Raw genomic sequence first — 454,540 nt, 5'->3', positions numbered from 1 at the left:
CTATCTGAACGCGGAGCGTGGAGGCGAGGTGACCACCGCCGGGGACAGCATCGTTATGTACGAGCGTTGGCGGCACTCTAGAGCGGATCAGCTGCTTGACGAAATTGAGGAATACAACAGGGTCGATTGCAGCTCTACGTTGCAGTGCCGGGACTGGCTCTTGGACATGCGCGGCGAAGAATGCGCGTGGTTCGAAGGCAAGCCTGATGAGGATGGGCGCGGTAATGAGCAAGACAGGTCCGAAGCGGAAGAGCGTGTTGCTTCAATGTCGGCTGCGCTCCTAAAGGGCGACCACGCGGACTCGGCTTGGCGACAACTGCTTGTTCACCTTCTCGAGTTCCACCGCCGCGAGAGCAAGCCGGCTTGGTGGGCTGTGTTTTCGCGGCAGGACCTTCCGTTCGTTGAACTGTTGGAGGATGCTGAGTGCCTCGCTGGACTTGAGACGCATCCCGAGATTTCGCCGCGGCCTGAGAAACGCTCAATGGTGCATACCTTTCGCTTTCCTCCGCAGGACTTCAAACTGAAGGTAGGCGATCAGCCCAAGCGCGCCGGTTCGCTGGAACCTGCCGGTGAGGTGATGGCCATCGACGAGGATGAGCGAACGATTGAGCTGAAGCTTGGTCCGAGCCGCACTCCGCTCGAGGAGGGCGACAGCCTGATCCCAACCGGGCCGATAGGGGACAAGGTCCTGCGGGCTGCGGTCTATCGTTTCGCCGAGGCCGTGCGCGATGGCAGAGTGGACGACTACAGTTCCCTCGTTTCCATTCTTCGGAGGGACATGCCGAGCTTTTCCGGGAGGAGCGCAGGCGAACCTGTGCTTCGAAAGGGTGAAGACACGGTCTCCGGGACTCTCGCTGCCTTGAAGGACCTGGAGGGTAGCTATCTTCTGCTGCAGGGCCCGCCGGGGGCGGGAAAAACCTACACCGCGTCTCGCGTGATCGCCGCGCTGCTGGCGGAGGGCAAGCGGGTCGCCGTCGCATCGAACGGCCACAAGGCGATCAACCAGCTGCTTCGAGAGATAGAGGAGGTCGTAACCAGCAGCAAAATCGAGTGTCGTGGCATCAAGAAGAGCAGCCGCGAGGATCAGATGCTAGGAACCGGTGGCTGGATCGAAGAGACCTTCGACAACAAGGACGTGACGAGCGCACACAACTTGGTTGCCGGGACCGCTTGGCTTTTCGCGCGGCCCGAGCACGACCGGGCATTCGATTATCTGTTCATAGACGAGGCGGGCCAGGTCGGCCTGGCCAATGTCATCGCGATGGGCGTCGCCGCCTCCAACCTCGTCCTGGTGGGCGATCAGATGCAACTTGCGCAGCCGATCCAAGGAACCCATCCAGGCGATAGCGGAGTTTCTGCACTGCAGCATCTTTTGCAGGAACATGCGACAGTTCCACCGGAGCGCGGTATCTTCCTGGAGGAAACGCGTCGCATGCATCCCGAGCTGTGCGGGTTCGTTTCGGCTGCCGTCTATGATGGCCGCTTGCGTTCGGCGCCGGGAACGGAGCGCCAGGCATTGATCACCGACGTGTCTAGCGATGCCGAAGCGCTAGCGCCGGCCGGACTCCGGTTCGTGGAAGTGGATAGCTTGGGTTGCACACAACGTTCCGAAGCAGAAGCCGCGCGACTGGCTAGGACCTATGGAGCGCTCCTGGGTCAGAAGTGGTGCGATGCGCGCGGGCGAGAGCATACCATCGGGCCAGAGGATATTCTGGTGGTTAGTCCATACAATATGCAGGTCGAGTTACTGAAGCGCACGCTTCCGCAGGGCGCCAGAGTGGGCACTGTTGACAAGTTTCAGGGGCAGGAAGCGCCAGTCGTCCTACTTTCCATGGCTACTTCGAGCGGCGATGATCTGCCGCGGAATATCGAGTTTCTCTATAGCATCAACCGGCTCAACGTCGCGGTCAGTCGCGCTCGCTGCCTTGCGGTGATCTTTGCAAATCCGCGATTGCTGGAGGTGCCGTGCAATACAATCGCACAGATGCAGCTAGTGAACGGCCTCTGCTGGGCGCACCGCTATGCCGCGCGGCAACGCGCGCATATCGAAGGTAATCCATCAGACTTGATCGAAAACTGATCCCATTCGCGGGCTGAACAAACGTTCGTATGTCTTTAGCAGAAACCCATCGGTCATCCCCGCGATGTGGTCGCATAATACCCGAGTGGGCTGATCCGCCTTCTGGTATCGTTTCCGGGTGCTCTCCGGAAGGAGGGCGTCTGGATCAGACGCTAGCGCCTCGAAGACCGCGACGACCATATTCTGACCTTTGAACTCGAGTTGCTGAACCGAAGCGCTGCGGATCACTTTATGCGCAACTGCCTTCTTCAGCGATTTGAGGAATCTGAGTTGTGCATCGGGTAACGTCGCCCGGTAGCGCAGAAGCGGCGTTTCGAAAGTCTCATCCGTCGCGATGCTAACATGGGTGATGAAATGATGCACAAGGCGCCCGATGTAGCGCTTGCGCCGTTCGCTATCGCAAATTCCCTCGATGAACCCATCGTATACGTTGTTGCCGAATTCAGCTGGATACCGTTCCTTGAGGCCATTGAGAAAACAGGCGCTGGCATCTTCGGGGACCAGCCGCCGCATGTCGTCAGCGGTCATGAGACCGAGCGCTAGCGCATCTTCCAGGTCGTGCACGCCGAAGGAGATATCGTCCGCCAGATCCATGATGCTGCAGTCAAAGGACTTATGCATTGTCGAGCCGTGGGAGTCGGCATTAGAATCGTAGGAGGTGAACCGCTCAGCTTCGGGACCAGGAACGGGTGCCAGGAGCCAGTCGACGATGTCATGTTCGGTGTCGAGATAGCATTTTGGGGGCTTGCATGCTTCCCTATCGATCAGGCTGATAACGCTTGTGCTGTCCGCAAGCTTCGGTCGAAGCCTTTCGTTGAAGACGGCTGAGTAGGGAGCCGGGTATTTCAGCACCCCCAGAAGCGTGCGGCGGGTGAGATTCGAGCCGCTGGATGCCGAAAAGCGCTCCAGGCGAGCGAGTATGCGCAATGTTTGCCCGTTTCCTTCGAAGCCGCCGTCCTCGCGCATGCAGTAGTTCAGCGCGACCTCGCCTCCGTGCCCGAAGGGCGGGTGGCCAAGGTCGTGGGTTACGCCGATCGCCTGTATCATCGCGAGATCGGGCACCCATTTGCAGGCTGGATGTTCAGGATCGTTTTTGACGATTTGCCGGGCGAGGCCGCCACCGACTTGCGCCACTTCAATCGAATGTGTCAGCCGATTGCGATAGAAGTCGCTATCTCCAAGATTGAGGATCTGCGTCTTGCCCTGTAGCCGGCGAAAGGATGCGGAGTGCACCACGCGGGCATAGTCAATCCCGGCGGCATCTCGGGCGTCTTCGCGTTGCGGCTCCCAACCTTCGCGCCGCTCCGCCCAGACTTCCTCGTTTTTTTCCTGCCCCAATACTCTTCCTTGCGTTTGTTTATGCCGTTGCGCGTTCCGATTTTACGGAAGCAGCTTGGCGAATCGACTACGGGCGGTGAGAGCATTCCTACGGGAACGGGCGGTCGATGGCGACCGCCGGCTGGGTAAACCAGCGTGGTCCATCTTCGGCGATGTAGAAGTGATCTTCCAGGCGCACGCCAAACTCCCCGTAGATGCAGAGCATCGGCTCGTTGGAAAAGCACATGCCAGGGACTAACGGCTCCCGGTTTCCGCGTACCAGATAAGGGTGCTCATGGAGGTCAAGGCCGAGGCCGTGGCCGGTTCGATGCGGCAGACCCGGCACTTCGTAATCGGGGCCAAAGCCTTGCTGCGTCAGAATCGCACGAGCTGCATGATCGACGACTTCACACGGCTCGCCGATTTGCGCCGCTTCGAACGCGGCGATCTGGGCCTGCTTTTCGGCGTTCCAGACCGTCTTTTGGCGCTCAGTAGGAATACCGAACACATAGCTACGGGTGATGTCCGACTTGTAGCCATGAAGCGAGGTGCCGGTATCGATCAGGACCATGTCGCCTTTCTTGAGTACTTGGTGCACCGGGCCTCCATGCGGATAGGCCGTGGCCTCCCCAAAGCTAACAATGCAAAAGGTTGAACCTGCTCCGGCGATCTTCTTGTGTGCCTGGTTGATGAAATCCTCAACTTCCTTGGCGGTTATTCCCTCGTGCAGGATTTTCGCGGTCGCCCTATGCACTTCCAAGGTCAGCTTCATCACGTGATCGATGATGGCGATCTCCGCATTGGATTTGCGCCGCCTGCACCCGCTTGTAATCTTGGTCGCCGGGATCACTTCTAAAGGGGAGAGGGCCCGAGCCAATCGGTCCGCAGCCCAATAGGGAGCTTCTTCGTCGATCGCGATCGTGCCCTCCACACAACGTAGAGCCAGCGCCAACGCTTTGAATGGATCTTCTTCTTCCTCCCAGGTAATGATCCGAAGGTCTCCGACTTCGAGCCGCAGGCGAGGCTCTTCGAAGCGCGGTGTGATCCAGATCATCTCCCCCCGAAGCGGTAGCACTGCAGCCGTGAGACGTTCGCTCGGATGTCCATGGATGCCGGTGAAGTAGGTAAGGTTGGAGCTGGGGAGAAGGATCATGGCTCCGACCCCCTGCGCCTTCATCTTTTCACGCGCCTTTTCGATCCTTTCGGTCATCTCCTCCTTGGAAATCGGGGGAACTCCATCGCCTTTGAATGCAAGCTTGGAAAGTTCGATTTCCGGAGTGGATCCACCGATTTGCTGCTGCGCTGACTCGCTCATGAAACGTCCTCTTATCCGATTTTCGATTCTTCCGTTGAATGTTGGATACAATATCCATAAGCTCTCCGTCGAGGCCTTGATGGCCGTTTTTGAAAGGAAAAGGGAAATGATTGATTGGGCGGGCGTCTTTCCGGCGGTCACAAGCCAGTTCGACGAGCAGTTGAAGCTCGATTTCGAATCGATCGAGCGCATGGTCAACCAATTGGTGGACGAGGGCGTTCACGGCATCATCGCGCTGGGCACCGTGGGGGAGAACAACTCGCTCTCCTTCGAGGAAAAGCGAGACGTGCTGCGTTCCATTAAGAATGCCGTCGACGGACGCGTTCCGGTCCTGACCGGTGTTTCGGAACTCACGACCGACGCTGCAAAAAAGTTTGCTCAGGACGCGCAGGAAATCGGTCTTGATGGTCTGATGGTGCTTCCTGCAATGGTTTATGTGCCTTCCGATGAAGAGCTGGACTGGCACTTCAGACAGGTCGCGGGTGCCACGGATCTGCCGGTCATGATCTACAACAATCCAGCTGCCTATCGCATCACTATCCCCGTGGAGACGCTCGCGGGTTGGTCTGATGTGCCGAACGTAGTTGCCCTCAAGGAATCGGCGGAGGATTCCCGCCGCTTCACCGACATCATCAATGCATGCGGTGATCGCTACGCGGTTTTTGCAGGCCTTGATGATTTAGCGCTCGAGGGCTTGGTACTCGGTGCGCGGGGCTGGGTATCGGGTCTGACCAACGCTTTTCCTCAAGAGTCCATCGCGATCTACGAAGCCGTGCTCAATGGAGATCTTGAACGCGCGCGCGAGATTTATCGCTGGTTCCTTCCCCTACTCCATCTCGATGCTCAGCCGAACCTGGTGCAGTGCATCAAGCTGGCTGAAGAAGTGATGGGCCGTGGCTCCGAGCGTGTTCGCCCGCCGCGGCTTGTACTGTCGGGTGAGGAGCGCAAGCGCGTGATCGACATGGTCGAAAAAGCTGCGGCCACCCGGCCCGTCGAAGTATCTGCTGCTACGAAGGCGGCTTGATCCAATGGCCCGTCACGTCTTTTCCTGCATAGACGGGCACACATGCGGAAACCCCGTCCGACTGATCTCGGGCGGGGCCCCGCTGTTGCACGGGGAAACGATGAGCGCGAAGCGCCAAGATTTTCTAGCGCATCACGACTGGATCCGGACTGCGTTGATGTTCGAGCCTCGAGGTCATGACATGATGTCAGGCTCAATGCTCTATCCTCCGACAACGCAGGACGGCGACATCTCGATTCTGTTTGTCGAAACGAGCGGGTGTCTGCCCATGTGTGGTCACGGCACTATCGGTACGGTCACGATGGCTGTTGAGTTCGGTCTGGTCACACCCGCCACCCCCGGGCGGCTTCTGCTCGATACACCAGCCGGTCGCGTAGTCGCCGAATACGACCAGGATGGCGACAAGGTGAGTGGCGTCAGGATTTACAATGTGCCGAGTTACCTCGCGCACAGTGAGGTCGCAATCCAGTGCCCCGAACTGGGCGAGCTCAGGCTTGATGTCGCATACGGCGGAAATTTTTACGCAATCCTTGAGCCTCAACCGAACTATCCCGGCCTGGAGCACATGCAAGTCGGCGATCTTCTTCGGCTCTCGCCAATCATACGCGAATTGATGAACGACGCGGTCGAATGCATCCATCCGCTTGATCCGACGGTGAATGGGGTCAGCCACGTTCAATGGACGGGCAAGCCTCGCGATCCGCGGGCCCATGCTCGAAACGCGGTATTCTATGGCGACAAGGCGCTCGACCGCTCGCCATGCGGAACGGGCACAAGCGCTCGCATGGCGCAGTTGGCGGCCCGCGGCGACCTCCGGCCGGGCGATGAATTTATCCATGAAAGCATCATCGGAAGTCTCTTCGAGGGGCGGCACGAGGGTGTGGCTACTCTCGGCGATGTTGAGGGCATCAATCCAAGCATTCGCGGCTGGGCTCGCATGCACGGATTCAATACGATCTTCGTCGACGACGAGGATCCGTTCGCTCACGGCTTCCAGGTCGTGTAAATTCACACAAGAATTGAGGTAAAGTAATGTACGGCAACTTGATCGACGGCCAATGGCGCGAGAGCGAGAAGGCCACCGAGAACCGCAATCCCTCGGACACTTCTGACCTTATCGGGACCTATGCGCAGGGTACTGCCAGGGATGTTCAGGATGCTCTTCAAGCGGCCCGTACGGCGTTCCGCGAGTGGCAGTTTTCGAACCCGCAGCAGCGCTTCGACATCCTTGATGCGGTCGGCACGCGCATATTGGAGCGAAAGGCCGAGCTTGGAGACCTTTTGGCGCGCGAAGAGGGCAAGACCCTTCCTGAGGGCATCGGAGAGGCGGCAAGGGCTGGCGCGATCTTCAAGTTCTTCGCTGGAGAGGCCCTTCGCGTCGGCGGGGAGATCCTCGCCTCTGTAAGACCCGGCGTGAAGGTCGAGGTGACCAGGGAGCCTCTGGGAGTTGTATCGCTCATCACCCCCTGGAACTTCCCGATTGCGATCCCAGCCTGGAAAGTCGCCCCCGCGCTGGCGTATGGTAATTGTGTGGTCCTCAAGCCGGCAGAAGATGCTCCGGGTTGTGCCCATGCTCTTGCTGAAATTCTCAAAGAGTGCGGCATTCCGGATGGAGTGTTCAATCTGGTAATGGGCAAGGGTTCTGTTCTTGGACCCGAACTATGTAACGATTCCGACGCTGTAAGCTTTACCGGATCGGTGGGTGTCGGAGCGCAGGTTAGGGCTGCCGCGGGTGCTGCAGGCGCTAGGGTCCAGCTCGAGATGGGTGGAAAGAACCCTCTGGTGGTCCTTGACGACGCTGACCTCGATATTGCGGTCAATTGCGCATTGCAGGGCGCTTTCTTCTCGACTGGCCAAAGATGCACGGCATCGTCCCGCTTGATCGTAACGAAGGGCATCCACGAGCGCTTCTCCGAAGCCTTGGCCTCTGCGGTAGAGGCTCTTCGCGTCGGGGATGCTCGCCATCAGGACACCCAGATCGGACCGCTCGCCAGTCGAGCGCAGTTCGACAAGACCATCCATCACATCGAGCTTGGCAAGAGAGAAGGTGCCAAGTGCATAGCGGGCGGCGATCCTGTCGGCGATCCCGACAAAGGGTACTTCGTGCGCCCGACCCTTTTCGACCGAACCACGCCCGACATGACGATGAACAAGGAGGAGATCTTTGGTCCGGTCGCCAGCATAATGGTCGCTGAGGATTTCGAAGAGGCGTTAGCCATTTGCAACGCCACCGAATTCGGATTGACTGCGGGCATCTGTACGACGTCGCTTAAATCCGCCGAGGAATTTAAACGACGCGCGAAGGCAGGGATGACGATGGTAAATCTGCCCACGGCCGGCGTCGATTACCACGTGCCCTTCGGCGGCACGAAGGCGTCCAGCTACGGTCCTCGTGAGCAGGGTTCCTATGCTCGCGATTTTTATACAATCGTGAAAACCTCTTACCAGTCCGCATAAGTTCGTCGGCAGGCACCCTCTCCCAACCCACCGCCTGCCGGCCGCTCCCGGAAAGTACCGCTATCCCTGTCTCGGCTTTCCGGGAGCAAACTCGTTCTGCGGCAGTGTTCCCGTCCTGAACACTGTCGGCATTCGTGGCGCTTGACTCACGACCATCCTGAAGTCACTTTGTATCCAGAATCCAATAATATTAGGGGATGGATGGATGCGTGCTTGGATGATGACCGCGGCAGCGATTGGCGCCCTCAGTGTGAGTGCGGCACCTACTGCGGCTTTCGCGCAGAGTTTGGCTGCAACGGAGGCGCCGCCTGCCGTCAAACCGACCGATGCTACTTACGCCCGTGCAGAAGCAGTTCTACCGGCTCATATCGACGAGTTGGTGTTCGATGTGTCAGTTCGTCCGCAATGGTTCGAAGATTCCAGTCGCTTCTGGTATGAGCGGAATACACCTGAAGGGTACCGCTATGTGCTGGTCGATCCAGGCGTAGCAAGGCGGTCGGACTTGTTCGATCACGAGGCCGTACGCGCACAGCTCTCGTCACTGCTTGGGAAGGCGGTCTCCGCAAAAGATTTCCGTCTCCGTGGCGCTGATCTATCGAAAGATGAGCGTGCTCTCGAATTCCGTTCGGGCGAGGGTAGATTCTCACTCCACCTGTCCACCGGCGAACTTTCCCGCCTGCCTGACGAGGAGAGGGGGGTTCTTTCTCCCGACGGCAAGATCCGCGCCTTCGCAAGGGACAACAATGTGTGGCTCCGCGAGTTGGACACCGGTAGCGAGCGGCAGCTGACCACGGACGGAACGGCACTTCGCCCTTATGGACGTCCCGTTATCAACGTGAAGCAAAAGATCAGTAAGGGCAGCAACGAGCCTGAGCTTGATCCTGACCTTGAGTGGTCGCCGGGCAGCGATCGGATCGCGACGTATCGGCTAGATCTAACGGGGGCGCGTCGGCTGGCGATCGTCCAGTCAACGCCACCCGAGGGCGCGCCTCCGAAGGTCTATGACTATTACTACAGTTTCACCGGCGATCAGGATGTGCCGCTCGCTACTGACGTGATCATTGATGTGCAATCAGGGGGCATCGTGACCTCGAAGAGCGATCCTCAGCAGATCCTCTATTATGGAGGACCGAATTATGAGTGGAGCGAGGATGGTTCCGCCGTATTCAGTCTTGCTCCCGGACGAGGGTACAAGACGCTGACGCTTGAGCGGATTGACGCTCGGACTGGCAAAGTGACCGTTCTTCGGCAGGATCAGTCCGACACCTATGTGGATTACTACGGTCATGACTGGACCTATGACGAGGACCATGATCGCCACTTCTGGACCGCCGATCCCACAGGATATGCTCATATCTACACTGCGGATGGAAAGACCGGAAAAGGGAAGCAGATAACCAGCGGTGCCTGGCGTGCCCGTTCGGTGGCAGGCACCAGTAGCGATGGGGACATCGCCTTCGTGGTGGGGTCGGGCCGGGAGGCTGACAGGGACCCTTACTACCGTAGCTTGTATTCGGTGCCGCTCAGCGGAAAAGGCTTGAAGGATCTTACTCCCGAACCGCTCGATCACGACGTGTCGGTGTCGCCCGACGGGCGCTTCTTCGTAGACAACATGTCGCGCATCGACACGCCCACCCACTCCGTTGTCCGCGATACGAAGAGCGGGCGCATTGTCATGGATCTGCAGAAGGCGGACGCGTCACGCCTGCTTTCGGCTGGATACAGGCTGCCCGAGCCATTCGAAGCCCTGGCCGCTGATGGAAAAACCAGGATCTACGGCGCGATCTTCAAGCCCGCCGACTTCGATCCCGATCGTCGCTATCCCGTGATTGAGGATGTGTACACCGGGCCGCACTATGTGCAGACACCCAAATCGTTCGAAGCCGCGCTCTTTTATCGCAACATCATGTCGCTATCGCAGCTCGGTGCGATCGGGGTCACGATTGATGGGCGAGGAACATGGGGCCGCTCTCGGGCATTCCAGCAACCCGCTTACAAGAATCTGCATCTAGTTGGTCTTGATGACCATATCGCCGGTATTCGTTCCTTGGCCGAGCGCTACTCTTGGATCGATGCCGATCGTGTGGGAATCTACGGCTTCTCGGCCGGTGGCTATGACGTGGTGCGGGCGATGACGCGTCGTCCGGAATTTTACGACGTTGGGGTTTCAGCATCCGGCAACCACGACAACCGTCTCGATAAGGCGACTTGGAACGAGCAGTGGATGGGAGTGGAGCTGGGGCCACTCTACGATGAGAACTCGAACGTCACGTGGGCAAAGGAGCTCCAGGGTGACCTTTTCCTTGCGCATGGTGAGCTTGACGAGAATGTTCCAATGGCAGCGACTCTACGGCTCGTAGACGCCCTGATCGACGCCAATAAGGATTTTGAATTCTTAGTTGTCCCGAACGCTGACCACTTTCTTGACGACTCTCCGTACTTCCATCGGCGTCGCTACGATTACTTCACTGAGAAGCTCCTCGGTCTAACTCCGCCAGAGGCCTACCAGATGCGGGAGTTCGAGCAGTGAAGCGCGGAGTGCTGGCATCGGGAGCCGCGCTCATGGTCATGGGGTGTGCCTCGGTGGCTTCCGGCGATCATGATTGGTTGTCCGAAGCCGGCGATCCGAGCGTTCAGCAATGGATCGAGGCGCGCAACGCTGAATACGCTGCCGAAGTGGCATCTCTGCCCTCTGTCGCCGAACTTGCGAAGCGGATCGAGGATCTGACGCAGAGCAAGGGCGAGACGACCGAACTCTATCGTGTCGTAACTGCGAAGAGTTCATTTTCCCTGTCATCCGGTCCGGAGTACGCGGGAACAGTCATCCTGGAGGGCCCATCTGGTAGGTTGGTTTTCGATCCTGACAATCTCGAACGGGAAGGGCGTTGGACTATAGACTGGTTCGTGCCTTCGCGCGATGGGCGCCTCGTGGCGGTCTCAGCGTCGCCAGATGGCACGGAGCGTGGCACTCTCTTCGTGGTGGAAACGGCCACCGGGCGGATTGCGAAAGAGACGATCTACAACGTGAACAACGCCACGGCCGGTGGTGATCTCGCGTGGAACGAGGATTCGTCCGGCTTCTTCTATACTCGCTATCCGCAGACCTCCGACGAAGCTGAAGGTGCGTCCGGCCAGCGAATCTTCTATCACGCGCTGGGAGATCGGGCCGAGGATGATAGGCTCGAGTTTGAGCCGCCGTCGGGGCGGCTGGCCGAGATCCGGATCGTGTCGGACCCGTCGGCGGCCCGCGTCGCCGCATGGGTGCAGGACGGGGATAGCGGCCGGTTCTCGCTGCATCTCCGACGCTCGCTCGGCGACTGGCAGCAAGTGGCGGGATTCGATGACGGGCTAGTGCAGCCTTTCTTCGGCCCTGATGGTGATCTGTTCGTCATTTCGAAGGCGCGACATAGCCTCGGTGAGATCCTGCGACTGCCATGGTCCGAAAATTCGATCGCCGACGCCCAGCCCTTCATCGGGCCGTTAAATGGCGCAGCCTTGTCGGCTTCTTTCTATTCGCACGGCACACCGACTGCTGCTTGGAGCGGGGACCGATTGTACGTGATGTATCAGATGGGCGGCCCGATGGGCTTGGCTTCCTATGACATCAAAGGTGATCGTCTGAGCCTCCAGACGTTCGGTCGGCCAACGTCAGTTCGTTCTTTGTTTCGCACGGGTGACACTGTCAGGGTAAGGGTTGAGGATTACCTTTCTGCGGCGACGTGGATTGAGCTCGGAGCGGACCTCGACGTTGGGTCGACGACTGCTCCGAAGGACGGAGATATCGAAGTGGTCCGCGGTGCGGCGACCTCGAAAGACGGCACGAACATACCTTTTACCATGCTCAAGCATCGGGACATCTCCTACCCGGCTCCAGCACTGGTATATGGATATGGGGGGTTCGGCATCAGCCGAACCCCCGCCTATGATCCGGGGCTTCGAGCCCTTCTGGAACAAGGCGTGATATTCGTGGATACGAATATTAGAGGCGGGAGTGAGTTCGGGGAGAACTGGCGTCAACAGGTCATGGGGACGGGGCGCCAGAAGGCCTACGACGATTTTCAGGCGGTGCTTTCGCATTTGCACGAGCAGGGCGTTAGCAAGCCGGAGTGGACCGCGATCGAGGGCGCGAGCAACGGCGGCCTGCTGATGGGTGTGACCCTGACCCAGGCCCCTCACTTGGCGCGTGCGGTTCTGGCACGCGTCGGGCTCTATGACATGACCAGGTACGAATTCGGGGTCAACGGTGCCTTCAATGTGGCGGAATACGGTGATCTGAGTGCTCGCCACGAACGAGCGGCCTTACTTGCTTATTCTCCTTTGCAGCACGTGCGGCCGGCGGTTGATTACCCTGCGGTTTTGATGACCGTGGGCTCGAATGATCCCCGGGTCGATCCGGCACATTCGCGTCGGATGTTGGAGGCCCTGAGGCAAGCCGATGATGACGACGATCCCCTTCTTCTGCGAACCGATTTTGGTGCGGGACACTATGGGGGCAGCCGGGAGGACGGCATCCGCCATAGGGCAGAGGAATTCGCGTTTCTCTTGTCCCGGTTCCGAGCCGCGGGTTGGAAAGGACGCGGGCAATGAGAGCACGTGCCCTGATAGCGGCAGCATTGTTGTGCGCGGGACTGCCATATGAAGCCCTAGTTGCGAGTCCCATGGTGACAACGACGGAGGATGTCGCTCCGGAAGAAGACGAGCTCTATACCTTATTTGCGGAGGAATGGTCGTTTCGACGTGCCGAGTTCGGCATCAGCGAAGATGGCAAAGGTCCCGCCGACTACATGCCGCAGGTCGATGCGGCTGCACATTTGCGACGAGGTGATGTTTGGGCGGATATCTTAAAGCGGCTCGACGCAATCGATGAGACACAGCTTTCCGACCGAGCACGAGTAGATGCCGCAGTCTTCCGCAATGTGCTGGAGGGCTTTCTTATCGAGGCTCGAGCACGCAGTTGGGAGATGCCTTTCAACAGCGACACCTCCTTCTGGTCTTCGCTTAGCGATGGAGGTGGCTGGAAGCGGCCCGAGCAATACACGGCATACCTAGAGCAGCTACGACAACTGCCTCGCTATTTCGATCAGCAGATGGCGAACATGGACGCCGGCCTCGATCGGGGCTTTAGCGTCCCCCGAATCACACTCACAGGGCGTGATAAGTCTATTGAGGCCTACCTTGGTGAGGATGTAGAATCTAACCCCTACTTCCAGCCCTTCTTGAGCATCCCGGACGGCATTCAGCCACACGAAGCGGAGGCCCTGCGCGCCGAGGCTCGGAAGGTCCTGCAGGATCAAGTCATACCAGCCTACTCGAAGCTGCTGAAGTTCTTTCAAGACGAATACCTGCCGAGAGCACGGCCCGACGTTTCTGCCCGCAGCATGCCCAATGGGCCCGAGTTCTACCGGGACCAGGTCAAGCTCTACACGACCCTCGATATCTCTCCTGAGGAGGTGCACGCCATTGGCTTGCGCGAAGTGGCTTTGCTGGAGGAGGAAATCCGGGATCGGGCGACGGCCGCTGGTATCGAAGGAACCGTCGAGGAGATCTTCGCAAAATTGAGGGGCGACCCGCGCTTCGTTGCCGACTCCCCTGAGGACCTGCTGATGCGGACGGCATGGATCGCAAAGCGCGTCGACGGTCGCATCGGTGACCTCATAGCAACGCTGCCGAGGCAGCGATTCACTGTTCGGCCTGTTCCTGACGAAATAGCGCCTTTCTATACGTCGGGCCGCGGTGGACGGGAGGCTTGTTGGATGAACACCTATGACCTTCCGTCCCGCCCGCTCTATGCATTGACCGCGCTCACCCTGCATGAATGCTCGCCCGGCCATAGTCTGCAAACGGCGATCGCCGCGGAGCAGGACGACCGGCCAGAGTTTCGCAAGAGGGTCTATTTCTCGGGGTACAGCGAGGGCTGGGGCCTCTATTCCGAATGGCTCGGCGTCGAGATGGGCTTGTACGATACTCCCCACGACGATCTTGGACGGCTGAGTTACGCGATGTGGCGTGCCTGTCGGCTCGTTATCGATACAGGCATCCATCACTACGGCTGGAGCCGGGAGCAGGCGATCGGATACCTCACCGCTCGCACGGGCCTGTCGAGCCATGAGATCGAAACCGAGATCGACAGGTACATTTCTTGGCCTGGGCAAGCGCTCTCCTACAAATTGGGCGAGTTGGAGATTCGAAGGATCAGGACAGAGGCGGAGGCGCGTTTGGGCGAGCGCTTCGATCCACGCAGATTCCACGATGCGATCCTCTCGTTGGGCTCGGTACCATTGTCGGTTCTGAGCTCCGAGATGGACCTCTGGATCGAGCGAGAGGTGATGCGACCCCCAACCGGCTGATCGTGACCCGTGCCTGATACGGCGTGAGCGAAGAAAACCTGCTAGGAGGCGACGCAGGCGCTAGTTGAACCGTCGTGCCGTCAAGCCTCAGTTGGGCCAAATTTTTACCAGGTCCCTGGTCGGGTCGATGGCGAAGCGACCCTGCTTGAGGACCATGATCCGGAGATGAGCGATGGCCGACCAACGATTTGAGACTCTCACCGTTCATGCGGGCTGTGCTCCGGATCCGGTGACGAAAGCGCGCATCACACCAATCTACCAAACAGCGAGCTATGTGTTTGACAGTTCTGAGCATGCTGCAGACCTGTTCGCGCTTAGGCAGTTCGGGAACATCTATTCGCGGATCACGAATCCGACCAATGATGCGCTCGAGAAGAAGATAGCGGCGCTCGAGGGCGGCGTGGGGGCTCTCGGCCTGGCAAGTGGACACGCAGCACAGCTTGTGGCGTTTCACACGTTGATGGAACCCGGGTGCAACATCGTCGCAGCCAACAGGCTCTATGGCGGGTCACTCAACCAGATGGGAGAGAGTTTTCGTAAGTTCGGCTGGGAGACGCGGTTCGTCGACGTGGATGATCCCGCTAACGTTCGCGAGGCGATGGATGAGAAGACGCGCTGCGTCTTCGTGGAGAGCCTCGCCAATCCGGGGGGTGTCGTCACTGACATCGAGGCCATTGCGCAAGTGGCCCATGAAGGAGGCGTTCCGCTCATTGTGGACAACACCATGGCTAGTCCGGCCCTGTGTCGTCCTTTCGAGCACGGCGCTGACATTGTAACCCATTCGACAACGAAGTTCCTCAATGGCCACGGCAATGCCGTCGGGGGTGTAATTGTGGACTCCGGAAGGTTCGACTGGCGAGCTCAAGGTGATAAATATCCAAGCTTGACCAAGCCCAACGCTTCTTATCACGGCGCCATACTTGTGGATGCTCTCGAGCCCGTTGGTCCTATCGCATTCATCGTGGCCTGCAGGGTCTTGGGTCTGCGAGACCTGGGACCGGCGATGGCTCCGCAGAACGCATGGTTGGCACTGACCGGCATGGAGACGCTGGCCTTACGCATGGAGAGGCATTGCGACAACGCGATGGCTGTTGCGCGGTGGCTCGATGTGCAGGAGCAGGTGGAATGGGTGTCATATGCAGGGCTGGCCGACAGCCCTTACAAGGCTCTCGCCGACCAATATCTCGGCGGACGCGGGGGTGCAGTATTTACCTTTGGTCTGAAGGGAGGGTACGAGGCAGGCGTGAAGCTGGTTTCGACCGTAAAGATGTTCAGCCACTTGGCCAACATCGGCGATACCCGGTCACTGATAATCCATCCGGCCTCGACTACGCATAGTCAGCTGTCGGAGGACGAGTTGGTGGCAGCGGGCGCCGGACCCGAGGTGGTCAGGATTTCAGTTGGTATCGAGCATGTAGATGACATCATCGCCGATCTCGAATCCGCTTTGAAGCAGATATGACCGGACCTTAAACACTTCGTCAGAGCGACATAGCGTTGTACTCTTGGGGGCGGCGTCCGTGATCTGGGCTCTGCGCATTTCGGGAACTCCAGCCGCCGCAATACCAGCGGACGTTCAGTGGAGCGGATCCGTTGTCGCGCCAGCAGCCCTCGACGCCTCGTTTGTGGCAAGTTCGTATAATCAGCCATTGCTTGCCAGTGCGTTCCCCAACTTACGAAGGTCAGCGGCAGGTGGGGGAGTTTCAAGACCGCCGCAATTGTGACCCTTAGGTTGTATGTCCTAAGACTAGGTCGGAGTAGAGAGTTTCATTAAGATGAGCCCGCTAACGATCAGAATGGCGGATGTAACCCGCATGAAGTTCATGGCCTCGCCGAAATAGGCAACGCCGATAATGAACGCTCCTAGTGCTCCGATGCCAGTCCAGATGGTATAAGCGGTGCCGAGTGGAAGCACCCTCATCGACCAGGCCAGCAGTCCGAAACTGAGCAGCATTGCGAAGGCCATAATGATCGTGGGCAAGGGTTTGGTGAAGCCTTCCGACTGCTTCATAGCAGTGGCCCAGACGATCTCGAACAGCCCGGCAAAAACAAGTACAACCCACGCCATAGCAGCCTCCTTGAAAGCCGCCGGGCCGTCCCGGTCTTGATCGCCAGCTCGGCACGGGAACGTGGTCTCCGCAGCGTTTACATAGGCTATGCTCCTTTCAAATCAACTTCCACTTCCCACCCGTCATTGTCGTCGTAAGCACCCGAGGAAATCGACGATCTTCATTGGGACGGACAGAGGGAGCAGTCCTTTGCTTGCCTCCTGCTCTCTTCACGCTGCCAAGAGCTCATCGGCAGGGCCGAAGAATTCGTAATGCACGTGATGCGAAGGTACCCCTGCAAGTGACAGGGCAGACACCGCTGCCCGGAGAAATGGACGCGGACCGCAGATGTAGTAATCCGCTTGGCCCAACGGCGTATTTGCAACAAGCCAATCTGCGGTGATGATGCCGGCGTGATCATAGTCCTCTCCGGCCACTTCTCCTTCGAGCGGACTCTGATGAAAGTCGATGACCCTGAAGTTCGCCGCAGACGATGCGAGTTTGTGTGAGTGAGTGCGCATCGCATGAGTGTCCCGATTGTGCGTACCGTGTATGTAATCGACCGGCACCTTTACCTCTTTCGCGGCGAGGGTCTCCAGCATCGCCAACAAAGGGGTGAGTCCTACACCTCCTGAGAGCAGGACGATCGGTCGTTCGGGTTCGCCCTCCAGAAAGAACTCTCCTGCGGGAGGTGCGACTTTGAGAAGGGTTCCTGGCTCCGCATTGTCGTGGAACCAGTTCGAGGCCAGACCCTGTGGTTCTCGTTTTACGGATATTCGGTAGAACTCACCGTTCGGCGCATTTGAGATCGAATAGTTGCGCTTGACCGGAGGTTGACCGGAAATCTGCAGCCAGAAAGTCAGATACTGGCCTGGCTTGTGACGAATGACAGCACCGCGGTCTTGTGGGCGAAGAATGAAAGAGGTGATCACGCTGCTTTCAGGAATGACTTCCGCCACCTCGAAGTTGCGCCAGCCAGTCCAACCGCCATCCGCTTGCTCCAATTCTTCATACACACGCGCTTCGCGAGCGATGAGGATGTTAGCCAGAAACCCGTACGCCTCCCCCCAAGCTTCGAGAATTTCATCCGTTGCCGCATCACCAAGTACTTGCTTGATTGCACCGAGCAGAGCCTCACCGACGTAGGGATAATGTTCTGGGAGGATCTGTAGGCCGACATGCTTTTGCGCAATCCGCTCGACTGCAGGGGCGAGGGCGCTCAGATTGTCGATGTTGCTGGCGTAGGCCATGATGGCGCCGGTCAGTGCGCGGGGCTGCGCACCTTCCTCGCCGCCGTGGTGTGACTGGTTAAACAAATCACGAATTTCTTCATTCTGGAATAGTCGGGAATACATCTCTCTAACGATCACCAAGCCATGCTCCTCGAGAGCTGGAACGGTTGCCTTGACCAATTCGATCGTTCTTTGACCCAGTACTTCTGCCACTAAATTTGCTCCTTGTATCAAGTGTGAGCCGCTACCGACCAAATCGTCTGGGGCTCCAAACTGATTGTTGGATTGGCGGCCTGTTCTATACAGGTCTCGTCTGGAAGGGATTTGGGTGATCTCCCTACGGGAATGTCCTTAGGGGCAAGTGCCGGAGCGGTGGAACCGATCGTTGGACGCGGATGCCGAATGCTGAGCTTGGATATCAATGAGTGGCGAAGCTCGGATCGCGCCCGGTACGTAGGGGGCGGCAACTGGGCCGCCAGGGGCCGGCTGTGTTCGAGGAGAGATGTCGGGACATTGCTTTGCTCGGCAACCGCCCTTCACGATAGCCTAATGAGCGGGATAGATAACTCAGCTCTTCGGAAGCATCAAAGTCGCAAGTCGATGCAGCAGTTTGGAAAGTGTGCTCGGTAGCATCACCTTATGCGGCCTTGGCGCACATTGGCGCACATCCATGGGACCGGGGGGCATCGGCTCGCCGCATTCAGGACAGAACATGGCATACTCCTTCTCGCTGAAATGTAGAAATTCACTACCCCAGTTCCGTTGACTCCTGCCCAGGCGCTGCCACTTGAGAGAAATGGCCGGCCCACCCCCCCCCTCGAAAAATTAGAGGGATATTCTCGCGCCCCAACTATCTGCTCTCCACGCTTCTTTATCAAAGCATGAGCCCCAATGTTCCTCTATCAGAAGCGGCGAAACACTAACTCGCTAGCTCTGCTTGCTTAGGATCGAGGCTGGCGGCGGCGGGCACAGGTTCGGTGTCAGGATGACAAGGATGGGGCGTCCCAGTTGCTGCATCGAGTTTGTAAATAGGCTGATTTTTCGCTTAGCTGGGACCGGAGCCTTCTCTAGTGTGTCTGCGGCCGTTTGATGCATCGGACACAGTTTGATCATGCCCGCTCTTGTCGCTGAAGAAGGCAAGCGCAAACAGACCAGATCCAAGGGTTACGGATACGAAGACCCCCACGGTCGTCGCTACCGCCATGTGCAAGGTCAGCTCAGTGATTGCGGCTATGTAGGCGAGGGCGGCCACCACCATCATAACAGCTGCAAGTGCAATCCACTTCAGCATCTGCCTGAACTTCGCAGCGGCAGAGCTCCTCTGGGTGTTGCGGTGGGTCATGGTCGCCCTTTCAATTCACTCGCTGCAGGCTTGCAGCTCATTTGTGATCCTATCCCGAGTGTAGCTGGTGCCATTTTTCGTGAAATTGGGATCAAATACCTAAGGGGTGAACCGGAGGACCGCTATCGAGCTGGAGCGAAAGATTACCCTTACGCAATCCTGCGTCGGAAAGTCGGGATCGGACATTCCATCACATCAAACCGCTCACGGACGCTGATGCATGCGAAGAGCTATTCGCCAGCATTATTGTCAGGAGCAGCTTTGCGTCCTCGACGGCTCGAATTCCGTGCGGTTGCTTCTGATCGAGATAGAGCCAATCACCCGATGCGATCGTCACCGCGTGGTCAGTAAGGATCATTTCGACCGAACCATGCAAACAGTAGATGGTAGCAAAGCCTGACACATGATGTTCGGGAATATTCTCTCCAGCAACTAAACACAGGCTTATCGCCTCAAACTGGCTTGTTTTGACCAGCGCCTTGTGATGCGGCTCGCCTTCATCGAGCTGAGTTAGGTTCTCGACTTCTGTGGGTTTCAGATGATGCAGTGCCATCAGGATTCCTTTGAGGTTATTGCGTGGCCGATCTTAGGCGTGCCCATTTGGCTATGTCGCCCCGTATTGCGCCCCAATTCTGTCTTGAATGATCTTGCTTCAGGGCTGTTGATCTATGGCGGGAAGGCCTCGGTAGAGAGGAGGGTGGAAATGTCCGGTGCGCTCCTGGAAAGCGTGCGCCAGCGCGATGAGGAGCGCCTCGTCACCTCTTCGACCCATAAGCTGCAGCCCTGCAGGCAGACCGGATTCAAATCGACCGGCTGGGACCGAGATCGCAGGGAGACCGCTGACAGGAGCGAGCACCTGAGAGTTGTCGCCCCTGTACTCTTCCACCGCGCGCTCGCGCGTGGCTGGGGGAAATGTCCAAGTGGGGTAGATCAACACATCGGCGCCCGTGTTCTTCATGAGGCTCTCGAGTTCATGCGCCACTGCCCGACGGCCGCTATCCTCCTCGTACCGGGGGCAATTTGTTTTGTCCTTCGAAACCCAGTAAGCGAACGCCTCCCGGGCCTGGGGGCTGAAATTGCCGGTTTCGAATGCATCCAATGGATCGTCAACATCGGCGGAACGGCCTTCTAGATATTTTCTTACCCCGTGCCGGAAGCTCATGCAGGAAGTTACGGCCTGAAGTTGCTTCTCGATTGGAGCGATACTGACTTCAATGACATTCGCCCCGGCATCTTTCAGGACACCGACTGCACTTTGGAAGATCGACAAGGCTTCTGCTTCAGCAGGAGGGTCCGCCGCGTAAGAGAGTTCGGAGACAATGGCGAAGGTATGTCCTCCAAGGGTGTGCTTCTCGAGCGCTTCCCGATGCTGGTCCGACCAAGCTCCTTCGGGGTTGGCGAGCACGTCCATCAGGACCGCGGCATCCTTGGCCAGAATCGTCATCGGACCGACCGCGTCATATTCGGCGAGAAGGGGCACTATGAGGTGGTCCCGGAATTTCGGACAGGGTGCTAAGCTAATCCCGACCTGAGGAATGGACGGGAAATGAAGAAGACGAGGAAGCGCTACAGCGCGGATTTCAAGGCGAAGGTGGCGCTGGAAGCAATCCGGGGTGACCTGACGCTGGCGGAGCTGGCCGCGAAGCATGGCATCCACCACACAATGATCGCGGCTTGGAAGCGCCAGGCCATCGAGGGAATGGGGAGCACGTTCTCCGGGGCAGGCGAAGCAGCCAAGGCGGCCAGCGAGGCCGAGGTGGAGAAACTGCACGCGAAGATCGGCCAGCTGGTCGTGGAGCGGGATTTTTTAGCCAAAGCCTCCGGTCGATGAGCGTGGCACGGAGGCGATCGATGATCGAACCTGCTCACCACCGCCTGTCGATCGCGGCACAATGCCGCCTGCTCTCGATCAGTCGCTCGTCCTATTACTACGCGCCGGTCCCGGAGACCGAGGAGACGCTGGCGCTGATGCGGGTGATCGACGCGGCGTTCCTCGACATGCCGTGGTATGGCAGTCGCCAGATGGTTCGGCACCTGCGCCGGGAGGGCCACGAGGTCGGTCGCCGCCGTGTGCGGCGGCTGATGGCGAAGATGGGCTTGTCGCCGATTTACCAGCGGCCGCGCACGAGCGATCCGCACCCTCAGCACCGTGTCTATCCCTATCTGCTGCGCAAGCTGGCGATCGACCGGCCCAACCATGTCTGGTGCGCAGATGTGACCTACATCCCGATGCGGCGGGGCTTCTTGTATCTGGTTGCGGTGATGGACTGGGCAACCCGCAAGGTGCTGGCCTGGCGGCTGTCGAACACGATGGATGCCGGCTTCTGCGTGGCGGCTCTGGAGGAAGCGCTGGCGCGCTTCGGTCGTCCTGAAATCTTCAACACCGATCAGGGCAGCCAGTTTACCAGCTTCGCGTTCACCAGCGTGTTGCGCGATGCTGAGGTCCGGATCAGCATGGATGGTCGGGGCCGGTGGATGGACAATGTCTTCATCGAGCGCCTCTGGCGTTCCCTGAAATACGAATGCGTCTATCTCCACGCCTTCGAGACCGGCTCGGAGCTACGCGCTGGCCTTCGGCGCTGGATCACCTATTACAACACGCAGCGACCGCACTCGGGTCTGGCCGGGCGAACCCCGGCAGAGGCCTACGGGCGGATCAGCGAACCAGATCATGGGGGGCATGCCCCCCATGATCTGATGACCAGACTGGCGGCATAATCACATCCGGGATTAGCTTAACTTCGCCGCCAACCTGTCCAAGAAGGCGGGACCACCTCACTATGCCCTCGATCGGCACGGTGCCAATGCTAGGACGGAGTCCGACTAGCCCTGTATGAGAAGCCGGACCGCGAATGGAGTTTCCTGTGTCGGACCCGAGGCCTGCCACAGCCATTCCCACCGACACCGCCGACGCCGTACCACCGGACGAGCCGGCGGGCACGTATCGGGTATCGAAGGGGTTCGCTGTCTCGCCATGCGTGGAGCTGATCGTGCGCATCGGGCTGAACGCCCATTCCGCCATGTTCGTCTTTGCGAGGATGATCGCTCCTGCACCGCGCAGACGGGCAACGGCGATGGAATCGCGTTTCGCTATATTGTCAGCGAGTGCCGCGGAACCTGCGGTGGTTGGCAGCCCCTTCACATCCATGTTGTCCTTGATGACGATCGGCACGCATTCCAGAGGGCGCGAATTATCACCTTGTGCGAACCGGCGATCGATCGCCCGAGCTTGTGTCAGCGCGTCAGGATTGACCATGGAGATGGCGTTCAGTTCGGCAGATGATTCCAGCTTTGACAACTCATCGAGGTAGCGACGCGTGATAGTTTCACATGTCGTACCGCTGACCAAGGCCTCCGAAACCGCCGAGATGTCGGAGTCCTCGTGAGCCGTCGCTGGAGTAGAAGTCAGTGCCAAGGCCCCGAGAGTAGGCGCCAAAAGCACATAGGGGAGCTGAATCTTAGTCAATGGAACCTCGTTTCCTCTCCACTTCGCGGAGGGAGGATTCCTAAGTGATCTTCAGCCTATTGGATACAATTTTGCACTCTTGCTGGATGCACGGAATCTAGGCTCTGAAAGCCTTCACGAGCGCATCGCGGGCGCCGTTGAGGTGCGCCGCGAGGAGCTTTGCCGCGCGTTTGCCGTCTCCGTTCTCGTAGGCATCGAGAAGGCCCTGATGATCCTCCATCGCCCGTCCAAGGGCTGAATGCTCCAGGGACAGCTGAATTCGCACGTATCGATCCGTGTTGAGGTTTAGCATCTGAGAAAGGTTGAGCGAACGCTCACGCTTTGCCGGCCGATAGAGGGCTTCATGGAAGTCCCAGTTGAGCTCACCCCAGCGCCTCACGTCGCCTTCCGCGTAGGCAACCTCGCTCTCGTGCAGGTGTTTTTTGCACTCCTCGATGTCGCGAGGCGTCGCTTTTGGCGCGGCTCTCTCGATCAGGTCGCATTCAATAAGCCGCCTAAGATCGAACAGCTCTTCGACCTCCGTTACATTGAGGCGAGAGACCACCGCGCCCTTGTTCCTCTGGAAGACTACAAGACCCTCGGCCTCCAACTGACGAAGGGCTTCTCGCACAGGCATGCGGCTGACGGCATATGCTTCGGCTATGGCTTCCTGGCGAAGCGTATCGCCCTCGGCAAGTTCGTTATCGATGATGCGTGCACGTAGACGATCCGCGATGGATTCTACGATGCTCTTTCGCTCGATCGGTTCGATGGTCTGAGCAGTCATGAATGCTTTGGTCCTCATTTCGCGTTCAAATAGACACATGTACGCTCAAACGCCAAGTCTCTGGCATCCCGTAGCCATCGACATCGTATCCAAAAAAAGGGCGGCCGTGAGACCGCCCTTCGAGGTGGTGGGGAGAGAGAGGCTTAACTCCCCAGCTTCATCGTCGCTCCGACGAAGAAGAACCGTCCGATGAGATCGTCATAGGCCGAGCTTCCACGCCGGGTGAACGGGTGGTCGCGAGGGCTTGTGTCGAACAGATTGCGGACCCCCCCGTTGAGACGGAAGGTCTCGTTGATGTCTACCGCCATCGACAGGTCATGATACCACACCGACGGGATGTCATAGAATTCGCCAACGTCTTCTTGTGGGTTTTCGAGATCGTTGTTCGTTACTGTCCCATCGATGTAGCGGCTCGACCAATTCACCTGCCAAGGCCCATTGCTATAGGTAGCGGTACCTGTGAACCTGAATTTCGGATTATCGGATTCGCCCGCGTCATCGAAAGGTGTTTCTTCGCCCGACACAAGATCCTGATCGATGAAGATATTGTCCTTAAGATAGGAAGCCAGTGCTCGGATGCGGAAGCTGCCGAGATCCTCATCTCCACCGAATATATCCGCAATCTGGGTATTGTAGTTCAACTCGAAATCGACACCCTCTACCTCAAAGCCACTCACGTTGATGTAGCTGTCCAGGACCTCGTCGATATTTCCGTCTGCCCCGCGGTCGACAAATTCGCAGAACTGATTGCTCAAGCTCGGGAGGTCTACACAGTTGTTGAGAGTCTGCTGCGCGCCGATCCGATCGATTCCGCCCTCAAGCTCGATTTTGTAGTAGTCGGCTGAAAAGGCAAGGCCCGGCACGAAGCTCGGTCTTACGACCACGCCTGCGGTGAAGGTGTCGGCGGTTTCGACTTCCAGATCAGGATTACCCGTGGTGAATACGAGAGTCGTCATGCGTCGGGTGTCTGGATTGAAGCCCACCGGATCTAACCCCAGCGCGGCGCAATTGGCGCGCCGGTTAGCGGTGCCGCTTTCGAGCAGGAGCGGATCGCATGGATCGTCTAGGCCTGCTGCGCCCCGGCTGCCGGGATCGAACAACTCGCCAAGCGAGGGAGCTCGGACAGCTTTAGCCCGGGTGACGCGGAACCGGACGTCGCGAATCGGCGCCCATTGACCAGCGATCTTCCATGAGTTGACGGCGCCGGCACGTTCGTAGTCCGAGATGCGGTAGGCGCCTTCGACCTCGAGCGTCTCGAAGAATGGCTTGTCGCTCAGGATGGGGATGAGCACTTCGGCGAAGGCTTCCTTCACCACGTTGCTCTCATTTACCGGAGAGAACTGGCTTGCGAAGAAACCAAGCGCATTCTCCCACACGTAGGAGGGCCGGAAGTCGATCTTGTCCTCGCGGTACTCGAGTCCGGCAGACACTTTCACGGCGCCCGCCGGCAGGTCAAACAGGTCGCCGGACAAAAGGCCTTGAACAAGCGTCTGACTGGTGTCGGTCGTCGTAGTGTGGTCTGCTACGATATAATCGACCGCTCCTTGCGATATCGTACCTTCGCCAAACGGATTGACCGGCACACAACCACGAGCGCGCGCGTCGAGACTACGGCACACGATCTGTCCGGTGTCGGGATCTCGGATAGCATCCGAGGCTTCGAACCAGCGTTCGTCGAGGCGATCATTCAGATTTCGGTTGATCGTTTGAGACTTACCGTATTCGTAGACCGCCGACCAGTTCCAGGAGTCACCAAGGGTGCCCTCAAAGCCTCCAGCCAGGCTGTAGTATTTGCGGTTGATGTCAGTACCGCGGCGGCCGAATTCATCATGTTGACGAGTGTAACTGAAGCCATTGAGATCGTTTGCCAGCAGTGTCTCGCGAACGGCCTCGGGCACGAAGGGATTGTCGACCGAAATGAAGGTGCTGAAGACATCGAACACGGAGCCGATACGATCGCGCGCGTTGATGTCGGCGAAGATTGCCTCCGCGAACACCGTCACATTATCGGTCAGGTCGTAATCGGCCTTACCGTAGAGGCTGGTCCGCTCGGTCGGTGCGATGAGCGTGTCTCGACCCTGGTCCCCGCCTTCCCCTAGAGAATAGCTCCCGTCGATGACTCCGCGTGGCCCCGCTTCGATCGGACGGAAGTCGTTCAGCCCACTGTCGAAGATCACATCGGTATAAGCGCCGTCCGTGCCATACGGTAGAGACGTGGTGATCGTCGGGATGCCAAAGTAGGCGAAGCGCAAATCGCGTAACGGGATGCGAGCAGGAATGCCATCGTCTGCTCCAGTGTTGGCAGGATTGCTGACGAAGTCATAGGCAGTTTCGAGGCCTCTATCGCGGCGCTGAAGTTCGCTGTTTTCCGAACGGCTGATATGGAAAACAGCGTTGCCACGCTCATAGTTCGATCCAAAGGTCGCGCCGTAGGAGCGGGTGGTATAATCGCCCTCGTCGGCTACTCCGTAGTTCGCGTAAGCTTCTAGACCTTCAAAGTCTTCTTTCAGGATGATGTTCACCACGCCAGCGACGGCATCTGCGCCGTACACCGCGGATGTGCCACCAGTCTGCACCTCAACTCGCTGGATCAGCGCCGTCGGAATGCCCGTAAGGTCGAAGGCAAGGAAATTCGAGTCGTCTGGCGTGCCCGCGCGGCGCCGACCGTTCACCAGGGTGAGTGTCCGTCGGACGCCAAGGTTGCGAAGATCGACCTGGTTTAGGCCGATATTGCCGAAGCTAAAACTCGTATTGGCGTTGGAGAAGCCGGTAGAGATCTGTGGCAGCTCGTTCAGCAGATCAACGATGTTGGTTATGCCTTTGGCTTCGATCAGTTCCTCGCCCACCGAGACGGTCGGCGTCGGAGCGTCGAGCCCGCTGCGCTGCAGGCGCGAGCCAGTCACGACAATCAGGTCTTCCGCCTCCGCCTCTGTCTGCGCCTCGTCCTCATCCGCGTCCTGAGCAATGGCTGGTGTCGCGAGCACTGTCGTGAGACCGGCGGCCCCTGCAAGGAGCCAGCTCTTTGAGCATAGCGTAGAAATTCGTTTCATTCTGGGTTCCTCCCCTCTGTTAGCCGAGATTGGAGGCAGGATGATGTATCCAATATACAGGAATGTCCAGCATGGATTGGATACAATCGTCGGAGTAGATCGTCCGTTTGCAGACTTGTGTTGCGACTCGGCAACATCAATTGTAAGAATATTACGTGGTGATCAGTTGTAGTTAGGAGTCAGCGGCGAGCAGCGCCGCGTTCCCTCCAGCTGAAGTCGTGTCCACGGTGACGACTCGCTCTGAACAGAATCGCTGCAAGTAGTTGGGGCCACCTGCTTTTGGCCCCGTGCCGGAAAGGCCTTCGCCGCCAAAAGGCTGACTGCCCACTACGGCGCCGATCATCGATCGATTTACATAAAGATTGCCGACCTCCGCCAGACTAGAGAGGACATCTGCCACGTCGGCGATGCGCGAGTGCAGGCCCATGGTGAGGCCGTATCCCGTGTTGTTTACCCGTTCCACTGTTTGCCCTAGCTCACCCGCCTTCCAAGATGTCACATGAAGGAGCGGACCGAACCATTCGCGGTCGAGTTGCTCGATAGCCGTGTTTCGGATGAGGGTTGGTGGCACAATGAGAGGATAGTCGCCTCTCGGGCAGGACTTGATCCAGTCGGATTTCCTGCTCGCCCTGTATGTCATCAGCTTGTCGTAGGCGTCCCGGTCGATGACCGGCCCGACGTCGGTTCCCGGGAAAGCGGGATCTCCGATATCTAGCTCGTCCATCGCTCCTTGGAGCATCTCAAGTACTTCCTCTTGGATCTCTTCCTGCAGGAGCAGGAGCCTCAATGCCGAGCACCTCTGTCCGGCGGACTGGAAGGACGAGATGATGACATCGCGAACGACCTGCTCAGGTAGAGCAGTGGAATCCACGATCATGGCATTGATGCCGCCGGTTTCGGCGATCAGGGGTACGAGCGCACGCGTTGGGTCCTGCAGAAGCGCGAGTGCGATTGCGCGGGCGGTGGCGGTTGAGCCTGTGAAGACGACCCCCCTGATCCGCCGGTCCTCGACAAGTGATCTGCCCTCTGGTGCCCCACCTTCGACCAGACGGAACGCTTCAGCAGGAATTCCTGCCTCGATTGCGAGCTTCCGCGCGAACCTTGCTGTCAAGGGCGTCTGAGGAGCAGCCTTCGCTACGACGGTATTGCCGGTGACGAGTGCGGCGACTGCCTGACCGAGGAAGATAGCAAGAGGGAAGTTCCACGGCGAGATCGCGGCCCAGACCCCTCGAGGGGCGTATCGATGGACGTTCGTCTCGCCCGTGGGCCCAGGTAGCTCTATCTCTTTCTGAAGGACTTTGGCCCGAACTGCGTAGTAGCGGCAGAAGTCTACCGCCTCACGAACTTCCGCCAAGGCATCGGGGATTGTCTTGTTGGCCTCGCTGACCAGCTGCCCGATTAGGTCGTCCCTGTTCGCCTCGAGCAGATCTGCGAGCCTTTTCAAACAATCGGTCCGGTAGCCGACCGCCGTTCTACGCCAGTTCGAAAAGGCCTCCGTGGCCGTCGCGACTTCATCGGATACGCTGAGCTGTGCATAGGCGAAATCATGCCTGCGCTCACGGTAGCGCAGGACATGGGCGCAGAGCGGCAATAGTTCGGATTGCGAAGCGAGGTCCACTCCGCGGCTGTTCTTTCGTTCAGGCATGAAAAGGTCGGCAGGGGCGGTCACGATTTCGTTCTCTATGTTTGAATGCAGGCGCAGCTTCTCGACAGGATCGCGGAGGATGGATTCATCATCGATGGTGCGGTCCGCTAGCTGATGGATGAAGCTGCTGTTGGCACCGTTCTCCAGAAGCCGTCTGACAAGGTAAGCTAGGAGATCGCGATGGTTTCCGACGGGTGCGTAGATGCGACAGGAGTAATCTGAGCGTGCCACTAGGTCCTCGTAGAGACCTGCCCCCATCCCGTGCAGCTTCTGGAACTCGAAGTCTCTCCTCTTCCCCGCCCACTCGCGTATTGTTGCCACGGTCAATGCATTGTGAGTGGCGAAAGCTGGGAAGATATTAGAAGCCTCAAGCATGGAATGTGCGCAGGCTAGATAGTTGAGATCGGTCGTATCTTTCCGTGTGAAGACCGGGAAGTCGCCCAAACCTTGCTCCTGGGCGTGTTTTATCTCGGTATCCCAGTACGCACCCTTGACCAGCCTAGTTGCAATTCGCCGCCGCGTTTCACGTCCAAGCGCGTTGGCCCATTCAACCGTGGGGCGCGCCCTTTTGCTATATGCTTGGATCGCCATTCCAAGGTTGTCCCAGCCGGAAAGGCTGGGTGCACTTGCTACGGTCCGGATGACAGCGAGCGACATTTCCAGACGGTCGGCTTCTTCTGCATCAACGGTGATGCCAACGCCGCGCTGGCTTGCCAATTCGCACAGCTGCAGCAGCCTTTCGCTCAATGCGCCGACAGCTTTCGTGCCGTGGGACGTCTCGTAGCGGGGTTCCAGAGCGGCCAGCTTGACCGAGACTGAATCGCCGTGGCGCGGACTGTCTCCCACCTTGATGATCGCATCTTCGTAGGAACCGAAATATGCTGCCGCATCGGCTTGGGTTTTCGCAGCTTCTCCCAGCATGTCGAAACTCGCCGAGAATTTGTTCGAGCCACCTGACGATAATCTCGTCAGCGCCTCTTCTATGGTGCGACCCATGACGAATACACTGCCCATGATGGACATGGCCCGCGTAACGGCAGCGCGGATGACCGGTTCGCCGAGCCTCGCCACTATGCTGCGAAGCCTACCGGACCCGTCGCGATCACGGACGAGGGCCTTCGTTAGAATAAGGCCCCAAGTGGCTGATTTGACGACGAACGGACTTTGGCTGCTAACGTGACTCGCCCAGTCCGCAGTCCCGATCTTATCAGCGATCAGCGCGTCTGCCGTGATCGTATCCGGAACCCGAAGATAAGCTTCGGCCAGCGAGAGGAGTGCTAGTCCTTCCTCGCTACTGAGGCCATATTCCGCAAGAAACTGGTTTATAACGCCGGTGGATTGCCCGTGCCGCATCTTTTGCAACAACTGCCGTGCATCTTTTTTTACGCTATCGGTGTGCGGTCTGTTCGGCTCGAGATACGCAAGGATCTTCGGGACCAGTATTTTCTCCGGTTCACGATGTATGCGACGAAACTCGCTTTCCTCTTCTTCGCTGCCGAAACGGAATTCCTCAGGCGCCATCGGAGCGGCTCCGGCGTGCGAGTCTGATCGCAATGTAGGCTACGATTCCGAGCGCGTTCCATGCGACGAAATTCGTGAGGGTTGAGTAAGGAAGGCTGAAGAGCAGATATAGGCAGCCGATGATTGCGAAGCCGCCGATCAACAACGGCGCAGGGCATGCGAAGACCCGCTCCAGGTCGGGCCTGGTCCGGCGCAGCACGATCATGCAAAGTGCAGTTGCGATGAAGGCCAGAAGCGTCCCTGCGTTCGCAAGGGCGGCTATTGATTCCAGCCGGAAAAATCCTGCGACAAGGGCGATGAAGATGCCAGTGACGATCGTGATGCGGACTGGCGTACCTGTCCGAGGGGACACCTTCGCAAGGCTTGCGGGCAGCAGGCCGTCACGCGCCATCACGAAAAAGATGCGGCTTTGCCCGTACATCATCACGAGGATCACCGACGGTAGTGCGATAAGCGCGGCGAGGGCGATGGCAGTCGCCGCGAATGGCTGCTCTAGTACCCTCAAGACGTGAGCTAGCGGTTCATCGGAGCCAGCAAGGCCGAGGTAGCCGACCGATCCGACTGCGGCGATTGCCACGAGGATATAAATCACGGTGCATACGAGCATGGAGCCCAGGATGCCGATCTTGAGATCGCGGGCGGGATTTTTGGCCTCTTCCGCCGAAGTCGCCACCGCATCAAAGCCATAGAAGGCGAAGAAGACGATCGCTGCCGCGGCCATCACACCGCGCGCCTTGCCGTCCTGAACTTCACTCACGAAGCCATAGGGCATGAAAGGCTCGAAATTCGACGGGTTGAACGCAGGAAATGCTATCGCAACGAAGACGACCAGCGCCACGAGCTTGATGGCGACCAGAACGATGTTGACGAGAGCACTCTCTCTCGTGCCGCCTGCGAGCATTGCAGCCACGGCCAGCGAGACGAGAACTGCCGGCAGATTGACGATGCCGCCGTCCGTCGGGCCGGCGATGAGCGATGCGGGTAGTGATACGCCAGCGGCTGTAAGCCATCCCACCAGGTAGGCGCCCCAGCCGACGGCGACCGTAGAACACGCAAGCGAATATTCGAGGATGAGGCTCCACCCAACGATCCACGCGAGGCTCTCGCCCAGAACAGAGAAGGTATATGTGTAGGCACCGCCCGCTGTGCGGATAAGCGTTGCCATCTCTGCATAGGCGAGCGCCGCGCAAGCGCAGACGAGGCCCGCGATACCAAACGACAGGATAACGGCCGGCCCGGCACGATCGGCGCCGACTCCTGTGAGAGTGTAGATTCCGGTTCCTACGATGGCTCCGACGCCCAAGGCGACCAGGTGGGGCCAACTTAGCGTTTTTCTTAGAGCGTGTGTTTCGTGCTCTTGGTCACCGGTCGGAATGGCTTTGACATGCCCGAAGATTCCCATGCAATCCCCTCTCAGGCGCGTCTCGCTTTCAGGCTGTCGATACCATTTTTTGGTGATCGGCAGCCTGACGACGAACGCGTCCATTTATGTTTCTCGGTGGCTTCGACGAAATGGACCCGTTCATCGTTGCCGAACCGATGATTACTGGATATTGTATCCAAATGTCTAGAGTGATTGTCGTCGGGGATGGAATTGTGGGCTTGAGCACGGCCTTGGCTTTGCTGAGCCGCGGCGCGGACGTGCTTGTCCTGGGGGCCCAAGGATCGGAGGCGGCCGCTTCCTGGGGAAATGCCGGGCACATCGCGGTCGAGCAGGTCGAGCCGCTCGCATCCTTTTCCAACGTCATCTCGCTTCCTCGGCGCCTGTTCACCTTCGGAGGTCCAGCCGCGTTCCCGGCTCGAGCGGCAGAGCACTGGTTGCCGTTTGGGGTGCGGATGCTCTGGGCCAGCTCTGGCCGGCGTTTCGATGCAGGTAGATTGGCCCTAGCTGGCTTGGCGGCGAGGGCGCTTCCATCCTGGAGGGAGTTGGTCAGGGAATTGGGCGCGCCCGAGTTGCTCCTTGAAAGCGGCCATCATGTCGTCTGGGAGGGTCATGCCGGATACGAGCGGGGACTCGCCCGTTGGCAAGCGCGAAACACGGGCGGCGCCGAATTTCGCAATCTATTGCCGGAAGAGTTGGCTGAGGTTTCTGGCTTGATCTCCCGACCTCTGGCGGGAGGAATTCACTTTGATGGCACCGCCAGTATATCGAGCCATCTGGACCTTCGCCAAGCACTGCTTCGCGCGATCGAACTTCGCGGTGGAAGGGTGCAATTTGAACGGGTCCACCGGCTGGCGGATCTAGACGCCGACAAAATAGTCGTGTGCGCTGGAATAGGGTCTGCCGATTTGATCCGGCAACATTCGTGGGTGACCGTCCCGCTGATAGCGGAAAGGGGTTACCACATCGAGGGCGTCGCGCAGGACTGGCCGCGAGAGATGCCTCCGGTCGTCTTCGAAGATCGTTCGATCATCGCGACACGGTTCGCTGATCGCTTGCGGGTGGCTGGCTTCGTAGAGTTTTCGAGTGCCGAACGTCCGCCGGATCAACGCAAGTTCGATGCTCTCCATCGACATTGTGATCAACTCGGAATTGCCTTGGAAGGTGCGGAGAGTTGGATGGGTGCCCGGCCGACTCTCCCTGATTACCTCCCTGCGCTCGGCAGGATCCCAGGCGACAGCCGCATCTTCTATGCCTTCGGCCATCAGCACCTGGGCCTAACCCTCGGTCCCGCGACTGCGCAAATCATGGCGGGTCTCATGCTCGATGAGGATCCGGCGATCGATCTCAGAACGTTCGATTTGGTCCGCTTCGGCTGAAGACGGACCCAGGTACTACAGAAAAATTACACGGGAGATTTCCTTGAAAATTGCTGCCAAACGCTTGCTCGCCGCAAGCTCGATATCGCTCTTTGCCTTTTCCACGGCAGGTGCGGCCCAGGCGCCAGCGCAGACCTGGAGCGTCGAGGATTCGCTCGGTTCGGAAACCGTGGAAGTGCCGATCGAGGTCGACGAAGCAAGTTGGGTAGACCTCGATGTTTCGCCGGACGGCCGAACGATTGTATTTTCCGTCCTGGGAGATCTCTACGAGATGGCGTTTAGGGGTGGGGATCCTCGTCGGATTAGGTCGGGAGCGGCGTGGGAGATGCAGCCGCGTTATTCTCCAGATGGGAAGCACATAGCCTTTGTTTCGGATGCTGGTGGAGCGGACAACATCTGGTTGATGCGCAGTGACGGAAGTGAACCGAGGCAGCTTTCACAAGAGCGCTTTCGTACCGTCAACGAGCCGGTCTGGACGGCCGATGGTCGCTTCATCGCGGGAAGAAAGCACTTCACGACTGGCCGTTCCCTCGGAACAGGAGAGATCTGGCTCTATGGAGTGGATGGAGGAGCAGGTCTCCCTGTAGTGGAGCGACCTTCCGCAGCCCATCAGAAAGAGCAGGGAGAACCCGCCTTTTCCGCAAATGGCCGTTACCTTTACTACTCCCGCGATGCATCGAGCGGATCCATCTTCGAGTACGCGCAAGACTCCGGTGTTGGTGCGTTCCAGATCGAAAGGCGCGACCTGTCGAGCGGTGAAACCGAGACCGTTGTGCGCGGCTATGGTGGTGCGGCAAGGCCGGAGCCCTCGCCTGACGGAAGAAGCCTGGCCTTCGTTGCGAGGGAAGAAGGGTCTTCGGTCCTCAAAGTGTTGGAATTGGAATCAGGAGTTTCCCGAACAGTATCGAAACTCGATCGGGACATGCAAGAAAACTGGGCCATAGCCGGGGTCTATCCGAACTTCTCGTGGACGCCCGACAGTGAGCACCTCGTGTTCTGGGCGGGGGGAAAGATACAACGGGTCTCGTCGCGCGGCGGAGATGCGCAGGTAATCCCCTTTAGAATTTCCGATGAGCGCGAGGTGCGAAAGGCCTCGCGTCCGCAAGTCGAGGTGGCGCCCTCTGCATTCCGGACGAGGATGGTTCGCTTTCCGGCGGCTGCGGGTTTTGCCGGACCATTCGTGTTCGAACGCCTTGGGAAGCTTCACCTTCTTCGGAATGGGTTCGAGGAGCAGCTGACACGGCGCGATGGCCGGCAGCTTTTTCCTGCCGCATCTCCCGACGGACGCAAGATAGCATACGTCAGTTGGACTGACCGCGGTTTGGGGGACCTTGTAGTGAAGGATCTCGCCTCGGGCAGGGAGCGAACCGTGGCTGAGGCAGGGCATTATGCGAACCCACGGTTCGGGCCAGACAGTCGGATGCTCGCTTTCGAGAAGCGTCGTGCAGGTCGGCTCACGGACCCTTCCAACTCGCTGGATGCAGGCATTTACGTCGTAGATCTCGAAGGTGATCAAACCACCAGGGTCAGCGCCGAAGGCCGCAAACCGCACTTTTCCCGAGATTCCAAGCGCATATTCCTAGTCGAATTCGTCGACGGTCAGCTGGCTTTGACGAGCCGTCCCCTCTCGGGGGGTGACCGTCTGATCCATGCTCGCGGAGAGCTGGCGAGCGACTTCGAAATCGACCCGGCCGGCGAGTGGATCGTCTTTCAGGAGAACTACAGGGCCTATCTCGCGCCGGTAGTGCCGGGCGGAATCGCTCTGGATTTGTCAGCGGATACCAAGACGGTGACCGTCCGACCGGTTACCAGCGAATGGACATCATTCCCGACATTCGCGGCAGACGGAACATCATTGCTCTGGACACAGGCTGCCGATCTTCACTCGCTGCCGCGCGACCTCTTCGGTACGCTTGTGGAAGAGGCGATGGAGGGCACCAGCCATGTCGATGTTGGCAGGGACGTGAAGGTGTCTGCGCCCGAGGGCCGAATTGCCCTCGTCGGGGCGCGAGTGGTGACGATGACTGGAAGCGACGGAGGGATCATCGAGGATGGTGTGATCCTGATCGAGGGAAACAGATTGACCAAGATCGGAAGACGGGGCGAGGTCGTCGTTCCCGATGATTTCGAGGTCTTCGATGTAACCGGTCGCACGATCGTACCCGGATTCATTGATGCGCACGCTCACGGACCCATGAGCAATGACGGTCTGATTCCAGAACAGAATTGGTCCCTTGTTCAAGCCTTGGCTCTGGGCGTCACGACGTTGCACGATCCCGCCAGCGATTCGCATGACATCTTCGCGGCGGCGGAATTGCAGCGCGCAGGTGACCTGCTCGCCCCCCGGATATTTTCCTCGGGCAACACGATTTATGGTGCGAAGGCACCGGGCGCTTACGCCAGGATCGATGGCCTGGAGGATGCACTCGTACACGTGCGTCGTCTCAAGGCGGAAGGGGCCTTGAGCGTGAAAAACTACAATCAGCCCAGAAGAGAGCAGCGCCAGCAGATCCTTGAGGCGGCTCGCCGTGAGGGCATTCTGGTCGTCGCCGAAGGCGGCGCCCAGTACGCGCTGGGAATGACCCACGTCGTCGACGGCAATGCCACGCTTGAACATAACATTCCCCTGGAGACCTTTTACGATGACGTTCTCCAGCTCTTCGAGGGCGCGGATGTTAACAACACGCCGACGCTCGTCGTCACCTTCGGGGGACTCGCCGGCGACCCCTATTGGCGTCAGGCCACAAACCTCATGGAGCAGCCACTTCTGCAGGCGCACACACCGCCTGATGTCCTTCGTGCGGAGGGAGCTCGTCGCATTACGGCTCCCGAGGGATCGTTTGTCGACGACGAGGCTGCTCGAGAAGCCGCGAAACTTGCCGAGCGCGGCGTGCTCATCTCTAGCGGCGGCCATGGGCAGCAGGCAGGCATCTCGTTCCATTGGGATATGTGGTCGATGGTCCGTGGCGGCATGACGCCGCTTCAGGCGCTGGCCACTGGCACTGTAAACCCTGCCAGGGCGCTCGGCTTGGCTGCCGACATCGGCACGATCGAGGCGGGCAAGCTCGCCGACCTGGTTGTCCTGGAGGATGATCCCTTGACGGATATTCGCGCGACCGAGAGCGTCAACCTGGTCATGCAAGGCGGCAGACTTTTCGAGGCTCGCAGCATGACGCAGATTACGCCGAAGCCCCGAGAGAGATTGCCATACTGGTGGGAGTAAAGCGGGCAGTGTCGATGCAATCGATACTCGATGTTCCCGCAATGTCGTCCGCTATGGCCGTTGACAAAGTTTCTGAACGCGACGAGACAGAGATGGTGTATCGGATACTGGATCCAACCGATGCCGCAGGAGAGACCGGTCTTCAACCGGCGCCGAAGGAGCAACCGCCCCGGAAACTCTCAGGCACAAGGACTGCGGCTATCGGGCACTTCTGGAAAGAGGGTGGTGACACCCCGCCGAAGGAGAAAGCCCCGCGGCAAGCTCTCAGGCAAAACCGACAGAAGGGGCTGTGAGACGCGCAACTGCGCGTCTGATGGTTAGGAAGACAAGCTCAATGACGAACGATCAGAAGCCAGGAAAGCTTCCTCTGCATGATTGGCACTGCGCGCTGGGGGCCCGAATGGTGCCCTTTGCCGGTTACCTCATGCCGCTTCAGTATGAAGGCATCGTTCCGGAGCACGAGTGGACGAGGAACTCCGCAGGTCTCTTCGACGTGAGTCATATGGGTCAGCTGCGCATCACCGGTGATTGCGCGGCGGAGGATCTTGAAACGCTCCTCCCCGCTTCAATCTCCGGCTTGGCGAAGGGACGGATGCGTTACTCGCTTCTGTTGAACGAGGATGGCGGCATCCTCGATGATCTCATCGTCACGAACCGGGGAGATTACTATTCGCTCGTCGTCAATGGATCGATGAAGATGCAGGATATCGAGCATATCCGGCGGCATCTTTCCGCTGCGACTTCGCTTGAGTACGAACGGGAGCGCGCGCTGCTCGCGCTGCAGGGGCCGCTCTCACAGGATGTGTTAGAACAGATCGTTCCCGGGGTTTCCGATCTGGTCTTCATGACCGCTGGCACTTTCGATTGGGACGGGACGTCATTGTGGGTCAGCCGCGCCGGCTACACTGGCGAGGACGGTTTCGAGATAAGTGTGAAAGGCGATGACGCATCCCGTCTCGCCGATGCGATCCTGCGGGATGATCGGGTGCGTCCGGTTGGTCTTGGTGCGCGGGATTCGCTTCGTCTCGAGGGGGGCTTGCCTTTGTATGGGCATGATCTCGGGCCAGCGATCAATCCCGTATCTGCGGGCTTGAAGTTCGCGCTCTCGCCCAAGCGGCGTGAGGCAGGCGGATGGCTCGGCTATGATGCCTGCACTCGCATGATGAATGACGGCGTTGCGGAGCAGCGAACCGGCCTGCTGATCGAGGGACGTTTGCCAGCACGAGAGGGCGCGGCAGTCTTCAGCGGTGACCTCGAAGTGGGACGCGTCACGAGCGGCGGGTTTTCTCCCACTCTTAAGCAGCCCATCGCCATGGCGTATCTGAGTTTCGAATTCTCGAGCCCCGCACAGCCTCTGGAAATTGAGGTGCGAGGTCGGCGCATCGCTGCCCGAACGGTCCCGATGCCCTTTGTCCCCCATCGTTATTTTCGAGGAAATTAATTCCGTGACTAGATACTACACTGACGAGCATGAGTGGCTGGACCTAGCGGGGGATGTCGCCACCGTGGGAATCACGAACTATGCTCAGGAGCAGCTCGGCGACATCGTTTTCGTGGAGCTTCCAGAGCTAGGTACGAGACTTGCCAAAGGCGATGCAGCAGCGGTCGTCGAGAGCGTGAAGGCCGCGAGTGACGTCTTCTCGCCAGTGACGGGCGAAGTCGTAAAGCAGAACGGGGATCTCCAATCCGATCCGGGCCTCCTCAACGATGCACCGGAAGAGGCGGGCTGGATGTTCGCTGTAGCCATCGCTGAGCACGGCGAGCTCGAGGCGTTCATGGATGAAGATGCCTACAAATCCTTCTGCGACAGTCTCTGAGGGCGTAGATGCGCTACCTTCCTCTCACGGACCTCGATCGCGCCGCGATGCTCGAGAAGATTGGCTCACCCGATATGGATGCGCTGTTCGCCGACGTGCCGGAGGAGGCACGGCTGGTCGGACCTATCGAAGGCCTGCCGATGCAGGCCAGCGAAATGGTGGTCGAAGGCCATATGCGACGGCTCTCGAAGAAGAACCTTGCTGCTGGGGACGCGGCGTTTTTCTGCGGGGCTGGGGCTTATCGCCATCACGTGCCCGCATCCGTGGACCACATAATCCAACGCGGTGAATTCCTTACGGCGTATACGCCTTACCAGCCGGAGATCGCGCAGGGCACGCTGCAAATGCTGTTCGAGTTTCAGACGCAGGTAGCGCGCCTCTATGGCTGTGCGGTCGCCAATGCCTCGATGTATGACGGCTCCACTGCCTGCTGGGAAGCTGTGGCGATGGCGAGACGCGTCACGAAGAAGAACCTCGCCGTTCTCGGTGAAGGGCTGCACCCGCACTACGTCTCCGTGGTTCGAACCATGGCGAAATTTACCGGCGATTCCATCGCGGATCGAGCGCCAACGTTACAGGCATCGGCGGGTGAGGATGCGCTGATCGCGGAGATCGAGGCAAACGATCTTTCCTGCGTGGTGGTGCAGTACCCCGACATCCTCGGCCGCATACCCGACCTTGAGCGGATCGCCCAAGCCGCGCATGCAAAGGGCGCGCTGGTGATCGCGGTTAATACAGAACCCGTGGCACTGGGTGCGATTAAATCCCCCGGTGAATTGGGCGCGGATATCGTGGTGGGCGAAGGCCAGTCAATCGGCGTCGGCCTGCAATTCGGCGGGCCGTACCTGGGCTTGTTCGCAGTGCGCGACCCCAAGCATGTGCGACAGATGCCCGGTCGGTTGTGCGGCGAAACCACGGATGCCGAAGGCAAGCGCGGCTTCGTGCTCACTCTCTCTACGCGCGAGCAGCACATCCGCCGCGAGAAGGCGACGAGCAATATCTGCACCAATTCTGGCTTGTGCGCGCTGGCGTTCAGCGTCCACATGACCCTGCTGGGTGAAGAGGGCCTGCGTCGTCTTGCCGCCTGGAATCACGGGCTGGCATGCGAAGCTGCAGACGCGCTGGACAAGGTGCCCGGCGTGACGTTGCTGAACGATACCTTCTTCAACGAATTCACGATTCTGCTCGACCGTGATGCGCGCGAAGTCGCACGCGAACTTGCTGCTCGCGACATTCTGGGCGGCGTATCGCTTGGCCGCCTCTATCCCGAGGAGGACCAGCTAGCGCACGGTCTCGTGGTGGCGGTCACTGAAACTACCAGCAGCGAGGATATTGCGGTCCTTGCCGATGCGCTGAAGGAGGTGCTGGCATGAGCGCGCCCAACAAGTCCGGATGGAAGCCGGAGATGCAGGCGTTCGACAACGACGAGGTGCATAGTTACCCCGAAACGGCGACCGGCAATCGCGCACTGATGCTCGAAGAGCCGCTGATCTTCGAGATCGCGGGGACGGACACGACGGGCGTCGACCTGCCCGAGATCGAACACGGAGGCAGCGAGCGGCTCGGCAGCTTCGGGCGCAAGGACCCGATCGGCCTGCCGGGACTCTCGGAGCCGGAGACCATACGCCACTACACCCGGCTGAGCCGCCAGAACTACGCGATCGACCTCGGACTATTCCCGCTGGGATCGTGCACGATGAAGCACAATCCGCGTCTTAATGAGAAGGTCGCCCGGATGCCCGGTTTCGCGGACATCCATCCTTTGCAGCCGGTGTCCACCGTTCCTGGCGCGCTGGAGGTTATGAATGAGCTGGCACACTGGTTGATCGAACTCACCGGGATGCACGGTGTCGTCATGAGCCCCAAGGCCGGCGCACATGGCGAGTTGTGCGGCATCCTGTGCATCCGCGCCGCTCTGGAAGCGCGCGGCGACGCCCGCGCGGTAATCTTGGTGCCGGAAAGCGCCCACGGCACCAATCCCGCTACTGCCGCCTTTGCCGGGTACAAGGTGGAGGACATTCCTGCGACGGCGGAAGGGCGCGTCGATCTTAAAGCGTTGAAGGCGCGGCTCGGCCCGGACGTGGCGGGGGTGATGATCACCAATCCCAATACTTGCGGCCTGTTCGAACGCGACATGAAGGCGATTTCCGACGCGGTCCATTCGGTGGGTGGCTTCGTCTATTGCGACGGCGCCAATTTCAACGCCATCGTCGGGAAGGTGCGCCCAGGCGATCTCGGCGTGGATGCCATGCACATCAACCTGCACAAGACCTTCTCCACTCCGCACGGCGGCGGCGGTCCCGGTTCGGGTCCGGTGGTACTGTCGGAAGCGCTGAGCCCCTATGGCCCGCTGCCATTCACCGCGCGCACGAAGGATGGCGTCGTCCACCTCATCGAAGAGGAGAATGCAGGCGAGTTCGGACACACGCAGGCGTTCGGTCGCATGACCGCCTTTCACGGCCAGATGGGCATGTTCACCCGCGCGCTGACTTACATCCTGAGCCACGGGGCCGACGGGCTGAAGCAGGTCGCCGAAGATGCGGTGCTGAACGCGAACTACATCCTGCGTAGCCTGGAGGACGTGCTGGATGCGCCGTTCGGCGCGAGCGGCCCTTGCATGCATGAAGTGCTGTTTTCCGATAAGGATTTTGCCGAGGGGCTCTCCACGCTCGATCTAGCCAAGGGGCTGATCGATGAAGGCTACCATCCAATGACCATGTATTTCCCGCTTGTGGTGCATGGCGCGATGTTGGTCGAACCGACGGAGACCGAAAGCAAGGCGGCACTGGACCAGTTCATCGGGGCGCTGCGCAGCGTGGCGGAACGCGCGAAGGCGGGGGACCAGAGCCTGAAGCAGGCACCCTATTATGCACCGCGCCGGCGGCTGGACGAAACGCAGGCAGCGCGCAGTCCGCTGTTAAGCTGGTAGATCTTGCGAACTGCAAGACCTGAGTCGCTTATGCCTCACCCATGAGAGGAGAGAAATGAATGCGAGTTATCTGCAGTGTGGTGAGTATGGCGACCCTGTTCGTCTCTGTTCCTGGTGGGGCTTCAGAATCGCTGACGCTTGAGCCGTCCTCCCATTGGCAGCTGAACTACGACCGCGGTTCATGTCGGCTCTCGCGAACCTTTGGCGAAGGTGAGAATCAATTGCTGGCCCATTTCATTCGATATACTCCCTCGCCTGATTTTGAAGTTCTGCTCGTCGGAGAGCCCGTTGACGGACGAAACGCGCCCCTCGAGTACAGCTTCCTGCCGTCGCGTGCGAAGCAGAGCACAGACTTGGCGATGTTCGGCGAGACGCAGGACGGTAGGCCCAGTCTGTTCCTCACATATCAGTTCCAGGGAGAGCTCGAGAACCGTGACGAGTTGTCGCGCCCTGAGAGGGAGGCTCTTCTTGCACAAGAAGTCAGGCATATCACCAGCCTTCGCGTGAGCCGCGGCGTCGAGACATCGGTCGATCTGCAAATGCCGGGCTTCGCGAAGGCCTTGGATGCCATGGATCGATGTCTGGCCGATCTGGTATCGAGCTGGGGGCTCGATCCTGGGAAGCGGACCGAAATTGCGAAAGGACCGGTCGCCATTAATGCTCGAGAGTGGGCCAAGAACATAGATTATCCGGAGAGACTGCTTTTTAGGGACTCTCGTGGGAAGGTGACCCTGCGCCTCCTGGTAGACGAGGAAGGTAATGCCTCCCAGTGTCAAATCCTCGATGAAGCCTATGATTCCGAGTTCGGGAAGGCCGCTTGCGAAGGTATTTCGCAGGTCGCCAGGTTTGAGCCGGCGTTGGACGCTGAATCACATCCGATAACCGATTTTTACGTAGCGACCATCCGTTTCGCCATGCCCGAGATCGAAGATGGGCGGCGGCTTCGCTGATCGCAGATTTTCTGCTCTTTTTGGAACGCGCCTTTTTCCGGGGAAGGAGGACAAGATAAGGCAAAGATATAGGCGACAATGGTCCGCGGGACGCGCTTTCGTCTCGCTCAGGCTGCTCAGCAATATGCAGAAAGAGTGCTCACTTCCCGCGCGAAGTAAACTCTTTGTAGCCTCAATTGAACTCATATTCATTAGTGATCAGCCGCTTCGCGAACTCGGCTGAGATCAGGCTGCAGGCTTCATGCAATCCACTGTTTTTCTGACCGTTGCAGAAATCAGCGACACTTTTAAGGCAGAGGAAGTCGGGCTTGGCCATTCTGGTCGTGCGGCAGGCTAGGTAGAAGCCGTAACTTTCCATGTCGACTGCGTAGATGTTCTCGTCCAGGCCGCTTATCCGCTCGAGTATCTCCTCGCTAGTCACTACAGCGGAGCCGGAACCGGCCGCCGCGCGACGAATGCGCCATCCCTCAATGGCGCCATCACTCAACTCCTTAACTCGGCGCTCCAATTCTGCCGGGTTGGACTCATCGCGTGCAATGACGGTCCTAACGAGGTGATCGATGCCATTTTCTTCGACCGATAGAGGCGTTGGGCGCGGCTCGAAGGAAATCGATGGGGCTGCGTCCGGTTGCTCCCACTTCTCGGTCCATTTTCCATAGTCCCACGCGAAACTCGTCGTGAAGGCCACGAGATCACCTGGCCCCGTGCGCTCCCGCCTTCCGCCGCAGAACCCGGTCATAAGCATGAGGCGCGGACGATAAAGCGAAATCAACGCCTGCGTCTCCGACGCCGCTGGTGCCTGTCCGCTCTTCCCGATCTTCAGCAAGACACCCTTGCGCATCGCGCCCTCCTTGGAGCGAAACGGGAACTGGCTGATGTCCTTAATCCCGGTGGCGCGCAGCTCCAGCAGTTCATCGTAAGGCGCGGCTTCCTTGTCGAGGGCCGTCACGATTGCAACGTCTACCCCGTATGCGGAATGCGAGACGATCTCCCGGGCACGCCGGCTACTCCGCACGTAGCGGACTTTCTGAGCGACCATCTCCTTCCACACCCCGTCCGAATTCTCGGGAATGCTGGCCATCAAATGTTCGCTGATGCTGTTCTTCACCAGTGATAGAGCATCTTCGTCCGCAGTGATGCCGAGGATATCGGCAGGGACTTTGTACGCCGGTTCGTTGATGATCTGCTTCAGAAGCAGGTTCACGTTCTGCAAGCTTGGTTCACCGAACTTCGCGTCGACCGGCAGGGTCAGATCCAGGATCATCAGATCGTAAAACCGTTCGCGCAGGATATCTCGGGCTCCCAGAAGGTCCTCCCGGACGTCGATTTCGCAATCCGGTGCTTCCTTGGCGACGATTTCCCGAAGTACTGAGGAGACCTCCTTACGATCGTGGACGATGAGGGTTCTCACGACGCAATTCTCCCGCTTACAAGGGCACGAAGCTGGTCGTCCCATCCGGGTGGGCCATGTCGGACCAGACCGATAACGAAGTCGTCGAGGTATTTCCGCATCTCCCGCTCCACGTCTTGGAGTCCCAAGACGATTTCGTGGTCGCCTTGGGGGCGGGGGGAGGGGAATGTTTCAAAACCGGTTATCACGATAGTCGGGATCTCTTTTCTAAGATTTCTCATGCGGCTGGCGAGTTGAAGTCCGCCTGTGAACTCATGGTTGCCGCGTGCGTTTTTGGACCCGTTGGCGCTTATGTCGAGAGAGACATCAAGAAGCAGCAGGTCCCACCCCCCTGCGTAGATACGATCGCGGCCTTGGATCATGTCCGCTGCGCGCACGATCTCCGTTCCCTCCGGAACGATCGAGGCGAGAACTGCTTCGATCTGGTCCCATTTTAGCTGAGTGTCTTCTACTACCAGTACCCTTTTAAGCGTTGGCATCATTGGCCCCGGTCTCCGGAAGTTCCAGGAGCAGATGGTAGAAGTCGCGCCGCGCTATCGATACGATTTCGGTTTCCTCGTCCAAGATCGTGGAGCAACTCGCCGCAATCTTCAGGCATCCGGAATTTCCCTCAGTTGCGATCGCGGCCAGAATATCGTCATAAGCGCGCTTCCGTACCGGCTGTCTAAGTTCGGTCTGTAACCTCTTTTTTGAGCGGTTCGAAAAAGCGTAGAGGCCACGCTCACCATTCCCGGCGAGCCGAGTAACCCGCAGTGGCGAGGATGCTCTGCCATGCTCAATCACATTGAAGAATATCTCTCGAAGCATGTCGAATGCGATCTTGACCTGCGTAGCTGTGAACTGGACGGAACTGGTCCGCGCATCGATCCTGACATCGAACTTTGGATCTCCGCCGACATCCTGGAGCAGAAGCGCCGTTGCCGTCCCGAGTTGTTCTAGGTTCACGGTCCCACCGGAAGCGGTATCGACCCCTCCGAACCACTCCTGCAACTCCACAATGCGTCGTTGCATTGCCTCAATCACTGCGGTGTGGACCCGGAGCATCTCGCCATCGGTTGCTTGTGCAGGCAGGTTGTTCGATTGCCTAAGTGTCTCGAAGGCATGCGCTAGGAGACCGGGTAGTTCTGAAACGAAATGTTCGCCGGAGCAACTGACTTGGATGCGCAGCTTTTGCCTCAACCAGTGGACGACGTGATCGATGATTCCTTCGAGAGCTTCTTCACCCTTGGCTGCATCAAGGAGCTCCAGAACCTCCTCCTGGCTTGGAACGATGTCGAACAAAGCCTCTGGTTTGCCGTCGCGCTTGGTGTGCAGCCGTCTATTGCACCACTTTTCGACCTCGCGCTCCATTTCGATTCGATAGAGTTCAACCATCTCGTTTTGCAGGTTCGGCGGAACGTCCGGAATTGCTGTCCGCGGGAATTCGGGAAGGGCTGCCCAGAGTTCCTGCTGAATCTTGCTGTGCCTGAACCGCCCGGAGAGGATCACCTCGAGGCCGAACGCGCCGTGTTCGAAGAACTCGAGGATGATGCCGGTGACGACGTTGAAGAGCGCGGTTTCGCTCACCCGGATGCGGTAGTCTTCCTTACGTCCGTTGGGATAGGTGACAGGGATGGTCGTGAGACCGCTCTGTGTGCCGGACTCCTCTAGTGCGGGGCGCAGGGATTCGTAGACTTTGAAGACATCCTCGAAGTTCCCCAGCGCGTCCCGACGAAAGGTCGCCCAAGGTATTTCGAATTTCCCGCTGTTAAGGTTGGACAAGAGGAGATCCGACGTGAGCGCCTTAACTTCACTCTCGTAGGCCTCCCTGCTGAGCAGATCGAACCCCGTACGCCGAATGCACGCTTCAAGTGCTTTGACCCGGTAGTCGAGCGCCGTGAGATGGTCCGGGGCCAAAGCGTTTAGTATCAGATTGGCAGGGGTGAGGAGTCGTCTCACAAAGGCGGTGGCGTATTCCTGGTACTCATCCATGAGCGTCTGCACAAAGTCATCCGGTCCCTTGGCAGCGACAAGGGATTCGAGCACTGTATCAAGGTCGGTCGGGTCGCTTAACCACTCCCCTTCCTTGAGAAGCAGCACGTAGGCACCGTCGAATCCGAGGAAATAGTCCAGGCGAAACGTTCTAAGCACTTCCTCGACCCACGGCCAGTCGATACCGGACAAGTAACTGGGCTTGTAGGGTGCCGACTTTCGCACGGTCTGCGTCCATTGCTGGATTCGGCCCTCTTCCTGCAATTTCCTCAAGGTCCACTGCAGCCTGTGGATCCAGGTGCGATCTTCGACGGACTCGGTGAGAGCAATGGCCGCCTCTGTCTGTCTGTTCATTTCGTGGAGGTCGTGCGAGAAGGTTATGCCGCCCTGATTCAACTGGCGAAATCCGTCAGTCCCCGATGGTGCCGATATCATGTAGAGAGTAATGCTTCGCGTCATTGCAAGCATGGTTAGGAGAGCGTGTCGTTCCAAGGCGGGTGCGGCTCTGTCGATCATGTAGAGACTGCGCAGCACTGCCAGAACGTAGCGGCCACCGTCCGTGAACGACCAATTGTTCTGAGTGGCAGTGATTTTCGAGAAATCTCCTGGGTCCGGGTACTTGCATGTACGCATGCGCTGAAGAATGCCGATGCAGGCGTCGTTCGCGTCGGTTTGCACTTTTCCATCGAACGTGAGGAGCTGACAGTGGGCAGCTGCGTCTTCGGAGGAGAGCTGAAACCTATCGCCGAGTTCCTTCTTGCCGGGCCGGACAGAGAAGATTGCCGGTCCGGCAAGAATCGCCAGCAGGTCAGCGGCTCTCCTCGACCCTAGCGCTTCCTCGCAGTAGCGAAGGAAGCTTTCCATCTCCCGCGAGAGGGGCTGCCCGTTGGAAATTGCCTCCTCGGCGAAAGCAATGATGGTTTCGCAGGCGTCGTAGGGATGTCCCATGAGCGCCACGTAGACGCGGAAGGCAAGATTGAATGCGCGCCCTGCGTCCTCGTGGAGCAGGAGCAGCATGGAATCTCGTTCGACCCCCTGGCTGTCGTAAGGAAACAGGTAGACTAGAGAAAGCTTGAGACTTTCGAGAGCGGGCTGGGCGATAAAGCGAAACGCCAGCGGATAGGTGAGATGGGTGAGCACCCAACTGTTTCGAGGAAAGCGGCGCTCCAGGGTCTGCCGAATAGCTTCCGCCGCCGTCGGCTGCGTGGCGCAGGCGTACTTTATTGCGAAGAGCGAAGGAGCCGCTTGCGAGGAGAACTCTATACCCTTCTGATCCGGCTCCGCTCGTCCCAGCAGCCGAGAACTCAGAAGGTCGTTCGCGGCCTGGATCTCCCTGATGCTATCGAGGTTCGCGGCGGCATAATCTCGCACGAGCGCCAGCAGATTGTTCTGACTAATCGCAGTTCCCTGCTTTTTCAGTCGTTCGAGCACCCTGAAGTCTCTGTCGCCAAACGCGAACGAGCTCCATCCGCTGCGCAACGCGAAAAATCTCTCTGCTAGGAAGGGCGACAAATCCGGCACGCGTTTTTGGCCCAGCTTGATGAGCCCCCTGAAGATCTCCTGACGATGTTCAAGGTAGGTCCCGCCGCCGCGGGCGATGTTGCGTAGGGTAGACATGGTCGTCAGATCGCCAGGTTTTAGATCTTGATTGGATCCAGAACCTTAGGTGCCACTTAGCGGCCATGTAAGGGTGTGCAGGGACTTATACGCAACCGTCCCTAGACTTGCTCACCTGGGGCGAACTGATGCGTCGGTGGAGGAGCGCTCGCTCGAGTAGGCTCGCGAAGCCTCGCGATGTGGCACGCAGGCTGTCGAAGTCGGCGCGATCAGCGTTTGTGCAAGCAATCCGCTTCCACGAAATCGTTCTGGCACTGCTTTTCCTTCCTTACGTCTGCACTCGAAACGCACCGTGCGTGCAGCAATTTGTCGGCACTTTATTAATATCGGTATAATTTCGCGGTTTTTAAGGTGCCGATGATCCCGAGGCGCTGGAGTGGATCAAGCCCTTCATCGGCGGCGCCGGTAGCATCGCCCCAAGCGTATGTCCAATGCGCGCAAGTTTAGCGATTAGAGTATCATCTAAGGAACGGTCGTCTTGGCACATTCACAGCAACACCGAGCACAATCAGCGCGGCGGCCGAGATTTTCCAGATCTGCATCGGTTCGCCGATCAGCACTGCTGCTGCACCGAGCCCGACCACAGGGACGAGCAAGCTCAAGGGGGCGATCTTAGAGGCAGGATGATTGGCGAGCAGCCAATTCCAAATTCCATAACCTACGAGCGAGTTTCCGATACCCTGCCATGCAGCTGCGAGCCAGTCGGTGGCGTTCGCAGTCGCGATCGACTCAATCAATTGATCAGTGCCATGTAGAAAGAAGGCGAGCGCCATCAGGAAGGGAACTGCTGCAAGGCTGCTCCAGGTCACCAGCGCCAGAGCCTCTCCCTTGGGACAACCCTTGGCAAGAATGTTACCTCCCGCCCAGCAAGCTGCGGCAGCAAGACACAGTGATATGCCGACACCGTCAATGTCGGTCGAGCCATCTCTTGCAACGAGGAACAATCCAGCGGTTGCTAGCGCAAGTCCCAACCAAGTCCGACGGGAGAGCGCTTCACCATGAAGAACTGCTGCCAAGAGAACTGTAAAGAGGGCCTGCAATTGGATGAGCGCCGACGCCAGGCCGGGCGAGACATGTCCGTCCATGGCGATGAAGAGCAGTCCGAACTGACCGAAACCGATGAACAGGCCGTATGCGATCGTGCGGAGGCGGGTGATGGCGGGGGGCTTGAGGAAAAGCACGAGAGGAATCGCCGCGAAAGCAAAACGCAATGTGGCGAAGAGCAAGGGCGGGAATGCGGTCAGGCCCTGATGGATTACAACGAAGTTGGTCCCCCAGATAATGATCACGGCCAGAGCAGCCAGCGAATGCTTGAGCGGTAGTCCCAGCAAGGTAGCGTCAGTTCTGGAGGCGCTTGTCGACGGCTTCTGCCATGAGAGCACCGAGTTGTGGGCCGTGAGCAGGATAAAGATATGGCTCGATCACCTCTGCCTCCATCAGCAGATGGTCCGCGCCGCGAACGAGAAGGTCGATGCGGGCGTACAAGGGGGTCGCGCCTGGCATAGCGTCGACGACAGAACGCGCGAAGCTTTTAGCTTCGTTTGACGGAGTGACCTCATGCTCCGTTCCCCCGTAGACCGACTGGATGCGATAGTCCCCGTCCGCTGCACGTTTGAGCACGGCGTGACTAAATTCTCCGTCGATGAAGATCATGGAGAGTTCGCCAGAGCTCGTGACCTCGTCCACGAAAGGCTGGATCATCGCCGGCGCTCCGAATTTCCAGCGGTCGAGGTCAGGTTGCGACCTGGAGATGATCTCTTGCCCTTCTGCCCCTGCTCCCACACGTTTCTTCACCACCAGACGTTCGGTTTCGAAGGTTTCAAAGGCCCGTTTCAGCGTGTGGGGACCAGGGCGGGCGGACCAGATGGTCGGAATGGTAGAGATCCCGGCGCACGCAAGTTCCTTCAGATAGGCTTTGTCGATGTTCCACCGGACGAGGTCGGGTGAGTTGAAACACGGAATACCTTGAGCTTCTAGCTCTTCGAGCTTGGCGATGAATGAACGTTGTTGTTGCGAATAGTCCCACGGCGTGGCGATCAATGCCGCGGCGAACGGGGCGAATTCGCTCAGTGGCGCCTGCCAGTCAATCTCGGCAAGCTCAAGGCCGCGTTCCGCGAATGGGCCGGTTAGCGCTGCTAATTGCGCATCGTGCTCGAAAGCGTCGGGGCGCCGTGTCGGCGAGTTGGAAAGTGTCTCGGCGCAGGCGAGAAAAGCGATTCTGATCATCGTGGTGGTCGTCTTTACGAAATGTCGGCTTGAGCTAATCGGGTTATAGAATGGCTAGCCAATCGGCATTCCGGGAGGAACCACGGCTCCCTTCACTTCCGTCACCCTTTTCCGAAGGCGTTCTCGATCCTCAATCAAGTCTGCCATTTCGCTTTGCCAAAGCCGTGCGGTGCTTTTCCTAGCGGACGCCCTGAGCCGTTTGGCGAAATCATCCAGTGACCCGGTCGCGATCAAGGCGACCTCTGGATCTTGCGCGTCCTCGAGCGTCGCAAGCGACAAAGCGGCGCGATAGGCCACTCTACGTCCTGCGGGGCTTCCCAGATCGTCGCTGATGACCGCAAGAGTGCGGCTGATTATCTCGGCTGCGCCGGGCTGGCTGGGATCGGAGGCGTTCTGAAGAATCGCCCGTGAAAGCCGCGAGGGTTCTAGTAGGACGTCGAGGACTATCTGAGCGCCGACATCTGCCGCCACGAGCGGGTCAAATATCGAAGGTCCGGCTGTCGCGAATACCTCCCTCGCAAACTGCGGGTCGCTGTTGCCTGCCGCAGCCCCACTCAGAACATGCGCCAAGTGAGTAGGGACCGTGAGCCTCTCTGCCTGCAGCGCCAACAGGAGCGCATCGAGAGCCCGCTGTTGCTGGGTGGGTTCAACGGGCCGCGTCGCGCGAGCGGACGGTGAGCCTGAAACGCCATAATCGTAACGCAGGCCACCCACGAGTTTGGCTGTCGCTTCGACTTGGTAGCGGTGAAGCAACCAGACAGGGACGAACGCGCGCTGAAGTTCCGATAAGGACCTGCCAGGCCGGATTGACTGCGCGTCGAAGTTCTCGACAGCGGCATCCCGCACGGCGAGCATCCGCAAGAGTTCGTCAACCGGCTCTGTTCCATCATCCCACAGACCGCCTGCAGGATTTGCTCCGCTCAAGGGACGAGCATCGTCATCCGCTATGAAGGCGAGCCCTTCCGCCTGCGAATTTTCCAATGTCGTGCTTGCGATTGTAGGGTCGTCGGATTCCGTGCCATAGAGCCATTTGATGGCGAAGCGGTCCCACTCGCCTAGGCCCGTCCCATAGGCATCTTCGACGGAGATGGTGCCATCGACAAGTTCGACGCGCGGTGCCGGGTAATCCATGACGGAAGAACGGTGCTGTGAACTTCCAGCGAAGTTGTGGACCAGGCCAAGCGCGTGACCGACCTCGTGCGCCGCAAGTTGGCGTATTCTGGCCAGCGCTGCGGTTCTGGCCGCCTCGTCACCCACTTGAAGCGCGTCGAAAATGAGGAGATCCTGGCGCACTCTTAATGAGCCAAGCAGGACGGATCCTTTGATAATCTCCCCAGTCCTGGGATCGGCGATTGCTTGGCCGTAAGACCAGCCCCTCGTTTCTCGGTTGACCCAGTTTATCACGTTGTGTCGGATGTCCATCGGATCGAGTTCGCCAGGCATTATCCGAACGTCGAAGGCGTCGATGTAGCCAGCGGCTTCGAAGGCCTCCCTCCACCAGCCCGCTCCTTCCAGGAGTGCGCTGCGGATGGGCTCCGGAGCTTCCCGATCAACATAGAAGACGATTGGCTCGACCACGCGCGACCGCGGAGCGCCGGGGTCTGTCTTCTCCAGCCGGAAGCGGTTCGCGAGTTCGGCGACTACCGGCTCTCCCAAGGGGGCATTGAAGTCGATAGTCTGCGTCGCGATGCCTCCAATTCGCGGATCGAGCGGTCGCGGCACATAGCCATTTTCCGGTAAGCTCACGAAGCTGTGGTGGACCTCAAGAGTGGCCTGCCTCTCGGCAGGCCCAGGAATCTCAGATCGGCCGTTTTCGGCCTCGAAAGTGAGCAACGCATCGATTTCGGCGTTGCGGGGAAAAGTTCGCAGGCTGGAGGGATCGACCAGACTTTTGTCGTCGACGAGCGCGAAGCTGCTGCTTGAATCGCCGCCCAGTGTCTTGGCGAGATCCGACGTATCTGCCTGCAGCACAGGGGTTAGATCGAAGGTAAAGCTCCCGTCTGGTTGCTCGTCGACGATGTCCGCAATCAGAATGGTCCTGCGAGCAAAGCTGTCGGAAACCGCATCGCGTCCATATGCCGGCCGGCCTGAAGTTCGCAGGCGCGGATCGATGTACTGGATGACAGCTTTTTTGCCGATCCTGCGGATTTGCATCAATTGGGCGTCGGAAACGCTCGCTCGGTCCAGGCCCACGTCCGAAGAGCCAATGCCAGTCCTGAGTGTCGTAACGTGGAGGAAGGTGGTTACGATTCCGTCGTGACCGGGTGCTGGGACACGCGCCAATACTCGTCCGTCCTCAGATGTCCTCAGCGTAGGCAATGGCGTTGCCGTTGTTTGGACTGACTCGATCCCACCAAGGGGCAGGGTCTGGCCAAAGACTGGGTATGCAGTCCCCGCAAGAACGAGCGCCGCCGCAGCTAAGAATGAGGAGGGTATTTTCACTGGGGCGCTCCGATGGTGTTCAACTGCCGGTAGATCGGGAACTCTTGACACAGTTCCCGGACCGACTGCGATACATCGTCGACCACGAGCTCGATGTTGGCTTCACTGCGTGTGGCGATGGCGTCGATAACGTCTGCGATGAGGTTTCCGACCGTTTCGAACTCCGTGCGCCCGAAGCCACGCGAGGTGCCGGCCGGAGTTCCCAGACGGATACCGCTGCTCTGCGAAGGCGGAAGGGGATCGAAGGGGATGGCGTTCTTGTTGGCCGTGAGGCCCGCTTCCTCGAGCCAGACCTCGGCGTCTTTGCCGGTGACGTTTCTCGGTCGCAGGTCGACGAGTAGCAGATGGCAATCCGTGCCGCCCGTGATGAGATCGAGACCCCTACGCTTCAAAGTCTCTCCGAGAACTTTCGCATTCTCGATCACCCGGCGAGAGTATGCAGCGAACTCAGGCGATGCGGCCTCTGCGAAGCAGACTGCCTTGGCGGCGATGACATGCATCAATGGCCCGCCCTGCATCCCAGGGAAGACGGCTGAATTAAATTTCTTGGCCAGCGCCTCGTCATTGGTGAGGATGATGCCGCCGCGCGGTCCTCGCAGCGTCTTATGTGTTGTCGAGGTCACGACATGCGCGTGAGGAAAAGGCGACGGATAGGCCTTCGCCGCGATTAGCCCCGCATAGTGCGCCATGTCGACCATGAGGAGCGCTCCCGATTGGTCGGCGATCTCGCGGAAGCGCGCGAAATCGATCACTCGCGGAATTGCGGAGCCACCAGCGATGATGAGTTTGGGCTGGTGCTCCATTGCAAGGCGCTCGACCTCGTCATAATCGATCGAGCAATCGTCCTCTTTAACGCCGTACTGTACGGCATTGAACCATTTGCCCGACAGGGTGGGTTTGGCTCCATGGGTGAGGTGGCCTCCGCTGGCCAGGGACATGCCCAGGATGGTGTCTCCCGGTTGCAGCAATGCCATCTGCACGGCTGCATTTGCCTGCGCGCCTGAATGCGGCTGGACGTTCGCGAAGGCACAATCGAAAAGGGAGCAGACACGTTCGATCGCCGCCTTCTCGACCGTGTCGGCGTGCTCGCATCCTCCGTAATAGCGCTTGCCTGGATATCCTTCGGCATACTTGTTGGTGAGCACACTTCCCTGGGCAGCGAGAACCGCTGGAGAAACGATGTTCTCGCTTGCGATCAGTTCGATCTGGCTCTGCTGGCGTAGGAGTTCGGCCTGGATAGCGCTGCATACCACCGGGTCGCTCGCCAGCGACCGCGAAAAAAGATCCGGTTCGCTCTGGCTCTTCCTAGCGAATTTGAGGCCGAGCTTGGGTGAACGCCTGTCCGTCATGTCTGATCTCCCACAAATGGCCACATCGGCACCGGGTGTTGAAGCGGCGTGGCCAAGCGGGCCAGATTAGTCAACGATTGGATACAATATCCGCTCTTAGTTTGCCGCCTTAACCGTGCGGATGACAAAGTGGGATGCAACACGCTGGACTCCGGGCAGTCTGGAGAGGACGTCCCGATGGATCTGCTCGAAATCGTCCCTTTCGTTGATGAGGATCTCGAGCCGGTAGTCCGCCTCGCCGCTCGTGAGGTAACAGTGACTTATTTCCGCGTGCTTCTGAACCTCCGCCTCGAAGGCGTCCATCGTTTCTCGGCGCTGATCGGCAAGGACGATGTTCACGAAGACTCTGCCCGTTATCCCCTTGGCTTCGTCTGACAGCACCGCACGGTACCCTAAGATCCGTCCATCAGCTTCCAACGCGGCGATCCTGCGATGCACTGCACTGGCGGACAATCCGACTTTGTCACCCAGCTCGGAATTCGTCAGGTCCGAATCAGTGAAAAGGTGCCTTAGGATGGCGAGATCAACGCGATCAAGATTCGTGCGCAGAGAGGCAGTAGAGCGGATTATCATTGCATTCATTTGCCCACCACAGGGGAAAATTGCAAATTACTCCTGCGCAATCGGAGCTACATTCGCGATACCTAATTATGGAGGTCAGAATGCGAGTTGGGGTTCCCAAGGAGATCAAGAATAGCGAGTCCCGGGTGTCACTGACCCCTGCGTCGGTTGCAGAGGTGACCGGCCACGGCGCGAGCGTCTTGGTCGAGACCTCGGCCGGGGCAGCTATCGGCTACTCGGACGATGACTATCGCACTGCCGGAGCGGAGATCGCGGGAACAGCGCAAGAAGTCTTCTCCGATAGCGACCTGATCGTAAAGGTTAAGGAGCCTCAGCCGACCGAGGTCGCCATGCTCGAGGAGCGTCACGTGCTCTTCACCTATCTCCATCTCGCTGCAGAGAGACCACTTACCGAAGGGCTCATGACAAGCGGTGCTACCTGCATAGCCTTTGAAACCGTGACCGGGCCCGGCGGTGGACTACCTCTGTTGCGACCGATGTCGGAAGTGGCGGGACGGATGGCGACCCAAGTAGGGGCGCACTACCTTCAGAAGACGATGGGCGGGCGCGGCATCCTCCTGGGAGGCGTGGCGGGTACGCCGCGAGCAAAGGTGGCAGTGCTCGGCGGCGGGGTCGCAGGCCTGAACGCATTGCAGATCGCCGTGGGCATGATGGCGGACGTGACCTTGTTCGACGTGAACCGGGCGCGGCTGGCAGAACTCGATCTGCTATTCGAAAGTCGGATATCGACTGCGTATTCTTCGCAGGCAGCGATCGAGGAGGCGGTAGAACAGGCTGACCTCGTCATCGGGGCGGTGCTTCTCGCAGGCGCCGCCGCGCCCAAGCTTGTTTCGCGTGAGCTGGTGGGAAGAATGAAGGATGGCTCGGTAATGGTCGACATCGCGATTGATCAGGGAGGATGCTTCGAGACTTCGCGACCAACCACCCATCAGGATCCGGTCTATGAGGTGGACGGGGTCATCCACTATTGTGTCGCCAACATGCCGGGTGCGGTAGCGAGAACGTCCACGCAGGCGCTCAACCACGCGATCCTTCCCCATGTCGTCGCTCTGGCGATGAATGGCAGGGAGGCGCTCGAAGCCGATCCGCATTTGGCAAACGGCCTGAACATTTCGGATGGTCGCATCAGACACGAGGCTGTTGCCCAAGCTTTCGGCCTACCTTTCCAACCCACCTGAGGCGCCCACGCTCTTGGAACGGGGCAGGCAGGGGAGCAGAGGGAACTATGGCGATCTCCAAGGATATACTAAAAAGTATATCGAAAAGGATGACGCTATGGATCTCGCAGGATTGGAAATGCAGGCCACTGCTCGGCGCTTTGATGAGGTCTGCGCACGCTGGTGCCTTACTCCTGACGAGGTGGCCATTTTGCTAGATCCCGCCATGGAAGGCAGCGCGTCCAAGATCGAGCGCCGCAAAAGGCTGATGATCGAACTGGATGATGCCCTGCGGGACATCATCGGGTCCGAGTTTGTCCCGAATTGGCTGAGATCCCAGGGACCCGGAGGTGATCCGATCACCTTTCTCGCCTTGGAGGATGGGTACCTGCCAGCGCTGCTAGATGTGGCGCGCACGCTCGTTCGTAAGTAGGTTCGGGGCGGGGTGTGGTTCCTCGGCGGGGTGCGGGAGGAATGATAACCTACGGTACTTTCACTGGACGCCGCCAGGTCGGCTTCTTTCACTGCATCTCTCATGCCACTAGGACACGCCGATGGACGACCCAACTTGTAACGAGCCGTCACTGAAGCCTCACCCGGATGTGCAGAAGCTTCTGATCTCCACCACCAGCCGTTTTGTTGGCCAGCTGGACCTCGGTGCAGTCTTCATGGGCCATGCCAATCGCGGCTGGGGAGATGGCCAGGCCTGGGCGCGTCTCGGTGAAGGCCCGGTGTCGAGAAGCGCGTATGTTTTCTCGTTTCGCACACCCCCGCAGGATGAGGCTTCGCCTGGCGTAGTCATTCCAACCTACGAGCACATAGGCGAGATGGTCTGCGCATTTCTCGCGGTGCTCTATGGAAAGCGCTTCGATTTCCATGGAGAGCTTGAGTCCAGCGGTTTCTTCGTCCTGCCCGACCTGAGCCAATACTCGAGCTTATGTCGCCCCTGGTTGCCTCAGAACAACCATGCAGCGCGAAGTGACTTTGCCGTTGCGCTCAAGCTTGAGGAGGCCCGGCGCATTTTGCCTCTCCTGAATGGTACTGGTGATCCAGCGGCAGCGAATGCTTTTAGGGCGGCGAGCAAGTTCTACCTCCAGGCGCTCCAGACGGTGGAGCATGATGCGGAAGTGGCCTATCTCGCTTTGATCACCGCCGGGGAAATCCTGACTAATGCCGTCGAAATCGATGTCGATGAACTGCGCCCGCCGGAAATTAGCGAAGCCCTTCGTCGCGTTGCTACCGAGCTAAAAGGGGGCGAGCGGCTCGCTGGGATTTTGGCCGGTCAGATGAGGCAGATCAAGCGCCGTTTCACCGCCGTCATCGAGACCCTCGTCGACGAGCGTTTCTTTGCCGGATCGGGCGCTGAACGCCAATTCGAAGCTCTGCAGGCGGAAGATTTCGGCAAAAGGATCGCCGCTGCCTATGATCTTCGCAGTCGGTACGTGCACGGGGGAGCGGCCTTCGGGAACTGGATTGCGCCGCGCGGGAGTGACAATGCCGAGGTGCAGTCCGGCAAGCCGATAGTTCCCGACAAGGACTTTGCGAAGATCCTTGCCAAGGCGCCGACCTACGCAGGGTTGGAGCGCACCATCCGTTATGCGTTGTTAAAGTTTGCACGGGGCAGGAGCTTGATCTCGGATTGAACTCGCGGTTCGTATCGATTTTGGAGCGGTTCGCGGTCGGCCCAAAGATAGTTTCCCAACGGTGTTCAGAAAACGGGTGAAGCCATGTCATCTAGGAATTTTTCGTATCGTCCGATCAATCCCGGCGACTGCTCCTTCTGGATCACTGCCCATTCGAAAGCATTCATGGCGGCCTGCTGCTTTACAGGATCCCATAGCCTCACTGCAGCTTTGAGATCATCGATGGTAAGCGGCACGAGGCCAGCGGATTTCACCTCGTCGGCAACGCCCTTTGCATAATCCCAGGCCACTATCATACCCAGAGCACCCCGCTCCCGCACGTCTTCCACAAAATGGTCGCAATGCTCGAGGTCTTCGGTCCGGAAGGTATAGTGCTTTACCTCCACGCTGATCGTGAGCCGTTGCCCATTCCAGGCGTCGATATCACCGATGCCCTTCAATCGCGCGCTGCCGGTCCGGACCTTGCGCGTTTCGACCTGCAGATGCGGTGCGTCTGCCCGTATGTAGGCGAATACCATTGCCTGGAATGCCGCCCCGGTGGGTTCTCCCTTGGCGCGCTGGTCCCATGGAAACCTCTCCAAGAGCATGAGGAAGACCGGCGGATCGATGACCACCTTGGAAGGGTCGAAAGCCCTTTTCTCGAGCACCGAGAGCATGTGCTCGATCGCCTTTTTCCTCACCTCCTGGAGCTGTTCAGCGCTGAACGTCACGAGCGCATCGAGCCAGTGCTTGTAGTCGGCCCACTTGCCTGTCGCGTAGGGTTCGGACCGCGGGTATCCGATCCGCTTCTCCTGGAAGAGGTAGAAATTATGGATGCGGTTGTAGGCCGGCCGGATGGTCATCACGTCTTTGGGATCGCCGTTGCGCTCCACTGTGAGGGTGCTGGTACCCACGGTCACCAGGGGGTGCTTCCGCACGAAATCCTCGAAATCCGCGAAGGAGTCTCCGGGGGAGTCCATTTCGATGAGGAAGTCGCAGAATGCCGGGAGCAATCCCCCCAAGTAAGTGCGGGGTCGCCTGAGAGCGAGCTGTCCCCTCATGTCGTCGATTATCTGATCCGGTGTCATCATACCTCCTGCGCGAGGTTATGGGCGGACCTGTGCCTATGAGCAACTAGTCGCGTGGGCGCACTTCCAGTCGGGCGAGTTTCGGGATCGAGGAGCGGGCGAGTTCGAAGTACTCGGCATCGGCTTCGATACCTATGCTTTCGTACCCGATCGCGTTGCATGCAGCCAGCGTCGAGCCCGACCCCGCAAAGGGATCCAAAATCCGCCCCGTCCCTAGGGGAAGGCAGCCGCGCGCGAGCTGCCGCAGGATATCTTGCGGCTTGAGCGACGGGTGAGGAGCGAGCCGCTTCTCAGTCGTGGACGTGGGTGCCGACCGGATGACATCGCCGAACGGCCGTTCACTGGAAATTCTCCGGAATCCCCCGGTTCCCCACTTCCTCAAATTGTCCTGCACCCGGCCTTCGAGGGGCTTTCGCAGCACGACCCAAGGTTCATGCTGCGAACGTGGCATGACGCTTACGCCATCGAACTCCTTGTGAGCGTTCTTCGGGCGATCCCCGCCCCGCATGGTCATGACGAGACGACTGATCGTACCGCGCATCTCCAAGCCGCTCTCTGACATCGCCGAGGCAACGATGTGGGCAAGGAGAGGGTTGCTTGCCACCACCACGTTGCCTCCCGGAACCACGACGCGCAGGAGGAGAGCGCCAAGCTCCCGGAAGAAGCGATGAATGTTCTTCAGATCCGCATGTGAGAGGGTGGTGAAACGCGGCAGGGGGGATCGCGTGCTGCCGTCGAAGGATGGGGGGAGGCGCCAGACTCCGCCCTTGCCGGCACGAAGTTTTCGCTTCTCGACTTCTGTATACTCCACCAAGCCGTATGGAGGATCCGTCAGCACTGCCTCGACCGAGTTCTCCTCGGCCTGACGCAGCCAGTCGAAACAATCGGCGTTATGAAGGATCGCGCGGTCGATCGTCACGATAGGCCAGGACGGGGCGGGTTCAATCGCAGGCGAGCCGGCCAGACGATAGCGGCCCCGGGAGATGCGTTCGAAGACGCCAGGAGTGTTGAGATTGAGATAGGAGCGTACCGAAGAGCTGCCCAGTCCTTCACCGACCCTGGACCGGACTGCTGTCTCGATCTGCGCAATGGTAGCGCCATCGCGCATGATCGAGAGGAACTCGACTATGGCGTCTCGGATCGCACCGCGATCGACAGTATGCCTGGTGGGCGTGGTGTCACCAGTCGCGTCGCCAATCGATGACGATCGCTCTTGAGCCGAACAGAAATCCATGTTTTCTCCTTCCAAGAATCCTACTACAGATGACGTCTAGACGTCAAATTGCTTTTGATTGGTTTTTTGTGCCGATCGCTTCGAAGCATGCCGGGGCTGCCCCTCGGCCACCCGCCAACATCCGCCCTCCATGTTGGATGCCCGCGGGCGATCTCGGAGGGGGAGAATGAGGCGGTCGGCTTAAGGAGGGCAGGATCTAAAAGGCATAGCTGAACGCCTGCCGCTACGCGTCGAGAATGCCTCGTTCCTCATAGTATCGCGAGAGCTCGTCCGCCTGCGAAAGGATCAGGTCTTCGCACCATCGGTTGAACGCGTCAGTTTCCCCGGTTGTATCGTGCGACAGCGCGCGAGCTGCGACCTTGCCGCAGGCCAACCCCATCCTGAGCGCGTTGGCTATACCTTGGCCACTTGCCGGATCGGTGTGCCCGAAGGCATCTCCAACCGAGAGGATTCTGGGGTGATCGATCCTGACGATCTGCCATGTCGTCCCACGGGCCCAACATGTGTCCGCGCGGGTCCGCTCTTTCAGGGCTGAGACTTCGGAGGGTTCCGGCTCCAGAGCGCAGTGGACAGTAGTCCATGTCCGGCTTCCCTCATGGTCGCCGGTCCGCCAGATCCAACCCCATGACCGGGACTCGAAGCTCGTAGAAGAAGTCTCAAAGTCCGCCTCACAGTTGATGAGGCCAGTAGTGGCGATCATAGGCGGGGACAGCAGGGTCCGTTTTCTGGCAAACCTTGCGAATGGGGCGCCGGCTCTTCCGGTCGCGTTGACGAGCACGCGCGATCTGAGGAGGCTTCCATCGTCCGTCGTGACGAGGAATCCGTCTGCATCTTCGTCTATCGAAGCGGCGGACAGGGGATTGCACCTGTCTCCCATCCCGCTGACATGCAGATGAAGACGGCTGTCGAGGCTTGCGCGATCGATATGGAGCCCGTGCCCGGATGGGTGCGCGAACGGCTCTTGCCTGCCGTCGCGGACGAAGCGCTCGACCCTGCCCACAGTCGCGAGCGCGAAGCACTCGCTAAGCGCCAACGCTTCCAAGAGCGGCAGGATTGGGGACGATATGGTTTCGACTGGCCGTGGTGCTTCACGGGTCGGAACGGGCGAAAGGAGCCGAAAGTTTAGGCCCTCGCGCTGGCATGAGATGGCGGCCGCCGTGCCGGCAGGGCCACCCCCGATAATCAAGCAGTCCAGTATCTGCGTCACACGGGGACCGGTCTGCCCCAATCGAGTTGAACAGCCGGTGTTGCTGTGGGCCGTAGTCTGGTCTGTCGCACGGCGCGGCCATCTCCCTGACAGGCATAGAGGCGTTGGATCGGTTGGCGGAGTCTTCCGTCAGATGACCTGCGCCGAGGGCCGGGGTCAGGACAATGGGCGAAGACGAACAGCCAGCCCTCGCGAAGCATGCCGGGCGCTGCAGAGAAGCGGCCATCGGCGCTTCGGCCGCCCAGCGCCGCGGGAACACCGTAGGCTGCAGCACCTTGAGACCAATCCTCAACCTTTTCCGCTGAGACCAGCCACATGTCGGTGAAGCGAACCCGGCCCCCGCGGGGTAGGGCGCGGATCGAGTTTCCGAGCATTTGCATCCTGGCGATCGCTTCATGATGCGATAGGTCGCGCAGTCTCGCGAGGTCTAATCGGCCTTCCAGAGCGTTCTGCACGTAATCGGCTGTCATGATGTCCGCGTAGTCCACCTCGATGGAAGACTCACCGCTTTCTTCCGGGCGCAGACGGAGGAACGGTCCTTGCTCCCCGTCCCAGCCGAAACAGAAATCGCGACCATGTTCCTTAACTGCAGGAGAGTCAGGGTGGAGCCCCAGTTCCTCGTCCAGCAGCGGTACAGCCGTCGGTGGTCGTCCCAGGAGTTTGATGGGTTCGATGCCCGGATAGTAGGTCCGGGAGGCGTCCGGCGACGAGCCGGCCCACATGCCGTTGGCCGCGGCGCAGAGTTTCATGTCTTCGGGGAAGGGCGAGCCAAGCCCGAAGGTGGCGATGTAGCGATCTTCGCGCCGGTTTCCGGTGTCAGCTCCCGGCGGCGTGTTTGAGTACGTGATGTCCCATCCTGGCGCGAAGACATTCGATATGGTGTCGGTCAGCGTGTTGAAAGTGCCGTGGCGGGCGTATCCTTCGGCCCTTCGGGTTCTCCCCGCGCACGGCGCGGCCGATACCGTGGCTGTCACCGTCTCGGCGGACTTTGGTCGCTGCTCGATTGGAAAGGCCGATCGGTCGGGTCTACCGGGAAGAGGCACGCGGGGATTGCCCGGAAGCCGCAGTCCGCTTGCTGTCTCCGTCCCGCCCTCGAGGAAGAAGTGATCATAGTCCTTCAGATCGATCGGATCGAAGCGGGGGAAGAAGTCCGGTGCGGCTACGATCGAAATCGCCGGGAGGATGTCCTTTGACAGCCAGGAGCGCTCGGCATTGCCCGTCTGGATCGGATCGTCGACAAGTTCGGCCGAAACGCAGCCATCGCACAGGCCGTCCAGGAACAGACCGGCGAGGTAATCGCCTTGTTCGATCCTGTCGAAATGGGCCGGGTCTCCCCAGAGCGGCACCGCCTGTTCCTTGCCTTCGTCGTCCAGACGGATCTCCTCACGGATATTGACGAAGACGGGTCCGTTTCGTGGGGATCTGAAACCGGTCGTATAGCGTCCGCCCCCGAAGATGAAGTCCGAGAGGATGAAGTCGATGCCTTCGCGTTCAGGGAAGTCGAGGAGCTTCATCGTGGTGTAGCGCCGGTTCGAATTGAGCGTGGAATCCTTTTTGGCAGGGACCTTGAACCGCGCTCGGCGGTCTTCCTGGCTGGCCCTGGATACGATCGCAGCGGGAGTAGGGCTCAGTATGCCTGCCCCCCGTAGGGCCTTCAGGCTCACCAGTGCCGAGTTGCTCGGCGCGAGAATGCGTTCTCCCGATGCTTCGGCGGCACTCATCGAGACGCGAAGGAAGGGGGGTGCGTTCAGATCGAACCCTTGGTCTTGTTCCAACATGTGCATGAGCCGTGCGAGTTTTTCGTCTCTGTGGCTTTGCGTGAAGCGGATCGTACGGCCACTGAGATGGCGACCACCGCTGGCCAACTTGCAAACCGGGACGAGAAACTCGTAGCGGTCGTCGATCGAGTTTATACCGATCCGATTGGCTTCGCCGTGCGCCAAGGGCCGCGCGAGGAACAGACCGAACCGCGCCGGCACGACAGGGCATGGATTGAGCACTTCCTCGCCCACCGACGCGGATGAATACTCGCGTCTGCGTGGATCGAATTCGCTCGCCAGCGTACCGGTACGCGATACACCTGTGCGTGCGTAGGCCATGTCGGCATGCATGCGGTGCGGTGTCTTGAAGGCTTGCCGGTACTCGTAGGCGAAGACTGCGGGAACCAGATCCTCGGCGTGGGGAGGATCGAAACGGTCGGAGATGTAGTTCTCGAGGGCGTCGAGCATGTCCAGCGTGGCGTAGCCCTCCGGGGCGACGCTCTCGGGCAGCACTTCCGATGCTGCGAGCACATGATAAATAAGGCTCATCGCCGGATCGCCCGGCTGGATTGCTCTTCTGCCGGCGAATTCGCTCAATGCCGGATCCGTTGGAACCGGCAATTCGCGAAACAGCTCGCCTTCAGATGAGATCGCCTTTCCAAGATCAAATCCGGCGACACTAAGGAGGAAGGGGGACCAGCCAAGCCGGTCCATCCGGGCAAGCAGGTCCCGGAAAGCTGCATCCAGGGCAGGTGCTGCTGGTGGAATGCTCGCAGGCAGTCGGGTGCGATCTAGTGCGGAGGTGTTCCATGTTTGGGCGCTGGCGGGGGAGGGCAGGGCAGCGAGACCCGGAACCGCCGTAGTGGCCGCTGCATAACGGAAGAACTCGCGTCTCTTCATGATCTCTGCTCCCGGTGCTGATCTCGCAAGAGGTGGGATTGGTGCTTTTTGGGGACCTTTACCGGTAGGGCAGCAGGCGGAGGCTGAAGATCAGGTGCGCGCCCAACTTAACACCGGACCGGGAGACGATCTTCTCGTTGCGGTATCGCAGGTCCTCGAAGGAGGTCTTGGTGTTCTTCCGCTCAGTCTCGATCAAGACGTAGATGCCGTCGCGCAGGAAGGCACCGGCGCCGAGCGGATTGATTTCCATGATCGGGATCTCGCCCCAGATGTGGTCATCTGAGTTCTCACCGAAGACCTCGACCACGCCGTTGAACAGGTTGGTGGCGAGCGACAGATAGGGCATGCCCTTGAGAACATCGAGTCCGCGGATTTCCGGGACACGATCGAGGACCGACTTGAACCGGTCGTAGTATTCCGAAGCGTCCTTATCCATTTCATAGAGATCGAAGCTCAGGTTCGCGAGACCGGAGATGAGCACATTACGGAATACGGCCGCATGAAGGAACCCAGGTGCATAGGCGTCGTCGTCGGCATCGAACTCCTTCACCCAGGAAGCGATTGCTTCGCGGCCGGAGTTGTCTTGCGGCACGCCGGTGTGCGCCTTGATCTTGAGGAGCCCTTCGTTGCGTCCCCCGAATATCCCTTCGGGTAGATCGCCGGTGAAGAACCCTACGGTGTTGATGTCGAGAAGTTGCTGACGGGTCGTCGGCTTGGGCAGCTTTTCGACCTCGGCGCTTCCAGCCGGTACGATCCCATAATCCTGGTTGCTCTGGACTCGCGTGTGCCCTTCTCCTGCATAGTTGACGAAGCCGAGCATCACGGATCGAGTGGGATTGCTCTTTTCCTTTAGGCCCTCTGGTCTTAGGGGCATGAGTTCATCGACGTTATCGATCTCGGACGGTTTCTTCTCCATTTTCGCGGATTCCCCCTGTGACGCGGCTCTTCTTGTCGCCGATTCTCCTGTCGCACTATTGCATAAGTTCTTGGAAAAGGAAGCTGCGAATAGAGTTGTGGTTCAAAGGACTCGCTGCTTTGGTGCCCCACCGGATCCATCGAAGAGGCTCTGCGACAGAGCGGATTCCCGAGCTAAGATGTGTCGCGGTTGGAAGTCAGCCGCCGCCCTTCATCACGGACATTCCTGATCGGATCGCATAAGTAGGGTACGGTCAATGGTCGGGGGAAGGCCGCACGGAATTACCGGCGTCCCGAAATTGAAATCTATCGGTTTACGATTATGAGGTCAGTGTACGAACAAGAAGGATGGGACGTTGTTCAGCTAGTCAGCTTGCCAAGCTGCATGGCTCCGCTCCGCCGAGAAGCGATAGACCATCGATCGCGACGACTTCGGCACCCATTTCAAGCCTGCCTGTGGCGCTTCCGAGCCTTCGAAGAGTTCAACGATTCTTGCGCCCTCCAGCGCCATGATCGATTATCCCCCAAGACGGAGTGCTTCGCGGGGCAGAGCCGCCGAGGGTCCGATTTAGTTGAGAAGGTTTTCCTCTTGTTACCTCGTGCCATCCTCAGACCCTCGGCGGAGCCAATCTATGGCCGAGCGGAAGGGAATGAAACTGAACCGTGATCGGGTGGCGTTTCGTGGAACTCATCGGGAATTTTCGTCGGCCTCGATATCGATCAGGTGCCAGGTCAACGCGCGGCTGAGGCCAGCAAGATCCAGGAGCAGCTTGTCATCCTTCGCGCTCGAATAGGGCGAGACTAGATTGCCGTGCATCACGCGGTTCCGCAGGGTGTTCCATGCGGTGAACTGATCCGGATCGACAACTCCCTGCGATACGAGGGCACGAAGCGCCTGCGTCGCCGAAGTCTGTGGCAGCCGGGCGACCGCGCGCTTCGCTGCTTCGGCGATTGTGTAACTTCCGTCCCATCCATCCATGAATGCGGAGAATGCACGCAATTCCGCTCCGAGATCGTCGTGCTGGTCATCGCTAAGGTCGGCGCGCGGAGTTCCGGGCAGACCGATGATGTCGAGTATCGCCTCGGCGGTGCTGGCATAGGTCAGAGCCCAGACCCATCGAGATCCGCGGCCAGCATCGATCAGTTCCTCGTAAAGGGCCGTGAGACGGTGGGCCTCGAACCCGTCTGCCCGCGCAATGTGGGCAAGCAGGCGGCGGTAAGCCAGCCAGAATCTTTCTTGCTCGGTGTATTGGTATAGGCCCTGCCAGAGAGCGACATGGTCGGTCGTTTCGCTCCATTGCGGCGAAGGGCGGACCCAATTCATTTTCCAATCCCCGGACCTTCTGGCGACGAACCTGGGATAGACCGGCTGGCCGAACAATATGCGAAGCGGCTCGCCCACCCAGTTTTCGAGCAGCGTCGGTTGCATGGAGTCGCTACCGCTAGCTCTGATGCACAGTTCGCCTCGTTCGTCGTCCAGTTCGATGTGGATCCGGCTGCCCAGAACTTCTAACGTCACCCCGGATTGACCCCCTGACGCCGCAGGTTCCAGGAAGCGTCGTAGAACGACACGGGCTGTATGATGGCGAGGAAGCAGGAATACGCATTCGATACCCGGTTCAAACGTTCCTACTTCGTGTGTCGACAGCGCTTCGATCGACCCGGTGAAGGTCCAGAGACCCTCGCCGAGGACGACGCTCGGCTCAGTCCATCCGCAGATTAATTCTTCGCCGGCGACACTGGTCGCAGTCAATCGCGATCGAAGGCGCCCATCATATGGATCGGAGTCCAATCGGCGCAGCGATTGCAAGGCGTGACCGACGTTCGCTGGCATGCCTTGCAGTCGGTACTCGAACCGGGTCGACGAAGCCGGTGTGATCGTGCCTGTCCCCACGACGATCGGCGGATCGTGATCGCCGCCTAGCATGGTCATTTTGGCGCATTCGATCGGGCTGCCGATCTGCGCGAGATGCTCCAGGTGGCGAGCGATGCTCACGGTATGCCGCCCTGCCTCAAGGATCGCGCGAAATCGGTCGGTCCTACCCAAAGTACCCCGCCGCCGGCGGGTTTCGCACGCGCCGCGATGCGGTTGCTCGTGATCATGGCTTCAATCACTTCGGTGGGTGCGTCGATCTTGATCGCCATCGTCAGCAGGGGGTCGCCGAGAAGCGAAACGAGGATGTAAGCCTGGCCGGCCTGCGGCATGAGCATCACGAGATGCTCGTCCTCCTGCAGTGGCGGCTCGAAGGGCAGCTGGCCGCGGATACCGTGACCGATGCCCATCACGCAAGCATCGACCTGTTTGTCGCTGAGCTTGCCAAGGACGGCCTTTCGCAATCGTGCCGCATCGGGTCCGAAGGTCCATTGGGAACCCAGGACCACGTGGCCAAAATTGAAGGCGACCTTGATCAGCGCCCGCCTGATAAGTGAAATATCGAGCGGGGTTTCGACCTTGAATTCGGTTGTCTCGATTGACGGCGCTGCTGCGATGCTTTGATCGAGATCATCCATTCTCGACCCATCGGCGTTCCGAAGGATGAAGCCTTTGCTGGAATACTTCCGGCGCATGCCTTCCACTATCTGCCGTATCTGCTGCTCGTCTCCGCCCACCTCGACTTCGAGGCTGCCGGACTCGTCGATGGTGCGCTTCACGTCCGGAGGTCGGGTGAATGACACCTCGCCGGCACTGGTGATGCGTATCGTATAAGAATCTCGCGACTGCACAGATGTGCATGGCATGACTAGATCGGGTGTCGTACCGGAATAGCCCCGCAGTTGATGGAGGTGCCGCAGCATCACCACCAGCGGCTGCTTGGCAAAGTCTCCGTCGATCGTCTCGCCCAACCGGCTGTTGCAGGCGGTGCAAACATCGAAGGTGCAGAACCCGTCAGGACCTCCGAGAGCATTTGGGATCACGTGCTCGCGTGACGGGCTGCGACGAGCACCGCCGGCGCGGCCTTCGTCCATCAGGGATTCTTCGCAATAGATGCAACGATTTGCCATATTTCCTGCAATCCAGAACCGAACGGCGCGCGGATGAGCACCCATACCGGGAAGGGATAGCGCTCGCTGCGGCGCTTGCAACGGCCCGCGTACGCCGCTTCAACTTTCAGTGCTGGAGCACATCGACTGTTGATCGACCGGCGCCCCTTTGCCTTTGCAACTGTCAAACCGGCTAGGGGGGGGGCGGGCTGTTCGATGTCGCTGTCGTACGCGGGGGAACTGGAATCCTTCTCGAGAATATACTATATAGTATATCAAACCGAGGGGTCGATTGTGGCCGATCGAAAGGATGAACCCGTGGCGCCAGGGAGTCCCGGGAAGCTGATAGCAGCTCTGGGAAGTGCCTGCCTTCCACCCGAGGCTCGGGCGGTGTTCGAACACGGGGCCAGGAAGGATCCTTCGCTGGCGGCCTGTGCCACCGATTTCTTGATGGCGATCGCCTGCGATCCCGATGGCTGGGCCGCCGTGCCCGGTTGGCTGGCGCCGGCGACGCTGACGCAGCGCAACGTCCCGATCGAGATACTCCAGGGGGACTTCTCGATGATCCGCTATCTGCGGGATGACGTTCTGGAACAGACCTATCTGCGGACGGTCGTGGAACACGCCCTGGGGCGCTTATGATCGGCGATTGTTTCTCCTTGATCGACCGCGGCGATCGCTGCGATCTGGTTCGCGTGGCGTTCGACATGATTTCGTCCGGACATCCTCGTTCCGAGAAACTGCGTGCTCGCGCGCTGCTTGGTGAATTCCGTCTGCACGAAGAGGATGGTGGGTTCGTCTACCATGTGTTCGACGTGCGCAGCGGCGAAGTCGTCATGCGGCCGAGCGCGGAAACCAGATTGGAACTCTGGGACAGGCGTCACGCCGCGCTGGTGGAAGCGAGAGCAGGTGTGAGGCGGGCGCGGGAGGCGCTGGAGAGCCTTGGGGTGTTCGCGCCCTACCTGTCGCTCAACGCGGACGGTGTACTCCTGTCTGGTCGCGAACCTGTTCCATCCGTCTCGCAGATGAACCGGCTGCGATCGCACTGGCAGGGTGTACCGGGTCAGCGCCAGGGATGAACGGCGTCGATTGAACCTGATCGGTTACGCATCTTTTATCCATTTGTAGAACCGAAAGCGATAACTGGGCTCGCGATCCCGCACCGAATTAAAGTAACCTGCGATGCTAATCGAGGGTTGACCGTTGCCGCTGAAATGCAGTCAATTCGCTACCCGGCGGACCAAGAAGGGACGACCGGAACAGGGTGCCGGAAGCGACGGAGCGGCATTCGCAACGTACGGCCCCCCAACGAGCTCGTGTTCCACAGCCTCGCCTCGCGACACGGCGCTCAGGGCCACGTCAATCCCCGCATCGTTCGTGAATATCGGAATAAATGAAACACCCGCTTCGATGAAGCGTAGGCAGCCGTCCGAAACTTTGAACATTCCGCGGTGCTCAATTCCGTCAGAAGGTCGATTTAGCTCCTCTTGCGAAGGTATCATCCGGAGTACGTACACCCCTTCCACCGAAAGGCGTTCCACCGAGTTCGTAGGTTCAGTCGGGGCGCACGCTATAAGGGCGAGGGCGAGAGTTAGGGGGCGCAGATTCATGGGTTGAGCGTGCCGGATCGTGTGATGATCTGCAGCGGCTGATTGTCGTTCAGGCGATCGACTGGCATGAAATAAAGGAAACAAAAGGAGGACGTCATGGTGTAACAGGGACTTCCGTCAGGGGCTGGATCAGTCCCACTGACCAGCCCGGCGGGCATAATCGTTCCGTCACTTGCCGGCGGAGTAAAGACGGGTCCACCACTATCACCTTCGTATCCAATAACTGCCTGCCTGCTACGTCCCAACTGCACCATACCCTGCCGTTGCACACCGCTAGCGCTCTTGTACGAAACGTAGGCGTTCGTCACTTCTCCGCACGTCAGACCAGTACGCTGACCCTGCTTGCAGCGCACATCACCCGGAATGTTGATGACTCGGTAGCTGCCGTCTTTCACCGCGAAACTGCCGCCGTTGGAATATCCCGCGACCGAGTTGACGTACTGCTCATAACCCCGGATTGGGTTCCCATTTGTATAGGCTACATAGCCACTTGTGTCCAGAGAGCCAGTGGGGTGAACTTTAAAGTCATAATAGCCACTGGGATTATTTACCACGGCAGAACCTAGCGTCACGTAATGACCGTTTAACCAGATTCTTGGTATAGCTTCTGAGCAATGACCTGCGGTTGTGACGCCGTTACGACCATCAGACGTTCGAACGACGTATCCCGATGTGCAGGCTGGAGTGCCAGTTGAGCGGTATAGGGTCCAGCCGCCATAAGTATAATCGCCAGAGCGGTAACCAGCCTGCGAGTCGACGGGCAGCGAACCGGTTCTAATTTGTACGTCTGGGCGCAGGTCCGCCGTCAACAAATCGCGCGCGCGCATTGCCGCATCCTGATCGACGACGGTGACTGTGAATTTTTGATTTCTGTAGTCGAATCCAACAGCATAGCGAAGGTTGGCGGCGCTAAACGCTTCGGCCAACCGATCTACTATGGCTCGGCCTTCGTCTACCGAACGTTTCGCATTTCGAATTTGAATGAATCGCCGGAGTTGCGGGCTTACTGATGTTCGCAGTTCCTTCCGAGCATCGGCGCCCTTGAATAACACGACAACGGCGTATCTGGGTTCATGTTGAATGAAGATGCCACCAAAGGAATCCGGATCCGTCTCTGCAAGTGCGAAGGCGAGTTCGGACACATCTTCTTGAAGCTTCAGCCGCTCCCGAGCTTGCTCTCGGTCGATTCCGTAGGTTTCCATCAGAAAGGCAACGCCGGCCTCATCGGAACGAGTCAATGCTGCTTCGGCGGGAATGGGGGCGGGTGCCGGTTCTTGTGCAGAGGCCGTAAATGGCAGCGAAAGCGAGGTAAGGAGAGTAGTAAAAATAGTCGCGGCTCGCATGATCTATCCTCAATAAATTCGGATAGGAAAACTTGGGCCACCTCCATAGGTTCCCTTAGGGAACGTATGGTCTCACGTAAATTCAGGAGACCGCACCTCCGCTTGTCGATCCGAAAGCACCCCAGAAACGGCAGCCCGAAACAAAGGCATCCGATCCCTGAGGAGGTTTGTGACGTTTGTTCACACTCAGTCTTCCAGAATAACGACGAATGGTCCGTTAGGGGTATCCGGTCAGGTGATACTGTAAGTGGCGCAGGCCCACTGATAGCTGACGGCCAGGAGGCAGCGAGTCCCGCCGAGAACGGCGATAGCGTTGAGGCCGATGGCCCGGAGGCCGCTGTCGGTGGCCAGCGCTTCAATAAGACACCATTGGATTATCCGATTCAGAGGCCATGCCGCGAGGGAGAGGAAGACCGCCACAGAGATCTATGCGCTCAACCCTCCTCATGGGAGGGTTTCGCTCTAAACTGGTCCCCTTTGCGCCAGAATGCTGATTTGATCTGGGACCTGTTCCGCTAGGGGCGACGCTGCGGATACGCGAAGGTTCCGCAGGAGCCATTCCCTGCCTCGCGCCGGATCGAATGGCTAACCGGATAAACTCGCCAGTCGCTTCTTCTTCGAGCGTCTCACGTATCTGCCGGCAGTTGCGCGTGCTTCGTCGATATGCGCTGCTGACAGGTTCGGGATTACCAGGCGCAGGTATTCTCCGGTCAGAACCAGATCGTCTTCCGGCGCCTGGAAATGCGTGGCCGGTAGCATGGGGAGGCCATGGACCTGAGTCAGCACGCTCGAGAGGTTTTCCAGATTGGCGTCGAGATCGCGGTTGAGGCGTTGCCACCAGCGATGGTTGATCCCCACGCGAACCAGTCGTGCCTGGAGCCGGAGATACCAGAAGGGTGGACCACCGAGTCCACCGCGCATCCGATCCTCGAAGCCGCGGGCGTAGCTGTAAAGATGTCCTCCCAGCATCGTTCCAAGAACGAGCCATATGATCCATGCCCCGGCAGGGTCGAAGATATAGTCAAAGAAGCGGCTCGTTGCTTCCAGGGCTTGTACGAGAACGGTGTCGTGCTCGGTTGACTCGACGGCGCGTTCGACATTGAGGGTCACAATGACGCGTCCGATGCCGTATACGAGACCGGCGCCCAGAACGGCAGGCAGAGTTCGGATGCGCATGCGAATCGCATAATGGTATCTCCTTAAATTACGGTGGTTTGGTTATGTGGCGTCGGGCCGATCAGATCTCTGTGACAGGTCACCGGATCGGCATCACGCCGACCCCGAAGGCACCATCTTGGGCCTAGCCTTTCGATCTATCAGGCATGGTGTCCGCGACCATCGATCGCGGCTCTTGTCGGAACTCTCTATCCGGGTGCTGGCGAGTTCTGCTCGGTCACTTGCTTTCAGGAGCGATGGCCGGCGGGCAGCAGGATCCTCTTCATCGATCTGCCGGTGGAAATCGTGGCGTGCTTCGGAATCTCAACATTCGGAAATGTGTCGGTCCATACTGTTTGACCTGGCGCTGGCGCGGCTCGGAAGATCGTCAATGATCGACGAAGCCTGCGAGGAGATCCTGCTTCTCATCCTCGAGGCCGGCGATCTGCTGGCGTAGCGCCCGTATGCTTTCGTCGCGCTCTTCGAGCTTCGTCCTGATCTGATCGAAGCCGCGGCGAGCTTTTGCCATATCTTCCTTGAGCTTCGCGTTCTCACTTGCGAGGCGCTTGACCTTGCGATGGCTACGGGAGGAAGGGCCCTCGTCCCCGTCGTCCCAGATGGAGCGGTATGTGGCCGAATAGAGAAGGGCCCGCGAGAGGCCAGGCTTGCGAAACAGGCTGCTGGCCTCCTCCATCGCCGTGGCATCGACCGTCTTGTCTTGGCTCTCAAGCCATTCGCGCGTCTTCAGCACGATCTCGGCTGTTTTGCGCTGGGTAGGAGACAGGTGGGCGAAATCGGTCATGTCATTCTCCTCCTGATCTCGTCGAGACGTGCGAGACGCCGCTGCGCCTGACTTAGTGCTCGACGATCCTCGCGCTTTCTGGCGACCATTTTCTCGGTCGGACGTGCGTAGCCTTCAGTCGCCCATACACCTCCATGCCCCAGCAGGCTCCTGATCTCGTCCATGCTGTCCCCTTGATCGTGGCGATACTTCGCAATGGCGGCTCTCACGTCATGAATGCCAAAGTTGGCGATGCCGGCGGACAAATAATGCAGGAACGCCTTGATGACCCCGGGGTCGAGCATGGATTCCTCGCTGCGGAAGAGCCAAGGACCGTTACCGAGCTTTTTCACGTTCTGCGAGGGACGTGCCGGGTGCGCGGCGCGATCCGGGCCCAGCAGTTCCGTCATGGTTTGTTTGAGTGACACGACCGCAGCGAGGGTCTGTTCATCCACATGATAGTTCCGCGTGAGCGGTTCCGGATCCATCGCGTCGGTCTGCTGCTTGGGTTGCGCGGTCCAGTATGCGAGGCCGTGGTCCTGGTCGTAACCGAAGTTGGATCCATCGATGCGTATCTGGCATATCTCGCCGACACGGGCCGCGGTCACCAGCGCGATACTGAATGCGGTGTGTGCGAGCTGCATGGCAATGGCGAACTCCTCGATGGGTATCGCTACAACACCTTCGCACAGCAATGTTCGGGCCGCCGTCGCATCGCTCCGGTCGAAGGTGAGCAGATCGCGCCTCTGAGTGACATGCGCTGGAAGGCCCATGTCCCGGATGAGCTCGTAACGTCGTTGGCGAACTTCCAGAGGCAGGACGCGTGTCGTATTGAACAACCCGGCTGCGAACATCTGCTGGAACCACGGTGGATTGCCCGAACTCCCCTCATAAATGAGGATTGTGGGCGTGATGGTCTTCGGAAATCGTCCCTTCGAGACACGCCAGAGGAGCGACATGTGCTGGGGCGATTTTTCGCGAGTATCGATAATCGACTTGAGCAGCGACTCGGTTTTCCAGAGGCGGTAGCGGTGTAACGCGAGCGCTCCTGTAGGGGATCCTTGGCCGTCGAGTTCCGCGGTTTCCTGGACGATTGGTACAGAGGCCAGTTCGTGGTTTTTACCCAATTCGACGCGTGCATCTTGCGCGAGTCGGCGCAAGTTCTCGATCTCGCGGTAGCGCGCGTCCATTCCTTGTATGACCTGTGGCAGTGCGTCGGCGAGGCCTGAGGAAGTCCGAAGCCTGCTTGCCCCACGGGATTTCTTCGCATGGAGGTGTCGGCGGGTGCGGTTCGCGGCGAACTTATCGGGGCTGATGGTGCTTGGCCATCTCAGTATCTTCTCGTCCTCGTCCTTCAGCTGCGCGATGGGAATCCGCAGGTCCTCGATCATCCCGGACCAGGTGTTGAGCAATACGCCGGCCTTTCGCCCCTCGCGCGTCTTGCTCACGCTAGTCTTCATGAGTTCGCAAAGCACGTGTTCGGCTGCTCGTTCGACGGGAAGGCCTGCAGCATTCTTCGTGGTCTCTATTTTCTCGTCGATCTCCCTCAGGCCGAGCAGCACACGTTGCAGATAGACCGCGTTCACGACGCGCGCGGCCAATCGCAGGACGTGCACCGCGGCAACCGCTCTTAGGGAGCTAAACCGGATTAGATCTCCGACGGTTTCGGGCGGAGGCGCGGCGAAGATCGACTCTTCAGTGTCCGGCCTCTCCAAGGCTGTCCCGGCGATCGTCCGGATGGGGGCGGGGAGCTTGGCTCGCAGCATCTTGAGAGTGGCGGTCGTTGAGGCCTTCTTTTGCTTTGACCCCGAAATATCGGCGAACATTCCCTTAGTGGGGTCGTCTTTGGCCATGGAAGAGTGGAGCAGCTGCTTGGCTTCCTCGAACGTTGCGCAGCCGTGGTCTTTCAGAAATTCGAAGGCGCCTTCGACGAAGTGACGCGGATGTGGCGTCTTTGCCGGTAGATGGAGAAGGCCCCGCACTTCCATAATGTGATCGAACTCACGCAGCTCGATCGGTTTCGGCTCACTGCGAGCCCAATTCAGGTAGATGTCACCGCGCGTATGGGCGGGATCGAACTCGATGATGTCCGCCACTTGGCTCAAATGGCCGCCGAGGATGCCGAGCTCCAATAGTCTTGCAGCGTTTCCAGGATCGACGTTGGTGATCTCGATCACGCCTTCAACGGTCATTGGGACCCTCTTGCCCCGGTATTCGGTGAGGTCGATGCTCTTTTCCGATGACGTCTCAAGGCGGCCATCCGGCAGGTGCTGCGATGAAACGATCGGACGCTCGGGGATGGGCCGCGGGACTATGGAGGCAATCACGCTTGCATCCTCGCGAGCAATCGTTCAGCCACGGTCGGTGCCGCGTTTGAGACGCTCTCTTGGCTTGCTTCGAAGCGCTCCTTCATGAGCTTGCGCCTGTATCTGATGCTTCGCTCTCGAAAGGCATTCGCAGCGTAGTCGTGGATGTTCTGCACCGAACAATGCATGTGGTTTGCGAACTCTTCCAACTCAAAAAGAAAGCGGGCCTGCTCGGGATAGAGCGCATCGAGCTTGCGGATCTCTTCGTCTATCCGGGCGTGGCGCAGGGAATGCGGCGTCGCGTACTCAGCCTCGCCGTCCTTGTTCGTGATGATGATGCGCGCCTTCGTGACGGCTGGCTTGAAATGGGTGTCGCGCAGGGTCTTGTCGTCGAACGGCTTTCGACGATCGCGTTCGAAGAGGAGGATGTTTTTCATCCTGCCGGACCAGGGTTTGTGGACGAGCTCGCGCAGTTCATCCATCGACGGTCGGCGCGCGAAACCCCCGCCGCTTCCCGTGAAGCATTCCTCAATCATTTGTACGGTCTCGGAGGAGAGCAATAGGTCCTTTACCCGTTTTCCATTTGAGCTCTTGTTGGGGGCTCGGATGACATCGCCGAATTCGGACCCATCCCACCAATCCTGCACAGTTAGTTGGAGAGGCTCGCTGATGCGGCAACCGCTGTCCGCGATGACGTGGAAGATCGTCTGAACCACATGAGGCCAAGCGGTACCCGCTTCGAGAATTTGGTCGCGCAGGCCGCGCGGATCGTAGAGTTTCGGCTTGAACGCCTCGCGCTGCTCCATGACGTAGCGCACACCCCGGAAGGTCGGGTGTTTGCGCAGCATGTTCTGGCGCCGCATAATCCCTGCGCGCGTGTTGGGTTCGTAGGCTTCCCAGTCCTTCACGAGCATAGGGTTCGGCGCGCGCCTATGTCCCTTCTCGGAAAGATTGCGATAGAACGCTTCGAGCGCATTGATGAAGATGCTTGGTTCGGTGAGATCACGGTCGGCTCGGCGGACCAGCATGAGCCCGTTCGCGCGAGAGATCCCCTTGGGATTAGCGAACTTACAGCCTTCGCCAGTCATGAACGTCTCGAAGCGCGCGGTGGCTTTTTCCCACGGCTCGGTGATGGCGAGGTTTACATCTTCGGGCCAGGTTGAGAGATAGGAGCGAAGCCAGCGAATGACCTTCTCCTTCGCCTTTAAGGAATAGCTGCTGCACGCGAATTTGGCGGCATCCGTGAGGGGTTTCGAGACGCCTCTTCCACTTAGGACCACAACCGGAGTCACGGTGGCCTTGTGTACCTCTATCGTGACCGGCGGACGTGGAGGCGGGCGAACAAACTCGAGCGAGTTTTTAGGATGAGCAATTTCTACGAATTCATTCATTTTTTCCTCTCCATTTCAGTTATTTGCCAATTATCTAGATTGTCTTAATTGGTACTAACTGCTTTTTATGGAGCGTCAGGAAAGTCTGGAAAATCCAAGAAAATGAGGGGTCGCGAGGGGAGGGGCTCCCGCATCATCTCGCTCATGCCTGCCGTACTTGAACCCCAAGATGCGGCGCGTTTTTCGTGTGGAGAGGGCGACCTTGTGCGAGCCGGCGTCTGGAGCAGGGAGCTAGCTTGCGTCGCCGCGTTTGATCAGTTCACATTGGATTAGAAGTCGTCGTGGGGAATTCGACAACGGGTCTGTTGTGGTGGAGTTCGGCGGCCATCAGCAAAAGCGGATGGCCGCAAAGAGGTGCTTCGCGGATGAAGGGGCTATTCCGTGGGCAGGCCTACGACCGCTATTCGCCTTCCGTCAGAGCTGACGGCTACCCGGCTGGCGGACGCCAAGCCGTGTTCGGACAAATCGGAAATCTCCTTCCATCCGTCGCCGCCCCTACGCCACATATACAGAATTGTGCCTTCGACTTGCAGGACGGATCCATCCGGTGCCCAGGTGTAATTGGCATTCGAGCCGACGATTTGGGTGAGAGGCCACACGGCTTTGGTTTCGGGGTCGAATGCCTTGATCCAGACCTCCTCATTGGTTTGTCGGTGGACGAAGCTGAAATGCTCCGTACCGGGTATCACGTGCGGCGTTGCGGGGACGGCATGCCCGGCTACGAAATGGTGTCCGGGCTTCTCGGCATGGGCGAGGGTCACGTTGTAGCCATAGCGCGACCAGAAAAGAATATAGCCGGTCTCGTGATTGCGGGCGAAGTAGCCGACCGGCTCTTCGACCCCAGCGTGTTGCAGGGACCAGACGGGAGCATCTGGCGAATGCCGATCGAGATGCCAGATTGAGTTGTTGCGTTCATAGACCATGGAAATGGTCTGATCATCCGGTGAGGGCGTTGGCGAATATTCGGACTTCTCGGTTGCCGTTATCTGGGAATGGCTACCGGTAACGATGTCATACTCCCAGATATCGGTCTGGGTGCCGTCACCTCGTGAATAGAGGAATGTCTCGCCGTCGTTGGTGAAGAAGGGCTGGTTGTCATAACCAGGTCGCCGGGTCACGTTCATCCCGCCCGACAGCACATCGCCTGAAGCTGCTGAGTCATATTGAAACAGGAAGATCTCAGTCTCAGGAAGCGCCTGTGAGGGCGCTTCTCCGTCCTGAACTTGCCCGTGAGCTGGAACGGCCAGCGCCAAGCATCCAAGGATCATTCCAAATTCTCGGCTTGTCGTCATGGATCGTTCCCTAGAGGTTCTGTTCGCGAAGGTGCCGGGATAGTGGAGCCATAGAATTCGAGACTCAACGTTTTTACCTTTCCTGCGCCTGCGGGAGAGAGTGAGACGCATGCGGTAACCTGACGCTTCGGCGCTTCACCGCCGGGGAGAGGAGAGCGGTCTTCTTCACGCTCAGTCCCTTTAGGAGCGCAACACATGCTTGGATGTAGTCTTCTTGGGCTGCGAGCGCATCTTCGTCCGTTTCATCGACGACGGCATCGATCGGCTGGATCCCGGCAGCGACGAGGGCGCGGTTGGTCCGCTCGAACTCACGTGCGATGCGATCCTCGTTGGGATACCAGAAGGGCCTCTTCAGGATGAGCTTGGTGAATTGGAGGCGTCGGATGAGATGGCGCCTGGAAGCGCCACCTACCCCTCCCTCGATTCTGTAGTAATATCCATCGAGGAATTCACCGATCCATTGACCGACGATCATGGCAGCGATCGCGAAGACCGGTGTCGAGAGCATGAGATCAGTCAACGTCTGGAGCAGACCAGCGTCACCAGTCATCTCGAGCCCGAGCATCCCGGCTAGCGGGGTTGCGAGTTTCATGCCAGTCATCACAGCTGCGGCGAGTCTGGCTGCTGCAAGCAGGGGTGAGATTTTCTGAGACATTGAGCGCGCATAGTGCTTTTTTCCTTTCCAAAGGTTACGATCAAAACTGTTTTTTCTCATAGGCTTAAGCAACTTGCCGCTGCGTGCCGCAGGCCTACCGCTCGGAGCCCGGATCTTTTGTGCCTACCGGTGGCTACAAGGCGGGAATCGGGCGGTTTGCTCGAGCGGTGCCGGCCCCGAGTTCACGAACAACCCACTTGAGTGTGGAAGAGAACGGGCGGTGTTGGGATGGGACATGTCGCGGGCGCAGGCGGGCACCGCGCAGCACGTTTTTGCCTGAAGCGGTTCCGTGATTCTCACTGCTGCGGAAAGCAATGGCCGAGCGTAGGATGCTATTTGGTGCATGCGGAGACGCTGACTGTGCAGTGACGGAACATCTCCGTCGGCGGCGACGGCGTCCAGCCGAGGTGCTGCCGCACTGGAGCGATCAGGAAGGTTCCACTTCTTTCAAATGCGCCAATTCAGTCAAATCGCAGCCGCACGCCTAGGGCGAGCGATCAAGGTCAAGTGATCGGCAACCGTGGCCACCTGATCTCGCCTGACCGTTCGGCGGGGTAGCTCACGTTCGCGCGCTATTGCCCCTACATCATCCGACGTGAGCATCACTGCAAAAGTCTAGCTTTCGCCACCCGCAGCCTTCAGCGCTTCCAGGCCGCGGACTGTATCAACAAGCCGCTTCAACCCTGCATCACTATCGATTCCACGCGTGCCGGTCAGAACGATGCTGACTTTGTGCTTGCATGTGGCTCGCATCGAATCTGCGGCCTCGAACAGCTTTGGCTTCAGAAGGTCAGACCCGATCTCCAGTGCCTCTTGGAGATCGGCCTGCGAAGTAAGCCCTTCGAGCCCTTGCTCGATCATCAGGTGCTTGAGTTTCAGATCCTCGGCGTCACCGACCATCTGGCCGAAGTCGCCCATCAGGTAACGACCCCATTCCGCAGAAATATCCGCGTTAGCCTGCTCGAGGCGTGCCTCATCGGTCTCCAAAAGGGGAGCATTGCCGCGGCGAGCCATTATATCCGACATCACTGATCCGGAGAGTGCGACTGCCAGGCACTCCTTGGCGACATAGCCGAGGAAGGGGGCGACGATTGCCCGCGAAACCATCGGAGCAAACATCGCGTCGGCCGAGGCACAGATTTCGCCGGTTTTGTCGCGAACCAAGCCGAATACCCAGTCGGTGTAGTCAGTGTTGACTTCTTCGAGAACGTCCCTCAGGCGGCCGATCCGTTTTTCGAGGTTGGGCCTCCCGACGAACATTTCCGGGGGGAATCCGAAGGCCATGGCGATGCCGAAATTCAGCCGATGCGTCTCTGGGGTTTCGCCTATCTGCTCGCGGAGCAGCTCAAGATCCTCGTCCGTCACAGGGGCGAGTTTTTGCACCGCCCCCGTCAGGCCGCGGACCAGAACTTCGACTGCATCTAACCGATCCGTGACGAACTGATTGTCCACGACGATGTGCGCCTTGAAGAATCGTGCGGCGACACCTGTTTGGCGCGCCAACCACTCGTCGAGATCGACGGGTCGGAGAAGCTTTATTGATAGCTTGGGGAGGGCTTTGAACACCAGGCGTTCTACGGCCGCGTCGTCCAACTTCTCCAGAGTAGCGTAGGTATCACGCACCTCGAGCGCAGCGGAAAGGATCGCAGCCTGCTTCGATGGCTCGACTGCAGCTCGCCGTGTGAAGTAGTCGACCACTGTCCTTGCCGGGTCCTTGGCCAGCGCTAGCACGTAAGTTAGTTCGTTCTCGAAATGCAGGTCACCATTCACGCTTGCGAAGAGTATGAGCTTGGTGAACTCGCGGAACACGGCGGGAAGAGCCATCTGGCTCTCGAGACGCTTGCATTGGATCACCCCGACCGGAGCGCCCGCCTTCATCAACAACACGTCGCGACCTGCATCGGCTCCGCGCACCATAAGTGCCGCGTCGTCCCATGTTCGCTTCATACCGTGCGGCGCCGAGCTCTTCGCCAGCGCATAGCTTAGCCTCTCAAAATCCTCATCTGTGAGACTGAGATAAGGGTAGCTGGCCATGCCGGCATCAACGATTTCTGCCGGGCTGACCTGTTGGATTTCTGCATCTGCGTCTGCGCCGGAGATTATCATGAAATGTCCTGGTATCGGGATCGTTCGGCCTTTAGCGACCGCGGGTTCCGCAGTTGAGTCCTATTCTGGGGATGGCTTTTCGCTACATGAAAGTCCGTCTCGTAACTCTGGTCCTGCGCTGCGCCCACTGTAGCTTGGATGCGCTGTCCGGCATTGCTTCATCCGAAGCTGATCAACAGGATTATTCCGATTGCGAGCATCATTTTTTGTGAACGGTTTCGCGCTACGATCAGGAGAACGATAAGTCCCCCAAGAAGATAGCCGTAGAGAAATTCCGCAAGCTCATGATAGCCGATTTCGGCTTCGGCCGAGGTCCTGCGTTAGCGACCGTTCTGACGTGCAGCATCCTGAGCAGCCGAAGGCTCTCAGCGCAGACGGGCATCTGCGCATCGACTGATCGCCGTCTCCGGTTTCAACGATTGTGGCTGTCAGGCAGCCGGGGGACGCGGCTTGTAGCGCGGCAAAGACCAGCCGAATGCCAGCGCACCGGCACGCAAGCCAAAGCCCGCGATCAGCGCGAGGACGACCGATAGTTCGCGTGCTGCGCCAAGAGCGTCGAGCCCGACATAGGCGAAGGCGGCGACCACGGCTGCCGTCACGTAGATCTCGTGCGAGAAGATGATCGAGTCCTCCTTGCCGATTACGTCCCGGATGATGCCGCCGAAACAGGCCGTGATCACTCCCATCGTCACGCTGACCAATGCTCCTTCCCCCATGACAATCGCCTTTTCCGCCCCGGCGGTCGCGAAGAGCGCCAGGCCAATCGCGTCTAGCCACAGGATGATCCTGTATCGGGAAGCCGCAAAGTGTGCCGTGAAGAAGACGATCACCGACACGAGGATGCACACTCCGAGGTATTCAGGGTGCTCAAGCCAGAGAACCGGGTGGGCATCGAGCAGGAGGTCGCGGATCGTCCCCCCGCCGATGCCCGTCACGGTGCCCAGAAGGACGAAACCGATTATGTCCATCTGGTTGCGCGATGCGACCAACGCGCCGCTCACCGTGAAGACGATGATCCCCAGCCAATCGAGTATCAGGATGCCGCTTTCGAACATCGGACTACCGTGGTGATGATACTCGGGTCAGGCAAGCGGTCATGCCAAGCGGGTCGTGCTCTGCGTGGGATCGGAGCTGATGTGGTAGCGCACGGGAGCAGTGCGAGGCCGGTTCGAGCTACATTTGGATTGGCCGACGAAATGCCCCTGCTAACGGTGCAGCTACGGCCGATGAAGCGCCTGCCATATAAGCGACGATCTTTCATGCGCCTGCGCAGCCGCGCGTCAGATATAAGCCCGAGATAAAGCCAACATCGACTTTTCCGCACCACCGCTCACAGGTAGGTGGGCGACGATCAGCAAAAGCATCAGTTTGGAGCCAACCGTGACCGCCATTTCCGCACCTGAGCTAGTGCAGCTCTTCGAGGGACGATTCCGGACGAGGCTTGAAATGGAATGGTCGACATGGCGCAACGCCTACGTCGAGCATGCGCGCACGGTGCAGGAGGCGGACAAGGACACGTGGTTGCAACCGCAGTTCCAGCAGACTCTCTGGGACGACACCTCCGTTTCGAGCATCGGCCCCGGTCAGTCGGTCACGCTTGTCAGCGCCTACGATGATGCGGATCTTGCCAGCCTGCTATTTCAAGCGCGCGACACGCTAGATGGTCTACCGCTAGACCGTCGCGGGGCGGAATTGGACGACCTGTACCAAAGTGTGCTCACGCGAGTACACCCGCGCTACACGCCCCGTCGCCCCAAGGCGCGGCTTGCAAGGTTGCTTGCTGCGATGTTCCCGTCGGACATGACTTGCCTGATGGACGCTCCTCGCGTGTGGACGGTCCAGCGCATTCTTGGCGCGCAGCGTCTTGCCGGTGATTTCATGGCTCAGCACCCGGCCATAAAGATGAAGATTCGAGACGCACTTGGTAGTGCTACCGGCCTCACTGGTGAGGTAGAGCAATCCATGTTCGCCTGGTTCCTCTGGGAGGAAATCGCGAATAAGCCTGATGAAGGTGCGGTCGCGATCCCGTCGATCGACCGAAAGGCTAACGCCGTGCCCGCGTTATCGCTGCTTCCCGCGAGTGCCCAGCGGCGCAGTCTCGCGTGCGTCAAGGACAACGTTTCGTTGCTCATGGCCATGATCCGCGAGGCCGAACACGGGATCAGCCGCGAGGACCTGGTAGGCGTGATCTTGGGCGAGGCAACTCAGCTCAACGCCAGTTCAGCCGGCAACATGATCTCGCAGGCGATGGGCGGACTGGGACTGCTTCGACTGGACGGCAGCACCTATCGGCCGACGGAGCGCGGCCAGGAAATGTTGACGGCGTCCGAGCCCGCCCACGTGCTCAGGGGTCCGCTTATCGGTCGCGTCTTCGGAATGGGCCACCTGCTCCGTATGGTCCAACGCGAGCCTGGGAAGCTGCGCCCGATCGACATTTCCACCAAACTGAAGGATCTGGTGCCGACTTGGACGTCGATGCAGCCTGGATCATACATCTTCGCTTGGGCGAAAATAGCCGGTCTAGTTCAGGTCGAGGATGGGGCCGGCGGTGGCCGGATAGCCTTGACGGAAGATGGCGAGGACTATGCCACGGCGCTGCCCGACGATTTCGAGGAGCGCTGGCGCATCGCGCCAACGCAAGAGAGCACCGCAGGGGAACCCGCCGCATCGGGCGGGGCGGAGGCGAAGGCTGCGGCGCCGTCCGTCCCCTATGGCGTCGACGAGATCATTGCCGACGGTTGCTTCATGGCGCGCGACGCGATTTCGAACGCCGTCGATCTCGTTCGACGAAAGAAGAACGTAATCCTTCAAGGGCCACCGGGCACAGGCAAGACCTGGCTTGCCAAGCGTCTCGGTTTCGCCGTGCTTGGGGTCCGCGATCCCGAGCGATTGACCGCTGTGCAGTTTCAGCCATCACTCTCTTATGAAGACTTCGTGCGCGGCTGGCGGCCCGACGGGAACGGCGGGCTGCAGCTCGCTGATGGCGTGTTCCTCGACGCGATCTCTGCCGCTCTCGACGAGCCGGAGCGGCCGTTCGTGCTTGTGATCGAGGAGATCAATCGAGGTAACCCAGCCCAGATTCTTGGCGAGATGCTCACCTTGATCGAGAGCGGTAAGCGCCGCAGTGATGAGGCGCTGCGATTGACCTATCCCCGTTCGGTCGACGAGCGGGTACACGTTCCCGACAACCTCTATATTATCGGCACGATGAACTTGGCGGACCGGTCGCTGGCGCTGATCGATATGGCGCTGCGCCGCCGCTTCGCCTTTGTTTCGCTGTCGCCTCTGCTGAATGAATCGTGGCGCGCTTGGGCGGCGGACCTTGGTTGTCCTCTAGAGATACTCGACTCGATCGCAGAGCGGATGGGCGGCCTGAACGACGTCGTCGCTGCGGATCGCGCGCTTGGCGATCAGTTCCGCGTCGGCCATAGCTTTGTGACTCCGCTCGCGGCGCCGGGGCCCGCTGAGGAGGACTGGCGGCATTGGTTCCAAGAAACCGTTGAGACTGAGATTGGGCCGCTCTTGCGCGAGTATTGGTACGACAGACCCGAAGAGGCGGAAGGTCAGATCGAGAAGCTGCGGGTCGGCTTCTAGGGGATGATGGTCGGCGCGACCGTGTCGGAACCTGGTGCGACGTGGCGTAGCCATGTCGGCATCCCCATCCGAAACCTTTGGATGCTGCTCGTCTACGCCTCCAACCTTGCCGATTTCGGAGAAGCGCTCGACACGGGAGTCGATGACGACACCGAGCTACCCGACCTGCTGGCCCGTCTGCTCGTGGTCGTCGTGGAGCGACGACTCAGACGCAGTTTGTCTAGCGGCTACGTTGATCGGCGAGAGGCGCTCTCCCGCGTCCGCGGCCGCATCGATTGGCTGGAAACGGAGTCTGGCATGCTGCTGAGCCGCGGCAGAGTGATGTGTCGCTACCAGGAGCAGACGCAGGATACCCCGCGCAACAGGCTGGTGAGGGCGGCGCTGGAGCAGATGTCGCGCCACGTTCGCGATGCCCGTGTAGCGTCCGACTGCCGGCGGCTGGCTGGCCAACTTGCGGCGGTAGGTGTCGCAGCAGGTAAACCCTCGCCAGCCGAGACTTCGCGAGACCAGATCGCTCGTCACGATTCCGATGACAGGTTGATGGTGACCGCCGCTCGGCTCGCCTTGGACTTGGTGCTGCCCGGAGAGGCTTCCGGTAACTCCCCCTCGACGAGGTTGCAGAAAGGCGAGGCCTTGCTTCGGGTCATCTTCGAAAAGGCTGTTGCGGGCTTATATCGCCACGAGCTGCACGGCCGCGACGGGTGGCGGATCAATGCCCAGAAGTCGCTCAATTGGCAGGTCGAGCACGCGACCGACGGAATGAGTAACCGCCTTCCCTCTATGGCTGTCGACATTGTGCTGCAACGCGGATCCCGGCGCATCATTGTCGATACGAAGTTCACAAACGCGCTCAAGCCCCGCCGTTATGGAGGTGTCGGCTTCGACAGCGGCCATATCTACCAGCTTTATGCATACCTCCGTTCCCAAGCTGGGGCGGGGGACGATTTGGCGGACGCCGCCGAAGGCGTCCTGCTCTACCCCGCTGTTGATGAAGTGATGGACGAGGCTGTTACCATTCAGGGCCATCGCCTGCGATTCGTCACGGTGGACCTATCGCTTCCATCGACCGAACTCCGGAAGGCTTTGCTCGACGTGGTGCGAGACGGTTGAATACGGTTTAACAACGAGGAGTGTTGCGCGGCTCCTATCGCCCTGATCACCTTAGGATGCTCGCCCATCGCGAGATAGTCGTTGAAACACCACAAAGCGATTAGTTTGGAGCCGTTGTGAACAAGGAAGCAGCACGCACTTGGGTAGGCGCCCTTGTTGCGCATGATGTCTGATGAACACGCGATCGCGGCCCACGGCACGAACCCTTTCGAACGCTTGCTTGAAGGCCCGTCCGTAATTCACAAACATGCGCTTGATCTCGGATCACCGCGTCCGTGGACGCGTTCGCTTCCACGTCCCGGTTGAGGTCAGCGATATCGAAATTGTGTTCGCACCGCGGGGAGGCGAGCGGCGAACATTCGAGGCGCCAGCGAGCGTATGGAAGGTGATGGTCGGGAACTAAGTCGGGGAAATTCTCGGCAAAGAAGCGCGCGGCTTGACGCTACGCGACAGGCTCGACATGGCGCTGTTTCGCCGTCGACTATGCCAACCTGATGGAGCTAAAATGGATGTGAGTTCCTTGGACGACGTTCGATCAAACATCGACCGGCTTGATCGAGAAATCATCAAACTTTTGGCAGAACGTGGCACGTACGTTCATCAGGCCGCTAAATTCAAAACCTCCTCCGCCGATGTGGAAGCCCCGAAGCGAGTTGAACAAGTCATAACCAAAATTCGGGCTATTTCCGAAGAGGCTGGATTAGAGCCCAACGTTGCGGAGGCTGCATATCGCGCAATGATAGCGGCTTTCATCAACGTCGAGCATCAGGCTTTTCAGAAGCACCAGACCGCGACGGAAGCCTAAGACCACTGTGCCTTGGCCCCGGTCAACGCAGCAGACGTTCGAGGAGTGCAGCTGGCAGGCTGCGCGGACGCCTGGTAAGCCAGGACGCAAGGCAATCAACATGAAATTGATTGAGGAGAAGGAGAACGGCTGAAATGCTCACCACCATACTCTGGTATGGAGGCGATGCGGAGGAACCGGAAGAGGTCTAGGAGTGGTATGCGTCCTCAAAGTTCATCAGGCCACGCGGCTACTTCTTCGGCCCCGCGCCTACGGGAAGGGAGTAAGCAGATCTCTCTTCCGGGTAAGTGGGCGATTTCCCTGTCCTGGCGACATGGACAATCGCGATCTCATTGCCTATCCTGTGTTCATGGCTAGTATCATGACCGTCAAGGAGCAGAGGCAGGCAGGCCGCGCAGCGCGCAGGGTAGGCGGTTATATGAAGCTCATCGAGCTCCAGGCTCAGCGCCGAAACTCGCGTGCCGCTCGCGCAACCAATGCCGATGCTGAGCACGATGGAGCCTCTGCGTCCGCGGCAGATCGCTCGAATTCACCTCAGGCTAGCTGATCGTGTCGTTTACGCTGGGCTTCTTCGCCAGCGTCTGCATCCTTCTTCCAGGCCTCGTCGCGGTTGCGGCCTTCAACCAGAAGTCTGGCTTGGCCGGGGTTCGTCGGCCCGAGCAGCCGCTTACATCCGTTCGGACCCTGGTGATTGCGATCTGCCTGTCGCTACTGGTTCACTTCCTAGCCTTCATGCTTGTGGAACTGGCCCTAGCGCTCGCCATCGAATTGGGTTCGATATGGCAAAATGAGACGCTGGAGCCGGTCCTGCGCAATCCGATCACGGGACTGTTCGAACTCGTGAGCAGCGGGCGCGCTCTGGAGGGGCAGACCGCCTTCGCTCTTTGCGCGGTATTTGTGCTGGAGGTTCTTGCGGTGATTGGTTTCGTCTCGCGCGATCCTTTCGACCTGCTTGTCGAGCCACTGGATTTGGGCGGACATGGCTGGTTGTTCCAGCATGTGATCAGACCTGCTGAAAACGGCTATCTCCCGATCGGACACGTTTTCACAACGACGGGAGCTGATGGTTTCGGATTGGCCTATATGGGGCCGATCGTCGATATCAGGCAGGGTTCCGATGGCGGTGTTCTGTCCGTGGCGCTGTCAAGGCCGGAGCGCTTCGTGTACAAGGTAGGAGAGGCTGTACCGCCGGCGGAGCCTTGGCGATTGAACAAGGAGCGGGCGCAGGAGCCACCCAAGTCCTATCAGCATTTTGACAAGGAACTGGTTGGCGGTGTCGTAGCCATCTCCGGCACCCACATTGCCAACTTCAACGTGCACAACGTTTCCAAGGCGCTCATTGAAGAATTTGCGAGCGTGGAGGAGGAAGTCTGATGGCGGACCTGTTCGCCCTCGTTTGTATTGGCGTGTTCTCCTTTGTGGCTCTTGCGAACGTCCTTTATGGCCTTCCTCACCTTATCGCAGTGACCGTTCTGCGTCCGATAGCTACGGGCGTAATCGTCGCCGTAGGCAGCGCGCTGGCTCTCGCTGCTCATTCTGCTGTCAGTGGTTCACCAAGCCTGCTCGCCTATGCGGCGGTGCTAGTAGCATTGCTTCCTTATCCAACCTATTGGCTCGTCAGCCTATGGGCCTGGTCAAAGACCGACGAAGAGGGAAGAGTAGCGTCATGGCGGATCAGGCGGGAAATTGCCGATCGGTACGAAGAGCCGGTTCCGCAGAGGAAACCTTGGTATCCAGGAGTTGTGTACGATCTGGAGAGACTGCGGCGGCGAGACATCTACGAAGCCCCGGCGACCAGTTAGTTCCTACGGATCTACCTGGTGTGAGCCGGCCCGGGCCCGGAGGTCGGATAGCGCAAATGTAGCTTCTTAGACCCTGAATTCAGCGGCCATCGACACCAGATGCGGCTGCTATCCGCCTCACTGGTACACAGGCCGATGTGGTGCAGCCTAAAGTGTATGCTGGAATGTCCGGCGGGAGCTAGGTTCTGGCTATTTCAACCCGTCGAACAAAGGTTGAAGATGAGGGAACGCAGTTCCCTCCAGGGTTTGGGCCAATGTTTGCCAGGTCGAATGCAGGTGGGTCTGATCGGAGCGGGTGAGGGCGGAGAAGTGGAGCCAAACGAGGCAGGTGCGCACGACATCCGCTTCGCATTTCTGGCGCCGGGTGAGTGTCCGCTCATCGACATCGAGCCCGAGCAGATCGCTGCATCCAGCCAGTGAGAGTGGCGGAGCGAAGAGCTTTATTACGTCGCGGTGAGTTCGCCCCCATAGCGAACCGATGCTTCGAAGTTCGAAGAGGTGGTTTACCACCGCTCGGATCCGTAGAAGTGGCACGTCGAAGTGGGTGCCATTGAAAGTGACGAGTTCGTGGCCCGGATGCTTTGCGAGAAGATTATCGATTCCAGACAGGATCTTGGTCTCGTCGCCTTCCCATGAGGTCAGCTTAACATTCTTCCCTCCATGTGCGACCTCAAGACAACTGGCCACGCCTAGGACTGATCGCGACGGATGGTGGAGATCGCGTGAGCTGAGCTGATTGCCACTCGATCGTGGGCGTTCGGGTACTGCCTCGAGGTCGAGTACAAGTAGATCGGGAAAAGAGCTCATGCGAGGTCTCCATGTGGCTGGGGAAGTTGAGGGAATTCCGGCCTGACTTTGGCATCTGACTGGTGGGATCTTGTTGATCGCCAGCGGTTGCCTGGATTGAGCCGTCTGGACTCTGGAGGGCGTTTTCCCCCTACCAAGTGACGAAGGCTACGCCCGCCGTTCTCTGGTTACGTTGATTGGATGCAAAAAGGCGGCAGGACCCCGTCTGCCGCCTCTTTGCTGACAACATGATCAACGATCTTTTAGCGCTTTCGACGGGCTGCCGACGGTCCGCACGGAGGCCAAAGCCCGCTACGCTGCGATCCGCTTCAACATCTGGTCCTGTTCTGCTCTCGCGGCAGCGGCGCCTCCCCAGAAATGCAATTCATCGTCATCTAGGCCGATGATCGCAGAGTCGCTGCTCTTGATGATGCTGACGATGTGGGCATCTGGATCGATCCCGGACAGTTCGACGAAATCGCCGATCCTGTCGTACTCTCGAGCATCGTCCAGCCAGTCTGGACGATGCGCAAAATGCAGGTCACTGTCATCGAGGCAGATGCCCTCGCTGATCTGAACCTGACAGGTCACGAGGCCGCCGCTGTAATACAAGCGAAGATTTCCTGCTTCGGTTTGCAAGGTGAGACCCTCCTCGCCGCAGGTGAGCAGCCTATCGTAAATTTCCTCTGCGAAGAGACCGGCGTTCTCTAGCATGGTAAGCGCGCTCTCTGCGATCAATCCGCTGGCTCCCGCGGTCCTCACCGATTCCGCCCTCATTCCGACGAGCACGCGCCGGTTTGCGTGCTTGGCGTAAAGGCGTGCGGCTTCGCTCGCATCCCGCACTTGGAAGACGTAATTCACAGGTTCGAGGAATTCATCCCAATCGCGAAGGACGACATCGATCGAGTCTTCTGGCACGGTACCGACATGGATCGGGCTTGGTTCCACGGCGATGACGGGATGCGAGTATCCGCTCCACTCTTTAGCCATCGCTTGCTGTGCTACCTGGACGGCACGACCTACCTCCCCGTTTAGGGCAAGGATGGCGCTGGATCGTGCGAACGTATTCTCGACCGTCGCGAGTAGCGCCAGCGCGGCGGTTCGGACACTTTCGCTATCGTTTTGGCGGATGTTCAGATCGCCCCGGAAGGTGAGCCTGACCTTTTTGCTCACCGGCAATGTGATCTCCACCAGCGCTGTGCTTTCGCTCTCGGTGTCGATCGTGACCCGCCTAGAGGTGATCTGCGGGATATCGAGCCGGCGGCTCGCAGCGGCATCGTTGAAGGCAGCTACGAGTAGCTTGCGATCTCGGTTGAGTTTGTAGTTCGTATACATCTATTTTCCTGTCATAAAACCTACTCCCTCTGCCGGCGTCCTCTGCGGCCGCCACTCAAGAAGGGATGATTATCGTTTCGATGATTTCGGTGCGCTTCAGGAGTGCATCCTGGGATCGGCTCGGATGCACCCGGATTGCGCATCGTAAAGCCAGCGCCGGGGATTGTTGAACGAGAAGAGTTGGCGTCCTGATCCATCGAAGTCCGATGCGTATTCCACCTTCCGCTCGGCGAAGATTGGATTCACGAGCAGCCCTTCCAGCGTTTTCCCCACGCGCTCTGAATGATCCTGACTTCCTGATCCGTTAGTCAGCCAGAGATACTGTCCCGACCAATTGGCTTCGGCTGATGTCATGCTTACCTCGGCGACACCGCACTCGTTCATGATGGTCAGGACCTGTCCGCCGCTGAGTTTGATTGTGACGTTTCCTTCGCGCAGAAGCTCGTCGAGAACCTCGTTCGGTTCGAGCTTCGGCCAACGCAGCAGTTCGAGACTGATGTCGTCGATCTCAAGGTCGGCATCGAGAGCTGCAAGTTCTTCTAGCCGGGCTTGGCGGATCTTTTGGATCGCAAGATCCTCCTCGAGCAGATAACCCATATCCTCGTCTTCCTCGGCGAGAATAGAGATTGTCTGGCGACGTAAGTCCGGGGAGGTCATTTCGACATCGACCTCGACCAGCACGTGATCGCAGCCTTCTTGGGGATCCTCGAGGTTGCTCGCGCGTGTCGGCTTGAAGCGAATGCCGGCGAGGCGCACATCCAGTCCGTCTTTGACAGCAATGACAACCGCATCCTTTGCAGCGGTGCGGATATTCTCCGCATGCGTCAGGAGTTCGACTTTGCCTCGATCCAGCGTGATGAGGGCTCTGGCAAAAGAGCGCGCTTCAGCGATGCAAGATTGCTCGCTTTGCAGCACAGCGTCGACATCGCTTGGTCGAAGTGGAACAACCAATTCCGGGCCCACGGGGACCTCAACCAGAAATGCTTCGCCAGACACATGGCGCCGTAACCATGAATGATCGACGCGGATGTGGGCGGCATCCCCTGCGTTCAGTTCAGCGCGTACCGCCGCGATGAACTCGCGATAGCACCTGCGCCTTTCGTGTTTCTTGCGCATTATTGGAACTCTCCTTCCGGACCAGGCGAAGAAACCTTTTTTCCTCTGATGTACCTGTTCCATCATCCATTCTTCATGAAAGCGGGCGGCTTCGCTGCTGCGGCCGCCCCCTTACACTCCCCTGGAATCCTCAACTGGATTCTGGATACAAATTGTTGAGAGCCCGTTAAATGGCCGCTATGTCAGCGCCTGAGCTGTTTGCTGGCGATCGTTCCCGGCGCATTCCTCCGGCTCTAAAAATCGCGAATGGAGAACGCCGGCGAATGCTTTGTTGCGACTTTTGAAGTTGCTTTTGTGGCAGAGACATCCGTCGCACGAGATCCGCGCCGCGATCGACCTCATCAAACGCAATGCAGACGCATTTCGTCATCTGTGGATTAGGAAGATCAGCTTAGACGCAGAGCGGAATCGCCGCGAAGAGTTGATCAGTATACTTCAGAGCTGGACGCTGGCAGTGCGGGGACCTCGGCATCCACACCAGACAAGGGAATACGTCTGCGCGCTTGCATCGTTCGTCGATCCGACCTTCCGCCAGGCGTACAGTTGCAGCGCCACCGACATCGTGAAGACGCTGTATTCTGTCCACTCCCTGCTCGAGCAACGCGTCGATGAGCACATGCAATGGGTGCGGGGCTGGTTCAAAAAGAGCTCCGGCATTGCCATGATCGATGCCTTCGTTGCGACGGCTTCCACGGAACATGCCGAATGGATCCGTAAGGAGGCTCTGCCCCATCGCTATGATCGCGAGCGCCTCAAGGACTTCTTCCTGGATCTAGCCCAGGATCGCTACCGGGCGATTTTCACCTTCCAGCTTGAAGATCTCCCATTCGAACTTGCACCGCAGGATCGCGCGCAGGTGGCGCAGCTTTTTGATAATCTCGCCATGGGGTTTGGCGACCTCACCGATTCCGATCTTGCGCATTTCCATCTCGCCAATCCGGTGAGGCTGAAACCTTTGGTACGCCTTCCTGATGGCCAATACTTCTGCTGCAATCCTCAGAGCGTGATCACTTCCGTGGCAGAGATCTTTCAATCTATCTGCGAAAAGAGCGCTTCAACTAAGAAGCGCTCGGAAAAGTTTCGTGGCTACTCGGTTTGGAGGTCGAGCGCTGTCACTACCTCAGCCGACGCGGTGATCTCGAGCGCGATATCGAATATACAGCCGACGAACTGGACCTGTTGGCAGACTATCTCGAACATCAGTTCAACGTGGGGCCTAACCCAGGTGTCGAGCGATGGATCTACGGCAAGTCGTTCAAGATATCGGCAGCTTATGGTCTGCTTGATGTCCAGACCGCTCCCAACTTCCAAATCAAACGAACCAGGTACTGGGGGGAATTGCTTGAGACTCTGGAACGGCTCAAGCCCCCCGGCTGGACCAGGTTCGGCCACCGCCTTTTGAACACCGGATACGAGGGCCAGAAGCGGTTCGAAAAGCTCATCCGTGAAGGCGAAAAGCAGGTGAAAAGGGCAGACGACCACTTCTTCACCAGCGCCATCACATCAATCATCGAGGGGAGAAGAAACACTATCGCGGTCTGCGTGGGGCCGCGGGTTGGCACAGAGCAATTCGAATCAAACCTTCAGCATGCAGTCGCTAGTGCTGCCGACCAGGGGCAAGTCAGCGATCTCTTGCTGGTGTATAGGTATTGGCCGCGCTCAGGCGAACCCTATGATTACATAGGCACTTTTCATCATGCGGTCCTTTAGCCATTCTAAACGAAACCCTGGGTCGGCGGGTTCGGTCTTTCTGCTAGCAGGCCCGCAGTCGGTCGCGGGATGGCCTGCAACTCCGGATCCCATACCTGCAGTTCCTGGGCCAGGGTGACGCAAGTCGCGAGTGCCTGTCCCTTTTCAAGGCGCTCCACGAACACGGGCGTGGAACAGGGAAGTCCCCGCTCGATAAAGGATCGCTGGACCGACTTCGCGTTGGAGCCCGCGAGGCTCAAATCACGCCGCAGAGCTCCATCTTTGCTGCTCCATGAGATCCGGGTTTCAAACACGGGTTCTTCTCCTATTTGGATTTGGGTTTTATTATGACGGCCTGGCTGAGGAATGCTGCCGCGTTTCCACGGGAGTATGGAGGGGTGGGAATGACTTCTGCCGGCGAATATGCGTATGGGACGCACTATGCCGGATGAAGAAACCGACGCTGATCAGCTAGCCTCAAGTGTGGGCGCATGCATCGTGGGACATCGTGAACGTGCCAATCTCGAGGGAGCAACGCTTGCTCGGGCTGCAGGCATGGCACCTGCCTACCTGTGGAGGGTCGAGCAGGGCAGAACGCTTCCGAGCCTGCGGAATCTTGCTCGATTAGCGAAGGCGCTCGGCGTGTCCCTTTCTGTGTTGCTTGAGGAAGCTGATATCTCGCCGGTCAACATGGATAACCGGCCTTATGACCGCGGTTGACTTCATGGTTTCAATTCGCGGCGCGGACCTTCTATCCTGCGGAACCCATCCGGCAATACTACCACCGCCTTGTAGAGCTGACCTTCGTGAGTAATCCGAAGATCGCCTCCTGCTCGGCGGAGGATGGAAGAGACAAGGGCTGCTCCCGCACCGCGACGGGCATTACTTTGTCTAGGCGTTTCGTTGACCACTTCCAGGGATACGCTCGTAGCCAACCGGCGAAGATGGATGGCGATCTTGCCTGACGTCGGTTCGCCATGTTTTGTGGCGTTGATGAGGAGTTCGTAAGCGACTTGGAGCAGAGCGTCGAGCGTACCCGGATGAACGACGACCTCTTCCAGTACGAGCCGAACGTTCCGATCGCCGAGACTGCTTCTACCCATGACGAAGGCCTCGCACAGTTCGCGCAGCGCCTTGCTCGCGTTGTTGCCTTCGGATGGAGGCTGGACGAGCAGCCGGTTGAGTCTCGCGTGCCCCTCGATGCGGACGATCGCCTCGTCAATCATCGGCGCGTCGCAATCGAGGCGTGCCTTAGTCAGGCGCAGCGCTGCCAGAGTAGCAGCGAGCTCGTTCGCGGTCCTGTGACGCTCCTCATCCACCAGCAGCCTTGCGGAATTTTCGTAGCGGCTTCGCGCCCTACCCGTGAAGCCATTCATTTGGGCCACCTCCGATATACTAAATAGTATATTCTTGAAGTAATGTCAACCGGGGATCACGCGCTCTTAAATGCGCGAAGCTTGGCCAGCAATTGCCGGGTATCGCGTCTGATCGCTGCGGACAGTTTGTCGATCTCGTCGAGCTCTGTTGAGCGGGATCTGATTGGCGGCAGTTTGTCTGATGCCAGTAGGTCTCGGATCCGCTTTTCGAGTTTGGTGCTGAGAGGAACCAATCCTGCGGAGACCTTGCTGTAGTGCGCCTGCGAAATATCAAGCCGCCGGGCAATTGCCTCCTGCGTCAACCCAGCCTCTCTGCGGGTGCGCTCCATTTCTGACAGGATTGTAGGGCTTGCGGGTCGAATCATGATGCTCTAAAATGCATATATGCATAATCAAATGCCCATTGGCCAGCGAGTTCTCCATCTTCATCAAGGTGAATTCGTCGCCCTGGATCTACCGCCACCTGCTCGGCGCCTTACGCGAACTGGTCTTGCATGGGGTGATGCATGCGCAATGAAGTCACCCGCGTTCTGGGCTGCGCAGTCTTGGATGTGGGAGTTGGAGGAGCCGGACCATTTCCGTTTGGGCAAATCCCTCGAGGAAGAGCTCATGGCCTGTCTGTTGGGAGGCTATGGGATCCCCTCGGAAGTGGGGCTGGCCGCTTACGAAGTGGTGCGCGAAGCATGGCATCGCCGACCCTCTGATGTGCTAAGCGAGAAAAGCCTCGAGGCCCTTCTTTCGGAACCGCTTCTCGTTGTTGGCCGCAGCGTTCGATATCGTTTTCCGGCGCAGAAGGCGCGCTACTTGTCTGCGGCGCTTGCCGGTCTTTCCTCGCTTGATCGATCCCTTCCCGACGTGGCCTTTCGCGATTGTCTTTGCCGTCTCAGAGGTGTCGGCCCTAAAACGGCATCCTGGATTGTTCGCAACTGGCGCGGAAGTGACGAGGTCGCCATCCTCGACGTGCATATCTTGAGGGCCGGTAGATCGCTTGGTCTGTTCGCTGAGGATCTGGAGGTGGAGCGGCATTATGCGCAGATCGAAAGAAGATTCGTCGATTTTGCCAAGGATCTTGGTGTGAGGGCATCCATCCTCGATTCTGTGATTTGGATGGCGATGCGGCAGGAGAACCGTGCGAGCCGGAAAAGGACCAATTCCCGCGCAACTGCACAATTGGAAATGGCACTGGTGTAGCTGAGTGCTCGCTGTCGTTTTGCGAATGATTCCAACGGTTCGACTTCGGCGACGAAGTTTGTTGCCACATCCTTTCCGAGCCCTCATTGTATCCTGACTACAATCTGGGAGCATTTTATGAGCGGTAGCGGGGGCGACGGATTTGGCGGCGGCGGCGGCGGAAGTGGTGGCGGCATAGCTGGCGCCGGAGGTGGCGAAGGGAAGGGGGACGACGAGGATCCCTGCGACATCACAGAGACGGCGCCGCTCAACAGCCCGCAGCCCGCCGTGGTTGCTACTTTGGCTGTCGGTAGTCGCCTGACGGTCGCATTAGTGACGGGAGGGGCTCGTCCGACCCTGCAGGTCAATGCGCCGGCGGGAACCGCCGGCTCGCTAACCCACCGTGGTGCCTTGGCGATCGCCAACTGTATCCGGGCCGGCAATGTTTATGAGGCCGAGGTTCTGACCATCTCCGGCGGGCAGGTGCTTCTTCGGATTGAGCGGGTATGACGACGATAGCCGGGGGCATCTACGTCGAGAGATGTGTGGAGCCCTACTGGAACGAAGTTTTCGGCTCTGCCGGCCGTGCAGCGATGGCGCTTGCCGACCAGGTGCCGGATGTGCGTCTGTGCGCATTCAGGCCACCAGACCTCGCTGTTGATCTGGACAATCTTGCCTTCATCTCGGGTGCCAGCCTCGAAGGCCCAGAGCGGGGCACTCCCGTGTCCTTCGATTACATGCATTCGTTGGCCGACCCGAAGATAAGCCCGCGCCCAGATGCGATCCCTAATCTTGGATCGCTTGATGTCGAGGACGACATTGTGTTGCGCTTTGGCATGCTGGAAGGGGACGCAAAGGTTCGTGCTCGCAAGGCCGTATACGACCCGCAGTCTGCCTTCGACCCCCGACCATTCACAGAAAACGGCTCTCAAGCGGAGCAGTTGGCCCTCGTGGTAAACCGCTTTGAAGGTCACCGCCTGACGGGGAAAAACGATCCGGATGAAATAGTGACCCGTCTCATGCTCGACCATGCGGCGGATGTCGTCGTCCTGAAGATGGGAGGACGGGGTGCGCTCGTGGCCTGGGCTGATCACCGGTGCACCATCCCAGCCTATCGCAGCGACCGCGTCTGGAAGCTTGGATCGGGCGACGTTTTCTCTGCGGCCTTCCTTAAGTTCTGGGCTGCCGATGAGCTCTCTCCGGATGTTGCGGCGGACCTCTCTTCAAGGGCGGTCAGTCGTTATGTCTCTACGCGATCCCTTCCCATCCCGACGCGAGCGAAACTTGAGGCGGTAGCCTTCGAGCCGGTGGTCCCGGGAAACGGCAAGGTTTACCTTGCGGCACCGTTCTTCAATCTCGGTGAGATCTGGATGGTCGAGGAGGCGCGAAAGTGCCTCTCGGGTATGGGCGTGAAAGTTTTTTCGCCCCTACACGACGTGGGGCGTGGTCCCGCTGAGGAGGTCGCTGAGGCGGACCTGGCCGGATTGGATGCATGCGATGTGGTGCTGGCTATCCTGAATGGAGGTGACGCGGGCACGATCTTCGAGGTCGGTTATGGCACCGCGAGGAGCAAGCCCGTCGTGGCTCTTGCCCAGAACGTGAAGCCTGAGGACCTCAAGATGCCCGCAGGAGCGGGGTGCACCGTGGTCGACGACTTCGTTTCTGCGATTTACCACGCCGTCTGGAAACTCAAGTGAAGGGTCTGCTCCTGTCAGGAGGGATGGATTCAATCGCGCTTGCGGCTTGGAAGCGCCCGGAACTCGCTTTTACCATCGATTATGGCCAGCGCGCGGCCGCGACGGAGGTGGCGGTGTCGCGGCAGGTATGCGCGCAGTTGGGGATCGATCATGAAGTGGTTTGCGTCGATTGTTCGGCACTAGGCACTGGCGACATGTCATCTGTCGCGGCCGCGGACTGTGCACCCGCGTCCGACTGGTGGCCGTTTCGCAACCAGCTTCTGGTGACCCTGGCGGGCATGCGATGCGTGGTCCTTGGGGTGTCCGAGTTGATGCTGGGTACAGTGGCCACGGATGGGATCCATGCGGACGGAACCGGGCCATTCTTCGCCGCGCTCAACCAGTTGCTATTGATGCAGGAGGGCGCATTGCGGGTTTCCGCTCCTGCCCTTGAGTTTACTTCGGCGGAGCTGATCCGGCGTTCGGGGGTAGAAGCAGCGGTCCTCGCTTGGGCGCATTCATGTCATACGGGGTCGCTCGCGTGCGGAACCTGCCGAGGCTGCGTGAAGCACATCGAGGTGACGAGGGAACTGGGTGTCCAACCCTATTGACCAAGAGCCCCGACCGCTGCTTGTCGGAACACCGGTCCTGCCGGACTGGCCCACCGCGCCCGTAATCCAACGGTTCCGAGTCCCTCAGCATGTTCCAGAAATCGGCTTCTTCGAAGCTCTGTATGGGCGCCGGTCGGGAAGAGAGGGAGCTATGGATGAGGATGCCTTGAGCGCCATCCTCTATCACTCGATGCGCTTACGGGAACGAAGGCATGATGGTCGGTTCGGGGTTTGGGAAAGCCGTTCGGCTCCGTCTGCCGGTGGCATACACGGCTTGCGTCCCCTCGTGGTTCCGAGTGACGAGCATTCGCCTGCTGGCTTGTACGATCCTGACATACATGGACTGATCGAACTCGGTGGGGATGCTGCGCTGCGCGGTTCTGCTCGATCTCGACGCCAAGCCATGGGCGTCTCCTCGCAAAACTACTTCATCCAGTTCGTCGCCGATTCCGATCTCTATTCTTCGCGTTATGAAAACTCTCGTTCCCTGATCCTGCGCGATGTAGGAGCTCTGATCGGGATCATGGGCTTGGTAGCTGCTGCATTCGATCTGTCCTGCTGTCCTTTAGGGCACCTCGGCAAAGACGTGGTTGCGGCGTCTGGCCTTCCCGCTCGGTATGAGGGGGCTGGCGGGATCATGATCTGAGTGCTCTGGTTATGCGACCATCATAGGTGGCGGGCGATCCGCCTGGTAGTCGACACAGCGCGAAATTGCCGGAACGCGGGCCTTGGACAGGTAAGGTCCAAAGTCGCATTTCTAGGTAGCAGCCGCTGAGCATCGCGTAGCTGCATTTGGGCGGATAGCCGAAGTCCCCCTGTGGACTAGGAATGCCTGGTCAGGACCACCTAATCGGCTGCGAACAACTCGAGAAACTTCCGTGTCAGCGGGTTCTTGTCGATCTCCGCCACCTGTAGCCGGTTGCCCCAATGGAGTCCGTCCGTGTTTCCCAATACCACCCGTGTCAGATCCTTCTCCGGCACCTTGAGAAGAAAACCCGCATTGGCGTCCGGCCACCAGCCACCGTGCCAGACCAGCTTCTGCCCGCGCCATTCCTGCACCCACCAGCCGTAAGCATAGGCAGCTGGCTTCCCGTCCGCGTTTAGCGGCTGCGTCCACATCTCCCAGAGCTTGGCGCAAGCTTCATCGCCGAACGGGTAGCGCAGTTCGAGGCAGAGGGCTCACCGCAGGCGGTTGCACTGTGGGATCGGGTGGCGCGAAGCTACGGTCAGCTCGGCGCCTGTTCACAACCGCCAGATTGAACTTTCCTACATGGAACAAAATGTGAACATATCGAGCCTCCATCGACTCGGAAGGTTACCATGCTCGTTCTCGATCCGGCCGCGCTTGCGGCTCTCGCTGCCGTCATCACGGCCTGCTCAGCGCTCATCTGGTCCATCCGGCGCAAGCCATGAGCTCGAAGCGTCTCGACACTATCTCGGATTACACGAGGCACGGTTATATCCTGCGGGTAGATTGCAGAGCCTGCAAGCGCTTGGCCATTATCGATCCGCTCAAGATCACGTTGCTGTGTCAGCAGCGCCAGTGGTCGAAACAGATTGCTGCGGTCCAGGGGAGGTTGCGCTGCTCGAAATGCGGTAGCCGTGACGTGCGGGTGGGGCCGGGGTTCGGGTCTTGAGCGTCATCATTGCGGCTTACCGACCGTTCACCATTTCGCGGTAGCTCTGAGAGGATGCGAAGCTATGCCCTTGCCGCCCTTGTGATCCTTTCGGCCCCGGCGACTGCGCAAGATGTTGCCGGAACCGCTCGGGTGGTCGACGGGGACTCCCTAGTGATCGCCGAGGCGCGAGTGCGATTGGCGGGCATTGATGCCCCTGAGCTTGATCAGAATTGCACCCGCGATGGTCAAGAATGGGCATGCGGCGAAGCCGCCGCAGCTCAATTGCGCTCGCTAGCCGAAGGCAAAATGGTGACTTGCTTCGGGCAAGGCAACGATGCTCATGGTCGCCTGCTGGCGATCTGCCATGCGAACGGTCTCGAGCTGGGCGCAACGATGGTGGAGTATGGCTGGGCGACCGCTTATCGCAGTTATAGCAGCGCGTACATCGGACACGAGCATCGCGCAAAGTCGGCAGGGCAGGGCATCTGGCGATCGGAGTTCATTCTGCCAGAGTATCATCGACTTGCGAAAACTGAGCTCGCAGCGCCTGCAGCCTCGCAAGAACGGTCGGCTTCTCGGCAGAGGCGGTCAGAGCCTGAGGATCAGGCTCACCACGGTTGTAGGATCAAAGGGAACCGGAGCCGTCGCGGCGACTGGATCTACCATCTCCCGGGCATGCAATATTACGAGGACACCCGGGCCGAAGAGATGTTTTGCTCCGAGGCAGCGGCGAGAGCGGCAGGGTATCGGCGGTCGAAGGTCTGATGATGGGCCGACAGCAGAATGTCGGCTCATCTGCTAAGAAGGGGCAAAGCCGCCCTCGCGATATACCCGAGATTAGGTTGCGTTCGGCCTGCACCGAATCTGCACAACTTCCACACCGCTTTCAAGCGGCTCGAATAGCAGTGAGACAACACCAGTCTGCCATTTCTCTATCGATCAGATGGAGAAGGCATATGTCTCGAAATGTCGGAATACCCCGCAAGGCCCGCGCGAGTTTCCTCGGAAAGCTCGTCATTGGAGCGGCCCTGCTCGCATTATCCGATCTGTTCTTTATTGGTTACGGGGGCGGGTCGGTCATCGGGGTGTTCGCGATGGTCTGGTTGGTCGCCTTGGTCATGCTACGGCCCGCAATCCGGAAGGCTCGTGGCGGTCGGCTGGCTATCTCGCTAGCAGCCGGTTTCGGCCTGATCCTGATAGTCGACCCGAGTTTCCTCGGCACGATCCTGTTCCTCGCTGCCATCGGCAGCGCCACCCTTCTTCCTCGGCACATTTTCGACGATGCGGGACGTTGGCTAGCGCGGCTTGCGGCGCTGGCGGTCAAAGGACCGCTCAGGGCGCCGCTGGAACTCTACCGGATTGCGAACCTGTCTGGCCAAGGCAGAACCTCCGCCAAGAATGTCGTTGCACACATCGCGCTGCCTTTGTTTGGCGGAAGCATCTTTCTTGCGCTGTTCGCAAGCGCCAATCCCGTACTCGGCGGTGCGCTGGGTGCGATCCGGCTGCCCGGTTTCGGCACGCTGGTCCCGCACGCGATATTGTGGGTATTCACGCTCTCGCTGGTGTGGCCGACCTTCCGCCCCCGCGCCATGCGCTTATCGGGCGATCGACAAGCAATCTTGGCTCATTTGCCTGATCCACCGGTCGTAACCATGCTTCTCACGCTCGCGACTTTCAATGTCGTCTTTGCCGTGGAAAATGTTCTCGATATCGCATTCCTGTGGAACGGCGCTGCGCTGCCGGAGGGGGTAACTCTCGCGGACTATGCCCACCGCGGAGCTTACACACTGATTGCCACCGCCCTTCTCGCCGGACTGTTCGTCCTTGTGGCGCTGCGACCCGGCTCCGCTGCCGCGCGCCATCCTCTGGTGCGCAGGTTGTTGCTGGTCTGGGTCGGGCAGAACATAATGCTCGTCGCTTCGAGCGTGCTGCGCCTGTTCGACTATATTGATGCCTATTCGCTCACCGTGCTGCGAATATCGGCGCTGGCCTGGATGGCTCTCGTGGGCATCGGCCTCATGCTCGTGTTCTGGCGCTTGCTTGCCGAACGGTCGGCTGCTTGGCTGATCAACGCCAACTCGCTGGCTGCGGCGATCGTGCTGACGGCTGCGAGTATCGTCGATCTCGGCGCGGTCGCAGCAGCATGGAACGTCTCTCACCTGCGCGATCCGGCGCGGCTCGATCTGTGCTATCTCGATCGACAGGGCAGCTCTGCGCTGATCCCGCTGATAAAACTTCGGGACGCTCCCCTCGATCAAGAGATGCGGGATCGAGCGGTCTATCTGAGTGCCGTCGCATACCGGGAACTGAAGGTGAGCCAAGCCGACTGGCAGAGCTGGACCGCGCGGAACGCGCGTAGGCTCGCACAGGCTGAGCGCATGCTTGTCGCTGACGAACGCAAGCCAAAGCGTGCTCCTCACGGAAGAGACTGCGGCGGCAGAATTCTCGCTCCACCGGCATCTGCGGTTCCGACCGAAGCTCCCCTGGCAGATGCGCCGATTTTTGCCGAACCTGCGCAGGGTGCGTCCGTACCATTGACGCCGGGAGAAATCCGGTGATCTTGTGCCCCATGCCGCGCACGATACTTGTCGTCGACGACGATCCCCATATCCGCCAGCTGCTCGTCTTCGCGCTGGGCAAGGCCGGGCTCGACACGATCGAGGCTGGGGACGGCGAGGAGGCCGTGACCCTGATCGGAGAACGTATCCCCGATCTGGTTATCCTCGACATCAACATGCCTCGCATGGACGGGCTGGAGGTGTGCCGGCGAGTGCGGGCCACCAGCGGCGTTCCGATCCTGTTCCTTTCCTCGCGCGACGACGAGATCGATCGCGTACTCGGCATAGAGCTCGGCGGCGACGATTACGTGGTGAAGCCGTTCTCGCCGCGCGAGGTCGTTGCGCGCACCCAGGCCATCCTGCGGCGTGCCGCAGCCAAGGCGCCCGATGTCCAGGGTTGCGGCGGGCGGATCGCGCACAATTGCCTCACACTCGATCTCGAAGGCTGGCGCGCGCTGTGGGACGGACAGGACGTGCCGCTGACCGTCACCGAATTCACGACGCTGCGGACACTCGCATCCTGGCCGGGCAAGGTTTTCGGGCGCGATGCCATCATCGATCGCCTCCACGGCCCCGGCTTTGCAGTGACCGACCGCACGATCGACAGCCATATCCGCAATCTGCGGGCCAAGTTCGCGGCCGTGGGGGCGGACACGCTGATCGAGACGCGGCCGGGGATCGGCTACGCGCTCGGGTCTTGCGAGCGTAGCGGAAGCTGACGGGACCGATGGTCCGCGCCGCCAAGGAATGGCTCAAGGCACGATGGCCGCGCCTGCGGCTGCGCACCATCGTCTTCGCCACCCTGTTCGCCGTGGCCGCACTTCCCGGTTTGGCCGCCATGTTTCTGCGAGTATACGAGAACACACTGGTCCGGCAGACGGAAGCGGAGCTCGTCGCCCAAGGCGCCGCCTTGGCTGCAGTTGCGGCGGTGCAATGGCCTGGTGCCGGACGATCCCTGCCCAATCCCGTGGACTTCCGGCCCGAACCGCCGACCATCGACCTCAGCAGCACTCCGATACTACCAGAGCGTCCCCCGCCGCAGCCTGGCGGCGATCCCGCGAACGACGATGCGGTCGCCGTTTCTGAGGCGATCGCGCCGGTCGTCGCGCGAACGAGACAGGTTACATTGTCGTCGATCCTACTGCTGGACGGCGAAGGCCTGATCGCAGCTGCGGAGAGTGGCGAAAGCCTGGCCAAGCTCCCGGAAGTCCAGGCCGCAATGGCGGGCCGCCCGGCCACTGTGCTGCGGCGCAACGGAGCCTATCGGGCGACCTACCGCTTTGAATGGCTGACGCGCGCTGCGGCGGTAAGGGTCCATCATGCGCGCCCGATCCTTGTGAACGGAGAAGTCGCGGGGGTACTGCTGCTATCGCGTTCGGCGCGCAGCCTGTTCAAGGGGCTCTACGCAGATCGTGGCAAGATTGCATTCGGGATAGCAGCGATCCTGGTCCTGCTGATCCTCCTGAGTGGCCTTCTGTCGCGCGGAGTCGTCCGGCCGGTCGAAGCCTTGGGACGGGCTACGCGAGCGCTGGCTTCGGGCCGGGAAACCGTGCCCGAACCGCCCCGAACGGCAGCGGTCGAGATACAGGGACTGTATGAGGACTTTGCAAGCATGGCAGACGCCATCGAGCGCCGCTCGCGCTATTTACGCGATTTCGCACATGCGGTCAGCCACGAGTTTAAGACCCCACTTTCCGGGATTCGCGGCGCGCTGGAGATCCTCACTGATCACGGCGAAACGATGTCGCTCGAAGAGCGGCACCGCTTCCTGGCCAATGCGGACGCCGATGCGGCGCGCCTGACCTTGCTGTCCACTCGTCTGCTCGACCTTGCGCGCGCCGATCTGAGCGTATCTGGTTCACAAGGAAGCTCGGATCTCACCCAAGTACTGAAGCGTCTCTCGGATGCCAACCGCAGTGAGGGTTTCACCATTACGATCGAGAATGCCGAAGGCGCGCCGCCCGTCGCCGTTGCTGAAGCCTCGCTCGATGCGATCACAAACGCCTTGATCGAGAACAGCCGCCAGGTGGGGGCGAGCCGCATCGACTTCACGGTAGAGTCAATTGGCGAAGTCATTCGTCTGACTGCCGAGGATGATGGTCCCGGCATACCGATTTCGGACCGTAAACGCATTTTCGAGCCGTTCTTCACCACTCGCCGCACAACGGGTGGAAGCGGGCTCGGATTGCCGATCATCAAATCGTTGGTCGAAGCGGCCGGTGGCACGCTGTCCCTAGATGAGACCGAGGGCGGCGCGCGCTTTGCAATCGCGCTGCCGCCTGCGGAATGAAAAAGGGGGATTCTGGGCCGCTATACGACTGTCGCTTTTGGCAACTACACGAAAGAATCCGACAACAAGCTTGACCTTGCGGTGGTGAACTAAGCCGAGACAATCGCTTGGACAACGTCGGCTGCTGCTCATATATTCTTTCAAAGCAGGGGGGCTCCAGGCCAATCATCATGCCAATTCAGGCAACCAACATGCCTGCGCATCCGCAATGCGACGGCGACCAATGGTCGATCATCGATATCGATGGGCTTGCCGAACTCGTCGCGCATATTCTTGTGGGCCGCGGGTTCCACGCTGCATTGATCCTGCAAGGCGTGAGGCTCGACGAGGGCCCGATCACTACCGACATCAAGGCCAAGTTGTTCACCGAGCTTCACCCGGACAATGAGCCGCGCTCGCATCACCGCGACGGCGTGCTGTTCGAAGTCATATGCTGGGTCGCGGCCAAGCTCGGCGCCAGCGCGGATGAAGCGCTCACCGATCCGCACCTCAAGGCGACCTACCAAGGAGCGGATTGTATCAAGGTCCAAGTCGACCCACTGACCAAGGCCCTGACCCGAGCAACGGTCTACGAATACAAATGCACCAACAACTGGCGCGATCTGTTTCGCGACGACGTGATGGCGGCGTTCCGGCAATATCAGACCGGGCAACGCGACAATTTGCTGTCGCAGGGCGCGATCGCTCTGCTCGAGAAGATGGGACTCGACGGTCCGCAGCTCAAAGCGGCCTATGACCAGCTCATCCAGAGTCGGCCGATCGCCTACCGCGCATCGCTGACCGTTCAGCCGCTAGCCTTCAGCGCGGCGCAGAGACTGGCGCTGTTCGGCGGATTCGACGGTGTCGGGGCCGTGGTCGGTGACCGTGCCGGGGATACGCTGCCGCTCGATAATATCCGTGCTTGGTTCGCCGATTTCTCGGACAGGGTGTGGGCAAAGATCGACGACTTCGATGTTTGACGCCGAAAGCGCTTCCCTCATCCGTTCGGCACCCGCGCTGGAAGGCGTCGATCCGGCGCTGCTGCCGCAAGAGCTGACCGCGATCTATGCGGACCTGGCCGGCCTCAGACTGCGTGCGGCACAAATTGCTGACGACCCTGCTTATGCAGCGCGGCTCGCACGGATCGCGCGTATCGCGACGATCTATGAGGCTCTTGTCGATAGCGGAGCAGAAGGCGAGGATCGCCGTGCCGCCGCCTTCGTGGCAGGAACGGCCTATCAGGTCTTGGGCCGCATCGACCCCTCGGCGCGGGTCCGCGGCGACTATCTCACCGCAGCCGCGATCAATCCAAATGTCGCGGCGCCGCTGCTCTTTCTGATCGCGGGCCAGAGCCCTGATGCGCGGGAGGCGGCGCGCGGCCTCGCCGGGCCGCGACTGGACGATATCTACAAAAGCATCGTGCTGGAAACGATCGAGGACCTCGCGCAGGAGAATCTCTTGCGCATCCTCGAACGCGCCGAGCGCATCGGAACCTTGCAGCCGAAAGCCCACGCGTCGCTCGGTGATCAGTCGGTCCAGGCGCTCTATCTGCTGTGCTGGTCGGGGATCGTGCAGATGGTTGCCGGACTCCTTGGCCGCGACATGCCACCGATCAGCTATGATGGTTTCGCGACCGCGCAGACCGCTTTCGATCAGGTTACCGCTCTCTCGACGCAGCTTTTGGAATTTCCGGCCGATGTCGAGCCGCTGGCTGGCGGTGCCCGGCTATATTCGGCCTATGCGGGCCCAAGACATCTTGCGCGCCTGCTAAAGCACGTTGCCGACACGCTCGAGGGCGTTGGCATCATCCATTTGCCGGCGCCCGCCGGTGCGGACGAGGCCGGCTGGCGGTCCTGGCTGCGCCACCGCGCCGCGTCCAAACCGAGTCTGTGGCCCAACCATCGCGCCGCGGTCGCCAGCGGCTTTCTCGACGCCGGACGATCGGCTGTCCTCGTGCTGCCCACCGGCGCGGGCAAGACGACGGTTTCGGAGCTGAAGATCGCCGCGACGCTCACCGCAGGACGCAAGGTCGTGTTCCTGGTGCCGACGCTTGCGCTGGTCGACCAGTTGCGCGACGATCTCGCCGACAGCTTCCCCAAAGACCTGGCCGATTATGAGGTTTCCGCCGACGGTGACCTGACCTCGCTCATCGCCGGCCCCGAGCTCAAGTCGATCGAAGTCATGACACCTGAGCGGTTTCTAGCGGTCCTCAGTTTTGTCGAAGCCGACACGAGCGAGATCGGCCTGATTGTGTTCGACGAGTGCCATCTTCTCAGCCCGCATGGTGGCGGCTCGCGCAGCACCGACGCCATGCTCTGCCTGCTGCACGCGATCAAGCGTGCGCCCGATGCCGACCTGCTGCTGCTCTCGGCCATGCTGCGCAACGCCAATGAGGTTGCCGACTGGCTGACCGAGCTTACCGGCCGGCCGTGCGAGGGCATTACGGATCCGTGGAAACCGAGCCGGCAAGCGCGCGGCGTGGTGGTCTATCCTCAAGCCGAGGTCACCCGGGCGATACGAATTGTTCGCGCCAAGGCTCGCGCTCGGGCGCTTGAACAGGACTATGATGCGCCGCCACTTCTCGCCCATCCTTTCGCGCTATTCGGGCTCCACAATGCCTGGGCGCGCAACCTGCCCGCGGATTACCGGCTGGTGCGCCTGTCAAGTGACACGGTCGAGCTTTCTCACGGGATCAATCGCGCCGCGCCCAATTCGAACAAGGTCGGTGCATCGCTTGCCCGTAGCGCCGCGCTGGCGGGGCTCAAGACGATTATGTTCGTCCAGCAGGCCGATCATGCGCCATCGACCGCCAGAGGCCTGCGCGCTGGACTGCCGCCCCCCGCCGACCTGACCGAAACCGAAAACGGCCTGTGGCTGGATATCGTCGAGGAGTTCGGCGGTGCGCAGCGCTCACTGATCGATCCGACGGCCCCCGCCTTACCGCATAATGGGGACATGATCGCGCTGGAGCGCCGTCTGGCCGAATCGCTGTTCCGCAAGACCGGGGGAGCCGATGTCATCGTGGCGACCCCAACTCTTGCGCAAGGCATGAACCTGCCCGCCCAAGTCGCAATCCTTGCCGGCAACATGCGCCATGACGACGCGGGGCGAGAACCGCTCAAGAGCCACGAGATATTGAACGCGGCGGGGCGCGCGGGACGCGCTGGTCATCTTGCTAACGGGACCGTGCTGCTCATTCCGGAGCCCGTAGTGGCCTTTGATGCCGCGGACCACCCCACTCAGGAGGCGCTCGATATGCTAGAGGCACTCCTCCCGCTGAACGATCAATGCCTCGATATCGATGATCCGCTCACTCGCCTGCTCGACAGCATCTCGGCGGGCGACCTTCAAGACACCGATGTGCGGTATTTTCTGAGCAGGCTGCGCGCCGGCGAAGAGGACGACGTCGCCATCGATCGGGCGGTGGACATGATGGGCCGGTCGTTCGCCGCCTTCCGCGCGCGCCGCGCGGGCGAGAACGCCGAACTTGAGGCCAAATTGACGGCGCTCAAGGGCGCGCTCGAAAACGAAGCTGCGATCGCAGCCGGTCCGGTGATGAAGGTCGCGGCCTTTACCGGACTCGCCGCCGAACCGCTGGCAGCGATTGTCGCCCGGATCGAGGCCGATATCCATGCTTTGCCGACCACTGCGACGCAGTGGGTCGACTGGCTGATCGACTTCTTCGTTGCCGAGCGGGCGAATTATGAACTGCTACTCGGGAAAGATACCGAGACGGTGAAGGCAGTCACGCGGGGCCGCAAGACCGGCGGTCCAGTTACCGATGACGAGCTCGCGCGCCTGAAAGACGCGATGCGAGCGTGGATGGGCGGCCTGCCGTTTGATGCTATCGAGCGCGCGCTCGGCGTGGCGCAAGAACGCATCGGCACGTGCAAGCGCAGCCGCGATCTGGTCCTACGGCTCGCGAACCGGGCGCTCTATATGATCGCGACGGCTACTTCGGAGCTGGCGCGTGAGATATTGGTGCGACTGGACAAGGATAGCGCCAATCCGGCCGCCCTGGAGGTGCTCGGCGTCGCGATCCGGAAGGGCATGGACTCGCCCGACAAGGTCGCTTTCTCCTATCTGTCGCCGGCGTTGCGCACCCGGATCGCGATCCACCGCGACTATGCCGTTCGGTTCCCGGCGCGTGCACCGGCAATGGGTCAGGACTATCAGGCGGTGCTAAACAGCCTCGACGCCGCGATGGCGTTTGGCCCGCTGCCCGACGTGACGTGACCGTGATGCGCGATATGGTGCCCGACCCCGCGCTGGTCATGGGTGCCCCACGGCGCAAATAAGCACCAATGGCTACTTACGAGGAGATCTGATGTAGCCGGGACGGCTGCTATGAGGGCGCAAAGCGGTTACAACGCCACCCGAGTTCTACAGCGGTCAAATCGCACCCCCGCAACCAAACCTCTCAATATCTTACTTTAGCACTGCGCCGCACAGAAACGGTCGCGTCCATGGGGTGTCCGGTATGGGCCCTGATTTATCTGATCGCGTCCATGATCGTTGCTGAGAACTCAGCATTTGCAAGTCTCAAGTCCCCGCTTCCGGCACAGCGCGACGGCAGGCATCCGCGCAGATAGAGGGCTCGGACGAAGTTTTATGCACGCACTGCCAGGACGGACGTAAGACCAAGCTCGCGATCACTCCCGAGGCCCCCCAACACCGAAAGGGGCTCTACCGGTGGAGGGAAACCGTAAAATATATTGCCGCCAGAAGCCTGCTTTAGAAAGGCTTAACGAAATTATACCATACCATATACCATGCGGAAGGACCAGAGGCACTGGAGTTTCAAGAGATTTTTCCATTGTGAGGGGCGAGAGAACTGTCCAACGTTTCAATTCTTTTCCTCCCGCGCATTCAATCCAAAGAAATGGTCGCCCATTGTTATCGGGCTTCTCGTGCTCTTTGTTTTCCTTGACGCGATCCTCTTCAGTATCTTCAAACCGGCGACAGATTGGGCGCCGCTCTGGGTCGGCGGGCAATTGTCCTGGACCAGTCCGCGTCTAGCCTATGATACCGAGCTCGTTTCGGCTCTCCAAGTGCCGCTGGTTGGGGCAACATCGGATCGGCCGTTCGTCTATCCGCCCAGCGCCCTCTTGCTCTTTGCGCCATTGTCGACACTTTCGTTCCCCGCCGCGTTTTTGCTCTTCAGCGTGCTTTCGGTTGCACTGTTCGCCCGCGCGGCGCGACCTTTCAAGCCTCAGCCGCTCTTGCTGCTGGTCGCACCGCCGGTGGTGCTTGCAATCTTGGCTGGTCAACCGACGATTCTGGTCGTGGCGCTGATCCTGTTCGGGTTGGCCCAACTTGATCAAAAGGAGGGGTGGGCAGGTGTGCTCTTCGCGATGGCGGCGATGATCAAGCCACCGCTCTTGCTGCTTGCCCCGATCGCTTTGGCTGGAGGGGGTTATTGGCGGGCCCTGCTGACAGCGGGCGCAACAGCCACCGCCATTGGCGGTGCGTCGCTGGCGGTGTTCGGTCTTGATGCTTGGCTCGCGTGGCTTTCGGCTCTGCCGGCGTTCAAGGTGCTTGTGACCGAATTCGAGCCTCTGCTGCGAAACGCTGTCACCCCCTATGCGATGTTCGTTCGCATGGGCCTCCCTCCCTATTTCGCCACAGCATGCGCGGCGCTTGTGGTGATTCCAATTGCCTGGCTGAGCTTTGCCAAAACACGCGACATGAGAATCCGGCTGGTGACGCTGGCAGGGGGCGCGCTACTGCTGAGTCCCTACGCAATGAACTATGAACTCGCCGCGCTCGCGCCCGCCGTGGCCGCCTTGCGGCTCGAGCGAATCAGGGACCTGATCATGCCCGCGATCTGGGCAGTGAGCTTGTTCGTCACCGTCAGCCTGGTCGGCCTACTTGCGGTCTATGCCTGGGCCGTCGTGCAGCTCGTTTCGCGCTGGCACGACGCGGCGGTGCCGACAGAAGCCGACACAATATGTCTTCGCACCTGATCGGGAACTGTTAGTCGCTCTGATCACGCGCGGGACCAGTAGCGCGAGAAGCGATCGCGCCGAATGCTATCGAGCGCCAGAGACGGTTTGGCCTTACTCGCTGCCAAGGTTTTCTCGCTGAGCTTCGGCTTTGTCATTTCCCTGGCACTGTTCACCAATGTCACGAGCCTGCGGCGGATGGGTCTCATGAGCTTCTGTGCTGCGGGCAAGCTCACGCTCGCGGGGGATGCGGTGAGCGCGTTCGACCCCGCAGGTCACAATCAGATTCTAGCCTCGCTGGTTGAATTCGAAGGTTTGATGCCGTGCGCCTACCCGCCGCCGCTTCTACTTGTGGTGACTCCCTCCATCCTGGCGGCCGCTTCGGCTCTCATCTCCCCCTGCATCTAGCTCTAGGATACCGTGGTGTTGGTTTTGTCGTTCGTATGGTTGGCCCGCAGCGGCGAAGACCCGCGAGTTCTTGCCACACTGTGGAGCATGCCCTTCCTGGTCGCCTTGCGGAACTGGGTCTTGAACGAAGTTCTCAATCCCGCGCCGCTGCTACCGATCGCGATTATCTCGCTGATCTGGCGGCGGGTGCGAGCAGATCGAACGGAAATCGATCCAGCCGCTCAGTTGCACGCGACCTGACCTGCTATCCGACTAATCTTGCTGGCGCGGCTGCTGGAAAGCCCAGAACTTGGCCAGCAGGAACGTCGCCGGCGGAACGATCACCACTACGATCACGGCGTAGGCGTAGGTTGGCATGCCGCAGCGCTGGGTCAGGGCTAGGATCGCGGTCGACAGTGCCAAACTCACCAGTGTGACCCCCAGATAACGGACTGCACCACTCCACGGCTCCCTTCCGGTGGCGAAGGTGATCCGGGCATTGCCGAGATAGGAAACAGAAAATGCCGCCGCTGCACCGTAAGCATTGGCAAGAAACCCGTCCAAAGCGGCCTGTTCAATCAGCAGCCAAGCCACCGCAACGTGGAGCAGCGTTGCGCAGCTTCCCACCACCCCAAATGAGGCGAGCTGGCGCAGCAAGGGCAATTTATGCTCGCCGGTTGCGGGCCACCGCGAAGAGCGACAGGCCAATAGGAAAGGGCACCCTGCCCAAAAATTTGCATTCCAGCGAGAAGATCGCGGTCAGGACTGCATTCAAGAATCCGGCCGGTGCGGAATGATCGGCCCCGCCGCCGCCCAGGAAGCGCGCGAACAGCCGCTGGGCCAGCGCCAGCGGAAAGAGAAGGGCGTTGAAATAGCCTATCCTGGCCACCTCGAACCCGGCTCCATGAAGCCGCTCGACCAACAGCGCGCGCGTGTAGCGCCGCTTGTGTTGGTGGAGCACATCATGGTCCGACCACAACCAGGGCACGGCAGGAACGGTCAGCAACAGCGTACCACCAGGGGCGAGTCGGTCTCCGAGCGTGCGTAGGGACGCGACATCATCGTCGATGTGTTCAAGCACATCGAGCATAGCGATCAGGTCGAACCGATCATCCTCAAAACCGATCGCGTCGGGGAGCCTGCCGTAGGCCACCGACCGGCGCAAAAGCGTAGCGGCGTGCGTCCGCGCGTCATCGTCGAACTCGAAGGCTTGCACTTCCCCCAGCTCGCCGAGCATTGCCAGATTGCCTCCATAGCCGCATCCGGCCTCGAGCACCCGGGCCTTGGTTGGCAAGGCGATGAACCGCTTGATCAACTGCGCGACGAACCGGCGGCGACCGACGAACCACCAGTGGCGGTCCTGCAAATCGCGAAGCGACTGATAGGCGGCCAGTTCCATCTCAGAACCCGACCTTTTCGGCCACGATGTATAGCGGTCTGCCCCGCACCTGGACCGCGATCCGTCCGACATATTCTCCCATCAAGCCAAGGCTGAAAAGGTTCAGCCCGCCAAGAAACAGGACGGCGACCATGATCGAGGCATAACCGGGCGTGTCGACTCCCGAAATGATCGTATAGGCAAGGAGGAAAGCGGCGTATCCCAAAGCGAGGACCGAGATGATCGCACCGATCACCGTCCACACGCGCAGCGGCAATGTCGTCGAAGAGGTTATCCCGTCGAGCGCTAGCGCAACAAGGCGCGAAACACGCCACTTGGTGGAACCCGCCCGGCGAGAGGGCCGCGTATACTCGACCGTCTCGGTGCGAAACCCGATCCACGAAAACAGCCCCTTGTTGAAGCGGCACTGCTCGGTCATCTCGTTGAGCACCGCGACGGCGGAGCGATCGAGCAGGCGAAAATCGCCCACGTCGACCGCGATGGGATGATCGGCGATGGCGTGGTCTTGTAAAACAATCGCGATGTCGCGCGTTTAAAAAAGGTGTCCTGACTGCGGTCGATCCGCTGAGCGTTGACAATCTGCGCGCCGGCCCGCCACAGGTCGACCATTGGCCGGATCAGTTCCGGCGGGTCTTGCAGGTCGACGTCCATAGGAACCACCGCATCGCCCGTCGCCGCTCTCAGCCCTGCGCTGAGCGCCGCTTCCTTCCCGAAGTTGCGTGTCAGAGAGACAAGCTTTATCCGGTGGTCCAGACGGCACATCGCCCTGACAACTGCGGCGGTGGCGTCGCGGCTCCCATCATCCACGAAGACAATTTCGAAGCGAGGGGGGAGGGCGCCGTCCGACCAGCTCTCGGCGATCACGGTTTCGATCGCGGCTGCAAAATGGCCGACGCATTCTTCTTCGTTGTAAACCGGCACTAGGAGAGAGATCAGCGGTTGATCCGCAGGCACAGCGTGAGTGTGGAATGTCAGACCTTCAATCATGCCCCACACCCATCAGGATTGCAGCTGACGGACCGACTGCCTTCGCCGCACTGCGATCACTCGCATCAGACTGGATCACCGGCACCACACAATCCTTTGCTTCGGGCAGCCAAGCCGTGGTTAACAAAGGTCTAAGTGCATCAATTTTGCACTGCCAGCCAAGGGTTCAGCCGCTTGGCTCGCCCAGCTTGCTGCCTGCGGCAACGATTGTCCTCGGGGTGGGGCTGAAGTGGCGCTGCGCGAGAAAGGCTGTCAGCCAAAGCACTCGACTTCCCGGCATTGGTGGGCAGCTTACAATGTTGGCCTAGGCTCGAAAGCCTCATGTCGGGGCGCAGTGCTGCCGAGCAGGCTGATCGGATAAACATCCGGTTACACGGCATAACGTTCTATAGGCGGACTGGAAGCCTCCCATCCATTATCGGACGTACTCTTTGAGAGGGACGGCGGTGCGGCGTCAGTGAAGTAATTTTCGGTATTAAATGCGCATCCAAATGACGGAGGTTTCGTTGTTCGTCGCGCGCCGTGGATGGGACGGTATAGTTGTGTGCCAGCTTACGCACTTTACCTGTGAATTCTTACGTGCATGCAGCGAATGCCACGAACTAGCGCGGAGTAACTAGCGGTTTCGCCTAGGAAAAAATGGTGGACGCACTTGGGTTCGAACCAAGGACCCGCTGATTAAGAGTCCCCAACGGGCCTTTGATTCTAAACGGCTTTTTTCCCAACTTAGGGAATAACGACCCGTGGAACATCAAAGGGTTACAAACGGAAATCCAACTGTCTCGGAAGTTCCTAGACACGAAAACGCCGTCCCGGATGGTCCCCGGAACGGCGCTCTACGTGCCACCGACGACCATGCCCTAGGAAAGCCGCCAGCGGTATCTGAATACCAATCAGGCGGACCCGGAGCAAGCGAACTTGCGGCGGACAAGCCCCCTCGCGGGGGCAAGGCCCGGCGGTCCCCGGAGAAGCCCCACGGGCGCGATAAGGCGCACGGCGGGCCGGTATCAGGTAGCGGCGACGAAACGCGCTCCAGCGGGCCGCCCGGCGACGATTTCATGGATGTCCCGCCCAACATGGTCGCGGCTCTGGACCTTGCCCAGCGCGGGCTTGCCGTGTTCCCTATTCGCTACCGTGGCCCGGACGACAAAGGCCGAGAGAAGTGGACGCCAATAAAGGGATGGCAGGAGTCGGCCTCCGCCGACTTCAAAAGCGTCGCCGCGTGGTGGAGCGAATGGCCGGACGCCCGTGTCGGGCTGCTGACCGGCGAACGCAACGGCATCATGGCGCTGGACCTCGATACGAAGAACGGGAAGGACGGCCCGGCGGCCATGGCGGCGCTTGGATTCCCCGATCTGGAATCCTTGTCGCCGGTCAGAGTGCGAACGCCAAGCGGCGGCTGGCATCTGCTGTTCGGGCACGACCCGCGCCTTCGGAACTCCGCTTCCAAAATCGGCGACGGGATCGACATCAAAACGACCGGCGGATTCATCGTCGCGCCCGGATCATGGAAGGGCGAAAGGCGATATGAGCCGGAGGGCTTGCCGGTCGGGAGCGTGGCGTTGCCGACGTTCCCGGAGAAGCTGGCGCAAGCGGCTGGAGGGAGTGCCCCGGCCTCTCCGCCCGTTGCGGATGACGGCGACGATCTGGACATCTGGGCAGCCCCGAACCGCGACAAGATCAAGAGCGCGCTGGCGGCGCTCCCGGCGGAGATCCGGGACGACCGGGACCAGTGGCTTCGCGTGGGCATGGCATTGCACCATGAGTTTCGCGGCGGGGACGAAGGATTCAACCTCTGGAACGACTGGAGCAAGGACAGCCCCGAACACGGCAGGCAACGCGATCAGCGGGAGGACTGGGCGTCGTTCGGCTGCGCTGATCGCAAGCCCGTCGCCATTGCGACGCTCTACGCCATGGCGAAGGAACACGGCTGGAACGCCAAGGTCGCCGAGCCACGGGAGCCTTCCCGGCTGGTCGAATATACGACTGAGGATTGCCTGAACGCACCGCCGCGCGGCTATGTCATCAAGCGGCTGATCGCCCCCGGCGATGTCGGTTGCATATTCGGAGCGCCCGGCGGCGGCAAATCCACCATTGCGCCGTATCTCGGCTACCATGTCGCACGGGGAGAGTCCGTGTTTGGGTTGCGGACGAAGCCGGGCAAGGTCCTGTATGTCGCGCCAGAGGACACGCACGGCATGAGGCGGCGCGTTGCCGCACTGGTCGGACAGATGGGGCATGAGCCGGACTTTCGCGTCATTGGTGGCGTGTCCGATCTGCTGGACGACGATAGCCCGGACCTTGCTGCGCTATTGGAGTTGATCGACGCGCGCCGCCCGTCCCTGATATTTCTCGACACGCTCGCCATGAGCTTCCGCGAACTGGAGGAGAACGACGCGGCGGCCATGAACAAGGTTGTCGCCATCGCCCGTTCATTGACCGCGCATGGCGCGGCTGTCGTGATGATCCACCATGGCACGAAGGCGGAGGGATCGACCCCGCGCGGGCATAGCGTCCTCAACGGCGCTCTTGATGTCGCGGTCCAGCTTCTCCCGCCCGATAGTGACGGCATTATCCGGGGCAGGCTCAGCAAGAATCGGAACGGCCCTTGCGACCTCGATATAGCGTTTCGCGTGGCGTCGGAGGAACTAGGCAGGGATGACGACGGCGACCCGGAGACGGCTGCCGTTGCTGCCCCGCTTGCCCCCGGCTCTGTTCCACGGGGGAAGCCCATGCCGCGCGCGCAACGGGAGGCGCTGACGATCCTGCAAGAACTGGAGGCGGGCGACGCTCCAGTGTTGGAGGAGACATGGCGGGACGCCTGCATAGAGTCCCGGCGCGTGTCGCAGTCGGATGAGCGGGACAGCCGCAAGCGGACCTTCAATATCGCCCGAAACAAGCTGTTCGATGCCGGGCGGATCACGATCAGCGATGATGGCCGGGTTGCGGTGAAACCCCTCCAGTCATGGGTAGACGACGAGGAGGGCGACCAGTGAGCCGGGAACAACCGGGAATCGCCGGGAATTTCCCGGTTATTCCCGATGAGCATAGCGGCGGTGTGCCGGGAAGGAACGGGAATCGCCCCTTTAGGGGCGTTCCCGGATTCCCGCCCCCGATGCTGGCCACCGTTCCGACATCCTCAAAGTCTGAATCAGCGGGTCCCTCTCACCGGGGAGCCGTTGGGGGGACGCTGAGCCGCAGCATTTCAATCGGGACAAATAAATGATTCAGGATTCAGACGATCAGGTCCGCGCACTGGAGCTTGCCGACTGGCTGGGCGTGTCGGAACGCGCGGTCGCCGACTACGCGCACCGTGGCATTATCACGCGATCAGGGCGGGGCGTGTTTCCGCTCAAGGAATCCGTTCGCGCCGTTTGCCATCATTTCCGAGAGGCGGCTTCCGCACGTGGTGGTGGCACGGCAACCCTGACCGCTCAGCGCGAACGCATTGCGCGCGGGCAAGCCGATAAGCTGGAGATGCAGAACGCGGCGACCCGGCGCGAGATGCTGCCCGCCAAACTGGTCGCCGATGAATGGGCTTCGATCCTCCGGCTGGTCCGTTCGCGGATGCTGGCAGCGCCCAGCCGGATTCAGCAGCAGCTAGGGCACCTGTCGGCGCATGATCTGGACATCATTGACCGAGAAATCCGGGACGCGCTTGAGGAGGCGGCAAATAATGGGCTTTGAACGTGCGATATTGCCGGTTCGGCTGGAGGCCCTGTCGGCGCTTAGGCCGCCGCCGCGCTTGCCGTTGTCCCGGTGGATTCAATCGAATCTCCGGCTGCCGGATGACGTGTCCGCACTCCCCGGCGATGTCCGGCTATGGGCGTTCCAACGCGATATTGCCGACGCGATGTCAGACCCGACGATTGAGCGCGTGACGCTAGTGAAATCGGTTCGCGTGGGTCTCTCTACGCTGCTGACAGCGACCGTGGGCAGCTTCGCCGCGAATGAGCCATCCCCGATCTTGTTGCTATTGCCGACGGAAGCCGATTGCCGGGACTTCATGGTATCCGACATGGAGCCAATTTTCGCCGCCACGCCCGCGCTCGCCGGGCTGCTGAGCGACGATAGCGCGGAAGGCGGGCGGAACACGCTGTTGTCCCGGCGCTTCCCCGGAGGCAGCCTGAAAGTCGTTGCGGCAAAGTCTCCCCGAAACCTCCGCCGTCACAATGTGCGCGTCCTGCTGATCGACGAAGCCGACGCGATGGAACCGGGAGCGGAGGGTAGTCCGGTCCTGCTGGCGGAGCGCCGGACGCTCAGTTTCGCCAATCGCAAGATCATCATGGGATCGACGCCCACGCTAGAGGCGACCAGCAATGTCCTGCGCGCCTATGCCCAGTCGGACCAGCGCGTGTTTGAGGTCCCGTGCCCGGAGTGCGGCACGTTCACCGAAATCCAATGGTCGCATATCGAGTGGCAGCCGGACCAGCCGGAGACGGCGGCGTTCCGCTGCCCAGATTGCGAGGAAATCATTTCCGAACGCCACAAGCCCGCCATGATCGACGCGGGCCGCTGGCGCGCCACACGCCCGGAGGTGCAAGGCCACGCGGGATTCCGCATTAACGCGCTGGTTTCTCCCCACGCGAACGCGGCATGGGGCAAGCTGGCAGCGGAGTTCCTTGCCGCCAAGGGGAATCCAGACACGTTGCAGGTGTTCGTCAACACGATTCTGGCGGAGGGCTGGAGGGAGGCTGCCGACGAACTGGAGGAAAGCGAACTTGCCGCGCGCGCTGAGCCGTGGGGCCTCGATAACATCCCGCCGGAGGTCCTGATTGTGACTGCCGGGATCGACGTGCAAGATGATCGCCTTGAAATCACGTTCATCGGATGGAGCCGGGACGCTTCGCTGATCTTGGGGCATGTCGTCATCTGGGGCAGTCCCGGCGACGATTCCACATGGGCGGAACTGGACGATCTGCTGAAAACGACGTGGCCGCATCCGCGCGGCGGAACGCTCCGCCTGGACTCGGCTATCATCGACTCCGGCGATGGCGGATGGACCGAGCGCGTTTATTCCTTTTGCCGTCCCCGTTTCGCCCGCAAAGTGATGGCAGGCAAGGGCGTGGCGGGCACCCGTCCACCTATCGCCATGTCGCAGGCCAAGGGCGTCAAGCTGTTCCTTATCGGCGTGGACGGCCTGAAATCGCAAATCTTGACGCGCCTGTCGCGGGGCCGGACAATCCGATTCAGCGATAGCCTTGAGATGGCGTGGTACGAGCAACTGGCGTCGGAGCGCCGCGTCGTCCGCTATGTGCGCGGGCAGCCCGTCCGCCGGTTTGAACGCAAACCGGGAATGAGGGCGGAAGCTCTCGACTGCGTGGTCTACGCGACTGCCGCCCGGCACCTTGTCACGGCCAATCTGGACCGCCGGGAGGAGGAGCTTTCGACGCCCGCCGCGCTCCCGCCGATACTCAAACCCGTGGTTCGGTCGGAATGGTTGGGGCGACATCGCTGATTGTAAGATGCCGCTCAAAGATACCCGGCAAAGCAGACATATCGCGGCCTATCTGCGCTTGTGCTTCTATAACCGCCGCCAAGTCTTTTTCCGGGTCTCCTCGCCCCTGTTCGGCGTTCGCATTCACGAATTTTTGCAGCCCTTGGTACTGCCAGCCGTGCTTGTGCAATTCCTCCAGCGCATCGCTCACCTGCTGGTCGAACAGAAATTTGGCTTCATCACGCGCTCTCTTGAAGGCAACGCTCGACGGGTGGCCGTGCATGTCCTCGCCATTGTAAGCGTTGAACAGAAATTCGTGAGCGGCGTTAAATACCTTAAAGCGTCTATCGAACAGGTCACTGCGGAGCTTTAGGTTTTCTAAGGCGACTTGCATCGACATTATATCGGCCTGCCGGGTGAGAATCTCATTCTGTCCCGCAGATATGCGAAGCTGGCGCTTGCCAATATAAACTGCGCCGATGACGGCAGCTAGTCCTGCTAAGAGAGTAGACAACGCTTCCCATGGGAAGTCCTGAAATAGAGTCACGCCGGTTGCGAAAAGACCTAAGATCGCCAGCCCAGCGAGAAGGCCTGCCCATGGTAGATCATTAAGCATCTGTGGCGGCCCTCCCGACCGTCACCCATCTTCCCGTATTGCATAAGTCTTTGGGTCCAGCCGCTCCCGGTAGCCTTGAGACAGCGCCTCCCCGATGCCCTCCAGCCGTTTGTCAGACGGGAGGACCAGCCGGGCGCTCAAATTGAAATCGGGATACTTGCCCCGGATGCGTGGATGCATCGCGGCGGCGACTTCCACGTCCGATTGTGAGACGTAGCGACCGCCCCATTTTTCGATGATGTGTTTTAGCGGGCGAAATTTCTTGTTGGGCGTTGCCCGGACGTTTTGGGCGTCCAACCATTCGTAAGCCATGCGGATACAGTCATCGTGTTCGTGCAGAACGTCGCCGGGATGAGTGTAACGAAACCCCTGTTTTGCGTCGGCAATCTGTTCGGCAGTAAGCATTGGCGTGAGGCCCCCCTGAATAATAGAGACAGGGTAGTGCAAGGCCGAAATGATTTCCAGACAAACGAAAGGCCGGACGGAGAGCTACGGCTCCGCCCGGCCCATCATTTCAGAGATACCCCATGGCAGCGGGGCACTCTCAGGAGACACCTCACTAGCGGATACGAAACGCCAGCGCGGCTGTGTCGGTAAAGGGCGTGTCCCCGCAGACTTCCCCGCCCGACGAATCACCGTATAACGCCAAATCACTTGACTTACAACTTACGAATCACGTAGGACGGAGGAAATGGAGGTGCAAATGACGGATTCGATGGAAAGCAGGACGGTCGGGCAGCTTGCCGCGCATATCGTTAATCAACTTGGGCGCAATACTGAGCCTTTCGTCGCTCGCCAGCTTCGGACGCTGCTCCAGCGGGAATCAATCATCCCGACGGAGCGAACCGGCGAGGGAGAGGTACGGACGGCGCTGTTCGACGACGAAGCCATGGCCCGCGCGAGCGTCATTCTGGTTCTGAACTCCCGCTATGTCCCTCATGAAGAACTGAGGGCCGCCTATCGCTGCCTAGATAACGTGGCGCATGAGGACAAAGGCCCGGCGGGCAAGTCCACGATCAACCGCTTTGCGCGCGTTCTAGAGCGGGTCCGCGAAGGCGAGGACTGGTATTTCAATTTCTATACGTCGCCGTTCGCAGAGCCGAGCGGCGTTCTTTCGCGCAAGCCATTGCCGGTCCCGGCCCTCATGCCCGGATACGTGACGACCATAGTGCCGCTGAGCGAGCATGTCGCGCCGCTATTTGCTGGGAATGAGGCCAACTGAGATGGCGCGCCCCTCGATCTTTGACCGGCTGTTCAGCCGCACCGCCAAACAAGAGCGGGCAGCCCAGCGCGGCGTTCTCCAGCGCCAGTTTGAGGGCGCGACTAGCGGCCGCCGTGGTTTTGGTGCCGGAGCCTTCGGCCGCGTCAACGGCGAGGTCGGAGCGGCGGGCTATACGCTGACAGCGCGCTCCTCGCACCTGTACGCCAATGACCCGCTGGTGAATAACGCGGTCGGCAACATCGTCGGCGAAGCGGTTGGCAGCGGAACCCGCCCGTCGCCTCGTCACCCGGATGCCGAAACACGCGCCGCGCTAACCGTGGGGTTTGACCGCTGGACGGAAAGTTCCGACGCGGACGGACGAACTGATTTCTACGGGCAGCAAGCGAGCATCGTTCAGGATGTCGTGGTGCGAGGGGAGGCGCTGGCGCTGTTCGTCGAGACGGACGATGGCCGGACCATCCTCCGCCAACTGGACGTGGAGCAACTGGATCGCTCGCTAACCCGCGATCTGGGCAACGGCTCGCAAATTGTGCAAGGCGTGGAAACGGATTCCTCCGGTCGCCGCACCTACTATCACATTTCACCCGGCCGCCTTGGCGATACGTTCGGCTGGGCACCGCCCGTCCGCGTACCCGCCGATGACGTGTTGCACGTATTCCGCCCCTTGTTCCCCGGACAGATGCGAGGCGTCCCTTGGACTGCGCCGATTATCCTAAGGGCGGGCGAACTGGACAAGCTGACGGACGCGCTGGGGATGAGCGCAACCGTTGCAGCGATGTTCTGCGGGGTGGTGACGGACGAAAACGACCTTGGAGTCGGGGACGATCCGTTCGGCGGCGAAGCCCAGCCTTCACTGGAGCCGGGAACGCTTATCCGCCTCAAAGGCGGGCAGCACGTCACGTTCTCATCGCCGCAGCAGAGCCAAGCCGTCGCCGATTTGCTGAAATCGCAAATCCGGGCGCTTGCCGCTGGCATGGGGCTGCCCGCGTTCATGGTGGACGGGGACCTCAGCAACGCGAACTATTCCAGTATGCGTGCCTCGCTGCTGCCCTTCCGGCGGCGAATTGAGGCGTTCCAATATCATACGCTCGTGCCCCAGCTACTCGGCCCGGTCTGGCGACGTGCAATCACAAGCGAGATTCTGGCAGGCCGCATAGACGCGCCCGATTTCGAGACAAACCTAGCCGCGTATCTGTCGTGCGATTGGATCATGCCCAAGCCGCTCCAAGTCGATCCGGCGAAGGACATCGCGGCCGATGTCGCCGAACTTGAGGCCGGGCTTGCCAGCCGTCGCCAGAAAGTCGCGGAGCGCGGCTGGGCTATCGACGATCTGGACGCGGAAATCGCTGCCGACCGGGAGCGCGAAAGCGAACTGGGCTTATCGTTTGGCGAAGCGCGGGAGCCGTCCGATGCGTGAGTATCCGCCCGCCTATTCGATCCGTATCGAACCGGCCGTGACCGGCACGGCTCGCATCCCCGTCATCACCCATATCGGGCCGCTGGCACCTTTGATCGCGGAGCTACTCGAAAAGCATCCCGACGCCAAAGAGCGCGTGGAAGCCGCCGACGCCCGAACACACAAACTGGCGCGGAAGCCGCGCGGCGTCGATCCGCTGCCCGAACCCGACGAATCTGGGGGCCTGTAAATGACGACCGAACTTCAAACCCGACACGCGCCGACCATGCGGTTTGTGCCGCAGACATTCGACCCGGAGACCGGAACGGTTGACGTGGTGGTGACGACCGGCGCGCCCGTTCAGCGCAACGGCTTTATGGAGATGTTGGCAGTCGGGCCGGACCATATCGAGTTCCAGCGCCATACTCCGGTTCTGGACCAGCACCGGCAGACTAGCCTCAATGACGTGAAGGGCCGTGTGGACCGCTGGTGGTTTGAGCCGGGACAACTGATGGCGAGTGTCATCATCACGGACCCGACAGTGCAAGCCGCCGTCGCGCGCGGCGACGTGACCGGAATCAGCCCCGGCTACGATGTCAGCGAATGGAGCGAAGGCCGCGACGCGAAGGGCCGCCGCACCCGCACCGCCGTCAAATGGCGGCCCCTTGAACTTTCCCTTGTTGCCGTTCCCGCAGACGCCAACGCCCATGTGAGGAGCATAACGATGGAAGAAAATGAAGCGACCGTGACGGGCCAGCCGGAAATGATTTCCGACCAGCCGGAGACCGTCACACGAGAGCAAGCGACCGTGATTGCACGGGCCGCCAACGTCAGCGACCCGGATCAATTCGTGGTGGATGTCACGACCGCCGGGTTCAGTCAGCAGGAAACCCGGAGTCTGGCTCTACAGCAGCGTCGGGAGCGCAATGCCCCGGCCGCCACCATTCGCGTCGGCGCGTCGGGCGACGATCCGGCAATCCAGCGCGGGTTTCAGGCTGAGGCCTTGGCAGCGGAATATCTGGGCACCGAGCCTAGCGAGGGCGCGCGCCAGTATATGGGCCTCGGTCTCCATGGCGGGATGCGCGTCAGCCTCACTCGCAGCGGCGAACGCAACGTCTCTGCGCTGAACGTGGACTCGCTTATCACGCGCAGCATTGGCGTGGGCATGAACTCGACCAGCGACTTCCCTCTGGTCATGGATTCCGCTGGCAATCACATCGTGCTGGCGGCCTATCGCGATGCCGGAACGCCGCTCAAGAGCATCGGACGGCAGGTCAATATTCCCGATTTCCGGGATATGACCGCGCTCCGCGTCGGCGGACTCCCGACCCTCAAGAAGGTGCCGGAGTCCGGTGAGATCAAACACGCTACGATTGGCGAGGCTGGCGAGAAGTTCAAGCTGGACACTTACGCCAGCATCTTTGCGCTCACCCGGCAGGTACTCGTGAATGACAACTTCGGCGTCCTGGGCGATTTCGCCCGCAATGCCGGGAGCGCGGCGGCGAACACAGAGCGGGAACTTCTGCTGTCGGTCCTTCTAGCCAACGCGGGACGCGGCGTCACCATGAGCGACGGCAAGGCCCTGTTCCATGCGGATCACGGCAATCTTGCCGCCGCTGGCGCTGTCCCCGCCGTGGGCGAGCTTTCGGCCGCCCGGCTGGCGATGCGGATGCAGACCGGCATTGACGGGGAAACCCGGATCAATGTCGCGCCTCGCTTCCTGCTGGTTTCGGCCGATCTAGAAACCGTGGGCGAGCAACTGCTGGCAAGTCTGGACGCCTCCACGGTCGGCGAACAGAACCCGTTCGCGGGCAAGCTGACGCTTCTCGTGGAGCCGGGCCTTCCGGCAGGCTCGTGGTATCTGGTCGCCGACCCGGCTCAGGTCCCGACGCTCGCCTATGGCTACCTGTCGTCCGCTCCCGGTCCCCAGCTTGCCAGCCGCGACGGCTGGGACGTGCTGGGCCGGGAATGGCGCGTCGTGCTGGATTTCGGCGCGGGCGCTCTCGACTGGCGCGGAGCCTACCTCAATCCGGGCGAGGATGACCTGTAAAATGGCATCCTTGGCCGACCTCCAAAAGTGGCGCGATGCTCTGTTTGAGGCCCGTGCGAATGGACTCCGGTCCTTCCGCGACCAGAACGGGGAGGAGGTCACTTATTCGTCCGACCGGGAGATGGCGGCTGCCTTGGCCGCCATTGACCGGGAAATCCTGACGATGACCGCCGGTCGGCGACCCTCCACCATCCGCTTCCGAACCTCGAAAGGAATCTAAGCCATGCGTAATTTCATTCAAACGGGCGACACGCTCGATATTGTCGCTGCATCGGAAATCGTTTCCGGCGGCGTCGTCACGGTCGGCAGCATTATCGGCGTGGCGGCCGTGGATGCGGAAGTCGGCGACACGTTCGCTCTCAGCGTTGTCGGCGTCTACCGGCTGCCCAAGGTGTCGGCACTCGCCATTGCGGCGGGCGATACCGTCTATTGGGACTCTGCGAACGCGCTGGTCACGAAAACCGCCAGTGGCAATACGAAGCTAGGCGTTGCGGTTGAAGCCGCTGCGAACCCTAGCGCGGATGTCGCTGTCCGCCTCAACGGTTCATTCTGAGGCAGCGATGGCCCGGACGCCCGCCACCTTCAAGCAGACCGACGTGACTCGGGCGGTGAAAGCCGTCCAAGCCGCCGGGCTTGAGGTGTCGGGCGTCGAGACCGCCCCGGACGGAACTATCCGGGTTCTCACTTCCAAATGCTCCCCAGTCCCCGCCTCACCTTATGATGAGTGGAAGCAACGTCATGCGAGTTCGTCTTAAAGGGGTTAACCGGATCACCAAGAAATTGGCGTCCGGCGAAACCGTCACCTATTATTACGCTTGGAAAGGCGGCCCCCGGTTGGAGGGCGACCTTGGCTCCCCGGAGTTCGTCGCCAGCTATAACGCCGCCGTGGCATCGCGCCGGGCCGCGCCCAAGGACCAGCTTCGCGCCATCCTCGACAAGTTCGAGCGATCCTCCGATTTCCTCGACCTCGCGGACAAGACGCGCAAGGACTACAAAAAGCATATCCGCGCCATTGAGGAGGAGTTTGGCGACCTCCCGCTTGCCGCGCTGGAGGACCGCCGGGTGAGGGGGGATTTCCTCGCATGGCGTGACCGCATTGGCGCTAAGTCGCGGCGGCAAGCAGACTATCGTTTCAGCGTCCTTGCGCGCATCCTGTCGTGGGCGTTCAATCGCGGCTTAGTCCCGTCGAATCCGTGCGAGCGACCGGGCCGCCTGTACCGCTCCAGCCGGTCGGAGAATATCTGGACTGAGGTGGACGAAGCCGCCTTCTATGCGAAGGCCCCGGACCATTTGCATCTGGCGCTCACCTTGGCGCTTTGGACCGGGCAGCGGCAAGGCGACCTCCTCCGGCTCACATGGTCCGCTTATGACGGAACGCATATTCGGTTGAAGCAGCGCAAGACTGGCGCGCGGGTCATCATTCCGGCTGGCGCGCCTCTCCGGGCCGCTCTGGACGCGGCAAAGGCGAAGCGGTCGAACCGGGCCCCCAAGGACACGAAACCGCTTCCGCTGACCATTCTAGCGACTGAGGGCGGGACGACGTGGACGGAGTCCGGCTTCCGGGCATCATGGCGCAAGGCTTGCGCGAAGGCGGGCGTCGTGGGCGTCACGTTCCACGATCTGCGCGGGACCGCCGTGACCCGGCTGGCGCTGGCTGAGTGCAGCGAAGCGGAGATCGCGACGATCACGGGACACGCCCTCAAGGATGTCGGCGCAATACTCGACGCGCACTATCTGAAACGTGATTCCGGGCTGGCGGCAAGCGCCATTCGGAAGCTCGAAAACAGGGGGAAAGCTCCCAACTGACCGCCCAACTGAGGGTGGCGCGTCTGACTGGAAACCGGAAAAAAGCCAATGAAAAGAATGGTGGACGCACTTGGGCTCGAACCAAGGACCCGCTGATTAAGAGTCAGCTGCTCTACCAACTGAGCTATGCGTCCACATGCCGGATTTTCATCGGCGCCCCGACTCGGGGAGGGGCTCATATAGCGGCCATTTCCCCGATGGGAAGGGGCAATTGCGCCTCAGCCGTTCGCAAGCACCCGCGTCACCAGCGACGAGCATTCCTCGGTCAGCGCGAGTTCGGCGGCGAAGGCGTCGTAGAGGTTGGGCCCGACGGTGATCAAACCGCCCATCTCGAGCCCGCGCACCAGCCGGAAGGCGACGTGCTGCGGCATGTCGAGCAATGTGTGAATGTCGCGCAGAGCGGTCTTTCGCCCCTGATTCTGGCGCCCGAACAGGATCGTCAGGACGCGCCATTTGTCCTCGGCGCTGCCGAACGTCTCGGGCTTTCCCGAACGCGACAGGCGTTCGAGCGCAAAATCCGGGAGCGCGAAGTGCGCTTGCTGCTGCAACATGACGGTTCCTCGTTCGCGAATTGCAACAAGCGCCGTCGAAGCGGCGCCATGATGTTGCGATGATGGGGGACGATCCGAAGACAGGGCGCGGAATCGGGGGTACGTCTTTATCGTTCTGCGGTAGATGTATACGATCTATCGCAAGTTTGCTGTCGGACCGTTGGGGGACAAGACCGTGTCGGCCCGCGGCAATTCATCCGAAGGAGTATTGCGCGTCGATCCTCTGACCAAGGTTGAGAACCTGTTCTGCATCGGCGAGACCATTCGCTACGTCTGCGATGTGGCCGGCGATCTCGGCGCCATTCGCCGCAGCTATCACTTTTCGCCGATTTACGAAGAACCCACGTCCGCTCGCACGCAGATTCACGCCGCGGGGTTCGACCCCGAATGGGTCGCGCTCTACGAGCGCAAGGAATTTCGCCGCCACGACCCGATCCCCGAGCGTACCCTGCGCCACGGCGCGATGCTGGCCTGGAGCGAAGCGCGGCAGATGGGCACCAATACGCCGGAGACCGAGGCCTATTTCGAGGCATCGGAGCGTTTCGGGCTCATCCACGGGGTCGGTCTGCCGCTCTTCGGGCCCAACGACCGCGATGCCTATGCCAGCTTCGACTGGGGCATCCCGCTGGAGGAGGTTCCCGCCGAGCATATTTCGCTGATCAAGGCGCTGACGCGGGCCGCGCAGACGCGCGTCTGCAATCTGCTCGACCAGGACAAGCGCAAAGCCAGCCTGTCCGAGCGCGAGGCGGAGGTGCTGCAATGGCTAGCGCATGGCAAGTCGCGCACCGATATCGCGACCATCCTCGATCTCTCGCCCGATACCGTGAAGACCTATATCACCCGAATCTACGACAAGCTCGAGGCGCGCGACCGGATCGCGGCGGTGGTCAAAGGGCTGCGGCTGATCTACCTCTAGCGCGCCACTCCGACTACGCAGCTAGCGCGTCAGGCCCGAACTGCCCTGACGGCTGTTCCAGCGATTGACCATCATCAGCGTGCCGATGCAGATCATATTGGTCAGCATCGAGGAACCGCCGTGGCTCATGAAGGGCAGGGGGATGCCCACGACCGGGGCGAAGCCCATCACCATCAGCAGATTGACCGCCACATAGAAGAAGATCGTGGCGGCCATGCCTCCGGCGACCAGCTTGCCGAAACGGTCGTTGGAACGCCGCGCCACCAGCAGGCCCCAGCGCAGGATCAGCGCGAAGCACACGAGCACCACCAGTCCGCCGACGAAGCCCCATTCTTCCGCCATGCTCGCAAAGACAAAATCGGTGTGCGGTTCGGGGAGATATTGCAGATGGCTTTGCGAGCCCTCGTTGAACCCCTTGCCGGTCAGCCCGCCCGATCCGATCGCGATCTTCGACTGGGTGATGTGATAGCCCGCGCCCAGGGGATCGCTCGCCGGGTCGAGCAGCGTCGTCACGCGGCGCTGCTGATAGGGCTTCAAGCCAAAAAAGAAGGCGAGCGGCGCGAGCACCGCGCCGGCGGCGCCGAGGATGGCGAACCAGCGCATCGGGAGGCCGGCGAGGAACATCACCACGCCGCCACCGAACAGGATGGCGAGCGAGGTACCAAGATCGGGTTGCACCAGCACCAGCGCGACCGGGAGCCCGATCAGCACGCCTGCGGGCACCAGCGCGCGCCAGGTCGAGGTCATGCCCACGGGCAGGTCGCTGTAGAAGCGCGCGAGCGCGAGGACGATGGCGGGTTTCATCAGCTCGGAAGGCTGCAATTGCATGAAGCCCAGATTGAGCCAGCGCTGGCTGCCGCCGTTGATCTGCCCCATCGCCTCGACCAGCATCAGCAGCAGCAGAACTAGGACATAGACCGGATAGGCGGCGAACTTGACCAGATTGGCCGAGAACAGCGTCATGACGATCGCCATCACCAGGAACACGCCGAAGCGGACCAGATGCGACGCCGCATAGGGCTCCCAGCTACCGCCCGCCGCCGAATAGAGAACCAGCGCGCCGAAGACGATCAGGGTGAACAGCGGGAACAGCATGCCCCAGGGCTGCCGCGCGACCGGGGCGGGAACGATGCTCATCGGGCGCGGCTCACTGCGACGGGGTCTGAACGGGCGCCGCCGCCGGGGTGGATGCGGTCTCGGGAGCGGGTATCGCCGGCGCGGCGCGGGTCTGCGGCGTCCGCGGAGCAGCGCGCGGATCGGCTTCGGATCTGGGCACGACTACGCGATCGGCGAGCTGTTCGGACTGGCGACTGGCGATCCGCGCCTCGGCCTCGACCCGATCGAAGATTTCTTCGCTGCGCGTCGGGGCCGGGGGGACGGTTTCGCCCGCGGCCGCGGCGTAGGCGGCGTATTTCGTGATCAACCGCTCCTGCGCGGTGCCGCCCCATTGCGCTTCCAGCGCGGACAGCGCTTCCATGCCTTTCGCCGGATCGAAGAGATAGGTCATGATGTCGCGCGCGATCGGATAGGCTGCGCCCGATCCGCCGCCATGCTCGATCACCACCGCCCCGGCATAGCGCGGATTGTCGAACGGGGCGAAGAAGATGAACAATCCGTGGTCGCGATATTTCCACGGGCCGGTCTTGCCGTCGGAATTGCTGAGGCTGACGACCTGAGCCGTGCCGGTCTTGCCGGCCATCTTGACCGTCTCGATCGGCAGGCGCGCGCGACCGGCCGTGCCGGGGCCGTTGACGACATCGCTCATCGCCTGGCGGACGTAGCGGACATGCTCGTCCGAGAAATTGACCTGGTCGAACCCCTTGATCGGAGTCTTGCGGTTGAGTCTGGGCTCGACATGGTTGCCGGTGGCGAGGCGCGCCGACATCACCGCCAGCTGCAGCGGGTTGGCCAGCATGTACCCCTGGCCGATGGTGGCGTTGACAGTGTCGTAGGCCTGCCACTCGCGCTCGTATTTCTTCAGCTTCCAGGCCGGATCGGGGACCGTGCCATAGAACTGGCTGGTCACCGGGAGCTCGAATTCGTGCCCCATCCCGCAGCGCCGCGCCATCACCGCGATCGGGTCCATTCCGGTACGCTGCGCCATGGCGTAGAAATAGACGTCGCACGACTGGTAGATGCCTGCGGCCATGTCGACCGCACCGTGTCCGCCGCGCTTCCAGCAGCGGAACACGCGGTTGCCGACGCGCAGACCGCCGGTGCACAGCACCCGCTCCGAGGGATCGATCCCCTGCTCGAGCAGCGCCATGGAGACCATCGGCTTGACGGTCGAGCCCGGAGGATAGAGCCCCTTGAGCACCTTGTTGCGCAAGGGCACGCGCTCGTCCTCGCGCAGCATCGAATATTCCACGCTGCCGATCCCGGCGGAAAAGCTGTTGGGATCGTAGCTGGGCATGGAAGACATGCACAGGATGTCGCCGGTGCGGCAATCCATCACCACCGCGGAACCCGATTCCAGTCCGATCCGGCGCGCCGCGTAATCCTGAAGCGGTCCGTCGATCGTCAGATGGACCGGATCGCCCTGGACATCCTCGCGCGTCTCGAGTTCCTTGACGATCCGTCCGGAGGCGGTCACCTCGACGCGCCGCGCGCCGGGGACCCCGCGCAAGTTCTGTTCGAATTGCTGCTCCAGCGCGTCCTTGCCGATCTTGAAGCCGGGGGTGATCAGCAGCGGATCGCCCTCTTCCTCGTATTCCTCGGCATTGGCCGGGCCGACATAGCCGAGCAGATGGCCGACGCTCGGTCCCGTAGGATAGAATCGCGAATAGCCGCGCTGGGGGACGACGCCGGGCAGATCGGGAAGTCGGACGCTGACCGCGGCGAAATCCTCGTAATCGAGGCCCGTCGCCACCTCGACCGGCTGGAAGGAGGCGGCTTCGTCGACCCGTTTGGTGATATCGGCCATGGCGGTGGCATCGAGGTCGAGAATTTTGCCCAGCGCCGCCAGCGTGGCCTTGGTGTCGACCAGCTGGTCGGGGATGACATCGACGCGGAAATCGGCCTTGTTCGAGGCCAGCGGCGCGCCGTTGCGGTCGAGAATCCATCCGCGCCGGGGCGGGATCAGCGACAGATTGACCCGGTTGCTCTCCGATTCCAGCTCGTATTTCTCGTTTTCGGCGATGGCAATAAAGGCCATCCGTCCGGCAAGCAGCACCCCGATGCCGCCCATTCCTGCGCCGATGACGAAGCTGCGCCGCGAGAAAGCCTGGTCCAGCGTGGTGCTGCTGACATGGTCGCGCCTGGTTTTGCCCAGCTTCATCCGACCGTCCGCCAGCGGGTCAGCCGCATCTGGTCGAGCCGCGCGACAAGTCGTGCGAAAAGTGGAAAGACGAGAATCGATAACACGAGTTGAGGCCCCAAAGCGACGAGAGCGGCGAGCGTGGGCTCGCCGCCCGATACGAGCATTGCGGCGGGCATATAGACCAGCAGGATTAAACCCGCGGTGAACCAGTCCTGCGCGAAGCTGCGCCAGGGAAACCGGGTCTCGATCAGTTCGATGACGATCATCGCGACCGACCAGAGCAGGACCGCGCTGCCCAGCGGCTGGCCGCTGAACAGGTCGTCGAACAGCCCCAGCGGGAAGCCCGCCCAGACCGGCAGCAGTCCGGGGCGCACCAGCCGCCAGGCGAGCAGCATGAGAAACCCGAGCGGCGGCACCACCGGCAGCGCGGAGGCGATGAAGAACACCGGCACCAGCGAGGCGATCAGGATCGAAAAATAGGGCACCACCGTGGCGACCACGGTCGAATGCGAGCGGTTGATCCGCTTGCCATAGGCGTCGCTGCGCGATTTCGGGTTGAGCCGCTCCACCTTTATTCGCCCAGTTCGCGCTCGATCGGAGTGCCGGCGCCGGTCACCGCCTCGGGTTCGAAGATCGGGAGAACCGAGACATAATCCGCCGCCGCCGGATCGCTGACGATGCGGGCGAGGGCGCCATCGTCGGTGATCTCGGTGGCGATCGCGACCGCGACTCCGGGCTGATAATAGCCGCCCGCGCCGCTGGTCACGAACAGATCGCCGGGCTCGAGCGGATTGATCCCGAGGTTGATCAAGCGGATGCGGATCAGCCCGTCTCCGCGGCCCTCGGCAAAGGCGACCACCTCGTCCTGGGCGCGGCGTACGGGGAGCACGCTTTCGGGGTCGGTCAGCAGCAGCACGCGGGCGCTGTGATTGCCGACTTCGAGAATCCTCCCGATAACCCCGCGCGGGCTGCGCACCGGCATGCCGACCGCGACGCCATCCGCGCGTCCGGCACCCAGATAGGCGAAACGCCGCGTGCTGGCGGCGCTGGCACCGACGAGCCGCGCGACGGCAACCGGTTTGGCCTCGGCGTCCTGAAGCCCGAGCAGGGCTTTGAGCCGCCGGTTTTCCTGTTCGACCGCGGCGGCCTCGCCAAGCCGGATCCGCGCCAGTTCCATCTCGCGCTTGAGCGCGGCGTTCTGCGACCCGGCGCGGTAATAGCCGCGCACGGCATCGATGAAGCCCTTGCTCTCGGTCCGCGCCGCGGCGACCGGCTGCGTCACCGGGGTGGCCGCATCATTGGCGGTGCCGCGCGCACCCGAGAGGAAGCCGGGTTGCCACAGCGACAGGCCGAGCAGCACCGCGCCGACGAGCGCGCCCACTCCGGCGGCGATATAGCCGGTGAATAGGCTGTATTGCGCCTTACGCGAATAGCTCGAGCGCCGTTGTCCTGTCGGCGCCATGGCGGCCGTCTTCCCCTAGTGTTGCCCGGTCGTCTACGCGGTCATCAAGACGCCGCGATATCGCTCGTCTTCCATCGCCCGGCCGGTGCCGATCGCGACGCAGGTCAGCGGATCCTCGGCGATCGTCACCGGCAGGCCGGTTTCCTCGCGCAGATACTGGTCGAGTCCCTGGATCAGCGCGCCGCCGCCGGTCAGGACGATGCCCTGGTCGACGATGTCGGCGGCGAGTTCGGGAGCGGTGTTCTCCAGCGCGATCCGCACGCCCTCGACGATCGCGCCGATCGGCTCGCTCAGCGCCTCGGCGATATGGCCCTGGTTGATCGTGATTTCCTTGGGCACGCCATTGACCAGATCGCGGCCCTTGAGCGTGATCGATTCGCCGATCCCGTCGGCGGGGGCCACGGCGATGCCGTAATCCTTCTTGATCCGCTCGGCGGTGGCTTCGCCGATCAGCAGATTGTGGTGGCGCCGGACATAGGAGACGATCGCCTCGTCCATCTTGTCGCCGCCGGTGCGCACCGAGGTGGTGTAGGCCAGACCGCGCAGGCTGAGCACCGCGACCTCGGTGGTGCCGCCGCCGATATCGACCACCATCGAGCCCACCGGTTCGGTGACCGGCATGTCGGCGCCGATCGCGGCGGCCATGGGTTCGAGGATCAGATAGACCTGGCTGGCGCCGGCGTTGCTGGCGGCGTCACGGATCGCACGGCGTTCGACGCTGGTCGAGCCCGAGGGGACGCAGATGGTGATCTCGGGATAGCGCATCAGGCTCTTGCGGCCGTGCACCTTGCGGATGAAATGCTTGATCATCTCTTCGGCGATCTCGATGTCGGCGATGACGCCGTCGCGCAAGGGGCGGATCGCCTCGATAGAATCGGGGGTTTTGCCCATCATCATCTTGGCGTCCTCGCCAACCGCCTTGACGCGCTTGGTGCCGTTGATCGTCTCGATCGCGACCACCGACGGCTCGTTGAGGACGATGCCCTGACCCTCGACATAGACCAGCGTATTAGCCGTGCCGAGATCGATCGCCATGTTCTGCGAGCCGAACTTGAAGAGGTTGTTCCAGAAACCCATTGCTACCCGATTCCGATTTTCGATGAGGGCTTTACGAGCCGAGCTTGCGACCGTTCCGACCCGATTGTGACAGCGGAACAACCCCCTTAGCGAAGCACCTGTGCAATTGCCAAAACATTCGCGCCGGTTTGGCGGGGAAATATCTGCGTTCCGGCTCGAATTCCGGGCGCTTCGCGGCTAGGCCTGTGGTGCCAGTCATGCCGATCATCCGCCGCCTCCCCGAACAGCTCGTCAACCGCATCGCCGCAGGCGAGGTGGTCGAGCGTCCCGCCGCCGCGCTCAAGGAACTGGTCGAGAACGCGGTGGACGCGGGCGCGACGCGGATCGCGGTCCGGCTGGTCGAGGGCGGACTGGGTTCGCTTGAGGTCACCGACGACGGCTGCGCGATGAGCCCGGAGGAGATGGCGCTCGCGCTCGAACGCCACGCCACCTCGAAGCTGCCCGAAAGCCTCGTCGGCGAAGAAGGCGCGATCGAGCGGGTCGCCACGCTCGGCTTTCGCGGCGAGGCGCTGCCCTCGATCGCCAGCGTGTCGCGCTTCACCTTGGAGAGCCGCCCGCATGGCGCCGAGCAGGGGTGGAAAATCGTGGTCGATCACGGTGCCGGCGTTTCCGACGGTCCCGCCGCGCTCCCGCCGGGCACGAGGGTGCGGGTCGAACAGGTGTTCGCGCGGATCCCCGCGCGGCGCAAGTTCCTGCGCACGCCGCGCAGCGAATACGCCGCCAGCCTCGACGTGGTCCGCCGGCTCGCGATGGCGCGGCCCGATATCGGTTTCACGCTCGATCACGGCGAGCGCCGCGTGCTCGCGCTCCAGCCCGGCGAGGCGCTGGTAGACCGGGTGGCGCAGATCGTCGGGCGCGAGCTCAAGGCCAATGGCGTCGCCATCGATCTCGAGCGCCACGGCATGCGGCTGACCGGGATCGCCGGGCTGCCGACCTACAATCGCGGCATTGCCGACCACCAATATCTCTTCGTCAACGGCCGCCCGGTGAAGGACCGCCTGCTCGCGGGCGCGGTGCGCGGAGCCTATTCGGACATGCTCGCGCGCGACCGCCACGCGGTCCTGGCGCTGTTCCTCGAGATTGCGCCCGAAGACGTCGACGTCAACGTCCACCCCGCCAAGACCGAGGTCCGGTTTCGCGATGCACAAGGCGTGCGCGGCTTTATCGTCTCGGGGCTGCGGCAGGCGCTGGCGACCGGCGACCGCCGCAGCGCGCAATCGCCCGACGCCGCCGCGATGGAGCGCTGGCAGCGCGAGCGCGACGACCCTGCACCCGCATTGCGCTCGATCTTCGAGAACCGCGACTGGTCGCGCCCCTCCGCCGGCGTCGCCGAACCCGGGACGAGCCCGTGGCGCGCTGCCGATACCGGCGCGATGGCGGAGCCGCAGGGCAGGGCGGAGCAGGCCGAGCCGTTCGCCCCCGAACAGCGCGCCTATCCGCTCGGCATCGCGCGGGGGCAGGTCGCCAACACCTATATCGTCGCCGAGGCGGCGGACGGGCTGGTGCTGGTCGACCAGCACGCCGCGCACGAACGGCTGGTGCTCGAACGGTTGCGCGCCGCCGGGGCGGGCGAGGCCGCCGCGCGCAGCCAGGCGCTGCTGATGCCCGATGTGGTCGAACTGGAAGAACCCGCCTGCGACCGGCTGGAAGAGGCGGCCGAGCGGCTGGGGCAGCTCGGTCTCGCGATCGAGCGCTTCGGCCCCACCGCGATGCTGGTCCGCGCGCTGCCGCATTCGCTCAGGAACGGGGACCCCGAAAAGCTGCTGCGCGATATCGACGACGATCTGGTCAAGCACGGGCAGGACGATGACAAGGGCGCGCTGCTGCTGAGCGAGAAGCTCGAACTGGTGCTGGCCACCATGGCCTGCCACGGCTCGGTCCGCGCCGGCCGCGTCCTCAGCGTCGCCGAGATGAACGCGCTGCTGCGCGAAATGGAGAACACCCCGCGCTCGGGCCAGTGCAACCACGGTCGCCCGACCTGGGTGAAGCTGGCGCTGGACGATGTCGAGAAGCTGTTCGGGAGGCATTGAGGGACGGGCAACCCTTCTTCCCCCCTCCCTCTGGGGAGGGGCCGGGGTGGGGGTACGGCGCGCGCAGCCAGAAGCGCCGAACACCCCCACCCGACCTCCCCCCGAAGGGCGAGGGGAAGGACGGCCGCAGAGAAAACCCCACCCCCTCGTCATTGCGAGCCGCCGCAGGCGGCGCGGCAATCCACGACCGACGCTTCCCACCCACAACCCCGGCAGCGACAACCCGCCACGTCACGCCATGGATTGCCGCGTCGCTGCGCTCCTCGCAACTTGCAGACATCCCTCATGTCGCAAAACTTTCTCTAAATCGGCATAATCACCCCCATCCGCAGCAGTCCTCAAGGAATCTACAATGCGCATCGTTAGCTTTGGACCGATCGCTATCCTTGGCGCTGCTCTGTTCATCGGGGGATGCAGCGGAAGTCACCCAAGCAGCGCTTCGGCCGATATTTCACAAGCCGCCATGCACGTCTCCGAGATAGATCAGGAACTTGACTCTACCCTTCGCAGATTGGTCGCCGCGGCCCAAATCGACCCAGCCGGTGGTGTTCGTTTCGATCGCCCCCTCGAGGATCGGCGATACCTAGACCCAAATAGCGGCCGTTATTGGCAGATCAGCGGCGAAGGACAGGTAGAGCTTCCATCGCGCTCGCTCTGGGACCGCACGCTGAAGGTCGATGGAAGGAGAGCTCTGCAGGATCCGTTTTTCTACGATTCCGACCAACTGAGCGGCGAGCCGCTTAGGATTGCTGAGAAAACGGTTCGACTGCCGGGAAGTGAGGTCGAATGGCAGTTTGTGGTCGCAAGCCCTCGCATAGAGTAATCCGATTAGCGTTGGAGACCCTTCCTGCCCGCTGGAACCTTGTTCCAGAAATTCGTGACCGTGGGGGGGTAACGCGATACAGGCATCTCTCTTATGACGATCACGTCGTATAGCTGTCCTTGATCATCTCGACCGACATTGTGGCGTAGCAACGAGCTTCTGCGGATACCTGATGGAAGCTCGAACTCGACGAGGGAGACGCACTCATACGCTCCCTTCGTTTCACTCATGCAGAGCGCTTGCGGCAAAACCTGCGTATCGGCTGGGGGTAACGATCAAACCATCCTGCCGACGGATTAGACCGGCGAAACTCGGCCAAGAGCCTTGGACTAATTCCTGAAGCTCGACTGATGTAGGCACATTGTCAGCATGCTTAGCTTGTGACAGCGTAGGAAACGCAAGAGCGAGTGAAAGGACGGTGGCTTTCTTTGAGAGGCTCAGCATGGATTTTCGCAACGAAATCTAAGGTCAGTTTTCCACCCATTCCCGGACAGAGCACCCACTCGCCGCCCGCCTCGAAGCGGACTCGCGTGCTTCGCAAGTTGACCCCGCCCCGCAAACCCCCGAACAGCGTTTCCGCGCGCGTCGTTCAGGCTCGGGCCAAGCTTGCCCAAGCAAGGCGGGCACGAAGCTATGTGGAGTGATGGATGCGGTACGGGTTGTGTCTTGCGGTTCTGGCGCTGGCGGGTTGCGGGAATGACGTCTCGCCGGAGGAACAGGCGCGGCGCGATGCGCAGGATGTCGCCGAGGTTCGCGCGGCGCAGGTCGCGCCCGCGGTTCCGGTGACGCTCCAGCCGATCGGTCTTGCCGAGATCGAGCAGCAGGACATGATCGGGCTGGGCTGCAGCTTTCTCGCCGACAATGGTGGCGACGAGGCGCTGGCGATCACCATGGGCGATGCCGCCTTCGCCAAGCGCGGCGGGCAGGTCATGCGGCTTGCCCCCGATCGCGGCAGCGCCGAAAACCCGCTCGGCACGCAGGCGAAATACGACGGGCGCGAATTCAGCCTGCAGCTCGACGTGCTCGACCCCGAGGGCGAGCAGGTGGGGATGGAAACCATGGGCTACGATGCCCGGCTGACGCTGACCGACGGCCGCGACCGGGTGATTTACCGTGCGGACGGCACCGCGCGGTGCGGCGCCTAGCAGTCTAGGCCCGAGCCAGCATCACTCCGCGATCGGCGCTTCGGGGTCGCGGACCTGCATCAGCCCGTTCGAGACCATCTCGAGCACCAGCTCGTCGTTCTGGTTGTAGGTCTGCGCGCGGGTCTTGAAGAGGCCCATCTCGGGGCGCGAGCGGCTACGGCGCTTTTCCAGCACCTCGGTCTCGCAGCGCAGCGTGTCGCCGGGGTAGACGGGCTTGCGCCACATCAGCTGGTCGACGCCCGGCGAACCGAGCCCGGCGCGCTGGATCACCGACATGTGCTCGACCAGCATCCGCATGGTCATCGCGCAGGTGTGCCAGCCGCTGGCGGAGATCTTCCCGAAATGCGTCTGCGCCGCGGCCTCGTCGCTCAGATGGAACGGCTGGGGATCGTATTTCTGCGCAAACTCCAGCACTTCCTCGCGGGTGACCTGGTAGCTGCCGAAGGAGTCCTTCGCGCCGATCTCGATATCTTCGAAGTAAAGCATGAACCCCGCATCGCGCAAAGCGGCGGACGAAGCAATACGCTTCGCCCGCCGCCGGTTTCGCAGTCACTGCGTTTCGGATCGCTAGGCGATCACAGCCGGAACTTGGGAATGCCCCTGTTGCTGTCGAGCTCGGGGATGATCCGGTAGCGCGCCAGCACCAGGCTGAAGAGACCGAACAGCAGCAGGCCGATCGCGGTGAGCGTGAAGACGAAGCCCTGGCCCGCAAGGCTCGCCACCGCATCGCCGAGCGATTTGACCTGGTCGGCGCCTCCCGCGAGGAAGCCGGCCTGGAACAGCGACCAGCCGATCACCGCATAGACCACCGCGCGCGCGAGAAAGCCCGCGCCGCCCACCCAGCGGGTCGCATCGGGCGCCTGCGCGCTGACGCGGTGCATGAATTCGCCCGAAATGCCCTTCTTGGCCTGGAAGATCGCGACGACGAAGAAAATTACCCCCAGCAGGCCGAGCACGGTGCCGCCGAAATCATAGGACAGCACGCCTGCTGCCGCTTCCTGGGTGCCGTTGCCGCCGCCGCCGGTGCTGGTGGCGAATTTATAGGCCGAATAGGCGAGCGCGAGGTGCCCGATTCCGCTGCCCGCGTGGCCGATCCGTTTGGCCCAGCCCTTCTTGTCCGACCCGTTGTTCTCGATATCGAACAGCGGCGAGCAGAAGCGGAACAGGGCGTAGGCGGTCAAGCCGATCACCATGATCCACAGGATCACCGTGCCGGCCGGATAATCTTCGATCGCGCGAAACACGCCATTGGTGCCTTCGCCGATCTGGTCGGCGCGGGTGAGGGCGATCAGACCCAGCACGGCATAGAGAATGGCGCGGCTGAAATAGCCCACGCGCACCAGCCAGTTGAACTTCTCGGATTTGTCGACCACGTTTTGTTTCCCCCGTTGAATTGTGCCCCCCGAACGGTTCGGGCCGCAATTGGTGCCTTATCGCGCGATTTTGCAGGATGGAAACCCTACTCTACTCCCCGCGGGGAGGGGGGAAGGGCGGCGCTAGGCACGGGCTCCCCCCTCGTCATTGCCAGCCTCCGCAGGCGGCGCGGCAACCCATGGCCCGAGGGTGTCCACACCCACAGCGGCAGCAGCAACCCGCAACGCCGCCCCGTGGATTGCCGCGTCGCTGCGCTCCTCGCAATGACGAAAGCGGGGTGCCGGCCCCAAACCTTTTCCCCTCGCAATGGAGAGGGGGACGTCGGATCAAACGATAACCATCCCGCCCTAGACGTTGAACTTGAACATCAACACGTCGCCGTCCTGAACCAGATATTCCTTGCCCTCCTGGCGCAGCTTGCCCGCCTCGCGCGCGCCGCTCTCGCCGTTCAGGGCGATGTAATCGTCGAAGGCGATGGTCTCGGCGCGGATGAAGCCCTTCTCGAAATCGGTGTGGATCTCTCCGGCCGCCTGAGGAGCCTTGGCGCCGCGCGGAAAAGTCCAGGCGCGGGTTTCCTTGGGGCCGGCGGTGAAGAAGGTGTTGAGCGCGAGCAGTTCGTAGCCCGCGCGGATCACCTTGCTCAGCCCGCTTTCCTCGAGCCCGAGCTCGGCGAGATATTCGCTGCGCTCCTCGGGTGCCATGCCCACCAGCTCGGATTCGATCGCCGCAGAGACCACCACCGACTGCGCGCCCTCGCGCGCGGCCTTGGCGGCGACCGCCTCGGAGAGCGCATTGCCCGTCGCGGCGTCTTCCTCGGCGACGTTGCAGACGTAGAGCACCGGCTTGGCGCTGAGCAATTGCGCCTGCGCGAAGACGCGCTCCTCTTCCTCGTCCTTGGGCTCGGTCAGCCGCGCGGGCTTGCCCTCGCGCAGCAGCTCGAGCGCCTGGCCCAGCACGCTGGCCATGATCTTGGCTTCCTTGTCGCCCCCGTTGGCGCGCTTCTGCGCGTTGGGGACGCGCTTCTCGAGGCTTTCGAGGTCCGACAGCAGCAGCTCGGTCTCGACCACTTCGGCGTCGGAGATCGGATCGACCTTGTTGGCGACGTGCTGGATGTCGTCATCCTCGAAGCAGCGCAGCACGTGGACGACCGCGTCGACCTCGCGGATATTGCCGAGGAACTGGTTGCCTAGGCCTTCGCCCTTGCTCGCGCCCTTCACGAGGCCGGCGATATCGACGAAGCCCAGTTGCGTCGGGATGGTCTTGGCCGAACCGGCGATCGCGGCGATCCGGTCGAGACGCGCATCGGGGACCGCGACCTGGCCGACATTGGGCTCGATCGTGCAGAAGGGATAGTTCGCGGCCTGCGCGGCCTGCGTCTCGGTCAGTGCATTGAAAAGGGTGGACTTGCCGACATTGGGCAAGCCGACGATCCCGCAACGGAAACCCATCGAAAACTCCAGCTGATTGTTCGCGCAGCGCCTTAGCCGGGGCCGGGCGAATTGACCAGCGGTGCCGGCTGGGGTTCGGGCGGGGGCCCGGACGAGGGATCGGGCGCGTCGAACAGACCCAGCCGGTGCATCTCGCGGTGGAGATAGCGCAGCGCCCATATATCGTAGAGCGCGTGACCGATCATGACCGCGAGCAGGCTCCCGCTATACCAGAACACCACGCCGAAAATCGCGCCGATCACGAACAGCAATGCGGTGATCACCGGCTTTGCCCAATGAACGACGGCAAACGCGGCGGAAGACAGCAGAATGGCTGCCATCGGCCCGAGATGATCGCTCAGCAGGGTTTGCAATCCTGCGCGGAGCAAGGCCTCCTCGCCTATTCCCGCGCCGAGCGAGAGCAGCACGATCGGCAGCCATCCAAGCCGCGGGCCCAGCAACGAAAAAGTCGGCGCCTGAAGCCGGACCAACCGCTCACCGATATCGGGAAACCCACGAAAAAGGACGAAGGCGAGCAGGATCAACGCAGCGGCCAGCGCCACGCCAGTCAGGGCTCCGGTCCATGAAAGAACAACGAAATCGCCGGCAGCGCGGCCGGACCAGATCCAGAGCAGGAGGCCCAGCCCGGCGAAAACCGCGGCCTGTGCGGAGAGCGCAGCGATCATCCTGCCCGACGCCTTTTCGAGCCCGGTGTTTTCGGTCTCAGCGTTCATGGACGGCGCGCATCACCGGGCCGAGCTGCGGCGAGCGGCCGAGCCATTCGAGCTGGGTGCGCGCGGTGACCTCGTTGATCGCGGTCTGCGGGATCGCTCCGCCGCTGACCGGAACGCGCAGCGGGCGGGTGCCCTGGGGCAGGGCGATGGTGCGGGCGACGGCGCGCGGCACGTCCATCGGATCGGCGGAGCGGCCGGAGCCATCTTCGGTCCCCATCCGCGCGACGACTTCCGGATAGCCCAGCGCGTGTTCGGGGGCGATCCGCTCCTTCAGCGCGCCGGTGTAGATGTTGCGGTTGACCCAGACCTCGGTCGGGTAGCCGCCGGGCTCGATAATGGTGACCTCGATATTGTGCGGCACGAGTTCGTAGGCGAGCTGCTCGCCCATCGCCTCGAGTGCGAATTTGGTCGCCGAATAATGCCCGCCGTAAGGGATGATCACGCGCCCGAGCTGGCTCGAGATCTGGAAGATCTGGCCGCCGCCCTTGGCGCGCATACCCGGCAGCACCGCGCGCGCCATCCGGTGGGCGCCGAAGACATTGGTGTCGAAGGCCAGTTTCGTGGCTTCCATGTCCTGCACCTCGACCGGGCCGGAAATCCCGATCCCGGCATTGTTGATCAGGACATCGATCGGACCGCCGTTGATCCGCATGGCCTCGGCGACGCCGCGCTCGACCTGTTCGTCGGACAGCACGTCGATCTCGATCACATGGAGGTCGAGGTCGTCGCTCGCGGCGAGGCGGCGCAATTCATCCGCCTCGGGGCGGGGAATGTTGCGCATGGTGGCGAAGACGCGGGCGCCGGCGCGGGCGTAATGCTCGGCGCCGAGCCTTCCGAAGCCCGAGGAGGTTCCGGTGATGAGGATCGATTTGCCCGCGAGATCCGGAGCGGCGGCGGCGATCAAATCGCTCTGCGCGCGGGAGGCGGTGGCGGCGAGCACGGTGGTCGCGGCGGCACCGGCGAGCAGCGAGCGGCGGGTCAGATCGGGCATGCGAATCTCCTCTGTCTCAGGAGCAACCTAGCACATCATTCCTGCATTCTGAGCGCCACGTCGTTCATGAACCGCGCGTCGTCGCCGCGCGCGAGCCAGTCGGCCTCCGCGCCCATCGCGCCAAGCATGGCGATCAGATCGTCGCGCTCCGCCTTGGCGTAGTCGCCCAAGACGTGCCCGGTGACGCGGTCCTTGTGCCCGGGATGGCCGATCCCGATCCGCACCCGGCGAAACTCGGGTCCGCAATGCTGGTCGATGCTGCGCAGGCCATTGTGCCCGGCATGGCCGCCGCCCTGCTTCACCTTGACCTTGAACGGCGCCAGATCGAGCTCGTCGTGGAACACGGTCAGCGCTTCGGTGCCCAGCTTGTAGAAGCGCAGCGCCTCGCCGACCGCGCGGCCGCTCTCGTTCATGAAGGTGGCGGGCTTGAGCAGCAGCACCTTCTCGGTGCCGATGCGGCCCTCCTGGACCCAGCCGCTGAACTTCTTCTGCACCGGGCCGAAATCATGCATGTCGGCGATCACGTCGCAGGCCATGAAGCCGACATTGTGCCGCTGCATGGTGTATTTGGGTCCGGGATTTCCGAGGCCTGTCCAGATTTGCATGGCGAGCGCTTAATCGACCCCTGCCGCTTCGTCACCCCCGCACGCGGTCACGCGCAGGCCAGGCGCACAAAGCAAAACACCGGACTTCTCGCGAAGCCCGGTGTCTCGGTATCGGTTGGGAAGAGGAGCGTTTACTCGCTCTTGTCTTCCTGTTCCTGAGCGGCGTCGTCGTCGGGACCCTGTTCGGTCGCGGCGGTTCCACCGGCATCCATGCCGGCGCCGGTCTGGTCGTCGCCGGCTTCACCCTCGGCGCGCTTGAGCGCGGACGGCGCAACCAGCGTGGCGATGGTGAAATCGCGATCGGTGATGGCGCTTTCGCTGCCCTCGGGAAGCGTGACTTCGCTGATGTGGATCGAATCGCCGACTTCCTTGCCGGTGACGTCGATCACGATCTCGCTGGGGATGCGATCATTGTCGCAGACCAGCTCGAGCTCGTGACGGACCACGTTGAGCACGCCGCCCTTCTTGAGACCCGGCGAGGCTTCCTCGTTGGCGAAGACCACGGGGACCTGGACGTCGATCTTGCCGCCCTTGACCATGCGGAGGAAATCGGCGTGGATCGGGCGATCCTTGACCGGGTCGAGCGCAACATCCTTGGGCAGGGTGCGCAGCGTCTGGCCGCCAAGTTCGATCTCGACGATCGAGTTCATGAAGTGACCGGTCATCAATTGCTTGACCAGTTCCTTCTCCTCGATGTGGATCATCACGGGTTCTTCCTTGCCGCCATAGATCACGGCGGGGACACGGCCATCGCGACGCAGTGCACGGGAGGCTCCCTTGCCAGCCCGTTCGCGCGTCTCGGCCGGTAGGGTCAGAGCATCGCTCATGAGTTTCGTACCTTTCGAATTGCTTGTGGTTGTCGTCCGGTTCACCACGCCTCCAGGGATGACCATGGCACCGGACTGGCGGGCGCTTAGCAGGTGACGGCAAAAACGCAAGGCCGCAGGACTGAAGGGGCGAGGGGCCGCTACTGGATGCGGCGGACGGTGTAGCCGCGCGCTTCCATCAGCGCGGGAAGGCCGTCGTCGCCGAACATATGCGCCGCTCCCACCGCCACGAAGGGCTTAGGGTCGGCCGAGAGCAGGTTTTCCAGCTGCGCCGCCCAGGCGCGGTTGCGCCCAGCGAGCAGCGCTTCGTAGAGCTCGGGATCGGCGAGGATGCCCTCGCCGGTGAGTTCGCTCAACTGCTTCTCGTCGCCCGTCTGCCACATCCGCGCCATCCGGCCGATGTCCTGCTCGTAATCCTCGGTCTCGCCGATCACCGCGTTGAGCAGGTCGCGCTGCTCGGTCTCGGGCAGATCGTCGAAAATCCGCAATTGCGTCTCCGCGCCCTCGAATTCGATGATCTCGCGGGTGCCGAAATCGCGGATCAGCGCGCGATCGACGCCGTTCTCGGACTTCGCCTGCTGCGCCACCTGCGCCAGCGTCAGCGCCGCGGCCCAGGTCTCCATCGCATCGAAATGGCTGCGGCGGACCTTGGCCCGCGTCAGCAGCGCCTGGTACTGATCGGCGAGCGCGGGATCGACCCGCGCGGCGAGCGGGCCGGGCGGATCATCGAAGGCGAGCCGGGTGAACAATTCGCCCAGCGCCACCCCGTCGTCGAGCGAGGCGACCTCGACCGCCAGCACATCGGCCTCCGCCACCGCCTCGTCGAGCACATTCGAGCGCCATTCGACTCCGTCGGGGAGGGCGTGGATGGTGCCGAACAGCCAGCCCTCGACCTCCCCTTGGGCATTGGCGAGCTCCCACAGGATCGGCGCGCCCTCGGGCTGCGCCGCCGGCACCGCGGGCTGGTCGGAACACCCCGCCAGCAGCAGGGCGCCAAGCAGCGCCGGCAGGAAGAGGCGCAGGCTCACTGGACCCGCGTCACGGTCATGCCGCGCTCTTCGAGATAGTCCTGCACGCTGTTGGTGCCCGCAAGATGCCCGGCGCCGACCGCCATGAAGACCGTGCCCGGCGTGTCGAGCCGCTCGTCGATCCAGTCGGCCCAATTGCGGTTGCGGCTGTAGAGCAGCGCCTCGGCAAGCACCGGATCGGCGAGATTGGCGTTCATCAGCTCGCCCAGCTCCTCGGTGTCGCCTTCCACCCATTCGGTGAGCAGCTGATCCATCATCGGCACCACCTCGTCGATCATGTCGGTGGTGGCGATGAGGAAATCGATTTGCGACTGGACCGGCAGGGTGTCGAGCATGCCGAGCTGGAACTCGACCGTCTCGAGCGCGTCGCGGGTCGCCCCCTCAGGTGCGCGCTCCTCGACCAGCTTCTCGACCCCGCTCTCGGCGGCATAGCCCGCCTTGAGTAGCGGCAGCACCGCAAGGTTCATGCCTGCGAACCACGGCTCGAAGCGGTCGAAGGCGCCAACCGGCAACTCGAGCGAGGTCATCGCCGCCTCGTAGCTGGCGCGCTGCTCGGGATCGAGCTGGTCGCGCAGGCTCTCGCCCTCGGGCAGCAAGGCCAGTCCGATGATCTTCTGCTGGTTGGCCGGGTCCTGCTCGAAGCCCGAGGGAATCTCGGTCACCAGCGTGCCCGAGGATCCGAGCGCGGCGGCGACCGGGCCGCTGAACCAGTCGATATCCTCGGGCAGCGCGTGGACGGTGCCGAACAGATAGATCGTGGTGTCCTCGTCGGCGACCTTCCACAGCGCCGGGCCGGCGGGCTGCGCGGGCGCTGCGGCGGGAGCGCTCGCGGCGACGGGCGCGCTATCCTCGGCGACGGTGGTGCAGGCCTGCAGGCCGACGAACATGGTGCCGGCGGTGAGCGCGGCGGCGAAGCGGGTTCTGGTCTGGGTCATGGTCGGGTCCTTCTATAGGGCGGGGCGGTTAAGGTCAGGTACGAAATTGCGGAAGGGCGGGCGGCAGAGTCTTGCTCACTCTTCGCCATCATGGGCTCCGTCGTCGAAAATCTGCTCGACCGGCATGGCGAACAGCCGGGCGATCCTGAACGCGAGACCGAGCGAGGGATCGTGCTTGCCGGTCTCGATCGCGTTGACCGCCTGGCGCGAGACATCGAGCTGCCCGGCCAGCTCGGCCTGGCTCCACTCGCGCTCGGCGCGCAGCACACGGAGGCGGTTCTTCACCGGGCGCTTCGCAGCCAGGCCAGCAGGAAACCGGCGTAGAAAGCGACGAAGGCGCCGATGGCGGCCAGTTCGTAGGGAAAATCCCTCGTGGCCTCTCTGCCTGCAAGGCCATCGATGAAGCCCGCCGCGAAGGGCACGAGGAAATAGAGGATCGCCAGGACCACGAACGCCGCGGAGGTCCCTGCCTGCCACAGGCTCTGGGTGTATTCGTCGCGCAGCGTGCGCCGCAGGATCACCAGCAGGGAGACGATCGTGACAAGCGCGGGGCCGCCGTAGAGCCAGCCGGTCCAGTCGAACAGGTTGGCCAGGGCCAGCACAACCGAAGCAACTCCGCCCATCACGGCCGACGTCAGATAGAGGTTGGTTTTGGTATCGGGTTGCATCGGCTCTTGCTCCGAGCGTGTCAGGTATGCCTGACCATATGTCGCGATTCGCTGACAATGTCAACATTACCTGACATCGTGTCGCCACAACCTGTCATCGCCGCGTCCGCATTCCACACGGCATTGACGCTCCGGGGGCCATAAGCCAAAGCCCGCCGCCATGGACCGCAATCCTCGTCGATCTTTCCAGGACATGATCCTCGCGCTGCACGATTTCTGGGCCGCGCGCGGGTGCCTGATCCTGCAGCCCTACGACATGCGCATGGGCGCGGGCACCTTCCACACCGCCACGACGCTGCGCGCGCTCGGACCCGAGCCGTGGAACGCCGCCTTCGTCCAGCCCTGCCGCCGCCCGACCGATGGCCGCTACGGCGAGAACCCCAACCGGCTGCAGCATTACTACCAATATCAGGTGATCCTCAAACCCAGCCCGCCCGACATCCAGGACCTCTATCTCGAGAGCCTCGCGGTGATCGGGATCGACCCGCTCAAGCACGACATCCGCTTCGTCGAGGACGATTGGGAAAGCCCCACGCTGGGCGCCTGGGGGCTGGGCTGGGAGGTCTGGTGCGACGGGATGGAGGTGACCCAGTTCACCTATTTCCAGCAGATGGGCGGGTTCGACTGCAAGCCGGTCGCGGGCGAGCTGACCTATGGGCTCGAGCGGCTCGCGATGTATATCCAGGGCGTCGACAGCGTCTACGATCTCGACTTTAACGGGCAGGGGGTGAGCTACGGCGACGTCTTCCTCGAGAACGAGCGGCAGATGTCGAAATGGAATTTCGAGGTCGCCGACACCGCCGCGCTGTTCGAGCTCTTCGCCAAGGCCGAGACCGAATGCCGCAATGCGCTGGAAAATCAGGTGCCTATCGCCGGTTATGAACAGGCGGTCGAGGCCAGCCATATCTTTAACCTGCTCCAGGCGCGCGGCGTGATCAGCGTCCAGGAACGCGCCAGCTACATGGGCCGGGTCCGCGATCTGGCGCGCGGGAGCTGCGAGACATACGCCGCGCTGATGGCGCCGCAATGGGCGGAGAAATATCCGGAGTGGTCGTTGTGAGTCCCCTCGTTCGTCATTGCGAGCGGAGCGAAGCAATTCAAGGCGCAGGTCCATGGATTGCCGCGTCGCCTTCGGCTCCTCGCAATTACGAGGGGAGGATTCAATGACTGACTTCCTCCTCGAACTGCGCTCCGAGGAAATCCCCGCGCGGATGCAGGCCGGCGCGCGCGCCGAGCTGGAAAAGCTGCTGCGCCGCGAACTCGACGCCGCAGGGATCGCCGCGAACGACATCACCGTCTGGTCCACCCCGCGCCGGCTCGCGCTGATCGCGCGCCGCCTGCCGCAGGCGACCGAAGCGGTGAGCGAGGAAGCCAAGGGCCCCCCCGAGGGCGCGCCAGACCAGGCGATCGAAGGCTTCTGCCGCAAGAACGGCGTCACCCGCGACCAGCTCACCTTGCGCGAGGTCAAGGGCCGCAACACCTGGTTCGCGGTGATCGAGAAGCCGGGCCGCGCGACCGCCGACCTGCTCGCCCGGGCGATCCCCGCAATCGTGCGCGACTTTTCCTGGCCCAAATCGATGCGCTGGGGCGCGGCTTCGATCGGCACCGAGTCCCTGCGCTGGGTGCGCCCGCTCTCGGGCGTGGTCGCGCTGCTGGGCGACGAAGTGGTCCAATGCGAGGTCCACGGCGTCACCAGCGGCGCAGTGACGCTGGGCCACCGCTTCCACCACTCGGGCGACATCACCATCGGCAATGCCGGCGACTACGCGATGAAGCTGCGTGCCGGCCATGTCATCGTCGATCACGAGGAACGCGCCGCGCTGATCCGCAAGGGCGCCGCGCAGGTCGCCGCCGAAGCGGGCCTCACGCTGGTCGAGGACGAGGGGCTGGTGGTCGAGAACGCCGGTCTGACCGAATGGCCGGTCCCGCTGCTCGGCCGCTTCGAGGAGGATTTCCTCAGCGTCCCGCCCGAGGTCATCCAGCTCACCGCGCGGGTGAACCAGAAGTATTTCGTCTGCACCGCAGCCCCCGCGCAGGCGGGCGCCTCAGGCGAAGGCGCGCCACCGACCGAGGTCCCCGCCGCCGCGGGGACTCAGCTCCTCGCAAATGCCTTCATCTGCACCGCCAATATCGCGGCGGAAGACGGCGGCGCGGCGATCGTCGACGGCAACCGCAAGGTCCTCGCCGCGCGGCTCTCGGATGCGCGCTTCTTCTGGGATGTCGATCGCAAGAAGACGCTGGCGCAGCACGCCGAGGGGCTCGATCGGATCACCTTCCACGAGAAGCTGGGCAGCGTCGCCGACAAGGTCGAGCGCGTGGCGAAGCTGGCGCGCTGGCTGGTTGAGGAGGGGATCGTCACTCCCGACCTCCAACCCCGTCATCCCCGCGCAGGCGGGGATCCCGCTTTGTCTTCGAGCGCCGCGCCGGAAACCAGCGGGACCCCCGCCTTCGCGGGGGTGACGAGAGAAGAGTTGGCCGATCTCGCGGAACAGGCCGCGCGGCTCGCCAAGGCCGATCTGGTCACCGAGATGGTCGGCGAATTCCCCGAATTGCAGGGGCTTATGGGCGGCTATTACGCCCGTGCCGAGGGGGTGGGCGGGGAGCATAATGACGCGGTCGCCGACGCGATCCGCGATCACTACAAGCCGGTCGGGCAGGGCGACGATGTGCCGACCGAACCGGTGACGGTGGCGGTCAGTCTAGCGGACAAGCTGGATACGGTCTTCTCGTTTTTCGGAATCGACAAAGCGCCCACCGGTTCAAAAGATCCTTACGCTCTCAGGCGGGCGGCAATCGCTGTCTTGAGCCTAATCATAAGGAATGGCCTTCGGTTGTCGCTCGAGCGTGCGCTAGACGCGTATCATGGCCTAGCGTTGGCCGAGCAGCGTCCGGCCATTTCACATTTCAGGCTCTCGAGTGCGAAGGTCGAAACTTGGACGCCTGACGACGATCGGTATCCTCCAGTTAACGAACTGACCTATCAGATTCTGGCGGACCGCGATGAAGACGAGGCCTATGAACCTGTCGTCTGGCATGCTCTACTTCCTTATCGTGAGTTCGAGGAGCGGGGAGCTTTGGGAGACGCGGAGCTTAGCGACTCCGCGCTTTTCGTTACGAAAGACTTCGTTTCGGTCTTTGAGAGTGTTGCCGACTTCCTCGCCGACCGCCTCAAGGTCCAGCAACGCGAGGCCGGCGTCCGGCACGATCTCATCGATGCGGTGTTTGCTCTGGGAGGCGAAGACGATCTCGTCCGCCTGCTGGCAAGGGTGAAAGCATTGCAGAACTACGTCGAAACCGCCGAGGGCGCCAATCTTCTCGCCGCCTACAAGCGCGCCGCCAATATCCTCAAGAAAGAGGACTGGTCCTCTTCTCCCCTCCCCGCGGGGGGGGGGCCGGGGGTGGGGGGGCCCACGCCCGAGGCGTCGAACACCCATCCCCAACCCCTTCCCTTCAGGGAAGGGGCTTCCGAGGAGATCGCCGAGACCGGCGAAGAAGACCCGCTCGCGCTGGTCGACGATCCCGACATGAAGACGGTCAACGACGCAATCCTCGCCGCCCGCAATGCAGATCGCAGTGCGAAAACACTTTCCTACACGCCCGAAGCTGCGGAGAAGGATCTGATCGAGGCGCTTGCTGCGGCGGAGCCCGCTGCGGCATCGGCGATTGTGGCGGAGGATTTCGAGGGCGCCATGGCCGCGCTCGCCAGCCTGCGCGCGCCGATCGACCGCTTTTTCGAGGAGGTGACGGTCAATGACGAAGATCGCGAAAAACGCGCTTCTCGGCTCGACCTGCTCGCCCGCTTCCGCGCCGCGGTCCACACGGTCGCCGATTTTGCGCGGGTCGAGGGCTAAGGTGACGCTTCGGCCTGCCAAGGTGACGGTTCTCCGCCAGCAAGGTTACGGTTTGCACCGCCAAGTTTACGCCTTTCGCGGCCAAGGTGACGGTTTTCGCCGCCAAGTTTACGGTTTTGGCGCTCTTGCCCCGGCACCGTGTCCAATGTGTCAGCACCCCCGCGCGGGTGAGGAGTTTCGATGAGCAATACGGTCTATTCCTTCGGCGGCGACGCCCCCCATTCCGACCCGCGCCAGAAGGACAAGCGGATCACCGGAGGCAAGGGCGCCAATCTCGCGGTGATGGCCGAGATCGGCCTGCCGGTCCCGCCGGGCTTCACCATCGCCACTTCGGAATGCCTGACCTATCTCGCTGGCGGTTCGGACTTCCCGCCGGCCTTGCGCGACCAGGTCGCCGAGGCGCTGCGCCATGTCGAGCGCACCGTCGGCAAGATGCTGGGCGACGTGGAAGACCCGCTGCTGGTCTCGGTCCGCTCGGGCGCCGCGGTCTCGATGCCCGGCATGATGGACACCGTGCTCAACCTCGGGCTCAACGACGAGACCGTCGAAGGCCTCGCGCGCACGAGCGGCGACGCGCGCTTCGCCTGGGACAGCTACCGCCGCTTCGTCCAGATGTATTCGGACGTCGTGCTCGGGGTCGATCACGGGCTGTTCGAGGAAGCGCTCGAGATCGCCAAGGAGAACGCGGGCTTCTATTCGGATACCGAGCTCGAGGCCGATCACTGGCGTTCGCTGGTGGGCGAATACAAGGCCATCGTCGAGCGCGAGCTGGGCGAGCCCTTTCCGCAGGACGCGCACGCGCAGCTCTGGGGCGCGATCGCCGCGGTGTTCGACAGCTGGGACACCGACCGCGCCAAGATCTACCGCCGCCTCAACGACATCCCCCACGACATGGGCACCGCGGTCAACGTCCAGGCGATGGTGTTTGGCAATATGGGCGACACCAGCGCCACCGGCGTCGCCTTCACCCGCGATCCCTCGACCGGCGAGAAGGCCTATTACGGCGAATGGCTGGTCAATGCGCAGGGCGAGGATGTCGTCGCCGGGATCCGCACCCCGCAATATCTCACCCGCGCCCGCCGCGAACTGGCCGGCGCCGACAAGCCGAGCATGGAAGAGGCGATGCCCGAGGCCTTCGCCGAGCTCGCGCGCGTGTTCGAACTGCTCGAGAAGCATTATTCCGACATGCAGGACATCGAGTTCACCGTGCAGCAGCGCAAGCTCTGGCTGCTCCAGACCCGCAACGGCAAGCGCACCGCCAAGGCCGCGCTCAAGATGGCGGTCGACATGGTCGGCGAGGGGCTGATCGACCGGCGCCAGGCGATCCTGCGCGTCGATCCGATGGCGCTCGATCAGCTGCTCCACCCCACGCTCGACCCCGAGGCGCATCGCGACGTGATGACCACCGGCCTGCCCGCCTCGCCGGGCGCGGCTTCGGGCAGGATCGTGCTCGACGCCGAGACCGCCGAAAGCTGGGCGCAGCGCGGCGAGAAGGTGATCCTGGTGCGGGTCGAGACCAGCCCCGAGGACATCCACGGCATGCACGCCGCCGCCGGCATCCTGACCGCGCGCGGCGGGATGACCAGCCACGCCGCGGTGGTCGCGCGCGGCATGGGGCGCCCCTGCGTCTCGGGCGCCTCGCAGCTCTCGATTTCGCGCGAGGGCCGCACCCTGCGGATCGGCAATCGCGAGCTGAAGGAGGGCGACGTCATCACCCTCGACGGCAGCAACGGCCAGGTCATGGCGGGCGAGGTCGCCACCATCGAACCCGAGCTTGCGGGCGATTTCGGCACGATGATGGAATGGGCCGACGAGCACCGCCGGATGCGCGTGCGCACCAATGCCGAGACCGAGCAGGACTGCAAGATGGCGCGCCAGTTCGGCGCCGAGGGCATCGGCCTGTGCCGCACCGAGCACATGTTCTTCGACGCCGGGCGGATCAGCGCGGTGCGCCAGATGATTCTCGCCGAGGACGAGGCTGGCCGCCGCGCCGCGCTGGCCAAGCTGCTCCCCGAACAGCGCGCCGATTTCCGCGCTATTTTTACCGTGATGGTCGGACTGCCGTGCACCATCCGCCTGCTCGACCCGCCGCTGCACGAATTCCTGCCGCAGCAGGAATCCGAATTCGCCGAACTGGCCGATGCCACCGGGCTCGGAGTCGATCACCTGCGCCGCCGCGCCGCCGAGCTGCACGAGTTCAACCCGATGCTCGGCCATCGCGGCTGCCGGCTGGGAATCACCTACCCCGAGATCTACGAGATGCAGGCGCGCGCAATCTTCGAGGCGGCCTGCGAAGTCGCGAAGGAGAGTGGGGAAGCGCCGCTGCCCGAAATCATGATCCCGCTGGTCGCCACCAGGCGCGAACTCGAAATCCTCCGCACGCTGGTCGACCGGGTCGCGGACGAGGTGTTCGCGCAGCTCGGCCAGCGGGTGGACTATCTGGTCGGCACGATGATCGAGCTGCCGCGCGCCGCGCTGATGGCGGGGCAGATTGCGCAGCACGCCGATTTCTTCAGCTTCGGGACCAACGATCTCACCCAGACCACGCTCGGGGTCAGCCGCGACGACAGCGCGCGCTTCCTCGGCCCCTATGTCGACCAGGGCATCTTCCCGCGCGATCCCTTCGTCAGCCTCGACATCGAGGGCGTGGGCGAACTGGTGTCGATGGCGGCCGAGCGCGGCCGCGCCACCCGCGCCGACATCAAGCTCGGGATCTGCGGAGAGCATGGCGGCGATCCGTCCTCGATCGGCTTCTGCGAGCGGGTCGGGCTGGATTACGTCTCGGCCTCGCCCTACCGCGTGCCGATCGCCCGCCTGGCCGCAGCGCAGGCGAGCTTACGCTAGGATTTCCAGCCGGTTAGGGTGAGAATTTCGAAGGTTTCGACCACGCGGCCCTGTTCGTCGGCGTGGCCCAGAAACGCGGCGCGAACGCGCTCGAGCGCCGCGCGGCCCAGCGGCGGGGAGACCCGGGCGAGCTGATTGCCCAGCGCCTGATCGCGCAGGTCGGCGACGAGCTGGTCGAGCGAGCGATAGGCGACCGAGAGCGCGCGCGAATCGACCACGAAGCGCCGGAACCCCGCGCGCTCGAGCAGCGCGGTCGCGGCGCGGTTGTCGACCAGCGGGTGCATCCGCGGGGAGGGCCGGTCGGGCTCGGCGGCGATCATCGCGCGGCGCAGGTTCGCGAGGCTCCCGGCCCCGACGAGGCTTGCCATCGCGACGCCGCCCTCGGCCAGCGCACAGCGCATATGCAGCAGCGCGGCCGGCAGGTCGTTGACCGTCGCCAGCGTCTCGAAACTGGCGATGAAATTATAGGGGCCGCCGGGGAAGGGCAGCTCCTCGTCGAAATCACCGGGCGCCGCATGGGAGGCATTCTCCAGCCCCGGCAGTCCGTCGGTCAGCAAGCCCATCACCAAGGCGCGCTCGGGAGCGAGCTGCATGAAGCCAACCCGCTCGGCGAAATCCTCCGCCATGTCCTCGATCACGAAGCGCGCCGCGCCGTCCTGTTGCTGGCGGATACGCGCGCGCTCCCAAGCAGACTTGCGGCGGGCGGGCGAAAATATCCGGGGCGGGGCGGGGTTCGGCATGGCCTCTGCCCTGCCGCGCTTGTCACCGCCGCGCAAGCGGTGCAGCCTGCGCGTCATGCCCGCCCCCACGCCCGCGCGCCGCTTTCTCGCCGAGACGCTCGCCCCGCTGGTGGACCTCGTCTACCCGCCGCGCTGCCCGGTCTGCGGCGAGGGAATTGCGCAGCAGGTCGGGCTCTGCGCCGCTTGCTGGGAGCAGCTCGAGATTCCCTCGGAGCCCAGCTGCGCGCTATGCCAGCGGCCCTTTAGCGGCGCGAATATGGAAGCAGGCGCGATCTGCCTGCCCTGCATGAAGGAGCCGCCCAGACACGACGGGATCGCCGCAGCGACGCTCTACAACGACGTCTCACGACGACTCGTGCTCGCCTTCAAGCACGGGCGCAGGATCGCGCTCACCCCGATGCTGGCGCGGCTGATGGCGGCGCGGCTGCCGCCGCCTGCGGACCGGCTGATCGTCCCCGTGCCGCTGCACCGCTGGCGGTTGTGGTACCGCGGGTTCAACCAGGCCGCGCTGCTGGGCCGGAGCCTGGCCGGAATGGGGCACGGCGCGCTGGTGGTCGATGCGCTGGTCCGCACCAGACGGACCCCGGTGCTGCGAGGGCTGGGCGCCAAGGCCCGCCGCCGCGCGCTCGCCGGCGCGATCCGGGTCAGCCGAAGCGGCGCGAAAGCGGTGAAGGGGCGCTCCGTGATCCTCGTCGACGACGTGCTCACCAGCGGCGCCACCTCGCAGGCCTGCGTCGCCGCGCTCAAACGGGCGGGGGCGACCAGCGTGATCATCTGCTGCTTTGCCCGGGTCCTCGACGGCGAGCGCAATCCGGGAATGGCAACTGCGCCACCCTGGCCGCAAAGCGAAACGCCCGAGACCGCGAAGGTCCCGGGCGCCACGTGACGAATGTACCGGACCTTTCCCTTAAGGGCTGGCGCACCCCCCATGAATACGCCGGGTCCTATCCCTCATCGCTTGGTGCGCGCCTCGCTCCGAAAACATACCCGAGCCGGCAGCGCTCCTGTACCCCCTGAACCCGGTGCTCTATTCGACACCCTCGCCAAGCGGATAGCCCTTTCGAGCCACATTGCGAATATTCCACCAAACCGCCGTTCCTCAAACCGGCAATTTTGCTATTGGCGGATTTCGAGGGCTGTTGTTGCGAGCGTGCAACAAATGACAATGCCGCAGTACCAAGGATTTCCGATGACCACCGACACCGCCGAACGCGAGCAGGGCACGCGTTTTCTTCCCAAGTTCGACGACCGCGGGCTGCTCTGCGCGGTGGTGGTCGACGCCGCGACCGCGCAGGTGCTGATGGTCGCTTTCATGGACCGCGAGGCGCTCGACGCAACGCTGGCGAGCGGCGAGGCGCATTTCCATTCGCGCTCGCGCGGGCGGCTATGGAAGAAGGGCGAGTCGTCGGGCAACGTCCTGCGCGTCGAGGAAGTGCTCGTCGATTGCGACCAGGATGCGCTGGTGCTGCGCTGCCGGCCTGCCGGCCCGACCTGCCACACCGGTGCGACCTCTTGCCTCTACCGACGGCTGGAGAACGGTTCGCTCGAGCGCGTCGGAAGTTGACGTTTACGTAAGCGGATGGTAACCGATCCGCATGACGTCAGCCAGTCCCCAAAGCCGGGCCCCGGCCCATGAGAAGCCGGTCCGCGGCGGCTCGGGCGCCTTGCTCGATCGCCCCGACAAGCTCGCCCGCGAGCAGTTCACGATCTCCGATCTGACCTATGAATTCGGCTGCACCGCGCGCGCGCTGCGGTTCTACGAGGACGAAGGGCTGATCGCGCCGTCGCGCGTCGGCCTTTCCCGTATCTATTCCCCGCGCGACCGCGCCCGTCTCGCCTGGATCATGCGCGCCAAGAATGTAGGTTTCTCGCTCACCGAGATCCGCGAGATGATCGATCTCTACGACCTCGACGACGGTCGCGTCGAACAGCGCCGCGTGACGGTCGACAAATGCCGCAAGCATGTCGCCAAGCTGAAAAAGCAGCGTGCCGATATTGACAGTTCGATCAAGGAACTCACCGATTTCATCGGCCACATCGAATCGCTCGATCCGGCAAAGTAGTTTTCCGCTTCCAACCTCCCGACTTTCTCCCATCCAGCCCCCATTCCAGCAAGGACGCCTCCCATGCCCAGCTATACCGCTCCGACCCGCGATGCCCGGTTCATCCTCAATGAAATGCTCGACCTCGCCGGCTATGCGCACCTGCCCGGGTTCGAAATGGCCACCCCCGATGTCAGCGATGCCGTGCTCGGCGAGGGCGGGAAGTTCTGCTCTGAGGTGCTCGCCCCGCTCAACCGCACCGGCGACGAGGAAGGCTGCACCCGCCACGATGACGGCTCGGTCACCACGCCCGCCGGTTTCAAGCAGGCCTATGGCCAGTTCGTCGAAGCCGGCTGGGGCACGATCTCGGCGCCGGAGGAATTCGGCGGCCAGGGCATGCCGCACGCGCTCGGCTTCGCGCTCGAGGAGTTCATCTCCTCGGCCAACCAGGCCTTCGGCATGTATCCCGGGCTGACTAATGGCGCGGTCTCGGCGCTGATCGCCAAGGGGTCGCAGGAGCAGAAGGACATGTATCTGCCCAAGATGATCTCGGGCGAATGGTCGGGGACTATGAACCTGACCGAGCCGCAGTGCGGCACCGATCTGGGCATGATCCGCACCAAGGCCGAACCGCAGGCCGACGGCAGCTACGCGGTTACCGGGACCAAGATCTTCATCTCGGCGGGCGAGCACGACCTGACCGAGAACATCATCCATCTGGTGCTCGCCAAGACCCCCGGCGCGCCCGACAGCACCAAGGGCATCTCGCTGTTCGTGGTCCCCAAGTTCCTGGTCAACGAAGATGGCTCGGTCGGCGAGCGCAACGGCGTGGTCTGCGGCTCGATCGAGGAGAAAATGGGCATCCACGGCAATTCGACCTGCCTGCTCAATTACGACGGCGCCAAGGGCTGGCTGGTCGGCGAGGAGAACAAGGGTCTCGCCGCCATGTTCATCATGATGAACGCCGCCCGTCTCGGGGTCGGCATCCAGGGCCTGAGCCAGGCCGAGGCCGCCTATCAGAACGCGGTCGCCTATGCGCTCGACCGGCGGCAAGGCAGGGCGCTGACCGGCCCCGCCGAGCCCGATGCGCAGGCCGATCCGATCTTCGTCCACCCCGATGTCCGCCGCATGCTGATGGACGCCAAGGCCTTCACCGAGGGCATGCGCGCGCTGTGTCTGTGGGGTGCGCTGCAGGTCGATCTCTCCCACAAGGCCGAGACCGAGGAAGAGCGCGAGAAGGCCGACCTGATCATCGGGCTGCTGACCCCGGTCATCAAAGGCTATGGCACCGACAAGGGCTATGAGGTCGCGACCAATATGCAGCAGGTCTTCGGCGGCCATGGCTATATCCGCGAATGGGGCATGGAGCAGTTCGTCCGCGACGCCCGCATCGCGCAGATCTACGAGGGCACCAATGGCGTCCAGGCGATGGACCTGTGCGGGCGCAAGCTGGCGCAGAAGGGCGGCGCGGGCATCCAGGCCTTCTTCAAGATGGTCGGTGACGAGGTCGAGCAGGCCAGGGGCGACGAGACGCTCGGCCCGCTCGCCGAACCGCTCGGTAAGGCGCTCGCCGAACAGCAGGCGTCCACCATGTGGTTCATGAGCAATGCGATGCAGAACCCCAATCACCTGGGCGCCGGCGCGCATCACTATATGCACATGATGGGGATCGTGACGCTGGGCTTCATGTGGTTGCGGATGGCCAAGGTCGCACAGACGAAGCGGGCCGAAGGTGCGGACGACGCGGCGTTCTACGAGACCAAGCTGGCGACCGCGCGCTATTTCATGGATCGCTACCTGCCCGATGTCGGCGCCTTCCGCCGCAAGATCGAGTCGGGCAGCGACAGCATGATGGCGCTGGGCGAAGAGGCTTTCGCCACCGCGGCGTAGGCATCCGCTCAAGCCATGGTTGAAACAAGTCCGCGCCGCGATTCCCTGAGGAGCCGCGGCGCGGATTTCTTTGCGGGGGTCTTAACGACGACGCCTTGCGAAACCTCTGGTCATCCCCGCGAAGGCGGGGATCCCGCTTCTCGTTTTAGGCGCGGCGAAAAAGGCTAGCGGGACCCCCGCCTTCGCGGGGGCGACGAATTAGGAAAGGTTTCGCTCTTGCGAGATCACTCCTCGGGCAGGAAATCCGGCACCGAGAGATAGCGCTCGCCGGTGTCGTAATTGAATCCGAGCACTCGGGCCCCTTCGCCCAGTTCGCCCAGCTTGCTCGCGATCGCCGCGAGCGTCGCGCCGCTCGAGATTCCGACCAGCAGGCCTTCGACGCTGGCCGATTTTCGCGCCCATTCCTTGGCGTCCTCCGGATCGACCTGAATCGCGCCGTCGATCGACTTGGTGTGGAGATTGCCGGGGATGAAGCCCGCGCCGATGCCCTGGATCGGGTGCGGGCCGGGCTGGCCGCCGCTGATCACCGGCGAACCCGCGGGCTCGACGGCATAGGCCTTCATGCCCGACCACATCGCCTTGAGCACCTCGGCGCAACCGGTGATATGGCCGCCCGTGCCGACCCCGGTGATCAGCGCGTCGATCGGCGTTTCGGCGAAATCGGCGAGGATTTCCTGCGCGGTGACCTCGGCGTGGACCTTCCAGTTGGCTTCATTGTCGAACTGGCTGGGGACCCAGGCGCCCTCGGTTTCGCGCGCAAGCTCGAGTGCGCGCTCGATCGCGCCCTTCATGCCCTTGGCCTTGTCGGTGAGATCGAAGCTGGCGCCATAGGCCAGCATCAGCCGGCGGCGCTCGACGCTCATGCTCTCGGGCATGACCAGCACGAGTTTGTAACCCTTGACCGCGGCGACCATCGCCAGACCGATCCCGGTGTTGCCGCTGGTCGGCTCGATGATCGTGCCGCCGGGGCGCAGCTTGCCCGATTTCTCGGCGTCCTCGACCATCGCCAGCGCGATCCGGTCCTTGATCGAGCCGCCGGGATTGCCGCGCTCGCTCTTCACCCAGACCTCGTGGTCGGGGAACAGCCGCGCGAGGCGGATATGGGGGGTGTCGCCGATGGTGGCGAGGACGGATGGGGCTTTCATGGAATGCGCTCCTGCAATTGTTCTTCGGGTGTCTCTTCTACCAATTCCTCAGGCGGGTCGAAGGTCCGCGTGGTACGCAAAACAGGAAACACGCGGCTCCACAAGCCGACGGTGACGATCGCCCCGATCCCCCCGCTGACCACCGCGGCGACGGGGCCGATCAGGAAGGCGAGCGAGCCGGAAAAGAAATCGCCGAATTCGTTCGAGGCGCTGATCGTCAGCAGGCTGACCGACGACACCCGGCCGCGCTTGTCGTCGGGGGTGTGGAGCTGGATCAGCGATTGGCGGATGTAGACGCTGAACATGTCGGCGGCGCCGATGACGAACAGCATCGCCAGGCTGAGCGGCATCCATGTCGACAGACCGAACACCACCGTCGCGCCGCCGAACACCGCCACCGACCACAGCATCTTGGGCCCGACCTGGGTCCTGAGCGGAAAGATCGAGAACCACAGCGCGGTCACCACCGCACCGCAGGCGGGCGCCATCGCCAGCTGCGCCAGCCCGGTCTCCCCGACCTGCAGGATATCGCGCGCATAGACCGGGAACAGCGCGGTCGCCCCGGCGAGGAACACCGCGAACAGATCGAGCGTGATTGCGCCGAGCACCATCTTGTTGTGCACGACATAGCGCAATCCGTCGATGATCCGGGCGACCGGGCGGGCGGTGCCCACGCTGTTGGCGCGTGGGACATGGCCGATGGTGCTGAGCGCGGTCAGCGAGACCAGAAACAGGCCCGCGGCGATCGCGTAGGGCAGCGCAGGGACGATGGCGTAGGTATAGCCCCCGATCGCCGGCCCTGCGATCATGCCCACCTGCCAGGCAATGCTTGAGAGTGCGATCGCATTGGGGAGGATGGCTTTGGGCACCAGATTTGGCGCGAGTGCGGACAGCGCCGGGCCGTTGAAAGCGCGCACGACGCCTAGCACAACCGCGATCGCATAGAGATATTCCAGCGAGATCGCCTGTTGCCAGGTCAGCCAGCCCAGCGCGGCAGCACAGAAGAACTGCACCGCCACCGTGATCCGCGCGAGATTGCGGCGGTCGAAGCGGTCCGCGGCGAGCCCGGAGAAGGGCGTCAGCAGAAACAGCGGAACGAACTGGAACAGCCCGATCAGCGCCAGCTGGCCCGAAGCTTCTGCTACCGAGGAGCCGGCATCGCGCGCGATGTTGTAGACCTGCCAGGCGATGATGAGCATCATCGCGTATTGCGCCAGCGTCATCGCCAGACGGCTGACCCAATAGGCGCGGAAATTGTGAATGCGGAAAGGGTGGCGCGGTTCGTTCACGCGCGGCCCATGGCAGCGGGCGCGCGGCAAGGGAAGAAACTTCCCCTGCCAGCGGCTAAATCATCCTGTCCCGGCCCGAAAGCAGCAGTCAGCGATTGCGGCGCAGCCGCGGATTGGGCTGGAGCTGGTCGATCATGGGGAGGAAATCGTCGGGGCGGATTATCCGCTCGAACTGGAAGCCCGCGCGGTTGTCGCGCATCCAGATGCAATAGGCCTCGATCCGGCCGACGATCGGCAGGCGGATGATCACCCGATCGCCGCGCTCCAGATCATGGGCGTCGTCGATCATGAAGCCGGTCGCCGAGATGTTCGAGACATGCATCCGCACGTCGCCGGCGCGGAAATGCTCCGCGATCACGGGGTGATCGACAGGATGGCGCGCCATACGCCGCTGGTCGGTGACGCTGAGCTGAGCTCCGGCACCCATGATATCCATTCCTCCGTGTTCGCTGTAGTCCGCCATATTGGAGCCCAAAGGCTGACAATTGGTAAAGCCGGATCGGCGAAACGGCGGGCAATTACGCGCTCTGGCGCAAGTCAGCCCCGGATGATCGCATGTTTCTTTTTGCCGAGGCTGAGACGCGCCTCGGTGCCGGGTGGCAGCGCCAGCAGATGGCCGACATCGTCGATGGTCATCCCGTCGAGTTTGACCGCCCCCTCCGCGAGCTTGCGCTTGGCCTCGCCATTGGAGGCGGTGAAGCCGAGCTCGGTCAGTGCGGCTCCGATCCGCATACCGTCGGGGCCGAGCTGCAGTACGGGAAGATCCTCTCCAAGGCCGCTGCCCGTAAAGGTCTCCGACGCGGTCGCTTCGGCGATACGGGCCGCCTCGGTGCCGCGCACCAGCGCGGTGACTTCGTTGGCGAGGACGATCTTCGCGGCGTTGATCTCGCTCCCCTCGAGCGCTTCGAGCCGCGCGATCTCGTCCAGCGAGAGATCGGTGAACAGCCTGAGAAACCTCCCGACATCGCGGTCGTCGACATTGCGCCAGTATTGCCAAAAGTCGTAGGCGGGGAGCTGCGCCTCGTTGAGCCAGACCGCGCCCGAGGCGGATTTGCCCATTTTGGACCCGTCGGCGGTGGTCAGCAGCGGGGTGGTGAGCCCGAACAACTCGCGCCCCTCCATCCGTCGCCCGAGCTCGAGCCCGTTGACGATATTGCCCCACTGGTCGCTGCCGCCCATTTGCAGCCTGCAGTCGTACCGCCGCGCCAGTTCGACGAAATCATAGGCCTGCAGAATCATGTAGTTGAATTCGAGGAAGGTCAGCGCCTGCTCGCGTTCGAGCCGCTGCTTGACCGAATCGAAGGTGAGCATCCGGTTGACGGTGAAGTGCGGCCCGACGTCGCGCAGCATCTCGAGATAGCCGAGCTCGCCCAGCCATTCGTCGTTGTTGACCATCACCGCATCGGTGGGGCCGGTGCCAAAGGTCAGCAGCCGGTCGAAGACGGTGAAGATGCCCGCGACGTTTTCGGCGATGGTGGCGTCGTTCATCAGCTTGCGGCTCTCGTCGCGGAACGAGGGATCGCCGATCTTGCCGGTGCCGCCGCCCATCACGACGATCGGCTTGTGTCCCGCCTGCTGCAACCGGCGCAGCATCATGATCTGCACCAGGCTGCCGATATGCAGCGATGGCGCGGTGGGATCGAAGCCGATATATCCCGGCACGATCTGTTTCGCGGCGAGCGCGTCGAGCGCCGCAGCGTCGGTCGCCTGGTGGATATAGCCGCGCTCGTCGAGCAGGCGCATCAGATCGGAAGTGTAGCTGGTCATGATGGTCGCTGCGCTAGCATGGGGGAGCCGGGGTGCAACAGATGGATTTGACGCCGCACCCATCGAGCCCGCCTGCGGGCGAGTGGGCGGTGCGCTTTTCGTGGCGGCTGACGCCGCACTGGCTGACGCTGCGCTGGCGGATTGCCGGCAAGGGCGAGTTGGCGATCCCGAAGCTCGCCGGGCAGGGCCGGGCGGACGGATTGTGGCAGGCGACCTGTTTCGAGATATTCCTGCGCCACGGTGAGGGGCCGGGCTACAGCGAGTTCAACCTCTCGCCCTCCGAACGCTGGGCGGCCTATGACTTCGACGATTATCGCGAAGGGATGCGGGAGCGCGACCTGCCGCGCGCACCGGTCTGCTCCTGGCGCGCCGGATCGGCCTTCTCGCTGTTCGACGCAGCGATACCCACGCACGGGCTGCCCGACCTGCCCGCCGCCTTCGGCGCGAGCGCGGTGCTGGAAGAGGCAGCGGGCAAGAAGAGCTATTGGGCGGTCTCGCATCCGGGAAGCCGACCCGATTTCCATCATGCCGATGGTTTTGCGCTGGCTCTGGAGCCTGCGAGCTAGGCCTTCGCGAACGGGCCGTTGAGCTGCACGATCTTGCGGTTGAGCAGCGCCGCGAAACTCACCCAGGCGATATAGGGCAGGTTGAGCCAGGCGGCGAGATCGGAATAGGGCGCCAGCCCGACCACCAGCGACAGCACCGAGAGCCAAAGCAGCACGACTTCGCGCAGCGCCCAGTCGGGCCGTTTGGCGACGAAGAACAGCGGCGACCAGGCGAGATGCGCGAGGAAGTTCACTGCGAACAGCGCGCCGATGACGACCCGGTCGCCCGGCTCGGGCGCACCGGTCCAGGCGAGATAGAAGCTCCACCCGGCAAGCCCGAGGATGATCGTCCATGCCGGGCCGAACAGCCAGTCCGGGGGCTGCCAACTGGGCTTTTTCAGATTGCGGTACCACTCGCCGATCTCGGTCAGCAAGCCGCCCGCGCCGCCCAGCACGATCGCCCAGGCGGCGCCGATGATCGCGGGAGTCCACTCGATATCCATGATGCAACAGCAAGCCCAGGCTGCGCGGGTTCCCGCGTTGGGAAAAACCTTTGCCTTTGTTGGCCCCTTGATACAACCGGGCGGCATGAAATTCGGTATCGACCGGCTGCTCGCCGACCCCGCCCTGCGCCGCCCGCTCGAAGGCAAACGCGTCGCGCTCGTCGCGCATCCCGCCTCGGTGACGCGCGATCTGACGCATTCGCTCGACGCGCTGATCGCCGCCGGGGTAAACGTCACCAGCGCCTTCGGCCCGCAGCACGGGCTCAAGGGCGACAAGCAGGACAATATGGTCGAGACCGGCGACGATACCGATCCCGTCTACGGCATCCCGGTGTTTAGCCTCTATGGCGAGGTGCGCCGCCCGACCGGGCAGATGATGTCGAGCGCGGATGTCTTCCTGTTCGACCTCCAGGATCTGGGCTGCCGGATCTACACCTTCGTCACCACGCTGCTCTATCTGCTCGAGGAAGCGGCGCGCCACGGCAAGGAAGTCTGGGTGCTCGATCGTCCCAACCCTGCGGGGCGACCGGTCGAGGGAACGCTGCTCGTGCCGGGTCAGGAGAGCTTCGTCGGCGCCGCCGAGATGCCGATGCGGCACGGTTTGACGATGGGCGAGATGGGGCACTGGTTCATTCAGCGCTTCGATCTCGATGTCGCCTACCGCGTGATCGAGATGGAGGGCTGGCAGCCCGCAGGAGCAGGCCATGGCTGGCCCGAGGAGCGGATCTGGATCAATCCTTCGCCCAATGCCGCCAACGTCAACATGGCGCGCGCCTATGCCGGGACGGTCATGCTCGAGGGCACAAACTTGAGCGAGGGCCGCGGCACCACCCGTCCGCTCGAGGTGTTGTTCGGTGCGCCCGATCTCGACGCTGGCGCCGTGCTGGCGACCATGGACAAGCTCGCGCCCGACTGGCTGGCGGGTTGCCGCCTTCGCCCGTGCTGGTTCACCCCGACCTTCCACAAGCACGCCGACCAGCTTTGCAGCGCGCTGATGATCCACGCGGAGGGCCCGCATTACGACCACGCCGCCTTCCGCCCCTGGCGGCTGCAGGCGCTGGCCTTCAAGGCGATCCGCACGCTGCACCCCGATTACGACCTGTGGCGCGATTTCCCCTATGAATACGAACTCGAACGGCTCGCGATCGACGTGATCAACGGCGGTCCGGCTCTGCGCGAATGGGTCGACGATCCGCAGGCCGTACCGCGGGATCTCGACCGGCTGGCGAGCGCGGACGAAGCGAACTGGCGCGAGCAGATCGCCCCTGTCCTCCTCTACCCCTAATCGCCGGTTGACGGGGCCGCCCGACTAGGGAAGGTTCGCATCCGGCGACGGGCAGACCCGCGCCTGGGAGAGGGTCGAATCATGGCGACAGCGGCGCAGACCGCCACCACGCAGCGCTCGGTGAGGACCACCTTGTGGATCCTGCTGACCGTCTACATCTTCAATTTCATCGACCGCCAGATCGTCAATATCCTAGCCGAGCCGATCGCGCTCGATCTTGGGCTAAGCGACACGCAGATCGGGCTGATGACCGGGCTCGCCTTTGCACTGTTCTACACGCTGCTGGGCCTGCCGATCGCGCGCTATTCCGACCGGGCGACCACCAACCGCCCGCGGCTGATCGCGATCGCGCTGGCGACCTGGTCGGCGATGACAGCGCTGTGCGGGTTGGCGCAGAATTTCTACCAGCTGCTGCTCGCGCGAATCGGCGTCGGGGTCGGCGAGGCCGGATGCACCCCGCCTGCGCATTCGCTGATCAGCGATATCGTGCCGCCAGAACGGCGCAGCTCGGCGCTGGCCTTTTATTCGCTCGGGATCCCGATCGGCACCTTGCTGGGGATGATGATCGGTGGATTTCTCGCCGACTGGGTGGGCTGGCGAATGGCGTTTCTGTTCGTCGGCCTGCCCGGTGTCGCAATGGCGCTGGTGGTCCATTTCATGCTGCGCGAACCGCGGCTGGGGATGGCCGGAGCGAGCGATTCCTCGGCCGCGCCCGCGCCCGAACTGTCGCTGTGGGTTTCGGTGCGCACGGTGATGCAGTCGCGCGCCTTCGTGCTGCTCCTGCTTGCCGGCTCGACCGCCTCCTTCCTCGCTTATGGCAAGACGACCTGGACGACGATCTTCTTCCAGCGCACCCACGAATTGACCCCGGGCGAGGTCGGCTTCTGGTTCGGCGTGATCAACGGCGCGGCGGGCATCCTGGGCACCTGGCTGGGCGGCTATCTCGCCGATCGCTTCGGTGCCAGGAACCGCCGCCACGTGCTGACTGCACCGGCTATCGCGATGGCGGTGGCTGCGCCGATCGCCTTCCTCGCCTATCAGGCTTCGACCTGGCAGGCGGCGCTGGCGCTGCTGATCGTCCCGACCTTGTGCAACTCGCTCTATTACGGCCCGACCTATTCGGCGGCGCAGGGGCTGGTGCCGCTGCGCGCGCGGGCGATCGCGGCGGCGGTGCTGCTGTTCTTTCAGAACCTGATCGGGCTGGGGCTTGGGCCGCTGTTCTTCGGGATGCTCTCGGACCTGCTCCAGCCAGCCTATGGCGAGGAAAGCGTGCGCTTCGTTCTCTACGGTGCGGCGTTCCTGGGGCTCATCCCGGCATTCTTCTTCTGGCGCTGCAGTCTGCGCTTGCAGGAGGAACTCGACCAGAAGGGGTAGAATTGCATACCTTCGTCATGCTGAACTTGATTCAGCATCCATAATTCAGCTTCGGCAGGCGTGAATCCTGAAACGAGTTCAGGATGACGGGAACCCGAAAACCCGCCCTAGCGTGCTGGCCGCAACAGGTCTCCGTCCTCGATCCTGGGGATCGGGCGGATATCGTCGGGATCGCCCTTAGCGACCAGAACCGCGCAGCCATCCTCGCGGCGATCGACCGCCCAGATCAACAGTGGTTCTTCTTCCGTAGCGGGTTCGCGGTCGAGCGGGGGCTGGTTCGTTTCCTCGCGCGCCTTGTGAATACGGTCGCGGCAGATCACGTCGTTGGGCCGCCCATCTTCGTAGGTTTTCCAAGCCAATACCGGCCCCCGATAGGAAGGCATCGCGGCCATGGCCTCGCCGCTTTCGGTGGGAGCCGAAGCCTGATCGCCGGGAGGAGCATCGCCAACCTCATGCGCCAGCGCGGGGGCGACTGCGGCCAAGAACAGCAGCAAGGCGGTCGAAAGGGTCGGGGTTTGCATGTGCATTCTCCTTGAGGGCAAGAATACACTAGAGTGGCTCATCGATCAAACCGGCCGCAGACAGGGCACAAACAGGCTCACCCCACCAGCTTTCGTCATGCTGAACTGGTTTCAGCATCCATCTCTCGGATTTGGGAGCGCGTGGCGGGATGGATCCTGAAACGAGTTCAGGATGACGGAAAAAAGGGCTGAGGCTTTGTGAAATCCAGGGTCAGCAATCTCACCCGTGCTTGCGGCTCAATTCGCGTGTTGCCGCTTCGAGCCCGTCCAGCGTGAGCGGATACATCCGGTCGCTGACCAGCTGCTTCATCACCTTGGTGGACTGCGAATAGCTCCACTGCTTCTCGGGTACCGGGTTGAGCCAGACAGTCGCGGGATAGGTGTTGGTCACGCGCTGCATCCAAGTTGCGCCCGCTTCCTCGTTCATATGCTCGACGCTGCCCCCGGGGTGGGTGATCTCATAGGGGCTCATCGCCGCATCGCCGACGAAGATGATCTTGTAGTCGTGGCCATATTTGTGGAGCACATCCCAGGTCTTGGTGCGCTCGGCCCAGCGGCGGCGGTTATCCTTCCACACGCCTTCGTAGAGGCAATTGTGGAAATAGAAAAACTCGAGATTCTTGAATTCGCTGGTCGCTGCGCTGAAGAGCTCCTCGGTGACCTTGATGAAGGGATCCATCGAGCCGCCGACATCGAGAAACAGCAGCAGCTTGACCGCATTGTGCCGCTCGGGGCGCATGTGGATGTCGAGCCAGCCCTGCTTGGCCGTCCCCGAGATGGTCGCGTCGATATCGAGCTCGTCTGCGGCGCCTTCACGCGCGAAGCGGCGCAAGCGGCGCAGCGCCATCTTGATGTTGCGGGTGCCCAGCTCCTTGGTGTTGTCGAGATTCTTGAACTCGCGCTTGTCCCACACCTTGAGCGCACGCTTGTGCTTGCTCTCGCCGCCGATCCGCACGCCCTCGGGATTGTAGCCCGAATTGCCGAAGGGCGAGGTGCCGCCGGTGCCGATCCACTTGTTGCCGCCCTCGTGGCGCTCCTGCTGTTCGGCGAGCCGCTTCTTCAGCGTCTCCATGATCGCATCCCAGTCGCCCAGTTTCTCGATCTCGGCCATTTCTTCGGGCGAGAGAAATTTCTCGGCAACCGATTTGAGCCAGTCTTCTGGAACATCGACCGGGTTTTGGCCGTAATCCGAGATGATTCCCTTGAAGACTCGCTGGAATACCTGGTCGAAACGATCGAGCATGCCCTCGTCCTTCACGAAGGTCGCGCGGCTGAGATAGTAGAAGGCCTCGGGCGTTTCCTCGATCACCTCGCGGTCGAGCGCCTCCAGCAGAGTGAGGTGCTCCTTGAAGCTGGCCTTGATCCCGGCCGCCCTTAGCTCGTCCATGAAGTCGAAAAACATGCGCTATGTATAGCGACCTCTTTGCGGAGCGCCAGCCTTGCCGCGCACGATCTGGCAAAGGCGCGGATGCTTAAGAAGGCGCTAACACATTGCGATTATGACAATCCCCGAACTACGGGGGATTACGCTCATCATGGACTGCACGGCACTGGATGCTCGCGGAGCGTCCGCGCTCGACACGATTCCCGAGGCATGCGGGAAGGTCACCGTCGGTTGCTCCGACGTAGCCGGCATCGTCCAGGCGGTGATCGATACCTCGGGCGTGCTGCGCGCCGAGCATCTCGAGTTGCAGGGTACCGTCCACGAGCTAGAGAAAGACCAGCGCCGGGTCGCCGAAGCCAGCGACGAGGCGCGGCTGCTCTCGGCCAGCGCGATCGAGCGGCTGGGGCAAGGCACCAGCCAGATCCAGTCCTCGCTGTCGCAGATCACCAAGCTGCTCGACATGGTTGAGACGCTGGCGACCCATGTCACCGGCTTCGCCGCGGCGATGGATCAGGTGAAGCGCTGCTCCAGGGACATCGCGCAGATCGCCGAGACCACCAATATTCTCGCGCTCAACGCCACTATCGAGGCGATGCGGGCGGGCGATGCCGGGCGCACCTTCGCGGTGGTCGCCAACGAGGTCAAATCGCTCGCCGGCGAAACCCGCAAGGCGACCGACGAGATCGGCGAGGTGATCGAGACGCTCGGAGCCGAGGCCACCGGGGTGATCCACCGCATCGAGGAAGGCGCCAAGGCCAGCAGCCAGGCCAAGAACTCGGTCGCGAGCATCGAGCAGACGCTCACCGGGGTCACCGATCTGGTCGAGGAGGTCGATGCGCAGAACGACCAGATCGCCAAGGCGACCGCGATGATGACGGGCAATGTGATGCGCGTGCAGGATGTGCTCGAGAGCTTCGACAAGGCTGCCAATGGCAATGAGATGAAGCTGGCCACGGTCCACAGCCGGATGGAAGACCTCGAGATGGTCGCCAGCGACATGTTCGACCGCCTGGTCCAGTCCGGGCTCGCTCCGCAGGACAGCGTGATGGTCGAGAAGGCGCAGCGCCAAGCGCGGCTGGTGGAGACGCTCGCCGAGCAGGCGATCGCTGCTGGCGAACTGACCCTCGATCAGGTGTTCGATCAGGACTACCGCCTGATCGAAGGCTCAAACCCGCAGCGCTATCGCACCGGCCTGATGGACTGGGCCCACCGCAACTGGCGGCCGGCGCTCGACTCGCTAAATGGCGAGGATGAGCGGATCATGGCTGCCGCCTGCACCGACATGAAGGGCTATCTGCCTACCCATATCACCAAGCATTCGCAGGCCCCGACCGGGGATCTCACCCACGACACGCAGTTCTGCCGCGATGGGCGAATAATCCTCGAACCGATCGACCAGAAGGCCAAGCGCAGCTTCGCGCCCTACATGATGGCGGTCTATCGCCAGGAGGGCGACGGCAAGACCTATCGCGTGGTGCGCAATGTCTATGTTCCGATGACCATCCAGGGCCGCCGCTGGGGCGATTTCGAAGTGGCTTACTCGATCGACTGATCGCCGGGCCGGATTCTAACCGGGATTGCGGCGCGCCATGAAGGCGAGGCGTTCGAACATCATCACGTCCTGCTCGTTCTTGAGCAGCGCGCCGTGGAGCGGGGGAATCGCCGAATTGGGGTTGCTGTCCTGCAGCACCTCCAGCGGCATGTCCTCGTTGAGCAGCAGCTTGAGCCAGTCGAGCAATTCGCTGGTGCTGGGCTTCTTCTTGAGCCCGGGCACCTCGCGCAGCTCGTAGAACATGTCCATCGCCTTGGTGACGAGGGTCTTCTGGATATCGGGGAAGTGGACCGCGATGATCTCGCGCATCGTGTCGCGATCGGGGAACTTGATATAGTGGAAGAAGCAGCGACGCAGGAAGGCGTCGGGCAGTTCCTTCTCGTTGTTCGAGGTGATGATGACGATCGGGCGCTCGGCGGCGGTGATCGTCTCGTGGGTCTCGTAGACATCGAAGCTCATCCGATCGAGTTCCTGCAACAAATCGTTGGGGAACTCGATATCGGCCTTGTCGATCTCGTCGATCAGCAGCACCGGCAGCTCGGGCGCGGTGAAGGCTTCCCACAGCTTGCCCTTCTTGATGTAGTTGGAAATGTCGTGGACCCGCTCGTCCCCGAGCTGGCCGTCGCGCAGGCGGGCCACGGCGTCGTATTCATAGAGGCCCTGCTGGGCCTTGGTGGTCGATTTGACGTTCCATTCGATCAGCGGCGCGCCGAGCGAATCGGCGACTTCCTGCGCCAGCACCGTCTTGCCCGTGCCCGGCTCGCCCTTGACCAGCAACGGTCGGCGCAACGTTACCGCGGCATTGACCGCCACCTTGAGATCTTCGGTGGCGATGTAGGATTGAGTGCTTTCGAAGCGCTGCGTCATTGTAATTCCCGGGCTGTCCGATTGCGATTTGCAACCCGGTTAGGGGTGGAGGCGCGCCGGGGCAAGGGGGCGCGTCACCGGTCCAGCGCCAGGATCCGCTGCCCGATCGCCAGCAGCCCCGCGGTATCGGTGTCGGCGGCGGGATTGTTCCAGCCCAGCGCCAGCATGTGCCAGGTGCCCGCCTCGTCGCGCAGCAGCCAGCTGAGGTTGCGCACGCCCGGTTCGGATCCGCCCTTGAAGCCGACATAGCTCCAGTCCGCCCGCGCACTGTCTCCCAAAGCCGTTTTGACCGCCATGATGCGCCGCGCGGTGTCGTCGTCGCTCTCGGCGAGCCGCCGCATCAGCCGGCGCTCGTCCTCCATGCTGGCGAACCATTCGATGCTGTCGATCATCTTGGGAGTGCCGCCCGAGAACACATCCATGATCGGCGCCGGATCGACCCCTTGCGTGACCAACCGGTCGAGGATTGCCCGGCGCCCGGCCTCGTCCGCCTGCGCATAGGCCGTTCCCTGCTCGCCTCCCTTGAGCACGAACATCTCGACCGTTTTCAGGAAGGGCGTCGAAAGCTCCGGTGCCGAGTGGCCTGTCGCGCGCATTTCCGCCTCGATCGCCTCGCGCCCGACCGCGTCGATCAGCAGATCGGTGGCGGTGTTGTCGCTGATCGAGATCATCAGCGTTGCGGCGGTATGAAGCGTGAGCGGTGCGCCCTCGGGCCAGTCTTGCATGATGCCGCTGGGAAAGCTCCTGTCGCCCAGCGTGACGACATCGTCCCATTCGAGCCGCCCTTCCTGCACCGCACGATCCAGTGCCGAAAGGACATAGAGTTTGAAGGTCGAGCCCAGCGCATAGGGCTGCTGCGGATCGCCGTACGCGAAGACCGGCTCGCCCTCGAGAGGGCCGAACCAGGCCGCGGCGCTGCCGGGCAGGGCCTCGAGGTCGGCGGTGATCTTCTCCGCGCTGTCGTCGACCGGCTCGAACGACTGCAGCAGCAATTCGGTGATCTTGCCCGGCGGCTGTGTCTGGATCGCGATTCCGCCGCTCGCCAGCGCACGCTCCATGCGGATGGTGATCGCGGCCCGCGCAGGGCTGACCGGCTCGATCGACTCGACCGTCAGAGCCTGACCGAACTGCGCGGTCAATTGTTCGCCGATCGCTTTGAGCTGTTCGGCGGGGATGCTCCGCAGAAAGCTTTCGGCCATCGCCTCCTCGGGGGCGAGCGTGCCGTTCAGCAGTTCGACCACCTGCGCTGTGCGCTGCTCGAGCATACTGGCTTCGGCCGGTTCATCCATTGCCATTGGCTGCGCTGCGAGATGGGCCAACGGAGTAAAAGCGACGCCGATCGATAAAAGGGCAGAGGCAAAACATTTCATGAAAGGCTCCTTGATCGACGCTATCCTAGCGCCGAATGCAGCGGGCTCAACCGCAAGGACCGGCGCAGCCTGGTATTCGGGAGCGAGTTCCGTTGGCCCAAGGCGCCGGCATCCCTATGGCCACACGACCTATCCTGCTCCGGAGACCCCCATGCCGACCGAGACCATCACCATCCAGACCGAGGCCGGACACGCGCTGGAAGGTTCGCTCGAGATGCCGACCGGGCTGGTGCGCGGCGCGGCGCTGTTCGCGCATTGCTTCACCTGCACGCGGCAGAGCAAGGCGGCGGTCGCGGTGGCGCGTGCGCTGTCGCGGGAAGGGATCGCCTGCCTGCGGTTCGACTTCACCGGGCTGGGCGGCAGCGGCGGGGATTTCGGACGCGCCGGCTTTGCGACCGATGTCGCCGATCTGGTGCTGGCGGCGCGGTTTCTGGTCGAACGCTTCGAGCAGCCGGTGCTGCTGGTCGGGCACAGCCTGGGCGGGGCGGCGGTGCTGGCTGCGGCGGAGGATATCGGGTCCGACAACATCGCCGCTATCGCCACCATCGGCGCGCCTTCGGACGTCCCGCATGTGCTCGAGCGCATCAAGGGCGATCTGGTCGCGATCCGCGCAACCGGCGAGGGAGAAGTCTCGATCGGCGGGCGCGCATTCACGCTGGGACGCGAATTCATCGAGCGGGTCGAGAATGCCGACCTGCTCGCCGAGGTCGCCAAATTGCGCAAGCCCGTCCTGCTGCTGCATTCGCCGACCGATGAAATCGTCGGGATCGAGAACGCCTCGGCGCTGTTCGGCGCCGCCAAGCACCCCAAGAGCTTCGTCAGCCTCGAGGGCGCGGACCACCTGCTGCTCGATTCGCGCGACGCCGAATTCGCCGCGAGCATGATCGCCAGCTGGGCGCATCGCTACCTGCCGCTGCGCGACGACTGGCCGATGCCCGAGGACGGCGTGGTGGTGAAGACCGGCCACGGCAAGTTCGGCACCGAAGTGCATACCGCGAGCCACCGCTTTGTCGCCGACGAGCCGCGCAGCGTCGGGGGCGACGACACCGGGCCGACGCCCTACGACCTGCTGCTCGCCGCGCTGGGGACCTGCACCGCGATGACGATGAAGATGTATGCCGACAGAAAGGGCTGGCCGTTCGAAGGTGCGTCCATCCATCTCACCCACGAACGCAACCACGAGGCGGATTGCGCGGAATGCGCGAAAGGCGCGGGGACGGGCGCGGGCCTCCAGGCGCTTACCCGCAGGATCGAGCTGGCGGGCGAAGCGCTGACCGCAGAGCAGCGCGAGAAGATCATCGCCATCGCCGATAAATGCCCGGTCCACCGGACGCTCGAGGGGCCGCTGCACATCCAAACCGAGAGCTGACCCGCTCGCCCGGGACCAAGCCCGGGTTCAGGCGTCGATCAATTCCTTGTCGAGCTCACCCGCGCGATTCTGGATGAAGTTGAAGCGGTGTTCGGGGTTGCGGCCCATCAGATGGTCGACCAGTTCCTTGACCACCGCGCGGTCCTCGAATTCGGTCGGCAGGGTGATGCGGATCAGGCTGCGGCTGGCGGGATCCATGGTGGTCTCGCGCAATTGCTGCGGGTTCATCTCGCCCAGGCCCTTGAAGCGCCCGACATCGACCTTCTTGCCCTTGAACACCGTCGCCTCGAGTTCGGCGCGCTGTTCCTCGTCGCGCGCGTAGCGGCTCTCCTTGCCCGCGGTCAGCCGGTAGAGCGGCGGCTGCGCGAGGAACAGATGCCCGGCGCGGACGATCTCGGTCATCTCCTGGAAGAAGAAGGTCATCAGCAGCGTGGCGATGTGCGCGCCGTCGACATCGGCATCGGTCATGATGATGATCCGGTCGTAGCGCAGCGAGCCGGGGTCGCAATCCTTGCGCACCCCGCAGCCCATCGCCAGCGTCAGATCGGCGATCTCGGCATTGGCGCGGATCTTGTCGGCGCTGGCGCTGGCGACGTTGAGGATCTTGCCGCGGATCGGCAGGATCGCCTGAGTCTTGCGGTTGCGCGCCTGCTTGGCGCTGCCCCCGGCACTGTCGCCCTCGACGATGAACAGCTCGGTCTCGGCTTCGGTCTCGCCCGAACAGTCGGTGAGCTTGCCCGGCAGCCGCAGCTTCTTGGCATTGGTCGCGGTCTTGCGCTTGATCTCGCGTTCCTGCTTGCGGCGCAGGCGCTCGTCCATCCGCTCCATCACCTCGCCGAGCAGCGCCTTGCCGCGCTCCATATTGTCGGAAAGGAAATGGTCGAAATGGTCGCGCATCGCGGTCTCGACCAGCCGCGCGGCTTCGGGCGAGGTCAGCCGGTCCTTGGTCTGGCTCTGGAACTGCGGTTCGCGGATAAAGACGCTGAGCATCACCTCGGCACCGGTCATTACGTCGTCGGCGCTGATGTCCTTCGCCTTTTTGGTCCCGGTCAGCTCGCCGAAAGCGCGCAGCCCCTTGGCCAGCGCGGCGCGCAGACCCTGTTCGTGGGTGCCGCCATCGGGGGTCGGTACGGTGTTGCAATACCAGCTGGTCGAGCCGTCGGAATAGAGCGGCCAGGCGATCGCCCATTCAGCGCGGCCCTGCGAGATGCCATCCTCGACCGTTGCGAAATCGTGGCGCCCGGCGAAGGGCTGCGCGGTGACGCAGGGGCGCTCGCCGATCTGCTCTGCGAGATGGTCGGTAAGCCCGCCGGGAAACTTGAAAGTCGCTTCCTCGGGGACCTCTTCGCTGGCGAGGCTGGCGGCGCATTTCCAGCGGATTTCGACCCCGGCGAAGAGATAGGCCTTGGAGCGGGTCAGCTTGAACAGGCGTTTGGCGCTGAAGGACCGGTCGCCGAAGATCTGCGTGTCGGGGGTGAAGGCGACGGTGGTGCCGCGCCGGTTGGGGGTGGGGCCGAGCTCCTCGATCGGGCCCAGCGATTCTCCGCGCGCGAATTCCTGCGCATAGAGCTGCCGGTCGCGCGCGACCTCGACGCGGGTGTGGCTCGAGAGCGCGTTGACCACGCTGATCCCGACCCCGTGCAGCCCGCCGCTGGTGGCATAGGCCTTGCCCGAGAACTTGCCGCCCGAGTGGAGCGTCGAGAGGATCACCTCGAGCGTGGACTTGCCGGGATATTTGGGATGTTCGGCCACGGGGATGCCGCGGCCGTTGTCGGAAACCGTGACCCGGTTGTTCTCGTCCAGCCGCAGTTCGATCCGCGTCGCGTGTCCAGCGACCGCTTCGTCCATCGCGTTGTCGAGCACCTCGGCGACGAGATGGTGCAGCGCGCGGTCGTCGACGCCGCCGATATACATGCCCGGGCGACGCCGGACCGGTTCTAGCCCTTCGAGCACCTCGATCGAGGATGCGTCGTAATCGCCGCTCGAGGCGGGGGTGTTTTCGAACAGATCGTCAGACATGGGATCAGCTATATCGCGCGCGAATCGCCGGCGGCAAGCGAGCCCACGGTCTTATCGTCAGTGTTGGCCCTCAAGACGGCGCGCGCTCAGTCCTCGAAGCGGGTCGGCGCGGCATCGACGATCGCCACTTCGCCGTCGCGGATCTCGCGCACTTCGAAGCTGCGCTCGACCACGCCATCTCGCTGGAAGCGGAAGGCTCCGTCGAGCCCGAGGAAACCGCCGCGGTCGCGCAGGTTCGCGGTGGGGAAATCGCGGCCCACCCGCCAGTCCTGCGCCACCCGCAGCGCCAGTAGCACGGCGTCGTAGCCGAGCGTCGAGATGCGATAGGGCTGGCCTCCGAAGCGGGCCTCATAGCTGTCGACGAACCGGCGATAGCGATTGTCCGACACCGCGGAGAAGATCGCGCCGCGCAGGGCTGGCGCGCGGGTCACCGCAACCTCGCCGCTCCACAATTCGGTGCCGAGGATACGGGTGTCCTGGCCGCCTACGCGCGCCCCCGCCTGCTGCGCCAGCCGCGGGGAGTCCGCGATCAGCACCGTGTCGTAGCCGCCGCGGCTGCGCAACCTGTCGGCGGCCGACATGATCGAGGTGTTGCCGCGGGCGTAGCGTTCGGCGCCGGTAATGCGTCCGCCATAGGACTGCACCGCGCCCTGCAGCGCCGCCTCGGCGCGGCGACCGTATTCGCCCTCGGGTGCGATCACCGCGAAATCGCGAGCGCCCTGGGTGCGGGCATATTGCACCGAGCGGCGGATCGACTGTTCGGGAATATGCCCCATGACGAAGACATCGGGCGAAGCGATCGCGGCGTCGTTGGAAAAGGAAATCAGCGGCACATCGGCGGGCCGCGCCTCGGCCAGCACCGCGCCGACATTGTCGCCCATCAGCGGGCCGAGGATCAGCTTGTTGCCATCCGCGATCGCGCGCCGCGCGGCGTCGCGCGCATTGCCCGAGGTGTCGTAGGTGGTGATCCGCAGATTGCCCGCATCGGTGTCGAGCAGCGCCATCGTGGCAGCGTTGGCGATCGATTGACCGACCGCGCCGTTCTGGCCCGACATCGGCACCAGCAGCGCGATACGGTGATGTGTCTGGTCGTCGGGCAGCGCGGTGGCGCTGGGCATCGGTGTCGGGGTCTCGACCGGACGGCGGACCGGTTCACCGCTCTTGGGGATGATCGAGCAGGCGCCGAGCAAGGCCGCCAGGCCGGTGACCGCGATCTGCCGACGGGTGATTGTAAAGCGCTTCATCCTTGCCGCGTCCCTCATTGCTGGTTCATGGGTTCGCCGTGAACGAAACCGCATCCTCTGTGCCAGAACCTCTTGAACCCGGGCTCTATATCGTCGCGACCCCGATTGGCAATCTTGGGGATATCACCATGCGCGCCGCCGATGTGCTGCGGCGCTGCGACGGCGTGGCCTGCGAGGATACCCGCGTCACCGGCAAGCTGATGAAGCATCTCGGGATCTCGAAGCCCCTTTGGCGCTATGACGACCACAGCGAACACCGCGACCGCGACCGCTTGGTGGACTCGATGCGGAGCCGCGCGGTGGCGCTGGTGAGCGATGCCGGCACCCCGCTGGTGTCCGACCCAGGCTATCGGTTGGTCAATGATTGCCGCGCCGAGGGTATTGCAGTCACCGTGCTACCGGGCGCCTGTGCCGCGATCGCGGGGCTGAGCGTCTCGGGCCTGCCCAATGACCGCTTTCTGTTTGCCGGCTTCCTGCCGAGCAAGGACAAGGCGCGGCGCGACGTGCTGGCCGAACTGGCCGATATCGAGGCGACGCTGATCTTCTACGACACCGCGCCCCGGCTGACCAAATCGCTCGCCGCGATCGGCGAGGCTCTTCCCGACCGCGAGATTGCGGTGGCGCGCGAACTCACCAAGATCCACGAGGAACTGCGCCGCGGGCTCGCCGACGGGCTGATCGCCTGGTTCGAGACGCATCCCCCGAAGGGAGAGATCGTGCTGCTGATCGGACCGCCGTTGGGAAAACAGCAGGCCAGCGCGGCAGATGCCGATGCGCTGCTGCTCGAGGCGCTCGAGACCAGCAAGGCTTCGCAGGCGGTCGCGCAAGTGGCGAAGGCCACCGGGCTCGACCGCAAGCTGCTCTACGCCCGCGCGATGGAGCTCAAGCGCGGATGAAGCGCCAGCTCGCCGAGCGGAGCGGGCGCGAGGGAGAGAGACGCGCCGCCCTCTGGCTGCGGGCGAAGGGTTGGCGCATTCTGGCAAGCCGGGTGAAGACCCCGCGCGGCGAGATCGACTTGGTCGCGCGGCGCGGATCGCTGGTCGCCTTCGTCGAGGTCAAATACCGCCGCCGCCGGGCCGAGCTCGATTTCGCGATCGACGAACGCCGGCTGGGGCGGGTGGCGGCCGCAGTGGAATGCGTTGCGCATGAATATGCCGGCGAGGGCGACGATATAAGGATCGACGTCATCCTCCTTGCGCCGGGCAGCCTGCCACGCCACATCGCCAACGCCTGGCAGCCCTGAGGCTTCGCCGCACCGAACCGCTATTTCGAGGTAATTCCCATGAGCCTACGCGTCGCCGTCCAGATGGACCCGATGGCATCGATCAAGATCGCCGGCGATTCCTCCTTCGCTCTGATGGAGGCCGCGCAGGCGCGCGGGCATTCGCTGTTCCATTACGATGTCGGCAGCCTTGCCTGGGAAAGCGACGGCAGCCCGCGCGGCAAGATCACCGCGCATGCCGCGCCGGTGACGGTCCAGCGGGTCGGGGGCGATCATTTCGACATCGGCGAATGCCGGCGGATCGATCTGGCGCGCGATGTCGACGTCGTGCTGATGCGGCAGGATCCGCCCTTCGATCTGGGCTATATCAGCGCCGCGCTGATCCTCGACCGGCTGCGCGGCGAGACGCTGGTGGTCAATGATCCGCGCGAGGTGGTCAACGCACCCGAGAAGATGTTCGTGCTCGATTATGCGCGCTTCATGCCGCCGACCCTGATCGCGCGCAGCATCGAGGATGTCCGCGCGTTTCACGCGCAGCACGGCGCGGTGGTGGTCAAGCCGCTGCACGGCAATGGCGGCAAGGCGATCTTCCTCGTGGACGAGGCCGGGACCAATCTTTCCGCACTGTTCGAGGTCTTCAACCAGACCTGGCCCGAGCCGCATATGGTCCAGCCCTTCCTCCCCGAGGTCGCGGATGGCGACAAGCGGATCGTGCTGGTCGATGGCGAATTTGCAGGCGCGATCAACCGCAAACCGGGCGAGGGCGAGTTCCGCTCCAACCTCGCGCAGGGCGGCTACGCCGAGGCCGCCGGGCTGACCGCGCGCGAAGAGGAAATCTGCGCCGCGATGGGCCCTGAGCTCAAGCGCCGCGGGCTGGTCTTTGTCGGGATCGACGTGATCGGCGGCACATGGCTGACCGAGATCAACGTCACCAGCCCGACCGGGATCGTCGCGATCGACCGCTTCAACGGCACCGATACTGCGGGCCTGATCTGGGACGCGATCGAAAAGCGAGCTGCGGCGTGAACGCATCGCGGCTGCGGCCGTTGGGCTGACATGGATTCGCTCATCGTCGCCATCGTCGAACGCCTCGGCCTCGCCGGGATCGCCTTGCTCATGGCGCTGGAGAACGTCTTCCCGCCGATGCCTTCGGAAGCCATCATGGGCTCTGCGGCGCTGGCGATCGAACGGGGATCGTTGCAGTTCTGGCCGGTGATGATCGTCGCCACCCTGGGTACACTCGCGGGCAATTACGCCTGGTTCTGGATCGGCGACCGCTGGGGCTACGAGCGGCTTGGCCCTTTCATCGACCGCTGGGGCCGATGGCTCACGCTCGAATGGGAAGACGTCGAGCGAGCGATGGTGTTCTTCGAGCGGCACGGACACTGGGTGGTGCTGTTTCTGAGGGCGGCGCCCTTCATGCGCACCATGATCAGCCTGCCCGCAGGACTGGCGCATATGAACACGATCAAGTTCTGCGTCTTCACCGCGATCGGCGCCGCTTTGTGGAACGCGATCCTGATCGGCGGAATGCAATGGCTCTCGCGCACGTTCGAGAACACCGATGTCGTCAGCTGGGTCATCATCGCCACCCTTGTGGCGGCGGTAGTAGCCTATGTCTGGCGGCTCGCGACTTGGACGCCGCGCAGCCAGCGCTGAGCCGCTACTCGCTCGATTCGCGCGGATGCGCGCCGCGATAGGTTGCGAGCAGGCTGGCGGCATCGACTCGGGTGTAGATCTGCGTCGAACCGAGGCTGGCATGGCCCAGCAGTTCCTGCAGGCTGCGCAGATCGGCACCGGCGCCCAGCAGATGGGTCGCGAAACTGTGACGGAGCGCATGCGGGGTCGCCGTTGCCGGCAGGCCAAGCACGATCCGCGCCCGCGCGGTCGCCTTCTGAACCACGCCCTGCGACAGCGCTCCGCCGCGCGCGCCGCGGAACAGCAGATCATTCGCGTCCAGCGGGAAGGGCAGTTTCGCGGCGTAGTCCGCGACCGCTTCGGCGACGATGGGCAGGATCGGCACCACGCGCTGCTTGCCGCCCTTGCCGGTCACCGACAGGCGCTCGCCCAGCGGCAGGTCGCCGAGCCGAAGCGACAGCGCCTCGGCGATCCGCAAACCCGCGCCATAGAGCAGCAGCAGCACCGCGCGGTCGCGCGAGCCGATCCAGTCCTCACCGGCCAGCGAATGGACGGTGTCGGCGAGATTGACCGCCTCGTCGGGCGTGACGGGGCGGGGCAGGCCCTTCTTGATCCGCGGTCCGCGCAGCCGCGGCCCGCATGCCCCGGGCGCGCCCGCCTGCTCGCGGGCAAAGCCGACGAACCCCTTGAGTGCCGAGAGTTCGCGCGCCGCCGAAGCATTGGAAAGCCCCTCGGTGCGGCGAGCAGCGAGCTGACCGCGCAGCGCCACCGTATCGAGCTTCGCCACCGCAGCCCAGTCGTCGAGCCCAAGCCGCTGCACCAGCCGCTGCGCCGCGGCGCAATAGGCGCGAACCGTGTGCGGCGAGCGGCGGCGGGTCTGCGCGAGATAATCGTGCCAGGCGCCCAGCAGCGCCTCGCGCGTCACGCGGCCACCAGCTCGCCGGCGACCAGATCGCCGAGCAGCGCATCGAGCAGCGGCATGCCGGCATCGGTGACCACGATCCGCGAACCCTCGGTGTCGACCAGGCCGAGATCGCGGTGCAGCGCCAGCTTGCCTTCGTCGATCAGCTCGCCACGGACAAAGCCGAACCGCGAGGTCAGGTCTGCGCAATCGACGCCTTCGCGCAATCGCAGCCCCATCAACAGCGCCTCGGTCGCCTGTTCGGCGCGGGTCAGCGCGCGCTCCTCGACTAGCCCGTGACCAGAAAGCTCGATAGCGGCCAGGTAGTTCTCGGGCTTGCGGTGCCGCATGGTGGCCATCCCGCAGCGCCGGCCATGAGCGCCCGGCCCAATCCCGGCATAGTCGCGGTAGCGCCAATAGGCGAGATTGTGGCGGCTCTCCTCGCCGGGGCGCGCGTGATTGCTGATCTCGTAGGCGGGCAGACCGGCGGAAGCGGTCATTTCGCGGGTCAGCGCGAACATATCCGCTGCATTCTCGTCGTCGAGCGGCGTGAAGACACCGCGGCGGACATCGGTGGCGAAGCGCGTCGCCGCCTCGATGGTCAGCTGGTAGAGCGAGAGATGGCCGGTGCCGAAGGCGAGCCCACGCTCGAGCTCGGTGCGCCAGGCGGTTTCGTCCTGACCAGGGCGGGCATAGATCAGATCGAAGGACACCCGCGCGAAATGGCGCTGCGCCACTTCGATGGCGGAAACGGCTTCGCTTGCGTCGTGCAACCGCCCCAGGAACCGCAGCGCCTCGTCCTCGAAGGACTGCACCCCGAGCGAGACGCGGTTGACCCCGGCACCCGCGAGCGCGGCGAACTTCGCGGCTTCGACCGACGAGGGGTTCGCTTCCAGCGTGATCTCGATTCCGGGCGCGAATCCCCATAGCCGCTCGGCTTCGCCGAGCAGGCGCGCGACCAAGGCCGGCGGCATCAGGCTGGGGGTGCCGCCGCCGAAAAAAATGCTCTCGAGCTTTTCGCCGCCGGCCGCCTGCGCTTCGTGGCGCAGATCCGCCAGCAGCGCCGCTTCCCACTGGGATTGCACGATTGTCTCGCGAACATGGCTGTTGAAGTCGCAATAGGGACACTTCGCCAGACAGAACGGCCAGTGGATGTAGAGGGCTTTCGCCATGGTTTCCTTCAGCGAATCTTAACGTGCTGGACGCAATTTCGAGCGAATGGGTCGGATCGGGAAATTTTCGCTGCTCGGCAGCGCCATCGCCTTCATATGTGCCACGGCTGCGCCCCTGTTCGCAAGCGAAGCCTCGTGGCGGGGCGGGGCCGCGGCCGATCGGGAGGCGCGGGTGCAGAACGCCGCCTATGGGTTCCAACAGCAAAGCGGATTTGCTTCGCGCATTCTGGGAAGCCACAATGCCGAACGCGATCGGCTGCGGTTGCCGCGGCTGAAGTGGAACCCCCATCTCGAACGCGAAGCCGCCGAATGGGCGCACTCGCTCGGACGTCGCGGCGTGCTCGAACACGCCGGCGGATCCGACCGCAACGGCACCGGCGAAAATCTGTGGATGGGAACCGCTGGCGGCTGGGACGTGGAAACGATGGTCGGGATGTTCCTCGACGAGCGCAAGCACTACCGCCACGGCGCTTTTCCGAATGTGTCAAAGACCGGCAATTGGGCCGACGTCGGGCATTACACGCAGATCGTCTGGCGCGACACGCGCGAGGTCGGCTGCGCCATGGTCACCGCGCGCGGCAACGACGTGCTGGTGTGCCGCTATTATCCGGCGGGCAATGTCTGGGGTGCCCGCGCCTTCTGAGCGGTTTGCGCGCTCAGCCGAACTGTTCGGTTACCAGCTTGTCAAAGGCATCGGCGCGGTGGCTGATGCGGTGCTTCTCTTCCGGTTCCAGCTCGGCAAAGGTGCGCTCCATCCCCTCGGGCACGAACACCGGATCATAGCCGAACCCCAGTTTTCCGCGCGGCGGCCAGGTCAGACTGCCGGGCGCGCGGCCTTCGTAGACCGCGCTCTCGCCATCGGGCCAGGCCAGCGCCAGCACGCAATGGAACGCCGCGGCGCGCGACACATCGGGCCCGCGCTCCTGCAGCATGCCCTCGACCTTGCCCATTGCCATGAACCAGTCGCGGCCCGCATCGCCATCGAACCATTGCCGCTCGGCCCAATCGGCGGTGTAGACCCCGGGCCGCCCGTCGAGCGCCTCGACCGCGAGCCCGCTGTCGTCGGCCAGCGCGACGATGCCCGAGGCTGCGGCTGCGGCATGCGCTTTCAACAAAGCGTTTTGAACGAAGGTCGTCCCGGTCTCCGCCGGCTCGGGCAGTCCAAGCGAACCGGCCGACAGGCAATTGAGCCCATGCGGTTCGAGCAGCGCCGAAATTTCCTTCAGCTTGCCCGCATTGTGCGTGGCGATCACCAGCGAGCCCGGGCCGAGACGGCGGGTCACCGGCGCACGGCCTCCTCCTGCGCCGCGAAGATGCGGTCGCAGCCGATCCGCGCGAGCCGCAGCAGGCGCAGCAGGCCTTCCTCGTCATAGGCCGCGCCCTCGGCGGTGGCCTGCGCCTCGGCGATCTTGCCGCCTTCGAGCAGGACGAAATTGGCATCCGCCTCGGCGTTGGAATCCTCGGGATAGTCGAGATCGAGCACCGGCGTGCCCTGATAGATGCCGCAGGAGACCGCAGCGATCTTGGACAGGATCGGATCATGGCTGATCGCGCCGCTCTTCATCAATCCGTCAACCGCGAGCCGCAGCGCCACCCAGGCGCCAGAGATCGCCGCAGTGCGCGTCCCGCCATCCGCCTGGATGACGTCGCAGTCCAAGGTGATCTGCCGTTCGCCCAGCTTCTTGAGGTCGACCACCGAACGCAGGCTGCGCCCGATCAGTCGCTGGATTTCCTGCGTCCGGCCCGACTGCTTGCCGCGCGCCGCCTCGCGATCGCCGCGGGTATGGGTGGCGCGCGGGAGCATCGAATATTCGCCGGTAACCCAGCCCTGGCCCTTGCCGCGCAGCCACGGCGGGGTGCGGTCTTCGATGCTGGCGGTGCACAGCACGCGGGTGTCGCCGAAGCTGATCAGGCACGAGCCCTCGGCGTGCTTGGTGAAGCCGGTCTCGATGGTGATGGCGCGCATTTCGTCGGGCGCACGTCCTGAAGGTCGCATGGGAGTCTCCGCAAATGGTTCTGGCGCGCGTATGGCGCGGGTGATCGTGCCGAGCCGATAGGCGCTTGGGGCTTGAGGGCGCAAGCGATCTGTCTAGACACGCTAGCATGGTTTCGCCCCCGCTCACCGAACTGACCGATCGCGCCCGCGACATCTTCCGCATGGTGGTCGAGGGCTATCTCGACAGCGGCCAGCCGGTGGGTTCGAAAACGCTCTCGAGCGACAGCGGGCTCAACCTCTCGCCGGCCTCTATCCGCTCGGTTTTGGCCGAGCTCGAACAGCGCGGCCTGCTCTCCGCGCCGCACACCAGCGCCGGGCGAATGCCGACCGAAAGCGGGCTGCGGCTGTTCGTCGACGCGATGATGCAGGTGGGCGAACCGACCGAAAGCGAGCGGGCCGCGATCGAGCAGCGCATCGCCCAGCCGGGCCCGATCGAGCGCGCGCTCGAGCAGACCAGTGCGCTGTTGTCCGATCTTTCGGGTGCGGCGGGGATGGTGATGGTGCCGCCGCGCGAATCGCGGCTGGCGCAGATCTCGCTGACCGCGCTCGACGCCAACCGGGTGCTCGCGGTGCTGGTGGCCGAGGACGGCCATGTCGAGAACCGAATCCTCGCGCTGTCGGCCGCAGCGCTGGGCACCTCGCTCGAACAGGCGAGCAATTATCTCACCGCAAAGAGCGCGGGGCGAACGCTCGCCGAGGCGTCGCGCCATATCGAGCACGAGATCGCCAATGGCCGCACCGCGCTCGACGATGCGAGCCGCGACCTGGTTTCGCGCGGCCTCGCCACCTGGTCGCAGGATGCCGCCGAGCGCCCGGTGCTGATCGTCCGTGGCCAGGCCAAGCTGCTCGACGATGCCGCGTTGTCGGATATCGAGCGGGTCCGCTCGCTGCTCGACGATCTCGAAAGCAAGCAATCGGTCGCCGAATTGCTCGAGAATGCGCGCCACGCCGAAGCCACGCGGATCTTCATCGGCAGCGAGAACCGATTGTTCTCGCTCTCGGGCTCGTCGGTGATCGCCGCGCCCTATCGCGACCGCGATGGCAAGGTCGTCGGTGTGCTCGGCGTGATCGGTCCGACTCGGTTGAATTACGCCCGAGTCGTGCCCATGGTAGATTTCACGGCCCGGCAACTGGGCAAACGTATCGGATAGAACGGGAATTTTCGTGAGCGACGACAACAAGAGCAAGCCGCGCGACGCTGCGGTCGAGAAGGAAATGGAAGGCGTGCCGGAGGAACTCCGCGACGATGGCTCGGAAGTTGATTCCGAAGTTGATGCCCAGAACGGCGAGGATTCGCTCGGCGAAGCGCTGGCCGCGCTGCGCGGCGATCTCGAGACCGCGAAGCAGGACGTGCTCTACGCCAAGGCGGATGCGCAGAACGTGCGCCGGCGCGCCGAGAAGGATGTCCAGGACGCGCGCAATTACGCCGCGACCGGCTTTGCGCGCGACATTCTGAGCGTCGCCGACAATCTCGGCCGGGCGGTCGACTCGGTGCCCGCGGAGATCCGCGAGGACGAGAAGATGAAGGGTTTCATCATCGGAATCGAGGCGACCCAGCGCGAACTCGACAAGGTGTTCGGGCAGCACGGGATCACCCGGATCGCCGCGAAGGGCCTGCCGCTCGATCCCAACCAGCATCAGGCGATGATGGAAGTGCCGACGGACGATCACGAGCCGGGCACGATCGTGCAGGAAATGCAGGCCGGCTACATGATCAAGGACCGCCTGCTGCGGCCCTCAATGGTGGCCGTCGCCAAGAAGCCGGACTGACCGTCTCTGTGCCGGCACGGGGCAATCTGGACGGAGATCGCGAGACCTTCGTCACCCATCTCGAATGCTCGCTGACCGGCGAACGCTACGAGGCCGACCGGCTCCACGGCCTGTCTTCGGCGGGACGGCCCCTGCTGGTGCGCTACGATCTCGAAGCGCTCGGCAAGGCGCTGGCGCGCGGCACGCTCGAAGCGCGGCCCACCGATTTGTGGCGCTGGCGCGAACTGCTCCCGGTGCGGCGCACCGGCAGCATCGTCAGCCTCGGTGAGATCGAAACCCCGCTGATCCCGATCCCGAAGTCGGGCGGTCCCAACGTGCTGGTCAAGGACGAGGGTCGTCTGCCCACCGGCAGCTTCAAGGCACGCGGGCTGGTGATGGCGGTGGCGATGGCCAAGGAGCTCGGCGTCACCAGGATCGCGATGCCGACCAATGGCAATGCCGGCGCCGCGCTGGCCGCCTATGCCACCCGCGCCGGGATCGAGACCGTGGTACTGTGTCCTGACGACACGCCCGAGATCAATGTCCGCGAGATCGCCGCGCAAGGGGCGCGGGTGTACCGCGTCAATGGGTTGATCGACGAATGCGGCGCGATCGTGGGGAAGGGCGCCGCCGAAGGACTGTGGTTCGATTTCTCCACGCTCAAGGAACCCTACCGGATCGAGGGCAAGAAGACGATGGGGCTCGAACTCGCCGCGCAGCTCGGCTGGCGGCTGCCCAGGGCGATCTTCTACCTCACTGGCGGAGGCACCGGGCTGATCGGGATGTGGAAGGCCTTCGACGAGCTCGAGCAGCTCGGCTGGATCGGCTCGGAGCGACCCAAGATGTTCGCGGTGCAGGCCAGCGGCTGCGCGCCGATCGTCCGCGCCTTCGAGGGTGGCGAGGAACACGCCGAGCGGTGGGAGAATGCCCATACGGTCGCCGCAGGCATCCGCGTTCCCAAGGCAGTGGGCGATTTCCTGATTCTGCGCGCGGTTCGCGAAAGCGGCGGCAGGGCGATCGCGGTCGAGGAACAGGACCTGCTGCGCGCCACCGCCGAGAGCGCAGCGCAGGACGGGATGCTGCTGTGCCCCGAAGGCGGCGCGACGCTCGCTGCCTGGCGCCATGCCGTGGCGCAAGGCTGGGTCGAGGCGGAAGACGAGGCGGTGCTGTTCAACTGCGCGACCGGGCTCAAATATCCGCTGTCCGACCAGTCGGCGACTCTCGACAAGGACGCTCTTCCGGATCTGGCCAGCCTTTAGATTCCGGGAACCCGCGCGCTCTCCGGACGTAATTGCGCAACAGGGTTCAAACGGAGAAAAATCATGAAAACCAAACTTCTGCTCGTCCCCGCACTGGCGATGTCGACCATGACCCTCGGCGCCTGCGCCGAGAACTACGCTGCCGAGGGCGCTGGGATCGGCGCCGCTGCCGGCGCCGGTCTGGCCGCAGTCACAGGCGGCGACATCGCGCGCTTTGCGCTCGCGGGCGCCGCGGCCGGTGGTCTGGCCGGCTACTTTTCCGACAAGAACGATGGCTGCGACGGCTACGATCGCGACGGCTATCTCGACGAAGACTGCTTCGGCACACGCGGCTATCCGGTCGATCCGCGCCGGTAAGCTCTGATCTTCAAACCGATCTACAAGGCCCCGCCCGGCGCTTAGCCGGTGCGGGGCCTTTTGCTGGGCGGCACACCTGCCGCTACCCCGCGCCCTCGAAACGGACGAGCAAATCGTAGGATGACGGATCGGCGACGCCTGCTACTCGCACGCCGTTCCTCAGCCAGAACGCGTGTTTGACGATCTCGGCCTGCTGTTCGATCCCGTAGCGTTCGAGCGGCCAGCCCGGCCTGAGACTGTAGTCATACCGCGCCCACGGCATCCGCCGCGTAACCAGATACCAGTCGCCGCGCGTCTGCGTCTGCCACACATGGGTCAGCTCATGAATCAGCAATCCCTGCCGGATCACGCTTTCGCGCGAGAAATCGTCGCAATAACCGCTGCCAAGCGGATGAAAATGCAGATGTCCGCGCGGCGCCATCGTCACGGCTTTGGGCTGTAGCGGAAACCATTTGCGCCGCCGGATCCTCACCGGCCCGCAATCGAGCGCAGTGCCGAAGACCGAACGCGCGATGCGGATTTCGCCCGCGGTCAGCGCGCGCTCGCCGCCGACGGGGCAGGGCGCCGGCCGCTCGGTCTCGCCTGTGGTCAGCGCGCGTCGCCTGCCGACTGGATGGGCACATCGAAACTGTGCTTGTCGCCGTTCGCCAGGGTGAGGGTAACCTCGGTGGTTCCGCCTGCCACCAGGTCGGGAGACAGATCGAAAGCCATGACATGCTTGCCGCCGGGCTCGAAGCTCGCGTTTGCGCCGGGCTGCAGCGCCAGCGGCGGCATCTGCTCCATCGTCATCATGCCGCCCGCTCCCGACATGTCGTGCAATTCGGCCCGTTCCGCCCCCTCGACATAGGCGCTGGCGATGGTCGTTTCACCTTCGCCGTCATAGGCGATGTCGAAATAGACCGCCGCTGGATTGCCCGCCACCGGGGGAAGCATCATCCGGCCGTTGGTGATCTCCAGCCCGGAGGCTCGGTCAATTTCACCCTCCTCGGCCGGAGCCTCGCCGCCCTGCGAACAGGCGCCCAGAAAGGCCCCGGTTCCGGCGAGCAACAGGGCGGCGTAAAGCGGCTTCAACATTGGAAATTCCCTCAAAACTACGGTGCGTTTTCTAGCGGGGTGCCTCCCTTGTGCCAAGGAATTGCGCACCTATATCCTCGAGGTAACCGAGCCGCCGAAAGGTTCCGCCTGTCATGGGGAACCGTCCGCGCGGCGTCCAATCAGTAGAAGCAGATGGGGAATCCATGAGCAAAGTTATCGGTATCGACCTCGGCACAACCAATAGCTGCATCGCAGTTATGGACGGGGGCAAGCCCAAGGTCATCGAGAATTCCGAAGGCGCGCGCACCACGCCGTCGATCGTCGCCTTCACAAAGGATGGCGAGCGCCTGATCGGCCAGCCGGCGAAGCGCCAGGCGGTCACCAATCCCGACAACACGCTGTTCGCGATCAAGCGCCTGATCGGGCGCCGCTTCGACGATCCCATGACCAAGAAGGACATGGATCTCGTTCCCTACGACATCGTCAAGGGCAAGAACGGCGACGCCTGGGTCGAAGCCGGCGGCGAGGATTATTCCCCCAGCCAGGTTTCGGCCTTCATCTTGCAGAAGATGAAAGAGACGGCGGAAAGCTATCTCGGCGAAACCGTCACCCAGGCGGTCATCACCGTTCCCGCATACTTCAACGACGCCCAGCGTCAGGCCACCAAGGACGCCGGCCAGATCGCCGGTCTCGAAGTGCTGCGCATCATCAACGAGCCGACCGCGGCCGCACTCGCCTACGGAATGGACAAGGACGAGGGCAAGACCATCGCGGTCTACGATCTCGGCGGCGGCACCTTCGACGTCTCCGTGCTCGAGATCGGCGACGGTGTCTTCGAGGTGAAGTCGACCAATGGCGACACCTTCCTCGGCGGCGAGGATTTCGACAGCGCGATCGTCGAATATCTCGCCAACCAGTTCGAGAAGAAGGAGAACATGGATCTGCGCAAGGACAAGCTTGCGCTCCAGCGTCTCAAGGAAGCTGCCGAAAAGGCCAAGATCGAACTGTCTTCGGCGGCAACCACCGAGGTCAACCTGCCCTTCATCACCGCACGCATGGAAGGCGGCAGCTCCACTCCGCTGCATCTGGTCGAAACGATCAGCCGCTCCGATCTGGAAAAGCTGGTGGGCGATCTGATCAAGCGGACGCTCGAGCCCTGCAAGAAGGCGCTGGCCGATGCCGGCGTCACCAAGGACGAGATCGACGAGGTGATCCTGGTCGGCGGTATGACCCGCATGCCGCGGGTCCGCGAAGTGGTCGAGGAATTCTTCGGCTCCAAGCCGCACACCGGCGTGAACCCCGATGAAGTCGTCGCCATGGGCGCGGCGATCCAGGCCGGCGTGCTGCAGGGCGACGTCAAGGACGTGCTGCTGCTCGACGTGACCCCGCTGTCGCTGGGCATCGAAACTCTGGGCGGCGTGTTCACCCGGATGATCGACCGGAACACCACCATCCCGACCAAGAAGAGCCAGACCTATTCGACCGCCGAGGACAATCAGCAGGCGGTGACGATCAAGGTCTTCCAGGGCGAACGCGAGATGGCGGCCGACAACAAGCTGCTCGGCAATTTCGACCTCGTCGGGATTCCCTCCGCGCCGCGCGGCGTGCCGCAGATCGAGGTCACTTTCGACATCGACGCCAACGGCATCGTCAACGTCAGCGCCAAGGATAAGGGCACCGGCAAGGAACAGACGATCAAGATCCAGGCGTCGGGCGGTCTGTCCGACAACGACATCGATCAGATGGTCCGGGATGCGGAGAAGTTCGCCGAGGAAGACAAGAAGCGCAAGGAAGCGGCCGAAGCCCGCAACCAGGCAGACAGTCTCGTCCACACGACCGAGAAGCAGCTGGAAGAGCATGGCGACAAGCTCGAGGCCGATCTCAAGAGCGAAGTCGAGGCGAAGATCGCCGAGGTGAAGACCGCGCTCGAGACCGACGATCCGGCCAAGATCAACACCGCCGCGCAGGAACTGACCCAGGTCGCCATGAAGATGGGCCAGACCATCTACGAGCAGGAGCAGGCCAAGGCCGCGCCTGCCGATGGCGAAGCCGCCGCCGGCGATACCGGTTCGAGCGACGAGGACGTCGTCGACGCGGAATTCTCCGAGGTCGACGAAGACAGCAACAAGGGCTGATTGCCCGATGAAGACCCCGCCGCCACCGGTGCTAGCCAGCGCCGGTGGCGGTTAGGTATTTGGCGGGAGAATTTATGTCAGCCACCGAAATCGATTTTTACGAATTGCTGGGCGTCTCGCGCGATGCGGACGGCGGCACCATCAAATCCGCCTATCGCAAGCTCGCGATGAAGCACCACCCGGATCGCAATCCGGGCTGCGCGGACAGCGAAGCCAAGTTCAAGGCGATCAGCGTCGCCTACGACTGCCTCAAGGACCCGCAGAAGCGCGCGGCCTACGACCGCTACGGCATGGAAGCCTTCCAGCAGGGCATGGGCGGCGGCGCGGGCCAGCAGGGCTTCGGCGATATCGGCGATATCTTCGAGACCATCTTCGGCCAGGCCTTCGGCGGCGGCGCCCAGCGCGGGCCGCGCCGCGGCGCCGATCTGCGCTACGACATGCAGGTCACGCTGGAAGAGGCTTTTCACGGCAAGGACACCCAGGTCGAGATCGAGGTCTCGAAGCAATGTGACGATTGCCACGGCAGCGGCGCCCGTCCGGGGACCCGCGCACGCGCCTGCAATCTGTGTCAGGGCCACGGCAAGGTTCGCGCCAAGCAGGGGTTCTTCGTGGTCGAACGGCCATGCCCCAATTGCCACGGCCGCGGCGAGGTCATCACTGATCCGTGCCGCACCTGCCGGGGCGAGGGGAGGGTCGATACCCCGCAGACGCTCGATGTCGAAATCCCGCCCGGTGTGGACACCGGCACGCGGATTCGCCTCTCGGGCAAGGGTGAGGCGGGGCCGCAGGGCGCGCCTCCGGGCGATCTCTACATCTTCGTTCACATCGCGCCGCATGCGATCTTCCAGCGCGAGGGAACGACGCTCGCCACTCGCGTGCCGATCAGTTTCACCCAGGCTGCGCTCGGCGGCGAGATCGAAATTCTCGATCTTTCGGGCGAGGCGGTTTCGCTGTCGATCCCGGCGGGTATCCAGTCGGGTAAGCAATTGCGGCACCGCGGCGCGGGCATGCCCGTGCTTCAGGGTCGCGGGCGCGGCGATCTGGTAGTGGAAATCGCGGTCGAGACCCCGACGAAGCTTACCAAAGAGCAGCGCGCCCTGCTTGAACAGTTCCGCGAGACCGAGACCGGCGACGAATGTCCCGAGAGCCGCGGCTTCTTCGAGAAGCTCAAGACCGTTCTGGGCGCCTAACCGCCGCTATTCGGGCATCCGCTCGGCGATCTCGCCGCGCAGCGAATCGATCAGCCCGGCCGAACACCGACCCGCCGCGTCTTCCTCGTCGAGAATGGCGAGGAAGGCGGCGCGTTTGAAACTGCGGGTTTCCTCCTCGGGGAGCCGGTCCTCGAGCGTGGAGCCGACCAGGTCGATCATCCGCTCGGCGCCGTGGAGCCGGCCCCAGAGATAATCGTTCTCGCGATAGGCACGGCTGAAGAAGGCACCGAAATTGTAGAACTCGGTCCCGCGCAAGGTCGCACGGGTGCCGCCTTCGCGTATGCTGCGCGCATCCTCGGGCGAGATGCGATCGACCTTGGCGGGATCGAATTCCGACAGTCCCTCGTCGCGCAGCAGCGCCAGCGTCGCCACATCGTAATAGGGAAACCCCAGATAGGTCAGCAGCATCCGCCGCTTGAGGTCCTTTGGCATCTGCGCCAGCGCCTCGGCGAGCAGCAGTTCCGCCTCGTCGTCGACCTGCGGCAGCAGCCGGTTGTTCTCGAGATGATCGAGCACGGCCGCGGGGTTCTGAAGCACATTCTGGGCCAGCTCGCCGAAATCCGGACCGAGCGAGCCAAGCCCCTCGCGGTCGAAATAGAGCGCCAATATCCCGTAGAGCGCATCGCGCGCGGTCTCCAGCGCAGCGTCGGGAATGTCGGGATCGGCCTCCCAGTCGCGCGCCAGTCGCTGCGCCAGCAATCGCAGGCGGCGGATGCGAAACCCCAGGTCGTGCGCGCGGAAAAAGGCGATCGCGCCCTCATGCGCGCCGCCGCCGGGTGCCGAGAGGCTTTCGAGCCCGCGCCTCGCCAGCTCCTGGCGGAATACCGCCTCGATCCCCTGCGCATCGGGCAGGCCCAGTTGCGGCGCCGCCTCGAGCGTCAGCCTGGCGAGCCGGGCGACGATGCCCGAGACCTTGGTTTGGGCGTAGGACTGGAAGGCGTAACCCGCCTGTTCCGCCGCCGCGGTCTGCGCGCGCTGGCGCCAGTTGCTCAGCCGCCGTGCGGTGGGCTTGTCGAGGAACAGCGTGCGCCCGAACAGCCGGTCGACCGCACCTTCCACATCGGGACGCAGCCGCGTGACGATCCGCCGCAGCCGCAGCGCCTCGCGGCTCTGCATCTCGAGCGCTTCGAGATTGTCGCGGATCGGCTGCTCGCGCGGGATGGCGGAGAGCGATCCGAGGATTGCCGAGAAGAACCCCACCGGCTTGCTTTCGATCTCGCGCGACGCGCCCGAGCGGTCGGGGCGCGGGTCGACATAGACGAAGCGGCGGTCGACCTCGCGCTGCGCGGGGCGCCCCTGCAGCGCCGCGATCGCACCCTCGAAGGGCTTGTTGACCAGCACCGAGCCGTCGATCAGCGACACCCGGTCGATCGTGTCGTTGCGCAGGTGGACCGGCATGATCCGTTCGAGGAAATTCTGGCGGTTGATCCAGGCACGCCCGGTCTTTTCCGCCAGCTCGTCGATTTCCGCGACCTGCAGCGGCGGGAAGGCGCCGGGGAAGCTGGCGGTGGCGCGCGCGGCAAACACCAGCTCGACCGGATCGGCGAAATTCTGGCCGCCCGAACAGGGCGTCCGGCTGCGGAAATCGATCGGCATGCGATGCTCGCTTTCCTCCACCACCGGGGGGCTGTTGAGCCGCAGCAGCGAGAGGTGGCCGTGGAAATCGGTGGCGGTGACGAACAGGTCGAGCGGGTGCCGCGGCGGCAGCAGCGGCGCCTCGGGTTCGGTCCGCGCCATTGCGGCGAATGCGCGCTCGAGCAGCGCCGAAAACCCCGAGCCGCTGAACGGCGGTTCGAACCAGCGCCCGCGCATGAAGCGCGAGACCTTGCGGCGGACCTCGTCGCGCGTCTCCGGGGCCACGCTCTCGCTGACCAGATTGTCGGGCCGGCTGAGCACCCAGCGCACCAGCGGCTGGGTCCAGAACTTGGCGAAGCGCCACATCGGGCGGGCATCGGAATCGACCAGTTCGTCGACATCGGCCATATCGAGCCAGAGCTCGGTCAGCGGGTCGAGCGAATAGCCCGAATGCACCGCCTGGGCGAGAAAGACCGCGTTGATCCCGCCCGCGCTCGCGCCGGTGAGAATGTCGGGGAGCACGCGCAGCCGCAGCTGCCGCTCGGCCTCGATATGCTCGAGCAGTTCGCGATAGACACCCGCAACCCCGCCGGGCTTCTCGCTGCCGCTGTGATAAGCGCGGCTGGCGCGTGCGAGGTGCCAGACCTCTTTGGTGACCCCGTGCATATAGACCGCGAGGCTGACCCCGCCGTAACAGACCAGCGCTATCCTGAGTTCTTTTTGCCGCATCGCGGCGACAGTGGCGCAGCCGCGCGGCGAAGGCAATTGCGTTCCTGAAACGTTCCGGTTATCGCGCCGTCATGGCCAAACCCAAACGCCGCTATGTCTGCCAGGCCTGTGGCAGCGTCTCGCACCGCTGGCAGGGGCAATGCCCCGATTGCGCGGAATGGAACACGCTGGTCGAGGACGCGCCCGCCACGGTGTTCGCGCAGAAGCACGATCTGTCGAGCGGGGGGCGCGGGATCGAGTTCGTCTCGCTCGACAAGCCCGGCGCCCTGCCGGTGCGCGCAACCACCGGGCTGGCGGAATTCGACCGCGCGCTTGGAGGCGGGCTGGTGCCCGGCTCGGCAATCCTGATGGGCGGCGATCCCGGGATCGGCAAATCGACGCTGCTGCTCCAGGCTGCGGCCGCAGTCGCGCGCGCAGGCAAGCCCTGCATCTATGTCAGCGGCGAGGAAGCCACAGCGCAGGTGCGGATGCGCGCCGGCCGGCTCGGGCTGGCGGATGCTCCGGTGCGGCTCGCGGCCGCCACAAGCGTGCGCGATATCCTCACCACGCTGGGGCAGGGCGAACCGCCCGCGCTGCTGGTGATCGATTCGATCCAGACCATGCATTCGGACAGCATCGAAGGCGCGCCCGGCACTGTCAGCCAGGTGCGCGGCTGCGCCTTCGAACTGATCCGCTACGCCAAGGAAAACGGCGTCGCGCTGGTCCTCGTCGGCCATGTCACAAAGGACGGTTCGATCGCCGGCCCGCGCGTGCTCGAGCATATGGTCGATGTCGTGATGAGCTTCGAGGGCGAGCGCAGCCACCAGTACCGTATCCTGCGCGCGCTCAAGAACCGCTTCGGCGCGGTCGACGAGATCGGCGTGTTCTCGATGGCGGGCGACGGGCTGGAGGAAGTCGCCAACCCCTCGATGCTGTTCCTTTCGGGGCGGCAGGAGCAACTCGCGGGCAGCGCGGTGTTCCCGGCGATGGAGGGTACCAGGCCGGTACTGGTCGAGATCCAGGCGCTGATCGTCCGCCTACAGTCGGGCGCCACCCCGCGCCGCGCGGTGGTGGGGTGGGACAATGGCCGGATGGCGATGCTGCTGGCGGTGCTCGAGGCGCGCTGCGGGCTCAACTTCAGCTCGGCGGAGGTCTATCTCAATGTCGCCGGGGGATACCGCCTGTCCGATCCCGCCGCCGATCTGGCGGTCGCCGCAGCGCTGGTCAGCGCGCTCGCCGACAAGCCGCTGCCCGCGCGCAGCGTCTGGCTGGGGGAGGTCTCGCTCGCGGGCGAGATCCGCTCGGTCGCGCATGCCCCGCTGCGGCTGCGCGAGGCGGCCAAGCTGGGTTTCGAGCGCGGGTTCGGACCGCGCGACGTCGATCACGCCTCTGCCAAGCTGGAATATCGCGAGGTTGGCCAGTTGCCCATTCTCGTCGACCGCGTCATGGGGGGTACATAGTCCTTCTGCCTTGGAAGCGTGATGACGGGTTTCGACTGGATAGTGCTAATCATCGTCGGCGTAGCGGCCACCGGCGGCTTCATGCGCGGTTTCGTGCAGGAAGTGTTTTCGCTCGTCGCCTGGACGCTAGCAATCTTCGAGATCCGCTTCCTCCACTCCCCGCTGACCGAGGCGCTGGCCGATTACACCGGGCGTGACATCACCACCGCCGTGCTCGCGTTCGCGCTCCTGCTGCTGATCCCCTATGCGGCGATGAAGGTCATCGCTGGCAATGTCAGCGGCGCCTCGCGCGGTTCGGTGATGGGTCCGATCGACCGCGTGCTCGGGTTCGGCTTCGGCGCGCTGAAAGGCGCGGTGATCGTGGTGATCGCCTTCTCGCTGCTGGTGCTGGGCTACGACAGCGTCTGGGGGTTCAAGGGCCGCCCCGACTGGATTTCGGGTGCCCGCTCCTACGATTTCGTCGATGCCAGTTCGCGCAGCATGGTCGAAATGGTCGCCGAGCAGCGCGCGCAATTGCGCGACGAACGCGAGGCTGCCGAAGCGGCCGACGACGAAGCATGAGCGCGGTGGCCCCGCTGCGCCCGGGCGCGCTCTACTCGCCCGCGCTGCTCGGGCTCGCGGTCGAACTGGCCGAATATCCCCTCATCGACGCAATGGCGCTGCGCGGCGAAGCACGTTCGCGGAGCTGCGGCAGCACGCTCGTGCTTGGCTGCACGACCGATGACGACGGCGCGATTGTCGAGTTCGGGATGCGGGTGAGCGCCTGCGCGGTCGGGCAGGCATCGGCTGCGATCTTCGCGAAGCACGCGCATGGCCGCGATGCAGCATCGCTGGAGCGCAGCCTGGCCGGAATTGATGGCTGGCTGAACGGTTCCGGCGAACGCCCCGTCTGGCCCGGGCTCGAAGCGCTCGAGCCGGCGCTGCCGCATGCCGGTCGGCACGAGGCGATCCGCCTGCCGTGGAGAGCCGCGCTGGCCGCGCTTTCCAAGCGCGCCCCCGCGCGCTAACTCCCGCGCGAAGCCTGCGACAACCGGGGAGGGGAGAGGGCATGGCCACCAGCACCGATGCGGGCGATCTCACGCCGACACCCGCGCTGCGCGAACCCAGCGAGAAGGAGATCCGCCTCGTCATCGCCGCGAGTTCGGCGGGGACGATCTTCGAATGGTATGATTTCTTCATCTACGGCACGCTCGCCGGGCTGATCGGCGCCGCCTTCTTTCCCAGCGACAACGAGACGCTGCAGATTCTGCTGGTCTGGGCGGGCTTCGCGGTGGGCTTCGGGTTCCGCCCGCTGGGCGCGATCCTGTTCGGCTTTCTCGGCGACCGGTTGGGGCGCAAATACACCTTTCTCGTCACCGTCACGCTGATGGGTGTCGCGACCGCGGGCGTCGGCATGATCCCCACCGCGGCCAGCATCGGCATCGCCGCGCCGATCATCGTCATCGGTCTGCGCATCCTGCAGGGGCTGGCGCTGGGCGGCGAATATGGCGGGGCCGCGATCTATGTCGCCGAACACGCCCCGCCCGAAAAACGCGGCTTCTACACGGGCTTCATTCAGGCCAGCGTGGTCGGCGGCTTCGTGCTTTCTATAGCGGTGGTGATCGCCTGCCGCGCGGCCTTCAGCGAGGCGGAGTTTGCAGAGTGGGGCTGGCGCATGCCCTTCCTGCTGTCGCTGATCCTGCTGGCGATCTCGCTGTGGATGCGGCTCAAACTGTCCGAAAGCCCGGTGTTCCAGGCGATGAAGGCGACAGGCGAAACCGCCGGCAATCCCTTCGTCGAGAGCTTCACCTATCCCGGCAACAAGCGCCGGCTGCTGATCGCTTTCGCGGTCACAGGCATTCTGACGACGATCTGGTACACCGCCTTTTTCTCCGGCCTGTCCTTCCTGCGCGGCCCGATGCGGCTCGAGGAGAGCGTGGTCGAATGGATGCTGCTCGTGGCCGGGCTGATCGCGATGAGCTTCTACGTGGTGGTCGGGCGCTGGTCGGACCGGATCGGTCGCCGCCGCCCGATCGTGATCGGCGCGCTGCTCAGCTTGGTGCTGCTGTTCCCGATCTTCTGGGGCATGGGCAGCCTCGCCAACCCGGGGCTCGCCGAGGCGGCACGCGACAACCCCGTGGTGGTCGCGGGGAGCGAGTGTTCGACCGACCCCTTTGCCGAATTGTTCGACCGCGAGCAGAGCCGGTGCGGCATGCTGCTCGAGACGCTGACCGCGAGCGGGGTGGCCTACAGCGTCGAACCGGCCTCGGCGCTGTCGCTGATTGTCGGCGGCGAGGCGATCAGGCTGCAGTCCGCATGGTTCGAGGACGGTACCGCAAGGCGCGACGGGCTACAGGCGGCTTTGACTGCGCAGGGTTTCGATTTTGCGCGCCAGGCACCGCCACCGGCGAATATCCTCGGCATCGTGGCACTGCTGCTGGTGCTCGGCATGCTTTCCGCGCTGACCTATGGCTCGGTCGCGGCGCTGCTCGCCGAACTGTTTCCGCCGCGGATCCGCTACAGCTCGATGTCGATCCCCTATCATATCGCCGCAGGTTACCTCGGTGGGTTCCTGCCGCTGATCGCGGGCATCATCGTCGCGCGTTCGGGCGATGTCTATGCCGGGCTGTGGTACACCTGGGCGGTCGTCGCTCTGGGTCTGGTGGTGGTCTGGTGGGGCCTCCCCGGCGGCCCACCGCGCGATTTCTCGGACGAACCCGCCAGCCGTGGCTGAGGTGCCGCCATCCACGCTCCGGCTCCGGCTCGACGAAGCCGCGCTCGCCGCCAACTGGCGCACGCTCGACGCGATGTCGGGCCGCGCCCGCGCCGGGGCGGCGGTCAAGGCCGATTGCTACGGCCTCGGGGTCGAGCGTTGCCTGCCCGTGCTGCGCGAGGCCGGCTGCAGGGATTTCTTCGTCGCACATTGGTCCGAGGTCGAAGCGGTGCTGGCGCATGTCCCGCCGGCGCAGCTCTCGGTGCTACACGGCGTGCTCAACACCGCTCAGGCCACCTATGCCCGCGCCACGGGGGTGCGCCCGGTGATCGACAGCCTGCATCAGGCGCGGGTCTGGTGCGAAAGCGGGGGCGGGCGCTGCGACCTGATGGTGGACACCGGCATCAACCGGCTCGGCATCGCGCCCGAGGAGCTCGCCGATCCATTGATCCAGAGCCTCGATATCGAGATGCTGATGTCGCATCTCGCCTGCGCCGACGAGGACAGCGCGATGAACGCGCGCCAGCTCGCCGCTTTCCGGGCGGCGATCCCGCTGGTCGCGCATCGCGAGGCGAGCCTCGCCAACAGCGCCGGGATCGCGCTGCGTCATGACTACCATTTCGATCTCACCCGCCCGGGACTTGCGCTCTACGGCGGCGTTCCGCGGTCCGAATTCGCCGAGACCATTCGCCAGGTCGCCTCCCCCGAAGCCGCGCTGCTCCAGGTCCGCGATGTCCCTGCGGGTGCCAGTGTCGGCTACAACGCCACCTTCACCGCGCCTGCCCCGATGCGGGTGGGGGTGGTTTCGCTCGGCTATGCCGATGGCGTGCTGCGTAGCTGGGGCGGGGCGCATTTCGCGCATGGCGAACGCCGCCTCCCGATCCTGGGGAAGGTGTCGATGGACATGATGGTGATCGACCTCGCGGAGGCCCCCGACCTCGCAGCGGGCGACTGGGTCGCGCTGCCGTACCATCTCCCCGATGCTGCGCGGCAAACCACTCTTTCACAATATGAATTGCTGACCGTGCTGGGCGATCGCTTCGGTTGAGCGCGCCTTTCGTCGCCCTTGTTGCGCTGCACATTGTGCAGGTGCTAATGCAGCATGGAGGCAGAGAGAGGTATTTTCCGATATGGCCAAGCGCACGAGCGATGGCGGCCCCATCGTCATCAAGAAATACGCCAACCGGCGGCTCTACAACACCGACACCTCGAGCTACATCACGCTCGACGATCTTGCGAAGATGACGCGCGAAAACGTCGACTTCTCGGTGATCGATGCCAAAAGCGGCGACGACATCACTCACACCATCCTAACGCAGATCATCGTCGAGCAGGAAAGCACCGGCGAGCAGATGCTCCCGGTCAGCTTCCTGCGCGACCTGATCTCGATGTATGGCAATTCGATGCAGGCGATGATGCCCAGCTATCTCGAAGCCAGCATGACCAGCTTCCGCAAGAACCGCGAGCAGTTGCAGGAGGCGTTCCAGAAGGGCGTCGAGGCCAACCCCATGGCGAGGATGGTCGAAACCAATCTCAAGCTGATGCAGGGCGCCGCCGAGGTCTTTATGCCGGGCAGCAAGCCATCGACAACCAAGCCCCCCGCCACCAAGCCTGCCTCGAAAGACGAGCTGGCACAGATGCGCGAACAGATGGCGGCGATGCAGAAGAAGCTCGACGAGCTCGACAGCTAAAAGCCGCCAATCCCGACTGCGGAACAAAACCCGGCTCGACTAGCCTCGACGGCTGCGGCTAGGGGCTGCGGCGACAACCCTTCAATGAACGAGATTGCCCGATGGCCGAGATTCGCCACGCCCTGACCGCCCGCCGCGCCGATGATTTCGCCGCCTGGTACCAGGAAGTCATCGCCGCCGCCGATATGGCCGAGGAATCGGGCGTACGCGGCTGCATGGTGATCAAGCCCTGGGGCTTCGGGATCTGGGAACGGATGCAGCGGCTGCTCGACGACCGGATCAAGGCGACCGGTCACGAAAACGTCTATTTCCCGCTGTTCATCCCGCTCGCCAATTTCGAGCGCGAGGCCGAGCATGTCGAGGGCTTCGCCAAGGAAATGGCGGTGGTCACCCACCACCGGCTGATCGCCGGCAAGACCGGCGGGCTGGTCCCCGATCCCGAGGCGAAGCTCGAAGAGCCGTTGGTGGTCCGTCCGACTTCGGAAACCATCTTCGGCGATGCCATGGCGCGCTGGATCCGCAGCTGGCGCGACCTGCCCCTGAAGCTCAACCAATGGGCCAATGTCGTGCGCTGGGAAATGCGCACTCGCATGTTCCTGCGAACCAGCGAGTTCCTCTGGCAGGAAGGCCACACCGCGCATGCCGACGAGACCGAGGCGCGCGAGCACACGCTGCGGATGCTCGAGGTCTACCGCGCTTTCGCCGAGGACGATCTCGCCCTCCCGGTCGTCGCCGGCGAGAAGCCCGAGAACGAGCGCTTCCCCGGCGCGGTCGAGACCTGGTCGATCGAGGCGATGATGCAGGACGGCAAGGCGCTGCAGGCCGGCACCAGCCATTATCTCGGCGAGAATTTCGCTCGCGCCAGCGGCATCCAGTTCCAGGACAAGGATGGCGGTCAGACCTATTGTCACACCACCAGCTGGGGCGTCTCGACCCGGATGGTGGGAGCGATCATTATGACCCATGGCGACGACGACGGCTTGCGCGTGCCGCCGCAGATCGCGCCCTGGCAGGTGGTGATCCTGCCGATGCTGCGCGACAAGCCCGAGGACGAGGCGCTGCTCGCCTATTGCGAGGAATTGCGCGCCATGCTGGCAGCCGAGCGCGGTTTCGGGGAGCCTGTTCGCGTGCTGCTCGACACCAAGCCCGGCAAGGCTGCCGCCAAGCGCTGGGACTGGGTCCGCAAGGGCGCACCGGTGATCGTCGAGGTCGGCGGGCGCGACATGGAGCAGGGCGTGGTCTCGCTGCTGCGCCGCGACGGCCTGTGGGACGCCGCCAGCGGCAAGCCCGCCTTCGCGAACCCCGCGCGCGAAGCGCTGGCACAATCGCTGCCCGCTATGCTTGCCGAGATCCAGGCCGGGCTGTTGTCCGAGGCAAGCGAACGCCGCGAGTCCAATATCACCCGCAATGTGACCGGCATGGAGACGGTCGAGGCGCATTTCGCCGAGGACCAGCGCTACCCCGGCTGGCTCGAGGTGCAATGGTCCAAGCCCACCGGCCCCGCGCTCGATGCGGTGGTCGAGCGGCTGAAGGCGCTCAAGCTGACGGTGCGCAACGTGCCGATCGATGCGCTGCCCGCCGATGGGACCTGCATCTTCACCGGTGAACCCGCGGTCGAACGGGTGCTGCTGGCGCGCGCCTACTGACTTGCGCCCGGGCGCGATCTGGTGGAGACCCCGGCGGATGAAAAAACTAGCCTTGGTCGCCGCCTTCCTCGCAAGCCCACTCGCCGCACAGACCCCGCCCGCTGGCGAGGTCTCCGCGGACCGCCTGCGGGCCGATGTCGAGAAGCTCGTCTCCTTCGGCACTCGCCATACATTATCGAGCCAGACCGATCCCGAACGCGGGATCGGTGCGGCGGTGGACTGGGGAGCCGCCGAATTCGGGCGCATCTCCGCAGCCTGCGGCAATTGCCTCGAAGTGGTGCTGCCCGAAACGATGATCGAGGGCCGCCGCGTTCCGACGCCGACGCGGCTGCGCAATGCCGTCGCCATCCAGCGCGGCAGCGAACGACCCGATGAAGTCGTCATCGTCCAGGCCCATATCGACAGCAGGGTCTCGGATGTGGCGGATTTCGCCAGCGACGCTCCCGGCGCAAACGACAACGCGTCGGGGAGCGCACTGGTCCTCGAAGCCGCACGCGCACTGAGCGGCGAAACCTACCCGACCACGATCATCTATGCGCTGCTTTCGGGCGAGGAGCAGGGGCTCTACGGCGGGACGCTGCTGGCGGATTGGGCCAGGCAACAGGGTTTTACGGTCAAGGCTGTGCTCAACAATGATGTCGTCGGCAACAGCTGCGGCAGCGACGGCTATTGCGATCCCGATCACGTCCGGGTGTTCTCGGAGGGCCCGCGTGCCGATCTCACCGATCCCCTGCGCGCTGCGCAGCGCCGCGAAGGCGGCGAGAACGATTCCCCCAGCCGCAATCTTTCGCGCTGGATCGACGCCATCGCCGCGCAGGACGAGGTCGGTCTTGATGTCCGCCAGATCTGGCGGGTCGATCGCATGGGGCGGGGCGGGGACCAGATCCCCTTCCTCGAAGCGGGCTATCCGGCAGTGCGCTTCAGCGTCGCGGTCGAAGATTACGACCACCAGCACCAGGACCTGCGCACCGAGGATGGCACGGTTTACGGCGACACTGTGGACGAGATGGATTTCGCCTATCTCGCCAAGGTAACGCAGCTCAACGTCCGCGCGCTCGACCTGCTAGCGTCCGTACCCCTGCCGCCGGCGCCGACCGCGCAGGCTGCGGTGCGCACTTCGACGCTGATCGAATGGCAACCCGTTCCCGGCGCAGCCAGCTACGAAGTCTATCGCCGCCGGACGGACCAACCCTATTGGGAAGCCGAACCGCAGGCAGTCGTCCCCAGCTCCGCCGACCTGCGGGTCGATCTGGCCGCGGTGCGCGGCGACGACTGGTTCTTCGGGGTCAACGCCTGCTCCGCGCAAGGCGTCTGCAGCCCTGTCGCCAGCGCCGTTCCGGCGGGGCAATTCGCCCCCGTCGCCGTCGAAGAGGATGACAGCGACTAGAGGCGACCCCATATGGGCCGGATGAATAAGAAAAACGAAAACAATAGCCGCACCGCCGGCATGCCCTCCCAGACCGAGATCATCGAGTTCATCCAGAGCTACGATGGAGCGGCGGGCAAGCGCGAGATCGCCAAGGCCTTCGGATTGAAGGGTCAGGAAAAGATCGCGCTCAAGAAGCGCCTCAAGCAGATGGCCGAAGACGGGCTGATCGAGGGCAAGCGCACTGCCTATCACCGTTCGGGCGACCTGCCCAAGGTGACGGTGCTCAAGATCGTCTCGATCGAGGATGGCGAACTCTATGCCGAACCCGAGAGCAAGGACGGCGATGACGAAGCCGAAGCCAAGCCCCAACGGCTGCTGGTCAAGGAAAGCAAGAAGCACGGCACTTTGAAACGCGGCGACCGGATCCTCGCGCGCACCGAACAGACCGAGCACGGCTGGCGCGCCCACCCGATGAAGAAGCTGCCCGCCCGCAGCGAAGGGCTGATGGGGGTTGTCGAGATCGACCAGGCGGGCAAGGCCTGGCTCGCGCCGGTGGACAAGAAGATCCGCAATTCCTCGCCCATCTCCGATCTCGGCGGCGCCGAGGATGGCGAGCTGGTGATCGTCGAGCGCACCGGCAATTCGCCGCGCGTCGGGGTCAAGGTGGTCGAGGTCGTCGGCGATCCGCTGGCGCCCAAGAGCTTCAGCATGATCGCCATCGCCAAGCACGGCATCCCGCATGTCTTTCCCGGCGAGGTCGTGGAAGAGGCCAAGCAGGCCGCCAAGCTGCCGCTCTCCGAAGACAAACGCGAGGATCTGCGCGGGGTCCCGATCGTGGCGATCGACCCCGCCGATGCGCGCGATCACGACGACGCGATCTGGGCCGAACCCGATGGAGAGGGCGGCTACCGCGCGATCGTCGCCATCGCCGATGTCGCCTTCTACGTCCGTCCCGGCGGCGCGCTCGACAAGGAAGCGCGCAAGCGCGGCAATTCGGTCTATTTCCCCGATCAGGTCGTGCCGATGCTGCCCGAAGTGCTCAGCGCCGATGTCTGCTCGCTCAAGCAGGATGTCGACCGCGCCGCGATGGCCTGCCACCTGCGGATCTCTCCCAAAGGCCAGATCACCGAATGGCGCTTTACCCGCGCCATCGTCCGGCTGGCGCGCAACATCGCCTACGAGGATGCGCAGGCCGCGATCGACAGCAGGGACGCGCCCGAATTCCTGATGCATCTGTGGGGCGCGTGGAAGCTGCTCCACGAGGCCCGGACCGCGCGCGATCCGCTCGAGCTCGACCTGCCCGAGCGGCAGGTGCGATTGAACGACAAGGGCCAGATCGAGGAGATCGCGGTGCGCGAACGGCTCGATGCCCATCGCGTGGTCGAGGATTTCATGATCGCCGCCAATGTCGCCGCCGCCAAGGCGCTGGAGGCCAAGACCGCTCCTGTGGTCTATCGCATCCACGAACCGCCGAGCCGCGAGAAGCTCATCGCGCTGCGCGAATACATGGCGACCCAGGGCCGCAAGATCGCGCTCGGCCAGGTGATCACCCCCAGCCTGTTCAACCGCCTGCTCAAGGATGTCACCGACGAGGCCGAAAAGGTGCTGGTGATGGAAGCCGTGCTGCGGAGCCAGACGCAGGCCTATTACGGCCCCGCCAACGCCGGGCACTTTGGACTGTCGCTGGGCTCCTACGCGCATTTCACCTCGCCGATCCGCCGCTATGCCGACCTCCTGGTCCACCGCGCGCTGGTGGATGCCTACAAGCTCGAACAGCCCAAGCCGGGCGGCGGGCTGCCCGCGGGCAGCGGGCTCGCCGACCGCGACCGCGATTCGCTGCAGGCGATCAGCGATGCGATCAGCCAGACCGAGCGCCGCGCGATGGAAGCCGAGCGCGACACTATCGACCGCTATGTCGCCGCCTGGCTCTCGGGCCGCGTCGGCGAGACTTTCGACACCCGTGTCACCGGGGTGCAGGGCTTCGGCTTTTTCGCCACGATCGAAAAGCTCGGCGGCGACGGGCTGGTCCCGGTCTCGACGCTGGGACGCGAATATTTCCGCTACGACGAGGCCTCGCAGACGCTCACGGGCGAGGGCAGCGGCACCAGCTATTCGGTGGGCGACAAGCTCAAGCTGACGCTCGCCGAAGCCAATGCGCTGACCGGCGCGCTGAAGTTCGAAGTGCCCGAGTCGGAAGGCAAGGGTATCGAACCGCGCGGCCGGCGCGACGACGGACGCAAAAAGCATGGTGGGTGGGGCGGCGGCAAGAACGGCCCGCCCAGAGGCAAGGGCGGTGCGCCTAGAGGCAAGCCCGGTTCGGGCAAATCCAACCAAGGCAAACCCGCTGTCGGTAAATCGGCTCAGGGCAAATCCGCCGAGGGCAAATCCTCTCGGGGCAAGCCAGCAACGGGCCAGCATGCGCAGGGCCAGCGAGGCAGGCCCGCGAACATCCGTCACCAGGGCCGCAAGAAGCCGTAGCGCCGCGCGGCCGGCGGCGCCTCGGCCCGGAACAGCGCCGGGCCGCGCTCATTGGATGGGGGAAGGAGATGGCCCCCCATGCTGACCCACGGCTCGACTGCCCCCGACCTCGACCTCCCGCTGACCATCAAGGCCCGCTTCGTGCTGTCCGACCAGCGGCCCGAGGCCTTCACGATGCTGGTCTTCTATCGCGGCAGCCACTGCCCGATCTGCAAGCGATACCTCACCGAACTGGGCGGACGGCTGGACGAGTTCACCGGCCGCGGGGTCAATGTCTTCGCGGTCTCGATGGATTCGCCCGAGCGCGCCGCGACCGCGCATGACGAGTGGGACACGCACGACTTGCCGCTGGCGCATTCGCTGAGCGAGGAGCAAGCACGCGAATGGGGGCTGTTCCTGTCGCAGGCGCGGCCCGACAGCGAGGAGCCGGAGGTCTTTTCCGAGCCCGGCCTGTTCCTGCTCAAGCCCGACCGTTCGGTGCATTTCGAGGTCGTGCAGAGCGCGCCCTTCACCCGGCCCGATCTCGATCAATTGCTCGAGGGCATCGATATCATTGCCGAGAAGGATTACCCCGCGCGCGGCACGCTCACCTGAGCGGTGCGGCGGCGCAGGTGCGGCTCACGCCAGCCGGTCGAGCGCCTCGCGGTCGAGGCCGCCGGGAATGATGTAGAGCGGGCAGGGCAGCGTGCCCGCATGCGCGGAGAAATGGCTCACCAGCGGGCCGGGTCCGCCCTCGGCGCTTGCACCCAGCACCAGCGCCGCGATATCCTCGCGCTCGGTCAGGTAGTCGCGCACGATCGCTTCCGGATCCCCCAGCCGCACCGCGATCTGCGGCATCTTGCCGCTCTCTGCGAAGATATTGCCCGCGGCGGAATTGGCCATGACTTCGGCGCGCTCGCGCGCTTCCTGCTCGATGGTCGCCTGCACCCCGCCGAAGGCGTTGAAATTCTGCCGCGGCACCAGCGCCAGAATATGCACCGATCCGCCGGTCTGCGCGGCGCGGTGGCTGGCGAAGCGCAGCGCGCTCTTGGCCTCCTCGGTCTCGTCCATGACGACAAGGTATTTGCGCATGTAATCTCTCTCCGACCCCCGCCCGATCCTGGGCCGGGTCTCTTGCAAGCGGGTATCCGGGATAAACCCGGTGTTCGCAAGAACCTTGCGGGAAGCGGCCAAATTGGCCAGAGGTGCGCCACCATATTCCGACCCCTGCCCGACCGCTGCGAGGACGCGCCAAACCCCATGCCGATCGCCATCAAGATGCCCGCCCTGTCGCCGACCATGGAGGAAGGCACGCTCGCCAAATGGCTGGTCAAGCCGGGCGACACGGTTCGCTCGGGCGACATCATGGCCGAGATCGAGACCGACAAGGCGACGATGGAATTCGAGGCGGTGGACGAGGGCGTTCTCGCCTCGATCGCGGTCGAGGAAGGCAGCGAGGGGGTCAAGGTCGGCACCGTGATCGCCATGCTCGCCGAAGAGGGCGAGGATGTGGACGCGGTGGCGAAAGCGGATGCGCCCGCGGTTTCTCCCGACAAAGGCAAGGATACTCCCGCTGCTTCGACAGGATCAGAACCAGCGGATGGCGACGCGGAGGCTTCGGACGAGCAATCCGGGGCCGAGCCGGAGCCCAAACCCGCTTCCGAAGCCGCACCCAAGCCCTCGGGCGATCGCATCATCGCCAGCCCGCTGGCCAAGCGCATCGCCGAGCAGCAAGGTATCGACCTTGTGGGCGTAACCGGCAGCGGCCCCAATGGCCGCATCGTCAAAGCCGATGTCGAGAGCGCCCAGGCGGACACCGCCGCGCCCGCAAAACCGCGCGACGAAGCCACCGCCGAGATGGCGCCCCCGCGGACGCCTTCGAAGACTCCCGCCGAGAGCGAATACGGCGCTCCCTATGAGGAGGAAAAGCTCTCCAGCGTGCGCAAGATCATCGCGCGGCGGCTCACCGAGAGCAAGCAGCAAGTCCCGCATTACTATCTCGCGGTCGATGTCCGGCTCGACGCGCTGCTCGACCTGCGCAAACAGCTCAATGCCGGCCTCGAGGCCGACGGGATCAAGCTGTCGGTCAACGATCTGCTGATCAAGGCGCTGGCGCGCGCGCTGATGCGCGTGCCGCAGTGCAACGTCAGCTTCCAGGGCGAGACGATCCACAAATACAGCCGCGCCGATGTCTCGGTCGCGGTCGCGGCGCCAAGCGGACTGATCACCCCGATCGTCACCGAGGCCGACACCCGCGGGCTCGCTTCGATCAGCACCACGATGAAAGCGCTGGCCGAGAAGGCGCGCGAGGGCAAATTGCAGCCGCATGAATATCAGGGCGGCACCGCCAGCCTGTCCAATCTGGGGATGTTCGGGATCAAGCAGTTCGACGCGGTGATCAATCCGCCGCAAGGCATGATCATGGCGGTGGGAGCGGGCGAACCGCGGCCCTATGTGGTCGACGGCGCGCTCCAGATCGCCACGGTGATGACCGCGAGCGGCAGCTTCGACCACCGCGCCATCGACGGCGCTGACGGCGCGCAGTTGATGGAAGCCTTCAAGACCCTGTGCGAAAACCCGATGGGGCTGGTGGTTTGAACGAAAGACGTTCCTCGCACACGGTGGCTTTCCTCTGCGGCTTCGCGCTTCTGCTCGCCGCCTGCGACTACCAAAACGACCCGGGCGAGCCGCGCACATACGATTTGCAATCCGCCGAGGAAGCCGCCGTGGTCGACGAGCGCCCGGTGCAGATCGGGTTCGACGGGCGGCGCTTCGCGGCCTGCGCCAGCTACGGCGAAGTCACCAGCTTCAATCCGCGCGGCGAGGACACGCTGACCGTGCGCGCCGCTCCCGCAGGAAGCGCGGCGGAAGTCGACCAACTGGCCGCGGGAACCGGCGTTGCCATGTGCCAGAAGGTCGGCGGCTGGATCGGCATCGTCTATCCGCCTCCGCCTGCCGTGGCAGAAGAAGGCGAAGAGATCGAGGAACTGCTCGATTGCGGCACCGGCTCGCCGGTTCCCAGCGCACGCAATTACGAGGGTCCCTGCCGAACCGGCTGGGTCCGTGAGGAATATATCCGCCTGATGGGAAGCCAATCATGACCGAACGCATTCCCCTGATCCGCGTCACCGCCATGCCCGCCGACACCAACCCCTATGGCGGGGTGTTCGGCGGCTGGCTGATGAGCCAGATGGCGCTGGGCGCGGGCGCGCTCGCCAGCCGCGAGGGGCAGGGCAAGGCCGTGGTCGTCTCGGCGAGCGATTTCGCCTTTCCCGGCGCGATGGCGGTGGGCGACGAGCTCTCGGTCTATTGCGAGATCGCCGCTGTCGGCCAGACCTCGATGACCGTCGCCGCCGAGGCGATCGCGCGCGATCGCAATGGCGAGGCGACCACCCGCGTCGCCGAGGGGACGTTCAAATTCGTCCTGCTCGACGATGAGGATCGCCCGCGACCGGTGCGGCTCTCCGCCGAGGCCGCACTGCCGCGGCGCGAGAAGGCAGGTGCCGGGGCGCAGAACGATGCCTGAGCGCTTTCCTACAGGGGTGCCGATGCGCCGTAGTCGAGGCATAATTCACAACCACTCCGCCGCAGCGTCGCGTCCTTCTGGGGCTTTCGCGCGCGCCGGACACAGCAACACACAGGGTTCGCATGGCTGAGAAATACGATCTGATCGTGCTGGGGAGCGGGCCGGGCGGCTATGTCGCGGCAATCCGCGCGGCGCAGCTCGGGCTCAAGACCGCTATCGTCGAGCGCGAACTGCTTGGCGGGATATGCCTCAACTGGGGCTGCATTCCGACCAAGGCGCTGCTGCGCTCGGCCGAGATCTTCCACTGTATGCAGAATGCGGGCGATTACGGGCTCAAGGCCAAGGAGATCGAGGCCGATCTCGACGCGGTGGTCAAGCGCAGCCGCGGAGTGGCCAAGCAGCTCAATCAGGGCGTTACGCACCTGATGAAGAAGAACAAGATCACCGTCTATATGGGCGAGGGCAGACTGACCGGTCCGACATCGCTGACGGTCAAGAGCGACAAGGGTGAAGAGAAGCTCGAAGCCAAGCATGTCATCGTCGCCACTGGCGCGCGGGCGCGCGAGCTGCCTTTCGCCAAATCGGATGGCAAGCGCATCTGGACCTATCGCCATGCGATGACGCCGAGCGAGATGCCGAGCAAGCTGCTGGTGATCGGCTCGGGCGCGATCGGGATCGAATTCGCGAGCTTCTACAACGACATGGGTGCCGAGGTGACCGTGGTCGAGATGCTCGACCGGGTGGTCCCGGTCGAGGACGAGGAGGTTTCGGCCTTCCTTCAGAAAGCGCTGAGCAAACAGGGTATTGCGATCAAGACCGGAGCCGGTGTCGAGAATCTCGCGGTTGGGGCCAAGGGCGTCACGGCGAAGATCAAGGGCAGCGACGGCAAGCTCGAGACAACCGAGTTCAGCCATGTGATCGTCGCGGTGGGCATCGTTCCCAACACCGAAGATATCGGGCTGGAAAAGCTCGCCGAGATGGATCGCGGCTTCATCCAAATCGATCCCTATGGCCGCACCGAGTCCAAGGGCCTGTGGGCGATCGGCGACTGCACCCCCGGACCCTGGCTGGCGCACAAGGCCAGCCACGAGGGCGTCACCGCCGCCGAGGCGATCGCGCAGGAGCTCGGCAACAAGCAGGTCGCGCCGCACCCGCTCGACCGCGCCAACATCCCGGGCTGCACCTATTGCCACCCGCAGATCGCCAGCGTCGGCCTGACCGAGGCGAAGGCGAAGGACGCCGGGCACGAGGTAAGGGTCGGCAGCTTTCCCTTCATCGGCAATGGCAAGGCCATCGCGCTCGGCGAGGCAGAGGGCTTCGTCAAAACGGTGTTCGACGCCAAGACCGGCGAACTGCTCGGCGCACATATGATCGGCGCCGAGGTCACCGAGCTGATCCAGGGCTACACCGTGGGCAAGCAGCTCGAGACCACCGAGGCCGAACTGATGCAGACGATCTTCCCGCACCCGACACTGTCGGAGATGATGCACGAGAGCGTGCTCGCCGCCTACGACCGCGCGCTGCATATCTGAGGCCAGCTTCGCGTTTTGGCGCACCAGCTCTTCGCTTCGTCGTTAGCGCGTGCGCCGGTTCGCCTCCTCGTCGGTTGATCCTCCGAGGAGACCGAAGATGGAATACGAGATCGACGACGACCCGCAGGGCGAAGAGGACGAGAACCTGGGCGACCGCGATGGCGGCATCGTGGAGGATCACAGTGCGCTCAAGAACCAGTCGAGCGTAAAGGCGCAGGACTATCCGGCCGAGGACCGGCGCAACCAGTCCCTGGTCAACAAGAAGAAATAAGGGGGAGCCGGGCCGGAGGGGCCGGGGGCCGTTATATCGGCTCGCCGGGGCAATATTTGGCGAGATAATCCGCATGCGTCGGCATCTGCTGGACGAGGAATTTAATGGATTTCTCGATCTCGCCAACTTCCCTCAGGAGCGCGGGCGCGCCGATCGTATCGGCCATCGGGTTGTGTCCTCCCATGGCGATGCCCTGGCCCATCATCACCGCGGCCCAGCTGGTCTCCGTGAACAGCTCGTCCTCTTCGCGGAAAATCTGCCCATTGGTGCGGAACAGTTCGATCTTTTCGGCGAGACTATCGGGCACCTCCATCGTCCGGCAGTGGTTCCAGAAATCGGAGTCGGTGCGGTTCGTCGCGTGGTAGTGAAGCACCAGGAAATCGCGAATGCGCGTATATTCCTTGCCCGTTAGGCGATTGAACGCATCTTCCTGCGCCTGAGTGATCCCGTCGAGCGATAGCAGCGAAATGAGCTTGCTGATGCCGGAGCTGACCAGATGGATCGAGGTGGATTCCAGCGGCTCCATGAAGCCTGCGGACAGGCCAAGCGCGACGACGTTCTTGTTCCAGAATTTCTTTCGGCGGCCGGTCACGAACCGCAGGAAATTGGGATCCGCCTGCGGCTTGCCCGCGATGTTGCGGACGAGGACCTCATGCGCCTCCTCGTCGCTCATATATTCGCTGCAGTAGACGTGGCCGTTGCCGTTGCGGTGCTGCAGCGGAACCTGCCATTGCCATCCGGCACTGTGCGCTGTCGCGCGCGTGACAGGTGGCGGCGCGCTGCCATCCTCGCGCTTGCATGGCAGCGCGACGGCGCGGTCGCAGGGCAGGTATTGCCGCCAGTCCTCGTATCCGGTCTCGAGCGCCTGCTCGATCAGCAGGCCGCGAAAGCCCGAGCAATCGATGAACAGGTCGCCGGCGACCGTATCGCCATTTTCCATGGTGACGGAGGTCACATAGCCGGACTCGCCATCGAGCGTGACGTCCGCGACCTTGCCTTCGCGCCGAACCACGCCGCGCTTTTCCGCATAGCCGCGCAGGAACGCCGCGTAGCGGGTGGCGTCGAGGTGATAGGCGTAATTCGTCGGGGGAAGATCGTCGCTGCGGTAGTCCTCGGTGCGGGCGAACTTGCCGAAATAGGCGGCCATCGTCTCGAGGCTGAACACCTGGATCGGCCGCTTGTCGCCGCTCTGGCGGAGCCGGTGCCAGATGTGTTGAAACGACACGCCGCCGATCTCATACCCGTAGGCGCCGAAGGGGTGGATATAGCTCTCGCCGAGATTGCCCCAGTTCACGAACTGAATGCCGAGCTTGAACGAACCCTGCGTTGCCGCCAGCATCTCCTGCTCGTCGATCTCGAGCAGGCCGTTGAATTCGACGAAGGGCGGGATCGTCGCCTCGCCCACGCCGACGGTGCCGATCTGCTCGGATTCGACCAGTTCGATGTCGATCGCATTACCGGTCTTCAGACGGGACAGGGCGGCGGCGGCCATCCAGCCTGCGGTTCCGCCCCCGACGACGACGATTTTTCGAACAGCCATCCAATCTCACTGCCACCTTTCCCAGACCGGTGCCAGTCTATCGCGGAAAAATTGTGAACGTTCATACTAGCCCTTGTGAACGCTCACAACAAACGGTAGATGACAAAAAAAAGGCGGAGTCGTTCGCCGAAAAAAATTGTGCCAGGGGAGGATACATGTCTCGGAAACCTACCGGAATTGCGCGTGCGGCTAGCCGCGTCGCCGTATTGACGACCGCATCGGGACTGGCGCTGATCGCGTCGCATCCCGCCCTGGCGCAGGAAGCGCCGCCGATCGACGAGGAAGAAACCGCCGCCGCCGCCGAAGCGCCGGTTGCCGATGACGTGATCGTGGTCACCGGCTTTCGCGCCTCACTCGAATCCGCGCAGCAAATCAAACGCAGCGCTGATACCGTCGTCGACGTCATCACCGCGGAAGATATCGGCGCGCTCGCCGATCGCTCGGTGGCCGAGGCGCTGCAGCGCGTTCCGGGCGTCAACATCGGCCGGTTCGAGAAGACCTCCGATCCCGACCGCTTCTCGGTGGAAGGCACCGGCGTCGTCATTCGCGGGCTTCCCTACGTTCGCTCCGAACTCAACGGCCGCGACATCTTCTCCGCCACCGGTGGCCGGGTGCTGTCGTTCAACGATGTGTCGCCCGAGCTCCTCGGCCGCGTCGAGGTCTACAAGAACACCACGGCCGACATGATCGATGGCGGGATCGCCGGCACCGTCAATCTGGTGACGCGCAAGCCGCTCGATAACCCCGGCCTCAACATCGCCGGTTCGATCGAAGTGAATTACGGCGATCTGGCGAAGGAATGGTCGCCCGGCTACTCGGGAATCATCTCGAACACCTGGACCACGGGCGGCGGCAGCGTCTTCGGTCTCCAGCTCGGCTATGCAAAGTCCGAGCTTGTCAGCCGGACCGATGCTTCGCAGTTGCAGGACCCCTGCTACCGGGATGCCGGTCTGGATACCCCCTGCGTTCGCGTTCAGGACGTCAGCTCGGCCGGGCTGGGAGACGTCAATTTCGATGAAAGCAACTTCCCCCCCGCCGGCACGGTGATCGTGCCCAAGGGGGCGGGTGTGCGCACCACCGATCTGGAGCGCGATCGCGAGGCCTTTTCCGCAGTCGGCCAATTCGAAAGCGGCGATGGACGCCTGCTGGCGGCGGTCGAGTATCTGCGGGCGGAAACCCAGTTCTTCACCGATGAGTATTTCATCCAGGCTCTCGTCAACAATGATGCGGGCTTCCCGATCCGGCGGGCCGGAACCGATTGGGCCTTCGACGAGAACGGCGTCTTCCAGACCGGGACCCTCACCCAGATCACCGGCGATTCCAGCGCTTCGCCCTGGGGCGGCCTGCCGACCGAACTCGCCCGCTTCCAGCGCAACACCGTGGCGAAGACCGAGGATATCTCGTTCGATGCGCAGTTCGAGGCGACCGACCGCCTCAGGCTCAATTTCGAACTTCAGCACATCAGCTCCGACCTGCGTCAGGATTCGATCATCGGGGCGATGAACACCTTCTCCGATCTGATGATCGACAACACGGGCGCCACGCCGCAGGTCCAGTTCGTCACGCCGATCGGGGCTCCCGATGGCATCTACGACGATCCCGCCTACACCTATTACTGGTTCCTGCTCGACAGCAAGGCGCGCAACGAAGGCACGCTCGACAGCGTCCGCTTCGATGTCGATTACGATGTCAGCGACACTGGTTTCATCAAGCGCGCTGCGTTCGGAACCCGCTGGGCGGAACGCAGCCGGACTACGCGCGATACCAATTTCCAGAATTGGGGATCGCTCGGGGCGCCTTGGACCGGCCGCAACGGCAATTGGAGCAGCAACAATCAGGTCTACGGCGGCGGCGGCGGCGCGTATCCGAACGATTTCCCCGACGCATCTGCTTACCGCACCCCGTTTGCGGACAATTTCCAGCGCGGCAATGCGCCGACACCCATCCAGAACGGCGGCGGCTTTTTCTTCGGTGGCGATGACTTCATCGGTGAGTATCTGGATGGAACCACCATTGCGCAGGGCGAGGCGATCGCTGCATTCAGCTTCCCCGAGTTCCTGCCTGAACGATGGACGCCAATGCCGGACGGCTTTACTCCGGACCAGATTTCAGATGTCGAGGAACTGACGGCGGCTGCCTACGCCCGGTTCGACTACGGCCTCGACTTCGACAATGGCTGGGCGCTCGAAGGCAATTTCGGGGTGCGCTACGTCCAAACCACCGTGAAGAGCGGCGGGGTGATCGCGTTGCCCAATCCGGCCGATTTCGACAATCCCGCCAACAATTCGGCCGCGAATGGCGACGGGATCGTCCAGGTTTCCGAGATACGATCCTCCTGCGCCAACAATCCCAACCCGACCGCGCAGATCGGCTACTGCCAGCTCTCCGACGCCCGGCTTGCGCAATTCGCCGCAGCCTACACCGGCGAAGTGATCTTCGATAACCGCGACATCACTTTCGACCATTGGCTGCCGAGCTTCAACGCGAAGCTGGAGTTCGGCGATGGTCTGCTGCTGCGGGCCGCGGTTTCGAAAGGCATCTCGCGCCCCGATCTGGGGGTCTTCAGGTCGGGCGGCACCATTGCCGACAATACGGGGGACCTGCTCTCCGGGGGCACTCTTGAAACGGGTCCCCTGTTCCAGCTTTCCACCGGCAATCGCGATATCCAGGCGACCGAATCCTGGAATTACGACCTGTCGCTCGAATGGTACTTCAACAGCGTCGGATCGCTCACGCTGGCGGGCTTCCTCAAGGATCTGTCGGGGATCGTCAGCGGCGGCGTGAACATTCTCGACGTTCCCAGCCAAACCGGTGACATCGCGGTCGAGTTCAACCAGCCCGACAATGAGCAGGGGGGGACGCTCAAGGGATTCGAACTCGCCTATCAGCAATCCTACGACTTCCTGCCTGGCCTCCTCAGCGGGTTCGGAACGCAGCTGACCTATACCTATGTCGATGCCGGGGACTTCTCCAATCCCGATATCCTCGGCAACCGCAGCAATTTCGCGGCGCGGCAGCCGCTTCAGGGTGTTTCGGAGCATACGGTGAACGCGACGCTCTTCTATGAGAAGGGGCCGATTTCCACACGGGTGGCGTACAACTGGCGTTCGGATTTCCTGATCACCCCGCGCGACGACATCTTCCCGTTCTCGCCGATCTGGCAGGAGTCCACCGGGCAGCTGGACGCATCGTTCTTCTACGCGGTGACCGACGGGATCAAGCTGGGCGTGCAGGGTGTCAACCTGCTCGACGCAGTCACCCGCACCACCCAGGTGATCGACTTCGACGGCACCCGTCTCACGCGATCAGCTTTCCGGAACGATCGCCGCTTCACCTTCCTCGCGCGGTTCGATTTCTGATCGGCTGCTCGAAGCCCCGAAACACAAGCGGGCCGGTGCGGTGCCACCGGTCCGCTTGCCGTTCGGGCGGAAGGCGCCGCGATTCCCGCGGGCTGCAAGGTCTGGCACTGTCTGCCGGAGCGCGCTAGCGACCCCAACTGCATGAAGAACAAGAACTGAAAGATGGCGAGACGGCGTCAGGCAGTCACGATCAAGCACGTCGCTGCGGATGCGGGCGTGTCGCTGCAGACCGTCAGCCGCGTCATCAACAAGGAACCCAACGTCCGCCCCGCGATGGCGGAAAAGGTGCAGGCCAGCATCGACCGCCTCGGCTACGTCCCTTCGATCGCGGCCCAGCGGATGAGCGGTTCGCGATCCTATCTGATCCTCGCGATCAACGACCGCGAGCGCACGATCGCCGACTGGAAAGCGCGGGAAGGGCGCGACTGGGTCGACCAGATGCTGCTGGGCGGTATGTTGACCTGCGCGGAGCGCGGATACCGGATGCTGATCGAACTGGTCGACACCCATAGCGATCACGTCGAGCGCGAACTCGGCGGGGCCATCGCGGCGCTGCAGCCCGACGGCGTGATCCTGACGCCTCCACACTCGGAAAACCCGCTGATCACGAGCTTTCTGGCGGCCACACACATTCCTTTCGCGCGGATCGGATCGCGGCAGGAGGGGCCGGGCATCGCCATCACCATGGGCGACACCGCCAACGCGCGCCTGGCGACGCAGCACCTGCTCGATCACGGCCATCGGCGGATCGGGTTCGTTGCCGGCCCCCCCGAGTTCAGCCTGGCGAACCGGCGAATCGACGGATGGCAGGCCGCCATGGACGAGGCGGGCCATCCGACGGGCGACCTCTGCGAGCGCGGCGATTTCGGCTTCGAGACCGGCAAACAGGCAGCCCGCAAACTGCTCGCTCTGCCCGACCGCCCGACCGCGTTGATCTGCAGCAGCGATCAGATGACGCTCGCCGCGCTCGAGGTCGCCCGCGAGCTGGGCATCGATGTCCCGCGCGATCTGTCGCTGGTGAGCTTCGACAATTCGCCTATCGTCCGGTTTACCGACCCGCCGCTGACCGCCGTCGATCAACCGATCGCCGCCACCGCGTCGCGCGCCGTCGAACTGCTGATCGACAGCCGCAAGGCACCTTCGCCCGACGAACCGGTGATCCTCACCGGCGAGCTGGTGGTGCGCGGTTCGAGCGGCCCCGCCCCTGCGCGTGGACAGCGCTGAGGCAACCTCAGGGGCGGAGCGCCAGTCGCTTCGTTTCCTGCTGCTCTACGCGCTCGCGGCAGCCGGGGGGGCAGTGGCCTACGTCCCCTTCCTGACGATCCTGCTGCCCGTCCGCGTTCAGACCGTGAGTGCGGGGGACGAGATTTCCACTCTCGCCTACGCCGCTTTCGCCGGGGCCATCGCGGCGAGCCTGGCCAATATCGGCTTCGGCTGGCTTAGCGACCGCACACAGCGCCGGACCCCATGGATAATCGGCGGGCTGATCCTTTCCGGAAGCCTGCTCGTCGGGATGCGCGAGGCCGAGGACAGCGTCAGTCTGATCGGTTTGATCGTGGTGTGGCAGATCGCGCTCAACATGATGCTGGCGCCGCTGGCGGCCTGGGCGGGAGATTGCGTCCCCGATCGGCAGAAAGGTCTGCTGGGCGGCTTGCTGTCCTTCTCGCCCGCGCTCGGAGCCCTGTCGGGTGCGCTGGTGACCTGGCCAGGCTTTGCGGGTCCCGATACGCGGCTGGTGCTCGTCGCGCTCATGGTCTTCGCCATGGTGGTACCGGTCCTCGTGCTGGGCCGCCCGCGCGCAATGCCCCAGCTCATGGTCGCCGATCGCGAGGTCCGCGAGAGACCGCGGCGAACCAGCCGCAAGGTCGCCAACATGTGGCTCGCGCGCCTGCTGGTGCAGATCGCCGAGGCGGCGCTGTTCGCCTATCTCTTGTACTGGTTGCAGTCGATCGAGGATGGTTTCGGCGACAACGATACCGCGACCATCTTCGCGGCGGTCCTCGCCTTGTCCGTGCCGCTGGCAATGCTGGCCGGGCGCTGGTCGGATCGCTCCAACCGGCCGATCAGACCGCTGGTGATCTGCGCCTGTCTGGGCTCGCTGGGCCTGCTCATCATGGCGTTCTCCGTCGATCTCGTGACCGGGATTGCCGGCTATGCGGTGTTCGGCCTCGCGATGGGGGTGTTCCTGTCGCTCCATTCGAGCCAGACCTTGCGGATCCTCCCGCGGCCGCAAACGCGCGGCCGCGACCTGGGGTTCTTCAATCTCACGAACACCGTACCGTCGCTGGTGATGCCATGGCTCACGCTGGCGCTGGTTCCCCTTTTCGGCTTCGACGCGCTGTTTCTGCTGCTGGCGGCTCTCGCCATGGTGTCTTGCGCGCTGCTTGTCGCGATCGAACACATCTAGTCGCTTGATTTCACCCATTCGACATGCAATCAATCGCATTGATAACGTTCCCAACAATGGGGAACGCGAGAGGGGATAGGTATGAAGGCGTGGTTGTTGGCGGCGGTTGCCGGACTGGCTGTATCGGCCTGCGCTTCCGTGGAGCCGATCGGGACGGCGGCTGCGCCCGCGATCGCGCCCGAGACGAATGAAGATGCGCGCGTGGCCGACCTGCTCGCGCGTATGAGCCTGGAGCGCAAGGTCGCCCAGCTCATCCAGCCGCAGATCAATTCCTTCACCCCCGAGGACATGCGCCGCTACCGCTTCGGCAGCTATCTCAACGGCGGAAACGGCGGTCCTTACGGCGACGAATATGCGCCTGCACCGCAATGGCTCAAGCTTGCCGACGAGATGTGGGACGCCTCGACCGCTCCGCTGCCGGGTGATGAGCCCGCGATCCCCACCATCTGGGGGACCGACGCCGTCCACGGACACACCAATGTGGTCGGCGCGACGATCTTCCCGCACAATATCGGGCTTGGGGCCACGGGCGACGCCGATCTCGTCCGGCGTATCGGCGAAGCGACCGCCGTGGAAATCGAGGTCACCGGCATCGACTGGAACTTCTCTCCGACAGTGGCGGTCGCGCGCGACGATCGCTGGGGGCGGGCGTATGAGAGCTATTCGGAGGATCCCCGGCTCACCGCCAGGCTGGGTGCGGCTCTGGTCGAAGGGCTGCAGGGCCGCAAATCGTCGAGCGAATTTCTCGGCCAAGGCCGTGTGATTTCCACCGCCAAGCACTTCTTCGGCGATGGAGGCACCGATCAGGGTGTCGACCAGGGGGACGTCAACGGCGATATCGATGCGCTCAAGGCGATCCATGCCGCACCCTATCCTGCGGCTATCGACGCCGGCGTGCAGTCGATCATGGCGAGCTTCAACTCGGTCAACGGGCGCAAGATGCACGGCCACGAAGCCATGCTGACCGGCGTGCTGCGCGACGAGATGAAGTTCGACGGCGTCGTCGTCGGCGACTGGAACGGACATGGTCAGGTTGCCGGATGCACCGTCACCGACTGCCCGCAGTCCCTGCTGGCAGGGCTCGACATCTACATGGTCCCGGACGACTGGAAGGGGTTGATGGACAATCTCGTCGCGCAGGTTCGCGATGGCACCATTCCGATGGCGACGCTAGACACCGCCGTCGGACGGGTCCTGCGGATGAAAATGCGGGCCGGCCTGCTGGATGCCGATGCACGCAAGCCTTCGGCGCGGGCAAATGGCGGGGCCTTCGACAAGCTCGGCTCGCCGGAACATCGCGCGATCGCGCGCGAAGCCGTCGCCAAATCGCAGGTGGTGCTGAAGAACGACGGCATTCTCCCGCTCGGAAGCGGGCAGGACATCCTCGTTGCCGGTGTGGCCGCAGACAGCATCGCCCAGGCGGCCGGCGGCTGGACCCTGACCTGGCAAGGCGGCCGCGAGCTGACCAACGACTATTTCCCCGGCGCGACCTCGATCTGGTCCGGATTGCAACAGGCGGCCGAAGCCGCTGGTGGAACCGCCAAGCTCTCAACCGACGGCAGCTATGCGGACAAGCCCGATGTTGCGGTCGTCGTGTTCGGCGAGGAGCCCTACGCCGAATTTGCGGGAGACCGGAAGAATCTGGTCCTTGCCAACGAGGAGGGCCTCGAGCTGCTCCGCAAGTTCGATGCCGAGGGGATCCCGGCCGTAGCGGTGTTCCTTTCGGGCCGGCCGATGTGGATGAACCGCGAACTCAATGCCGCGGACGCTTTCGTGGCCGCGTGGCTTCCGGGCGGCGAAGGCGCCGGCGTGGCGGACATCCTGTTCGGCAAGCAGGAAGCCACCGGGCGTTTGTCGTTCAGCTGGCCCGAGGGCTGCGCTGGAACGCCGGTCAATGATGCGCAAGGGGCGCTGTTCGCGCTCGGCTACGGACGCTCGCTGTCCGACACGTCTGCGCTGCGGCAGCTCGACGAGACCTGCGGTTTTCTCGCCGGAAGCGGTGCGACCGAGTGGTTCGTCAACGGACGGCTGGGTCGCGGCATCGTGGCGCGCGCCGGGGAAACCGATCTGCCCAACCTGCGCGGGGAAGCGAACGGGATAGTCGCGCGCGGGATCGACAATCAGCGCCAGGAAGATGCGCGCGAAATCACCTTCGCAGCAGTGGCGACGCTGTCATTGGCGCAGTCGGGGCAGGGCGGGGGCGATTACCGCATCCGCTACGCCATCGACCGCCGCCCGACCGCGCCGGTCGTGCTGCGGGTCGGCGAAACCGCAATCGACATCACCAGCCAGCTCGCCCATGCCGAGGGCAAGGACTGGCGCGAGATGATCGTGACCGAGCAATGCACCGATGGACCGCGCGACAGCCTCGCGATTTCCTCGCAAGCGCCGCTGACGATCCGCATCGCCGGCATCGCGCGGCAGGATCTACCCGACGATACGCAGTGCTCGTTCTAGTCCGGGGAACCGGCGAAGAGCGGCGACGAGCGACATTTCTGAATACGCGGCCCGGAGAGGCCGATCTGGGGAGGATAATGAACCATGGCACTGGCACCTGACGCCGCATCGAGCACCGATCCGAACCCGGTGGAGGCGGAGGGCAGCCACATCGATGCCCCCGGTTTGCAATATTTCGTCTTCGGACTGTTCTTCATCTTCGGCGGCATCACCTCGCTCAACGATGTGCTGATCCCCAAGCTCAAGGAGCTGTTCACGCTCAACTACACGCAGGCGATGCTGGTGCAGTTCTGCTTCTTCGCCGCCTATCTGATCATCGGCATCCCGGGCGCCAAGCTGGTCAAGAGGATCGGCTATATGCGCGGCGCGGTGGCGGGTCTCCTGACGATGATGATCGGCTGCCTGCTGTTCATTCCCGCCAGCCAGAACGCGACCTATGCCCTGTTCCTGCTGGCGCTGTTCGTGCTCGCAAGCGGCGTCGTGATCGTGCAGGTCGTCGCCAACCCCTTGATCTCGCTGATCGGGCCGCAGAAGACCGCGCACAGCCGGCTGACCTTTGCGCAGGCGTTCAACTCTCTCGGGACGACGGTCTTTCCGATCGTCGGCGCCACGGTCATTCTCGGCAGCCTCGCCGCCATCAGCGCCCACCAGCTCTCGGGCGCGCAATTGCAGGCGTATCGACAGGCGGAAAGCGAGGCGATCTGGCAGGGCTATCTCGGCGTGGCCATCCTGATCGCACTCGTCGCCCTGGCCGTATGGATTTTCCGCGACCGGCTGAAGGGGGAGAAGCACGAGGCATCGTCCGGTCTCGCCGGCCTCGACCTCCTGAAACGCAGCCGCTTCGGCTACGGCGCGCTGTGCATCTTCCTCTATGTCGGCGCCGAGGTCTCGATCGGCTCGATCATCATCAACTATCTCGCGCAGGACCGCGTCCTGGGGCAGCCAGAGAGCGTCGTCGGCTGGATGATCGGCCTCTACTGGGGCGGGGCGATGGTCGGACGGTTCATCGGCTCGGCGGTGCTGCGCATGTTCTCGCCAGGCAAGATCCTCGCCTTCAATGCAGCGGGTGCGATCCTGCTCATTGTCGTCAGCACCATGACCTCGGGCGAAACCGCCGCCTACAGCCTCCTGGCGGTCGGGCTGATGAACTCGATCATGTTTCCGACGATCTTCTCGCTCGCCTGCGAAAAGCTTGGATCGCGGGCAGCCGATGGATCGGGCATCATCAACGTCGCGATCTTCGGCGGTGCGGTCGTCCCGCTGCTCTACGGCATGATCGCGGACGTCAGCGGGAGCCTGGCCGTGGCGATGATCCTGCCGATCGCCTGCTACGCTATCATCGCGGGTTTCGGGATCTTCGCCCGCCGCCCGGCCTGACACGAAGCAATACGGAGGACCAATTATGGCCAGGACCAAATCTGCGATGTTCGCCGCTGCCACCTCGGCGATGGCCATGGGCTGCGTCGGCACGCCCGCCTCCGTCTCGGCGCAGGTAGACCAGACCGAGCGGCTGGTGTTCGCCGACGAATTCGATGCGCCCGCGCTCGACCGGTCGAAGTGGAACACCATCGGTCCTGACTTCTGGGTCAATGAAGAAGAGCAGGCCTATATCGATTCGCCCGAGACGATCCGCTTCGCGCCCGCGGGGAGCGTCGAGGGGGCGGACAGCGGCGTCCTGGTCCTGCAACCGCGTTTCCGCGAAGGCTTCGAGACGCCCACCGGGCGCGAGGCCGATTTCGTCTCCGGTCGAATCACCACCGAGGACAAATTCGACTTCACCAACGGCCGGGCCGTCGCGCGGATCCGGATGCCCGACGCGGTCGGGGTCTGGCCCGCTTTCTGGCTGCTCGGCAACGGCACCTGGCCCGAGACCGGCGAGATCGACATCATGGAGTATGTGGGCGAGGCGGACTGGATAGGGGTCGCGCTCCACGGCCCCGGCTATTCGGGCGAGACACCGCTGGTGAACAAGTATTTCTTCGAGCCCGGCATCGACGTCACCGACTGGCACGAATACGAGGTCGACTGGACTGCGGATCAAATCCTGTTCAAGATCGATGGCCGCCTGACCTACCGCGTCACTCGCCCGATGGTCGAACATTATGGCGAGTGGCGGTTCGACACACCCAAGCACATCATCCTGAACTTCGCCGTCGGCGGGGTCTATCCGTTCAAGACCAACGGCATTTCCGAACCCTACAAGGGGCTCCCGGCCGATACAGCCGATCGCATCAAGAACGACGAGATCGCGATGGAGGTCGACTGGGTTCGGGTTTACCAGCACAATGGCATCGCCAAGCGATCCGAATAGCTTTCGCGGCCAATGCGCGGCCTGAGGCTCGACCGCCAAGCCGCGTTTTTGCAAACAGCTTCGCGCGAAGGGATGGCACCCCGGAAATTCACAAAAGCGCTGCTGCCATTCGGTCAACGGTGAAGGTGGGAGGCAGCATCTTGGCGGACAGGGTGGGATTCGAACCCACGGATGCTTGCGCATCGCCGGTTTTCAAGACCGGTGCATTCGACCACTCTGCCACCTGTCCGCTCGCTGCCGCCGTTAATGGGCGGGCGCGGGATTGTCACGTCCTGACGCGTGCTATCCTGGCTCTCCACCGGAACAAGCCCGCGCGTGGTGGATAGGACCCGCAAGACATATCGCGTTCATTGGCGATGTGCGAGGGAGCGCTCATGATATTCAAACGTGCCATGCTCAACCGGTTGAGCAAGTCGATCGCCATCGCTGCGGCGATCTTCGCCGCCCAGCCTGCCTTTGCGCAGGACATGTCCTTCGATTCCTATGTGCAATTGCTGATGGCGAAAGCGCGGGCGCAGGGGGTCAGCGAGGGGACCATCGCGCGGATGTCCGCCGGTCTCGAGCCCAATCGCCGGGTGATCGAACTCGACCAGGCGCAACCCGGATCGCCGACCAGCTCGGGCTATCCGCCGCTGTCCGACTACATCGCGCGCCATGTGGATCAGGCGCGGATCGGGCCGGGCCGCCGCGAATATGCCAGCGCCCGCGGCACCCTGAGCGCGATCGAACGCGAATATGGCGTGCCAGGCGAGATCCTGGTCGCGATCTGGGGCCATGAGACGGCCTATGGCAATGTCCGCGGCGGCTTCGACCTCTCGCAAGCCTTGGCCACCCTGGCCTGGGAAGGGCGTCGCCGCAACCTGTTCGAAGGCGAGTTCCTTGCGCTTCTCAAGGTCGCCGATCGCGGCTATTCGCGGTCCGAGCTGCAAGGCAGCTGGGCCGGTGCTTTCGGAAATCCGCAATTCCTGCCGAGCGTCTATCTGCGTCTTGCCGCCGATGGCGACGGCGACGGGGCCGCCAACATCTTCACCAACCGCGCCGACACCCTGGCCTCGATCGCCAACTACTTCCGCGATGCCGGCTGGCGGACCGGGCAGCCCTGGGGCGTGAGCGCTTCGGTGCCGCGCGGTTTCGATACCGCCTCCGTAAGCACCGAGCTCGTCGCTCCGGTCTGTGCCCGGGTGCACGAGCGCCACAGCCAGTTCAAGACCGTCGCCGAATGGCGTGAGCTTGGCGTGCAGCCGTTGCGGCCACTCGCGGAAACCACGCTGGTCTCGCTGTTCCAGCCCGATGGACCGGGCACGCCGGCCTGGCTGTTAACGTCAAATTATCGGGTTATCCTCGAATACAATTGCTCCAATTACTACGCCATGAGTGTGGGTTTGCTGGCAGATGAGATTAACCGTTAAACATACGATCCGCTTCGGTTCGATCGTCCTGGGCTTCGCGCTCGCTTCCTGCGTGCCCGGTGCCGGTGCGGTCGAGAGCGCACCCCCGCCGTCCGGGGGCACCGGTCAAGGCGCGCAGACCGGCCCGCAGGCGGATTATCCGGTGGTTGTCGGCGAGCCTTTCACCATCGACGGCATCACCCACACGCCGGTCGATGTCCTTAATTACGACGAGGTCGGCTATGCGACGCTCGGCGAACCGGGGGCATCGGGGATCAGCGCCGCGCACCGTACGCTCCCGCTCCCCAGCTATGTCGAGGTCACCTCGCTCGAGAGCGGCCGGACGATACTGGTCCGTGTCGAACGCCGCGGTCCGATGACCAATGCGCGGCTCATCGCCTTGTCGCCCGATGCCCGCGCCCAGCTTGGCGTCGGGGAAGGCACGCCGGTGCGCGTTCGCCGGGTCAATCCGCCCGAGGAGGAACGCGCCGAACTGCGCGCGAACCGCGCGGCGAGCCTGCGGATGGAAACGCCGCCCGGCCTGCTCGATGTGCTCAAGCGCAAGCTTCCCGCAGTGGGCTCGGTCTCGCTGACCCGCAGCGAAGGCGAGGAAACGGCAGCGCTAGGGGAAGGCACCGCGGCAGCGATCCGTTCGGTCGATCCCACCACCGGAGTACCGTCGACGCGGGTCGAACCCGAGGACGAAGTCACGGGCGGCACGGTGGCGGCGACGGGCGCTGCGGCGGCAATCGCTCCTGCACCTGTCGCGGCGCCCGCCTCCGCTCCGGAACCGGCGGCGGAGGGCAATTACGCGGTTCAAGCCGGGGCCTATTCGACGCAGGCGGCGGCCGAACGGGTCGTGCGGAGAATCGGCGGCTACCACGAACGGGTCGGCAGGCTGTGGCGCGTCCGCGCGGGCCCCTATGCCACCCGGGGACAGGCCGCCGACGCGCTCGCCAAGGTGCGCGGTGCCGGTTATAGCGACGCGCAGATAGTCACGCTGAGATAAGCCGCCGGGCGCTCCCGGGGGCGGGAGCAGATTTGATCCGAACCCTCGCACTTTGCTTTGCAGCCGTCATGCTGGGCGCTGCAAGCCCGGCACCGCTGAAAGATGCCCCGCGCCCTCCCGGCGCGCAGGACGCACCGATTGCGCTGCTGGTCGATCTGTCGAGCGGGCAGACGCTGTTCGCGCGCGAGAGCGACCGGCGGTTCATGCCCGCCTCGATCACCAAGGTGATGACCACGCTGCTGGCTTTCGAGATGATCGAAGATCAGCGGCTGTTCCCGGAGCAGGTGATGACCGTCCGGCCCGAGACGTTCCGGCGCTGGAGCCGGGTCGGCTCGACCATGTATCTGCCCCACGACGCCAGGGTGACGGTCGATGAACTGCTGCATGGCATCACCACGGTCTCGGGCAATGACGCCTCGGTAGTACTGGCCGAAGGGGCGGCAGGATCGGTGCGGCAATGGCTCGCCGGAATGAACGCGGTCGCCGCCAAATACGGGATGCACGACAGCCATTTCAATACGCCCAATGGGTGGATGGACGAAGGCAGGACCTTCACCACCGGGCGGGACCTGGTGACGATGGGCAGCGCGATAGTGCGCCACCATCCGAGCAAATACCGCCATTACTTCGGGGCGACGGGGCTGGAATACAACGGCATCACCCAGCGCAACCACGATCCGATAACCGGCAGCGTCGCAGGCGCGGACGGCATCAAGACCGGCTTCACCAATCAGGCGGGCTACGGCTTTCTCGGCAGCGCCGAGCGCAACGGGCGACGGCTGATCATGGTTGTTGCCGCCAGCCCCAGCGGGCGGGCGCGCAACGAGGCCTCGCAAGACCTGATCGAATGGGGCTTCGCCAATTTCGCCAGCATCCGGCTGTTCGAAAAGGACGAGCCGATCGCCGAAGCGCGGGTGCAGGATGGCAACGCGAGTGCGGTGCCGCTGGCGGCGCAGGCTCCGGTCCGGCTGTCGCTCCCGCGCGACCGGGAGGCCGGGATCGATTTGACCATTCGCTACGAAGGTCCCTTGCGCGCACCGATCGCGCAGGGCGAGGAAGTGGCGCGGCTGCTGGTCAGCGTCGATGGCGAACAGGTCAATTCGGTGCCGCTGGTCGCGACCCAAACCATCCTCGAGGCGAACCTCCTGCGGCGGGTGTTCAACGGGCTGCGCGGATGGGTCGCGTGAGCCGCGGGTCGTTCATCGCGCTTGAGGGCGGGGAAGGGACCGGCAAGTCGACGCAGGCGCAGCTGCTGGCCGCCGAGCTCGAACGGCGCGGGATCGATGCCGTGCTCACCCGCGAACCGGGCGGGACGCCTGGTGCCGAAGCGATCCGCGCGCTGCTGCTCCATCCGCCGGGTGAGGGCTGGGGGATGCGCGCCGAGGCGCTGCTCTTCGCCGCCGCGCGCTCGGACCATGTCGAGCGGCTGATTCGCCCCGCGCTCGCCGAAGGCCGTTGGGTCGTCTGCGACCGCTTTCTCGATTCCAGCCGCGCCTATCAGGGCGGGGCCGGATTGCTGGGCGACGAGCTGGTCCGCTCGCTTCACGAGCTGGGCAGTGAAGGTCTCCTGCCCGATCTGACGCTGGTGATTGCGGTGGGGGACGCCACCGCGGCGGCGCGGCTGTCCGCGCGCGACGGCGCGGTCTCCGATGCGATCGGCGGGCGCGGCGATAGCTATCATTCCCGCGTCAATGCCGCTTTCGTCGAATTCGCCGCGGCAGAGCCTGCGCGCTTCGCGGTGATCGATGGCGAGGGCTCGGTGGACTTGGTCCATGCACGCATCCTCGCTGCGCTCGAACCGCTGCTCGCCAAGGGTTCGCGCGCATGATCGGCCACGACGCCGCCTGGTCGGCATGGCGCGATGCCATGGCGGGCGAGCGAATGCATCACGCCTGGCTGCTGGCGGGCAAGTCGGGGCTGGGGAAAATGCACTTCGCGCACGCTGCGGCACGCGAGCTTGTGGGGGCGGATCCGACCGCCGAGCACCATCCCGACATCCATGTCCTCACGCATCTGCCCAAGGACGACAAGGAGGAGCGCAAGCGAGACGAGGGCAAGCCCTTCGAGATCAAGCGCAACATCACCATCGGGCAAGTCCGCGCGATGCAGCAGCGGCTCAACACCCGGCCGACGATGGGCGAGCGCCGCGCGATCATCGTCGATCCGGCCGACGACATGGAACGCAACGCCTCCAACGCGCTGCTCAAGAGCCTGGAAGAGCCGCCGGTGGGCACCTTTTTCCTGCTGGTGAGCCATCGCCCTGCGAAACTGCTGCCGACGATCCGGTCGCGCTGCCGGACGCTGCGGTTCCACGCGCTCGCGGATCGCGAGATTGCAGACCTTCTGGCCGCGCTGGCCCCCGACGCGAACGAGGCCACCCGCGCCGCCGCGCTCACCGCTGCAGCGGGATCGCCGGGGCGGGCGCTGGCCTTCGTCGAACTCGGGCTGGGACCCGTGGCGCAAATCCTGCACCTGATCGCACAGCAGGGCGATCCCGAATTCACCCTGCGCGGCGAACTGGTGTCGGCCATCGGCAACCGGCCCGATCGCGCCCGGCTCGAAGCAGTGCTCGAACTGGCGCGCTCGATCCTCGACGAGGGCCTGACCGATCTCGACCGCCAGCGCCTGCCCGCGCGGATCGCCGCGCATGCCGAACTCGTGCGCCTCTCGGGCGAGATGCCGACCTATAATTACGATCCGGGGCTGCTGGTGATGGAAATCGGCACCTTGCTCGCGGGCGCGGCGCAGTCTAGCGGAGGCCCCCATGGCTGAGCCCTTCTATATTACCACGGCGATCAACTATCCCAACGGTCGCCCGCACATCGGCCACGCCTATGAGGCGATCGGCGCCGATGTCATCGCGCGCTTCCAGCGGTTGCGCGGCCGCGAGGTCCGGTTCCAGACCGGCACCGACGAGCACGGGCTCAAAATGGCGCGCAAGGCCGCCGAGCAGGACCGCACCCCGCGCGCGCTGGCCGATGAAATGTCGGGATATTTCAGAGCGATGGATGACGCACTTGAGATTTCCTACGACCGCTTCATTCGGACGGTCGAGGACGATCACCACCGCGCGAGCCAGGCGATCTGGCGCGCGATGGAGGCCAAGGGCGATCTCTATCTCGACCGCTACGAAGGCTGGTACTCGATCCGCGACGAGGCCTATTACGACGCCAGCGAACTGACCGAGACCGAGGGCGGGGAGAAGCTGTCACCGCAGGGTACGCCGGTCGAGTGGACCGTCGAGGAGAGCTGGTTCTTCCGCCTGTCGAACTATCAGGAAAAATTGCTCGAACTGCTGCGGACCCCGGGCTTTCTCGAGCCCGAGAGCCGCCGCAACGAGATGATCGCCTTCGTCGAGGGCGGACTGCGCGATCTCTCGGTCAGCCGCACCAGCTTCGACTGGGGGGTCAAGGTCCCGGGCAGCGACGAACACGTCATGTATGTCTGGGTCGATGCGCTGACCAATTACCTGACCGGGCTCGGCTATCCCGAGGACACCGACGACTGGCGCCGGTTCTGGCCGGCCAGCCTGCATCTGATCGGCAAGGACATCGTCCGCTTCCACACGGTCTACTGGCCCGCCTTCCTGATGAGCGCCGACCTGCCGCCGCCGCGCAAGGTATTCGGCCACGGCTTTATCCTCAACCGGGGGCAGAAGGAATCCAAGTCGCTCGGCAATGTCACCGACCCGCTGGCGCTGGCGGAGAATTTCGGGGTCGACAATTTGCGCTATTTCCTGATGCGCGAAGTCGCTTTTGGGCAGGATGGCAGCTATTCGGCCGAGGCGATCGTGGCGCGCTGCAACGCCGAGCTCGCCAACAGCTTCGGAAATCTGGTGCAGCGCGCCTTGTCGATGGTGCACAAGAATCTGGACGGCGCGTTGCGGGCTTTTTCCCAGGCCGACGCCGACCGGGCGCTGCTCGCGACGGTGCGCAAATCCTGCGGCGAAAGCCTGCCAGAACGGTTCGAGGCGCTCGATTTCAGCCAGGGGATCGAGGCCTGGATGCAGGCAGTCTGGGCCTGCAACCAATATGTCGACGAGCAGGCCCCCTGGGCGCTCAAGAAGACCGATCCGGAGCGGATGGAGGCGGTGCTGCTGACGCTGGTGATTGCCATCCGCGATCTCGCACTGGCGATCCAGCCCGTGATCCCGACCCGCGCTGGCGCGGTGCTCGACATGCTCGGGATTCCCGATAGCGATCGCAGTTATGCCGATCTCGACAACGCGGGCTGGTACGATGCGCTGGTCGCGGCCGGACACGTCATCGCCAAGCCCGAGCCGATGTTTCCGCGGCTCGAACTCGCAACCGAGGCCGCCTGATGCTGGTCGATAGCCACTGCCATCTGGAATATAAGGGTCTGGTCGAGGATCAGGCGGCGGTGCTCGACCGCGCGCGCGCCGCCGGAGTGAAGACATTCCTCAACATCTCGACCAAGCGCTCTGAATGGGGTCAGGTCGTAGCCACCGCCGAACGCGAGCCCGACGTTTACGCCAGCGTCGGTATCCATCCGCATCACGCCGACGATCACCAGGATCTCACGGAGGCGCAGCTGCGCGAAGCCACCGACAACCCGCGGGTCATCGGGATCGGCGAGACCGGGCTCGACTATTATTACGAGCATTCGGATCGTGCGGCGCAGCAGCGCCTCTTCCGACTGCATATCGCGGTGGCGCGCGAGGTGCAGCTGCCGGTCATCATCCATACCCGCGACGCCGAGGACGACACGCTCGCCATTCTCGAGGACGAACTGGGGAAGGGCGGTTTCCCCGCGCTGATCCATTGCTTCACCGCCTCGGCCGAATTCGGCGAGAAGGTGCTGGCGCTCGGGCTGTCGATCTCGATCTCGGGGATCGTCACCTTCAAGAACGCGCGCGATCTGCAGGCAGTGGCGAAGACGGTTCCGGCCGACCGGCTGCTGGTCGAGACCGACAGCCCCTTTCTCGCGCCCGTGCCGCATCGCGGCAGGCCTTGCGAGCCCGGCTTCGTCCGCGACACCGCGACCTTCCTTGCGGAACTGCGCGGCGAGAGCCTCGAACAGTTGGCCGAGACCACCACGCGCAATTTTCACGCTTTGTTCGCGAAGGCAATCGCATGAAGCTGCTGATGCTCGGCTCGGGGACCTCCACCGGGGTGCCGCGGATCGGCAACGACTGGGGCGAATGCGACCCAGCGGAACCGCGCAACCGCCGCACCCGCGTCTCGATCCTGGTCGAGAACGACGCCGGGCAGCGGATCCTGATCGACACCTCGACCGATCTGCGCCAGCAATTGCTCGCCAACCAGATCGACCGCGTCGACGCGGTGCTGTGGACGCATGATCACGCCGATCATTGCCACGGGATCGATGATCTGCGCGTGATGCGTTACGACCGCAGCAATGCGCTGCCGGGCTTTGCCGATCCCAAGACGGCGAGCAAGCTGCGCAAGCGGTTCGACTACGTCTTCGAGGGCCAGCATGGCTATCCGACGCTGATCGAGCTCTCCGACCTGCGCGACCAGCGGCTGGTCGCCGGCTTCTCGCTCGAATGGGTCGAGATGCCGCATGGGCCGACGCACAGCACCGGGTTCCGGCTCGAGGCCGATGGCGCGTCGCTGGTCTATGCCACCGATTACAGCGAGATCACCCCGCAGATGCTGTCGTGCTTCGCCGGGGTCGATCTGCTGGTGAGCGATTGCCTGCGCCGCGCGCCGCATCCCACGCATGCCAGCCTGGGCCTGGCGCTGGAGCTGGCTTCGAAGACCAAGGCGAAGAAGACCGTGCTGACGCATCTCGACAAGAGCATGGATTATCGCGCGCTGTCGGAGGAAGTGCCCAAGCGCGTGATCGTTGGCTACGACGGGCTGGAGCTGGTCGCGTGAGCGAATTCGACATCGTCTCGATCATCTCGCTGGTAGGTTTTCTGGTGCTGGCGGTGAGCGCGCTGTCGGCGCATCGGTTCTCGCTCAAAAAGGGCATCGTGATGGCCTTGGCCTGGGCGGCGATCTTCGCGATCGTGGTGCTGTTCATCAGCCTGATCGAAGGATGACCCCCTTCCTCAGGCGCCCTCCATTTAACATAATATATATTATCATTCCAGCATGTCCGACGCATCCCTCCAGCTGACCCGCCTTCTCGTCATCATGGCGCGGCTGCGCGATCCCGAGCGCGGCTGCGAATGGGATCTGGCGCAGAGCTTCGAGTCGATCGCGCCCTATACGATCGAGGAAGCCTACGAAGTCGTCGACGCGATCGAGCGCAGCGATATGACCGACCTTCGCGGCGAGCTCGGCGATCTGCTGCTCCAGGTCGTGTTCCACGCTCGCATGGCGGAGGAAGCCGGACACTTCTCCTTCGCCGATGTCGCGCGCGCGATCTGCGACAAGATGGAGGCGCGCCACCCACATATCTTCGGCGACGAGGACGGGACCATGGGCGAAACCCGCTGGGAGGAGCTCAAGCAGACCGAACGCGAGACTGCCGGCGCGACCAGTGCTTTGGACGGGGTCGCAAAGGCGCTGCCGGGGCTGCTTCGCGCGCAGAAGCTGCAGAAACGCGCCGCGCGGGTCGGCTTCGACTGGCCCGATGCGGAAGGTCCTAAATCAAAGATCTTCGAGGAACTCGAGGAGCTTGAGACCGCCTCTTTGGAAACCCGCGAGGAGGAAGCCGGCGACCTTCTGTTTGCCGCGGTAAATCTGGTGCGCGCCTATGGCATCGACGCCGAAGAAGCCCTGCGCGGGGCCAATGCAAAATTCGAACGCCGCTTCCGTGCGATGGAGGACCTTGCCGATGCCTGGTTCGCGGATCTAACGCTCGACCAGCAGGAAGCACTCTGGCAAGCGGTCAAATTGGACGAGAACAAAACCGTCTAAAGCGAGGAAAACCTTCCGAATTCCTTCGGCGTCAACCGCACCGATAGCAACCGTACTGGCCCCTCGCCCAGATCGGCGCTCTCTTCCTCGATAACCTGACCGTGCTGGTGCAGCCAGGCGCTGCGCATCCCGTCGCTTGCGGTCAGCTCGATTGCGTAGGTGCGCGAATCCAGCGTCAGCAGCGCGTCGATCCGCTGCAGCAGCGCCTCGACCCCCTCCCCCGTCAGCGCCGAGATCGGAATGCTCTTGTCGTCGTGCGAGGCGATCTCGGTCAGTTCCGCGCGCCGCTCCTCGGGCAGCGCATCGAACTTGTTCCAGGCCTCGAGGATCGGGATCTCGCTCGTCCCGCTCTCGCGGTCGATCACCTCGAGATCGGTGAGAATTTGCAGCACCTGCTGCTTCTGCGCCGCGGCATCGGGATTGGCCATGTCGCGGACATGGACGATGACATCGGCGCCGGTCACCTCTTCGAGCGTCGCGCGGAAGGCGGCGACCAGTTGCGTTGGCAGATCCGAGATGAACCCGACCGTGTCCGACAGGATCGCCTTTTCGACGCCCGGCAGCTCGATCGCGCGCATGGTCGGGTCCAGCGTCGCGAACAGCAGATCTTCCGCCATGACGTCGGAGCCCGTCAGACTGTTGAACAGCGTGGACTTCCCGGCGTTGGTGTAACCCACCAGCGCGATCACCGGCCAGGGCGCCCTACCCCGCCGCGCGCGGTGCAGCGCTCGCGTCTTGCGGACCTGTTCCAACTCCTTGCGCAATTGCGCCATCCGCGCGCGAATCAAACGGCGGTCGGCCTCGATCTGCGTCTCGCCGGGTCCGCCCAGAAAGCCGAAGCCGCCGCGCTGGCGTTCGAGGTGGGTCCAGCTGCGAACCAGCCGGCTCTGCTGATAATCGAGATGCGCTAGCTCGACCTGAAGCCGACCTTCGGCGGTCGCTGCGCGTTCACCGAAGATTTCGAGGATCAGCCCGGTGCGGTCGATGACCTTGCGCTCCAGCTTGTCTTCGAGATTGCGCTGCTGGATCGGGGTCAGCGTCCCGTCGACCACAACCAGCTCGGCCTCTTCCTGCTCGCACTGGATGCGGATGTTGTCGACCTGACCAGAACCGAACAGCAGATTGGGCTTCACCTGCCGCACGGGCAGGACGAAGCCCTCGGCGATCTCGATCCCGATTGCCAGCGCCAGCCCCTTCGCCTCCTCGAGCCGGGATTCGGCATCGAGTTCGTAGGACTGGCCGCGAATATCGGGACAGATGACGAGGGCCCGCGCACCGCGCGAAACTTCACCCAACAGGTCGTCGTCGAAGCTCAGTTTTCTTCACCTTCCCAGTCGTCCGACAGATCGACCGCGGTCGCGGGCTGGATCGTCGAGACGGCGTGTTTGTAAGCGAGTTGCACATAGCCCTCGCGTTCGAGCAGCATGCAGAACAGATCGTAGGCCGCGATCCGGCCCTGGAGCATCACGCCGTTGACGAGGAACATCGTCACCTGCGCCTCGGCCTCGCTCACCCGGCTGAGGAACACGTCCTGCAGCAAGCGCTGCTTGGCGCCAGACCCCTGCTTCGCGAACTGATCCGCGTCGAGCGGAGAGCCCGGCATGATCGTGGAAATGGCGTGCTTGTAGACCAGCTGCGCCTGCCCGTCGCGGCGCAGGAGGATCGAGAAATTGTCGAACCAGGTTATGATGCCCTGCAATTTAACGCCCTTCACCAGAAACATGGTGACCGGCACCTTGTTCTTGCGCAGCAGGTTGAGAAACGCATCCTGGAGGTTCTGCGGCTTGCCGCCGGCATTCTTGGCTGCGGGTTTTTCCGCCTTTGCTGCGGGCTTTTCCGCTTCGACGGATTTCACCGCTCGCGGGCGCGCGGATAGGGTCTTTTCGGACATGAAACTGCCTCCTGTTGTTGGCGGCCGCTCTGCGCAGTCCGCAATCTGGGTGCCCAAGCGGCTCGAAACCGAATGGGCGCGCCCGTCAATTATGCGCGAATGTGGGTCGTGCCGCCCAAAAGACAAATGCTTTTATCGCTTCCGCGTTCCGCATCGTCCGGTGATTGCTATCAGGACGAACCCTCCCCACTCTTACGTTCCGACATTCCCAGCATCTTGAGCTTGCGATGAAGGGCCGACCGTTCCATCCCGATGAAGGTCGCGGTCTTGGAAATATTGCCCGAAAAACGGCGGATCTGGACCGCGAGATACTCGCGTTCGAAATTTTCGCGTGCCTCGCGCAAAGGCGCTCCCATCATCGCCGTCATAGCCTGCCCGCCGCCGATCTTGCCTTCGGTAACCTCGCCCGAAAGCATCGTCGGCTCGACCTTGTCGAGCTCGTCGCGGGGAGTGAGGATAATCGTCCGCTCGACGACATTGCGCAGCTGTCGGACATTGCCCGGCCAGTCGTAGGCCTGAAGCGCCGCCATCGCTTCTGCGGTGACCTGCGGGGGGGAGAGGCCCTGCTCGGCCGCATAGCGGGCGAAGAAATGCTCGGCCAGAACGGGGATGTCGTCGCGCCGTTCGGACAGCGAGGGTACTTCTACCGGCACCACGTTGAGCCGGTAGAACAGATCCTCGCGGAAGCGCTTTTCTTCCATTTCGCGCTGCAGATCGCGCGCGGTCGATGAGACGACGCGGACATCGACCCCGATCTGGCGCGACCCGCCGACCCGGACGAAACTCTGCTCGGTGAGCACGCGCAGGATACGTGCCTGGGTCGAGAGCGGCATGTCGGCCACCTCGTCGAGATAGAGCGTTCCGCCATCCGCCATCTCGAGCAGTCCGGCGCGGACCAGCTTGCCATCCTGCTCCTCGCCGAACAATTCATGTTCGAACCGTTCGGGCGTAATCCGCGCCGAATTGACGGTGACGAAGGCGTGATCGGCGCGCGGGCTCCAGCTGTGGAGCAGCCGCGCGGCAACCTCCTTGCCCGCGCCTGCGGGGCCGTAGATCAGCACCCGGCTCCCGGTGCCCGCCACCCGCTTGAGCGTCGCGCGCACCTGCGTGATCGCGACCGAATTGCCGGTAAACTCGTCCTCGGTCCCGAGATAGCTCTTGAGCCGCGTGTTCTCGCGCCGCAGCCGCTCGGTTTCGGTAGCTCGCTCGACCAGCAGAAGCAGACGTTCCGCCTCGAAGGGCTTTTCGATGAAATCGAGCGCCCCGCGGCTGACCGCAGCGACCGCGGTGTCGATATTGCCGTGACCGGAGAAGATGATCACCGGCAACTGCGGCTCGCGGATCTTGATCTCGTCGAGCACCTCGAGCCCGTCCATCGGGCTACCGTGCAGCCAGACATCGAGCAGCACCACGCTGGGCCGCTTTTCGTCGATCGCGGCGAGCGCCGAGGTGCTGTCGCCGGCGGTGCGGCACTCGTAGCCCTCGTCGCTCAGCACGCCAGCAACGAGATCGCGAATGTCGCGTTCGTCGTCAACGATCAGGATGTCCAGAGCCATGCTAAGCTACCTCATTCATGCGATTGGGGAGGGTTCGAACGCGACGTGTTTGCTGGCGGTCGCTGGGTCGGGTCGCGAGCGAAGCGCAACCTCACGCAGGTGCCACCGCCTTCGCGGGCCAGGAAACCCATTTCGCCGCCATGCTCCTCGACGATCTTGTTCACGATGGCCAGCCCCAGCCCGGTGCCCTTCTCGCGCGTGGTGACATAGGGTTCGAGAATACGTTCGCGATCCTTGGGCAGCCCGACGCCATTGTCCTCGACCGTGACGGTCAGCGCGGTCTCGTCCGCCTCGACGACCACCACGATCTTGCCGCGGTAATCGACCGGCGCCACGGCGGCGCGCGCTTCCACCGCCTCGCCCGCGTTCTTGAGCACGTTGATCAGCGCCTGGCCGAACTGATGCCGATCGCACTGGATGCCGATCGGCCCGTCGGTCTCGCCGGTCAGGCTGTAATCGACATGCGGATGCCCCACTTCCTGCAGGAACAGCGCCTGACGGACGAGATCGAGCGCATCCTCGGGACGGAACACCGGCTTGGGAAGGCGCGCGAAGGACGAGAATTCGTCCACCATCTTGCGCAGATCGCCGACCTGCCGAACGATGGTGTTCGTCAGATCGTCGAACAGTTCGCCATCCTGCAGGATCTGCTTGCGGTAGCGCCGCTTCAACCGCTCGGTGGCGAGCTGTATCGGAGTGAGCGGATTCTTGATCTCGTGCGCGATCCGGCGGGCGACATCCGACCAGGCGGCCTGCCGCTGATCGAGCAACTGGCGGGTAATGTCCTCGAAGGTGATCACATGGCCGTCGCGCTCGGGTCCGATCTTGACGGCCAGCGTCAAGAGGTCTGCGCCCTTGGAATAGCTGACAATGCCCTTTTCGAGCCCGGCCTCGACCATCACCGCAATCTGAGGAGCCAGATCGTGGATATTGCGCGTGCCGCCATCGTGCTCGCTATCCGCATCGCCCAGCAACGCCTGAGCCGGACCGTTCATCAGCAGGATATCGCCGCCGCGATCGATCGACATGACCCCGGCGCTGACCGATTCGAGCACTGCCTCGATAAAACTGCGGCGTTCCTCGATCTGGCGATTGGCGGTGACCAGCGCGTCGGTCTGGCGTTCGAGCTGGGCGGTCATGCGGTTGAACGCACGGTTGAGCAGGCCGATCTCGTCGCCGCCCGTGCGCCCTTCGACGCGCAGCGCGAAATTGCCCCCGCCCACCTCGCGCGCGGCGGCGACGAGGTCGGTCAGCGGCTCGACCTGCCTGTCCGCAAGCCGCAAGGCGAACCACACCGCGAGGCCGACCAGCCCGAGGCTGACGAAGAACAGCGCCAGATTGAAGCGCAATTGCAAAGCACGGGCGCGCTGGGTGAGATCGTCATAGGCCTCGGTGATGGAACGCGCGCTTTCCCAGCTCCTGAAGCTGTCGCCTTCCGAATTGCGCGCATTGTAGAGATATATTCCCGCGCCTCGATCGATCGGGGCGAGTGCTTCGATCCGCTCTTCCGAGCCCCGGACAACCACGGCCTCGCCGGCCTCGAGCGGATCGGCGCTGCTTTCGGCGAAGGCGACCGGATCGCTGCCCTCGCTCAGGCCGTAAACCACGGCGGTGCGCATGCTTCCGTCCGGCATGGCCTGAAGAATGGCGCTCTCGTTAACGTCGCGCGGTTGCGCCTGATACTCGTAGACCAGCGCAAAATTGGGATCGGTGACGGCGACGCGCTCCAGGATACTGCGCATATCCATCGCCATCGAAACCGTCTCCTGCGACAGGTCGAGCTGGTTTTCCTCGTAATAGTTCTGCGCCAGGTTGTTGGTGTTCTCCATCAGCCCGCGCGAGCTGTCGGAAAACCAGAAATCCACCCCCGACTGGAACAGAAAGGCGGCGAACCCCGCCACCAGCAGAGTCGGAACGGCGGCGATCAGCGAGAAGAAGAACACCAGCCGGACATGCAGCCGCGCCGTGCTCCCGGCCGCGCGGCGCAGCGCCATGCGGCGCCCCAGCAGCACGAGCAGCGCCATCGCCGGTACCAGCGTCCCGATCAGCAAGCCCGCGACCAGCTGCGATGGCAGCAATTGGCCATCCGGCGGAGCATTGGTGAATACGAGATAGCCGCTCACGACCATTCCCACGACCGCCAGCGCCGAGGCTATTTCGAGCCAGGCGAACACGTTCGAGCGGCGCGATGTCAACACAAAGCGGCGCAACCAACGCGGGGTTTGTCGGAGAGGTGAGTTCACCTGGGTGGCCATCGTTGCGGGGTTACAACGATAGTGTGGCCATTATGCAAGTTATTAATCGGCAGTCCGCGCGTCAGCGGCGACGGGCGTAGCGATCGGGCTCGATTCCCAGATCGCCGATCTTCTTGCGCAAGGTGTTGCGATTGATCCCCAGCAGCTGCGCGGCGCGGACCTGATTGCCCTCGGTTTCGCGCATAGCGTGTTCGAGCAGCGGCTTCTCGAACTCGGCGAGCGCGGCGTGGTACAAGGTGCCCGATGGCACGGTCCGGTTCGCGAGCCATGTCGACAGTGCATTCGCGAAGCCGCCGTCCGTACCGCCACCTTCCACCGCGCGGAGACCCGGCAGGTTCTCGTCCACGATCGCGCGGTCGATGATTTCGTTGCGCGCAATCAAAGCGAGCCGGAACACCACATTGCGCAATTCGCGCACATTGCCCGGCCATTCGCGCTCGGCCAGCGCCGCCACCGCATCGTCGTCGATCGAGCGCCGCGGCAGACCCTCGCGCTCTGCCAGCACCAGGAAATGGCGGGCCAGAGCGCCGATGTCCTCGCGGCGCTCGCGCAGCGGCGGCATGGGAATCGGGACCACGTTGAGGCGGTAGTAGAGATCCTCGCGGAAGCTGCCCTCGGCAATCATCGGCGCGAGATTGCGGTTGGTGGCGGCGATGATCCGGACATCGACCGCGATGTCGTGCCGCCCACCGACCCGGCGGATACGCCCCGATTGCAGTGCGCGCAGCAGCCGCGTCTGCGCCTGCGCAGGCATGTCGCCGATCTCGTCGAGAAACAGGGTCCCGCCATTGGCCTGTTCGAACTTGCCGATCGCCTGGTTGAGCGCGCCGGTGAAGGCGCCCTTTTCATGACCGAACAGCTCGCTCTCGATCAGATCCTGCGGGATCGCCGCCGCGTTGACCGCGACGAAGGGGCCGGTCTTGCGTGCGCCGAGCTCGTGGATGGCTTCGGCGACCAGCTCCTTGCCGGTGCCCGATTCGCCCGTGACCAGCACGGTGAGATCGTTGCGCAACACCCGGCTGATCATCCGGTAGACCCCCTGCATGGCCTGGCTGCGGCCGATGAACGGCATATCCTCGGCCGGATCGGATCGCGGGCCCGGCGACGGCCGGCGCGCAGCCGCCTGGGCAACCGCCTTGGTCAGCTCGTCGAGATCGAAGGGTTTGGGGAAATATTCGAACGCCTGGCTGTCGCTGGCGCGCACCGCGGTATCGAGCGTGTTCTGCGCGCTCAAGACGATGATCGGCATCTGGGGGGCGGCGGCATGGACCGCGGCGATGCTGGCGAGGCCGTCGCCATCCTCCAGCATGACGTCGGTCAGCATGACGTCGAAACTGCGCTCCGCCAGCAAGGCATCGCGTCGGTCGATCCGGCTGCACAGCGCGACGTCGTAGCCTTCCTCGCCCAGCGCCTCCGCTATGACGGCGGCGATGGCGGCGTCGTCCTCGACGATCAGCACACTGTGCGTCATTTCTCGTCCCCCTTGGGAGCCACCGGCAGGTTGATCCGGAACAGCGTCAGCCCCGCCCGATCGTCGCGTTCGTGGGCGATCCGCCCGCCCATGTCGCGGACCAGCTTGCGGACCAGCGCGAGGCCCAGCCCCTGGCCCTGCGGCTTGCTGGAGACGAAGGGTTCGAAGACATGCTCGCGAAGGGCCGGGTCGATCCCGGGGCCGGTGTCGATCACGCTGACCTCGATCGGCAGCCGCGTGACCTTCCCCAGCCGGATCGCGTTGAACACCAGCCCGCCGGTGAACCGCGTCCGCACCACGACCCGGGGGCTGGCGACCTCCCCGCCCGCATCGCAGGCGTTGGCGATCAAATTGATGAGGATCTGCTCGAGAGCGGCGCGGTCGGCCAGTACCGGGGGCAGCGAGGGATCGAACTCCTCGACAATCTCGACGTCATTGCCGCGGGATGTCCGCACGGTGCCAACCGCGTTGCGGATCGCTTCGTGCAAATTGCAGGGGGACGAAACCACGGTTGCCGCGCTGCCGAGCTGCTGCATCCGGTCGACCAGTTGCGCGATCCGGTCCACCTCGGTCGCGATCAATTGCGTCAGTGGCCTGTCCCTTGCCGTGGCGCGGCGGGTGAGCAATTGGCTCGCCCCGCGAATGGCTGCGAGCGGGTTCTTGATCTCATGCGCCAGCACCGTAGGGGCGCGCAGTTCGATCCGCTCGGCATCGCGGTCCTCGTCCTCCTGGCCGGTTTCCGACAGCGTCACCACCCGCCAGCCGGGATCGCCGGCAACGGGCGAGCAGGTGAGATTGACGCGCCGCTCGCGCCGCGCGACCTCGATCGCGAGACCGCGGGCGATCATCTGCCCGTCGGTGCTCCGCAGCGCCTCGGCAATTCGGGGATCGGCGATCAGCAGGATGTCGAACAGGCCGCGTCCGACAAGCCGGACGGCGCTGCTGCCGAGCAGTTCCTCGGCCGCGGGGTTGGCTTCGCGGACGATGCCGGCGGGATCGATCAGAATGATGGCGAAAACGACCGAGGCAAGCTGCGTGCGCGCATCGGGCGCCTCGGCCGCCTGATTCACGCGGCGCGACGCTGCAGGAAGGGCTCGTAGAACCGCTCGATTTCCGTAAGCACTTCAACGGGATCGTCGATGAAGTTGGCGCGATTGCGGAACTCGGCAGAGCCGTGCATCCCCTTGGTGTACCAGCCCAGATGCTTGCGCGCGAACTTCACCCCGACATCCTCGCCGTAATGCTCGAGCATCGCGCGATAGTGCTCGACCAGCACCGAATATTGCTCGTCGAAGCCGGGCGTCGCCAGAACCTCGCCTGTTTTCCACCAGTGCATCACCTGCGCCAGCAGCCAGGGTCGGCCATAGGCGCCGCGCCCGATCATCAGCCCGTCCGCGCCCGACTGCTCGAGCGCCGCGGCGGAATCGGCGATCGAGCAGATGTCGCCGTTAACGATGACCGGAATGGAAACCGCTTCCTTGACCTTGCGGATGAAGGACCAGTCGGCGCTGCCCTTGTACATCTGGTTGCGCGTGCGGCCGTGGACGGTGATCATCTTGACCCCGACGTCCTCGGCGATCCGCGCGAGCTCGGGGGCATTGAGGCTGTCGTGGTCCCAGCCCATCCGCATCTTGACCGTGACCGGGACATCGACCGCCGCGACGGTCGCCTCCATCAGCCGCGTCGCCAGCGGGACCTCGCGCATCAGGGCGGAGCCAGCGAGACCGTTCACGACCTTGCGCACCGGGCAGCCGAAATTGATGTCGATGATCTGCGCCCCGCGATCGGCGTTGAGCCGCGCCGCCTCGCCCATCGATTCCGGGTCGCAGCCGACCAGCTGCATCGAGACCGGTTCCTCGATCGGATCCCAGGCGGCCTTCTGGATGCTCTGCCTTGTCTCGCGGATCGCGGCCTGGCTGGCGATCATCTCGGTGACGTTGAGCCCCGAACCATAGCGGCGCACGAGCTTGCGAAACGGCAGGTCGGTGACGCCGGTCATCGGCGCCAGCACGACCGGCGTGTCGATGGTCACGGAGCCGATCTGGATCGGCTTCGGCGGGACCGGAGGGAGGGGATGCGCGCTCATGAAGGGGATATCTGCCTAATTCTTGGGCAGACATAGTGCATTGCGGCAATTTCGGCAAGCGGCTAGCCGTCGCCGCCTATGTCCGACAGTCCCCCCCTTCCCTCCTTTGCCGCCATCGTCGTCGCTGCCGGCAAGGGACTGCGCGCCGGACAGGCTACGCCCAAGCAATTCGCGAACTGGCGCGGCAAGCCCGTTGTGCGCCATTCGGTCGAGGCCTTGCGCGCGGCGGGAGCCTCGCAAGTGGTGGTCGCCATTCCCGCCGACGGTGAACAGGCTGCGCGCATCGCCTTGGCGGGACTGGACGGGATCGAGTTGATTAGCGGCGGGGAGACGCGGCAGGCCTCGGTTGCCAATGCGCTCGAACATCTGGCTGCAAGTCCCTGCGACAACGTGCTAATCCACGACGCGGCGCGACCGGACCTGCCGCAGGAAGTCATCGCGCGGCTGCTGGCAGCGCTTGCGGTTCATCCAGGCGCTATCCCGGTCCTGCCGGTCGTCGACAGTCTCGCACTCGACTCTGGCGGGCTGATGGCTGGCGCGGCGGAGCGCGAGAGCCTGCGCCGCGTGCAGACCCCCCAGGCCTTCCGCTTCCCCGCCATCCTCGCTGCCCACCGCGAGTGGAGCGCGGACCATCCCGCCGGGGACGATGCGCAGGTGCTGCGCGCCGCCGGCGGCGCGGTTGCCTTGGTGGCGGGCGACGAAAGGCTCGCAAAGCTGACCTATGCGGAGGATTTCATGACTGCCCTGCCCGCCATCCGCACCGGAATGGGCTACGACGTCCATCGCCTCGCCCCCGGCGAGGAACTCTGGCTCGGCGGGATCCGGATCGAGCACGACCGGGGGCTTGCGGGCCACAGCGACGCCGATGTGGGGCTCCACGCGCTCGTCGACGCGATCCTGGGCGCGATCGGCGCAGGCGATATCGGCAGCCATTTCCCGCCGTCCGACGCGCAATGGAAGGGTGCGAGCAGCGACCGGTTTCTCGTTCACGCCGTCGCTCTGGCGCGCGAGGCGGGGTACGCAATCGGCAATGTCGATCTCACACTGATCTGCGAGGCGCCTAAGATCGGCCCCCACCGCGAGGCGATGAGGGCGCGGATCGCCGAACTGCTCGGCGTTGACAAGACGCTGGTATCGGTGAAGGCCACCACCACCGAGGGACTGGGATTTACCGGACGCGCGGAGGGTATTGCCGCGCAGGCGGTTGCGACCCTGATCCGCGAATGACGAGGACCATCTTCATGCACTGCGCACCAACATCGACATCGCCATGATCGAAGGCCTGCTTCCGGAGCCGATCCTGCGGCTGGCCGAGCGGGTGGTCGAGGAAAATGCCGCCGCGGGCCGCAGCGTCGTGCTCGCCGAAAGCTGCACCGGCGGGCTGGTGGCCGCAGCCCTGACCGAAATCCCCGGGTCCTCTTCCGTCCTCGATCGCGGCTACGTGACCTATTCGAACGAAGCCAAGATGGAGATGCTCGGGGTCCCGAGCGATATCATCGAGACCTTCGGCGCGGTTTCGGTGGCCTGCGTCTGGGCGATGGCCAAGGGCGCGCTCGAACGCAGCAATGCCGATGTCGCCATTGCGATCAGCGGCGTCGCAGGCCCAGGCGGCGGCTCGCCGCACAAGCCGGTCGGCACGGTCGTCTTCGCCCGCGTCACCCGCGATTCGCTCAAAGACCCGGAGGGCGAGCTCAGGCAGTTCGAAGGTCCGGGCCGCGCCGCGATCCGCCGCGAGGCGACGATCTGCGCGCTCGAGCTGCTGCTGCCCTAGGCGTTGCCGGGCGCGGCTTCGCGGCCATAGAGATCGTCCGCGCGCCGCTCGAAGGCCTCGACCATCTTGCGAAAGGCGCGGTCGAAATACTGCCCCGCGATCGCTTCGAACACGGCGTTGCGAAAGGTGAAATCGACCGCAAAATCGATCTCGCAGCCGCCATCCTCGGTCGGGCGAAAGGTCCAGCTGTTGTCGAGATCGCGCAGGGGACCGTCGAGGTAATGGACTTCGATCCGCTCGGGCCGCGACTTGTCCACCCGCGAGGTAAACTTCTCGCGGATCGCCTTGAATCCCACCAGCATGTCGGCAACCATCTCGGTTTCACTGTCCGAGCGCACCCGGGTCGCCACGACCCAGGGCAGGAATTCGTCATAGCGCGCGACATCGGCGACCAGATCGAACATCTGCTCGCAGCTGTAGGGAAGCCGGCGGGTTTCGCGACTGCCGGGCATCAGCCGCCGGTCCTGGCGCGCCCCTTGGCGAGCTTGGCTTCGCGCGAAGCCTTCATCTCGGCAAAATCGTCGCCGGCGTGATAGCTGGAGCGAGTCAGCGGGCTCGAGGCGACCTGCAGGAAGCCCTTGGCGCGGGCGATCGAGCCGAAGGCGGTGAAGGCCTTGGGGGTGACGAATTCCTCGACATTGGCGTGCTTGGGCGTGGGCTGGAGATACTGCCCCATGGTCATGAAATCGACATCGGCGCTGCGCATGTCGTCCATCACCTGATGGACCTCGAGCCGCTGTTCGCCCAGCCCCAGCATGATGCCCGATTTGGTGAAGATCAGCGGATCGTGGCTCTTCACCTCTTCGAGCAGCCGCAGCGAGGCGTAATAGCGCGCGCCGGGCCGGATGGTCGGATAGAGCCGCGGGACGGTCTCGAGATTGTGGTTGTAGACGTCGGGCCCTGCCTCGCAGATCGCCTCGACCGCCGCGCGCATCTTGCCGCGAAAGTCGGGGGTTAGGATTTCGATCGTGGTGTTGGGCGTCGCGCGCCGGATCGCCTGGATCACCTTGACGAAGTGCCCCGCCCCGCCATCGGGCAGATCGTCGCGATCGACGCTGGTGATGACGATATGCTCGAGCCCCATAGTCGCGGCGGCGGTGGCCACGTTCTCCGGCTCGAGCGGATCGACGATCCGCGGCATCCCGGTCTTGACGTTGCAGAAGGCACAGGCCCGGGTGCAGACATCGCCCAGGATCATCATGGTGGCGTGTTTCTTTTCCCAGCATTCGCCGATGTTGGGACAGGCCGCTTCCTCGCAAACGGTGGTGAGATCGAGCCCGCGCATCAGCTGGCGGGTCTCGTGATAGCCCTTGCCGGTCGGGGCCTTCACCCTGATCCAGTCGGGCTTGCGCTGGCGGGCCGGGCGATCGCCCTCGGGCTTGGGTGCGGTGGAAAGATCATTCATATCGGGGCCCATCTAGGCATCGCGCTTGCCATAGGCAATGCCGCGCGGCAGGAGCTTGGCCCATGAAGAGCTATGACGATTTGATCGCAGGGTATCAGCGTTTTCGCACCGGCACCTGGCAGACGCAGCACGCGCGCTGGGAAGAGCTGCGCGAGGGCCAGTCGCCCAAGGTGATGGTCATCGCCTGTTCCGACAGCCGGGTCGATCCGGCGCAGATCTTCGATGTCGATCCGGGCGAGATCTTCGTGGTCCGCAACGTCGCGGCGATGGTTCCGCCCTTCGAGACCAGCCCCGGCCAGCACGGCGTTTCCGCCGCGCTCGAATTCGCTGTCCAGTTCCTCGAAGTCGAGCATATCGTGGTGATGGGGCACGGGCTGTGCGGCGGGTGCCAGGCGGCGCTGACGCAGAGTATGCACGGCAGGGCGCTCGGCAGAGGCGGTTTCGTGGCGCAGTGGATCGCGATGCTCGACGAGGTCCGCGAACCGATCGCGCGCGAATTCGGCACCACCGGGCGCGAGGCCGAACGCGCGATGGAACTGGCGGCGGTCAAGAAGAGCCTCGAGAATTTGCGCACTTTCCCGTGCGTGCAAGAGAAGGAGGCCGACGGCTCGCTGGCGCTCCACGGGGCGTTCTTCGCGATCTCGGACGGCATCCTGCATCGGCTCGACGAAACGAGCGGCCTGTTTTCCGCTGCCGGCTGACTTGCATGGCGCGCGAGCGCACGGCATGGGCGGCGGCATGTCCACGACCGACCAACTCAACATCGCCCTGCTGATCGACGCCGACAACGCCAGCCCATCGGGGATCGACCCGGTGCTCACCGTGCTCGCCGAACTGGGTCAGGTGAACATCCGCCGCGCCTATGGCAATTGGCGCAAGACCAGCCTCAAGGGCTGGATCGACCGGATGCCCCGGTACGGGATCGAGCCGCAGCAGCAGTTCGACATCACCAAGGGCAAGAACGCCACTGACATGAAGATGACGATCGACGCGATGGACCTGCTCTATCGCGGCCGCGTCCATGGCTTCGGGATCATGTCGAGCGACAGCGATTTCATGCCGCTGGCGATGCGGATCCGCCAGGACGGCCACCCAGTTTACGGCTTCGGCGGGGCCAAGACCCCGGAGGCGTTCCGCGAGGCTTGCAGCCGCTTCATCGATGTCAACGCGCTGGTGAAGGCGGAGAAGCAGGAAGAGCGCAAGCCAGCGCCCTCGCAGCATATCGACGAGGAGATGCTGCATCTGCTGGTCGATGCCTACAATGCCAGCCGCCGCGACGACAAGGGCTTCGCCAAGCTGTCCGAAGTCGGCCAGTTGGCGGGCAACCGCTCCAGTTTCGACACGCGCAATTACGGCTTTGCGCGGCTGATCGATCTGATCGAATCGATCCCGAATTTCTCGGTCGAACGGCGCGATTCCGGGCAGGCCTACGTCAAACGCCTGCGCTGAGCGCAAAGCCGGGAAACAGCAGCCACAAACGCACGAGCAGGCGCACGAAAAAGGGCGCGGAACCCTCAGTCCCGCGCCCCTTTCATCGTAGCTGTGTGCAGACGATTTAGCCGCCGGCGTTCTGCTGGGTGGAGTAGACAGCCCACAGATCGGCAATCGGCTCGCGCACGCCCTGCACCTTTTCGAAGGTCGCTTCGGCCTCGGCACGCTTGCCCTGGTCGAGCTGGGCGATGCCCAGCCGGGTGAGAACCAGCGGGGTATTCACCCCCGGCATCGCAAGTGCCTTGGTGTAGAATTCCTCGGCTTCCGCGGCGCGGTCGTAGCTCAGGAAGGTGTCGCCCGCAGCCATGACCGTGACCAGATTGGCATTTGCGGCACGGGCGTCAGCCAGCAACGCGGGCAGATCGTTCTTGTCGGCCTGGATCCGGCGTTCCGCCTCGGCGCGCGATTCGTTGACATAGGGATCGCTGCGATCGAGCATGCCCGATGCATAGCCCTCGTCGATCACCGCGAGGACTTCACCTGGGAATTTGCGCGGGTCGGCGGCTTCGATGTATTCGGTGTACATGCTGCCGTCGCGGAAGGTGTCGGTCCGGCGCGAGAGCCGGAGGATATCCAGGATTTCCGGATATTCGTACCGGGTTCCGTTGAGCGCGACCGCGATCGCATCGCCCCAGGTGGTCTTGTTCGGATAGGCCTCGACATAGCGAAGCGAATAATCGCGCGCCTGTTCGGGCAAGTCATTGTTGTATGCAGTCACGAAGGCATGCTTGACCCATGCCTCGGGAATCGGCTGCCCGGCCGCTTCGCGGGCGGCCATCTGTTCGTCGAGATAGGCGAAGCCGGCCGGATAATCTTCCGCCTCGAAGTAGAGGTCTGCGATCATGCGATGCATGTCATCGGCGCCAAGCCTCCGCGTCGAACCATCGGTCAACTGCGCGTCGAGCGTGTAGTTCGCCGCAATGGCCCCCTCGAGGCCCGCGCGCGCGGCATCCGTATTGCCCAGGCGATTGTTCAATTGATAGGACGACCAGTGGAACTGTCCGACCTGCTCGGGCGCAACCTTGCCGCTTGCGAGCATCAGATCGAGCCCCTGCACCATCAGTTGGTCGTTCTCGGACTTCGCGCCGATGCTGTAGAGGATGCTGCCCGCGGCATGGCGGTCGTCGGCGGTCTCGACCGCAGCGACCAGGCCGGGAGCGGCCGCGGCCGCGGCGGCATAGTCGGGCGCCTCGCCGCTGACGTTCTCGTTGACCGGGGTGTAGGCGGCGATGAAGCCCTTGGAATAATCGGCCTTGGCCGCCTTTTCCTGCTTCTGCGCCTGCGCCGGGGATTCGAGCGGTACGCCGGTGAAAACGGCGCCGGAGGCGAGCGCAAACGCCAGCGCCAGACTCGAGCTTCGCTTCGTGGAGGAACGGAATTTCATAAGGTTAACTCCCAAAGATAAGACCGGGCGCCAATTGCACCCCTGGTCCGGATCATTCCGGTGGCGACATGCCCCGACTGTTATCCAATTGCAAACCGTGCTACCCTAGCGGGGCTGAATAGCGATTGAATACCCGTTGCTTGCGGCATTCACGACCAAGGCGGGAACCGGGGCCAGAAGCGCCACACACCGGCCTTTCCAGCCACATGTGGAAAAAGCGCGCGAGACAGGCAGCCGGTTCCCGCAATCGGTGGCTTTTGCGAGGCAACCCGCCTAGGGTTCGGCGCAGCTATACGCCCTTTCAACTACCGAAAAGCAGTACCTCTTTTGAGCGACGATACCGACATCCTCGAACCCGCTCCCGCAAGCGGCGGATACACCCGCATCGACATCGTCGACGAGATGAAGACGAGCTATCTCGATTACGCCATGAGCGTGATCGTGGCGCGCGCACTCCCCGACGTGCGCGACGGGCTTAAGCCGGTCCACCGCCGCATCCTCTTCGCCAGCCAGGAAGGCGGCTTCGTCGCCGGGCGCCCCTATCGCAAGAGCGCCAAGATCGTCGGCGACGTGATGGGCAACTACCACCCGCACGGCGATTCCGCGATCTACGAGGCGCTCGCGCGGATGACGCAGGACTGGTCGCTGCGGGTGCCGCTGATCGACGGTCAGGGCAATTTCGGCTCGATGGATCCCGATCCGCCCGCCTCGATGCGCTACACCGAAGCGCGGCTGGCGCGCGTCGCCAACATGCTGCTCGACGATCTCGACAAGGACACCGTCGATTTCGCGGACAATTACGACGGCTCGCGGCGCGAGCCCACCGTGCTCCCTGCGCGCTTCCCCAATTTGCTGGTCAACGGCGCGGGCGGGATCGCGGTCGGCATGGCGACCAACATCCCGCCGCACAATCTGGGCGAGGTCATCGACGGCTGTTTCGCCTATATCGAAAACCCGGCGATCACCTCGGAAGAGCTGTTCGAGATCATCCCCGGGCCCGATTTTCCCACCGCGCCGCTGATCCTCGGCCATGCCGGCGCCAAGGCGGCCTACACCACCGGGCGCGGCTCGATCCTGATGCGCGCACGCCACGAGATCGAGGCGACCCGCGGCGCCAAGAGCGAAGGCCGCCAGTCGATCGTCCTTACGTCGATCCCCTTCCAGGTCGGCAAGTCGGGCCTGGTCGAGAAGATCGCCGATGCCGCCAAGGAGAAGCGGATCGAGGGCATCTCCGATATCCGCGACGAAAGCTCGCGCGAGGGCATGCGCGTGGTCGTCGATCTCAAGCGCGACGCCTCCCCCGAGGTCGTGCTCAACCAGATCTGGCGCTACACCCCGGCGCAGTCGAGCTTTCCCGCCAACATGCTCGCCATCCGCGGCGGACGGCCCGAGACGCTGGCGCTGCGCGACATCATCCAGGCCTTCATCACCTTCCGCGAAGAGGTCATCACGCGGCGGACCAAGTTCGAGCTCAATAAGGCGCGCGACCGCGCCCATATGTTGCTCGGGCTGGTGGTCGCGGTGTCCAATCTCGACGAGGTGGTCGCGATCATCCGCGGCGCTTCCACCCCCGCCGAGGCGCGCGCCAAGCTGCTCACGCGCGAATGGCCGATCGGCAATATCGCGCAATATATCCGCCTGATCGAGGCGATCGAGCCCGATGCCGAACAGGCGGGCGGTACCTATCGCCTCTCCGAACGGCAGGTGAAGGCCATCCTCGACCTGCGGCTCCACCGCCTCACCGCGCTGGGACGCGACGAGATCGGCGGCGAACTCAAGGTGCTGGCCGATGCGATCGAGGAATATCTCTCGATTCTCGCCGACCGGGTGAAGCTCTACGGCGTGCTGCGCGACGAGTTGCAGGAAGTCCGCGACCTCTACGCCACCCCGCGCGTCACCGAGATCGCTCCGGCCTGGGATGGGCTGGAAGACGAGGACCTGATCGAGCGCGACGAGATGGTCGTGACGGTCACCCACGACGGCTATATCAAGCGCACCCCGCTCTCGACCTTCCGCGCCCAGGCGCGCGGCGGCAAGGGCCGCGCCGGAATGGCGACCAAGGACGAGGATGCGATCGTCGAACTGTTCGTCACTTCGACCCACAACCCCGTGCTTTTCTTCACCAACACCGGCCGCGTCTACCGCCTCAAGGTGTGGAAACTGCCCGAGGGCGGGCCGCAGACCAAGGGCCGCCCGATGGTCAATCTGCTGCCGCTGGGCGACGAGGAGCGCGTCACCAACGTGCTCCCGCTGCCAGAGGACGAAAGCGAGTGGAGCGCGCTCAACATCGTCTTCGCCACCGAGCAGGGCATGGTGCGGCGCAATTCCATGGATGCCTTCACCAACATCCCCTCGAACGGCAAATACGCGATGGGCTTCGTCGAGGGCAGCGGCGACCGGCTGATCGGCGTCAAGCTGCTGTCCGAAGGCCAGGAGGTGTTCCTGGCATCCGACGCAGGCAAGGCGATCCGCTTCGCCGCTTCCGACGCGCGCGAAACCAAGAGCCGCACCGGGATCGGCGTGCGCGGCATGACTCTGCGCAAGGACGCCAAGGTCGTCTCGATGGCGGTGCTCGAAGCGCATCGCTACGGCCCCGAGCAGCGCGAGGCCTATCTGCGCGCCGCCGCCTGGAAGAACAACGATGCCGAGGCGACGCTGTCCGCAGAGGAAGCGGCCGAGATGGCGGAGAAGGAGGAGTTCATCCTCACCCTCACCGCCAATGGCTATGGCAAGATCTCCTCGGCCTACGAATACCGCACCATCGGCCGCGGCGGTCAGGGCCTGACCAATATCGGCGAGCCCTCGAGCAACCCCGATCGCAACGGTCCGGTCGTCGCCAGCTTCCCGGTGAGCCACGGCTCGCAGCTTATGCTGGTGACCGATCAGGCCAAGCTGATCCGCCTGCCGATTGAGATCCGCCATCTGGTCCCGGGGGGCTTCGACGACCACAAGGGCATCGCGGTCTATGGCCGGACATCCTCGGGTATCCGGATCTTCGACGTTGCCAAGGGCGAGCATATCGTCGGCGCGGCGCTGATCGACGAGACAGAGGAGCCCGAAAACCCCGCCGAGGAAGCGATCGCGGAAGAGATCGCCGATCGCGAGGCGCAGGTCACCGAGCCGCACACCACGGCCCATTCGGACAAGAACATCGAGGGCGAACCGGGCGGTTGATCCTGTCGAATGTCGAATTCGACAATCGCGCCCGGTAAGCTGTCGGTCGAATTCGAGCAAAAGGCGCTCGGATTCGGCCCGGCTCAGCCGGCGGTTGGCTTCACCCGCAGCGTCTGCACCACCCCGGTCACGATCAGGAACTGCGCCGCATAATAGAGCGGCCAGATCAGCCACCCGGCAACCGCGGGGTCGAGCCCGCCCGCCTCGCCGCCGAGGATCAGCAGGTCCGAAACGATGAACAGCACCGCGCCCAGTCCAACCCGATAACGCGGGAAACGGCTGAGCCAGGCGGTCGCCGCCATCAGCCCGAGAAGCGCGGCGTAGCCCGTCGCGATTTCCCAGTCGGGATCGTTCCGGGTGATCAGCCAGGCCAACAGCGGCGCAAACACCGCCAGCGCCAGTGCCGCGGCGTTCTGACTGCCCGGGCGCTTGATCCGCAGATTGCGCAGATAGAGCGCAATCGCGACCAGATGCGCCAGCGCAAAACCCGCGCCGCCGGCGATCAGGTCGATTTCGATCGCGACGTCGCCCAGCGCGCCCAGCGCCATGACGATTGCGATCAGCGCCCCATCGAGACCCCTGCCCCTTTGCGTCGCATAGACCGCAAGGAAGGCGACGGCGGCGCCCTTCCACACCATCAGCCAGGCACCGCCGATGGCGCTGTCTGCGACGAAGAAATAGCTGATCCCGGCGAGCAGGCTGAGCAGCAGATAGGGGCGGTGTTCGCTCAGGGCGCGTCTGGGCATTCGGCAGTTCCTCCCGCCGACAAGCCTTGAACGATAGTGCCCCGCGGTTCTAGGGCGTTGGCGCAATGACACACGACATCCACATCATCGGCGGCGGGCTCGCCGGAAGCGAAGCCGCCTGGCAACTCGCGCAGCGCGGCTACCGCGTCCGCCTGTCCGAAATGCGCGGGAGCGGCGACACCACGCCCGCGCACCACACCGAGGGGCTCGCCGAGCTGGTGTGCTCCAACTCCTTCCGCTCCGACGACGACGAGAAGAACGCGGTCGGCCTGCTCCACCACGAGATGCGCCGGCTCGACAGCCTGATCATGCGCGCCGGCGAGACCGCGCGGGTGCCGGCGGGCTCGGCAATGGCGGTCGACCGCAACGCGTTCAGCGTGGAGGTCGAACGCACGCTGGCGGCGCATCCCAACGTCACCATCGTCCGCGAGCGGATCGACGCCCTCCCAGCCGATGGACCGACGATCGTGGCGACCGGCCCGCTGACCGCGCAGTCGCTCGCGCAGAGCATCGTCGCGGCCACCGGGCAGGACCGGCTGGCGTTCTTCGATGCCATCGCCCCGATCGTCCACCGCGAGAGCATCGACATGGACATCTGCTGGATCCAGTCGCGCTGGAACAAGCGGAATTCCGCCTCCAACGAGGAAGGCGACTATATCAACTGCCCGATGACCAAGGACGAATACCTCGCCTTCCATCAGGGGTTGATGGACGGCGAAAAGACCGAATTCCGCGAATGGGAAAAGGACACGCCCTATTTCGAAGGCTGCATGCCGATCGAGGTGATGGCCTCGCGCGGGGTCGATACGCTGCGCTACGGCCCGATGAAGCCGGTCGGTCTCGACGATCCGCGCACCGCCTGCCCCGAATTTCCGCAAGGCCGCTGGCCCTATGCCGTGGTTCAACTGCGCCAGGACAACAAGCTCGGCACTTTGTGGAACATGGTCGGCTTCCAGACCAAGCTGAAATACGGTGCGCAGATCGAGCTGTTCCGCACCATTCCCGGGCTGCAGAATGCCGAATTCGCGCGGCTGGGGGGCCTGCATCGCAACACCTTCCTCAACTCGCCGCTGGTGCTCGACAGGGAGTTGCGGCTTCGCAACGCTTCACACATCCGCTTCGCCGGGCAGGTTACGGGGTGCGAGGGCTATGTCGAAAGCGCAGCGATCGGCCTGATGGCCGGACTGATGGCCGCGAACGAGCTGGCCGGGCGCGACTGGCAGGGGCCGCCGCGCACCTCGGCCTTCGGCGCGCTGCTGTCGCATATCACCGGCGATGCCGAAGCCGAGACCTATCAGCCGATGAACGTCAATTTCGGCCTTTTCCCGCCGCTGCACGACGTGAAGAAGAAACAGCGCAAGGAAGCCTACACCTCGCGGGCAAAGTCCGATTTCGGTGCATGGATTGAACAGGCCATGCTCGTGCCAGCCTAGCAGCGGCAGGCCGGAGTACTGCGCAGCCTGGGCCGCGTGGTCGCAAATTCGGTCGGAGTCAGCCAGTCGTTGCCATCTGTATCCGCGCCCTCGAATCGGTCCACAGTGGCCACCGCCCATTCCTCGAAGGTCAGCAGATTGTTGCCGTCGATATCGAGCTTGCGAAAGGCGTCGGTGCGACTGGACAGCATTTCATTGCGGGTGATCCTGAGGTCGCGATCGCGGTCGTAGCGGAAGAAGCGGCGCTGTTCGCGGGTCAGTTCGGTGGCTTGCGGCGGTTCGGGACCCAGCAGATCCCCCACCACCGCATGCGGCAATTCGAGTTCGTCGGCGAATTCGGCGGTCTCGAGCGGGAGCGGCGGCGGCGCGCCGCGTTCGACTTCCGCCCTCCCCTGCCACCAGAACAGGCCCACTCCGGTCAGCACGAGTGCCAGGATCGCTCCCAATGCGATGCGGTTCATCGGCGCCACCTCCGAAGCGCAAACTACCCTAACGCCCCAATATGCCAAGCCGTGTCGCAAGCAGCGCGCTGCCGCGGTCGCCGAACAGGGGGCCTTCTCCCCGCCGCAGCACCCGCGCGCCCAGCCCCCCGAGGATAGCGAGCGGGCGCAGGGAGCGAGGCATTGGGGTGGGACGGCCTGTGCTCGCCGCGGCAATCTCCTGCAGCCGCGCACGCTCGACGGGGTCGGACAGGCGCGGGAGGCAGTCCCCCAGAGCATAGAGCCGGCCCGCCTGCCGCGCGGCGTCCGCATGACCGGCCGCTCCCGCAAGCCGCGCACAGGCAGCAAAGCTCTCGGCCTTTCCATCGGCGAAGCGCTCGAAGGCACCTTCGCTCAGCGGCGCTTCGCCGAGCAGTTCCTCCCAGCCATCCACCAGCGCAACCAGCGCGGCCTCCTCGCCCTGCCAGAGGATACCGATCGCATCGAGCACCGGATCGCCCTTCGGCCGCAGCCCGGGCGGCTCGCTCAGCCGGTCGCGCCACCACGCGAGCCGCATCTGCGCCAGCATCGGCTCGCGTATCGTCGCGATGATCCGGGCCAGGCGATCATCGAGCGCGAGCAGCGGATCCAGCACATCCCGGGTGCGCCCTCGGGACCACGCCAGGGCAGTGCGGGAAGCTAGCGACAAGTCGCTGGTTTCGGTGCGCACAGGTCTTTCCTCGAGCGGCAAGCTTTCGTTAACCACGCCTATCCACCTTTTATTGGGCCTGATGACCTTATGTGTAGCCCCAATTAGGGGACAATCGTCATGCGCGGATGCCGCGACAGCTCAAAGGAAACGGCGAAGACCGAGCCTAGAACGGGCTTCCTTTCGCGTTTGCGCGCCGATGAAGCGGGCAACACGCTGGCGATTGCGGCCGCTGCGCTCCTGCCTTTGATCGGCTTGGTTGGCGGCGGTGTCGACATGAGCCGCATGTACATCGTCAAGACGCGCTTGCAACACGCCTGCGACGCTGGGGCTTTGGCGGGACGAAAGGCGATGGGCGCCGGCGTGTGGAACTTTGACAGTTATGCCGCCCGCGACGCCGCCGAAGGATTCTTCGACGCCAACATCCAAGCGGATCCCTATGGGGCGACCGGTTTAACACGCAGTTTCACCGAAGATGCGGGCAAAGTCATGGGCACGGCATCGGCCACCGTGCCGATGACGCTGATGCAGGTTTTTGGCAAGGAGAGCCAGACGCTGACCGTCACCTGCGATGCGGAAATGCGCTTGCCCAACACGGATGTGATGTTCGTTCTCGACGTCACCGGATCGATGGGTGAACGCCCATCGGGCGATTCCCAGACAAAAATCCAGTCGTTGCGGGTCGCAGTGAAATGTTTCTACGAAATCGTCGCGCGCCTCGACACCGACGCTAACTGCACCACGGGCGCACCCAGCGGCGGCACCGGCGATCAGGTCCAGATCCGTTTCGGCTTCGTACCCTATGCCACGAATGTGAACGTTGGCCGCGTATTGCCCACAAATTACCTGGCCAACAGCTGGAACTATCAAACCCGCAGGCGAGTAGGAACTGGCTGGGGGAGTTGGTCCACCTACGGCTACTCAAACTCCAGCTACTACGGAAGCTGCTCAAACCCACCCGCAAACAATGCAGAAACGCAGTACCAGGTCGATAAGATCAATTACAGAGGCGATTACTACTGCAGATATCAGTCTCGCGGACTCGTTCCGGCTTGGGAATACGACCAGCTACCAGTCGATGTCGGACTGCTCAAGGACGGTACGGCATGGCGCAACAGCTTCGTGTGGCCAATTGCCGATGACGGAAGCGACAAAACGATTGATTGGGATGGTTGCATCGAGGAGCGCCAGACCGTTCGGACGACCGATTTCACGCCAATACCCGCGGGCGCAAAGGATCTCGACATCGATCTCGTGCCGACCGGGGACACCAGCACCCAGTGGGGGCCGGCACTTCCGGATCTGATCTACACGCGCAAAAGCGGCTCAGGGAATTGGGATCGCGCTCGGGTGAGCAGCACGACGGACAATTACACCAATACTTCCGGCTACTTCTGCCCCACGCCGGCGCGCAAACTGCAAGCCTGGACCGATGCGAGCGGCTTCGATTCCTATGTCAACAGCCTGACGCCCTCGGGCAATACCTACCACGACATCGGCCTGTTGTGGGGCGCGCGTTTGCTGTCGCCTACCGGTCTGTTCAGAGCCGAGAATGAATACGCGTCCGAAGGGGGGGAGATCGAACGGCACCTCATTTTCATGACCGACGGCGATACTGTGACCTCGTCGGAAAACTATACGGCCTACGGCATTCCGTGGTTCGATCGCCGCCACACCACCGATACGTCGCGAGCGGCGCAAGACGAACAGGTTGACCTGCGCTTCGCAGCGCTTTGCTCCGCAGTGAAAAACAAGAACATCACACTATGGGTCATCTCGTTCGGTTCGGTAGCGAGCGATACGGTGACGCGGCTGCGCAATTGCGCAACCTCGGGCCGCTACTTCCACGCCACCAATGCAGCGACAATACAGCAGACCTTCCGTTCGATCGCGGACGAGATATCCCAGCTCAGGCTCACCCGGTGACGCTAGCCACTGCCTTCAGGCGCCTGCGCCCTCGCGCTCTGACAGGCGCTGCAGAGGGAACAACCCTCGTCGAATTCGCGATCGTGGCGCCGGTGTTGTGTATCATGCTGCTGGGCGCGTTTGACATGGCTCATACGCTCTATACGCGCTCGATCTTGGAGGGGACGCTGCAAAAGGCCGCGCGAGATGCCTCCCTCGAGCTCGGAACCGACGCGGACGTCCGCGCTGCTATCGACCAGAAAGTTCGCGATCAGGTAACGCCGCTAGTCGGCGACGCAGACATCAGATTCTACCGGCGCTTCTACCGCACGTTCAGCGACGCCGCCGCAGCGCGCGCGGAAAACTGGACCGACACCAACGCAAACGGCACCTGCGACGCCGGCGAGCCCTATGACGATGAAAATCACAACGACGTATGGGACCCTGACGGCGGCAACGATGGCCAGGGCGGCGCCAAGGATGCCACACTCTACACCGTGAGGTTGAGCTACCCCCGCTTTTTCCCGATCCACGGCTTTATCGGTGGTTCAGACACGACGAAATTGAGCGCATCGACTGTGCTGCGCAACCAGCCCTATGGCGATCAGGGCAGCTATGAGGCGCCGCAGGTGCGCAATTGTCCATGAGCCGAAGCCCACGCTCCTCCTTGCTGCAACGCTTGCGTTCCGATACTGGTGGTCTCGCACTGGTCGAGTTCGCGTTCGCGGCGCCGGTACTGCTCACGCTGAGCCTGACGGGTGCCGAACTAACCCATTACATCACAACCAAGATGCGAATGAGCCAGCTTGCGCTGCATCTGGCAGACAATGCTGCGCGGATCGGGTCGGGCAGTCAGCTTTCGGCCAAGCGTATCAGCGAGGCGGATATCAACGACCTCTTTATCGGCGCGGGACTGCAAGGCGGGGAACTCGATCTCTACGAGAACGGCCGGGTGATCATCTCGAGCCTTGAGCCGATGGCGAACCCCAATGACGACGGGACTTACCGCATTCGATGGCAGCGCTGTCACGGCGCGAAGACGGCGCATGAATCAACCTTCGGCGACGCCGGCGACACGGACCTGGCAGGTATGGGAATCGCGGGCCGAGAGGCAATTGCGCCCGACAATGGCGTCACCATGTTCGTCGAGGTGTATTACGAGTACCAACCGTTGCTGGGCGAACATCTTGCACCCAGCACCTCAATGATCGAAATCGGCTCGATGATGGTTCGCGACCGGCGCGACACGGTCGGCGGCGACAACGGCGTCTACCCGGTTTCGGGTGTGACGCCGTCGAGCTGCTGACCGCAACCACTCACTCCACGTAGCAGACCTTCTTGACCGCCGCGACGATGCGCGGAGCGTCTATCAGCGCCAGCTTTTCGAGATTGGCGGCGTAGGGTAGCGGCACATCCTCGTTGCACACGCGCAGCACCGGCGCGTCGAGGTGGTCGAAACCCTCCTCCATGCACAGCGCGATCACCTCGGAGGAGATCGAGCAGGTCGGCCAGCCCTCCTCGGCGATGACCAGCCGGTTGGTCTTGGCGAGGCTTTCCAGGATCGTGGCGGTGTCGAGCGGGCGCAGCGTGCGCAGATCGATCACCTCGGCCTCGATGCCTTCTTCGGCAAGCTTTTCCGCCGCATCGAGCGAAAACCCGACCCCGATCGAATAGCTGACGATGGTGACGTCCGAACCCTCGCGCACAATCCGCGCCTTGCCGATGGGCAGGACGTGGTCGTCGAACTCGGGCAGTTCGAAGGTCTTGCCGTAGACCAGCTCGTTCTCGAGGAAGACCACCGGGTCCTCGCAGCGGATCGCCGCCTTGAGCAGGCCTTTCGCATCGGCGCTGTCATAGGGCGCGATCACGATGAGGCCGGGCACGCTGGCGTACCACGGGCCGTAGTTCTGGCTGTGCTGGGCGCCGACGCGGCTGGCGGCGCCGTTGGGACCGCGGAACACCACCGGGCAGCGCATCTGGCCGCCCGACATGTAGTTGGTCTTGGCCGCCGAATTCACGATGTGGTCGATCGCCTGCATCGCGAAATTGAAGGTCATGAATTCGACGATGGGCCTGAGCCCGCCCATCGCCGCGCCGGTGCCGATGCCGGCAAAGCCGTATTCGGTGATCGGCGTGTCGATCACGCGCTTGGGGCCGAATTCGTCGAGCAGCCCCTGGGTGACCTTGTAGGCGCCCTGATATTGCGCGACTTCCTCGCCCATCACGAAGACGCGCTCGTCGCGGCGCATTTCCTCGGCCATGGCATCGCGCAGCGCCTCGCGGACCGAGACGGTGGCCATGTTGGTGCCGTGCGGGATATCGGGGTCCGACTTGGGCTTGGATTTGGGCTTCTCGGGAGTGATCGAGCCGTCCTCGTCGTCGCGGCCGACATCCTTGCCCTCACCCTCCTCATCGGCTATCACGGCACCGGCGGGCGCTTCGATCTCGGAAGCGTCCTCACCCTCGCCCGCCAGCATGGCGATCACCGTGCCGACAGGAACATTCTCGGTGCCCTCGGCAATGAGGATCTTGCCCAGCGTTCCTTCATCGATGGCTTCGAATTCCATCGTCGCCTTGTCGGTCTCGATCTCGGCGATGATATCGCCGGGCTCGATCGTATCGCCTTCCTGCTTGAGCCATTTGGCGAGCGTACCCTCCTCCATGGTGGGCGACAGCGCGGGCATCTTGAGTTCGATGGCCATGGCTCAGTACTCCCCCACCAGCACATCGGTGTAGAGTTCCGCCGCATCGGGCTCGGGCGAATTCTCGGCGAAATCTGCGGCTTCGGAGACGGTGGCGCGGATGGCCTTGTCGATCGCCTTCAGATCGTCCTCGGTCTTGCCGTTCTCGAGCAGGGTCTTTTTCATCGCTTCGATCGGATCCTTGGTGTCGCGGAAATCCTGCACTTCCTCGCGGGTGCGGTATTTGGCCGGATCGGACATGGAATGCCCGCGGTAGCGATAGGTGTTGCATTCGATCAGCACCGGACCATTGCCTTCACGGACGTGGCGGAAGGCGATTTCGGCGGCGCCGCGCACTTCGAGGACGTCCATGCCGTTCACATCCATGCCGGGAATGCGGAAGGCCGCCCCGCGCCGGTAGAACTCGGTTTCGGCGCTTGAGCGGCCAACTGCGGTGCCCATCGCGTACTGGTTGTTCTCGACCACGAAGACGATCGGCAGCTTCCACAGCGACGCCATGTTCATGGTTTCGTAGACCTGGCCCTGGTTGGCGGCGCCATCGCCGAAATAGGCCAGGCACAATCCGCCGTCGTCATTGTATTGATGCGCGAGCGCGAGCCCGCCGCCCAATGCGACCTGCGCGCCGACGATGCCGTGCCCGCCATAGAATTTGTGCTCGGTGCTGAACATGTGCATCGAGCCGCCCTTGCCCTTGGAAATCCCCGCCTGGCGCCCGGTGAGTTCGGCCATGATGACCTTGGGATCGATCCCGTAGGCGAGCATATGGCCATGATCGCGATAGCCGGTGATCACGCTGTCGCGATCGTTGTCGAGCGCGGACTGCAGGCCGATCGCGACCGCTTCCTGGCCGATGTAAAGATGGCAGAAGCCGCCGATCAGGCCGAGCCCGTAAAGCTGGCCGGCGCGCTCCTCGAAGCGGCGGATCAGCAGCATCTGCTCGTAGAAGGCGAGCATCTGTTCCAGGCTGGCATCGTAGCGTTTCTGCTTCTCGTGCTCGTCCTGCAGGCTGTGGAGTGCGAAGTCGGCGGGCGACTCGCTGGGCTGCTTCGGGTCGCTCTTCGCGGATTTCGTCGCGCTGGCGGGGGTCTTGGCCAAGTCCGGTGTCCCTTCGGTCGTTCTGGTCCCGTCGATTGCCCCGAAGCTCTGCTCGATCCCGGGGCCGGGTCGCGTGGCCTATAGGCGCAAGGGCGCGGCGCGCGCAACGGGGCGCGGGCCCGATGGTATCGAAACCGTAACGTCAGGGGTGACTAGCGCGCGTCCTCGTCGTCGAGGCGGATCACAACCTCGTCGGGATGGACGACGTTGAGCTGGCTGCGCAGCAATTCGCCGACCATGTCGGGATCGGCGCTGTCCGGATCGAGCAGCGCGACGCGATTGCGCAGCGCATCGCGTTCCTTGGTCAGGGCGGCAAGATGCGCCTGCCGCTGGTCCAGCAGCCGCAAGTTCTCGCTCCAGGACAGCAGCCCGGATGGCCCGGCGATGGCGAGACCGCCCATCACCAACAACACGCCGAGCGCCAGCGACTGAACGCCGCGTTCCCTGCGAATGCCGAATTTTCCCACTGTCCGCTTCATAAGCTACCAGAATCATACTTGGCTGCTGCGCGCAAGCGCAAACGGCGGGGGATGCGGCGGTTGGAGTTCCTGCTCTGCCCACGAAGGAACCGCTGGCTTCTCCCGACCGTAGCAAACTTGACACGGGGCCCGCGACCATGTAGTTACCTTTGCAACTAATCACGCAAATCCGGAGGACAGCCCATGCCCGACCTTTTCGACAATCCCATCGGTCTCGACGGCTTCGAATTTGTCGAGTTCTGCGCTCCGGAAAAGGGCCAGCTCGAACCCGTCTTCAAGGCGATGGGCTTTTCCCACATCGCCTCGCACCGCTCCAAGGATGTCGATCTGTGGCGCCAGGGTGCGATCAATCTGATCGCCAATTACGAACCGCGCTCCGCCGCCTGGTATTTCGCGCGCGAACATGGCGCCTCGGCCTGCGGAATGGGCTTCCGGGTCAAGAACGCGGCCCAGGCCTATGCCGAGCTGCTCGAACGCGGCGCCGAGCCGGTAACCGTCGAGACCGGCCCGATGGAACTGCGCATCCCCGCGATCCGCGGCATCGGCGGTGCGATCATCTATCTGATCGACCGCTATGCCGACGAAAGCGGCGAAGGACTGTCGATCTACGACATCGATTTCGAGTATCTCGAAGGCGTCGACCGGCATCCGGTGGGTGCCGGCTTCAACGTCATCGATCACCTGACCCACAACGTCTACAACGGGCGGATGTCCTATTGGGCCAATTACTACGAGACGCTGTTCAACTTCCGCGAGATCCGCTTCTTCGACATCAAGGGTGAGTACACCGGGCTGACCTCGCAGGCGCTCACCGCGCCCGACGGCAAGATCCGCATCCCGCTCAACGAGGAAGGCGAAGGCGGCAAGGGCCAGATCGAGGAGTTCCTCAAGCAGTTCAACGGCGAAGGCATCCAGCACATCGCGCTGATCTGCGACGATCTGGTCGCCGCCTGGGACCGGCTCAAGGAATTCGGCGTCCCCTTCATGACCGCGCCGCCCGAAACCTATTACGAGATGCTCGACGAGCGTTTGCCCGGTCATGGCGAGGATGCTGAAGCGCTCAAGATGCGCGGCATCCTGCTCGACGGCAGCATTGAGGGCGGCAGCCCGCGACTGCTGCTGCAGATCTTCGCCGAGGCGCAGGTCGGACCGGTGTTCTTCGAGTTCATCCAGCGCAAGGGCGACGACGGCTTCGGCGAAGGCAATTTCAAGGCGCTGTTCGAGAGCATGGAGCGCGACCAGATCAAGCGCGGCTCGCTCAAGCTCGAGGAGCGCGAAGCCGAACCGGCGGAGTAACGCAACCCCAGCATCTCTCCCCTCCCGCAATCAAGAACGGAACCGGCCATGACCGAACAGACCACGCACCCGATCCGCCTCGGCGGCGTCCATCATGCGGCCTATCGCTGCAAGGACGCCAAGGAGACCGTGGAATGGTACCAGAAGGTGCTCGGCATGGACTATACCAGCGCCTTTTCCGAGGACCACGTGCCCTCGACCGGCGAATACGACCCCTACATGCACGTCTTCCTCGATGCGGGTAACGACAACATCCTCGCCTTCTTCGAGCTGCCCAAGCAGAAGGATATGGGCCGCGACGAGAACACCCCTGCCTGGGTCCAGCATCTCGCTTTCCGGGTCCACAGCGAGGACGAGCTGCTCGCGGCGAAAGAACACGTCGAAGGTCTCGGCATCGAAGTGCTCGGACCGACCCATCACGGCATCTTCAAGTCGATCTATTTCTTCGATCCCAACGGCCACCGCGTCGAACTGGCGACCGATATCGGCACCGACGAGCAATACGCCGAGCTGAAACGCGTAGCCATGCCGATGCTCGAGGAATGGAGCGAGACCCGGACCGCGCCGCAGCATGCCGCCTGGCTGCACGAGATCGCGCGCAAGGAACACGCCGGCGGTTGATCCGCCGATCCACCCTCGCGGCAAATGACGCCGCGCCGGTTCGGAACATCCTCCCGGGCCTCTCGTTTCCGCCCGAAGGGAGGCTTTCGTCTTGAACTATATCGCAACGCTGCGCGAGCAGGTGCAGGGAATGGCGACCGGTTTTGTGGCCGCGCTGCCCAACTTGGCGATCGCACTGATCGTCCTGGTTTTGACCTGGATCATCGCGCGCTTCGCCGCCAAAATCGCCGACATGCTGGTCGGCAGGACCGAAATCCGTCCCAGCCTCAAGGCCTTGATCGACACGCTGGTCAGGCTCGGCATCTGGCTGATGGGGATCATGATCGCCGCGATCGTGGTCATGCCCGGGCTGACCCCCGCGACCCTGTTCGCCGGGCTCGGCATCGGCGCGGTGGCGATCGGCTTCGCCTTTCAGGACATCTTCGAGAACTTCCTCGCCGGCGTGCTGATCATGCTGCGCGAGAAGATGCGGATCGGCGACGTCATCGAATGCGAGGGTATCACCGGCAAGGTCGAGAAGATCACGCTGCGCGAAACCCATGTCCGCCGTCTTTCCGGCGAATTGACCATCGTCCCCAATTCGATGATCTTCAAGAACCCGGTCGAAATCCTGACCGACGAACTCAGGCGCCGCCACGAGGTCGTGGTCGGCGTCTCCTACGACACCGATCTCGATCATGCCGCCGATGTCATCCGCCGCGCGGTCGAGCGGGTCGAGGGCATCGAGCCCGACAAGGGGCTCGACGTCTTCGCGCAGGAGTTCAATTCGAGCTCGGTCGATTTTCTCGTGCGCTGGTGGGCCGGATCGACTCCGCGCGATGGCTGGGAGAGCAAGGACAAGGTCGTGCGCGCCATCAAGGCCGGGCTCGACGCGGCCGAGATCGAAATACCCTTCCCCTATGTGACGCACACCTTCAAGGAGCGGGTCCCGCTGGGACCGAGCGGCGACAGCGAAGACTGACGCACCCGGGTTAGGGTGCGATGGAAGGGTGGATCGATGGCCGTGCTGAATAAACCTGCGGGTCGATCCGCTTGAGCACTCCCGAGTATCTCACCCGCCGGCAGGAGCTGCTGCTGTCGCTGGCGGCTGCGGTGGTGACCGCCAATGCCTATTACATCCACCCGATCATCGGCGAAGTGGCCGAGGGGTTCGGGGTCAGCACGGCGACGATCGGGCTGGTCCCGGCGCTCAACCAGTTGGCCTTGGCGGTGGGCATTTTCCTGCTGCTGCCGCTCGGCGACCGCTTCTCCAACCGGCGGCTGACGGTACTGTTCACCGCGGGTCAGTGCATCGGCCTGGGGATGATGACGCTGGCGCAGGACTTCGTGCTGTTCACCGCCGGATCGACGCTGCTCGGCTTCTTCACCATCGCTCCCTATCTGCTCCCCGCCTATGCCTCCAAGCGCGTCGCGCCCGAGCGGCTCGGCCATGTCACCGCCACTCTCACCGCCGGGGTGATCTTCGGGATACTGATCGCCCGCGTCGGCGCCGGCGTCGTCGCGGAATATTTCAGTTGGCGCGCGGTCTACTGGATCGCCAGCGGGGCGATGATCGCGATCGCTATCGCCCTCCCCCGGATCATGCCCCGGCTCGAGGCCACACGCGACAAGCCGACGGGCAATTATTTCGCGCTGGTGATGTCGGTCTTCCCGCTGCTGCGCTCGCACCGCGAGATCCTGCTCTCGGGGCTTATCCAGGGAATCGGCTTTGCGCAGTTCATCGCGCTGTGGCTCGGGCTGGCTCTGCACCTGACCTCGCCGGAGATGGGCTATGGCACCGACGTGGTCGGCTATCTTGCAGGCTTCGCCGCGATCAGCATCCTCTCGACCCCGCGGCTGGGGACGCTGGCGGACAGGTTCGGTCCCCGGCGCGCACGGTTCTATTTCTCGCTGGTCCAGACCGCCGGGATCGCGCTGCTGATCCCTTTCGGCAACAATCTGTGGCTGCTGATGATTCCGATCTTCTTCGGCAATCTGGTCGGCCCGGCGATCGACGTTACCAGCCGGATGACCTTCCTCTCGCTCGCCCCCGGCCTGCGCACGCGGCTGACCACGATCTACATCGTGATGATGTTCATCGGCGGCGCGATCGGCAGCATCGCCGGGACCGCGATCTACGATTTCTACGGCTGGAACGGCACCGCACTCTACGTCTTCGCTTCCTGCCTTGCGATCGTGGCGATCTCGCTAGTATCGTGGCGGATCTACGGACGGAGCGAGTAAGCGGCTGCCGGGCGTGCGAACGGAAATTGTGGACCCGGCCTGAACATGATGGGACTGTGATCAATGGGAAATCTCAGTGCCACTCGACCGATGACGTTTGCTTCACGCCTTCACTTCGGTCGTTCCGGCACTCCCGCCGATTTCCCGAGAGCAGACATCGGATCGATCATCCTCAAGCGGCTGCAATGTCGGACGATCCGGAACGGCGGCTTTTGAAGCCCAAGAGGGGATGGCGAACATTCTTGGCGGCAAGTTTGCCAGTCAGCATCGTTCAGGTTCAAAAGCATCCGGCGTCTGCCCTTTGGGAGCACGGCTTCGACATCAATCATGAGATCGTGCCTCACTGGTGAGGCAGGTCTGCGCCACTGTTTGCGCCTTGATAAGGTGCAGGTGGGGACCAATTGCCTTTTCGAGCGGCGGATCAGAGGGTGAGGTGCTTGAGAGTTACGTCACCAAAACGCACGACAAGGCCGCAGCTTTGGGCTTCATGAAGAGAAAGCTAAAGCGTCATGGTCCACCCGAGATTATCATCAACGAACGCTTGCGCACCTAAGGAACCGCAATGACTCAGTTCGGCTGCGAGGCGAGGTAGGAGGTCGGACGCTCGGCCAAACAGCCGGCGGGAGAACTCGCGTCTTCCGTTCCGACCATGAGAGCGGACGATGCCGCAATTCCGCGACATAAAGGCGCTACGCAATGCGCCTTCATCTATGCCAACGACAACAAGCGCTTCAGCTCCGAACGCCATCTGATCGACCGCCAGACTAACAAGACCCGCCACTCGGCCGCGCTCGCCGAGTGGCAGAACCTCACGCGCTGAGGCAATGCCGGGAAAGGGGACATCTGCGCCTGCCTGACGCTAGTTGCGATTGGGTGCGACAACACCCCGCTTCTAGCGAGGAGGCGGTTGGACTAAAATTCGTTCCAGTCGTTCTGGGGAGTTATCGTCTTTAGGTGGGCGAGAGCTTGAACGGGAAGCTTTGCTTGGGGCGATCTCGAGCTGTTTGCTCCTCCAGCAGCGGCCCGGAGTTGCCCTGCGGGGATGCGGTCTGCGCCCATGTGGAAGCGCCCTGCTTGCTCGGCAAGCGCCTGAACCTCATGCGTCAGGTTGCGTGCCGCGGCTGACGTCTCTTCGACCATCGCTGCATTCTGCTGCGTAGACTGGTCCATGGTCGAAATCGCCGTGGAGATTTCGGTTATTCCCGCTGATTGCGCCTGGTTGTCCGAGGCCATGCTTTCCAGCAATTTGTGAACCTGCTCCACGTCACCGGAAATGGCCACCAACGCTCCATCGACCTTCTGTACCGCTTCTACGGCGGTACCGATGTCCGTCTGCGTGACGGTAAGCTGATCGCGGGCGCGCTTGGCTTCCTCCTCTGCGCGCATGGCGAGTGCCGAAACGAGATCCGCGACCACTGCAAACCCTCGGCCGGCATCGCCGGCGCGGCCCGCCTCGACTGCTGCGTTCATCGCCAGTACGCGCGTTTGAAAAGCGATTTTGTCCAGTCCTTCGATGACGCTGTCGATGCCTTCGGCACTTTGAGAAACGCGGCCCATGGCCTCAACCGCCTCCTCTGCGACTTTGCGACCCACACCGACTGTGCCGTTCGCCTGATCGGCGCGCTCCACCGTCCGCGAAGCGGCAGTTGCTGTCGCCTTCAAGCGCCCATCGATCTGGATGAGCGAGGCCGACGTCTCTTCCAGGCTCGCGGCATTGCCTTCGGTGCGCCTCGCGAGATCCTCGGAGGCTTGCGCGATCTCTCCTGAACCCGTCTGAATTTGCGCGGCGCTCTCATGCACGGCTCCAATCAGCTCGCGAAGGGCCTCGAGTGCTTGGTTGAAATTGGTTTTGAGGGCCGCGTAAGCTGGCGGAAACTCGCTCGTAATTTGCGCCGTCAAGTTACCCTCCGAAAGCTCCCGAAGATATCCGCAAGCTCCTTACCGACGTTGCTCTTGCCGCGATCGTCGACATGATCCTGTTGATTTTTTCGCTGCGATTCCAGACGCTCGCGATCAAGCCAAGGTCGACCTTCAGCTTGTTCGCCCTGGTCCGGGCCAGCACATTGCTGGTGGTCGTAGGGTCTGGTCTGGCTCTGTATTCGGCTCAAGTCCGCAGCTTCCCAGCGATCTTCACCAGTTACATGCGTGAGATGGCGATGAGTGCCGAGATCCTGGTCCTCCAGAACCGGGGCGATGGCGGGCCGGAGGGCATCCGCCTGATCAGCAGCCTGGGCCTTCCGGCACAGGAAGTCGCTTTTGGGCGATCGATCGATCTCGAGGCCGACCAGATCCTTGAGCATCTCGGTTGCACCCGGGTCGATACCGGGGCCGCAGTAGCGGGTCCGAACGATCAGAACACCTTCGCGTATTGGATCGACGCCTGCCATCTGGGTGTGACTTCATCGACGCCGCGAACCCAGTTTGTCTACGCGACCCGTCCCATTGCCGAGGCGGCATATACGCGCGTGTTGCTTCAAATGCTGGGGCCTCTTGCCGTGCTTTTGTTCGCGGGCCTTTTGGAGCTACTCGTCGGTATCGCCATGCGACGCTCGGCGAGTGCGCTCGATCGACTTCTCGGCTCGCTCGGTCGACCTGGCCTGACCCCGCCCGAAGGCATTTCTATCGACGAGCTCGCCCGCCCGGCGGCCTTCTTCGTCGAAGCCAACAATCATTATGCGGCGAGCGCGGAGGAGCGGCGCCTCTTGGGCGAGGCGGTGCGAGAACTGAAGCGGGGTATCGAGCTGCGCCTGGTGACCGACATCAGCTTCTCTGCACGCGATGGGCTGCTCTCCTTCACCGATGTCGATCTCGACCATGCTCCCTGCGCTCAGGAGTTCGAAGTTCATCCTAACGATCGACTTGCGGTCGCCACTGCGCTTGGGGACCATCAGGTGATGGTCGAGTTCCGACTTGCCTCGCCGACACATAGCGACTGGTATCTGCTGCTGGCTCGCGATCCGTACTTGCCACACTGTTGGCGTTCCGGTTGCATTCTGCGTCTTCGTCAGTCGCGGCTCAGCAAAGACCGAATGTTGCAGCATGCGAGACTGACCGAGCTTGGCGGCATGGCTTCGGCGCTGAGCCATGAACTGAAGCAACCCTTGTTCACGATTTCGCTGGCGGCAGAGAACGGGTCGCTCCTCACCGAAGGGATCGTGGACCCACCCGTACTCAAGGCACGCGCGAAATTTCAGCGAATTCTGGAGCAGGTTGAGCGGGCGCGCTCTATTATAGGTCGAGTGTCAAATTACGCCCGGGTGGAGGAAGAGCACGACGAGGTGTTCGATATCGTCGAAGGAATACGCAATGCCGCGACGTTCGTGAGGCCTCTGCTTGTTCAGGAAAACAGTCGGATGGAGGTAATCGGCGCGGACGCCCCGGTGCTCGTTAGACTGCCGCTCGTGGGACTGGAGCAGATCGTCGTCAATGCGGTGCAAAATTCGATCGATGCGATCGCGTCGCGGCGGGCGCGAGAGCCCGAATTGGCAGGGGAAATCATCGTTGTGATCCGCCATGAGGAAATCGGACTTGCAGTTGAAATCACTGACAATGGGATTGGTCTCGATATCCCGCAGCCGGAAAATGCCTTCGAAGCCTTTGTGACCACGAAGCCGAAAGGCAAGGGCACCGGTCTCGGCCTCTATATCTCGCGGCAAATCATGCTGGAAGTCGGCGGCGCGATTTCGATCTCGCCGAAGCTTGGGCAGGAGCCGGGCACCACGCTGACCCTTCGTTGGCCCGCGAGTGTGGTCCTATCCTCTAAAGCCGAAGCCGTTCCCAAGGACGTGGGTAAGGCTGCGGCATGAGCAAACCAAACATTCTCGTCATCGACGACGACGAGGAAATCTGCCGAGAAGTGACCGATGCGCTCAGTCATCACGGCTTCAACTCGCGCTGGACGACCAGGCCGGGATCGACAGCGACGACCGCTTACGACGGGGCGGACATTATCTTGCTCGACCTTGCGATGCCCGAGGCCGATGGTTTCGAGGTCATCCAGGCGCTCTCCCGTATAGCGGGCGGTCCTCATCTGGTCGTGGCCTCCGGCCATAGCGCCCGGATCATCAAAGCGGCGGTCAGAAGCGCCGACCGCTTGGGCGTGCCGGTGCTCGGCATTCTTGCGAAACCTTACTCGGTTCGTGACCTGATGAGCTTGCTGGATGGTTTCTATCCAGCGAGCAGCGCTACTGCTCCGGACGATGCAGCGCTTGTTCGCAGGCTAGTCAAAGCAGGGAGTCTGCTTGATCATGTGCAGGTCGCGTTTCAAACGAAACACTGGCTCCATAGCGCCGAGGTCGTAGGTCACGAAGCATTGCTACGACTCAATTCAATCCGCCCGATCAGTCCGGAACTGGTTTTCGCGGATACGGTCGATTTGGCCGCGCAATTGCAGGTTACCGAGAGAGTCTTGGATGAGGCCATGCGGTTTGCCTCGACTCTTTTGGCCGACCGCCTGGAGCAGACGGTTTCGGTGAATTGTTCGCCAGCGCTCATCTGCGCTCCGCAGTTCATGCCGATGCTTTCGCATCTGTTGGAGCGATGGTCCCTTTCTCCGAAACTCGTCGTGATCGAGCTTACCCAGCATCAAAGCTTGAGGTCGCTCGATGCCATCGCCACCGCGACGAGCCGCCTGGCGCTCCGTGGTTGCGGTATCGCGATCGACGATTTCGGCCGGGGGACGACCAGTCTCGAGCGCCTCCTTATGTTACCCATTACCGAGTTGAAGATCGACAAAGAGATATTCTTGAGCGGCGTTGAGGGATGCTCGTCGCGCAAGATCATAGAAGAAGTGATCGGTTTCTGCCGCGCTCATAATATCCGGTCCACCGTCGTCGGGATCGAGACCGATCATCATCTGTCGGTCGCCCGCGATCTGGGCGCGGATTTCGGGCAGGGATTTTTGTGGGGAAGAGCCAAAATTCCCAGTTACGAGCCGAGACGAGGTGTGTGTTGACCTTCGATGTTTACATCGTCGACGACGATCCGGTCATACGTGAAGAACTTATCGAGCTCGTGAGCGGTGAGGGATATCAAGCGTATGGCTTCGCTGCCGGCGGCACTTTTCTTTCGGCAGCAGGAGAGCTGGCGCCCGGCTGCGTTATCCTCGATCAGAATCTGCCCGATATAACGGGGATCGAGCTGCTCGAGCAGCTGATCGGCGCACGCAGTGCCCATCATGTCCTGATGCTCACAGGTGTCGGAAGGATCACGATGGCCGTAGCCGCTATGCAACTTGGCGCCGTCGACTTCATCGAGAAGCCCTGCACTGCATCCCGGCTTCTCGAAGCCATCGCTTCTGCTCAAGCCCGCCTGGCTCAAGAGCAGATCATCCGAACGAGACGGAGTTCCGCTCTTGAGCTGTTGGCGAGGCTCACGCCGCGGGAGCTTGAGGTGGCGGCGATCGTTTGCCGCGGATTTTCCAGCAAGGAGGTTGCGCGCGAATTGTGCATCAGTCCGCGGACCGTTGACAATCATCGCGCAAGCCTCACTGCAAAGCTTGACGTGAAAAGCCTTCCGGATCTCCTGCGTCTTCTCGTCGACGCCGATTTGTGCGAGATGGATCTTCCCGAAGGTGTGAGTCAGCCATTCGATACTGCTGCAGGGGAGCTGCCCGATAGAAGCATCATGTACTAACTCTTGCTCGATACATGGAGCCAGCCGCATCGTGCTCGACGACGCGCATTGCCCTCCCCGCGTCCGGCACCTCACCAAGGGCTCAACATCATTCTCCGCAAGCATTGGATCTGCCGCCGAAGGGTTTTCGCGACATCCCCATGCCATTGATGTCCCTCACCGCAATCCGTTACGTTAGTCTGACATCCTCGAACCCACACGGTCGCACCAAGCGTTCGTCAACGACAGATTGGTAGATTCCCGGCCGATGCAAGCATTACATCGAATATTGGCGGTAGGCGTTCTGACTGTGTGCGCGCTGGCGCTCGCAGGATGGCTTTACGGACTCGATATCTTGACGAAATTCGGCCCCGGCTGGGCGGAAATGTCTCTCTTCACCATCTTGTGCGCTGGCTTGTGCTCTGTCGCCATACTGCAACGTGAGGGGAGCGGCACCACGATCGCTCGTATCGCCCTGGCGAGCGCGGCAATTATCAGTTGTTATGCGCTCGCCAGATATCTCGTCGATCCGGATTTCGACGGCTATCTGTTGGGTGCCCGATGGGGGCAAACGGCGCCTTCATCGTCGCTCGCCGTTTTGATGCTCTCGGCGGCGCTGCTGCAACGCCGTGGGAGATGGGGGGGATGGGTGTACTCGGTACTCATCATCGCTGCGTTCGGAATAACACTGCTGGCTTTTGGTGGCTATCTTACCGGCGCGGCATCGCTTTACAAGATGTCGGCATTTGCTGCCATGTCGTTGCCTTCCGTTCTGGTGTTGGCGCTGTTGGCGCTCGCCGCGCTATTCATGCGACGCGACGCGGGCTGGATCCCCATATTGTTCAGACAAGACAGAGGCGGGCGTTTTGCCCGATGGCTATTGCCGCTCGCGCTCACGCTTCCCTTCCTGCTTTCGGCACTCACCCTGGCCGGTTCGCAAAACGGCTTCTTCGATCAGGCATTCGGCCTCGCTCTACTGGCCGTGCTGCTCGCCGTCACAGCCGTCATCGCTGCCCTGGCAGTATCGAACTCGCTGTCCGCCAGCGAAGGCGCGCGCCACAGGAGCGAGCGCTTGATCCAGGAGATCGTCGATAATGCGCCGGCGTTGATCTACGCCAAAGATACCGACGGGCGCTTCCTGCTGGTCAATCGCGCATTTTGCGAGCTGTTCCGCCTCGATGTCGAATCGGTCATCGGCAAGACCGACCACGATCTTTTCGGGGCTGATGCGGCCGCGCGATATCGCGCTCTCGACGAGCGTGTGATCGCGGCGGGCCATGCGATCAGTGAGGAAGAGACTGCTCTGCAAGACGGCGTGGCGCGCAGCTACCTTTCGCTAAAAACGCCGTTGTTCGACGAAACCGGCATTGCCTACGGCATGTGCGGGATCTCGTCCGATATTACCGATCGCAAGCAGGCCGAGGAAGCCCTCGGCGAAAGCGAGCGCCGCGCCAATCGGATTGTTGCGACAGCGATGGACGCTGTGGTCACGATCGACGACCAGGGCGTTGTAACGGATTGGAACCCGCAAGCCGAAATAATATTCGGCTGGAAGAAGCGCAAGGCGATAGGCGTGCCGGTCGACGAGCTTATCATCCCCGAGCCACTGCGCGACTCCCATCGGAAGGGAATGGCACGCTATCTGGCAAGCCGGGAAAGCAAGATCCTTGGTCGGCGAATAGAAATGTCAGCGCTGAACCGCGATGGGCGTGAATTTCCCGTCGAGCTATCGATCACACCAATTCGGCTCGGCAGTACGATCAGTTTCGCAGGCTTCATTAGGGATATCTCCGACCGGAAGCTTGCCCATGAACGGCTCAAGACGCAGCTCGAGCGCCTCGCCTTGATCGACCAGATCACGCGCGCGACCAGCCAACGTTTCGATCTGGACAGTATATTCGGGATCGTGGTCGAGGCGGTCAAGAAAGGGCTTCCCGCCGAGTTCGTCTGCATCTGCCATTTCGATCAGGCCTCGAACGAATGCGTGATCGGCCATCTCGGCGTCCGAGACCCTAAAAGTCGCGAATTGCTCGGTTTCTCCAAAGGCGATGTTCTGGATATCGCTGCTGATTTGCACAGGCAATACAGTGGAGGAACGCTGATCTACGAACCGGATACCTCAACGGTAGGAGCTCCGTTCGATCGGCTTGCCGAACTGGGGTTGGGATCCATGGTAGTCGCCCCGCTGGCGATCGAAGCCGACGGGTACGGAATGCTCATCGCCGCGCGATCGGAAAAGGAAGGTTTTCTCAGCACCGATTGCGAGTTTCTCAAGCAATTGGGGGAGCATGTCGCATTGGCAATGAGGCAAGCGCAACTACACGGTAATTTGCAGAAGGCATACGATGAGCTCGACCAGTCACAGCAGGCTGCGGTCCAGCAGGAGCGGTTGAGCGCGATCGGTCAAATGGCGAGCGGCCTTGCTCACGACATAAACAACGCACTCTCTCCGATGGCACTTTACACGCAATATCTGCGTGAGAATGACGAGACTTTTCCGAAGGAAGTGCGCGATTATCTGCAAATCGCCGACCGGGTTACGAAAGATATATCTGCTACCGTGGCGCGTATGAGTGAGTACTACAGGGTTGACGCTGCCGAACCCGAAAAGACGCGTATCGATCTCAACCAGCTCGTCGAGCAGGTGGTCGAGCTCACGCGTGCTCGATGGAGCGACATCCCGCAACGGAACGGTGTGGTGATTGCCATCGATATGGTGCTCTTCCCGGACCTGCCTGCCGTTCTGGGTAATGCGTCCGAGCTTCGCGACGCGATCACCAATCTGATTTTCAACGCCGTCGACGCTTTGGCGCAGGGTGGTACTATAACCATCGAGACCCAGGAAATGACGGGTACGGCGGGCGATCCGCTAGTGCGCCTGCGCGTCGACGATACAGGCAGCGGGATGGACGAAGACACCCAGCAGCGTTGTCTGGAGCCGTTTTTCACCACCAAAGGCGCACAGGGCACCGGATTGGGGCTGGGGATGGTCTATGGTGCCGCCCAGCGTCATGATGCAAAGCTCGAAATTGAGAGCGCGCTCGGGCGCGGCACGACGGTAAGCCTTCAATTTCCGATCACTCAAACCGCCGCCTCCAGACAAGATGGGGGGGATAACCCCAAGAGCCTACGTCTGCTGCGACTGCTGCTAGTCGATGATGATCCCGCAGTGCTCGAATCGACGGCAATGATCCTCAATCTCGAAGGCTATCGCATAACCACTGCAGGTGGCGGGGAAGCCGGTATCGAGGCCTTGATAGCTGCGCTCAAAGCCGGAGAGCCATTCGATGCGGTAATCACCGATCTCGGGATGCCCTACGTCGATGGCCATCAGGTTGCGAAGAAGGCGAAGGAGCTTTTTCCAGAGACCATGGTGCTCCTCCTCACAGGCTGGGGAAGCAGAATGACCGGCAGCGACGGCGCGCCATTCAACGTGGACGCCGTGTTGTCCAAACCGCTGATCCTCGAAGATCTTCGTGCAGTACTGCAAAAACTCTAAAGCAACTTCCGATCGCTAAAGGTGTGATCGCTTGCATGTTACACAGGAGCGCCGCCGCATGACAAAGCCGGAGATCCTGATCGTGGATGACGATGAGGCGTTCTGTCGCGAGTTGGTTCGCGCTCTGGGTCAACGAGGAATCGCCGCGAACTGGACTGCCAGTCCGGTCGAGCTTTCCAAGGGCCTGTACGGAACCCCGGACATCGTCCTGCTCGATCTCGGAATGCCCGGAATCGACGGCTTTGAGGTCATTGAGGCAATCTCGCGATTCGCGGTAAAGCCGCACATCATTGTGGCTTCCGGCTACAGCGACAGGATCATAAATGCAGCGGCGAAGAGCGCTATCGGCTTCGGGATCCCCGTTCTTGGCAGGCTGGAGAAGCCTTATTCGCTCATCGAACTGATCAAGCTTCTAGACCGTTTCTGCTCCGCCGACGGGCAATCCGGTCCGGACCAGGCAGCGCTCGTTCAAGATCTGATTATAGATGGCAAACTTCTCGATCATGTCTGCGTCGCGTTCCAAACCAAACGGCGCCTCAGCAACCAGACCGTCATCGGCCACGAAGCGTTGCTGCGTCTGGACGTCGATCGGTCGATCAGCCCTGAACTCGTCTTCTCGGATATGGTGCCGGTCCACATCCAGCTGGACGTAACCGAAGCAGTGTTGCGCGGGGCGATGCAATTCGCCGCAGAAATTTTCAATGGTGGGCGGGTTGAGCCGGTTTCCATCAATTGTTCGCCCGCGGTTCTTTGCGCAGCGGAGTTGATGCCGATGATTTCGCGTGCATTGGCCGATTTTGCAATTCCGCCCAACATGCTCGTCCTTGAGTTGACCGAGCACCATAGTATCGAAGCGCTCGATACCATTGCAGTCGCGGCAAGTCGCCTTGCGCTTCGCGGTTGCGGTATCGCGATCGACGACTTCGGTCGGGGCACGACGAGTCTGGAGCGCTTGTTGGAATTGCCGATCTCGGAAGTAAAGATAGATCGGGAAATTTTTCAGAATTGTGTCGAGCAAGAATTGTCTCGTCCAATTCTGCAAGAGGTGATCCGCTTTTGCCGCTCGCACCAGATCGACTGCGTGGTAGAAGGAATCGAAACGGAACAGCACCGTCTCCTCGCGCTTGGTTTAGGCGCCGAGTTCGGTCAAGGCTATCTGTGGGGCAAACCTGAAATCCGCGATACGTGCGGAGCGGGGCCTGTCAGAGCAAATGCACCTGCTGATAAAGATTAGGGGGCAAGGCGGGTGCATGCCACGTCCTGGCAAGCCAGCTAGCATTCATCGTTCGGAAGATCTTCGATCTGTATCTGTGTGGACCGGCCGGTTCCCACCCTCTGGAGATCACCAACGAATGGCGCATTACACCTGCGCTCTTTGATCAATTTGCTGAACTCATGCGCGAGCCCCTTCGGGAGGGAAGGCCCCGCGCTCCAGCAATACTACGTGCGCAGCATCGAACGAAAATGGTGCGCCCGAGAGGATTCGAACCTCCGGCCCCCAGATTAGGAATCTGATGCTCTATCCTGCTGAGCTACGGGCGCGTCGGCTTCGCCAATAAGCCAGCCTCGGGCGGCTGACAACGGGCCATGGGTCGATGACGGCGATCCGCGGCGGATCAGTTGAGCTTGTCGGGCTCCGCGATCGGAAAAGGCAGCGGGGCAACCGCGATGCCTTCCTCGATCAGTTCCTTGGCCTCGCGCACCGTGGCCTTGCCATGGATCGCCTCGACCTCCTTCTCGCCGTAATGCATCGCGCGCGATTCCTCGGCGAAACCGTCGCCGACATAGGTGCTTGTGCGCAGCGCCTTGGCCTGCGCTTCGGCGAGCGCGCGCATCGCCTTATGCACTTCGGGCGGGATTTCGCGATTGGTGACCGGCTTGCCGGATTTTGCGACGACCTTGCCCGTCCGCTGATTGCTCTTAGCGGGGACGGCGGGAGCCATCGGCGCTTTGCCAACCTCCTGCGAGCCGCATTGCGGGCACTCGACCAGACCCTGCTCGCGCTGTTCGACGTAATCCGCCGAGGAGCCGAACCAGCCTTCGAACCGGTGCCCTTCGGCACAATGGAGGTCGTAGACGATCATGCTGGCGGGCTAGTTGGCGATTTCGCGCCGGTTGGCAAGGCTCGGCACCTGGCGCCGCACCTGCGCGATGCGCTCGGGGTCGATATCGGCGAAACCCAATCCCGGCTTCTCGCCGCCCATATCGAGCACCACTTCTCCCCAGGGATCGACCACCAGGCTGTGGCCATAGGTGCTGCGGCCGTCTTCGTGAGCCCCGACCTGCGCTGCGGCGACGACATAGGCGCTCGCCTCGATCGCCCGGGCGCGCTGGAGGACGTGCCAATGCGCCTCGCCGGTGGGGACGGTGAAAGCGGCGGGGACCGCGATGACATCGCAGCGCGCACGGCCCAGCGCCTCGAACAGCGCCGGGAAGCGCAGATCGTAGCACACGGTTAGTCCCAATCGGCCGACGGGAGTGTTTACCGTCACCACCTCGTCGCCCGCGCGATAGGTGCGCGATTCGCGCCAGCTCTCGCCGCCGTCGAGATCGACATCGAACATGTGCATCTTGTCGTAGCGCGCGGCGATCTCGCCCTGCGGATCGATCACCAGCGAGCGGTTGGCCCAGCTGCCGTCGCCATTGTCGAGCGCCAGCGAGCCGAGCGCGACCCACAGTCCTTCGCGCGCTGCCGCCTCGCGCACGCGCTCGAGGACGCGGTCTTCGGCCTCGGAAGAGATCGATCGGGCGGCGCGGGTCCGGTCGCGGTCGAGCATCCCGCTCATCTCGGGGGTGAACAGCATTCGCGCGCCGCCCGCCTTCGCTTCGGCGACAGCGTGCTCGATGGTCGCGGCATTGGCGCGGGGATCGACCCCGGCTGTCATCTGCAGGACGGCGATCCGGGTCACGGGCACGCGGTCAACCAGCGAGCAGCGCGTCGAGCTTGCCCTGGCGCTCGAGCGCGGAGAGGTCGTCCGACCCGCCGACATGCGTATCGCCTACGAAGATCTGCGGGACGGTGCGGGCGCCGGGCGCGCGGGACTGCATCTCGTCGCGCTTGGGGCCGCCCATGGTGATGTCGTGTTCGATGTAGTCGACGCCCTTCTCGTCCAGCAGGCGCTTGGCGCGCGCGCAGAATCCGCAGGTGAATTTGGTGTAGATGGTGACGGCGGGACTGGACATGGCGAACCCTTCAAAAAATGAAATTCGAACGATCATACCCGTCTTGACACGGGTCTGCACGAAACTATCTCGATTGTGTTCACCACGGCCCGGACGGGCGCGGTGAACGATCGAGGGGGCGCTGCCGAGCGCAGGCTCCTTCAGTGTATCAAATTGCTCACAGGAGGATTTGTTTCTATGAACCGTATCGATCTGACCCCCTATCGCCGCTCGACCGTCGGCTTCGACCGGCTTTTCGACCTGCTCGAAAGCCAGGCCCGCAACAGTTCGAGCGAGAACTACCCACCCTTCAACATCGAGCGCCGCGACGAGGACTCCTACCGCATTACCCTGGCGGTGGCGGGCTTCCGCAACGGCGATCTCGACATCGTTGCGCAGCAGAACCTGCTTACCGTGCAGGGCCGCAAGCGCGACGACCAGCCCGAAGGCGAGATGCTGCATGTCGGCATCGCCAACCGCGGGTTCGAGCGCCGCTTCGAACTGGCCGATTTCGTCCGGGTCGCCAATGCCGATCTCGCCGACGGAATGCTGACCATCGATCTGGTGCGCGAAGTGCCCGAGGCGATGAAGCCCAAGAAGATCGCCATCGGCGGCAAGGCCGCGCTCGAAGTGGTGAAGGATGACGAGGAGGACAGCGCCGCAGCGGCGTGATTCCCCTCCCCTACCCAGTAGTAACGACCTGAAATGAATAGGGGGCGGAGCTTGCGCTCCGCCCCCGCGACGCATGACGCCGCCAAGCCCCGATGTCGATCGTCCGGGTCGCAGAAGACAACCAACGTCGAAGCAAGCCCTGTCCACGCAACAATCTGTCGCGTGGCGCGCTATTCGGCCGCGATGCCCAAAGGCACGGCGGACGAGCCTATTGCATCAACTATGACGAAAGATAAAGGGGAGATGAACGGTTTGCCGTAGTCGCGGCGCCCCGCTGCGACAGTCGCCATCCGGCATCGCGCCCCTTTTCAGAATGTTAGATGCGAATTGGCCCGATCGCCAACAGCAAGAAAATTCAGACCAGCCGGGCCTGTTCGAGCGCCGCGCCCACGAATCCGGCGAACAGCGGATGCGGATCGAAGGGTTTGGACTTCAATTCGGGATGGAACTGCACGCCGACGAACCACGGATGGTCGGGCCGCTCGACGATTTCGGGCAGCAAGCCGTCGGGCGACATGCCCGAGAACACCAGCCCCTGCTTCTCCAGCGGTTCGATATAGGCGCTGTTGACCTCGTAGCGGTGGCGATGGCGTTCCGATATGGTGGTCGCGCCGTCATAGAGCCGCGAGACATGGCTGTTGGCCGTGAGCGCCGCGTCATAGGCGCCCAGCCGCATGGTCCCGCCCAGATCGCCGTCCTCGGCGCGCTGCTGCAGCCCCGCTTCGCTCATCCATTCGGTGATGATACCCACAACCGGTTCGCTGGTGGTGCCGAATTCGGTCGAGGAGGCGGCAAGCAGGCCGGCCTCACGCGCGCCCTCGATGCAGGCCATCTGCATTCCCAGGCAGATCCCGAAGAAGGGCACCTTGCGCTGGCGCGCGAACCGCACCGCGGCGATCTTGCCTTCCGAGCCGCGCTCGCCGAACCCGCCGGGGACCAGGATCGCGTGCAGCGGCTCAAGCTGCGCGGCGATATCGCTGTCGTCCTGCTCGAACACCTCGGCATCGATCCAGCGGATGTTGACCTTGACGCGGTGCGCCATCCCGCCGTGGACCAGCGCCTCGTTGAGCGATTTGTAGGCGTCGGGCAGCCCGACATATTTGCCGACCACGCCGATCGTGACTTCGCCTTCCGGATTGGAATGGCGATCCACCACATCATACCAGCGCGACAGGTCGGGCTCGGGCGCATCGGTAATGCCGAAGCCGCGCAGGACCTCGCGGTCGAGCCCCTCGCCGTGATATTGCAGCGGCACCGAATAGATCGAGGGCGCATCGAGCGCCGGAATGACCGCCTCGGCGCGAACATTGCAGAACTGCGCGATCTTGCGTCGGTCGCTCTCGGGGATCGGTCGCTCGGCGCGGCACAGCAGCATGTCGGGCTTGATCCCGAGGCTCGCCAGCTCGCGCACCGAATGCTGCGTCGGCTTGGTCTTCAGCTCGCCCGCCGCCGCGATATAGGGCACCAGCGTGACGTGGATCGACAGCGTCTGCAGCGGCTCGAGCTCGTTCCGCATCTGGCGGATCGCTTCCATGAACGGCAGGCTCTCGATATCGCCGACCGTCCCGCCGATCTCGCACAGGATGAAATCGTGATCGTCCTGGTCGGCGAGCGCGAATTCCTTGATCGCGTCGGTGACATGCGGGATCACCTGTACGGTGGCGCCGAGGTAGTCGCCGCGGCGTTCGCGGGTGATGATCTGCTGATAGATCCGCCCCGAGGTCACATTGTCCGACTGGCGCGCCGAAACGCCGGTGAAGCGCTCGTAATGGCCGAGATCGAGATCGGTCTCGGCGCCGTCGTCGGTCACATAGACCTCGCCGTGCTGATAGGGGCTCATCGTCCCCGGATCGACGTTGAGATAAGGGTCGAATTTGCGAATGCGAACCTTGTAGCCGCGCGCCTGCAGCAATGCTGCAAGCGATGCCGCCATGAGACCTTTGCCGAGCGAGGAGACCACGCCGCCGGTGATGAAAATGTACCGCGCCATGGGAGGTGGCTGTTAGTCGTCCATCGGGGGGTGGCGCAAGCGCATTCGGCAGATGGAACCCGCCGCAGCGCGTTCAATCCACAGATCTGTGCGCGCCGGACGCCCTATTGCGCGAGCGGGTCGCTTGCCGGCGCGGTTGCGGGCTGGGCCGGCGCCGGTGCGGGAGCGCCCCCGAGCGGACCACCACCCAGCGGATCGCTGCGCTCGATGGGCGCGACATCGCGGTCGAGCGTGGTTTCCAGCGTGTCCGCGCCGCCGCTGCTGGCGGCAACCGCGGCGAGCGCGATCGACAACGCCACGAACAGCACCGCGAGCCAGCGGGTCGAACGGGTGAGGAAATCCGCCGCGCCGCGCGCGCTGAGCATTCCCGTGGGGCTGCCGCCGATGCCGAGGCCGCCGCCTTCCGAACGCTGCATCAGGATGACGCCGACCAGGGCTGCGGCGACGATCGCTTGAATGATGGTAAGGAAGAGAAACATGGGAATTCCGTATCAGGATGTGATGTGCGCATCTAGGCGCCGCCGCGCGCCGCGACAAGGCCGCGACAGGAGAGCACTCGTATTTACGCCTCTTCGGTTTCCGAGGCGGCCACCGCAATGCCGAGGAAGCTTTCGGCGGACAGGCTTGCCCCGCCCACCAGCGCGCCGTCGACGTCGGGAAGCGCGAGGATCTCGCGCGCGTTCTCGGGCTTGACCGAACCGCCATAGAGGATGCGCACCGCCGGGCCCGCTTCCTCGCCATAGGTTTCGACCAGCAGCGCCCTGATCGCGGCATGCATTGCGCCGATGTCCTCGAGGCTTGCGGTCTTGCCGGTGCCGATCGCCCAGATCGGCTCATAGGCGACCGTGACCTTCTCGGCGGCGTTGTCGGTTTCGGGCAGGCTGGTCCGAAGCTGGTCGAGGACGAAGCTTTCGGCCTCGCCGGCGTCGCGGGTCGTCTCGCTCTCGCCGCAGCACAGGATGATTCGCAGGCCCGCATCGAGCGCCGAGCGGACCTTCATCGCGACCATCGCATCGGTCTCGCCATGCGCGGTGCGGCGTTCGCTGTGGCCGAGGATGACGAATTTCGCGCCCGAATCGGCGACCATCGTCGCCGAGATATCGCCGGTGTGCGCGCCATCGGGATCGCAGCTGCAATCCTGCGCGCCCACGCCGATCTGCTCGGCCTCGCGGTGGACGGCGTGGATCAGCGTGAAAGGCGGCGCGATCGCCACCTCCACTTTCATGTTGCGCTGCGCGGCACGATCGATCGCCCGTGCTTCGGGAAGCATGGCGCGGGTGCCGTTCATCTTCCAGTTTCCAACGATGTAGGGCCGTTCGGCCATGCGTTCATCCTGCTATCGTGTGTGAGTGGCCCGCCGATATGGGGGCGGCGGGCCGGCTCCGCTAGCCGAGCGAGCGTTCCGCGTCAAAACCTTCGCCACCTGTTGCGGCAAGGTCGCAGCGCGGATAAAGCGAGCCTCGACGGTCCCGCCCGGGGCCCGCGGTTTCGCCCGCATCATCGCATTTTTCGGATAGCTTCCTGTCATGCTTCAGTTTTTCCGCAGTTTCTTCAAGTCGAAGATCGGCCTGGCGATCACTTTCGTCTTTCTGGGCCTGATCGCCTTCGCTTTTGCCAGCAGCGATGTCGCCAATACGGGGATGTTCGGCGGCGTTGCCGGCGGGGAGCGCGTGGCCGTGGTGGGCGACGAGCGCATCGACAGCGCCGAACTGGCGCAATCGGCGAGCACCGCGCTGGACCGGCTGCGGCAGGAGGACCCGGCGCTGTCGATGCCCGCCTTCATCGCGCAGGGCGGGCTTGAGGAAGTGCTCGACCAGCTGATCGCGCGCTATTCGATTTCGACCTATGCGCAGCAATTCGGCCTTCGCGCCGGCGACAATCTCATCAACAGCGAAATCCGCCAGATCGGTGCCTTCCGCGGACCCGACGGCAATTTCAGCGCCGATGCCTACAATCAGGCGCTCGCGGCGCAGGGGCTCTCCGACGCCGTCGTTCGTCAGGACATCGGTTCGGGCCTGCTGGCGCAGCAGATGCTGATCCCTGCCAGCTTCGGCGCTACCATCCCGCGCTCGCTTGCGAGCCGCTATGCGCGCCTGTTCAAGGAGCGCCGCGAAGGCGCGATCGGCTTTCTGCCCTCGGGCGCCTTCTTCCCCGAGGGCGACCCCAGCGCCGCGCAATTGCAGGCCTATTATCAGGAGAACCGCGGCGACTTCATCCGTCCCGAGCGGCGGGTGATCCGTTATGCGCTGTTCGGCGAGGACGCGATCGCCGATGCGATCGCTCCGACCGATGCCGAAATCGCAGCGCGCTACCAGGAGAACCGCGCCCAATATGCAGCCAGCGAAACGCGCAGCTTCACCCAGCTGATCGTGCCCACGCAAGCGGCGGCGCAATCCATCCGCCAGCGCGTTTCCGGCGGCGCGTCTTTCGAGGCGGTAGCGCAGGAAGCCGGCTTCCGCGCTTCCGAGCTGGAGGAACAATCCCGCTCGGACATCGCCGACGATGCCTCGCCTGCGGTCGCTCAGGCCTATTTCGGGGCGGCGCGCGGTGCGATCACCGAGCCCACCCGCAGCGCGCTGGGCTGGCATGTCGCGCGGGTCGATGCGGTCGATACGGTGCAGGGCCGCAGCCTCGCACAGGTACGCGACGAGCTGGCCGCCGCGATCCGCGAAGAGAAGCGCGTGCGCGCGCTGGTCGATCTCGCGGCGCAGATCGAGGAGCGGATCGACGATGGCGAAACGCTGACGGCGATCGCGCAGGATCTCGATCTCGAAGTTCGTAGCACCCGTCCGGTGACCGCCGATGGCGGCATCTACGGAACGCAGGGCGAAACCATCGCCGAGGAGATCGCCCCGGTGCTCGCAACCGCATTCCAGATGGAAGAAAGCGAGCCGCAGGTCGGCGAAGTCGCGCGCGGCGAGACCTTCGCACTCTTCGAAACCGCCGAGGTCACCGCTTCCGCCGCTGCGCCGCTGGCGGAAATTCGCGAGGACGTGATCACCAGCTGGAAGCTGGCGCAAGGATCGCAGGCTGCGCGTGCTGCGGCCGATCGCATTCTGGCGCGTCTGCGCGGCGGCGCCACCATGGCCGCGGCTCTGGCTGCGGAGGATGTCGCCCTGCCCGCCGCCGAGCAGATCGCCCTGACCCGCGAAGACCTCGCGCGGCGCGGCGACCAGCGGATTCCGCCGCCGCTCGCGCTGCTGTTCAGCATGGCGCAGGGCACCAGCAAGCGGCTCGAGGCGACCAATGACCTGGGCTGGTTCGTGGTCGATCTCGACGCGATCGAACTGGGCGAGATGGCCAGCGACGATCCGCTGATCGCGCAGGCGCAGTCTCAGCTCGGCGACACCGTGGGCCAGGAATACGCCGATCAGCTGGTGATCGCGATGCGCGAAACGATGGGAGTCGAGCGCAACCAGGCCGCCATCGACGCGGTCAGCCGCCAACTGACCGGCGAGCGCTAGGAGGCGACGCTGACCCATATCCAGGGCGCACGGCACGCCGCCGCCGAGCTGAGCGCCGGACGCCCGGCGCTGGTCTGGAGGCGGGTGCTCGCCGATACCCAGACCCCGGTCGGGGCCGCGCTCAAGCTGTTCGAGCCCGAGCGCGGCGATTTCCTGCTCGAATCGGTCGAGGGCGGCGAGATCCGCGGGCGCTACAGCCTGCTCGGCCTCGCACCCGACCTGGTGTTCCGGGCCGAGGGCGACAAGGCTGCGATCAATCGCGACTGGGCGCAGAATCGCCAGGCTTTCGCCGCCTGCGATGCCGACACGCTTCCGGCCTTGCGCGAGCTGGTCGCGGAATGCCGGATCGCGGTGCCCGCGGAGCTGCCGCCGGTATTGTCCTGCCTGGTCGGCTATTTCGGCTACGAGACCATCGCACTGGTGGAAGACCTGCCGCGCGCGCCGAGCGGCGAGCTCGACCTGCCCGACATGATGTTCGTGCGGCCAACGCTGATTCTCGTGTTCGACACTCTGACCGACATGCTGTTCTGCGTCGCGCCCTTATGGTCGAATGTCGAATCGACTGTTTGCGAGCAGATAGCGTCGGTCGAAAACCGCATCGACGAGGCGCTCGAGCGGCTGATGCAGCCGGTTCCGCCGTCGCCGGCCGGTGCGGAAGTGCCCGCTCAGGCCGTGCTGACTCCCCAGCTCGAGGCGTCGCAATACAAGTCCATGGTGCTGAAAGCGCAGGACTATATCGTCGCGGGCGATATCTTTCAGGTCGTCCTCGCCCAGCGCTTCACCTGCCCCTTCCCGCTCCCCCCCATCGAGCTCTACCGCGCGCTGCGGAGGGTGAACCCCTCCCCCTTCCTCTATTTCCTTGATCTTCCCGGATTTTCTGTTGTCGGCTCAAGCCCCGAAATTCTCGTCCGGGTCCGCAATGGCGAGGTCACCGTGCGCCCGATCGCCGGGACCCGCCGGCGCGGTGCCACGCCCCAGGCCGATCGCGAAGCCGAGCAATCGCTGCTGTCCGACCCCAAGGAACGCGCGGAACACTTGATGCTGCTCGATCTTGGGCGCAACGACGTCGGCCGGGTCTCGGCGGCGGGCAGCGTCGCCGTGACCGACAGTTTCACCATCGAGCGCTACAGCCATGTCATGCATATCGTGAGCAATGTCGTCGGCCAGCTCGATCCGGCAAAGGACGCGCTCGACGCGCTGTTCGCCGGCTTTCCCGCCGGCACGGTCAGCGGCGCGCCCAAGCTGCGCGCCTGCGAGATCATCGCCGAGCTCGAGCCCGAAGCGCGCGGACCCTATGCCGGCGGAGTCGGCTATTTCGCCCCCGATGGATCGCTGGACAGCTGCATCGTGCTTCGCACCGCGGTGCTCAAGGACGGCACAATGCATGTCCAGGCCGGCGCCGGAATCACCGCCGACAGCGATCCGGACTATGAATTGAACGAATGTCTCGCCAAGGCGGGCGCGCTGTGCGCCGCAGCCGAGGAAGCGTTCCGCATCGCCAGAGAGAATGGAGACAGCCAGTGAAGCAAAGCCTCTTCATCCTGGCGCTTGCCGCTTGCAGTCTCGCGGGGTGCGAGCAGCAACCCGAAGGCGAGCCGATCGCCCGCGCCGAAATCGGCCGCGGCGGTTCGACCGGCACCGCAGCAGACGGCCCCGCCGAGGATGCCCAGCCGACCATTGCCAGCCAGGTCGAATCGGCGTGTCGTTCGGTTATCTTCGAGGACACGTCGCTTACCCATTGCCTTGCGGTCCCCTCGCGCCATCGCATCGCTACCGACCTCGCCGGAGCGGATGGCGAGAACTACCGCAGCCTCTCCGCCTTTGCCGGCGCCCGCGATGCCGAGACTGTCGCCTTCGCGATGAACGCAGGCATGTTCGACGACGAAGGCGATCCGATCGGTTACTACGTTGAGGATTCCGAGCGGTTGAAGACGCTCAACACCCAGGATGGCGAGGGCAATTTCCACCTCGACCCCAATGGCGTGTTCTTCGGCAGCGGCGAGACATGGGAAATCCGCACCACCGAGGATTTCCTCGCCAATGTCAGCGACCGACCCGAATTCGGAACCCAATCGGGCCCGATGCTGTTGATCGACGGCAAGCTGCATCCAGAGATTTCTACCGATGGCGAATCCCGCCTGGTTCGGAACGGCGTCGGCATCGACGGCCAAGGTCGCGCGCATTTCGTCATCTCCAACGCGCCGATCTCCTTCGGCAAGCTGGCACGCTTCTATCGCGACGAATTGTCGGTCTCAGATGCGCTCTATCTGGACGGCAACGTTTCGGCGTTGTGGAACCCGGCCACCGGGCGGCTCGATACCGGGGCGGCGATCGGCCCCTTGATCGTGGTCGAGAAAAAAGCCAGCGCCGAGGAATGATCTTCGTCCTCGACAATTACGACAGCTTCACCTTCAACCTGGTCCATTATCTGATGGAGCTCGGTGCAGAAGTGCGGGTCGAGCGCAACGACGCGCTGAGCGCGCGCGAGGTGCTCGCGAGCGGTGCGCAAGGCGTACTGATTTCGCCGGGCCCCTGCACTCCCAACGACGCGGGCATCAGCCTGGACCTGGTGGATGCCTGCGCCGACGCCGCACTGCCGCTGCTGGGAGTCTGCCTGGGTCATCAGGCGATCGGCCAGCATTTCGGCGGCCGCGTGGTTCAGGGCGGGCTGATGCACGGCAAGACCAGCGCCGTGACGCATGACGGCAGCGGCGTGTTCGCCGACCTGCCCTCGCCTTTCATCGCCACGCGCTATCACTCGCTGGTGGTCGAGGGTATCCCCGAGAGTCTGGTAGTCAATGCCACCAGCGAGACCCCCGGGCTCGACGGCACCAGCGCGATGGGCTTTCGCCACCGCGAGCTGCCGATCCACGGCGTCCAGTTCCACCCCGAAAGCATCGCCACCGAGCATGGCCACGCACTGCTCGCCAATTTCCTGCGTCTCTGCGGCATGGACGCGAAGGTGCCGGCATGAAGCGGCTTCCCTCCGCCGAGGCACGGTTGAACGAGACCGAAGCGGAAGAAATATTCGGCTGGATCCTCGATGGAGAGGTCGCAGACGACGACATCGCTCGTTTCCTGGTCGCAATGACCGATCGCAGCGAAACGAGCGACGAAATCGCCGGCGCTGCCCGGGCCCTGCGCGCGCGACTTGTTCCAATCTCGGCGCCGGACAATGCCGTCGATTGCTGCGGTACCGGCGGCGACGGCCACCACACGCTCAACGTCTCGACCGCGGTCAGCCTGGTGGTCGCAGCGACCGGGGTGCCGGTTGCCAAGCACGGCAACCGCGCCGCCAGCAGCAAGTCGGGCGCCGCGGACACTCTGGAAGCGCTCGGGCTCGATATGGAAGCTGCTGGCCGGACCGCGGAGAAAACCCTGGCCGAGCTCGGCATCTGTTTCCTTTTCGCAAAGAACCATCACCCGGCAATGGCGCGCATCCAGCCGATCCGCCAGCGGCTGGGCAAGCGGACGATCTTCAACCTGATGGGACCGCTGTCCAACCCAGCCGGGGTCCAGCGCCAGCTGATCGGGATCGCCCGCCCCGCCTATGTGCCGATCTACGCGGCCGCCAAGGCGCGATTGGGCACCGAGCGCACCTTCATCGCCTCGGGCGACGAAGGCATCGACGAACTGAGCCTGGCGGGCGGCAACGAGCTTGCCGACGTGCGCGGGGACGCTTTCGAAATGCGACGGGTCGATGCAGGCATTGCGAATCTGCCCCATGCGCCGGTCGAGGCGATCCGGGGCGGCGATGCTGTTCACAACGCTAAGGCGCTAAAAGCGCTGCTGGCGGGAACCCCTGGACCCTATCGCGATGCGGTGTTGCTCAATGCCAGCGCCACGCTGATCGTCGCAGGCAAGACCGCCGACTGGGCCGAAGGCGCCGAGATCGCCAGTGAGGCGCTCGACAGCGGAGCCGCCCAGGGATTGCTCGACCGCTGGATCGCCTTGGCGGCCGCAGCATGAACAAGCTACAGGAAATCTGTGCGGTCAAGCGCGAGGAGGTGGACCGGCGTCGCCAGCAGCGTTCGCTTGGCGATCTCGAGCGGCTCGCGAGTGAGCAGAGCGCGCCGCGCGGTTTCTCCAAGGCGCTGACCGGAGCATCGCAGACCGGGTTCGGGCTGATCGCCGAAATCAAGCGCGCCAGCCCCTCCAAGGGGCTGATCCGGGAGGATTTCGACCCGGCCGGGCATGCCGCCGCCTATCAGGCGGGGGGTGCCGCCTGCCTCTCGGTGCTGACCGATGTCCCCTATTTTCAGGGGCATGACGATTTTCTGGTGGCGGCGCGGGGCGCCTGCGCGCTGCCCTGCCTGCGCAAGGACTTCATGGTCGATGCCTGGCAGGTCGCAGAGAGCCGCGCGTTCGGGGCCGATGCGGTGCTGATCATCGTCGCCGCGCTCGAGGATGCCGAGATGGCCGATATCGAGAGCGCCGCGCTCGACCAGGGCATGGATGTGCTGATCGAGGTGCACGACGAGGCCGAACTCGCCCGCGCGCTCAAGCTGAAGTCGCGGCTGCTCGGGGTCAACAACCGCGACCTGCGCAGCTTTGCGGTCGATCTGGCGACGACCGAACGGCTCGCGGCGATGGTTCCGAACGACTATCTGCTGGTCTGCGAAAGCGGCATTGTCACGCATGACGACTGCCAGCGGATGGCGCGGCACGGGGTGCGTAGCTTTCTGGTCGGCGAGGCGCTGATGCGCCAGGACGATATCGAGACCGCCACCCGCCGGCTGCTCACCGGATCGCCCACGCGGTGACCAGCCTCAGTCATCTCGACGCGCAGGGCGCGGCGCATATGGTCGATGTCTCGGGCAAGGCCGACAGCGTGCGCGAGGCGGTGGCCGAGGGCTTTATTGCGATGACGCCCGAGGTGATCGCCGCGATCCGCGCCGGCGACATTAAGAAGGGCGATGTGCTGGGCACCGCGCGCATCGCGGGCATCATGGCGGCCAAGCGCACCAGCGATCTGATCCCCCTGTGCCACCCGCTGCCGATCGCCAGCGTCAGCGTCGAGTTCGACTATCTCGGCAGCGGCATTCGCGTCGAAACCCGCGTTCGTACGAGCGGCAAGACCGGAGTGGAGATGGAGGCGCTGACCGCGGCGAGCGTGGCGCTGCTCACGGTCTACGACATGGCCAAGGCGCTCGACAAGGGCATGACCATCGGCCCGGTCCGGCTGCTCGCCAAGAGCGGCGGCAACTCGGGCGACTGGGTCGCGGAGCGAGAGACGGATCGGGCGTGACCGGTTTGGGCCTGCTCCCGCTCGCCGAAGCGCAGCAGCGGTTGCTCGCGCTCGCCCGTCCCGGCGCGGTCATCGATCAGCCGCTCGCCGCCTGCCTCGGCCATTACCTCGCTCGACCTCTCGTCGCCGCGCGCCGCCAGCCGGCCGCCGACCTGTCGGCGATGGACGGTTATGCGATCCGCTGGTCGGATCGGCCCGGGCCCTGGACCGTGGTCGGCGAGAGCGCGGCGGGACGACCATTCGGCACCGCGCTGCGCCAAGGCGAAGCGGCACGCATTTCGACCGGAGCGATCATGCCCCAGGGCGCCGACACGATCCTCGTCCAGGAAGATGCCGAACGCGCCGGCGACACGCTGCGCCTCGCCGGCGACGGCCCGTCCCGGCAAGGCGCGCATATTCGCCGCGCGGGGCATGATTTCGAGCCCGAGACCCTGCTCGCGCCGGCCGGTGCCCCGATCGACGCGCGGCTGATCGCGCTTGCCGCGATGGCGGGGCACGGCAGGCTCCCCGTCCACCGACGGCTGCGGGTGGCGATCCTCAGCACCGGCGACGAACTGGTGCCGCCGGGTGCACCCTTGCCCAGCCCGGCGCATATCCCGGCGAGCAATGGCGCGATGCTCGCGGCGCTGCTCGCGCACTGGCCGATCGATGCGACGCTGCCGCCGATCGTCCCCGACCGGCTCGAAGCGGTGGCCGAGGCTCTGGCCGCGCAGAGCGATGCCGATCTCATCGTCACCACTGGCGGCGCATCGGTGGGCGATCACGACCTGATCCAGCCGGCTCTGGCGCAGCTCGGCGGAAGCGTGGATTTCTGGCGGATCGCGATGCGTCCCGGAAAGCCGGTCATGGTGGCGCGTCTTGGCAAGGCCATCCTCGTCGGCCTGCCCGGCAATCCGGTTTCGGCCTTCGTCACCGCACAGATGCTGGTGCTGCCGTTGCTGCGCGCCATGCTCGGCGCGAACGAAGCGCTGCCTCGAACGAGCGAGCTGCCCGCCTGCGCGCCCTTCCCCGCCATTGGTGGCCGGCAGGATTTCGTCCGTTCGCGCATCATCGACGGCGCGATCCACCCGCTGGGCAATCAGGACAGCGGAGCGCTGCACGCGCTGTGGCAGGCCGACGCGCTCGCGATCCGTCCGGCGCATGCGCCCGAAGCGGCAATCGGCTCGCCGATTTCATGCATGATGCTTTCGCGACAGGCTTGACGACGCCGGGTTTGTTTCGTACTTGTTCCGTGTTCGTTCGCCCGTTCCGCCGGGCCTCTGGCACAAGGACTCTGCGATGCTGACCCGCAAACAACACGAGCTGATCCGCTTCATCCAGCTGCGGCTGGAGGAAAACGGCATCTCGCCTTCCTTCGAGGAAATGAAGGAGGCGCTCGATCTCAAGTCGAAGTCCGGCGTCCATCGGCTGATCAGCGCGCTCGAGGAGCGCGGCTTCATCCGCCGCCTGCCCAACCGCGCGCGGGCGCTGGAGGTCATCCGCACGCCCGAGGATGCCGTCCCGGCCGCGCGCAGCCAGAAGCCGGCGAACGACACGGTCATGCCGCCGCTGGGCGCCAAGACGGTGACTCGCGAACCTGCCAACGACGTGATCGAGCTCCCGCTCCACGGCCGGATCGCCGCAGGCGCGCCGATCGAGGCGATTGAAGGGCAGTCGAGCCTACCGGTTCCCGCTGCGCTGCTCGGTCCCGGCGATCACTATGCGCTCGAGGTCTCGGGCGATTCCATGATCGAGGCTGGGATCTTCGACGGCGACTTCGCGCTCATCCGCCGCACCGATACCGCGCGCGATGGGGAGATCGTGGTCGCTTTGGTCGACAACGAGGAAGCGACGCTCAAATATCTGCGCCGCGCGGATGGACGGATCACGCTCGACCCGGCCAATTCCGCCTACGAGCCGCAGGTCTACCGCGCCGATCAGGTGCAGGTCCAGGGCAAGCTTGCAGGGCTATTGCGCCGCTACCACTGACCGGCCCACTCGGGCCGGTGTTGCAACTTGGCGGGGCTCGCCGGGATAAAGCGGTAGAGCACACCGTCGTGGCCGTCCCGGTCTGATAGCCGATCCCAGCCGAACAGCTGCGGATCGTGCCCGCGAGACTGAGAAACTCTCGCTTGTGCTCCAGCCTCCGGGCATGGAGCACGATATTGATCGTGCCGCCGGGTAAGGCCTCACCGTCTCGCGTTCCAAACGGATCACGGATTTTTGGGATATCAGCGCCGACCCTTACAATGAGGTAAAGGCCAGCACCGCCCTCCAGCTCAGCGGAGACGAGGTGATGGTGGACACGGGGGTGCTCGAACTCACCGGCCACGATGAAAGCAGGATCTTCTACGCGCTCAAGGAAGCCCGATCCGGCTAGCGAGCGAGCGAACGGTTCGGCGAGCGTCACGTTGTGGTATATTATATCATTGACGCGGTCCCCTTCCATCTGCACAGGCGGCGGATCGCCATGAGATGATGTCTCTTTGGCACCGATCCTCACTCGAAAGCCCGCCTGTCCGATGACCACCCGTCTGCTCGTATCCGCCGCGTCCGCTCCTCTTTTGGCCATGCTGGTCTGCGCTCCCGCTTCGGCGCAAACCGCTGGCGGAACCCCCGAACAGCCCACCGGCGCCGACACGATCGTCGTCAGCGGCGTGAGGCAGGCCTACCGCGGCAATTTCTCGCTCACCGAGATTCCCCAGTCGATCGATGTGATCGAGGCCGAGACGCTTGAGGAAAACGGGATCATCCGGCTCAACGATGCGCTCGATCTCAACGCATCGATCGCTCGCCAGAACACGCTGGGCGGCCTCTGGGATTCCTTTGCCATCCGCGGCTTTGCTGGCGACGAGAACCTGCCCACCGGCTATCTGGTCACCGGTTTCAACGGCGGGCGCGGCTTCGGCGGCGAGCGCGATGTCGCGGGGATCGAGCGGATCGAGGTCCTCAAGGGTCCCGCCGCGGCGCTGCTGGGTCGCGGCGAGCCGGGCGGTACGGTCAATCTGGTCACCAAGCAGGCGCAGCTCGGGCAAACCTTCGGTTCCTTCGCTCTTCAATACGGCAGCTTCGAGCGGTTGCGTTCGGAAGGTGATGTTAACGTCTCGATCACCCCGGCGCTGACCATACGCCTGATCGGCTATGCCGAACGGGCGGACAGTTTTCGCGACACGGTCGAAGAGTACCGCTGGGGCTTTCTGCCGTCGATCGGCCTCGCGCTGGGCGCGAACACCCGCCTGACCTACGATCTCGAGAAGACCCGGGTCGAGGTTCCCTTCGATCGCGGGATCGTGGTGCTCGACGGCAATTTCGACACGGTCCCGCGCAGCCGATATTTGGGCGAGCCGGGCGACGGCGACCACATCGCGCGCGCCGAAGGGCATCAGTTGCGGCTTCAGCACGATTTCAGCGACCGCTGGAGCGTGCTGCTGGGCGCGAGCGTGCGCGACACGCTGCTGACCGGTTTTTCCTCCGATCCCGAACTGGCCGATGCGCGCCAGCCGATCTTCACCGACGGACGCTCGCTGTCGCGCCAGCGGCGCTCGCGGCTCTATGATTCCGAGCAGCTGGCGTTTCGCGGCGAGGTCAGCGGCGAGTTCGAGACCGGCAGCCTGCGGCACCGCATCCTGATCGGCGCCGATCACGACCAGTTCGACAATTACCAGGATTTCCGCCGGGTCCGCCCGCCCTCGGTCGGGAGCAATCCGAGCGAGGAAGCGGCCTATCTGATCGACATATTCGACCCGGTCTACGGACGCTTTCCGCTGCCGGCTCCGCTGCCCAACAACGACCGGCTCGACACGCAACTCTCGACCGGGATCTTCATCCAGGACCAGATCGAGATCACCGCTCGCCTCCAGATCCGGATCGGCGCACGCTACGACGATTTCACCCTGCGGACGGAAAACTACCTCACGGGCGTGGACAGCGAACGCAAGGACAGTCGGATCAGCCCGCAGGCGGGGATCGTGTTCGAGCTGAGCCGGCCGGTGACGCTCTACGCCTCCTACAGCGAAGGCTTCCGCGCCAATATCGGCACCGATGTGACCGGCGTGATCTTCGATCCCGAGGTCAGCCGCTCGATCGAGGCGGGCGCGAAACTCACGCTGCTCGATGGAGCGCTGACCGGCACCTTCACCGTCTTCCAGCTCGATAAGGTCAATGTCCTGGCGAGCGACATCAACAATCCCGGCTTTTCGGTGGCGATCGGCAAGGCGCGCAGCCGCGGCGTCGAACTCGACCTTAACGGCCGCTTCCCCGGCGGCATCGAGACGCTGCTGAGCTACGCCTATGTCGATGCGCAGTCGCGCTCGAGCGTGCTCGACCCGAACTTCTCCTTCGTGATCTCTCCGGGCGATCCGCTGATCAACATTCCCGACCACACGCTCAACCTGCAGGCGCTCAAGCGCTTCGACCTCGCGAGCCGCGAAGCCATGGCGGGAGCCGGGGTGCAGCATGTCGGCGAACGGCTGGGGGCCACCGGAACCGAGTTCTTCCTTCCGGCCCACACGCTGTTCCGAGTCTTCGGCGAGGTCGAGATGATCGAAGGCGTGACGCTGTTCGGCAGCGTCGCCAATCTGTTCGACGCCGACTGGTATGCCAACAGCTATTCGCAGCTCTGGGTGCAGCCGGGAGCGCCGCGCACCGCGGCCGTCGGCCTTCGAGCGACCTTCTGATCGCAGCGCTTCGCCATTCCGACCGAGATTTGTTGAGGTAGAACATAGTGACACTGGACCAGAACCATCCCGCAGCCCTGCTCGAGGCGCGGAACCTGCAGCACAGCTTTGGCAACCACCGCGTGCTCGACGATCTCAGCCTGCGGGTCGGGCCCGGCGAGATCTACGCGCTGCTGGGGGGCAATGGCGCGGGCAAGTCGACCACGCTCAACATCTTTCTGGGTTTCATCAAGCCGACTTCCGGCCACGCTGCGGTCGGCGGGGTCGATCCCTCGGCCGAACCAGACAGGGCGCGCGCGCAGCTGGCCTATGTTCCCGAGAACGTGGTGCTTTACGAGCATCTGACGGCGCGCGAGAACATCGATTATTTCCTCCATCTCGCGAGTGCGGAGCGCGACCGGGCCACGGTGATCGATCCGGCGCTGGACGCGGTCGGACTGGCTTCGCAGGCGCGCGACAAGCGGGTCGGCGGGTTTTCCAAGGGCATGCGGCAGAAGGTCGCGATCGCCCTGGCGCTGGCGCGCAACGTGCCCGTACTGCTGCTGGACGAGCCCACCTCGGGGCTCGACCCGCACGCCACCGCGGAATTCAACGAACTGCTCGAAGCCGCTCGCAGCCGGGGCATCGCCACGCTGATGGCCACGCACGACCTGCTGAGCGCAGCCGCAGTGGCGGACCGCATCGGCTTCCTGCGCGAAGGCCATCTCGACGAGGAAATCGCCAAGGCGCACGGCGCGCGGTTCGATGTCGAGGCGCTGTTCCGCCGCTATTCCGAAAAGCGCGAAAGGCTCCCGGCATGAGCGGCGCAACGATCCGGATCGCGCGCGAGGAATGGCGGGCGCTGGCGCGTAGCCGCGTGGCGGTTCTGGCCGGTGCGCTGCTGGTCCTGCTCATCCTCACGGCCACCTTCATCAGCCTGCAGAAGCAGGCCGCGATCGATGAGGCGCGAAGCCGGTACCAGGCCGAGCAGGTCGAGAAATTCTACAACCAGCCCGACCGCCACCCGCATCGCATGGTCCACTACGGCCAATTCGTGTTCCGGCCGCTCGCACCGCTGGCGTTCTTCGACTTCGGGGTCGATCCCTACACCGGTAATATGGTGTTCCTGGAGGGCCACCGGCAGAACAGCGCCAATTTTGCCGAGGCGCGCCAATCCTCGCTGATGCTGCGCTTCGGGCAATTGACGCCCGCCTTCGTGCTGCAGACGCTGGCGCCGCTGCTGATCATCTTCCTCGCGTTCCGCGCGCTCGCGGGCGAGCGCGAGCGCGGCACGCTGCGGCTGATGCTCGCGCAGGGGATCAGCGGGCGACAACTATTGTCGGGCAAGCTGCTGGCGCATGCGGGGGTCGCCGGCGCGATCCTGCTGCCCGCGCTGGTGGCGTTGGCGCTCATGGCCTCGGGCGCGGGGGCCTCGCCGGTGCAGGCGGCGCTGATGATGCTCGCCTACACCGCCTATCTGCTGGCCTGGACGCTCGCCGCCCTTCTGGTCTCGGCACTGCTGTCGCGAGGGCGCGACGCGCTGCTTGCGCTGATCGCGCTGTGGATGGTGACGGTCGTGCTCCTTCCCCGCGGCCTGCCCGAGCTCGCCGCCGCCTCCGAGACCGCGCCGACGCGGATCGAGACCGAGGTGGCGATCGGGCGGGACCTGAAATCCATCGGCGACAGCCACGATCCGGACGATCCCTATTTCAGCGACTTCCGCGAAGAGACGCTGGCGCGCTACGGCGTGGACGATGTGCTCGATCTGCCGGTGCAATATGCCGGACTCGTTTCGATCGAGGGCGAGCGGCTGACCTCGCAGCTGTTCGACAATTACGCCTCCGAGGCCTTCGCGCGTCAGGACCAGCAGGGCGAGCTGGTGCGCAATTTCGGCATCGCCAGCCCGCTGATCGCGGTGCGGCAATTGTCGATGACGCTGGCCGGGACCGATCTCGACAGCCACCAGGATTTCCTCAACCAGGTCGAAAGCTACCGCTACGCTTTCGTGCAGGAGCTGAACCGGATGCAGGCCGAGAAGATTCCGGCCGTGGACCCAGGTGAGGATCCGCGCATCGATGCTTCCAACTGGCGGGAAATCCCGGGCTTTTCCTACGTGGCGCCGGACCCCCTCGTCTATGGCAGCGGCAGGATCGCCGCCACTTTCGCCATTCTCGCGCTCTGGCTGGCCGGGCTGGTACTGCTCTACGCCGTTGCCGGGCGTCGCCTTGTAAGGATCGCCCGATGACCCGGTATGGTGCGGAGCTCAAACTCGTCCTGCGTTCGCGGATCGCGGCGGGAGTGCTGGCATTCCTGTTCGTGCTCAGCGCGCTGGCGGTGTGGTCGGGCATCTCGGTCACGCAGCGCCAGGACGCGGCGATCGAGCGGGTGCAGGATGCCAGCGCAGCGGACCTGGCCTCGGTCGCCGCGGTCTACGGCCAACCCGATGGCGATGCCGGCTACGGCGCCTATTACACCTTCCACCTGACCTGGGACCCGCCATCCGCCCTCGCCTTCGCGGCGGTCGGCCAGCGCGATATCCAGCCCTTCACCCTGCGGGTGCGCCTGCTCGGGCTTCAGCAGCAACTCTACGAATCGGAGAACATCAACCCCGAACTGGCGCTGCCGGGGCCGTTCGACTGGTCATTCGTGCTGATCTACCTCGCCCCGCTGGCGGTCATCGTGCTGATGCACGATCTGGTGGCGGGCGAGCGCGAGGCGGGACGGCTCCGATTGCTGCTGTCGCTGCCCGGCAGCCGGGGCCTGTGGTTGCGGCGGCTTGCGGCGCGCTACCTGATGGTGTTCGCGGCGCTGGCCTTGCCGCTCGCCTTCGGCCTCGTGTTGATGCAGCCGCCTTTCCTGGCGGGAGCGGGCATGCTGCTGGTCGCGGCGCTCTATCTCGCCTTCTGGTCGGGGCTGGGCCTGCTCGTGGCCGCCATGGTGCGAACTCGGGTGCCGGCGCGGCGGGCTTGCTGGGCTGCTGGATCGTTCTCACGCTGATCCTGCCCACGCTTGCGACCAGCGCGATCAACGCCGCCATCCCGGTCGCCCGCGGCACCGATCTGACGCTGGCGCAGCGCGAGGTCATTCACGGTGCCTGGGACCGGCCGAAGGAGGAGACCTTCGACGCCTTCTTCGTCAACCATCCTGAATGGCGCGACACCCCGCCGGTGACGGGGCGCTTCCACTGGAAATGGTACCACGCCTTCCACCAGGTGGGCGACGAGGCGGTCGCGCCACAGGTGGCCGAATACCGCGCCAGCCTGGCGGCGCGCGAGCGCTGGTCCGAACGTTCAGGATGGGTGCTGCCGACGGTCGCCACGCAGGTCCTGCTGCATCGGCTGGCGGACACCGATCTTGCCGCGCAGCTCGCCTATCAGGACAGCATCGGCGCGTTTCATCGCCGGATCCGCTATTTCTACTACCCTTATGTGTTCGAGGAACGGCCGTTCACCGCTGCGGATTTTGATCGTTTGCCCGAATTCGCGCCGCGCGGCTTCGGAGGATCGATCGCGCTGGGCTCGCTCATCGCACTCGCGCTCGCGGCGCTGGCGCTGCTGGCTCTGGGGCTGCGACGAGCCCGCCGGGTCGATGTAAACCAGGCATCCCGAGCCGGAGCCGAGTGAGAACGGCTGTTTTCCATTAACGGGTCGCTGGTTCGATCCAAAGCGCACCCGTCACCACCCCTCAATGTGATGCGCCCCTTGCTTAGCCACATTACGATGTGATAGCTCGCTTGCCATGACCACCACCGTAGAACGAGTCCGCGCCTTGATCGCGGGCGGAACCATGACCCGCGCCGGGCTCGCCCGCGCCGCGGGGCTGCACGCCAACACGCTGCGCGACTGTGCGCTGGAGAGCTGGAACCCGACCAGCGACACGCTGCGCAAGCTCGATGGTTTTCTCGATGCCAATGACGAGACCCCGGTGCTGGTCGGGATCGAGGAGATCATCGACGAGGCCCGCAACGGGCGGATGTATATTCTGGTCGACGACGAGGACCGCGAGAACGAGGGCGATCTGATCGTGCCCGCGCAGATGGCGACCCCCGAGGCGATCAACTTCATGGCCACGCACGGCCGCGGGCTGATCTGCCTCTCGCTCGACCGCCGGCGCGTCGACGCGCTCGGGCTTGAGCCGATGACGGCCAACAATCGCGAGAGCATGCAGACCGCCTTCACCATCTCGATCGAGGCGCGCGAGGGCGTGACCACCGGGATTTCCGCCGCAGACCGCGCGCGCACCGTCTCGGTGGCGATCGATTCGACCAAGGGGCCCGAGGATATCGTCACCCCCGGCCACGTCTTCCCGCTGACGGCGCGCGACGGCGGGGTGCTGGTCCGCGCCGGGCACACCGAGGCGGCGGTCGATATCTCGCGGCTTGCCGGGCTCAACCCCTCGGGGGTGATCTGCGAGATCATGAACGAGGACGGGACCATGGCCCGGCTGGACGATCTGGTGGTGTTCGCGCGCAAGCACGGGCTAAAGATCGGCACGATCCGCGATCTGATCGAATACAGGATGCGAAACGACCATCTGGTCGAGCAGGTCAGCGAGAGCGCGCTGACTTCGGATTACGGCGGCGACTGGCGCGCGATGACCTATCGCAGCAAGGTCGGCGGGGCGACGCATGTCGTGCTCCAGAAGGGCCATGTCGATCCCGAGCAGCCGACGCTGGTGCGGATGCATTCGATCTCGATCTTCGACGATATCCTGGGCCAGTCGGGTCCGCGCAAGCGCACGTTGCAGCGCTCGATGGCGGCGATCGGCGAGCATGGCAGCGGGGTGATCGTCTGCATCATGCCCGAGCGCCCCGAGCAATTGCAGGCCGAGATCGCGCGCGCGCCGCATGCCGGCGGCGAATTGCGCGATTACGGCATCGGCGCGCAGATCCTGGTCGATCGCGGGGTCAGCGACATGATCCTGCTCAGCGACCACGAGAAGACCGTGGTCGGGCTCGAGGGCTACGGCCTCAGCGTCACCGGCCAGCAAGCCATCCCCGCCTGACAGGAACCAACATCATGGCCAAATTCCTCATCGTCGAAGCGCGCTTCTACGACGAATACAACGACCTGCTCATTGCCGGCGCCAAGGCGGCGCTCGAAGGCGCCGGACATAGCGTCAAGGTGCTGACCGTCCCCGGCGCGCTCGAAATTCCCGGCGCGATCTCGCTGGCGGCGGAGGACGCGCAGTTCGACGGCTTCGTCGCGCTGGGCGTGGTGATCCGCGGCGAGACCTATCATTTCGAGATCGTCGCGGGCGAAAGCGCGCGCGGGATCATGGCGCTGACCATGGACGGGATCGCGATCGGCAACGGCATCCTCACGGTCGAGAACGACGATCAGGCGCGCGTCCGCGCCGACCCCGCGCAGAAGGACAAGGGCGGCGAGGCGGCCAGGGCGGCGATGGCCCTTCTGGAACTGGCGGAACGCTTCGGCGGCTAGATCGGGATGGTGTAAAACGGAGTCTCTCTCCCCTCCCCGCGGGGAGGGGTCGGGGGTGGGGGTGGGGGAGCGCGCCGCAGGCGCGCGTCTGCCCCATCGGCGTGGTACACCCCCACCCGGCCTCCCCCTCAAGGGGGAGGAGCAGAGTGGGACAATCTTGAGATCGGGCTCTAGGGCGCGCCGTCGAGCATTTGCTCGAGCCCAAGCGGCGAGAACGGACCGATCGCCAGCTGCTCGAACACCCCGATGCCGTCGAGATCGGCGCCGGTCACCGCGACCGGCATCTGGACATGCAAATTCTCCGGCGCGAGCGGATCGAGGCTGGCGAGGTCGATATCCTCGCGCTCGACACGGAGCGCGCCGTGGTGGATGCCGTGACCCCATTCGGGATGGGTGTAGCCCAGCCCGCGCATCTGGAACCGGCCGAGCGGCTCGAGCCGGAGCTGTTCGGGCGCGCCCTTGACCGCCAGCGACAGTGTCCCGCCGCTGGGCCAGCGGGTCCCGCTCTCGAGCCGCGCACGCATCCCCCCTGCACCTTCGTTGAGCCCGGCGGCATCGGCGCCGTCGGGCGCCCAGACCGCGCGGGTGTTCCAGGCGTTGCCATGGCTGTCGGCATTGACGTGGAAGAACAGGCTGCCGTCGGGGAAGTTGATCGGAGTCCATTGCCAGAAGAAGCCGAGCTGCGGGTGGCCGGGGATCGGCTGCGGATCGCGCGCGCCGACCGGGCGGACGCCCCAGCTGCGGTCGCGCGTGCCGCTGGTACCCGGCGCCAGCGCGCGGCGGTCGCCATCGACCTCGATCCAGCCCTCGTAATGGCCGTTCTGCGTCATCCGCGTGTAATCCATGAAGGCGCGCGGACCGATGCGGTGGATGAAGCGGGGCTCCTCGATCGGGAAGGAGCGCCCGGTGAACTCGACCTCGGCGGCCAGGCCCTCGAAGGGCTCGAGCCGCACTTTCAGCCGTTTGAGCGGTTCGATCACCTCGACCTCGAACGGGCCGACCGAGAGATCCATCCGCTCCATTCCCAGCTCGCGGCTTGCGTGGACGCAGTACTGCACCCCGTCGCGGACGACGTTGAAATGCGCGTCGATCACATCGAGATGCGGATAGATCCCCAGCGCGGCGGCGAAGAAGCCGCTGCCGTCGGGGGCATAACCGTTGAAGAAATAGCGGTCGTAGAAATTGCGGTCGGTGCCCGCGAAGGCCACCGGCTCGGGTGTCTGGTGGATCGGAAAATCGTCGCCCCTCGACAAAACCATCACTCGTCTCCCATCAAGGCGGCGATACTGTCATGCTCCAGCGCCAGCGAACAGGCCCCGCGTGCCATCGAGAGGAAATTGGCGTCGCCGCGCACCGTCCGCTCGACGAAGGCGGCGCTGAACACCGCGGTCGAGACCCCATGGAGCGCGCCGAGGCGATAGTCGCGCTGGATGTCGGTGCGGGTGAGCGCGACCCCGCGCGCCGCCATTTCCAGCAGGTAGAGATCGAGCAGCTCGTCCTCATGCGCGCGCCACATGGCTTCTCCCAGCCCGCAGCCGAGCAGATAGGCGACATCGGTCATGCCCCGGCCGGTTGCAGTGGTCTGCCAGTCGAGCACCGCGATCGGCTCCTGCCCTCCGCGGACGTCGAACAGCATGTTGTCGAGCCGGAAATCGCCGTGGATCAGGCATTGCGGCGGATCGCGGCGGGTGAAATAGCGCTCGCTCTGCGCCGCGAGCTCGTCGCACAGCGCCATCATCGCCGGGTCCAGATTGTCGCGGTAGCGCTCGCGGAAGATCGCCTGCGCCTGGGGATACATCTGCGCGACTCGCTCGGCCTGCCCGGGGGGCGGTTGCAGCCAGTCGGCCCCGAGCAGTTCCGCCTTGCCCCAGCTCGGCGCGTGGATCGCGGCCGCCTGACGGGTCGCGGCCTTCGCATCCTCGAGCCCGCAGCTGGCGACTTGGTCGCCCTGCCGCGCGGGGCCCAGGTCCTCGAACAGCAGCAGGAAATCGGCGCCCTCCTCCGAGACATCGACGAAATGCACCCGCGGCACCCGGACCGCGAGGTGCGGCGCCGCCCGGCGGTAGAATTCGACCTCCTTGCGGTAGAGCCCGAACATCGCCGCGGTCCCGCGGCTCGTCGCATCCGCCGCAGGGAATTTCGCCGCGAGCGTTCCGGTCTCGCCGGAATCGCCGAAAGCTACCGTGAATCGGACGCTGTCGCCGACCTGCCCGGTCCCGATCGCGTTCCATTCGACCGCTGCCACTGGCCGGCCGAGCACATCGCCCAGCCATCGGGGTGTGACTGCATCGGGATGCGTGGGAAATCCTGCCAAGCTTCTCTCCTCCCTGTCAGGCAGTCCTTTTGGACTTGTCCTTTGCTATAGGGGGAACGCTAGTCGGGCCGATGCGTCCTGACAATCAGCCACGTCGGCATGCGAGAGGGGAAGCAGGCAATGAACGGACCAATCGACTGGGCCGCATCGATCGGTGCGGTGCTCGCAGCCTCGATGATCGCCTTCGATCTCGGCCGCCGCGCCACCGCATGGGGATTCGTGCTGTTCTGCGTCGTTTCCGTCATGTGGATCTACATCGGGCTCAGCACCGGCGCGATCCCGCTCGCCGCGATGAACGGCGTGCTGCTGCTGATCAACGCCTGGGGCGTGTGGCAATACTGGTTCCACCCCAAGAACCGGGCGGCCGAGGCATAGATCCAATCCCAGGATCGAAGCGGCGGTCGATCAGCGCGCGCGCTTCCCGAAACAGGCACGGCCCGCATAGCGTGCGCTATGGCCGAGTTCCTCCTCGATCCGGATCAGCTGGTTGTATTTCGCCAGCCGGTCCGAGCGGGCAAGGCTGCCGGTTTTGATCTGCCCGCAATTGGTCGCAACCGCGAGATCGGCGATGGTCGCGTCCTCGGTCTCGCCCGAGCGGTGGCTCATCACCGAGGTATAGCCCGCGCGCGTTGCGATATCGACTGCATCGAGCGTCTCCGACAGCGTGCCGATCTGGTTGACCTTGACCAGCAGCGAATTGGCCAGGCCCTGCTCGATACCCATCCTGAGCCGCTCGGGGTTGGTCACGAACAGGTCGTCGCCGACCAGCTGGACCCTGCCGCCGATCTTCTGTGTCAGCAGTTTCCAGCCTTCGAAATCGTCCTCGCTCATCCCGTCCTCGATCGAGGCAATCGGGTAATCCTCGCACAGTTTCGCGAGGTAGTCGGCCATTTCAGCGGGGGTAAGCGAGATTTTCTCGCCCGCCAGATCGTAGCGACCATCGGCGAAGTATTCGGTCGCGGCGCAATCGAGTGCCAGCAGCACCTCGTCGCCGGCCTTGAACCCGGCCTGTTCGACGGATTCCATGATGAAATCGAGCGCGGCGCGGGTGCTGGCGAGGTTCGGCGCGAAGCCGCCCTCGTCGCCGACCGAGGTCGAGAGGCCCTTCTGCGCCAGCCCCTTCTTGAGCGTGTGGAAGATCTCCGCCCCCCAGCGTACGCCCTCGGCGAGGCTGTCGGCGCCCACCGGCATGACCATGAATTCCTGGATGTCGATCGGGTTGTCGGCGTGTTCGCCGCCGTTGATGATGTTCATCATCGGCACTGGCAGGACGTGCGCCGAGACGCCGCCGACATAGGAATAGAGCGGCAGGCCGCGCGCATCGGAGGCCGCTTTGGCGACCGCGAGGCTGGTGCCGAGGATGGCGTTGGCACCGAGCCGGCTCTTGTTCTGCGTCCCGTCGAGTTCGATCATCACCATGTCGATGTCGCGCTGGTCCTCGGCATCCATCCCGAGGATGGCGTCGGCGATCTCGGTGTTGGCCGCCTCGACCGCGTTTTGCACGCCCTTGCCATGGTAACGGCTCGGGTCGCCGTCGCGCAATTCTGCCGCTTCATGCGCGCCGGTCGAGGCGCCCGAGGGCACAGCCGCGCGTCCGAAACTGCCATCGTCGAGCAGCACGTCGACCTCCACCGTGGGGTTGCCGCGACTGTCGAGGATTTCGCGAGCGTGCAGGTCGATGATCAGGGTCATTGTGGCGGACTCCGTCGAAGTGTTGTAAATCGCTAATACACCCCCAGATGGGGAGTTCGGGTCGCTCTATGCCGCGGAACCAAGCTCCGCAAGTTGCGTTGCAATATCGAGGCCGGGCCGTTCGAGCTGCCCGGACAAGAACTTTGAATCGAGGGGATGACCGATGGCACAAACGCCCAGCAGCAATAACGAGAAGGCGTCGACGAAAACCGCCGCCAAGCAAACCACCGCCGCAAAGCCGCGCAAGACTGTGGCGAAGACCGGCGTAGCCAAGGAGACAGCACCCATGACCAACACCGCAACCTCACCCAATACGGCCACCGCCAATCCCGTCGCCGCGGGCACTGCCGAGACGGGCGCGAGCAACGAGCATCGCGCCGAGGCCAAGACGCGCTTCAATGCTGCGGTCCAGGAAGCCAAGGCCGGTGCTGCCGCGCTGCGGGCCGAAGCTGGCGAGCGTGCGAATGCGTATCGCAGCCAGGCCCGCGGCAAGGGCGAGGCCCTGGCTGGCGACGCCAAGGGCTATGGCGCCGAAGCCAAGACCAAAGGGCGCGAGCTGGCCAATGAAGGCAAGACCAAGCTGAGCGGAGGCATCGCTTCGCTGAGCAAGATGGTTGCCGAGAACGCCCACGTGGTCGACGAGAAACTCGGGGCACAATATGGCGACTACGCCCGCACCGCCTCGCGCTCGCTCGACGATACGGCGGCCAAGCTCGACCAGAAGTCGATCGACGAACTGACCGAGGACGGCCGCGAATTCGTTCGCAAGAGCCCCGGTCTCGCAATCGGCATGGCCGCCGTCGCCGGCTATATGCTCTCGCGCATCTTCGGCGGCTCGCGTCGCTGAACGCGCACGGGATCGAAGCATGACCGGATTGGATAGCGACATCGCAACGAAGCAACCGCATATCGGCGCGACCGATCTGCCCGATCCATATCAGGACGGCGAGGGGGAGGCGAGCCCTCCCCCTCCCTCCCTGCTCGACGATCTGGCGGCGCTGTTCGAGGACGGCAAGACCTATGCCCAGGCCGAGGTCGCCTATCAGAAGAGCCGCGCCGGCTATGTCGGCGAGCAGACGAAATTCGCCCTCGCCTATGGCGCGGGCGCACTCGGCCTGTTCCACCTCGCAGCGATTGCGCTGACAGTGGGTCTCCTGATCTCGCTGATGACGCTGGTGGGTCCGTGGATCGCGACCGCGATCGTCACGCTCGCACTGGGCGTTCTCGGTCTTGTGCTAGCACGTAAGCTGCGCGCGAAGATGCTCGAAATCCGTTCTGCCTTTGCGGAGGACGGCAAATGACCCATGCCCGCCTTAGAATGATCGAAGACCTTCACCTGCGCAATTCGGCCAAGGCGCTTGTCGAGGCCGACATCGCGCATCTGCGCGCCGATCTCGCCGAGCGCGGGCTCGGCGCGCGAGCGGCCGATCGCATCGCCGAGGGCGCAACCGACGTATACGAAGAAGCGGTCGAGGTCGCTGCGGACAACAAGGGCGCTCTGGCCGCGATCGTCGCGGCGCTGGTGCTGTGGTTCGCGCGGCATCCGGTCCTCCAGGCGCTGTTCGGCGAGGATGCGGACGAGCGCGACGACGAGGACGGGGATTACGACGATCGCTACCACCGCGATCAATACCACGACGACGCGGAACAGGGTAGCCGCTGGCATCGTTGACACCCAGACATCATATTTCGGAGATTACCATGAGTGAAGAGACCGGCACCAAGATCCTGACCGATGAAGACAAGCGCGCGCGGCTGCGCGAGAAGATCGGCGCTGCCGAGCAGCGCAACGAGGACCGCAGCGTTGGCGACATCGCAAAGGATGCAGCCGACACGGTGACCGAGTTCGCCAAGCGCCACCCGCTGGCAACCGTCGCCGGAGCAATCGGGCTTGGCCTCGCAATCGGCGCGATGACCCGCCCGGGTCGGCGCCTGACCCGCCGCACCGGTATGCTTGCGGCGATGGCGGCGGATACCGCCATGAATTACGGGCTCGATGCCTTCGATCGCGCAGGAACCGCTACCTCGGCGGCGGCGCGGTCGGGGTCTGACGGCCTCCAGGATCTCAGCGAAACGCTGAGTTCCGCGGCGCGCAGCTTCCGCCGCGACGCGGCCTACCGCGCGGATGTCGCCGGTGACGCGCTGCGCGGCACCAAGCGCCGCGCAGGGCGCAAGGCTTCGCGCACCATGCGCGACCTGCGTTCGCGTCTGAACCACTGATCGTCACGCGCGAGCCGGACGATCCGGACGCAGGAATTCGAGCGGCGCGACGGGCTTGCCTGTCGCGCCGCTTGCTTTATGGGGCGCGGCACCCCCTCCCCCAGGACATCCAGACGAAGGCCCGACCGCCATGGAAGAAACCACCGCCAAGCAGACGCTCTATCTCGTGATGGGCGGCCGCGTTTCCGATCCCCGGACCATGGAGTTCAAGGACCCGGAGTCGGTCCACGTCGTCGGCGTTTATTCCGACTACGAGACAGCGGAAGAGATGTGGCGCGCCAATGCGCAGCGCACCGTCGACGATGCCGAAATGAAGTATGTGGTCGTCCACCTGCACAAGCTGCTGGACCCGAGCTTGTAACGACAACGCCGGGGCCCGCATAAAGCGGGACCCGGCGCTCCGAACAAATGCTGCCGGGTGCTCCCCGGCAGGCCACCTGGCTAGATGTACTCGATCTTGTCGACGAGGTAGAACTTGTCGCCCGAGGGAACGGTCACTTCGACTTCGTCCTCGAGCCGCTTGCCTATCAAGGCGCGGCCGATGGGCGAATTGTACGAGATCCGCCCGTTGTTCGCATCGGCCTCGACCACGCCGACGATCTGATATTTGACCGGTTTGTCGTTCTCGTCGAGTAGCGTCACGGTGGCGCCGAACTGGATATGGTCGCCCGACAGCGTGGTCGGATCGATGATCTGCGCGCGGGTCACCTTGTCCTCGATATCCGCGATGTTCATCTCGATCTGGCCCTGGCGTTCCTTCGCGGCATGGTATTCCGCATTCTCGGACAGATCGCCATGAGCGCGCGCTTCCTCGATCGCATCGACGACGCGCGGACGCTCCTCACGAAGAGCCCTGAGATCGGTCATGAGCTTCTCATAACCCTCGGCGAGCATCGGTACCTTATCCATTCGGACCAGTGTCCTTCCTGTTGTCGATTCCGGCAATTCGCGGCTGCGCCGCTCTTGGGAGCGGTTCGATCAGCGTGGAATGTCCGGAAGGATAATTGTCAGCTAGCTATAATAGTCTTGCAAGGAGCGCACTTCAAGCTCGTCGGGGCGAACTTCCGCGATCGCGCGCGCGGCGGCGAGTGATGCGGCGGCGGTGGTGTAGGAGGGAACCTTGCGATCCAGCGCCGAGGCGCGGATCGATTGCGAGTCGAGCAGCGACTGCCAGCCCTCGGTGGTGTTGAAGATCAGATCGACCTCGCCGTCGATGATCGCGTCGACCACATGCGGGCGCCCTTCGGCCACCTTGTTGACCCGCGTCACCGCCAGACCCTGCTCAGCGAGGTAGGCCTGCGTCCCGTCGGTCGCTATCACCTTGAAGCCCATGTCGATCAGCGTCCGGACCGCGGGCACGATCACCGCCTTATCGCTCTGCTTGACCGAGACGAACAGCGTGCCGGCGCGCGGCAGGACCATCCCCGCCCCCATTTGCGACTTGAGGAAGGCGGCGGGGAAATCGGCATCGATCCCCATCACCTCGCCGGTGCTCTTCATCTCGGGCGAAAGCGCCGGGTCCGAACCCGGGAAGCGCGCGAAGGGGAACACCGCTTCCTTGACGCTCATATGCTTAGGGCGAATGTCGAAGGGCTCGAAATTGGACAGCGGTTCGCCCGCCATCACCCGCGCCGCGATCTTGGCCACCGGCCGGCCGATCGCCTTGGCGACGAAGGGTACGGTGCGGCTTGCACGCGGGTTCACCTCGATCAGGAACACTTCCTGGCCGTCGGGTCCGTCCTGCACCGCGAACTGGACGTTCATCAAGCCGCGGACGTCGAGCGCGAGCGCCAGTTGCCGCGCCTGGCGTTCCATTTCGGCGATGATCTCGTCGGGCAGGCTGTAGGGCGGCAGCGTGCAGGCGCTGTCGCCCGAGTGCACGCCCGCTTCCTCGATATGCTGCATCACCCCGGCGATGCGGACCTCGACCCCGTCGGAAATGACATCGACATCGCATTCGATGGCGTCGCGCAGATACTGGTCGACCAGCACCGGGCTGTCGCCCGAGACGTTGACTGCAGTGGCGATGTAATCGTCGAGCTGGGCTTCGGAATCGACGATCTCCATCGCCCTGCCCCCGAGGACGTAGCTGGGGCGCAGCAGCACGGGATAGCCGATGGTCCGCGCCACCGCCGCCGCCTCGTCGCGGCTCTTGGCGATGCCGTTGTCAGGCTGCTTGAGCTTGAGCTTGTTGACCAGCCTGGCGAAGCGCTCGCGATCTTCCGCAAGGTCGATGGCGTCGGGGCTGGTGCCGAGGATCGGGATGCCCTCGCGCTCGAGCGCGGCGGCGAGCTTGAGCGGGGTCTGGCCGCCAAGCTGGACGATCACCCCGACCAGCTCGCCCGCCTGTTGTTCGACGCGCAGGATCTCGAGCACGTCCTCCTCGGTCAGCGGCTCGAAATAGAGTCGGTCGGAGGTGTCGTAATCGGTCGAGACGGTCTCGGGATTGCAATTGACCATGATGGTCTCGTAGCCCGCCTCGGCCAGCGCGAAGCAGGCGTGGACGCAGCAATAGTCGAACTCGATTCCCTGCCCGATGCGGTTGGGTCCGCCACCGAGGATGACGATCTTGCGGCGGTCCGAAGGCTGCGCCTCGTCCTCGGCCACTCCGAAGCTCGGCGTCTCGTAGGTCGAATACATATAGGGCGTCACCGCCTCGAATTCAGCGGCGCAGCTGTCGATCCGCTTGAACACGGGTTCGACCCCGAGCTTGCGGCGCAGATCGCGGACCTCGCGCTCGCTGGTGGCGCCGGCCATGGCGCGCAGCGCATCATGGAGCAGGCCCGAACGGCGCGCCTGAGTCTCGCCCAGCCCGCCCGCGACGCCCACCGAACGCACCGCCAGCGTGGCAAGGCGCTTGTCGGAAAAGCCCATCGCCTTGAGCCGCCGCATTTCGACGGCATCGCGCGGCAGGCCATTGTGCGCGAGCATGCGCTCTTCATAGACGATCGCTTCGATCTGGCGCAGGAACCACGGGTCGAACCCGGTAATCGTCTGGATTTCCTCGACCGTCAGATCCTCGCGGAAGGCCTGCGCGATCCGCAGGATGCGCTCGGGCGTGCGCTGCGACAGCGCCGCAGTGATCTTGTCCTTCGATACACCCTCGAGCTCGGGCACGCGGTTGAAACCGTCGAGCCCAGTTTCGAGCCCGCGCAGCGCCTTCTGCATGCTCTCGGCGAAACAGCGCCCGATCGCCATGACCTCGCCCACTGATTTCATCGCGGTCGAAAGCTCGGGCTTGGCGCCCTTGAACTTCTCGAAGGCGAAGCGCGGGATCTTGGTGACGACATAGTCGATCGTCGGCTCGAAGCTCGCCGGGGTCGCGCCGGTGATCTCGTTGGTCAGCTCGTCGAGCGTGTAGCCCACCGCCAGCTTGGCGGCGATCCGCGCGATCGGGAAACCCGTTGCCTTGGACGCCAGCGCGGAGGAGCGCGAGACACGCGGGTTCATCTCGATCACGATTAGCCGCCCGTCCTCGGGATTGACCGCGAACTGAACGTTGCTCCCGCCGGTCTCGACCCCGATCTCGCGCAGCACCGCGATGCTGGCCGAGCGCATGATCTGGTATTCCTTGTCGGTCAGCGTCAGCGCCGGAGCGACGGTGATCGAATCGCCGGTGTGGACCCCCATCGGATCGACGTTCTCGATCGCGCAGACGATGATGCAATTGTCCTTGGCGTCGCGCACCACCTCCATCTCGAACTCTTTCCAGCCGAGCAGCGATTCCTCGATCAGGACCTCGTTGGTGGGAGATGCCTCGAGCCCTTCGCGGACTATCCGCTCGAACTCGGCCTTGTTGTAGGCGATGCCGCCGCCCGTGCCGCCCAGCGTGAAGCTGGGGCGGATGATAGAAGGCAGCCCGGTGCGCTCGAGCACCGCATGCGCCTCATCGACCGAGGTGGCGATCCCGCTGCGCGCACTTTCGAGCCCGATCGCATCCATCGCCTCGCGGAACCGGTTGCGGTTCTCGGCCTTGTCGATGGCATCGGCCTTGGCGCCGATCATCTCGACGCCGTATTTCTCAAGCGTGCCATCGGCATCGAGCGCCAGCGCGCAGTTGAGCGCGGTCTGCCCGCCCATCGTCGGCAGCACCGCATCGGGCCGCTCCTTGGCGATGATCTTGGCGACGATCTCGGGCGTAATCGGCTCGATATAGGTCGCGTCCGCCATGTCCGGGTCGGTCATGATCGTGGCCGGGTTGGAATTGACCAGGACGACCCGGTAGCCCTCCTCGCGCAGCGCCTTGATCGCCTGCGTGCCCGAATAGTCGAACTCGCAGGCCTGACCGATGATGATCGGCCCGGCGCCGATGACGAGAATCGAGGAGATGTCGGTACGTTTGGGCATTCAGGCGGCTTTCGCTACGAATAGCCCCTTCCCTCGAGGGAAGGGGTTGGGGATGGGTGTGCGGCGATGGCGGACAAGAAACTGACCGGCGTATCGCGCAAGCTGCGCAACAATATGACCGATGCGGAGCGCCGCTTGTGGTCGCACCTGCGCGCGAGCCAATTGAGCGGCACCAAGTTCACCCGCCAGTTTCCGATCGGCGATTTCGTGGTCGACTTCGCCTGCCGATCCTTGCGCCTCACGATCGAATGCGACGGTGGCCAGCATTCCGGCAGCCTTACCGACGAAGCGCGAACCCGCGTGATCGAAGCCCACGGCTACAGGGTCATTCGCTTCTGGAACCACGACATAATCGAGAACACCGACGGCGTGCTCCAGACCATCGCAAAAGAAATCGCCCTCGCCCGCAACGAGCGCAGCTGATCCCCCCTTCCCTTGAGGGAAGGGGTCGGGGGATGGGTGTACGAAGCCCACAATCTCGCACCCGGCCATCACCGCCGAACCCCCATCCCCAACCCTTCCCCAAGGGGAAGGGAGCAGGTCGGGAGAGAGGAGATGTCGGTGCGTTTGGGCATTTACGACCCACCCTCGGTCGTCAGAGAGGCGCGCTTGACGTTTACCAGCATCGTGTTCAGTGGCGCCTCGCCGCATCCGACTGCAATCGCACTCTCGTCGGGCCCGAGGCGCCTCCTCACCACCAAGAAACTTTCCCCGTCGACGATGTGCAATTCGTGGGTTCCGGAAGCTGCACCATTCCTGATGCTCTCCAAAATAGGCTCGACTGTTTCGCCGTCCTCAAACCGGTATGTATATTGCGCTCCGAATGTCTCATTCGTCAAAAAATCGATCACTCTGCTCTGGTCTGCGAACCTGTCGACGCACTCTTGCGGGGTCTCGGGTTTGGACGAACATCCGGCAGCCAGGCATAGCAGGCCAAGAGCAGAGGCAGTATCACGAATCCTCACCCCAACATCCCCACGAACTTCTCGAACAGATAAAAACTGTCCTGCGGGCCCGGACTCGCCTCGGGGTGATATTGCACCCCGAAGGCGCGCTTGCCGGTGATGGCGATGCCGCAATTGGTGCCGTCGAACAGCGAGACATGCGTTTGCTCGACGCCCGCGGGCAGACTGTCGCCATCGACCGCGAAGCCGTGGTTCATGCTGGTGATCTCGACCAGTCCGGCGCTGTCGCCCCAGCCTTCCCCGACCCGCTGGACCGGGTGGTTGGCGCCGCGGTGGCCCTGAAACATCTTGGCGGTCTTCGCGCCCACGGCGAGGCCGAGCAGCTGGTGGCCCAGACAGATGCCGAACAGCGGCACGTCGCGTTCTAGCAGCGCCCGGATCACCGGCACCGCGTATTCGCCCGTGGCCGCAGGATCGCCCGGGCCGTTGGAGAGGAATACGCCGTCGGGCTTGAGCGCGAGGATGTCCTCCAGCGTGCTGCGCGCCGGGACCACGGTCACCTTCGCCCCTGCCCTGACCAGATAGCGGAAGGTGTTGTCCTTGGCGCCGTAATCGAGCGCGACGACATGCGGCCGCTCGCCCTGCCCGGCGCCGTAGCCATGGCCCAGCTGCCAGTGCCCGCCGGTCCAGTCTTCGTGGCCCTCGCGGGTGACGCGCGGGACCAGGTCGAGCCCTTCGAGCCCCGACCACTCGGCCGCCTGCGCCTGCAGCGCCGCGATGTCGAACTGGCCCTTCGGATCATGCGCGATCACCGCATTGGGCGCGCCGTGGATGCGGATGCGGCGGGTGAGCGCGCGGGTGTCGACGCCCGAAAGCCCGATCTTGCCATGCGCGACCATCCAGTCGGCAAACTCGTGCTGCGCGCGGAAATTGGAATGCTGGGTAACCTCCTGCCGCACGATGCAGCCGACAGCTCCCAGACCGCGGCTCTCGTGGTCCTCCTCGTTCGCGCCGGTGTTGCCGATATGCGGGAAAGTGAAGGTGACGATCTGGCTGTCGTAGGAGGGATCGGTCATCACCTCCTGATAGCCGGTCATCGCGGTGTTGAAGCAGATCTCGCCGACCGCGCTGCCGGTGGCGCCGAAGCCCTTGCCCCAGATGCAGCTTCCGTCGGCGAAGACGACGACTCCGGTGGCCCCTTGCGGTTGCGCGTGCGAAGGTGCGGGACGGGCCATGGGCGCTCCGGTGTCAGGGGTTTCGGCAATGTGTGCTAAGGCCCAGCGGCTAGAGCGCGGCGGGCCTTTCGTCAACAGGAAGGCTTGCCGACGACGGGAAGGCTTGGCTTTGCGCCCTGGCCTTCTATGTCAGCCCCGATCCATCCACACTTTAACGAACGGCCGTTTCCATGATCCGCGACACCATCAAATCCGCCACCACCGCCTCGATGAAGGCCAGAACCAAGGATCGCACCGCGACGCTGCGGATGATCGCGGCCAAGATCAAGGATCGCGACATCGAGCTGCGCACCGCCGCCAAACAGCCCGAGGACGACACGCTGGTGATCGAGGTGCTGCAGAAGATGGCCAAGCAGCGCCGCGAATCGATCCAGATGTACGAGGATGGCGGGCGCGAGGAACTCGCGGCCAAGGAGCGCGACGAGCTCGCGGCGATCGAGGAATTCCTCCCGCAAATGATGAGCGAAGAGGAGACGCGCGCGGCGGTCGAGAAAGCCAAGGCGACGACCGGCGCGCAGGGCATGAAGGACATGGGCAAGGTCATGGCCGAGCTCAAAGCGCGCCACGGCGCGGTGCTCGACGGCGCCAAGGCCAGCGCGATGGTCAAGCAGAGCCTGCAGTGATGCCCGCTAGAACCGCTATTTGCGCCGCGAGACTCGAACGGCGTTAGGCTGCGCCGATGGCCCTTTCTCCCCAATGGCTGGACGAATTGCGCGCGCGGATCACGCTCAGCACGGTGATCGGACGCCATGTTCGGCTGCAGAAGGCGGGGCGCGAGTTCAAGGCTTGCTGCCCGTTCCACGACGAAAAGACCCCCAGCTTCACCATCAACGACGCCAAAGGCTTCTACCATTGCTTCGGCTGCGGGGCGCATGGCGATGCGATACGCTGGATGACCGACCAGCGTGGCTTGGCGTTCATGGATGCGGTCAAGGAGCTGGCGATAGAGGCGGGAATGGAGGTCCCGGCCCCCGATCCGGAATCCGCTCGCCGTGCCGAGGAGCGAGCGGGGCTGCAGGATGTGACCGCCGCGGCGCAGGAATGGTTCGTCGCCAATCTGGGCTCGAGCGAAGGCACTGCGGCGCGCGGCTATCTCGCCAGACGCGGATTTTCCCCGGCGACGATGCGCGAATTCGGTTTCGGCTACGCCCCCGAAGGCCGGCAGGCGCTGGGCCGTGCGCTGGCGCGCTTCGAGGAGCCACTGCTGGTCGAGGCGGGGATGCGGATCGCGGTCGAGGAGCGCGAACCCTACGACCGCTTCCGCGATAGGCTGATGCTCCCGATCCAGGACGCGCGCGGACGGGTGATCGCTTTCGGCGGGCGCATCCTCGATGCGGAGAGCAATCCCAAGGCGCCCAAATATCTCAACAGCCCCGACACGCCTTTGTTCGACAAGGGGCGCACGCTCTACAATCTCCACCGCGCCGCGCCAGCCGCGCGCCAGTCGGGGCGGATGATCGTGGTCGAGGGCTATATGGACGTGATCGCGCTGGCCGAGGCGGGGATCGGCGAGGCGGTGGCGCCGATGGGCACCGCGCTGACCGAGCAGCAGCTCGAACTGCTGTGGCGCCATGTCGAGCGCCCGATCCTGTGTTTCGACGGCGATGCCGCAGGCCGGCGCGCCGCGATGCGCGCGATCGAACGCGCGCTGCCATTGCTGCGCCCCTCGCACTCGCTGGCGATCGTCCAACTCCCCTCTGGGCTCGATCCCGACGATCTGTTGCGGCAGGAGGGCCGCCAGGCGCTGGAGAACCTCCTAGCGGGCGCGAGCAGCCTGCTCGACATGCTGTGGCAGGTCGAGCGCGAGGCGACGCCGCTCGCCTCGCCCGAGGACAAGGCCGGGCTTAAACAGCGCCTCCTCGATCATGCCGAGACGATCGCGGATCCCGATATCCGCGCGCTCTACCGCCGCGAATTGACCGAGCGATTTTCCGCCTTCGCCTTCCCCAAGCGCGAATGGACACCGCGCGAACCGTGGAAAAAAGGCGGCCCGCCCCGCCCCGCCCCGAAGCTTGCCCCCGAAGCGGCTGCAAAGCTTCGTCATGTCATCTCGGGCGGTGGCCGCGATTCGCTCGCGGGCGCGGTGATCGCCGGGCTGGCGCGCTTTCCGGACCAGATCGTGCGTCACGAAGAGGGCCTCAGCGACCTCGCGATGCGTGACCAAAATATCGGTCCGGCGATCGATTTGCTGCTCGAAACGGCGGAAGCGCTTGATTTGTCCGGTGGATCGCCCATATCGCCTATCCAAGGCCTGCCTGCCCCACCGGAAACCTCTCGTTTCGCCTTCCTCGATGAAGGCACAGACCCGGATGATGCGCGCGAGGAGCTGGCCGAAGCCGTGTCGTTGCTGGTCGAAAGACCCGCGCTCGAAGCCGCCCTGGCCGATGCCACGGCGCGTTTCGAAAGCGATCCCGAAGGCGCTTTCGCCGAGCAGCAGCGCCTGCTTAGGCGCAAGCTGGAATTCGAGGCGCGACTCGGGCAAATGGCAAGCAAGCGGGCCAGCAGGGCCCGGCAGGAATCAGACAGCCGCTCCGCGGATTCCGCGGATGCGGCCCATACAACGGACTGACGCGACACTTATGGCCAGCAAGTCGAAGACCGCCGAAAAAGAAGACGCTCCTCTGATCGACCTCAACGAGGCCTCGATCAAGAAGCTCATCGCGAAGGCGAAGAAGAAGGGCTACGTCACCTATGACGAGCTCAACGACGGGCTTCCTTCGGCCGAGATGAGCCCCGACCAGATCGAGGACATCCAGACCGCGCTGAGCGAGATGGGTGTCCAGATCGTCGAGAACGACGAGGAAGCGGAAGCCGAGGCGGAGGCCGAGCGCGACGACGAGGTCGAGGAGATCGCGACCACGGGCGACAAGAAAGAGCCCAAGACGCCGACCACCAACGTCACCAAGAAGCTCGCCGTGGGCGAGCGCACCGACGATCCGGTGCGCATGTATTTGCGCGAAATGGGCGCGGTCGAGCTGCTCAGCCGCGAGGGCGAAATTGCCATCGCCAAGCGGATCGAGGCCGGTCGCGACATGATGATCATTGGGCTGTGCGAAAGCCCGATCACCTTCCACGCGATCATCCACTGGTCCGAAGCGCTCAATTCCGAGGAAATGCAGCTGCGCGAGATCCTCGATCTCGACGCCATGCTGTCCAAGGAACCCCCGGCTGACAAGATGGCCGAGGATGCCGAGGACGATGACGACGGGGAAATCTCCGAGGAAACCGCCGGTCCCACCATCCGCGAAGACGAGGATGAGGACGAGGACAGCGATTCCGAGGACGAGGACGGCGAAGAAGGTTCGGCCAAGAAGGACGACGAAGAGGAAGAGGACAACACCATGTCCCTTGCTCAGATGGAGGCCGCGCTCAAGCCGGACGCCATCGAACGCTTCGCGCGCATCAAGGACCTGTTCAAGAAATTCGAGAAGCTCCAGGGCGAGCGGGTCGACCTGCTCGGCCGCGGCGAGGATTTCCCGGCCGCCAAGGAGAAGAAATACGAGGCGCTGCGCGAACAGCTCACCGCCGAGGTCGAGAGCGTCCAGTTCCATGCGAACAAGATCGAATTCCTGGTCGACAATCTCTACGCCTTCAACCGCCGCCTGACCGCGCTGGGCGGCCAGATGCTGCGTCTGGCCGAGCGTCACAAGGTCAAGCGGGTCGACTTCCTCGAGGCCTATATCGGCAATGAGATGGACGACGACTGGCTGACATCGCGGGTCAAGAAGGACAAGAAGTGGGCCGCCTTTGCCGACAAGGAAGCCGATGCGATCGACCGCATCCGCACCGAAATCAGCGATATCGCCAGCCAGACCGGCATGGCGCTCCCCGAGTTCCGCCGCATCGTCAACATGGTCCAGAAGGGCGAGCGCGAGGCGCGCATCGCCAAGAAGGAAATGGTCGAGGCCAATCTGCGCCTGGTGATTTCGATCGCCAAGAAATACACCAATCGCGGGCTGCAATTCCTAGATCTCATCCAGGAAGGCAACATCGGGTTGATGAAGGCGGTCGACAAGTTCGAGTACCGCCGCGGCTACAAGTTCTCCACTTATGCCACCTGGTGGATACGCCAGGCGATCACGCGCTCGATTGCCGATCAGGCGCGCACGATCCGCATCCCGGTGCACATGATCGAGACGATCAACAAGCTGGTCCGCACCAGCCGCCAGTTCCTCCACGAGGAGGGCCGCGAGCCGACCCCCGAGGAGATGGCGCAGCGCCTGTCGATGCCGCTCGAGAAGGTCCGCAAGGTGATGAAGATCGCCAAGGAGCCGATCAGCCTCGAAACGCCGATCGGCGACGAGGAGGATTCGCATCTCGGCGATTTCATCGAGGACAAGAACGCGATCATCCCGGTGGATGCCGCGATCCAGGCCAACCTCAAGGAAACCGTCACCCGGGTCCTGGCATCGCTCACCCCCCGTGAGGAACGCGTGCTGCGAATGCGCTTCGGCATCGGCATGAACACCGATCACACGCTGGAAGAGGTCGGCCAGCAGTTCTCGGTCACCCGCGAACGCATCCGGCAGATCGAGGCGAAGGCGCTGCGCAAGCTCAAGCATCCGTCGCGTTCGCGCAAGATGCGCAGCTTCCTCGATCAGTAGGCTTTTCGGCACGTCGAAAGAAAGTCCGGTGCAGACCTCCGGGGGGAGACCACCTCTGAATCCAGCATGCCCTCAATCGACCGCTTATCCGGGTGTCGATTTCGAGACCTTGTTCGAGCGCTCGCCCAATCCGTATGTGGTGCTCGATCGCGACCTCGTGATCGTCTGGATGAATGATTGCTATCTGCAGGTTACGGGGCGGACGCGTGCGGACATCGTCGGACGGCCGATGTTCGAGGCCTTTCCCAGCGCCACGGACTCGGAAAGTTACCGCCAGCTGCGCTCGTCCTTCGACCGGGTGCTGGAAAGCGGCGAGACCGACGAGATCGCTCATATCCGCTACGATATCGAGCAGGCCGACGGCACGATGGAGGAGCGCTACTGGAGCGCGACCCACACGCCGTTCAAGGATGAGGCCGGCCGGGTCACGCACATTCTCCAGCACACCGTCGATATCAGCGAGCTGCATGAGCTGCGCGGGATGCGCGAGCAGATGCGGGTGTACGAGCGCGCCGAACGAGTCGAGACGCGCAATCGCAATCTTTCCGAAGAGGCCCGCAGATTGCGCAATCTGCTGGAGAACACGCCGGGCTTTACCGCGGTGCTGCTCGGCGCCGAGCTGCGCTTCGCGATGGCGAATGCGGCATACCGGCGGCTAACCGGCAATCGACCGCTGGTCGGTCTGACCATCGAGCAGGCCCTACCCGAAGTGGTCGATCAGGGTTTCGTCGAGATCCTCGACGAGGTGTTCCGCACCGGCAACCCCTATTTCGGACGACAGGAACCGATCTTTCTTCGGATACAGGCCGATGCCGAACCCGAACAGGTCTATCTTGAATTCGTCTATCAGCCGATCATGGATGGCGACCGGCAGGTCACCGGGGTCTTCGTTCAGGGACACGACGTCACCGAGGAAGTGGAGTCAGCCCAGCGCCAGACCCTGCTGATTCATGAGCTCAACCACCGCGTCAAGAACACGCTCGCCATCGTTCAGGGTCTCGCGCAGCAATCATTCGGGCTCGACGAGAGCAACCGGTCGGGCCGCGATGCATTTGCCGCGCGGCTTGGCGCCCTGTCTGCGGCGCATAATCTGCTGACCTCGTGCAATTGGGAATCCGCCGAGGTGCGCAGCCTCATACAGGGATCGCTCGCCGCAGCGCTGGGGAACGCCGCCGAACGCTGCGAACTCGATGGCGCCGAAATTGTGCTGCGCCCCCAGCAAGCAGTCGCGCTTGCGATCATCGTTCACGAACTGGCTACCAATGCCCTGAAATATGGGGCCTCGTCGGTGCCCGATGGCAGGGTCGCGATCCAGTGGGTAACGGAAACGGCGGGTGAGACGGTGTCTATCGAACTGGATTGGAAGGAATCGGGCGGCCCACCAGTCGCCGCGCCGCAGAGCAAGGGCTTCGGCAGCCGGTTGATCCAGAGCGGACTGGGCGGGCGCAACGGGGCGGTTTCGATCGAGTACGAACGCAGCGGGTTGCATTGTCATATCAAGGGAGAAGTATGATCGAGGCCGGCACCACCATTCTCGTGCTCGAGGACGAAGCGATCATCGCCTTTGCGCTGGAGGACATGCTCGCTGCGGAGGGCGCGAAGGTCGTCATGGCGGCTACGTTGGATGAGGCCGCAGCTCTGATCGAAAAGGGCGGGATCGCTACCGCCGTGCTCGACGTCAATGTCCATGGCGAGAAGAGCTATGTCATCGGGGAGCTGCTGCGCTCGCTCGACATCCCCTTCGTCTTCGCGACCGGTTATGGCGACACCTCGCATCCACCGGAATTCGCCGAAACTCCCACGGTTTCCAAGCCTTACACGCATGAGCAGGTCAAGACGGCAATCGCCCGGGCACAGCTTGCGCTTGCCGGTGGAAGTGCTGGCTGAAAACGCTCTTTGCGGGGTGGAGAGAATCGCAAGGCTGACCTATGAGGCCGCCATGCGTATTGCCATTGCCTCCGACCATGCCGCGCTTGATCTCAAGGCCGAACTTCGCGACTGGCTGATCGCAGAAGGCCACGAGGTCGCCGATCTCGGCCCGGACACGGCCGACAGGGTGGATTATCCCGATTTCGGCTACTGCCTCGCGAACGTCATCGCGGATGGCACGGCCGAGCGCGGGATCGCACTCTGCGGCTCGGGGATCGGTATTTCGATGGCGGTCAATCGCCATCCCGAAGTGCGTTGCGCGCTCGTTTCCGAGCCGCTTTCCGCCGCGCTTGCCCGCGAACACAACGACGCCAATTGCCTCGCGCTCGGGGCGCGTCTTACGGGGAGCGACATGGCGAGGGCCTGCGTGTCCGCCTTCCTCGACACCGAATTCGGCGGCGGCCGCCACCAGCGACGCGTCGACAAGCTATCCGACCCCCAGATCGAGGACCGTTCATGAGCACTCAGCCCGCCCCCGCCGCCCAGTCTGCCGCTTCGCCGATGGACGGATTTTGGCACGACACGCTCGCCGAGGCGGATCCGCAGATCCACGAGGCGATCCGCAACGAGCTGGCGCGCCAGCAGGACAAGATTGAGCTGATCGCGAGCGAGAACATCGCCAGCCGCGCGGTGCTCGAGGCGACCGGCAGCGTGTTCACCAACAAATATGCCGAGGGCTATCCGGGCAAGCGCTATTATGGCGGCTGCGATTATGCCGACGTGGTCGAAACGCTGGCGATCGAGCGCGCCAAGGAGCTGTTCGGCTGCCAGTTCGCCAACGTGCAGCCCAACAGCGGCAGCCAGATGAACCAGGCGGTGTTCCTCGCGCTGCTCGAGCCGGGCGACACCTTCATGGGGCTCGACCTCAATTCGGGTGGGCATCTCACCCATGGCTCGCCGGTCAACATGAGTGGCAAGTGGTTCAACCCGGTCTCCTACGGCGTACGCCAGGAAGACGAGCTGATCGACATGGATGCGGTCGCCGCAACCGCGCGCGAGCATCGCCCCAAGCTTATTATCGCCGGCGGGACCGCCTACTCGCGCGTCTGGGACTGGCAGCGCTTCCGCGCAATCGCCGACGAGGTCGGCGCCTATCTGCTGGTCGACATGAGCCATATTTCGGGGCTGGTCGCGGGCGGCGCGCACCCCAACCCCGTCCCCCATGCGCATGTCGTCACCACCACCACCCATAAGAGCCTGCGCGGGCCCCGTTCGGGCGTGATCCTGTGGAACGCCGAGGCGCTGACCAAGCCGATCAACATGGCGGTCTTTCCCGGCATGCAGGGCGGACCGCTGATGCATGTCGTTGCGGCCAAGGCGGTCGCCTTCCGCGAGGCTCTGCGCCCCGAATTCGCCGATTACGCTCAGCGCGTTGTCGACAACGCGCGCGCGCTGGCGGCCAGCCTCGAAGAGCACGGGTTGCGCGTCGTCTCGGGCGGCACCGACAACCATTCGATGCTGGTAGATCTCAGCGCGAAGGACGTGACCGGCAAGGCTGCCGAGACGGGGCTCGACCGCGCCTGGCTCACCTGCAACAAGAACGGGATCCCCTTCGACACCCGCAGCCCCTTCGTCACCAGCGGAGTACGTCTCGGAACGCCCGCAGGAACGACCCGCGGTTTCGGCACCGAGGAATTCCGTACCATCGGCAAATTGATCGCCGAGGTCGTCGATGGGCTTGCCAGCGCCGGTCCCGAGGGCGATGAACGCATCGAGGAAAGCGTGCGCAGCCGGGTGAGCGAGCTGTGCCGCGCTTTCCCCGTCTATCCAAGGATGTAAAACCATGACCGAACGCAATCCGAACGATCCCAACTGGGTCGAAGACGCGAAGACCGAGATTTCCGGAATGGCGAAGGACGGGATGGCCCATCCCTCGACCAAGCCGGTGCTGGCCGGGGCCGCCATCGGCGCACTCGCCGGGGCGCTGCTGCCCGTAGTGAGCCTGCCACTTGGCCTGGTCGCGGGTGCGGGGTTCGCATTCTACAACAGGATCAAGAAATAACCTTCTGAATGCGCTGCCCTTTTTGTGCCCATGACGATAGCCAGGTAAAGGATTCGCGTCCGACCGAGGACAATGCCGCGATCCGTCGACGGCGGCAATGCGCGCATTGCGGCGCGCGTTTCACCACTTTCGAACGCGTGCAATTGCGCGAGGTGACGGTGGTCAAGTCCGGCGGCGACGGCAAGGCGGCGCGGCGCGAGCCCTTCGAGCGGCGCAAGCTCGAACAGTCGATCAGCCTCGCCTGCCGCAAGCGCGATGTCGCACCCGAGCGGATCGACCAGCTCGTCTCGGGCATCCAGCGCCAGGTCGAGACCGCGGGCGAAGCCGAAATCCCTTCCAGCCGCATCGGCGAGATGGTGATGGACGGGCTGCGCCAGATCGACAGCGTGGCCTATATCCGCTTCGCGAGCGTCTACCGCGATTTCAGCGAGGCGCGCGATTTTGAGGAATTCGCCAGCACCGTGCAGGAGGCAGCGCAGGCCGAGGCAACCGGCGGCCCCGCCAGTGGCTGAAGCCCCCGCAATCGTTCTGGTCCGCCCGCAACTGGGCGAGAACATTGGCAAGGCCGCGCGGGCGATGCTCAATTTCGGGCTCACCGAGATGCGTCTGGTGGCGCCGCGCGATGGCTGGCCCAACCCCAGCGCCGGCCCGGCCGCGGCGGGCGCAGACCGCGTACTTGCCGAGGCGAAACTGTTCGAGACCGTCGCCGAGGCGGTGGCGGATTGTTCGCATGTCTACGCCACCACCGTGCGCAAGCGCGGGGTGACCAAACCCGTCGTCACGCCCGAGGAGGCGGCCCGGGAGATCGACTCGGCGCAGGGCAGGTCCGCACTGCTGTTCGGACCCGAGCGTTCCGGCCTCGACATCCAGGATGTCGGTTTTTCACGCGCGATCATCACCGTGCCGATCAACCCCGAATTCGGCTCGCTCAATCTGGCGCAGGCGGTGATCCTGTGCGCCTATGAATGGTCCAAGACTCGGAAGCTCTCGCAGCCGACCCAAGAGGATATCTTGCCGCCCGCGCCGCAGGAGGAGCTCGACGGGCTGATCCGCCATCTGGAATCGATGCTCGAGCCCAAGGGCTATTTCATGCCCGCAATCCGCGACGAGGTAACGCGCACCACACTGCGCAACGTGCTGACCAAGCCGGGCTGGAACCACTTCGAGGTCCGGACGCTGCGCGGCGTGTTGACGACGCTGGCGCGAGCAAAACGCGACTAGCCCCAGCCGGCCGCCGAAATTCCGCTAGCCTCCCTCGATCATGCGGGCTAGCCGCTTCAAAACAAACCGAATTCAGTCAAGGATACTCTCTATGCGCAATGCCCTGTCCTCGCTGGCTTTGGCCTTCCTCGTGGCCGGGACTCCCGCGCTGGCGGCGGAGCCCGAACAGAAAGCCGCCCAAGGCGAAAAGGATCGACCCGCCGCTCAGGACGAGGCCAGCGAGCCGAAGAAGATATGCCGTCAGGTCGCGCTTCAGACCGGCAGCCGCCAGCGCGAGCGCGTTTGCATGACGAAGGGGCAATGGCGCGAGTTCAACCGCGGCGATTGAGGGATCTGCGCGTCGCTCAGACGGCGCTGCGAATCCGGTCCCATTCGACCGCTTCATAAGCGATCGAGCTTTCCACCAGCCGGTCCCAAATCTCCGCCAACTCCGCCGCCGGAAGCCCCCGCGCCTCGGCATCGATGCGGGCATTTGCGATCACCGCGGATTTGCGCGCTTCGTCGCGCACCGCGCCGCGGTCCTGCTTGATCCGTGCGGCCGCGTGCATGTAGCCGTAGCGGCGATCGAGCAGTTCCATCAGCGCGCGATCGGTGGCATCCACGCCGGCGCGCACCTCGCGCATATCGCTGCAGTCTTCGGGTCGTTTGATGTCGCTGTTCATGGCGAGGCGCACTGCCGCCCTCGCTCGCATTTGTCGAGCGCCGATCTCGCGTCTTGACCCGCGGCCCTCGCCTGCTATGGCGCGCGCTTCGCGAATTGGCTCCGCACCCCGGTGAAGCGGCAGCCGCGCTGGAGAATTGCTCCAGCGGTGCGATACCGGGTTAGAGCGCCACCGATGGGGTGGCGATGGCAAATCGAAGGACTTATTATGTCGAAGCGCAAAAGCGCCAAGTACAAGCTCGACCGCCGGATGGGCGAAAACATCTGGGGTCGCCCGAATTCTCCCGTAAACCGTCGCTCCTACGGCCCTGGTCAGCACGGCCAGCGTCGCAAGAGCAAGGTCAGCGATTTCGGCCTCCAGCTGCGTGCCAAGCAGAAGCTCAAGGGCTATTACGGCGACGTCACCGAGAAGCAGTTCAAGCGCACCTATGCCGACGCTACGCGAATGAAGGGCGATTCCGGCCAGAACCTGATCGGTCTGCTCGAGCGTCGTCTCGACATGATCGTCTATCGCGCCAAATTCGCTCCGACCGTGTGGTCGGCCCGGCAGATCGTCAACCATGGTCACATCTATGTGAACGGCGTGAAGTGCAACATCCCCTCGCGCCGCTGCGATGTTGGCGACGTTATCAGCCTCGGCAGCAAGGCCAAGGACATGGCGCTCGTCATCGAGGCGCAGAGCCTGCCCGAGCGCGACATTCCCGACTATGTCGCGCCCGACGGCACCGAGAAGGTGACCTTCACCCGCGTGCCCAAGCTCGACGAAGTGCCCTATCCCGTCACGATGGAACCCAATCTGGTCGTCGAGTTCTACTCGCGCTGATCTGCGAGCAGGACATCTCGACAAGAAAAGGCGGCCTCTCGAGGCCGCCTTTTTTGTGCCTACCTTTTGGAACGATGCCCGGTGCCCGCAGGCGGCAGAACGCCTTGCCTTGAGCTCAGCCCCCCAGATGACTGTTTAGGAAGATATCGATCTGTTGCAACATGTCGGACCGCGCTTTGCTATCGGCGAGCCCGTGATCGAGGCCGTCGAGTTCCACGTATTCAACCGCCTTTCCAGAATCCTTCAGGCGCTTGGCCATCATCCGCGAATGAACGACGGCGACGTTCTGATCGAGCGTGCCGTGGAACAGCATGACAGGTGCAGCGAAGGAGTCGGCATGTTTGGCAGGACTGCCCGCGCGCACATGCGGTCCCTGCCCGATGAAGGCATCGACGAGCCCGAAATTGGTATAGGGGCGGGCATCGTCGCGCAGCTGGTCGAGGTCGGTTACCGGAGCAATCGCCACCACCGCTTGGTAGAGCGACGGGTCGAGCACTTGCGACTGCAGCGCCGCGTAGCCGCCGTATGACCAGCCCACCACCGCCAACCGGTCGGACTCGGCGATCCCTTCGCGCACCAGCCAGCGGCCAGCATCATTGACATCGCCAATCGCCGTCTCCCAGGCCTGGAAGCCGTTGCGTCCGAACCATGCTTCCCCATAACCGGCGGATCCGCGGAAGTTCGGCTGCAAGACGGCAAAGCCACGGGCGGCAAAAAACTGCACCAGCCAGTCGAAACCCCATTCGTCGCGCGCGCTCGGCCCGCCGTGGGGCAGGACGATCGCGGGGAGATTTTTGCCATCCGATCCAGGGGGCAATGTCAGATAGGCGGGAATCGGAGTTCCATCCGCAGCGGGAAAGGAAACCGGCGTCATCGCCCCCATGGTCTGGTTCTGGAGATGTTCGCGCAGCGGTAGCACTTCGCTCAGCTCACGGCTTGTCCGGTCGTAGAGATAGACCATGCCTGGGTCGGTATCGCTCGATGCGACGATCAGCAGGCGGCTTTCGTCCGCGCTGGCGCCGACGATGTTGATCAGCGGCTTGCCCGGGAGCGCCTCCTGCAATTGCGCAGCGAATATCTTCAAATCGGCGTCGAAATACTCGACGGCGCGCTTCTCGGTGGCATAGCTTGCGCCCACGACCCGGCGCTGGCGTCCGATGCGGATCAGGCGGTCGACATCGACGTCATCGCGCGCCATCACGACTCTCGGCTCCCCGACGCCGTCGAGCGGCACTTCGACAACCCCCGTGTATCCGTCCACCGCATCGAAGCCGAAGGCAACATTGCGCTGCGAGTCGACCGCGACGGGGATAAAACCCGAGGCAGTCTGCGCGTCGAGCTTTACCCTGGAGAGCAAGGTCCAGCCCGACTTCTTCGGCCCGCGGTAGTAAAAATATTGCTCGTCGCCCAGATTGGATCCGACGCCTCTTGGGTGGCGGACCTTCATGCGCACATCGCCCTTGTCGTCGGCGATGTAGACCACGGCATCGCTGTCGGGGTTCTCCACCTTCTTGCGGCGGCCGTCGATAACATTGACCTCCTCGACGCCGAGCCCGCTCGCCTCGTTGGCAAGACGTGTCCCGATGGTGCGTTCCGGGACATATTCCTTGGTCATCAGGACGGTATCGTCTCCGTCACTCACATCGAGCGCCAGAATGGTACCGCCGTCCTGCCGGTAACCGAGAGCGCGCATGTCGGTTCGAGGTGTGAGCAACAGCGGCTCGGAGCCATCCGCCCCGATCGCCAGAACTCGCGAAAAACCGATCAGTACGCCTGACCCCTCGCTGACCATATCCACCATGCAAACCAGCCGTTCCTCGGAGGCCCAGTCGCAGCGCGACAGGTCCGAGCGCTGTTCGCTGTTGGTGAGGATCGGCTTGATCGTGGCGTCCCCGACCAGATCGATCACGTTGAGGATTTCGCTTCCCTGCGGACCCGGCTCGATGAAGGCTATTTTCTGACCCGTCGGCGAGAGGCTGATCTGCAGCACCGTCTGGCGGATGCCGAATCGTGTGGCAGTTTCCTCCAGAGTTTCAGCCGCAGCGAAGGCAGGCGTACCTCCTGCAATGGCGACGACAGAGACAGCAGCGGCAAGCGCAAAACGCATTCTCATGGAAACGACCCCCCGGTTTCTATCCTCGGGTTAATCTACCGGCGCTGGAAAAACCTGCAAGCCTTTCAGTTTTTTCCGTAATCCCGCCGGAAATCCGCGGCGAACCGTGAAAATTCGCCCGCTCCGATCGCATCGCGCATTGCCTGCATCAGTTGCTGGTAGAAGGCGATGTTGTGCTCGGTCATCAGCATCGCGCCGAGGATCTCGCCCGCCTTGTTGAGATGGTGGAGATAGGCGCGGCTGTAGCTGGCGCAGGTGTCGCAGGTGCAGCGCGGGTCGAGCGGCTCGAGGTCCTCGGCGAAGCGGGCGTTGCGCAAATTGATCGGGCCGGTCCAGGTGAAGGCCTGGCCGTTGCGGCCCGAGCGGCTCGGCAGCACGCAGTCGAACATGTCGATCCCGCGCTCGACCGCGCCGACCAGGTCGTCGGGCTTGCCCACGCCCATCAGATAGCGCGGCGCGTCCTCGGGCAATTGACCGGGGGCGAAATCGAGCGTGGCGAACATCGCCTCCTGCCCCTCGCCCACCGCCAGCCCGCCGATCGCATAGCCGTCGAACCCTACCTCGCGCAGCGCCTCGGCGGAGCGGGCGCGCAGTCCTTCGTCTAGCGCGCCCTGCTGGATGCCGAACAGTGCCGCGCCGCTCGCGTGCTCGCCGCCGGCGTCGAAAGCCTCGCGGCTGCGTCTGGCCCAGCGCATGGACATTTCCATGCTCGCCTCGATCTCGGCGAAGGGCCGGTCGGCGCGCGGGCATTCGTCGAAGGCCATGACGATGTCCGAACCCAGCAGGCGCTGGATCTCCATCGAGCGTTCGGGGGTCAGCATGTGCTTGGAGCCGTCCAGATGGCTGCGGAACTCGACGCCCTCCTCCGTGAGCTTGTTGAGATCCGATAGACTCATCACCTGGTAGCCGCCGCTGTCGGTCAGGATCGGGCGCGACCAGTTCATGAAAGAATGGAGGCCACCGAGGCGCGCCATACGTTCGGCACCGGGGCGCAGCATCAGATGATAGGTGTTGCCCAGGATGATGTCCGCCCCTGTCTTGCGCACCGCTTCGGGCTTCATCGCCTTGACCGTCGCCGAGGTGCCCACGGGCATGAAGGCGGGGGTGTGGATCTCGCCGCGAAGCATCGCGATGCGCCCGGTGCGCGCCTTGCCGTCGGTGGCGTCGATCCGGAAGTCGAACCTCTCGGTCATGATCAGAACCCGTAAATGATGGTGGCGCGGGTCAGCGTGTCGGTGGTGACATTGCCGACGGGAGGATTGCTGTCGTAGTCCACCTGATAGGACAATCGCGCGCGCAGACTGTCGGTGACCCGGAAATCCAGCCCGGTGATCAGGTTGAGCGTGGTGCCGGCGGCATCGAACACGGCCACCGCCTGGCCGCCGGTTTCGGCAAGCGCGTTGACATCCTGCGTGAGCGTCAGCCGCTCGAGGATCCGCCAGTCGAAATCGACCCCCACCAGTCCGGCGATGCGGCTCTCGCGGCTTCCGTCGGTGGATTGGGTGACCCGGAAGGCGGGGCCCGCCTTGACCGAAAGCGAGAAGTCCTCGCTGTCGACGACATTGTAACCAAGTCCGCCGGATATCGCGTAACGACCGGTGTAGCCCTGCACCCGGTCGCGCTCGAACTGTGCGAGACCGTAAGCAAAGACGTCCTCGCCGAATTGCCAGCGCGGTTCGTAGGCGAAGAGGAAGTTCTCGCGGCTCGTGACGCCGTTCTGACTCTGATAATCCGCCCGTGCGCGCACCCGGTGCGTCCAGTCGATACCCTCGCGGATCAGCGAGAGCGAGGCCGTCAACCCGGCCGTATCGCTGTTGCCGCTCGACTGAAAACCGCCCAGCTCGCCTTCGCCGCTCCACAGCTCGAACAGCCCGGCGGAGCGGATCGACTCTTCGTGCTGCGCGGCGGCGAGCGTGTCGCGTTCCGCTTTGGCCGCCGCCCATTCGGCCTCGATCGCCGCGATCCCCTCGGCCTCACTGGGATAGGCGCTGCGGGCGAGTTCCAGCGCGGTGGCAACCTTGGCCGCATCGCCGGTCGCGCGAGCGGCATCGATCATCGCGCGCACCCCTTCGGGAAGTTCGGCCTGGGCAGGCGCAGCCCATATCGCGAACAGGGCCAGGGCGGCATGGGGAAGCGGTCGGCGAAGCATCATCGCCCGCGCCGATAGCCAATCAGGCGCGCAGTCGCCAGCCCGTCTTGAAGATCGTGGCGATGATCGCGATGCAGGTCGCGAGGAAGCCCAGCGTGATCGCAAAACTGATCCAGATGTCGACATCGGCGCTGCCGTAGAAGGTCCAGCGCAGACCGCTCACCAGATAGACGATCGGGTTGAACAGCGCGATCGTATCCCAGGGCTGGGGCAACATCTCTATCGAGTAGAAGGTTCCGCCCAGGAAGGTCAGCGGGGTGAGGAACAGCAGCGGGATGATCCCCAGCTTCTCGAAATTGTCCGCCCAGACGCCGAGGATGAAGCCGAACAGGCTGAAGCTGGCGGCGACCAGGATGATGTAGATGAAGGCCAGAAACGGATGCGCGATCGAGTAGTCGACGAACAGCCGTGCGGTGAGCAGGATGATCGCGGCCAGGATCAGGCTCTTGACCGCCGCCGCCCCTACGAAACCAGCCAACGTCTCGCCCACCCCGACCGGCGCCGAGAGCAATTCGTAGATCGTACCGGTGAAGCGCGGCATGTAGATCCCAAAGCTGGCATTGCTGGTGGTCTCGCCCAGCAGGGTCAGCATCAGCAGCCCCGGGATGATGAAGGCGCCGTAATCCACGCCGCCGAGATCGGGCATCCGCCCGCCGATCGCCGCACCGAAGACGATGAAATAGAGCGAAGTCGTGAGCACCGGAGCGATGATCGACTGGAAAGCGGTGCGGAAGGCACGCATGATCTCGCGGATGAAGATCGACCATGCCGACCGGGCGCTGAAATGCATCAGGCGGTTTCCCTTGCGTTGGTAGCAGGCTGGGGGGCATCGCCCTCGCCCAGCACCGAGACGAAGATGTCCTCGAGGCTGCTTTCGCGCACGTCGATGCCGATGTAGTCGATCCCGGCTCCGGTCAGCGCCTTGGTCAGCGCGGCGACCTCCTGCTTGCCCTTGCCGGTGCCGTCGCCGCCGCGATAGCACAGGCTCGTGCCGCCCTGCTCCAGCTCGATCGGGAAATGCGCGAGCGCGGGGGGAATCACGGACATCGGTTCGGCCAGGGTAATATGCGCTTCGGTCCGCCCGAGCCGCGCCATCATTTTGGCTTTTTCGTCGACCATCAGCAGCCGGCCGTTGCGGATCACCCCGACGCGGTCGGCCATCTCCTCGGCCTCCTCGATGTAATGGGTGGTGAGGATAACGGTCACGCCGCGCGCGCGCATCTGGTCGATGAGCTGCCACATGCCCTTGCGCAGTTCGACGTCGACGCCCGCGGTGGGTTCGTCGAGGAACAGCAAGTCGGGTTCGTGCGCCAGCGCCTTGGCGATCAGCACGCGGCGCTTCATTCCGCCCGAGAGCGCCATGATCCGCTCGTCGCGCTTGTCCCATAGGCTTAGCGAGCGCAGGATTTCCTCGATCCGCTCGGGGTTGGGCGGCAGGCCGAACAGTCCGCGCGAGAAGGCGACCGCGCGGCGGACCGGTTCGAACATGTCGGTGGCGAGTTCCTGCGGCACCAGACCGATGCGCTTGCGCGCCTGGCGCCAGTCGCGCGAGAGATCGTGACCGAAGGCGCGGATCGTACCCGAGGACGGGGTAACCATCCCGCAGACCGCGCCGATGAGCGTCGTCTTGCCAGCCCCATTGGGCCCGAGCAGCGCGAAGATCTCGCCCTTGTTGATGGTCAGATCGACATCGTCGAGCGCTCTGAGCCCGCCGGGATAGACCTTGGTCAGGCCGGTGAGCTCGAGAATGGGTTCGGACATGCGGTGCAATTGTGCCCGGCGGCGCAAGATTGCAAGTGTCGCGGGCGATCAGGGCAGCAGCAGGCTCGAATCGCCATAGCTGTAGAAGCGGTATTCGTTCGCGATTGCATGGGCATAGGCCTCCTGCATTCTTTCGCGCCCCATCATCGCCGAGACCAGCATGAACAGCGTGGATTTGGGAAGATGGAAGTTGGTCATCAATCCGTCCACCGCGCGGAAGCGGTAACCCGGGGTGATGAAGATGTCGGTGTCGCCCGCGAACGGAGCGATCACGCCGTCCTCGCCGGTTGCGCTCTCGAGCAGCCGCAGCGAGGTGGTGCCGACCGCAATGACCCTACCACCCGCCTTGCGCGCCGCGTTGAGCCGCTCGGCGACGTTGGGTTCGATCCGGCCCCATTCGGAGTGCATCACGTGGTCGGCGGTGTCCTGCGCCTTGACCGGCAGGAAGGTCCCCGCGCCGACATGCAGCGTTAGCATCTCGCGCCCGATCCCCGCCTCGTCGAGCGCCGCGACCAGTTCCTCGGTGAAATGCAGCGAGGCGGTCGGTGCCGCCACCGCGCCGTCCTCGCGCGCGAACATGGTCTGGTAGTCCTCGCGGTCCTGCGCATCGGTGCCGCGCTTGCCCGCGATATAGGGGGGCAGCGGCATGGTTCCGGCACGTTCGAGCAGCAGTTCGACCGGTTCCTCCCCGGCAAAGCACAGCGTGAAGCTGCCATCCTCATGGCGGGTTTCGGCCGTGGCGGTCACCCCGCCGCCGAAAGTGACGAGGTCGCCCGCTTTCAGCCGCTTGGCATTGCGGATGAAGGCCTGCCAGCGGCGCAGGTCGATCCGCTTGTGCAGGGTCGCGCCGATCCTGGCCTCGCCGCGGCGCCCCTCGAGCTGCGCCGGGATAACGCGGGTGTCGTTGAACACCAGCACATCGCCCGCGCGCAGCAGCAGCGGCAGGTCGCGCACGCCGAGGTCTTCAAAGGAGCCCCCGCCCCGCACCAGCAGCATTCGCGCGGCGTCGCGGGGGCGAACGGGGCGCAGCGCGATCCGCTCGGGCGGAAGCGTAAAATCGAAAAGGTCGATATCCATGGCGGAACCCGTCCCGGCCGTGCGGGCCAAGCCGCGCGGGAATTACTCGCCGATCGGCGCGTTCAGCTCATCGGCGGTGATCTCGGCCGCCGGAGCCGGTTGCAGCGCCTGAGGCCGCGGAATCGGGCGATTGTCGCTGGCGATCGACGCCTGGACGATCCGGGTCGGATCGACCGGCGGCTCGCCGCGGTTGATCGCATCGACCGCAGCCATGTTTGAAATCACCCGCCCGAGGTTGGTGTAGCGCTTGTCGAGGCTGAAGCGGGGATAGAAGACGATGAAGAACTGGCTGTTCGCGCTGTCCTCACCCTGCGCGCGCGCCATCGAGAGCGTGCCGCGGACATGCGGCATCGGGTTGAACTCGGCGGCCAGATCGGGAAGCGACGAGCCGCCCTGTCCGGTCCCGGTCGGATCGCCGGTCTGCGCCATGAAGCCGTCGATCACGCGGTGGAAGATCACCCCGTCGTAGAACCCTTGACGGGTCAGCGTCTTGATCCGCTCGATATGGCTGGGCGCCCAGCTTGGCATCAGCCGGATCGCCACCCGCTCGCCATTGGAGAGATCGAGCAGGAGGATGTTCTCGCGGTCTTCCTCCATGCTGTAGTTGATCGGCGCGTAGACGGGTGCGGCTTCAGCGGGCGCGGCTTCGTCGGCGGCATCCTCAGTAGGAACTGGGGCGGGAGCTTCCGCCGGAGCCTCCTGCGCCTGAGCGGAGGTGGAAAGTCCCGCCAGCGGCGTGGCGACCAGCGCGGCGAGCGCGGCAAAGGCAGGCGAAAGCTTCAGCATGGATTTTCCGTCTGTTGGAACATGGGAACGGCGCGCGGTCTAGCCGCGGCGCGCTGTCGGTTCAATGAATGGTTCAGTAGTCGCCCTTGCGCCCGGTCTCGTCGACCCGGGCCACGACATCGTCGCGCACCTGCGCGCTGACGAAGGGCGTAATATCCCCGCCATAGACCGCAATTTCCTTCACCAGCCGCGAGGCGATCGGCTGGAGCGAGACATCGGCCATCAGGAACACGGTTTCGATCTCATCGTCGATCTGCTGATTCATCCCCGCCATCTGGTATTCATATTCGAAATCCGCGACCGCGCGCAGCCCGCGCACGATGACGCTCGCGCCCTGCGCCTTGGCGAATTTCATCAGCAGCGCGTTGAAGGCGACCACCTCCACATTGCCCAGCCCCATGGTGGCGACCTCGCGCTCGACCATCTCCAGCCGCTCGGCGGTGTCGAACATCGGGTTCTTGGAAGGATTGGTGGTCACTCCGACAATCAGCCAGTCGACCAGCTTGCAGCCGCGCCGCAGGATATCGGCATGGCCGAGGGTGATGGGATCGAAGGTCCCGGGATAGATGCCGATGCGTTTGCTCATGGAATATTACCTGTCTCTTTCGACGATATAGCGCGCGAGCGCTTTCAGCAGGCTGGCGTCCTCGCCGTGCGATGCAAGCCGCGCAATCGCCTGCTCGGTCAGCATTCTCGCTTGCGCGCGCGCCGGCTCGACCCCCATCAGCGTGACGAAGGTCGCTTTGCCCTGCCCTTCGTCCTTGCGCAGCGCTTTGCCCGCCTTGTGGGGGTCGCCCTCGACATCGAGCAGGTCGTCGGCGATCTGGAAAGCGAGTCCGATATCGCGGGCATAGGCGCGCCAGTGAACCCGCCCTTCGGGCACCACGCGGCCCAGGATCGCGCCCATCTCGACGCTGGCGGCGAGCAGCGCGCCGGTCTTGAGCTGCTGCAGGCGGGTGACCTGGCGCAGGTCGTAATCCTCTCCTTCCGAGGCCATGTCCATCATCTGGCCGCCGGCCATGCCCTCGTGCCCGCTGGCGCGCGCCAGCGTCGCCACCAGTTCGGCGCGGACGAAGGGGTCGCCGGTGATCTCGGGACGGACCAGAATATCGAAGGCCAGCGCATGGAGCGCATCGCCCGCAAGCACCGCGGTCGCCTCGTCGAAAGCGCGGTGGACGGTCGGCTTGCCGTGGCGCAGATCGTCGTCGTCCATGCAGGGGAGATCGTCGTGGATCAGCGAATAGGCGTGGATCGCTTCCACCGCGCAGCCCGCGTGGATCGCCGCGGTGCGATCGACGCCGTAGAGTTCGGCGACCGCCGCCAGCAGCAGCGGGCGGACTCTCTTGCCTCCGCCGATGGTCGCATAGCGCATCGCCTCGACCAGCCGCGCACTGCTATCCTCGGGGACCGGCAGATAGGAGTCGAACGCCGCATCGATATCGGTCTGGATCCGCTCCAGCGCCCTTTTGAGCTCCGCGTGCGAATTCGGGACTGCGGTCACGCTCATCCTTCGGCGTCGAAGGGTTCCGTGCCCGACGGCTTGCCCGCGCCATCGGTGACGATCTTTTCGATCCGTGCCTGCGCCGCGTCGAGCCGCGCCTGGCAATGCTTGCGCAAGGCTGCGCCGCGTTCGTAGAGCGAAATGCTCTCGTCGAGCGGCACATCGCCGCTCTCGAGCCGGCGCACCACCTCTTCGAGCGCCCTCAGCGCATCCTCGAAATTCATCGGGGCGATATCCGCAGCGCCCCCTCCTGCCGGTCCCGTATCCATGGGTCAGGAGCATTGACCGCGCGGCTCCACGGGGTCAAGTAACCAACCCAGGGGGAATGCTTAATGAAGTGGATTGTCGCCGATCGTGCCGCCGCTGGCCTTGTGCCGGCCCTCACGATCTCCCCGGAGTAGAGCGATGTTCATCGGACACTGGGCTCCGGCCTTCGCGGCCGCGGCCGTCGCACCCGAAAGCCCGCGGCTGGGCACGCTGTTCATCGCCGCGCAGTTGGTCGACTGGGCGTTCGCGCTGTTCGTGCTGGGCGGGTTGGAGCACCTGCGGCTGGTTCCGGGCATCACCGCGATGAACCCGCTCGATCTCTATCACATGCCGCTGTCGCACAGCCTGCTGGGCACTGCCGTGTTCGCGCTGGTGTTCGGCGTGGCGATCGGCGCGGCGCTGCGCAATGCTGTTGCGGGAACCTGGGCCGCGGCGGTGGTGCTCAGCCACTGGCTGCTCGATCTGCTGGTTCACCGCCCGGATCTGACCCTGGCCGGCGGCGCGGACAAATTGGGTTGGGGTCTGTGGGATCATCCCGGGATCGCCATCCCGCTCGAGCTCGCGCTCACGCTGGGCGCCTTCGTCTGGTACATCCGCGCCACCAAGGGCCCGCTCGGTCCGCCGCTGATCCTGCTCGGCGTCATGCTGGTGCTGCAGGCCTTCAGCTGGTTCGGACCCGAGCCGCAGGGATCGCCCTTGGCAATGGTGCTGACGATGCTCTTCGCTTTCGCCGTAGTCACCGCGCTGGCCTTCTGGGTCGGGCGGACGCGGTGGCACAAGCGCCACGTGGGGCTGGCGGTGGCGAGCGTGCGGCGCTAAGCGCGCGCGCATGGCAAACCCGACTTCCGCGATCACCCTCCCCATCACCGCCGAGACCGTCGAGCAGCACGGTCTCAGCCCCGAGGAATACGAGCGCGTCCTGAATGCGCTGGGGCGCGAGCCCAATATGGTCGAGCTCGGCATCTTCTCGGTGATGTGGTCGGAGCATTGCTCCTACAAGAGCTCGCGCCTGCACTTGAAGAAACTGCCGACCGAAGCGCCCTGGGTGATCTGCGGCCCCGGCGAGAACGCGGGCGTGATCGATATCGGCGATGGGCAAGCTGCCATCTTCAAGATGGAGAGCCACAACCACCCCAGCTACATCGAGCCCTATCAGGGCGCGGCGACCGGCGTGGGCGGGATCCTGCGCGATGTGTTCACCATGGGTGCGCGCCCCGTGGCCAACGCCAATGCGCTGCGCTTCGGGCGTCCCGAGCACCCCAAGATGAAGCATCTGGTGCAAGGTGTGGTCGCGGGCATCGGCGGCTATGGCAATTGCGTCGGGGTGCCGACGGTCGCGGGCGAGACCAATTTCCACCCCGCTTACGATGGCAACATTCTGGTCAACGCAATGACCGTCGGCGTCGCCGATGCGGACAAGATCTTCTATTCCGCCGCCACCGGGGTGGGCAATCCGATCGTCTATGTCGGCTCCAAGACCGGGCGCGATGGGATCCACGGCGCGACCATGGCGAGCGCTGATTTCGGCGAGGATTCGGATGCCAAGCGCCCTACGGTCCAGGTCGGCGATCCCTTTACCGAGAAGCTGCTGATCGAGGCCTGCCTCGAACTGATGGCCACCGATGCGATCGTCGCGATCCAGGACATGGGCGCGGCGGGGCTGACTTCCTCGAGCGTCGAGATGGCGACCAATGGCAAGGCGGGGATCCGTCTCGACATGAACATGGTGCCCTGCCGCGAGGAGGGGATGACGCCCTATGAGATGATGCTGAGCGAAAGCCAAGAGCGCATGCTCATGGTGCTCAAACCCGGCCGCGAGGCCGAGGCCGAGGCGATCTTCCACAAATGGGAGCTCGATTTCGCGGTGATCGGCGAGGTCACCGATACCCGCCACATGGTGCTCGAATTCGACGGCGAGGTGGTCTGCGACATTCCGCTCGGTCCGCTTGCCGCCGACGCGCCCGAATACGACCGGCCCTATCTCTCCAAGGACGAATACAAGGACTGGGCCAAGGTCGAGCAGCTGGGCGAAGTACCCCAGAGCACGGATATCGCGGCGGACCTGCTCAAGATGATGGCCAGCCCCTCGCTCGCCTCTCGCCGCTGGATCGCCGAGCAATACGACAGTCAGGTCGGCGCCGACACGTTGCAGACCGGCGGCGATGCCGGCGTGGTCAGGGTTCACGGCACGAAGAAGGCGCTGGCGATCACCACCGACTGCACCCCGCGCTACGTCTATGCCGATCCCTACGAGGGCGGCAAGCAGGCGATCGCCGAGGCGTATCGCAACCTCTGCGCGGTCGGCGCGCGGCCGCTGGCGGTGACCAATTGCCTCAATTTCGGCAATCCGCAGCGCCCCGAGATCATGAGCCAGTTCGTCCACGCGCTCGAAGGCATGGGCGATGCCTGCCGCGCGCTCGACTTTCCGATCGTCAGCGGGAATGTTAGCCTCTACAACGAGAGCAAGGCGACCGGCGGCGGCAGCGCGATCCTCCCCACACCCGCGATCGGCGGGGTCGGCATCCTCGAGGATTACTCGAAGATGATGACCATGCCGTTCAAGGCCGCAGGCGAGCGGATCGCCACCATCGGCTTCCACCACGAGGCGATCGGCCAGTCGCTGTGGCTGCGCGAAATTCACGGCCGCGAGGACGGCGAGAGCCCGATGGTCGACCTCGAGGACGAGCGGCTGTGCGGAGAAGTCGTCCGGCGGCTGATCGAGCAGGGCAAGGTCACCGCGGTCCATGACGTCAGCGATGGCGGACTGGCGGTGGCGCTGGCCGAGATGGCGCTGGCGAGCGGGATCGGCGCCGAACTAAAGGAGATGACCGGCGAATTCGCCTTCAGCGAAACGCAGGCGCTTTATGTCGTGACCTTTCGCGAAGATGTCGAACTCGACCCCCAAGAAGTTCCCTTCACGGAAATAGGTCGAACCGGCGGCGACGCGTTGGTGCTCAACGGCAAACCCGTTGCGCTAGCCGACCTGCGCGAACCGCACGCCAGCTTCTTCCGCGACTGGATGGACGCTTGAACCCGATAGCATCGTCATGCTGAACTCGTTTCAGCATCCATCTCGCCCCCCTTCGCGGTTGGCGCGGGCCGAAGGATGGACCCTGAAACAAGTTCAGGGTGACGAATCTTCGGGTGTGGGTGCATCCGATGGAACGAACACATGACCGGCACCCCCTCCGGGACGCCACTCGTCCGCACGCTCGACCTGCGCGACGGGCAGCGGGTGTGGTTCGACGCCATGCCCGAGGAGATCATCGACGAGATCGACGAATACGCACTCGAACTGGTCTTCGTCCCCGACCCGGCCGAGGGCCTCGATGCGGCGCATGTCTTCGTGACCGAATTGGCCGATCTTGCCGCCAAGCTGGCGACTCTGCGCCAGCAGATCGCAGCCGATGGACAGGTTTGGGTAAGCTGGCCCGAGCCGTCCTCCGGCACCTCCACCGACATCGATGCGGACAAGGTTCGCGCCGCGGCCCAGCCGCTCGGCTTCGTCGATACCAAGCAGGCGGCGGTCGATCCCGCCTGGAACAGTCTCAAGTTGGTGATCCGCAAGGAACTGCGCTGACGACTTCGTCCGGGGCCCAACGCCTTAGGTTCAGGCGGCCTTCGCTAGTTCCTGCTGCGTATCCTTGGTCAGCAGATCGTAGGGATCGATCCCCTCCTCGCGCCAGATCCGGTGGCATTCGCGGTACCAGTGCGGCTCGGGAATGTTGAGCTCGGTGCGAGCCTGCTCCAGATCCTTCGCGAGCAATTCGCGGATCGACATCGCCACCAGCGGCGGACAGGCGACGCCGGTGCGCTGCGCCTGGCGGCAGGCGCGAAACACCGGGGCTCTGCTCCTGACCGAAGTCTTGATGTTGAGAGCGCCGGCATAGCCGATCAGCAGATGGCCGTGGCTGGGCGACTGGCCGTGGGTGAACAGCAGCACGCATTGCTCGCCCAGCCCGTCGCGGCCGTAGCCGGTCAGCACGTGCATCAGATCATGCGTGTCGCGCGAACGGAAACCGAACCATTCGACCAGATCGCCGTATCGGGGGCGCCCCAGCTTGTCCGCCTCGGCGACCAGCCCGGCGGCGGACAGCCCTTCGCGCTCCATGAAATCGCAATAGGCCTGCGCGACCGAGCCTTCGGGCAGGCGCCGCAGCGCCTCGTGATCGTCGAGGATCGGCGGAAGGAACGGCTCTTCGGCGCGCAGCTTCTCGCCCTGTTCGCTGAGCGTCAGCGCGCAGACCCGCGGGACGTAGTCCTTGGATGGCAGCGCTTCGAAGATCTTGAAGACGTGGCTGGTCTCCTCCTTGTCCTTCAGCAGGTCGCGGAAATGACCATAGGCCTTGGGCAGAGAGTATCGCGGCTCGACGCGGCGCGGATCGCGCAGCAGCGTGCCGTCACGGGCGCATTCGACTGTGGACTGGAGCGCGTTCTGTTCGGTCATGCTCGGCCTCTACTGACAGGAATGTCAATATAGCCACAAAGCGCCGGGGAATGGAAGCTATCGTGCAACCCATTCGTTCTCGGGAATGTCCAACAGCTTGAGGACCGCGGAAATCTCGCCGTGCTCGATCCGTCCCCCGGCGGCCTCGCGGGCCCCGGGCTTGGCGCGGTAGGCGAGGCCGTAATCCGCCGCCTGGAGCATCGGGATGTCGTTCGCGCCGTCCCCCAGGGCGAGCACGCGCGCGCCCTCGCCCAGCTGTTCGCGCTCCTCCACCAGTGTCGCGCGCTTGGTGCCGGCGTCGCTGATCGGACCGTCGAGCGCACCCGTCAGCCTGCCTTCGGCCACGCCGAGCCGGTTGCCGACCACGCGGTCGAAGCCGAGCTGCGCGCCGATCGCATCGGCGAAATGGTGGAAGCCGCCGGTGACGAGCACCGCCCGGCAGCCGCGCGACCTCAGTGTCGCGATCAGCGTTCGCGCGCCCGCAACCGGCGTGATCCGCTCGGCCAGACATTGGTCGATCGCCGCAGCCTCGAGCCCCGCGAGAAGCCTGACGCGTTCGGTCAGCGCCTGCCCGAAATCGAGCTCGCCGCGCATCGCGCGCTCGGTGATCGCCGCAACCTGCTGCTTGATCCCGGCGTAATCGGCCAGTTCGTCGATGCATTCCTGCCCGATCATGGTGGAATCCATGTCCGACACGAGCAGCCGCGGGACTTCGATCAGATGATCGGCGGCGAGCATGTCGCAGGCACCGAAATGCGCATCGAGAATCGCCCGCACCGGCGCCAGCTCGGCTTGGGGAAAGGAGAGCTGCAGAACGTCGCCGCAAAACTCGAGCATCCCCGCCATCGCCACCGGCATGCCCGCCGCGTCGAGCGCGGTCATCGCGGCCTCGAGGCGGGTTTCGAGCCCGCTCTGGTCTGCTATCATCCGGACAATGAGCACGCGCGAAACTCCTGAAAAACCATCCTCGAACGTGGCGTCGGACCCGCCACCGAACCCGCTGTCGAACCCGCCGGCAAAACCACCGGTCGCGCTCATCGCAGGGCCAACCGCGAGCGGCAAGAGCGATCTGGCGGTGCGCCTGGCGCAGGAGCTGGAGGCCGAGGGATGGCGCGCGGTGGTGGTGAATTGCGACAGCGCGCAGGTCTATGCCGATCTCCAGATCCTCTCGGCGCGGCCGACGCGGGCTGAAATGGGCGGGATCGAACACCGATTGTTCGGCATCTGGGACGGCGCAGTGCCCTGCTCGGCCGCCGACTGGGCTGCGGCCGCCAAACGCGAGATCGCCGAACTGCACGCAGCCGAGGCGGTGCCGATCCTGTGCGGCGGGACCGGGCTCTATATCCGCACGCTGATCGAGGGGATCGCGCCGATCCCCGATATCGATCCGGCCACGCGCTCGGCCGTCCGCGCGCTCGCGCCCGAGGGGGCGCGCGCCGCGCTCGAACGCGAGGACCCCGAAGCGGCCGCCCGGCTCGCGCCCGCGGATCGCTCGCGCACCACGCGCGCGCTTGAGGTGGTGCGCGCCACCGGGCGGACGCAGCGCCACTGGCAGGCGCGCAAGACCGGGGGGATAGGTTCCGACATCGCACTCCACCCGCTGATCCTGCTGCCGGAACGCGACTGGCTGTTCGAGCGCTGCGACCGGCGCTTTGCCGCAATGCTCGACCGGGGTGCCGAACGCGAGGTGGCCGCCTTGCTGGCACGGGGACTCGATCCTTCGCTGCCCGTCATGCGCGCCATCGGCGTTCCCGAGATCGCGGCGCTGCTTGACGGCAGCATGTCCCGCGAATGCGCGCTCGCCGCCGGACGGGCCGCCACCCGGCAATATGCCAAGCGTCAGTACACCTGGTTCCGCAACCAGCCCCCCGAAGCGTGGCCTCGGCAGGAAAGCGTTGGTTGTGCAGCCCGCAGTATTTTTGTTTCTTTGTTTCAAACGCCGCGTTGACAGCGCACTATTCGGATTTCATAGCGGTCCTCGTCGGCCCGGCGCGAGACCCCCGCGTCGGGCCGATTTGCGCCTGTCGGCTGGCACCATGCCAGCGGGGCGCGAAACCAATGGAGAGACTTGTGGCTGGCCAGCGCAACGGCGCCCAGATTCTGATCGATTGCCTCGCGGCGCAGGAGGTCGAATTCGTGTTCGGCTATCCCGGCGGCGCGGTGCTGCCGATCTATGACGAATTGTTCGCGGATACCCGGCTGCGCCATATCCTCGTCCGGCACGAGGCCGGCGCGGCGCATGCGGCGGAGGGCTACGCCCGCTCGACCGGCAAGCCCGGGGTGGTGCTGGTCACCAGCGGCCCCGGTGCAACCAACGCGGTCACCGGGATCGCCGATGCCTGGATGGATTCGATCCCCATGGTGGTCATCACCGGCCAGGTCCCCACCGGGCTGATCGGCACCGACGCCTTCCAGGAAGCCGACACTGTCGGGATCACCCGTCACTGCACCAAGCACAATTACCTCGTGAAGGACCCGGCGCTGCTTGCCGCGACGATCGAGGAGGCCTTTCGGATCGCCACCACCGGGCGGCCGGGTCCGGTGCTGGTCGACATCCCGAAGGACGTCCAGATCGCGCTGGTCGACACGCCCGAGGACGGCGCGGCGCCGCTGCCCTCGACCCGCTACCAGCCGCGCACCAGCGCCGAGCCCGACGAGATCGCGAAAGCTATCGCCATGCTGGCTTCCGCCGAACGCCCGGTGTTCTACACCGGCGGCGGGGTGATCAATGCGGGGCCGCAGGCTTCGCAGCTGCTGCGGCACCTCCAGCAGGCGACCGGCGCACCGGTCACCAGCACGCTGATGGGTCTGGGCGCCTTTCCCGCCGATCATCCCGACTGGCTCGGGATGCTGGGGATGCACGGCACCTACGAAGCCAATATGACGATGAACCGCGCCGATCTGATCGTGGCGGTGGGCGCGCGGTTCGACGACCGGGTGACCGGAAGGCTCGATGCCTTCGCGCCGCAGGCGAAGAAGATCCACATCGATATCGACCGCGCCAGCATCAACAAGGTGGTTCCCGTCGATCTCGGGGTGGTGGGAGATTGCGCCGAAGTGCTCGGCCAGCTGCTCGAGGCCTGGGGCTCGCGGACTGCGCGCGATCTGGGCGAATGGAAGGCGCGGATCGCGGGCTGGAAGGCGCGCCAGTGCCTCGCCTATCCCGACAGCGCCGATTGCATCATGCCGCAAAAGTCGATCGAACGGCTGTTCGCGCTGACCCGCGACCGCGACCCGATCATCACCACCGAGGTCGGCCAGCACCAGATGTGGGCGGCGCAGTATTTCCACTTCTTCGGCCCCAACCGCTGGCTCACCAGCGGCGGGCTCGGGACGATGGGCTACGGCCTGCCCGCGGCGATCGGCGCGCAATTGGGCAACCCCGATGCGCTGGTGATCGACATCGCCGGCGAGGCCTCGATCCAGATGAACATCCAGGAACTGGGCACCGCGAGCCAGTACCACCTGCCGGTCAAGGTCTTCATCCTCAACAACCAGTATATGGGCATGGTCCGCCAGTGGCAGGAGCTGACCTATGAGAGCCGCTATTCGAATTCCTATTCGGACAGCCTGCCCGATTTCGTCGCGCTGGCCGAGGCCTATGGCTGGAAGGGCATCCGCATCTCTGAGGAATCCGAACTCGACACAGGGATCGAGGCGATGCTGGCGCATGACGGGCCGGTGATGGTCGATTGCCGCGTCTCGCAGGACGCCAATTGCTTCCCGATGATCCCCTCGGGCGCAGCGCACACCGAGATGCTGATGTATGGCGATGCGGTCGGCGGGACGATGGACGATCATGCCAAGGCGTTGGTGTGATGAGGAATTACAGAATCCCCCGTTCGCCTCGAGCGAAGCCGAGAGGCCTCGCGCAACGTGTCTCGACTGCGCCCGACACGAACGGAGGTGAGGCGTGAAAATTGCCGAACATCCTAGCGAACGCCACGTCCTCAACGTCATCGTCGACAACGAGGCCGGCATCCTCGCCAAGATCGCGGGGCTGTTCACCGCGCGCGGCTACAATATCGACAGCCTGACGGTGGCGGATATCTCGGAGGACCATGCGGTCAGCCGGATCACCATCGTCACCCGAGGCCCCGAACCGGTGATCGACCAGATCCGGGCGCAGCTCGAGCGGCTGATCGCGGTCCACAAGGTCATCGACCTCACCGAGCACGGCGCGCATGTCGAGCGCGAGCTGGCGCTGGTCAAGGTCGCCGGCAAGGGCGAGGCGCGGGTCGAGGCGCTGCGGATCGCCGAGCTGTTCCGCGCCAATGTGGTCGACACCACCACCTCGAGCTTCGTCTTCGAGCTGACCGGGTCGCCCGCCAAGCTCGACAGCTTCATCGCGCTCATGCGCGAACTCGGGCTGGTCGAGGTCGGCCGCTCGGGGATCGTGGGAATGATGCGCGGAGCCGAACAGGATTGATGCCAGCCCGGCCATGTCGGGCAAGACCAACGAGGTAATTATGCAAGTCTATTACGATGCCGATTGCGACCAGCAGCTGATCAAGGACAAGAAGGTCGCGATCATCGGCTATGGCAGCCAGGGCCATGCCCATGCGCAGAACCTGCGCGACAGCGGGGTGGCCGAGGTGGTCGTCGCGCTGCGCGAGGGCTCGGCCAGCGCCGCCAAGGCGCGCGAGGCGGGTTTCGCGGTCAAATCGGTCGCCGAGGCGGCGCAATGGGCCGATCTGGTGATGGTGCTCGCCCCCGACGAGCATCAGGCGAAGATCTACGCCGGGGAGATCGCAGGCCAGATGAAGCCCGGCGCCGCGCTCGCCTTCGCGCATGGGCTCAACGTCCATTTCGGGCTGATCGAGCCCCCCGCTGAGCTCGACGTGATCATGATCGCCCCCAAGGGTCCGGGCCACACGGTGCGCAGCGAATACCTGAAAGGCGGCGGCGTTCCCTGCCTGATCGCGGTGCATCAGGAGAGCAGCGCCAGCGGCGGCGATGGAGGCAATGGCTACGCCAAGCAGCTCGCGCTCTCCTACGCCAGCGCGGTGGGCGGCGGGCGCGCAGGCATTCTCGAAACCGATTTCAAGGAGGAATGCGAGACCGATCTGTTCGGCGAGCAGGCGGTGCTGTGCGGCGGGATCACGCATCTGATCCAGGCCGGGTTCGAGACGCTGGTCGAGGCAGGCTACGCCCCCGAAATGGCCTATTTCGAATGCCTCCACGAGACCAAGCTGATCGTCGACCTGCTTTACGAAGGCGGGATCGCCAACATGCGCTATTCGATCAGCAACACCGCCGAATACGGCGACATCAAGACCGGCCCGCGGATCATCACCGACGAGACCAAGGCGGAGATGAAACGCGTTCTTGCCGATATCCAGTCGGGCCGCTTCGTCCGCGATTTCGTGCTCGACAACCAGGCCGGCCAGCCCGAACTGAAAGCCAGCCGCAAGGCCGCGCAGGCGCATCCGATCGAGAAGACCGGGGCGCAGCTGCGCGCAATGATGCCGTGGATCGGGGCGAACCGACTGGTGGACAAGGAGAAGAACTGAGGGGGTGGGTGCTAGCGGGACGACGGATCGCGTTGGGGAGTAGAACGAGGGGGCAGTTCTGGTATTGGGTGGAAATCAGACGTTTGCGCATCTAAGACACCAGCATGCGATTTTGGAATTTCATGTTGGTGGCCACTTGCGTGTTCCCGCTAGTCGCTTGCAGTGATGAGACAGCCAGTCGCAAGCTCTACGATCGAAGCAACACAGTCGAAGTCTCAAGCCTTGCAGATTTGCAGCGAACCGTCAGTTCTATCTCTCGGACCGCAAAAGCTCCACTCCGCGATACGATGAAAGACCTCGACGGCTTGCCAATGTATTTACTCTCGAACGACAGTGTCACGATCCTCTTACAGCATAGGCCATTTGAGGGGCACTGCGATTGGAGCATTAATTGCGTTTGGGAATATACCGTTACCTCAACAAACGCATCCTTAGATCAGGCAGCACAGCGGAACGTCGTGAATCGGTCCTTTGAGGTGGTTTCGCAGCTTGATCGCTAGGGCAAAAGGCTATGGCTAATGACCGCTAGTGCGTCGGTACCTGCCAAGCGGCTAATGGCGTTGGACCGTGGCAAGCAGCCTTTCTTGGCCGGTGGCTGCCCGTGGTGACATGATCCTTAGAAATCGAAGCCCCGCCCTCACTTCTCGTCGCCCCGGGCTTGACCCGGGGTCCCGCTTTCTTCGTTGCAAGGAGCGCAACGGCGAAGCAATCGAGGGCGTCACGTCGCGGCTGAGCGACTGCGTTGGTGCTGGGCGGCAAGCTTCGGTCATGGATTGCCGCACCGCCTGCGGCGGCTCGCAATGACGAGGGGATGGGTTTGTCTACGGAGGCGCGCCTGCCGGTGTCGAGCCTCTCGGCACGAATGCAGCGGGACCCCGGTTCGAGCCCAGGGCGACGAAATCGGCCAGTGCTGCTACTGGGTCGTTAGCCGCCCGGCGGGTCTCGTGCCAGTTCCGCTGGAACCGGACCTACGGCGCCTCCACACCAAGTGGACCTACCCGATACCCCCCTTTTCGCTGCGGTCCCGGATACACCAAAGGCCGGGTGGACAAGCCCCTTCCTGCGAGCCACTATGCCGCGCAAGGCAAACACCGCCAGTCGCCATTCCCTTCGCCAACCGATCCCTCCCGGAGATTCCACCATGCGCAAGACGATCCTCACCACTGTCGCAGCCACCGGCCTCGCCGCGCTCGCCCTGACCGGGCTGACCGCGCAGGATGCGACCACGCCCGGCGCGATGGACGTCTCGCGCGTCACCGCGGGGACCTACACCACCGATCCGTCGCATTCACTTGTGCAGTGGAGCGTCGATCACTTCGGCTTCAATCCCTATTTCGGCATCTTCGGCGATGTCGCGGGCACGCTGACGCTCGATCCCGCGGCGATCGAGAACGCGACGGTCGATGTGCAGATCCCGATCGCCTCGGTCGCGGTGCCCAGCGAAGGCCTGCGCGATCACCTGCTGCGCCCAGGCAAGGACGGCAGCAGCCCCGATTTCTTCGGCGCCGAACCGGGGATGGCGCGCTTCGTTTCCACCGAAGTTACCCAGCTCGGCGCGACCCGCGCGCTGATCGCGGGCAATCTGACCATGAACGGGCAGACCGGCCCCGTCGTGCTGCTGACCGAATTCAGCGGCGCGGGCGCCAATCCGATGAGCGAGGCGGAGACGGTCGGATTCACCGCCACAACCACCATCGACCGTTCGAACTGGGGCATCGGCTACGCGATCCCGATGGTCTCGGATGCGGTCGATCTCAAGATCAGCGTCGCCTTCGAAAAGCAGTGAGCGCTGCGGGCTTGATGGCGCGGGCGGACTGACCGCGCGATGCGTCCGACCGACTGCCACAATATCGAGGATTTCCGGCGGCTGGCGCGAAAGCGCCTGCCCTGGCCGGTGTTCGACTATATCGATGGCGCCGCCGACGACGAGCTGACCAAGGCGCGCAACACATCCGCTTTCGAGGATGTCGATCTGGTGCCCGATGTCCTCGCGGGCGTCGGCACCATCGATACCTCCTGCAACATCATGGGGCGCAAAAGCGCGCTGCCGCTGATGCTCAGCCCCACCGCGCTGCAGCGCGCCTTCCACCGCGACGGTGAGCGCGCGGTGGCACGCGCGGCGGACAAGTTCGGGGTGTGGTTCGGCATCTCCAGCCTGGCGACGCATTCGATCGAGGAAGTGGCGGCGCTGACCGCCGGGCCCAAGCTGTTCCAACTCTATGTCCACAAGGACAAGGGGCTCAACACTTCGATGATCGAGCGTTGTCAGGCCAGCGGATTCGACGCGATGGCGCTGACGGTGGACACCATCGTCTCGGGCAAGCGCGAGCGCTGCCTGCGCTCGGGCTTCACCACCCCCCCGCGCTTCTCGGCCTCCTCGCTGTGGAGCTACGCCACGAGGCCGCGCTGGACCGCGGGTTATGTCTTCAGCCCGAAATTCCGTCTGCCCAACCTCGATGGCCATGTGGTCGAGGGGACGGGAAAGTCGGTCAGCATCCAGGACTATTTCAACACCATGCTCGATACGGGCATGGACTGGGACACCGCGGCGCGGATCCGCCAGGACTGGAGCGGCACCTTCTGCCTCAAGGGCGTGATGAGCGCGGGCGATGCCCGCCGCGCGGTCGAGATCGGCGCGGATGCGATCATGATCTCCAACCACGGCGGACGCCAGCTCGACGGCAGCCGCGCGCCCTTCGACCAGCTGCGCGAGATCGTCGATGCGGTCGGCGGCGAGATCGAGATCATCTGCGACGGCGGCGTGCGCCGCGGCACGCATGTGCTCAAGAGCCTGTGCGCGGGCGCGACCGCGGCCTCGGGCGGGCGGCTCTATCTCTATGCGCTCGCCGCCGCCGGGCAGGACGGGGTCGAGCGCGCGCTGGCGATCCTCCAAGACGAGATCGAGCGCGGCATGCGGCTGTTGGGGGTAACCTCGATCGACCAGCTCACCGCCGATCGGCTGCGCTGGCGCTAGGCGGACTGGCCCCCACGCGCGGCCTGCGCCGAAGCCTCGACCCGGGCCTTGTCGACCAGCAGGATCGTGCTGGTTCCCTTGGCAAGAACCGTGCCGTGCTCGTCCTTGAGATGCCCCTCGTAGAAGCCGGTGCGCTTCCCGTGGCGCTCGACCCAGCCTTCCGCGATCACCTTGCCCGGGCGCGCGGGGGCGAAGAAGCTGACCTTGAGCTCGAGCGACATCGGCACGATCTCCATCCCGTTCCTGGCCATCGCCGCATGCGCCATCGCGGCATCGATCCAGCCGGTGACGAAACCGCCCTGCACCACCCCGCCCGAATGGCACTGCTCCTCTCTGGCCTCGTATTCCAGCGTGGCCCGGCCTTCGGGATCCATTGCGACCACGCGGATCAGACCCATGGTTTCGTAGAGCGTGCGGTGTTCGGTCATGTTCTCTCCCAGGAGCGGGCGCGTGTCATTTGCTGCCCGCGACATAATGTTACTCGTCCTGCCGCGAAGCCTATGGCTTTACAAGCATGGCGCGGTTCTGCATGGACATAAGCATGCGAAGCGAGACCGACCTGCTGCTACGACTTATGCGCCCTTGGGCGTGACAGTTCGCGCGCCGCTTACGGCGCGCTGAACGCCCAAGGGACTGCAACCGACCGTCTCCCATCTTCGTTATTCCAAAGTTCGTCCCCATGCCCATGCTGAGCGATCCCGCCCGCAAATACGCGCCCTTCCCGCAAATTGTGCTGCCCGACCGGCAGTGGCCCAGCCGCACCATCACCGCCCCGCCGCGCTGGCTCTCGACCGATCTGCGCGACGGCAATCAGGCGATTGTCGACCCGATGGATGCGCACAAGAAGAACCGCTTTTTCGACCTCCTGTGCGAGATTGGAGTAAAAGAGATCGAGGTCGGCTTTCCCAGTGCGGGACAGACCGAATTCGACTTCATCGCCGGGCTGGTGCGCTCGGGCCGCGTTCCAGAGGACGTGCTGGTCCAGGTGCTGACCCAGAGCCGCGAGGATCTGATCCGCACCAGCTTTGCCAGCCTCGAGGGCGCGCACGCCGCGATCGTCCATCTTTACAATGCGGTCAGCCCCGCCTGGCGCGAGATCGTCTTCGGGATGAGCCGCGAGCAGGTGCGCGACATTGCGGTCGCGGGCGCCAAGGTGATGCGCGACGAGGCGGGCAAGCAGCCGGGCACCCACTGGCATTTCGAATACAGCCCCGAGACCTTTTCTACCGCCGAACTCGATTTCAGCCTCGAGGTCTGCGAGGCGGTGATGGCGGTGCTGGCGCCCAGCCCTGAGCATCCCATCATCCTCAACCTGCCCGCCACGGTCGAGGCGGCGACCCCCAATATCTACGCCGACCAGGTCGAATATTTCATCCGCAACCTGCCCAACCGCCAAAGCGCGGTGATCAGCCTGCACACCCACAACGATCGCGGTACCGGGGTCGCGGCGGCGGAGCTGGCGCTAATGGCCGGGGCCGACCGGGTCGAGGGTTGCCTGTTCGGCAATGGCGAGCGCACCGGCAATTGCTGCCTGGTGACGCTGGCGCTCAATCTCTACACCCAGGGGATCGATCCCAAGCTCGATTTCTCGGACATCGACCGGGTCATCGAGACGGTCGAATATTGCAACCAGATCCCGGTGCATGAGCGCCATCCCTATGGCGGCGAGCTGGTGTTCACCGCCTTCTCGGGCAGCCACCAGGACGCGATCAAGAAGGGCTTCGCCGCTGCCGAGCGGCAGAACGACGAGCACTGGCGCGTGCCCTATCTGCCGATCGATCCGGCCGATCTGGGGCGCAGCTACGAGGCGGTGATCCGGGTCAATTCGCAGAGCGGCAAGGGCGGCTTCGCCTGGGTGCTCGAGCAGGATCAGGGGCTCAAGCTGCCCAAGCGGATGCAGGCGCATTTCAGCCCGCATGTCCAGCGCATGGCAGATCTCCTGGGACGCGAGCTGACCGCGGCGGATATCTGGCAGGCCTTCCGCGATGCCTACCACGTCCATACATCGGACAAGCATTTCCAGCTGGTGGACTACGAGGAACGCCGCGCCGGCGACGGCACGCGGCTGTTCACCGGGACCATCGCGGTCGATGGCGCGGAGCAGACCGTCAGCGGGCGCGGCAACGGCCTCATCTCCTCGGTGCTGACTACGATCGAGGAGGCCTTCGGGCTCAGCCTCGAGGTGGCCGACTATACCGAACACGCGCTGGGCACCGGGCGCGATGCGCGCGCCGCCGCCTATCTCGAATGCCGCACCCCCGAAGGTGAGGTGATCTGGGGCGTCGGCATCGACGAGGACGTCGCCACCGCCAGCGTCCGCGCGGTACTCAGCGCGGCGAATTCGGCGCGCGCGGGATAAACCGCCTGTGCCTTGCGGACCGGCTTTGATAGGCTCGCCGCAAACAGAAGTTCTTGGGAGAGGAACGCCGTGACCGAAGCCATCATCGAACCCGATCTGCCGATCGTCGACCCGCACCACCACCTGTGGGATCTGCGCGCGCTGGTGCCGATGTTCCCCGAACCGCGCCATGCCTTCATCGAGGCAATCGCAGGTGCGGCCTATTACGCCTTCGACCAGCTCCATGCCGACACCCACAGCGGCCACAATATCGTCGCGACCGTGTTCATGGAATGCGGCGCCTTCTACGATCCGGCGCGCGGCGAGGCGATGAAACCGGTCGGCGAGGTCGAATTCGCCAATGGCGTCGCGGCGCAGGGCGCGAGCGGGCTCTATGGCGATTACCGCCCCTGCGCCGGGATCGTCGGCCATGCCGACCTCACGCTGGGCGATGCGGTGAGGCCGGTGGTCGAGGCGCTGATCGCGGCGGGCAATGGCCGCTTCAAGGGCATCCGCCACGCCGGGGCCTGGGACGAAGACCCGGAGGTGCTTGGTCCGCCTTTCCACGCGCCGCAGGGGCTCTACGGTTCCGACACCTTTCGCGCGGGATTTGCGGCCTATGCCGAATACGGTCTCACCTTCGACGCCTGGCTGCTCGAGCCGCAGCTCGGCGATCTGCTGGATCTCGCGCGCGCCTTCCCCGAACAGCAGATCGTGCTCGACCATTGCGGCACGCCGCTCAACATCGCCGGCTACCGCGGCAAGCTGCCCGAGAATTTCGCCCGCTGGCAGCAAAGCATCCACGACCTCGCCGAATGCCCCAATGTCGGGGTCAAGCTCGGCGGGCTGGCGATGGCCTTCTGCGGCATGCCCGAGGAAGGGCCCGACCGCGGCTGCGGTTCGGAGGAACTCGCGCAGGCATGGGACCCCTACATCACCAATTGCATCGAGGCCTTCGGCCCCGAGCGCGCGATGTTCGAGAGCAATTACCCCGTCGATCGCTGGGGCGCGAGCTATGCGGTGCTGTGGAACGCCTTCAAACGGCTCGCCAACGGCGCCTCCGATGCCGAGAAGCGCGCGCTCTTCGCAGGCACTGCGGCGCGGATCTACGACATCGAGCACGTCCTCCCCGCCGCCTGACCCCTTCCGTAACGTCAATCTCGACAGCCCGCGGCGCGCTTCGTAAGCCCGCTGCCGACCCGTCATCGCCCGAGAGGAATGCCCATGCCCCTGCCCGCCCCCTTCGACAGAATGCGCCTGCCGGTGATCGGATCGCCGCTGTTCATTGTGTCCGGTCCGGAACTGGTGATCGCGCAATGCAAGGCGGGCGTGGTCGGCAGCTTCCCGGCGCTCAATGCGCGGCCGCAATCCGAGCTCGACGAATGGCTCCACCGCATCACCGAGGAGCTGGCGGCGCACAATCGCGATCACCCCGAGCGCCCCGCCGCGCCCTATGCGGTCAACCAGATCGTCCACAAGTCGAACGATCGGCTCGAGGCCGATATGGCGACTTGTGCCAAATGGCAGGTGCCGCTGGTGATCACCTCGCTCGGGGCGCGCGAGGAGGTGTTCTCCGCGGTCAAGGGCTGGGGCGGGATCTCGATGCACGACGTCATCAACAACCGCTTCGCGCACAAGGCGATCGACAAGGGCGCGACCGGTCTGATCCCGGTGGCGGCGGGTGCCGGTGGGCACGCGGGCACGCTCAGCCCCTTCGCGCTGATGCAGGAAATCCGCGAGTGGTTCGACGGGCTGGTCGCGCTCTCGGGCTCGATCGCGCATGGCCGCTCGATCCTCGCGGCGCAGGCGCTCGGCGCGGATTTCGCCTATATCGGCTCCCCCTGGATCGCCACCGAGGAAGCCAACGCCGACAGCGGCTACAAGGAAGGCATCGTCGCCTCCGACGCCGATGGCATCGTCTACACCAACCTCTTCACCGGGGTGCATGGCAATTACCTGCGCTCGAGCATCGAGGCCGCCGGGCTCGACCCCGATGCGCTGCCAACCAGCGATCCCAGCAAGATGAATTTCGGCAGCGGCGGCAACACCAAGGTCAAGGCCTGGAAGGATATCTGGGGTTCGGGCCAGGGGATCGGTTCGGTCAAATCGGTCGGCCCGGTCGCCGACATGGTCGCGCGCTTCGAACGCGAATACGAGGACGCTAAGGCGGCGCTGGCGAAGGCGACCGCCTAGAAGATCCCCTGCGCCAGTCCTTCGGCGAGCGCGGCACCGAGTTCGCGTGCCTCGTCGAGCCGCTCCTGGGGGACGGTCTTGGGAGCAAGAATCTCCTCGGGCGTCTGCGCTGCGGTGTTGACGATCACCCGCTCGGCAACGCGCTTGAGCCGCCAGCCCTGCGCGATCCGGTCGAGCTGGCGCTGCGCCCCTTCCCCGTCCGACCCCGCGGCGATCAGCGTGGCGAAGGGCCGCCCCTCGATCCGCCCGAGCACGGGGTAGTAGCAGCGGTCGAACATTTCCTTCATCACACCGCTCATGCTCGCGAGGTTCTCGGGGCAGGCGAAGAGATAGCCCTGCGCGTCGAGCAGGTCGTCGGGCGCGACCTCATGCGCGGCCAGCAGCCGCGCGCGGGCGCCCGCGCCCTCCGCCGCGGCCCGCGCCAGCGCCTCGGCGGTGCCGGTACGGCTGTGCCAGACGATCAGGAGCGCGGGTGCGGACATGGCAGCGAGCATCGCCGACGCCGGTGAATTGTCAACACGCGCGGCTTTGCCTGCGCGCGCCGCCGGGATAGGATGGCGCCATGGCCACCAACACCGCGCATCACGTTTTCGGCATTTCGCATTCGCTTTCGGGGCGCGGCTGGCGCTGGCGGCGCGGCAATATGGAAATGACCGAGGGCATGGTTCCGCTCGATCGCGACATCGTCACCCAATTGCTGCTGGCGCGCGGGGTCGAGGAACACGATCTCGAACGCCACCGCAACCCGACCCTGCGCGGCTTCCTTCCCGATCCCAGCCGCTTCAACGACATGGACGCCGCCGCCGACCGGATCGCGCAGGCCGTGCTCAGCGGCGAGAAGGTCACCGTCTATGGCGATTACGATGTCGATGGCGCGACCAGCTCGGCGCTGCTGATCCGGCTGCTGCGCGATCTCGGGCATCACGCCGACTATTACATCCCCGACCGGCTGCTCGAAGGCTACGGACCTTCTGGCGAGGCGCTGGTCCGGCTGGGCGAGGCGGGCAGCAGCCTGATCGTCACCGTCGATTGCGGCGCGATGGCGCATGAGGCGCTGCAGCAGGCGCATGACGCGGGGATCGACGTGATCGTGGTCGATCACCACAAATGCTCGCCCGACCTCCCGCGCACCGTGGCGCTGGTCAATCCCAACCGGCTCGACGAGGAGGACGAGGCCGCCGCGCACGGCCATCTCGCCGCGGTCGGGGTGGCCTTCCTGCTCGCGATCGCGCTGGTGCGGGTGCTGCGCGAGCGCGACTATTTCGCGGCCCGCCCCGAGCCCGACCTGTTCGCGCTGCTCGATCTGGTGGCGCTCGGCACCGTGGCCGATGTCGCCGCGCTGCACGGGCTCAACCGCGCCTTCGTGGCGCAGGGGCTCAAGGTGATGGCCAAACGCCAGAACATCGGCATGGCGGCGCTGATCGACGCCAGCCGGCTGAAACGCGCGCCCGCCTGCAGCGATCTGGGCTTCGCGCTGGGCCCGCGGATCAACGCCGGCGGACGGGTCGGCGAATCGACGCTGGGCGTGCGGCTGCTCACCACACAGGATCCCGCCGAGGCGCAGGCGATTGCGGCGCAGCTTTCGGAGCTCAACGAGGATCGCCGGGCTATCGAGGCCGCGGTCCAGGAGGCGGCTGAGGAGCAGCTTGCAGGGCAGCACAACCGCGCGGTGGCGGTGATCGCCGGAGCGGGCTGGCATCCCGGGGTGATCGGCATCGTCGCCGGGCGGATCAAGGAAGCGAGCGGCAAGCCCTCGCTGGCGATCGCGCTCGACGAGGCCACCGGGCTGGGCAAGGGTTCGGGGCGGTCGATCAGCGGGGTCGATCTGGGCGCGGCGATCATCGAGGCGCGCCAGCAGGGGCTGCTGATCGCCGGCGGCGGGCACGCGATGGCGGCGGGTCTCACCGTCTCCGCCGACCGGATCGAGGATCTCGCCGCCTGGCTCGACGAGCGACTCTCGGCGCAGGTCGCGCGCGCCACCGCCAGTCAGACGACGCTGCTCGATCTTTCGGTGACCGCCGGCGGGCTGACTCCCGAACTGGTCGAATCGCTCGAGATCGCCGGGCCCTATGGCGTCGGCTGGCCGGGTCCGCGGATCGCGGTCGGTCCGGTGCGGTTGATCAAATGCGATGTCGTGGGCACCGGCCATGTCAGGATCGTGGCCTCGGGCGGGGACGGACGCAGTTTCAAGGCGATCGGTTTCCGCATGGCCGAGAGCGATCTTGGGCAGACGCTGCTCCACGGTGCCAGCGGACGGCGGCTGTGGCTGGCGGGCCGTGCGAAGATCGACGACTGGGGTTCGCGCCGCCAGGCCGAGCTCCATCTCGAGGACGCCGCCTGGGCCGATTGAGCGCCAGCTTGCTCCGCAGCCAAATTGTGGCAGTGCCAAGACTTGACGGGTTGCCCGCGCGACCGTAGATGGCCCGCCACGCCACCGATGTGGCCCCTTCGTCTAGCGGTTAGGACGCGGCCCTTTCACGGCTGAAACACGGGTTCGATTCCCGTAGGGGTCACCACGGTTGCGGATCTCGTTTTGTACCGGAACCCCCTCAACGGGGAAACGGTCCGACGGGCCCCTTCGTCTAGCGGTTAGGACGCGGCCCTCTCACGGCTGAAACACGGGTTCGATTCCCGTAGGGGTCACCATCCACCTGCAGCGGTACCGGGAACAAACCCGAGCCCGGCTTGGCAAGCCGGCCGCGCCGGGGCTAAGGCCCGCACCGAAATGACCGCTCGTCCCCTCCCCCTTCCCGGCCTGACGCTGGCTTTCATCTGCTGCACGGTGATGCTGGTTACCGGCGTCGCCCCGCTGGTGGCGCTGTCGGTGTTCCTGATCTGGGCCGGGACACTGTGGCTGCGGGTCGGTTCGCCGCCGCCGGCGACAGAAAAGGTCGAGTCTTCGGCGCTCACGACCAATCGCATGGGCGAATTGTTCGAAAGCGCCGACACTCCGCTGCTGGTCACCCGCCGCAACCGGGTGATCATCGCCAACCGGGCGGCGCGCGAATTGTTCGGCGCGCATATTCTCGAGCAGGATATCCGCATCTCGCTGCGCAACCCCGATGCGATCCAGCTGATCGATTCGGACGAAAGCGGTTCGGTGACGGTGCGCGGGCTCACCAGCGTGCGCGATATCTGGCGGATCAACACCAAGCAGCTCGCCGGCGGGATGGGGGTCTACGAGTTCATCAACAAGACCGCCGAGGCGGACATCAGCCGCGCGCACACCGATTTCGTCGCCAATGCGAGCCACGAATTGCGCACTCCGCTGGCCTCGATCATCGGTTATGTCGAGACCCTGCAGGAGGACGTGACCGCGCTCGATCACGAGACCTCGCGCAAGTTCCTCGAGACGATCAGCCGCGAGGCGCAGCGGCTCCAGCATCTGGTCAGCGATCTGATGTCGCTGTCGCGGATTGAGGCCGAAAAGCACGATCGCCCGACCGAGATCGTCGAGCTGGGGCCGCTCGTCGCGCGCGCCGCGAAGGAAGGCGCCGGCCCCGATCGGGCCGATCGTCTCGACCTTGCGATAGAGGGTGAATTCCGCGTCTTGGGCGATGTCCAGCAGCTCGAACAGCTGGTCCGCAATCTGGTCGACAACGCGCTCAAATATGGTGATCCGGCGCAGAAGGTGACTGTCCGCGTCCACCCCTCCGGCAAGCGGCGAGTCCGCTTGGTAGTGCGCGACCGCGGCGACGGGATCGCTGCGGAGCATATCCCGCACCTCACCCGGCGTTTCTACCGCAGCGATCCGGGTCGCAGCCGTGCTTCTGGCGGCACCGGACTGGGCCTCGCCATCGTCAAGCACATCGTCGAGCGCCACATGGCCAAGCTCGATATCGCCAGTGAAATGGGGGTCGGCACCACCGTAACCGTCCGCTTTCCGGTCGAACGTTCCGATCATCATGAGGACTGAGACCGGGGGCAGCCACGCCTCGCATTGTGGCCGGGATGGCGTTAGAGCCTTCGTCGGAATCGGCCGGCGCCAGGGCGCAAAAAAGACAAGTCATGCTTTTGTCGCGAACACGTAACAAATCCTCGCTTTCGCGCGGGCATACCATCATCTGAAGGAATCACCGGGATGCGTAAGACCAAAGCAGCCTTCCTCGCCACGATTTTTGCCGTGGCCCTGACCTCATGCGGCGACACCGGCGGGGGATCGCGCGACTGGGTGCGCTCGGTCGGCTCCTCGACCGTTTTCCCCTTTGCCAAGACAGTTGCCGAATCGCTTGCCCGCTCCAACCCGGGGATCAAGTCACCGATCATCGAATCCACCGGCACCGGTGGCGGCATCCAGCTGTTCTGCCAGGGCGTCGGTCCGGATACGCCCGATGTCGCCAACGCCTCTCGGCGGATGATGGCGGATGAATTCGCCAACTGCCAAGCCAACGGCGTGACCGAGATTCTCGAGATGCAGGTGGGGCTCGACGGCATCGCCTTCGGTGCGGCCCAGGGCGGCATCATGATGGATCTCACCCCTGAGATCGTTTACGAGGCGATCGCCGCCAACCCCTATGGCGAGGAGCAGACCAACGAGACCTGGTCCGACATCGACCCCTCGCTCCCCGACGTTCCGATTCTGGTCTACGGCCCGCCTTCGACCTCGGGCACGCGCGATGCGCTTAAGGAACTGATTCTGGAGGTCGGCTGCAAGTCCGACCCGGCGATGGTCGCGCTCGAGGAGAGCGACGAGGAAGCCTATGACCGCATCTGCACCGAGGTCCGGTCGGACGGGGCCTATGTCGACCAGGGCGAACAGGACAATCTGATCGTCCAGAAGATCGAGAACAATCCGCGCGCCGTCGGCGTGTTCGGCTATTCCTATCTCGAGGAAAACTCCAACAAGGTGCAGGGGCTCCCGGTCAACGGCGTCGCGCCGACCTATGAGAACATCACCAGCTTCGCCTATCCCGGCGCGCGCCCGATGTTCATCTATGCCAAGAAGGCCCATCTCGAGGCCATTCCGGGGCTGAAGGAGTATCTGCTCGAATGGACCCGGAACTGGGGCGAGGACGGCTCCTTGGCGCGTATCGGCCTGGTGCCGTCGCCCGCTGACGTTCAGGCGCAGAGCCTGCGCGTGGCGACCGAATACACCACCCTCGACGCTTCCGAACTCTAGCAGACCCCTCTAGAGCATGTCGCCTGCCATCCTCTTTCTTCTTGCGCTCGGGCTCGCGCTGGCCGGCTGGCTGGCGGCGCGGGCCCGGGCGTGGAGTTTCCGGCGCGCCGATCCCGGCGTGAGGATGGCGGCGCGGCCGACCTACCACGCCTGGTACGTCGCACTATGGATCGCGCTGCCGATGCTGCTTTTCGGCGTGGTCTGGACGATCCTGGCCCCCAATCTGGTCAGCCAGGCAGTGCTCGCCAGCCCCGCGGCGGCGGACCTTCCCGCCTTCGGCTTCCAACGCGACACCATACTGTCCGAAGCCCGCAATGTTGCGAGCGGGGCGTCTGCCGCGGTGTTCAATCCCGAGGCACGGGCGCTGGTCGAGCCGTTCCGCGAGGCGATGACGCGCTACGCCTGGATCGGCATCGCGGTCAGCCTGGTTCTCGCTTTCGCCGGCGGAACCTGGTCTTTCCTGAGGCTCAAGCCCGATTTCCGCGCCCGCACGAGGGTCGAGCGGATCGTGATGACGATTCTGCTGCTCGCCTCGATGGTCGCGATTCTGACCACGATCGGGATCGTGGTCAGCCTGGTGTTCGAGACCATCCGCTTCTTCGGCATGGTCAACCCGCTCGATTTCCTGTTCGGCCTCCATTGGGGTCCGGACCCGATGAGCAGCCCGGACAATCCCGATCCCACCCGCTACGGCGCGGTACCGCTGTTCTGGGGCACGATTTTCATCGGTGCGATCATTGCCATGATCGTGGCAATTCCTCTGGGCCTGATGAGCGCGATCTATCTCACCCAATACGCGGCGCCCTCGATGCGCCGCTGGGTCAAGCCCGCACTGGAGATCCTCGCGGGCGTCCCGACCGTGGTCTATGGCTATTTCGCCGCGCTCACGATCGCGCCCTCGATCCGCGACATCGCGCAGTTTTTCGGTGCTTCCAATCCGTCGAGCGAAAGTGCGCTGGCGGCGGGTCTGGTGATGGGCGTGATGATCATTCCCTTCGTCAGTTCGATGGCAGACGACAGCATCGCGGCGGTACCCAGCGCGATGCGCGACGGCAGCCTGGCCATGGGCGCGACCAAATCCGAAACGATCCGCAAGGTGCTTGTCCCTGCGGCGCTTCCGGGCATCGTTGCTGGCGTGATGCTGGCGGTCAGCCGCGCGATCGGCGAAACGATGATCGTGGTGATGGCCGCATCGACCGCCGCCAATCTCTCCGCAAACCCGCTCGAGGCGATGACTACGGTGACGGTGCAGATCGTCGCCATGCTGACCGGCGAGGGCAGTTTCGACCATCCTGCGACGCTCAGCGCCTTCGCGCTCGGCTTCGTCCTGTTCATGGTCACGCTGGCGCTCAATTTCATCGCCCTGCGCGTGGTCAAGAGGTTCCGCGAAGCCTATGACTGATCGCACCCTCCCCACCCGCACCGCAGTGTTCGAGAAGCGGCTCAAGCAGCGCTATGCCTCGGAACGGCGCTTCAAGGCGCTGGGACTGGGCGCCATCGCGTTTTCGGTGCTGGTGCTGCTGTTCCTGCTCGGCACCATGACGATCAACGGAATCGGCGGTTTCCAACGCGCCGAACTCGAAGTTCCGATCGATTTCACCGAAGTGGGCATTGCGGGCAATGCCATCCCGATGCAAGAGCGCGCGGCGGTCGAGGCGCTCGGCGCACAGGGTCTCCAGACCGTGGTTGAATTTTCTGCCGGCCAGGCGCTCGGCGAAGAAGCCGCTAGGCAACTCGACCCCAACGCCTGGCGCGAAGTCGCCCGGGCGATCGTCGCGGACGAGAGCATTCTGCGCGGCACCACAACCTTCGAACTGCCCGCCAGCTCCGACCTCGCTGCGGGCTATGCCGGCGAAGGCTCGCCCGAGATGCGCGTGCTGGCGGCTGAGCTCGGCGAGCGCGGCGTTCTGGCCGAGAACTTCGATCCCGGCTTCCTCTCGCGCGCCGATGCCACCAATCCCCAGCAGGTGGGCATCTGGGGCGCGCTCAAGGGCTCGATCCTGACGATGCTGGTCACGCTCGCCCTGGCCTTCCCGATCGGTGTGCTGGCCGCGCTCTATCTGGAGGAATACGCACCCCGCAATCGCTGGACCGATGTGATCGAGGTCTCGATCAACAATCTGGCGGCGGTGCCCTCGATCATCTTCGGCTTGCTGGGGCTGGCGGTGTTCCTGTGGATATTCCCCAATTTGCGCTCTGCGCCACTGATCGGCGGTATGACGCTGGCACTGATGACCATGCCCGTCATCGTCATCGCCGGGCGCAACGCGATCAAGGCGGTCCCGCCCAGCATTCGCGACGGCGCGCTGGCGATCGGCGCCTCGCCGGTGCAGGTGGTGTTTCACCATGTCCTCCCGCTGGCGCTGCCAGGCATCCTGACAGGCACGATCATCGGCATGGCTCGCGCGCTGGGGGAAACCGCGCCGCTGCTGATGATCGGCATGCGCGCCTTTATCGCCACTCCGCCCGAAGGCTTCACCTCGCCCGCCACCGTGCTGCCGGTGCAGATCTTCCTGTGGTCGGACGAGGTCAACCGCGGCTTCATTGAACGCACCAGCGCGGCGATTATCGTGCTATTGCTGTTCCTCCTCTTGATGAACGGCCTCGCCATCTACCTGCGCAACAAATTCGAGAAAAGCTGGTGACTGTAATCCACGACAACCTCGAGGCCACCGAGGCCAAGATGCGCGCGCGCGACGTGAACGTCTATTATGGCGACAAGCAAGCCATCGATTCGGTCTCGATCGACATTCCGCAGAAATACGTCACCGCCTTCATCGGGCCCTCGGGTTGCGGCAAATCGACCTTCCTGCGCTCGCTCAACCGGATGAACGACACCATCGCTTCGGCGCGGGTCGAGGGGACGATCGAGCTCGACGGCGAGGACATCTACAAATCGGGGATGGACGTGGTGCAGTTGCGCGCCCGCGTCGGGATGGTGTTCCAGAAGCCCAACCCCTTCCCCAAGTCGATCTACGACAACATCGCCTATGGTCCCAAGATCCACGGCTTCGCCGAGGACAAGGACGATCTCGACGCCATCGTCGAGCGTTCGCTGGTCCGCGCGGGATTGTGGAACGAGGTCAAGGACCGGCTGACCGACAGCGGAACCGCGCTTTCGGGTGGCCAGCAGCAGCGGCTGTGCATCGCCCGCGCGATCGCGGTCGATCCCGAAGTGATCCTGATGGATGAGCCGTGTTCCGCGCTCGATCCGATCGCGACCGCAAAAATCGAGGAACTGATAGACGATCTCGCGGGTCGTTATGCTATCGTCATCGTGACCCACTCGATGCAGCAGGCCGCACGTGTCTCGCAAAGAACGGCTTTCTTCCATCTGGGCAAGGTGGTGGAGTATGGCCGGACATCCGACATTTTCACCAACCCCCTTGAAGAGCGCACCAAGGATTACATCACCGGGCGCTACGGCTAGGACCGCCATTGAATATGCAACACACCGTCAAGGCCTTCGACGAGGACATCACCCGACTGCGCGGTCTGATCGCGGAGATGGGCGGACTTGCGGAAGTCGCCGTGCAGGACGCGATCGAGGCGCTGGTGCGCGGCGACGACGAACTGGCCAAGCGCGTGGTCAAGGGCGACCGCAAGATCGACGAACTCGAGAGCGAGGTCGATAAGCTCGCGGTGCGGATCATCGCGCTGCGCGCGCCGATGGCGGACGATCTGCGCGAGGTGATCGCCGCGCTCAAGATCGCCGGCGTGATCGAGCGGATCGGCGATTATTCCAAGAACATCGCCAAGGCGAGCCGCGAGATCGGCCCGGACCGCAAGAAATACGAGCCGCTGACACTGCTCCCCGCGATGGCCGAGCTGACCTCCGAAATGGTCCACGATGTGCTGACCGCCTATGCGGCGCGCGACCCCGAGCTGGCCAAGGACGTGATCGCCGCAGACGAGAAGGTCGATGCCTTCTACAATTCGATCTTCCGCAATCTCGTCAGCCATATGGTCGAGAACCCGTCATCGATCAGCAGCGCAGCGCAATTGCTGTTCGTCGCGCGCAATCTGGAACGGATCGGCGACCATGCGACCAATGTGGCCGAAATGGTTCATTATGCTGCGACGGGCGTTTACGCGCCCGATATCGACAGCTGACACATTATTGTAGCTTGAGCGTCATATCGCGAGATCGTTACCTCTCAACCGATGTCAGGGTCATGATGTGAACGCGGCAAGTCTCCTACTGGTCGAAGACGATCCGGCGCTGCTGGAACTTCTCGAATACCGTTTCAACAACGAAGGCTACCGGGTCCGCACCACCGCCGATGGCGACGAGGCGCTGATGCTGGCGGCGGAGGAGACCCCCGATCTGGTGATCCTAGACTGGATGATCGAGGGCACCAGCGGGATCGAGGTCTGTCGCCGGCTGCGCCGCGACAAGGCGACCGCGCATGTGCCGATCATCATGCTGACCGCGCGCGAGGCCGAGGACGACCGGATCCGCGGGCTCGACACCGGCGCCGACGATTACATTACCAAGCCCTTCAGCCCGCGCGAACTGCTTGCCCGCGTCGCGGCGGTGATGCGCCGCATCCGCCCTGCGCTCGCGGGCGAGACCATCGAAGTTGGGGACATCACGCTCGACCCGGTGGCGCACAAGGTTTCGCGCCGCGGCCAGACGCTCCAGCTCGGGCCCACCGAATACCGATTGCTCAAATTCTTCATGGAAAGCCCCGGCCGGGTGTTCAGCCGCAGCCAGTTGCTCGACGGAGTCTGGGGCACCGGCAGCGATATCGAATTACGGACCGTCGACGTGCATATCCGTCGGCTCCGCAAGGCGCTCGAAGTCAGGAATGCCAAGGATCCCGTGCGTACCGTGCGTTCGGCCGGCTACGCCTTCGAGGCGGTCTGATCGCGCAGCCAGCGAACTAGCGGCAGACTCCGGCCCATCTCGGCGACATGTCGAGATGGAAATGGTCGGCATGCGCCGCGTTGTATTCGGGCGAGAGCACGGTAGCGAGGCTGTCGCAGGCGCCGTCGCGGACCCGGTGCAGGAAAACTCCCTTATCGCCCTCATCATCCCAGTCGCCCAGCACGCTGATCCGGGTCCCGTCCGCCAGCACGAAGCCAGCGATATCGACCGCATTGCCAGTGGCGTGCTCGCTCCAGGCGCCCTCGCCGCGGCCATAGAGGCGGCGGCAGGAAAAGGCGCCAAGGTGCTCGATTCGCGTCACTTCGCTGGCGAAGATTTCCTCGGCGAGCGGTTCGATGGCGTTGCGGCGCCACAGTTCCAGCGCGATCGCCACCCCGCAGGTGGTCGGCGGCGGGTTGGGTGACAGGGGGTATTCGTCGAGCCTGGTGCGGTCCGGGCGCGCGCACTCGCCCTCCCCTTGCGGGTCGAGCGTACTGTAAGCGATTTCGGAGCGTTCGAGCACCGCGCGGCATTCGGGGACGTCGTCGCGCAACGCTGCCAGCTTGGCCTCCGTGGCCATGCCTGGCGGATCGTTGAGGTCGAGCGGCGCCCAAGGATTGTGCTGTGGGTTCTCGGCCAGCCAGGCGCGTCCGCCGACCAGAATGGCAAGCAGCAGCAACAGGCCGATAACCCGCCGGTCGCCCGCGAGCCTGCCCACGCGCGTGGAGATGCGGAACGGATTGTCCTTCATGGTCAATGAAAGTCGCGGGATTTGGGAATGATCCTGACATCGCGCGGATGGCCGGGTGATTGCGGATCGTGCCAGCCGCATTCGCGATTGCCCGGCGGTGGCTCCTGCCACGGCTCGACCGGGCGGTAGGTTGCCGCCGAGCCTTCGCGTTCCGAACCGGGATGCGGCGCGATCAGCCTGCCGGGCAGCGGCGAGGAGACATGATCGGCGCGCGCGACGGGCGAGTCGAGCAGATCGTCCGACAGACGGTAGAGCTCGTGGCTGGCATCGGTCATGTGCTGGGCGATGACATGGATCACCTCGTCGTCATACTCCACCCGCCCGCGCACCTCCATCAGCCGCGCCCCCATCACCACCCGGCGCTGCTTCTCCTTGAGATTGGGCCACACCACGAGGTTGATCACCCCGGTCTCGTCCTCGAGCGTGATGAAGCACACCCCCTTGGCTGAGCCCGGCCGCTGGCGGATCAGCACCACGCCGGCGACCTGCACCATGGAGCGGAACTTGCGCGCGCGCAGGTCGCAGGCGCGCACGAAGCCGCGATCGCCCAGCGAGGCGCGCAGGAAGGCCAGCGGATGCGCTTTCAGGCTCAATCGGGTGGTCTGGTAGTCGGCCACCACCTCTTCGGAAAGCGGCATGCGCGGCAGCCGCGTGGCGGCGCGCTCGGCGCCCTCGTCGCGCGCCGCGGCGGCAGCGAACAGCGGCAGATCCTCCCCCCCGACCAGGCTGCGCGCATCCCACAGCGCCTGCCGCCGCGAGAGCGCCATCGAACCGAAACAGTCGGCGCTGGCGAGCCGCTCGACATGCGCCGGCGACAGCCGCGCCCGGTCGCGCAGCGCGCGGACATCGGCATAGGCCCCGTTCTCTTCGCGCTCGGCGATCAGCCGTGCCGCCACGGCCTCGGGCAGGCCATCGACCTGGCGCAGGCCGAGACGGAGGGCGAGTGGGCGGTCCGGGTCGGTCTGGTTCCCGGCCCACTCTTCCAGCGTGCAATCCCATTGCGAGAAATTCACATCCGCCGGCAGCACCTCGACCCCGTGCTCGCGCGCGTCGCGGACGATCTGCGCGGGCGCGTAGAAGCCCATCGGCTGCGAGTTCAGCAGTGCGCAGCCGAAAGCGGCGGGGAAGTGGCATTTGAGCCAGCTCGAGACATAGACCAGATGCGCGAAGCTGGCGGCGTGGCTTTCGGGGAAACCGTATTCGCCGAAGCCGCGGATCTGATTGAAGCAGCGCTGCGCGAAGTCGCGGTCGTAGCCGCGGTTCACCATCCGCTCGACCATCATATCCTGCAATTCGTCGACCATGCCGCGGCTGCGGAAGGTCGCCATGGCCTTGCGCAAGCGGTTGGCTTCCTTGCTGGAGAAACGCGCAGCATCGAGCGCGATCTTCATCGCCTGCTCCTGGAAGATCGGCACCCCCAGCGTGCGCTCGAGAATGCTCGAGAGTTCGTCGGGCGCGCCATGCTCGGGCGACGGTGCGGGGATCACCACCTGCTCGGCGCCGCGGCGGCGCTTGAGATAGGGGTGGACCATATCGCCCTGGATCGGCCCGGGGCGGACGATCGCCACCTGGATCACCAGATCGTAAAATTCGCGCGGGCGCAGCCGCGGCAGCATGTTCATCTGTGCCCGGCTCTCGACCTGGAACACGCCGAGCGAGTCCCCCTTGCGCAGCATGGCGTAGGTCTCTGGATCCTCGCGCGGGACGGTGGCGAGGCTCAGGCTGCGGCCGTGGTGATCCTCGAGCAGGTCGAGGCATTTGCGGATGCAGGTCAGCATGCCCAGCGCCAGCACATCGACCTTGAGGATCCCCAGCGCCTCGATATCGTCCTTGTCCCATTCGATGAAGCTGCGCGCGGGCATGGCGCCGTTGCCGATCGGAACGGTTTCGGTCAGCGGTCCCTCAGTGAGGATGAAACCGCCGACATGCTGCGACAAATGGCGCGGCATACCAATCATTTGCTCGGTCAGTTTGAGAACCCGCCGCAGGTGCGGATCGCTGACATCCATGCCGGTTTCCTGCGCATGGCGCTCGCTGATCTCCCGGCCCCATCCGCCCCAGACGGTCTTGGCGAGCGCGGCGGTGACATCCTCGGTCAGCCCCATCGCCTTGCCCACCTCGCGGATTGCCATCCGCGGGCGGTAGTGGATGACCGTGGCGCAGAGCCCCGCTCGGTGGCGGCCGTATTTCTCGTAGATGTGCTGGATCACCTCCTCGCGCCGCTCGTGCTCGAAGTCGACATCGATATCGGGGGGCTCCTTGCGCTCCTCGGAGATGAAGCGGTCGAACAGCAGCGCGTGCTTGGCGGGGTCGACGCTGGTGATTCCGAGGCAGTAGCAGACCGCCGAATTGGCCGCACTACCGCGCCCCTGGCACAGGATCGGCGGGTCCTGCGCGCGGGCGAAATCGACGATATCCTTGATGGTGAGAAAATAGCGCGCGAGGCCCAGCTTGGCGATCAGCGCGAGTTCGCGCTCGAGCGTGTCCACGATGGTGTCGGGCGGGCCGGAGGGATAGCGATCCTGTGCGCCCCACCATGTCTCGCACTCAAGGAATTCCTGTGGCGTCATGCCGTCGGGATATATTTCTTCGGGGTATTCGTAGGTTAGCTCGTCCAACGAGAAACTGCATGCATCCGCGACCTCGCGCGTCGCAGCGATGGCATGAGGCCAGCGCGCAAACAGTCGCACCATGGTTTCGGGCGGCTTGAGATAGCGCTCGGCATTGGCGGCGAGCAGATGGCCGGCGGCCGCCACCGTGGTCTTGTGCCGGATCGCTGTCATCACATCCTGCAGCGGTCGCCGCGCGGGGGTGTGATAATGAACGTCGTTGGTGGCGAGGATCGACAGTCCGTTGGCGCGCGCCAAGGCGTCGAGCCGCTCGATGCGCGCTACGTCGTCGCCGTGGTAGAGATAGGCGGCGGCGATATGGCGCAGTGTCGGGAGTCGGCCGACGAGCTGCGGGATCAGTTCGGCAAAGGGCGCGGTGACAACACGCCCCTCCCGCTTGCGGGAGGAGTCGGGGGCGGGCCGGAGCATGGACTCGCTCTGCTCGCGCCCCCCCCTAGCCCCTCCCGCAAGCGAGAGGGGGATCACGTTGCTCTCGACCGCCACGGCGAACTCTTTTTCCAGATCGCAAGGTGGCAGCAGGATGAGTTGCACATCCTTGCAGTGTTCTTCCAGCATCGCGAGATCGATATCGCAGGCCCCCTTGGCCTGCCATTCGCCCTCGAGCGTCGCCATCCGACCGGAACTGATCAGACGGCAAAGGCGTCCGTAAGCTGCGCGGTTCTCGGGATAGGCAAGGAAGGCGAGACCTTCGACCGTTTCCAAACGGCAGCCGATAACCGGCTTTAACTTAAGCGTTTTCGCTTCGGTATGGATCCGCACCACACCGGCCATGCTGTTGGCGTCGGCGATACCGATGGCATCGTAGCCGAGCGTGCGGGCAGCAAGGACGAGATCGACCGCATCTGATGCTCCGCGCAGAAAGCTGAAGCACGAGACAATCCCGAGTTCGACGAAAGCCGCACGCGGGGGTGGTTTTACGGCATCGGGATCGATCTCGATCCGGCGCTTGTCGGGAGTGGGGGCACTATCCGGCACGTCACCCCGCCAGTTCCTCGAGCCGTTCCTTCACCGCGGCAAGATCGGCGCGGAACAGGCGCTCCTGCTTATCCTTCGCCTCGCCATCGAGCCGCAGCAGATACGATGGGTGGGCGGTGACCCACAGCTCGCTGCCATCCTCGAGCGGATGCGGCTCGCCCCGCGCCTTGGAGATGCTGACCGTCTTGCCCAGCATGCTCCGCGCCGCGCTCGCACCCAGCGCCAGGACGACCCTCGGCCTGACGATTTCGCGCTCGCCTTCGAGCCACCAGCGGCAGATGTCGATTTCCTTCGCGGTCGGCGACTGGTGCAGCCGGCGCTTGCCGCGCTGGACGAATTTGAAATGCTTGACCGCATTGGTGACGTAGGTCTGCTTCCGGTCGATCCCCGCCTGTTCGAGATAGCTATCGAGCAACTGACCCGAAGGGCCGACGAAGGGCTTGCCGGCGAGATCCTCCTGGTCGCCCGGCTGTTCGCCGACGACCATCAGTGTGGATCGCTTCAAGCCCTCGCCCGGCACCGCCCGATTGTCGAGCAGACCGATCGGACACCGGCGGCACTGATGGATGGCCCGTTCGATACCGGCGAGCGAGTTGGGCCGCTCCTCGAATTCCATTGCACCTGCCTCGACCATCGCCGCTTCCCGTTTCTGCGCCCCCGCGATCAGCTCCGGGATGAGCGCCGCTTCGGGCATGTTCTTCCAGTATTTGCGGGGCATTTCCTTCAGCATCGCCCCGACCTTCAAACGCGCGGGATTGAAGATGGATGCATAATATTTGCGCCAGAGATCCTCCATCGGATCGCCCGTGGGTGCGTCGGCACGCTGTGCGGGCGGGCCTTCCTGCATGGTCGCGCCATCCCAGTGCAGCGAACCCGCCGGGGTGAGGATCGACCAGCGCATATTGGCGAAGCGGCGCATGAAGAAGCCGGCATTGGCGCGCAGGATGTGATGCTCGGGCTCGAACCAGGCGACGTAATGCTCGCCAGCCTCACCCTCCTCGCCGGCCTCACCGCTCTCGACCAGGCGGAAGCGGACGAATGCGTGCATCTTGTGGCTGTCGCGGCGGACTGCCTTGGCGAGTTCCTCCACCCGCCGGATATCGGGATCGGCGCCATCCTCCATGATCCGCGGGGTTGTCTGCAGCCGCCACAGCAGACGATAGAGCAGCGCGAAACGCTCGGGATCGCGGTGCAGCAACGCGTTGCGCGCCAGCTCGACGAAACGGCGGTTGGCGCGCACCGGCGGTGCATCCGCGGGCGGCGCAGGAAGGCGCTGCTGGCCCGCACCGCCCGCAGAGGCGAAGAGATCGCCGCTGCCGCCCGGCTCGACCCAGACGATCCGGTCGGGCGGCACATCGCTCTGGACCAACGCCCGCGCCCGCTCGCGCCAGATCTCGAAATCGTCGGCTTCGGCGAGCTGGACGAGATAGCGGCTGCCGGCAGCGAGATGCTGGAGTGCAGTCATGCCGCGCTCGTCCCGTCGTCACCCCAGCGAAAGCTGGGGTCTGGTGCGGCGAGGCTGGACCAGGCAGATGGAGATCCCAGCTTTCGCTGGGATGACGGAAAAGTGCGAGGCCTCATGCCGCGAACAGTTCGAGCTGTTCGCGCCTGGGGGCCAGCAGCGCGCGCAGGTCGGCGCGGTCGGTCAGCGTCACCGGGCGCCAGTCGACCGTGCAGATGAAGGGCCGCACCTTGGCGATCGAGACGGTGAGCTTGGCGACATCGTCGAGCCTGAGCGTGCGGTGGCGGCGGCTCGCGACGATGCGATCGACCGCCTTCACCCCCAACCCGGGCACGCGGAGCAATTGCTCGCGGCTCGCGCGGTTGACGTCGAGCGGGAAATTCTCGCGGAACTTGAGCGCCCAGGCCAGCTTGGGGTCGATGTCGAGCGGCAGATTGCCGTCGGCATCGGTCGCCTGCATCACCTCGGCGGGCTTGTAGCCATAGAAGCGCATCAGCCAGTCGGACTGATAGAGCCTATGCTCGCGGATCAGCGGCGGGCGACTGAGCGGGAGCACCGCGCTGGCGTCGGGGATGGGCGAGAAGGCCGAGTAATAGACCCGGCGCAGGCCGAAATTGTCGTACAGCCGGCTTGCCTTGCCGACGATCTCCGCATCGCTGGCCTTGTCAGCGCCGACGATCATCTGGGTGGACTGGCCCGCGGGCGCGAAGCGCGGGGCGTGGCGGAAACGTTTGCGCGCATCCTTCGCTTCCACCAGATCGGCCTTCACCTTGCCCATCGCCCCTTCGATCTGGCGCGCATTCTTGTCGGGTGCGAGACGCATGAGCCCGGCATCGGTGGGCAGTTCGACATTGATCGATACCCGATCGGCATAGAGCCCCGCCTGATGCGCCAGCTCGGCATCGGCCTCGGGAATGGTCTTGAGGTGGATGTAGCCACGAAAATCGTGCTCCACCCGCAGGATGCGGGCGACTTCTACGATCTGCTCCATGGTGCGGTTCGAGCTCTTGACGATGCCCGAGGAGAGGAACAGCCCCTCGATGTAGTTGCGGCGGTAAAATCCCAAGGTGAGATCGACCACCTCCTGCGGGGTGAAGCGCGCGCGGCGGACGTTGCTGCTCTTGCGGTTGATGCAATAATGGCAGTCGAAGATGCAGTGATTGGTCAGCAGAATCTTGAGCAGCGAGATGCAACGCCCGTCGGGGGCATAGGCGTGGCAGATCCCCATCCCCTCGGTCGAACCAAGCCCCTTGCCGCCGAGCGAATCCTTTTTCGCCGTCCCCGAAGAAGCGCAGGACGCGTCATATTTGGCCGCATCGGCCAGGATTTCCAGCTTCTCGAGAGTGGTTTGCGACGCCATCCGTTCCTTATATGTTCCGCCCATTTATATGCAAGCGCGATCATCGGCCAAAGCGGTCGGCTGGGCAGCGGCGCGGAACCGTGTCAGCGTGAGAAGGCCTGGTCGGCCCGTTCCTGCCATTCGGGAGAGAGAATCGCCCGGTCCAGCTCCTGGCGCAATTCGTCCGGCGACACCCGGAACACGGGCAGCGCGATCGACCCGTCGGTTGCGCTGATGCTTCTGTCCCCGGCCGCCGCGCGCGCGGGCTGGAAGGGATAGGCGATCGCATCGATCCTGCCTTCGTCGAAGGCGGCCAGCGCCGCATCGAGATTGGCGAACCGCGCGACGGCCTTGGCACCCGAGAGGTCGGATAGGGCTACCGGACCCTCGGCGATAATACCGATATGCTTGTCGGCCACCGCATCGCCCAGACTGCGGTTGCCGCCCTGCTGGCCGGTGAGCGAGACCAGATAGGCGGTAAGAACCGCGGTCAGCGCCATCGAGAACAGCATCCAGACCATCGCCACGACCCGTCCGGCAACCGTTCGCGGGACGAGATCGCCATAGCCGATCGTCGTGGCGGTGACGCTGGCCCACCAGAACCCCTGCCCGATACCCCGGCTCTTGCTGCCATCCGCGAGCACCTCGTCATTGCCCTTTCGCTCGACCAGCCAGAAGATCGTTCCGGCGATCAGCACCAGCAGCGTGAAGATGGCGACGGTCTTGAAGAAACCGGGCGTGAAAAGACCCAGCAATCCCATGGTGAAGCCCGATCCGGCACCGATCCCGATCAGGCCGATCGAATCGGCATGAAGCGGAAGGCTGCGCGTGGTCTGCGCAGGCGTGTCGGCGCTCGCATAGACGGGGAATTCCGCCTCGCCCGTGTCCGGACCGGCGGCGACGAAACGGTAGTCGATGCCGGTGCGGTCGGCCGCGGCGCGGTAGAGATCGATCGCGGGCCCGCTCCATCGGCCATCGGCCTGCTGCTTGGCATAGGGCGGCAGCTCGGCCACCACCACGGTCTCCTGCGCCGTGGCGGAGCCGGGAGCGAGCGCGAGAAACAGCGAGCAGAGAATGAGCGCGAGCAGGGTTCGTGAGGCGGATATCATGATGCGTTTCTAGGTTGGGCGGATGCAGAAGCAACCCCGCCCGCCCGTGTCGCCGCAACACCCGCTCGTCGGACGGCTCACGCGCACAGGCCCTGCAGATACCAGTCGGGCAGACCGCCGCGACCGTCGCCCACCAGACCCTGGCGGTAGATCCAGTAACGGCGCCCCTCGCCGTCCTCGATGCGGTAATAGTCGCGCAGCCGCGCCGCACCGCGTTCGCGCCACCATTCGGGCGCGATCCGCTCGGGCCCCTCGACGCGCGCCACATCGTGGACGCTGCCGCGCCAGCGGAAGCGCTGCGGATAACCGTCGGGGGTGGCGTAGAGCACCGCGATCCTCTCGGGCCGGTCGAGCAGCTTGAGCGGGCGCTGGTGGAAGGCGAGCTCGGCCTGCGAGGGCGTCTGGACCGCCAGCGGCGGCTGCCAGCGCTGCGCGCGCTCGGGGATATGGCTGGCGTGGAGCACCGGCCGGGTCACCGCGCCCTCCCCCAGCCGCACCGATAACCGGTCGATGCAGGCGGCGAGCGAGGTCCCGTGCTGCTCCGCCGCGGCTTCGAGGTCCTGCTGCTCGAGCGCCAGCGGCTCGGCCCAGCTGGCGCGCAGCCGCAGCATCTCGATCCCGAAGCCGGCATCGACATCGTCGAGCTTGGCCGCGAACAGACGGCAGATATGCGCGGGATCGCGGGTGGCGGCGGCGAGTTCGAGGCGGCGGACCACCACCTCGCCATCGACGCGCCACAGCCCCAGCTCGAGCCGCCGCGCGCCCTGCGCGCTGCCCTCGAGCTCGCGCGCCATGTCCTCGCCCAGATCGGCGAGCACGCGGTCGAGCAGCGGGCGATGGCGGATCGGCTCGAGCAGGCGGCGCTGCACCAGTGGCATGTGCTGCGGCACCACCGGGAGCAGCGGTTCGGGCACGCGGCCGAGCAATTGGTCGAGCCGGATCAGCGGATTGGCGGCGGGCGAGCGGCGGTTGCGGAAGCGCCGCTGGAGCGCATCGCGGCCGATGGTGGTGAGCTCGCCCAGCCGCTTGAGGCCGAGCCGCCGCAGCACGGTCAGCACATCGGGGTCGAGTCGCAGCGCCGCGACCGGGAGCTCTGCGAGCGGCGCGGGCATGCGCTCATGATCCGGTTCGTCCGGCGCGAGAATACTGCGCGGCGCTCCGAAATGGGCCAGCGCCCAGGCGGCCCCGGCGGTCGGCGCGATCGCGCTGCGGATGGTCAGGCGGCGGCGCGCGAAAGCAGCGGCGACATCCTCGAGCAACCGCGGCTCGCCGCCGAAGAGATGCGCCACCGCGGTGACATCGACCAGCAGGCCGTCGGGGGGATCGAGCGCCGACCATGGCCCCCAGCGCATCGCCCATTCGGCGAGCTTCTCGAGCAGCGCGCGATCGCCCGCGGGGTCCGAAGGCGCGGTGCGGATCGCGGGGCACAGCGTGCGCGCATCCGCGAGCATCATCCCCGGCCGCGCACCCGCGGCGCGCCCCGCGGCATTAGCGGCTTCGATGCGCGGGCCATGCGCGGTGTCGGCGATCAGCACCAGCGGCCCTTTCCCGGTCTGTTCCCCCGCCTGCTCCCCAGCCTGCTTCGGGGCCTGCTCCTGCGCCAGTTGCCAGCGATCCATCGCCAGCGCGCCCAGCCAGATCGAGAGGATGCGGCGGGGCGGCGGCGCTCCGGCGCTGCAGGACGCCCCCTGCCCGCCGCTCACCGTCCCGCGGCGCGGGGGTGCCCCCGCTGCGACAATCCGCCGGTCCGGTCGCGGTCCGGCGATTTCTCTTCACCTTCGCGCTTGCGTCCGGCGCGCAATCGCCCACCCTCTTCGTCCAGCAGCCAGCTTCCGGGCGGGTGCGCGCGGGCGCGAAACAGCTCCGCCTGCCAGGCGGGGGTGCCGGGCGCCTGCGCGTTCCAGGGGGGCGCGGCGGAGGGCGCGCAAGCCACCTCCCAGCGCATCCGCGCCGAGCTGAGATCGCGCTGCGCCGCGAGCCGGACGAGGTAGAGCAGGACGCCGTGCCGCTCCGCCGCCAGCGTCAGTCGGCGCGAGGCGGTGAAATCGAGCGCGCGCGGATTGCCCGAGAGCTCGCCGATGACGAAGGCGATCTCGCGGCAGCGCACGCCTTCTTCGAGCGCGAACAACGCATCCTCGGGCTTTTCGGCGAGGACATGGATCACGCGGTGGCGCAGATCCTCGGGCAGGCCCGCGCGATAGGGCCGCCCGGTCAGCCGCGCCGCCTCGCGCGTCTGCACCCACAGCACCGCGCGCCGGTCCTGCGTCTCGCGGACCTCGCCGCGCGGGGCGTGGCGCCAGTCGTCGAGCGCCAGCGCCAGCGCCGCCGCCGCGCCGCCGGCGTGGTTGGTCGCGGAAAACACCTCGCTGTGCGCCACCGGACCCGCACGCGCGGCAAGCCCCGGCTGCCAGCGCGCGCTGCGCCGGGCGAGCGGAGCGGCGGCGACCTCGCAGGTCTGCGAAAGCGTCGGGGAAGGCATGGTGGAACGACTCATCTGTTCCACTTATGTTCCGTCATTCGGCGATTCGCAATCCCGAGCCGGCTTTCATCCCCGCATGCGCCCTTCGTCCCGATCATCGCCGGGACCGAACGCCGCATTCGATCATTGAACCATCGAACCATCCAACAGGAGACCGGCATGAAATACGCAGAAGGCAATCCCGACGAGCTCAAGACCAAGTTCTGGAAGGCGCTCGCCGATTCGCCCTTCCTGTTCCTCCAGCTCGACGGCCAGCCCGATACCGCGGTGCCGATGAGCCCGCAGCTCGACAAGGATGCCAACAGCGCGATCTGGTTCTTCACCCATACCAAGAGCCCGTTCCGCGCGCTCGGCCCCGTGACCGCGACCTTCAAGGGCAAGGATCACGGCATGTATGCGCGCTTCGGCGGTACGCTGGCCGTGGAAACCAGCCGCGCGCGCTTCGACCAGTTCTGGAACAATTTCGTCGAGGCCTGGTACGATGGCGGCAAGACCGACCCCGACATTCTCTTCCTGCGCATGGATCTGGGCGATGCCGAGATCTGGAACGGCGACATGGGTCTGCTCAGCACCGCCAAGATGGCGCTGGGCATGGATGTTCACGAGGATGCCGAGGAGCAGCACGTCAAAAGCACCCCGCTGTGACCAGCTGACCTCACCTCGCTACAAAGGAAAAGGGCCGTTCTCGCGAACGGCCCTTTTTGCTGTCGGATCGAGAATTCCCGTTCGGCTTACGCCCCTCAGGGGTGATCGACGCCGGGGATGCCGGGTTCGACATCGGCATATTCGGGCTCGTGCACCTCGACGATCCCGCGCCCAAGATGGCTGTGCCGACGGCTGTAGGCGAAATAGACCACCAGCCCGATCGCCGACCAGATCGGCAGCACCAGCATCGCCTCTGTCGGCAGGTTGAGGAACAGGAAGGCGCAGCCGCCGATCGTCGCCGGGCCGACCAGCCACAACGCCGGGGTGCGGAAGCTGCGTTTGCGTTCCGGATCGCTCCGGCGCAGCAGCATCACCGCCACCGCCACCATCAGGAAGGCATAGAGCGTGCCGGCATTGGCGATGTCGGCCAGCTGGCCCACCGGGAAGAACGCCGCGCCGAAGGCGACGATCACCCCGGTGATGGCGGTCACCACATAGGGCGTGTTCCACTTGGGATGGACCTTGGAGAGCCCCTCGGGCAGCAGGCCGTCGCGGCTCATAACGAAGAAGATGCGGGTCTGCGCGAACAGCAGCACCAGGATGACCGAGGGCAGCGCGAAGAACGCCGCGATCCCGAGCATGTTGCCGATCCCCGAGAAGCCGATCTGGCGCAACACATGCGCCAGTGCTTCGTCCGAACAGACCAGCGCCGCGGCGTGCTGGGGCATCGCGCATTGCAGCGCGAGCTGTTCGGAGCCGGCAGGAAAGGGAATCCCGCCCGGACCCATGATCGGCTGCCCGCCGATCGTCCCGATCGCACCGGCGGCGACGAGAATATAAAACAGGGTGCAGAACAGCAGCGAGCCGACCAGACCGATGGGCACGTTGCGCTGCGGATTCTTGGTTTCCTCCGCCGCGGTCGAGACCGCATCGAAACCGACATAGGCGAAGAAGATCGTCGCTGCCGCGCCCACCGCGCCGACCCCGGATCCGAAGCCGCCGAACACGCCCGCAGGCAGGAAGGGATTGAACAGATCGGGGTCGAACTGCGGGCTGGTGAAAGTCAGCGCGATGAAGACGGTGAGCGCGGTCACCTTGATCAGGACCAGCACCGCATTGACCCGCGCGCTTTCGTTGGTGCCCACCATCAGCAGCCAGGTGACCAGCAGCGCGATCACCATCGCCGGCAGATTGATGAAGCCGCCCGGTTCGCCGCCCAGTGCCAGCGGACCGGCCGCCAGCCATTGCGGCAGTTCGATCCCGAGGAATTCGTTGAGGATCGTCCCGGCGAAATAGCCCGACCACCCGACCGAGACCGCCGAGGCGGCGATCGCGTATTCGAGGATCAGCGCCCAGCCCACCGTCCAGGCAAGCATTTCGCCCATGGTGGCGTAGGAATAGGTGTAGGCGGATCCCGCGACCGGGATCATCGAGGCGATCTCGGCATAGCAGAGCGCCGCGACGATGCAGACCAGCCCCGCGATCACGAAGGCGAGCATCAGGCCGGGTCCGGCCTTTTGCGCTCCGGCCGCGGTCAGCACGAAAATGCCGGTGCCGATGATGCAGCCGATCCCGAACAGCATCAGCTGGATCGGTCCGAGAGTGCGTTTGAGTGCTTTCTTCCTCGCCGTCGCGAGAATCGCGTCGAGCGGCTTTACCCTGTCCAGAAGCATTGGCCGGAGACCCCCAGGCCCGCAGCGGAACGCTTCCGCCCTGCCAACCTGCAATGCCGTGATTTAGCCCGTTTTACGGGACCGGCAACTGAAAAGATCAGTCGGGCAAAAGCCCGGGGAAAAGGCCGGTCATCAGGATGCCGGCGACCGCGATCGGGCACAGCCAGGCGATCAGAAACCGCCACACGCCGAAAGCCAGCGGACCCAGGCCGGTGACGCTGCGCACCAACGTGCGATCGGCCTTCCAACCCACGAACAGCGAGGTCAGCAGAGCGCCCAGCGGCAGCATCACCTTGCCGGTGAAGCCATCGATCGTATCGAGGATGTCGGTGTTCTCGAACAGCGACCAGAACCCGAGCGGGCGGACCTCGGACAGGACGTTGTAGCCCAGCAGGCACAAGATGCCGATCACGAAGGCACCGCCTCCGAAGATCGTAGCCGATTTAGCCCGGCTCCAGCCGCGCTCGCCGATGCCCCAGGCGGTTGGGACCTCGAGCAGCGAGATCGAGCTGGTCACCGCCGCGACGAGGATCAGGACAAAGAACAGAAAGCCGAACAGCGCGCCGGCGGGCATGGTCTGGAAGGCAAAGGGCAGCGTCTGGAACACCAGCGTCGGCCCCGCGGCGGGGTCGAGCCCGACCGCGAAGACGATCGGGAAGATCATCAGACCCGCCAGTAGCGCCACCCCGATATCGGCAAAGGCGATCAGCGCCGAGGTCGAGCCCAGCCCGCTGCCTTCCTTGATGTAGGAGCCGTAGGTGATCAGTCCGGCGACACCCAGCGAGAGCGAGAACAGCGCCTGACCCAGCGCGGCATTCATCACCTGCGGGGTCAGCTTCGACCAGTCGGGGGTGAACAGGAAGGTAAAGGCATCGCCCATGTCGCCTTCGATAGCGCCGTAGAACACAAGCCCGATCAGCAGCGCAAAAAACATCGGCATCAGATACACCGCCGCCTTTTCGATCCCGGCGTGAACGCCGCGCGCGACGATGAAGAGCGTGGCCCCCATGAAGGCGAGATGCATCGCGAGCAGCAGCCCGGGATTGGCGAACATGTCGGTAAGCCGTTGCTGCACCTGCGCCTGGTTTTCCCCTTCGAGTGCGCCGCGGAACGGTTCGCCCGCGCCGATCGCCTGCAGCAGGTCGCCGCCCATCACGCCGGCGTAGTAGAGCACCCAGCCCGCGACGACCGAATAGAAGGACAGGATGAGAAAGGCAGCGGTCGCTCCGATGGCGCCGAAGATCGACCAATTGGTCGAGGCGTTGGACTGTGCCGCGACGCGCTTGATCGAACCGACCGCATCGGTCTGACCGGCGCGACCGATGAAGATTTCGGAAAGGATGAGCGGCAGGCCGATCAGGAACACGCAGCCGATGTAGAAGATCACGAAGGCGCCGCCGCCGCTCTCGCCCGCCAGCGTCGGGAAGCGCCAGATATTGCCGAGCCCGACTGCCGCGCCGATCGCCGCCAGAATGAATGCCCAGCGCGAGGACCAACCTTCGCTCGTGCTTGTCGTTGTCGCGACCATTATTCAAACCTCTCCATCGCGCGCCTGCGGTCCGGCGCGTGCGCCCGGGCCCATCTGCAATGTTTTCGCTTCTGCGTCGAGGGCGCTTTGCCTTTGCGTTCACAGGGCGCTAGGCGCTTTGGCCATGTCCACGACTTTCCAGATCGACACTTCGACCAGTCGCGCCACCCCAACGCCCGCGCCGATGAAGCGGCTCACCGTGCCCAAACTCCGGGCGCGCAAGACCGACGGCGTGACCGGCGAGCCGCTGGTAATGCTGACCGCCTACACCGCGCGCCAGGCGCAATTGCTCGATGCGCATTGCGACCTGCTGCTGGTGGGCGATTCGCTGGGCCAGGTGATCTACGGCCTGCCCTCCACCATCCCCGTGACGATGGAGATGATGGCGAACCATGCCGCCGCGGTTGTGCGCGGAAGCTATCACGCGGTGGTCGTGGTCGACATGCCCTTCGGCAGCTACGAACGCTCGCCGGAACAGGCCTTCGACAGCGCGGCGCAGCTGCTCAAGCAGAGCGGCGCGGCGGCGGTGAAGCTCGAAGGCGGCGAGGCGATGGCCGAAACGGTCGCCTTCCTGTCGCAGCGCGGCATCCCGGTGATGGGCCATGTCGGGCTGACCCCGCAGGCCGTCAATGTGCTGGGCGGATATGCCGCAAGGGGCCGCAGCGATGCCGAAGCCGAAAAAATCGTCGGCGACGCCCGGGCGCTCGACGCGGCCGGTGCGTTCGCCATCGTGATCGAGGGCGTGGTCGAGAGCATCGCCATCGCCGCCACCGAGGCGGTGTCCGCCCCCACCATCGGGATCGGCGCCTCCGCACGCTGCGACGGGCAGGTGCTGGTCACGGAGGACATGCTGGGCATGTTCGAGCGCGTGCCGCGCTTCGTTAAGAAATACGAGGATATCGCCGCGCTGATCGAACGGACCGCCGCGACCTATGCCGAGGAAGTGCGTAACCGCAGCTTCCCCGGCGAAGATCAGACCTACCAGCCCAAATCCTGAAGGATCACCCGCGCGTGTCCACGCTCCTGCAATTCTACAAATTCTCGCTCGTCTTCACCCTGATCTGTCTCGGGCTGGCGGTGTGGTACGGCTTCGCGAGCACCGGCACGCTGGTCGGTACGCTCGGATTGCTGTGGATCGTGGTGATCCTCTCCATCCTCGAAGTCTCGCTCAGTTTCGACAATGCGGTCGTCAATGCCACGGTTCTGAAGGACATGAGCGAGGTCTGGCAACAGCGCTTCCTGGTCTGGGGCATCGCGATCGCAGTGTTCGGCACGCGGATCATCTTTCCGCTCGCGATCGTGGCGATCGCTGCCGGGCTCGGACCGCTGGCGGCGATCGACCTGTCGCTGAACAATCCGCAGGAATACGAGCGGATCGTCTCGGGCGCACATGTCGGGATCGCCGGCTTCGGCGGCGCCTTTCTGACCATGGTCGGGCTGAAGTTCTTTTTCGACGCCGACAAGGAAGTCCACTGGATCGCAGTGGTCGAAGAAAAGCTGACTCGCGTCTCGGCCCTGCCCGCAGTCGAGATCGGCATGTTGCTGCTGGTGATGTGGGGGATATCCACGCTCCTGCCCGCTGAGGAATCGCTGACCTTCCTCACCGCCGGTCTGCTGGGGGTCGTCACCTTTATCACAGTCGATGCGCTCGGCACCTTTCTCGACATGCGCGAGCAAGCCAAGCGCGCGAGCGGTGTGGTGATGCGCTCGGGTCTCGGCGGCTTTCTCTATCTCGAAGTACTCGATGCCTCTTTCAGCTTCGATGGCGTGATCGGTGCCTTCGCCCTGTCCAACAATATGGTGGTCATCGCACTGGGGCTGTCGATCGGCGCGATGTTCGTGCGTTCAATGACGATCCATCTGGTGCGAAAGGGCACGCTGGCGGCCTATCGCTTCCTCGAGCACGGCGCGTTCTGGGCGATCATCGCTCTGGGGGGCATCATGCTCGCGTCGGTTGTGGTGCATATTCCCGAGGCCATTACGGGGCTGATCGGTGCAACGCTGATCGGTATCTCGCTGTGGTGGTCGGTACGCTGGAACAAGCGCCACGGTACGCTCGAGGCAACGACTTAGTCCGACCGTCCGAGTACGCCGGCAACCGGCGCCGCCGCCACCAGCTGGAACAGGTGGTAGAGCATCAGCGGCACCACTAGAAATCCCGCCACCTCCAGCGGAAAGAGGATTGCCGCAAGCGGCACGCCCACCGCGGTGCTCTTTTGCGTACCGGCGAACAGAAAGGATATCCGGTCGCGGCGCGGCAGGCCAAGCGCCCCGCCGACGAACCATGAGCCGGCATGGCCGAACAGCAGGAAGAGGGCGACCATCCCGCAAAGCCAGGCCCACGCGCCGGGATCGACCTTCCGCCAGATGCCCTGCTCGACAGCGCCCGAGAAGGCGACATACACCGCCAGCGCTATGACGCTCCGGTCGATCCACACGATGTGTCTGCCATGCTGCGAGATGAAGTCTTTCGTCCAGCCCTGGACGAGTTGACCGAGAACGAAGGGCAGCAACAGTATCAGCATGATCCGCTCTGCGGTCTCCCACCCCAGCGGCGCTTCGCTCCCCGTTCCGCCGAGCAAGAAGAACACCGGTACGGTCACGAAGATTCCGGCGATGTTGAGCAGCGCTGCGCTGATCACCGATAGTCCGAGATTGCCCCCGGCGAGCGCGCTGTAGGAAGTGGCCGACTGGACGGTTGAGGGCAGCGAGCCCAGATAAAGAAAACCGATAGCGATCAGCGGCGGCACGAGCCCTTGCCCCGCGCTCGCGAGCGCCAGCCCGGCCAGCGCCATCGCGCCGAAGACCCACAGCAGCAGGGGCAACAGGAACCGCCAGTTGCGCAGACCGGCGCGGATTTCGCTTCGCGCAATGCGCATGCCGTTGAGCAGGAACAGCACGAAGACGCCGGCGCTCACGAGCAGATCGGCGACAGGCCGGGCATCGCCGCCCACCGGGACGATCGCTGCAAGCAGCACCGCGGCGGCAAGCATGCGCAGCATCGGATCGGTCAGGACGGTGCGCAGCGCCATGATCCGGGCCCTGCCCCGCCAATTCGCCGCTGTCGAGGGTAGAGAAACTCGCTTCGCTAGCGGGCAGTCACCGCGGCGAGCTTGCGTTCGAGCCGGTTCACCAACGCCGCGTCCTCGCTCACCCGCGCAAGGGCACGGATCGCCGGCGGAAAGAGCGGCTGCAATTTGTAGGCGCGCCACGCGAACTGGCGGGCCTCCGCGATAGCACCAAGCTGCACCGCCACCTCACTGCGCAGGGCCAGCACCGCCGGATCGCTGCGCGCGCCGTGGGCAATGGCGCTGTCGAGCATCCCCGCTGCCAACGCGAATTGCCCGCGCGAGGCCAGCCATCCGCCATAGAGGCCGGCAGCCGATGCTTCGTTCCCGCCGCCCGAGAGGTAGCGTTCGAGGACCTCGCCGACCGCATCGGAATCGCCCTTCATCGCATAGGCGGCAATCAACCGCTGGGTGAGCGGCCAATCCCGCCGCACCTGCGCCGCCCGCGAATAGGCCTGAATGGCCCGGTCGATCTCGCCACGGACGAGCAAGGCGTCGCCGAGCAGGCTCTGGGCGTCACCCGATCCTGCATGCTCACGCGCAAAATTCCCGGCTTCGACCATCGCTCTTCCGGTCTGACCGTTGCCGAGGTGCGCGCGCACGAAGTCGCGCAGATCGGGGCCGCTGTCGATCTGATCGAATCGCAGGGCATCGGGCAGGGTTCGGCTTGGAAGGGGGGAAACAGCCAGCGCTGAAGGGCGCGCGGCAGCGTCGAGGAACGCCGCCGCTTCCTCGCGCCGGTCGAGCGTTTCCAGCGCTCTCCCCACCACCGTTTTAAGGTAAGGGGACGCGCGCCGCTCCGAGGCCCGCTCGGCTAGGCGCGCGACCAGCTCACGCTCGCCCCCACTCAGCATCAGCGACCTGGCGAGCAGACGGACGGCGCGCCGATTGTCGGGCTGGAGCTGCGAAAGCCGGTCAAAGGTCAGCGCGGCGCTCGCGTGATTGCCCAGTTCGAGATCGAGTATGCCGCTCAGCAGCAAAGCCGCGGGTGTTTCCGCCTCCGCCTTCGGCACGCGCTGCAACAATGAACGGGCAAGATCGAATTCGCGGCCGCGGGCGGCAATAACGGCGCTGAGATAGACGATCCGCGGCGCGTTCGGCGACAGTTCGCTCGCGCGGCGCAAGGCGGCGAGGGCAGCTCCCGCCTCCCCCGCATCTCCCAACGTCGCGGCATAGTCTGTCAGCAATCCGACATCGTCGGGTGCCGCCTCCAGCGCGGTACGCAACCACTTCAGGGCAGGCCGCGGTCCATCGGAATCGCGGACCAGCTGTGCGCGAAAGCGCAAGCCGACCGGGTTGCCCGGATCGATCGCAAGCGCGCGGTCCGCGGCTTCGATCGCCTGCAATTGCTCGCCGCCGCGATAGCGCAGGCGGCCGATCTCGGCCCACAATTGGGCGTTGTCGGGATCGGCATTCAGAGCCCGGTCGTACGCCGCCCCCGCCGCGGCAAGGTGGCCTTCGCGCATTTCGAGTTCGCCCAGCATGCGAAAGCCCAATCCGGTGGTCTCGTCCGAGAAGGCGTCTCCTTCCAGCCAACGGCGCGCCTTGGCCAGATCGTCTTGTTGCAAGGCAGCCTGACCGAGATAGGCGGCGAGCTCTGCTTCTGCATGGCCCTGCCCGAGCATGGCGCGCAACCGGCCTTCGGCGGCACGGCCATCGCCGCGTGCCAACGCCGCCTGCGCGGTCTCGAACGGCGAGGCCCGCTCTTCGGGCTGCCCACAGGAAGCCAGCAGCCCGGGCAGCACCGCGACCAGCACGATCCGCCGAAGGTCAGCTCTGAAGGTCATATTGCTTGAGCAGGTCGTAGAGCGTGGGCCGACTAATGCCGAGCAGCTTGGCGGTGCTCGATATATTCCCGTCGGTGCGCGCCAGTGCCTGGCGGATGACTTTGCGGTCGGACCGTTCGCGCGCGCTCTTGAGGTTGAGCGGCAAACCGCCCTCCTCATCCTGCGCGTCGGCAAGGTCGAGGTCTTCCGGCGTGACCAGCTTGCCATCCGCCATGATGACCGAGCGTTTCACCCTGTTCTCGAGCTCGCGGACATTGCCCGGCCAGGCCCAGCCGTCGATCGCCGCCAGCGCATCGGGGGTGAAGCCCTGCACCTGCGGGTTCATTTCCTTCGCATGGCGGGTCAGGAAGGCCTTGGCGAGCAGCACGGAGTCCCCGGCGCGCTCGGACAGGGTCGGGATCTTCACCACGATCTCCGCCAGACGATAGAACAGATCCTCGCGGAAACTCGCCTCGCCGATCATCGTCTCGAGATCCTGATGCGTCGCGCAGACGATCCGCGTGTCGACCGGAATGGGTTTGCGCCCACCGATCCGCTCGATGGTGCGTTCCTGCAGGAAGCGCAGCAGCTTGACCTGCAATTGCAGCGGGATGTCGCCGACCTCGTCGAGAAACAGCGTTCCGCCATGGGCGAGCTCGATCTTGCCCTCGGTCGTCTTGACCGCTCCGGTGAAGGCGCCCTTCTCGTGGCCGAACAGCTCGCTCTCGAGCAGGTTTTCCGGGATTGCCGCGCAATTGATCGCCACGAAGGGCGCGTCGCGGCGTTCGCTCGCATCGTGGAGCCCGCGCGCAAGCAGTTCCTTGCCGGTTCCGCTCGCGCCCAGCAGCATCACCGACACGCTGGTCCCCGCGACGCGTTCGATCATCCGCGAGACCTTGAGCATCTCGGGCGCGGCGGTGATCATGGTCCCCAGAACGGTGCGGTCTTCGCCCACGCGATCGGCCAGGCGCCGGTTCTCGTCCTCGATCTCATGCAGTTGCAGCGCCCGGTCGACGATCAGCCCCAGCGCCTCGATATCGATCGGCTTCTGGTAGAAGTCATAGGCGCCGCGCTGAATCGCCTGCAACGCGCTGTCGCGTGCACCATGGCCCGAGGCGACGATCACCTTCGTATCGGGTTTCAGCGCCATGATGGCGTCGAGCACCGCGAAACCCTCGCTGGTCCCGTCGGGGTCGGGCGGCAGACCGAGATCGAGCGTCACCACTGCCGGTGCTTCAGCACGCAAAGCGGTCAGCGCGGATTCCCGGTCGCCGGCGATCAGCACGTCGAAACCGTCATAGGCCCATTTGAGCTGCGCCTGCAGACCCTCGTCGTCCTCCACCACCAGAAGCTTGGGCTTGGCGTTCGCCATCATGCGACCTCGTTCTTTCTGGCTTGCGCTTCGTCGGGCCCGGTCGCGCCAGTCGGCTGTGTGCCCGACCGCGTAGCGAACAGCTTTTCTGCGGCATCGGTCGGCAGGCTGATCGAAAAGCGGCTCCCGAAGCCTTCGCGCGATTCGACGTCGAGCCGTCCGCCCATCGCCCGGATCATCACCCGTGCTTCATGCGCACCGATCCCGAAGCCGCCTTCCTTGGTCGAGACGAAGGGCTTGAACAGCTCGTTGCGAACGAATTGGGCGCTCATTCCGCGACCCGTATCGGCGACCACAATGGCGCCGCGCAAGCCTTCGTTGCGGACTTCGATATGGACGGGTGCGTTCTCGTTGCTGGCATCGATAGCATTCTGGACGAGGTGAACCACGGCCTGTTCGAGACACTCGCGATCGGCGAGCACGAGGGTGCGACCGACGCCGGAAAAATGGACCGGATGGTGGCGGGAAAAGCGGTTCGCGAGCATTCTTGCGAGTTCCGCTAGGTCGACCCGCTCGCGCCGCCCACTATCAACGCCGCCATAGCGCCCGAGCCGGGCGAGCAGGGCGTTGAGCTTGTCCGAACTGTTGCGCAGCGTAATCAGCATGTCCTTGCGGAATTCAGGGTTGTCCGCATGCTTCTCGGCATTGGTCAGCAGCAGCGCCATCTGGCTCGACAGATTCTTGATGTCGTGCATCACGAAGGCCATCCGCCGGTTGAACTCGTCGAACCGGCGCGCTTCCTCCAACGCTTCCTGGCCGGCCTGTTCGGCCAGATAGCTTGCCACCTGCTTGCCCGCGACACCGAGGAGATCGAAATCCTCCCAGTCGAGCCCGCGGTGGACCGGCGGTCGTCCGAGTATGACAACGCCGACGAGCCGATCATGGTGGTTCAGCGGGACCGCAGCCCAGCCCTGGATTTCATCGAGCAGCCAGGCCGGGACCAATTCGGCCTCCCCGTGATGGGAGAGCCCTCTGCGGCTTTCGTCGAGATCGACGATCAGCGCTTCACGCTCAAGCAGTCGCGCGAGTTCCAGCGGCATGGCCGGCGCGGGAACTTCGATCTGCGGCCAGCGCCAGCGCGCGCCGAGGGTGAGGATGCCGTCTTCGTCCGGGACCAGCAGCAACCCGCAGGGACTATCGGTGATGTCGGCGAGCGACTGGACTGCGCGCTCCGGAAGGCTGCCCTCCCCCGGCGCGCGACGGCCGATCGTATGGGTAAAACGGATCCATTCGGAACGATAGTCGTAGCGGTGCTTGAACAGATGCTTGGTCGCCATCACCCGCAGCCAGTCGCGGAACCGCGGAGACGGAAGCCACAGGACGGTGAAAGCCGCTGCGGCCAGCAGAAATCCGACCTGGGTGATCCGTCCCAGATCTCCCGAGAAACGCGCCGCCCAGCCCGACAGGAGTACCATGGTGGCAAAATAGCCGCCGATCAGCACCAGTGAGAGCAGTTGGAAAGTGACCGCGCGCGAAGGGCGGAAGGTCAGCCCCCGGCCCGAGCGGGCGAAACCGACCGCGACGCCGCAAGCCATTCCGGCCATGACCAGCCCGCGCAATCCGCTCAGTTCGGCCAGCGCCCCGCCACCAAGATAGGCGACAGTGTGATAGTTGAGCTCGAAGCCCCAGAACAGCGTGAGCGCGCCCGCGCTCCACGCCAGCAACCGGCGCGACATGTCGGCGGCACCGGCGTAGAGATTGTGCAGCAAGACCAGCGCGCCCACCGCGACGAGGATGTGGAACAGCGCCAGGGTCTCGAATGCAGTTCGCGACGCTTCCCGCCCGGCTCCGCCATCGGTGCCAATGACGATGACCACGCCTTGAAGCAGCTGAACGAAGATGAGCGCACCGATAACGGGGCGCACCAGTTGCAGACTCGCATCGCGGCCATCATTGGCAAACAGGCGGAACAGGACGATCGTCCAGGCAAGGTCGCGCGCGGTTTCGGCAAAGTGGGAAACCGCGCGGTCGGCTCCGAGGGCCGCGACGGCCAGGCACCACAAAGCAGTCACCGAGAGCGCGACCAGCGTTGCCGCGCGGTCCGAGCGATCGCGCCGCCCGCTGCGCGCGATCCAAGCGGCCGCAAATACGCAGCCCAGCGCGGCGATGCCGAAGGCGACGAAGGTCAGGATCTGCTCCATGGCCCTAGCGCGCGCCCTCGGGCCAGAGGACCACGCGGAAGGTCTGCAGGAGAATCAGAATGTCCAGGAAGGGCGTATAATTCTTGGCGTAATAGAGATCGTATTCGAGCTTGTGGCGCGAATCCTCGATCGAAGCGCCATAGGGATAATTGATCTGCGCCCAACCGGTAATGCCCGGCTTCACCATATGCCGCTCGGCATAATAGGGCAGATGCTCGTCGAGATCCGCGACGAATTGCGGCACTTCGGGACGCGGCCCGACGAAGCTCATCTCGCCCTTCAGCACGGTCCAGAGTTGCGGCAGTTCGTCGATCCGCACCTTGCGAATAAAGCGGCCGATGCGGGTGATGCGCGGGTCGTTCTCGGTCGCCCATTGCGCGCCGTCCTTCTCGGCATCTCGAGCCATCGACCGCAGTTTGATCACCGCGAATGGCTCACCGTACAGCCCCACCCGGGTCTGACGGAAGAATGCCGGACCCTTGCTCTCCATTTTGACGAGCAGCGCGAACAGCGCGATGATCGGGAACGTAACCAACAGAAGCAGGAGGCTAACGATGAGATCGAAAGCACGCTTCCCGGCCCCGGAAACAGTGCGACCCGCGGAGAAGCCGTCGGAGAATATCAGCCAGCTGGGGTTGAGCGTGTCGAGATCCACGCGGCCCGTTTCGCGCTCGAGGAAGCTGCTGAAGTCGTTGACGTGGACCCCGCGCGTTTTGACCCGGAGCAGGTCCTTGAGAGGGAGCGAATTGCGCCGCTCCTGCAACGCCACGATCACTTCGATGGCACCGACGCGTTCGACATAGCGGCCCAGATCGCCAATCGTGTCGCGCGGTACGGCGTCCGCGACTGCCAACGGGCCTTCGTCCATCGCGACGCAGGCGACGACATCGAAACTGCTGCCCGATTTGGTCGAAAGCTCGCGCAGCCGCTGAGCGCGCGAACCGGCGCCGAGAACGAGCACCCTGCGGCGGAACGTCGAGGTTCCGAGTGTAGGACCCAGAATGACGCGATTGGCGATCAGCAGCGCGATCGCGAGGATCATCGCGTAGAGCAACACCGAGCGCCAGAACATATTCCCCGGGATGAGAAAGTCGAGCAGCGAAATCCCCAGCACGCCAAGGCTCACGGCGACCAATAGCCGTGCGGTCGCGAAACGCAGCGAGCGCAGCGCATCGGGCCCGTAACTGCCCACCGCGATCATCGCCAGATTGACCACCAGAGCAAAGGCGAGGATCTCGGGGAAGCGCTCCAGCACCGGTCCGGCGTCGGTGTCGATCTGCCAGACACGAAATTGCCATGCCGCTTCACCCGCCAGCAGCAACAGCAGCACATCGACCGCTCCCAACACCATGACGGCGTGGGGTATGTAGTGTTTGAACATTCTGATCATGCGTTGCCGGCCCGATCGCTCATTGCCAAGCAGCTATAGCTTGGACAAATGAACTGTCGGTAAATTTTACAGGCCCGGAGCGAAGAACGGAGGCGGCCTCGGTAAAGCGTCAATTATCCCGACATCATCACTCTGGGAGAGAATCCCCGAGAAACGACCCTGAGCGCAGGGTCTCGCAACCCGCCATCCACCGCATCGGTCACGGCTTCGCCGGTCCGCTGGGCCGCGTCGCCAATCCAGCCCGAACCGCCGCCGCGCTTCTCGTCGATGATGACGGCGCGCGCGCTTACAATTGTTAAATATTGGCGGCTTGATCCGCGAAGTCGAACGGAGTCGTCCCGCGCGTCACCGGATCGAAGCGCAAGCGCCGGCCGATCGGCGGCAGGGAGCGCTGCTCGCACCCGGCAATATGGCAACGGCGACAGCCCGGTCCGATCGGCACGGCATCTTCCCGCCGCAGCGAAACACCGCGTGCCTGCGCCAGCGAACCCGCCAGCGAAGCGTCGAGCCCGAGCAGCACTGCAAACCGCGCCGCGCTCCCCGTTCCGGTCCCCTCGACGGTGCGCCCGATGGTGAACCAGATATCTGTCTTGTTGCCGTCGCCCTGCGAGTTGACCGTCTGGACGAGCAGATCGCCCGAGCGTTCGAAAGCCTTGTGCGCGATCCAGAGCGGACAGCTGTGCTCGGCCTCGATCAGCTCGGCACCGCTCGCGCCGACGATCCGCTTCGAAAATTGCCCCGCACGGTCGAGGCGGACCATGAAGAAGGGCAGTCCGCGCTGCCCCACGCGCTGCAGCGTGGTGAGGCGATGGGCGAGCTGTTCGAAACTCACCCCGAAACGCCGCTGGAGGACGGGCAGATCGTAATCGGTGGCGTCGCAGGCGCGCAGGAAGCGGCCGTAGGGCATAATCAGCGCAGCGGCGAAATAGCCGGTGAGATGGTAGAGAAACAGCTCGCGCGCCGTTTCGTCGTCGAAGCGTGCGCCCTGCGCGATGGTATCGATGGCCTCGCGCTGCTCGAGCTGCGCGAGTTGCACGGCCAGCTGGAACACGCGCGATTCCGGGGGCAGCATCTCGGACAATTGCACCTGCCGGGCGTGGAGATCGAGCCGGCGGACCGCGCCGGGCATGATCTCGCGTGGCAGCAGGCGCACCGCGAACTGATGGCGCTCGCGCAAGCGCTCGGTCAGCGCGACCCACAGATCGCCGCGCGACAATCGCATTTCGTCCGACAGCTCTTCCGCCGCCCGGTCGAGATCGCCGAAATGATTGCGCCAGCGCTCGATCTCGCGGCGCGACGAGACGATAGGATCGGTGCCGGGGACGCTTGCTTCCCCGGCGCGGTCGTAGAGCCGGGCGAAGGCGGCGGCGGCCTGCGGAGCCGAAGACAGGAACTCGTCCACCTCCTCCCGGTCGATGGCGAGATCGGCGAAGCGCTCGTCGGCGAAGCGGCGCGCCAGACCGTCGAGCCCGCCGATCGTCGCGTCTTCGCGCAAGGTCCTCGGGTCGAAGTCGAATTCCTCGACCAGACGCATCATCACCCGCGCGCTGACCGGCCGCTGGTTGCGCTCCATCAGATTGAGATAGCTGGGCGAGATGGAGAGGCGCGCGGCGGTCGCGGCCTGGGTCAGGCCCTCGCGGCGACGGATGCGGCGCAGCGCCGGTCCGGCGAAGACGGATGAATCAGCCAAATTCTGTAATTTCCTTTACAACATTACACCGTATTTAGCGGCGGAACGCCCGATTTGACAAGATAGCTTGTAAGTTTTCCTGTCATTCTGGGCGCCAAGGCGCAAGTTGAGTGCAACGAGATTCACAGGAGATGCACATGACCTATCAAGCCACCGTCGATGATTTTGCCAAGACCATCGGGGACAATGGCGCGCCATGGGCAGCGATCGACGCCGAGAGCGCGGCGCGGATGCAGGTCCAGAACCGCTTTCCTACCGGGTTGGACATTGCGAAATACACCGCGAAGATCATGCGCGCGGACATGGATGCCTATGACACCGATCCCGCGCATTACACCCAGTCGCTGGGCTGCTGGCACGGCTTCATCGCGCAGCAGAAGATGATCTCGATCAAGAAGCATTTCGGGACCACCAAGCGCCGTTATCTCTACCTCTCGGGCTGGATGGTTGCCGCGCTGCGCAGCGATTTCGGCCCCCTGCCCGACCAGTCGATGCACGAGAAGACCAGTGTGTCGGGACTGATCGGCGAGATCTATACCTTCCTCAAGCAGGCCGATGCCCGCGAACTGGGGGGCATGTTCCACGAACTCGATGCCGCCAAGGAGCGCGGCGACGAGGTAGAGGCCAAGCGCATCAAGACCGCGATCGACAATCACGAGACGCATGTCGTGCCGATCATCGCCGATATCGACGCCGGTTTCGGAAATGCCGAGGCGACCTATCTGCTCGCCAAAAAGATGATCGAAGCGGGCGCCTGCGCGCTGCAGATCGAGAACCAGGTCTCGGACGAGAAGCAGTGCGGCCATCAGGACGGCAAGGTCACCGTGCCGCATGAGGACTTCCTCCAGAAGATCCGCGCGATCCGCTACGCCTTCCTCGAACTCGGCATTCCCGAGGGGATTATCGTCGCGCGTACCGATTCGCTGGGCGCCGGCCTCACCAAGCAGATCGCTTTCTCCAAGGAGCCCGGCGATCTGGGCGACCAGTACAATGCCTTCCTCGATGCCGAGGAGGTCGACCCCGCCAATGTCACCAATGGCCAGGTCTTCATCAGCCGCGACGGCAAGCTGCTCAGCCCCAAGCGGCTGCCCTCGAACCTCTATCAGTTCCGCGCCGACACCGGGGTGGACCGGGTGGTGCTCGACTGCGTCACCGCGTTGCAGCACGGTGCCGATCTGCTGTGGATCGAGACCGAGAAGCCGCATGTCGACCAGATCGGCAGCATGGTCGACCGCATCCGCGAGCAGGTGCCCAACGCCAAGCTGGTCTACAACAATTCGCCCAGTTTCAACTGGACGCTCAATTTCCGCCAGCAGGTCTATGATGCCTGGGAAGGGGCGGGCAAGGATCTGTCGGCCTATGACCGCGCCCGGTTGATGAGCGTCGATTACGATGGCACCGAGCTGGGGATCGAGGCGGACGAAAAGATCCGAACCTTCCAGGCCGATGGCGCCAAGCGCGCGGGCATCTTCCATCATCTGATCACGCTGCCGACCTATCACACGGCCGCGCTCAGCACCGACAATCTCGCCAAGCGCTATTTCGGCGAAGAGGGCATGCTGGGCTATGTGGAGCAGGTCCAGCGCCGCGAAATCCGCGAAGGCATCGCCTGCGTGAAGCACCAGAACATGGCCGGCTCCGACATCGGCGACGACCACAAGGAATATTTTGCCGGCGAAGCGGCATTGAAGGCCGGCGGCAAGGACAATACCATGAACCAGTTCGCGGCCGCATGAGCCGCAGCGGAGAGAGGATCTTGCCATGACGACCGACACCACTTCTGGCGCAGCCACACCCGAACCGGCCCGTGAACCCGGCCGCGAGCCGGGCCGCGCCCGCGCCCTGCTCTCGACCGCCGATTTCCGCCTGCTGCGCACCGCGCTGTCGAGCCATGCGCGCCAGACCGACGATCGCGAGGAACTGGCGAAGATCAACGCGCTGCATCACCGGCTCGGCACCTATGCGCCCGACGCCGAGTAGCTGACCCTTTTCTCCTGGGGAGGAGAAAGCGGCCGCCGGAGTGCTTATGGCACGCCGGCGGCCGTAACTTTTTTAAGCGAGTTGCTCAGCCGCCCCGAGCGGGCATCAGCGTCAGTGCCGCGCTGGCGAGACCTTCCGCTCCGGTTGCGATCACCTTCTCGGCATCGGGGGCCCAGAACGGCGAATGCAGCGACGGCAGCGAACCCTCGCCTGCCGCCGCTTTGTCGAGCTGCTCCTGCGGCACCCCGCCGACCCAGAAGATCAGCGATTCGACATCGTCGGGCGCGGCGCGGCGGAACTGACCGAAGTCTTCGCCGCCCATAACGCTGGGCACCTGCATCACCCGCTCCTCGCCGAAGCGGGTGCGGAAATGCGCCATCACCGTCTCGGTGAAATCGGGGTCGTTGTAGGTCGAGGGCGTATAGGGATCCTCCACCGTCACGACCGGCATCTTGTCCTCGGGCATCCCCGCCGCCATCGCCTCGCCGCGCGCGATCCGCGCGATCCCGTCGAGCAGCAGCTTGCGCGACTCGTCCGAATAGCTGCGCACGGTCAGCTGCAGCTTGGCTTCGTCGGAGATGATGTTGTGCTTCGCGCCGGCGTGAAAGCTCCCGACGGTTACCACCGCCGGATCGAGCGGCGAGCTTTCGCGGCTGACCAGCGTCTGCAGCTTCATCACGATCGAACTCGCGAGCACCACCGGATCCTTGGTCGTGTGCGGATAGGCGCCGTGCCCGCCAACCCCGGGAACGGTGATGTCGACGCTGTCGACATTGGCCAGCGCGAAGCCGGGCGAATAGCCGACCATCCCGGCGGGAAACTGCGCCGCGTCGTGAAAAGAAACCGCGTAATCGGGCTTGGGAAAGCGGGTGTAGAGACCGTCCTCGAGCATGGCGAGCGCGCCCAGACCGATCTCCTCGGCGGGCTGGAGGATCATCACCAGCGTCCCCTGCCACTGGTCCTTGCGGTCGACCAGCAATTGCGCCGCCCCGATGAAGCCCGCCATATGCGTGTCGTGGCCGCAGGCGTGCATCACCCCGGTGGTGACCCCGCTGGCGGGCGTCGCGGTCTTTGTCGAGGCGTAGGGCAGCCCGGTCTGCTCGACCACCGGCAACCCGTCCATGTCGGCGCGCAGCAGCACCACCGGCCCCTCGCCATTGCGCATCACCGAGACGACGCCGGTCTGCCCGACGCCTTCGGTCACCTCGAAGCCGAGATCGCGCATCCGTGCGGCCAGCTTGGCGGCGGTCTCGTGCTCCTCGAAGCTGAGTTCGGGGTTGGCGTGAAGATCGCGGTAGAGCTCCATCAGTTCGGGCATGTCCGCCATCAAATCGTCGCGCAGATCGTCGGCCTGCACCGGAGCGGCAAAGGCCAGTGCGGTGGCCGATATGGTCGCGGCCAGGCTCAGTCGTGACAATCTCATGGTCGTGTTTCTCCCCCTCTGTGATGACATCGGCGTGATGCAATCGTCCGGATCAGTGTTGCAGACCCGGCCCGCATAGGAAAGACCTCACGGATCGCTTCAAAGATCGTAGGTCAGCACGAGCATGATCGAGAGCGTGGTCACCATCAGGATCACCAACGGCACGCCGGTACGGATGTAGTCGCGGAATTCGTAGGAGCCTTCGGCCATGATCAGCATGTTGGTCTGATAGGCGATCGGAGTGGCGTAACACAGATTGCAGCCGAACAGCACCGCGAGGATCAGCGGTTCGGCCGGCAGACCGAGCTGCGCCGCGATGGCGAAGGCGATCGGCGTGCCCACCGTGGCCGCGGTGGCGTTGGAGGCGAAATTGGTCAGCACCGTCACGAACAGCATGATCGAGGCAAGCACCGCTGCGGGCGCGAGATATTGCAGCCCGTAGGCGAGCAATTGCCCCAGCCAGAGCGCCGCACCGCTGTCGTCGACGATCCGCCCGATCGCGATGCTGGCCGCGATCAGCACGATGACCTTGGCCGAGAGCGCGCGGCCCACCCGGTCGAATTTGACGCAGCCGGTGACGAACATCAGGATCGCTCCGCCCAGCGCGGCGATGGCGATGGGCAGCAGGCCGACCGAGGCGGTCCCGACCGAGCCGAGCATGATCGCTCCCGAAAGCACCGCCTTGGAGCGGCGCGGCAGTTCGCGCATGCCTTCCAGCGTGAGCAAGCTGTCGCTGCGTGCGAAAGCCTGCAGTTCGTCGGGCAGCCCCATCACCAGCAGGACATCGCCCTCGGCCAGGCGCAGATCGCCGCCTTCGCTGTATTTGTCGTCCGGGCCCATCAACCGCTCGGGACGATGGATACCCACCACCGCCACGCCGTAGAGATCGGCGATCCCCGAACTGGGCAGCGTGCGGCCGATCAGCCGCGAATCGCCGGTGACGGTCATTTCGACCACCACGATATCCTGGCGGGTTTCCTCCCCCTTGCGCTTGATCCGGTCGAGCACCCAGCCGGGCGCAGCCTCGCCCTTGAGCAGGCGCATCGCTTCTTCGAGCGACTCATGCGGGCCCGACATCCGCAGCCGCTGCTGCGGGCGCAGCAGCCCGGTCGGAGCCTCGTGAAACTCGATATCGGCGGGCAGGCGCGGGAGGATTTCGGCCAGTTGCTTGCCGTTGAGCAGACTGCCCTCGGTCACACGCAAGCGCGCGGAGAAGCGCCGGTTGATCCCGGTCTGCGCGACCGAATTGTCGCCCAGCAGCCGCGGCATGACCAGCCACAGATAGGGCAGTGCCACCAGCGCCGCGACCAGCACGATCGGGGTGAAGTCGAACACCCCGATCGGGGGCATCCCGAGATCGCCGGCAATCGACACCACCAGAATATTGGTCGAAGTGCCGATCGTGGTCGCCATCCCGCCGATCAACACCGCGGCGTTGAGCGGGATCAGCGTCTTGGAGGCGGGCATCGCGCCGCGCGCCGCCAGCGTGACGAAGATCGGCAGCAGCAGCACCAGCACCGGGGTGTCGTTGACCCCCATCGACAGCAGCATCGCCAGCACCAGCGAGACCAGCAGCCCGATCTGGAGATTGAACTTGAACATCCGCTCGAGGAAGCGGGCGGCGGGCTCGAGCGCCCCCGTCACCACCAGTCCGCGTCCCATGATCATCAGCGCGCAGATGGTGATCAGCGCGTAGTGACCGAATCCGGCGAAGGCGAGCTCGAGCCCCTCGGTCGGTCCGGTCCCCGGCAGCGGAAAGAAATAGAGCCCGACCGCGATCACCGCGATGGTCAGCAGCGAGACGATCTCGACCGACAGCCGCCCGCGGGCAAAGCCGATGAACATCGCGATGGTGACGGCAAGCGCCGCGATCGCGTGAGGATTGGGAATGCCGGGCATCATATGCCGGCGCGATTCCCAAAGCTGGCGGGTGAACACAAGTTAATTCGGCGCGCGAGATACGAATTGCCGTGCCGGTGCGACCAGGCTTGGCGATCGGATCGCAGCATGGGCGGTGGTGCCCCTGGCCGGAATCGAACCGGCACTCCGTTAGGAACTCGATTTTGAGTCGAGCGCGTCTACCAATTCCACCACAGGGGCATCGTCGCGTAACCGGCGGATAGCGGGACCGGGTGCCGCTTTCAAGCGGCTTGCCGCCGCGCCTTCACCGCTAGCGCAAGGCGCCGGCGAGCAGCTTGTGCAGCCGCGAATGCAGCGAGTCGTTCGCGGCCAGAATCTGCGCCGAATGGATCGGGTTCGAGCGGCCGCGGAAGTCGGAGACGAAGCCGCCCGCCTCGCGCACGATCAGGCAGCCCGCAGCGGTGTCCCAATCCTTGAGCCCGCTTTCCCAGAAGCCGTCGAAGCGGCCGGCGGCGAGCCAGGCGAGATCGAGCGAGGCCGCCCCATAGCGGCGGATACCCGCCACCTGCGGGCCGATCGCCGCGAAGATCTTGGTCCATTCGCCGAAGTCGCCATGCCCCATGAAGGGGATCCCGGTGGCGACCAGCGCCTCGTCCAGGCGCGAGCGCGCGGAGACGCGCAGCCGTCCGTCGTGGAGCCAGGCGCCGCGGGTCTTTTCGGCCCAGAAGGTCTCGTCGGTGATCGGCTGGTAGATGACCGCGGCACTGACATCGTCCCATCCGCCGCCGCCGGGCTTGGGTTCCTGCACCGCGATCGAGATCGCGAAATGCGGGATGCCGTGGAGGAAGTTGCTGGTGCCGTCGAGCGGATCGACGATCCAGCGCGGCTTGTCGGGATCGCCCTCGATCGTGCCGCCCTCTTCCAGCACGAAGCCCCAGTCGGGGCGCGCGGCGAGCAGTTCGTCATAGAGCGTGCGCTCGGCGATCTGGTCGGCCTTGGAGACAAAATCGGCGGGGCCCTTGCGGCTCACCTGGAGGTGCTGGACTTCGCCGAAATCGCGGCGCAGGCGGTTGCCCGCCTTGCGCGCGGCGCGTTCCATGACGCGGATCAATCCGGATAGGGCTGGCATGGTCTTCCTGTTCTTTCAACGCGGGGCCTGCCGCACACAGGCGGCGCCCCTGGGCAAAGCGTCGCGCTCAGCCGGCCTTGCCGACATAGCTGCGCGCATAGACATCGACGATGATCCGCGTGCCGCTCTCGATATGCGGCGGAACCATCACCCGTACCCCGTTCTCGAGCACCGCGGGCTTGAAGCTGGAGGAGGCGGTCTGCCCCTTCACCACCGCATCGGCCTCGACGATAGTCGCCTCGATCTGGTCGGGGAGCTGGACCGAGATCGGGCGGTCTTCCCACAGTTCCAGCGTGACGACCATGCCGTCCTCGAGGAAGGGACGCTCGTCGCCCAGCAGGTCGGTATCGAGATTGATCTGCTCGTAGTTTTCCTGGTCCATGAACACCAGCGCCTCGCCGTCCTCGAACAGGAACTGATAATCCTTGGTCTCGAGCCGGACCTTCTCGATCGTGTCGGCGCTGCGGAATCGGACATTGGTCTTCCGGCCGTCCTGCAGGTTCTTCATCTCGACCTGCATATAGGCCCCGCCCTTGCCCGGCTGGGTATGCTGGATCTTGGCCACCTTCCAGATGCCCTTCTCATATTCGAGAATATTGCCGGGACGGATGTCCACACCGCTGATCTTCATGGGGTTCTGCCTTCGATTGGGGGAGCGGCGCGCGAGGGCGCGCCACCGCACGTGCCGCGGCGCTTAGCCGAGCGGTCGGTTCGGAGCAAGGTGGGTGGCGTCGCCGGCGGGGCTGCGCTATCGTGCGGATACTCCGTCATGATACGCAGACCCGCCCTTCTCGCCCTTCTCGCCCTTTGCGGCCTCTCGCTGTTCGGTGCCGACCTCGCGCAGGCCGGTGCCCGCGACCGGATCGGAACGCTGCCGCAGGGCCGCTACGAGTGCGGGTTGCCGGGAGATGCCGCGGGCGAGGCCTGGGTGGTCGATCCGGCCTACAATTTCTCGATCTCGAGCGCATCGCGCTACGTCAGCCCCCAGGGCAAGGGGACCTATCTGTTGACCGGGCACGACGTGATCTTCACCCGCGGGCCGATGAAGGACATGCGGATGCGGCGCCACGCCTCGGGTCTGCTGCAGCAGGTCGATGCCGATGGCGAGCTGGGCCGGTTGCGCTGTCACCGCGTCGGCAGCTAGCCTTCCCCCGGATTACTCGCCGGTCAGCAGCGGATAGGGGTTGATCGCGTTGGCGGGTTCCCACCATTGGGCATCCGCGGTGGTCTGCAGGATGGCGAAATGCAGGTGCGGCGTGTCGCTCTCGGCATTGCCGCTGCTCCCCACCGTGCCGAGCCGCTGTCCGCGCCGGATTCGCTGGCCCTCCTTGAGGCCCTCGGCATATTCGTCGAGATGGGCATAATAATGGATCGTGGTGGCATCGCTGGTGCGCACATAGACCGTGTTGCCGCCCGCGCGCGAGCGGTACAGCTTCTCGATTGTGCCCGCACCCGCCGCGCGCACCGTGGTGCCCACCGGGGCCATGATGTCGAGCGCCTCGTGCAGCCGCGCGCCGTCGCCGCGCGCCTGGGTGAATGTGTCGCTGAGGTCGGAGGCGCGGATATTGAGCACCGGGATCATGAGATTGTCGCTGTTTCCCGAGGCAGGCTCACGATCGGGCTCGCCGTCGAGCGGTTCGGCGGGTGCCGCGTCGTTCGGCAGGCTGTCGATGGCAGGCGATGGGCTCGGCGCAGCCTCGGCGGGGCGCGTCGCGCCGCGCTGGTTATCGCTGGTGGCGTTCTCGATCAGGCTGCCGCCCGCGACGATCCAAACCGCGCTGGTCAGGGTAGCGGTTACAATGATGGTGAGGATGCGATCGATTAGGCCCATACCGCGCTATAGACCGGGCCGGCCCAAACATTCCAGCGGCATCGACCGGGCGGCAGGTGCCGCCTATTGCGCAGACTGGGTCTGGGCCGCCTCGATCTGCGCCGCGAAAGCCTTCACCGCCGCGGCCTCGTCGCCGTTCCAGACCGCGCCCGAAACCGCGAGGAAATCGGCCCCGGCCTCGACCAGCGGGCGGCAATTGCCGGGGGTGATCCCACCGATCGCAACGCAGGGAATCTCGAACAGTCCGCTCCACCATACGAGCATCTCGGTGTCCGCGCGGTGGTCGCTGGATTTCGTCGTGCTGTCGAAGAAGGCGCCGAAGGCGACGTAGTCGGCGCCCGCGTCGCCCGCTTCCATCGCCAGATGGCGCGAGGCGTGGCAGGTGACGCCGATCTGCGCTTCGAGACCCAGTTCCTCGCGCGCCTCGCGCGGATCGCCGTCGCCCTGCCCCAGATGCACCCCGTCGGCCCCGATCCGCTTGGCCAACGGCACGCTGTCGTTGACGATGAAGGCGACATCGTGCGCAGCGCAGAGCGCCTGCAGCGGCTGCGCGAGCCGCGCCGCCTCGTGCTGGTCGAGGTCCTTGATCCGCAGCTGGAAAGCGGTAACGAGCCCGCCGCCGGCCTCGAGCGCACGTTCGAGCCGCTGGGGGAAGTCACCGCCGACGTCGAGCGGCGAGATCAGGTAAAGCTGGCATCCAATATCGGTCATGGGGGGGCTGTTAGCGCCGGGCGGCGGTTTCGTCACGCCCGCAAGCAGAGCTCCGGGACTGGCCATTCAGCCGCGCGACAGCGACTCGCACCCAAGCGGGTACCATGCAAACCCCGATCCTCGCTCGCTCCGCCCTGCTCCTCGCCCTTCCCGCGCTCGGGGCTTGCGCGATCATCCCGGATACGCCGCGCGTCGGGCAGGAGGCGGCGAGCCAGGGAACGCCGGTCGCGCTGGGGGAATCGGCGTGGCTGGGGGACGCGATCGTCACCCCGCTGGCCGTCGTCGAAGACAGCCGCTGCCCGGTCGATGCGCAATGCGTTCAGGCCGGCAAGCTGACGGTCTCGACCCGGATCACTTCGACCCATTGGCAGCAGACCGTCCCTCTGACGCTGGGCGAGCCGCATCAGGTCATGAACCGCAGTTTCCTTCTGGCCGCAGTCTCGCCAGTTCAAAGCGCCGGGCAGGAAACCCCGCCCGGCGCCTATCGCTTCACCTTCACCAGCGGACGCTAGCCCGCCGGCTGCGGACGGTCAGGCCGCGGTCTCACCCGTGCTGGCGCAGGTAATTTCGTCGATCGCATTGCCCAGCGCTTGGTCGAACTGCGCATCGTCCATCTTGGCTTCGAGAACCTCAAGCAGCGCGCGACTGAAGCTGGCGATCATGCCGTCGTTCTTCGCCAGCTCGCGGCAGGCCTGCTCGCGGCTATAGCCGCCCGAGAGCGCGACCACGCGCAGCACCTTGGGGTGGTCGATCAGCGGCTTGTAGAGATTGGGCTCGCTGGGGATGGTCAGCTTCCACATCACCTGCTGGCCCTCGGGCACCCGCTCGAGCTGATCGAGCGCATTCGCCAGCACCAGTGCTTCGGCCTGCGGGCGGGTCTCGCTCTTGAGGCTGACCTCGGGCTCGAGGATCGGCATGAGGCCCTTGCTCAGGATCTGCAGCCCGAAATCCATCTGCTGCGCGATGATCGCGGCCACGCCGTCGCGGTTCGCCTCGTGGATCACCGAGCGCATCTTGGTCCCGAACACGCCGAGCTCCTTGGCCCGCGCGCACAAGGCGTCGAGATTCGGGATCGGCTTCATCAGCTGGACGCCGTCGGCCTCGTCCTCCATCCCCTTGTCGACCTTGAGGAAGGGGACCACGTTGCGGCGGGCCAGCAGCGCCGGGATCGGCGAACCGTCCTTGCCGCAGCCTTCCATGGTCTTCTCGAACAGGATCGCGCCGAGCACCTTGCCATTGGAGAAGGAAGGCGAATCCACGATCCGGCAGCGCATCTCGTGGATTTTGGCGAACATCTCTTCTTCGCCGTTCCACTCGCTGTCCTCGACGCCATAGGCATTCAGCGCCTTGGGGGTCGATCCGCCCGACTGGTCGAGCGCGGCGATAAAGCCCTGACCGGTGGCGATACGCGCCTTCATTTCTTCGAAGTTCATAAGACAATCCCTGCTGTTGGCGTCATTTTCGGATCATGCGCGGGCCATACCCAGCCCCCGGAGTCGCCGCAACTGGCCAATGCAGGTAACTTTGGCGGCGATCATGCGTATTCCCATGGCAAGCCATGGAGAAAAATCGATGCTCGACGAGACCCAGGAAAGACTGTGCGACACCAATCCGACCGAATTTTCGGATCTGAAGGCGCTGACGATCAATTGCACGCTCAAGCGCTCGCCCGAGAGTTCGCATACCGCCACCCTGCTGGGCGTGGTCGAGACGATCCTCGAGCGCAACCGCGTGCAACTGGAGCAGGTCCGCCTGGTCGACCACGTCATCGCGCCGGGCGTCTATCCCGACATGACCGAGCGCGGCGCGGAGCGCGACGACTGGCCGCAGATCTGGGAAAAGGTCGCAGCGGCCGATATCCTCGTGATCGGAACGCCGATCTGGCTGGGCGAGAAAAGCTCGGTCTGCAAACAGCTCATCGAGCGTCTCTACGCCCACTCCGGCCAGACCAACGCCAAGGGCCAATACGTCTTCTACGGCAAGACGGGCGGCTGCATCGTCACCGGCAATGAGGACGGCATCAAGCATGTCGGCATGGGCGTGCTCTACTCGCTGCAGCACATCGGCTACACCATCCCGCCGCAGGCCGACGCCGGCTGGGTCGGGGAGGCGGGGCCGGGCCCGAGCTATGGCGACGAGACCGAGGACGGCAAAAGCCGCGTCGGGTTCGACAACGACTTCACCCGCCGCAACACTACCTTCGCGACCTGGAACCTGATGCATATGGCGCGCATGCTCAAGGACGCGGGCGGCATCCCCTGCCATGGCAATTCGGTCGACCTGTGGAACGAGGGCCGGCGTTTCGACTCGCCGAACCCCGAGCACCGCTGAAGCAGCGTCAGCCGATCAGCGCAGCCACACCGGGCAGGTCGCGGCCTTCCATCCATTCGAGGAAGGCGCCGCCGGCGGTTGAAACATAGGTGAAATCCGCCGCGACGCCCGCCTGGTTGAGGGCGGCCACGGTATCGCCCCCGCCCGCGACCGAAACCAGCGATCCGTCCTGCGTCAGCGCTGCAGCGGTGCGCGCCAGGGCTACCGTGGCCTCGTCGAAGGGTTGGGTCTCGAACGCGCCAAGCGGGCCGTTCCAGACCAGCGTGCGGCAGGTCTTGAGGACGTCGGCGAGCGCCTCGACCGCGAGCGGGCCGACGTCGAGGATCATCTCGTCCTCGGCGACCTCGTGGACGTTGCAGGTGCGCAGGCTCGCCGGATTGGCGGCAAACTCCTTCGCGACCACGACGTCATAGGGCAGATGCACCGTGCAACCGGCGTGATCGGCCTCGTCCATGATCCGGTTGGCGGTCGCCACCAGATCGTGCTCGGCGAGGCTCTTGCCCACCGCCACGCCGCGCGCAGCGAGGAAGGTGTTGGCCATGCCGCCACCGATGATCAGATGCTGCACCTTGCCCACCAGATGGCTCAGCACATCGAGCTTACTCGAGACCTTGGCGCCGCCGACCACCGCCGCGACCGGGGTCTGCGGATTGCCCAGCGCGGCATCGAGTGCCTTCAGCTCGCGCTCCATCGAACGGCCGGCATAGGCAGAGAGCAGATGCGCCAGCCCCTCGGTCGAGGCATGCGCGCGGTGCGAGACCGAGAAGGCGTCGTTGACGTAGATGTCGCCCAGCGCCGCGATCCCGCGCGCGAATTCGGGGTCGTTGGCTTCCTCGCCCGGCCAGAAGCGGACGTTCTCGAGCAGACCGATATCGCCCGCGCGCAGGATGCCGATCGACTGCTCGACCACCGGGCCCATGACCTCGGGAATGAACATGATCTCGCGCCCGAGCACATCGCTCACATCGCCCTGGACGAAGCTGACGCTCATGGTCGAGTTGCGCTGCCCCTTGGGGCGGCCGTAATGCGCCAGCAGCAGCACCTTGGCGCCCTTGTCCGCGAGCTCGAGGATGGTGTCCTTCGAAGCCTCGACGCGGGTGACGTCGGTCGCCGATCCGTCCTGCATCGGCAGGTTGAGATCGACGCGCACCAGCGCGACCTTGCCGGTGAGATCGCCGAGATCGTCGAGAGTTTTGAAGGACGGCATTGGTGTTCCTCGAATGGGTGCATTGGGGAGCCGATGTTCCGGCCCCCCGTCGCGCAGATCAGATGAGCTTCGCCATCACTCCGGCGGTGTCAATCATCCGGTTGGAGAAGCCCCATTCATTGTCGTACCAGCTGACCACGCGCGCCAGCTTGCCGTCGGTGACCGAGGTTTCCAGGCTGTCGATGGTCGAGCTGGCCGGATAATGGTTGAAGTCGCTCGAGACCAGCGGCTGGTCGGTGTAGTCGAGCACGCCTTTCATCGCACCATCGGCAGCCGCCTTGAGCGCCGAGTTCAGTTCCTCGACGCTGGTGTCGCGGGTCGGGGTGAAGACCAGATCGACCAGGCTGACATTGGGTGTCGGTACGCGGACCGAGCTGCCGTCGAGCTTGCCGTTCAATTCGGGCAGCACCAGCCCGACCGCGCGCGCCGCGCCGGTGGTGGTGGGGATCATGTTCTGCGCCCCGCCGCGCGCCCGGCGCATGTCCGAATGCATCTGGTCGAGCATGCGCTGATCGTTGGTGTAGGAATGGATCGTGGTCATGAAGCCGCGCTCGATTCCGACGGTTTCATGGAGCACCTTGGCCACCGGCGCGAGGCAATTGGTGGTGCAGCTCGCGTTGGAGACGATCAAATCCTCGCTGGTGAGAACATCGTGGTTCACGCCGTACACTACGGTGGCGGTGACGTTCTTCGCCGGCGCCGAGATCAGCACCCGCTTGGCGCCCGCCTTGAGGTGCGGCTCGGCGGCTTCGTGCGACTGGAAGAAGCCGGTGCATTCGAGGACGATATCGATGCCCTGTGCGGCATGCGGCAGATTGCCGGGCTCGCGCTCCGAGGTCACCTGGATGGTCTTGCCGTTGACCGTGATCGTCTTGTCGCCGGTCTCGACCGTCCCGGGGAAGCGGCCGTGGGTGCTGTCGTACTGGAACAGCAGTGCGTTGGCCTTGGTGTCGGCGAGATCGTTGATCGAGACCAGTTCCAGATCGTGATCGTCGCGCTCGAGAATGGCGCGCGCCACGAGCCGGCCGATCCGTCCGAAACCGTTGATTGCAACCTTGGTGGTCATGCGAATAACTCCTGGTTAGGCTTTGAGTTTGTTCATGATTTGCGGAACGATGGCATCCGCCGTGAAACCGAATTTGGCAAACAGGTCTTCCGCCGGGGCGGAAGCGCCAAAGCGGTCGAGCCCGATGTTGAGCCCGTGCTCGCCCGTGTAGCGTTCCCAGCCGAAGGTCGTCCCCGCTTCGATCGAGACGCGCAGCGAATCCGCCGGGATGGTCTCGGCGCGGTAGGAATCGGGCTGCTCGTCGAACAGCTGGGTGCAGACCATCGACACCACCGCGGCAGATATGCCCTCCCCCTCGAGCCGCTCGGCGCATTCGACCGCGAGCTGAAGTTCCGAACCGGTCGCGATCAGCGTGACCCTGGCCTTGCCCTCGGGGCTCTTGAGGCGGTAGCCGCCCTTCGCGCTGAGCGAGGTCGGCTGGGCCTCGGTGCGCAGCTGCGGCAGGTTCTGGCGGCTAAGCGCGAGCACCGTTGGCCGGTCGCGCTGCTCGAGCGCGATCTGCCAGCATTCGGCGGTCTCGACCGTATCCGCGGGGCGCATGACCAGCAGATTGGGGATCATCCGCAGCGACTGGACGTGCTCCACCGGCTGGTGGGTCGGACCGTCCTCGCCCAGCCCGATGCTGTCGTGGGTCATGACATAGACCACCCGCGCCTGCTGCAGCGCCGAGAGCCGGATCGCGGCGCGGCAATAGTCGGTGAAGACCAGGAAGGTGCCGCCATAGGGGATCACCCCGCCGTGCAGCGCCATGCCGTTCATCGCCGCGGCCATGCCGAATTCGCGAATGCCGTAATAGATGTAGCGCCCCCCGCGGTTCTCGGCGGTGAAGGCTTCCATCCCGCCGGTCTTGGTGTTGTTCGATCCGGTCAGGTCGGCGCTGCCGCCGATCGTCTCGGGCAGAGAATCGTTGATCGCGCCCAGCGCCATCTCGCTGGCCTTGCGGGTGGCGACTTTCTGCGGCTCGGCGATCAAATCGTCGATATAGGATTCGAGACTGAACCCCTCGGGCAGATCGCCGGCCATTCGGCGCCCGAACTCGCCGCGCTGGTCGGCGGCGGAGAGCCGGCCGAGCCATTCGGTATGCAGCTTCGCCCCGCGATTGGCGGTCTCGCGCCAGTCGGACTCGACCTGTTTGGGCAGTTCGAAAGGATGCGAATCCCAGACCAGTTCCTTGCGCGCGGCGGCGATTTCCTCGTCGCCGAGCGGCGCACCATGGGTGGCGCTTGTGCCCTGCTTGCCCGGCGCGCCCTTGCCGATCACGGTGCGGCAGGCGATCAGCGAGGGGCGCTCGTCGGCGACCGCTTCGTCGATCGCGCGGCGGATATCGGCGAAATCATGCCCGTCGCAGGCGACAACATGCCAGTTGGTCGCCTCGTAGCGCGCCATGATGTTCTCGCTCGTGGAGAGATCGGTCGCGCCGTCGATGGTGATCCTGTTGTCGTCCCACAGCACGATCAACCGGCCAAGCTCGAGATGACCCGCCAGCCCGATCGCCTCGTGATTGAGGCCTTCCATCAGGCAGCCGTCGCCCGCGATCGTCCAGGTGCGGTGATCGACCAGTTCGTCGCCGAATTGCGCGTTGAGATGGCGTTCGGCGATCGCCATGCCCACCGCCATGCCCAGCCCCTGGCCCAGCGGGCCGGTGGTGCATTCGACGCCGTCGAGTAGGAAATTCTCCGGATGGCCGGCGCAAGGGCTGCCCAGCTTCCGAAAATTGCGCAGATCGTCCATCGTCGGCGCGGCATAGCCCGAGAGGTGCAGCAGGCTGTAGATCAGCATCGATCCATGGCCAGCGCTGAGCACGAAGCGGTCGCGATCGGCCCAATCGGGGGCGTCGGGATCGTGCTTGAGATATTCGCTCCACAGCACGGTCGCGACATCGGCCATGCCCATCGGCATTCCGGGGTGGCCGGAATTGGCCGCCTGCACCGCATCCATCGAAAGAGCCCGGATGGCATTGGCCATCTGGACCATGCGCGGTGTCTCGAGGCTCATGCTGCAATTCTCCGGGAAATGGGGGCGATTCGGCGCGCGCGAAGCCATCGCGAAGGCGTGGCGCAAGGTCAAGCCGGGCAGGCGATCGGGGTCTTGCCCGATGGAATTCGGAGGAGTTATCAACAGGGCGCTCCAAGCCTTTGCCCGGGCAGCCGAATCCGCCTATATCGGAGCGACCATGCCGGACGATCGCATCGCTTCCGCCTACGACAGGATCGAGGCTACCCTGGGCCGGATCGAGCGCAGCGCCCGCGCGCACTCCGCCGCCCATCCCCCCGAAGCCGATCCCGATCTGGCCGCGCGCCATGCCATACTGCGCGAGACGGTTTCCGCCAGCCTCGCAGAACTGGACCGGCTGATCGAGAGACTGGAACCATGAGCGAGGTCGTGCTCACGGTCGGCGGGCGCAAATACACGCTGCGCTGCGAGGATGGTCAGGAGGATCACATCCGCCATCTCGCCGCGGTGGTCGATGCCAAGCTGGGCGAAGGCGCCAGCCAATTGCCCGCCATGGAAGCCAAGAACCTGCTGTTTGCGGCGCTGTTTCTGGCCGACGAGCTCGAGGAGGCGCGCAAATCCGGCGGGTCCGAGGATCGCGGCGACATCGCCGAGGGCCTCGAAGCTCTGGCGCTCCGGCTCGAAAAGACTGCCGAAGCCCTTGAGCAAGCGCATCCGAACGCCTAAATAGATCAGTGGCGGGACTGCCCGGCACGAGCCACATGAACATCCCTGAGGCTATAAGTAAATACCTAGGGAGCTGTCCCTGTCCGGATCACGGGTTCGTCCTGCGGGTCCGGTGCATACGGCGCCCACCTGACGTCCACGCGTCAGAGGATTTCATGGCAAACGACCCATGGTGGTTCCGTCACCGATTTGCATAACCCCGGTCCGCCGGGCGACAGGGGCGCCGCGTGCCAGACAAGAGCGAACTCAGGACCACATTGCGCAGCGCGCGCCGCGAGCATGTGCAGGCCATCCCGGCCGCCATGCGCGCGCTGATCTTCCATCGCCCGCCCGCGCCGCTGCTCGAACTCGTTCCCGCCGACGCCACGATCGGGCTCTATGCCGCAGGACCCTTCGAAGCACCCGCCGCCGCCTATGCGAAGTTCTTCTTCGAGGCCGGGCATGCGCTCGCGCTGCCGCGTTTCGCGACGCGCAATGCGGATATGGAATTCGCCCGCCACGAGGATCCCTTCGAGGAAAGCGACTGCGAAATCGGGCCGTTCGGCATGTTCCAGCCCGTCGCAACCGCGGAAGCGATCGTCCCCGATCTGCTGTTCGTGCCGCTGATCGGCTTCACCGACACCGGTGCGCGGCTTGGCCAGGGCGGCGGTCACTACGACCGCTGGCTGGCGGGGCATCCGGGCACGACCGCGATCGGGCTCGCCTGGGACATGCAGAAAGTCGCCGAGATCCCGCAGGAGAGCCACGACATGCCGCTGAGCGCCGTCGTGACCCCCACCCGCATCTACGGTCCATTCTGATGCGCGAGGAACCGACGCTGCGGATTCCTCTCGGAGTCCTTGCCCTGCTCGTCGCCCTGCTCGCTTACGGGATCGCCGTCGCGAGCTTCGTCATGCCGCTGATCGCGAACTGGCATATAATCGCGCAGACCGTGGTCTATCTTGTGCTCGGCGTGATCTGGCTGCTGCCGCTGCGGCGCTTCCTGATCTGGATGGAAACCGGCCGCTGGGGCTAGCCGCCGGACCCGCCGCCGGGAACCGGGACAATCGCGCCATGGTTCTACAATCATGCCCGAACTGCCCGAAAACGAAGCCCAGCGCCTGACGCTCGAGCGCGAGTGCCTTCACCGCACTGTCGAGGCCGCAGAACTGGGCGACAACATCGCCCATATCGACCTGCCCGGCGACAACGAACTGGGCCGCCTCAAGGGCCGCCAGTTCACCGAGACCCGCCGTCACGGGAAGAACATCTTCCTCGGCAGCAAGAGCGGCCCCTGGATCACCGTCCATCTCGGGATGAGCGGCTGGCTGATCCCCTATGACGCGCCCGAGCCGGAGCCCGACCACACCAAGTTCCGGATCGTCTTCGAAGGCGACCGCCGGCTGGCCTTCCGCTGCCCGCGCAAGCTCGGCCATGTGAAGATTGTCGAGGATCCCGACGAATATATCCTTGCGCAGAAGCTCGGGCCGGATGCGCTGGCGATTGACCGCGGCGTCTTCACCAATTTCATCGGCGGTTCGAAAGCGACGATCAAATCCGCGCTGATGGATCAGAACCGCATCGCCGGGATCGGCAATCTGTGGTCGGACGAAATCCTGTTCCAAACGGGTCTCGACCCGGCATCTAGGGGAAGCGATCTCGATGATGAAACGCTCGACACTCTATTCGACATTATGCGGGAGGCACTGTCGAAAGGTGTCGATGTCGAAGCCGACTATTCCCGCCTTCCAGACGATTGGTTGATTCCCAACCGCAAAGACGGCGAACCCTGCCCGCGCACCGGATGCGGCGGCAGTCTGACCCACCGCAACGTGGGCGGCCGGACGGCCTATTATTGTCCGGTCCATCAATCGTGAAAAGGTAGGTTCCCAAGTGGCGCGAGTGACGGGACTTGAACCCGCGACCTCCGGCGTGACAGGCCGGCGCTCTAACCAACTGAGCTACACCCGCGCATCTAAGAAGCGACTGGGAGCGACCAGCGCCGCTTGGGAGCCGGGCCACTAAGGCAGCCCCCGATTCCTGTCAATGCCCGTCCGGAGGAAAAAACGGAGCTGTGCGAAACCTTTTTCCACGGCCCCTCCGGCGCCCGTCGAAAGCGATGATGGTGAACGCGCTTTAACCCTATCTTGAGGTCGCGAGCGCATAGCGGATCGCGAACACTACGGGGGGCAATTCCATGCGTTCGATCCTGCTCATTGCGAGCATTTTGTTTCTGGGGACCGCCGCTGCGGCAACCGGTACGGCGCTGTCGATCCAGCGTTCGGTCTTCGTTGAAACCGCGCAGGGCGGCGGCGTTGCGCTCGAACCCGCCACCACGCTGTCGCCCGGCGACCGGGTGGTGCTGGTGATGCAATGGGAGGGGCGCAGGCCCGCAAGGCCATTCACGCTGGCGAGCCGGATCCCCGAGACGCTGTCCTACCAGCGCGCCGCCGACGATGAGGTCGAAGTCTCGGTCGAAGGCGGCAGGCGATGGGGCCGCCTGAGCGAGCTGCGCCGCGGCCAGCGCGCCGCGCAGCCCGAGGAGGTCACGCACCTGCGCTGGCGCGTCGGCGCTAGCGACAGAAGCGGGATGCGCAGCTTCAGCGCGGTGGTGCGCTGAAGCCGCTCACGCGCTAATCAGTCGACCAGGAGCAGCGCGGGCGCCTCGAGCAGCTGCTTGAGCGCCTGAACGAAGCTCGCCGCGTCGTAACCATCGACCACGCGGTGGTCGCAGCTGATCGAGATGTTCATCAGCTTGCGCTTCTCGATCCGCTCGCCGCCCTGCCCGTCGGCGACATACATCGGCCGCTCGATGATCCGGTTGGGGCCGATGATCGCGACCTCGGGGCGGTTGATCACCGGCGTGGTCGCGACCCCGCCGAGCGGACCGAGCGAGGTTACGGTAAGCGTTCCGCCCTGGAGTTCTTCGCTGGTCGCCTTGCCGTCGCGCGCCGCCTCGGCGAGCCGGACGATTTCCTTGGCGAGCTGCCACAGGTTGCGCGATTGCGCGTCGCGGATGACCGGAACCATCAGCCCCGCATCGGTCTGCGCTGCCATGCCGAGATGGACCGCGCCGTGGCGCGTGACCACCCCGCCCTCATCGTCGTAGCGGGCGTTAATCATCGGGAAGTCTGGTACGGTCTTGCAGATTGCGGCGATCAGCAGCGGCAGCATGGTGAGCTTTGGCCGGTCCCCGCGGTTGGAATTTAGCTGCCCGCGCAGCACTTCCAGATCGGTGACATCGACTTCCTCGACATAGGAAAAATGCGGGATGTTGCGCTTGGAAGCGGCCATGTTCTCGGCGATGCGGCGGCGCATGCCGATAACCTTGCGCTGCTCGTCCTCGCGGGCGCGGCCGGCGGGTGCATAGCCGCCGCTGTAGGACAGGAAGCTGTCGAGATCGCCGTGACGGACGCGGCCATCCTCGGCGGGTTTCACATCGCCCAGATCCACGCCGAGTTCTTTCGCGCGCTTGCGCACCGCGGGAGAGGCGAGGACCTTGGCATGCGAGGTTGGAGCAGGTGCGGGCGTCGGCGCCGGCAGATCGGCCGGCTTGGGGTCGGCGGCACGCGCATCGTCGGCGTCGGACGCGTCGGGATTCTCGGTCTCGATCCGCCGGGTGACGTCCTCGTCCTTGGGAGCGGGCGCATCGCTTGCAGCGGGCGCCGGAGCCGGAGCCGGGCTGTCGCCCTCGACCTGTTCGGCGATATCCTCGGGCACCTCGCCCTCGACCTCGATCACCACCAGCATCGCGCCGATCGAGACCATCTCGCCCTCTTCGCCGGCGATCTGGGTGATCGTCCCGGTGACCGGGCTCTCGAGCGGCACGGTGGCCTTGTCGGTCATCATGTCGACGAATTCCTCGTCTTCCTCGACCCGGTCGCCGACCGCCTTGTGCCAGGCGACGATCTCCGCCTCGGCGATTCCTTCGCCGATATCGGGCATTGTGAAGGTGAAAGTCGCCATGATGCTTACTCGCTCAAGATCTTGTCGATGGCCTCGCCGATGCGGACCGGGCCGGGGAAATAGGCCCATTCGAGACTGTGGGGATAGGGGGTGTCGAAGCCGGTCACGCGCAGCACCGGGGCTTCGAGATGGTAGAAGCAGCGTTCGGTCACCAGCGCCGAAAGCTCGGCGCCGAAACCGGCGGTGCGGGTCGCCTCGTGAACGATCATGCAGCGACCGGTCTTCCGGACCGAAGCCTCGATCGCCTCGATATCGAGCGGCACCAGCGAACGCAGGTCGAGGATTTCGGCATCCACGCCCTTTTGCCGGCACACTTCCTCGGCGACATGCACCATGGTCCCATAGGCGAGCACGGTGAGCGCCTCGCCTTCGGTCACGATACGCGCCTTGCCCAGCGGGATGGAATAATGGCCCTCGGGGACAATGCTGGCGGCGTGCTTCTTCCAAGGCTGCGCGGGCTTATCGTAATAGCCGTTGAACGGGCCGTTGTAGATCCGCTTGGGCTCGAAGAAGATCACCGGATCATTGTCCTCGATCGCCGCGATCAGCAGGCCCTTGGCGTCATAGGGGGTCGAGGGGATGACGGTCTTGAGGCCCGAGACATGCGCGAAGATCGCCTCGGGGCTCTGGCTGTGGGTCTGTCCGCCGAATATGCCGCCGCCGAAGGGCGTGCGAACCGTGATCGGGGCGATGTATTCCGCCGCCGAACGATAGCGCAGCCGCGCCGCCTCGGAAATGAGCTGGTCGAGCCCGGGATAGATGTAGTCGGCGAACTGGATCTCGGGCACCGGGCGCAGGCCATAGGCCCCCATCCCCACCGCCGCGGCGATGATTCCGCATTCGGAAATCGGCGTGTCGAAGACGCGGGTCTTGCCGTATTTCTCCTGCAGCCCCGCGGTGCAGCGGAACACGCCGCCGAAATAGCCGACATCCTCGCCCATGATCACGATATCGGGATCGCGCGCCATGGTGACGTCGAGCGCTTCGTTGATCGCCTCGATCATGTTGAGGCGGCGTTCGGTGCCCGCCCCGGCTTCGCTCTCGGGAGCGGTCTGGGTGTCGGCTTGAGCTTCTGGCGCGCTCATTTGGGCACCCCTTCCGGAAACTTGATTTCGCGTTCCTTGACCGCCTGTTCGGCCTGTTCCCTGAGATGCCAAGGCAGCTCCTCGAACACGTCCTCGAACATGGTGCGGAAGGGATGGTGCAGGCCGTGGCCGAGAATGCCGTTGGCCTCCGCCTCCTTGGTGGTGGCTCGGACCATTTCGGCGGCTTCGCGGTCCATCGCCTCCTGGCGCTCCTCGTCCCATTCGCCCAGCGCGATGAGATGGCGCTTGAGCCGCATCACGGGATCGCCCAGCGGCCATTCCTCGCGCTCCTGCGCGCTGCGATAGCCCGAAGGGTCGTCCGAGGTCGAATGGCCTTCGGCGCGGTAGGTGAAGAACTCGATCAGCGTCGGCCCGGCGTTGGCGCGCGCGCGGTTGGCGGCCCAGCGCTCGGCGGCGTAGCAAGCCAGCGCGTCATTGCCGTCGACCCGCAGCGCCGCGATGCCGTGCCCCAGCCCGCGCGCGGCGAAGGTTGTCCGCTCGCCCCCGGCGAAGCCCGAGAAGCTCGAAATCGCCCACTGATTGTTGACGACGTTGAGGATCACCGGCGCGTTGTAGACCGCGGCAAAGGTGCAGGCTGCGTGGAAATCGCCCTCGGCGGTGCTGCCCTCGCCGACCCAGGTCGCGGCGATCCGCGAATCGTTCTTGATCGCACTCGCCATCGCCCAGCCGACCGCCTGCGGGGTCTGGGTGGCGAGATTGCCGCTGATGGTGAAGAAGCTGTGCTCGCGGCTCGAATACATGATCGGCAGCTGGCGGCCCTTGAGCTTGTCGCCGCGATTCGAATAGATCTGGTTGATCATCTCGATCATCGGATAGCCGCGCGCGAGCAGGATGCCCTGCTGGCGGTAGCTGGGGAAGACCATGTCGTCGCTCGCCAGCGCCATCGAGGCGGAGATGCTCGTCGCCTCCTCGCCGGTGCACTTCATGTAGAAGCTGGTCTTGCCCTGCCGCTGACCGCGGAACATCCGCTCGTCGAACGCGCGGGTCACCGCCATGTTCTTCAGCATGGTGCGCAGTGTATCGGGGTCGAGCTTGGGATCCCAGGCCCCGTGCGCGCGATCGTCGTCGCCCAGCACGCGGATCAGCCCATAGGCCAGATCGCGCATATCGGCCGGGTCGCAGGCCTCGTCGGGGCGCGGTTCGCGGCCCGCCTCGCCGGAATCGACATGGCTGAAGTCCACGGCATCGCCGGGACGGTAGTGTGGTTCGGGGACATGCAGCGACAGCGAGGGCTTGTTCGAACCCTGGCCGGCTGCGCTGTCGGGCCTGTCGGCCATGTGGCGCTCTCCCTTTGCGACGAACGCGGTTGCAAGCAATCTTGCGTGAATGCGTTATAATATTTCAGCAATGCGGCCGGGTCAAGTTGACCGGTTCACACCGCTACGGGCGCCTTGAGCGGCCCGTGCGGCGTGTAGTTGTGAACCGCGAAATCCTCAATGCGATAATCGAAGATGGTCGGCGGCTGCCGCAGCATTTCAAGCCGCGGGCGCCCCTGCGGTTCCCGGCCGAGTTGCTCGGCGATCAGTTCCGCGTGGTTGAGATAGAGATGCGTGTCCCCGCCCATCCACACCAGTTCGCCCGGCTCGAGCCCGCATTGCTGCGCGAGCATGCGCTGGAGCAGCGCCGCCGACCACAGGTTGAACGGCAGCCCCAGAGCGACGTCGCAGCTGCGCTGGTAGAGTACGCTGTTCAGGCGCCCGTCGGCGACGTGATACTGATAGGTCTTGTGGCAGGGCGGCAGCGCCATAAGCTCCAGCTCGGCGACGTTCCAGCCCTCGAGGATATGCCGCCGGCTGCCCGGATTGTCGCGCAGCGATTCGACCAGCAACGCGACCTGGTTGATCCCCGGCCCTTTCTCGTAAAGCCCGTCGGGGCGGTAGCGATAGGTCGGCCAGTCGACCCATTGCTTGCCGTAAACCGGCCCCAGATCGCCCCAGCGCGCGGCAAAGGTCTCGTCCTCGGCGATCCGCGCGACGAAATCGTCGAGCGCGATCTCCTCGCCGCTTTCCTTCACATAGCGCGCATGCGGCCAGTCGTTCCAGATCTTGACCCCCTGAAGCACCAGCGGGCGGATATTGGTCTCGCCGGTCAGGAACCACAGCAATTCGCGCGTCGCGGTCTTCCAGTAAACGCGCTTGGTGGTGACCAGCGGCATGAAATCTTGTGCCAGATCGAAGCGAAGTCTCGTCCCGAAAATGGACCGAGTGCCGATCCCCGTGCGGTCGATGCGTTCCGATCCGCGCGTCCAGATGCGTCGCATCAGGTCGAGATATTGCATCTCCGGATGAGTCGGATCAGAAAGGACATATAAATCAAGGGCGAGCTGTGTTGCCATCGAAGTTGCATAGCAGGCCAAGCCTATATGTGCGACTAAAAATCATTTAATTTCAGTTGGATAAGGCTGTTTACAACTCCCAAGGAGGGTTGTTTACAATCAGGGATAGCCTGTGGAAACGCAGGTAAAACTTCTTGTCCCCAACTGCCCGCTTGCGCCGCTAACCGTCCACACCTATAGGGCGCGCCTTGCCTCGACCCGCGGGACAGTTTTTCGCGGGGCCGATCCGGTCGGGGAGTAGCTCAGCCTGGTAGAGCACTGTCTTCGGGAGGCAGGGGCCGGAGGTTCGAATCCTCTCTCCCCGACCAACTACCATTAATCGTTTGTTTTTAACACCTTAGCAGCTCAAGCTGCTTCGGTGTGGGGCAGGTTTGTGGGGCAGGTCTGGTGGGCAAAACGCGCTGACCTAGTGTACGTAAAAACCCAATATTCTGGGGCTGCTTGCCTCCGTTACCGAGACGACCCTCGTGCCCCCTTGCGCGGCTGCCGGGGCGCGGTAGGTTGCGCCTCTTTGAATCTTAGGGGGCAGGGCGTTGGAACTCGAAACAAAATTAGCAGAGCTTGCGAAGACCGTCCGCGATCACCGCGAGGTGCTGGCCACGGAAGAGGCCGCGAAGAATGCCCTCGTCATGCCGTTCCTGCAGGCCCTCGGGTATAACGTCTTCAATCCCTCCGAGGTGATACCGGAGTTCACCTGCGACGTCGGGACAAAGAAGGGTGAGAAGGTCGACTACGCCATCTGCGAGGGCGGCAAAATCTCCATGCTTATGGAGTGCAAGCCCTGCAACACGGAACTCAGCCTCAACAATGCATCCCAGCTCTTCCGCTACTTCAGCGTGACGGACGCGCGCGTAGCCAGCCTCGAAAAAGCAATCCAGCTCAAACGGCTATTGGATGCCGAAGGGATGACCCTCGAAGACGCTGTAAGTTTGCGGGACCGGCTGCGGGGGAACGTAGGGGCTGCAATGCAAGCTCAAGCGCGGGATGTGCTTGCGCGGGAGAGAGACGAGGTTCCAATGGACGACGCCGCTACCCGGCCTGTGGATCCAGTACCATTCGAGGAAACCACAGTTGGCATGGGGGTCAAAATCAGTGCGGAACTAGGGGATCTTGAAGGACAGATGGAATACGTCCTCGCTGACCTCAGCCATCAATGCTCCGAGGGTCGTGGAAGGGCACTTCGGGAGGCGCAAGGCGCTTGGGAATCCTACCGAGACCGTGAAGCTGAGTTTACGGCCATGCAGTGGGAAGGGGGTACCGGCGCACCGCTTCTCGGAGGTGCCCGCAAAGTCGAACTGACAGAAAAACGGCTGGCGGAACTTCGGCTGGCAAGGGCGGAAATAGACAGGGAATGACGTGCCTTTGAAAAAAGCAGGGCATTAGGGACACGCGCATAACCTACGCGGCAAGCCGCTGTAGCAAGTTCCGCACTGACGAGGGGTGCCACTGTCCCCCACGGGGCGTAACGATACCCCTAGCGTTCAGCTCCTTGGCAATCGCAGCCAGCGAGCCTGCGCCAGAGGCGCGAACGTCTGCAATCGTCTCCGCGTAGTCCGTTGCTCGCTCGGTAGCGTTCGCGCGGACAGCCTCTAGGGCCGCTGCGGTACCCTTCCCTGCCCTGCGGATCGCTGCAGCTCCGTTCGGGTTACCCAGCTTCACCCCGCGCGCCTTGGCGGCAGCTAAGGCAGCCTTGGTGCGGTCGGAGGTTAGCTTGCGCTCGCGCTGAGCCACGGCAGCCAGAATGTGAATCGTGAACTCGTCCGCCTCCGGCATATCGGCTGCGGTGAACTTGGCCCCGCTGTCCTGCAGGGCGGCAAGGAACGCCACGTTGCGAGACAGGCGGTCGAGCTTGGCAATCACGAGACGCGCGCCGGTCACCTTAGCCCGCTTCATAGCGGCGAGGAGCTGGGGCCGGTTGTCCCGCTTCCCACTCTCCACCTCGGTGAACTCGGCAATGATATCCCAGCCGCGTTGCTGGCATAGATCGCTGACGGCCTGCTGCTGGGCTTCAAGCCCTAGGCCCGAGCGGCCCTGACCCTCGGTCGAAACACGATAGTACGAGACAACCCTGCACATAAACTGCTCCTATACAAATCCTTGAAACGCTCGTTAGGCGGTTTTGTACGAGACTTATTTGCGCCTGTCGATTGGCCGTGGTTTCCATTCGTCGCAGAAAAGATTCGTGTGCGAGCGACACGGCGCGATGAGCTATATCGACGAGGTCCACGCGGTCGGGCTCTACGGGCCGCGAGGCGGCGGGGTTGCCGAACGCGAAGGGCTGATGGACCGGATCAGCGTGATCGAGGGCACACTGGGCAAGGCCTTCGGGGTAATGGGCGGCTATATCGCCGGTTCGGCCGATATGGTCGATTTCGTACGCAGCTTCGCCAGCGGCTTCATCTTCAGCACCGCGCTGCCGCCTGCGGTCGCGGCCGGCGCCTGCGCCAGCATCCGGCATCTCAAAGCCAGTTCCGCCGAGCGGGAGTTGCAGCAGAACCGGGTGGCGACGGTGCGGCGCAAGCTCGACATGCTGGGCATCCCCCACCTGCCCAACCCCAGCCACATTATCCCCGTGATGGTCGGCGATGCGCACAAGTGCAAAATGATCAGCGACTGGCTGATGGACAATCACGGCATCTATGTGCAGCCGATCAACTATCCCACCGTGCCCCGGGGCACCGAGCGGCTCCGGCTGACCCCCTCGCCGGTTCATTCGGATGGCGATATCGACCGGCTGATCGAAGCGCTGAGCGACATCTGGTCGCAGTGCGAACTGGCGCGCGGCGCGATGGCCGCGTGATTGCGTGATCGCGACTTTCAACGCCGAACCTGCGGACGAAAAAGGGCGCGGACCAGATCGGTCCGCGCCCTTAAGTTTAATAAAGTTTAGGCCTATTGCCCGCCGGTTTCCAGATAGGCGATGATGTCCGCGCGATCCTGACCGTCGGGCAGGCCGGCGAAGGCCATCTTCGTGCCGGGGACGACCCGCTGCGGATTCTCGAGATATTGGAACAGTTTCTCCGGTGTCCAGGTGATCCCGCTGTTGGCGTTGGCTTCGCTGTAGTTGTAGCCTTCGACGGTTCCCGCCGGCCGACCCACGATCCCGGCGAGCGAGGGGCCGATGCGGTTAACGCCTTCCTCAAGAACGTGGCACGAACTGCACTTGATGAAGACTTCTTCGCCATGTGCGACATCGGGTGTGAAGGACGCCAGCGTGGTCCCGTCGACAGTTTCGACATTGTCGGGCGCCGGAGCTTCCGCAGCGGGTTCGGGCGCAACAACCGCGGCGGCCGGATCGGTCGCTGGGGTATCGGCTTCCGCCGGTTCGTCGGTGCCGCCGCAGGCACTCAGCAGTGCGATCGACGCAGCCATTCCAAGATATTTGCCGAAATGTGTGGCAGTCCTCATCATAGATCACCCTTTCCCAACTCGGGCAACCCTCCCGCCGCACCAGTCGCAGCTATGGGCCCCCTCAGTTTCCAAACAACGCCCGGCTGGCGGATTAGGGCCACCGGCGCGTCGTTACAGATGGCACCGGGTCGAGCGCTATTCGGCTCCAGGTATAGAACCTATTTGTTCGCAATGCCAAAGCGAAAAAGCAGCCGGAGTGTAGGCGTCAATGCTTGCGCCGCCGCGGGGACCGGCACCTAGGTGCCGGTCCCCCGGGAGCCAGCGCCTAGCCGGCCTGCTGCGCGGCGATCCAGCGGTCGATGTGCGCCTCGAGCACGTCGAGCGGCACCGCGCCGTTCTCCAGCACCGCGTCGTGGAAATCGCGCAGGCTGAAACTGCTCCCCAGCGCCGTCTCGGCGCGGGTGCGAAGCTCGCGGATCTTGAGCTCGCCGATCTTATAGGCCAGCGCCTGGCCGGGCCAGGTGATGTAGCGATTGACCTCGGCGTCGATATTGCCCGCACTCAGCGCGGTGTTGTCGAGCATGAAATCCACCGCTTGCTGCTTGCTCCAGCCCTTGGAATGGATGCCTGTGTCGACCACCAGCCGGCTGGCGCGCCACATCTCATAGCTCAGTCGGCCCATTTCCTTGGCCGGGGTGTCGTAGAGACCCATCTCGATCCCGAGCCGCTCCGAATAGAGTCCCCAGCCCTCGACGAAGGCGGTGAAGAAGGTGCCGTGCTGGCGCAGCGGGTGGATGTCGAGCTCCTGCTGCAGCGCGATCTGGTGGTGATGCCCCGGCACCGCTTCATGCACGCCCAGCGCGGGCAGTTCCCACAGCGGACGCTGATCGAGTTCGGTGGTGTTGACGCGGTAGATGCCCGGCTGCCCGGTCGCGAGGCTGCCGCTTTCGTAATAGGCGGTGGTGTTGCCCGGAGCCTGCGCGGCGGGGATCGGGAGCACCGTGTAGGGCTGGCGCGGCAGCGTGCCAAACAGCTTGGGCATCCAGCCGTCGATCTGCTTGGCCAGCGCCCCGGCCGCCTCGAGCAGTTCTCCGGGGGTCTCGGGATAATATTGCGGATCGGTGCGCAGATGCTCGATGAATGCCTCGCGGCTTTCGAAGCCCGCCTCCTCGGCTACCGTTTCCATCTCGGCCCGGATCCGTGCCACTTCGGACAGTCCGAGCTGGTGGATCTGGTCCGGGGTCATGTTGGTGGTGGTGAAGCTCTTGACCCGATGGGCGTAATACTCCTCGCCCCGCGGCGTTGCGAGCACGCCGGGCATCCCGGTGCGGCATTCGGGGGCATATTCCTCGACATAGAAGTCACGGAAATCGCGATAGGCGGGCATTACCCCGGTTTCGAGCGCGGTGCGTGCGCGGGCCGGCAATTGCGTCCATTGCGCTTCGGAAATGGTCGAGGGACGCTCCTTGAACGGCAGCCACAGCGGCGATTCGGCCGGGTCCTCGACGATCATGCTCGCGATCCGGTCTTCGAGCCCCTGCATGGGTTCGCAGGCCTGCGTCAGACCGCGCGCGACCGCTTCGCGGCTGCGGGCGATGCCTTGCTGGTTGACTGCGGCGAAGCTCTCAAGCCGGCCGACATAGCTCTGGTAGTCCGCCAGCGTGAACAGCGGCGAGCCATAGGGCAGCGAGCCGAAATAGGCGAACCAGCCACCGCGATTGGTGAAGACGACGAACCGGTCGTGATCGAATTCGGCGCCGGCGATCTCGTCTTCGAAGCTGCGCTTAAGGATCGCATGATCGATCCGTAGTTCCTCGGGCAGCGCCGCCTTGTCGATCGCCTCGAGCCGGGCGAGAAAGGCGCGGGTTTCCGCGATCGAGGCCTCGTAGCGCGCCAGCGACATGTCGCCCAGCTTGCCGTCGCCGCGGCGGTCGCCGATCTGGGTCGCGGTCATCGGCGAATTGTCGAGCGTCCATTCCCAGACCTCGTCGCGCAATTCGCGGTAATCGTCGGCGGGGGCGGCATGCGCCATCGGAGCGAGGGCGACGCTGGCAAAGGCGAAGGCGGCGGCGAGGTATTTCATGAATGTATCTCCCTGTTGGGGAGCTTCCTATTGCGAGGCGCCGCCCGGGTCCAGTAGGGTCCGGGAATGACCAAACCATCGATCCTGTTCGTCTGCCTCGGCAATATCTGCCGCTCCCCCCTGGCCGAGGCGGCGCTGCGGCGCCGTGCGGCTGAAGCCGATCTCGATATCGAAATCGACAGCGTCGGCACCGCGGATTACCATGTCGGGCGCGCTCCCGACCCGCGCGCCATCGCCGAGGCGAAGCGTCAGGGGATCGACATCGGCAGCTACCGCGGACGCCAACTGGCGCGCGAGGATTTCGCCCGGTTCGACCATATCCTGGTGATGGACGATGACAATCTGGCGGATGTCCGCGCCATGGCACCGGCGGATTCCAAAGCGACGATCGCGCTGCTGCTCGATGTGGTTCCCGGCACCACCGGCCGGTCGGTCGCCGATCCCTATCATGGCAGCGAAGCCGATTTCGCCGGCACCTGGAAAGAAGTCGATGCCGCCGCCGAAGCGCTGATCGCCGTGCTGATCTCGGAACAGCGCGACCAGAGCGCGAAGGGATAAGGCGGCACCTCTTCTCCCCTCCCCATGGGGAGGGGTCGGGGGTGGGGGTACGGCGCGCGTAGCCACGAGCGCCGAGCACCCCCACCCAACCTCCCCCTCAAGGGGGAGGAGCGAGGTCGGTCATCATACTCAGCCGCCCCGCAGCGTCTTCACCCCGAAGTCGCGTTCGAACAGATAGAGCAGCACCCGCGCCGCCGCGCCGCGCTTGCCTTCGAGCCCGCCGTCGCGCTCCATCAGCAGCCGCGCATCGTCGTGTGCGACGGGGAGCAGCCGGGTGATCTGATCGAGATCGGCGATCTGGAATGCGGTGTCGCCCGACTGGCGCGTCCCCAGCAATTCGCCCCCGCCGCGCAGCCGCAGATCCTCTTCGGCCAGCCGGAACCCGTCCTGCGTCTCGCGCATCAGCGCCAGCCGGTCGCGCGCGGTTTCCGACAATTGGTCGCCGCGCAGCAGCAGGCAGGTCGATTTCTCGCTCCCGCGCCCGACCCGTCCGCGCAGCTGGTGGAGCTGCGCCAGCCCGAAGCGCTCGGCCTGTTCGATCACCATCAGCGTCGCGTTGGGGACATCGACCCCGACTTCGATCACGGTGGTCGCGACCAGCAGCTTGGCCTCTCCGCGCGCGAAGCATTCCATCGCCGCGTCTTTCATGTCGGGCGCGAGCTGACCGTGGACCAGCACCACATCATCCCCGAAGCGCTCCTTGAGCGAAGCGTAGCGCGCTTCCGCCGCGGCGGTGTCGTCGTTCTCGTTTTCGCGCACCATCGGGCAGACCCAATAGGCCTGCTGTCCGCTGGTGAGGTGCCGCTCGACCCCGGCGGCGACCTCGTCGAGCCGCGACAAGGAGACCACGCGGGTCTCGATCGCCTGCCGCCCGGGTGGCAATTCGTCGAGCTTGCTGACATCGAGCTCGCCATATTGCGCCAGCGTCAGCGTGCGCGGGATCGGGGTGGCGGTCATCGCGAGGACATGCGGCGCGGTGCGCCCCTTGCTCGCCAGCATCAGCCGCTGGCCGACCCCGAAGCGGTGCTGTTCGTCGATCACCACCATGGCTAGGTTGCGATAACCGACCTTGTCCTGGAAGATCGCATGGGTGCCGATGACGATATCGATGCTGCCATCGAGCAGCCCCATCAGCGTGGATTCGCGCGCCCTGCCCTTGTCGCGCCCGGTCAGCAGCGCAACCCGCGCGCCGGTGGGCTCGGCGAGCCGGCGCAGGCTCTCGTAATGCTGGCGCGCGAGGATCTCGGTCGGCGCCAGCAGCGCCGCCTGCGCCCCCGCCTCGACTGCGATCAGCATTCCGGCCAGCGCGACCACCGTCTTGCCCGCGCCGACATCGCCCTGGAGCAGCCGCAGCATCGGGGTGTCCTGCACCAGGTCGCCCTCGATCTCGGCGATCGAGCGGGTCTGCGCGCCAGTCAGCGGGAACGGCAGCGCGAGCCGGTCGCGCAAGGACCCGTCGCCCCTGAGCGGCTGGCCCTTGCGCTGGCGGTTGTCCGCGCGGACCAGCATCAGCGCGAGCGCATTGGCGAGCAGCTCGTCATAGGCGAGCCGGTCGCGCGCCGCGGCATCCTCGCCGCCATGCGCCCGCCGCAGCGCCTCGCGCCAGGCGGGCCAGCCCTCGCGCTCGACCTGGCCGGTCTCGCACCATTCGGGCAGCTCAGGGGTGCGCGCCAAGGCCTGCTCGACCAGCCCGGCCACCTTCGGCTGGGTCAGCCCTTCGGCGAGGCGATAGACCGGCTCGCACAGCCGCTGCAGCGTGTCGCCGCCTTCCTCGAGCACATGGTCGGGATGGACAATCTGCATCATGTCACCATAGCGCTCGAGCTTGCCCGCCACCCAGCGGTTCTCGCCCACGGGGAGCTGCTTCTTCGCGGTGTAGGACGCGCGGCCGAAATAGGTCAGCGACAGCACATTGCCCACGCTGTCCTGCGCAAGCACGCGGTAGGGCGCGCGCGGATTGCGGCCGCCGCGGTGCTCGATCACCAGCAGCTTGACGACGATCTGCTCGCCCTCGCCCGCCTCGTCGATCGTCCCGACCGCGCGGCGGGTCACGAAGCGTTCGGGGAAGTGATAGACGAGGTCGCGCACCCGCGTCAGCCCGAGCCGGTCGAGCGGCTTCTTGAGCTTGGGCCCGACCCCGTCGAGCGTCTCGGTCTCGGCGAACAGCGGATTGAGGGCATCGGGGCGCATCGCCACCGTCTAGCCGCAGTGGCAGGGGCAGCGAAAGCCGCGATCACGCGCGGGTCCGCCCCGCCTGTGGACAGCGATCCCCGCTTGCGCTGGCAGGGCGCGCAGGATAGGCGCGCGCCATGCCAGAAGCCCTTACCTTCGAAGGCCGCATCCAGCGCGCCCGTTTCCGCGCCTGGCACCGCGGCACGCGCGAGGCGGATTACATGTTCGGCGGGTTTTTCGACCGCTATCACGGCGAATGGAAGGGCGAGGAACTGGCCTGGTTCGAGGCGCTGCTCGAGGAGGACGATGTCGACGTGATGGCCTGGGCGCTGCGAACCCAGCCGGTCCCGCCGCGCTTCCAGGGCGCAATGATCGAGCGCATGATGCTGCTCGACTATGTCGATATTCCCCGCTGACGGGAACGCCGGCGACCATCCCGCGCTGACCAGCACCATGCCCGATCTTTCCCGCATTCTCTCCGCCACGACGCCGCTGACGCTGGCGCAGGTCGCGCGCGGCAGCCAGCCGCTGGTGATGGCCGATCTGGCACGCGCCGGCGCAGGCCGCGCGGTGTTCATCGCCCCCGACGACACCGCGATGCGCGCGGTCAGCGACGCGGCGCATTATTTCGCCCCCGAGCTCGAGGTGATCGAGTTCCCCGCCTGGGACGCGCTGCCCTACGACCGCTCCAGCCCCGCGCTGACGGTCAGCGCCAAGCGGCTCGCCGCGCTCCACCGGTTGCAGACCGGCAAATCGGGCGCGCAATTGCTGGTCACCACGATCAACGCCGTGCTCCAGCGCGTGCTCACCCCGCTCCGCATCCGCGAGGGCGTGCGCGAATTCGCGATTGGGAGCGAGATCGGCCGCGACAGCCTCGCGCGGCTGCTCCAGCGCCAGGGCTACAGCCGCACCGACACGGTGGCGGACAAGGGCGAATACGCGATCCGCGGTTCGATCGTCGATGTCTTCCCCTCGGGGCTCGACGAGGGCCTGCGGCTCGATTTCTTCGGCGACGAGCTGGAAAGCCTGCGGCTGTTCGATCCCAACACGCAGATGACCACCGCGCGGATCGAGTCGCATCTGCTCCTCCCCGCCAGCGAGGCGCTGCTCGACGAGGCCAGCATCAAGCGCTTCCGTGGGCGCTACCGCGAATTGTTCGGCGCCGATGCGACGCAGGACCCGCTCTACGAGGCGGTCAGCGAGGGGCGGCGGCTGGCGGGCATGGAGCACTGGCTGCCGCTGTTCGAGGAGCGGATGGCGACGCTGTTCGACCATCTCGACGACCGCGACATCGTGGTGATCGACGGCGCGGCGATGAACGCCGCCGAGGAGCGCCTGGGCGATATCGCCGACTACTACGCCGCGCGCAGCCAGGCCACGGGGCAGGCCAGGGGCAGCTACCGCCCGGTCGAACCCGCCTCGCTCTATCTCGACAAGGACGAGCTGACCCGCGCGCTCGATGCCCACCCGGTCCACCGCAGCACCGGTTTCGACGAGCCCGAGAGCAAGAAGGTCATCGACTTCGGCTTCCGCTCGGGCCGCGATTTCGGGCCCGACCGCGCGCGCGGCGAGAACGTCTATCCGCTGCTCGCCGACCATCTGAAAGCGGTCGGCAAGGCCGGGCGCAGGCCGCTGCTGGCGACCTATTCCAAGGGCAGCCGCGCACGGATGGTCTCGATCCTCCAGGAGGCCGGGATCGCGATCCAGCTGGCGGACAGCTGGCAGGAGGCGCTCGGCCTGTCGGCCAAGGGCGTGCCCGCGGCGATGATCGTCCCGCTCGACACCAGCTTCGCCAATAACGAGCTCGAGGTCCTCACCGAGCAGGATATCCTCGGCGACCGGCTGGTCCGGCGGCGCAAGAAGCGCAAGAGCTCGGATGCCTTCCTCGCCGAACTGCAGGCGCTCTCGGTCGGCGATCTGGTGGTCCACACCGAGCACGGCATCGGCAAATATCTCGGGCTGGAAGCCATCGCGGTCGGCAAGAGCAAGCACGACTGCGTGATGCTGGCCTACCGCGGCGGCGACAAACTGTTCATCCCGGTCGAGAACATCGACGTGCTCAGCCGCTACGGCTCGTCCGAAGAGGCGGTCATGCTCGACCGGCTCGGCGGCGAGGCGTGGCAGAAGCGCCGTTCGCAGCTCAAGGAGCGGATCCGCGAGATCGCGCACGAATTGCTCCGCACCGCCGCCGCGCGCGCGCTGCGCAAGGCACCGGTTTTCGAAGTCGAATCAGGGCCTTTCAACCAGTTCCTCGACCGCTTCCCGTGGGAAGAGACCGAGGATCAGGAGCGCGCCATCGAGGATGTGCTGAGCGACCTGGAAAGCGGCCACCCGATGGACCGGCTGGTCTGCGGCGATGTCGGCTTCGGCAAGACCGAGGTCGCGCTGCGCGCCGCCTTCGTCGCGGCGATGAACGGGCAGCAGGTGGCGGTCATCGCCCCGACTACGCTGCTCGCGCGCCAGCACTACCAGGGCTTCTCCGAGCGCTTCGCCGGCTTCCCGGTGGAGGTCGGACGGCTCAGCCGGCTGGTCCCGGCCAAGGAGATGAAGGAAACCCGCGAACGGCTCGCAAGCGGCGCGCTCGATATCGTTGTCGGCACCCATGCGATCCTCTCCAAGAGCACCGCGTTCAAGGATCTCGGTCTCGTGATCGTCGACGAGGAGCAGCGCTTCGGGGTGACGCACAAGGAAAAGCTCAAGCAGCTGCGCGCCGACGTGCACATGCTCACGCTCACCGCGACCCCGATCCCGCGCACGCTGCAGATGGCGATGACGGGATTGCGCGAACTCTCGACCATCCAGACCCCGCCGGTCGATCGCCTCGCGGTGCGGACCTATGTGATGGAATGGGACGAGATCGTGATGCGCGAGGCGCTGCTGCGCGAACACCATCGCGGCGGGCAGAGCTTCATCATCGTCCCGCGCATCGCCGACATGCCCGAGATCGAGAAATGGCTGCGCGAGGCGGTGCCCGAGGTCAAGACCGTCACCGCGCACGGCCAGATGGCGCCCAACGAGGTCGAAGAGCGGATGAGCGCCTTCTACGACCGGCAATACGACGTGCTGCTGGCGACCACCATCGTCGAGAGCGGGCTCGATATCCCCAGCGCCAACACGATCATCATCCACCGCGCGGACATCTTCGGTCTCGCCCAGCTCTACCAGCTACGCGGCCGCGTCGGCCGCGCGAAGCTGCGCGCCTATGCCTATCTGACCTATGCCAAGGACACGCAGCTCTCCGAAGTCGGCGAGAAGCGCTTGAAGGTGCTCGGCGATCTCGACAGTCTGGGCGCCGGGTTCCAGCTCGCCAGCCACGATCTCGATATCCGCGGGGCGGGCAATCTGCTCGGCGACGAACAGTCGGGGCATATCCGCGAGGTCGGGTTCGAGCTCTACCAGTCGATGCTCGAGGATGCGATCCTGGCGGCCAAGGCGGGCGAGGCCGGGCTCGATGCCAAGCCCGACAGCGTCAGCCCGCAGATCACCGTCGATGCGCCGATCATGATCCCCGAGGATTACGTCCCCGATCTGGCGGTGCGGATGGCGCTCTATCGCCGTCTCAACGATGCGCGCGACAAGGGCGAGATCGAGGCGCTGGCGGCCGAGATGATCGACCGCTTCGGCGATCTGCCAGCGGCGACCGCCAACCTCGTCCGGCTGATCGAGATCAAGCATCAGGCGATCGAGGCGAATATCGCGAAGATCGACGTCGGCAATGCCGGCACGCTGGTCACCTTCCACAATGACGATTTCCCCGATCCCATGGGGCTGCTCGCCTATGTCGACCGGCTCAAGGGGACAGCCAAGCTGCGCCCCGACATGAAGCTGGTGATCAGCCGCGCCTGGAATTCGCCCGAGAACCGCCTGAACGGTCTCTATCAACTGACCAAGGGGCTGGGCGGGGTCGCGCGCAAGGCGCGGAAGGCGAAAAAGCCCGCCTAGCGCGAAGCCAGCGCCAGGAAATCTTCCGCAAGCATCGGTTCGGCGCGCAGGAAACCCTGATAGACCTCGCACCCTTCTCGCGCGATGAGGGCGCGCTGGGCTTCGGTCTCGACCCCTTCGACGACTACCTTGAGATCGAGCGCCTTGGCCATGGCCACGATGGCGCGGAACACCGCCAGGTCGCGCTGATCGTCGAGCACACCGTCGATCATAGAGCGATCGAGCTTGAGATGATCTATCGGAAGCACTTTCAAATATCTGAAATTGCAGAAACCTGCGCCGAAATCATCGAGCGAAAGGCTGATCCCGCTCGATTTGAGTTCGGCCAGAACCTCGCTCACCTGTTCCAGATTGGCGAGCAGGACCTGCTCGGTGATCTCGAGCGTCAGCATCTGCGGATCGATCCCGTTGACCTTCACCAGCGCGAGAAATTCGCGCGCGAAGCTTCCCGCCGCGAGATCGGCGGGAGTGACGTTGATCGACAGCCGCAAATCCTTGGGCCAGGCCCGCGCGGCTTCCAGGGCCTTGCTGGCAATATGGCGCGACAGCTGCGCGGTGTGGTCAGCGCGTTCGGCGATGGTGAACAGCGTTGCCGCCCCGACCCGTCCGAGCACCGGATGGTCCCAGCGTGCGAGCGCCTCGGCTCCGATTAGCCGGTCGGTTTCGAGTGCGTATTGCGGCTGGAAACGGATTGCGATTTCGTCGTGATCGATCGCCGCGAGCAGATCGGCTTCAAGCTGCTGGCTCGAGCGGCCGTCCTTGGAGAGTTCGCCGCTGGTCCAAACCACCCGGTGTCCCTGAAGCGAGCGGATCCGGGCGGATGCCTCGGACAGCGTGTCGAGCAGCGATGCGGAGGTGTCGCCCTCGGTCGCGCGGATCAGCGCAACCCGCGGCCACAGCCGCAGGCTGTGCGCTGTGTCCGGATCGCTGATTGGCATGGCGATTGCGTCGGCCAGAGCCTCGGCGAGCCACTGCCAGCGTTCCCGGTTGCATTCCTCGCGCAGCGCCAGGAGGAATGTATCGCCCGAACTGCGCGCGGCGATCCACACCCCGCTTTCGAGCTCGTCGGCGGCGAAATGGCGGATCCGCTGGGCGATCTCGATCAGCGCGCCATCGCCGGCGGTCTCGCCGAAAGCGACGTTCACGCGGTCGATCCGGCCGACCGAAATCAGCATGGCATGGATCGGGCATTCGATCCCCCCCGAGGGCCATTCACGCCGCCAGCGATCGAGAACGTTGCGAGCATGCGCCAGCGTCGCGAGGCCCGTCAGCCGGTCGCGCGTATCGTCGTCTGTCGCTGAGGCAAGGCTGGCCATGAACCCCCATATCAGTCGGATTGCGTAAATAGGCCAGAGATTTCCCCGCGTTGCCAAATGGCACGGCCGTCCATACACACTCCCGCGATTCCAAGCTTCCGCAACACGGCAGCGCGATGCGACCAAAGACGTTCACCCCAAGCGATCACCACGGGAAAGCGCGATGCCGAATTTCGAAAAGCTGGCCCTGATCGTCTCGGACACCGACCGTGCCCACGAGGTCGCACCGATGTACCGCGGCCTGGTCGACTGGGTCCCGCTCGAGGAAGCCGAGGCGGCCGTCGTCATCGGCGGCGACGGCGCCATGCTGCAGACGCTCCACGCGATGCTCGATTGCGGCATCATCAAGCCGGTCTACGGGGTAAACCTGGGCACCGTCGGCTTTCTCATGAACCACAACCGCTCGCCCGAAAAGCTCCTGCGCCGGATCGAGCGCGCGCGCAGCGTCGCGGTGGCTCCGCTGTGCATGGATGCGATCCGGCAGGATGGCAGCACACAGCAATTCTGCGCCATCAACGAGGTCTCGCTGCTGCGCGAAACGCGCCAGACCGCCAAGATCGAGGTGTCGGTCGACGACAAGGTGCGGATCAAGGAACTGGTCTGCGACGGTGTGCTGGTGGCCACCCCCGCCGGCTCGACCGCCTACAATTTGTCGGCCAATGGACCGATCCTGCCGCTCGATTCCAACTTGCTGGCGCTCACCCCGATCAGCCCCTTCCGCCCTCGCCGCTGGCGCGGGGCGCTGCTTCCCGATCGCAGCACGATCCGTTTCCGCGTGCTCGAATCCGACAAGCGCCCGGTCTCGGTCGTCGCGGACCAGAAGGAGGTGCGCGACATCGCCGAGGTCTCGCTCCACATCGCCCGCGAGCAGGAACTGCAACTGCTGTTCGATCCCGGCCATGCGCTCGACGAACGCATTGTCGCGGAGCAGTTTCTGGTGTGATCGGACCGCCTGCGAAAAATCGCGCCGCGCCCGCTTGCCAAACCCCCCGAGCCCCCATATAGCGCGCCCCTGCCGACCTGGCTGCTCCCCGATAGCTCAGCGGTAGAGTAGGTGACTGTTAATCACTTGGTCGTTGGTTCGAATCCAACTCGGGGAGCCATTTTCCGCACAGCCAGATCGACAGCGCCGCATTTCGATGCGGCGCCGGTCGCTAGCGATGGCAGCGCTCCATCAGACGCCGAGAAGTAAGCGCAGACCCACCCAGAAGGTTAGCGCGGCGGTCAACCAGCGGATCCAGTCCCTGGGCAACAGGCGGACCGCCAGCAGACTGCCGATCTGTCCACCGATCGCCACCGCCAGCAGCAGCGGGAGGCCGAAGGCGATGGCGGCTTCGAACCTCCCGGCACCGCCCTTGAGCAATTGTCCGGCGAGCCCGAACAGCGAGTTTATCAGGATGAACAGGCTCGCCGTGGCGGCGATGGCGCGCGCGTCGCGCCAGCGGACGAGGTGGAGCAGCGGCGCCAGGAAGATGCCGCCGCCGATACCGACCAGCCCGGCCAGATACCCCAGCGGCACCGCCGCAAAGGGGATGAAGCGAGCCAGCGCGGCGGGCTCGCCCGCCCGCGTGGCCGTGACCGGGACCAGCAGGGTCAGGCTGGTCAGCACCAGGCTCGCGCCCAGCAGCAGCAGGAAGCCGCGCTCGCCGATCGGCGTGAGCCCGCCCAGCAGCGCAGCGGGGGCCGCGAGCGCCGTGAGCAACAGTGCGCCGCGCCATGGCGTGGTCCCGGCGTGCGCATAGCGGATGCTGCTTCCCGCAACGACCACCACATTGCACGACAGCGCGATCAGCGGAAGGATGCGGTAGTCGGTCCCCGCCAGCGCCAGCAGCGCATTGTAGGTGGACCCGCCGCCGAACCCCACCGAGGCATAGAGCACAGCGGTCGCTAGGAAGGCGGCGGCCAGCCAGAGCATGTCGCCGCCCTATCGCCCTCGCCGCCGAGCTTCAGGCCCGCGCGGCCATCGCCCCGTGGCAATGCTTGTATTTGTTGCCCGAACCGCAGGGGCACGGCGCATTGCGGCTGACTTCCATACCGGCATAGGGGTTGGAGGTATCGGAACCGCCGGTACCGACCGCCGCACGCGAGCTGCCCGCGAGCGAACCGAACAGACCCGCCTGCCGGCTCGAGCCGTCGCCATCGTTCGAATCGTCGAGCCCGGTGAGCGGGTCGATATGCCCGGTGAGGAAATCGGGCAGGTCTGGCAGGCTGCCCTGCGGCATCGGCTGCGGCTCGCGGACGTCGAGCTTCATGAGCTTGGTGGTGACGTCCTCGCGCAGCGTCTCGAGCAACCGCTCGAACAGGCCGAAGGCTTCCTGCTTGTACTCGTTGATCGGCTGCTTCTGGGCATGCGCGCGCAGGCCCACGACCTGGCGCAGCGCGTCGAGCGTGGCGAGGTGTTCCTTCCAGTGGTGATCGAGCGTCTGGAGCAGCACACTCTTCTCGATGCTGCGCCACATCGATTTGTCGACGCGGGTCATCTTCGCATCCATCTGCCCGTCGACCTCGGCGCGGATCCGCTCCTCGATGATCTCGGGTTCGACCGTGTCTTCCTCGAGCCAGGCATCGAGCGGGAGGTTGAGGCCGAGCACCTCGTCGAGCCGCGTCTTGAGATCGTCGATCTTCCACTGCTCGGGATAGGAGCCCGGCGGGCAGGCTTCCTCGACCAGCGAATTGATCGTGTCGTAGCGCATGTCGAGGACGACCTCGTCCACCGTCTCGCTATCCATGATCTCGGCGCGCTGCTCGTAGATGACCTTGCGCTGGTCGTTCATGACGTCGTCGTATTGGACGACGTTCTTGCGGACCTCGTAATTGCGCCCCTCGACCTTCTTCTGCGCGGTCTCGATGGCCTTGGAGAGCCATTTGGAGCCGATCGCCTCGCCGTCCTCGAGATTGGAATTCATCATCTTGGAGAACAGCGTGTCGGGGCCGAAGATGCGCAGCAGATCGTCCTCGAGGCAAAGGTAGAAGCGCGACAGGCCGGGATCGCCCTGACGGCCCGAGCGGCCGCGCAGCTGGTTGTCGATCCGGCGGCTTTCGTGGCGCTCGGTGCCGAGCACGAACAGCCCGCCCGCCTCGATCACGCGGTTCTTCTCGTCCTCGATCTCCTGCTTGATCCGCGCCACCGCTTCGTCGCGCTCGGGGCCCTCGGGCATCTCGCCAAGCTCGTCCTCGACGCGGAATTCGAGATTGCCGCCCAGCTGGATATCGGTGCCCCGGCCGGCCATGTTGGTGGCGATGGTCACCGAGCCGATGCGACCGGCCTGCGCGACGATGCGCGCTTCCTTTTCATGCATCCGGGCGTTGAGGATGGCGTGCTCGACGCCCTCCTTCTCCAGGAACTGGCTGAGCAGTTCCGACTTCTCGATCGAGACCGTGCCCACCAGCACCGGCTGACCGATCTCGTGCTTCTCGCGGATCGCCTTGGCGATGGCCTGGAACTTGTCCATCGTGTTCTTGTAGAACTGGTCGTCCTCGTCGATCCGCTGGACCGGCTTGTGGGTCGGGATCTCGGCGACGTTGAGCTTGTAGATGTCCCAGAATTCGGCCGCCTCGGTGGCGGCGGTGCCAGTCATGCCCGAAAGCTTGGGATACATGCGGAAATAGTTCTGGAAGGTGATCGAGGCGAGCGTCTGGTTCTCGGGCTCGATCTTGACGCCTTCCTTGGCTTCGACCGCCTGATGCAAACCGTTGGACCAGCGGCGGCCCTCCATCATCCGCCCGGTGAACTCGTCGATGATGACGATCTTGTCGTCCTTGACGATGTAATCGGTGTCGCGCTTGAACATGATGTTGGCGCGCAGCGCCTGGTCGAGATGGTGGATCACCAGCGTGTTCTCGACGTCGTAGAGGTTCTCGGTCTCGAGCAGGCCGGCCTCGGAGAGCTTGGCCTCGATCGCGTCGGTGCCGTCCTCGGTCCAGGTGATGTTCTTGGACTTCTCGTCCGCCTCGTACCATTCGGGATCGAGATCCTTCACGATCGCGTCGATCGAGACGTAGAGGTCGGACTTGTCCTCGGTCGGGCCGGAGATGATCAGCGGAGTCCGGGCCTCGTCGACCAGGATCGAATCGACCTCGTCGAGGATGGCGTAGTTGAAGGGGCGCTGGACCATCTGGCCGCGCTCGTGCTTCATGTTGTCGCGCAGATAGTCGAAGCCGAACTCGTTGTTGGTGCCGTAGGTGATGTCGGCATTGTAGGCGTCGCGGCGCTGGAATTCGTCGATATTGGGGACGATCACCCCGACCGTCAGCCCGAGGAAGCGATAGAGCTGCCCCATCCATTCGGCATCGCGGCGGGCCAGATAGTCGTTGACCGTGATGACGTGAACGCCCTTGCCCTCGATCGCGTTGAGATAGGTCGCCAGCGTGGCGACCAGCGTCTTGCCCTCGCCGGTGCGCATCTCGGAGATCTCGCCGCGATGCAGCACGATGCCGCCGATCATCTGGACGTCGAAATGGCGCATGCCCAGCACGCGGATCGAAGCCTCGCGCACCGTGGCGAAGGCCTCGGGGAGGATTTGGTCGAGCGTCTTGCCCGAGGCGAGCTGTTCGCGGAACTTCTCGGTCTGAGCGGTCAGTTCCTCGTCGGAGAGCGCCTGGATCTGTTCCTCGAGCGCGTTGATCTGGTCGACCGTCTTGCGCATCGAGCGCACGTAGCGTTCGTTGGACGAACCGAAGACGGCTTTGGTAAGGGATTTGAGCATGGGCGCGATCTCGCGATGAAATTTGAAAAGATGCCCGGGCGCCTCATGGCCGCCAGGCAGAAAACAGGCCATCGGGGCATATTCAGCCCCCGCGCGTGGCTATTCGTATGCGCGGTCGGCGCCGAAGTGCACGGTCGGAATGTAGATCCGAAGCGGGGTCGCGGTGCGGCAGGGCGCGGGCTTTTCGCCCCGGGCGCGTTGCTGACGCTGGCGTTCGATGCAGGCGCATTCCTCGCTGCGGTCCTTCTCGCAGGCCCGCTGGGACTGCTCGATCTGGGACTCAAGCGCGCCGATCGCCGAAGCCTGGACAGGCGCGGAAACCGCGACAAGACCGGTCGCGATGGCGAGACAGGTGAGGAGACGGCGAAGCATCGTGCGCGATAAATAGGTTTTCCTGCACAGCGCGTCCACCCCCGAAGCGCGTTTACCCGCCCGCGCTTCCTTTCTAAGGGGCTGGGATGGACCTCACTCGCTCTCCGCTTGCCCGCCCCTTCCCCGACCTGCCCGCCATTGCGGGCGTCACGCCGCGCACGGTGCGCGCGGGCTACAAGGCATGGGATCGTGCGGATCTGACACTGATCGAACTGGTCGAGGGGACGACTGTCGCGGGAGTTTTCACGAAGAGCGCCTGCGGTTCGAGCGAAGTCGAGATGGGCCGCGAGCAACTGCATCAGGGCACCGCCCGGGCGCTGGTGGTGAACGCAGGCAATTCCAACGCCTTCACCGGCTATCGTGGGCGCGAGGCGGTCGAGCAGATCGTGGCGCAGGTCGCCGAGGGGCTCGGCTGCGCGCCCGAACAGGTGTTCGTCTCCTCGACCGGGGTAATCGGCGTGCCGCTGCCCCGCGACATCGCGCGCGCCGGAGTCGCGGCAGCGCTGCAGGCCGAGCCGTGCTCCTGGGAGCAGGCAGCCGCGGCGATCGGCACGACCGACACTTTCACCAAGGGCGCAGGCGCCAGCGCGATGGTGGGAGAGACCCGGGTCGAATTCGCGGGAATCGTCAAGGGCAGCGGCATGATCGCGCCCGACATGGCGACGATGCTGGGCTATGTCTTCACCGATGCGCGCATCGCCCCGGTGCTGCTTCAGGAGATGCTGTCAAAGGCCAACGCCGCGACCTTCTCCTGCATCACCGTCGATGGCGACACCTCGACCAGCGACACGGTGCTCGCCTTCGCGACCGGCAGGGCCGATCATCCCGAAATCCGCTCATGGGACGATGCGGGAGCCGACGCGGTCTATGCCGCGCTGCAATCCGTCTGCCGCGAGCTCGCGCATCTGGTTGTCCGCGACGGCGAAGGCGCGCGCAAATTCGTCGCGGTGAGCGTGTCGGGCGCGCAGAGCGACGAGAGCGCGCGGCGGATCGGGCTGTCGATCGCCAACTCGCCGCTGGTCAAGACCGCGATCGCCGGCGGCGACGCGAACTGGGGCCGGGTTGTGATGGCGGTGGGCAAGGCCGGCGAACCCGCCGACCGCGACCGGTTGTCGATCGGTTTCGGCGGGGTCTGGGCGGCGCGCGAGGGCCAGCCGCTGGAGGATTACGACGAGGCACCGGTCGCCCGCCATCTGCAGGGCGAGGAGATCACCATCGAGGTCGATCTCGGGCTCGGCGATGGCCACGCGACCGTGTGGACCTGCGATCTGACCCACGGCTATATCGACATCAACGCGGATTACCGCTCGTGAGCCCGCTCGACCGCGCGATCCAGGCGCTGATGCGCCGCGTCACCGAAACCGCGATCCTGCCGCGCTATCGCAATCTGGCGCCCGAACAGATCGTCGAAAAGGCCGAGGACGATCTGGTAACGATCGCCGATCGCGAGGCCGAGGCGATGCTGACCGAGGGTCTCGCCGCAATCGACGGCTCGATCGCCATCGTCGGCGAGGAGGCGGCGCATGCCGATCCCGCAGTTCTCGAAGGACTGGCCGGCGACTGCTGGGTGATCGACCCGATCGACGGGACGCATAATTTTGCCCATGGACGCGGACCCTTCGGGATCCTGCTGGCGCGCTGCGCCGACGGAATCTGCCAGTCGGGCTGGATCTACGATTGCCTTTCGGGCCGTTTCTGCGCTGCCCATGCGGGACAGGGCGCCTGGCTTGAGGGCGAACGCTTCGCGGCGCGGCCTACCGGAGACGTCCCACCGGTGGCTGCGATTTCTACGATCTTTCTCGATCCGGCGCAGCGCGCGGCGGTGCGCGACCATATTGCGCCCCACTACAGGCTGGTCGACACGCCGCGCTGCGCGGCCGAGCAGTATCCCCGGCTGGCCCTGGGCGAAAACGATGTCTCGCTGTTCGAACGCACCTTGGCATGGGATCACGCCGCGGGAGTGCTGTGGCTCAACGAGGCGGGCGGCAGGGTCGCGCGGCCCGATGGCTCACCTTATCGCGTCGACGAGCCCGAGCGCAGCGGGCTGATCGGCGCGGCGAGCCCGGCCCTGTGGGACGAACTCGCCGCGCTTTATTCCAAAATGGCTTAGAGCTCGCCTTCGAGCCAGCTCTTGAGCTGGCCCTTGGGTGCCGCCCCGCGCATCTGCGCGGCGGGCTTGCCGTCCTTGAACAGCACCAGATAGGGGATCGACTGCACGCCCATCTGCCCGGGCACGCCGGTGTTCTCCATGATGTCCATCTTGGCGATGGTAACCTGCTCGCCCATCTCGTCGCTCAACTCCTCGAGCGCCGGCGCGATCATCTTGCACGGGCCGCACCATTCGGCCCAGAAATCGACCAGCACGGGCTTGTCCGATTCGAGGACATCGGTCTGGAAACTGGCATCGGTAACGGCAACGGTCGGCATGGTGGTTCTCCTGTGGGGTTTGGCCCCTATGCGGACCATTTAGGCCCTAGCTGCGGTTACTCAACGGGCGGTAAGGCAAAGCTTTCCTGCGGAGCGGAAAACCGCGCTTTGTGAGCGGCGAGCAGATCGGCGGGAAGCGCGATCAACTGCGGAGTCTGGGTATAGAGCAGCGCTGCGCGAACCTCGCGCCCGGGATAGATCGTTTCCAGCGCCGCGACATAGGCGGCCATCTGGCGCAGCGTAGCCTCGGGCACCCGTTCGAGCGACGCGGGCGGGCGGCGCGCGGTCTTGAAATCGACCACGGTCACACGCTCAGGTGTCACCAGCAACCGGTCGGCTACGCCCACCACCACTTCGCCGCCGACCACCGCCGCGAGCGGCACCTCGGCGAGCGCGCCCGCAGCGAAGATGTCGCCGAATTCCTCGTGGTCGAGCACGGCGAGCGCGCGGTCGAGCATCTCGCTGCGCTCTTCTTCGCCCAGATCGGGCGCCTGCCGCGCGAGCCATTGAGCCGCCCTCGCCCCGCGCTCCGCAACGGGCACTGCGGGCAGACGCTCGAGCAGGGCGTGGATGAGGACCCCGCGCTGCGCAGCGATCGCCGAATGCTCGGGCGGCAACGGCGGATCGCTGCCCTCGACCTCGCCCAGGCCCGAGGGCGAGAGCGGTCGCGGGGGCCGCGCTTCGACGGGTGGCGGCGTCGCGGTCCAAGCGGGCAGTTCGGGCGTGGATTGCTCGGCGTTCTCGGACTGGCGCGGCACGATCGTGGTCGTCGCGCCCCATTCTCGGCGGGCACCCCAGATCGGATCCTCGAGCGGATCGCTCTCGAACAGCGGCATGAGCCGCGCGTACCAGCTGTCCTCGTGCGGCGTACCGCGCTTGGCCTCGCGCGGACCCAGCGAGCCGCCGATGAACAAGGCTTCCTCGGCGCGGGTCATCGCGACATAGAGCAGGCGCCAGTGCTCCTCCATCTCGGTGCGCGCCGCGATCTCGTGCGCGGCGGCGATCGGGCCCACCCGCTGCTCCGTCGACAGCCCCGGCAGCGGCACCTTGTTGCGCTCGTCCGCGGGATCGACCAGAGAGAGCTCGCCCGGCGCATCGGGGCCGATCGCGGCATCGGCGAGGATCACGATCGGCGCCTGCAGCCCCTTGGAGCCGTGGACGGTCATCACCCGCACCTGGTCGCGGTTGGCGCCCGCCTCGCGCTTCAGCTCGCCGTCGCCGGCATCGAACCAGCGGATGAAGCCCTGCAGGCTGGCGGTGTGCGCGCTCGCATAGGCGTTGGCGGCGTTGAGCAATTCGTCGATCGGGTCGTTGGCCTCGGCGCCGAGCCGCGCGACCAGCCTGCGGCGTCCATCGAAGGAGCCGACCAGCAGCCAGTGGAGCAGTGCCTGCGGGCTGTCGAAATCGGCGCGGCGCAGGATTTCGCGCAAGGCCGCAACGGTACGCGCCACCAGCGGATCGCCCGACTGGCGCAGATGCTCCCACAGGCGCTGCTGTTTTGGCCGGTAGCCGTATTCGAGCAGTTGGTCCTGCGTCCATCCCACCAACGGCGAGACCAGCAGAGTGGCGAGGTTGAGATCGTCGAGCGGCTGCGCGGCGAAGCGCAGCGCCGCCATCAGATCCTTGACCGCCAGCGGGGCGCCCAGCCGCAGCCGGTCGACGCCGGCCACCGGCACGCCATGGGTGTAAAGCCGCGCGACGATCAGCGAGGCGAGCTCGCGCCGCTTGCGCACCAGGATCATGACATCGCCCGGGCTCGCGCGCCGCGCCTGGCCGGGTTTCTCGCCCTTGACCAGCGGGAAGCCCGGGCCGTCGGGGTCCATCCAGACGCGGATCTGCTGCGCGATGCGATCGGCCATCCGCCGGTCGTGCCGCGCGAGCCAGCCTTCGGACCCGTCCTCGTCGCCGTCGCGGATATCCGAGACGGTGTTCCACAGTGTCACGATCCCGGGGCGATCCTGACCGACATGCGGTTCGGGCGCGCGCTTGAGCCCGAAGGAGGCGGGACCGATCGCCGCGATCGCCCTGTCGACGAAGCGCAGCACCGGCTCGGCGGTGCGGAACGACTGGCCCAGATCGAGATCGCGCAGGCGCCGCGGTTCGGGGGCGCCCGCCATTATGTCCCCGCCCTGCCCGAGCCGCGCCATGTCCTCGGCCACACGTCGCTGAGCGGAGGCGAAATTCTCCGGACTGGTGCCCTGGAAGCCGAAGATCGCCTGCTTGTAATCGCCTACGGTGAAGATGGTGCGGATCGCATCGCCCTGGGCACCCAGCCCGGAGAAGAAGTCGTCGGTGAGCGCAAAGATGATCGCCCATTGATCGGCATTGGTGTCCTGCGCCTCGTCGATCAGGATATGGTCGAAGCGGCGGTCGAGCTTGTAGCGGATCCAGTCGCCCATCGCGCTGTCGGCGAGCAGCGCGGCGGCGCGGCGGATCTGGTCGTCGAAATCGACCAGCCCCTCGCGCGATTTGGCGTCGTCCCACATCAGCGCGAATTGGCGACCGGTCTCGAGCTGCGGGGCGAGGAAGGTGGCCAGCTCGACCAGCGTGCGCCGCTCGGCGACCTGCGCGATCGCCCCGACCACTTCGGCGACCCGGCCGCCATACTCAGGATCGAGCTTCTCGAGGTTCTTGAGGCTCTTGGGCTCGCCGGTCTTGGTCAGCAGCGTGCCGTAGAAACCGTCGAGCAGCGTAACGCGCTTGACCGGCCCGGCCGCCAGCCAGCGATCGACGAAGTCCACACAAGCCTGTCCGGTCTTGGTGCCCCATTGCGCATTGCCCTCGCGGCAGGCGCGCAACAGCGCGACGGGGAAGCCCTCGTCGGCGCAGGCCTGCGCCACCCAGTGCCCGTCGGCATCCGCAGGAATGCTCAGCAGGCCGCAGACCCGCGCGTGCATCGGCGCCTGCCAGCCAGCGGGTCCGGTCCACAGCTGGATCGCCCCGGCGCAGCGCATCAGCCAGCGGCGCACCCCGTCGGGGCCCTTGCGGCGGCTCATTTCGGCAATGGCGTCGAGCGTGCGGCGATCATTGCTCGCTTCGGCGCCCGTCAGCAGGTCGCCGAGCACTTCCTCGCTCAGCAATTCGCGCTCGCGGTCCTCCATCGGCCGCGAACCGGGCGCGATCCGCGCTTCCTCGGGGAAGGCGGCGAGCAGATATTGCGCGAAGGCGTGGATGGTGTCGATCCGCAAGCCCCCGCCGGGGCTGTCGAGCACGCTGGCGAAGAGCGAACGCGCGTGCGACCGGGTCGCGGCATCGACCGGGGCGCCGAGATGGGTCAGCTCCTCGGCCAGCCGCGCATCGGGCAGGCGCACCCAGCGCGCCAGCACCTCGTTGACCCGCACCGCCATTTCGGCGGCGCCGGCCTTGGTGAAGGTCAGGCAAAGAATATCGGAAGGCTCGACACCCTCCTGCAGCAGCAGCCGCAGCACCCGCGCCGAGAGTACCTGCGTTTTGCCGGTCCCCGCCGATGCCGAGAGCCAGACGCTTTCGCGCGGATCGACCGCGTCGCGCTGCGCGCCGGCGAGCGGATAGACCGCGCCGCTCATGCGCTTTGCTCCGTTTCGTCGTCGGCGAGCCGCGGCAGCCATTCCTCGAGCCGCATCAGCTGGTCGTAATCCGAATAGCCGGCGTAATCGGGATTGAATTTTGCGGTGAAGGGCTGCTCGCCCTTGATCCATTCGGCGATGGCGGCCCTGAGATAACGTTCGGTCTCGGGGAGGAAATCCTCGGGCGCGAGGCCGCTGCGCTTATTGCCCAGCTTGAGCGGGGTTTCGACATAACCGAAGCCGAAGCGGTTATCCTCGTCCTTCGCCTTGCCCAGCGACCAGTATTCGAACGCCGTCGGCTGGCCCGATACGCTGCCGAAGCCGCCCGCGCGCGCGATCATGCCCAGCAGCCCGAGCTGGAGCGCGAAGCCCTGCTCGACCATGCTGGCCGAGGGCGGCGAGCCCGTTTTGTAGTCGACGATCGCGAGCGTGCCGTCGGCCAGGCGGTCGATCCGGTCGGCGCGGCCGTGGAGCTTGACCCCGTCGACCTGCATCTCGCCCTTGCGCTCCCAGGCGGCAACCGAGCGATCCTCGTAGCTTGAGACGCTATCCTCGACCCATTCGAGCGCGGCCAGCAGGCGCGGCTGCCACAGTCCGCGCATCAGCGGGTGGGCGTTCTTCTCGATCATGACCGCGTCCATGATCGGTGCCAGCTTGGCTGCGGGATCGCTCTGGCGCGCTTCGTGCCAGCGTTCGAGGATGGCATGCGCGACCTCGCCCTGCCACGCGGGCGAGGGCGCGGCCTCGAGCGCGTCGAGCGTGCGCAGACCGAGGATCGAACCGGCGTAGAACTGGTAGGGATCGCCGCGCAGCCGGTCGAGCGCGGTAACCGCGATCGGCACGTCGCGCTGCGCCGCGCTGGGCATGGGTTTGGGTCGCGGATAGGGCTCGGGCAGCGTTTGCGGCCGGCCCATCGCGCGAGCGAGCTCGATAGCGCCGGTCTCCTGGTGCCGCGGGAGCAATTCGCCCAGCAGCGCCTGGACCCGCAGCAGGAAGCGCGAGGGGATCGCCGGCCCCGCCTCATCGCGCGCGGCGCGGCTGAGCACCACCTCGGGCGCGCCCAGCGCGCCGGCGAGATCATGCGCCGACAGCCCGCTGCGGAAATCGGCCCCGGGTACCCCGAGCGCGCGCAGCACCGTGGGCGCGAGCAGCGCATCGACCCCGCCGCGCGGCGGCCAGACGCCCTCATTGAGCCCCGCGCAGATCACCAGCTCGGCGCGGCTCATCCGCGATTCGAGCAGGCCGTAGATCGCCACGCGCGGGTGACCGCCATAGGGCGGGCGGACCGCGACCTCGTCCATCGCATCGCGCAGCACGATATCGCAATCGGCGGTGTCGACGCGGGTCTCAGCCGCGCGCGCATGGAAGCGCAGATCCTCAACGAAACGCGCCAGCGCGCGTCCGTCCTCGCGCGCCCACAGGCTGTCGCCGCACAGGGCCTCGCCGGCAATCGCGAGACGGTCGAGCAGATCGGCGAGAGGTTCCGAGCCCGCACTCTCCACCAGCGGCACCAGCGCCGAGCGCAGCGCGCCCCACCACTCGGGCAGCCCCGCCGAATGCTTGCCCAGCTTCGCCACCAGATCGTCGAGCGGTTCGAGCCCTTCGCGCGGACGCGGGCCGCGCAATTCGCGCTCGACGATCCGCGCCTGCGCCAGCCATTCGCGCCGATCCATCCCGCCATGCACCAGCGGATGCATCGCCAGCGCCATCAGCGCGACCGGCGCTGCGCCATTCGCCGCGACCTCGGCCAGCAGCAGCATCAGCCGCCCCGCGGCGGTGTGCGACAGCGGGCGACCGGCGGAATCGTCGGCGACGATTTCCCAGCGCGCCAGGTGATGAACCACCCGCCGCGCCAGCGCGCGATCCGGAGTGATCACCGCGATGCGTTTTTCGGGGGTCTCCAGCGCCTCGCGCACCAGCAGCGCGATCGCCTGCGCCTCCTCTTCGGGATTGGCGGCCTGCATGATTCGGACATTGGACAGACGGCGTTTGTCGGCGGGCAGATCCACCCATTCGCGGCTCGCGATCGGCGGAAGGAACAGGTTGGAGATCGCGTGGCTGCGCTCGGGCGGCGCCGCGGCCGCGCCCCTGCGGTGCCATTGCTGCACCTCCTCGCGCGCGACGCCCATCCGGTTGAGCAGCAGCTTGAGGTGGTATTGCGGATGCGCCACCGCGTCGCCGCGCGCGAAAGGCTCGGCCCCCGGCTCGGGCGCAGCGCCCGCACGGCCCAGCTCGTCCCAGACCGGAGATGACAGCGACAGGTCGAGATCGGGGAGCACCACCGCACCTTCGGGCAATTCGCTGACCACGCGCAGCAGGTCGGCCAGCGCGGGCACCGCGCTGGTCACCCCCGCAGCGACGATCGGCGTCTCGGGAGGCGCCTCGCGCCAGCGGCGGGCGGCGTGTTCGAACAGCCGGTTGCGGCGCGCGGCGCTGTCGACCGCGCATTCTTGGTCCAGCCAGATAAGCCAGCGCGCCTGGACCCGCGCGAAGGTCCTGAGCGAGGCCTGCCAATGCGCCGAGAGATCGCCCACCAGACCCAGCACATTCTCGCCGACCAGTTCCTCGGGGCCGATGCCCTCGACCAGCAAGCGGTCCATCGTGGCGCCGGTCTCGCGCGCGAGCCGCAGCAAAGTCGCGCCCTTGGGCGCGTCGCTGCCCATTTCCTCGCCGATCAGCCGCGCGAGCGCGAGCCAGCGGCGAGTCGGGTCGATCGCGCGCGGGATGTCCGGAGCGCCCAGCGGGTCGAGCAGCGTGCCCAGCGCCTCGTCGAGATCGAGATCGCCGACCACCGCCATGCGCGGCATCAGCAGTCCGGCGCGGTCCTCCTCCCCGGCATGGCGGATGAAGGCCCCGGTGATAATGCGTTGGGCCCGCGAACTCGGCAGCAGCAGCGTCAGCTTTGCCAGTCCGAATTCCGAATCGCGGTACCGCGGCACCAGTCCCGCCACCAGCGCATCGGCAAAGCCGCGGTGCGCGGCGATCGAATAGATCCGCGGATGGCGCGCGTCAGCCACCCGTGAGGACTTCGGCGGCGGTCCGGACGTGTTCGGGGCGGCCGACCTCGATCCACCGTCCGGTGAAGGCGGCGCCGTAGAGCCGCCCCTCGCCGATCGCGCGATCCCACAGCGCATTGGTGGAGAAGGCGCCCTCGGGCGGGTCGCGCAGCAGGCGATGCGAGAGCAGCTGGATCCCGGTGTAGATGAAGGGCGCAATCCGCGAGGGCAGCTTGCGGCTCAGCCGTCCGCCGCCATCCATGTAGAAATCGCCCGGCCCTGTGAAATTGTGCGTCTGGCTGTGCGCTACCAGCAGCAGCAGTGCATCCATCCGTTCGGGGTCCCAGACCGCCGACAGATCGGCAAAGGCGTTGCGCGGTCCATCAAGCCAGATGCTGTCGGCGTTGCAGCAGAACACCGGATCGGGGAGCAGCCCGGCGTCATGCGCCTTGACCAGCCCGCCCCCGGTCTCGAGCAGCGCCTCGCGCTCGTCCGAGATCTCCACCGCGGGCAATTCGCGGCCGCGGATATGCGCCTCGAGCGCATCCGCCAGATAATGGACATTGACCACCGCGCGCGCGACCCCCGCCTCGGCGAGCCGGTCGAGCGTGTAGTCGATCAGCGCCTTGCCCGCGACCCGCACCAGCGGCTTGGGCTGGCTGGCGGTAAGCGGGCGCATCCTTTTGCCCAGCCCGGCGGCCATGACCATCGCGGTGTCGGAGGCCAGCACGGTCACGCGGCAGTCTCCCCGTTGCGATCGCGCAGGGCTTGCGGGATATTGGCATCGAACCAGCGCGTGACCGGGGCCAGCGCAGGATGGCGCAGATCGCGCTCCATGGCGTTCCACACCCGCGGGATCAGTTCGAGATAGCGCGACTTGCCGTCGCGCCTGGCGAGCCGGGTGAAGATGCCGACGATCTTGGCGTTGCGCTGCGCACCGAGCCGCGCATAGTCGGCCTCGAACTCGGCGTCAGCCCCGGCCGCCTCCTGGTAGCGGTCGAGCATCGCGCGTTCGAGTTCGACCGACACCTCGCGCCGCGCATCCTGCAGCAGCGAGACCAGGTCATAGGCGCGGTGCCCGACCAGCGCGTCCTGGAAATCGATCAGCCCCTGCGTGTCGTCGGGAGGCAGCATGATGTTCTCGGCGTGATAGTCGCGCAGCACCGTCACGCCGGCGCGCTGGCGTGCGAGGAGAGGTTCGAGCACCGCCTGCCAGGCAGCAGAATAGCCCGCCTCGTCGACCGAGAGTCCGGCGGCGGGACAGAACCATTCGGTGAACAGCCCCGCCTCGCGCTGGTAGACCGCCATGTCGTAGGGCTCGAAATCGCCGGGCGGCTTGCGGTGCAGCTCGACCAGCGCATCGACCGCGCCGCCGTACACAGCCCGCTCCTGCTCGGGGTAATCGTCGAGCCATTCACGCATCCGCCGATCGCCGAAATCCTCGGTCAGCACCCAGCCCTCTTCGGCACGCTCGGCCATGATCCGCGGTGCGCGCATGCCATGTTCGTCCAGCCAGCGCGCGACGAACAGGAACGGGCGCGGGTCTTCCTCGGGCGGGGGCGCATGCATCAGCATTGCCGTCTCGCCATTGCGGTGGAGCCGGAAATAGCGCCGGAACGAGGCATCGCCGGGCAGCGGCGCGATCGTCGCCCCGCTCCAGCCGGCGTGTTCGATAAAGGAATGAAGTCCGTGGGGAAATTCGCTCATGGCATGCGGCCTTGCCAAGCTGCGCCGCCTTCCACAATGGCGCGCCTTCCTTCGCCCACTTTTTCGAGCGTTACCGAGAGGCAAGCGGCCTCGTGCGCAAAGCCGCCGACGCGCTCGGGCCATTCGGCCAGCAGCGCCGCTCCCTCGCGATAATCCTCCAGTCCCAGCTCCTCCGCCTCGCGCGTATCCTCAAGGCGATAGAAATCGGCGTGCACCGTGGGCGGGTCGAGCGTATCGTAGCTCTCGACAATGGTGAAGGTCGGCGACGGCACCTCGCCGCGGTGTCCCAGCGCGGCCAGCACCGCGCGCGCCAACGTGGTCTTGCCCGCACCCAGCTCACCCGAGAGCGCCACGACATCGCCCGCGCGCAACTTTGCGGCAATGCGCTGGCCGAAGCTCTCCATCGCCGCGAGATCGGGCAGCTCGATCGTCATGGCAGGGTGACCGTCGCGCTGGTGCCCACGCCCTTGCGGGTGTGGATTTCGAGCGTGCCGCCGTGCGCCTCGATCAGATGCCGCGCCAGCGGGATGCCCAGCCCCTGCCGACGCTCGATGCCCTTGCCATCGCGTGTCGGACGGATGCCCTCCAGCGCCCGGGCCAGTTCGTGCTGCGTCATGCCGCGGCCATTGTCGGCGATGGTGATCTTGGTGACACCCTTGGCCTGCCGCAGCTCCACCGAAATCTTGCCCTCGCGCGGAGTCGCGGCGATCGCGTTGTCGAGCAGATGGGCGATCGCGCGGCGGATCTGCTGCGGATCGGCGTCGATCTTCTTGCCCGGATCGCCGCGCAGATCGAGCGTCAGCCCGGCCTCGACGATCGCGCTCTCGCGCTTGCGCACCACCTGCGTGATCAGCGGCAGCAGCTCGAGCTTCTGCTTCGAGAGCGGCATCAGCCCCGCCTCGCTCTGCGACAGGTCGAGCACGTTCTCGACCTGCTCGGTGAGCTTGCCGACCGAGAGCGAGATCGCCTCGGCATAGTCGCGCGCCTGCGGGGTCAGCTCGCCCGCGACGCCGCTGGTGAGCAGTTCGGCAAAACCGCCGATCGAGGTCAGCGGGGTGCGGAATTCATAGCTCATATTGGCGAGGAAGCGGGTCATCACCGCATCGGCTTCCTCCAGCGCGCGGTTGCGTTCGCGCAGGGCTTCCTCGGCCTGGCGCGAGGCGGTCACATCGAGCACAGTGAGCAGACCATTGCCATCGGGCAGCGGCACGCCCGCAAATTCCAGCGTCCGTCCGTCGTTGAGCTGGACGGTGCCCTGCTTTTTCTTGCGGTCGAGCGTGGCCGAGCGGATCACGAGGTTGATCGTGCCGACCTCCTTGGGGTCTGCGAGCTGCTCGGTGATCGCCTCGAGCAGGTCCTCCGCCACCGGGTGCCCGTCGAGCGCTTCGGGATCGAGCCCCCAGACCCCGGTGAAGCTCCGGTTCCACAATTCGAGGTGTCCGTCGGGGGCGAACACCGCCAGCGCCTCGAAGAGATTGTCGAAGGTGGCGGTCCGTGTGCGCAGCAGCGTGTCGCGGGTGGCGGACAGCGCCAGCTGCTCGGTGCGGTCTTCGGCGATCATCACCAGCCCGCCATCGGGCATGGGCTGCGCAACAATCCGCAGATGGGTGGAATCCGGCAGCGGCCAGGCTTCGTCCTGCGTCTCGTCGGAAAGAAACCATTCGCCCAGCTCGGCGCGCCACGCGGGGAAATCGCGGACCTCGGGGATGCGCCCGTTCTCGCGCGCCACCATCAGCATCTGTTCGAAACTGGTACGGTCGTTGACGATCCCCGGCGGGAGCGCGAAGACGCGGTGGAACGGCTGGTTGGCGAAGGTCATCCGCCGGCGCGAATCGAACTGCGCCACGCCGATCGAGAGCTGGTCGAGCATCGAGCGCTGCGCCTCGCGGAAAGCACGGAATTCGCGCGCCTGCTCCTCCATCTCCTCGATATCGACTGCGTAGCCCGCGATCCCCTCGCCGATTAGCGGGAGATCGGTGACGCGCATGGTCCTGCGCTCGCCCTTGATCGTCGCACTGACGATCCGCTCGATCGGCTTGCGGCGCTCACCCGCCTGGCTGGCGACCTCGGCGGCGCTGAGACCGTCGACCTTCTCGATCAGCTCGATCTGCCTGGCGACGACTTCATCCGGGCTCTGCGCCCCGACCGCCGTGACATACGCGGTGTTGACCAGCCGCAGCTGCATCTGCGGGCTGCGAAACCACATCGGCATCGGCGCGGCCTCGATCAGCCCGACCAGCGCGCCGAAATCCTCGCGCGCCCGCGCGGTTTCCTCCCGCAGCGCGGCGACTTCCTCTTCGCTGTCGGTGAAATCGAACACCCAGACCAGCGCCGCTCCGCTGGGAGAGACATTAGGATCGGCGAGCGATCCGCGCAGCGCCAGCGCTCGCTGCGAACCCTTGGGGCGAAGCGTCATCTGGAACGGCGCGGCGGTCTTCTGCGTCCGCCGGACGTGGGTCGTGAGCTGTTCGAGCTGATCTTCCTCCAGCCCGCCAGGACCCGATGGGGAAAGCTCGCTGAGATATTGGGGCACTGCCGCAAGGCCGATCCAGCCGGCGAGCCGCTCGGGCGCCTCGATCCGGCCGTCGGCGCGCACCAGCAGCGGAATCGCGGGAGATTCCTCGATCATCCGCGACAACCGCCGCACCGCGCGCTTGGTCCCCTCGGCGGCCTGCACCCGCGTGCTGGCGCGGATCATGATCCAGCCTGCTGCCACGGTCCACAGCGCGAGCAGCAGACCGATCAGCGTCAGCAAGAAGGGCGAGGAATCCATCGCCGTCCAGCTATGCGCGAGTGGACGGCGATGCAATGGCTTAGGGCCGCGCCACCCACCGGGCAGCTGCGTCCCCGATCAACCAGAGCGGAGGTCACGGGAGCGCCGGATTGCAGCGCTCCCGAAGTCTCGTCGCTCAGTAGCGGTAATGTTCGGGCTTGAACGGCCCTTCGACGGGCACGCCGATGTAGTCGGCCTGGACCTTGCTCAGCTTGGTCAGCTTGACCCCGAGCTTGTCGAGATGCAGCGCCGCGACCTTCTCGTCGAGATGCTTGGGCAGGACGTAGACGTCGTTCTCGTACTTGTTGTCGTTTTCCCACAGCTCGATCTGCGCGAGCACCTGATTGGTGAAGGAACAGCTCATCACGAAGCTGGGGTGACCCGTCGCGCAGGCGAGGTTCACCAGCCGGCCCTTGGCGAGAATGATGATCTCCTTGCCATCGGGGAACTTGACCAGATCGGTGCCCGGCTTGAGCTCGGTCCATTCGTAATTGTCGAGCGCCGAGATCTGGATCTCGCTGTCGAAATGGCCGATGTTGCACACGATCGCCATCGGCTTCATCGCCTTCATGTGCTCGGCGGTGATGACGTCCTCATTGCCGGTGGTGGTGCAGAAGATGTCGGCGCGGGTCACCGCATCCTCCATCGTCGTCACCTCGAAACCCTCCATCGCCGCCTGCAGCGCGCAGATCGGATCGATCTCGGTCACCAGCACGCGCGCGCCGCCATTGCGCAACGACTGCGCCGAACCCTTGCCGACATCGCCATAGCCCGCGACGCAGGCGACCTTGCCCGAGAGCATCACGTCGGTGGCGCGGCGGATGGCATCGACCAGGCTCTCGCGGCAGCCGTAGAGATTGTCGAATTTCGACTTGGTCACGCTGTCGTTGACGTTGATCGCGGGGAACGGCAGCTTGTTCTGCTTGGCGAGGTGGTAGAGGCGGTGGACCCCGGTGGTTGTCTCTTCCGAGACGCCCTTGATCGCCTTGACGCTCTTGGTCAGATAGCCCGGCTTGCGCTTGAGGAAGTCCTTGAGCGCGCGCTGCATCTCGATCTCTTCGGCGTTCTGCGGCTCGGGCATGGTCTCGCCCGCCTCGATCCGCGCGCCCCACAGCGCGAACATCGTCGCATCGCCGCCGTCGTCGAGAATGAGATTGGTGGTGAGGTCCTGGTCGTCCTCGGTCGACCAGTCGAAGATCCGGCCGACATAATCCCAGTAATCCGCCAGGCTCTCGCCCTTGATGGCGAAGACCGGAATGTCCTGCGCGGCGATCGCGGCAGCGGCGTGATCCTGCGTGGAATAGATGTTGCAGGTCGCCCAGCGCACTTCGGCGCCCAGCGCCACCAGCGTCTCGATCAGCACGGCGGTCTGGATGGTCATATGCAGCGAGCCGGTGATGCGCGCGCCCTTGAGCGGCTGCGCGGCACCATATTCCTCGCGCGTGGCCATCAGCCCGGGCATCTCGGTTTCGGCGATGGCGATCTCGGCGCGGCCGTAATCGGCGAGCGCAATGTCCTTGATGACGTAATCGGTGAAGTCGGTCACGGGCGGGTCCTTTGGGCTGCTATCGGGATAAATAGAGGGGCGCCAGCCTGTGGAAACGCGGCGGCGCCAATTCGTCGAGGCCCCTAGCCCCTCCCCCCGCGCAGGGCAACCGCGCGGGCCGCTTCGCCCCGCCCTCGCCGGAAAACCGGTTGCACGGAACTGGCGCTGGGCTAAGCCGCCTGCGGACGGATATTCATTGCAACAGGAGACGCGATCATGACGATTTCGGTGGGCGACAAACTGCCCGATGTGAAGCTGGTCAAGGCAACCAAGGACGGTCCCGAGCAGGTCGATGCAGGCACCTTCTTCGCCGGTCGCAAGGTGGCGCTATTCTCGGTTCCGGGTGCTTTCACTCCGACTTGCTCGGCCAAGCACCTGCCGGGCTATGTCGAAAAGGCGGACGAGCTTCGCGCCAAGGGCGTCGACGAGATTGCCTGCACCTCGGTCAACGATGCCTTCGTGATGGGCGCCTGGAAGGACGCCGCCGGTTCGGAGGATGTCACCATGCTCGCCGACGGCAATGGCGATTTCGCGCAGGCGGTCGGGCTTACCATGGACGGCTCCGGCTTCGGCATGGGCCAGCGCGCCCAGCGCTATTCGATGATCGTCGACGACGGCGTGGTGAAGGAACTCAATGTCGAGCAGCCAGGCGATTTCTCGGTTTCGAGCGCCGAGCATATGCTCAAGCAGCTCTAAAGAGCCCGAAATTGAACAAAGTAAAAGGGGCGCCCGAGTGGCGCCCCTTTTCGATTCTGCCTTCTATCGCAATGATCGATTTCAGGCGGGTTCGACCACGCTCATCCCGCCCTGCTCTTTGCCGACCGGCAATGGCCGCTGCAGGCCACCCGCTCAATAGCCCATCAGTTTCAGCACTTCCTCGCGGCTGCGCGGATCTTCGAGGAAGGTACCCATCATCCGGCTGGTGGTCATGGCGACGCCGGGCGTGCGCACGCCGCGCGCGGTCATGCAACTGTGCGACGCCTCGACCACCACCGCAACTCCCTTGGGCTGGAGGTGCGTCCAGATGCAATCGGCCACTTCCGCGGTCAGCCGTTCCTGCACCTGAAGCCGCCGCGCGAACCCATGCAGAACGCGCGCCAGTTTGGAGATGCCAACCACCCGGTCGTTGGGCATATAGGCGATCGCCGCCTTGCCGATGATCGGCGCCATGTGATGCTCGCAGTGACTCTGGAACGGCACATCCTTGAGCAGGACGATCTCGTTGTAACCGCCGACTTCCTCGAACACCCTTTGCAGGTGATAGGCCGGATCTTCCTCGTAGCCCTGGCAATATTCCTTCCATGCGCGGGCAACCCGGGCCGGCGTATCGAGCAGGCCTTCGCGCGCGGGATCGTCGCCGGCCCAGCGGATCAGGGTTCGAACGGCTTCCTGGATTTCTTCCGGGACGGGCGGCTTGCCGCGCGGATCGTCTTCGTCGGGTCCGACCAGGCTGCTCATTGCTTTGTCTTTCTGCTGAGCTTGGCGCGAATGCGGCCAAGCCGGCTGCCCTTACGAAAAAGTCCGCCCTTGGCAAAGGGCTCGAACATCGCATCGGGGGTCTCGGGATCGAGCATCTGCGACTGCGCGATGCTCTCCTCCACGGTGTCGAGTTCGGGGGCGACATAACGCTTGAGCGTGCGCGCGCCGCTGTCGCTCGCTGCGATCAGGGCCGCCATCGATCCGTACCTGTCGAGCAATTCGGGCATCGCGTCTTCGTCCAGCCCGCAATGCTCCGCGAGCAGCGACAGCCTTATCCGGGCAATCTCCTCGGCAGCATGGGAGTTGCCCTCACGAGTGGAGTCGATGAAAACGTCGCATTCGCTGTCGAGACCCAGCGAGCGGTTGTTGAGATTGGCCGATCCGATCCGCAGGATCTGGTCGTCGACGATCATGATCTTGGCATGGACATAGATCGGCGTTTCGCCCGAATAGGGGCACCATATCGTGAATCGATCGCCGTTGGGCGCCTCCTCGATACAGCGCACCAGTTCGGCGCGGGCATGATCCATCGCCTGCTGTTCGAGCCAGCCATCGGCATGGTCCGGATGGACGATGACGATCTCCGGCGGGTCGTCCTCGGCAAGCCGCGCCATGATCGCTTCCGCCACCACGCGCGAAGCGAAATACTGGCTTTCGGCATAGATGTGACGCTTGGCACACTTGATATGCGTGACGAAGAGCTCCGCTATCTCGCTCACCTCGTCCCAGTCGCGATAGGCCGAGCAGGTCCGGGCGATGCCGATCTCGACATTCTCGAACCCGGCTCTGAGACCATCGGGCCACAGCGAATCCTCGCGCGGCCTCAGCGGCAGCAACGGCACGCCCCCCGCCTTGATCCAACGATCGCGGCCCAGATCGCTCAGAGCTTCGGCCACATCGCCTTCCATCATCATCGAAGCGTCGTGCCAGGGGCCGTATTCCCGCCCGCGCGGGGTGGTCCGGCGCTCGTCCACCTCCTTGTGCTCGCGCGTGTCCCAGCGCTTGACGGTCATGTCGATTCCGCCGCAGACCGCCAGCCGGCTGTCGAGCACGGCGATCTTCTGATGGTGGCTGCAACCGACGGGATGCGCGCTATCGAATTTGAAATCGATTCGCCGATGCGGAGCCCAGCGGATCAGATCCGCCCACATCGAACCGCGCATCGCGAATTTGAACACCCCGAAGCTCCATTTCAGGATGCGGATTTCCATCGTCGGCCGGTTGCGGCTGAGCCAGGCGATGAAGCTGCCCAGACGCGAGGGGTGCTCGTCCTTGTAGGAGCGCTGCCACCAGCGGCGCCCGTCCGCGAGATGGATCCTCGTGTCGAAATCCCAACCGACCAGAAAGATCCGGTGGCGCGCCTTGAGCATCGCGGCCTGCATCGCCGCGAAATAATCCGCCGCATCGATGATCACCGTCGCGCGCTCCGCCCTGGCATAACGCCAGACGCCCGGCTCCACGCCCAGGTCGAGCCGGGTGACGCGTTCGGGGTCTACCAATTGTTCGCTCACGCTGTCCCTCCGCCGACCAGCGTTATTCCTTGGCTTCTTCTTTCTTCTCGGGGGTCACCTCTGCCTCGTCCTTCTCTTCCTTCTTGCGGCGCTCGAAGACGCTGCGCATGTGCTCGCGGTCCTGGTCGTCGAGATGGGTCGCAAAGTCGGGGAAGTGCTCTTCCTCTTCCTCGTCAATATGATGGCGATAGTCGTGGTCGAGATCCTTGAATTTGTGCAGCCACGCGCTGCTCGACATGTCGGTCGCGGCGAGGTCGTTGAGCGCCTCTTCGATCTCGTGATGTTCGGCGACCGAGTGGCGCGTCTCGTCGGTGGTCGGCGGCTTGCGCATCATGGTCGAGTAAAGCGCCTGCTCCTCGGCGGAAGCGTGGCCTTTCAGCTCCTTGGTCAGTTCCTCGAACAGCGATTTGCGCTCCTCGCTGTCGCCTTGGGTCTCCAGCAGGCGGTCGAGCAGTTCGCGGTGCTTGTCGTGGTCCTGCTTGAGGCGCGCGAAAATCTCGTCGTTCTGGGACATCGTTGGTATCCTTACATATGCTATGATGGCGGCTGTCCAACAGGTCAGCCGCTCCCTTGTTCCACCGGTTGCACACCTTGGCGGCGATGGCCATATCCGGATCCGATGACCGATAGCTCAGCTCCCAGCAAGGAACGCATGCAGCGGCTGGCAGAACAGGTTCTGCGTACGCTCCCCGAACAATTCCGCAGCGAGCTCGATCGCGCAGTTATGCGGGTCGAGGATTTCGCCACGTCCGAACAACTGGCGTCGGTGGATCTCGACGACAAATGGCATTTGAGCGGGCTCTACGAAGGACGGCCCGTGTCCGAAGCCTCGATCTGGGAAAGCGGCGAACTGCCGCCGCGGATCTGGCTGTTCCGGCAACCGCTGCTGGCCGAGATGCAGGAGACCGGGGTGGGTCTCGAAGAGCTGGTCCGCCATGTGGTGATCCACGAGGCGGGGCATCATTTCGGCTTCTCCGACGAGGACATGCACCGCCTCGAGGACGAAGCCTGAGGCCGCTCCCGCGCTGCCTCGGCCCGCGGTTTCCGACCCCAGAACCACAAAAACCCACCCCTCCGCCGGAGAGATGGGCTTTTGTGGTGCGCCCGGCATGAAAAAAATGGGCACTCAAATTATTGGGAAATCTCGGTTAGACTTGATCAATGATCCCAAGGCGCGGTCTCTATCCTTTACACTCAACGCCCACTAATTGACCGAAAAATTACGGTTGCGGCGAAGCTGATGGAGGACATGAGGGTGTAGGGTGCTCCAGCCGGCAGCGGGTGCAGAACCGCTACGTTGTTCGCCGAGTCGCATGACCGTTATGATCGCACCGATGTCGGCTGCTGGTCCGGTAAACGACGAGTGGTTCACGGCCTATTCGACCAAGGTGCTGGCGTCCGAGCTGCAGCCGGACGATGTTGCTATTTGGGCACGGAGGAAATCTCTTGCGCCATTTACCATACGTAAACGGTTTCATCCTATTCACTATATCTGCCACGCAAGGGCAAACGGGACCTCAGGAGACCAGACCATGAAATTCTTTAAGAAACTTCGGAATGATGAGCAGGGCGCGACCGCAATTGAATACGGCCTGATTGCCGCACTTATTGCAGTTGCTGCCATCTCTGCGATGAGCGCACTCGGAACGCAACTTAGCACCACATTTTCAAAAGTAAGCACGACAATGGCTACAAAAAATTAAATTGGTTGTTTAGTTTCACGGGGGAAAGGTTCGTCTCTTGGCCCTGTGAACACCCGGACGGCGCAGAGGTTCAAACCCTCTGCGCCGTTTTGAATATGTGACGTGACCCCCAGCTCTCCTCCAGCTGGGATTAGAGCCGAGCCGCTTTGTTGCGCATGAGCGCGGTTGAAGCAATGGGCTGCGTAGCCTAGGGCCGAGTGCGGTCTCTCCCGGTTGTAATCTTCAACCCGGGCCGCGATCTCGACCCGGGCATGAGCGAGGGTGAGGAACAGCGTCTCGTTGAGCAGCTCGTCGCGCATGCGACCATTGAAGCTCTCGCAGAAGCCGTTCTGCATCGGCTTGCCCGGCGCGATGTAACGCCACTCCACGCCGATCTCCCCGCACCATGCCAGCACCGCATTGCTGGTCAGTTCGGTGCCATTATCGCTGACGATCATGCCGAGCTTGCCGCGCTCGGCGATCAGCTCCGCCAGCTCGCGCACGACCCTGCGACCCGAGATCGATGTGTCTGGCACCGCTCGCAGGCACTCCCTGGTCACATCGTCGACGATGTTGAGCACGCGGAACCGTCTTCCTGACGCCATTTGATCATGCACAAAGTCCAGGCTCCAACGCTGGTTCGGCAGGGCAAGCACTGGAGCCGGTGCTCCGGTGCCGACCGCACGCTTGCGACTGCGTCGCCGCCTAACCGCCAAGCTCTCCTCACGATAAATACGCTGGGTCTTCTTGCGGTTGATCACGCCCTCCCGGCGCAGCAGGATATGCAGACGGCGGTAGCCGAACCGGTGACGCTGGTTGGCCAGCTCGCGCAGCTTCTCGCGAAGCGCGGCGTCATCGCCCTTCCTGGAACGGTAACGCACGCTCTTGCGATCGGCATCAATGACCCGGCACGCCCGCCGCTCGCTCATCCCATGGCAGTCCCGGAGATGAGCCACAGCTTCCCGCTTCGCGGCGGGCGTCAGAACTTTTTTGCCAGGAGATCCTTCAAGGCAGCCTGGTCGAGCATCGCATCCGCCAGCAGCCGCTTCAGCTTCGCGTTCTCGCTCTCGAGCGCCTTCAACCGCCGAGCCTCGGACACCTCCAGCCCGCCATACTTCGACTTCCAGTTGTAGATCGTCGCTTCCGACACCCCGTGGCGCCGAGCCAGGTCAACGGTCTTGGCTCCCGCCTCGGCCTCCTTCAGCACGCCAATGATCTGCTCTTCGGTAAACCTCGTTCTCTTCATCTCGTCCGTCCTTCTGTCAGGGCCGGACTCTAATCGAGACTGGAGGAAAATCAGGGGGTCACGTCAATAATAATGCAAGCAGTCGCGAGCCAAATTAATCTCAACCATGTTCAATTCCACAGTGTGAGCACGATAAGGTTCGCTCCACGGTTTTAAAGGCGACGAACCAGACAAGAAATCCGGCGGCAAGATCCGTGAAGTAATGTCCCCCCATCGGTATCGTGGAAACGATCGTTATCGCGCTCCAAATAATTGCGGGCCACCTTGCTAGCGTCGAGTGGGAACCCTGAATTATGAGCAGTGCGAGAACAGTATGGAACGACGGGAAAGTAACAACACCGTTTAGATCGCTGAGCGTAACAAGCTTTTCAGCTCCAAAATAGAAGTGGGAGAAACTCTCCTTTGCATAAGTGCCCGCACCGTGAGGCAATCCGGCACTTTGAAGGTTATCCAGACCATAGTGCAATATAGCTCCTTGGGCGGGAAAAAAAACAGACAATAGCGCGGTTATCTGCATTGATACTATGGCGGTCGCTACAAATCGCCACAATTCTAATCTCGCGCCAGCCGCCAGCATCCAACCTGCTGCCAACAAGCAGAGCACACTCGAACTATTATATGCTATATGCAAACAGCGAGCGATCCAAGCTTCCGAGGCAGCAAAATAAACGGTTTCCCGCACGCCGAAAAGCAGAAGTGCATCAATTCTCGCTAATAGCGGGTCAGCAATCGGCATTTGAAGTCTGAGCCCCGTATTGGAAACGAGACCGCAGAGGAGTAGACTTAGAATCACAAAAGCCAGCAGCTTGGAAAGTTCGGTCAGACGCCAGCTGTGTTTTCGCAGATCACAATAGACTGAGATTAGCGCCAAAAGCAGTCCGAGGACCGTAATCTGCAGGAACTCCGGATGGAGTTCGAGCCCCGTCGCACTTATAATTGCGATCAGCGCTACTGAAGAGCAAGTTAGCGAAACTCCCATCAGCGCAGAAAGCCGCACTCCCACAACGAATTTTGGGGCTGTAAAGGTGCCCTTAGAAGCTTTGAATCCGGGGGCTACGTTTTCCGATAACATAGCGTTTAATACAGTGTCCATGTTTAATAATTGGTATCGGCGACCCTAGGGTTCAGCCCCATTCACAGCGAAAAGGACACGGCATTGGCGAGCGCCACACCCGATACGAAGTGAGCGGCAAGCTTGTCGTAACCGGTGGCGGCATGGCTGAAGTCCTGGAGACGACGAACCGCATTTTCGACGAGGTGACGGTCGCAATATCGCTGCTTGTCATAGCGGACTATGCGCTTGCGGTTTCGCCGAACCGCTATCACCGGATATGTGCCTGTTTCGCACAGTGAATGCCGCAGCCAATCCCATCGTAGCTCTTGTCCCCGAGCAGATAGCACATCCCGCTGTCCCGTTCGAGAAGCGTGGGGGCTGCGGCCACATTGCTGACGTCGCCCGGCGTCAGCATAAGCCTGTCTCGTGCCAAGTTACCTTACGGGGCTGTTGAGGAAACTTAAACCGAATGCCGTCAAAAAGATCATGCTGACGAAAAAGGAAAAAAGCATGACCTCTGGTATCGCCCGCCGTCTCGCCATCTGCGAGAAGGGAAACGTCCTGCCGATTATGGCGGCAGCGCTTATCCCGATCCTCGCCACGATCGGCGGCGGTCTCGATTATGCTCGGGCCAGCCTTGCCAAAGCCAAGCTGCAAGAAGCTGTCGACAGCGCCGCTCTCGCCGGAAGACGGTCGATGAGCAACGATAACATCGAGACGGCGCGGTCGCAGGTCAACGCTTTCATGCACTTCAATTTCCAGGATGGTCTTTACGGAACGGCGCCACTGCAGGTCAATCTGACCAAGCCCGACGTCGGCACCGTCAGAGTCGAGGCCAGCACCCATATCAAGACCACTCTGCTGCGCCTCGTTGGCATCGAAAAATACGACATCAACGCCATTGGTGAAGCCACGCAGAACCTCGACAATGTCGACATCGTGCTGGTCCTAGATACCACTGGATCGATGAATGAGAAGCTAGACGGCGTCGAACGAATCAAAACACTGCGAGAAGCAGTGAAGAGCCTCTACGCCGAACTAGCTCCCGCTCAGAAACAGCTACGAGAACAAAATCTTCGCTTGAGAATTGGCGTCGTTCCTTACTCCAGCACGGTCAATGTGGGTAAAATCCTGCAAGACGAGAATTCAAACTATCTCGAAACAAGAAATGTGCCCTACTACCATTGGGTCAGGGGATCGCGTAACTGGAGCTTCGAACAAGTCGAATACAATCTGGATGGATATGTCCGCGGCGGGTCCTTGGGCAACAAAAATGGACACACCAATTTCCAGAATGAAAAGTGGGATGGATGTGTCGAGGAACGAGGAACAATCAACACTATTGTTGGCAATGATTCCAGAGATGCTCCTCCCGCAGGAGTGCACGATCTCGATATCGACCTCATTCCAAATTCAGATAAAAATACTCGGTGGAAGCCCTACATCTTCGATCCTCTGAACGGAAATCCCAATACGTCTTGCCCCAGCGAGGTGACGCTTCTCGATGAGCTCGATCAATCAGATATCAATGATATCGTCAGGGATCTGGTCCCAAGAGGTTCAACGTATCACGACCTGGGAATGATCTGGGGAGCGCGACTGATCTCCAGCGGCGGGATCTTCGGAGCTGATAATCCTTCGTCATACAATGGCCGACCGGTTCGCCGGCATATCATCTACATGACTGACGGTGAAATGAGTGCGCCAGTAGATTCATGCGCTCGGGAATTCTGGGGCATTTGCATTGCTTCAACTGCTGATCACTCAAGCGCTTACTCGGCATATGGAATTGAGAAATATGATCGAAGGGTCGGCGGCACAAACTTCAACGATAACAATGCGCGGCACACGAAGCGCTTCTTGATGGTCTGCAATGCCGCAAAGGCAAAGCAGGTGTCTGTCTGGACAATCGCCTTCGGCACCAAGGAGGACGAATCCTTGAAGCGCTGCGCAAGCAATGATGACCAGGCGTTCACAATCAACGAGTCCGATACCCTGGTGGAGAAATTCGCTGAAATCGGCCGCAACATCGGCGCGCTCAGGCTTTCTGAATAATCAGCGCAAAGATCCTTGCACAAGGAATACCCTAAAAATGAATAAGCTTCTTCGCAACCAGAAGGGCATCGCTGCCGTCGAGTTTGCCATCATCGCACTGCCCTTGTTCGTGCTTATCATGGGCTCGATCGAAATGGGCATGCAGATGTATCAGAAGGCTCGAGCTGAAGGGGTTCTGCGCGAAGCAGCGCGCATGTCAGTAACAGGCGATCCTGCGAGAATCGGTGAAGAAGGCGAGAAAATCGACGAATACGTCAAAGCCAACCTTCAGCTCACAAATAGCACCGAGGTCGAAATCGAGAAGCTGTTCTACGATGATTTCAGCAAGGTCGGTCAGCCTGAAAAGCGGCTCAGCAATTCAACCGAGGCACCTTACTGTTTCGTCGACACTAATGGCAACAAGCAATGGGACAAGAATCCCTCGCGCACCGGTATCGGCGGGGCTGAGGACATTATCAATTACCATGTCACGATCACTTACGACGCTCTTTTTCCGCTCGTGGTGAATGTGATCACAGGCGAGGATCAGGTTGTCATCAAGGCTCAGACCACCCTGCGAAACGAACCCTTTGCAGGAAACATCGACATGAAAGAACAAGAATGCTGCGTTTCTGCAGCGCCCGGCAACCCAGTCACATGCGAAGCGTGAGGAACTCAATCATGATGCACAATCTGCGAAGGAAGCTACGCCAATCGCAAAAAGGCACCGCGGTGATCGAATTCGCCCTGATCCTTCCGATGTTCATGTTTGCAATTGTCGGCGGGATGGAGCTCGCCTGGACAGCAATGCAGCAGCAGAAGGTCCAGCGCATCGCCGCAACCAGCGCTGACAACACTGCCCGTGTCCGCGGTGCCATCGATGAAACTGACATCCATGAGATCATGGCTGCCGCGCGGATCAATGGGAAGGATCTCGACTTTGAAAATCGCGGCCGGCTAATAATCTCATCCATCCAGCGAAACCCTAATAACAACGGAGACTGGATCCGGTGGCAACGATGCATCGGCGGAAAGGAAGTCCAGTCACAATACGGAAAAGAAGGTAAAGGTCAGCGCGACTCAAGCCTGCAAGGTGTTGGCAAAACGCCCAAAATGCGTCCACCGCCAGGAGTTGCTCTTATTGTGGCTGAAGTCATCTACGATCATGAGGAATTGATTACAGATGCGTATTTTGATGAGCAGACCTTCCGATACCAAACGGCCTTCATAGTCCGTGATCGAACTGATCTTGAACTAGGGAATAATTCGTCTATTCCTAACGGGGACAAGCTTACCTGCTAATAGATGGCAGAAGGGAAAAAAGAATGCCTGAACTTTCGGCACGCCTTATCGCCCGAGGCGGACGCCCTAGAATCCAACGGGAATGCGCAAACGATCCTGGATTTGGATTGGCCAAGCGCGATCTAATCCGAAAGATCATGACGGACATGAGCGAAGCCGCCGAATATGATCCACGTTACGATTACCGCGAAGAAACTCAAGATAGCCTTGAGCCCTGGCAGAAACGCCACAAGTTTGTCGCAAAGTAAAATGAGACGGCGATTTCTTCTGAACCTGTTACCTTATAATCTAGCTTCAGCGTATCTACAGCCGTGGATAGAAGTGGATGGCTTCTTCAAAGAAGTTCGTTATAACAATGGTTATTTGGGGTGGCGAAACTCACCCTACAACGCGTGCTAGCAGCGACGGAAGATTGCGATCTGAAAGAACAGCGGTCCCGTAAGGAGTGGAGTGGGGTGCGCGACCATCCTCGTTCGTAGACGAGCTTTTCCGTTAGAGCACTCGATCGGCCTAAACCCGTGCGAACTAACAGTTGCGAAGCTTGTGGTCCACTATCACCAGAAAGAGGGTTATATCCGCCGGAGAACAACCGTAACTAAACTAGTTTTCGAAGGCTAATTTAGAAAGACTTAACTAATTCATTCCACACCGTAAACTATGCGCGAGGACCAGCATCAGTGGAGTTTTAATAGTTTTTCCCGTAGCGGAACGCGGGAAAGCCGCTCAAAATATCAATGCGTTCCATCCGGCACTTTCGGTTCGCAGAAATGGTCGCCGATTGCCTTAATAGGGCTCGTCGTGCTTTTTGTTTTCCTTGACGGGATCATCATCAGTATTTTCAAGCCGGGGACAGATTGGGCACCGCTCTGGGTCGGCGGGCAATTGTCCTGGACCAGTCCGCAGTTAGCCTACGAAATTGACCTCGTTTCAGCTCTCCAAGCGCCGTTGGTCGGCGCGACATCGGATCGGCCGTTCGTCTATCCGCCCAGCGCCCTCTTGCTCTTTGCGCCCTTATCGACACTTTCGTTCTCCGCCGCATTTTTGTTCTTCAGTGTGCTGTCGGTTGCACTGTTCGCCCGCGCGGCGCGACCTTTCAGGCCTCAACCGCTCTTGCTGCTGTCCGCACCGTCAGTGGTGCTTGCGGTCTTGGCTGGCCAGCCGACGATTCTGGTAGTGGCGCTGATCCTGTTCGGGTTGGCGCAACTCGATCGAACGGAGGGATGGGCAGGTGTGCTCTTCGCGATGGCAGCGATGATCAAGCCACCGCTTTTGCTTCTTGCCCCGATCGCATTGGCTGGAGGAGGTTACTGGCGGGCCCTTACCACAGCAGGCACAACAGCCACCGCCATTGGCGGTGTGTCGCTAGCGGTGTTCGGTCCTGATGCGTGGCTTGCGTGGCTTTCGGCTCTGCCTGCGTTCAAGGCGCTTGTGACCGAATTCGAGCCTCTGCTGCGGAATGCTGTGACCCCCTATGCGATGTTCGTTCGTATGGACCTCCCTCCCTATTTCGTCACAGCATGCGCGGCGCTTGTCGTCATTCCGATCCTATGGCTGAGTTTTGCCAGAACCCGCGACATGGGACTCCGGCTGGTGACGCTGGTAGGGGGCGCGCTACTGCTGAGTCCCTACGCTATGAACTATGAACTCGCCGCGCTCGCACCCGTGGTGGCCTCCTTGCGGTTCGAGCGACTCAGGGACATGATCATGCCCGCGATCTGGGCAGCGAGTATGTTCGTCACCGTCAGCCTGATCGGCTTGCTTGCGGTCTATGCTTGGGCCGTCGTCCGGCTCGTTTCGCGCTTGCGCCACGCGGCGGTGCCGCCAGAAGCCCACACAATATGCTGTCGCACCTGATGGGTAACTGTTAGTCGCTCTGGACCCGCGCGGGACTGGCAACTCGAGAAGGGACCGTGCCGAAATGCTATCGAGCGCCAGAGACCGTTTGACCCTTCTCGCAGCCAAGGTATTCGCGCTAGGCTTCGGCTTTGTCATTGCCGTGGCGCTGTTCACCAATGTCACTAGCCTGCGGCGGATGGATTTCATGAGCTTTTGGGCTGCGGGCAAGCTCACGCTCGGGGGCGATGCGCTGGCCGCGTTCGACCTCACAATTCACGATCAGGTTCAAGCGTCCTTGGTTGAATTCGAAGGCTTAATGCCGTTCGCCTACCCGCCGCCGTTTCTGTTTTTCGTGACGCCCCTTGCGCTGCTGCCCTATGCCATGGCGGCGATCATTTGGGTGGCGCTCACCTATTCGCTCTACATCATCGCGGTGCGGCAGTTTGCGCCTTATGCCAAATGGACCGGGGCCGCCTTCCCCCCGGTTCTTGTCAACGGCATCATCGCACAGAATGGACTGCTGACAGGTGCCATGTTCATCTCTGGCATGGCGCTGTTGAAGCGCCAACCGGTCCGAGCCGGGCTGGTGCTGGGTTGTCTAGTCATCAAGCCTCATCTGGCGGTGCTTTTGCCCCTGGCACTGGTTGCTGGCAGCCATTGGCGCGCCTTCATGGGCGCGGCGGCATCCTCGGTGGGACTGACGCTGATCGCGCTGCTGGCCTTCGGGATCGGAGCCTATCAGGCGTTCCTCGAGCAGATGCCGCTATTTTCCTCGATCGCGGTCGAGGGCCTAGTGGGGTGGCATAAGATGGCGAGCGTTTACGCCTCGCTTCGTCTGGCGGGTGCGGGTTCCATGGCAGCGTGGAGCGTGCACATTCTCATCGCTTGTGCTGCGGCGCTTGGCGTTGGGCTGGTGTGGCGTATCAAGGCCGAAATGGACGCCAAAGCCGCCATGCTGGCGGCCGGTTCGGTTCTCATCTCCCCCTACATCTATCTCTACGATACCGTGCTGTTGCTCTTGCCGTTCGTATGGCTAGCCCGCAGCGGCGAAGACCCGCGCGTTCTTGCCTCACTATGGTGCATACCTTTCGTAGTCGCTTTGCAAAACTGGGGCTTCAATGAAGTTTTCAATCCCGCGCCGCTGCTACCGATAGCGATGATCGCGCTTATTTGGCGGCGGGTGCGAGCAGATCGACCAGACCTAAATCCAGTAGCTTACCGCCCGCGACCTGATCAGCTATCCGACTAGCCTCGCTGCCGCGGCTGCTGGAAAGCCCAGAACTTGGCCAGCATGAACGTCGCCGGCGGAACCGTCATCACTACGATCAGGGCATAGGCGTAGGTCGGCATGCCGCAGCGCTGCGTCAGGGCAAGGATCGCGGTCGACAGTGCCAAACTGACCAGCGTGACACCCAGATAACGGACCGCCCCGCTCCACGATCCCCTCCCGCTGGCGAAGGTGATCCTGGCATTGCCGAGATAGGAAACCGAAAATGCAGCCGCTGCACCGTAAGCATTGGCAAGAAACCCGTCCAAAGCGGCCTGTTCAATCAGCAGCCAAGCCAATGCAACGTGGAGCAGCGTCGCGCAGCTTCCCACCACCCCGAATGAGGCGAGCTGACGCAGCAAGGTCAACCTATGCTCGCCGGTTGCGGGCCACCGCGAAGAGCGACAGGCCGATAGGAAAGGGGACCCGGTCCAGAAATTTGCCCTCCAGCGAGAAGATCGCGGTCAGGACTGCGTTCAAGGATTCGGCCGGTGCGGAATGATCGGCGTTGCCGCCCAACAAGCGCGCGAGCAGCCGCTGGGCCAGCGCCAGCGGAAAGAGCAGTGTGTTGAAATAGCCTATCCCGGCGACCTCGAACCCGGCTTCATGAAGCCGCTCGACCAACAGCGCCCGCGTGTAGCGCCGCTTGTGCTGGTGGAGCACATCATGGTCCGACCACAACCATGGCACGGCTGGGACAGTCAGCAACACCGCACCACCAGGCGCGAGCCGGTCTCCAAGCGAGCGCAACGACGCGACATCATCGTCGATGTGTTCGAGCACATCAAGCATAGCGATCAGGTCGAAGCGATCATTCTCAAAACCGATCGCGTCAGGGAGCCTGCCGTAGGCCACCGACCGGCCCAAAAGCATTGCGGCGTACGCGCGCGCGTCATCGTCGAACTCGAAGGCTTGCACGTCCCCCAGCTGGCCGAGCATTGCCAGATTGCCTCCATAGCCGCATCCAGCTTCAAGCACCCGGGCGTCGGTGGGCAGAGGGACGAACCGCTTGATCAACTGCGCGACGAACCGGCGGCGACCGACAAACCACCAGTGGCCGTCCTGCGAATCGCGAAGCGTCTGATAGGCCGCCAGTTCCATCTCAGAAACCGATTGTTTCGGCCACGATGTAGAGCGGTCGGCCCCGCACCTGCATCGAGATCCGGCCGACATATTCTCCCATCAAGCCAAGGCTGAAAAGGTTCAGCCCGCCAAGGAACAGCACGGCGACCATGATCGAGGCATAGCCCGGCGTATCGACTCCCGAGATGATCGTATAGGCAAGGAGGAAGGCGGCGTATCCCAAAGCGAGGATCGAGGTGATCGCACCGATCATCGTCCACACGCGTAGCGGCAATGTCGTCGAAGAGGTTATCCCGTCGAGCGCTAGCGCCACAAGCCGCGACAAACGCCACTTCGTGTAACCCGTCCGGCGCATGGGTCGCGCATATTCGACAGTCTCGGTGCGAAATCCGATCCACGAAAACAGCCCCTTGTTGAAGCGGCACCGCTCGGTCATCTCGTTGAGCACGGCTACGGCTGAGCGATCGAGCAGGCGGAAATCGCCGACATCAACCGCGATGGGATGATCGGCGATCGCGTTGATGGTCTTGTAAAACAATCGCGATGTCGCGCGCTTAAAGAAAGTGTCCTGACGGCGGTCGATCCGCTTGGCGTTGACAATCTGCGCGCCGTTCCGCCACAGGTCCACCATTGGCCGGATCAGTTCCGGCGGGTCTTGCAGGTCGACATCCATCGGTATCACCGCATCGCCCGTGGCCGCCTTCAGCCCCGCGCTGAGCGCCGCTTCCTTCCCGAAGTTGCGCGACAGGGAGACAAGCTTTATCCTGTGGTCCAACATGCACATCGCCCTGACCACTGCGGCGGTGGCGTCGCGGCTGCCATCGTCCACGAACACGATTTCGAAGTGCGGAGGGGGGCCGCCGTCCGACCAGCTCTCGGCGATCACGGTCGCGATCGCGGCTGCAAAATGGCCGACGCATTCTTCTTCGTTGTAAACCGGCACGACGAAAGAGATCAGCGGTTGATCCGGAAGCAAGGCGGGAGTCTGGAATGTCAGACCCTCAATCATGCCCTTCACCCTTCGCAATAACAGCTGACGATCCGGACGCCTTCGCCGCACGGCGATCACTCTCATCAGACTGGTTCGCCGGCACCACACATTCCCTGGTTTCGGGTAGCTAAGCCCTAAGGGGCCGGGGTTAAGAAACCTCTAAATGCTTCAACTTAGCACTGCTGCCCGATTTTCAGCTCCGCGACGACAAGAAGCGTAGAAAGGCGTCCTGGAGCAGATCTTCGGCGTCGACGCCGGCGATTTTTCCGCGCTAATTGGCATAGCGGCGGAGACGCGAGCCCGGCGTCATATCGATGGCCGTCAGCGCGGTCCGAACCTGCGCCCGTGAGAGCCGGCCGTTTGTAGCCTTAGTAGTGTTATGCGGGCCAGACGTCGCATTCGGCCATGAGGGCTTGGATTTTTCGGATTAGAGCTCGCCATGATGATAACCTCGGTGGGCGGGCGAGACCACGACAACGGTAGCGATGTGCTGAGGGATCATTCTTGTGACCTCGAACGCCGATCGGACACGCAGAGAAGCGCATTCCTAGGGGTTGGAGCGACACCAAATTACGGCCACCGGCTTGGATACTAATCCAGCACGCTGTGTTCGCGACTGATGCCATCATAGGACTGAAGGAGTTAAAGAAATCCTACGCCCAGCTCGCATATCTGGGTTCCGCCAACGCGATTGCCCTTTGCGTTGGCGCCGGCCCGGAAGATGTCTGAATCTCTCCGGCCCGGTGCATAGGTAGTTAGACGTTCAAGCCGCGATATCGAGCTTTTCGCGATATCGGCCTTCAAGCTTCGCAGAATAGTCGCGCAGCAATGACGCCGCGCGATGGTCACGGCGTTGTCGGAGGAATCCACCGATCAACGCAATCACTGCGGGTTCCTGTCGGAGCCCCGACACGCCTTGGCTAACCCGCCACGCCACCTTGGCGATAGCAAGCAGCAGAACGTCGAGCTCGACATGGTCAGCGAGATTCTGCCAAGCCTTCGGTTGGCACGGCCGCAGGACTGATCGTTTGTCGCGAACCAGCTCAAGCGGCACGCCAATCCGCAAGAGCACCTGGCTCAGATGGCTCCAAGTCCTCCCGCCAGCCTTCAGTTGCAGCCCCAAATCGACGTGCGGCCTTGGGCCTTTGCGCCCTGGTTGATCGAGCAGCTGGTTGGGAAGCCGGATGCCGTATTCCATGGCGGCCAGCAGCAACACGGGGATGTCCGTGCCTAGCCCGCCATAGGTCAGCACCGCGCCGGAAGGACGCGCCCGCAGATAATCGAACAGCTGTTTGATCACCGCTTTCTCGCTGCCCCACTCGAATTCATTCCAAGACACCACTGCGCCGGTCGATACCCGCCCTTCCCCATCGATCGAGAATTCGAACGCGCTGGCAGCCATCACTCGCTTCACGGCTGTCGCATGCTTTTTCGATGTAGGATCGAAGGACAGGTGGGCCTGATGGAGTGCCTCATCCCAACTGAATTCGCAGTCGATTGCAATATAAGTCTTTG

General features: G+C 63.8%; 402 protein-coding genes, 9 tRNA genes, 3 pseudogenes and 2 riboswitches (2 of these 416 only partly in view). Of the genes and pseudogenes, 222 read left to right on the top strand and 192 right to left on the bottom strand.

The features are described 5' to 3' along the window. A protein-coding gene (locus tag ACQ5J0_RS14365) for a TM0106 family RecB-like putative nuclease (protein ID WP_462568266.1) crosses the window boundary here: on the top strand, window positions 1–2,080 show its 3' portion. 1,319 nt of this gene lie to the left of the window's left edge; only the last 2,080 of its 3,399 coding nucleotides appear in the window; its start codon lies beyond the left edge, outside the window; the stop codon is at window positions 2,078–2,080. Here ACQ5J0_RS14365 and ACQ5J0_RS14360 read toward each other — a convergent pair. Beyond that, entirely contained in the window at window positions 2,060–3,418 is a 1,359-nt protein-coding gene (locus ACQ5J0_RS14360; RefSeq protein ID WP_462568265.1) for an anti-phage deoxyguanosine triphosphatase, read from the bottom strand. The two genes, ACQ5J0_RS14365 and ACQ5J0_RS14360, sit on opposite strands and share 21 nt — an antisense overlap. A gap of 88 nt (window positions 3,419–3,506) precedes the next feature. Continuing rightward, on the bottom strand, window positions 3,507–4,712 hold the full coding sequence (locus ACQ5J0_RS14355) for a M24 family metallopeptidase (protein WP_462568264.1): 1,206 nt from the start codon (window positions 4,710–4,712) through the stop codon (window positions 3,507–3,509). 106 nt (window positions 4,713–4,818) lie between these two features. Between ACQ5J0_RS14355 and ACQ5J0_RS14350 the strand changes: the two genes are divergently transcribed. From ACQ5J0_RS14350 to ACQ5J0_RS14320, 7 genes are all read left to right on the top strand, one after another. Then, window positions 4,819–5,736 carry a dihydrodipicolinate synthase family protein gene (locus tag ACQ5J0_RS14350; RefSeq protein WP_462570130.1) on the top strand — a complete coding sequence of 306 codons (918 nt, stop codon included), beginning with the start codon at window positions 4,819–4,821 and terminating at the stop codon, window positions 5,734–5,736. Window positions 5,737–5,740: 4 nt separating this feature from the next. Further along, window positions 5,741–6,742, top strand: coding sequence for a 4-hydroxyproline epimerase (locus tag ACQ5J0_RS14345; RefSeq protein WP_462568263.1), 1,002 nt, complete (start codon window positions 5,741–5,743; stop codon window positions 6,740–6,742). 26 nt (window positions 6,743–6,768) lie between these two features. Continuing rightward, window positions 6,769–8,193 carry an aldehyde dehydrogenase family protein gene (locus ACQ5J0_RS14340; RefSeq protein WP_462568262.1) on the top strand — a complete coding sequence of 475 codons (1,425 nt, stop codon included), beginning with the start codon at window positions 6,769–6,771 and terminating at the stop codon, window positions 8,191–8,193. Between the two features lie 217 nt (window positions 8,194–8,410). Further along, the gene (locus tag ACQ5J0_RS14335) at window positions 8,411–10,723 is read left to right on the top strand and encodes a S9 family peptidase (RefSeq protein WP_462568261.1); all 2,313 of its coding nucleotides are present in this window, start codon (window positions 8,411–8,413) and stop codon (window positions 10,721–10,723) included. Beyond that, window positions 10,720–12,780 carry a prolyl oligopeptidase family serine peptidase gene (locus ACQ5J0_RS14330; protein ID WP_462568260.1) on the top strand — a complete coding sequence of 687 codons (2,061 nt, stop codon included), beginning with the start codon at window positions 10,720–10,722 and terminating at the stop codon, window positions 12,778–12,780. The genes ACQ5J0_RS14335 and ACQ5J0_RS14330 overlap by 4 nt, the downstream gene beginning before the upstream one ends. Window positions 12,781–12,851: 71 nt before the next feature. Continuing rightward, the gene (locus ACQ5J0_RS14325; RefSeq protein ID WP_462568259.1) at window positions 12,852–14,540 is read left to right on the top strand and encodes a DUF885 domain-containing protein; all 1,689 of its coding nucleotides are present in this window, start codon (window positions 12,852–12,854) and stop codon (window positions 14,538–14,540) included. Window positions 14,541–14,712: 172 nt separating this feature from the next. Beyond that, entirely contained in the window at window positions 14,713–16,002 is a 1,290-nt protein-coding gene (locus tag ACQ5J0_RS14320; protein ID WP_462568258.1) for an O-acetylhomoserine aminocarboxypropyltransferase, read from the top strand. Window positions 16,003–16,287: 285 nt separating this feature from the next. Here the strand turns inward: ACQ5J0_RS14320 and ACQ5J0_RS14315 are convergent, their stop codons facing one another. The 5 genes from ACQ5J0_RS14315 to ACQ5J0_RS14295 form a co-directional block, all read right to left on the bottom strand. Continuing rightward, the gene (locus ACQ5J0_RS14315; RefSeq protein WP_462568257.1) at window positions 16,288–16,608 is read right to left on the bottom strand and encodes a DMT family transporter; all 321 of its coding nucleotides are present in this window, start codon (window positions 16,606–16,608) and stop codon (window positions 16,288–16,290) included. A 210-nt stretch (window positions 16,609–16,818) separates the two neighbouring features. Beyond that, a complete protein-coding gene (gene hmpA / locus ACQ5J0_RS14310; protein WP_462568256.1) occupies window positions 16,819–18,033 on the bottom strand; it encodes an NO-inducible flavohemoprotein in 1,215 nt (404 codons plus the stop codon). 832 nt (window positions 18,034–18,865) lie between these two features. After that, a complete protein-coding gene (locus ACQ5J0_RS14305; RefSeq protein ID WP_462568255.1) occupies window positions 18,866–19,162 on the bottom strand; it encodes a hypothetical protein in 297 nt (98 codons plus the stop codon). A 190-nt stretch (window positions 19,163–19,352) separates the two neighbouring features. After that, window positions 19,353–19,715, bottom strand: coding sequence for a cupin domain-containing protein (locus ACQ5J0_RS14300; protein WP_462568254.1), 363 nt, complete (start codon window positions 19,713–19,715; stop codon window positions 19,353–19,355). Between the two features lie 99 nt (window positions 19,716–19,814). Further along, window positions 19,815–20,606 (bottom strand): amidase family protein, encoded by a 792-nt coding sequence (locus ACQ5J0_RS14295; RefSeq protein WP_462568253.1) that lies wholly within the window; start codon window positions 20,604–20,606, stop codon window positions 19,815–19,817. Between the two features lie 102 nt (window positions 20,607–20,708). Here ACQ5J0_RS14295 and ACQ5J0_RS14290 point away from each other — a divergent pair. Beyond that, window positions 20,709–21,880 (top strand): IS3 family transposase gene (locus ACQ5J0_RS14290; RefSeq protein ID WP_462567201.1). Its coding sequence is split into 2 segments (ribosomal slippage): window positions 20,709–20,973 and window positions 20,973–21,880, totalling 1,173 coding nucleotides; the frame shifts between segments, so codons are not numbered across the junction. On the opposite strand, the gene ACQ5J0_RS14285 is transcribed toward ACQ5J0_RS14290, so the two are convergent. From ACQ5J0_RS14285 to ACQ5J0_RS14265, 5 genes are all read right to left on the bottom strand, one after another. After that, complete coding sequence (locus tag ACQ5J0_RS14285; RefSeq protein ID WP_462568252.1) at window positions 21,819–22,577, bottom strand: amidase; 759 nt, start codon at window positions 22,575–22,577, stop codon at window positions 21,819–21,821. The genes ACQ5J0_RS14290 and ACQ5J0_RS14285 overlap by 62 nt on opposite strands. A 148-nt stretch (window positions 22,578–22,725) precedes the next feature. Further along, entirely contained in the window at window positions 22,726–23,394 is a 669-nt protein-coding gene (locus ACQ5J0_RS14280) for a GntR family transcriptional regulator (RefSeq protein WP_462568251.1), read from the bottom strand. Window positions 23,395–23,537: 143 nt separating this feature from the next. Then, window positions 23,538–26,444, bottom strand: coding sequence for a TonB-dependent receptor plug domain-containing protein (locus ACQ5J0_RS14275; RefSeq protein ID WP_462568250.1), 2,907 nt, complete (start codon window positions 26,442–26,444; stop codon window positions 23,538–23,540). Between the two features lie 172 nt (window positions 26,445–26,616). Then, the gene (locus tag ACQ5J0_RS14270) at window positions 26,617–29,610 is read right to left on the bottom strand and encodes an L-glutamate gamma-semialdehyde dehydrogenase (RefSeq protein ID WP_462568248.1); all 2,994 of its coding nucleotides are present in this window, start codon (window positions 29,608–29,610) and stop codon (window positions 26,617–26,619) included. Beyond that, window positions 29,600–31,012, bottom strand: a complete 1,413-nt coding sequence (locus ACQ5J0_RS14265) for an amino acid permease (RefSeq protein WP_462570129.1) — start codon at window positions 31,010–31,012, stop codon at window positions 29,600–29,602. Before ACQ5J0_RS14265 ends, ACQ5J0_RS14270 begins: the two co-directional genes overlap by 11 nt. A gap of 86 nt (window positions 31,013–31,098) precedes the next feature. Here ACQ5J0_RS14265 and ACQ5J0_RS14260 point away from each other — a divergent pair, with 86 nt between their 5' ends. The 7 genes from ACQ5J0_RS14260 to ACQ5J0_RS14230 all read left to right on the top strand — a co-directional run bounded on the left by ACQ5J0_RS14260 (window position 31,099) and on the right by ACQ5J0_RS14230 (window position 41,289). Further along, complete coding sequence (locus ACQ5J0_RS14260; RefSeq protein WP_462568246.1) at window positions 31,099–32,370, top strand: NAD(P)/FAD-dependent oxidoreductase; 1,272 nt, start codon at window positions 31,099–31,101, stop codon at window positions 32,368–32,370. Window positions 32,371–32,413: 43 nt separating this feature from the next. Further along, window positions 32,414–35,593: an amidohydrolase family protein gene (locus tag ACQ5J0_RS14255; protein WP_462568244.1), complete on the top strand. Its 3,180-nt coding sequence runs from the start codon at window positions 32,414–32,416 to the stop codon at window positions 35,591–35,593. Between the two features lie 116 nt (window positions 35,594–35,709). Further along, window positions 35,710–35,798, top strand: a riboswitch (glycine riboswitch). Further along, window positions 35,799–35,884, top strand: a riboswitch (glycine riboswitch). Between the two features lie 43 nt (window positions 35,885–35,927). Then, on the top strand, window positions 35,928–37,034 hold the full coding sequence (gene gcvT, locus ACQ5J0_RS14250) for a glycine cleavage system aminomethyltransferase GcvT (protein WP_462568242.1): 1,107 nt from the start codon (window positions 35,928–35,930) through the stop codon (window positions 37,032–37,034). A 4-nt stretch (window positions 37,035–37,038) separates the two neighbouring features. Then, window positions 37,039–37,410, top strand: a complete 372-nt coding sequence (gcvH, locus tag ACQ5J0_RS14245; protein WP_462568241.1) for a glycine cleavage system protein GcvH — start codon at window positions 37,039–37,041, stop codon at window positions 37,408–37,410. Window positions 37,411–37,418: 8 nt separating this feature from the next. Then, complete coding sequence (gene gcvPA / locus ACQ5J0_RS14240) at window positions 37,419–38,783, top strand: aminomethyl-transferring glycine dehydrogenase subunit GcvPA (RefSeq protein WP_462568239.1); 1,365 nt, start codon at window positions 37,419–37,421, stop codon at window positions 38,781–38,783. After that, entirely contained in the window at window positions 38,780–40,339 is a 1,560-nt protein-coding gene (gene gcvPB, locus ACQ5J0_RS14235; protein WP_462568237.1) for an aminomethyl-transferring glycine dehydrogenase subunit GcvPB, read from the top strand. Before gcvPA ends, gcvPB begins: the two co-directional genes overlap by 4 nt. An 86-nt stretch (window positions 40,340–40,425) precedes the next feature. After that, window positions 40,426–41,289 (top strand): energy transducer TonB, encoded by an 864-nt coding sequence (locus ACQ5J0_RS14230; RefSeq protein ID WP_462568236.1) that lies wholly within the window; start codon window positions 40,426–40,428, stop codon window positions 41,287–41,289. A 172-nt stretch (window positions 41,290–41,461) separates the two neighbouring features. Here the strand turns inward: ACQ5J0_RS14230 and ACQ5J0_RS14225 are convergent, their stop codons facing one another. The 8 genes from ACQ5J0_RS14225 to ACQ5J0_RS14190 form a co-directional block, all read right to left on the bottom strand. After that, entirely contained in the window at window positions 41,462–42,700 is a 1,239-nt protein-coding gene (locus ACQ5J0_RS14225; protein WP_462568234.1) for a phosphorylase family protein, read from the bottom strand. Further along, on the bottom strand, window positions 42,697–43,182 hold the full coding sequence (locus ACQ5J0_RS14220) for a hypothetical protein (protein ID WP_462568232.1): 486 nt from the start codon (window positions 43,180–43,182) through the stop codon (window positions 42,697–42,699). The genes ACQ5J0_RS14225 and ACQ5J0_RS14220 overlap by 4 nt, the downstream gene beginning before the upstream one ends. Then, a complete protein-coding gene (locus ACQ5J0_RS14215; RefSeq protein WP_462568231.1) occupies window positions 43,166–46,288 on the bottom strand; it encodes a hypothetical protein in 3,123 nt (1,040 codons plus the stop codon). The genes ACQ5J0_RS14220 and ACQ5J0_RS14215 overlap by 17 nt, the downstream gene beginning before the upstream one ends. 458 nt (window positions 46,289–46,746) lie before the next feature. Beyond that, entirely contained in the window at window positions 46,747–47,619 is an 873-nt protein-coding gene (locus ACQ5J0_RS14210) for an EamA family transporter (protein ID WP_462568230.1), read from the bottom strand. A gap of 7 nt (window positions 47,620–47,626) precedes the next feature. After that, on the bottom strand, window positions 47,627–48,514 hold the full coding sequence (locus ACQ5J0_RS14205; protein WP_462568228.1) for an ATP-grasp domain-containing protein: 888 nt from the start codon (window positions 48,512–48,514) through the stop codon (window positions 47,627–47,629). 54 nt (window positions 48,515–48,568) lie between these two features. Further along, window positions 48,569–50,668 carry a zinc-dependent metalloprotease gene (locus tag ACQ5J0_RS14200; protein WP_462568226.1) on the bottom strand — a complete coding sequence of 700 codons (2,100 nt, stop codon included), beginning with the start codon at window positions 50,666–50,668 and terminating at the stop codon, window positions 48,569–48,571. 284 nt (window positions 50,669–50,952) lie between these two features. Further along, the gene (gene glyA, locus ACQ5J0_RS14195; RefSeq protein ID WP_462568225.1) at window positions 50,953–52,305 is read right to left on the bottom strand and encodes a serine hydroxymethyltransferase; all 1,353 of its coding nucleotides are present in this window, start codon (window positions 52,303–52,305) and stop codon (window positions 50,953–50,955) included. Between the two features lie 96 nt (window positions 52,306–52,401). Next, window positions 52,402–52,878 (bottom strand): Lrp/AsnC family transcriptional regulator, encoded by a 477-nt coding sequence (locus ACQ5J0_RS14190; protein ID WP_462568224.1) that lies wholly within the window; start codon window positions 52,876–52,878, stop codon window positions 52,402–52,404. A gap of 89 nt (window positions 52,879–52,967) precedes the next feature. Here ACQ5J0_RS14190 and ald point away from each other — a divergent pair, with 89 nt between their 5' ends. The 3 genes from ald to ACQ5J0_RS14175 all read left to right on the top strand — a co-directional run bounded on the left by ald (window position 52,968) and on the right by ACQ5J0_RS14175 (window position 55,687). Continuing rightward, a complete protein-coding gene (gene ald / locus ACQ5J0_RS14185; RefSeq protein ID WP_462570128.1) occupies window positions 52,968–54,065 on the top strand; it encodes an alanine dehydrogenase in 1,098 nt (365 codons plus the stop codon). A gap of 97 nt (window positions 54,066–54,162) precedes the next feature. Next, window positions 54,163–54,477, top strand: a complete 315-nt coding sequence (locus tag ACQ5J0_RS14180; RefSeq protein ID WP_462568222.1) for a hypothetical protein — start codon at window positions 54,163–54,165, stop codon at window positions 54,475–54,477. Between the two features lie 121 nt (window positions 54,478–54,598). Further along, on the top strand, window positions 54,599–55,687 hold the full coding sequence (locus ACQ5J0_RS14175) for a hypothetical protein (protein ID WP_462568221.1): 1,089 nt from the start codon (window positions 54,599–54,601) through the stop codon (window positions 55,685–55,687). Between the two features lie 65 nt (window positions 55,688–55,752). Here the strand turns inward: ACQ5J0_RS14175 and ACQ5J0_RS14170 are convergent, their stop codons facing one another. Both ACQ5J0_RS14170 and ACQ5J0_RS14165 read right to left on the bottom strand, forming a co-directional pair. Then, window positions 55,753–56,754: a hypothetical protein gene (locus tag ACQ5J0_RS14170; RefSeq protein ID WP_462568220.1), complete on the bottom strand. Its 1,002-nt coding sequence runs from the start codon at window positions 56,752–56,754 to the stop codon at window positions 55,753–55,755. A 46-nt stretch (window positions 56,755–56,800) separates the two neighbouring features. Continuing rightward, the gene (locus ACQ5J0_RS14165; protein ID WP_462568219.1) at window positions 56,801–57,988 is read right to left on the bottom strand and encodes a DNA-methyltransferase; all 1,188 of its coding nucleotides are present in this window, start codon (window positions 57,986–57,988) and stop codon (window positions 56,801–56,803) included. A gap of 886 nt (window positions 57,989–58,874) precedes the next feature. Here ACQ5J0_RS14165 and ACQ5J0_RS14160 point away from each other — a divergent pair. After that, window positions 58,875–59,114 (top strand): hypothetical protein, encoded by a 240-nt coding sequence (locus ACQ5J0_RS14160; protein WP_462568217.1) that lies wholly within the window; start codon window positions 58,875–58,877, stop codon window positions 59,112–59,114. A gap of 77 nt (window positions 59,115–59,191) precedes the next feature. Here ACQ5J0_RS14160 and ACQ5J0_RS14155 read toward each other — a convergent pair whose 3' ends face one another. From ACQ5J0_RS14155 to ACQ5J0_RS14135, 5 genes are all read right to left on the bottom strand, one after another. Further along, window positions 59,192–61,855 (bottom strand): hypothetical protein, encoded by a 2,664-nt coding sequence (locus tag ACQ5J0_RS14155; RefSeq protein WP_462568216.1) that lies wholly within the window; start codon window positions 61,853–61,855, stop codon window positions 59,192–59,194. Between the two features lie 58 nt (window positions 61,856–61,913). Continuing rightward, window positions 61,914–62,771: a hypothetical protein gene (locus tag ACQ5J0_RS14150; protein WP_462568214.1), complete on the bottom strand. Its 858-nt coding sequence runs from the start codon at window positions 62,769–62,771 to the stop codon at window positions 61,914–61,916. Window positions 62,772–63,134: 363 nt separating this feature from the next. Next, window positions 63,135–63,281 carry a hypothetical protein gene (locus tag ACQ5J0_RS14145; RefSeq protein WP_462568212.1) on the bottom strand — a complete coding sequence of 49 codons (147 nt, stop codon included), beginning with the start codon at window positions 63,279–63,281 and terminating at the stop codon, window positions 63,135–63,137. Between the two features lie 177 nt (window positions 63,282–63,458). Next, the gene (locus tag ACQ5J0_RS14140) at window positions 63,459–64,766 is read right to left on the bottom strand and encodes a hypothetical protein (protein ID WP_462568211.1); all 1,308 of its coding nucleotides are present in this window, start codon (window positions 64,764–64,766) and stop codon (window positions 63,459–63,461) included. Beyond that, entirely contained in the window at window positions 64,763–65,818 is a 1,056-nt protein-coding gene (locus ACQ5J0_RS14135) for an HNH endonuclease (protein WP_462568210.1), read from the bottom strand. Before ACQ5J0_RS14135 ends, ACQ5J0_RS14140 begins: the two co-directional genes overlap by 4 nt. Before the next feature lie 324 nt (window positions 65,819–66,142). On the opposite strand from ACQ5J0_RS14135, the gene ACQ5J0_RS14130 reads away from it, so the two are divergent. After that, entirely contained in the window at window positions 66,143–66,394 is a 252-nt protein-coding gene (locus ACQ5J0_RS14130; protein ID WP_462568209.1) for a hypothetical protein, read from the top strand. Continuing rightward, window positions 66,391–66,831, top strand: coding sequence for a hypothetical protein (locus ACQ5J0_RS14125; protein ID WP_462568208.1), 441 nt, complete (start codon window positions 66,391–66,393; stop codon window positions 66,829–66,831). The genes ACQ5J0_RS14130 and ACQ5J0_RS14125 overlap by 4 nt, the downstream gene beginning before the upstream one ends. 527 nt (window positions 66,832–67,358) lie before the next feature. Here ACQ5J0_RS14125 and ACQ5J0_RS14120 read toward each other — a convergent pair. The 9 genes from ACQ5J0_RS14120 to ACQ5J0_RS14080 form a co-directional block, all read right to left on the bottom strand. Continuing rightward, window positions 67,359–68,705 carry a chymotrypsin family serine protease gene (locus ACQ5J0_RS14120; protein WP_462568207.1) on the bottom strand — a complete coding sequence of 449 codons (1,347 nt, stop codon included), beginning with the start codon at window positions 68,703–68,705 and terminating at the stop codon, window positions 67,359–67,361. A gap of 585 nt (window positions 68,706–69,290) precedes the next feature. Then, a complete protein-coding gene (locus ACQ5J0_RS14115) occupies window positions 69,291–69,881 on the bottom strand; it encodes a hypothetical protein (protein ID WP_462568206.1) in 591 nt (196 codons plus the stop codon). 367 nt (window positions 69,882–70,248) lie between these two features. Beyond that, the gene (locus ACQ5J0_RS14110; RefSeq protein ID WP_462568205.1) at window positions 70,249–70,662 is read right to left on the bottom strand and encodes a hypothetical protein; all 414 of its coding nucleotides are present in this window, start codon (window positions 70,660–70,662) and stop codon (window positions 70,249–70,251) included. Next, on the bottom strand, window positions 70,659–72,968 hold the full coding sequence (locus ACQ5J0_RS14105) for a hypothetical protein (RefSeq protein ID WP_462568204.1): 2,310 nt from the start codon (window positions 72,966–72,968) through the stop codon (window positions 70,659–70,661). Before ACQ5J0_RS14105 ends, ACQ5J0_RS14110 begins: the two co-directional genes overlap by 4 nt. Beyond that, window positions 72,965–74,338, bottom strand: a complete 1,374-nt coding sequence (locus ACQ5J0_RS14100; RefSeq protein ID WP_462568203.1) for a site-specific integrase — start codon at window positions 74,336–74,338, stop codon at window positions 72,965–72,967. The genes ACQ5J0_RS14105 and ACQ5J0_RS14100 overlap by 4 nt, the downstream gene beginning before the upstream one ends. Before the next feature lie 374 nt (window positions 74,339–74,712). After that, window positions 74,713–75,630, bottom strand: a complete 918-nt coding sequence (locus ACQ5J0_RS14095) for a hypothetical protein (RefSeq protein WP_462568202.1) — start codon at window positions 75,628–75,630, stop codon at window positions 74,713–74,715. Window positions 75,631–75,703: 73 nt separating this feature from the next. After that, complete coding sequence (locus ACQ5J0_RS14090; protein WP_462568201.1) at window positions 75,704–76,222, bottom strand: hypothetical protein; 519 nt, start codon at window positions 76,220–76,222, stop codon at window positions 75,704–75,706. Between the two features lie 678 nt (window positions 76,223–76,900). Then, window positions 76,901–78,391 carry a hypothetical protein gene (locus ACQ5J0_RS14085; protein WP_462568200.1) on the bottom strand — a complete coding sequence of 497 codons (1,491 nt, stop codon included), beginning with the start codon at window positions 78,389–78,391 and terminating at the stop codon, window positions 76,901–76,903. A gap of 428 nt (window positions 78,392–78,819) precedes the next feature. After that, on the bottom strand, window positions 78,820–79,446 hold the full coding sequence (locus tag ACQ5J0_RS14080) for a trimeric intracellular cation channel family protein (RefSeq protein ID WP_462568199.1): 627 nt from the start codon (window positions 79,444–79,446) through the stop codon (window positions 78,820–78,822). Window positions 79,447–79,771: 325 nt separating this feature from the next. On the opposite strand from ACQ5J0_RS14080, the gene ACQ5J0_RS14075 reads away from it, so the two are divergent. Further along, entirely contained in the window at window positions 79,772–81,985 is a 2,214-nt protein-coding gene (locus ACQ5J0_RS14075; RefSeq protein ID WP_462568198.1) for an McrB family protein, read from the top strand. A gap of 81 nt (window positions 81,986–82,066) precedes the next feature. Then, window positions 82,067–83,095, top strand: a complete 1,029-nt coding sequence (gene mcrC / locus ACQ5J0_RS14070) for a 5-methylcytosine-specific restriction endonuclease system specificity protein McrC (protein WP_462568196.1) — start codon at window positions 82,067–82,069, stop codon at window positions 83,093–83,095. A gap of 20 nt (window positions 83,096–83,115) precedes the next feature. On the opposite strand, the pseudogene ACQ5J0_RS14065 reads toward mcrC, so the two are convergent. Beyond that, a pseudogene (locus tag ACQ5J0_RS14065) lies at window positions 83,116–83,338 on the bottom strand (5-aminolevulinate synthase); the annotation flags it as partial. Between the two features lie 193 nt (window positions 83,339–83,531). On the opposite strand from ACQ5J0_RS14065, the gene ACQ5J0_RS14060 reads away from it, so the two are divergent. The 3 genes from ACQ5J0_RS14060 to ACQ5J0_RS14050 all read left to right on the top strand — a co-directional run bounded on the left by ACQ5J0_RS14060 (window position 83,532) and on the right by ACQ5J0_RS14050 (window position 85,702). Beyond that, window positions 83,532–83,900: a chorismate mutase gene (locus ACQ5J0_RS14060; protein WP_462568194.1), complete on the top strand. Its 369-nt coding sequence runs from the start codon at window positions 83,532–83,534 to the stop codon at window positions 83,898–83,900. 549 nt (window positions 83,901–84,449) lie between these two features. Beyond that, window positions 84,450–85,274, top strand: a complete 825-nt coding sequence (locus tag ACQ5J0_RS14055; RefSeq protein ID WP_462568193.1) for a hypothetical protein — start codon at window positions 84,450–84,452, stop codon at window positions 85,272–85,274. Then, window positions 85,274–85,702, top strand: coding sequence for a hypothetical protein (locus ACQ5J0_RS14050; RefSeq protein WP_462568192.1), 429 nt, complete (start codon window positions 85,274–85,276; stop codon window positions 85,700–85,702). The genes ACQ5J0_RS14055 and ACQ5J0_RS14050 overlap by 1 nt, the downstream gene beginning before the upstream one ends. A 189-nt stretch (window positions 85,703–85,891) precedes the next feature. On the opposite strand, the gene ACQ5J0_RS14045 is transcribed toward ACQ5J0_RS14050, so the two are convergent. From ACQ5J0_RS14045 to ACQ5J0_RS14030, 4 genes are all read right to left on the bottom strand, one after another. Next, complete coding sequence (locus ACQ5J0_RS14045) at window positions 85,892–86,509, bottom strand: 3'-5' exonuclease family protein (protein ID WP_462568190.1); 618 nt, start codon at window positions 86,507–86,509, stop codon at window positions 85,892–85,894. A 291-nt stretch (window positions 86,510–86,800) separates the two neighbouring features. Then, window positions 86,801–87,823 (bottom strand): hypothetical protein, encoded by a 1,023-nt coding sequence (locus ACQ5J0_RS14040; protein ID WP_462568189.1) that lies wholly within the window; start codon window positions 87,821–87,823, stop codon window positions 86,801–86,803. Window positions 87,824–87,919: 96 nt separating this feature from the next. Then, window positions 87,920–88,939, bottom strand: a complete 1,020-nt coding sequence (locus ACQ5J0_RS14035) for a hypothetical protein (protein WP_462568188.1) — start codon at window positions 88,937–88,939, stop codon at window positions 87,920–87,922. Window positions 88,940–89,711: 772 nt separating this feature from the next. Next, complete coding sequence (locus ACQ5J0_RS14030) at window positions 89,712–89,867, bottom strand: hypothetical protein (protein ID WP_462568187.1); 156 nt, start codon at window positions 89,865–89,867, stop codon at window positions 89,712–89,714. A 167-nt stretch (window positions 89,868–90,034) separates the two neighbouring features. Between ACQ5J0_RS14030 and ACQ5J0_RS14025 the strand changes: the two genes are divergently transcribed. Continuing rightward, the gene (locus ACQ5J0_RS14025; protein WP_462568186.1) at window positions 90,035–90,649 is read left to right on the top strand and encodes a hypothetical protein; all 615 of its coding nucleotides are present in this window, start codon (window positions 90,035–90,037) and stop codon (window positions 90,647–90,649) included. 420 nt (window positions 90,650–91,069) lie between these two features. Further along, window positions 91,070–91,348: a helix-turn-helix domain-containing protein gene (locus tag ACQ5J0_RS14020; protein WP_462568184.1), complete on the top strand. Its 279-nt coding sequence runs from the start codon at window positions 91,070–91,072 to the stop codon at window positions 91,346–91,348. Window positions 91,349–91,350: 2 nt separating this feature from the next. Here ACQ5J0_RS14020 and ACQ5J0_RS14015 read toward each other — a convergent pair whose 3' ends face one another. Next, the gene (locus tag ACQ5J0_RS14015) at window positions 91,351–92,004 is read right to left on the bottom strand and encodes a hypothetical protein (protein ID WP_462568183.1); all 654 of its coding nucleotides are present in this window, start codon (window positions 92,002–92,004) and stop codon (window positions 91,351–91,353) included. Window positions 92,005–92,060: 56 nt separating this feature from the next. Then, window positions 92,061–92,333, bottom strand: coding sequence for a helix-turn-helix domain-containing protein (locus ACQ5J0_RS14010; RefSeq protein WP_462568181.1), 273 nt, complete (start codon window positions 92,331–92,333; stop codon window positions 92,061–92,063). A gap of 184 nt (window positions 92,334–92,517) precedes the next feature. Here ACQ5J0_RS14010 and ACQ5J0_RS14005 point away from each other — a divergent pair, with 184 nt between their 5' ends. The 5 genes from ACQ5J0_RS14005 to ACQ5J0_RS13985 all read left to right on the top strand — a co-directional run bounded on the left by ACQ5J0_RS14005 (window position 92,518) and on the right by ACQ5J0_RS13985 (window position 96,107). Further along, entirely contained in the window at window positions 92,518–93,195 is a 678-nt protein-coding gene (locus ACQ5J0_RS14005) for an 8-oxoguanine DNA glycosylase (RefSeq protein WP_462568179.1), read from the top strand. A 117-nt stretch (window positions 93,196–93,312) separates the two neighbouring features. Beyond that, window positions 93,313–93,684 (top strand): hypothetical protein, encoded by a 372-nt coding sequence (locus tag ACQ5J0_RS14000; protein ID WP_462568177.1) that lies wholly within the window; start codon window positions 93,313–93,315, stop codon window positions 93,682–93,684. Next, complete coding sequence (locus tag ACQ5J0_RS13995; protein ID WP_462568176.1) at window positions 93,681–94,871, top strand: PfkB family carbohydrate kinase; 1,191 nt, start codon at window positions 93,681–93,683, stop codon at window positions 94,869–94,871. Before ACQ5J0_RS14000 ends, ACQ5J0_RS13995 begins: the two co-directional genes overlap by 4 nt. A 23-nt stretch (window positions 94,872–94,894) precedes the next feature. Then, entirely contained in the window at window positions 94,895–95,461 is a 567-nt protein-coding gene (locus ACQ5J0_RS13990) for a 7-cyano-7-deazaguanine synthase (protein ID WP_462568175.1), read from the top strand. Between the two features lie 151 nt (window positions 95,462–95,612). Further along, the gene (locus tag ACQ5J0_RS13985) at window positions 95,613–96,107 is read left to right on the top strand and encodes a nitroreductase family protein (RefSeq protein WP_462568173.1); all 495 of its coding nucleotides are present in this window, start codon (window positions 95,613–95,615) and stop codon (window positions 96,105–96,107) included. A gap of 200 nt (window positions 96,108–96,307) precedes the next feature. Here the strand turns inward: ACQ5J0_RS13985 and ACQ5J0_RS13980 are convergent, their stop codons facing one another. Next, the gene (locus tag ACQ5J0_RS13980) at window positions 96,308–96,580 is read right to left on the bottom strand and encodes a hypothetical protein (protein WP_462568172.1); all 273 of its coding nucleotides are present in this window, start codon (window positions 96,578–96,580) and stop codon (window positions 96,308–96,310) included. Here ACQ5J0_RS13980 and ACQ5J0_RS13975 point away from each other — a divergent pair. The 10 genes from ACQ5J0_RS13975 (at window position 96,569) to ACQ5J0_RS13930 (ending at window position 108,500) form a co-directional block, all read left to right on the top strand. Continuing rightward, on the top strand, window positions 96,569–96,721 hold the full coding sequence (locus ACQ5J0_RS13975; protein ID WP_462570127.1) for a DUF6961 family protein: 153 nt from the start codon (window positions 96,569–96,571) through the stop codon (window positions 96,719–96,721). The genes ACQ5J0_RS13980 and ACQ5J0_RS13975 overlap by 12 nt on opposite strands. A 530-nt stretch (window positions 96,722–97,251) precedes the next feature. Next, window positions 97,252–97,845 (top strand): thermonuclease family protein, encoded by a 594-nt coding sequence (locus tag ACQ5J0_RS13970; protein WP_462568170.1) that lies wholly within the window; start codon window positions 97,252–97,254, stop codon window positions 97,843–97,845. A gap of 191 nt (window positions 97,846–98,036) precedes the next feature. Further along, a complete protein-coding gene (locus ACQ5J0_RS13965) occupies window positions 98,037–99,638 on the top strand; it encodes a DUF4153 domain-containing protein (protein WP_462568168.1) in 1,602 nt (533 codons plus the stop codon). Between the two features lie 11 nt (window positions 99,639–99,649). Continuing rightward, entirely contained in the window at window positions 99,650–100,357 is a 708-nt protein-coding gene (locus ACQ5J0_RS13960; protein ID WP_462568166.1) for a response regulator transcription factor, read from the top strand. 8 nt (window positions 100,358–100,365) lie between these two features. Further along, window positions 100,366–101,928, top strand: coding sequence for a HAMP domain-containing sensor histidine kinase (locus ACQ5J0_RS13955; RefSeq protein ID WP_462568165.1), 1,563 nt, complete (start codon window positions 100,366–100,368; stop codon window positions 101,926–101,928). A gap of 107 nt (window positions 101,929–102,035) precedes the next feature. Next, window positions 102,036–102,887: a hypothetical protein gene (locus ACQ5J0_RS13950; RefSeq protein ID WP_462568163.1), complete on the top strand. Its 852-nt coding sequence runs from the start codon at window positions 102,036–102,038 to the stop codon at window positions 102,885–102,887. Further along, complete coding sequence (locus tag ACQ5J0_RS13945; RefSeq protein ID WP_462568162.1) at window positions 102,880–106,143, top strand: DEAD/DEAH box helicase; 3,264 nt, start codon at window positions 102,880–102,882, stop codon at window positions 106,141–106,143. The genes ACQ5J0_RS13950 and ACQ5J0_RS13945 overlap by 8 nt, the downstream gene beginning before the upstream one ends. A gap of 536 nt (window positions 106,144–106,679) precedes the next feature. Next, window positions 106,680–107,873, top strand: coding sequence for a glycosyltransferase family 87 protein (locus ACQ5J0_RS13940; RefSeq protein ID WP_462568160.1), 1,194 nt, complete (start codon window positions 106,680–106,682; stop codon window positions 107,871–107,873). Between the two features lie 87 nt (window positions 107,874–107,960). Then, window positions 107,961–108,260: a hypothetical protein gene (locus ACQ5J0_RS13935; RefSeq protein WP_462568158.1), complete on the top strand. Its 300-nt coding sequence runs from the start codon at window positions 107,961–107,963 to the stop codon at window positions 108,258–108,260. An 87-nt stretch (window positions 108,261–108,347) separates the two neighbouring features. Continuing rightward, window positions 108,348–108,500 carry a hypothetical protein gene (locus tag ACQ5J0_RS13930; RefSeq protein WP_462568157.1) on the top strand — a complete coding sequence of 51 codons (153 nt, stop codon included), beginning with the start codon at window positions 108,348–108,350 and terminating at the stop codon, window positions 108,498–108,500. Between the two features lie 12 nt (window positions 108,501–108,512). Here the strand turns inward: ACQ5J0_RS13930 and ACQ5J0_RS13925 are convergent, their stop codons facing one another. The 4 genes from ACQ5J0_RS13925 to ACQ5J0_RS13910 are packed head-to-tail and all read right to left on the bottom strand — an operon-like array spanning window position 108,513 to window position 110,625. After that, entirely contained in the window at window positions 108,513–108,896 is a 384-nt protein-coding gene (locus tag ACQ5J0_RS13925; RefSeq protein ID WP_462568155.1) for a GtrA family protein, read from the bottom strand. A gap of 7 nt (window positions 108,897–108,903) precedes the next feature. Further along, complete coding sequence (locus ACQ5J0_RS13920; protein WP_462568154.1) at window positions 108,904–109,638, bottom strand: class I SAM-dependent methyltransferase; 735 nt, start codon at window positions 109,636–109,638, stop codon at window positions 108,904–108,906. Window position 109,639: 1 nt separating this feature from the next. Continuing rightward, window positions 109,640–110,107: a hypothetical protein gene (locus tag ACQ5J0_RS13915; RefSeq protein ID WP_462568153.1), complete on the bottom strand. Its 468-nt coding sequence runs from the start codon at window positions 110,105–110,107 to the stop codon at window positions 109,640–109,642. Then, on the bottom strand, window positions 110,053–110,625 hold the full coding sequence (locus ACQ5J0_RS13910) for a glycosyltransferase family 2 protein (RefSeq protein WP_462568152.1): 573 nt from the start codon (window positions 110,623–110,625) through the stop codon (window positions 110,053–110,055). The genes ACQ5J0_RS13915 and ACQ5J0_RS13910 overlap by 55 nt, the downstream gene beginning before the upstream one ends. Before the next feature lie 1,058 nt (window positions 110,626–111,683). Here ACQ5J0_RS13910 and ACQ5J0_RS13905 point away from each other — a divergent pair. From ACQ5J0_RS13905 to ACQ5J0_RS13895, 3 genes are all read left to right on the top strand, one after another. Next, window positions 111,684–113,621: an AAA family ATPase gene (locus ACQ5J0_RS13905; RefSeq protein WP_462568151.1), complete on the top strand. Its 1,938-nt coding sequence runs from the start codon at window positions 111,684–111,686 to the stop codon at window positions 113,619–113,621. 226 nt (window positions 113,622–113,847) lie between these two features. Then, window positions 113,848–114,312: a hypothetical protein gene (locus tag ACQ5J0_RS13900; protein WP_462568150.1), complete on the top strand. Its 465-nt coding sequence runs from the start codon at window positions 113,848–113,850 to the stop codon at window positions 114,310–114,312. After that, window positions 114,302–116,083 carry a phage terminase large subunit family protein gene (locus ACQ5J0_RS13895; RefSeq protein WP_462568149.1) on the top strand — a complete coding sequence of 594 codons (1,782 nt, stop codon included), beginning with the start codon at window positions 114,302–114,304 and terminating at the stop codon, window positions 116,081–116,083. Before ACQ5J0_RS13900 ends, ACQ5J0_RS13895 begins: the two co-directional genes overlap by 11 nt. On the opposite strand, the gene ACQ5J0_RS13890 is transcribed toward ACQ5J0_RS13895, so the two are convergent. Next, window positions 116,040–116,609, bottom strand: a complete 570-nt coding sequence (locus ACQ5J0_RS13890) for a hypothetical protein (RefSeq protein WP_462568148.1) — start codon at window positions 116,607–116,609, stop codon at window positions 116,040–116,042. The two genes, ACQ5J0_RS13895 and ACQ5J0_RS13890, sit on opposite strands and share 44 nt — an antisense overlap. 90 nt (window positions 116,610–116,699) lie before the next feature. Further along, the gene (locus tag ACQ5J0_RS13885) at window positions 116,700–117,083 is read right to left on the bottom strand and encodes a hypothetical protein (protein ID WP_462568146.1); all 384 of its coding nucleotides are present in this window, start codon (window positions 117,081–117,083) and stop codon (window positions 116,700–116,702) included. A 298-nt stretch (window positions 117,084–117,381) separates the two neighbouring features. Here ACQ5J0_RS13885 and ACQ5J0_RS13880 point away from each other — a divergent pair, with 298 nt between their 5' ends. From ACQ5J0_RS13880 to ACQ5J0_RS13850, 7 genes are all read left to right on the top strand, one after another. Next, entirely contained in the window at window positions 117,382–117,900 is a 519-nt protein-coding gene (locus tag ACQ5J0_RS13880; RefSeq protein WP_462568145.1) for a hypothetical protein, read from the top strand. Further along, window positions 117,863–119,317, top strand: a complete 1,455-nt coding sequence (locus ACQ5J0_RS13875) for a phage portal protein (protein ID WP_462568144.1) — start codon at window positions 117,863–117,865, stop codon at window positions 119,315–119,317. The genes ACQ5J0_RS13880 and ACQ5J0_RS13875 overlap by 38 nt, the downstream gene beginning before the upstream one ends. Continuing rightward, entirely contained in the window at window positions 119,310–119,546 is a 237-nt protein-coding gene (locus ACQ5J0_RS13870; protein WP_462568143.1) for a hypothetical protein, read from the top strand. Before ACQ5J0_RS13875 ends, ACQ5J0_RS13870 begins: the two co-directional genes overlap by 8 nt. Then, complete coding sequence (locus ACQ5J0_RS13865) at window positions 119,547–121,346, top strand: prohead protease/major capsid protein fusion protein (RefSeq protein WP_462568142.1); 1,800 nt, start codon at window positions 119,547–119,549, stop codon at window positions 121,344–121,346. Then, window positions 121,336–121,566 carry a phage head-tail joining protein gene (locus tag ACQ5J0_RS13860; protein ID WP_462568141.1) on the top strand — a complete coding sequence of 77 codons (231 nt, stop codon included), beginning with the start codon at window positions 121,336–121,338 and terminating at the stop codon, window positions 121,564–121,566. Before ACQ5J0_RS13865 ends, ACQ5J0_RS13860 begins: the two co-directional genes overlap by 11 nt. A gap of 3 nt (window positions 121,567–121,569) precedes the next feature. After that, the gene (locus ACQ5J0_RS13855) at window positions 121,570–121,899 is read left to right on the top strand and encodes a DUF2190 family protein (RefSeq protein ID WP_462568140.1); all 330 of its coding nucleotides are present in this window, start codon (window positions 121,570–121,572) and stop codon (window positions 121,897–121,899) included. Between the two features lie 167 nt (window positions 121,900–122,066). Next, a complete protein-coding gene (locus tag ACQ5J0_RS13850; protein ID WP_462568139.1) occupies window positions 122,067–123,152 on the top strand; it encodes a tyrosine-type recombinase/integrase in 1,086 nt (361 codons plus the stop codon). 58 nt (window positions 123,153–123,210) lie between these two features. On the opposite strand, the gene ACQ5J0_RS13845 is transcribed toward ACQ5J0_RS13850, so the two are convergent. Then, window positions 123,211–123,286 (bottom strand) — tRNA-Lys (locus tag ACQ5J0_RS13845). A gap of 84 nt (window positions 123,287–123,370) precedes the next feature. After that, window positions 123,371–123,703, bottom strand: a complete 333-nt coding sequence (locus ACQ5J0_RS13840) for a hypothetical protein (protein WP_462568138.1) — start codon at window positions 123,701–123,703, stop codon at window positions 123,371–123,373. 208 nt (window positions 123,704–123,911) lie between these two features. Here ACQ5J0_RS13840 and ACQ5J0_RS13835 point away from each other — a divergent pair, with 208 nt between their 5' ends. Continuing rightward, window positions 123,912–124,619 (top strand): helix-turn-helix transcriptional regulator, encoded by a 708-nt coding sequence (locus ACQ5J0_RS13835; RefSeq protein WP_462568137.1) that lies wholly within the window; start codon window positions 123,912–123,914, stop codon window positions 124,617–124,619. Between the two features lie 21 nt (window positions 124,620–124,640). Here the strand turns inward: ACQ5J0_RS13835 and rodA are convergent, their stop codons facing one another. The 5 genes from rodA to ACQ5J0_RS13810 are packed head-to-tail and all read right to left on the bottom strand — an operon-like array spanning window position 124,641 to window position 130,417. Further along, window positions 124,641–125,756, bottom strand: coding sequence for a rod shape-determining protein RodA (gene rodA, locus ACQ5J0_RS13830; RefSeq protein ID WP_462568136.1), 1,116 nt, complete (start codon window positions 125,754–125,756; stop codon window positions 124,641–124,643). A gap of 10 nt (window positions 125,757–125,766) precedes the next feature. Next, the gene (gene mrdA / locus ACQ5J0_RS13825; protein WP_462568135.1) at window positions 125,767–127,896 is read right to left on the bottom strand and encodes a penicillin-binding protein 2; all 2,130 of its coding nucleotides are present in this window, start codon (window positions 127,894–127,896) and stop codon (window positions 125,767–125,769) included. Beyond that, window positions 127,893–128,447, bottom strand: coding sequence for a rod shape-determining protein MreD (gene mreD, locus ACQ5J0_RS13820; RefSeq protein ID WP_462568134.1), 555 nt, complete (start codon window positions 128,445–128,447; stop codon window positions 127,893–127,895). Before mreD ends, mrdA begins: the two co-directional genes overlap by 4 nt. 2 nt (window positions 128,448–128,449) lie before the next feature. After that, complete coding sequence (locus ACQ5J0_RS13815; protein WP_462568133.1) at window positions 128,450–129,340, bottom strand: rod shape-determining protein MreC; 891 nt, start codon at window positions 129,338–129,340, stop codon at window positions 128,450–128,452. 33 nt (window positions 129,341–129,373) lie between these two features. Then, complete coding sequence (locus ACQ5J0_RS13810; protein ID WP_067607478.1) at window positions 129,374–130,417, bottom strand: rod shape-determining protein; 1,044 nt, start codon at window positions 130,415–130,417, stop codon at window positions 129,374–129,376. Between the two features lie 197 nt (window positions 130,418–130,614). Here ACQ5J0_RS13810 and mutL point away from each other — a divergent pair, with 197 nt between their 5' ends. The 3 genes from mutL (at window position 130,615) to ACQ5J0_RS13795 (ending at window position 134,415) form a co-directional block, all read left to right on the top strand. Then, entirely contained in the window at window positions 130,615–132,447 is a 1,833-nt protein-coding gene (mutL, locus tag ACQ5J0_RS13805; RefSeq protein ID WP_462568132.1) for a DNA mismatch repair endonuclease MutL, read from the top strand. A gap of 352 nt (window positions 132,448–132,799) precedes the next feature. Then, the gene (locus ACQ5J0_RS13800) at window positions 132,800–133,270 is read left to right on the top strand and encodes a sensor histidine kinase N-terminal domain-containing protein (protein ID WP_462568131.1); all 471 of its coding nucleotides are present in this window, start codon (window positions 132,800–132,802) and stop codon (window positions 133,268–133,270) included. Between the two features lie 647 nt (window positions 133,271–133,917). Further along, window positions 133,918–134,415 (top strand): hypothetical protein, encoded by a 498-nt coding sequence (locus ACQ5J0_RS13795; RefSeq protein WP_462568129.1) that lies wholly within the window; start codon window positions 133,918–133,920, stop codon window positions 134,413–134,415. A gap of 21 nt (window positions 134,416–134,436) precedes the next feature. Here the strand turns inward: ACQ5J0_RS13795 and ACQ5J0_RS13790 are convergent, their stop codons facing one another. The 11 genes from ACQ5J0_RS13790 to ACQ5J0_RS13740 form a co-directional block, all read right to left on the bottom strand. Then, on the bottom strand, window positions 134,437–134,901 hold the full coding sequence (locus tag ACQ5J0_RS13790) for a MaoC family dehydratase (protein WP_462568128.1): 465 nt from the start codon (window positions 134,899–134,901) through the stop codon (window positions 134,437–134,439). Between the two features lie 89 nt (window positions 134,902–134,990). Continuing rightward, window positions 134,991–135,788 (bottom strand): DUF1206 domain-containing protein, encoded by a 798-nt coding sequence (locus ACQ5J0_RS13785; RefSeq protein WP_462568127.1) that lies wholly within the window; start codon window positions 135,786–135,788, stop codon window positions 134,991–134,993. A 348-nt stretch (window positions 135,789–136,136) separates the two neighbouring features. Beyond that, window positions 136,137–137,237: a redox-regulated ATPase YchF gene (gene ychF / locus ACQ5J0_RS13780; RefSeq protein WP_462568126.1), complete on the bottom strand. Its 1,101-nt coding sequence runs from the start codon at window positions 137,235–137,237 to the stop codon at window positions 136,137–136,139. A 32-nt stretch (window positions 137,238–137,269) separates the two neighbouring features. Next, the gene (locus ACQ5J0_RS13775) at window positions 137,270–137,950 is read right to left on the bottom strand and encodes a lysostaphin resistance A-like protein (protein ID WP_462568125.1); all 681 of its coding nucleotides are present in this window, start codon (window positions 137,948–137,950) and stop codon (window positions 137,270–137,272) included. Continuing rightward, window positions 137,940–138,941, bottom strand: a complete 1,002-nt coding sequence (locus tag ACQ5J0_RS13770) for an SDR family oxidoreductase (RefSeq protein WP_462568124.1) — start codon at window positions 138,939–138,941, stop codon at window positions 137,940–137,942. Before ACQ5J0_RS13770 ends, ACQ5J0_RS13775 begins: the two co-directional genes overlap by 11 nt. A gap of 35 nt (window positions 138,942–138,976) precedes the next feature. Continuing rightward, window positions 138,977–139,546: an aminoacyl-tRNA hydrolase gene (gene pth, locus ACQ5J0_RS13765; RefSeq protein WP_462568123.1), complete on the bottom strand. Its 570-nt coding sequence runs from the start codon at window positions 139,544–139,546 to the stop codon at window positions 138,977–138,979. A gap of 131 nt (window positions 139,547–139,677) precedes the next feature. Further along, complete coding sequence (locus ACQ5J0_RS13760) at window positions 139,678–140,373, bottom strand: 50S ribosomal protein L25/general stress protein Ctc (protein WP_462568122.1); 696 nt, start codon at window positions 140,371–140,373, stop codon at window positions 139,678–139,680. A 140-nt stretch (window positions 140,374–140,513) separates the two neighbouring features. Then, the gene (locus ACQ5J0_RS13755) at window positions 140,514–141,401 is read right to left on the bottom strand and encodes a TraB/GumN family protein (protein ID WP_462568121.1); all 888 of its coding nucleotides are present in this window, start codon (window positions 141,399–141,401) and stop codon (window positions 140,514–140,516) included. Further along, complete coding sequence (locus tag ACQ5J0_RS13750; RefSeq protein WP_462568120.1) at window positions 141,398–142,336, bottom strand: TraB/GumN family protein; 939 nt, start codon at window positions 142,334–142,336, stop codon at window positions 141,398–141,400. Before ACQ5J0_RS13750 ends, ACQ5J0_RS13755 begins: the two co-directional genes overlap by 4 nt. A gap of 75 nt (window positions 142,337–142,411) precedes the next feature. Next, window positions 142,412–142,621, bottom strand: a complete 210-nt coding sequence (locus ACQ5J0_RS13745) for a helix-turn-helix transcriptional regulator (RefSeq protein WP_462568119.1) — start codon at window positions 142,619–142,621, stop codon at window positions 142,412–142,414. Next, a complete protein-coding gene (locus ACQ5J0_RS13740; protein ID WP_462568118.1) occupies window positions 142,618–143,004 on the bottom strand; it encodes a hypothetical protein in 387 nt (128 codons plus the stop codon). Before ACQ5J0_RS13740 ends, ACQ5J0_RS13745 begins: the two co-directional genes overlap by 4 nt. Before the next feature lie 160 nt (window positions 143,005–143,164). Between ACQ5J0_RS13740 and ACQ5J0_RS13735 the strand changes: the two genes are divergently transcribed. From ACQ5J0_RS13735 to ppdK, 3 genes are all read left to right on the top strand, one after another. Continuing rightward, window positions 143,165–144,064, top strand: a complete 900-nt coding sequence (locus tag ACQ5J0_RS13735; RefSeq protein WP_462568117.1) for a glycine--tRNA ligase subunit alpha — start codon at window positions 143,165–143,167, stop codon at window positions 144,062–144,064. A gap of 103 nt (window positions 144,065–144,167) precedes the next feature. Then, window positions 144,168–146,855: a glycine--tRNA ligase subunit beta gene (gene glyS, locus ACQ5J0_RS13730; RefSeq protein ID WP_462568116.1), complete on the top strand. Its 2,688-nt coding sequence runs from the start codon at window positions 144,168–144,170 to the stop codon at window positions 146,853–146,855. A gap of 180 nt (window positions 146,856–147,035) precedes the next feature. Then, window positions 147,036–149,699, top strand: a complete 2,664-nt coding sequence (ppdK, locus tag ACQ5J0_RS13725; protein WP_462568115.1) for a pyruvate, phosphate dikinase — start codon at window positions 147,036–147,038, stop codon at window positions 149,697–149,699. Here ppdK and ACQ5J0_RS13720 read toward each other — a convergent pair. After that, entirely contained in the window at window positions 149,696–150,496 is an 801-nt protein-coding gene (locus ACQ5J0_RS13720; protein ID WP_462568114.1) for a methyltransferase domain-containing protein, read from the bottom strand. The two genes, ppdK and ACQ5J0_RS13720, sit on opposite strands and share 4 nt — an antisense overlap. On the opposite strand from ACQ5J0_RS13720, the gene ACQ5J0_RS13715 reads away from it, so the two are divergent. From ACQ5J0_RS13715 to ACQ5J0_RS13700, 4 genes are all read left to right on the top strand, one after another. Next, window positions 150,495–151,325 (top strand): double zinc ribbon domain-containing protein, encoded by an 831-nt coding sequence (locus ACQ5J0_RS13715; protein ID WP_462568113.1) that lies wholly within the window; start codon window positions 150,495–150,497, stop codon window positions 151,323–151,325. The genes ACQ5J0_RS13720 and ACQ5J0_RS13715 overlap by 2 nt on opposite strands. Window positions 151,326–151,628: 303 nt before the next feature. Further along, on the top strand, window positions 151,629–152,003 hold the full coding sequence (hisI, locus tag ACQ5J0_RS13710; protein WP_462568112.1) for a phosphoribosyl-AMP cyclohydrolase: 375 nt from the start codon (window positions 151,629–151,631) through the stop codon (window positions 152,001–152,003). A gap of 31 nt (window positions 152,004–152,034) precedes the next feature. Continuing rightward, on the top strand, window positions 152,035–152,502 hold the full coding sequence (locus ACQ5J0_RS13705) for a MerR family transcriptional regulator (protein ID WP_462568111.1): 468 nt from the start codon (window positions 152,035–152,037) through the stop codon (window positions 152,500–152,502). Between the two features lie 63 nt (window positions 152,503–152,565). Next, window positions 152,566–154,371: an acyl-CoA dehydrogenase C-terminal domain-containing protein gene (locus tag ACQ5J0_RS13700; protein WP_462568110.1), complete on the top strand. Its 1,806-nt coding sequence runs from the start codon at window positions 152,566–152,568 to the stop codon at window positions 154,369–154,371. 224 nt (window positions 154,372–154,595) lie between these two features. Here the strand turns inward: ACQ5J0_RS13700 and cysK are convergent, their stop codons facing one another. The 4 genes from cysK to tyrS all read right to left on the bottom strand — a co-directional run bounded on the left by cysK (window position 154,596) and on the right by tyrS (window position 158,572). Further along, a complete protein-coding gene (gene cysK / locus ACQ5J0_RS13695) occupies window positions 154,596–155,516 on the bottom strand; it encodes a cysteine synthase A (protein ID WP_462568109.1) in 921 nt (306 codons plus the stop codon). Beyond that, window positions 155,513–156,739, bottom strand: a complete 1,227-nt coding sequence (locus ACQ5J0_RS13690; protein ID WP_462570126.1) for an MFS transporter — start codon at window positions 156,737–156,739, stop codon at window positions 155,513–155,515. The genes cysK and ACQ5J0_RS13690 overlap by 4 nt, the downstream gene beginning before the upstream one ends. 154 nt (window positions 156,740–156,893) lie before the next feature. Next, window positions 156,894–157,232, bottom strand: a complete 339-nt coding sequence (locus tag ACQ5J0_RS13685; protein ID WP_462568108.1) for a PilZ domain-containing protein — start codon at window positions 157,230–157,232, stop codon at window positions 156,894–156,896. Window positions 157,233–157,342: 110 nt separating this feature from the next. Then, the gene (gene tyrS / locus ACQ5J0_RS13680; RefSeq protein WP_462568107.1) at window positions 157,343–158,572 is read right to left on the bottom strand and encodes a tyrosine--tRNA ligase; all 1,230 of its coding nucleotides are present in this window, start codon (window positions 158,570–158,572) and stop codon (window positions 157,343–157,345) included. Between the two features lie 41 nt (window positions 158,573–158,613). On the opposite strand from tyrS, the gene ACQ5J0_RS13675 reads away from it, so the two are divergent. After that, entirely contained in the window at window positions 158,614–159,138 is a 525-nt protein-coding gene (locus ACQ5J0_RS13675; RefSeq protein ID WP_462568106.1) for a DOMON-like domain-containing protein, read from the top strand. Here ACQ5J0_RS13675 and ACQ5J0_RS13670 read toward each other — a convergent pair. Beyond that, window positions 159,135–159,620 (bottom strand): TspO/MBR family protein, encoded by a 486-nt coding sequence (locus tag ACQ5J0_RS13670; protein WP_462568105.1) that lies wholly within the window; start codon window positions 159,618–159,620, stop codon window positions 159,135–159,137. The two genes, ACQ5J0_RS13675 and ACQ5J0_RS13670, sit on opposite strands and share 4 nt — an antisense overlap. An 85-nt stretch (window positions 159,621–159,705) precedes the next feature. Here ACQ5J0_RS13670 and ACQ5J0_RS13665 point away from each other — a divergent pair, with 85 nt between their 5' ends. Both ACQ5J0_RS13665 and ACQ5J0_RS13660 read left to right on the top strand, forming a co-directional pair. Next, a complete protein-coding gene (locus ACQ5J0_RS13665; RefSeq protein ID WP_462568104.1) occupies window positions 159,706–160,905 on the top strand; it encodes an exo-beta-N-acetylmuramidase NamZ family protein in 1,200 nt (399 codons plus the stop codon). Between the two features lie 81 nt (window positions 160,906–160,986). Then, window positions 160,987–162,279 (top strand): spinster family MFS transporter, encoded by a 1,293-nt coding sequence (locus ACQ5J0_RS13660; protein WP_462568103.1) that lies wholly within the window; start codon window positions 160,987–160,989, stop codon window positions 162,277–162,279. Window positions 162,280–162,386: 107 nt separating this feature from the next. On the opposite strand, the gene ACQ5J0_RS13655 is transcribed toward ACQ5J0_RS13660, so the two are convergent. Together ACQ5J0_RS13655 and ACQ5J0_RS13650 are read right to left on the bottom strand one after the other, a co-directional pair. Beyond that, window positions 162,387–162,800, bottom strand: coding sequence for a hypothetical protein (locus ACQ5J0_RS13655; RefSeq protein ID WP_462568102.1), 414 nt, complete (start codon window positions 162,798–162,800; stop codon window positions 162,387–162,389). A gap of 220 nt (window positions 162,801–163,020) precedes the next feature. Beyond that, window positions 163,021–164,202, bottom strand: a complete 1,182-nt coding sequence (locus ACQ5J0_RS13650) for a vWA domain-containing protein (RefSeq protein ID WP_462568101.1) — start codon at window positions 164,200–164,202, stop codon at window positions 163,021–163,023. A 133-nt stretch (window positions 164,203–164,335) separates the two neighbouring features. On the opposite strand from ACQ5J0_RS13650, the gene ACQ5J0_RS13645 reads away from it, so the two are divergent. After that, entirely contained in the window at window positions 164,336–165,736 is a 1,401-nt protein-coding gene (locus ACQ5J0_RS13645; protein WP_462568100.1) for a methyl-accepting chemotaxis protein, read from the top strand. A 15-nt stretch (window positions 165,737–165,751) separates the two neighbouring features. Here the strand turns inward: ACQ5J0_RS13645 and ACQ5J0_RS13640 are convergent, their stop codons facing one another. Together ACQ5J0_RS13640 and ACQ5J0_RS13635 are read right to left on the bottom strand one after the other, a co-directional pair. Next, window positions 165,752–166,603: an AAA family ATPase gene (locus tag ACQ5J0_RS13640; protein WP_462568099.1), complete on the bottom strand. Its 852-nt coding sequence runs from the start codon at window positions 166,601–166,603 to the stop codon at window positions 165,752–165,754. A 74-nt stretch (window positions 166,604–166,677) separates the two neighbouring features. Next, on the bottom strand, window positions 166,678–167,892 hold the full coding sequence (locus ACQ5J0_RS13635) for a serine hydrolase (protein ID WP_462568098.1): 1,215 nt from the start codon (window positions 167,890–167,892) through the stop codon (window positions 166,678–166,680). Window positions 167,893–168,124: 232 nt separating this feature from the next. Here ACQ5J0_RS13635 and ACQ5J0_RS13630 point away from each other — a divergent pair, with 232 nt between their 5' ends. After that, the gene (locus ACQ5J0_RS13630; protein WP_462568097.1) at window positions 168,125–169,342 is read left to right on the top strand and encodes a bifunctional alpha/beta hydrolase/OsmC family protein; all 1,218 of its coding nucleotides are present in this window, start codon (window positions 168,125–168,127) and stop codon (window positions 169,340–169,342) included. A gap of 27 nt (window positions 169,343–169,369) precedes the next feature. Here the strand turns inward: ACQ5J0_RS13630 and parE are convergent, their stop codons facing one another. Further along, on the bottom strand, window positions 169,370–171,361 hold the full coding sequence (gene parE / locus ACQ5J0_RS13625; protein ID WP_462568096.1) for a DNA topoisomerase IV subunit B: 1,992 nt from the start codon (window positions 171,359–171,361) through the stop codon (window positions 169,370–169,372). A gap of 86 nt (window positions 171,362–171,447) precedes the next feature. Beyond that, complete coding sequence (locus ACQ5J0_RS13620) at window positions 171,448–172,605, bottom strand: penicillin-binding protein activator (RefSeq protein ID WP_462568095.1); 1,158 nt, start codon at window positions 172,603–172,605, stop codon at window positions 171,448–171,450. 38 nt (window positions 172,606–172,643) lie between these two features. Here ACQ5J0_RS13620 and rsmI point away from each other — a divergent pair, with 38 nt between their 5' ends. From rsmI to ACQ5J0_RS13600, 4 genes are read left to right on the top strand one after another with little or no spacing between them, the layout of a single operon-like run. Then, complete coding sequence (rsmI, locus tag ACQ5J0_RS13615) at window positions 172,644–173,501, top strand: 16S rRNA (cytidine(1402)-2'-O)-methyltransferase (RefSeq protein ID WP_462568094.1); 858 nt, start codon at window positions 172,644–172,646, stop codon at window positions 173,499–173,501. Continuing rightward, window positions 173,498–173,848, top strand: coding sequence for a YraN family protein (locus tag ACQ5J0_RS13610; protein ID WP_462568093.1), 351 nt, complete (start codon window positions 173,498–173,500; stop codon window positions 173,846–173,848). Before rsmI ends, ACQ5J0_RS13610 begins: the two co-directional genes overlap by 4 nt. A 39-nt stretch (window positions 173,849–173,887) precedes the next feature. After that, complete coding sequence (gene gshB / locus ACQ5J0_RS13605; protein WP_462568092.1) at window positions 173,888–174,853, top strand: glutathione synthase; 966 nt, start codon at window positions 173,888–173,890, stop codon at window positions 174,851–174,853. Window positions 174,854–174,883: 30 nt separating this feature from the next. After that, a complete protein-coding gene (locus ACQ5J0_RS13600) occupies window positions 174,884–175,486 on the top strand; it encodes a DedA family protein (protein WP_462568090.1) in 603 nt (200 codons plus the stop codon). Window positions 175,487–175,490: 4 nt separating this feature from the next. On the opposite strand, the gene ACQ5J0_RS13595 is transcribed toward ACQ5J0_RS13600, so the two are convergent. Both ACQ5J0_RS13595 and hemW read right to left on the bottom strand, forming a co-directional pair. Beyond that, complete coding sequence (locus ACQ5J0_RS13595) at window positions 175,491–176,390, bottom strand: tyrosine recombinase XerC (RefSeq protein WP_462568088.1); 900 nt, start codon at window positions 176,388–176,390, stop codon at window positions 175,491–175,493. After that, on the bottom strand, window positions 176,387–177,538 hold the full coding sequence (hemW, locus tag ACQ5J0_RS13590; protein WP_462568086.1) for a radical SAM family heme chaperone HemW: 1,152 nt from the start codon (window positions 177,536–177,538) through the stop codon (window positions 176,387–176,389). Before hemW ends, ACQ5J0_RS13595 begins: the two co-directional genes overlap by 4 nt. A gap of 46 nt (window positions 177,539–177,584) precedes the next feature. Between hemW and ACQ5J0_RS13585 the strand changes: the two genes are divergently transcribed. Next, window positions 177,585–178,181, top strand: a complete 597-nt coding sequence (locus tag ACQ5J0_RS13585) for a CAP domain-containing protein (RefSeq protein ID WP_462568084.1) — start codon at window positions 177,585–177,587, stop codon at window positions 178,179–178,181. A gap of 13 nt (window positions 178,182–178,194) precedes the next feature. On the opposite strand, the gene rdgB is transcribed toward ACQ5J0_RS13585, so the two are convergent. Both rdgB and rph read right to left on the bottom strand, forming a co-directional pair. Beyond that, window positions 178,195–178,821 (bottom strand): RdgB/HAM1 family non-canonical purine NTP pyrophosphatase, encoded by a 627-nt coding sequence (rdgB, locus tag ACQ5J0_RS13580; protein ID WP_462568083.1) that lies wholly within the window; start codon window positions 178,819–178,821, stop codon window positions 178,195–178,197. Continuing rightward, a complete protein-coding gene (rph, locus tag ACQ5J0_RS13575; protein ID WP_462568081.1) occupies window positions 178,818–179,534 on the bottom strand; it encodes a ribonuclease PH in 717 nt (238 codons plus the stop codon). Before rph ends, rdgB begins: the two co-directional genes overlap by 4 nt. A 107-nt stretch (window positions 179,535–179,641) precedes the next feature. On the opposite strand from rph, the gene hrcA reads away from it, so the two are divergent. The 4 genes from hrcA (at window position 179,642) to ACQ5J0_RS13555 (ending at window position 182,899) form a co-directional block, all read left to right on the top strand. Then, a complete protein-coding gene (gene hrcA / locus ACQ5J0_RS13570; RefSeq protein ID WP_462568079.1) occupies window positions 179,642–180,685 on the top strand; it encodes a heat-inducible transcriptional repressor HrcA in 1,044 nt (347 codons plus the stop codon). A gap of 64 nt (window positions 180,686–180,749) precedes the next feature. Next, the gene (grpE, locus tag ACQ5J0_RS13565; protein ID WP_462570125.1) at window positions 180,750–181,304 is read left to right on the top strand and encodes a nucleotide exchange factor GrpE; all 555 of its coding nucleotides are present in this window, start codon (window positions 180,750–180,752) and stop codon (window positions 181,302–181,304) included. Window positions 181,305–181,312: 8 nt separating this feature from the next. Beyond that, window positions 181,313–182,542 carry a threonine synthase gene (locus tag ACQ5J0_RS13560; RefSeq protein ID WP_462568078.1) on the top strand — a complete coding sequence of 410 codons (1,230 nt, stop codon included), beginning with the start codon at window positions 181,313–181,315 and terminating at the stop codon, window positions 182,540–182,542. Between the two features lie 63 nt (window positions 182,543–182,605). Continuing rightward, entirely contained in the window at window positions 182,606–182,899 is a 294-nt protein-coding gene (locus ACQ5J0_RS13555) for a hypothetical protein (protein ID WP_462568076.1), read from the top strand. Between the two features lie 82 nt (window positions 182,900–182,981). On the opposite strand, the gene ACQ5J0_RS13550 is transcribed toward ACQ5J0_RS13555, so the two are convergent. Next, entirely contained in the window at window positions 182,982–183,491 is a 510-nt protein-coding gene (locus ACQ5J0_RS13550) for a vgr related protein (RefSeq protein WP_462570124.1), read from the bottom strand. Next, window positions 183,488–183,973 carry a copper chaperone PCu(A)C gene (locus ACQ5J0_RS13545; RefSeq protein WP_462568074.1) on the bottom strand — a complete coding sequence of 162 codons (486 nt, stop codon included), beginning with the start codon at window positions 183,971–183,973 and terminating at the stop codon, window positions 183,488–183,490. Before ACQ5J0_RS13545 ends, ACQ5J0_RS13550 begins: the two co-directional genes overlap by 4 nt. 164 nt (window positions 183,974–184,137) lie before the next feature. Between ACQ5J0_RS13545 and dnaK the strand changes: the two genes are divergently transcribed. Next, window positions 184,138–186,069 (top strand): molecular chaperone DnaK, encoded by a 1,932-nt coding sequence (dnaK, locus tag ACQ5J0_RS13540; protein ID WP_462568072.1) that lies wholly within the window; start codon window positions 184,138–184,140, stop codon window positions 186,067–186,069. Window positions 186,070–186,143: 74 nt separating this feature from the next. Beyond that, entirely contained in the window at window positions 186,144–187,259 is a 1,116-nt protein-coding gene (dnaJ, locus tag ACQ5J0_RS13535) for a molecular chaperone DnaJ (protein WP_462568070.1), read from the top strand. A 6-nt stretch (window positions 187,260–187,265) separates the two neighbouring features. Here the strand turns inward: dnaJ and ACQ5J0_RS13530 are convergent, their stop codons facing one another. Further along, on the bottom strand, window positions 187,266–189,584 hold the full coding sequence (locus tag ACQ5J0_RS13530) for a patatin-like protein (protein WP_462568068.1): 2,319 nt from the start codon (window positions 189,582–189,584) through the stop codon (window positions 187,266–187,268). Between the two features lie 71 nt (window positions 189,585–189,655). Here ACQ5J0_RS13530 and radA point away from each other — a divergent pair, with 71 nt between their 5' ends. From radA to ACQ5J0_RS13480, 10 genes are all read left to right on the top strand, one after another. Continuing rightward, window positions 189,656–191,023 carry a DNA repair protein RadA gene (radA, locus tag ACQ5J0_RS13525; protein WP_462568067.1) on the top strand — a complete coding sequence of 456 codons (1,368 nt, stop codon included), beginning with the start codon at window positions 189,656–189,658 and terminating at the stop codon, window positions 191,021–191,023. A 21-nt stretch (window positions 191,024–191,044) separates the two neighbouring features. Continuing rightward, a complete protein-coding gene (locus ACQ5J0_RS13520; protein ID WP_462568065.1) occupies window positions 191,045–191,584 on the top strand; it encodes a CvpA family protein in 540 nt (179 codons plus the stop codon). Beyond that, a complete protein-coding gene (locus tag ACQ5J0_RS13515) occupies window positions 191,581–192,030 on the top strand; it encodes an iron-sulfur cluster assembly scaffold protein (protein WP_462568064.1) in 450 nt (149 codons plus the stop codon). The genes ACQ5J0_RS13520 and ACQ5J0_RS13515 overlap by 4 nt, the downstream gene beginning before the upstream one ends. A 41-nt stretch (window positions 192,031–192,071) precedes the next feature. Then, on the top strand, window positions 192,072–193,736 hold the full coding sequence (locus tag ACQ5J0_RS13510) for an MFS transporter (protein WP_462568063.1): 1,665 nt from the start codon (window positions 192,072–192,074) through the stop codon (window positions 193,734–193,736). Continuing rightward, window positions 193,729–194,763, top strand: a complete 1,035-nt coding sequence (locus tag ACQ5J0_RS13505) for an alanine racemase (protein ID WP_462568062.1) — start codon at window positions 193,729–193,731, stop codon at window positions 194,761–194,763. Before ACQ5J0_RS13510 ends, ACQ5J0_RS13505 begins: the two co-directional genes overlap by 8 nt. An 82-nt stretch (window positions 194,764–194,845) precedes the next feature. After that, window positions 194,846–195,406: a polyhydroxyalkanoate synthesis repressor PhaR gene (gene phaR / locus ACQ5J0_RS13500; RefSeq protein WP_462568061.1), complete on the top strand. Its 561-nt coding sequence runs from the start codon at window positions 194,846–194,848 to the stop codon at window positions 195,404–195,406. A gap of 101 nt (window positions 195,407–195,507) precedes the next feature. Beyond that, the gene (gene proS / locus ACQ5J0_RS13495; RefSeq protein WP_462568060.1) at window positions 195,508–197,052 is read left to right on the top strand and encodes a proline--tRNA ligase; all 1,545 of its coding nucleotides are present in this window, start codon (window positions 195,508–195,510) and stop codon (window positions 197,050–197,052) included. A 37-nt stretch (window positions 197,053–197,089) separates the two neighbouring features. Then, a complete protein-coding gene (locus ACQ5J0_RS13490) occupies window positions 197,090–198,439 on the top strand; it encodes a M28 family peptidase (RefSeq protein WP_462568059.1) in 1,350 nt (449 codons plus the stop codon). Window positions 198,440–198,460: 21 nt separating this feature from the next. After that, a complete protein-coding gene (gene rnr / locus ACQ5J0_RS13485) occupies window positions 198,461–200,899 on the top strand; it encodes a ribonuclease R (RefSeq protein WP_462568058.1) in 2,439 nt (812 codons plus the stop codon). A gap of 78 nt (window positions 200,900–200,977) precedes the next feature. Next, the gene (locus tag ACQ5J0_RS13480) at window positions 200,978–201,493 is read left to right on the top strand and encodes a peroxiredoxin-like family protein (RefSeq protein ID WP_462568057.1); all 516 of its coding nucleotides are present in this window, start codon (window positions 200,978–200,980) and stop codon (window positions 201,491–201,493) included. 24 nt (window positions 201,494–201,517) lie between these two features. Here the strand turns inward: ACQ5J0_RS13480 and ACQ5J0_RS13475 are convergent, their stop codons facing one another. Then, window positions 201,518–201,970, bottom strand: a complete 453-nt coding sequence (locus ACQ5J0_RS13475; protein ID WP_462568056.1) for a universal stress protein — start codon at window positions 201,968–201,970, stop codon at window positions 201,518–201,520. 168 nt (window positions 201,971–202,138) lie between these two features. On the opposite strand from ACQ5J0_RS13475, the gene ACQ5J0_RS13470 reads away from it, so the two are divergent. From ACQ5J0_RS13470 to ACQ5J0_RS13450, 5 genes are all read left to right on the top strand, one after another. Continuing rightward, a complete protein-coding gene (locus ACQ5J0_RS13470) occupies window positions 202,139–203,476 on the top strand; it encodes a pyruvate dehydrogenase complex dihydrolipoamide acetyltransferase (protein WP_462568054.1) in 1,338 nt (445 codons plus the stop codon). Then, window positions 203,473–203,979, top strand: coding sequence for a hypothetical protein (locus ACQ5J0_RS13465; protein WP_462568053.1), 507 nt, complete (start codon window positions 203,473–203,475; stop codon window positions 203,977–203,979). The genes ACQ5J0_RS13470 and ACQ5J0_RS13465 overlap by 4 nt, the downstream gene beginning before the upstream one ends. Next, window positions 203,976–204,404 carry an acyl-CoA thioesterase gene (locus tag ACQ5J0_RS13460; RefSeq protein ID WP_462568051.1) on the top strand — a complete coding sequence of 143 codons (429 nt, stop codon included), beginning with the start codon at window positions 203,976–203,978 and terminating at the stop codon, window positions 204,402–204,404. The genes ACQ5J0_RS13465 and ACQ5J0_RS13460 overlap by 4 nt, the downstream gene beginning before the upstream one ends. Window positions 204,405–204,526: 122 nt before the next feature. Further along, the gene (gene lpdA, locus ACQ5J0_RS13455) at window positions 204,527–205,936 is read left to right on the top strand and encodes a dihydrolipoyl dehydrogenase (RefSeq protein WP_462568050.1); all 1,410 of its coding nucleotides are present in this window, start codon (window positions 204,527–204,529) and stop codon (window positions 205,934–205,936) included. Between the two features lie 97 nt (window positions 205,937–206,033). After that, a complete protein-coding gene (locus tag ACQ5J0_RS13450; RefSeq protein ID WP_462568049.1) occupies window positions 206,034–206,207 on the top strand; it encodes a hypothetical protein in 174 nt (57 codons plus the stop codon). A gap of 31 nt (window positions 206,208–206,238) precedes the next feature. On the opposite strand, the gene ACQ5J0_RS13445 is transcribed toward ACQ5J0_RS13450, so the two are convergent. Beyond that, entirely contained in the window at window positions 206,239–207,747 is a 1,509-nt protein-coding gene (locus ACQ5J0_RS13445) for a tryptophan halogenase family protein (protein ID WP_462568048.1), read from the bottom strand. Window positions 207,748–207,953: 206 nt separating this feature from the next. Between ACQ5J0_RS13445 and ACQ5J0_RS13440 the strand changes: the two genes are divergently transcribed. From ACQ5J0_RS13440 to ACQ5J0_RS13415, 6 genes are all read left to right on the top strand, one after another. Then, entirely contained in the window at window positions 207,954–211,106 is a 3,153-nt protein-coding gene (locus tag ACQ5J0_RS13440) for a TonB-dependent receptor (protein WP_462568047.1), read from the top strand. 162 nt (window positions 211,107–211,268) lie between these two features. Next, on the top strand, window positions 211,269–212,330 hold the full coding sequence (locus tag ACQ5J0_RS13435) for a LacI family DNA-binding transcriptional regulator (RefSeq protein WP_462568046.1): 1,062 nt from the start codon (window positions 211,269–211,271) through the stop codon (window positions 212,328–212,330). Further along, entirely contained in the window at window positions 212,317–213,513 is a 1,197-nt protein-coding gene (locus ACQ5J0_RS13430) for an MFS transporter (protein WP_462568045.1), read from the top strand. Before ACQ5J0_RS13435 ends, ACQ5J0_RS13430 begins: the two co-directional genes overlap by 14 nt. A gap of 81 nt (window positions 213,514–213,594) precedes the next feature. Then, on the top strand, window positions 213,595–215,970 hold the full coding sequence (locus ACQ5J0_RS13425; RefSeq protein ID WP_462568043.1) for a glycoside hydrolase family 3 protein: 2,376 nt from the start codon (window positions 213,595–213,597) through the stop codon (window positions 215,968–215,970). A gap of 84 nt (window positions 215,971–216,054) precedes the next feature. Continuing rightward, window positions 216,055–217,347, top strand: a complete 1,293-nt coding sequence (locus ACQ5J0_RS13420) for a sugar MFS transporter (protein WP_462568042.1) — start codon at window positions 216,055–216,057, stop codon at window positions 217,345–217,347. Window positions 217,348–217,372: 25 nt separating this feature from the next. Then, complete coding sequence (locus ACQ5J0_RS13415; RefSeq protein WP_462568041.1) at window positions 217,373–218,281, top strand: glycoside hydrolase family 16 protein; 909 nt, start codon at window positions 217,373–217,375, stop codon at window positions 218,279–218,281. 141 nt (window positions 218,282–218,422) lie between these two features. Here ACQ5J0_RS13415 and ACQ5J0_RS13410 read toward each other — a convergent pair. Further along, window positions 218,423–218,510 (bottom strand) — tRNA-Ser (locus tag ACQ5J0_RS13410). Between the two features lie 145 nt (window positions 218,511–218,655). On the opposite strand from ACQ5J0_RS13410, the gene ACQ5J0_RS13405 reads away from it, so the two are divergent. From ACQ5J0_RS13405 to mazG, 10 genes are all read left to right on the top strand, one after another. Beyond that, window positions 218,656–219,690: a lytic murein transglycosylase gene (locus tag ACQ5J0_RS13405; protein ID WP_462568040.1), complete on the top strand. Its 1,035-nt coding sequence runs from the start codon at window positions 218,656–218,658 to the stop codon at window positions 219,688–219,690. Next, on the top strand, window positions 219,674–220,678 hold the full coding sequence (locus ACQ5J0_RS13400; RefSeq protein ID WP_462568039.1) for a septal ring lytic transglycosylase RlpA family protein: 1,005 nt from the start codon (window positions 219,674–219,676) through the stop codon (window positions 220,676–220,678). Before ACQ5J0_RS13405 ends, ACQ5J0_RS13400 begins: the two co-directional genes overlap by 17 nt. Window positions 220,679–220,746: 68 nt before the next feature. Then, the gene (locus ACQ5J0_RS13395) at window positions 220,747–221,865 is read left to right on the top strand and encodes a D-alanyl-D-alanine carboxypeptidase family protein (RefSeq protein WP_462568038.1); all 1,119 of its coding nucleotides are present in this window, start codon (window positions 220,747–220,749) and stop codon (window positions 221,863–221,865) included. Further along, window positions 221,862–222,506, top strand: coding sequence for a dTMP kinase (gene tmk, locus ACQ5J0_RS13390; RefSeq protein ID WP_462568037.1), 645 nt, complete (start codon window positions 221,862–221,864; stop codon window positions 222,504–222,506). Before ACQ5J0_RS13395 ends, tmk begins: the two co-directional genes overlap by 4 nt. Beyond that, complete coding sequence (locus ACQ5J0_RS13385; protein WP_462568036.1) at window positions 222,503–223,450, top strand: DNA polymerase III subunit delta'; 948 nt, start codon at window positions 222,503–222,505, stop codon at window positions 223,448–223,450. Before tmk ends, ACQ5J0_RS13385 begins: the two co-directional genes overlap by 4 nt. After that, complete coding sequence (gene metG / locus ACQ5J0_RS13380) at window positions 223,443–224,999, top strand: methionine--tRNA ligase (protein WP_462568035.1); 1,557 nt, start codon at window positions 223,443–223,445, stop codon at window positions 224,997–224,999. Before ACQ5J0_RS13385 ends, metG begins: the two co-directional genes overlap by 8 nt. Continuing rightward, on the top strand, window positions 224,999–225,775 hold the full coding sequence (locus ACQ5J0_RS13375; protein ID WP_462568034.1) for a TatD family hydrolase: 777 nt from the start codon (window positions 224,999–225,001) through the stop codon (window positions 225,773–225,775). The genes metG and ACQ5J0_RS13375 overlap by 1 nt, the downstream gene beginning before the upstream one ends. Beyond that, the gene (locus tag ACQ5J0_RS13370; protein WP_462568032.1) at window positions 225,772–226,539 is read left to right on the top strand and encodes an MBL fold metallo-hydrolase; all 768 of its coding nucleotides are present in this window, start codon (window positions 225,772–225,774) and stop codon (window positions 226,537–226,539) included. Before ACQ5J0_RS13375 ends, ACQ5J0_RS13370 begins: the two co-directional genes overlap by 4 nt. Beyond that, complete coding sequence (locus tag ACQ5J0_RS13365; protein ID WP_462568031.1) at window positions 226,536–226,706, top strand: hypothetical protein; 171 nt, start codon at window positions 226,536–226,538, stop codon at window positions 226,704–226,706. The genes ACQ5J0_RS13370 and ACQ5J0_RS13365 overlap by 4 nt, the downstream gene beginning before the upstream one ends. Before the next feature lie 52 nt (window positions 226,707–226,758). Beyond that, complete coding sequence (mazG, locus tag ACQ5J0_RS13360) at window positions 226,759–227,529, top strand: nucleoside triphosphate pyrophosphohydrolase (RefSeq protein WP_462568029.1); 771 nt, start codon at window positions 226,759–226,761, stop codon at window positions 227,527–227,529. Here mazG and hflX read toward each other — a convergent pair. The 7 genes from hflX to dusB all read right to left on the bottom strand — a co-directional run bounded on the left by hflX (window position 227,526) and on the right by dusB (window position 236,788). Beyond that, window positions 227,526–228,824, bottom strand: a complete 1,299-nt coding sequence (gene hflX, locus ACQ5J0_RS13355) for a GTPase HflX (protein ID WP_462568027.1) — start codon at window positions 228,822–228,824, stop codon at window positions 227,526–227,528. The genes mazG and hflX overlap by 4 nt on opposite strands. A 17-nt stretch (window positions 228,825–228,841) precedes the next feature. Beyond that, window positions 228,842–229,420 (bottom strand): RNA chaperone Hfq, encoded by a 579-nt coding sequence (hfq, locus tag ACQ5J0_RS13350; RefSeq protein WP_462568026.1) that lies wholly within the window; start codon window positions 229,418–229,420, stop codon window positions 228,842–228,844. A 170-nt stretch (window positions 229,421–229,590) separates the two neighbouring features. After that, the gene (gene ntrX / locus ACQ5J0_RS13345) at window positions 229,591–230,976 is read right to left on the bottom strand and encodes a nitrogen assimilation response regulator NtrX (RefSeq protein ID WP_462568024.1); all 1,386 of its coding nucleotides are present in this window, start codon (window positions 230,974–230,976) and stop codon (window positions 229,591–229,593) included. 11 nt (window positions 230,977–230,987) lie between these two features. Further along, window positions 230,988–233,231 carry a sensor histidine kinase gene (locus ACQ5J0_RS13340; protein WP_462568022.1) on the bottom strand — a complete coding sequence of 748 codons (2,244 nt, stop codon included), beginning with the start codon at window positions 233,229–233,231 and terminating at the stop codon, window positions 230,988–230,990. Window positions 233,232–233,292: 61 nt separating this feature from the next. Further along, window positions 233,293–234,702 carry a sigma-54-dependent transcriptional regulator gene (locus ACQ5J0_RS13335; protein WP_462568020.1) on the bottom strand — a complete coding sequence of 470 codons (1,410 nt, stop codon included), beginning with the start codon at window positions 234,700–234,702 and terminating at the stop codon, window positions 233,293–233,295. Then, window positions 234,699–235,772, bottom strand: a complete 1,074-nt coding sequence (locus tag ACQ5J0_RS13330; RefSeq protein WP_462568019.1) for a two-component system sensor histidine kinase NtrB — start codon at window positions 235,770–235,772, stop codon at window positions 234,699–234,701. The genes ACQ5J0_RS13335 and ACQ5J0_RS13330 overlap by 4 nt, the downstream gene beginning before the upstream one ends. Further along, on the bottom strand, window positions 235,769–236,788 hold the full coding sequence (gene dusB, locus ACQ5J0_RS13325; protein WP_462568017.1) for a tRNA dihydrouridine synthase DusB: 1,020 nt from the start codon (window positions 236,786–236,788) through the stop codon (window positions 235,769–235,771). The genes ACQ5J0_RS13330 and dusB overlap by 4 nt, the downstream gene beginning before the upstream one ends. Window positions 236,789–236,866: 78 nt before the next feature. On the opposite strand from dusB, the gene ACQ5J0_RS13320 reads away from it, so the two are divergent. Both ACQ5J0_RS13320 and ACQ5J0_RS13315 read left to right on the top strand, forming a co-directional pair. Further along, on the top strand, window positions 236,867–238,015 hold the full coding sequence (locus ACQ5J0_RS13320) for a bifunctional 2-C-methyl-D-erythritol 4-phosphate cytidylyltransferase/2-C-methyl-D-erythritol 2,4-cyclodiphosphate synthase (protein ID WP_462568016.1): 1,149 nt from the start codon (window positions 236,867–236,869) through the stop codon (window positions 238,013–238,015). Between the two features lie 43 nt (window positions 238,016–238,058). Further along, window positions 238,059–238,559 (top strand): CinA family protein, encoded by a 501-nt coding sequence (locus ACQ5J0_RS13315; protein ID WP_462568014.1) that lies wholly within the window; start codon window positions 238,059–238,061, stop codon window positions 238,557–238,559. Here ACQ5J0_RS13315 and ACQ5J0_RS13310 read toward each other — a convergent pair. Further along, a complete protein-coding gene (locus tag ACQ5J0_RS13310; RefSeq protein WP_462568012.1) occupies window positions 238,556–239,011 on the bottom strand; it encodes a type II toxin-antitoxin system RatA family toxin in 456 nt (151 codons plus the stop codon). The genes ACQ5J0_RS13315 and ACQ5J0_RS13310 overlap by 4 nt on opposite strands. Then, window positions 239,011–239,964 carry a lipoyl synthase gene (lipA, locus tag ACQ5J0_RS13305; protein WP_462568010.1) on the bottom strand — a complete coding sequence of 318 codons (954 nt, stop codon included), beginning with the start codon at window positions 239,962–239,964 and terminating at the stop codon, window positions 239,011–239,013. Before lipA ends, ACQ5J0_RS13310 begins: the two co-directional genes overlap by 1 nt. 62 nt (window positions 239,965–240,026) lie before the next feature. On the opposite strand from lipA, the gene ACQ5J0_RS13300 reads away from it, so the two are divergent. Both ACQ5J0_RS13300 and ACQ5J0_RS13295 read left to right on the top strand, forming a co-directional pair. Next, window positions 240,027–240,665 (top strand): carbonic anhydrase, encoded by a 639-nt coding sequence (locus ACQ5J0_RS13300; protein WP_462568008.1) that lies wholly within the window; start codon window positions 240,027–240,029, stop codon window positions 240,663–240,665. A 37-nt stretch (window positions 240,666–240,702) separates the two neighbouring features. Beyond that, entirely contained in the window at window positions 240,703–241,413 is a 711-nt protein-coding gene (locus tag ACQ5J0_RS13295; RefSeq protein ID WP_462568006.1) for an NYN domain-containing protein, read from the top strand. A 106-nt stretch (window positions 241,414–241,519) separates the two neighbouring features. On the opposite strand, the gene ACQ5J0_RS13290 is transcribed toward ACQ5J0_RS13295, so the two are convergent. Beyond that, window positions 241,520–242,839 (bottom strand): hypothetical protein, encoded by a 1,320-nt coding sequence (locus ACQ5J0_RS13290; protein ID WP_462568004.1) that lies wholly within the window; start codon window positions 242,837–242,839, stop codon window positions 241,520–241,522. Between the two features lie 327 nt (window positions 242,840–243,166). Here ACQ5J0_RS13290 and gyrA point away from each other — a divergent pair, with 327 nt between their 5' ends. Further along, the gene (gene gyrA / locus ACQ5J0_RS13285) at window positions 243,167–246,013 is read left to right on the top strand and encodes a DNA gyrase subunit A (RefSeq protein ID WP_462568003.1); all 2,847 of its coding nucleotides are present in this window, start codon (window positions 243,167–243,169) and stop codon (window positions 246,011–246,013) included. An 83-nt stretch (window positions 246,014–246,096) separates the two neighbouring features. Here gyrA and ACQ5J0_RS13280 read toward each other — a convergent pair whose 3' ends face one another. Further along, window positions 246,097–246,759: a lysoplasmalogenase family protein gene (locus ACQ5J0_RS13280; protein ID WP_462568001.1), complete on the bottom strand. Its 663-nt coding sequence runs from the start codon at window positions 246,757–246,759 to the stop codon at window positions 246,097–246,099. A gap of 65 nt (window positions 246,760–246,824) precedes the next feature. On the opposite strand from ACQ5J0_RS13280, the gene trmFO reads away from it, so the two are divergent. Continuing rightward, complete coding sequence (trmFO, locus tag ACQ5J0_RS13275; protein ID WP_462567999.1) at window positions 246,825–248,192, top strand: methylenetetrahydrofolate--tRNA-(uracil(54)-C(5))-methyltransferase (FADH(2)-oxidizing) TrmFO; 1,368 nt, start codon at window positions 246,825–246,827, stop codon at window positions 248,190–248,192. Here trmFO and ACQ5J0_RS13270 read toward each other — a convergent pair. Next, on the bottom strand, window positions 248,189–248,653 hold the full coding sequence (locus tag ACQ5J0_RS13270; protein WP_462567997.1) for an EF-hand domain-containing protein: 465 nt from the start codon (window positions 248,651–248,653) through the stop codon (window positions 248,189–248,191). The two genes, trmFO and ACQ5J0_RS13270, sit on opposite strands and share 4 nt — an antisense overlap. 28 nt (window positions 248,654–248,681) lie before the next feature. Beyond that, entirely contained in the window at window positions 248,682–249,266 is a 585-nt protein-coding gene (locus ACQ5J0_RS13265; RefSeq protein WP_462567996.1) for a hypothetical protein, read from the bottom strand. Between the two features lie 174 nt (window positions 249,267–249,440). On the opposite strand from ACQ5J0_RS13265, the gene ACQ5J0_RS13260 reads away from it, so the two are divergent. The 3 genes from ACQ5J0_RS13260 (at window position 249,441) to ACQ5J0_RS13250 (ending at window position 252,531) form a co-directional block, all read left to right on the top strand. Further along, window positions 249,441–251,246, top strand: a complete 1,806-nt coding sequence (locus tag ACQ5J0_RS13260; protein WP_462567994.1) for a pilus assembly protein TadG-related protein — start codon at window positions 249,441–249,443, stop codon at window positions 251,244–251,246. A 104-nt stretch (window positions 251,247–251,350) separates the two neighbouring features. Then, complete coding sequence (locus ACQ5J0_RS13255; protein WP_462567991.1) at window positions 251,351–251,872, top strand: TadE/TadG family type IV pilus assembly protein; 522 nt, start codon at window positions 251,351–251,353, stop codon at window positions 251,870–251,872. Window positions 251,873–251,904: 32 nt separating this feature from the next. After that, entirely contained in the window at window positions 251,905–252,531 is a 627-nt protein-coding gene (locus ACQ5J0_RS13250) for a TadE/TadG family type IV pilus assembly protein (RefSeq protein ID WP_462567989.1), read from the top strand. Between the two features lie 10 nt (window positions 252,532–252,541). Here ACQ5J0_RS13250 and ACQ5J0_RS13245 read toward each other — a convergent pair whose 3' ends face one another. The 3 genes from ACQ5J0_RS13245 to ACQ5J0_RS13235 all read right to left on the bottom strand — a co-directional run bounded on the left by ACQ5J0_RS13245 (window position 252,542) and on the right by ACQ5J0_RS13235 (window position 255,501). Continuing rightward, window positions 252,542–253,927, bottom strand: coding sequence for a pyruvate dehydrogenase complex E1 component subunit beta (locus ACQ5J0_RS13245; protein WP_462567988.1), 1,386 nt, complete (start codon window positions 253,925–253,927; stop codon window positions 252,542–252,544). A gap of 3 nt (window positions 253,928–253,930) precedes the next feature. After that, entirely contained in the window at window positions 253,931–255,022 is a 1,092-nt protein-coding gene (gene pdhA, locus ACQ5J0_RS13240; RefSeq protein ID WP_462567986.1) for a pyruvate dehydrogenase (acetyl-transferring) E1 component subunit alpha, read from the bottom strand. Window positions 255,023–255,174: 152 nt separating this feature from the next. Next, window positions 255,175–255,501, bottom strand: a complete 327-nt coding sequence (locus ACQ5J0_RS13235; protein WP_462567984.1) for an FtsB family cell division protein — start codon at window positions 255,499–255,501, stop codon at window positions 255,175–255,177. A 183-nt stretch (window positions 255,502–255,684) separates the two neighbouring features. Between ACQ5J0_RS13235 and hppD the strand changes: the two genes are divergently transcribed. The 5 genes from hppD (at window position 255,685) to ACQ5J0_RS13210 (ending at window position 260,461) form a co-directional block, all read left to right on the top strand. Beyond that, window positions 255,685–256,797 (top strand): 4-hydroxyphenylpyruvate dioxygenase, encoded by a 1,113-nt coding sequence (hppD, locus tag ACQ5J0_RS13230; protein WP_462567982.1) that lies wholly within the window; start codon window positions 255,685–255,687, stop codon window positions 256,795–256,797. A 48-nt stretch (window positions 256,798–256,845) separates the two neighbouring features. Next, window positions 256,846–257,418, top strand: coding sequence for a VOC family protein (locus ACQ5J0_RS13225; RefSeq protein ID WP_462567980.1), 573 nt, complete (start codon window positions 256,846–256,848; stop codon window positions 257,416–257,418). A 91-nt stretch (window positions 257,419–257,509) separates the two neighbouring features. Continuing rightward, window positions 257,510–258,379, top strand: coding sequence for a mechanosensitive ion channel family protein (locus ACQ5J0_RS13220; RefSeq protein ID WP_462567978.1), 870 nt, complete (start codon window positions 257,510–257,512; stop codon window positions 258,377–258,379). Window positions 258,380–258,450: 71 nt separating this feature from the next. Continuing rightward, window positions 258,451–259,641, top strand: coding sequence for an MFS transporter (locus ACQ5J0_RS13215; protein ID WP_462567977.1), 1,191 nt, complete (start codon window positions 258,451–258,453; stop codon window positions 259,639–259,641). 649 nt (window positions 259,642–260,290) lie between these two features. Continuing rightward, the gene (locus ACQ5J0_RS13210; RefSeq protein WP_462567975.1) at window positions 260,291–260,461 is read left to right on the top strand and encodes a hypothetical protein; all 171 of its coding nucleotides are present in this window, start codon (window positions 260,291–260,293) and stop codon (window positions 260,459–260,461) included. Between the two features lie 92 nt (window positions 260,462–260,553). Here ACQ5J0_RS13210 and ACQ5J0_RS13205 read toward each other — a convergent pair. Further along, a pseudogene (locus ACQ5J0_RS13205) lies at window positions 260,554–261,564 on the bottom strand (methyl-accepting chemotaxis protein); the annotation flags it as partial. Window positions 261,565–261,611: 47 nt separating this feature from the next. On the opposite strand from ACQ5J0_RS13205, the gene ACQ5J0_RS13200 reads away from it, so the two are divergent. From ACQ5J0_RS13200 to ACQ5J0_RS13180, 5 genes are all read left to right on the top strand, one after another. Beyond that, window positions 261,612–263,447 carry an ATP-binding protein gene (locus tag ACQ5J0_RS13200; protein ID WP_462567974.1) on the top strand — a complete coding sequence of 612 codons (1,836 nt, stop codon included), beginning with the start codon at window positions 261,612–261,614 and terminating at the stop codon, window positions 263,445–263,447. Then, complete coding sequence (locus tag ACQ5J0_RS13195; RefSeq protein ID WP_462567973.1) at window positions 263,444–264,595, top strand: EAL domain-containing response regulator; 1,152 nt, start codon at window positions 263,444–263,446, stop codon at window positions 264,593–264,595. Before ACQ5J0_RS13200 ends, ACQ5J0_RS13195 begins: the two co-directional genes overlap by 4 nt. Beyond that, on the top strand, window positions 264,592–265,275 hold the full coding sequence (locus tag ACQ5J0_RS13190) for a response regulator transcription factor (RefSeq protein ID WP_462567972.1): 684 nt from the start codon (window positions 264,592–264,594) through the stop codon (window positions 265,273–265,275). The genes ACQ5J0_RS13195 and ACQ5J0_RS13190 overlap by 4 nt, the downstream gene beginning before the upstream one ends. Window positions 265,276–265,609: 334 nt before the next feature. Beyond that, complete coding sequence (locus ACQ5J0_RS13185) at window positions 265,610–268,753, top strand: PAS domain S-box protein (protein ID WP_462567971.1); 3,144 nt, start codon at window positions 265,610–265,612, stop codon at window positions 268,751–268,753. A 58-nt stretch (window positions 268,754–268,811) separates the two neighbouring features. Then, window positions 268,812–269,987 carry an EAL domain-containing protein gene (locus tag ACQ5J0_RS13180; RefSeq protein ID WP_462567970.1) on the top strand — a complete coding sequence of 392 codons (1,176 nt, stop codon included), beginning with the start codon at window positions 268,812–268,814 and terminating at the stop codon, window positions 269,985–269,987. Between the two features lie 231 nt (window positions 269,988–270,218). Here ACQ5J0_RS13180 and ACQ5J0_RS13175 read toward each other — a convergent pair. The 4 genes from ACQ5J0_RS13175 to grxC form a co-directional block, all read right to left on the bottom strand. Then, a tRNA-Arg gene (locus ACQ5J0_RS13175) sits at window positions 270,219–270,295 on the bottom strand. Between the two features lie 74 nt (window positions 270,296–270,369). After that, window positions 270,370–270,837 (bottom strand): DUF1178 family protein, encoded by a 468-nt coding sequence (locus ACQ5J0_RS13170; protein WP_462567968.1) that lies wholly within the window; start codon window positions 270,835–270,837, stop codon window positions 270,370–270,372. Between the two features lie 9 nt (window positions 270,838–270,846). Continuing rightward, window positions 270,847–271,662, bottom strand: coding sequence for a carbon-nitrogen hydrolase family protein (locus ACQ5J0_RS13165; protein ID WP_462567967.1), 816 nt, complete (start codon window positions 271,660–271,662; stop codon window positions 270,847–270,849). Window positions 271,663–271,672: 10 nt separating this feature from the next. After that, window positions 271,673–271,936, bottom strand: a complete 264-nt coding sequence (grxC, locus tag ACQ5J0_RS13160; protein ID WP_462567966.1) for a glutaredoxin 3 — start codon at window positions 271,934–271,936, stop codon at window positions 271,673–271,675. Between the two features lie 177 nt (window positions 271,937–272,113). Between grxC and ACQ5J0_RS13155 the strand changes: the two genes are divergently transcribed. Continuing rightward, window positions 272,114–272,587 (top strand): Hsp20 family protein, encoded by a 474-nt coding sequence (locus ACQ5J0_RS13155; protein WP_462567965.1) that lies wholly within the window; start codon window positions 272,114–272,116, stop codon window positions 272,585–272,587. Between the two features lie 355 nt (window positions 272,588–272,942). On the opposite strand, the gene ACQ5J0_RS13150 is transcribed toward ACQ5J0_RS13155, so the two are convergent. From ACQ5J0_RS13150 to tpiA, 3 genes are all read right to left on the bottom strand, one after another. Beyond that, a complete protein-coding gene (locus ACQ5J0_RS13150) occupies window positions 272,943–274,577 on the bottom strand; it encodes a CTP synthase (protein WP_462567964.1) in 1,635 nt (544 codons plus the stop codon). Window positions 274,578–274,681: 104 nt separating this feature from the next. After that, on the bottom strand, window positions 274,682–275,056 hold the full coding sequence (secG, locus tag ACQ5J0_RS13145) for a preprotein translocase subunit SecG (protein ID WP_462567963.1): 375 nt from the start codon (window positions 275,054–275,056) through the stop codon (window positions 274,682–274,684). Window positions 275,057–275,139: 83 nt separating this feature from the next. Beyond that, window positions 275,140–275,901 (bottom strand): triose-phosphate isomerase, encoded by a 762-nt coding sequence (gene tpiA / locus ACQ5J0_RS13140; protein ID WP_462567962.1) that lies wholly within the window; start codon window positions 275,899–275,901, stop codon window positions 275,140–275,142. 202 nt (window positions 275,902–276,103) lie between these two features. On the opposite strand from tpiA, the gene ACQ5J0_RS13135 reads away from it, so the two are divergent. From ACQ5J0_RS13135 to ribH, 16 genes are all read left to right on the top strand, one after another. Beyond that, window positions 276,104–278,041, top strand: coding sequence for a peptidyl-prolyl cis-trans isomerase (locus ACQ5J0_RS13135; RefSeq protein WP_462567961.1), 1,938 nt, complete (start codon window positions 276,104–276,106; stop codon window positions 278,039–278,041). Between the two features lie 18 nt (window positions 278,042–278,059). Beyond that, window positions 278,060–279,565, top strand: coding sequence for an anthranilate synthase component I (trpE, locus tag ACQ5J0_RS13130; protein ID WP_462570123.1), 1,506 nt, complete (start codon window positions 278,060–278,062; stop codon window positions 279,563–279,565). Beyond that, entirely contained in the window at window positions 279,562–280,419 is an 858-nt protein-coding gene (locus ACQ5J0_RS13125; RefSeq protein ID WP_462567960.1) for a phosphodiester glycosidase family protein, read from the top strand. Before trpE ends, ACQ5J0_RS13125 begins: the two co-directional genes overlap by 4 nt. Further along, window positions 280,416–281,015 (top strand): anthranilate synthase component II, encoded by a 600-nt coding sequence (locus ACQ5J0_RS13120; protein WP_462567959.1) that lies wholly within the window; start codon window positions 280,416–280,418, stop codon window positions 281,013–281,015. Before ACQ5J0_RS13125 ends, ACQ5J0_RS13120 begins: the two co-directional genes overlap by 4 nt. After that, a complete protein-coding gene (gene trpD / locus ACQ5J0_RS13115; RefSeq protein ID WP_462567958.1) occupies window positions 281,012–282,010 on the top strand; it encodes an anthranilate phosphoribosyltransferase in 999 nt (332 codons plus the stop codon). Before ACQ5J0_RS13120 ends, trpD begins: the two co-directional genes overlap by 4 nt. Continuing rightward, a complete protein-coding gene (trpC, locus tag ACQ5J0_RS13110; protein WP_462567957.1) occupies window positions 282,007–282,804 on the top strand; it encodes an indole-3-glycerol phosphate synthase TrpC in 798 nt (265 codons plus the stop codon). Before trpD ends, trpC begins: the two co-directional genes overlap by 4 nt. Next, on the top strand, window positions 282,801–283,289 hold the full coding sequence (moaC, locus tag ACQ5J0_RS13105) for a cyclic pyranopterin monophosphate synthase MoaC (RefSeq protein ID WP_462567956.1): 489 nt from the start codon (window positions 282,801–282,803) through the stop codon (window positions 283,287–283,289). The genes trpC and moaC overlap by 4 nt, the downstream gene beginning before the upstream one ends. Beyond that, window positions 283,286–284,491: a molybdopterin molybdotransferase MoeA gene (locus ACQ5J0_RS13100; protein ID WP_462567954.1), complete on the top strand. Its 1,206-nt coding sequence runs from the start codon at window positions 283,286–283,288 to the stop codon at window positions 284,489–284,491. Before moaC ends, ACQ5J0_RS13100 begins: the two co-directional genes overlap by 4 nt. Window positions 284,492–284,567: 76 nt before the next feature. Further along, window positions 284,568–285,257: a transcriptional repressor LexA gene (gene lexA, locus ACQ5J0_RS13095; RefSeq protein WP_462567953.1), complete on the top strand. Its 690-nt coding sequence runs from the start codon at window positions 284,568–284,570 to the stop codon at window positions 285,255–285,257. A 533-nt stretch (window positions 285,258–285,790) separates the two neighbouring features. Further along, window positions 285,791–287,944 carry a TonB-dependent siderophore receptor gene (locus ACQ5J0_RS13090; RefSeq protein WP_462567951.1) on the top strand — a complete coding sequence of 718 codons (2,154 nt, stop codon included), beginning with the start codon at window positions 285,791–285,793 and terminating at the stop codon, window positions 287,942–287,944. Between the two features lie 53 nt (window positions 287,945–287,997). Continuing rightward, entirely contained in the window at window positions 287,998–288,744 is a 747-nt protein-coding gene (locus ACQ5J0_RS13085) for an ABC transporter ATP-binding protein (protein WP_462570122.1), read from the top strand. After that, window positions 288,741–290,168, top strand: a complete 1,428-nt coding sequence (locus ACQ5J0_RS13080) for an ABC transporter permease (protein WP_462567950.1) — start codon at window positions 288,741–288,743, stop codon at window positions 290,166–290,168. The genes ACQ5J0_RS13085 and ACQ5J0_RS13080 overlap by 4 nt, the downstream gene beginning before the upstream one ends. After that, window positions 290,165–290,920, top strand: coding sequence for an ABC transporter permease (locus ACQ5J0_RS13075; protein WP_462567949.1), 756 nt, complete (start codon window positions 290,165–290,167; stop codon window positions 290,918–290,920). The genes ACQ5J0_RS13080 and ACQ5J0_RS13075 overlap by 4 nt, the downstream gene beginning before the upstream one ends. Then, on the top strand, window positions 290,890–291,546 hold the full coding sequence (locus ACQ5J0_RS13070; protein ID WP_462567947.1) for a DUF3526 domain-containing protein: 657 nt from the start codon (window positions 290,890–290,892) through the stop codon (window positions 291,544–291,546). Before ACQ5J0_RS13075 ends, ACQ5J0_RS13070 begins: the two co-directional genes overlap by 31 nt. Before the next feature lie 115 nt (window positions 291,547–291,661). Then, complete coding sequence (gene ribB, locus ACQ5J0_RS13065; RefSeq protein WP_462567946.1) at window positions 291,662–292,927, top strand: 3,4-dihydroxy-2-butanone-4-phosphate synthase; 1,266 nt, start codon at window positions 291,662–291,664, stop codon at window positions 292,925–292,927. A gap of 14 nt (window positions 292,928–292,941) precedes the next feature. Further along, entirely contained in the window at window positions 292,942–293,364 is a 423-nt protein-coding gene (ribH, locus tag ACQ5J0_RS13060) for a 6,7-dimethyl-8-ribityllumazine synthase (RefSeq protein ID WP_462567945.1), read from the top strand. A gap of 170 nt (window positions 293,365–293,534) precedes the next feature. Here ribH and ACQ5J0_RS13055 read toward each other — a convergent pair whose 3' ends face one another. Together ACQ5J0_RS13055 and ACQ5J0_RS13050 are read right to left on the bottom strand one after the other, a co-directional pair. Beyond that, on the bottom strand, window positions 293,535–294,623 hold the full coding sequence (locus tag ACQ5J0_RS13055; RefSeq protein ID WP_462567944.1) for a hypothetical protein: 1,089 nt from the start codon (window positions 294,621–294,623) through the stop codon (window positions 293,535–293,537). Further along, complete coding sequence (locus ACQ5J0_RS13050; protein WP_462567943.1) at window positions 294,623–295,678, bottom strand: phosphotransferase family protein; 1,056 nt, start codon at window positions 295,676–295,678, stop codon at window positions 294,623–294,625. Before ACQ5J0_RS13050 ends, ACQ5J0_RS13055 begins: the two co-directional genes overlap by 1 nt. Window positions 295,679–295,798: 120 nt before the next feature. Here ACQ5J0_RS13050 and ACQ5J0_RS13045 point away from each other — a divergent pair, with 120 nt between their 5' ends. Then, complete coding sequence (locus ACQ5J0_RS13045; protein ID WP_462567942.1) at window positions 295,799–296,053, top strand: hypothetical protein; 255 nt, start codon at window positions 295,799–295,801, stop codon at window positions 296,051–296,053. A 30-nt stretch (window positions 296,054–296,083) separates the two neighbouring features. Here the strand turns inward: ACQ5J0_RS13045 and eno are convergent, their stop codons facing one another. Both eno and ACQ5J0_RS13035 read right to left on the bottom strand, forming a co-directional pair. After that, window positions 296,084–297,370, bottom strand: coding sequence for a phosphopyruvate hydratase (gene eno, locus ACQ5J0_RS13040; protein WP_462567941.1), 1,287 nt, complete (start codon window positions 297,368–297,370; stop codon window positions 296,084–296,086). 66 nt (window positions 297,371–297,436) lie between these two features. Next, a complete protein-coding gene (locus ACQ5J0_RS13035; protein WP_462567940.1) occupies window positions 297,437–297,658 on the bottom strand; it encodes a hypothetical protein in 222 nt (73 codons plus the stop codon). On the opposite strand from ACQ5J0_RS13035, the gene ACQ5J0_RS13030 reads away from it, so the two are divergent. The 5 genes from ACQ5J0_RS13030 (at window position 297,657) to ACQ5J0_RS13010 (ending at window position 299,951) form a co-directional block, all read left to right on the top strand. Beyond that, the gene (locus ACQ5J0_RS13030; protein WP_462567939.1) at window positions 297,657–298,217 is read left to right on the top strand and encodes a hypothetical protein; all 561 of its coding nucleotides are present in this window, start codon (window positions 297,657–297,659) and stop codon (window positions 298,215–298,217) included. The two genes, ACQ5J0_RS13035 and ACQ5J0_RS13030, sit on opposite strands and share 2 nt — an antisense overlap. Window positions 298,218–298,236: 19 nt before the next feature. Then, window positions 298,237–298,671 carry a phage holin family protein gene (locus ACQ5J0_RS13025; RefSeq protein WP_462567938.1) on the top strand — a complete coding sequence of 145 codons (435 nt, stop codon included), beginning with the start codon at window positions 298,237–298,239 and terminating at the stop codon, window positions 298,669–298,671. Window positions 298,672–298,688: 17 nt separating this feature from the next. Beyond that, window positions 298,689–299,042, top strand: coding sequence for a hypothetical protein (locus ACQ5J0_RS13020; RefSeq protein WP_462567937.1), 354 nt, complete (start codon window positions 298,689–298,691; stop codon window positions 299,040–299,042). Between the two features lie 29 nt (window positions 299,043–299,071). Beyond that, a complete protein-coding gene (locus ACQ5J0_RS13015; RefSeq protein ID WP_462567936.1) occupies window positions 299,072–299,590 on the top strand; it encodes a hypothetical protein in 519 nt (172 codons plus the stop codon). Between the two features lie 130 nt (window positions 299,591–299,720). Further along, a complete protein-coding gene (locus tag ACQ5J0_RS13010; protein WP_462567935.1) occupies window positions 299,721–299,951 on the top strand; it encodes a DUF4170 domain-containing protein in 231 nt (76 codons plus the stop codon). An 80-nt stretch (window positions 299,952–300,031) separates the two neighbouring features. On the opposite strand, the gene greA is transcribed toward ACQ5J0_RS13010, so the two are convergent. Continuing rightward, complete coding sequence (greA, locus tag ACQ5J0_RS13005; protein WP_462567934.1) at window positions 300,032–300,499, bottom strand: transcription elongation factor GreA; 468 nt, start codon at window positions 300,497–300,499, stop codon at window positions 300,032–300,034. A gap of 102 nt (window positions 300,500–300,601) precedes the next feature. After that, window positions 300,602–303,937, bottom strand: coding sequence for a carbamoyl-phosphate synthase large subunit (gene carB, locus ACQ5J0_RS13000; RefSeq protein ID WP_462567933.1), 3,336 nt, complete (start codon window positions 303,935–303,937; stop codon window positions 300,602–300,604). Window positions 303,938–304,003: 66 nt separating this feature from the next. Between carB and ACQ5J0_RS12995 the strand changes: the two genes are divergently transcribed. After that, entirely contained in the window at window positions 304,004–304,360 is a 357-nt protein-coding gene (locus ACQ5J0_RS12995; RefSeq protein WP_462567932.1) for an endonuclease domain-containing protein, read from the top strand. Between the two features lie 538 nt (window positions 304,361–304,898). On the opposite strand, the gene carA is transcribed toward ACQ5J0_RS12995, so the two are convergent. Then, entirely contained in the window at window positions 304,899–306,077 is a 1,179-nt protein-coding gene (carA, locus tag ACQ5J0_RS12990) for a glutamine-hydrolyzing carbamoyl-phosphate synthase small subunit (protein ID WP_462567931.1), read from the bottom strand. 170 nt (window positions 306,078–306,247) lie between these two features. Here carA and ACQ5J0_RS12985 point away from each other — a divergent pair, with 170 nt between their 5' ends. From ACQ5J0_RS12985 to ACQ5J0_RS12935, 11 genes are all read left to right on the top strand, one after another. Beyond that, the gene (locus tag ACQ5J0_RS12985; RefSeq protein ID WP_462567930.1) at window positions 306,248–306,700 is read left to right on the top strand and encodes a GatB/YqeY domain-containing protein; all 453 of its coding nucleotides are present in this window, start codon (window positions 306,248–306,250) and stop codon (window positions 306,698–306,700) included. Window positions 306,701–306,756: 56 nt separating this feature from the next. After that, window positions 306,757–308,646, top strand: coding sequence for a DNA primase (gene dnaG / locus ACQ5J0_RS12980; RefSeq protein WP_462567929.1), 1,890 nt, complete (start codon window positions 306,757–306,759; stop codon window positions 308,644–308,646). Between the two features lie 10 nt (window positions 308,647–308,656). Next, window positions 308,657–310,681 (top strand): RNA polymerase sigma factor RpoD, encoded by a 2,025-nt coding sequence (rpoD, locus tag ACQ5J0_RS12975; protein WP_462567927.1) that lies wholly within the window; start codon window positions 308,657–308,659, stop codon window positions 310,679–310,681. A gap of 139 nt (window positions 310,682–310,820) precedes the next feature. Continuing rightward, the gene (locus ACQ5J0_RS12970; protein WP_462567926.1) at window positions 310,821–312,194 is read left to right on the top strand and encodes a sensor histidine kinase; all 1,374 of its coding nucleotides are present in this window, start codon (window positions 310,821–310,823) and stop codon (window positions 312,192–312,194) included. Further along, window positions 312,191–312,568: a response regulator gene (locus ACQ5J0_RS12965; protein ID WP_462567925.1), complete on the top strand. Its 378-nt coding sequence runs from the start codon at window positions 312,191–312,193 to the stop codon at window positions 312,566–312,568. The genes ACQ5J0_RS12970 and ACQ5J0_RS12965 overlap by 4 nt, the downstream gene beginning before the upstream one ends. 52 nt (window positions 312,569–312,620) lie before the next feature. Continuing rightward, window positions 312,621–313,070 carry a ribose 5-phosphate isomerase B gene (gene rpiB, locus ACQ5J0_RS12960; RefSeq protein WP_462570121.1) on the top strand — a complete coding sequence of 150 codons (450 nt, stop codon included), beginning with the start codon at window positions 312,621–312,623 and terminating at the stop codon, window positions 313,068–313,070. Next, on the top strand, window positions 313,067–314,389 hold the full coding sequence (glyA, locus tag ACQ5J0_RS12955) for a serine hydroxymethyltransferase (protein WP_462567923.1): 1,323 nt from the start codon (window positions 313,067–313,069) through the stop codon (window positions 314,387–314,389). Before rpiB ends, glyA (ACQ5J0_RS12955) begins: the two co-directional genes overlap by 4 nt. A gap of 4 nt (window positions 314,390–314,393) precedes the next feature. Continuing rightward, window positions 314,394–314,612, top strand: a complete 219-nt coding sequence (locus ACQ5J0_RS12950; RefSeq protein ID WP_462567922.1) for a hypothetical protein — start codon at window positions 314,394–314,396, stop codon at window positions 314,610–314,612. Between the two features lie 8 nt (window positions 314,613–314,620). Then, window positions 314,621–315,124 (top strand): transcriptional regulator NrdR, encoded by a 504-nt coding sequence (gene nrdR, locus ACQ5J0_RS12945; RefSeq protein WP_462567920.1) that lies wholly within the window; start codon window positions 314,621–314,623, stop codon window positions 315,122–315,124. Further along, window positions 315,117–315,833, top strand: coding sequence for an RNA methyltransferase (locus tag ACQ5J0_RS12940; protein WP_462567919.1), 717 nt, complete (start codon window positions 315,117–315,119; stop codon window positions 315,831–315,833). Before nrdR ends, ACQ5J0_RS12940 begins: the two co-directional genes overlap by 8 nt. A gap of 91 nt (window positions 315,834–315,924) precedes the next feature. After that, window positions 315,925–316,161 (top strand): hypothetical protein, encoded by a 237-nt coding sequence (locus ACQ5J0_RS12935; RefSeq protein ID WP_462567918.1) that lies wholly within the window; start codon window positions 315,925–315,927, stop codon window positions 316,159–316,161. Between the two features lie 16 nt (window positions 316,162–316,177). Here the strand turns inward: ACQ5J0_RS12935 and ACQ5J0_RS12930 are convergent, their stop codons facing one another. Beyond that, window positions 316,178–316,495, bottom strand: a complete 318-nt coding sequence (locus ACQ5J0_RS12930; RefSeq protein ID WP_462567916.1) for a chorismate mutase — start codon at window positions 316,493–316,495, stop codon at window positions 316,178–316,180. Between the two features lie 207 nt (window positions 316,496–316,702). Here ACQ5J0_RS12930 and rpsD point away from each other — a divergent pair, with 207 nt between their 5' ends. After that, window positions 316,703–317,317 (top strand): 30S ribosomal protein S4, encoded by a 615-nt coding sequence (rpsD, locus tag ACQ5J0_RS12925; protein ID WP_462567915.1) that lies wholly within the window; start codon window positions 316,703–316,705, stop codon window positions 317,315–317,317. Between the two features lie 115 nt (window positions 317,318–317,432). Here the strand turns inward: rpsD and ACQ5J0_RS12920 are convergent, their stop codons facing one another. From ACQ5J0_RS12920 to ACQ5J0_RS12875, 10 genes are all read right to left on the bottom strand, one after another. Beyond that, window positions 317,433–319,430: an alpha/beta hydrolase family protein gene (locus tag ACQ5J0_RS12920; RefSeq protein ID WP_462567914.1), complete on the bottom strand. Its 1,998-nt coding sequence runs from the start codon at window positions 319,428–319,430 to the stop codon at window positions 317,433–317,435. A 65-nt stretch (window positions 319,431–319,495) separates the two neighbouring features. Beyond that, complete coding sequence (gene tgt / locus ACQ5J0_RS12915) at window positions 319,496–320,623, bottom strand: tRNA guanosine(34) transglycosylase Tgt (protein ID WP_462567913.1); 1,128 nt, start codon at window positions 320,621–320,623, stop codon at window positions 319,496–319,498. A 2-nt stretch (window positions 320,624–320,625) separates the two neighbouring features. After that, window positions 320,626–321,582 (bottom strand): DUF481 domain-containing protein, encoded by a 957-nt coding sequence (locus tag ACQ5J0_RS12910; protein ID WP_462567912.1) that lies wholly within the window; start codon window positions 321,580–321,582, stop codon window positions 320,626–320,628. A 19-nt stretch (window positions 321,583–321,601) separates the two neighbouring features. Then, on the bottom strand, window positions 321,602–322,369 hold the full coding sequence (locus ACQ5J0_RS12905) for an ABC transporter permease (protein ID WP_462567911.1): 768 nt from the start codon (window positions 322,367–322,369) through the stop codon (window positions 321,602–321,604). Further along, window positions 322,369–323,340 carry an ABC transporter ATP-binding protein gene (locus ACQ5J0_RS12900; RefSeq protein ID WP_462567910.1) on the bottom strand — a complete coding sequence of 324 codons (972 nt, stop codon included), beginning with the start codon at window positions 323,338–323,340 and terminating at the stop codon, window positions 322,369–322,371. The genes ACQ5J0_RS12905 and ACQ5J0_RS12900 overlap by 1 nt, the downstream gene beginning before the upstream one ends. Before the next feature lie 48 nt (window positions 323,341–323,388). After that, window positions 323,389–324,417: a tRNA preQ1(34) S-adenosylmethionine ribosyltransferase-isomerase QueA gene (gene queA / locus ACQ5J0_RS12895; protein WP_462567909.1), complete on the bottom strand. Its 1,029-nt coding sequence runs from the start codon at window positions 324,415–324,417 to the stop codon at window positions 323,389–323,391. 42 nt (window positions 324,418–324,459) lie between these two features. Next, window positions 324,460–325,203: a peptidylprolyl isomerase gene (locus ACQ5J0_RS12890; protein ID WP_462567907.1), complete on the bottom strand. Its 744-nt coding sequence runs from the start codon at window positions 325,201–325,203 to the stop codon at window positions 324,460–324,462. Between the two features lie 73 nt (window positions 325,204–325,276). Continuing rightward, complete coding sequence (gene coaD, locus ACQ5J0_RS12885; protein WP_462567906.1) at window positions 325,277–325,789, bottom strand: pantetheine-phosphate adenylyltransferase; 513 nt, start codon at window positions 325,787–325,789, stop codon at window positions 325,277–325,279. Window positions 325,790–325,795: 6 nt separating this feature from the next. Further along, the gene (locus ACQ5J0_RS12880; protein ID WP_462567905.1) at window positions 325,796–326,710 is read right to left on the bottom strand and encodes a polyprenyl synthetase family protein; all 915 of its coding nucleotides are present in this window, start codon (window positions 326,708–326,710) and stop codon (window positions 325,796–325,798) included. Then, window positions 326,707–326,973, bottom strand: a complete 267-nt coding sequence (locus tag ACQ5J0_RS12875) for an exodeoxyribonuclease VII small subunit (RefSeq protein ID WP_462567904.1) — start codon at window positions 326,971–326,973, stop codon at window positions 326,707–326,709. The genes ACQ5J0_RS12880 and ACQ5J0_RS12875 overlap by 4 nt, the downstream gene beginning before the upstream one ends. A 136-nt stretch (window positions 326,974–327,109) precedes the next feature. Between ACQ5J0_RS12875 and ACQ5J0_RS12870 the strand changes: the two genes are divergently transcribed. The 3 genes from ACQ5J0_RS12870 (at window position 327,110) to ACQ5J0_RS12860 (ending at window position 330,551) form a co-directional block, all read left to right on the top strand. After that, entirely contained in the window at window positions 327,110–327,790 is a 681-nt protein-coding gene (locus ACQ5J0_RS12870; protein ID WP_462567903.1) for a hypothetical protein, read from the top strand. A gap of 10 nt (window positions 327,791–327,800) precedes the next feature. After that, on the top strand, window positions 327,801–330,002 hold the full coding sequence (gene purL / locus ACQ5J0_RS12865; protein ID WP_462567901.1) for a phosphoribosylformylglycinamidine synthase subunit PurL: 2,202 nt from the start codon (window positions 327,801–327,803) through the stop codon (window positions 330,000–330,002). A 141-nt stretch (window positions 330,003–330,143) separates the two neighbouring features. Continuing rightward, a complete protein-coding gene (locus ACQ5J0_RS12860) occupies window positions 330,144–330,551 on the top strand; it encodes a DUF3052 family protein (protein ID WP_462567900.1) in 408 nt (135 codons plus the stop codon). A 30-nt stretch (window positions 330,552–330,581) separates the two neighbouring features. Here ACQ5J0_RS12860 and ACQ5J0_RS12855 read toward each other — a convergent pair whose 3' ends face one another. Further along, complete coding sequence (locus ACQ5J0_RS12855; protein ID WP_462567899.1) at window positions 330,582–331,418, bottom strand: Coq4 family protein; 837 nt, start codon at window positions 331,416–331,418, stop codon at window positions 330,582–330,584. A 57-nt stretch (window positions 331,419–331,475) separates the two neighbouring features. Further along, window positions 331,476–332,345: a phosphoserine phosphatase SerB gene (gene serB / locus ACQ5J0_RS12850; protein WP_462567898.1), complete on the bottom strand. Its 870-nt coding sequence runs from the start codon at window positions 332,343–332,345 to the stop codon at window positions 331,476–331,478. Window positions 332,346–332,352: 7 nt separating this feature from the next. Here serB and miaA point away from each other — a divergent pair, with 7 nt between their 5' ends. The 6 genes from miaA (at window position 332,353) to ACQ5J0_RS12820 (ending at window position 339,905) form a co-directional block, all read left to right on the top strand. Then, window positions 332,353–333,366, top strand: a complete 1,014-nt coding sequence (gene miaA / locus ACQ5J0_RS12845) for a tRNA (adenosine(37)-N6)-dimethylallyltransferase MiaA (protein ID WP_462567896.1) — start codon at window positions 332,353–332,355, stop codon at window positions 333,364–333,366. Window positions 333,367–333,488: 122 nt separating this feature from the next. Further along, the gene (gene ilvB / locus ACQ5J0_RS12840; protein WP_462567894.1) at window positions 333,489–335,237 is read left to right on the top strand and encodes a biosynthetic-type acetolactate synthase large subunit; all 1,749 of its coding nucleotides are present in this window, start codon (window positions 333,489–333,491) and stop codon (window positions 335,235–335,237) included. 94 nt (window positions 335,238–335,331) lie between these two features. Continuing rightward, window positions 335,332–335,847, top strand: a complete 516-nt coding sequence (gene ilvN, locus ACQ5J0_RS12835) for an acetolactate synthase small subunit (RefSeq protein ID WP_462567893.1) — start codon at window positions 335,332–335,334, stop codon at window positions 335,845–335,847. Window positions 335,848–335,887: 40 nt separating this feature from the next. After that, the gene (gene ilvC, locus ACQ5J0_RS12830; RefSeq protein ID WP_462570119.1) at window positions 335,888–336,931 is read left to right on the top strand and encodes a ketol-acid reductoisomerase; all 1,044 of its coding nucleotides are present in this window, start codon (window positions 335,888–335,890) and stop codon (window positions 336,929–336,931) included. 1,141 nt (window positions 336,932–338,072) lie between these two features. Further along, a complete protein-coding gene (locus tag ACQ5J0_RS12825) occupies window positions 338,073–338,717 on the top strand; it encodes a YceI family protein (protein ID WP_462567892.1) in 645 nt (214 codons plus the stop codon). Between the two features lie 39 nt (window positions 338,718–338,756). Next, on the top strand, window positions 338,757–339,905 hold the full coding sequence (locus ACQ5J0_RS12820) for an alpha-hydroxy acid oxidase (RefSeq protein WP_462567891.1): 1,149 nt from the start codon (window positions 338,757–338,759) through the stop codon (window positions 339,903–339,905). Here ACQ5J0_RS12820 and ACQ5J0_RS12815 read toward each other — a convergent pair. After that, the gene (locus ACQ5J0_RS12815) at window positions 339,902–340,333 is read right to left on the bottom strand and encodes a PaaI family thioesterase (protein ID WP_462567890.1); all 432 of its coding nucleotides are present in this window, start codon (window positions 340,331–340,333) and stop codon (window positions 339,902–339,904) included. The two genes, ACQ5J0_RS12820 and ACQ5J0_RS12815, sit on opposite strands and share 4 nt — an antisense overlap. Window positions 340,334–340,584: 251 nt before the next feature. Here ACQ5J0_RS12815 and leuA point away from each other — a divergent pair, with 251 nt between their 5' ends. The 3 genes from leuA to ACQ5J0_RS12800 all read left to right on the top strand — a co-directional run bounded on the left by leuA (window position 340,585) and on the right by ACQ5J0_RS12800 (window position 344,436). Continuing rightward, window positions 340,585–342,264 (top strand): 2-isopropylmalate synthase, encoded by a 1,680-nt coding sequence (gene leuA / locus ACQ5J0_RS12810; RefSeq protein WP_462567889.1) that lies wholly within the window; start codon window positions 340,585–340,587, stop codon window positions 342,262–342,264. Window positions 342,265–342,333: 69 nt separating this feature from the next. Continuing rightward, window positions 342,334–343,383 carry an amidohydrolase family protein gene (locus tag ACQ5J0_RS12805; protein WP_462567887.1) on the top strand — a complete coding sequence of 350 codons (1,050 nt, stop codon included), beginning with the start codon at window positions 342,334–342,336 and terminating at the stop codon, window positions 343,381–343,383. Window positions 343,384–343,467: 84 nt separating this feature from the next. After that, the gene (locus ACQ5J0_RS12800; RefSeq protein ID WP_462567886.1) at window positions 343,468–344,436 is read left to right on the top strand and encodes an NAD(P)H-dependent flavin oxidoreductase; all 969 of its coding nucleotides are present in this window, start codon (window positions 343,468–343,470) and stop codon (window positions 344,434–344,436) included. Here the strand turns inward: ACQ5J0_RS12800 and ACQ5J0_RS12795 are convergent. After that, complete coding sequence (locus ACQ5J0_RS12795) at window positions 344,433–344,918, bottom strand: flavodoxin family protein (RefSeq protein WP_462567885.1); 486 nt, start codon at window positions 344,916–344,918, stop codon at window positions 344,433–344,435. The two genes, ACQ5J0_RS12800 and ACQ5J0_RS12795, sit on opposite strands and share 4 nt — an antisense overlap. An 80-nt stretch (window positions 344,919–344,998) precedes the next feature. Between ACQ5J0_RS12795 and recJ the strand changes: the two genes are divergently transcribed. From recJ to phoB, 10 genes are all read left to right on the top strand, one after another. Further along, window positions 344,999–346,786, top strand: coding sequence for a single-stranded-DNA-specific exonuclease RecJ (gene recJ / locus ACQ5J0_RS12790; RefSeq protein ID WP_462567884.1), 1,788 nt, complete (start codon window positions 344,999–345,001; stop codon window positions 346,784–346,786). Between the two features lie 91 nt (window positions 346,787–346,877). Next, window positions 346,878–346,952, top strand: a tRNA-Glu gene (locus tag ACQ5J0_RS12785). A gap of 55 nt (window positions 346,953–347,007) precedes the next feature. Continuing rightward, window positions 347,008–347,082, top strand: a tRNA-Glu gene (locus ACQ5J0_RS12780). A gap of 79 nt (window positions 347,083–347,161) precedes the next feature. After that, window positions 347,162–348,352 (top strand): sensor histidine kinase, encoded by a 1,191-nt coding sequence (locus tag ACQ5J0_RS12775; protein ID WP_462567883.1) that lies wholly within the window; start codon window positions 347,162–347,164, stop codon window positions 348,350–348,352. A 165-nt stretch (window positions 348,353–348,517) separates the two neighbouring features. Beyond that, window positions 348,518–349,555, top strand: a complete 1,038-nt coding sequence (locus ACQ5J0_RS12770; RefSeq protein WP_462567882.1) for a substrate-binding domain-containing protein — start codon at window positions 348,518–348,520, stop codon at window positions 349,553–349,555. Window positions 349,556–349,571: 16 nt separating this feature from the next. After that, window positions 349,572–350,957 carry a phosphate ABC transporter permease subunit PstC gene (gene pstC / locus ACQ5J0_RS12765; RefSeq protein WP_462567881.1) on the top strand — a complete coding sequence of 462 codons (1,386 nt, stop codon included), beginning with the start codon at window positions 349,572–349,574 and terminating at the stop codon, window positions 350,955–350,957. Next, window positions 350,950–352,200: a phosphate ABC transporter permease PstA gene (gene pstA, locus ACQ5J0_RS12760; RefSeq protein WP_462567880.1), complete on the top strand. Its 1,251-nt coding sequence runs from the start codon at window positions 350,950–350,952 to the stop codon at window positions 352,198–352,200. Before pstC ends, pstA begins: the two co-directional genes overlap by 8 nt. A 38-nt stretch (window positions 352,201–352,238) precedes the next feature. Next, window positions 352,239–352,985 carry a phosphate ABC transporter ATP-binding protein PstB gene (gene pstB, locus ACQ5J0_RS12755; RefSeq protein ID WP_462570118.1) on the top strand — a complete coding sequence of 249 codons (747 nt, stop codon included), beginning with the start codon at window positions 352,239–352,241 and terminating at the stop codon, window positions 352,983–352,985. Window positions 352,986–352,993: 8 nt separating this feature from the next. Next, window positions 352,994–353,668 (top strand): phosphate signaling complex protein PhoU, encoded by a 675-nt coding sequence (phoU, locus tag ACQ5J0_RS12750; protein ID WP_462567879.1) that lies wholly within the window; start codon window positions 352,994–352,996, stop codon window positions 353,666–353,668. Between the two features lie 67 nt (window positions 353,669–353,735). Next, window positions 353,736–354,425: a phosphate regulon transcriptional regulator PhoB gene (gene phoB, locus ACQ5J0_RS12745; protein ID WP_462567878.1), complete on the top strand. Its 690-nt coding sequence runs from the start codon at window positions 353,736–353,738 to the stop codon at window positions 354,423–354,425. 16 nt (window positions 354,426–354,441) lie between these two features. Here the strand turns inward: phoB and ACQ5J0_RS12740 are convergent, their stop codons facing one another. The 7 genes from ACQ5J0_RS12740 to ACQ5J0_RS12710 all read right to left on the bottom strand — a co-directional run bounded on the left by ACQ5J0_RS12740 (window position 354,442) and on the right by ACQ5J0_RS12710 (window position 365,185). After that, window positions 354,442–355,176, bottom strand: a complete 735-nt coding sequence (locus tag ACQ5J0_RS12740) for an extensin-like domain-containing protein (protein ID WP_462567877.1) — start codon at window positions 355,174–355,176, stop codon at window positions 354,442–354,444. A 2-nt stretch (window positions 355,177–355,178) separates the two neighbouring features. Next, window positions 355,179–358,781 carry an error-prone DNA polymerase gene (locus ACQ5J0_RS12735; RefSeq protein ID WP_462567876.1) on the bottom strand — a complete coding sequence of 1,201 codons (3,603 nt, stop codon included), beginning with the start codon at window positions 358,779–358,781 and terminating at the stop codon, window positions 355,179–355,181. A 1-nt stretch (window position 358,782) separates the two neighbouring features. Next, window positions 358,783–360,246 carry a UdgX family uracil-DNA binding protein gene (locus tag ACQ5J0_RS12730; RefSeq protein WP_462567875.1) on the bottom strand — a complete coding sequence of 488 codons (1,464 nt, stop codon included), beginning with the start codon at window positions 360,244–360,246 and terminating at the stop codon, window positions 358,783–358,785. Between the two features lie 112 nt (window positions 360,247–360,358). After that, window positions 360,359–361,603, bottom strand: a complete 1,245-nt coding sequence (locus tag ACQ5J0_RS12725; protein ID WP_462567874.1) for a putative DNA modification/repair radical SAM protein — start codon at window positions 361,601–361,603, stop codon at window positions 360,359–360,361. Window positions 361,604–361,686: 83 nt separating this feature from the next. Continuing rightward, the gene (locus ACQ5J0_RS12720; protein ID WP_462567873.1) at window positions 361,687–362,691 is read right to left on the bottom strand and encodes a potassium channel family protein; all 1,005 of its coding nucleotides are present in this window, start codon (window positions 362,689–362,691) and stop codon (window positions 361,687–361,689) included. A 77-nt stretch (window positions 362,692–362,768) separates the two neighbouring features. Next, window positions 362,769–364,310 carry a Y-family DNA polymerase gene (locus ACQ5J0_RS12715; RefSeq protein ID WP_462570117.1) on the bottom strand — a complete coding sequence of 514 codons (1,542 nt, stop codon included), beginning with the start codon at window positions 364,308–364,310 and terminating at the stop codon, window positions 362,769–362,771. Window positions 364,311–364,390: 80 nt separating this feature from the next. Further along, window positions 364,391–365,185: a hypothetical protein gene (locus ACQ5J0_RS12710; protein ID WP_462567872.1), complete on the bottom strand. Its 795-nt coding sequence runs from the start codon at window positions 365,183–365,185 to the stop codon at window positions 364,391–364,393. A gap of 144 nt (window positions 365,186–365,329) precedes the next feature. Here ACQ5J0_RS12710 and ACQ5J0_RS12705 point away from each other — a divergent pair, with 144 nt between their 5' ends. Further along, window positions 365,330–365,815 carry a pyridoxamine 5'-phosphate oxidase family protein gene (locus ACQ5J0_RS12705; protein WP_462567871.1) on the top strand — a complete coding sequence of 162 codons (486 nt, stop codon included), beginning with the start codon at window positions 365,330–365,332 and terminating at the stop codon, window positions 365,813–365,815. A gap of 95 nt (window positions 365,816–365,910) precedes the next feature. Here ACQ5J0_RS12705 and ACQ5J0_RS12700 read toward each other — a convergent pair whose 3' ends face one another. Further along, entirely contained in the window at window positions 365,911–367,488 is a 1,578-nt protein-coding gene (locus ACQ5J0_RS12700) for an amino acid permease (RefSeq protein ID WP_462567870.1), read from the bottom strand. A 97-nt stretch (window positions 367,489–367,585) separates the two neighbouring features. Continuing rightward, on the bottom strand, window positions 367,586–369,016 hold the full coding sequence (locus tag ACQ5J0_RS12695; RefSeq protein WP_462567869.1) for a sodium-dependent transporter: 1,431 nt from the start codon (window positions 369,014–369,016) through the stop codon (window positions 367,586–367,588). 124 nt (window positions 369,017–369,140) lie between these two features. Here ACQ5J0_RS12695 and panB point away from each other — a divergent pair, with 124 nt between their 5' ends. Both panB and ACQ5J0_RS12685 read left to right on the top strand, forming a co-directional pair. Further along, window positions 369,141–370,013, top strand: coding sequence for a 3-methyl-2-oxobutanoate hydroxymethyltransferase (gene panB, locus ACQ5J0_RS12690; protein WP_462567868.1), 873 nt, complete (start codon window positions 369,141–369,143; stop codon window positions 370,011–370,013). 14 nt (window positions 370,014–370,027) lie between these two features. Further along, entirely contained in the window at window positions 370,028–371,089 is a 1,062-nt protein-coding gene (locus tag ACQ5J0_RS12685; RefSeq protein ID WP_462567867.1) for a DUF475 domain-containing protein, read from the top strand. Here ACQ5J0_RS12685 and ACQ5J0_RS12680 read toward each other — a convergent pair. From ACQ5J0_RS12680 to ACQ5J0_RS12655, 6 genes are all read right to left on the bottom strand, one after another. Continuing rightward, window positions 371,086–372,048 carry a bile acid:sodium symporter family protein gene (locus tag ACQ5J0_RS12680; RefSeq protein ID WP_462567866.1) on the bottom strand — a complete coding sequence of 321 codons (963 nt, stop codon included), beginning with the start codon at window positions 372,046–372,048 and terminating at the stop codon, window positions 371,086–371,088. The genes ACQ5J0_RS12685 and ACQ5J0_RS12680 overlap by 4 nt on opposite strands. Before the next feature lie 56 nt (window positions 372,049–372,104). Then, window positions 372,105–373,871 (bottom strand): tetratricopeptide repeat protein, encoded by a 1,767-nt coding sequence (locus ACQ5J0_RS12675; RefSeq protein WP_462567865.1) that lies wholly within the window; start codon window positions 373,869–373,871, stop codon window positions 372,105–372,107. Then, window positions 373,855–375,222 carry a PEP-CTERM-box response regulator transcription factor gene (prsR, locus tag ACQ5J0_RS12670; RefSeq protein ID WP_462570116.1) on the bottom strand — a complete coding sequence of 456 codons (1,368 nt, stop codon included), beginning with the start codon at window positions 375,220–375,222 and terminating at the stop codon, window positions 373,855–373,857. The genes ACQ5J0_RS12675 and prsR overlap by 17 nt, the downstream gene beginning before the upstream one ends. Beyond that, on the bottom strand, window positions 375,222–377,363 hold the full coding sequence (prsK, locus tag ACQ5J0_RS12665) for an XrtA/PEP-CTERM system histidine kinase PrsK (protein WP_462567864.1): 2,142 nt from the start codon (window positions 377,361–377,363) through the stop codon (window positions 375,222–375,224). Before prsK ends, prsR begins: the two co-directional genes overlap by 1 nt. A 4-nt stretch (window positions 377,364–377,367) precedes the next feature. Further along, the gene (locus tag ACQ5J0_RS12660) at window positions 377,368–378,753 is read right to left on the bottom strand and encodes a TIGR03013 family XrtA/PEP-CTERM system glycosyltransferase (protein ID WP_462567863.1); all 1,386 of its coding nucleotides are present in this window, start codon (window positions 378,751–378,753) and stop codon (window positions 377,368–377,370) included. 295 nt (window positions 378,754–379,048) lie between these two features. Beyond that, window positions 379,049–380,443, bottom strand: coding sequence for a helix-turn-helix domain-containing protein (locus ACQ5J0_RS12655; RefSeq protein ID WP_462567862.1), 1,395 nt, complete (start codon window positions 380,441–380,443; stop codon window positions 379,049–379,051). 137 nt (window positions 380,444–380,580) lie between these two features. On the opposite strand from ACQ5J0_RS12655, the gene ACQ5J0_RS12650 reads away from it, so the two are divergent. Next, on the top strand, window positions 380,581–382,179 hold the full coding sequence (locus tag ACQ5J0_RS12650) for an isocitrate lyase (RefSeq protein WP_462567861.1): 1,599 nt from the start codon (window positions 380,581–380,583) through the stop codon (window positions 382,177–382,179). A gap of 25 nt (window positions 382,180–382,204) precedes the next feature. Continuing rightward, window positions 382,205–382,423 (top strand): hypothetical protein, encoded by a 219-nt coding sequence (locus ACQ5J0_RS12645; RefSeq protein WP_462567860.1) that lies wholly within the window; start codon window positions 382,205–382,207, stop codon window positions 382,421–382,423. Between the two features lie 85 nt (window positions 382,424–382,508). Here ACQ5J0_RS12645 and ACQ5J0_RS12640 read toward each other — a convergent pair whose 3' ends face one another. From ACQ5J0_RS12640 to efp, 5 genes are all read right to left on the bottom strand, one after another. Then, on the bottom strand, window positions 382,509–383,846 hold the full coding sequence (locus ACQ5J0_RS12640) for an amidohydrolase (protein ID WP_462567859.1): 1,338 nt from the start codon (window positions 383,844–383,846) through the stop codon (window positions 382,509–382,511). 99 nt (window positions 383,847–383,945) lie between these two features. Beyond that, entirely contained in the window at window positions 383,946–385,748 is a 1,803-nt protein-coding gene (locus tag ACQ5J0_RS12635; RefSeq protein WP_462567858.1) for an SLC13 family permease, read from the bottom strand. Window positions 385,749–385,861: 113 nt separating this feature from the next. After that, a tRNA-Leu gene (locus ACQ5J0_RS12630) sits at window positions 385,862–385,946 on the bottom strand. Between the two features lie 70 nt (window positions 385,947–386,016). Continuing rightward, on the bottom strand, window positions 386,017–386,835 hold the full coding sequence (locus ACQ5J0_RS12625; RefSeq protein ID WP_462567857.1) for an inositol monophosphatase family protein: 819 nt from the start codon (window positions 386,833–386,835) through the stop codon (window positions 386,017–386,019). 67 nt (window positions 386,836–386,902) lie between these two features. Beyond that, window positions 386,903–387,466: an elongation factor P gene (gene efp / locus ACQ5J0_RS12620; RefSeq protein ID WP_462567856.1), complete on the bottom strand. Its 564-nt coding sequence runs from the start codon at window positions 387,464–387,466 to the stop codon at window positions 386,903–386,905. A gap of 138 nt (window positions 387,467–387,604) precedes the next feature. Between efp and ACQ5J0_RS12615 the strand changes: the two genes are divergently transcribed. Further along, complete coding sequence (locus ACQ5J0_RS12615) at window positions 387,605–387,979, top strand: elongation factor P (protein WP_462567855.1); 375 nt, start codon at window positions 387,605–387,607, stop codon at window positions 387,977–387,979. A 12-nt stretch (window positions 387,980–387,991) separates the two neighbouring features. Here ACQ5J0_RS12615 and ACQ5J0_RS12610 read toward each other — a convergent pair whose 3' ends face one another. Together ACQ5J0_RS12610 and thiE are read right to left on the bottom strand one after the other, a co-directional pair. After that, complete coding sequence (locus ACQ5J0_RS12610; RefSeq protein WP_462567854.1) at window positions 387,992–388,666, bottom strand: M23 family metallopeptidase; 675 nt, start codon at window positions 388,664–388,666, stop codon at window positions 387,992–387,994. Window positions 388,667–388,729: 63 nt separating this feature from the next. Further along, window positions 388,730–389,377, bottom strand: coding sequence for a thiamine phosphate synthase (thiE, locus tag ACQ5J0_RS12605; RefSeq protein WP_462567853.1), 648 nt, complete (start codon window positions 389,375–389,377; stop codon window positions 388,730–388,732). Window positions 389,378–389,481: 104 nt separating this feature from the next. On the opposite strand from thiE, the gene ACQ5J0_RS12600 reads away from it, so the two are divergent. Continuing rightward, window positions 389,482–389,889, top strand: coding sequence for an MBL fold metallo-hydrolase (locus ACQ5J0_RS12600; RefSeq protein ID WP_462567852.1), 408 nt, complete (start codon window positions 389,482–389,484; stop codon window positions 389,887–389,889). An 18-nt stretch (window positions 389,890–389,907) separates the two neighbouring features. On the opposite strand, the gene ACQ5J0_RS12595 is transcribed toward ACQ5J0_RS12600, so the two are convergent. Beyond that, the gene (locus ACQ5J0_RS12595) at window positions 389,908–390,810 is read right to left on the bottom strand and encodes a fructose bisphosphate aldolase (protein ID WP_462567851.1); all 903 of its coding nucleotides are present in this window, start codon (window positions 390,808–390,810) and stop codon (window positions 389,908–389,910) included. A gap of 139 nt (window positions 390,811–390,949) precedes the next feature. On the opposite strand from ACQ5J0_RS12595, the gene ACQ5J0_RS12590 reads away from it, so the two are divergent. Then, complete coding sequence (locus tag ACQ5J0_RS12590; RefSeq protein ID WP_462567850.1) at window positions 390,950–391,708, top strand: flavodoxin family protein; 759 nt, start codon at window positions 390,950–390,952, stop codon at window positions 391,706–391,708. Between the two features lie 7 nt (window positions 391,709–391,715). On the opposite strand, the gene ACQ5J0_RS12585 is transcribed toward ACQ5J0_RS12590, so the two are convergent. Genes ACQ5J0_RS12585 through tkt form a run of 3 tightly spaced genes read right to left on the bottom strand, consistent with a single transcriptional unit; the run spans window position 391,716 to window position 395,976 of the window. Continuing rightward, window positions 391,716–392,915, bottom strand: coding sequence for a phosphoglycerate kinase (locus ACQ5J0_RS12585; RefSeq protein WP_462567848.1), 1,200 nt, complete (start codon window positions 392,913–392,915; stop codon window positions 391,716–391,718). A 58-nt stretch (window positions 392,916–392,973) separates the two neighbouring features. Next, the gene (gap, locus tag ACQ5J0_RS12580; RefSeq protein ID WP_462567847.1) at window positions 392,974–393,981 is read right to left on the bottom strand and encodes a type I glyceraldehyde-3-phosphate dehydrogenase; all 1,008 of its coding nucleotides are present in this window, start codon (window positions 393,979–393,981) and stop codon (window positions 392,974–392,976) included. 15 nt (window positions 393,982–393,996) lie between these two features. Beyond that, window positions 393,997–395,976 carry a transketolase gene (gene tkt / locus ACQ5J0_RS12575; protein ID WP_462567845.1) on the bottom strand — a complete coding sequence of 660 codons (1,980 nt, stop codon included), beginning with the start codon at window positions 395,974–395,976 and terminating at the stop codon, window positions 393,997–393,999. Here tkt and ACQ5J0_RS12570 point away from each other — a divergent pair. The 5 genes from ACQ5J0_RS12570 (at window position 395,975) to ACQ5J0_RS12550 (ending at window position 398,516) form a co-directional block, all read left to right on the top strand. Further along, window positions 395,975–396,355, top strand: coding sequence for a hypothetical protein (locus ACQ5J0_RS12570; RefSeq protein WP_462567844.1), 381 nt, complete (start codon window positions 395,975–395,977; stop codon window positions 396,353–396,355). The genes tkt and ACQ5J0_RS12570 overlap by 2 nt on opposite strands. Then, window positions 396,352–396,660, top strand: a complete 309-nt coding sequence (locus tag ACQ5J0_RS12565; RefSeq protein WP_462567843.1) for a cell division protein ZapA — start codon at window positions 396,352–396,354, stop codon at window positions 396,658–396,660. The genes ACQ5J0_RS12570 and ACQ5J0_RS12565 overlap by 4 nt, the downstream gene beginning before the upstream one ends. Window positions 396,661–396,887: 227 nt before the next feature. Further along, window positions 396,888–397,460, top strand: a complete 573-nt coding sequence (locus ACQ5J0_RS12560) for a 5-formyltetrahydrofolate cyclo-ligase (RefSeq protein ID WP_462567842.1) — start codon at window positions 396,888–396,890, stop codon at window positions 397,458–397,460. Then, window positions 397,460–397,675 carry a DUF2842 domain-containing protein gene (locus tag ACQ5J0_RS12555; protein ID WP_462567841.1) on the top strand — a complete coding sequence of 72 codons (216 nt, stop codon included), beginning with the start codon at window positions 397,460–397,462 and terminating at the stop codon, window positions 397,673–397,675. The genes ACQ5J0_RS12560 and ACQ5J0_RS12555 overlap by 1 nt, the downstream gene beginning before the upstream one ends. A 52-nt stretch (window positions 397,676–397,727) precedes the next feature. After that, a complete protein-coding gene (locus ACQ5J0_RS12550; protein ID WP_462567840.1) occupies window positions 397,728–398,516 on the top strand; it encodes an Fpg/Nei family DNA glycosylase in 789 nt (262 codons plus the stop codon). 17 nt (window positions 398,517–398,533) lie between these two features. Here ACQ5J0_RS12550 and ACQ5J0_RS12545 read toward each other — a convergent pair. Continuing rightward, window positions 398,534–398,610: transfer RNA gene (locus ACQ5J0_RS12545), tRNA-Asp, on the bottom strand. Window positions 398,611–398,836: 226 nt separating this feature from the next. On the opposite strand from ACQ5J0_RS12545, the gene ACQ5J0_RS12540 reads away from it, so the two are divergent. Next, window positions 398,837–399,259, top strand: coding sequence for a hypothetical protein (locus ACQ5J0_RS12540; protein WP_462567839.1), 423 nt, complete (start codon window positions 398,837–398,839; stop codon window positions 399,257–399,259). Window positions 399,260–399,276: 17 nt separating this feature from the next. Here the strand turns inward: ACQ5J0_RS12540 and ACQ5J0_RS12535 are convergent, their stop codons facing one another. The 4 genes from ACQ5J0_RS12535 to thyA form a co-directional block, all read right to left on the bottom strand. Beyond that, entirely contained in the window at window positions 399,277–400,605 is a 1,329-nt protein-coding gene (locus tag ACQ5J0_RS12535) for a dihydrolipoamide acetyltransferase family protein (RefSeq protein WP_462567838.1), read from the bottom strand. 5 nt (window positions 400,606–400,610) lie between these two features. Then, entirely contained in the window at window positions 400,611–401,609 is a 999-nt protein-coding gene (locus ACQ5J0_RS12530) for an alpha-ketoacid dehydrogenase subunit beta (RefSeq protein WP_462570115.1), read from the bottom strand. A gap of 77 nt (window positions 401,610–401,686) precedes the next feature. After that, window positions 401,687–402,988 carry a thiamine pyrophosphate-dependent enzyme gene (locus ACQ5J0_RS12525; RefSeq protein ID WP_462567837.1) on the bottom strand — a complete coding sequence of 434 codons (1,302 nt, stop codon included), beginning with the start codon at window positions 402,986–402,988 and terminating at the stop codon, window positions 401,687–401,689. Window positions 402,989–403,083: 95 nt separating this feature from the next. Beyond that, entirely contained in the window at window positions 403,084–403,989 is a 906-nt protein-coding gene (thyA, locus tag ACQ5J0_RS12520) for a thymidylate synthase (RefSeq protein ID WP_462567835.1), read from the bottom strand. Between the two features lie 288 nt (window positions 403,990–404,277). Between thyA and ACQ5J0_RS12515 the strand changes: the two genes are divergently transcribed. Then, window positions 404,278–404,354 (top strand) — tRNA-Pro (locus tag ACQ5J0_RS12515). A 225-nt stretch (window positions 404,355–404,579) separates the two neighbouring features. Then, window positions 404,580–405,401 carry a lysozyme inhibitor LprI family protein gene (locus tag ACQ5J0_RS12510; RefSeq protein ID WP_462567834.1) on the top strand — a complete coding sequence of 274 codons (822 nt, stop codon included), beginning with the start codon at window positions 404,580–404,582 and terminating at the stop codon, window positions 405,399–405,401. 43 nt (window positions 405,402–405,444) lie between these two features. Here ACQ5J0_RS12510 and ACQ5J0_RS12505 read toward each other — a convergent pair whose 3' ends face one another. Next, window positions 405,445–406,122 (bottom strand): recombinase family protein, encoded by a 678-nt coding sequence (locus ACQ5J0_RS12505; protein ID WP_462567833.1) that lies wholly within the window; start codon window positions 406,120–406,122, stop codon window positions 405,445–405,447. Between the two features lie 106 nt (window positions 406,123–406,228). On the opposite strand from ACQ5J0_RS12505, the pseudogene ACQ5J0_RS12500 reads away from it, so the two are divergent. Then, window positions 406,229–406,846 (top strand): annotated as a pseudogene (locus ACQ5J0_RS12500) (aminotransferase class I/II-fold pyridoxal phosphate-dependent enzyme); the annotation flags it as partial. A gap of 92 nt (window positions 406,847–406,938) precedes the next feature. Here ACQ5J0_RS12500 and ACQ5J0_RS12495 read toward each other — a convergent pair. Both ACQ5J0_RS12495 and ACQ5J0_RS12490 read right to left on the bottom strand, forming a co-directional pair. Then, window positions 406,939–407,454 (bottom strand): c-type cytochrome, encoded by a 516-nt coding sequence (locus ACQ5J0_RS12495; protein WP_462567832.1) that lies wholly within the window; start codon window positions 407,452–407,454, stop codon window positions 406,939–406,941. Window positions 407,455–407,722: 268 nt separating this feature from the next. After that, entirely contained in the window at window positions 407,723–409,480 is a 1,758-nt protein-coding gene (locus tag ACQ5J0_RS12490) for a DUF885 domain-containing protein (protein WP_462567831.1), read from the bottom strand. Window positions 409,481–409,546: 66 nt separating this feature from the next. Here ACQ5J0_RS12490 and ACQ5J0_RS12485 point away from each other — a divergent pair, with 66 nt between their 5' ends. Next, entirely contained in the window at window positions 409,547–410,038 is a 492-nt protein-coding gene (locus ACQ5J0_RS12485) for a low molecular weight protein-tyrosine-phosphatase (RefSeq protein ID WP_462567830.1), read from the top strand. Window positions 410,039–410,167: 129 nt separating this feature from the next. Here ACQ5J0_RS12485 and recG read toward each other — a convergent pair whose 3' ends face one another. Further along, window positions 410,168–412,228, bottom strand: a complete 2,061-nt coding sequence (recG, locus tag ACQ5J0_RS12480; protein WP_462567829.1) for an ATP-dependent DNA helicase RecG — start codon at window positions 412,226–412,228, stop codon at window positions 410,168–410,170. Between the two features lie 119 nt (window positions 412,229–412,347). On the opposite strand from recG, the gene ACQ5J0_RS12475 reads away from it, so the two are divergent. Together ACQ5J0_RS12475 and mfd are read left to right on the top strand one after the other, a co-directional pair. Next, window positions 412,348–412,626, top strand: a complete 279-nt coding sequence (locus ACQ5J0_RS12475) for an FAD assembly factor SdhE (protein ID WP_462567828.1) — start codon at window positions 412,348–412,350, stop codon at window positions 412,624–412,626. Window positions 412,627–412,663: 37 nt separating this feature from the next. Next, entirely contained in the window at window positions 412,664–416,152 is a 3,489-nt protein-coding gene (gene mfd / locus ACQ5J0_RS12470; protein ID WP_462570114.1) for a transcription-repair coupling factor, read from the top strand. Here mfd and ACQ5J0_RS12465 read toward each other — a convergent pair. After that, entirely contained in the window at window positions 416,149–417,468 is a 1,320-nt protein-coding gene (locus ACQ5J0_RS12465; RefSeq protein ID WP_462567827.1) for an EAL domain-containing protein, read from the bottom strand. The genes mfd and ACQ5J0_RS12465 overlap by 4 nt on opposite strands. Window positions 417,469–417,631: 163 nt before the next feature. On the opposite strand from ACQ5J0_RS12465, the gene ACQ5J0_RS12460 reads away from it, so the two are divergent. Together ACQ5J0_RS12460 and ACQ5J0_RS12455 are read left to right on the top strand one after the other, a co-directional pair. Further along, complete coding sequence (locus ACQ5J0_RS12460; RefSeq protein WP_462567826.1) at window positions 417,632–418,411, top strand: NAD kinase; 780 nt, start codon at window positions 417,632–417,634, stop codon at window positions 418,409–418,411. Window positions 418,412–418,496: 85 nt separating this feature from the next. After that, window positions 418,497–418,571: transfer RNA gene (locus tag ACQ5J0_RS12455), tRNA-Asn, on the top strand. Between the two features lie 71 nt (window positions 418,572–418,642). Here ACQ5J0_RS12455 and ACQ5J0_RS12450 read toward each other — a convergent pair. The 3 genes from ACQ5J0_RS12450 to ACQ5J0_RS12440 all read right to left on the bottom strand — a co-directional run bounded on the left by ACQ5J0_RS12450 (window position 418,643) and on the right by ACQ5J0_RS12440 (window position 422,585). Continuing rightward, window positions 418,643–419,383 (bottom strand): sulfite exporter TauE/SafE family protein, encoded by a 741-nt coding sequence (locus ACQ5J0_RS12450; RefSeq protein ID WP_462567825.1) that lies wholly within the window; start codon window positions 419,381–419,383, stop codon window positions 418,643–418,645. Window positions 419,384–419,414: 31 nt separating this feature from the next. Beyond that, window positions 419,415–422,174 (bottom strand): preprotein translocase subunit SecA, encoded by a 2,760-nt coding sequence (secA, locus tag ACQ5J0_RS12445; protein WP_462567823.1) that lies wholly within the window; start codon window positions 422,172–422,174, stop codon window positions 419,415–419,417. A 99-nt stretch (window positions 422,175–422,273) separates the two neighbouring features. Beyond that, the gene (locus ACQ5J0_RS12440; RefSeq protein ID WP_462567822.1) at window positions 422,274–422,585 is read right to left on the bottom strand and encodes a hypothetical protein; all 312 of its coding nucleotides are present in this window, start codon (window positions 422,583–422,585) and stop codon (window positions 422,274–422,276) included. Between the two features lie 47 nt (window positions 422,586–422,632). Here ACQ5J0_RS12440 and argJ point away from each other — a divergent pair, with 47 nt between their 5' ends. Further along, window positions 422,633–423,859, top strand: coding sequence for a bifunctional glutamate N-acetyltransferase/amino-acid acetyltransferase ArgJ (gene argJ, locus ACQ5J0_RS12435; RefSeq protein WP_462567821.1), 1,227 nt, complete (start codon window positions 422,633–422,635; stop codon window positions 423,857–423,859). Next, a complete protein-coding gene (locus ACQ5J0_RS12430; RefSeq protein WP_462567820.1) occupies window positions 423,856–424,656 on the top strand; it encodes an inositol monophosphatase family protein in 801 nt (266 codons plus the stop codon). The genes argJ and ACQ5J0_RS12430 overlap by 4 nt, the downstream gene beginning before the upstream one ends. Here ACQ5J0_RS12430 and trxA read toward each other — a convergent pair. The 8 genes from trxA to ahcY form a co-directional block, all read right to left on the bottom strand. Then, window positions 424,653–424,973 (bottom strand): thioredoxin, encoded by a 321-nt coding sequence (gene trxA / locus ACQ5J0_RS12425; protein ID WP_462567819.1) that lies wholly within the window; start codon window positions 424,971–424,973, stop codon window positions 424,653–424,655. The two genes, ACQ5J0_RS12430 and trxA, sit on opposite strands and share 4 nt — an antisense overlap. 56 nt (window positions 424,974–425,029) lie before the next feature. Continuing rightward, a complete protein-coding gene (gene addA / locus ACQ5J0_RS12420) occupies window positions 425,030–428,518 on the bottom strand; it encodes a double-strand break repair helicase AddA (protein ID WP_462567818.1) in 3,489 nt (1,162 codons plus the stop codon). Then, window positions 428,515–431,535: a double-strand break repair protein AddB gene (gene addB, locus ACQ5J0_RS12415; protein WP_462567817.1), complete on the bottom strand. Its 3,021-nt coding sequence runs from the start codon at window positions 431,533–431,535 to the stop codon at window positions 428,515–428,517. Before addB ends, addA begins: the two co-directional genes overlap by 4 nt. Further along, a complete protein-coding gene (locus ACQ5J0_RS12410) occupies window positions 431,528–432,250 on the bottom strand; it encodes a nucleotidyltransferase family protein (RefSeq protein WP_462567816.1) in 723 nt (240 codons plus the stop codon). Before ACQ5J0_RS12410 ends, addB begins: the two co-directional genes overlap by 8 nt. Next, window positions 432,247–433,221, bottom strand: a complete 975-nt coding sequence (locus tag ACQ5J0_RS12405) for an aminoglycoside phosphotransferase family protein (RefSeq protein WP_462567815.1) — start codon at window positions 433,219–433,221, stop codon at window positions 432,247–432,249. Before ACQ5J0_RS12405 ends, ACQ5J0_RS12410 begins: the two co-directional genes overlap by 4 nt. Then, window positions 433,218–433,655, bottom strand: coding sequence for a tRNA (adenosine(37)-N6)-threonylcarbamoyltransferase complex ATPase subunit type 1 TsaE (gene tsaE, locus ACQ5J0_RS12400; RefSeq protein ID WP_462567813.1), 438 nt, complete (start codon window positions 433,653–433,655; stop codon window positions 433,218–433,220). The genes ACQ5J0_RS12405 and tsaE overlap by 4 nt, the downstream gene beginning before the upstream one ends. Then, a complete protein-coding gene (locus ACQ5J0_RS12395) occupies window positions 433,652–435,994 on the bottom strand; it encodes a PAS domain-containing sensor histidine kinase (protein ID WP_462567812.1) in 2,343 nt (780 codons plus the stop codon). Before ACQ5J0_RS12395 ends, tsaE begins: the two co-directional genes overlap by 4 nt. A gap of 136 nt (window positions 435,995–436,130) precedes the next feature. Continuing rightward, a complete protein-coding gene (gene ahcY / locus ACQ5J0_RS12390) occupies window positions 436,131–437,540 on the bottom strand; it encodes an adenosylhomocysteinase (protein WP_462567811.1) in 1,410 nt (469 codons plus the stop codon). A 216-nt stretch (window positions 437,541–437,756) separates the two neighbouring features. Here ahcY and ACQ5J0_RS12385 point away from each other — a divergent pair, with 216 nt between their 5' ends. Next, the gene (locus ACQ5J0_RS12385; protein WP_462567810.1) at window positions 437,757–438,236 is read left to right on the top strand and encodes a redoxin family protein; all 480 of its coding nucleotides are present in this window, start codon (window positions 437,757–437,759) and stop codon (window positions 438,234–438,236) included. A 153-nt stretch (window positions 438,237–438,389) separates the two neighbouring features. Here ACQ5J0_RS12385 and folE read toward each other — a convergent pair whose 3' ends face one another. Genes folE through ACQ5J0_RS12370 form a run of 3 tightly spaced genes read right to left on the bottom strand, consistent with a single transcriptional unit; the run spans window position 438,390 to window position 441,044 of the window. Beyond that, window positions 438,390–438,998, bottom strand: a complete 609-nt coding sequence (folE, locus tag ACQ5J0_RS12380) for a GTP cyclohydrolase I FolE (protein WP_462567809.1) — start codon at window positions 438,996–438,998, stop codon at window positions 438,390–438,392. After that, entirely contained in the window at window positions 438,995–440,530 is a 1,536-nt protein-coding gene (locus ACQ5J0_RS12375) for a phospholipase D-like domain-containing protein (protein ID WP_462567808.1), read from the bottom strand. The genes folE and ACQ5J0_RS12375 overlap by 4 nt, the downstream gene beginning before the upstream one ends. Before the next feature lie 22 nt (window positions 440,531–440,552). Further along, entirely contained in the window at window positions 440,553–441,044 is a 492-nt protein-coding gene (locus tag ACQ5J0_RS12370; protein ID WP_462567807.1) for a hemerythrin domain-containing protein, read from the bottom strand. A 105-nt stretch (window positions 441,045–441,149) separates the two neighbouring features. On the opposite strand from ACQ5J0_RS12370, the gene ACQ5J0_RS12365 reads away from it, so the two are divergent. Together ACQ5J0_RS12365 and ACQ5J0_RS12360 are read left to right on the top strand one after the other, a co-directional pair. Continuing rightward, a complete protein-coding gene (locus ACQ5J0_RS12365; RefSeq protein ID WP_462567806.1) occupies window positions 441,150–441,542 on the top strand; it encodes a metallopeptidase family protein in 393 nt (130 codons plus the stop codon). Between the two features lie 520 nt (window positions 441,543–442,062). Beyond that, window positions 442,063–442,233, top strand: coding sequence for a Flp family type IVb pilin (locus ACQ5J0_RS12360; RefSeq protein ID WP_462570113.1), 171 nt, complete (start codon window positions 442,063–442,065; stop codon window positions 442,231–442,233). On the opposite strand, the gene ACQ5J0_RS12355 is transcribed toward ACQ5J0_RS12360, so the two are convergent. Further along, a protein-coding gene (locus ACQ5J0_RS12355; RefSeq protein WP_462567805.1) for an IS3 family transposase occupies window positions 442,230–443,458 on the bottom strand; the annotation gives its coding sequence in 2 pieces (ribosomal slippage) (window positions 442,230–443,209 and window positions 443,209–443,458; 1,230 coding nt in all). The genes ACQ5J0_RS12360 and ACQ5J0_RS12355 overlap by 4 nt on opposite strands. A gap of 100 nt (window positions 443,459–443,558) precedes the next feature. Continuing rightward, on the bottom strand, window positions 443,559–444,530 hold the full coding sequence (locus ACQ5J0_RS12350; protein ID WP_462567804.1) for a phosphatase PAP2 family protein: 972 nt from the start codon (window positions 444,528–444,530) through the stop codon (window positions 443,559–443,561). Window positions 444,531–444,640: 110 nt separating this feature from the next. Between ACQ5J0_RS12350 and ACQ5J0_RS12345 the strand changes: the two genes are divergently transcribed. From ACQ5J0_RS12345 to ACQ5J0_RS12320, 6 genes are all read left to right on the top strand, one after another. After that, window positions 444,641–444,811, top strand: coding sequence for a hypothetical protein (locus ACQ5J0_RS12345; protein ID WP_462567803.1), 171 nt, complete (start codon window positions 444,641–444,643; stop codon window positions 444,809–444,811). A 187-nt stretch (window positions 444,812–444,998) separates the two neighbouring features. Then, the gene (locus ACQ5J0_RS12340; protein WP_462567802.1) at window positions 444,999–446,567 is read left to right on the top strand and encodes a TadE/TadG family type IV pilus assembly protein; all 1,569 of its coding nucleotides are present in this window, start codon (window positions 444,999–445,001) and stop codon (window positions 446,565–446,567) included. A 37-nt stretch (window positions 446,568–446,604) separates the two neighbouring features. Then, a complete protein-coding gene (locus ACQ5J0_RS12335) occupies window positions 446,605–447,216 on the top strand; it encodes a TadE/TadG family type IV pilus assembly protein (RefSeq protein ID WP_462567801.1) in 612 nt (203 codons plus the stop codon). Between the two features lie 11 nt (window positions 447,217–447,227). Further along, window positions 447,228–447,848 carry a TadE/TadG family type IV pilus assembly protein gene (locus tag ACQ5J0_RS12330; protein ID WP_462567800.1) on the top strand — a complete coding sequence of 207 codons (621 nt, stop codon included), beginning with the start codon at window positions 447,228–447,230 and terminating at the stop codon, window positions 447,846–447,848. Between the two features lie 657 nt (window positions 447,849–448,505). Next, window positions 448,506–449,702, top strand: coding sequence for a glycosyltransferase family 87 protein (locus tag ACQ5J0_RS12325; protein ID WP_462567799.1), 1,197 nt, complete (start codon window positions 448,506–448,508; stop codon window positions 449,700–449,702). Between the two features lie 88 nt (window positions 449,703–449,790). Then, window positions 449,791–450,933 carry a glycosyltransferase family 87 protein gene (locus tag ACQ5J0_RS12320; RefSeq protein WP_462567798.1) on the top strand — a complete coding sequence of 381 codons (1,143 nt, stop codon included), beginning with the start codon at window positions 449,791–449,793 and terminating at the stop codon, window positions 450,931–450,933. On the opposite strand, the gene ACQ5J0_RS12315 is transcribed toward ACQ5J0_RS12320, so the two are convergent. From ACQ5J0_RS12315 to ACQ5J0_RS12300, 4 genes are all read right to left on the bottom strand, one after another. Continuing rightward, window positions 450,930–451,313 carry a GtrA family protein gene (locus ACQ5J0_RS12315; protein WP_462567797.1) on the bottom strand — a complete coding sequence of 128 codons (384 nt, stop codon included), beginning with the start codon at window positions 451,311–451,313 and terminating at the stop codon, window positions 450,930–450,932. The genes ACQ5J0_RS12320 and ACQ5J0_RS12315 overlap by 4 nt on opposite strands. A 7-nt stretch (window positions 451,314–451,320) precedes the next feature. Further along, window positions 451,321–452,052 carry a class I SAM-dependent methyltransferase gene (locus ACQ5J0_RS12310; RefSeq protein ID WP_462567796.1) on the bottom strand — a complete coding sequence of 244 codons (732 nt, stop codon included), beginning with the start codon at window positions 452,050–452,052 and terminating at the stop codon, window positions 451,321–451,323. A gap of 1 nt (window position 452,053) precedes the next feature. Then, window positions 452,054–453,043 carry a glycosyltransferase family 2 protein gene (locus ACQ5J0_RS12305; RefSeq protein ID WP_462567795.1) on the bottom strand — a complete coding sequence of 330 codons (990 nt, stop codon included), beginning with the start codon at window positions 453,041–453,043 and terminating at the stop codon, window positions 452,054–452,056. 745 nt (window positions 453,044–453,788) lie between these two features. Further along, on the bottom strand, window positions 453,789–454,540 hold the 3' portion of the coding sequence (locus ACQ5J0_RS12300; RefSeq protein WP_462567793.1) for a hypothetical protein. Its footprint extends 4 nt past the window's final position; 752 of the gene's 756 nt are visible here — the last part of the coding sequence; its start codon lies beyond the right edge, outside the window — the gene reads right to left on this strand; the stop codon is at window positions 453,789–453,791.

It is taken from the genome of Qipengyuania sp. SM2512, assembly GCF_054954005.1.
Note: the sequence above shows the minus strand (reverse complement) of the source record. Positions and strands in the feature narration are given on the sequence as shown.

What these genes read in the sequence shown, in the direction of transcription:
- ACQ5J0_RS12595 (WP_462567851.1), bottom strand. Translation starts at nt 390,810, where the DNA reads ATGAACTTCGAAGAAATGAAGGCGCGTATCGCCACCGGTCAGGGCTTT.
- lipA (WP_462568010.1), bottom strand. Translation starts at nt 239,964, where the DNA reads ATGAATGATCTTTCCACCGCACCCAAGCCCGAGGGCGATCGCCCGGCC.
- ACQ5J0_RS13280 (WP_462568001.1), bottom strand. Translation starts at nt 246,759, where the DNA reads ATGCCCAGACGCGCCCTGAGCGAACACCGCCCCTATCTGCTGCTCAGC.
- ACQ5J0_RS13520 (WP_462568065.1), top strand. Translation starts at nt 191,045, where the DNA reads ATGACGGGTTTCGACTGGATAGTGCTAATCATCGTCGGCGTAGCGGCC.
- ACQ5J0_RS13600 (WP_462568090.1), top strand. Translation starts at nt 174,884, where the DNA reads ATGGATTCGCTCATCGTCGCCATCGTCGAACGCCTCGGCCTCGCCGGG.
- ACQ5J0_RS13640 (WP_462568099.1), bottom strand. Translation starts at nt 166,603, where the DNA reads ATGACGCAGCGCTTCGAAAGCACTCAATCCTACATCGCCACCGAAGAT.
- ACQ5J0_RS13295 (WP_462568006.1), top strand. Translation starts at nt 240,703, where the DNA reads ATGTCCACGACCGACCAACTCAACATCGCCCTGCTGATCGACGCCGAC.
- ACQ5J0_RS13770 (WP_462568124.1), bottom strand. Translation starts at nt 138,941, where the DNA reads ATGCCCGATCTGACCCGCCGCTCGCTGCTCGCCGGTGCCGCCGCGACC.
- ACQ5J0_RS12800 (WP_462567886.1), top strand. Translation starts at nt 343,468, where the DNA reads ATGCCCCTGCCCGCCCCCTTCGACAGAATGCGCCTGCCGGTGATCGGA.
- radA (WP_462568067.1), top strand. Translation starts at nt 189,656, where the DNA reads ATGGCCAAACCCAAACGCCGCTATGTCTGCCAGGCCTGTGGCAGCGTC.
- ACQ5J0_RS13905 (WP_462568151.1), top strand. Translation starts at nt 111,684, where the DNA reads ATGGATGTCCCGCCCAACATGGTCGCGGCTCTGGACCTTGCCCAGCGC.
- ACQ5J0_RS12555 (WP_462567841.1), top strand. Translation starts at nt 397,460, where the DNA reads ATGCGCGAGGAACCGACGCTGCGGATTCCTCTCGGAGTCCTTGCCCTG.
- ACQ5J0_RS14215 (WP_462568231.1), bottom strand. Translation starts at nt 46,288, where the DNA reads ATGTCTACCCTACGCAACATCGCCCGCGGCGGCGGGACCTACCTTGAA.
- ACQ5J0_RS13960 (WP_462568166.1), top strand. Translation starts at nt 99,650, where the DNA reads ATGCCGCGCACGATACTTGTCGTCGACGACGATCCCCATATCCGCCAG.
- recG (WP_462567829.1), bottom strand. Translation starts at nt 412,228, where the DNA reads ATGCGCCCCGATGCCCTCAATCCGCTGTTCGCCGAGACCGAGACGCTC.
- ACQ5J0_RS13720 (WP_462568114.1), bottom strand. Translation starts at nt 150,496, where the DNA reads ATGACGCGCAGGCTGCACCGCTTGCGCGGCGGTGACAAGCGCGGCAGG.
- ACQ5J0_RS12475 (WP_462567828.1), top strand. Translation starts at nt 412,348, where the DNA reads ATGCCAGAAGCCCTTACCTTCGAAGGCCGCATCCAGCGCGCCCGTTTC.
- lpdA (WP_462568050.1), top strand. Translation starts at nt 204,527, where the DNA reads ATGGCTGAGAAATACGATCTGATCGTGCTGGGGAGCGGGCCGGGCGGC.
- ACQ5J0_RS12330 (WP_462567800.1), top strand. Translation starts at nt 447,228, where the DNA reads ATGATGCACAATCTGCGAAGGAAGCTACGCCAATCGCAAAAAGGCACC.
- ACQ5J0_RS13155 (WP_462567965.1), top strand. Translation starts at nt 272,114, where the DNA reads ATGAACCGTATCGATCTGACCCCCTATCGCCGCTCGACCGTCGGCTTC.
- ACQ5J0_RS13655 (WP_462568102.1), bottom strand. Translation starts at nt 162,800, where the DNA reads ATGCAAACCCCGACCCTTTCGACCGCCTTGCTGCTGTTCTTGGCCGCA.
- ACQ5J0_RS12535 (WP_462567838.1), bottom strand. Translation starts at nt 400,605, where the DNA reads ATGGCGACTTTCACCTTCACAATGCCCGATATCGGCGAAGGAATCGCC.
- ACQ5J0_RS12525 (WP_462567837.1), bottom strand. Translation starts at nt 402,988, where the DNA reads ATGGCCGACAGGCCCGACAGCGCAGCCGGCCAGGGTTCGAACAAGCCC.
- mcrC (WP_462568196.1), top strand. Translation starts at nt 82,067, where the DNA reads ATGCTGCTCGTCTACGCCTCCAACCTTGCCGATTTCGGAGAAGCGCTC.
- ACQ5J0_RS14170 (WP_462568220.1), bottom strand. Translation starts at nt 56,754, where the DNA reads ATGACACCGGATCAGATAATCGACGACATGAGGGGACAGCTCGCTCTC.
- ACQ5J0_RS13885 (WP_462568146.1), bottom strand. Translation starts at nt 117,083, where the DNA reads ATGCTTACTGCCGAACAGATTGCCGACGCAAAACAGGGGTTTCGTTAC.
- ACQ5J0_RS12855 (WP_462567899.1), bottom strand. Translation starts at nt 331,418, where the DNA reads ATGACCGAACAGAACGCGCTCCAGTCCACAGTCGAATGCGCCCGTGAC.
- ACQ5J0_RS14325 (WP_462568259.1), top strand. Translation starts at nt 12,852, where the DNA reads ATGGTGACAACGACGGAGGATGTCGCTCCGGAAGAAGACGAGCTCTAT.
- trpD (WP_462567958.1), top strand. Translation starts at nt 281,012, where the DNA reads ATGAAGCGGCTTCCCTCCGCCGAGGCACGGTTGAACGAGACCGAAGCG.
- trpC (WP_462567957.1), top strand. Translation starts at nt 282,007, where the DNA reads ATGAACAAGCTACAGGAAATCTGTGCGGTCAAGCGCGAGGAGGTGGAC.
- greA (WP_462567934.1), bottom strand. Translation starts at nt 300,499, where the DNA reads ATGGATAAGGTACCGATGCTCGCCGAGGGTTATGAGAAGCTCATGACC.
- ACQ5J0_RS13490 (WP_462568059.1), top strand. Translation starts at nt 197,090, where the DNA reads ATGAAAAAACTAGCCTTGGTCGCCGCCTTCCTCGCAAGCCCACTCGCC.
- grxC (WP_462567966.1), bottom strand. Translation starts at nt 271,936, where the DNA reads ATGTCCAGTCCCGCCGTCACCATCTACACCAAATTCACCTGCGGATTC.
- ACQ5J0_RS12890 (WP_462567907.1), bottom strand. Translation starts at nt 325,203, where the DNA reads ATGCTGAAGCTTTCGCCTGCCTTTGCCGCGCTCGCCGCGCTGGTCGCC.
- folE (WP_462567809.1), bottom strand. Translation starts at nt 438,998, where the DNA reads ATGAGCAGCCTGGTCGGACCCGACGAAGACGATCCGCGCGGCAAGCCG.
- ACQ5J0_RS13530 (WP_462568068.1), bottom strand. Translation starts at nt 189,584, where the DNA reads ATGCGGCAAAAAGAACTCAGGATAGCGCTGGTCTGTTACGGCGGGGTC.
- glyA (WP_462568225.1), bottom strand. Translation starts at nt 52,305, where the DNA reads ATGACGGACAGGCGTTCACCCAAGCTCGGCCTCAAATTCGCTAGGAAG.
- ACQ5J0_RS13300 (WP_462568008.1), top strand. Translation starts at nt 240,027, where the DNA reads ATGAAGAGCTATGACGATTTGATCGCAGGGTATCAGCGTTTTCGCACC.
- ACQ5J0_RS14320 (WP_462568258.1), top strand. Translation starts at nt 14,713, where the DNA reads ATGGCCGACCAACGATTTGAGACTCTCACCGTTCATGCGGGCTGTGCT.
- panB (WP_462567868.1), top strand. Translation starts at nt 369,141, where the DNA reads ATGTCCACGACTTTCCAGATCGACACTTCGACCAGTCGCGCCACCCCA.
- pstA (WP_462567880.1), top strand. Translation starts at nt 350,950, where the DNA reads ATGACTGATCGCACCCTCCCCACCCGCACCGCAGTGTTCGAGAAGCGG.
- thiE (WP_462567853.1), bottom strand. Translation starts at nt 389,377, where the DNA reads ATGACCGATATTGGATGCCAGCTTTACCTGATCTCGCCGCTCGACGTC.
- ACQ5J0_RS13055 (WP_462567944.1), bottom strand. Translation starts at nt 294,623, where the DNA reads ATGGTTTTGTCGAGGGGCGACGATTTTCCGATCCACCAGACACCCGAG.
- ACQ5J0_RS13020 (WP_462567937.1), top strand. Translation starts at nt 298,689, where the DNA reads ATGATCGAAGACCTTCACCTGCGCAATTCGGCCAAGGCGCTTGTCGAG.
- ACQ5J0_RS12530 (WP_462570115.1), bottom strand. Translation starts at nt 401,609, where the DNA reads ATGATCGAGGCGATCAACGAAGCGCTCGACGTCACCATGGCGCGCGAT.
- ACQ5J0_RS13645 (WP_462568100.1), top strand. Translation starts at nt 164,336, where the DNA reads ATGGACTGCACGGCACTGGATGCTCGCGGAGCGTCCGCGCTCGACACG.
- ACQ5J0_RS12305 (WP_462567795.1), bottom strand. Translation starts at nt 453,043, where the DNA reads ATGATTGAGGGTCTGACATTCCAGACTCCCGCCTTGCTTCCGGATCAA.
- ACQ5J0_RS14205 (WP_462568228.1), bottom strand. Translation starts at nt 48,514, where the DNA reads ATGATCAGAATCGCTTTTCTCGCCTGCGCCGAGACACTTTCCAACTCG.
- ilvC (WP_462570119.1), top strand. Translation starts at nt 335,888, where the DNA reads ATGCAAGTCTATTACGATGCCGATTGCGACCAGCAGCTGATCAAGGAC.
- dnaJ (WP_462568070.1), top strand. Translation starts at nt 186,144, where the DNA reads ATGTCAGCCACCGAAATCGATTTTTACGAATTGCTGGGCGTCTCGCGC.
- ACQ5J0_RS12965 (WP_462567925.1), top strand. Translation starts at nt 312,191, where the DNA reads ATGATCGAGGCCGGCACCACCATTCTCGTGCTCGAGGACGAAGCGATC.
- ACQ5J0_RS13400 (WP_462568039.1), top strand. Translation starts at nt 219,674, where the DNA reads ATGAGATTAACCGTTAAACATACGATCCGCTTCGGTTCGATCGTCCTG.
- ACQ5J0_RS13955 (WP_462568165.1), top strand. Translation starts at nt 100,366, where the DNA reads ATGGTCCGCGCCGCCAAGGAATGGCTCAAGGCACGATGGCCGCGCCTG.
- ACQ5J0_RS13470 (WP_462568054.1), top strand. Translation starts at nt 202,139, where the DNA reads ATGCCGATCGCCATCAAGATGCCCGCCCTGTCGCCGACCATGGAGGAA.
- tgt (WP_462567913.1), bottom strand. Translation starts at nt 320,623, where the DNA reads ATGACCGAGAGGTTCGACTTCCGGATCGACGCCACCGACGGCAAGGCG.
- ACQ5J0_RS12335 (WP_462567801.1), top strand. Translation starts at nt 446,605, where the DNA reads ATGAATAAGCTTCTTCGCAACCAGAAGGGCATCGCTGCCGTCGAGTTT.
- gcvT (WP_462568242.1), top strand. Translation starts at nt 35,928, where the DNA reads ATGACGAACGATCAGAAGCCAGGAAAGCTTCCTCTGCATGATTGGCAC.
- ACQ5J0_RS14165 (WP_462568219.1), bottom strand. Translation starts at nt 57,988, where the DNA reads ATGGATTTCTGTTCGGCTCAAGAGCGATCGTCATCGATTGGCGACGCG.
- ACQ5J0_RS12370 (WP_462567807.1), bottom strand. Translation starts at nt 441,044, where the DNA reads ATGTCCCAGAACGACGAGATTTTCGCGCGCCTCAAGCAGGACCACGAC.
- ribB (WP_462567946.1), top strand. Translation starts at nt 291,662, where the DNA reads ATGACCACCACCGTAGAACGAGTCCGCGCCTTGATCGCGGGCGGAACC.
- ACQ5J0_RS13445 (WP_462568048.1), bottom strand. Translation starts at nt 207,747, where the DNA reads ATGGCTGTTCGAAAAATCGTCGTCGTCGGGGGCGGAACCGCAGGCTGG.
- rpiB (WP_462570121.1), top strand. Translation starts at nt 312,621, where the DNA reads ATGCGTATTGCCATTGCCTCCGACCATGCCGCGCTTGATCTCAAGGCC.
- ACQ5J0_RS13310 (WP_462568012.1), bottom strand. Translation starts at nt 239,011, where the DNA reads ATGCCCGGCAGTCGCGAAACCCGCCGGCTTCCCTACAGCTGCGAGCAG.
- ACQ5J0_RS13150 (WP_462567964.1), bottom strand. Translation starts at nt 274,577, where the DNA reads ATGGCGCGGTACATTTTCATCACCGGCGGCGTGGTCTCCTCGCTCGGC.
- ACQ5J0_RS12645 (WP_462567860.1), top strand. Translation starts at nt 382,205, where the DNA reads ATGACGACCGACACCACTTCTGGCGCAGCCACACCCGAACCGGCCCGT.
- ACQ5J0_RS14005 (WP_462568179.1), top strand. Translation starts at nt 92,518, where the DNA reads ATGAAGTCACCCGCGTTCTGGGCTGCGCAGTCTTGGATGTGGGAGTTG.
- ACQ5J0_RS12625 (WP_462567857.1), bottom strand. Translation starts at nt 386,835, where the DNA reads ATGCCAGCCCTATCCGGATTGATCCGCGTCATGGAACGCGCCGCGCGC.
- ACQ5J0_RS12825 (WP_462567892.1), top strand. Translation starts at nt 338,073, where the DNA reads ATGCGCAAGACGATCCTCACCACTGTCGCAGCCACCGGCCTCGCCGCG.
- glyA (WP_462567923.1), top strand. Translation starts at nt 313,067, where the DNA reads ATGAGCACTCAGCCCGCCCCCGCCGCCCAGTCTGCCGCTTCGCCGATG.
- ACQ5J0_RS13815 (WP_462568133.1), bottom strand. Translation starts at nt 129,340, where the DNA reads ATGGCGCCGACAGGACAACGGCGCTCGAGCTATTCGCGTAAGGCGCAA.
- ACQ5J0_RS12585 (WP_462567848.1), bottom strand. Translation starts at nt 392,915, where the DNA reads ATGCCGTCCTTCAAAACTCTCGACGATCTCGGCGATCTCACCGGCAAG.
- ACQ5J0_RS12610 (WP_462567854.1), bottom strand. Translation starts at nt 388,666, where the DNA reads ATGGGCCTAATCGATCGCATCCTCACCATCATTGTAACCGCTACCCTG.
- ACQ5J0_RS14100 (WP_462568203.1), bottom strand. Translation starts at nt 74,338, where the DNA reads ATGAATGAATTCGTAGAAATTGCTCATCCTAAAAACTCGCTCGAGTTT.
- ACQ5J0_RS14270 (WP_462568248.1), bottom strand. Translation starts at nt 29,610, where the DNA reads ATGGCGCCTGAGGAATTCCGTTTCGGCAGCGAAGAAGAGGAAAGCGAG.
- ACQ5J0_RS14090 (WP_462568201.1), bottom strand. Translation starts at nt 76,222, where the DNA reads ATGAAACTCGCAACCCCGCTAGCCGGGATGCTCGGGCTCGAGATGACT.
- ACQ5J0_RS13860 (WP_462568141.1), top strand. Translation starts at nt 121,336, where the DNA reads ATGACCTGTAAAATGGCATCCTTGGCCGACCTCCAAAAGTGGCGCGAT.
- ACQ5J0_RS13045 (WP_462567942.1), top strand. Translation starts at nt 295,799, where the DNA reads ATGAACGGACCAATCGACTGGGCCGCATCGATCGGTGCGGTGCTCGCA.
- ACQ5J0_RS13405 (WP_462568040.1), top strand. Translation starts at nt 218,656, where the DNA reads ATGATATTCAAACGTGCCATGCTCAACCGGTTGAGCAAGTCGATCGCC.
- ACQ5J0_RS12715 (WP_462570117.1), bottom strand. Translation starts at nt 364,310, where the DNA reads ATGGATCGCTGGCAACTGGCGCAGGAGCAGGCCCCGAAGCAGGCTGGG.
- ACQ5J0_RS13670 (WP_462568105.1), bottom strand. Translation starts at nt 159,620, where the DNA reads ATGGATATCGAGTGGACTCCCGCGATCATCGGCGCCGCCTGGGCGATC.
- tpiA (WP_462567962.1), bottom strand. Translation starts at nt 275,901, where the DNA reads ATGGCCGAACGGCCCTACATCGTTGGAAACTGGAAGATGAACGGCACC.
- ACQ5J0_RS12600 (WP_462567852.1), top strand. Translation starts at nt 389,482, where the DNA reads ATGCAAACCCCGATCCTCGCTCGCTCCGCCCTGCTCCTCGCCCTTCCC.
- ACQ5J0_RS13335 (WP_462568020.1), bottom strand. Translation starts at nt 234,702, where the DNA reads ATGACGCACAGTGTGCTGATCGTCGAGGACGACGCCGCCATCGCCGCC.
- ACQ5J0_RS13370 (WP_462568032.1), top strand. Translation starts at nt 225,772, where the DNA reads ATGAAGCTGCTGATGCTCGGCTCGGGGACCTCCACCGGGGTGCCGCGG.
- metG (WP_462568035.1), top strand. Translation starts at nt 223,443, where the DNA reads ATGGCTGAGCCCTTCTATATTACCACGGCGATCAACTATCCCAACGGT.
- mfd (WP_462570114.1), top strand. Translation starts at nt 412,664, where the DNA reads ATGCCCGATCTTTCCCGCATTCTCTCCGCCACGACGCCGCTGACGCTG.
- ACQ5J0_RS14000 (WP_462568177.1), top strand. Translation starts at nt 93,313, where the DNA reads ATGAGCGGTAGCGGGGGCGACGGATTTGGCGGCGGCGGCGGCGGAAGT.
- ACQ5J0_RS12775 (WP_462567883.1), top strand. Translation starts at nt 347,162, where the DNA reads ATGACCGCTCGTCCCCTCCCCCTTCCCGGCCTGACGCTGGCTTTCATC.
- ACQ5J0_RS13790 (WP_462568128.1), bottom strand. Translation starts at nt 134,901, where the DNA reads ATGCTTTACTTCGAAGATATCGAGATCGGCGCGAAGGACTCCTTCGGC.
- hisI (WP_462568112.1), top strand. Translation starts at nt 151,629, where the DNA reads ATGACCACCGACACCGCCGAACGCGAGCAGGGCACGCGTTTTCTTCCC.
- efp (WP_462567856.1), bottom strand. Translation starts at nt 387,466, where the DNA reads ATGAAGATCAGCGGTGTGGACATCCGTCCCGGCAATATTCTCGAATAT.
- secG (WP_462567963.1), bottom strand. Translation starts at nt 275,056, where the DNA reads ATGTTTCTCTTCCTTACCATCATTCAAGCGATCGTCGCCGCAGCCCTG.
- ACQ5J0_RS12485 (WP_462567830.1), top strand. Translation starts at nt 409,547, where the DNA reads ATGACCAAACCATCGATCCTGTTCGTCTGCCTCGGCAATATCTGCCGC.
- ACQ5J0_RS12875 (WP_462567904.1), bottom strand. Translation starts at nt 326,973, where the DNA reads ATGGATACGGGACCGGCAGGAGGGGGCGCTGCGGATATCGCCCCGATG.
- ACQ5J0_RS12720 (WP_462567873.1), bottom strand. Translation starts at nt 362,691, where the DNA reads ATGATATCCGCCTCACGAACCCTGCTCGCGCTCATTCTCTGCTCGCTG.
- ACQ5J0_RS12365 (WP_462567806.1), top strand. Translation starts at nt 441,150, where the DNA reads ATGACCGATAGCTCAGCTCCCAGCAAGGAACGCATGCAGCGGCTGGCA.
- ACQ5J0_RS13855 (WP_462568140.1), top strand. Translation starts at nt 121,570, where the DNA reads ATGCGTAATTTCATTCAAACGGGCGACACGCTCGATATTGTCGCTGCA.
- leuA (WP_462567889.1), top strand. Translation starts at nt 340,585, where the DNA reads ATGCCCATGCTGAGCGATCCCGCCCGCAAATACGCGCCCTTCCCGCAA.
- ACQ5J0_RS13420 (WP_462568042.1), top strand. Translation starts at nt 216,055, where the DNA reads ATGGCACTGGCACCTGACGCCGCATCGAGCACCGATCCGAACCCGGTG.
- ACQ5J0_RS13690 (WP_462570126.1), bottom strand. Translation starts at nt 156,739, where the DNA reads ATGACGCTGGCGCAATACGCGATGATGCTCATCATCGCCTGGCAGGTC.
- ACQ5J0_RS13015 (WP_462567936.1), top strand. Translation starts at nt 299,072, where the DNA reads ATGAGTGAAGAGACCGGCACCAAGATCCTGACCGATGAAGACAAGCGC.
- ACQ5J0_RS12550 (WP_462567840.1), top strand. Translation starts at nt 397,728, where the DNA reads ATGCCCGAACTGCCCGAAAACGAAGCCCAGCGCCTGACGCTCGAGCGC.
- ACQ5J0_RS13840 (WP_462568138.1), bottom strand. Translation starts at nt 123,703, where the DNA reads ATGTTGCAGCAGCAAGCGCACTTCGCGCTCCCGGATTTTGCGCTCGAA.
- ACQ5J0_RS13025 (WP_462567938.1), top strand. Translation starts at nt 298,237, where the DNA reads ATGACCGGATTGGATAGCGACATCGCAACGAAGCAACCGCATATCGGC.
- ACQ5J0_RS13630 (WP_462568097.1), top strand. Translation starts at nt 168,125, where the DNA reads ATGCCGACCGAGACCATCACCATCCAGACCGAGGCCGGACACGCGCTG.
- ACQ5J0_RS13450 (WP_462568049.1), top strand. Translation starts at nt 206,034, where the DNA reads ATGGAATACGAGATCGACGACGACCCGCAGGGCGAAGAGGACGAGAAC.
- ACQ5J0_RS13080 (WP_462567950.1), top strand. Translation starts at nt 288,741, where the DNA reads ATGAGCGGCGCAACGATCCGGATCGCGCGCGAGGAATGGCGGGCGCTG.
- pstC (WP_462567881.1), top strand. Translation starts at nt 349,572, where the DNA reads ATGTCGCCTGCCATCCTCTTTCTTCTTGCGCTCGGGCTCGCGCTGGCC.
- ACQ5J0_RS14335 (WP_462568261.1), top strand. Translation starts at nt 8,411, where the DNA reads ATGATGACCGCGGCAGCGATTGGCGCCCTCAGTGTGAGTGCGGCACCT.
- ACQ5J0_RS13375 (WP_462568034.1), top strand. Translation starts at nt 224,999, where the DNA reads ATGCTGGTCGATAGCCACTGCCATCTGGAATATAAGGGTCTGGTCGAG.
- ACQ5J0_RS13260 (WP_462567994.1), top strand. Translation starts at nt 249,441, where the DNA reads ATGCGCGGATGCCGCGACAGCTCAAAGGAAACGGCGAAGACCGAGCCT.
- ACQ5J0_RS14220 (WP_462568232.1), bottom strand. Translation starts at nt 43,182, where the DNA reads ATGATGCCAACGCTTAAAAGGGTACTGGTAGTAGAAGACACTCAGCTA.
- ACQ5J0_RS12935 (WP_462567918.1), top strand. Translation starts at nt 315,925, where the DNA reads ATGCGCAATGCCCTGTCCTCGCTGGCTTTGGCCTTCCTCGTGGCCGGG.
- ACQ5J0_RS12705 (WP_462567871.1), top strand. Translation starts at nt 365,330, where the DNA reads ATGAAATACGCAGAAGGCAATCCCGACGAGCTCAAGACCAAGTTCTGG.
- recJ (WP_462567884.1), top strand. Translation starts at nt 344,999, where the DNA reads ATGGCCACCAACACCGCGCATCACGTTTTCGGCATTTCGCATTCGCTT.
- ACQ5J0_RS12635 (WP_462567858.1), bottom strand. Translation starts at nt 385,748, where the DNA reads ATGATGCCCGGCATTCCCAATCCTCACGCGATCGCGGCGCTTGCCGTC.
- ACQ5J0_RS12495 (WP_462567832.1), bottom strand. Translation starts at nt 407,454, where the DNA reads ATGAGGACTGCCACACATTTCGGCAAATATCTTGGAATGGCTGCGTCG.
- tkt (WP_462567845.1), bottom strand. Translation starts at nt 395,976, where the DNA reads ATGAGCCTCGAGACACCGCGCATGGTCCAGATGGCCAATGCCATCCGG.
- ACQ5J0_RS13775 (WP_462568125.1), bottom strand. Translation starts at nt 137,950, where the DNA reads ATGAACGCTGAGACCGAAAACACCGGGCTCGAAAAGGCGTCGGGCAGG.
- ACQ5J0_RS14110 (WP_462568205.1), bottom strand. Translation starts at nt 70,662, where the DNA reads ATGACCGATTTCGCCCACCTGTCTCCTACCCAGCGCAAAACAGCCGAG.
- ACQ5J0_RS12680 (WP_462567866.1), bottom strand. Translation starts at nt 372,048, where the DNA reads ATGGCGCTGCGCACCGTCCTGACCGATCCGATGCTGCGCATGCTTGCC.
- ACQ5J0_RS13180 (WP_462567970.1), top strand. Translation starts at nt 268,812, where the DNA reads ATGACAAAGCCGGAGATCCTGATCGTGGATGACGATGAGGCGTTCTGT.
- ACQ5J0_RS13010 (WP_462567935.1), top strand. Translation starts at nt 299,721, where the DNA reads ATGGAAGAAACCACCGCCAAGCAGACGCTCTATCTCGTGATGGGCGGC.
- serB (WP_462567898.1), bottom strand. Translation starts at nt 332,345, where the DNA reads ATGATAGCAGACCAGAGCGGGCTCGAAACCCGCCTCGAGGCCGCGATG.
- rph (WP_462568081.1), bottom strand. Translation starts at nt 179,534, where the DNA reads ATGCGACCTTCAGGACGTGCGCCCGACGAAATGCGCGCCATCACCATC.
- ACQ5J0_RS13650 (WP_462568101.1), bottom strand. Translation starts at nt 164,202, where the DNA reads ATGTTTTTCGACTTCATGGACGAGCTAAGGGCGGCCGGGATCAAGGCC.
- rpsD (WP_462567915.1), top strand. Translation starts at nt 316,703, where the DNA reads ATGTCGAAGCGCAAAAGCGCCAAGTACAAGCTCGACCGCCGGATGGGC.
- ACQ5J0_RS14080 (WP_462568199.1), bottom strand. Translation starts at nt 79,446, where the DNA reads ATGTTCGAAAGCGGCATCCTGATACTCGATTGGCTGGGGATCATCGTC.
- gshB (WP_462568092.1), top strand. Translation starts at nt 173,888, where the DNA reads ATGAGCCTACGCGTCGCCGTCCAGATGGACCCGATGGCATCGATCAAG.
- gcvPB (WP_462568237.1), top strand. Translation starts at nt 38,780, where the DNA reads ATGAGCGCGCCCAACAAGTCCGGATGGAAGCCGGAGATGCAGGCGTTC.
- ACQ5J0_RS12770 (WP_462567882.1), top strand. Translation starts at nt 348,518, where the DNA reads ATGCGTAAGACCAAAGCAGCCTTCCTCGCCACGATTTTTGCCGTGGCC.
- ACQ5J0_RS13795 (WP_462568129.1), top strand. Translation starts at nt 133,918, where the DNA reads ATGCGGTACGGGTTGTGTCTTGCGGTTCTGGCGCTGGCGGGTTGCGGG.
- ACQ5J0_RS13635 (WP_462568098.1), bottom strand. Translation starts at nt 167,892, where the DNA reads ATGGATGAACCGGCCGAAGCCAGTATGCTCGAGCAGCGCACAGCGCAG.
- queA (WP_462567909.1), bottom strand. Translation starts at nt 324,417, where the DNA reads ATGGATATCGACCTTTTCGATTTTACGCTTCCGCCCGAGCGGATCGCG.
- ACQ5J0_RS13255 (WP_462567991.1), top strand. Translation starts at nt 251,351, where the DNA reads ATGCTGCTGGGCGCGTTTGACATGGCTCATACGCTCTATACGCGCTCG.
- ACQ5J0_RS14275 (WP_462568250.1), bottom strand. Translation starts at nt 26,444, where the DNA reads ATGAAACGAATTTCTACGCTATGCTCAAAGAGCTGGCTCCTTGCAGGG.
- ACQ5J0_RS12590 (WP_462567850.1), top strand. Translation starts at nt 390,950, where the DNA reads ATGCTCGACGAGACCCAGGAAAGACTGTGCGACACCAATCCGACCGAA.
- ACQ5J0_RS14015 (WP_462568183.1), bottom strand. Translation starts at nt 92,004, where the DNA reads ATGAATGGCTTCACGGGTAGGGCGCGAAGCCGCTACGAAAATTCCGCA.
- ACQ5J0_RS13665 (WP_462568104.1), top strand. Translation starts at nt 159,706, where the DNA reads ATGAAATTCGGTATCGACCGGCTGCTCGCCGACCCCGCCCTGCGCCGC.
- ACQ5J0_RS13315 (WP_462568014.1), top strand. Translation starts at nt 238,059, where the DNA reads ATGATCGAAGGCCTGCTTCCGGAGCCGATCCTGCGGCTGGCCGAGCGG.
- ACQ5J0_RS13030 (WP_462567939.1), top strand. Translation starts at nt 297,657, where the DNA reads ATGACCAACACCGCAACCTCACCCAATACGGCCACCGCCAATCCCGTC.
- prsR (WP_462570116.1), bottom strand. Translation starts at nt 375,222, where the DNA reads ATGGCGAACGCCAAGCCCAAGCTTCTGGTGGTGGAGGACGACGAGGGT.
- ACQ5J0_RS13170 (WP_462567968.1), bottom strand. Translation starts at nt 270,837, where the DNA reads ATGATCGTCTACGACCTCCATTGTGCCGAAGGGCACCGGTTCGAAGGC.
- ACQ5J0_RS14350 (WP_462570130.1), top strand. Translation starts at nt 4,819, where the DNA reads ATGATTGATTGGGCGGGCGTCTTTCCGGCGGTCACAAGCCAGTTCGAC.
- rpoD (WP_462567927.1), top strand. Translation starts at nt 308,657, where the DNA reads ATGGCCAGCAAGTCGAAGACCGCCGAAAAAGAAGACGCTCCTCTGATC.
- ACQ5J0_RS12460 (WP_462567826.1), top strand. Translation starts at nt 417,632, where the DNA reads ATGCCGAATTTCGAAAAGCTGGCCCTGATCGTCTCGGACACCGACCGT.
- ACQ5J0_RS12675 (WP_462567865.1), bottom strand. Translation starts at nt 373,871, where the DNA reads ATGACCTTCAGAGCTGACCTTCGGCGGATCGTGCTGGTCGCGGTGCTG.
- ACQ5J0_RS13735 (WP_462568117.1), top strand. Translation starts at nt 143,165, where the DNA reads ATGGACCGCAATCCTCGTCGATCTTTCCAGGACATGATCCTCGCGCTG.
- ACQ5J0_RS13210 (WP_462567975.1), top strand. Translation starts at nt 260,291, where the DNA reads ATGAGAGCGGACGATGCCGCAATTCCGCGACATAAAGGCGCTACGCAA.
- ACQ5J0_RS14085 (WP_462568200.1), bottom strand. Translation starts at nt 78,391, where the DNA reads ATGATAATCTCCGGCGCAGACGCAGATGCAGAAATCCAACAGGTCAGC.
- ACQ5J0_RS13460 (WP_462568051.1), top strand. Translation starts at nt 203,976, where the DNA reads ATGACCGAACGCATTCCCCTGATCCGCGTCACCGCCATGCCCGCCGAC.
- grpE (WP_462570125.1), top strand. Translation starts at nt 180,750, where the DNA reads ATGGAAGGCGTGCCGGAGGAACTCCGCGACGATGGCTCGGAAGTTGAT.
- phaR (WP_462568061.1), top strand. Translation starts at nt 194,846, where the DNA reads ATGGCCAAGCGCACGAGCGATGGCGGCCCCATCGTCATCAAGAAATAC.
- mazG (WP_462568029.1), top strand. Translation starts at nt 226,759, where the DNA reads ATGTCCGACGCATCCCTCCAGCTGACCCGCCTTCTCGTCATCATGGCG.
- ACQ5J0_RS12950 (WP_462567922.1), top strand. Translation starts at nt 314,394, where the DNA reads ATGACCGAACGCAATCCGAACGATCCCAACTGGGTCGAAGACGCGAAG.
- ACQ5J0_RS14260 (WP_462568246.1), top strand. Translation starts at nt 31,099, where the DNA reads ATGTTTCTCGGTGGCTTCGACGAAATGGACCCGTTCATCGTTGCCGAA.
- ACQ5J0_RS13435 (WP_462568046.1), top strand. Translation starts at nt 211,269, where the DNA reads ATGGCGAGACGGCGTCAGGCAGTCACGATCAAGCACGTCGCTGCGGAT.
- ACQ5J0_RS14040 (WP_462568189.1), bottom strand. Translation starts at nt 87,823, where the DNA reads ATGTATACGAACTACAAACTCAACCGAGATCGCAAGCTACTCGTAGCT.
- ACQ5J0_RS12360 (WP_462570113.1), top strand. Translation starts at nt 442,063, where the DNA reads ATGAAATTCTTTAAGAAACTTCGGAATGATGAGCAGGGCGCGACCGCA.
- ychF (WP_462568126.1), bottom strand. Translation starts at nt 137,237, where the DNA reads ATGGGTTTCCGTTGCGGGATCGTCGGCTTGCCCAATGTCGGCAAGTCC.
- ACQ5J0_RS14175 (WP_462568221.1), top strand. Translation starts at nt 54,599, where the DNA reads ATGGACGACCCAACTTGTAACGAGCCGTCACTGAAGCCTCACCCGGAT.
- ACQ5J0_RS12640 (WP_462567859.1), bottom strand. Translation starts at nt 383,846, where the DNA reads ATGAGATTGTCACGACTGAGCCTGGCCGCGACCATATCGGCCACCGCA.
- ACQ5J0_RS12325 (WP_462567799.1), top strand. Translation starts at nt 448,506, where the DNA reads ATGCGCGAGGACCAGCATCAGTGGAGTTTTAATAGTTTTTCCCGTAGC.
- ACQ5J0_RS13510 (WP_462568063.1), top strand. Translation starts at nt 192,072, where the DNA reads ATGGCCACCAGCACCGATGCGGGCGATCTCACGCCGACACCCGCGCTG.
- ACQ5J0_RS12385 (WP_462567810.1), top strand. Translation starts at nt 437,757, where the DNA reads ATGACGATTTCGGTGGGCGACAAACTGCCCGATGTGAAGCTGGTCAAG.
- ACQ5J0_RS12650 (WP_462567861.1), top strand. Translation starts at nt 380,581, where the DNA reads ATGACCTATCAAGCCACCGTCGATGATTTTGCCAAGACCATCGGGGAC.
- ACQ5J0_RS12695 (WP_462567869.1), bottom strand. Translation starts at nt 369,016, where the DNA reads ATGGTCGCGACAACGACAAGCACGAGCGAAGGTTGGTCCTCGCGCTGG.
- ACQ5J0_RS12730 (WP_462567875.1), bottom strand. Translation starts at nt 360,246, where the DNA reads ATGACTGCACTCCAGCATCTCGCTGCCGGCAGCCGCTATCTCGTCCAG.
- thyA (WP_462567835.1), bottom strand. Translation starts at nt 403,989, where the DNA reads ATGCAATATCTCGACCTGATGCGACGCATCTGGACGCGCGGATCGGAA.
- purL (WP_462567901.1), top strand. Translation starts at nt 327,801, where the DNA reads ATGGCAAACCCGACTTCCGCGATCACCCTCCCCATCACCGCCGAGACC.
- ACQ5J0_RS13135 (WP_462567961.1), top strand. Translation starts at nt 276,104, where the DNA reads ATGCTTCAGTTTTTCCGCAGTTTCTTCAAGTCGAAGATCGGCCTGGCG.
- ACQ5J0_RS13985 (WP_462568173.1), top strand. Translation starts at nt 95,613, where the DNA reads ATGGATGAGGATGCCTTGAGCGCCATCCTCTATCACTCGATGCGCTTA.
- ACQ5J0_RS13395 (WP_462568038.1), top strand. Translation starts at nt 220,747, where the DNA reads ATGCTGGGCGCTGCAAGCCCGGCACCGCTGAAAGATGCCCCGCGCCCT.
- ACQ5J0_RS13945 (WP_462568162.1), top strand. Translation starts at nt 102,880, where the DNA reads ATGTTTGACGCCGAAAGCGCTTCCCTCATCCGTTCGGCACCCGCGCTG.
- ACQ5J0_RS13225 (WP_462567980.1), top strand. Translation starts at nt 256,846, where the DNA reads ATGACCGAACAGACCACGCACCCGATCCGCCTCGGCGGCGTCCATCAT.
- ACQ5J0_RS12565 (WP_462567843.1), top strand. Translation starts at nt 396,352, where the DNA reads ATGAGCGAGGTCGTGCTCACGGTCGGCGGGCGCAAATACACGCTGCGC.
- ACQ5J0_RS13320 (WP_462568016.1), top strand. Translation starts at nt 236,867, where the DNA reads ATGTCCGACAGTCCCCCCCTTCCCTCCTTTGCCGCCATCGTCGTCGCT.
- ACQ5J0_RS13290 (WP_462568004.1), bottom strand. Translation starts at nt 242,839, where the DNA reads ATGAAATTCCGTTCCTCCACGAAGCGAAGCTCGAGTCTGGCGCTGGCG.
- ACQ5J0_RS13545 (WP_462568074.1), bottom strand. Translation starts at nt 183,973, where the DNA reads ATGTTGAAGCCGCTTTACGCCGCCCTGTTGCTCGCCGGAACCGGGGCC.
- ntrX (WP_462568024.1), bottom strand. Translation starts at nt 230,976, where the DNA reads ATGGCTCTGGACATCCTGATCGTTGACGACGAACGCGACATTCGCGAT.
- dnaK (WP_462568072.1), top strand. Translation starts at nt 184,138, where the DNA reads ATGAGCAAAGTTATCGGTATCGACCTCGGCACAACCAATAGCTGCATC.
- dnaG (WP_462567929.1), top strand. Translation starts at nt 306,757, where the DNA reads ATGGCCCTTTCTCCCCAATGGCTGGACGAATTGCGCGCGCGGATCACG.
- ACQ5J0_RS14115 (WP_462568206.1), bottom strand. Translation starts at nt 69,881, where the DNA reads ATGCGCATCCGAACTCTGCCTGCCGTTCTGGGCGCCGGTCTCGTATAC.
- ACQ5J0_RS12540 (WP_462567839.1), top strand. Translation starts at nt 398,837, where the DNA reads ATGCGTTCGATCCTGCTCATTGCGAGCATTTTGTTTCTGGGGACCGCC.
- ACQ5J0_RS12570 (WP_462567844.1), top strand. Translation starts at nt 395,975, where the DNA reads ATGCTGCAATTCTCCGGGAAATGGGGGCGATTCGGCGCGCGCGAAGCC.
- ACQ5J0_RS13715 (WP_462568113.1), top strand. Translation starts at nt 150,495, where the DNA reads ATGCCCGCCCCCACGCCCGCGCGCCGCTTTCTCGCCGAGACGCTCGCC.
- ACQ5J0_RS13810 (WP_067607478.1), bottom strand. Translation starts at nt 130,417, where the DNA reads ATGGGTTTCTGGAACAACCTCTTCAAGTTCGGCTCGCAGAACATGGCG.
- ACQ5J0_RS12930 (WP_462567916.1), bottom strand. Translation starts at nt 316,495, where the DNA reads ATGAACAGCGACATCAAACGACCCGAAGACTGCAGCGATATGCGCGAG.
- glyS (WP_462568116.1), top strand. Translation starts at nt 144,168, where the DNA reads ATGACTGACTTCCTCCTCGAACTGCGCTCCGAGGAAATCCCCGCGCGG.
- ACQ5J0_RS14345 (WP_462568263.1), top strand. Translation starts at nt 5,741, where the DNA reads ATGGCCCGTCACGTCTTTTCCTGCATAGACGGGCACACATGCGGAAAC.
- ACQ5J0_RS13875 (WP_462568144.1), top strand. Translation starts at nt 117,863, where the DNA reads ATGTCGCGCCGCTATTTGCTGGGAATGAGGCCAACTGAGATGGCGCGC.
- carB (WP_462567933.1), bottom strand. Translation starts at nt 303,937, where the DNA reads ATGCCCAAACGTACCGACATCTCCTCGATTCTCGTCATCGGCGCCGGG.
- ACQ5J0_RS13740 (WP_462568118.1), bottom strand. Translation starts at nt 143,004, where the DNA reads ATGCAACCCGATACCAAAACCAACCTCTATCTGACGTCGGCCGTGATG.
- ACQ5J0_RS12995 (WP_462567932.1), top strand. Translation starts at nt 304,004, where the DNA reads ATGGCGGACAAGAAACTGACCGGCGTATCGCGCAAGCTGCGCAACAAT.
- coaD (WP_462567906.1), bottom strand. Translation starts at nt 325,789, where the DNA reads ATGAGCAAACGCATCGGCATCTATCCCGGGACCTTCGATCCCATCACC.
- ACQ5J0_RS14125 (WP_462568208.1), top strand. Translation starts at nt 66,391, where the DNA reads ATGATCGGCGATTGTTTCTCCTTGATCGACCGCGGCGATCGCTGCGAT.
- ACQ5J0_RS14030 (WP_462568187.1), bottom strand. Translation starts at nt 89,867, where the DNA reads ATGGAAATGCGCAAGATCGGAATCGGTGAGGTCGCCAAACCCCATGGC.
- ACQ5J0_RS13475 (WP_462568056.1), bottom strand. Translation starts at nt 201,970, where the DNA reads ATGCGCAAATACCTTGTCGTCATGGACGAGACCGAGGAGGCCAAGAGC.
- ACQ5J0_RS13705 (WP_462568111.1), top strand. Translation starts at nt 152,035, where the DNA reads ATGACGTCAGCCAGTCCCCAAAGCCGGGCCCCGGCCCATGAGAAGCCG.
- ACQ5J0_RS13480 (WP_462568057.1), top strand. Translation starts at nt 200,978, where the DNA reads ATGCTGACCCACGGCTCGACTGCCCCCGACCTCGACCTCCCGCTGACC.
- ACQ5J0_RS13700 (WP_462568110.1), top strand. Translation starts at nt 152,566, where the DNA reads ATGCCCAGCTATACCGCTCCGACCCGCGATGCCCGGTTCATCCTCAAT.
- ppdK (WP_462568115.1), top strand. Translation starts at nt 147,036, where the DNA reads ATGAGCAATACGGTCTATTCCTTCGGCGGCGACGCCCCCCATTCCGAC.
- ACQ5J0_RS12350 (WP_462567804.1), bottom strand. Translation starts at nt 444,530, where the DNA reads ATGTTATCGGAAAACGTAGCCCCCGGATTCAAAGCTTCTAAGGGCACC.
- prsK (WP_462567864.1), bottom strand. Translation starts at nt 377,363, where the DNA reads ATGGAGCAGATCCTGACCTTCGTCGCCTTCGGCATCGCCGCGCTGGGC.
- mrdA (WP_462568135.1), bottom strand. Translation starts at nt 127,896, where the DNA reads ATGAAGCTGGGCAAAACCAGGCGCGACCATGTCAGCAGCACCACGCTG.
- ACQ5J0_RS13610 (WP_462568093.1), top strand. Translation starts at nt 173,498, where the DNA reads ATGAAGCGCCAGCTCGCCGAGCGGAGCGGGCGCGAGGGAGAGAGACGC.
- ACQ5J0_RS13865 (WP_462568142.1), top strand. Translation starts at nt 119,547, where the DNA reads ATGACGACCGAACTTCAAACCCGACACGCGCCGACCATGCGGTTTGTG.
- ACQ5J0_RS13415 (WP_462568041.1), top strand. Translation starts at nt 217,373, where the DNA reads ATGGCCAGGACCAAATCTGCGATGTTCGCCGCTGCCACCTCGGCGATG.
- ACQ5J0_RS13850 (WP_462568139.1), top strand. Translation starts at nt 122,067, where the DNA reads ATGAGTGGAAGCAACGTCATGCGAGTTCGTCTTAAAGGGGTTAACCGG.
- trmFO (WP_462567999.1), top strand. Translation starts at nt 246,825, where the DNA reads ATGACACACGACATCCACATCATCGGCGGCGGGCTCGCCGGAAGCGAA.
- ACQ5J0_RS13880 (WP_462568145.1), top strand. Translation starts at nt 117,382, where the DNA reads ATGACGGATTCGATGGAAAGCAGGACGGTCGGGCAGCTTGCCGCGCAT.
- ACQ5J0_RS12310 (WP_462567796.1), bottom strand. Translation starts at nt 452,052, where the DNA reads ATGGAACTGGCGGCCTATCAGACGCTTCGCGATTCGCAGGACGGCCAC.
- pth (WP_462568123.1), bottom strand. Translation starts at nt 139,546, where the DNA reads ATGCAAATCTGGACAGGCCTCGGAAATCCCGGACCCAAATACACCATG.
- ACQ5J0_RS13800 (WP_462568131.1), top strand. Translation starts at nt 132,800, where the DNA reads ATGCGCATCGTTAGCTTTGGACCGATCGCTATCCTTGGCGCTGCTCTG.
- ACQ5J0_RS12900 (WP_462567910.1), bottom strand. Translation starts at nt 323,340, where the DNA reads ATGTCCGAACCCATTCTCGAGCTCACCGGCCTGACCAAGGTCTATCCC.
- ACQ5J0_RS14315 (WP_462568257.1), bottom strand. Translation starts at nt 16,608, where the DNA reads ATGGCGTGGGTTGTACTTGTTTTTGCCGGGCTGTTCGAGATCGTCTGG.
- ACQ5J0_RS13750 (WP_462568120.1), bottom strand. Translation starts at nt 142,336, where the DNA reads ATGACCCAGACCAGAACCCGCTTCGCCGCCGCGCTCACCGCCGGCACC.
- ACQ5J0_RS12340 (WP_462567802.1), top strand. Translation starts at nt 444,999, where the DNA reads ATGCTGACGAAAAAGGAAAAAAGCATGACCTCTGGTATCGCCCGCCGT.
- dusB (WP_462568017.1), bottom strand. Translation starts at nt 236,788, where the DNA reads ATGAGCGCGCATCCCCTCCCTCCGGTCCCGCCGAAGCCGATCCAGATC.
- ACQ5J0_RS13555 (WP_462568076.1), top strand. Translation starts at nt 182,606, where the DNA reads ATGAAAACCAAACTTCTGCTCGTCCCCGCACTGGCGATGTCGACCATG.
- ACQ5J0_RS13980 (WP_462568172.1), bottom strand. Translation starts at nt 96,580, where the DNA reads ATGTGGACGCAGCCGCTAAACGCGGACGGGAAGCCAGCTGCCTATGCT.
- ACQ5J0_RS12880 (WP_462567905.1), bottom strand. Translation starts at nt 326,710, where the DNA reads ATGAGCGTGACCGCAGTCCCGAATTCGCACGCGGAGCTCAAAAGGGCG.
- ACQ5J0_RS14340 (WP_462568262.1), top strand. Translation starts at nt 6,769, where the DNA reads ATGTACGGCAACTTGATCGACGGCCAATGGCGCGAGAGCGAGAAGGCC.
- ACQ5J0_RS13385 (WP_462568036.1), top strand. Translation starts at nt 222,503, where the DNA reads ATGATCGGCCACGACGCCGCCTGGTCGGCATGGCGCGATGCCATGGCG.
- ACQ5J0_RS13515 (WP_462568064.1), top strand. Translation starts at nt 191,581, where the DNA reads ATGAGCGCGGTGGCCCCGCTGCGCCCGGGCGCGCTCTACTCGCCCGCG.
- ACQ5J0_RS12905 (WP_462567911.1), bottom strand. Translation starts at nt 322,369, where the DNA reads ATGCATTTCAGCGCCCGGTCGGCATGGTCGATCTTCATCCGCGAGATC.
- pstB (WP_462570118.1), top strand. Translation starts at nt 352,239, where the DNA reads ATGCGCGCGCGCGACGTGAACGTCTATTATGGCGACAAGCAAGCCATC.
- ACQ5J0_RS14045 (WP_462568190.1), bottom strand. Translation starts at nt 86,509, where the DNA reads ATGAGCTCTTTTCCCGATCTACTTGTACTCGACCTCGAGGCAGTACCC.
- ACQ5J0_RS13685 (WP_462568108.1), bottom strand. Translation starts at nt 157,232, where the DNA reads ATGGGTGCCGGAGCTCAGCTCAGCGTCACCGACCAGCGGCGTATGGCG.
- ACQ5J0_RS14035 (WP_462568188.1), bottom strand. Translation starts at nt 88,939, where the DNA reads ATGCGCAAGAAACACGAAAGGCGCAGGTGCTATCGCGAGTTCATCGCG.
- hrcA (WP_462568079.1), top strand. Translation starts at nt 179,642, where the DNA reads ATGGTTTCGCCCCCGCTCACCGAACTGACCGATCGCGCCCGCGACATC.
- ACQ5J0_RS12910 (WP_462567912.1), bottom strand. Translation starts at nt 321,582, where the DNA reads ATGATGCTTCGCCGACCGCTTCCCCATGCCGCCCTGGCCCTGTTCGCG.
- ACQ5J0_RS12710 (WP_462567872.1), bottom strand. Translation starts at nt 365,185, where the DNA reads ATGAGTCGTTCCACCATGCCTTCCCCGACGCTTTCGCAGACCTGCGAG.
- rnr (WP_462568058.1), top strand. Translation starts at nt 198,461, where the DNA reads ATGAATAAGAAAAACGAAAACAATAGCCGCACCGCCGGCATGCCCTCC.
- ACQ5J0_RS12405 (WP_462567815.1), bottom strand. Translation starts at nt 433,221, where the DNA reads ATGAGCGAATTTCCCCACGGACTTCATTCCTTTATCGAACACGCCGGC.
- ACQ5J0_RS12505 (WP_462567833.1), bottom strand. Translation starts at nt 406,122, where the DNA reads ATGTGCAGGGTTGTCTCGTACTATCGTGTTTCGACCGAGGGTCAGGGC.
- rodA (WP_462568136.1), bottom strand. Translation starts at nt 125,756, where the DNA reads ATGAGCATCGTTCCCGCCCCGGTCGCGCGGCAGCCCTGGGGCATGCTG.
- ald (WP_462570128.1), top strand. Translation starts at nt 52,968, where the DNA reads ATGCGAGTTGGGGTTCCCAAGGAGATCAAGAATAGCGAGTCCCGGGTG.
- ACQ5J0_RS14180 (WP_462568222.1), top strand. Translation starts at nt 54,163, where the DNA reads ATGGATCTCGCAGGATTGGAAATGCAGGCCACTGCTCGGCGCTTTGAT.
- ACQ5J0_RS13585 (WP_462568084.1), top strand. Translation starts at nt 177,585, where the DNA reads ATGGGTCGGATCGGGAAATTTTCGCTGCTCGGCAGCGCCATCGCCTTC.
- trxA (WP_462567819.1), bottom strand. Translation starts at nt 424,973, where the DNA reads ATGCCGACCGTTGCCGTTACCGATGCCAGTTTCCAGACCGATGTCCTC.
- ACQ5J0_RS13195 (WP_462567973.1), top strand. Translation starts at nt 263,444, where the DNA reads ATGAGCAAACCAAACATTCTCGTCATCGACGACGACGAGGAAATCTGC.
- ACQ5J0_RS13675 (WP_462568106.1), top strand. Translation starts at nt 158,614, where the DNA reads ATGGATTTGACGCCGCACCCATCGAGCCCGCCTGCGGGCGAGTGGGCG.
- ACQ5J0_RS14135 (WP_462568210.1), bottom strand. Translation starts at nt 65,818, where the DNA reads ATGGGTGCTCATCCGCGCGCCGTTCGGTTCTGGATTGCAGGAAATATG.
- ACQ5J0_RS13035 (WP_462567940.1), bottom strand. Translation starts at nt 297,658, where the DNA reads ATGGGTGCTGTCTCCTTGGCTACGCCGGTCTTCGCCACAGTCTTGCGC.
- ACQ5J0_RS14155 (WP_462568216.1), bottom strand. Translation starts at nt 61,855, where the DNA reads ATGAAGAGACGCGAGTTCTTCCGTTATGCAGCGGCCACTACGGCGGTT.
- ACQ5J0_RS14200 (WP_462568226.1), bottom strand. Translation starts at nt 50,668, where the DNA reads ATGCAAATCCGCAGGATCGGCAAAAAAGCTGTCATCCAGTACATCGAT.
- ACQ5J0_RS12615 (WP_462567855.1), top strand. Translation starts at nt 387,605, where the DNA reads ATGATACGCAGACCCGCCCTTCTCGCCCTTCTCGCCCTTTGCGGCCTC.
- addA (WP_462567818.1), bottom strand. Translation starts at nt 428,518, where the DNA reads ATGAGCGGCGCGGTCTATCCGCTCGCCGGCGCGCAGCGCGACGCGGTC.
- nrdR (WP_462567920.1), top strand. Translation starts at nt 314,621, where the DNA reads ATGCGCTGCCCTTTTTGTGCCCATGACGATAGCCAGGTAAAGGATTCG.
- gap (WP_462567847.1), bottom strand. Translation starts at nt 393,981, where the DNA reads ATGACCACCAAGGTTGCAATCAACGGTTTCGGACGGATCGGCCGGCTC.
- ACQ5J0_RS13425 (WP_462568043.1), top strand. Translation starts at nt 213,595, where the DNA reads ATGAAGGCGTGGTTGTTGGCGGCGGTTGCCGGACTGGCTGTATCGGCC.
- ACQ5J0_RS14145 (WP_462568212.1), bottom strand. Translation starts at nt 63,281, where the DNA reads ATGGCGCTGGAGGGCGCAAGAATCGTTGAACTCTTCGAAGGCTCGGAA.
- ACQ5J0_RS13930 (WP_462568157.1), top strand. Translation starts at nt 108,348, where the DNA reads ATGCCCTTCCTGGTCGCCTTGCGGAACTGGGTCTTGAACGAAGTTCTC.
- cysK (WP_462568109.1), bottom strand. Translation starts at nt 155,516, where the DNA reads ATGAAAGCCCCATCCGTCCTCGCCACCATCGGCGACACCCCCCATATC.
- ACQ5J0_RS14230 (WP_462568236.1), top strand. Translation starts at nt 40,426, where the DNA reads ATGGCGACCCTGTTCGTCTCTGTTCCTGGTGGGGCTTCAGAATCGCTG.
- ACQ5J0_RS12815 (WP_462567890.1), bottom strand. Translation starts at nt 340,333, where the DNA reads ATGACCGAACACCGCACGCTCTACGAAACCATGGGTCTGATCCGCGTG.
- ACQ5J0_RS14050 (WP_462568192.1), top strand. Translation starts at nt 85,274, where the DNA reads ATGGCGGACCTGTTCGCCCTCGTTTGTATTGGCGTGTTCTCCTTTGTG.
- ACQ5J0_RS13245 (WP_462567988.1), bottom strand. Translation starts at nt 253,927, where the DNA reads ATGGCCATCGAACTCAAGATGCCCGCGCTGTCGCCCACCATGGAGGAG.
- ACQ5J0_RS14190 (WP_462568224.1), bottom strand. Translation starts at nt 52,878, where the DNA reads ATGATAATCCGCTCTACTGCCTCTCTGCGCACGAATCTTGATCGCGTT.
- ACQ5J0_RS13965 (WP_462568168.1), top strand. Translation starts at nt 98,037, where the DNA reads ATGTCTCGAAATGTCGGAATACCCCGCAAGGCCCGCGCGAGTTTCCTC.
- ACQ5J0_RS13990 (WP_462568175.1), top strand. Translation starts at nt 94,895, where the DNA reads ATGGATTCAATCGCGCTTGCGGCTTGGAAGCGCCCGGAACTCGCTTTT.
- ACQ5J0_RS14095 (WP_462568202.1), bottom strand. Translation starts at nt 75,630, where the DNA reads ATGACGACAAGCCGAGAATTTGGAATGATCCTTGGATGCTTGGCGCTG.
- ACQ5J0_RS13870 (WP_462568143.1), top strand. Translation starts at nt 119,310, where the DNA reads ATGCGTGAGTATCCGCCCGCCTATTCGATCCGTATCGAACCGGCCGTG.
- hfq (WP_462568026.1), bottom strand. Translation starts at nt 229,420, where the DNA reads ATGTCCGAAAAGACCCTATCCGCGCGCCCGCGAGCGGTGAAATCCGTC.
- ACQ5J0_RS13900 (WP_462568150.1), top strand. Translation starts at nt 113,848, where the DNA reads ATGATTCAGGATTCAGACGATCAGGTCCGCGCACTGGAGCTTGCCGAC.
- ACQ5J0_RS13620 (WP_462568095.1), bottom strand. Translation starts at nt 172,605, where the DNA reads ATGAAGCGCTTTACAATCACCCGTCGGCAGATCGCGGTCACCGGCCTG.
- ACQ5J0_RS14265 (WP_462570129.1), bottom strand. Translation starts at nt 31,012, where the DNA reads ATGGGAATCTTCGGGCATGTCAAAGCCATTCCGACCGGTGACCAAGAG.
- ACQ5J0_RS13920 (WP_462568154.1), bottom strand. Translation starts at nt 109,638, where the DNA reads ATGGAACTGGCCGCCTATCAGTCGCTTCGCGATTTGCAGGACCGCCAC.
- tyrS (WP_462568107.1), bottom strand. Translation starts at nt 158,572, where the DNA reads ATGACCAGCTACACTTCCGATCTGATGCGCCTGCTCGACGAGCGCGGC.
- proS (WP_462568060.1), top strand. Translation starts at nt 195,508, where the DNA reads ATGGCCGAGATTCGCCACGCCCTGACCGCCCGCCGCGCCGATGATTTC.
- ribH (WP_462567945.1), top strand. Translation starts at nt 292,942, where the DNA reads ATGGCCAAATTCCTCATCGTCGAAGCGCGCTTCTACGACGAATACAAC.
- ACQ5J0_RS12700 (WP_462567870.1), bottom strand. Translation starts at nt 367,488, where the DNA reads ATGCTTCTGGACAGGGTAAAGCCGCTCGACGCGATTCTCGCGACGGCG.
- hemW (WP_462568086.1), bottom strand. Translation starts at nt 177,538, where the DNA reads ATGGCGAAAGCCCTCTACATCCACTGGCCGTTCTGTCTGGCGAAGTGT.
- ACQ5J0_RS12820 (WP_462567891.1), top strand. Translation starts at nt 338,757, where the DNA reads ATGCGTCCGACCGACTGCCACAATATCGAGGATTTCCGGCGGCTGGCG.
- ACQ5J0_RS13910 (WP_462568152.1), bottom strand. Translation starts at nt 110,625, where the DNA reads ATGATTGAAGGTCTGACATTCCACACTCACGCTGTGCCTGCGGATCAA.
- secA (WP_462567823.1), bottom strand. Translation starts at nt 422,174, where the DNA reads ATGCTCAAATCCCTTACCAAAGCCGTCTTCGGTTCGTCCAACGAACGC.
- ACQ5J0_RS12395 (WP_462567812.1), bottom strand. Translation starts at nt 435,994, where the DNA reads ATGGATTCCTCGCCCTTCTTGCTGACGCTGATCGGTCTGCTGCTCGCG.
- ACQ5J0_RS12660 (WP_462567863.1), bottom strand. Translation starts at nt 378,753, where the DNA reads ATGATCAGAATGTTCAAACACTACATACCCCACGCCGTCATGGTGTTG.
- ACQ5J0_RS14150 (WP_462568214.1), bottom strand. Translation starts at nt 62,771, where the DNA reads ATGGAGAAGAAACCGTCCGAGATCGATAACGTCGATGAACTCATGCCC.
- ACQ5J0_RS12740 (WP_462567877.1), bottom strand. Translation starts at nt 355,176, where the DNA reads ATGAAGGACAATCCGTTCCGCATCTCCACGCGCGTGGGCAGGCTCGCG.
- tsaE (WP_462567813.1), bottom strand. Translation starts at nt 433,655, where the DNA reads ATGACGATCGAGCTGCCCGATCTCGCGGCGATGGAGAGCTTCGGCCAG.
- ACQ5J0_RS13120 (WP_462567959.1), top strand. Translation starts at nt 280,416, where the DNA reads ATGATCTTCGTCCTCGACAATTACGACAGCTTCACCTTCAACCTGGTC.
- ACQ5J0_RS13235 (WP_462567984.1), bottom strand. Translation starts at nt 255,501, where the DNA reads ATGAAGCGGACAGTGGGAAAATTCGGCATTCGCAGGGAACGCGGCGTT.
- ACQ5J0_RS13660 (WP_462568103.1), top strand. Translation starts at nt 160,987, where the DNA reads ATGGCGACAGCGGCGCAGACCGCCACCACGCAGCGCTCGGTGAGGACC.
- ACQ5J0_RS13340 (WP_462568022.1), bottom strand. Translation starts at nt 233,231, where the DNA reads ATGGCCACCCAGGTGAACTCACCTCTCCGACAAACCCCGCGTTGGTTG.
- parE (WP_462568096.1), bottom strand. Translation starts at nt 171,361, where the DNA reads ATGTCTGACGATCTGTTCGAAAACACCCCCGCCTCGAGCGGCGATTAC.
- ACQ5J0_RS14295 (WP_462568253.1), bottom strand. Translation starts at nt 20,606, where the DNA reads ATGACGATTCTGGCCAAGGATGCCGCGGTCCTGATGGACGTGCTCGCC.
- ACQ5J0_RS12870 (WP_462567903.1), top strand. Translation starts at nt 327,110, where the DNA reads ATGTTCATCGGACACTGGGCTCCGGCCTTCGCGGCCGCGGCCGTCGCA.
- argJ (WP_462567821.1), top strand. Translation starts at nt 422,633, where the DNA reads ATGGACCTCACTCGCTCTCCGCTTGCCCGCCCCTTCCCCGACCTGCCC.
- ACQ5J0_RS12465 (WP_462567827.1), bottom strand. Translation starts at nt 417,468, where the DNA reads ATGGCCAGCCTTGCCTCAGCGACAGACGACGATACGCGCGACCGGCTG.
- ACQ5J0_RS14020 (WP_462568184.1), top strand. Translation starts at nt 91,070, where the DNA reads ATGCCGGATGAAGAAACCGACGCTGATCAGCTAGCCTCAAGTGTGGGC.
- ACQ5J0_RS12795 (WP_462567885.1), bottom strand. Translation starts at nt 344,918, where the DNA reads ATGTCCGCACCCGCGCTCCTGATCGTCTGGCACAGCCGTACCGGCACC.
- eno (WP_462567941.1), bottom strand. Translation starts at nt 297,370, where the DNA reads ATGACCCTGATCATCGACCTGCACGCTCGCGAAATCCTCGACAGTCGC.
- ACQ5J0_RS13200 (WP_462567974.1), top strand. Translation starts at nt 261,612, where the DNA reads ATGATCCTGTTGATTTTTTCGCTGCGATTCCAGACGCTCGCGATCAAG.
- ACQ5J0_RS12985 (WP_462567930.1), top strand. Translation starts at nt 306,248, where the DNA reads ATGATCCGCGACACCATCAAATCCGCCACCACCGCCTCGATGAAGGCC.
- miaA (WP_462567896.1), top strand. Translation starts at nt 332,353, where the DNA reads ATGAGCACGCGCGAAACTCCTGAAAAACCATCCTCGAACGTGGCGTCG.
- ACQ5J0_RS12860 (WP_462567900.1), top strand. Translation starts at nt 330,144, where the DNA reads ATGACCGGCACCCCCTCCGGGACGCCACTCGTCCGCACGCTCGACCTG.
- ACQ5J0_RS14305 (WP_462568255.1), bottom strand. Translation starts at nt 19,162, where the DNA reads ATGACCCACCGCAACACCCAGAGGAGCTCTGCCGCTGCGAAGTTCAGG.
- ACQ5J0_RS14120 (WP_462568207.1), bottom strand. Translation starts at nt 68,705, where the DNA reads ATGCGAGCCGCGACTATTTTTACTACTCTCCTTACCTCGCTTTCGCTG.
- ACQ5J0_RS14300 (WP_462568254.1), bottom strand. Translation starts at nt 19,715, where the DNA reads ATGGCACTGCATCATCTGAAACCCACAGAAGTCGAGAACCTAACTCAG.
- ACQ5J0_RS12450 (WP_462567825.1), bottom strand. Translation starts at nt 419,383, where the DNA reads ATGCTCTGGCTGGCCGCCGCCTTCCTAGCGACCGCTGTGCTCTATGCC.
- ACQ5J0_RS13895 (WP_462568149.1), top strand. Translation starts at nt 114,302, where the DNA reads ATGGGCTTTGAACGTGCGATATTGCCGGTTCGGCTGGAGGCCCTGTCG.
- ACQ5J0_RS13760 (WP_462568122.1), bottom strand. Translation starts at nt 140,373, where the DNA reads ATGAGCGATGCTCTGACCCTACCGGCCGAGACGCGCGAACGGGCTGGC.
- ACQ5J0_RS13940 (WP_462568160.1), top strand. Translation starts at nt 106,680, where the DNA reads ATGCGGAAGGACCAGAGGCACTGGAGTTTCAAGAGATTTTTCCATTGT.
- lexA (WP_462567953.1), top strand. Translation starts at nt 284,568, where the DNA reads ATGCTGACCCGCAAACAACACGAGCTGATCCGCTTCATCCAGCTGCGG.
- hppD (WP_462567982.1), top strand. Translation starts at nt 255,685, where the DNA reads ATGCCCGACCTTTTCGACAATCCCATCGGTCTCGACGGCTTCGAATTT.
- ACQ5J0_RS14355 (WP_462568264.1), bottom strand. Translation starts at nt 4,712, where the DNA reads ATGAGCGAGTCAGCGCAGCAGCAAATCGGTGGATCCACTCCGGAAATC.
- ACQ5J0_RS14280 (WP_462568251.1), bottom strand. Translation starts at nt 23,394, where the DNA reads ATGACTGCTCAGACCATCGAACCGATCGAGCGAAAGAGCATCGTAGAA.
- ACQ5J0_RS14010 (WP_462568181.1), bottom strand. Translation starts at nt 92,333, where the DNA reads ATGGAGCGCACCCGCAGAGAGGCTGGGTTGACGCAGGAGGCAATTGCC.
- ACQ5J0_RS12490 (WP_462567831.1), bottom strand. Translation starts at nt 409,480, where the DNA reads ATGAAATACCTCGCCGCCGCCTTCGCCTTTGCCAGCGTCGCCCTCGCT.
- ACQ5J0_RS13270 (WP_462567997.1), bottom strand. Translation starts at nt 248,653, where the DNA reads ATGAACCGCATCGCATTGGGAGCGATCCTGGCACTCGTGCTGACCGGA.
- ACQ5J0_RS13090 (WP_462567951.1), top strand. Translation starts at nt 285,791, where the DNA reads ATGACCACCCGTCTGCTCGTATCCGCCGCGTCCGCTCCTCTTTTGGCC.
- ACQ5J0_RS12920 (WP_462567914.1), bottom strand. Translation starts at nt 319,430, where the DNA reads ATGAGAATGCGTTTTGCGCTTGCCGCTGCTGTCTCTGTCGTCGCCATT.
- gcvPA (WP_462568239.1), top strand. Translation starts at nt 37,419, where the DNA reads ATGCGCTACCTTCCTCTCACGGACCTCGATCGCGCCGCGATGCTCGAG.
- ACQ5J0_RS13075 (WP_462567949.1), top strand. Translation starts at nt 290,165, where the DNA reads ATGACCCGGTATGGTGCGGAGCTCAAACTCGTCCTGCGTTCGCGGATC.
- mutL (WP_462568132.1), top strand. Translation starts at nt 130,615, where the DNA reads ATGCCGATCATCCGCCGCCTCCCCGAACAGCTCGTCAACCGCATCGCC.
- carA (WP_462567931.1), bottom strand. Translation starts at nt 306,077, where the DNA reads ATGGCCCGTCCCGCACCTTCGCACGCGCAACCGCAAGGGGCCACCGGA.
- ACQ5J0_RS13995 (WP_462568176.1), top strand. Translation starts at nt 93,681, where the DNA reads ATGACGACGATAGCCGGGGGCATCTACGTCGAGAGATGTGTGGAGCCC.
- ACQ5J0_RS14160 (WP_462568217.1), top strand. Translation starts at nt 58,875, where the DNA reads ATGCAGATGAAGACGGCTGTCGAGGCTTGCGCGATCGATATGGAGCCC.
- ACQ5J0_RS12725 (WP_462567874.1), bottom strand. Translation starts at nt 361,603, where the DNA reads ATGGCGTCGCAAACCACTCTCGAGAAGCTGGAAATCCTGGCCGATGCG.